Genomic DNA, 427595 nt, shown 5'->3' with positions numbered 1-427595 from the left:
GTCCTTCGGATACTGATACGGCGAAAGATGTCACTCCGCCTACAGCACCAGATGTGGTTGCCAATGATGATGGTTCAGTCACTGTAACACCGTCTGCTGATCCGGATGTCACCAAAACTACCGTGACTTACACCGATGAAAATGGTGATAGCCATACTGTTACCTTCACTAAGGATGACAGCGGTAACTGGGTGGATGACAATCCAAACGACAGCATCACAGTTGATCCAAAAACTGGCGTGATTACCATCCCTGAAGATGCAGTTAAAGATGGCTCAGATGTCACAGCAACCAATACCGATAGCTCGGATAACACCGGTCCTTCGGATACTGATACTGTTGCTCCGGCAGCTCCAAGTGTATCGATCAATGATGGCAATGATGGCAAAATTAATCAGGGTGACCTAAGATCTACCGGTGATGCTACAGCCACCATTACCATTCCAAGCAATGCGAAGAATGGAGATACTTTGGTTGTAACCATTAATGGTGTGCAGCAAACCTACACTATTGATGATAATAATCGTACCAATGGTATTGTTGTAAGCTTTACACCTTTGCCAAATGGACAAAACAATATTGTTACTGCGGTGATCCAAAGCGGGGGCTTGTCTTCGGATACAGCTAGCGACAGCTCGGTTACTGAGCTTAGCAATCCAGGCTTGAGTATCACAGTTACTAATATTGTGGGTGTAAATCTGAATTTGAGCACCGGCATTAAAACTTCAGAGTACGGCACTCATATTGGTTCAGTGGACTTGTCAACCGATGAATCATTAGCACCACGCTTTAGTGAAGCTGATGATACCTTGACGGTAACCAAAAATATGAGCGGCAATCTAAACTTTGTCGATATGGGAGCGGGTGACAATGTTCTTAATGTCGGTGGGTATGTGAGTGACACCACCCAAATTAATTTTGGTAATGGTGCAGATGAAGTTAATATTGCAGGCTATGTGGGTGGTTCAAGCGTCATCAACTTGGGCGACGGCAATGATACAATTTCAATTGAGGGTGCTTTGCAAGGTTCTGCTCGCATCAATGCTGGCGCTGGAAATGATAGTATCACTATTGGCCAACATGCAGTAACAGCTACAGGCAGTATCGATGGTGGTGCTGGTTATGATGTGCTGACCTTTACGCAAGACTTTACCACTTCAACCAATGTTGGTAATTTGCAGAAGATTAGTGGTGTAGAAGAAATTGCTCTGGCCGGTAATAACCAAGTTCTGTTGGGCGTTACATATGACAACCTGATTTATAACAGTAAATCACTGTACATCTCAGGTGACTCAAACGACAAAGTCCATTTGGGTAATCAGACTGGTAATCTGAATGACTATGTCAACGGTCAAGTGACAACTTGGAGTGCTACTGGCACAGTTACCAAAGATGGCAATGTTTATACTGAATATACTTTAGGTGCTGATACCAGCTATAAGGTATATATTGATAGTGATATTACCATCTTGTAAATAGCAATGATTTATAGTATTGCTTAATGTTCAAAAAAGCAAAAACGGAATCTCACCGATTGAGATTCCGTTTTTTTGTTTGCTTGATATATTCCATGTCGAAATTAGGCAAGTAATTGATTTCTTAATTAAAATATACAACAAATTGGTGGTTGGTAAGACTACAACTTTATAATAAAAATTGTTATAATGAACAAAGTAATTTACAGTCAAAATTGATAAAGATATTAAGCGTGTCAAAACCAATCATTTATACACAGCAAGGTTTCATCGCGTTTGTTTAATAAAAATATCTGAAATTTGATCACTTCAATCGCTTAAGATTGGTTATGGTGGAATGATAGCGATGACTATCGAACATTGTTAGTGATATTTTAAAGTCTTTGAATTAATTTCTCTTAGATTTTTATGCATATTTTAGTCATATGCTTTAACTATTGACTGGTTAAATTGCAGGATTTAATAGTTGCCATCGAAGTAACCTATCTAAAAAAATATATGAAATATTCTATTGAACTTAATGCGGAAGCTTGTCAGCTTTTGGCTGAAAAAAATCTGTATTTTACACAGGGGAATGCCAAATTACCCCCTGCTCGTAATAAATTGATTTTTGATGAATCGGCTGAGTTTGGCCACTTTGCAAAAATTCTAGCCGGCAATCAATTCATGAATATTGGCAGTTATTCATACACTTGGTCGCCGTTGCCGACGGATACCAAAATCGGCAACTATTGCTCGATTGCAGCACAGGTTGTGAAAAGGGGGCTTGAGCACCCTTATCAGCGATTTACAACTTCTGCAATCACTTATGAGAAAGGTTATCCGCCGGACAGCCAAATGAAGCAATGTGGCATTCCCAAAAAGCACTCAGCAATTACCATTGAAGACGATGTGTGGATTGGTGCTTATGCTATGCTGAAGCCTGGGATTATGCTGCATACAGGTTGCATTGTGGCGGCAAGGGCTAATGTAACCAAAGATGTTCCACCGTATGCCATTGTCGGTGGTAACCCTGCACGAGTACTGAAAATGAGATTTCCTGACGAGATTATCAAATTGTTATTGGAAAGCAGGTGGTATGACTACGATATTACAAAACTGGCGTTTCCATCAGATATTGAAATTGAAGCGTTTGTCGAATTGGTCAATCAACACAAAGAAAATTTGCCGCGCTTGTCATCTTCTAATTTGATGGATGTCTTAACGGAGCTAAATATTCCCGTGCAGAAATAAAAAAGTGTTTGTGTATTTAATAAAATATATTGATATTTTGCAGTGAAATTATGATGAAAAAAAACTATTCTCCCCAATCTCAGCCCGTTTATTCCTTGATGGCTGAAAAACTAATAAAATCCTTGCGCAATAAGAAGATAACAGCCGCATCTCATCCCTTAAGTGGCTACTGGCTGCTGTCGGCAACCGATGGCGAAAAACGTGCCAAAACCGTAAGCTTTCAGACGGCCTTAATTGAACCGGCCGATTTGGCGGCACGCTTGAAAAAAATGGCGAATAAGTTTGAGTTGCCGCTGAAATGGCTGCGTCTGGAGTGGGTAACCACATCTCAAGAAACCACTTGGCAGGCCTTGCAGCAGGAATTTAAAAAGTACAAACGCAACTATTTCCGCAGCGGTATTGCTTTTGAAGGCAAAAAAGAGCCGTGGCTCTTATGCTCAGAGATGGAGCTGAATGCCCATGCCTGCCTGTATCAAGGTGTGAATGTGGCTGTGGCGCAGGTCAATGAGAAAAACCTGCAGGCTTATATCAAAGCCCGTCACGGCAGCAGTCAGATGCCTGATTTTGCTGGCAATATGAAAGTACTGACTTTTATGACGGATGGCGTGTTTGTGGACTTGGCTGCCAATGAAAGCCATCGTTTGTCCACCACATCCCGCCAACACGGCCGCCGTGAAATGCCGCCTTTGGATGCGGAGAACAGTCGTCCGATCATCACGGAGCTGACGGCTTATTTGGGCAATCAGGTTAAGGCAGACGGCCGCTATGAATATGGGCATTTCCCTGTGTTTGGCCGCACCATTGGCACCTACAATACTTTGCGTCATGCCAGCAGCACATATGCGCTGATTGAGGGCTATGAATTTTGCCGCACGCAAAATACCGGTGATTTGCCGACTTTGAAAAGCCAGATTGATGCTGCACTCGAAGATTTGATTCAAGCCTTTATCCGCCATTATCCAAACGGTTTGGCCTATGTGGTGGAGATTAACGATGAGATCAAGCTGGGCGCCAATGCGGTGGCGATTTTGGCCTTGGTGAAATACATCCAAGTGTTTGCCGACAGTCCGAATAATGCGCGTTATCAGGCATTGGCAGAAGCCTTGGCCGAGGGCATTGCTGCCATGCAGCAGCCGGACGGCGGTTTTGTGCATATCTTGAGCGCTGCCGATTTGTCGGTAGTGGCAAAAAGCCGAGTGATTTATTACGACGGTGAGGCGGCATTTGGCTTGATGCGCTTGTATGGCTTAACGCAAAATCAGCGTTGGCTGGATATTGTGGTTAAAGCCTTCGATTACTTTATTGCAGCCGGACACAATACCGCACACGACCACTGGTTGTCTTATTGTTCCAACGAATTGGTGCAGCATTATCCGGATGAAAAATATTTCCGCTTTGCGGTGGATAATGTCAAAGGCTACACGAACTTTATTGAAAAGCGGATTACGACATTCCCCACGCTGCTTGAGCTTAGCATGGCATTTCACAAAATGCTGCTGAAGCTGGATGAATTTCCGCAATTTGCCCATGTGCTGGACGGTTTTGATGTGGCCGATTTCTATCGCGCACTGCATACCCGTGCCAATTATTTGTTAAACGGCATCTTTTTCCCAGAAATGGCGATGTTCTACAAATTGCCGTCCACGATTTTGTGGGGCGGTTTTATCCGCCACCATGCATTCCGTGTACGCATTGACGATGTGGAGCATTATCTGTCGGGCTTGGTGGCATATCACCAATTGTTGTCAGACAAACGCTATCCAAAATCGGCACAGAAACAGGATAAAAGCCTGGTGTCGGCTGAATGCAGCCTGACAGCGGCAGGTGTGGCGGCGGCTACCGAAGGCCGCTGGGTTGCAGAGCCGTCAGCGGACTGGCAGGCCAGCGGTGTCGCCATCCATCCGGCAGGGTTTAAGCCCGGCTGTTTGTTGGTGGCGCGCGGCAAAAATATGGACAAAGGCTTTTTGCCGCTGCCTGCTGTGCGTTCGTTTATCAGTAAAGGTGCAGCCGGTGTGGTCACTGATGATGTGGCGACTTACCGTGATTTGGGCGTGCCGGTGCTGCAAGTGGCGAATGTGCGCCAAGCGACGCTGGATTTGGGTGCTTGGGCACGCAAGCATTTCAGTGGCCGTGTGGTCGGCATTACCGGAAGTGCCGGCAAAACCACCACCGTTGCCATGATGACGGCGGCTTTGAAATCAAGCAAACGGGCAGGGCAAACCATCGGCAGCGCCAACCTGCCGATCGGCACGGCCTGGAATATGGCGTCTTTGCCTTCGGATTTGGATTACTGGGTGCTGGAAATGGCCATCGGCGATATGGCAACCAACTCCAAAATCGCCCGCCCCGATATTGCGCTGATCACCAATATCGCACCGGCGCACTTGGAATACCATAATGATGTGGAGACCATTGCGGTTAAAAAATCGCGTATTTTTGATGCAATGGACACCGGCAGCCATGCGGTAATCTGCCGTGATATTGCCCAATTTGACCTGATTGCCGAAAAAGCGGCGGCACGCGGCCTGAATATTGTCAGCTACGGCGAATCGGAAAACGCCGATCTGCGCCTGCTGTCGTATGAAAACGGTATGGCGCTTGTTACGGTGGGCGAAGAGCAGCTTTCCTTACGCTTAAAAACCACAGGCCGCCATATGGCGCTGAACGCACTGGCTGTGCTTGCCGTTGCCCGTATCGAAAAGCTGCCACTTGCTGAAGTGGTGCAGGCCTTGGCGGATTTTGAAGCGGTGGACGGCCGAGGCAATGTATTTGCTGCCGAGAGCAGCGGCCATACGGTGATGGTGTATAACGAAGCTTATAATGCCAATCCGCTGTCCATGAAAGCGGCGATCGAAGCCTTTGCCGGCCATGCCGTGTCTGCCGATGCCAAAGTGCTGGTGGTGGGTGATATGCTGGAGTTGGGTGCTGATACGGAAAGCTATCACCGTACAGTTGTCGAGCAGATTGCCACTTTGCCGATTCACCGTGTGGTGTTGGTCGGCAAAGAAATGGGCAAACACGCCGAATGGCTGTCGGCACAAGACAAAGCCGTGTTTGTGGCAGCCGACAAAAATGCCGCCGCCACCCATTTGTCAAAAATCGCTAAAAAAGGCGATCATATTTTCCTGAAGGCTTCCAACGGCATCGGCTTGCACAGCCTGTTTGCAAGTAAATAAATAGGCAAAGATGCCAAGGCAGCCAACTGATTGTGTACTGAGATGAATTGCTTGAAGCTGGTTTAGTTTGGTTGTCCTTGGTGGTGTTAAGCAGTGATGCTAGGCGCTTTGTGATGTTTATTGGTTGGGCTTTGAGATCTAATATAGGCGTCTTATAGTGGTACACCAATCCCGCAATCCTCAATAAGTGGTGCAATATCATAAAAATGAGGATACAATGATGGGACGACCAAGACGAAGCTTTAGTGCAGAGTTTAAATGGAAGCATAAAATTAGTCACAGACAAAGGCTACAGTATATCCCAAGCTTGTCAGGAATTGGATGTTGCTGAAACATCATTTAGACGCTGGTTAAGCCAAGTCAAAGCAGAACATCAAGGCTGTGTACTTGCAGGCTCAAAACCAATCAGTCCTGAACAGCAACGTATTCGTGAGCTAGAAGATAGAATCAGAGTACTAGAAGAGGACAGGCTGATTCTAAAAAAGCTACAGCGATTTTAATATCTCTCGAGAGCAAAAATACCAAGCAATCAAGACATTAAAATCGCATGGCATCAAGCTTTATGCGAGTTACTTGGCGTCAGTGAAAGCGCTTACTATGCCCAGTTACGACAGGTTAATAAACCAGCTAAGCATGTTGGCATCGCCACTCACATAAAAGTCATTTTTGATGAAAGCAGAAGCTTCTCAGGTAAACGCAGTATCAAAGCACGATTGCAAGCAAAAGGTGTCACGGTTGGCTTGTATTTAGTGCGTAAGCTCATGAAGCAGCAAGGCTTATTCAGCAAACAACCGCAAAAAAATGGCGTTATCAAGACAAAGACCGCCAAATATTTGATAATATTCTGGCGCGACAGTTTAGTCCTAAGCCTAATATAACGGCACTTTGTGGTGATACAACCTATCTGAAGGTTAAAGGCGTATGGCATTATATTTATGGCAGTGACAAGTTTACAGCTTGCGTTAATAGATGCAAACTAACCCAAAGTATGAGTCGCCGAGGTAATTGCTGGGATGCTGCCCCAATGGAGCGATGGTTTCGTAGTTTTAAACATGAGTGGATGCCAAAAGGCGGTTATCGTGATGTTGAAAGTGCAATAAATGATATCAAAGGCTATGTGATGTATTATAATCACATTCGTCAACATCAATACAATCAAGGTCTGGCACCAGTTCCAGTAAAATCAACTTATAAGGGACTGTTGAATGAGTTGACCATTACATCCCTCAAAAACTCTCTCAAACTCAAACATTGCACCCCCTCAAAAGTATTGCCGTCAAATTCGTCCATCGTCACCACATATTTCGGGTAGTTGTCTTGGATTTTCAGCAGGTTGCCAAATTCTCGCTCAAGCGTTTTTTCTTCATTAATGGTCAGCGCGGCCTGCACATAAATGCGTTCGCCGTTTTTCTCTGCCACGAAGTCAATCTCTTGGCTATTTAAACCGCCGATTTTGACATCATAACCTGCGATTTGAAGATGATTGAATATGCAGTTTTCGAGCAGTTTGCCACGGTCTTGCACTCGATAGCCAATCAGGGCGTTTCGTAAGCCTAAATCTTCAAAATAGTATTTTTCGCCAATCTCAAAAATTCGTTTTCCTTCAATATCATAGCGTGGCACTTTATGAATTAAAAAGGCATTGGCAAGGTATTCCACATAATTTTGCACCTGTGTGCTTGAGGTGGTAATTTTCTGTGATTTTAAAAAATCAGAGATTTTTTTGGCGGAAAACAGATTGCCAATATTGCTTGCTAAAAATTGTGTAAGTTGTTCTAAAAATTGCACATTTCGTAACGCATAGCGGTTCACAATATCCCGAATCGCAATGGTAGAATAAATATTTCGTAGATATTCAAACACAATATTGTCTTGCAACGGCAAGTCTTTCAAATAAGGCAAACCGCCATATTTCAAAAACAGCGACATCGATTTATCGCTATCGTCCAGTTTCATAAATTCAAGAAATTCAAAATAGGACAGGGAGTGAACATTAATTTCAATCGCCCGCCCGCTCAGGCTACCTGCAATATCCCGTGAAAGCAAATGAGCATTGCTGCCCGTGCAATACAAATCCAATTCGTCATCTAATAAAAGCGAACGCAACGCTTGTTCAAAATCTGTAATCTCTTGAATTTCATCGATAAAAATGTAATTTTTTTGACCGCTCTTTTTCTGCTCTTGCACAAAATCATTCAGGTTCTCTGCGGTTGTAATGTGACTAAATGCCAAGTCTTCTTTGTTGATATAAATAATGTGGGCATTTTCATCCACTGTTTGAATCTCTTGCATAATCTGAAACAGCAAATAGCTTTTACCCACACGGCGTTGCCCTGTGAACACTTTAATCAAACGTTTTCCGATAAACGGGCGTACCATTTCAAGGTATTTTTGGCGATAAACTAAATCTTTTTTCACGGTAAAATCCTAAAACTATAATTGCTATTTTACCTTAATATAGAAAAAGTTTCAATCATACTTGAAACTTTTTCTATATATACAAAAGTTTCAAGTATAAACTAATTACCCAAAAGTCAATTAGCGACAAACTGAGATAAAATACGATAATTTACGACAAATTACGATAAAATAAGGTAAAATACGATAAATTGCGACATTTTATGGAAAATAACGATGAAATTACCCAAGCCACCCACTTATTGAAACTGGAAACGTGGGATATGGATTGGTAAAGTGGGGTTAGTATCGCCTTCAAGCGTTTTGATTAAAGGACATTCACCTTCCCACATCCTGCAAATACCCAAAACGATAAAATGGCTCACGGTAATCATGGTACAGCTTTCTTAAATTTGCTGTATCTCGACAAAGCATAGCCGTGCGGATATTTGTTCGATAGACATCTAGGCAGGTGCGTAATGAGCCGATGAAGTCTTTGGTGTCAGATGATTGGAGATAGAATGGTTGATATAAACACTCAATATTGTCCAGTATTAACAAATATCGCTGATTACCTGAGATAATTTGCTCAAATACAACTCTTAAAGAATAACAGCTATCTGCTTGATTGGGGCAAACAGCTGCAATCATATGCGCCATAAAATGCTGATAAATAGATGCTTGCACATCAGCAAAGTCATAATAAATCACACGAATGTCAGCATCTTTAGCCAGTCTTTCAAAGACTTGTCTATATTCATCCAATCGATACAAATACGCATCATCACTGCTATAAAACACAGCAGTATCTAATATCCCTTCACAAAAGGCATCAAAGGTACGCGTTGGTAGATCTTTCATGGGTTTTGGCTTATGACAATTACTATTAACCATCAATCATCTAAAGATGTATAAGCTGTCATCTGAGCATAAATAAATTCAGGCACCATACAAAATTTAGGTTCTCCATCTTTTATAATAGCAATCACATCTTTTTCGACAACTTCCATCCAGTAATCAAAATTCTCTTCTAGCTCTGATAACTCGATGTAGTGTTTGGGTGCGTAGTCTTGAAGTGTCAGCTTTTGGGTGCTTGCTTGTTTCATACGAGTTTCCTTTTGATGGCGTGATGGTTCCGATGTCATTTAAAAATGGACTGTTTTGGCAAGTTGTTGCCCATAGGTATTTTGTAAATCCAACCAAAATCTAGGGCTGTTGCCAAAATGCTGCGCCAAGCTCAAAGCAGTGTCAGCACTGATGCCACACCGCTCACTGATGATATCGTTAAGATGGTCAGGTGCAATGCCCAAAGACTTGGCCAAAGTCGCTACTGACAATCCCATAGGTTTTAAAAATTCTTCACGCAGTATCTCTCCCACATGAATTGGTCTCATACCATTGTTGGACATAGGCGCTCCATGATGTTATCGTGCAGGCAGTAATTAACAAGTATTTGCAGTCTGGGTAGTGATTGCCTACCCTTTGGCATATTTTACCATAATCAATTAGTAATAATGATCTAATAGATAAAATTCATGCTGATGTATGATTGCATGAGCAAACAGATGGAGATTGTCATCGCTATGTGGAGTTTTTTTAAAGAATTTAAGTCGTCCGATTTATCTTACAGTTTGTTTCATCTGTACCGGTACAGACCTATATTATTAATTTCAACTCTGAGACTTATCCAAAAAAGCATCAATCCACACCACCATTAAAAAGCATACATGTTGCAGTATGGCGATGCCATTATGCTTCTTCTTATCGATGGTATAGGTATTTGATATCAAAAATCCCGTATAAGAGCTATTTGCACGAGTTGATTTTTTGGCAATGATTGTGGTTTCTTGCTTTAATTGAGCCAATTCTTGGTTTAGATTGATAGACTTTTTAACATCAGACCTAGCAGCAACTTCAATCCGCCAATACTTTTTGTCGAGTAGCTTGACAGCGATTTGTGCAAATCGATAAACTTGCGAGCGATCCTTAAAAGGCATTCGCATCTGACCGCTTACAAAGCTTGCACCGCGTAAAATCACCACAAAATCATCAAATGCTTTGCGATCTGTCTGATATAAATCACCCAATTTTTTAAGTAAATTGTGCAGTAAAGTGATTTCCTGTTTGGTTTTGGGTATGATCGGCAGATATTGATTTGGATTCTTTTTGCCTTTATCCCCAAAATAGGGTGTTAATTGCCCGCGCTGCGTGTCAATATAGTTCTTAATCTTCTCTGCTTTGATCGAATCTAATCCGTCAGATCTGGCATCCTCAAATGGGTAATTGTCTTGCAGCTTCTTCAAAAACTTCATCACAGCTGCATAGACATCAATCTTTAAGATATCAGGCATCTGTTTTTTGCTAGGTGTTTTGTGTGACGCGATTTTGATGGCGGGCGGTTTAACACGAGCGGGGATGTGATAAAAATTGGCACCCAATTGCCTGATGATCAATGTGCGAATATCATTTAGATTCACCATGCCGCTAGCTTTATCATAGGCGCGACGTCCATTGTCGCTAAAACTTTGGCGACGAAGCCCTGTCAATGTCTCCACTAAAGATGCAGGCATTTCTATTGTTGCATGAGCCATTTGACTATACGCAATCAAATCAGCCACATGAATGTAGCTGGAAAAAGTCGTTTCGGGCGATGAATGGCCGGCAAATTCTGCCAAGACGCTCCACGCCGTTGTTGATATCTGATGACATTCACCCAAAAACTTGCGCTTAATCGCCAATATCTCATCGCTGCTATAATCACTAAAATATGGTAAGAGCACATCCGCACCACCCAAAATCATCGCCATCACACTGATGGCATTATGGCGAAAGCCATGCGGGGTCACCTTATAAGGCAAAGTATCCAATATCACCGAGATTGGCTTTTGGATTTCATGATATTCAAGTGCACCAGATTTGTGCTCTAGCGTCAAAAAGTAAGCCTCATTTCTTTGTTTGCGTAACAAATACCACTCATGCACCAATTGTAGCTCGGATGGTTTGAGTAATACTTGCAGACAAAACCTGCGACGACCATCGTCAGATTTGATACCACGATAACCATTGGGACGAACCAAAATATTTAGGATGACTGCTTGCTCTTGCTTGTAATCATACTCAAAATCCTTAAGTTTAAGCCCCAAAAGCTCATTGATCCGCATGCCTGTGCGATACAAAAGAATAAAGATAATGTCCAATATCTGTTGATTATGCTCACTGAGTGTCGATGAGTGTATCAGATTACGGATATGCTGATACATAATGGGTGCGACAAGGACAGGCTCAACCACCATGCCATCGCTTTTACTTGCAATTGCAACACTGGGAATGCCCATAAAATGCCTTTGCAAAGATTGATGTAAGGATCTAAGCACAGTTGCTGCATAACCTATCTTCTTCTTATTGGATTGATAAATAATGTTTTCATATAAATTGATAAAATCATCGCCATCCCAAGTGCTTATGTCTTGATCTTGCACAAAATGTAAAAACCAATCGCCCACCTCGCTTAAATAGCGTTTGATACTTGCAGGTTTATAGTGTTTGGTATTTGCAGATTTTGTGCCGCCAAATAGATCACTTATCCAGTAAATCAGACCCAACTGGGCAGTTATTTGTGTCTGACTGGCAAGCACCTTAAGCGATTTGATGGCTGTGGTTTTGCTTTGCTTTAGGATATTTCTGATTTCACGCACTAGGTCGAATTTATATACAGCTGGTTTATCGGTTGGCTCAGCACTACCTTTTTTGATGGTCATAGTGGCGGTAAACAGCTCATCGGATAGCGTCACTGACAACGGTTTAAAGCTTGGTGAGTGATAGTTTTTCCACTGATCGCTACTGATGCTCGTGTGCTTTTGCTGATTGCCGACAATGGCAGACATTTGCATATCCAGCTGTGAATTTTTAAAGGTTTGTCTGGCAAGATACAAACCCTTTTGTATTGCACTAAAGTGATGGGGCTGTGGTTTCTTGACTTGCAGGCAGGTCTGCATCAGTTGATCGAACGCCTGCTGGGTTTGCTCAAATGTCGGCATTTTGCTTTGTGGATGGCGGTTGATATAAGCGATCCACAGCAAGCTGACATCGTCAATGATGATATGGTGAGTGACAAATAACAAAGCGTCGGCATTATCTGCCACATCGATCAGCATAGACGAGCTGGACATGGGATGATATCCATAGCTTTTACTAGGGATATCTACAGTCAGTATCAGCGCATTGCCCAGCCTAAATAGTGACTTTTTCTCAATGATATACTGATAGATTTGCTGCCTAATCCGCTCATCTTGTACACCAGTATAAATCCAAAGATTTGCATATAATGCAGCAAATACTTGTGCCAAATTCATCTGATGCAAGCTCTCTTGACAAGTGGATAGCAGTCGAGCTATTGCTTGGTAGGCCTCATTAAGCCATGTCATAGTGTCCTTTGATTCAATTGTATTTTTGCCTCGCCCAAGCCCAACTTGTGATTGCGTTATAGGTATGGGTGAGTTAGACAACTTTTTAAGGAGATTGAAATACTGAGCTATGTGCCGATCCACCAAAATAGAGTCGCTATTTGGATGATGTGTTTTGATATTCTGCTGAATGAATTGATAGAGTGCGTTATACGCATCCTCAGTTGGGTGTCCGTCAGATTGGCTGATAAGCCGCTCATGATGAATTCTGCAAGCTTCATGCACAATCGATCGCAAATTTGTGATGTGAGTTTTAGTTGCCATACGCCACCATCCCTTGTAGTTGAAGTTGTTTTGCCATTGTCTCAAACGCCTTTGCAGCTTGTGACATCAGACCCAATCCCAGTGAGCTTGACGGGCGCAGTAGCTCCTGCCCATCAAGTTCATGACCATAGATGGCAAGCATAAGTGTTTCTGGTACCTGTAGCTGACTTGATAGATAAGATCGCACAAAGTGCCTTGCCCAGTTATCCGGCATCGTCCAATCTTTGATGCCAATAGACTGCATGGCTGATGGGCTGATTTCTTTTAGCTCTAAATGATCATCAATGATATTGAACAATGCTTGATCGCCTGTTAAAATTTGCTCTATGGCATCGTTAAGCTCGGATGAGCGAAGTCCAATACTTTGTTTGACATGGCGTAAAAACGCGACATATTGCTTGATTTGCGTGATTAAAAATGGACACAGCGGCACCATTCTGGCATTACCAAGACTACGCTGCTCTTTGTCACTAACACGCAATAAACCGGCATCAAAATTAAATTGCGATAAAGCACCTGGTGAGCCAATGACGGGGCGTACACTGGTCAGTAGCAAGGATAATTGCCATAGCCAAGCTGTATAGGCATTAAAATATGCGATGAAGTTAGTTATGCTATGATCGTTATCATAACGCTGTTTAAGCTGCATGGCATTTTCCCGAAGCGCCTGCATGATCTTGCTTGTAGCTTGTGGTGTGACTACATGATAGCTACCGATGCTTTGATGCATCTCATCAGCATCAAGCGTCTGTATGAATAGCGATTGATGTAATGCCGGTGAAATTTGCTTGATGGCACTTAAATAGTTGTCTAATATCTGCTGTTTAGGCAGGCTACAATAAAAAGAGCTTGCCATCTTTTTATTATTGCGTCCTGTGATGACAGATGCCTGTAATAAACCAGTGGTTTGATTAATCAAAGCTTTATGCAACAAGTTTTTGAGGCGATTTTCGGTTATTATCGGTAAATCGCATTCTATCTTCAGCACATCAATCAACTCACTAATTTGTGCTTGCATATCAGCTTTATTGATGTGTTTGTATTGGCTGATGATATGCCGATGAATGGTCTTTGGCAAGGGCAATGAGAGCGTATTACCGCTGTTTTGAAGCATATCGAATTTTTGAGTGAGTGCATTGGAGTCCTGTGGACTGACTGTGACTATAGCATTAAATCTTGGTGATTTTCGATCAATGAGCCCGTGTGTTTTCTTATGAGGGGTTAAATCTGCGATCAGCTCTGCAAATAAGCGACCTGTACAAATAACAAGCAGTAGCCATGCGGCTGCGCCTTGATAGTGCCCACCTGCCTGAAAAACCCCGAGCAACTGATTGCACACCTTATCAGCAAATTCAATCGGCAGCACTCGCAGATTGGTATCAGTCATCAGCTCGTTTAGATTGGCATGATGCCAAGCTGCTTTAATGCGTTTGACCGCCAGTGATGAGCTGTTTTTTTCTAACGTACTCAGCTGGGTTTGATCAACGTAGATGGCCCTTTTGATTGGCCGCTCATCCGATGCTTCCTCCTCAAAGCTTTCATCGTTACTGTCATATTGCCATCTTAGTGTCTCAGTCAGCCTAACTGTATCGATATCAGCGTCATAATCACAGGGGAGTACTTCGTTTTTAATGCTCTTGCGAGGGCGTTTATCTCTCCCACGCTCTTTGGCATTCTTATTGCGCCCTTTAGTGAGCTTTTGTTTGTCGCAAGACTGAAGAATGAGAAGCAGGACACGGTACATCTTTTTCTCTCTTCGGCCATAGCGACTTACTTCGTTTTGCTCAAAATTCTTCATACGAGCTAGCATAAGCTTTAGCGAACCAGCTTTTAATAGCTCAATACTTACCATCCATACGCTATAATACTGTAATACTGGGTCGCTGCGAACCCGCAGAAACTGACTGGTGCTTTTGATGCGGATGCAATCATTTTGAGCGATAAAATAACACAGACATTGGCACAGCTTACCAATTAATTGCCACTGTTCATCAGGGTGATTGGCATCAAACTCACTGCTGATATGGTATAAACTGGCTAAAGCAGACTGTAGCTCATGATATTCATCCTGAGTCATTCTTCCTTTATATTTATGAAATATCTGATGAAGTTTATCTTTACTAACAATACATGGCTCATGTGCAGGGATGTGAATATGATTTGCGATGCGTGGTACACAAGATGCAAGGGTGCATAGACAATTTCGCAGGTATGTCAGATCATCTTGAGTTGGTGAGTTTAGATCAGTATTTTTATCATTGAATGTAAAGTAGCGATCAAAACTCATTGTAAACCCCCTTGGTAGGCAGACCGCTACTGTATAGATAATCAGCCAAGCTAAACGCTGGTAGATCAGTTTTTACTCGCCGCAGCCTTCGAGCATTCTTCAAATCATCGTAGCTCCAACCACCCAAGGCGCAGATATCTTCATGTATTTTCTTTTCACCAAAAATCAGCTCGCTTTGCTCAAAAATCATTTGCTCAATTTCAGGCTCTATTTTGCGCTGCCTAACAAACAAGTCGCATAATTCTAAACCTATGGTGCGTATCAGCATCTCATCCGATATTGCCTCATTGGTTTTATCAATCTGAACCTTGATGCTTGGCTGATCTATTTGGCGGATAAAAGCCAGATAATTTTTAACCAATAGATACTCGGTAGGGGAGTGCTTGACAACAACAGGCAGGTATTGGTCTGAGCCAAAGTCCAGTGTGGGCATGGTCGTGCCGTACCGACCTATCAGTTCAGCGATAGGGGTGCAGTTGGAACGGATGCAGATGCAATGTCTTTGTATTTGCACAGATTTTTTATTTTCAACTTTCATAGTGATTCCTTATAGTGTTTATTATTTTGATTGAGCAACCAATCAAATCACCTTGATTGTATGACAACATTTATAGACAACTCAAAAATTTTTTTAGTAATATTGCAAAGATATCTTGCTAACTATTTCTATTCGTGTCATAAAACAACAAAACCGCCTGAATATTTCCAGACGGTATGTAAATTATATTAATTCTAACCCATTTGTATATCACTCATCCTGCTGGGAGTTGATGTACAAAGTAAGATTCCAGATCATAATATAGCTGATCAAAGGTGTAGTCATCAAGCGTTTGTGCGCTTAATGCTTCTACTTGACCCATCACCCATCGCCAGATTGCCAAGTAGTTTTGATAACACGGGCTGACACCAAGAAAATAACACAGGCCATGCCCCTCTTGGATGTTGAGTGAGATAATCAGCTGCTTGGTCAGCTTACTGGTCAATTGCATGGCTGTCATTGAGTTAAGTGATTGATTGTTCATTGGTTGAGTGCTTGCAAATAGATTGTTCATAAATACATTCCTTAAAATTAGTCATTGAGTTAGCTGGCTTGGTCAAGTTGGCTGTTTAGTAGTAATGCCTCAAAAGCACTGCCATCACGGCGAGTGGCGTTCGGTACATAACGGCTATACACCTTAAATAGCATCATGGTATTAACATGACCCATTTGCCGTGCAATCCATTCAGGCGCTTCTCCTGCTGATAGCCACAATGTCGCAGCTGTGTGTCTGGTCTGATAAGCACTTCTTGGCTTTAACCCAAGGTTTTTTAGGGTTGGGTGCCAAATACGGCGATTGACATTGTGATAGTCAAGTGGCTCTCCAGTGTGCGAACAAAAGACAAATTTGGATTTACCATAGCTCACCTGATGCTGTGCTTTGAGTGCTTCAAAAACAAATGGCGACATCATAATCTCACGATTGGATTCTAATGTTTTAGGCTCACCCATCACGCCATTGACCAATGCTTGTCTGATACGGATTTCTTTTCTTTCAAAATCCACATGCTCCCATGTCAATCCATCAATTTCACTCGTGCGCATACCGGTAAAGAATCGGACGATATAGTAGTTTTTATAATCAGCGCGCACACCGTGGATGAATCGCCACACTTCATCAATACTAAACGGCTCAATCTGTGATTTTGGCGTCTTTAACTTCTTAATATCTTCACAAGGATTGTCAAAGTTGTAGCGTTTTGACGCTTCTTTTAGTATCATAGTCAATGTGGTCATAATTGCATTGATTCTGGCTGCAGACAGGGTGTTCTTGGTATTATTGTAGGTCACTTTGGCGAGGGAACTACGAAATGCCAAGACATCCGACTTTTCAATCATAAATAAAGCCCGATTTGCAAACTTAGGCAATAAATACTTGTTTAGGATAATCATAATTTTCTCCTGATAGGTTTTACGCCATTCAATCTGCTTTTCTTCAAACCACAGCTCCGCAAACTCTTTAAATAACGGCGTATCGCTTTGTAGGCTTAATCGTCGGTTATTGAGCTCATCAAAATAGGCAGCCTTGTCACTCTTTGGGAAATACTGCTCATAACGAAAGCTACCCAATAAAATCTCCGCTTCCATCTTCTCAAGCACCTTAGCAAGCTTTTTACGATTTGCCGGTGTGTCAGTCAGATTGGTTGTTTCTCGGCAGCGTTTGCCCATATAGTGAAAATCGACAAAAAGTAAATTACTGCCTTTTCTGGTTCTGATTGATGCCATATTCAGCCTCCTTTTTACTGTAGTGCCATACCATTAATACTACCCATAATGCCAGTGCGCATATCTTTTTCAATCTGTTCCCAGATATACAAGATCTTGCGACCGCCAAATGGTCTAAAGTAATGAATGCCTTCAATTAATACAGAATCCTTTAGCTGATTGCGAATGGTACGCTCATCATATTTAATCATCTGCGAAAGCTCTTGAGTGGTGAGGTAGGTTTGTGTCATAATATTCTCCATTTGAAGTCGAAAATATAAATATCGAAATCTTAAAAACTTCTTTTGAAGTATTTTGTACTTCGATAGAAGTATATTAGCGTATTTTGTTATTCGATGCAAGTACTTTTTGCAAAAAAATTGGAGTTTTTGATGATTAAAAGCAATTTACCGGTATTATTGGCACAAAGACGATTGAAAGTTGCAGATCTGATTCGCATGACGGGGATTAGTAAATCCACAGTACATAAGATTTACAATGACCAAACAACACGGATTGATTTTGAGACGATTGATAAAATTTGTGAGGCGTTAGATGTGCAAGTAGGGGATATTTTTGAGCATGTGCCAAATTCGGAGTTAACCAAATAGGATTGTGAGTGCCAACAAGAAATATTTTATGATTTACAAAATACTTCTTGTTGGCAAATTACTTATTTATACTTAAGATTGAAAAAGATGGCATGAAAACGAGTTGGGGTCAAATTGGCAATTTACACTGTGTGTCAAAAAACACCTTTGGTCACCAAAGTGGACACCTTTTGGTCACCATCAAAATCGGCAGTGGCCAAGTAAAGAAAAGTGGTCACACAATAATACAAATAAACAACTACCCAAACCCTTGATTTTAAACAACAAAAAAGCCCAAACCGTTCGATTTGGACTTTTTAAAATTTGGAGCGGGAAACGAGATTCGAACTCGCGACCCCAACCTTGGCAAGGTTGTGCTCTACCAACTGAGCTATTCCCGCGTTGTGTGGCATATTATATAGCATAATTTGCCAGTGTCAAGCATTTTTATCAAAATTTTTATAATTTTAGCACTTTGACATTGCGATGGCCTTCACTCAGTAGTCGAGCGGCTTGTAGGCGGCTCATCACACCTTGCTGGCAGTATAAAAGATAGGTTTTATGCTGATCGAGTGTGGCAAACTGTGAGGATAATTTATAAAACGGCAGGGCGATCACGGTAGCATCGACCTGCAAAGGTAGTTCATCTGCCTCTTCAGGTGTGCGAATATCCAGCACCACTTGACCATCTTGGATGTGATGTGTCACATCAGGCATAATGATGTCATCTGTCTGATTAAGCTGGCGAATATCTTGTACTTGAGCGTTAAAGGTGGCGTCTTTTAGAATCTGAAAGTCAAATTTGGCCTCTTGTGCCAAAAGTTTGTCCTCGACAGCTTTGACTGTCGGGGATTTTGAGATTACACCACAAAACTCAGGCATGGCCTTTGCCACCTCATAGGTACCGATTTGCTCGGTGATGTGTACGATGTCTTCTTTGTCACTGGTGATGAGCGGGCGCAGAATCAGTTTGCTGGCAGCCTTATCGATCATTGATAAGTTGGTCAATGTTTGGCTTGCCACTTGACCCATCGCCTCACCAGTGACGATGGCCTCAATGCCAAAGCGTTCGGCGACCATGCTCGCTGCGCGTACCATCATGCGCTTTAGCACCACACCCATTTGCCCATCATCAATACAGCGCAAAATCTCAGCGACCACAGGCTCAAAATCCACCGTCACAAATTTGACTTTATGCGAATAAGAATAGCGCGACCACAGGTGATACGCCATCTGCTTCACACCGATTTCATGTATCCGTCCGCCCATATTAAAAAACAAATAATGTACGCGACTGCCACGGCGCATGAACATATAACTCGACACACTCGAATCAAAGCCGCCTGAGATCAGTGATAGCACATCTTCTTGAGTACCCATCGGAAAGCCGCCCAAGCCTACATGGCGCGCCTTGATCAGCATCATCTTATCATCCTCAATTTCGATGCGTACTGTGACATCGGGATTTTTTAGCTGCACTTTGGCAGATGCGATGTGCTGATTGAGTCCACCGCCGACATAGCGCATCACCTCCATCGAATCAAACTCATGGCGGCCACGCCGTTTGACGCGCACACAAAACGATTTATTGATTAATTTATTTTCATATTCTGATAATGTTTTTAGAAAAATATCATGCAAATTCTCAAAAGGATGCTCATCGACTTCTAAGATGTGATGGATACCGCTGATGCGCTGTAAAGTCTCCAAAACGACAGTGTGCTTCATCGCATCCTTGCTTTTCACCTCAATAAAATCCCAATGATGCACAACGACGATATTTGGATCAATCGGCAGTAGGGTGTTTTTGATATTGCCGGTTAGGATTTTAACAAAGCGCTTACGCACCGAGTCGCTTTTCATGATAATTTCAGGAAAAAGCTTGATGATAAATTTCATGAGAATACCGATAAACTTAGCTGAGGATAAAAGTTGGCTATTTTACACCATTTTGGTACATTTTTTGGCAAATTTCACGCCAAAGGTGGTTCTGATTGCTTGTGCTGTGTGGTGAACATGCATTTTTTGGCCGAGCAATAAAAAATATGATATGATGAGGTGTGAATTGCCATCGTTTGAGTGATGGCACCAAGATACCACCATCACACCATGATAAAAGGAAAAACAATGAGCTACACACCTGATTTGGTCTGGGATTATGAATCTGTCAAAGCAAAAGCTGGCGGCAAATTTGGCGGCACCAATCGCCCAACCGCTGGCGCAACCCACCAACAAAAGCTGCCCGTGGGCAATGAGCAATATCAGCTGTATTCGCTGAACACACCCAATGGTATTAAGGTCAATATCTTATTAGAAGAACTACGCAAATTGGGTAAAATCGATGGCTATGACGCCTATAAAATCGACATCATGTCAGGCGATCAATTTGGTTCCGATTTTGTGAAAATCAATCCAAATTCTAAGATTCCTGCCTTGCTGGATATGAGTACGACACCAGCGACGCCCATTTTTGAAAGCGGCGCCATTCTTTTGTATCTGGCACAAAAGCATCAAGCATTTATCCCAAGCGACCCGCATAAACACGCCCAAATGCTGTCGTGGCTAATGTGGCAGATGGGATCGGCGCCATTCGTGGGTGGGGGATTTGGTCATTTTTATGCCTACGCGCCTGAACCGATGGAATATCCGATCAATCGTTATGCGATGGAAACCAAGCGACAGCTGGATGTGTTAAATCAGCATTTGGCGACGCATGAATATATGGTAGGTGATGAATATACCATCGCGGACATGGCGATTTATCCTTGGTATGGCAGACTGTGTTTAGGTGAGCTATATGTGAGTGATACTTATGATGCTGCAAGATTTTTGGCGGTGCATGAGTACACACATGTGCTGCGTTGGGCGCGCGCCATTGCTGAACGAGCAGCAGTGCAAGCAGCACAAAATCTACAGCTCATACAGATCACATCTGCCAGTGATTAAGCGATTTTTATGTTTAAAGTCACTCAATCTAACGACACCAAGGTCTTGTTGCAGCATTTGGTGAGTCATTATCGGCAGGCAACCAAACAGGCCGCAGATGATGGCGGTAGTCCTAAGCTTGGCTTGGGGGCGATGGCTTTTGCGCCTTTTACCGTGATTGTGCCATCGATGGTGCTGGGCGATTGGCTGACGCGCAGTGTCGCCGATGAGCTTGGTATTAGCACGCTGTTCGTGGCGCAATTTTGGGGTCAGTACCAATGGCAAATGATCCAAAAAGTGCTGCAAGCCGATGCCAAAGCAAACCCACAAGACATGTTAATGGTTCCTGAGGTCGCAGTACTGTCTGGCTCGGTGATGCGCTGGCGCATTTTTGGGTTTATAAGTGGCTTATCTGCTCAGACACTGGGGGCTATTATAGCTGATGACCAGCATCCACTGAATGAACTGGTCGGCGCCATCTATGATGAAAACCACCAAAAAATCCCCGAGCATCGACTGTGGCAGAGCTGCGATGAGTTGGCAGCGGTGTATGTGCGCTATTTGACGCATCGCCCTGAGTGGCTGCATGCTTGGACGGAAGGTCGGCCATTGCCCGAGTCGGTCGAACGCATGATCGCCAAAAAAGACAGATTCGCCAATGACTATGCCGATGGTGAACCGACACCTGAATGGCTGGTGCTGCGCTATCAGCGACTTGAAGGGCTGCTCAGGTATCTATGGCATGAACTGTTTGGGCCGGTGTATGCACACCGTGAGGCGCTTGAGGCTCGGTTTTGGGCAGTGCTTGATGGCGCGCGTACAAATGAGTTGGCCAAGCAGGCACTGGCTTTGCTGCCGAACACTTTATATCTATTTACCGTCCAGCAGATACCGCTGATTGAGCTACAATTTCTTAAGCGGCTGTCGGTGCATATCGATGTGCATCTGCTGCATTTCAATCCCTCAAAGATGTTTTGGGCGGACATCGTTGATAAAAATTGGCTCGCTACTCAGCGGATCATCAATCCCAACTCTGTCTATCTAAAAGACCATGGACACGCGTTATTATCAAGGCTTGCCAAGGAATCCAGAGAGACTTTCGCCATGCTTGCAGACATGTCAGGTGGCGAGTTTTATTATGAAAAAGTGCCAGATGGGCAGACCGATCGCCATCAGCTTAAGCAGGACACTCCCAAGGATTGGCAGGTGCTTTGGCAAGATGCCTTTGTGGTGTCGGATCGCGATGATGCTGATCAGCGGCTGCTTGATCAATTAAAAGCTGATATTTTGATGCTCGATGAGGGTTCATCGACCGAACAATGGTGGCAGCAGACCCTGATCGATGCGCTCAAGGCTGATGAATATTGGCAAAATAAAATCCAGCCCAAAAGTCAGATGAACCTGCCCTTGGCGACAGAGCATGCTTTACCAAGCTTAAGTATCCATGCATGCAGCAGTCTTCGGCGACAGCTGCAAGTGGCGCGCTTGATCATCGCACGCTATCTGAATGAGCCTAATGCTGATGGTAGCGCACGCAAGCTGTCTGATGTCGTGGTCTATTTGCCTGATGTTGGTGAGGCTGAAAGTTTGATCCGATTGGTCTTTGATGATGGCGTCGGGATCGATGGTCTGCAGCTGCCAGCCAAAATCACAGGCACTACCAGCCGAGACATTGAGATGCTGATGCAGGCGATCAGTGGATTTTATCGACTGTTGGGTGCTGAGGGCGCCAGATTTTATCGCGAAGAAGTGTATGAATGGCTGATGACGCCTGTTTTGTATGACAGCTTGGGCTTGGATTTTGCCTCGATGTCACGTGCGTGTGAGCTGTTGGATGCGGCAGGGTTTCGCCGAGGGTTCGACACCGCTCACTTGGCCAAGACGCTGAACGAAGCGGATTTGGATTATCGCTATTCATTCAGTTATGCGCTCGATCGCATCGTCGCAGGATTTTTGACGCCAGATGCCTCATTGCCCAGTACGCTTTTGCATCCTTTTTCATGGCAAACAGATGCCTTTGCCGAGGCAGTGCTGCCCTTGGCTGGCGTGACTTTGGCAGATGGACGCATTATTGAGGCTTTGTGCGTGATTCACCAAGCCTTATCCGAGTCACGCGATCATTATCAGCAAGTAGCACCTGTAGAATATTGGCTGTGGCACATCGAACATCGCATCATTGACCGATATTTTGATAAATACCGCGAAACCAGTCAGATGCGCGCGATTTTTGAGGCAAAAAACAGCATCCAAGCCAGTATTCGTGCCAATAAGTTTTATCAGCGACAAGCAGGGCAGTCAGATCATGCTGGCAGTGAGATCAGTCTATCCTTAAAATTCGTCCTTGAGAGCATCAGCGGCATGCTATCCTCACAGGCCATCAGTGCTGAGGCGACAGGGATGATCACCTTTGCCAGATTTGGGGCGCTGCGCAGCATTCCATTTGGCCTCACCTTAATGCTGGATATGAATTTGTCGGCATTTCCGCGACAAGAGCGGCAGGCGCGCATGGATCTGATGAAAGCAGGGCTAAAGCGGCGCGGTGATCGCTATGCCGAAGATGATGATAATGGCGCTTTTTTGGATGCGATATTATGTACGCGTGATGCTTGTGCGATATTTTATACCGACACGGCAGAAGATGGTACGCTGCTACTGCCTGCCTCGCCGGTCAGTGAGTTGATTGAGTTTTTTAAATCCAATGTCCAGTGGTCCATCAGTGCAGGCGAGAATGCCGATGATGAAGTGGAGCAATGGCAGGCTAAAATCGTCCAGATCGCCCCACAGCTCGTTGAGACCTTATTGATCACTCGGCATGCGCCCACGCCGTTTGATGCATCACTGTTTTATCGGCAGAATCGTGATTTATCCGATCAAGATATAAGCGCCAGTCTTAACCATAAAATTGATCAGGCCAAGCATCTGCATGCCCATCATCTGCCACCACCGCCCATCATGCATCAGGTGCGACAGATTCTAGATACAAGATGCGGCCAGCCTGCGATGATCAATTTGCCACAGGCCATAGACTATGAGGCCATCGCCACAGCCCTACAGGCAAATATGACAGCAGATGCTAAGCCACTACAGGATCTGCTGGCGCATCACCATATCCAGATACCGACGATGGTCGCGCTTGATCAGCTACATCGCTTATTGATCAACCCTGCCAAAGGATATCTACAGCGTAAGATAGCCCTGCAGCAGTCAAATGAGGAGATTGATCCTGAAGAGCCGCTGATGCTTGATGGCCTAGGTCGTTATCAGCTCAAAGATCTGCTGATCGATGCTTTGGCAACGGGCGCATTTGATGGACAGTCGCTTAATCAGGTGATTCAGCCAAGTACCATACTTCGCCAATTAAAGATGAGTCAGGCTGCTCCGCTATTATCGGTATATTATGACAGCGTATTGCCTGCTGGCGTGAACAGATTATCAAGTTTTGATGAGCAAATTTTAAATATCGAACAATTGATGCTGCAATACCATGCATCAATGCAGGATTTGGATCACGCGTGGGCGGATTTGGATGACAAACAGTATTCGGCGATGATTACCGACACCGCTGATCAGACCATTTTGATCGATACGCCAGCCATGCAGACCGCGCTCATCGCCAAAGTGCCGAGCGCTCAGGCGGATCGATGGCTAAGGGTGCTGCCCAGTGCCGCTCGTATCAATCATCTGATGCGCTATTACCTGTCTCATCTGGCTTGGCAAATTCATCGGCAGACCACAGAAGATGAGGTGATCAAAGGGCATGGCAGCAGTTTTTGGCAGTTTGATAAACCCACCAATGATCTGGCATATTTTGGGCTGGACACCAAAGAGTGCCTAATCAGACTGCGTCCAATCACAGCGGCAGTAGCCGAGGTACAGTTGGTAAATTTCATTGCATTTGCGCTGATGCTACAAAAACAACCCTTGGTGCTGCCTGCCATGCTTGGGCTGATGATGGCGCATCAGTCAGATGAGATGTCATGGGATCCAAAGTATTTTTCAGCTTGGCTTAATGGCGATTATGAAGAGCATTATGGCAGCAGCGCATGGCAGCTATTACTCAAAGACTGCGATGTGATGGCAGAGCTAACAAAGACAGCGCCGCTTGCTCAGATATTGTACGGGCAACTGCCGCAGACCTTCATGCAATCCGTTCAAATCAAGCCAGCACCATGATCTGATGATGCGCCAAGGCTTTATTTGGGTTAGGCGCATATCCCATATCTCTGTGAATCTTAAAAATGATAGCGTTGATGGCGATCTAACTGCTTGGTAAGGTACTAGTACCTTGAGATAATGATAATCCACCGTTAGCATTAAAAGTATCGATATCAAAGGCCGTCAAATCAAGCCCACAAAAAAACACCTTGCCAAATAGCAAGGTGTTATCAAATGAAAATTTGGTATCAATGAGGATTATTGCTTAATCGCCAAGCGATCAAATTTACCGCCATCAGCAAAATAAGTCTTCATCACACTATCCCATGCACCAAAGACATCATTGACCAAAAATGTCGTCATCTGCGGGAATCTGTCACTGTGCTTGGCTAGGATATCAGGATTGCTAGGGCGTAGATATAGCTTAGCTGCCAGCTCTTGACCTTCATCGCTATATAGGTATTCTAAATAGTCATGGGCGACTTTATCGCTCACTTTTTTGGTGGCAACCGCTTCTACGACGGCGACAGGGTTTTCGGTTGCGACCGTGTAGCTTGGATAAACGACATCAAATTCACCCTTATTTAGGCTGTGAGCGATGTGATTGGCTTCGTTTTCGGCAGTGACGAGTACATCACCGATACCACGCTGGGTAAAGGTCGTCGTTGCAGCTCGTGCGCCACTGTCGAATACATCGACATTACCAAGTAGAGTTTTGATAAACTCATCAGTCTTGGCTTCATCTTTATTAAAAGTGTGCAGACCATAGCCATAAGCACCCAAGAATGCATAGCGACCGTTGCCCGATGTTTTTGGGTTTGGTAGCACGATTTGGATGTCGCTACGGGTCAAATCTGGCCAATCTTTGATGCCTTTTGGGTTGCCTGCACGCACTAGGAATACGGTTGCACTGGTGTAGGGCACGGCCTTATTTGGTAGTTTTTCTTGCCAATTGCTACTGATTAGATTTTTACTGACCAACAAATCAATATCTGAATTTTGGTTCATGGTCACGACATCAGCCTGTAGCCCATTGGCGACAGACAGTGCTTGTTTGCTTGAGCCACCGTGTGATTGCTTGATGCTGACGGTGACATCTGGGTTGGTGGTTTTGTAATGCTCGATAAATAACTCATTGTATTCTTTATAAAAATCTCTTGAGACATCATAAGATACATTGAGTAGCTCGACCTTGGTTGCACTGGTGTCTGCTTGAGTGCTTGCAGCTGGCTCAGATTTTGAGCAGGCGGATAGGCTGATGATGCTTGCGATGGCAAGCGCACTTAGGCTAAGATTTTTGGCATATTTCATTTGCTTTTCCTTAAAAATAGATAACCATCAGTTGATGTGCTTACTTTATCGAAACTTGGCAAATAGTTAAAACTCAAAAAACTTTCTTTATTATTCCAGAATCGCATAAGTGCAATTTCTTCCAAATAATCCTAAGTCCAACCAATAGCCATTAGCTGCTACTGCCGGCTAATAAATATTGGGTACAAAAAAATCAGCCAAGACAATATCTTGACTGATTTTGATGGATTGATGCGGTTATTTGTTCTGTGCTTCTACAGCCAGTTGGTCATAGATACCGCCTTCGCTGAAGTAAGTACTCATGATGCTTGCCCAGTCGCCAAAGACTTCATTCGGGAAGAATGTCGTCATCGCAGGGAATTTATCCTGATGTTTGGCTAGGATGTCAGCATTGCTTGGGCGTAGGTAGAAATTGGTTGCAAGCTCCTGCGCTTCATCGCTGTACAGGTAATTCAGATATTCTTTGGCAGCGTCGGTTGTGCCTTTGCTGTCGGTAACAGACTTGACAACGGCAACAGGGTTCTCAGCATTGACTGTGTAGCTTGGATAAACAATTTCGACATTACCAAATTTGCCTTTGATGACATTAGCTTCGTTTTCAAAGGTGATGAGTACATCGCCAATGCCACGCTGAGCAAAGGTCGTTGTTGCAGCACGGCCACCGTTTTCAAAGACTTTGACATTGCTAAGCAGCTGTTTGGCGAAGTCTTTGGTTTTGGCTTCATCTTTGTTAAAAGTATGCAGACCGTAGCCATAAGCACCCAAGAATGCATAGCGACCGTTGCCGGTGGTTTTTGGGTTAGCGATGACGATTTCGGTGCCTTGGGTGGTTAGATCATTCCAGTCTTTGACGCCTTTTGGGTTGCCTTCACGCACCAAAAATACGATGGTGCTGGTAAATGGAATGGCGTTATTCGGGAATTCTTGACGCCAGTTGGCATCGACCAATTTAGCATCGGCGAGCAGTTCAATATCTGAGCCTTGGTTCATGGTAGCGACATCCGCTTGTAGGCCGTTTTTCACCGATAGGGCTTGTTTACTAGAGCCGCCGTGTGATTGTTTGATTTCAATCTTGGCACCTGGATGCTGTGCTAGATAGTGCTTTTTAAAGATTTCATTATAATCTTTATAAAAATCTCGTGATACATCGTATGAGACATTCAGTAGTTCGATGCCACCTGCCGCCGTTGTGGTTTCGGGCTTGGCAGGTTCGGTGGTTTCAGTTTTTTGTTCAGATTTTGAGCAAGCGGTTAGCGCAAGGCTTGCACCTAAGGTGACTGCAAGTAGTTTGGTGGTTTTAAAAGTTGTCATTGTCTTTACCTATGGTATCGTGAATATTCATCATAAGCCAAAGCTTATAAAACTAGCATACTTTACAAAAAATCTTTATGAAATTCTAACACCAAAATTGACTTTGTATTTTCCAAACAGGAATTTATACGATGCCTGCAAGTAGCATGGGCAATCAACCAATCAAGCTGAAATACTGATATTTTGTCAAAAATATGCTATGCTAAGTGTGTATATCTACCATCAAATTTCGACAATAAGGATAACTCATGACTCAACTTGACCCAAACTGGCAGTCTGATGCGATTGATCCAAGCTTAGGCTTTTTTGAACAAACCTTGGCGGTGCGTGGTGGCTATCATCGCACTGATGAAGGCGAGCATTCTGAGGCGATTTTTACCACCAGTAGCTATGTCTATCGCTCAGCTGCCGATGCTGCCGACCATTTTAATGGCAACAAAAAAGGCAATGTCTATAGCCGTCATACCAATCCGACGGTACGAGCCTTTGAGCGTCGTTTAGCACTGCTTGAAAATGGCGAACGCTGTGTGGCGACCGCCAGTGGTATGGGTGCGATTTTGACCATGTGCTTAGCTTATCTTAAAGCAGGTGATCATCTACTATGTGCCAAGCAGTTATTTGGTTCGTCAGTAGCCTTGTTTGATACCTATTTTAAGGCATTTGGCGTGGAAGTCAGCTATGTCGATTGCTTTGATAATGAGGCGTGGACGCAGGCCGTGCAGCCCAATACTCGTGTGCTGTACTGCGAAAGTCCAAGCAATCCTTTGGCGCAGATTGCTGATTTGGCATTTTTAAGTAAACTTGCACATGATCATGATGCCTTACTGATCGTGGATAACTGCTTTGCAACGCCAGCCATCCAAAAACCGCTTGAGTTGGGTGCGGATGTGGTCATTCATTCGGCGAGCAAGTACATTGATGGTCAAGGGCGAGTGCTTGGCGGGGCGCTTGTTGGTTCAGATGAGTTGATGGAAAAGGCATTTGGCGTGGTGCGTACAGGGGGTATTAGCTTGTCACCATTTAATGCGTGGGTGCTGTTAAAGGGACTTGAGACTTTGTCATTACGCATGAAAGCACACTGTGAGAATGCCAATCAAGTCGCTGAATTTCTTGCCAATCATCCCAAGGTAAAGCACGTGCATTTTTCAGGTTTGCCAAGCCATCCAAGTCATGAAGTTGCCAAAAGACAGCACACCGCACTGGAGGTGGCAGGCGGTGCATTTGGGGCGATCATCGGCTTTGAGGTGGCGGATCAAGCGGCGGCATGGCAGGTGATTGACAGCACAAGAGTGATTAGTATTACTAATAATTTGGGTGATGCCAAATCGACAATCACTCATCCTGCGACCACGACACATTTTCGCATGACGCCAGAACAGCGTATTGAGGCAGGCGTGACTGATGGCTTGATTCGTCTGTCTGTCGGCCTTGAAGATGCGCGTGATATCATCAATGATTTGGCGCGCGGACTTGATGCACTGTGATTGATGCCATCTGCTATTAATAAAAAATGGTTCGGCAATATGCTTGAACCATTTTTTTTGAATTAATTTTTATGATTTGCCAGTCAGCATATCAGCGTTTACGAGCTGTACAGCCTTTATAGATGATCTCTGAGCCTGGGCTTTGGATGTTGATGCTGGATTTGCGGACATTGTTAAGGGTTAATGAATCAGCATCGACGGCACCACTCAGGCTGAAGTTGTCTTCATCGCCAAACACCGTACCAATAGCATCGCTACGGTTTAGGTTGATCGGCATAAAGCGGGTTTTGCCATTTAAAGCTGCTTGAGCGTAAGTTGGCAGATTCTGTCTGTTAAAGCCGTATTTGACAGCGACTTTTTTGCCACCTTGGCAGCTGTAATTCACAGTACGCGTTTTAACGGTGTCTTGGCGAGCTTGATTGGCGTCCGAGTGTGGCGCAGGGTTTGCTAAAGCTGCTGTGCTGCCTAGAGCAAGTGCGATTACAGGGATAAATTTAAATGCAGTTTTCATCATCAATCACCTTTTTAATGATTAACTAATAATTAATAACAACCGATGAAATCTATCATCATCGAAGGAATTTTACTGCTGGAATGTCCAGTTTTCAGTGCGATAAATGTAACTTTATTTTTCCAGTTTTATACCGCTGCTAAAATTGTTTGATAAATTAAACTTTATAAATAAGCTTAAATTTGGCTGATATATTACTCAAGCCATCATCAGATTCCACAAATGCGACATCAATGCAGAAAATCAAAGCCAGCTTATGAAAATAGCATCGATATCTGGTACAAAGCCATCAATTTGTGGTAATATAACCAGTTTAGACTGCTGCTCATCGATCGAATTGGGGGTGGGTGTTATTTATTAACTTTGGGTGTTGTTATGCATTATTCTATTTTTTGTCAAACCAAAAATGATGTCCTAAAAGAGCCAATGTTTTTCGGTCAGCCGGTCAATGTCTCTCGTTATGACCAACAAAAGCACCCAATTTTTGAGCAGCTGATCGAAAAGCAGTTGTCATTCTTTTGGCGTCCTGAAGAGATTGATGTCTCAAAAGACCGTATTGATTTTGCTGAATTATCCGCTCATGAACAGCATATCTTTTTAAGTAATCTAAAATATCAGACGCTATTGGACAGCATCCAAGGCCGTAGCCCGAATGTGGTATTGTTGCCTTTGGTGTCGATTCCTGAACTTGAGACTTGGATTGAGACATGGTCGTTTAGCGAGACCATTCACTCGCGTAGCTATACGCACATCATCCGTAACGTCGTCAATGATCCGAGTAAGATTTTTGATGATATCATTGACAATCAGCACATCCTAGAGCGTGCTACCGACATCGCCAAATATTATGATGATTTGCATACTTGCGCCAAGCTATACGATTTGCATGGCGAAGGGGTTTATCAAGTCGATGGCGAAACTTATGAAGTAACGCTTCAAAATCTCAAAAAACAGCTGTATCTATGCATTGTTGCTGTCAATGTGCTTGAGGCGATTCGGTTTTATGTGTCGTTTGCCTGTTCATTTGCCTTCGCTGAGCGTAAGCTGATGGAAGGCAACGCCAAAATCATCAAGATGATCGCTCGTGATGAGGCATTGCACCTAAATGGCACGCAGCATATCATCAATCTGATGCGTCAAGGCAAGGATGATCCTGAGATGATGGCAATCGCTGAAGCCTGCCAAGAAGAGGCGATTGGGATTTTCCGCAGTGCTGCCGAGCAAGAAAAAGCGTGGGCGGATTATTTGTTTAAAGATGGTTCAATGATTGGACTTAATCGTGATATTCTGTGCCAATATGTTGAATTCATCACCAATACGCGCATGATGGCGATTGGCTTGCCGACGATTTTTGACACCAAAAGCAACCCAATTCCATGGATCAACACTTGGCTATCATCAGATAATGTGCAAGTCGCCCCACAAGAAACCGAAATTACAACTTATCTAGTTGGACAGATTGATGCTGATTTGGATGATGTCGATCTGGATGATTTTGAGTTGTAATCGAAAACAGTAGAATAAATGATGGGCTTGTTGATGACAAGCCCAATTTTATCGGCTACAATGAAGCTTTGAACTGGGATGATTTGATCCCTTTTACTGTTTATATTGATAAATAATAACAAATACAATTAAGATTAATGATATGGGTTGGGTTTTTACCGATGAGGCGCGATTTTATTTGCATGACAATGAATCGTTACTCGATGGCATGATACGCACAGAGCATCAGACGGTGCGTTATGAATGTCGGCAGGGCTATTGCGGTGCTTGCCGCATGAACCTTGTCACCAATACGGGTACTGTGCGCTATGTGCGTGCGCCGATTGCGGTATTGAATGACAATGAGGTTTTGGCGTGTTGTTGTGTGCTTGATGGCACAGCAAAAGTCAGCTATTATCCCAATAATGACAATCAACCGAGCCTATTTCCTGACGCGGCTGATGACTTTGAGACCAGACGATCCAAATAAGGTGGGTGGCCGAATGCGATTATCCAAAAAACAAAAAATATCTTTAGCTGCTGCCGTGGTTGGTGGAATGGCACTGACAGGCTTTTTGTATTTGCGTACATCACCAAAACAGGCGGTGACATCACCTGTGCCGGTTAGCATCATCAATGAAGCGATCGCCGCAGAGGCTGATCCCAAGCCAGTTTATGTCAATTATATCAGCTTAAATGAAAGTGAGCATCCACAGCGCCATCGGCAACAGCTCAAGACACTACAGCGCACAGGCAGCCTGACAGGTGCGATGAGTGTGCAGTTTAAACAAGCCACGCACGCTAAGATGAGCTATCGCTTTGGCCGTAAAAAGCCCACTGTCTTTGTGCCTGCGCCGCTGAATGAGCTTGTGCCAGCAGGGTTTGTGCTGACGGGGCGTGAGTATGATGATCCGATCGCTGATGGCGTGTATCGGACGATTTATCGCTTGTTTGAGCGGCCAGATGCCAAACAAAGGATTGAGATTTTTGAAACAGGTATCGATGTTGCCGAGCCACTGCTGCGCATCAAAGAATTGCAAAATCAGCAAGTCTTAGGTGTGCCGATGCAGTTAGAGCGCTTCGTGGGCAAAAAGTCAGTGGTATATTATAGCGCTGAGATCATCATCAAAGATCGACTGTATCAGATTAATACCAAAGGCGTCGAGCAAGTAGAATTGATGGCCCTCATTGAGCGCTTGATAATAGCAGAATAACAAACTGCCCAAAGCTTCAAGCATTGGGCAGTGGATGATCAAGTCCATCGAGTTAGGCCAGATGCAATCGACATACGGATCAGCTGGATTTTTGCTCTTGTTTGTCTGGATTGTCTTTTTCGCTGATAATGTCGGCGTTTGGATCGCCAAGGCTTAAAATCTCACCAAAATTCGGCTGAATCTTCAGTAACAGCTGCTGCGCCCCAAGCTCCCCGTCATTGACCTGTGCTTTTTTTAGGTTTGTCATGATCATTTCGCTGTTTTTTAGCCAACGGCCGATCTCAAGATAGATGACATCGCCTTTATGTTCGGTAAAAGGAATGCCTTTGATTTTAATGCTGCTTAAAATAAAAGGCAGTGGATCTTTGCGTAAAAACAAACGATATGCCCCCACGGCCATGCGCGCTGCTGGTGCTTTGTACCATTGTTTGGTGTGCAGTTCGATAATGTCGGTGTCGCTGATTTGTCGCAGTACCAAGCGCTGAGTATGGCGATCAAGCTGCAGATGCACCAATTCAAAATTGCTCGCCACTGTTGCAAAAATGCCCATTATATCCACCGTACAAGACAGTCGCAGCCAGCCTTCATGGATGTCAAGCTTAAGATTATGTAGCATTTTGACATTCTTGGTGACAAATTTATACAGCGCATCGTTGACCTGTTGTTGGGTTAATGTCACCCAGATCTCATCGACCAGACTGTCAGCGGCTTTGACATAGCCATGTTTGATATTGCCAAATGCCTGTTGCCAACCCAAAAGCAAACTGTCGCTGATTAGGCTATCTGCCTGTGCATCTGCTTGAAAACCTGAAGTCTTGTTGGCTTGGACATGCTGATCCATCACTGGCTGATCGGTGGGCTTATGAGTGTGATGAACAGGCTGAGATGCTGATGCTGAAATATTATCCATAATGAATCAATTTATAATAAAATCTGTGAGTTGGAGGGTTATTTTAACAAACTTTATTCACAAAATACATCTTGCTGCGTAGCTTTTTGTAGTCAAAGATGGCGATATTTGTTTATTTTATCAATCAAAACTCGCCTAATGCCCCTAACGACGAAAAACATTCAATAAAATACTAAGTACCAAGCTGATGACAATCATCGTCACGATGGGAAAATATATCCGTACGCTGCCATCAGCTGAGCGATGGCTGATATCACCAGGCAGCTTGCCAAACCACGACAAAGCATTGGGAAATAGGCTTAGCACGACCCCAAGAATCAATAACACTGCGCCAAGCAGGATGAGTAGTTTTGCCATAGTAAGTCCCTAAAACCGCCAAAATCGATTTTAAAACTGCCTTTTTAACCTCAAAAGCACCAAAATTTGTTACAATAAGCCTGAAATTGCAACCTGATTTTATCAAGGAAAAAGCCCATGAGTCAATTTTTTCATCGCTTAACGGACGACCAAAAACAAGCCCTTGCCAAACTGCCCACACCGTATTATCTACTCGATGAGCGAGCCATCATTGATAACCTTGCCATCACCGAAAAGCTGTGCCAAACCAGCGGTGCTAAGGCATTGCTTGCGCTCAAATGCTTTGCCACTTGGGGCGTGTTCGAGTCGATGAAGCCATATCTGCACGGCACGACATCATCATCTTTAAAAGAAGTTCGCCTTGGCAAAGAATGCTTTGGGGGTGAGACGCACGCTTATAGCGTCGCTTATAGTGAGCATGAGATTGATGAAGTGCTCGAGTATGCTGATAAGATTATTTTTAATTCATTTAATCAATTAGCTCGCTTTGGCAAAAAAGCTGACGCCAAAAACATCCCTGTCGGTCTAAGATTAAATCCGCAAACCAGTAATTCATCATTCATCATCGCTGATCCTGCCAGACCCTTTAGCCGACTTGGTGAGCATGATGTTGATGCCATCATGGCAGTGGCGGATAGTATCAGCGGTGTGATGATTCATAATAACTGTGAAAATGCCGATTTTGAGGCGTTTAGCCAAAGTCTGGCAGATATCGAAGGGCGATTTGGCGAGCTGTTTCATCGGCTTGATTGGGTGAGTTTTGGCGGTGGCATTCACTTTATTGATCCTGATTATCCTTTAGATAAATTTGCCAATCGACTCAAAGATTTCGCCACCAAATACGGCGTACAGATCTATCTAGAGCCTGGTGAGGCATCAGTACATCAAGGGGCAGTGCTGGTAACGAGCGTGCTTGACACCTTGCATAATGGTAAGCCTTTGGCGGTGGTGGATGCATCCATCGAAGCGCATATGTTAGATTTGCTGATTTATCGTCAGTCATCACCGCTTGCTTATGTCAATGATACCGCTTATGATATTAAAGGCGGTGATTTTGATGGTGTGACAGCGGATGAGACGGCGGTGCGTATCTGTGGCAAGTCGTGCTTGGCGGGGGATATTTTTGGGGATTATACACTGGATGAACCGCTACAAATCGGGGATAAAGTCGCCTTTGGTAATGCTGCTGCTTATACCATGGTGAAGAAAAACTGGTTTAATGGTGTCGATATGCCGTCCATTGTCATTATCCGTCAAGATGGCGAAGTGGTCGTACAGCGTCAGTTTGATTATGATGATTATAAAAATAGCTTGTCATAAATTATCCAAATTTGGCATAAATTCATCATCAAACGGTTGAAAAATCACCAAATACTCGTTATTATTCTAAGCTTTGTCATGCTTGTGATTTTGCAAGTATTGATGGATGTTGGGTGCATGGATTTTCCTTGAAGTCTTCCTTTTTAATTCATGCATAATGTTGATGTTGCTTAGTTTTTAAGCACAAAGGAGGATTTATCATGACTCAACCGAATGTTTTGATTATTGGCGCTGGTGGCGTCGCACAAGTCGTGGCACACAAATGCGTGATGGCAAATGATGTTTTTGGCGAAATTCATATCGCATCACGCACCAAAGAAAAATGCGATACCATCGCCAGTAGTGTCGCCGAAAAGAGCAGTTTTAAAAAAGATGCCATCTTGCATACGCACGCTGTCGATGCCTTGGATACCGAGCAGCTTGTACAGTTGATTCGTTCGATTGATGCGCATATCGTCATCAATGTCGGCTCACCGTTTGTCAATATGAGCGTGATGGATGCATGTATTGAGACGGGTGCACATTATTTGGATACGGCAATTTATGAAGATCCGACCAAGATTTGTGAAGCGCCACCGTGGTATGAGAATTATGAGTGGAAAAAGCGTGATGCCTTTAAGAAGGCAGGTGTGACAGCGATTTTGGGTATCGGATTTGACCCGGGTGTGGTGAATGCCTATGCGCGCTTGGGTGTAGAGTATTTTGATGCAGATACTGTCACAGATATTGATATTATTGATATCAATGCTGGCAGTCATGGCAAATATTTTGCCACCAATTTTGACCCTGAAATTAATTTCCGTGAATTTACTGGTGTCGTTTATTCTTGGCAAAATAGCCAATGGCAAACCAATCAGATGTTTGAAGTCAAACGCACGGATGATCTACCTGTGGTCGGTGTCCAAAACAGCTACCTATCAGGACATGATGAGCTGCATTCATTGCACAAGAACCTAAATGTGCCAAATATCCGCTTTTGGATGGGGTTTGGCGAGCATTATATGAATGTCTTCGGTGTGCTAAAAAACTTAGGTCTGTTGTCAGAACAACCTGTCAAAACTGCCGAAGGTTTGGAAGTTGTGCCATTAAAAGTGGTCAAGGCAGTTCTACCAGATCCAGCAAGCCTTGCGCCCAATTATAAAGGCAAAACCTGTATCGGCAACAAGGTCAAAGGCAAAAAAGACGGCGTTGATGGCGAGATTTTTATTTATAATATCGCTGACCACGAAGAAGCTTATCGTGAAGTTGGCAGTCAGGGTATCTCTTACACGGCAGGCGTACCACCCGTTGCAGCGGCAATTTTGATCGCGACAGGTGAGTGGAATGTCGGCACGATGGTCAATGTCGAAGAGCTTGATGCGCGCCCATTCATCAATCTATTGAATCAAATGGGCTTGCCAACTCGTATTAGCGATAAAGACGGCGATCGCTTGTTGGAATTTGCATGATAAACGCAGCACAGATGACGCACTCAAGCCAACTTGGGTGCGTTTTTTATGTTGCTATGAAAATTTATGCTATAATAAAATCATATGATCAAAATAATAAAGGCATCTCATGCGTATTCGCAAACTGTTTAAATTCGAAAATGCTCACATCGTCCGCAACTGCTCATCCGATCGCTGCAAACGCTCCATTCATGGGCATAGCTATCAAGTTGAGCTGATCTTGGAAGCGCATCGCTTGGATCATGGGCAGATGGTCTATGATTTTGGGCTACTTAAGGGTAATATCAAGGACATCATTGACAGCTTTGATCATGCCATCACTTTTTGGGATAAAGATGATCCAAGCTATATTCAAGCTTGCAAAGACTTTAGTGCACGCTGGGTGAGCTTACCTGTATCACCGTCAGCTGAGCAATTTAGCCGTGTGATTTTCTTTTGGGCGGATGCCATCTTAAAACAAACACAAATGCAAAATGGCGAGCAAGATGTCCATCTACACTCGGTTATCGTCCATGAGACGGCGACAGGCTATGCACAGTGCTTTGGCGATGATGTTACCAATGAGCAAATGGGCAAGCTTGATTTGGCTGACTTTGAATTTAGTGAGCAGGTCAAGGCAGAATGGGGCGATCCAATGATGTATGATAAGCTAAAATCAGGCAAATCATTCATCAATCCCTCTGTGGATTTACAAGTCCAAGTTTGACCATATGAAAATTATCCTAAATAATGAAACTGATACCAAGGCTTTTGCCCAGCAGCTGGCCGATATGAATCTGACGGGCAGTGTGTGGCTGTCAGGGGATTTGGGTGCGGGTAAGACGACGCTGACTCGCTATTGGCTACAAGCCATGGGGCATATTGGTGCGGTTAAAAGCCCGACTTATACACTCGTTGAACCTTATCAAATCCAAACAAACACAGGCATCAAGCCGGTTTATCATGCCGATTTATACCGACTCAATGATCCAGAAGAGCTTGATTATATTGGATTTTTTGAATATTTTGATGAGCATGATAGCCTTGTCATCATCGAATGGGCGAGCCGTGCCGAATCCAATTTGCCAAAGCCTGATTATCTGATTGAATTGACTCGTCAAGCAGATGATTGCCGTGTGCTTGAATTTATCAAGGCTTCATAAATGTCATCACTACCGCATTATCAAGATTTGCCCGACAATAGTGTCGTCTGTCTGATGTCACCGACTGCCAGTGGTAAGACGGATTTGGCGTTTACACTGTATCAGACAGGGCGATTTGAGCTTGTGTCGGTGGATAGTGCATTGATTTATCAAGGTATGAATATCGGCACTGCCAAGCCAACTGCTGATGAGCTTGCCCAATTTCCCCACCATCTGGTGGATATTATTTCTCCGACCGAGACTTATAGTGTGGCGAATTTTGTGGCGGATGTCGAGCGACTGATTCATGAAATTCATCAGCGTGGCAAGATTCCGCTTTTGGTCGGCGGTACGATGATGTACTATATGGCGTTGTTTGATGGTATCTCTAGCGTACCAGAAACCGACCAGTCGGTTCGTGAAAAGGTGAATCAGTGGCTTGATAATGAAGGCAATCAAGCACTGTATGACTATCTACTCGCCCATGATCCGATCATCTGCCAAAAGCTTAAGCCGTCAGATACCCAGCGTATCACCCGTGCTGTTGAAGTACATCTACAAACAGGTAAGCCAATGAGTCATTGGCAAGACACTCCAAAAGTCGCCCTTAGCCATGACCCAAAATGGCAGTGGTATGGTATCGTTGTCACGCCTGATCGTGCTTGGTTACATGAGCGTATCGGTCGCAGGCTGGATATCATGTGGGCGGATGGCTTTGTGGATGAAGTGATTGGGCTGATTAACGAACATCCAGCACTGGATGTGGATATGCCGTCGATGCGCTGTGTCGGCTATCGGCAAGTGCTCGAACATCTGTGTCGCATTCGACATGAGAGTGTGGTCAATCACCCAACGATACATCAATATTATCAATCAAATTTCTCAAAACTAACAGATGAGCAAATCATCAATGAGATTTCAGCCAATTTTCCAAAAAAATCGACAAAAACCCCGATTAACTTATGGGATTTATCTTGTCAAGATATGAAAAATAAGGCATTATATGCAACAAGGCAATTAGCAAAACGCCAATATACATGGCTAAAACAACTTGCCTTGATGGATAATCCAACTATAACCAATGTTACAATAGATTCATTTGATAGCATAGAACAAGTACAAAAGCAATTCTTGCAATCGCACCAACGTTAGGCACAGCCTTTTTTGCATTGCATGAGCTATTTTATGTGGAGAGTCGTATGTCAAAAGGACAAACCTTGCAAGACCCATTTTTGAACGCGCTGCGTAAAGACCGTATTCCTGTTTCGATTTTTTTGGTCAATGGCATCAAGCTACAAGGTCAAATCGAATCATTTGACCAATATGTCGTATTGCTAAAAAACACCGTTAGCCAAATGGTGTATAAGCACGCCATTTCTACCGTCGTACCAACTCGTAACCCACGCACCGAAGGGGGTTCTGCACCTGTATCAGGTGGCTATCAAGGGGCAAATATTGGCGTGATGACTAGCGGCACTTATCAAGGCGGTGGCTTTGAACGCCAAGGCTTTGAGCGTAGCGGTATGGGTGGTGGTTATCAAGGTGGCAGCCGTCCACAAGGTGGTTTTACTCGTACGCCACAAGCAGGTTTTGAACGCCAAGGCTTTGACCGTAGTAATATGGGTTATCAAGGCGGTATGGGTGGTATGCAATCAGGTTTTGACCGTAGCGCATCTACTGGCATGGGCTTTGAACGCCAAGGCTTTGACCGTCAAGGGTTCGAAGAGCGTGGCTTTGATGGTAAGTCATTTGAAAATAATGATACTCGTAGCTTTAATCGCCAAGGCTTTGATGCTAAAGCGGATGCTAAATTTGACGATGAAGATTACGAAAGCTAATCGAAGCTGACTTGATTGTTTGAAGATGATCAAATTAACTTGCAAATGGGTTTAAAAGAAACTTGTTTGCAAGTTTTTGTTTATTTGAGCAAATGTAAAATTTGGTTATCATATTGAAAATTTGCCAAAATAGCCATCAATCCGCCTACAAAATATGCTATCATAACCTTTTTAATTGAATGAATATCAAGCAATTATGACAGATACAGCCCCTGTGATGACGGATTTTATCCAAGATGGTATCAATGCCATCCGCACCGAACAAAAAGCTCTGGATTTATTGATTGATGAGCTTGATGAGCGATTTACCCAAGCATGCCAAGCCATTTTGGCGTGCTCAGGTCGTGTGGTGGTGACGGGTATGGGTAAATCAGGTCATATTGGGCGTAAGATTGCAGCGACCTTTGCATCCACAGGAACGCCGGCGTTTTTTATGCATCCGGGTGAAGCAGGGCATGGCGATTTGGGAATGCTGGTCAAGGGCGATGTGCTGATTGCGATTTCCAATTCTGGCGAGTCGGATGAGATTCGGATGCTATTACCTGTCGTGAAGCAGCTTGGCATTCCGCTCATTAGCATCAGCCGTGATAAGCGTGGCGTATTACCAAAGTCGGCGGATATCGCTTTGACACTGGGTCGCTCCGAAGAAGCATGTCCACTTGGGCTTGCACCGACATCATCGACAACAGCGACTTTGGCGCTCGGCGATGCTTTGGCGGTGGCACTACTGCACGCTCGTGGCTTTACCAGTAATGATTTTGCCTTGTCACATCCTGCGGGCGCATTGGGGCGTAAGTTATTGACTCGTGTCCAAGATGTGATGCACACGGATAATTTGCCGATCATCAAAGAGTCGGCAAGTCTAAATGACACTTTGCTTGTGATGACAGGAGGTCGCCTAGGTCTTGCAGTCGTGGTTGATGATGCTGATAAAGTGGTGGGGATTTTCACCGATGGGGATTTACGCCGTAAGCTTGCACAAAATACTGATTTGTCTGTTCAAATCGGTGAGCTGATGACCAAAACACCAAAAAGCACCAGTGGACAGATGCGCGCCTCCGATGCACTGACTGTGATGAACGAAAATGCCATCAGTCAGTTACTGGTGCTAGACGATGAACGCTTGATTGGTGTGATCAGTATTCATGATTTGCTAAAAGCAGGGGTAAGCTAAGATGCAACTGGCCGATTCTATCAAACAAAAAGCCCAGCGGATTAAGCTATTTGCGATGGATGTCGATGGTATTTTGTCCGACGGTAAGATTATTTATAATTCCTATGATGTCGAGACCAAGGCATTTTATGTCCAAGATGGCGTAGGCATCAAGGCGCTACAATCCTTTGGCATTGAGATTGCCATCATCACAGGTCGCACATCACCGATGGTTGAGCGTCGTGCCCGTGAGCTTGGTATTCACCATCTGATTCAAGGTCGTGATGATAAATTTACTGCCTTGTCTGGCTTGGCAGAGCAGTTGGGTTTGTCGCTAAACGAGTGCGCTTATATGGGTGATGATTTGCCCGACCTAAAAGCTGTGCGTGAAGCAGGGCTGGGCATCAGTGTACCAAATGGCTGTGCTGAGACACAGGCAGTGGCTGACATTGTCACTGGCAAGACAGGTGGTAATGGGGCAGTGCGTGAAGTGTGTGACTTGATTTTGCACGCACAAGGTCATTACGATGCCTTTATTGCGCAGTTTCACTAAGGATTGATATGAATTTTCGCATTCTAGGCGTGCTTGGGGTGATGGCGTTGGCAGTGGCTGCTTGGTTTTTTTATCAAGAGGATGTCGAGATCAAGCCTGCCGTTCCCGATGCGCCTATGACCAGTTATGAAGTGACCGAGATAAAGGCAGTGCAGACCGACCCTGAGACTGGTAAGACCGAATACACGCTGACGGCAGACTCATTGGTGCAAAATGCAGCAGGCGAGGATGAAATGCTTGGAGCGACCATCGTTTGGCAGCCACCTGAAGGCGAGCAGTACACTTTGACAGCCAGTAGGGCAACGCTGAATCAGGGCAGTGGCGAGCTGAACCTATCCCAAGGATTTCGCTTGGTGCGTGCTGCTGTGGCGGATAAGGCTGAACTTGTTATCACGGGCAATGCTTTGATGGGCAATACCAAAGCGCGAACCGTCATGAGTAATGAGCCTTTGGTGGTCACACAAGGCAGCGATAGCTTTAAGGCGGCTGGTTTTCGTGCCAATCTTCAAACTGGTGAATATGAATTTGATAAGATTGAGGTGATCTTTGATCCGCCTAAGCGCCAAAATCAGCCTTTATTTTAACAAGATTTGATGCCATTAGTGGCCTATATACGGCATCAGTCCATCGAGGACAGTCATGGATCTTTGGGTGAGTCGGTGGACGATTTAGTTTTTATTAAATTAATATTTTAGAGTAATTTTAAGAGTCGATATGTTAACTCAATCTGTATTTACAAAGTCTTTATTTATAGCGTGCATTATCAGTGCGCCGATGATCGCATCCGCATTGCCATCTGATGCCAATCAACCGATTCGCTTGCTGGCTGACCGCGCAACTTATAGCGAGCGTACTGGCGTGACCACTTATTCAGGCAAGGTCACCATTGAACAAGGCACACTAAAAATCGCCGCAGATAATTTGACGGTGAATCTGGACACTAATAATCGCAGCATCAGATCAGCAGTGGCGACAGGCCGACCTGCAACCATGCAGCAAGTTGTAACCCAAGAAAAAGGTCTGGCCAAGGGTCAAGCCAATCGCATCGATTATAATGCCGTTACGGGCATCGTAACTTTGACGGGGAATGCCAGATTAACACAAGCAGGCTCAAGCTTCTCTGGCAACACCATCCGCTACAGCCTATCAGAAGGCGATGTCGAGGCCAATGCTGGTGCAGGGCAGCGCGTTGAGCTGGTCTTCCCACCAAGCGACTCTGGCTCTAGAAGCGGCCTCCGCTAAGGCAGATCATGACAACATTATCAATGCGGCATCTGGGTAAGCGCTATGGGCAACGCTGGGTGGTCAAAGATGTGTCTTTTGAGATTGAGCAAGGTCAAGTGGTTGGGATTCTAGGCCCGAATGGTGCTGGCAAGACCACAAGCTTTTATATGGTCATCGGGCTTGTGCCGATGGACAAAGGACAGGTGATGCTTGGCAGCAAAGACATCTCAAAAAATGCCATGCACGAACGAGCGGCGCAAGGCATTGGCTATCTGCCTCAAGAAGCCTCGATTTTTCGCAAATTGACCATTGAGCAAAACATCATGGCGATTTTGCAAACGCGCAAGGATTTGGATAAAACTGCCCAAACCGCTGAGCTTGAGAAATTGATGGCGGAGTTTCATCTTGAGCATGTGCGCCATTCTCTGGGTATGAGTGTCTCAGGTGGTGAACGCCGTCGCTGTGAGATCGCCCGCTGCTTGGCATCGGATCCCAAATTCATCTTGCTAGATGAGCCATTTGCTGGTGTTGATCCGATTTCAGTGGGTGATATTATGCAAGTGATTGAGGCGTTGCGTGATCGAGGAATTGGTGTTTTGATCACCGATCACAATGTCCGCGAAACACTCTCGATTTGCCAAAAAGCCTATATCGTGTCTGAAGGCACTATCATTGCTGAAGGCAATAAAGATGAGATCTTAAACAATGAATTGGTGAGAAAAGTGTATCTGGGCAAAGATTTTGTGGTGTGATGACTTATTGCATCCAAAACTGACTCAAAACTCATAACACCGTTTGATTTGAGTATTGGACTTGGTATTTTAAGAAACAGCAATACATAAAAATGCACCCTATTGATATAGAGTGCATTTTTTTTGTTGGCTTATATCTTAGGCTGAGGCCATCAAGCTTGCGTTACCACCAGCGGCAGTGGTGTTGTAGCTTTGGCTGACTTCGTGATATAAGCGTGTGAAATCAAGACCATTGGTCGCATCGATCACACGGCGAATGCTGCCGTCAAGCTCCGCTAGTCGCACTTGTTCGCTTGCTGGCATGGCAGACAGCGCAACCACGATGTCATTGGCATCAGCGGCAGGCTGCTCAGCCACCATCAAGATACCGTCAAGCGCATCAGCATGATCAGCCAGTGCATGGGCTGGATTGACATAGGCTTTGGTGCCATTGACCGCCAACGCTGCCAGTGCGGCCAAGGTTTGTGCTTTGTCGCCACCGTAGATGGTGACAGCTTTTGGTGCGTGCCAAGATAGGGTATTGGTTTCACCAGTTGGACCTGCCAATTCGGTGCTGGCATGGTTCAATGATGAACGAATCGCATTGTCAGCAGCTGCCTCAACTAAAGATTGCTCTTCGCTGCTCAAAGACAGCTTGGCAGCGACAGCACGCACTTTGGCAAGATTTGATTCATGAATCAGTGCAGCTTGATCAACAGCAGGCGTATCCCATTGCTGAAGATTGCTTAGGCGCTGTAGATAGAATGGGCCGCCAGCTTTCGGGCCAGTACCACTCATCGCATGACCACCAAACGGCTGTACGCCGACGACAGCACCCACGATGTTGCGGTTAATATAGACATTACCAGCTTCGATGCGGTCGGTGATGTGCTCGATGGTGCTATCGATACGACTGTGAATACCGTGGGTTAACGCGTAGCCTTTTTTGTTGATATTATCGATCAAATCATCCAACTCATGTGCGGCAAAACGCACCACATGTAGTACAGGGCCAAACACTTCTTTTTTCAGTTGTGACAGATCTTTTAGTTCAAACATGATCGGTGCAACAAAAGTAGAATTTGGGGCATCTGAACGAATCGCGACTTCATGATATGGTGCGATTTGTTTAAGGTTATTGATGTGATTAAGCAAGTTTTCTTGGGCTTCAGCATCGATAACAGGACCCACATCGGTAGAGAGTGCCGCAGGGTTATTGACCACCAACTCATCCATCGCGCCTTTGATCATCTCGACCATGTGATCGGCGATGTCTTCTTGAACGCATAGGATGCGTAGGGCTGAACAGCGCTGACCTGCTGAGTCAAATGCTGAGGCCAGTACATCGATACATACCTGCTCAGGCAGTGCCGTGCTGTCCACAATCATGGCATTCATACCACCGGTCTCAGCGATCAATACTGGATTATCAGTGCGAGCAGCCAGTAGCTTGTTGATGCGCTTAGCGACATCGGTAGAACCTGTGAAGATCACGCCATCAATGCGCTCATCAGAGGTCAGTGCTGCACCCACATCACCTGCACCCAGCACCAACTGAAGCACATCGGTTGGGACGCCAGATTCATGCAGCCAAGATACCGCCAAATGCGCGATTAGGCTGGTTTGTTCGGCTGGTTTTGCGACCACGGTGTTGCCAGCCGCCAAAGCTGATACCACCTCACCAACAAAGATCGCCAGTGGGAAGTTCCAAGGGCTGATCGCAACCACAGTACCCACAGGGTTTGATAGGTTCAGGCGCTCTGTTTCATCAGCATAATAACGGCAAAAATCGATGGCTTCACGGACTTCGGCGATGGCGTTCAGTAGTGTTTTACCAGCTTCACGAACAGCCACCATCATTAGTAGTGACATGCGTGCAGGCTCTTCCATCAAATCGGCAAAGCGGCGCAACATCGCAGCTCGCTGTGCAGGTGACACGGTACGCCATGCATGCTGAGCATTCAGCGATACACTGATCACATCGCGGATGCTGTTGGCATCGATGAACGATACTTGACCGACGACATCGCGATGATCTGCTGGGTTTAAGACAGCGTGGGCTGGCTGATGCGCGACAGTGCCAGCTGTCAAAGAGCTTACCTCAAAGGCGATATCACAAGCTGCCTGCATATTGTCTTGTAGTTTGGCAAGTACATGTTCGTTACTCAAATCCAAGCCAAATGAGTTATCACGCTCGCCATAAATGCGACGCGGTGGTGGCGTCAATGGATTTGGCGAGATGCCAGTGGCATTGACAATATCAATCGGTGATTCGATCAGCTCATCAATGCTGACATCTTCATCGACGATGCGGTTGACGAATGATGAGTTGGCGCCATTTTCAAGTAGGCGACGCACCAGATATGCCAACAAAGTCTTGTGAGTACCGACAGGGGCATAGATGCGTACGCGACGGCCCAGATTCTTTTCGCCGACAACTTGATCGTATAGGGTTTCACCCATACCATGTAGGCATTGGAATTCAAAATCTTTATCCTTGCCCATCTCATAGATGGTGGCCAGACTTTGGGCGTTATGGGTGGCAAATTGTGGGAAGATCGCATCTTGAGCGGCCAAAAGCTTCTGTGCGCAGGCCAAATATGACACATCGGTATGTACTTTACGAGTATATACAGGGTAGCCATCCAAGCCATCGACTTGCGCCCATTTGATCTCGCTGTCCCAATAAGCGCCTTTTACCAAGCGAATCATCAAGCGCTGATTATTGCGACGCGCCAAATCGATCAGAAAATCGATGACATATGGGCAGCGTTTTTGGTAGGCTTGAACCACAAAGCCGATGCCGTTAAAACCCTGAAGGTCTGGATCGCTGACCAGTTTTTCCATCAGATCCAATGACAGCTCAAGTCGGTTGGCTTCTTCAGCATCGATGTTTAGACCGATGTCATATTCTTTGGCCAAAACGAATAGCGCTTTTAGTCGTGGCAAAAGTTCGGTCATCACACGCTCATGCTGCGCGCGGAAATAGCGTGGGTGAATGGCTGATAATTTGACTGAAATGCCATTGCCATCATAAACACCGCGGCCTTTGGCATCTTTGCCGATGGCGTGAATGGCAGTGACATAGTCTTGATAGTAGCGGTCGGCATCTTCGGCAGTCATCGCCGCTTCACCAAGCATGTCAAAGCTGAAACGATAGCCTAATTTTTCGCGCTCTTTGCCATTAGACAGAGCCTCTTCAATGGTCTGACCTGTGACGAATTGCTTACCTAGGATTTTCATCGCATGATTGACACCAGCGCGGATGAATGGCGCACCGCCTTTTTGTAGGACGCGTGTCAGTGCCGAGCCCAGACCGCCTGTGGTTGGCTGAGTCAGTTTACCTGTCAGCACCAAGCCCCACGCTGCTGCGTTGACGAACATCGATGGGCTATTACCCACATGGCTTTTCCAGTCGCCATCAGACAGCTTGTCTTGGATGAGTCGGTCGCGCGTGGCGGTATCTGGGATGCGCAGTAGCGACTCAGCCAAACACATCAGCGCCACACCTTCTTCGCTCGATAGTGAAAATTCTTGCATCAATGCATCGACGCCAGAAGATTTGCTACGATCGGCGCGCACTTGAGTGATCAGACGACGCGCCAAAGCATTAATTTGCTCTTTTTGGGCGTTATCAAAGTTTAGTGTCGCTAACAGATTAGAAACGGCGGTTACTTCATCCAAACGATAAGCACCAGTGATGGCGTCACGAAGTGGGGTTTGGGGTTGGGTAAATTGAAACATGATACAACTCACTTAGGCTAAGAACAACATAAATACAACAAATAGCAATTATATATCAGAAGACATAAGAAACCAAGCTAAATTTGGGCTGTATTTTGGATGTTTTGATGATAATTTATGATAATAAAATCAGTTTAATTGCTAAATCATTGACGCTTTTATGAAATGGATATTTTATTAGACAAATCAAGCGATTTTATCCTGCTTTGATGCGCCATCAGTTAATTTTAATTAATATTCTACCAAACTAATTTTTATCTATTGTTAAGGTGATACTACCCAATCACAGATAAGACCACCTGCGCTCGGAATTATTGCCGTATTGTAACTTCATGTTATAATAATAGCTTAGCCAAGTGAAAATAAGGCAGGCAATCGATGAAAATCATGGGCGAGAATATCCCAACTTGGGTGCTGATCGGTGCGGTAGTGCTGGCTTTTTGTGCTGGGATATTGAATACCACGGCATTAATGGGCATCACGCACATTTCTGCCTCGCATGTGACGGGTAATGTCAGTTTATTTGTCGTCTCGATGATGGCAGGTGACTGGCTGAATTTTCAGCTATTATTGATTACGATCGGATCGTTTTGGCTTGGTTCGGTATTGAGCGGGGCGATCATCGGCTCAAGTGAGCTGAACATTGGCCGCCATTATGGCTATGCGATGCTCTTGGAGGTGCTGCTGTTGTCGGCAAGTCTGTGGATGTATCTGGATGAGCATCATTTTATTGGGCAGATGCTGATTGCCATGGCCTGCGGCCTACAAAACTCAATGGTTGCTACTTATCATGGCACGGTCATTCGTACCACGCATTTGACAGGCATTACCTCGGACTTGGGGTCAGCGGTGGGTAACTGGCTGGTCGGTCGTCGGGTGAATATCAAAAGAATCATTTTGCACAGTGGGCTGTGGTGGGCGTTTTTTATTGGGGGCATCGTTGCGGTGCTGCTGTATATGCAAGTGGGGTATTTATCGATGCTATTACCCATCATGGTGATCTTGGTAGCAGCACTGTTTTATAATCAAATGGGTAAAATTTATCAGCAAATTGAGCGTTTAACCCGCCTAAAGCTGCTACAAAAGCGTCGTAAACGCCGTGATGCACGCTGATGCCAAGCAAAAAAACGATGGCATCGTATTGATACCATCGCATCAAGCTTGGTTAGTGATTTCATTATTTAAATAAATGGCTAAGATCAGGTTTGATTTTGCCGACAGTGACGATGATGAACTGATCGGGCGTGATGGTATTTTTTAGGGCGTGATTGACGCTGTCTAAGGTCGCGCGATCCAGTCTTTGTGGCCGAGTTTGTAGATGATCCTTTGGAAAACCTGCTATCGTCAGTGCGCTGATGGTTCGATGGATGCTGGCATTGCTTGAAAAGGTTTGACCAAAGCCGTTTTGATTGCCAAATCGCACCAAAGCCAGCTCATCTTCGCTGATGCCTTGATCGAGCGTATCGCTGATGATTTGCAGCGTTTGGGTGATCGCCTCTGCTGCCAAATGGCCATCGGTCGAAAAACGAACCGCATAGCTGCCCGCTGCTTTTAACTGCTCAAGATTGCCATAGATGCCGTAGGTATAACCTTTTTGTTCGCGAATCGTCTTCATCAGTCTGGCATTAAAATCCCCACCAGCCAAAACCTCATTACCCAAAGCAAAATCACTGCTGTGCTGACGACTGGCAGCATCGATCTTTTGGGCGCCTGTCAGATGGCCGATGATGATTTGGGTTTGGCTGCTGTCATGATCGATGTGAATATGGCGCGGCTGGTGCTTTTTATGCATCGCTGTGCTGACTGGTTTTGTGCCTTGATTGGGCAAATCTTGGGTGAGACGGTGAGCAAGCTTCTTTGCCTCATCAAGACTCAAATTTCCTGTGAGGATAAGCGTGGCATTAGGCGCGCGCAGATACAGATCGGTAAAGCGCTTAAGGTCATCGGTGGTGATGCTTTGTAGGCTTGATTCATTACCACTGATCGCATGGGCGTAGTGATGACCCTCATAAACGGCTTGGGTGAAAGCTTGGGCGGCAACATAAGCAGGATTTTGCTGCTGTTGGCGCAGGCTTAGGCTTAGTCGATCTTGATTGCGTTTTAAGATCGCTGCATCGAAGCGGGGATGGTTCACGGCCATTGCCATCAAATCTGAGGCTTGATTGATTATGGTAGCATCGGATAAGCTGCGCATCGAGAGGCTCAGGCCATCTTTGCTGGCATTGGCAGATAGTGCAATGCCAAGCGACTCACTGGCCTCGATAAAGGCATCTTCAGACAGCGATCCACTGCCTTGGGTGAGCATGGTAGCGACCATGTTGGCAGTGCCGGCAGGCAAACCATCGGTCGCAGCATCGGTCGCAAAATGCAAGCTGACATCGATGATTGGCAGCTCAGTTAAGGGCGTGAACGCCACTTGCACACCATGATCAGTCTCAAAATATTGAGTGGCTGGCACCTCAATGGTCAGCTGACCTAGCCGATCGATACTGTCGATGATGCTGTCGGCGGCAAGCACAGGCGTGGGCAGTGTGCTTGTGGCATGGGCTTGGACTGTCAACAAAGTGACGGCTGTAAATAGCGCAGATAGCATAAAACGCTTTGGGGTGTGGGCAGGTGTTGTCATAAGTTTCTTCATCAATAACATGGCTGGCTGTGGTGTGTTATGGTGCTGCTTTGGGTAGTACATACATGGTGGTCAGGTTGTCTTGGGTCAAATAGGCCTTGCCTGTGGTTTGAATGTCGGATTTTTTAATGGTATCCAAGTCTTTTGGTAAGCGATCCAAGGTATCTAGCGGCAAGCCCAAACTGGCCAGCGACCCCAAAGTGATGGCTTGGTTATCGATGCTATCAGCAGAAAAAGTTAATGAGGATAATAAGCCTGTTCGGGCGCGCGCCAGTTCTTGATCACTGATCTGACCTTCATAAATCTCTGACAGCACCGTCATGATGGCGGCTTCGGCATCAGCCAAGGTCACGCCGTCTCGGGGTGTGGCGCTGATCATAAATAAGCCATCGCCTTTTGAGAGCATATCATAGCTGATGCTGACGCTGTTTAATAGCTGCATCTGTCGGATCAGTCGATGTTCAAAGCGTGCCGACAGTCCGCCATCGGCAATGTCTGCCAATAAGGATAAAGCATGCGCCTGTTTGGCATCGCCACTGCCTAGTGTTGGTACATTAAAGCCCATGATAAGACTGGGAACTTGAACTGATTGATGGCTAGTCAGCTGCTGATAGCCTCGGTGGGTCGCGTGAGTGGGGCGAGTGCGCTTGGGGAGGCTGGCGGGCTTTAGGTGGCCAAAGTACTTTTTAACCCAAATCATCGCCTCATCGGCATCAATGTCACCGACCATGACCAAAGTGGCATTATTGGGCGCATACCACTTGTCATACCACGCCTGCAAATCATCCAAGCTCAAGCCATCGATGTCTGCCATACTGCCGATCACAGGCCGACCCAAAGGCGAATCTGGCAATGCTGCCGCCAAAAATTCTTCATACGCCTTAGCCATCGGATTATCATCAGTACGCAGTCGGCGCTCTTCTTTGATGACTTCTTTTTCGGTGGCGACTTCCTCAGGCGTTAAGATGAGGTTGGTCATGCGATTGGCTTCAATTTGTAAGGCCAAAGGATACTGATTGGCAGGCAGACTTTCATAATAGGCCGTGTATTCGCTGCTGGTAAAGGCATTAATATCCCCACCAAAATGACTGATCAATCGTTGATAATCATGACTGCTGATCCCTTTGGCATCCTTGAACATCATGTGTTCTAAAAAATGCGACATACCGCCTTTGCCCACAGGCTCATCACTACTGCCGACATCATACCAGATCTGCGTCATCACAATCGGCGCGCGCGTATCGGGTTTGATGATGACTGTTAACCCATTATCCAAGGTATGAGTGATGAGATGCTGGCTTGGCTGATGGATTGGTTTGGTAGGGGGTTCATCAACTGTCGGTGCGCTGTGATTTGGCACGCTGTGGCAGGCGCTGACAGAAATCGCGGTGATAAGGCTAAGCGCCAAGGGGCTTAATTTCATAACTTTCCTTTATTTATTTAATGAAGAGGCCAGATGACAAGGGAGGTCATTGAGCATTGATAGGTATTATAAAGAATTTTGTGAAAAAACACAGCCTGCATTTATCAAAGTTGCATTAGTACTACAGTTGGCAAAACTTGGTTGATGTTGCTAACTTGCAAGGCAAACTGCCAAGCGATGTGGTTATTTTGCCATTAAAAATGTCATCAAGCTGTCATGTATCGGTCACTTTTTTGTCATGCGTCGTTGATACAATGCCCATCAAATCACACTAAGCCAGCTTTTGCTGAGCCAGCACAAGGAAAATAACCATGATGCATCCGCATGATTATATCGAAGATTCAAACCCAAGCCAAAACCCAGTTTTTAGCGACATTCTGGACAAGGCGGTCTCTCGTCGCACCGTGCTAAAAGGCGGGGCAGGCTTGACCGCAGCGGCGATGTTCGGCTCATTGCCACTGCTTGGCAATACAGCATTTGCGAACGCTACCACCAATCTTGCTCGCCCAACCAGCCTAAAATTCAAAGCCGTACCGCATTATACAGGCAATGAGATGGTGGTCGCTGAAGGCTATACCGCCAAGGCATTTTTGCACCTAGGTGAGCCACTCGTCGATGGTATTGAGGCGTTTCGTGATGACCGTCAGCATTCTGGCGAGTCATTTATGTATCGCATGGGCGATAACCACGACGGGATGCACTTTTTTGGTATGACGGGTGGCAAATATGATGCCAATCAGTCCAATCGTGGCCTACTCGCCATCAATCATGAATATACCAATGATAACCTACATCCAATGGGGATGTACACACAGGAGGATGCCAATGCCGCACCAATTTATCGCAAAAAACGCCTTGCTATGGATGTGCGTCGCGATGCTCACGCTCATGGCGTGTCTGTGGTGGAACTAGTCCGCAAAAATAATGGTCAATTTGAGCTGGTGAAAAATTCTCGCTTTAATAAACGCCATACCAGTAATTCAGCAGTGACTTTGGCAGGCGTGGCAAGCGGTCATGATCTGGTGCAGACTAAGTTTGACAAAAAAGGCAAAACCACTTGGGGCATCAATAATGAATGCGGTGCAGGGATGTCACCTTGGGGGACTTTTTTGACCACCGAAGAGAATTTCTTGAATGTCTTTGCGCGTGGTGAAGATAAAGACATCATCGGCAAACAAGCTGATATCGCACTGGCTCGCTATGGCCTAAAAGAAAACAGCACAGGCGGTGGCTATCTGTGGCACACGGCCGATGATAAAGAGGGCGTGGTGGCGGATGAATTTAGCCGCTGGGACATCACCGCTCGTGGCAAAACAGCACATGAGGACTATCGCCATGGCTTTAATGCCTTTGGTTATATCGTTGAGATTGACCCATTCAACCCACAAGCCCGTGCGGTCAAACGCACAAGCCTGGGCCGCTTTGCCCATGAAAACTGCGCTTTTGCCCCACCTGTGGCAGGTAAGCCTGTGGTGTTTTATATGGGGGATGATGCCCGTGGTGAATATATTTATAAATTCGTCTCAAAGGCGGTATGGTCACCAAAAGACATCGGCAAAGGCCTAAAAGCTGGCGATAAATATATGAACGAAGGCACACTGTATGTGGCGGTATTCCATGCTGATGGCACAGGTGAATGGCGACGCTTGGCGATGGATACAGTCAAGCACAAGGACTATAATTTCAAAGACCAGGCCGACATCGTCATCCATGCACGCCTAGCAGCCGATGCACTAGGTGCAACCAAGATGGATCGCCCTGAATGGGTATCGGTCAGCCCAATAACAGGCGAGGTCTATGTCACCTTGACCAACAACTCAAAACGCAGCACTGATGCCACCGATGCTGCCAACCCAAGAAGCTATAATGACAAGGGTAATCAGCATGGGCATATCATCCGCTGGCATGAACAAAACGGCGATCACACCGCCACTCGCTTTAATTGGGATGTGTATCTGTTTGCCGCGCCAAATGATTTGACCGAGCAGAACTTGTCAAACTTAAGTGCTGACAATGATCTGTCATCACCAGATGGTCTATACTTCGACCCACGCGGCGTACTGTGGATTCAGACTGATGATGGTGCTTATACCGAGACCACCAACTGTATGCTACTCGCCGCCTTGCCAAATCGTGTCGGTGATGGCAAAATCGTCAGCACCACCACGGGCAAAAATACCCCTGTCGGCATGATGGCAAGCGATGACACGCTCAAGCGATTCTTTGTCGGTCCAAAAGGCTGTGAAGTCACAGGCATCACCATGACACCAGACTTAAAGACTTTGTTTATCAACATTCAGCATCCAGGCGAAGATCATCCTGATGTGGCATGGGGTGCGGTCGCAGGTGGTAAGATCCCACGCTCAGCAACCGTGATGATCACCAAAAATGATGGCGGTGTGATTTTGGGTGAGTCTCTATAAATCAATCACACTGATTCAAAATTTACCATTCAAAGCTCTGATGTTATCAGAGCTTTTTTGTTGGGTGAAATCTTTGTCAAACTGTGCTACAATCACGGTAATCTATTGAATAGTTATCCTATTTATAATTTATCAAAAAAAGGCAACTTATGAGCGAAAACGAACAAGGCGGCTGGTTTGCCCGTATGAAAGCAGGACTTGCCAAGTCTAGCAAGAATCTGTCCGAAGGTTTGGTCAATGTCTTGGTGGGTGGCAAAGAGATCGATGATGAACTGCTTGAGGAAGTCGAAGATCAGCTGTTGGTCGCCGACATCGGCGTCAATGCCACCAATCGCATCATCAAAAATCTTACCGAGCAGACCGCTCGTGGTGATTTGATTTATTCGCATTCGCTGTATAAGGCACTCAAATCTGAACTACACGATATTTTGGCACCCAAGGTGAAACCGCTTGAGATTGATACCGCCAAAAAGCCGTATGTGATTTTGATGGTGGGGGTCAATGGCGTGGGCAAAACCACAACCATCGGTAAGCTTGCCAAGCGTTTGCAAGGTGAAGGCAAATCAGTGATGCTCGCAGCTGGCGATACATTTCGTGCTGCTGCGACTGAACAGCTACAGATTTGGGGTGAGCGGAACAATATCCCAGTGGTGGCACAAGGTCATGGTTCGGACAGTGCATCGGTGATTTTTGATGCGATGCAGTCGGCTCGTGCCAAAGGCATTGATGTACTCATCGCTGATACCGCAGGTCGCCTACAGAATAAGACACATCTGATGGCAGAGCTCGAAAAAGTCGTCCGCGTGATGAAAAAAGCCGACGAAACCGCACCGCATGAGACAATGATTGTGCTTGATGCTGGTACAGGTCAAAACGCCATCAACCAAGTGCAGGTATTTAGTGAAGCTGTCAATCTGACAGGCATCAGCATCACGAAGCTTGATGGTACGGCCAAAGGTGGCGTGGTGTTTAATATCGCCCAAAATACCGACATTCCAATTCGCTTTATCGGTGTGGGCGAGGGCATCGATGACTTACAGCCCTTTGAGCCAAAAGAATTTGTGGATGCACTTCTTGAAAAAGATGAATAACCGATAAGACAAGCAGGCTTTGGTTTGCTTGTCTTTTTTTGGGTGAAATATCATGATTAGTATCACGCATTATACGCCACCATTTGACCTGCCCATCATCACGCTGATTGCCAAAGATGGCAAGCTTGTGGCGCTAGACTGGTTTACCCAAAAAAGTGAAAATCTGCTTGGCATGAGTGCTGATGACTTTGATTACCAAAAGATTGATGCGCTTGATAAACAGACGACCAATGGGCGGGTGCTACTGCAAGCCATCCAAGAGCTCGATGAGTATTTTGATGGCAAACGCACAAGCTTTGGCGTACCGCTGGATTTGAGCCATGGTACACCATTTCAGCAGCAAGTTTGGCAAGCACTATTAAGTATTCCTTATGGGCAGACCATCAGTTATGCGGCACTTGCCAAGCGAATAGATAAGCCAACGGCTTTTCGTGCCTGCGCCAATGCCAATGGCAAAAATCCAATCAGTCTGATTATCCCTTGTCATCGTGTGATTGCCTCAAGTGGTGGGTTGGGTGGCTATACAGGCGGCATCGATATCAAAAAAACACTGCTCAATCATGAAAATAAGGTCTGTGATAAATAGCATCATGTCTGTGCTAACAGCGTGATGGCTGAAATTTTGTAGATTTTTATTTTTATGCCATCAAAATGTGCTATAATTAGCTGGTTTTATTTTTATTATGGTTAAGGGGTTGCTATGTCTTATGCGTTACTTCGTCCACTGTTGTTCAGCATGGATCCTGAGCAAGCGCACGAAAAGACGCTTGAGATGCTTGAAGCTGCCAATAAGGCACACTTGTTGGGCTTTATTTATGCCAAGCAAGCACTGCCCACCGAATGCATGGGCGTGTCATTGCCAAATCCTGTTGGTCTGGCAGCTGGCCTTGACAAAAATGGCGCCTATATCGATGCCTTAGCGGAGCTTGGCTTTGGCTTTTTGGAGATCGGTACCGTCACGCCCAGACCGCAGGCAGGCAACGACAAACCGCGACTGTTTCGCATCAAAGAAGCGCACGGCATCATCAACCGCATGGGCTTTAATAACGATGGTGTCGATCAGATGATCGATAACATCGAGCGTGCCAAATATAAAGGCGTACTGGGCATCAATATCGGCAAAAATGCCATCACGCCTGTCGAAAATGCGCTGGATGACTATATCTATTGTCTTGAGCGCGTTTATCCTTATGCCAGCTACATCACCATCAATATCTCAAGCCCCAATACCAAAAATCTGCGCGACCTACAAAGCGCTGATGCACTGGCAGTACTGCTCGATGGCATCAAAAACTGCCAAATTCGTCTGGCAAATGACTATGGCTTTTATGTGCCGCTGGCCTTAAAAATCGCCCCAGATTTGGATCTAAGCCAGATCGATGAGATCGCCCAAACCGTGCTGGACTTTGAGATCGATGGCTTAATCGCGACCAATACCACTTTGTCACGCACAGGCGTCGAGGGCTTTCGACATGGCGATGAAGCTGGTGGATTGTCAGGCCGTCCAGTGAACCATCAAAGTACGCTGATTTTGTCGCAGTTTGCAGATCGTATCGCACATCAGGTGGATCTGATCGGTGTTGGCGGCATTGAGACGGGTGAATTGGCTGTCAAAAAAATCCATGCTGGCGCTAAGGCAGTGCAGCTGTACTCTGGCTTGATCTATAAAGGCCCGTCCTTGGTGATGGACTGTGTTCAGGCATTGACTGGCGATCGTCACGGTTGATCATGAGTTGGGTTGATATCATCATCACAGCCGTGGTATTTATCGGCATCTGGCGCGGTTTTTCAGCTGGTTTGATCAAAAGTTTTGCCTCGCTGATCTCGTGGCTGTTGGCTTTGGTTGTGGCATCTAAGACTGCTGCTGACTGGGCGCCATTGTTCGCACCTGTGGTCGATGGCATTGTCTTACAGACAGCTTTGGCATTCATCGTCATCATGCTGTGTGTGGTCGTCGTGGTTGGCATGTTAGCAGGCTTGATCGCTCGTTCATTAAAAGCGCTGAAGCTTGGCTTTGTTGATCGCATTGCTGGTGCTGTGCTGGGCGCGGCGACAGGTGTTTTAAAGGTGCTGATCGTACTGAGTGTCGCTACACCGTTATTAGCTTTGGCGCCACAAGCCCAATCCTCAGTGCTGATCCCAAGCCTGCTGCCTTATGCCCCAATGGCGAAAACTTTATTACAAAAGGCCTTTGATACGACTTGGAATCAGTTGGAAAATCCCTATCAATAACGAAAGCAGCGCCCATTGACAGCGGCGCTCTATTGTTTGTTTTTTACCAATAATTTGGAGTAACTATGTGTGGTGTAATTGGCGTCATGGCGCACGAACCAGTCAATCAAATTCTGTATGATGGCTTGACCATGTTGCAGCATCGCGGTCAAGATGCGGCAGGCATCGTCACCTTAAAAGACAATCGCCTGTACCTGCGCAAAGACAATGGCATGGTGCGAGATGTGTTCTTAAATAAGCACATGGTGCGACTGGTGGGCAACTGCGGCATCGGTCATGTCCGCTATCCGACGGCAGGCACTTCAAGCACTGCTGAGGCTCAGCCTTTGTATGTCAACTCGCCATACGGTGTGGCATTGGCGCATAATGGCAACTTGACCAATGCCGAAAAATTAGCGCGTGAGCTATACGAAGAAGACCGCCGCCATCTCAACACCCAATCTGATTCTGAAGTATTGCTAAATATCTTTGCGCATGAACTTCAAAAATTCACCAAGACATCGCTTGAGCCACAAGACATCTTTGATGCGCTCAAAAAAGTCTATAAACGCTGCGAGGGTGCTTATGGTGTGGTGGCGATCATCACAGGTCATGGCATGGTGGCGTTTCGCGATCCTAATGGCATCCGTCCGCTGATTTATGGTCGCCGCTTGACCGAAAAAGGCGTCGAGTACATGGTGGCATCAGAGTCAGTGGCATTACAGGCCTTGGGCTTTGAGGTGGTGCGTGACATCGCGCCAGGTGAAGCGATTTATGTGGATCTCAATCACAACCTGCACACCGAGCAGTGCGTCGAGATCCAAGAAGGTCAATACACGCCATGCATTTTTGAGTATGTGTATTTTGCCCGCCCTGACTCGATCATTGATAACATCTCAGTGCATAAAGCGCGTATGCGTATGGGCGAAAAGCTGGCTGAGCAAATTCTGCGTGAGTGGGGCGAAGATCATGGCATTGATGTTGTGATTCCAATTCCTGATACTTCTCGTAACTCGGCACTGGAGCTGGCGCATCACTTGAATGTCAAATATCGTGAAGGCTTTAATAAGAATCGCTACATTGGCCGTACCTTTATTATGCCAGGTCAGCAGCAGCGCAAAAAAAGCGTTCGCCAAAAGCTGAACGCCGTTTCGCTTGAGTTTAAAAATAAAAATGTGCTGCTGGTCGATGACTCCATCGTGCGTGGTACGACCTGCCACGAGATCATCCAGATGGCGCGTGATGCCGGCGCCAAGAATGTCTTTTTTGCCTCTGCTGCGCCACCTGTGATGTACCCAAATGTCTATGGCATCGATATGCCTGTGCGCAGCGAGCTGATCTCATCAGGCCGCAGTGTCGAAGAGGTGCGTGAGATCATCGGTGCTGATCGCTTGATTTTCCAAGATTTGGATGACTTGATTGAAGCGGTCAATGACACCAAGCACAGTCGTGTACATGGCTTTGACTGCTCGGTATTTGATGGTAAATACATCGCAGGAAAGATCGATGAGGCCTATCTGACCGAGCTACAAAATAAACGCAATGACGCTGCCAAAGACAAAGGCATCAGCCTGGTTGATACTCCTGTTGATATGACGGGTGTATCAGCAGTATAAATCAACTTAAAATAAAAGCACCGATGCCTAAGTGTCGGTGCTTTTTTTGTGATGATGATCTGATGATTGTTCAAGTGATCATATCGTTCGCCTGTTGGATTAATCTTCAACCCAGACAAAGTGCGAGCGGCCTTGGCGATTTGAGTCAGTATTTGCAAATCGTGCTTGCTTGGCTTGAGTATGTCGAGGTGATTGGGCATTGCTGCGCTGAGCTTTGCCATCGCTGTGTTTTTGGGCAGTTGAGCCACGGCGTTCGAAGCCTTTTTGGCCACGAGATACACCATCGTGACGCATGCCAGCTTTATTGGCTGTTTGGGCGTGAGCTGGCGAATTTGGCTGTGCTTGATTAACCACAGGTTGCACGCTTGGGACGGTCGCCATCGCTGAAAGTGAGCAGAATGACAGTGCGGCTGCGCTAATTAGTGTTTTAATTTTCATAATAATGCCTTATGTTGTTGGAATAATAAATTTTATTGGTATATCACAATCCATCGCTGATTTGTGATGGGCGTATTACACCAAAGATCTGTGTAGCAACTATTGCCAAATGCAACTTTTTGTGATGTGTTATACAGGTGTTTTATTATGATTCTTGCATGCTTAGCATCAAAACGCTGGATTTATTGCTGCTTTTGCATGATGAGAAAATCAGCTGCAAAACGCCCCGATGGCTGATACATCAAAGAAAAATTGGCTGAAATTTGGTGGATTTGACTTATTTTGATAAAAAAGCCGATAAAAGGCAGCAAATTGACAGAAATGTTATCGACTTTTTGGCCAATTCTTGCTAAAGTGCGTACAAATTTTTTTAAATTGGATGGTAATGATGAAAAATATTGCTTCAACCCGTTCTGTACTGTCTGTATCGGTGCTGACCTTATTGTTGGCTGCTTGCGCGTCGCAGCCGAGCGTTGAGCGCACGCCGATCAAGGTGGTACAAGCCACGCCACAGCCATCTGTGCAGACCACAGTGACCACACGACCTGTCGTTGTGCAGCCATCTGCGCCTGTTAGCAGTCAGCCTGCACAGACAGGCCAATATGCCAACTTTGGTGCTTGGAAAGCTGACTTTGTAGCGCGCGCCCAAGCACAGGGCGTCAATAGCTTTATCCTTAATAATCTGATGGCAGGTGCTGTGCTTAATCAGCGCGTCATCGACTTGGATCGCAGCCAAGCTGAATTTACCAAAATGCCATGGGAATATGTCGAATCAGCTGCCTCATCGACGCGCATCAGTCAAGGTAAAACCAAGTTGAATGAAAATTTCTCGACACTCAGTGCTGCTGAGTCGATGTACGGCACGCCAAAAGAAATCACCACCGCCATCTGGGGCATGGAGTCATCGTATGGTGGCGGCATGGGCAGCATGGATTTGGTGAATGCCTTATCAAGTCTAGCTTATGACGGCCGTCGCCGCGACTTCGCTGAAAGCCAGCTGATCGCGATGGTGCGCATGATCGAGCGAGGCGATGTTACCGCGTCACAGCTGGAGGGTTCGTGGGCTGGCGGTATGGGCCATACGCAGTTTATCCCAGGCACATGGATGACTGAGGGCGTCGATGGTGATGGTGATGGCCGCAAAAATCCTTGGAACCGCAGCGATGCACTGACTTCTACCGCCAGTTATTTACATAATGCAGGCTGGGTGCGTGGCTTGGCACCATTTTATGAAGTGCGTCTGCCGACAGGCTTTGATTATACACTATTAAATGCTGGCAAGCGCAGTTTGGATGCGTGGAAAAGCGCAGGCTTAAGCGCGGTAGGTGGTGAAAGCTTTGGCGGCGCTCATGAGGCTGAGCTATGGCTGCCTGCAGGTGCCAATGGCCCAGCACTGCTATTGACCAAAAACTTCGATGTCATTCGCGTGTATAATAACTCATCAAGCTATGCACTTGGTGTATCATTATTGGCCAAGCGCATCGCTGGCGGCAGTGGGCTGGTACAGTCATGGCCGCGTCATGAACAGCCGCTATCTCGCACGCAGGTGCAGACCTTGCAGCGTAAGCTAACCGAGCAGGGCTATGACACAGGCGGCGTCGATGGCGTGGCAGGGGCGAATACTCGCAGAGCCTTTGCTCGATGGCAGGCAGCCAATGGCCAGATTCCAGATGGCTTTATCAGTCAAAATACCGCCAGTCGCTTGATTTGGTAAATTTAGCTGCACACGAAAAGAGAATGCTTGGGCGTTCTCTTTTTTATTGGTAAAAATACTTTAAAAACAAGGCAATCATCCCCATTTAAACCAATATTTATAGCGAATCTCTAGATCATACCATGCGACAACCAATCACCCGAGCCGACATTCAGACCAATCAGCTTGCCAAACAGCTCCAAGACGAAGCCCAATTAACAGGCGTTAATGCGTCAGGCACACAAATTAGCAGCCGTGCCTTTGATATGGTGACAGAATTTGAGCCATCAGGCGATCAACCGACCGCCATTGCAAGCCTTGTCAAGGGCGTAAACTCTGGCATGACAGGGCAGCTGCTACTTGGGGTGACAGGCTCTGGCAAGACCTACACGATGGCAAAGGTCATCGCCGAGTGTGGGCGACCTGCGATTATTATGGCGCATAATAAGACTTTGGCAGCGCAGCTGTATGGCGAGTTTAAGGCGTTTTTTCCGCACAATGCTGTGGAGTATTTTGTCAGTTATTATGACTATTATCAGCCTGAAGCCTATGTGCCAGCTTCTGACACCTTTATCGAAAAAGACAGTGCCATCAATGATCATATTGATCAGATGCGACTGTCCGCCACACGAGCACTGCTTGAGCGGCGTGATGCGATTATCATTGCATCGGTGTCTGCCATTTATGGTCTGGGCGATCCTGAAAGCTACCTAAAAATGCTACTGCACATCGTCGTGGGTGATCGCGTGGATCGTAATGCCATCATCAAGCGACTTGTTGAGCTACAATACGAACGCAATGAGCTAGACTTTGGACGAGGCACTTATCGCATCCGTGGCGAAACTTTGGACATTTATCCTGCCGAAAGTGAATCTTTGGCGGTGCGTATCGCCATGTTTGATGATGAAGTGGAAAAAATCACTTGGTTTGATCCATTAACAGGAAAAAATATCAAGTCTGTGCCACGCATTACCATTTATCCAAAATCGCATTATGTCACGCCCAAGGATAAATTGATGGAAGCATCTGAGACCATCAAAGCTGAGCTTGCCGAGCGATTGGACTATTTTCGTGCCAATGACAAGCTGATAGAAGCACAGCGTATCAAAGAGCGTACACAGTATGACCTTGAGATGATTCAGCAGCTGGGCTATTGTAACGGCATTGAGAACTATTCTCGCCATCTGTCAGGCCGACCAGCAGGCGAGGCACCGCCGACTTTATTTGACTATATTCCGCCAGATGCACTGCTGTTTATTGACGAAAGCCATGTGACTGTACCGCAGATTGGGGCGATGTACAAGGGCGATAGAAGTCGTAAAGAGACGCTTGTGCAATATGGGTTTCGTCTGCCCAGTGCGATGGATAACCGTCCGATGAAGTTTGAAGAGTGGGAGCGGATCATTCCATCCACCATCTATGTGTCTGCTACGCCTGCCCAATATGAGCGTGAAAAATCCGAACAAATCGTCGAGCAGGTGGTGCGTCCGACAGGGCTTGTGGACCCTGTGCTGGAGATACGACCTGTACTGACACAGGTGGATGATGTGCTTGGCGAGATTAACCTGCGTAAGGCAGTGGACGAACGAGTATTGATTACCGTACTGACCAAACGCATGGCAGAGGATTTGACCAGCTACCTAAAAGAATACGGCATCAAGGTCGCTTATCTGCATTCAGACATTGACACCGTCGAGCGGATGAAAATCATCCATGAGCTACGCACAGGTGTGCATGATGTACTGGTGGGGATTAACCTTTTGCGTGAGGGCTTGGATATGCCTGAGGTGAGTCTGGTGGCGATATTTGATGCTGATAAGGAAGGTTTTTTGCGTTCGGAGCGTTCGCTTATTCAGACCATCGGGCGTGCCGCTCGTCATGTCAATGGTAAAGCCATTCTATATGCTGACAGTATCACCCCAAGTATGCACCGTGCGATGGAAGAGACCGAACGCCGCCGCGCCAAGCAAATCGCCTATAACACCGAGCATGGCATCACCCCAAAATCCGCCACGCGTCAAATCACCGATAAGATTGATACTGGTGAAGATGAAAATACCGAAGTGGTACGCATTGTGTTGTCCGAAGCCCTGCAAGGTGTGGATGAGAGTATTTTACATTCGCCCAAGCTACTCGCCAAAGAAATCGCACGCCTAGAAAAACAAATGCAAGCACTATCTCGTGAGCTCAAATTTGAAGAGGCAATGAAAGTGCGTGATACGATGCTTGCGCTTAAGGAATTGATGGTTAAATAGCAGATGTGGTTTTTAAATTTTACACTAAAAGCTGTAGTGATCTTTATAATATCAGCCATACTGCTAATTGGTATTTTGGTTTTGCTGATTACTAGTAGACCTACTTATTATGAATGTAATGATGGTCGGTGTATAACTTTGGTGGATTATTATCAAGGTGGTGGTAATTGGGTGCGGATTTATGACGGAATTATTTTTAGCCGACTTTTGCTTAACAAAAGAGCGTACGCCCTTCATATTTTAGAGGATGGGGAGTTTTGTATAAATAAAAAATTGGTTGATGGTAAGATTGTGCTTTATTCAGATCAATTACCATATTCACAAACCAAAACATTGCAGAATGTCACTTTTGTCAAAAGAGCGACAGAGGGTAGGCTGCATGATCAATGTCTTGACAATGAGATAGACTTTAAAACATTATTTAACTTGCCACTAATTTTATAAATATGCCCATCGAAACCCACCCACTTGCCCCATTTACTCCGCCAAATAGCCAAGTGCTGATTTTGGGGAGTTTTCCACCACCGCAAATGCGTTGGAAAATGCCATTTTATTACCCCAATTTTAATAATGATTTTTGGCGGATTATGGGCTTGGTGTTTTTTGATGATAAAGATCACTTTATCAATACCGCGGACAAAAGCTTTTATCAAGACAAGATTGAGCAGTTTCTCGCCGATACAGGCATTGCCATCAGTGATACTGCGTATCAAATCAAACGCCTACAAAACAACGCCTCGGATAAATTTCTAGAAGTCATCACGCCGATGGATATTGAGCGGATTTTGGCTAAATTGCCAAATTGTACCAGCATCATCACCACAGGCGCAAAAGCCACGCAAATTTTGTGCGACACTTATGCTGCTACAGCACCAAAAGTCGGGCAGTCGGTGGAATTAATTATTGATAACAAAGCCATCACCTTATATCGCTTACCGTCATCATCACGGGCTTATCCGTTAAGTTTGGATAAAAAGGCGGCGGCGTATCGGTTGGTTTTTGAATGCTTAAATCTGCGCCCAATTGATGAAATTTTTCGGTAATTTGTTGTGGATTTTGCTAAAATAAAGCAGAATTTTAGAGCGCAACCTGATGACAGTTTTAGCCAATCACGATATCGACACCCAAATCAAAAGCCAAGATAATTCCCAAATCGCCGCCTTAGAATGCAAGCTTGAAGGCGCTTATCTCATTGAGGCATCGGCAGGCACGGGCAAGACTTGGACGCTTACAGGCATCATTTTGCGACTGTTGATCGAAAAAAGATACCCGCCTGAGCGTATCATCGCCACCACCTTTACGCGTGCGGCGGCAGCAGAAATGCAAGAGCGCATCAGTCAGCGGCTGCACAGTTTTTATGGATTGATGCGCTGGCTGCAGGCGATGCTGTCATCACGACCAACATGGTTTGATGCCGATGCGCCCATCGATGACATCTTGCGTGAGGCCAAAGCGGCTGGCCAAGATGCGGACGATCCCATCAATGTACATCTGTTAAAATTTGTACTGGATCAAGGCGTGGTGTTTTTGAACGAAACGGTCTATCGAACGGGCGTGCTTTTGACTTCACTGGATAAGCTATTCGTCGGCACGCTCGATAGCTTGGCTCAAAAATGGCTCAAAGAATTTGCTGCCCAAATTGGCCATCAAACTGGCATGCAGATACGCAACGATGCCACTGACACCATTCGTGCATTGGTACATGATGGACTAAGATCACAAGAAGTTTCCCTAAAAAATCAACACCCTGAATTTTATCAGATATTTAAACATTCTCATCCCAATTTTTTTAGTAATGTCGATGAGATGACCAAGGTCGTTAATACAGCGATCAACTTTTTTACCGCGCCGATTGACCCTTTGCCTCAGGATGTAGGGCTTGATGCGATAAGTGCGATCCATGGGCGCATTGGTCAGCTGCTTTTGGTAGATTTTACGGGCTTTGAGCCGTATTTTGATGCCAACTACCGTGCTGATATTAAAATTAACGGCAGAAATGCTTTCGCCAAACAACTATCAGATTTGCCAGAGATTATGGCATTGATGGCGCAACATGGGCTGTCTTTTGTGATGCATTTGTCTCCATCGCAGAGTAAGTTCATCAAAGACATTCAAAAAACCGCCGATAATGATTGGCAGATTTTTAATAAAAATCCACAGCAAGATCATGTAGATCATTTTAACAGTTTGCCATTGGATGCGCTGGTTGAGTTGGCTGATTTGATTGATGCCATCAATCAGGCGATGGTTGATTATCAAGCTTGGGTTTGTCAAGCGCTGATCAGTAGCATCAAATCTGACATTGCAGAGCGCTTAGAGAGCCAAGGTACGACTACTTTTGTGCTACAAATGGTGCGATTAAATCAGGCGCTCTGCCAACAGCCTGCATTGGCCAAGCACATCTTGCATCATTATCCTGTGGCGCTGATCGATGAATCCCAAGATGTCAACGGCCTACAAGCACAATTGATTCGCTTGGTGTATTTGGATGATCTGCTGGATCATCGCCAGCAGCTAAAGCGCTTTGAGCAAATTGGCGGCGATAAGCCAAAAGCCAAAAAAATGTTCTTATTGCTCGTGGGAGACCCTAAGCAGGCCATTTATCGCTTCCGTGGTGGCGATGTTTCGAATTATAATTACATCAAAAATTATGGCCAAGATGCGAACATTGATGGCTCATTGATTGAAAAATCTTTATCACTGACCACCAATCGGCGTTCGTCTGCAGCTTTGATCGATGCGCTCAATGACTGGTTTTCATCTAAGGATGAGCAAGGCTTGTGCCACGCTGATCTGGGCGATGACATCTTTTATCAGCACATCGAGGCGGTCAAGGGCGATGGCGCCATCGTTTGGGCGCAGGATGACTATGCGCAGTATTATGGTGATACGGCACTGACGCTGCTGCATTTTAACTACCTCCCAAAAGATCAGCTAAAAGTGCTGCAAGCGAAGCAGCTAGCAGGGCATATCAATGCCATTTTGCAAGGCGATCATCAGATCAATGGCCGCAAGATCATGCCCAGTGATATCGCAGTATTGGCCAGAAACTCACAGATGCTCACTTTGGTGCAGCAATCTTTGACCGACCTTGGCATTCCCTCCATCAACCCTCGACAGACCAATGTCTTTAGTACCGATGCCGCCGCTGATCTGTTGGCGCTGATCACCGCGGTGGTACATCCAAATCACAGCGAGCATCTGGGCCGATTATTGGTATCGGGCTTGGTGGGATTGACTTTGGATGAGGCAATCATCGCTTTGGGTATGGAAGATGACACAAGCCAAGTCAACAGCGATTCTGCCGAAATTTATCAAAATTATAAGACTGATATTTTAACTTATCTAAAGAAAATATATGATAAATGGCAAAAACAAGGTCTGTCCTCTGCATTGGCTTGGGCGATGAATCATGCCATTAATCACAATCAGCAATCACTCTGGCTGATGGCTGCCCGCCAAGGTGAGCGATATTTGGCTGATCTGGAACGGCTGATTGAACTGGTGAGCGAGCAGTCGGATTTGCATGAGTTGAGGCTGATTGAGTGGTTTTATCAGCAGTCGCAAAGCTCTGCTGATGAATATAATAAGCGGCCGCAGCTGGCTGATGATATCGGTATTAATTTATTAACCATCCACAAATCCAAAGGATTGGAATTTGCGATCGTCTATGTATTGGGGCTTGATGATGCGCCAATTTATGACTCTGGATTGTTGATATTGCCCTACAGTGATCACAACTTTGAGCGCAGACTTAGCTTAAGCGCGGATTTGCAGCCGGGCGATGGGCATTTTTTGACGCTCAATCGCCGTGAGATCATCGATGAAAGTCGCCGCTTGGGCTATGTAGCACTCACCAGAGCCTCTGAACGGCTGTATGTCGTGGCTCGTGATTTGGACAGGCGCGTTGGCAAAGAGCTGCCCATTTATCAGTGGTTTGAATCCACGGATGCAGCTGAGATCAGTCTGCCCAATCGTTTGGTTGATTATGTCAGTTGGGTGGAGATGACAGATGCCAAGTTATTAAATAAAACTTATAAAAAACAAACCACTGAATCTGTTCCCATCAGTTATGCCGATTGGGAGGATCTGATACCTAAGACTCGCTTTGTCGGTGAATACAAAACCAGCTTTACCGCGATGATCACGCGGCTGGATAAGACCGCCATCGCCTCGGTGGATGAGGCTGATGTCGATCAGTTGGCGATACTTACCGATGCCAAGAGTAGCGATGACAGCACGCAGCAGATCGATCAACATATCAGCACGCCAAATATCGCAGCAAGCTTCATCAAAGGCAGCAGTGCTGGTGAATTTTTGCATAAAGTTTTGCAATTTGTGCCGACTGATAAGATGCAGGGCGCGCCAAAAGCACAGATCGATGCGATGATCAGCGCGGTGATCTTCGACCAAGGCAGAAGACTTGGCATCCCTGAAAAGTATCTACCGCCCAACCCATACTCGGCAACCATGAGTCGCCAGAGAGCGCCAGAAAATGAGCATTTAGCCTTGGTGGACTGGGTTTATCAGATCATTAGCACTGAATTTGCAGGTTCAAATAAAAGCTTGATGACGCTTGCCTTCGATGCCCAAGTTCGTGAATTGGGTTTTACCTTGGGTTTGGGGGTAGATTTTGGTATTGATCAGATCAATGCTGCATTTGTCGCACACAGTGATAAAAGTTTGGTGCTGCTCGATGATTATCAACAAGTCAGCTATCGCTATCTGCGCGGTGAGATCGACTTGGTCTATGAGGCTGATGGTAAGTTTTTTGTGGTGGATTATAAATCCAACTATCTTGGCGATAAGCCCGATGACTATCACCAGCAAGCGATGAGTGCGGCGATGGATAAGGCTGGGTATTGGCTACAGGCGGCTTTATATCAAGTGGCGCTGCATCGTCTGCTCAAGATTCGCTTAAATGACTATCAGGGAAATGAGATGCAGTACTTAGGCGGTGTGGAATATGTGTTTTTGCGCGGATTACAGGCGGATGATCTGACCACTGGGCATTTGTTTTGGCAGCCGTCTTTGGAGCTGATTTTGGCTTTGGATGCGATTTTATAGTTTAGGTAATATATCATGACATCAGACATCATTGCCCGTTATGTGACACATCGCATCAATGACAATGCCAAATGGTATGCCAATAAAGCGGTGTTGGCGGCAGATTTTTCTTTGGCTGTGGCTGAGGCTGAGTGCTATCATCTGCTGCAGTCCGCGCTTTTATCTGAGCTTGAAAGCGGCCATACTGTCCTAGTTATCGATGATCGCGCAGCTTTTGATGCACTTTTTGCAGAGTCGGTGCTGTCTGCATGGCAGCAGTGCTGTGTTCGCGCAGCGATTGATACGCTGTCCTTGTTTGATCAGACCGATGGCATCACAGCACTCACCCAAAGCATCATGCAGCTTCATGAATTATCCAAGATCAATGATCCAGCATCGCTCAAACGCTTGGTCGATGAGCGCTTGATGCTGCATCGCAAACAATGGATCGATCACGGCATATCAGCTCGGCAGATTGAGATGTTCACTGAACTGCTCATGACTTTACTGCGCATGTGTCATTTGTTTTTTACCAAAATCGACAGTTTGGATGCGTTCATCGATTTGTTGCAAAGCAGTGCGTTTTTTGCCAATGTATTGCCGCTTAATGCTGCACACCCAAGCCATCACCAAGCACCGATTTGTTATGTCAATCAAGGCGGCGCGCTGCATCTGTGGACGAATCGCGCCTATCATGCTGAGGCAAATCTGTTGGCACACATCAGGCGCATCAGTCAGACTAAGGTTGCAAAACTTGGGATCCGTGCTTTACCTGATGGGCTAAACCCCAAGCAGGTGGCTGCCATTGATCTGATATCAAATCAAGCCTTTGCACTGATCACAGGTGGCCCAGGCACTGGCAAAACCTATACCGTCGCGCAGATTGTCATCGCCCTAAGCCAGCTTGATAATGCAGGCAGTGTACGCTTGGGGCTGGCAGCGCCGACGGGCAAAGCAGCTCAGCGTATGAGCGAGTCGCTGTTAGCAGCTCTGCCAAAAGACCTAAACATCCAGATGCCCGAGCCCAAGACCATCCATCGTCTGCTTGGCATCGGTAGCAGCGGCATGCCAAGACATCACGCACAAAATCCTCTGGCGTTTGATGTGCTGATCATCGACGAAGCGTCCATGCTAGGAACAGAGCTTGCCAGTCAATTATTTGCTGCGGTGGCCAGTGGTTGTCGAGTGATTTTATTGGGTGATGCGCATCAGTTGGCCGCGGTGGATGCTGGGGCGGTGTTGGCGGACTTGTGCCATATCCCCAAGATGCAGTCGCTTCGAGTGCATTTGACTGAATCGCGCAGATTCTCTGATCACTCTGGCGTCGGGCGATTGGCGAAGCTCATTAATACCAATGATGCCAAAATTGATTTTTCACAAGTCAAAACAATGATTGACACCGATTTGGCATTGGAATTTATCAACACCGACGATCAGCAGATCAGTGATCTGTATGAAGACTTGGCAGCCAGTTATCAAGCTTATTTTAATGCCACACAGACCCTGCGTTTTGGCTTTGAAAAGTATGATGAAAAGCGTGCCAACCAAGCAGTGCAAGACTTATTTGGCATACTTAATCGGTATCGTATCTTGTGCCCCTCACATTTGGGAGCGTTGGGCGATGAGGCGATCAATGCGTATCTGACCCAAGCGCATCAAAGGTTTCAAAAAATCCCACCCAGCAGATCGCCATGGTATCATGGTCGTGTGGTGATGATCACCAAAAATTTGTATGAACTTGGTTTGTTTAATGGGGATGTCGGCATCTGTTTGTGGGCGGCGTCGGGCTTGGTGGTGTATTTTGAGGGTAAGCAGCAGGCGATCGCGGTGGATATGTTGAGCGACATGGTGGTCAGCACAGCGTATGCCATCACAGTGCATAAATCTCAAGGTTCAGAATGGCAGGCGGTGGCGATGGTGTTTGACGATCATCACGCGCGCTTATTGTCAAAAGAACTCATTTATACAGCCGTGACGCGCGCCAAATCGCAAGTGCGACTTTATGGCAGCCAAACGGCACTGATGCAAGCCATCAACACGCCAACGATGCGACAAACAGGGCTTGCGCTGATTGCAAGCTTGCAAGATGCCCCCAAATGATGTCAAAATAGCACGCCTTTATCAACCATAAAAGCCATCAAATCAGCGCCAACTTGATACCAGATCGACGGCTAAATTTGCAATTTTATAATTTTATTATAAGTCTATAAATAATGATGATCACACAAAAACCCATTGAAAATCAACATCCTTTGCTACATCCCTTATATATCAGAGGCTTAGAGATCAAGAACCGATTGTTCGTGGCACCGATGGCAGGGGTTACCGATAATCCCTTTAGAAGACTATGCAAGTCCTTTGGTGCAGGTCATGCTGTCAGCGAGATGATTATTGCTGATACGGCGCTGTATGCACGAAAAAAGTCGCTGTATCGTGCCAATTTTGACGGGGAGATTGCACCCATCTCAGCGCAAATCGCAGGGGCTGAACCAGATAAGCTTGCCGAGGCCGCCAGATTTCAAGTAGCCAATGGCGCTCAGATTGTCGATATCAACATGGGCTGTCCTGCCAAGAAAGTCTGCAAAAAACTGGCAGGATCTGCTTTACTGCAAGATGCTGATCTGGTCAAGCGCCTGCTTGAAACCGCCGTCGATGCCGTCGATGTGCCAGTGACGCTCAAAACTCGGCTCGGCTTTGCCAATGGCCAAGAAAATATCCTACAAATCGCCAAAATCGCTGAAGAGGCTGGTGTTGCCGCCATTGCCATTCATGGGCGCACCAGAGAAGATTTTTATACTGGTCAGGCACGCTATGAGCTGATCAAAGAAGTTAAAAATAACTTAAAAATACCCGTTATCGTCAATGGCGATATCGACAGCCCAAAAAAGGCATTGGATGTCTGGCGTCAAACGGGCGCTGATGCGGTGATGATCGGACGAGCAGCACAAGGGCGACCTTGGCTGTTTCGTGATATTGCGCATTTTGCCAATACAGGCGAGATGCCAGCACCGCCAAGTGTTGAACAACTGCGTCAGATTGTGCTTAGTCATCTTGAAGAGCTATACCGATTTTATGGTGAATATTCAGGCTGCCGTATTGCCCGTAAGCACATCGCTTGGTACACGGGTGGACTGGCCAATTCCAATGCCTTTCGTGAGGCAATGTATGCTTGTGAGACCACCGCCGAGCAGTTCAAAGCGGTCGATTTATTCTTAAAATCAACCGCTTGATCATCATTGCAATAGCTGTTTATAGCCATCAAATAAAGCCTACGACCTCATCAAATGCCAAGCGCGCCTTTGGCAGCTGCTGATTGGCATCGGTGTGGCTGGCATATCCGATGGCTACCAGCACAGAGCTTTATTAGCCCTTGATCCGCCAAACCCAGCTTGGCATCAAGTAGCGCCTGATCATAGCCGCCGATCGGAGTGGCATCGATCCCCATCATCGCACACGCCATCAGCAGATGACCCAAGGCGATAAAGGTCTGATTTTCTGACCAAGCCAAGAGCTTTTCAGGACTGGTTTGCATTTGTGAGATGTAATATTGACACAAATCAAAGCGCGCCTGCATGATCGCATCACTGCCAAAACGGCCTGCATCTTTTTCAGCCTGTAGCACTTTTGATAAATGCGCATCATCCAGATCTGTACGCGTACATAAGATCAGTATGTGAGAGGTATTGTTAACTTTTGGTACATTATGCGCATCGCCATCAATCATCGATTTAGTGATGAGATTTTTGGTACTCATCTGATCGGTAACCAAAAATTTCCAAGGTTGAATATTGATCGATGAGGGTGCCAAACGCAGCGTATCAAGCAGCGCCTGTAGCGTAGATTCGTCAATCTTACGCGTGGCATCATAGGCCTTACAGGTGCGGCGCGCTTGTGCTGCTGTCAGTGCGCTATTGGTCGAAGATGTCATAGGGTTTCCTCGGTGGTAGTTTTGGATGTATTGGCGGTGGGCGTGATTTTGTCAATCACTGCGATGGCATGACCATCTTGAAAGCTGATTTTTACCCGTTGGCCAACGCCAAGCTGTCGGGCGCGATCGATGACCTTGGCTTGATGACCTGTGTCGTGAATGATGGCAAAGCCTTTTTCCAGCGTGCGTCTGGGATGCTGCACCAAGATCAGACTTTGTAGATTACGGCAGTCTTGTCTGAGCTTTTGGGTGTGCTGAAAAACAGACTGATGGCGCTCAAAGTGCTGGCGGCTGTCTTTTTTGGCCTCACTCACGGCCGTCAGACTGCTTCGCTTGATGCGATTGATCAAAGTACTCAGCTGCTGGTTAAGGTGTTGTCTTTGATATTTGCTGCTACTTTTAAGATGTTTGATTTGGTATAAAGTGTCTTTTTTGGCCAAAACGATGGCATGCGTGCTGCTGCGTTGGATGCGCTCGAGCTGCCGCTGTTTATTTTGGCTGGCGGCAGACAGGCGAGAGCTGGCATTTTTGATCAGCTTTGCCATCAGATCTTTGGCTTGATGCGTGATGTTCGTTAAGTGTGATTCGATGCCGAGGATGACTTTTGAGGGCGTATCAAAACTGGTATGAGCAACCTCATCGAGGATCACTGAGTCTTTTTCATGGCCAACACCGACCCATACGGGCACAGGACATTCAGCGACCAAAGCAGCCAGCTCATAATTATTTAAATAGGCCAAATCGCCAACGGCACCACCACCACGGATGATCACCACCAGATCAGGCAAACCCCCATGCGCGCCTATAAAACTCTCCATCGCCAAAGTCAATGCGCGGCGTATCTCATCAGGCGCATGATTGCCTTGAAAAGTGGCATGATGATAATGAAAATGACAGGCGCCTGAGGCTGCCAAGCGATCAGCCTCAGCACGAAAATCGCCGAGTCCAGCGGCTTTTTCTGGGGCGATGACAATGACCTCACGAATATCAAATGGCATCGGTATTTTTTTATTTATATTTAATAATCCTTCGTCACTCAGGCGTTTTTTCATCGCATGATAGGCTGCTGCCAGCTCGCCTAATGTGTAGTTGGGATCGATGTCACTGATATTTAAACTAAAGCCATACTGCGCATGAAAACTGGCAGAGCATTTGACCAAGACACTGGCGCCAGCGCTTAAACTCTGGCCTGTGGTGGCGGTGAATTTGGCAAGCACAGACTTGGCACGAAACCGCCACAGTGTCGCACGACAGCTGGCGGAAATTTGTTCCTCATCATCCATTTCTGCCAGTTCAAAGTAATAATGACCGCCTTTGGTGTTCATCGCACGAATCTCGGCGCGTACCCATACTTCATGATCAAAAGTCTCATCAATCACAAGCTTGACTGCGGCAAGATAGTCTGACAGCGACAGATGCGTGCCAGCCAACGAGGCGCTCGATAACTCATAGGCGGATTGATCTGCCTGTTCGATCTCATCAATGATTGCTTGATGTTTTTTTAGAATATCTTCATCACTTAGACTATTTTGGGCAGCAGTAAGGGCGCGATCGGCAATGTGTTTTGACAGGGCGTTTTTTGGCATGACAATATCTTTTGATGCGGATTAAAATTCGATTGTAATGATAGCCAAGCTATTGTAACAAAGCTGGTTTTGGTTGGCAATTTATTAAGGGTTACACAAATCATTAATTACTCATGGCTGCCTATCTATCTCACTTATAAAAAAATCGCCCAAGAAACCTTGAGCGATTTGATTGACTTTAGCATATCAGCTGTCGGATTTGGTGTTTTTTGCTGCGGCTTTGGCAGATTTTTGTACTTCGCGCAGTACTTTGGCAGAAGAGACCGCCAAATCTGTGCGCTCGTCCATCTCGTATAATGCACCAGCGCGGCCGACGATCAATGGATCAATGTTACCGATCTGGCCTGAGTCTTTGTTTTCGTACGCCAGTTTATTTAGCACATAGCGCATCGCATTTAAACGAGCGCGTTTTTTGCAGTCTGACTTGATGACGATCCAAGGCGCTTCAGCGGTGTCAGTATTAAAGAACATCGCTTCTTTGGCAAGGGTGTAGTCATCCCACTTGTTCAGTGAAGCTTTATCAACTGGTGACAATTTCCACTGTTTCAATGGGTCATTTTCACGGCTGGCAAAACGCGCACGCTGCTCTTCACGACTTACCGAGAACCAGAATTTCACCAAATGAATGCCTGATTCAACCAAATGCTTTTCAAATTCAGGCACTTGGCGCATGAAGATGCGGTATTCTTCATCAGTACAAAAGCCCATCACGCGCTCAACCACTGCGCGGTTGTACCATGAGCGGTCAAACAGCACGATCTCGCCAGCGGTTGGCAGGTGCTGCACATAACGCTGAAAATACCACTGACCGCGTTCTTGATCGGTTGGTTTTTCAAGTGCAACGACGCGTGCGCCACGCGGATTAAGATGCTCCATAAAGCGCTTGATGGTGCCGCCTTTACCTGCAGCATCACGACCTTCAAAGATGATCACAAGCTTTTGGCCAGTGGCTTTGATGTGGTGTTGAAGTTTTAGTAGTTCGATTTGTAATTTGTATTTTTGGGCTTCATAATTTTTGCGGCTCAAGCGGTATTTATAAGGATAACCGCCTTCGCGCCAATTTTCTGACAGCTGCGTGTCTTTTGATTTGTCGGTGCGCACTTGGCTGGCGATTTGGGCGGCAGGCAGATATTCTTGCAGCGCTTGACCAAATTCTGCCAACTCTTCTGGCGAGGCATGTACCAGTAGGTCTTCTAACTGGCTGACGGTCTCGGCCATCACTTTGGTTTTAGGGGTGCGTGTGGCGCGTGTTCTTGTTGAAGCAGTGGTTTTTTTGGCTGGTGCTGTTGTTTTTTTGGCTGCGGCAGTCGTTGTGCTGCTGGCAGTGGTTTTGGTTTTCGGGGTGGTGGTCATAAAAACTCCTTAATCAATGTAAAACAACAAAAACCTTACTGTCTGTATGGTATCATGTTAATGCTTTGTAATCAACTGTTAAGGTGATGGAAAAAGTGACCGATGCGTGCCGATCTCTTTTACGGTTTAATTTTAGTGATTAATGATAGGTCTGGCTTATGGCTTATGGCTTAAGATTATGAACGATCGCTTATTTTGGTATCACAAGCTGCATTCTATAATTAAAAAACCGCCGAACCACAAACAATGCCGACAGCGTACAAGATAATGCACTGCCAGCACAGATAAAGAACATGGTAATAATCTGATATCGCACTGCCTGAGTTGGATCAGCGCCAGCTAGAATTTGACCTGTCATCATCCCTGGTAAGCTCACCACACCCACCACCATCATCGAATTAATCGTCGGCATCATACCGCTACTGATGGCTGTGGCGATGGCACTGTGGCACGCTTCAAAAGGCGTGGCTGATAGTGATAGCAGGGTGCGTATGTGTGCCTGCTCACTATGCAGATGATCGATCAGTCGTCCTGTAGTCAGCGAGATGGCGGTGAGTGAATTACCCAATATCAAGCCCAAAATCGGAATGATATACTGCGGTGCATACCATGGCGACACCTGTAGTATCAGCACCATCGCCACGAGCGTCACCACGCCAGTCGCCACGCCCAAGGAGAGCAGAGTGTCTGTCAATAATCCACGGTAGGGGCGTTTGATACGGTTCTTGGCTGAGATGGCGGCGATGAGCGTCATGATGGAAAATATCGTCAAGACTTCATACCAGGCTTCACGGGCAAATACCCACGCTAGGATTAGCCCAATTAAGCTGAGCTGTGCGATTGTGCGGATACTGGCAATGACCAAGGTTTTGGCAAGTCCAAGCTTAAGATAAACTGATATGCCAATCGCTATCAGCACCAGTAGCGATGCGATGAACACATCGATCAAATCTAGCGCCATACACGCTCCAAGCTCACAGACGGCACGCATTCAAGCCGTCCTGCCATCATCTGCCAGCGGTGATTGCCCAATGTTACCACTTCATCTGTGCGATGACTGATCCAAATATAAGCACGATGCTCATCAAGCCACTCATGCACAAGCGACATCAACACGCCTGCACTCACTGTATCAAGTGCCGCTGTCGGCTCATCGAGAAGTAGCAGTGTCGGCTCAAGCTGTAGCGTACGCAAAAAATGCACGATTTGGCGTTCGCCACCCGATAGCTTGGTGATGTCCTGATGAATAAAATCCGCCGATTTGCCAAACCGAGCAAGCCATGCAATGTGCCGCCGTTCATCAAACTGCTTCGCTTTATGATGCCCAAAGCCAAACGGTAGCATCAGATTATCCCGTACCGTGCCATCGACCATCACAGGTGTCTGCATCAGTAGGGCGATTTGCTGTCGCAAGTGCGGTGGCGGTATGCTTGTGATATCCGTCATTTGATTGGCATAAGCTAGGCAAATCTGCCCTTGTGTCAGTGGTATCTGCGATGCCAAAGCGGATAATAGTAGTGATTTGCCCGAGCCTGATGCACCCATCAAAACGATGCGATCACCACCATAGATACTGCCTGAGACATCATCCAGTAGCGTGCGATCAGCTTCATCGATGATGGATATGTTATTAAAATTTAATAATTGGTGAGTTGACATATCAGTGCAGCGTATTTATATCGATGGCAAGCCAGTCAGCGTCTGTACAAACGAGGCAGGCAAACGGTGTGGACGAATTGCCTTGCCATCATTACGCACGCACGCAAGCGTGATACTGCCTGTGGTGGCAGGCTTGTCACTATTAGGTCGATAGATGCTTTGGGATAGGATTAGGCTTGCAGGCTTGATGGTCAAACTATCTACGGTAACGATCAGCTCATCATCGACCAATAGCGGGGTGATATATTTTAGTTCGGCTTGACTTACCACAAAATGCACTGCACCGCCTTGACCATGGGTATTCGCCGTACTGTCGCCATCCTCGGATAAATCAAAAAAGTAGCCATCATAGCCTAAGGACGCCAACCAATCACGGCGACAATTTTCAAAAAAAGTGAGATGATTGGCATGATAGACGATCCCACCTGCGTCGGTGTGATTGATATAGACCTTGTAGTTTTTTTGAAAAATAGCCATCATAAATTCCTTGATAATCTGCCAAGTCTTAGCATCGATTGGCTTACTATTGTACACCTTTTCATGGCTTGGTGGTAGTGCCAAGCACGGTAAGATAACAATCACCAAAGTCATCACAGTACAAAAAAAATTTTCGCCATTTATCCCAAAAAATTGTTACAATAGTCAGCAATTTTATGTTGTTAGGCGTTTTATGATGACTACCTTTGTCAGTTTTAATATCAATGGACTTCGAGCCAGACCGCATCAGCTACAAGCCGTCAAAGAAAGCTTGAACGCAGATATCATCGGATTACAAGAAACCAAAGTGCATGATGAAGCGTTTCCACTCGAGATGGCAAGTGAGCTTGGCTATCATGTGGAATTTTTTGGGCAAAAGTCACATTATGGTGTGGCACTGGTATCAAAGACGGCACCGATTTTTGTGCAAAAGGGCTTTCCGTTTCGTGATGCTGAGGCTCAGCGTCGCTTGATTCATGCACGCTACGATTTCGATGGTCGTGTGGTGGATGTAATCAATGGCTATTTTCCCCAAGGCGAAAACCGTAGCCACGAGACCAAATTTCCCATGAAGCGTGCATTTTATGCAGATTTGAACCGTTATATCAGTGAGCTGATGGCTGATGGGCGTGAGCTTGTCATCATGGGTGATATGAATATCTCGCCACTGGATATCGATGTCGGTATCGGTGAAATCAATGCCAAACGCTGGCTTGCCAAGGGGACTTGTTCATTTTTGCCCGAAGAGCGAGACTGGTATCAAGCCTTGATGGCGACAGGTCTAAGCGATACTTATCGCCTATTTCGTCCAGATAGTGCTGATGAATTTAGCTGGTTTGATTATCGCTCTCGTGGCTTTGAGGATACACCTAAGCGTGGACTTCGTATTGACCATATATTGTGCACCGATGGACTAAAAGCCGACTGTATCGATGCTGGCATCAGCTATGATATTCGTGGCATGGACAAACCATCGGATCATGCACCGATTTGGGCGAAGTTTGATTTGTAATGGGTTTTGTCATGATGGTTTGTCAATTGAGCGATGGTTAAGTGGATTATCTCAATTGATCATAAAACAGCCAATTTTTGACGACAATTTTTAGATGACTATCAGCGATAAATTAGTGAATATCGCAGTTAGTTTTGTAATTTAGCAACATGGAGTGATGTTATGGCAGTCGGTGATATTAGTATTCCGCAGACGATTTATCCAATTTTTGGTGTCAAAATCGGCACGACCAAGGCGCACGTGCGATATGCCGACCGCCGTGATTTGGTGGTGTTTGAGATTGCAAAAGGGGCGAGCGTGGCAGCGGTCACCACCCAAAATCAATTCTGTGCCGCACCTGTGCAAGTACTTCGTAAGCACATTGCAAATACAGTGCCTACACATCTACTCATCAATACTGGCAATGCCAATGCCGCAACAGGTGCTGATGGCGTCGAGCGTGCACTTGCCACTTGTGATGCCTTGGCAAATAAAGCTGGTGTGAGCATCGAGCAAATCTTACCCTACTCAACTGGTGTCATCGGTGAAACCCTACCCAGTGATAAGATCATATTAGGACTGGATAATGCTTTGGCAGATTTGTCCGAAAATAACTGGCTGGATGCAGCACATGGTATCTGTACGACTGATACTATCCCAAAGATTGCTAGTGAGAAGGTGAGTATTGATGGCGTGGATTATCACATCACAGGCATCTCAAAGGGTGCAGGGATGATTCGCCCAAATATGGCGACGATGCTTGGCTTTGTGGCGACTGATGCCAAGATTGATCAAGCTGCGCTTCAGTCCATGCTCATCAAGCTGACCAACGCCTCATTCAACCGCATCACCATCGATGGTGATACATCGACTAATGACTGCTGTACGCTGATTGCTACAGGCGCAGCCGGTGAGATTGGCGAGAGCCATCCGCAGTTTGGCGAGTTTTATGCTGCACTTGAGCGTGTGTTTGTCCGCTTGGCGACGCTGATTGTGCGTGATGGCGAAGGGGCGAGCAAGTTCATCACGGTCAAAGTCACTGGTGGTAAAGACACCAATGAGTGTGCCGATGTTGCTTATGCAGTGGCACATTCGCCATTGGTCAAGACGGCGTTTTTTGCCTCTGATCCGAACTGGGGTCGCATCCTAGCAGCGGTTGGCTATGCAGGTATTGAGCTTGACCAAAGCCGTGTCAGTGTCGCACTCGATGAAGTATCCATCTGTGAGCGTGGTGGATTGGCAGATGGCTACACCGAAGCGCGTGGCAGTGAAGTCATGAAGCGCCCTGAGATCACTGTACACATTGAGCTTGGGCGTGGTGATGCCACAGATACTGTTTATACCTGCGATTTGTCTTATGACTATGTGAAGATTAACGCCGATTATCGTTCATAAATCTCAGATGTCATTATCAGCCGATAACCATAAAATAGCTTATCCAGTCGATAAGCTATTTTTATTTTAAAATTATTTCACTAATTTTGAAATGGTCTTAAAGGCAGGGTCATCCGCACCACGAAGCAGCTCAAATAAAATCGCTTCGGTAGTTGTAATCACCGCACCAGCACGACGCATACGGCGTAGGGCGATTTTCTTATCATAAGGATTGCGAGATCCGACCGCATCAGCGACGATCACAGGCTGCATCCCATTATCTAATAAATCCAATGCCGTCTGCAGTACACAGACATGGGTTTCGATGCCAAATAATAGTGCGATACGGCGGTTTTGGCGGACGATATGCGCCCAAGATGGCGGATTGTCACAGACGCTAAAGCTGAGTTTCTCAAAGCTTTGTTTGTTCGTATCATCCAGCACATCTGTCAATTTGGCAATGGTTTCGCCCAGACCTTTTTTGTATTGTTCGTTTAGCATCACAGGCACGCCAAGCGCTTGCAGACCTTGGATAAGGATCGCCATTTTGTCCGTGATGGCTTCGTGATCATGGATATGCGGGGTGAGTTTTTCTTGAACATCAATCATAATGGCTTGCGTATCATCACGCAAGATACGATAAGGGACACCAACAGTTTTGGTCGCCATCACAAACTCCTTTTTGGTTGTGGGTTTTGGTTATCATAGCAGTTTTTTGGATACTTGCCAAATCTTTTGCATCAAAGCATTTTTGATAAAAATTTGCCAATTTAATGTCAATTTAATAATGATTGATGGCGGATAATCTGATACAATAGTCTATCTTTTGTTTTTTATTTTACACTTAATTTGGGATCATCATGACTGAGCAAACACAAGCCGAACACATTTCTGAAAACGATCTAATCGCCCAACGCCATGCCAAGCTAGAAGCACTACAACAAAAGGCAGCAGAGCAAGGCAAAACTGCTTATCCAAACACCTTTAAGCGTGAAGATTATTGCCAAGACCTACAAAATCAATTTGATGGCGTGGACAAGGCAACCATCGAAGCAGGCGACAAAGTCTATGCCAAAGTCGCTGGCCGTGTGATGCTAAACCGTGGCTCATTCATTGTCATCCAAGATATGACTGGTCGCATCCAGCTGTATGTCGATCGCAAAGGCTTGCCAAGCGAGACTCTAGAAACCATCAAATCACTCGATTTGGGTGATATCGTGGCAGCATCAGGCTATATCGGCCGCTCTGGCAAGGGGGATTTGTACATCCACCTAGAAGACTTTGAGCTATTGACCAAATCACTACGCCCATTGCCTGACAAATTCCACGGCTTGACCGATACCGAAGTTAAATACCGTCAGCGTTATTTAGATTTGATTGTCAATGAAGAAACTAAACGCACCTTTGAGATTCGTGCAAAAGTCGTCGCAGGTATTCGTGAGTTTCTGAGCAAAGAACGCTTTATGGAAGTCGAAACGCCGATGATGCACGTCATCCCAGGTGGTGCATCAGCACGTCCATTTGAGACACATCACAATGCACTGGATATGCCACTGTTTTTGCGTATCGCACCAGAATTATACCTAAAACGCTTGGTAGTCGGGGGCTTTGAGCGAGTCTTTGAAATCAACCGTAACTTCCGTAACGAAGGTGTGTCAACCCGCCACAATCCTGAATTTACCATGATTGAGTTTTATCAAGCGTATGCCGATTACAAAGATTTGATGGCATTGACCGAAAATATGCTTGAAAAACTTGCCATCGATATTCTAGGCACGACCGATGTGCCATACCAAGGCGAAGTATTCAGCTTCAAAGGGCCTTTTAAGAAAATCTCAATGTTCGATGCCATTCTTGAGCATAACCCAAGCTTTACGCCTGACAATGTCAATGACCGTGAGTTTTTGGCAAAATTTGTCAAAGAAGTGCTTAAAGAGGAAGTTAAGCCAGGCTTTGGCTTGGGTAAATTACAGACCATCGTCTTTGAAGAAACGGTCGAATCAAAGCTTCGTCAGCCGACATTCATCACTGAATATCCTGCTGAGACATCGCCACTGGCACGCCGCAATGATCACAATCCGCACATCACAGATCGTTTTGAGTTCTTTATCGGTGGCCGTGAGCTTGCCAATGGCTTTAGTGAGCTTAATGACCCAATCGACCAAGCCGAACGCTTCCAAGCACAGGTCGCCGAAAAAGACGCTGGCGATGATGAAGCGATGCATTATGATGCTGACTTTATCGAAGCGCTTGAGTATGGTTTGCCACCGACAGCGGGTGAAGGCATCGGTATTGACCGCTTGGTGATGCTATTTGCTGATGCGCCAAGCATTCGTGATGTGATTTTGTTCCCGCATATGCGTCAAAAATAAGCCCAAGGCTGCCCGATGACCGAGCAATATCAAGTCCTAGCAAGAAAATATCGCCCCAAAGATTTTAGCGAACTATTGGGGCAGACCCATGTATCGCAGGCGCTTGCCAATGCCATCGATACGGGTAGGCTGCATCACGCCTATCTGTTTACCGGCACGCGCGGTGTGGGTAAGACGACCATTGCTCGTATTCTCGCCAAATGCCTAAACTGCGAAACAGGCATCACAAGTACGCCGTGCGGTGTCTGTGATACTTGCCAGTCAATCGATGCAGGGCGATTTTTGGACTTGATTGAGATTGATGCTGCCAGTCGCACTAAGGTCGAAGACACCAGAGATCTGCTCGAAAATGTGCCTTATGCACCTGTACAAGGTCGCTACAAAGTCTATCTGATTGACGAAGTGCATATGTTATCGACGCACTCGTTCAATGCACTCTTAAAGACGCTTGAAGAGCCGCCTGAGCATGTCAAATTTATCTTTGCCACCACCGATCCACAGAAGCTGCCGATTACCATCATCTCACGCTGTCTGCAGTTTGTGCTGCGTCCGATGCCTCAAGCATTGCTTGCTGAGCATCTGGCCAAGGTGCTATCGCAAGAATCTGTGGCATATAGCGAGTCTGCACTGTGGCAACTTGCCAGCGCTGCCAAAGGTTCGGTGCGTGATGCACTGTCACTGACCGATCAGGCGATTGCTTTTGGTGGTGGTGCAATCCAAGCCGACACGGTCAATGAAATGCTTGGGCTGGTTAATAGCACCGATGTGCTAGCTTTGATAGCAGCGATTTATCAAGATGATAAGCCTGCGGTCAGCTCGCAGATTGCATTGATGCGTGAAAAGATGGTGGATGCTGCATCTGTGTTTGATGAGCTGATTGACCGTATTCATCAGATGGCATTATTACAAATTCTGCCACAGACACCGCTTGATATGAGCGAAGCTGAACAGACGGCACTGCTCGAGCTATCCAAACAGATCAGCGATGATGTATTGCAGCTATATTATGAGATCCTAATCAAAAGCCGTGATGGCATCCGTCTGGCTAGTACGCCGATGCAGGCGCTTGAGATGGGTATTTTGCGATTGCTTGCGTTTCGTCCGTTAGCAGTCGATGAGGTGATCATGCCAGCCGCCAGTCAGGAGCCTAGCGATGATGCCACCGTCACCACAATGACATCCAAGCACCACGAGCATGTGGCTGATCTGTCTGATGTTGACACTGCTCAGGATATGACTGCCCAAGCAGATCTTGGCGCTATCGAGCCTAAGAGTGATGAATCATCTGACATACCACACAATACGCCCTTAAAGCCATCTGAGGCGATGCAAGCGGCAGATGCCATCGATGTGGCAGATCATACTTTAATGAGATCATTGGATAATACTGACAATGTCAGTGCAGAATCTTTACCCTATAATGACAATGATATTCAGGATGTGAATTCATCGACCGATGAACAGAGCTTGGATGAAGCTGATGCCAATACTGAGGCGGTCAATCTACACGAAGAGCTAGAGCAAATCGAGGCTGAGCCATCTTTGTCTGTACTGGCGAGCGAGCATGTTGTCGCTGCCGAGGATATGGCACAGGCAGATTTTACCGAGACCATCGATGAGGTGAATCACATCAGTGACGCCGATCTGACCGCTGACACCAAGGCCTCGGATGACGCGATCAAGGACAGTAGTACCGCACCAAATTCACAAGTTGGCACACTGATGACCCAAGCGCAGATGATCGAGCGGCTAAAACCCGCGCCTGTCGAACTTATCGGTACTTGGGATGCGAGCAAATGGGATTATTGGCTGCATCAGGCGCGTGTCGATGGCCACTTTTCGCCTGATGAGCTGGCACTGATGGCTGGTAGCATGATGCAAGGCGAGATTAAGGGGCTAAGCCAGCTATACATCGCTGAACAAAACTCTCAAGTCAAATCCAGCTTTAATAGCCTACTGCAAAAATTCACAGAACATTATCCAGAGCTGAATGTTGCACCTGAGGCCATCGTCAGTGATCAATTGGACTTGGTGCCACGCCAACTGTCCGAAGCGCGCCAACAGCAGCTGCGCATCGATGCCCAAAATCAGCTGATTAACAGCCCCGTATTCCAAAAATTGTGGCATGAGGGCTATATCATCGATGATGGCACCCCTGTACTTACCAATGCTAAGCTGTCCATCGATTGATTAGCCAAACTTCTTGACAGTCACATCGCCTGTGGACGGTTTAGAATTATTGCCAACGCCTGAATAACATTAAGCAATTCTTACTGTATATCCAATCTGTTAAAATAATGCAAAAATAATTACAATGAGATACATTTTTTCTGTACAATTTCTTGCCAATAGATTAAATTTGCTTTATAGTTGTATTCCATAAATTTTGTGATAATCAGTTAAATCCTCTTTAATTGCATGGGATTGATGATTTTTAAAAATTGGCTTGAAAAAATTATCTAAACAGCTATAATTTGTTCATCTTGATTTCTAATAATCATTGATAAATGACTGAATGGTCACGATTTTTCTTAAATCGCTGTCTAATTTTTTATATAATGATCTGCTTTTTTTATAAATGCAGATTATATTAATTAATGGATACAAATAAACTTAAATAATTCGAGGTGAATATGTTAGATAATTTACGAGGTATGGCGGTATTTGCAAGCGTAGTGCGCCACGGTTCTTTTAGCGGTGCTGCCAAAGAATTAGGCATTACGACCAGTGCTGTTAGCCAACAAATTCGCTCGCTAGAAACCGATTTGGGCGTCTCGTTACTCCATCGCTCAACACGCAAATTAAGCCTAACCGAAGCCGGTGAAAGCCTATATAATGCCGCCACGCAAATGGTGAAAGCTGCTGAGCAGGGCCGTGACAGCGTCATCCAACTTAAAGATGAGCTATCAGGCAGCTTACGCATCGCCACTATGCCAGAGCTGGCAAAAGCATATCTGCTGCCTGCATTGGCAGATTGGTTGGTTGAGCATGATAATTTGTCATTAAACATCATCTCGCGCGATAATCTGGATATGATCGAAGATCGCGTGGATGTGGCGCTGTTATTGAGCGAAAACAGCCAAGGCATCGCACTAAAATCAGTTGAGCAGTTTTTGGTGGCCTCACCTGAGTACCTAAAAACCCACGGCGATGTCGAAAATCCAAAAGCATTATCATCACAGACGGTGATTTTGTGCGGCGAAAAGCCAACCGAGAACATCGAATTTCGTGATAATAATGGCAAGCAGACCATCCGCATCAACTCGCGTCTGATCACCAATAATCACGCCATCGCCTTGAACTTGGCAGCCGAAGGTTATGGCATCACCAAGACCAATGAGGTCGATGCCAAAGCATTGCTGGAGTCGGGTAAATTGGTTAAAGTCTTGCCATCGCACAAGCTACCAAGCCTGACCTTGAGCGCTGTGACCATCTCAAAAGAACAGACGCCAGTCAAAGCCCAAAAGTGCATCGAAGTTTTAGAAGCCTACTTCAAAAAATAATCGATGATCTACCAAAAAAAAGCTCTGCATATCGCAGGGCTTTTTTGGTTATCGCCAAGTGCTGTGGATTTAGACGAATTGTGTTAACTTTTGGCAGTTTATCTTTGCAAGTGTGCAAAATTTGTGTTAGATTATAAACCATTTTTAATAATAAAATTATTGCTTGGTATATCTCCATGAAACAGCGCACCCCACACCGACATGCCACCCATCGCACGCTCATCAAAGCTGGCTGCTTAACATTGGCAGCGATGATCTTACAAGCTTGCCAAAGCGGCGGCAGCGCCCAGTATCCTTTGGTCGAACCCACTAAGCCCTCTGCGATGCTGTTTTCGGATAATCCAAATACGCCATCATCCACTGCAAAGACGGCTTTGGTCGCTGCGATGCAAGCACATCTGGCCAGCGAGCGCTATGTGTTGTCCACTTATCAGTATCGTGCGCTGCCGCATGTCACAGCCGATAGCATCGATGCTGGCAGTGACAGCTTATGGAGTACCGCGATCAAAACTTCTGAATTTAAGTCAAATCGCGATAACGCCACCTATCAAAGCGATGCGTATCGCACCACAGAAAGCTATCTGGCAGAAGATGGTAGCTTGCCTTATTTGCGCTACGACGATGAGATCGCAGGCATTACACCAGATCATGCACTCTCCAGAGAAGTGGCGATGGATGAGCCGTATCAAGCTCATAAAGAAGCGATCGCCTCTGAATTTTTTACATTGCGCAGTTGTTTGTCTGCTGCATCTTTAAACCTTGATCAGATCATCAACGACAATCCTACCGCCACCGTCAATAGCACGAGTGTCAAAAGCGAACTAAATACCATGGATGGCTGTATCCAAAAAGCCAATCAAGCACTGACAGACCTGCAAAGCGACGCCCAAAGCTATCAAATCGGTGACATCACAAGCATTCGCCAGTGCGCGCAGACTTTTAGCCGTGATCTGCGCGGTGTGTTGGCAGCCAACCGCCAAAACAAAACCTTAAGCGGTGAGGCCTATGAGGTTTATGACATGGCTTGGCAAAAATACAAAAGCTGTAATGAGCCATTTGTCAAATACTATTTTTATTTTGAGCCTTATGAGCAGATTTTATTTAGCCATAACAAGACGCAGCTGGATACGCATCTGGCCATCATGCAATGCATCAACACCGAAAATCAAGCCTATCAGCGCCTATCCAATGATGGCAAAACACTTTCAAATGATCCACTAAGCCATCTAGAAGCGTATTATCAATCGGCATATTGTCAAGCCAAAGCTGTTAATGAACATTATCCTTTGGAGTCAGACATCGAGTTGCCGACCAATAAACGCGAGGCTGAGGATCTGATAATGCAGCTGACTTATGTGATGTATGAAGATGCTGAAGGCGATGATAGCGCCAAGATGAGTGTCTTTAAAGACTGGTTTGATGCCTACAAACAAATGAAAAGCTCAGATCAGCCAGACCAAAGCCATGATGATCAGCATGCGCACGATTCATTGCCACTGCCTGAAGGTATGGGCGGTATTTATGCCAATATGCTGTCATCGATGCTTGATCATATCAAGAAAACCCCCGAGCAGCTGACCGCCAAAAATCTGTATCAATATGACAATACCGTCATCACCATCTTAAGCCATCATCAGCCATCTGTTCGCCAAATGAACAGCGTACTGGCGCTCGATTATCGATCCGCGACCGCTGAACAGTCGGTACAGCTGCCGATGCAAATGAACTTTTCACAGTCGCACATCACCCTTGATGCGGCGGCAGCCAAGCCTATCATAGCTTTGGCAGCACCAAAATATCTGCCAACAGATGCGCTAAATAATGATCTGATCCGATTTGGCTTACCCAAGTCACTACAAGGTCTGATCCCGATGTCAGTGGTGTATGATGCCATTACGCGTGCGCATGTGGCAGGCTTTCGTCATATGGATGCCGAGCGCTTTACCCCTGTGGCGGCCAATCAAGACGCCTATGCTCGCCAAATCGGTGCAGCCCAAGTCATCAAATTTAGCCCATCAACCCAAGATGCAGGTAAGATCGTTGGCATTATGCTAAAGTCCTTGGCCACCGACCTTAAGGCTTATGTTGATGCTCATCCTGAGCTGTACGCTGACAGCGAAGAGGATGATCAAAATAAGCCTGATGGCCATAAATCCACCGCCAAACACAGCGAGCGTATCAATCCTGCCAAGATCAAAGCTGCCATCGATGATTGGGTATTGATCAATCAAGGCCATCAAACCGATGATGTCGGCAGTGTTTTATCATTAATACAAGCCATTCAGCCCATCAATTCGGCCAGTCATTTTTATTATTATCTTGATGGCCGCGGTAAATTGATCGGTATGCAGTTTGTCCAAAGCGCTGACCAACAGATGCAAAATACCCGTACTGAGGTGGCAGCCCAAATCCGCTTTAGCGCCAAGCCGATTGCCCATGCGTACAGCGACAAGCTGCAGCAAAATTTCGATGCAGCCGATGCCATCGATGGCACCGCTTGGCTTGGCCAGATCCGTGAGGATATGAAATTAAAAACATTGGCGCAGGCGGCGCGCGAGGACTATCAAGATGATCAATCCGATGACACGACCGACAGCAGCAGCCACTAATTTTCATTCAATGGATGAACCACACTTATGAAAACACACATTCGACCGCTTGTTTTTGCCATCTTTGCCGCTGCCATCACAGGGTGCGCGAGCATTGCACCACTTAATACTGCCCCTGTTGATGCCAAGCAGGCTCTATCTGATGCCATGCATGCACAGCTGCGTCAGTCTTTTGGTTATCATACTCAAATTCATGTCTCAAACGCCATCCGTGAAGAAGCTTTGGCGCAAGCCAGCGAAGAACAGAAGTCGGCCAGCAGTGATATTATGACAGCATGTGAGGATGCGCATGACGCTGCCTATGTCAGCTTAACCAAAAAACTGATGGCAGAGCAGGGCGTTTTGGCCGACGCCATCGAAAAAACCGAAGATTTTGAAACGCTAAAACAGACCTACCAAAGCTGTGTTAATGAACGAAATGCCATCATTGACACAGCTGAGAGTTTTGATGCAGAAGCGTTTTTTGAGCGCACCCAAGACATGGCAGTCGATGCGCAGTTTGATCTTTTATATGAAGAGCTGCAAGCGCACGAAAATCAAGCTGACGCCGTGCGCGCGGCCAGTATTGCGACATATCAAGCAGCGCATGATGGCCAGCATACCGCCTTGGATGCCAAAAAAGCCGATCTGTTATCTGCTTATCTCATCTCACCGACACAGCTTAGCATGATAGGCAATTATCAACCTTTGTCGGGCAAAATCTCGGTGCTACCTGCGGCGCATTATCAAGCCAAAAATTTGAATTTTTATGTCAATCAGCCGCTGTACATTGATCTACAACAAGGCATTATCTATCTATGGGCGGATAATTTTGCGATGGTGAATAGCGAAACCATTGATAAGTCCTTGGGGGATAAATGGCGTAATAAATGGCTGGCATTTCATCTTAATGATGGCAGTTTGCCAAAGAGCTTTACCCGCGATTTGATCGCTTTTATCGTGGATGCCAAAAAGCAGAGTTTTGATAGCCTAAATGTCAGCGCTTTTGATTTGATCAACAGCGATCAGATGCTGGCCACGCCACATCTGATGACCAATTTATCTGAACAGGCCATCACCACCATTAAAGGCACAGGCAGCATCATTCGCGTGCAGCCACAGGCCGCGGACCGTGCTTATGCGCGTTATTTATTTACCGATACCTTATATCACAGCATTATCGGTCGTTATAGCGAGTTTGCCGAGCCAAGTTTTGGCAATATCGAGCGCAGCATCATCGAGGGTGAGTCTGTCATTGAGGTGGTGAATGCTGAGGATACTGATGCCAGTTTCGAAGCGGTCGCTGAGGAAGTCAAAATCGACAGCAAACTGTTTGTGCGTATGCTGTTAAATGCCCTAAATCAAGTCAGCCAAAGCTATCAAGCCGATGTACAAATGGGCGGTGCAGTGCCACAAGACGGCCAACAAGGATTTTGGCATTATGGCCTAAAATCAGGCGGCATCAGCTGGATTCATCAGCGTCAATATTTGGCCAATCCCACATTGCCTAAAGAACACCAAAAGCTGCGTCACGAACAGCCGATGATCATTGATACTTTTACCACCATCACGCGCGTTCATCCAGAGCTATTTGCGCGCTTGCCCGCCGCTCATCGCACACCGAACGCGGATAATTCCATCAATATCGGTGACTACGGTCAAGATCTGGTGAAGCGCATTCAGTCGGGTGATGACAAATACTCTAAGATTTTGCTGGCATTGTTTTCTGGTGAGGGTTCTGCACTTGATGTCGGTGATGAGTTTGAACTGCCTACTTTGCCTGATGAACTCGACCAACAGCCTGAGGACAATGATCATTCTGATGCCAACCCTTAAAGATGCCTATTTATAATTCAATAAGGATTGGCGCAGCCGTAGTAGATTTGTTGCTTGATCAGTACTTTTTGTTGACGGATGCCAACCTTTTATTATTGAAATGTTACAATTTATGAAAATCATTAGCAAAAGCAAAATTCCCCAATTTTTATGGTAAAATAAATCAGATCCAAAAGGGGGATGATACATCATGAAAGCATTTCAACGCACCAGCCAGCAGTTGGCGGTATTATTGGCAATGACGGCAGGTGCCGTTCACAGTGCTCAAGCATTCTCAATCGACAGCAGTCAGCAGCGCGTCACTCAGGTGCAGCCTGCGCAGTCTAGTACCTCGCATGCTGTCTATGTGCAGCCAGCAGCACAGGTCAGCACCGTGACCAATGTCAGTGTACAAGCAGCGCCACAGGGCTATACTGCCACGCGTGTCAATGTCACGCCTGCGCCTGCTGCCACTATCCAGACGCAGACTACCACTTATGCCACGACCAGCGCTCCGACCAGCTACAGCACTCAAAGCTATGCATCGGCTTTTGATGAACTGGCAGTCACCACGCGTTCAGCCGCGGTATTGGTATATGACTTGCAAACTGGCAAACCGATTTATACCAAAAATGTCGATGTGCAGCGTTCGATCGCCTCAATCAGTAAAGTAATGACGGCGATGGTGATTTTGGATGCTGAGCTTGACATGCGAGAAGAGATTACTTTGATCGCCTCGGATTTGGTCGGTGCCAAGCAAGCCAGCACACGCCTAAAAGCAGGCGATCGTATGACGCGCTCAGAGTATTTATTGATGACCTTGATGCGCTCTGAGAATCCAGCTGCCAAAGCCTTGGCGCGTACTTATCCAGGTGGCTATGATGCATTTATCGCTGCCATGAACCAAAAAGCGCGTGATATGGGCATGTATCAGACCAAATTCAGCGACTCATCTGGCCTCGATCCGCGCAATATGTCATCGGCCAATGATCTGCTTATCATGATGAAAGCTGTCAATTCTGATCCGCGTTATCACAGTATCCGCAACTTCTCTACCGCACCGACTTACGATTTTTATATCACCAATTACACCAGCGGCAATCGCACCTATAAAGGCAACAACACCAACCGTTTGGTGCGCGAAGGTGCATATCCTATCGGTGTGCAAAAGACAGGCTACATCCGTGAGTCTGGCTATAGCGTGGTGATGGAAACTAATGTCAATAGCCGTCCTGCCATCGTGGTATTGCTGGGCGCAACCAACAGCGAAAACCGCTGGAGCGATGCTGAGCGCATCCTAACTGAGCTGGCTTATCGCCGCTGATTTGACGACACCCATGAAACCTAGGCCCCAAAGTCCGATGATTTTGGGGTTTTTGTTTGGTTTTATTAAGATTGATCATTGCAGCCAAATATGAGATGCCAAGTTTTTAACAGCTTAGCAATGATAAAAAAATTCACGCCCAAACTTTGAGCGTGAATCATTAACGAACTTAAATAGGTTCAATCTTTGCTGTTTTGCAGATCAGGGTCGGCGAATACCACCACTTCTTCTTCAAATTCTGGCTTCACTTTCACCACGAAATCCTCTCGTGATAGGCCAAGCATCAGCGGAATCACACTGGCGATATACACTGATGAATAGGTACCTGCGATCAGACCGATGAACAGCGCAACCGAGAACCAGAATAAGCCATCACCGCCCAAGAACATCATGGCAACGACCACCACAAATACAGTACCTACCGTCATGATGGTACGGCGCAGTGTCTCAGTCAATGACAGATCGATGACCTGACGCGGAGTTAGACCGCGCACACGGCGAAAGTTTTCGCGGATGCGGTCATAGACGACGATGGTATCGTTGATTGAATAACCGATCAATGCCAATACGGCAGCCAGAACCGTCAAATCAAACGGCCAGCCCATGATGGCAAAAATCCCCACCACCACGATCACATCATGAAACAGCGCCAATACAGCACCCAATGCTAGCTTAAACTGAAAACGCGTGCCGACATAAATCAGCATCATGCCAAGCGCCACAGACAGCGCCAGTAGTGAATTTAGATAAATCTCATTACCGACTTGGCTGCCGATGATGCTGATGCTATCGATGGTCGATGGGTTATTGGCAAAATCCAAAACCTGATCCAAAGATGCGCTTAGATTATCCGCCGACTGTTCTTGTGGGGGTAAGCGCAAAAGCAGCTCTTGGCGCGTACCCAGATATTGCACCACGGCATCTGGATAGCCATTCTCTGCCAATGCTTGCACTACTTGAGATTGTTCAACAGGCTGCTGATAGCTGACATTGGCCGAGACGCCACCTGTGAAGTCCAAACCAAAATTCAGTCCCTTGATGATCACTGCAACGATGCCTGCAATGATCAGCAGGGCAGACAAGATCATCATTGGCTTTTCGATTTTCAAAAACGGAATGATGCGCTGATTGGCGATCAGTTTGACACCGCCAGCTTTTTCGGCAGCTTCGTCGCTTGGTTCGGCGATCAGGGCTTGATCTGCTAGTGCGCTTTGGTTGGTCGCGGCATTAGCGCCTTTACCATCACGACGCGGCGCACGACGACGGCGCGGTGGCTCAGCGGGTGTATTGGCACCAGTCGTTGGGTCGATTGGGTTGTTTTCGTTACTCATCTTTCACTCCTAACCGATGCTCAGTTTTGTTAAGTTTTTACGATTGCCATACCAAATTTGGATCATCGCACGAGTCACAATAATCGCTGTGAACAGCGATGAGACAATACCGATGGCAAGGGTAATGGCAAAGCCCTTAATCGGACCTGTACCAATGGCGAACAAAATAAAGGCGATGAGCAAAGTGGTAATGTTGGCATCAAAAATCGAGCTAAATGCGCGATCAAAACCTGCCACAATCGCGGATTTGGGTCTGGCACCATTGGCCAGCTCTTCGCGAATGCGCTCAAAGATCAGCACATTGGCATCGACCGCCATACCGATGGTCAAAACAATACCTGCAATACCCGGCAAGGTCAATGATGAGCCAAGAATTGACATGATGGCTACCATCATCATCAAGTTAAAGGCCAAAGCAATATTGGCAATCACCCCAAACGCGCGATAAAAAACAATCATCCATAAGAACACCAGCAGATAACCGATCTGGGTTGAGAACAAACCTTTATCGATATTATCCTGACCAAGTGATGGGCCGATGGTGCGTTCTTCGACGAAATACATCGGCGCTGCCAATGCTCCAGAGCGCAGCAGTAGTGCCAACTCGCTTGCCTCGGCATCTGAGTCCAGACCTGTGATGACAAAGCTTGAGCCTAGGACAGCATTAATGGTGGCGCGGTTGATGATGCGCGACTCGGTATAAGGTGTGCGCGTCTCAACCAACTCGCCAGTGGCTGGATCTTCATTAAAGCTGATGCGCTGCTTGTTTTCGATAAACAGCACGGCCATCTGCTGACCCACTGTGGTGCGTGTGGCATTTTGCATCAGGCGTCCGCCTGCGGTGTCTAGTGTGATCGAGACTTGTGGACGGCCATTTTCATCCAAACCAGATTGAGCGCCTTGAACGCGTTCACCGGTGATGATGGCTTGGCGGTTTAGTAGCATCGGCTGGCCATCGAGTGTGCCAAATGGGAAGGCTTCGGTGCCAGCAGGTGGAATGCCGCCTGCATAAGTGGCGTCAGCTTCGTTGACCAAGCGGAACTCAAGGTTTGCGGTACGACCCAAGACGCGCTTAGCTTCAGCGGTGTCTTGAACACCCGGCAGCTCAACGACGATGCGGTTGGTGCCTTGAGACTGTACCAGTGCTTCAGCCACGCCCAATTCATTGATACGATTGCGCAAAGTTGTCAAGTTTTGGCCGACGGCGTATTCATTGATCTCTTGCAATTTGGCATCGGTATAGGCCATCTCAAGTGCAGCGCCTTCGGTATCTGCAAAAGGACGCAGTGCAAAATCCATGCCCATTTGGCTTTGTAGCACATTTTGGGCTCGGCTTCTGTCATCGGTGCTAGCGAAGGTCAGCACCATGCCATTAGCGGTGGTGCGTAAGCTTTGAACTGGGATTTGTTCACCGCGCAGCACGCGACGAGCATCTTGTGCAGCGGTCGCCAGACGCTGCTCGAGCGCCTTGGCCATATCAACTTCCAATACGAAACGAACGCCACCACGCAAATCCAGACCCAATTTCATTGGGTTGGCACCGAGGTTTCTAAGCCACTCTGGTGTGGTTTGTGCCAAATTCAGCGCCACAACATATTGTTCGCCCAGATCGCGGCGCAGAACTTCTTGTGCTTTTAATTGGTCTTCGGCATTGGATAAACGCAGTAGGGCGCTGTTATTTTCAAAACTGCCGTCGTGATGGTTTAGGCCAGCATTGGTCAGTAGGGTCTCGGCTTGAGTTAGCACATCGGCAGACAGCTCAGTGCCAGCAGAAGCACCTGTGATCTGCACAGCAGGCTCATCAGGATACAGATTGGGGAGCGCGTAGATGCCAGCAATGATGAGCACCACGGCAATTAATAGGTATTTCCAAGCAGGGTAGTGCATAGGTATTCTTATTCAATTAAGCTGCCATCTGATCAAAATCCAATGGCGGCACAAAAAAATACACCCAAGTTTGATGATGGCTGCTGGATGCGCCATACAAACTTGGGCAAATCAATTTAGATGTTGTCGATGGTGCCAGCTGGCAGTACCATCAATACGCTGGCGCGCTGGATTTTAACATCAGTGGTGTTATTTAAAGTGATCACCGCATAGTCACCTTCGACTTTCTTAACACGGCCGATCAAGCCACCGGCAAATACCACCTCATTGCCTGCGGTCAGACCATCAACCATCGCTTTGTGCTGCTTATTGCGCTTAGATTGTGGGCGGATGATCAAAAAATAAAAAATGGCAAAAAATGCGACGGGAATCAGTAGATTCATCAAAAAAGAAGGCTGGCCTGCAGCTGGCGCACCTGCGGTCGCATGCGCAGCGGTAATAAACAAATCTAACATACAATCTCCTATTTTGGGCATAGCCATCAATAAAGCAGTGCCTTTGATGACCAGTCCATTGATTTACAATAACAATTCACTTAGCCGATTTGGCTGAGTAAAAGACAAAATAACGCATATCATAGCATACTTTTTTGGTAGCTGGCACGGTTTTTGGCGGTTAATTGATGCTAAGGTGGTTTTTTGGGCGATGAATGCTCAATTTTGATGGCTGGATGCTTAATTGTTAAGCAATTTGTACAAAAACCTATAAAACAATGCTTGCAGTTGACGATAATTTCACTTAATATGGGTGCTAATTTTTGCAATTTAATCATCTTATGTCCCGACCGCGACCCCGAATATCAACTCGATTATTTCGTACCCTTTTGACCAAGTCATCCATTCGCACTTCTTTGATTCTCACCGCTGGCATCTCAGCGCTTCTGATTCCGCTTGCTGCTCAGGCGGCATTTGGGCTTGGCGGTGATAGTACCAATTTGATTTTGCTCATCTTTTTTATTTCGTTATCCTTGATCGTGTCTTTTTTGTGTTCGATCTCTGAAGCGGCTTTATTAACGATGACGCCAAGCTATATTGACACTTTGTCAGAAGAAGATCCCAAAGGGGCGATGCTTTTAAAAAATGTCAAAGTCGATAACATCGAAAAATCAATCTCAGCCATCTTAACATTAAATACCGTCGCGCACACGCTGGGGTCATTGGGTGCTGGTGCTCAGGCGGTGATCGTCTTTGGTAATGCTTGGTTTGGGGTATTTAGCGCGGTGATGACCTTGATCATTTTGATCGGTACTGAGATCATTCCTAAGACCATTGGCACCGCTTATTGGCGTCGCTTGGCCATTCCTGTGGCTTATTATGTGCGCGCCATTAACATTGCTTTGCTGCCAATTATTTGGGTCACTGAGAAGATCTCGCGTCTGCTCACACGCGGCAATCAAGAAAGCAGCTTTAACCGCCATGAGTTTTTGGCACTGGCCAATCAAGGCGAAAGCTCAGGGCAGATGACCGAGATGGAGACGCGCATCATCAAAAACTCTTTGGCGCTTGGGATGATCAATGTCGAGGACATCGTCACACCGCGCTCAGTGGTCACTGCATTTGATGAGAATATGACTGTCGGTGATGTGTTTGCCAGATATCCTAAGCTGCCATTTTCTCGCTTTCCGATTTTTAATGAAGATTTGGACAATGCAACAGGTTTTGTTTTAAAATCTGATTTACTGATCGCCAAAGCCAACCAAGAGATCCACACGCCGATCAAGCAATTTCGCCGTGACATTCACTTTGTATTTGCCAAATTAAAGCTGTTTGATTTGCTTGATTTGATGCTAAAAGAACGCGTGCATATTGCATTGGCTGTCGGCGAGTTCGGTGAAGTCAAAGGATTGGTAAGTCTAGAAGATGTGCTTGAGACTTTGCTAGGACTTGAGATCGTCGATGAGTTCGATCGCGTCGATGATATGCAAGCATTGGCAAGACAGTTGATGGATCGTCGCATGCATCGCTTGGGCGCGACACTGGAAGAAGATACAGCTGTGGTGGATGAGCGCAAACCATAATATGCCGCCCGTGTGTATTTATGGCGGCCTTAATGGATACAGGCGCAGCTTATAATTGCAACATATTGTTACATTTAGCCATCATGGCTTAAGTTTAACTTGCTATTGTAGGCATACTAAAGATTGCATCGTATCATCCGCCAATGATAATACATACACCATCGGTGTTAACCGTTAATCAAGCAACATCGCTTAAATGTTTACAAGACCACAGTTTATAAGGGTCATCTATGAAACACCATACCCGCAACATGCTTAAAAAAACCACGACTGCAAGCGTTCTTACTGCAGCGCTTGGCACCTTAGGCAAACTCACCGGTAAGCCACTTGGTAAAGGCTTAAGCTTGGGTTTGTTTGTCGGTGCGCTCGGTGTCCAAACTCTGATCACAGCGCCTGCTTATGCCATCAGTGAGTCGGATATCACGCGCTATGCCACCAACATGAGTCAGGCAGCCAATAGCCAAAATATCGCCCAAATCTCACACTTGATCGCTGATGACGCCATTATCTCGCTTTCAAGAAATGGCAAAACGACCAGTCTTGATAAAGAAGGCTATCTGCAACTGTTACAAAAAAGCTGGGCCAAGGCCAGCAACTATCGTTATCGCATCGATGTGACCAACATCGTCGTGGCTGGCAATCAAGCACGCGCGCAAGTCATCACCACAGAGACATGGACCCAAGATGGCAAACCAGTCACCATCAAAACCGCCTCGCGCGCCACGCTGTCTCAAGTCGGTAATAACGCTGTGCTACTTCGCTCAGTGGCACAAGTGACCGTCGATTAAATAAATCATTTGCATTGTTGCTGCACACTTACCGCCAGTTGTCTGTATGACAATAACAAAACTGGCGGTAATTTTTTGGGTCGAATTTTACCCAAACGGTTGATAAATAGTGCAAAATAAGGCATTATTAGTAGTTTATGCCACGCCAATTAGGCTGACACCTTGAAATTTTTGTGATTGCTTGATTTTTAGATTCATCACAGCCATACCATAAAAGGATATGACAATGACCAAATCCACCATCGCCTCCACCAATTTGACCGCCAATCGAATGTTAAAGCCGTTGAGTCTTGCCATATCTTCTGTGATTCTTGTCGCTTGTAGCAGTACAGGCACCAGCACCAAACCAAGCAGTCAGCCGACGCGTACAGCGCCGCAGCCTGTGACTGTTCAGCAAGGCGGCACGGGAATTGGCGTGCTCAATGCCGAGATGCTAGACACCTTAGAAAATTTGCTACAAGCCACTGACATGAGCATGGTGGAGGGTGATGAATTGGCCATTCAGCGTTATGGTAACTTATGGGATCGCATCCGCCGCGGCTATCGGATGAATGACATTACCAATGCCCGCATCGAAGCACAAAAATCTTGGTTTTATACCCGTCAAAGTTATCTGGATCGCTTAACTGCTCGCGCGTCTCGCTATCTGCATCATACGGTGGCTGAAGCTGAACGCCGCGGCATCCCATCGGAGCTTGCGCTGCTGCCGATCATCGAAAGCTCATACGATCCATCTGCCACCAGTAATGCCGCTGCTGCAGGTCTGTGGCAGTTCATTCCAAGCACGGGTCGCATCTATGGCCTAAACCAAAGCGCCAGCTATGATGGTCGCCGTGATGTCATTGAATCCACGCGCGCTGCTTATGATTTTTTGACCAGCCTGTATAACCAATTTGGCTCGTGGGAGCTGGCATTGGCTGCATATAATGCAGGGCCTGGGCGTGTATCGCGTGCCATTCGTGCCAATCAAGAGCAAGGCTTGCCGACCGATTATTGGTCATTAAAATTGCCGACAGAGACGATGAATTATGTGCCAAGATTTTTGGCGGTTGCACAGATTGTCAAGGCGCCAAACAGCTATGGCATCCATTTGCCTGCCATCGCCAACCACAACCATTTTCGTACTGTGCCGGTCAATTATGGTGTCAATCTATCTGAGGTGGCGTCGATTACAGGCGTGGCGGTCGATGAGCTGCGTTTGCTAAATCCAGCTTTATTAAATCAAACTGTCGATGAGATCGGGCCTAACCGTATCGTGATTCCAGACAGTCTGCCAAGCCAAATGGATGCTCAGCTATCCGCGCTTAAAGGCTATGGCTTTGGTGGTGATTACATCGCCACAGCGCCTGCGCAGAGCATCAGTTATGTGGTGCCAAAATCTGGCGCAGCCGCCAATAACAGCTCGCAACAAGAGCTGATCGCCACCAACACACTGCCGACAACCATCGCACAAGTCACACCAGCAGGTACCATCGTTCAAGAACCGCCGCTATCAGCTGCCGAAAAAGATTTGATCGTCCAACAGATTCGTTCAAGCACGCCTGAGCCTGTCCAAGCCATCAACCCAAACGATGGTAATATTCAGCTCAATGCGGTTCAGACCAGTCAGTCAGTGTTAGATGCGCGCGGTGAGACCAAGACATTAAGCTTTGCTGGCGCACCTGCCAGAAATCCAGCGCCTGCAACCACTGCCCAGCCGACGGTGGTACAAACTTTGCCTGAACCTGCGCCAGTGGTTACTGAGCCCGTCTCGCCTGTATCGGCGCCTGCCACGCCTGTCACACCAACCACAGCGCCTGAACCAGTTCAAGCACAAACGCCGCGTCCGCAGCCGCAGCCAACCCCCAAACCCACACCAAAACCTGAAAGCTACACCGTCCGTGCTGGCGATAGCCTAACTTCTGTGGCGGCGGCCAATGGACTTAGCGTTGGTCAATTAGCAAGCTATAATAACCTTGCCAATGATGCACATATCCGTGTTGGTCAAAAACTGTGGCTGGTTGCTGGCAAAGTCACGCCTCAACCTGCCAGACAAACTCAGCCAAGCACACCTGCTCGCCAAAGTAGCTCAAGCAGTACAGCCACACATAAAGTACAAGCAGGTGAGAGCCTAACTGCCATCGCTCGCAAATACAATGTCACTTTACAAGCCCTAGCAGCTGAAAATGATCTGTCAGTCACCGATGGCGTCTTCATCGGCCAAACCCTAAAACTGCCTAATGGCGCACAAGCGGTGACAACCAGTGCCAGTACCACCCCCAAACCCACACCAAAACCTGAAAGCTACACCGTCCGCGCTGGCGATAGCCTAACTTCTGTGGCGGCGGCCAATGGACTTAGCGTTGGTCAATTAGCAAGCTATAATAACCTTGCCAATGATGCACATATCCGTGTTGGTCAAAAACTGTGGCTGGTTGCTGGCAAAGTCACGCCTCAACCTGCCAGACAAACTCAGCCAAGCACACCTGCTCGCCAAAGTAGCTCAAGCAGTACAGCCACACATAAAGTACAAGCAGGTGAGAGCCTAACTGCCATCGCTCGTAAATACAATGTCACTTTACAAGCCCTAGCAGCAGAAAATGATCTGTCAGTCACCGATGGCGTCTTCATCGGCCAAACCCTAAAACTGCCTAATGGCGCACAAGCGGTGACGACCAGTGCTAGTACGCCCACTCAGAGCAGTCCACGCAGCAGCTCTCAAAGCAATGCTAATTTGGGTGCGACCGAGAATTATACGGTCAAATCAGGGGAGAGCTTGACTCAACTGGCGAATCGCTTTGGGGTAAGTATCGCTGATTTGGCCGCTGCAAATAACTTGGCTAGCAATGCCAATCTACGCATCGGACAAGTCATCAAAGTACCAAAGCTCACTACCACCTACACTGTTAAATCAGGCGATGGCCTCATCTCATTGGCGCGTCGATTTGGCATCAGCACAGATGAGCTTGCCAAGATGAACAATCTAGAACCAAATGCCAATTTGCGTATCGGCCAAGTCCTCACCGTGCCGAATAAATAATAGCAAAATAAAAACCCCATCTAAGTATGGGGTTTTTATTGTATAGGTGCAAATCAGTGGTGCATTCAAGCCAAATGACCAAGTATGCAGCGTCAGCGCATCTCTACGGGTTGCCTTAGGTATAATCATGGCTTTGAAGATGCTGGCACAGCACAACATAAAACTTATGCGCCGCATCAGATAGTGTGCGACCACGCAAGCGATACAGATAGGATGCTCGGGTGATGCGTGGTGATGAAAGCGCTCGCATTTCAAGACCATTTTGGGCGACTCGGGTGCGAGAATAGGGCAGACATATCGTCAGCCCCAGACCTTGGCTGACCATACTAAATGCCGTCGTCAAAAAATTCACCTGATAAGCGGCATTTTTGATCATCGCTGCCTCATCACTTGGCAAATCAGCACTTAGCACTTCAGAAAACATCCCAGCCATCGTGATTAGCGGCTCATGCTTTAGATCCTTCCATTCGACACTTTCACGCTGACACAAAGGATGTGTCGGCGGCATCACCACATAAAATGGCAAATCAAACAACAACTCCGATGACAAGCTATCGGCGATGTTACGAGCAGGCGCTATCCCAAAATCCACCTCGCTTGACGCCACCGCATCGATGACCGCATCGACTGAGCAATCTTTCATTGATACTTTGATATTGGGATAAGAGGCGACAAACTCTGCGATCACCTTGGGCAAAATCGACGCCGCTAGCTGCTGACTGACAGCGACATTCACCACGCCGCTTTCGAGCGCCTTTAGTCTGCTCACTTCGGTGGTCATATTTTCAACATCATACAAAATCTTGGTCGCCATGGGGTAGATGTGCTGACCTGCCACCGATAAGGTTAGCTTACGCGTCGTCCGATCAAATAGACGCAGTGATAGCGTACCCTCAAAGTCCTTAATCAAGCCGCTCAATGCCGACTGTGTCAGATGTAGGCTCTCTGCCGCCTTTGTAAAACTGCCCATCTCTGCCACCGCCTTAAAGGCGCGGAGCTGGCGCAATGTAATGTTATTTAGGTTCATAATAACCACTCAGAATTGAATTATGCATAACTTATCATAAATATCGATAAATAATCAAGAAAATCCCGTTTTACCTTTGCGCTGTTTTTTGGTGAAATGATACCAAGATCAATGCAGGTGCATTTTTCGCTTACCAAGATGGCACAACTTAATATCAAGGAGTAAAGATATGACAATCACCCAAGGCGTGCATCATGTGGCTTATCGCTGTAAAGATGCCAAAGAAACCGTCGAATGGTACCAAAAACATCTGGATATGGGCTTTGTACTCGCCATCGCCGAAGACAAAGTACCATCAACCGGTGAACCTGATCCGTATATGCACATCTTTTTGGATGTGGGCGGCGGTAATATTTTGGCGTTTTTTGAGCTGCCAACCAAGCCTGAAATGGGGCGTGATGAGAACACACCGCTATGGACGCAGCACTTGGCGCTCAAAGTCAAGGATATGGATACGCTGCTTGCCACTAAAGAACGCCTAATCGCAGGCGGTGTCGATGTGCTAGGCCCAGTGAATCATACGCTGTTTCAGTCGATTTATTGCTTTGATCCAAATGGCCACCGCATCGAGCTTGCTTGTGATGTCACTACTGACAAGATGGCAAAGGCACTCGATAAAGTCAAATGGGATATGCTCAACGAATGGGCAGTCACCAAAAAAGCCCCACAGCACGCACGCTGGGTACATGATGGCACTGAGCCACCAGAAGTGTGATTTGCCTCAATCATCATTTAATTTAATTAACAATAAGGAAATATCAAATGAAATTAGCAACTCTAAAAAAAGGCGGTCTGGATGGTACTTTGGTTGTTGTCAGCCGTGATTTGAGCATCTGCCGTGAAGTCGCTGACATCGCACCGACACTACAGAACGCCCTAGATAACTGGGATGAAGTCGCTCCAAAACTACAAGCTGTTTATCAAGAGCTTAATGATGGCAAAGACGGCGTAGCATTCGACCAAACTGCTTGCCACTCACCACTACCACGCGCCTATCAATGGGCGGACGGCTCAGCTTACCTAAACCATGTGGAGCTGGTGCGTAAGGCTCGTAATTCAGAAGTGCCTGCGTCTTTTTATGAAGATCCACTCATGTATCAAGGCGGCTCAGACAGCTTCATCGGCCCACGAGATGAGATCATCGCCAAAGAAGCATGGGGCATCGACATGGAGGCGGAAGTCACCGTCGTGACTGGTAAAGTCGCACTAGGTAGCACACCTGAAGAAGCAGCTAAGCAGATTCGCCTAGTGATGCTGGTCAATGATGTCTCGCTACGAAACCTGATTCCAGCAGAGCTTGCCAAAGGCTTTGGCTTTTTCCAAAGTAAGCCTGCATCAGCATTTAGCCCTGTGGCGGTCACCCCTGATGAGCTAGAAGATTGGTCAGATGACGCCAAATTGCACCTGCCATTGGTCGTGCATCTAAATGACAACCTATTTGGTCGCCCAAATGCTGGCACGGATATGACTTTTAGCTTTGGTCAGCTCGTCGCTCATGCCGCCAAAACTCGCAACCTAGCCGCCGGCACCATCATCGGCTCAGGCACAGTCTCAAATAAGCAAGACAGCCTATGGGGTTCAAGCGTCGAGCATGGCGGGGTTGGCTACTGCTGTCTGGCCGAACTTCGTATGTACGAAGCCATCGAGGGCAAACCACAAACCCCATTTATGACTGATGGTGATGTGGTGCGTGTGGAGATGTTTGACAAAGCAGGTAATAACATCTTTGGCACGATTGAGAATACCGTCAAGGCAATTTGACCATCCATAGCATTCATTAAACATAATATTGACCATCATAGCTTTGATGGTCAATTTTTATTTTTATAATCAATGACTTAAATAGATCACAACACGCCATCATTGTACAGTCAATCATCCGATGAATTTATCATGAATTTATATAAATAAATCAGAAAATACCACTGTTATTTTTTTGTCAAAACAAGTTTAATAAGCACATCGATTCAAATTATATGGGTGCCAAGTAAGGCATTGGATTGGGAGAGTAGCATGAAGCTAAAAACACTATCGATGATTATGGGCGTCATGATCTTGGCAGCCTGCACCGAAGACAGACTGCCAAAACCATCACCGATCGGCGAAAACGAACGAGTGGTATTGCGTGTGGCGCATTTTTGGCCAGCGACAGCCATGAGCCAAAAGAAAGTACTTGAGCCATGGTGTGCCACCATCACCGAGCAGTCTGGTGGACAGATGACCTGTCAGTTCTACCCTGCGATGCAGCTGGGTGGCACGCCTGCACAGCTAATGGATCTGGCTCAAGATGGCATCGCTGACATCGTCTTTACACTGCCAGGCTATACACCAGGTCGCTTTCCGATCATGGAAGTGATGGAGCTACCATTTATGACCATCGACGGTGAATACAGCAGCCGTGTGGCATGGCAGATTTATCAAGAATTTGCCCAAGAAGAATTTGCAATGGTCAAGCCATTGGCATTTAATGTGCACGATCGTGGACAAATTTTAAATAACCGCCGTCCGATCACCAAGATTGAAGATTTTAAAGGACTAAAACTGCGTGCACCGACTCGATTGACCAACAAGATGGTCGAGGCACTGGGCGCAACTCCAGTCAGTATTCCAATGCCAGCTTTGACCGATGCGACATCTAAGGGTGTTGTCGATGGCGTGGTGCTGCCCTGGGAGGTGATTCCAACTTTAAAATTACAAGAAGTTGCTCGCTATGCCAGCGAAATCAACGCTCCAGATCCTGTGCTGTACAGTGCGCTATTCACCATTTCCATGAATAAATATAAATACGAAGCACTGCCGCCTAAGCTCAAAAAAATCATCGATGACAACACGGGCGCCAATTTCTCACAACAGCTTGGTCGCACTTGGGATGAACAAATCACCACCGCACGCCAAAAAATCGAGGATAATGGCAATCCGATCAATCAGATCGCATCTGATGAAGTGGCACGCATCCAAGAAGCTGCCAAGCAAGTTGAAGCTGACTGGATCGCTGAGATGAACGCCAAAGGCTATGATGGTCAAGCCATCGTCAATCGAGCAAAAGAGTTGATCGCTGAAGCCAAACAAGCTAAAGATGCAGTAGCGACAACCAACTAAATTAAATAATGATGGAATTTGTCAAAAAAAGACAAGATCAGGATGAGAGGTGACTATGGCCGAATTTTTTGAAACACAAGTACAAGATGACACACCACAGGACGCCATCGGCAGATTTTTGATGGCGTGGTCCAAGCTGTCTGCCTTTGGTGGTGTGGTGGTGTTGGTCTTAATTTGTTTAATCGCCACCGCAAGCGTCATCGGCCGTGCGTTATTTGCCACGCCCATCAAAGGTGATGTGGAGCTGGTACAGCTTGGCTGCTCTTGGGCGATTGCGGCATTTTTGCCATATGGTCAGATGAAAAAAGCACATGTCATCGTGGACTTTTTTACCCTAAAGGCACCAAAAAGTCTGCGCCGCGTGTTTGATATTTTTGCGGCAGTATTATTAGCATTATTTGCACTGTTATTGATGTGGCGCAGTTATTTTGGTGCTGTTGATGCCATCAAGCATGGCACGACGACGATGATTTTGGGAATGCCAGAGTGGATTGCTCACATCACCATCGCACCAGGATTTTTCTTATTGGCTTTGACGGCTTTGTACACCGCTTGGCAATTTATCAAAAACTATGATGGCTATGCCAAATAATAACTAAGGATGGAAATTATGGATCCAATGATTATCGGACTTGGGATGGGTGCTTTTACCATCTTGTTATTGGTTTTTCGTATTCATATTGGTATTGCCATGCTGATGGCTGGCGTCACAGGCTATGTGATGATCGCAGGCTGGTATCCGCTATTAAGCTACCTAAAAGGCATGCCATTTGCTCGTTTTTCGGTCTATGACTTATCTGTCGTGCCACTATTTTTGTTGATGGGCAATATCGCTTCTCGTGGTGGCTTATCCAAGCGACTATTCCAATCTGCCAATGCGTTTTTGGGGCATTATCGTGGCGGTGCTGCCATCAGTGCTGTCGGTGCCTGTGCTGGCTTTGGTGCAATTTGTGGATCGTCATTGGCGACTGCAGCGACGATGGGTCAAGTGGCATTGCCTGAACTTAAGCGAGCCAATTATTCAGATGCACTGGCAACGGGCGCTCTGGCAGCAGGCGGCACGCTAGGGATCTTGATTCCCCCATCGGTGGTACTGGTGATCTATGCTGTCTTGACCGAACAAAATGTCTCAGCAATGTTTATGGCATCACTGATCCCTGGCATCATCGCCATGCTGGGCTACATGCTTGCCATCGCCATCTATGTACGCATCGTGCCGAATAGCGGTCCTGCGATGCCGCGCATGAGCTGGAGCGATCGCATCACGCTATTAAAAGGTGTATGGCCTGTGATTGCGGTATTTGTATTGGTCATCGGCGGTATCTATGGCGGTCTATTCACCCCAACGGAAGCTGCTGCCATCGGTACGGTTGCTGTCGGTATCCTAGCCTTTGTGACCAAAGAAATGACTTGGTCGGGTCTGATGAATGCGCTGTATGACACTGCTGCATCGACGGCGATGATTTTTCTAATCTTACTTGGTGCTGATGTATTGAACGCATTTTTTGCACTATCACAGATGCCGATTAGTTTGGCTGAATGGGTGATTGATAGTGGTCTGTCACCGCTAACCGTGCTACTTGCGATGATCATCATCTATATCGTGCTAGGCTGCGTGATGGATAGCCTATCGATGATTCTCTTGACGATTCCTGTGTTTTTTCCTATCATCATGGGTATGGATTTTTGGGGACTGGATCCGACAGATAAGGCGATTTGGTTTGGTGTACTTGCCTTGATGGTCGTCGAGATCGGCTTGATCACACCGCCTGTAGGCATGAATATCTTCATCATCAACAGCATGGCAAAAAATGTCTCGATGAAAGAAACTTATAAAGGTGTGCTGCCATTTTTATGTTCGGATTTGATCCGCATCGTGGCACTGGTATTTATGCCATCGATGGCACTGTGGCTGGTTCATGTCCTGAATGGGTGATGGCAGTAGGGCGATGGTTTTGAGTCTATGATGAATAAAATTAGCTTCAAAACCATCATGATTTATGTAATACTATTGCATATTTGTACTAATAACTTAACAATTTAATGATAGGTATAAAGAAATAAACTGCCATATAAGGTCGCTCATCTGCACAGCATTTTTTTATCTAACCTTAATATCAACTCAACCTAAGGAATGATTATGAGTAAAGTTTATCCATCAGCACAGGCAGCACTTGCCGATATCGTCGCAGATCATCAAACCATTGCCGTCGGCGGCTTTGGACTGTGCGGCATCCCCGAAAGCTTAATCGCTGCCTTGCGTGATAGTGGCGTGACTGGTTTGACCTGTATTAGCAACAACGCTGGCGTGGACGATTTTGGCTTGGGACTACTCTTACAAACTCGCCAAATCAAAAAAATGATCGCCTCGTATGTTGGCGAAAACAAAGAATTTGAACGCCAGTTTTTATCAGGGGAATTGGAAGTTGAACTCACACCACAAGGCACCTTGGCAGAAAAACTACGAGCAGGTGGTGCAGGCATTCCAGCTTTTTTTACCAAAACTGGGGTCGGCACCCAAGTCGCTGAAGGCAAAGAAGTGCGTGAATTTGACGGTGAAGCATATGTGATGGAGCGCTCACTCACCGCCGATGTGGCGCTCGTCAAGGCGTACAAGGCGGATAAGGCAGGCAATCTGGTGTTTCGCAAAACCGCACGCAACTTCAACCCCGATGTCGCCACCGCAGGCAAAATCACCGTCGTTGAAGTCGAAGAACTCGTCGAGACGGGTGAGATTGACCCTGACAGCATCCATCTGCCAGGCATCTATGTGCATCGTATCGTGGTCAATAACAACCCCGAAAAACGCATCGAACAACGTACCATTTCAAAATCATAATTGACATCATAAATAATATTAAAGAATAAGGAGTAACTCATGGCTTGGACTCGTGAACAGATGGCACAGCGTGCCGCCGCAGAATTACAAGACGGTTTTTATGTCAATCTTGGCATTGGATTGCCGACATTGGTCGCAAACTACATCCCCGATGGCGTCAATGTCATGCTACAGTCCGAAAATGGTCTGCTTGGCATCGGTGCATTCCCCACCGAAGAGAATCTGGATGCTGATTTGATTAACGCTGGTAAGCAGACTGTCACCGCGCAGACTGGTGCCAGTTTCTTTAGCAGCAGTCAGTCCTTTGGCATGATTCGTGGTGGCAAGGTGAATTTGGCTATCTTGGGGGCGATGGAAGTCAGTGAGCAGGGCGATTTGGCAAACTGGATGATCCCTGGCAAAATGGTCAAAGGCATGGGAGGGGCGATGGACTTGGTCGCAGGGGTACAACGAGTCATCGTGCTGATGGAGCATACCGCCAAAGACGGCTCATTTAAGATCAAGCCAAACTGTGATTTGCCATTGACTGGTCAAAAAGTTGTACACCGTATCATCACCGATCTTGCTGTGCTGGATGTGACCGCTGATGGTCTAAAGCTTGTTGAGCTTGCCGATGGCGTAAGTTTTGATGAATTACAAAGCAAAACTGGCGTAAAAATAACACAATAAATTTAGGAAAATTAATCATAAGGAGATACCATGACTGATGCAGTCGTCATCGTCGCTGCCAAACGAACGGCAGTAGGTTCATTTTTAGGGTCATTATCCAGCGTGCCTGCGCCCAAGCTTGGCTCGGCTGTGATTAGCGACTTACTTGCTGACACAGGCATTAGTCCTGATGCAGTGAGTGAAGTGATTATGGGTAATGTCTTGACCACTGGCGTGGGGCAGAATCCTGCTCGCCAAGCTGCCATCTTTGCAGGACTACCAGTCCAAACGCCTGCCACCACCGTCAATGTCGTCTGCGGCTCCGGCCTAAAAGCCGTACAAATGGGCGTGCAAGCCATCCTATGCGGTGATAGCGACATCGTCATTGCAGGTGGCCAAGAATCCATGAGCCAAAGTCCGCATTTCATCCATCTGCGTGACGGCATCAAGATGGGCAACGGCAGTCTGACCGACAGCATGGTCGCAGATGGCTTGACCGATGTGTATCATGGCTATCACATGGGCATCACCGCCGAAAACATCGCTGAGAGATATGGCATTGATCGCAGCACCCAAGATGAATTTGCACTCTCATCCCAACAAAAAGCTGCCAAGGCTGCTGCTGATGGTAAATTTATCAATGAAATCAGTGCTGTATCCGTACCGCAGAAAAAGGGTGATGCCATCATCGTCAATCGTGATGAGTACATTAAGCCAAACACAAGCCTAGACGGTCTTGGCAAACTCCGTGCCGCATTCAAAAAAGACGGCACTGTCACCGCAGGCAACGCATCAGGCATCAATGATGGCGCAGCAGCAGTGATGCTGATGACACAAAGCCGAGCCGAAGCACTTGGACTGCCAATATTGGCAAAAATCGTCTCATACTCAGCCACAGGCATCGAGCCTGAAGTGATGGGCTTGGGTCCTGTATCAGCAGTCAAATCGGTACTGGACAAGGCAGGCTGGCAGGTCGATGACGTCGATCTGTTTGAGGCCAATGAAGCCTTTGCTGCTCAAGCACTGGGCGTCGCCAAAGAGCTGAATCTGCCAGCTGAACGAGTGAATGTTAATGGTGGTGCGATCGCCATCGGCCATCCGATCGGTGCATCTGGCTGCCGTATTCTGGTTACGCTTGTGCATGAGCTGATCCGCAGTGGCAAATCCAAAGGCGTCGCTACCTTGTGCGTCGGTGGCGGTATGGGGCTTGCGATGGCGATTGAGCGAGCTTGATTGTCTGTAAACTATAACTCAAAAGCATCTTGGCATCTTGAATTAATTTTCAAGATGCTTTTGTTATTGTTGATGATTTAGAAATGCACTGTAAAAGACATATCAAAACATTCAAAGTGCTATTGACAAACCCCACAAGGAAGTTTATAAACATTGCATCACATCATTGGAATAGACTATGGCTATTTATACAAAGAACAAGCTTGAGCAAGATATGTCAAATAAAATTGTTGAGTATGTTGCAAATTCCGCTTCTAATATGAAGCAGAAAGAAATTGATTATATCAATAATAGCGAATATGAGTGGATTTATGATGATCAAATCAAACGGTTAGAACTGGATATTCACAAATCCATATTATCATTACAAGCCTATTATCCAAAAACCTATCAATATTTAAATAATTTTCAATTAAATTGCCAACTAGCGGTTTATTGGTATCAATTAACAGAGCTTGAATTATCTTTATCAACATTTTTTGAACTAAACCAAAGAATTTACTTTTTAACTGACCCACGCAGGGATTATTATGATTGGCTACCAATCTATTTAAAAGATGGTTGGTTAAAAGCATTTGGTGGTGTGTTGCTGTCGGAGGATTTTAGATTTATTCAAGATGGAACAATGTTAATTGGCGATCCTTACAGTTGCTGGAAGTCATTTGATATTTACCTATCCAATTCACGCAAAAAAGCCAAGCAAGCAATTGAAAGTTTGGTGCAAAAAATACCCTATGCCTTTATTGATATTGAAATTGAAGACATTGAAAAACAAGAAAAATACAGAACAAAGGGTTTTCCCAATCTAAGGGTGATGATAGATTGCCGTAAGCCAGATGAAGATCCAAAAGAATATGATTTAATACTCATGTGTTACCATTACGACCACCGTGTTTTTTGGGTAAAAGATGGTGATTTCATTAATAGCATTTATGAAATCAGCAATCCGCAAACAATGCTAGATGAATATTTTTTACATGTCTTTTCTCAAACAGGTGAAGAATATGCCAGATTTGATTTTAGCCCATGGGCTATAAACTCTAACCAGTTTTGTCAGATGGATTGGGTGTGCGGTTACACAGACTCACGCCCAAATATAACATCAAATCAATTAATCAAAGCAAAGAGCGCATAGATAAATCAAGAAATCATGGTTCAAATTATTTTCTATATTTTTCAATCACTTACAAAATAGAATATGAAGTTATGGTGCATTTCATATCATTTAACATAATATACATTATGCGAAGTATAAGCAATCAGACTTAACAGCTTTTGCCCGATTATTTTAATCAACTGCCGCCTTATCAATTTGCCATATTGGCAAGCCTAAGAATCTATCAACTAAGATTAGACATATTTAGTCAGGCGAAAATTTAAAATACGGCCAAGTAAGCAGCTCATCGGCGATGATGCTATTAACATCACCGCCGATGGATTTATTTGGTGTTCAAAGATGCCCACAGTTTTTCTAGGCGTTTGGCAGAAACTGGCTGCGCGGTTTTCATCGGCTGGGCAAATAAATTGATGCGGTATTCCTCCACAAGCCAGCGATATTCAGCAAACTTTGGCTGATGCGCGCATGTTGCCAGTCGCTCCATGTGTGCGTCAAGCAAATACACCGCGTCCAGATCGGCATCCAGATTGTGCTGGAGTCGATCCAGTCGAATATTGAGCGCTTGCAGATAGCGCGGATATTGACGCCAATACTGATATGAGCTGCGATACACAAAATCAGACAGCTTTAGGTCATCTAGCTGATCTTCGATATCCTCAATGCTTTCAGCAAAAATCTCATTGTCTAACATCAAAAGCTTGCCACGCGCGGTTTGCCATGCGGTATAAATGTCTTTTAACAGCTTTAAAATCGACTGTCCGACCAATAAAAACTGAGCCAAAATCTGCTCTTGACAAGCCAGATACTCAGACTCATCCATCGGCAAATGCGTCACCAGCCATTCATTTTGAGCTGTGATAAGGCCTGTAATCGCAGCGCGTGCGTGTTGAGCTTGGTTACCCATGGCTGATTTTTCAAAATCGATGCCATGCTCATGCAGACAAGCATCCAAGGTCGCATCCACCACAATATTTTTTAATTTTTCTAAATCACCAAGCGGCGCAAAAGCCAGTTTAAACGCCTTATCGATCTGACCAGTCAGCTGCTTTTGTTTGGCACCCAGCTTAGATTTGATCAGGCTTAATACGCCTTTTTTGTGGGCGATCAGTGCTGCATTAATCTCGGTGAAATTTGCAATAAATACTGCATTGCTGTTTTGAGCAGCTTGCAGAGCAGAGAATTCTTGCATCACGATGCCTGACGCGTGCTTATTTTTGACAAAATCAAAATGTGCTGGAAAATCATGATGTAGCCCCTTTTCTATCACCGTGCTTTGTTCGGTAGCTTGGCGATGACGAGCTTGCAGATGCTCCAAATCACGGCTTTTTTCGATCACGCGATTTTTATCATCCACCACACAAATCAGCGGTCTAAGATAATCATCCACCTTCTCAGGCGCGAAATCTTGAGGTGTGGTGCGCACACCTAAGGCCATCAATGCTGCCACCAACTGATCCAAAAGCCCCATCGAGCCTGACACATCAAGCTGACCAAATATCTTTTGGCAAGTGTCAGGGATTGGTACGATTTGTCGGCGTATTTCTTTAGGTAAAGTTTTTAATAATTGCAAAACGAGCTCATAACGCCAACCTGCAATTCCCCAAAGCAGCGCCACAGGATCGAGCTGCGCCAACGCCTTGACTGGCACGCGTACACTGACGCCATCATCATCGCTGGCCGGATCAAAGATATAAGACAACGGCAGTCGCAGACCGCCTAAGTGCCAGCTTTCTGGGAATTGACGGCTGTCATCGATGGATTCATTGAGTACATCTTCATCACTAAAATGCAAAAAATTGGGCGATTTATTTTCAGCGTCGTGATAAAACTCCTCAAAACTTTTGCGACTGGCAATGTGCTTGGGAATTTTGGCATCATAAAATTGATACAACGCCTCTTCATCCACCAGCAGATCGCGGCGTCGCATCTTATCTTCGATGCGTTCGATGTCTCTGATTTTATTGGCATTATCTGCCAAAAATTTGATGTGCATGCCGTATTGATTGGCCACCAGAGCATCACGAATAAAAATCTCACGCGCCTGTTCTAAGTCAATCTGCTCAAAATTCACCAATTCTTTGGCGATGACAATGAGTCCAAATAAGCTAATCTGCGCATAAGCACGCACGCGCCCTGCTTTTTTTGACCAATGCGGCTCAAAATAGTGGTATTTGAGCAGATTTGGCGCCGCTTTGATGATCCATTCAGGTTCGATTTTTGCCAAAGTGCGCATGTATACTTGCGAGGTCTCGACCACTTCAAAGGCCATCAGCCATTGCACGCCCTTTTTATGCAGCGTGCTGGCAGGAAAAATTCGCGCCTTTTGGCCGCGCGCCATCAAATATTCACCGACGGTATCGGTTTTATGCGCCACAAAAGACAGCAGCGCAGTCAGCAAAGCTCGATGAATATTGGCATATTGTGCTGCTTGTTGATTGTTTTTATCATTAGATTTAAGCTGCTTGGCGCCTACCAATGCCTGTCGGATCTGAGTATTGGCCGAGGTTTTGGCAGAAGATTTACTCAAGGATAAGCGCACGCCTTTTTTGGTATCAACCTTATCGGTGGCATCGGTGGCCTGAGTGCTTTTGTGAATATCAAAGCCCATCTCCGCCATCATCTGTGTCAGCTGAGTATGAGTTTTTTGCCATTCTCGGATGCGCGCGTGGCTCAGATAATGTTTTTTGGCAAAATTGCGCCTTGCGTTACTGGATAGGATTTGATGGTCATTGATGGCATGTCGATCAAATAATGCTTGAAATAATTCAAGATAAAATAAAAAATCAGAATCGTCTCGGCGAAACAGTGCATGCTTTTGGTCAGCTTGCGCCTGTTTATTTATCGGCCTTTCACGGACATCTTGAACCGATAGAGCCGAAACGATGATCAACATATCTGCCAGACAGTCAAACACATCACCTGCCACCAGCATACGCGCCAAGCGTGGATCGATGGGCATTTTGGCCATCTGTTGGCCAATTTTGGTAAGGCTGCCCTTTTGCGCGAGCCCTTTTTTGGCACGGGTTTTGGTAAAAGATTGCTCATCTAATGCCCCAAGTTCAATGAGCAGCTTACGACCGTCATTGACCAATCGCAAATCAGGCGGCGTGATAAAATCAAACGATTGCACATCACCAAGCTGTAGTCGCTCCATCTGCAAAATCACCGATGCCAAGTTCGTGCGCAGGATTTCAGGCTCGGTAAATTCAGGACGACTGTTAAAATCTTCTTCAGAATACATACGAATACATACCCCAGGCGCCACACGGCCACAGCGCCCTTTTCGCTGATTGGCGGCGGCTTGACTGATCGCTTCGATCGGCAGTCGCTGGATGCGCGAACGGTAATTATAGCGAGAAATACGCGCAAATCCTAAGTCGATGACATAACGAATGTTTGGTACAGTCAATGCAGTTTCTGCGACATTGGTGGCGATGATGATGCGCCGACCTTTAGCGCTGGGTGAGAATATGCGCTGCTGCTCTTGATAACTTTGACGAGCAAACAATGGCAGCACCTCAGTGTGCGCAGGTGCATAATTATTTAAAATATCTTGTAAATCTCGGATCTCAGCTTCGGTTGCGGCAAAGATGAGAATATCTGCTTGATCTGGATGTCCCTTGGCACGCGCATCTTCAAAGCATTCATTCACCGCTGCGGTCAGCGCTCTTGGCAAATTATCTTCGATCTCATCAAATGCATCTTCATCTTGGCTTGTAACAATGGTGTCAGTCAGTGGCCGATAGCGCACCTCAACAGGATAACTGCGCCCTTCAACCACGAACACAGGCGCAGGCCGACCATTGATGGCAAAATAGTGTGAAAACCGCTCAGTATCTAATGTCGCTGAGGTGATGATCACCTTTAAATCAGGGCGTTTTGGGAGCAGCCTTTTTAAATAACCCATGATAAAATCAATGTTCAAGCTGCGCTCATGAGCCTCATCGATGATGATGGTATCATAATTTGATAAAAACTTATCCGAACCAAGCTCAGCAAGCAAAATGCCATCAGTCATCAGCTTGACGATCGAGTGCTTACCGCCCTCTTCTGTGAAGCGAATCTTAAAACTAATCGTCTGTCCCAGTGCCTCATCGAGCTCTTCTGCGATGCGTGTTGCGACCGAGCGCGCGGCCAGACGACGCGGCTGAGTATGCCCAATCTGGCCTGTCACGCCTCGACCTGCAAGCATGGCAAGCTTAGGCAGTTGCGTGGTTTTACCCGAGCCTGTTTCCCCTGCAATGATGACGACCTGATGCTCACGGATCGCTTTGATCAAGGTTTCGGCTTCGGCAGTGACGGGCAGATCATTGTTAAGCTTATTTGCCAAATTATGTGGAATGCTCTGGATGCGCTTGGCCACTTGATCAGCAGATCGCTGATGGATGGCATCATAGCGCTGTTGGCATTTGTCTTTAAGGTCGCCTGAGGTACTTTCGATTTGTTTTTTTAGTTTGTATAAATAATGTCTGTCTTTAGCCATCACAGATACATCGGTGTGATTTGGCATGGTTATGGGTGTTTTCATAAGCTTAGTTATAATCAAAAATTCAACATATCGGCTATTTATTGGGGCGAATGTCAATTTATAAAGTGTCAATATACAAAAGTATTCATCAAAAACCACAAGCTTTTTCTTTCTGGCTTGATCATGATGGCTTTGGCTTTTTTTTCGTCTCATAACAAGCTATAATGCCATTAGCCAATTCATCCATCCATCAGCTAATAACGCACATAACCCAAAAAAGCACTTTCATGAAACAAGACATCGCATCCAACGCCAAAACCACCATTTCAGTGATCGGCCACACCAATGTCGGCAAGACCTCACTGCTGCGTACATTGCTGCGCGACAGCTATTTTGGTGAAGTAAAAAACGCATCAGCGACCACGCGCCATGTCGCCGCTGTGCAGATTTTATCTGATGATGGCAAACCGCTCGTGACTTTACACGACACCCCAGGGCTAGAAGATGCCAGCGGTGTGATGGATTTTATTCAAGACCATACCGATGGCCGTGCTGATGGTGTCGAGCGGCTGCAGACATTTTTAGGGGCAGTGGCGGAACATGATAGTAATCTGGACGGTGGTTTTAGTCAAGAGGCCAAAGTCATCAAAAGCCTTATTGATGCAGACATCGCCATCTATGTCATTGACGCGCGTGAGCCTGTATTGTCCAAATATAAAGATGAGCTGGCGATTTTGGTCAGTTCGGGTACGCCGATTTTACCTGTGTTTAATTTCATTCATCAAGGCCAAGACAACTTGGTTATCTGGCGCGAGATGCTATCGCGCAGAGCGTTGCACATTGCGTGCAGTTTTGATACCGTGGCTTTTGACTTTGATAATGAAATGCAGTTATGGATGCACTTGGCCACTTTGTCAAACCAAGATCCTGCCATCGTTCAGCTGATCAATGAGCGGCGAGCAGCTTGGCAAAATCTATTAGAGTCTGGCAGTCAAATGATTGCGGATTTTTTGGTGAATGTGGCAAGCTTTAGCCAAAAAATCGATGAAAAGGATGATCCAGCGCCGACGCTTAGCCGTATGCAAAATGCAGTGCGTCAGGCCGAAAGTATTCTGCACGAGCGCCTGTTAACGCAGTATCGTTTTTATAATGAATCTGTGAGCGGTGATTTGCCAACCATCAGCGGTGAGACGCTGGATATTTTTGATGGCGATCTGCTTAGTCGCTATGGTATCCGAACCGCAGGCGGCAGCGTGACAGGGATGTTGATTGGTGCTGGCATCGATGCTGCCACGCTTGGCGCAAGTCTGGGTCTGGGTACAGCGATCGGCGGTGTGCTTGGCGGCATCCTGCCAAATACGGGTGCGATCAAAGACAAAGCCATGGGTGTGCAGACGCTTAGCATCGATCAGGCCACTGTAACACTGATCGCCGCTCGCGCGCAGAGTCTGCATCATCATCTGCGTCATCGCGGTCATGCCAGCTTATCGGCCATCACCGCTGATGGCACCACCCTGCCATGGCAAAGCGATAAACTGCCTTCTGCCATCCGCAAGGCGCGCGCTCATCCTGAGTATTCTAGCCTGTCAGGCAGCTATGATGACAAAGCAAACTTAAGAAGTGATCTGGCCGATGATTTGGCAGAGTTATTGGTGGCGCATGTGGAGAGTTTGGGGAGTGAGGTATACTCGCGCGTGTCTTTAAATTAGTATATAGAGTTATTTTTTTAAATTATTTAAATTCTTAATTATTTATTTTAACATTTAATTATTTATTTCGTTATTAGAAATATTTAGAATTCATACGTTTGGAAATAAATAGGTTAATGGCTGTAACTACAACTGCCAAGACGGTTAGGAATATACATATAGTGCTACAGCTAGCGTCTTTTAATGAATAGCAAGTAAGAGTGTTGGCACCACTTTATTGTTTGATTTATGCGTTTTGGTGACATTGTCCTTGTTATTTTTGGCTGAGCTATCAATAATATAGCACTATTTGGGTGTTTGTTGTCCACATGATCAGTTCTGTTACCGATCCTTTAGTGTTGATTGGGAGGCATCAAACACCCTGATGGAACTTTAATATTGGAAATTTGCTGAGTATACCTGTAATAGTACGCTAATTATTACTCAGAGTTGTAGTGATCCGATATTAGGTTATTCATCATCTTCGTACTCCTCATCAGGATCTGTGTGGGTATCCCAATACAAGACTTTAGGTGGTTGATAGCCCATGTAATCAAGGATGTAACGGATTTCCTCAAAGCCTTCACCGGTACCATCATAACCTTTGTTCTTGGTGATTTGCTGTTTTGGATCATAATCAGTTAAATCTAGGGCTTCTGCTTGTTCCATATTCATGATGATTTCACGAGTGAATGGGTTGATAGGAACGGCCATGATTCGACCATCCCCATGGCCTGTGTTCATCACTTGGAACGAGAACATGGAATCACAGCCCATGACACCAAACATATCATATTCGTACACACCATTGCAGTTCCAAATTGGTAGCTCTCTTGCCAATAGGAAGCTTGAATCAAAGCAAGCGCCACCTACGACAGGGCAATAGCCCCATTTTTCAGCGATGTAGGTCAGCATTGGTAGATACTGCTTGATCATCAGTTGCTGTTCATCAAGAGGTCGTTTAACAACACAATTACCATCTTCTTCTTCGTAAATGACAGGGTAGCCATCAATTTCAGTTGGACGGTTAGGGTTATCGATCAGACGCATAAGGTTTCTCCTTTGGTTAATAATTGCGTTTGTTAGTTAGTTAATCACTTATCTTTGCTTAAAAATGACCATTCGATGGTTTCTTCAAGCACAGGTACAACTTCTTCTGGTTTTTCACCGGACAAAACATCATCATCGTCTAACATGATTAGGGTGGTGATGACATCCGCACCGTAGAATACGCCAGATGGCTGAACTGGTCTTTGAGAAGTGGCGCGACGCGCATCTTCTTCATTCGTACGAACTGGGCGATACCATGGCAAGTGACGAAGGTCTTGGGTTAAGAAGAAAGCTTGCTCTTCAATCAGTTTAGTATGAACTTTCTCTCTGCCATTGATAAAGTCTAGGAAACCATCTACTTCTTCTTCTTGACGAGTGAAGAAGTCCTCAATACCATGGAATACACTTTCAATCACTTGCATCAATTCACCGTGGGTCAATCTTACCCCTAAAGGTAGTATGACCTCTCGACTGATTTTTTCTTGGTACACGCTTTCTAAGGTTGGTTTTTCTGTGTCAAAGTAAACTTCAACGTCACCATTGATGCGCTCAACCATAGCTTGATAGTGTTCTTTTAGTTTCTCAGCAAACTTGACTGGACCGATCTCATTAAGCTCTTCAAGTTCTTCAAGCACAAAATCAGCGATGTCTTTATTGTTGTAGTCATACAAAGTAGCTCTTTCAACATGTTCATAAGACAACAGATCATCCCTTACCAACCCAGTGCTTTGTGTTGCATCCTCTACACCTGGATCAAACTCACCTCGCACATAACCCGTAAAATCTCTGGCTTTTCGCATAGCCAAGGTAGGGAATTTGATTTTAGAGCGAGCTTTTAGACGCTCCGCAATTTCTTCCTCAGATGGTTTTTCATAGATTTCGTATTCATCGTCCTCTTGAGTCTTGTCTGATGAAAGGTTATCCCGCCACTCAAATGGAAGTTTTTTAAGTTGACCAATGCCACCAAACCAACTTGCAGGGTAGTTAAACAAATAATCCAAGTTTTCAGGTTCACCACAAACAGTGTGTAGTGGTCTGTAATTTTTTACCCCGCGATTCATTGTAGCATCCAACACTAGGGCAAGATACAATGCATCTTTAATCATAGCAAGGTCATAAGCATGCATCAAACCTGATCGGGCTTCACCAGTAGTCGACCACAAGGCACCACGCCCAAACAAGTGAGCAGCGCGATCTGAGCGTTTAACCATAACATGCTTGAAGAAAGTTTCCGCAGGCGCGTGGGGAATGATATGATCATCCCATGCTGGAATCGTCCAAGCATCTTCTGGATAGTAGCAGCTTTCATCAATGTAGTTTTTCAACTCATAGTTATTCATGTTTTTATCATAATCCGCAGGGATATGATTTTTTCTCAAAATTCTGCGTAGAATGATTGATTTATTGCGAATACGAGCATTATCAGCGATCGTCTCTTCAAAACCTCGCCCAACATCAGCACCATCATAGAAGTGGTTAAACTCAGCAAATTGCTCTTCAGTGCTAAATCTACCAAGGGCATTTGGTAGAAGCGCCCACAAAGCAGGGATGTTGTTATCAGCATTCAACATAGGGATGAGAAGCTCATTCACCGCCCACAGACATGCAGCACGCTGTACTGTATTCAAGCCAACATAGAAGCTTGGAGCGTTTTGCACGCGGTTTAAATCGTATTTATAATCCGACCATTCAGTCTCTTTAAGACCGTCTTCGGTTTGCTCTTTGGTAAGTTCATGCAGGTAGAAATCACCGTTAAAATGACCCTCGGGACTACTATAAGGCAGTTTGGAATCTTTTGCTAAGCAGTTGGCGATATGCTTGTCATTCAATGGGATGGCAACAGATTTGATGTTTGCATGAAGTGGCCAGAACCATTGTTCTTCATAGATAGGGTGATATGCCCCAAAGAAGCCGCTACATACTGGGCGTGCAAATGCACGGTAGGTTTGCCCATCATGCATTAGTCGCTCATGCAGGTCAGCGAAATCAGTTGTCGTATCCCAATAGGAACGACCACGGTCCTCATAGAAGTCTTGGATGAAGCCGACAAGATGCTTGTATTTCGTCATCGTGCGTTGTTCAGCTTGAGCCCAAATTGGGGTCTCAACATTCAATCTGTTAGAGAAGCGAAAGAACAGGGGATTAAAACCTTTTTCAAGTTCTTTGGCGTTCAGATTTAACGGAAGATGCTCATTTTTCTCGGAAGACATAAATTAATCCTTAAATTAAGTTTTAAAAACAAGGCTTTTTCTATGGGATATAGTATCATTCAAATGCTGAACCGTAAAGCGTTATTGGCTGCCCTAAAATTAAAAACGCCTTTGGCGTTGTTGTAGAGCATAACGCGGTTGTTAACATTGTGAACTTATCAGGGGCTGTCTGCACTAGCCCAACACCCCAAACACCCCATAAGAGGTTATACCACCCCAAACTAGAAGTAATCTCTCATGACAAAACAGCGTAAGCAGTACAGCACTGAGTTCAAACTAGAGATGTTCAAACTCATAGAAGAACAAAATCAGCGTGTTGTTGATGCTGCTAAGCAATATGATATCGGTAAATCGACTTTAGAAAACTGGCTTAAACGTTATCGTCTTGAACTTCAAGGTAAGCCATTGCCCACAGGTCATGCCTCAACACCAGAACAACTTCGTAAAGAAAATGCCCAGCTAAGACTTGAGCGAGACATCTTAAAAAAGGCATCCGCTCTATTAACTCAAGACAGCTTACTATTCCGCTAATAGAGCAATTGATGGTGCAAAACAGTGAGCTGACCACCAAAGCTCTGACCATGGCTTATACATACGCTTTAAACCAACTGGTGTGTTATTTCATTCAGATCAAGGCACTCATTACACCAGTCGTGCGTTTGCTGATGTTGTTGCTAGATGTAAGAGATGACACACAGCATGATTAGAAAAGGCAATTACTGGGATATGTTTGGCGGAAATAGCTTGATTTCTTTGTTAAAAATTCAAAAATCTGATAAAATATTGGATTTTAATTCTTGTTTGTTGGTATACTTTTCTAATGAGAAACAAGCCTACTGTAATTGATATGTTTTCGGGTTGTGGCGGTCTTTCAAGAGGCTTTATAGATGCAGGTTATGAAGTACTGCTCGGTGTTGATTTTGACGAGATGGCACTAAAAACATTCGAAAGAAATCACGAAGGAGCCATTGCGCTCAAAGGTGATTTATTTAAGGATGAAACTATTGATGAAATGGCTGAGGTGATCAACCATCGTTCAGTGGATGTTATTATTGGAGGACCACCTTGCCAAGGCTTTTCTTTGACAGGTAAGCGCCAAGAGGATGATGATCGTAATATATTGTTTTACAGCATGGTTAAAGCTGTTGAGTGCTTTCAACCCAAAGCGTTTGTACTGGAAAATGTCCCTAGCTTAGCCACTTTGTATCAAGGCAAAGCAAAAACAGCTATTTTGGAAGAATTTGGTAAACTGGGCTACACTATCAATTTCCAGGTCCTTTATGCACCTGATTACGGCGTTCCTCAAATTAGAAAGCGTATTTTCTTTGTTGGTTTAAAAGATGGTGCAAGCTTTGAATTCCCAGAGCCTGTGCACGCACCAGAAAACTATGTGACTTGCGAGCAAGCTATTGGTGATTTACCGAGTTTGCAAGATAGTGTTGGTCAAGCGATTGCCAAATACAACTCCCCTGCCACTTCAGAATACCAAAAGAAAATGCGTGCTAATTCATCCGTTCTGTTAAACCATGTGGGTACAGTGCATACTGACCATGTTATTTCGGTTATCAGACAGGTACCTGAGGGTGGCAATCATAAAGATCTACCACCAGGTGTTGGCGATAGTCGTAAGTTTAATGAAGCCTGGACTCGCTATCACAGCAAAAAACCATCTCGGACAATTGACACAGGGCATAGAAACCATTTTCACTACAAATGGGATCGAGTACCCACTGTACGAGAAAATGCTCGTCTACAAAGCTTTCCCGATGATTTTGAATTTATCGGCAATAAAACTCAGCAGTATAAACAAGTGGGTAATGCCGTCCCACCCCTGCTTGGCTACCATCTTGCCAAAAAATTAAAACCTTATTTGGATAATTAATCATGCCTTTAAATTATATTGATTTATTTGCAGGATGTGGTGGTTTATCAGAAGGTTTTCATAAAAACCCAAATTATAATTTCATCGCTGCGGTAGAATGGGAAAAAGACCCTGCAAACACTTTAATTCATCGACTAAAAACCAAATGGCAAGATGCTAATGCCGAAGAAAAAGTGCTAAGATTTGATATTCAGCGTACCGACGAGTTATTTAATGGTTGGGAAAATGATAAAGAGTACGGCACACATCATGGTCTTAATACCGTGGTTGGCAATCAGACAATTGATTTAATTATCGGTGGACCGCCATGCCAAGCATACTCAATGGCTGGCAGAGCTCAAGATGGCAACAATATGAAAGATGATTACCGCAATTATCTTTTTGAAAGTTACATCAAAGTCGTTGATAAATATCAGCCCAAACTCTTTGTCTTTGAAAATGTGGTTGGTTTATTGTCAGCTCAACCCAAAGATATACCTGTGACTGAACTAATCCGAAAAGAATTTGACAAACACGGCTATGCGATTATTTCTGATCTAAAAAAGCATGCTTTGCAAGATCTAACAGAATTTGGCGTACCCCAAAATCGCAAACGAGTAATTATTGTTGGAATAAGAAAAGACTTAGTCTTAGACAGTGAAAGTGTTTTGACTAATTTTTATCAGAATATTCTTCCAAATTATCACGCACCAAAGAAGACGGTATACGAAGCAATTGGGGATTTGCCAAAATTACTACCTGTGGACGAATATAAGGTAGGTTCTAAAAAATATTCGCACACGCCATTTGAAACTGGTATTAACGCTCACAATCCAAGGTATCACAACTCAATTGATATTGCGATATTTAAAATATTGGCAAGTGATATCGAGTCAGGACGCAAGGAATATCTTACAACAAAAAGTCTACAAAAGCTATATCTAGATTTTCGAGGTAGGAGCTCATCCGTACACAAGTATTATGTGCTTAGACAGAATGAACAAAGCAACACCATCCCTGCACACTTAAATAAGGATGGGTTGCGACATATCCATTATGACTCAAAACAAGCCAGATCAATTACTGTTAGAGAAGCGGCAAGATTACAAACTTTTGATGATGACTTTGAGTTTATGTGTTCGGCGGGGTCAAATTACAAGATGATTGGTAATGCAGTGCCTCCGCAATTTTCCAAGGCGCTTGCACAAGCTATTTTAGACTTATCAGCAAATTTGGAGTAACCAATATAGTCCAAATAAGGTTACGTCTTATAGCTAGAATTTTTAGCCCTCAGCATACTGGGCAATATCCAATTCTCGCAAAATAGCAATTAAAACATCAACTACAATACTATTGCCTGCTTGGCGATACATTTGTGTATCGCTCACATTGATTTTAAAACTATCTGGAAAGCCCATTAGTCGCAAACACTCTCTCGGGGTGAGCTTTCTAATTCTTCCATGTAAATGGGTGACATAATTATCGACCCCCGCTCTGTGCATTTTATGCATGCTTTGTAGCAACGTTCTTGCAACCGGTAAATCCGTTTTAGGCCTAGCTTTATATAATTTTGTCCCATGAGCTAAAACATACTTTTTAACACTGTCAGATAAATAATATTTTTCCTCCACATCCTTGACATTAAATACAAATGAATCAGCTTTATCTACAATATCAAACACAAAGTCGCCATGCCAATTAAATTGCTGATTTGCCTTTTGACATAATGCAACTTTACCATTTATCTGGGTGTAGCATTTGTTTTTATTTAATGAGCTAGTTACAAACTTAATACCTTTTTCACTTAGATAGTATTTACTATGCGTATAATCTTCCAAAAAATCTTGCATTGTATATTTTAAAACAATAGGTTTTGGAAATAAAAACCCTTGGGTGCGCCTCTTACGAAACCCAATAACAAATAATCGATTTCTATTTTGTGGAATGCCATAATCTTTACTATTCAATAACTGTGAGTAGATATCATAGCCCAACTCTTTGAAAGCACTCTGAACAATCCTCCATGTATTACCACCATCATGATTCAAAAGACCTTTAACATTTTCAAATATAAAAATTTTAGGTTTGGATTCTTTAACTACTCGGGCAAATTCATAAAATAAAGTACCTCTTGCATCCTCCAAGCCCAATCTTTTGCCAGCAATAGAAAATGCTTGGCATGGACTTCCACCAACCAAAAGATCTACCCCATAACGAAAAGGCTTGGCATTAAAATTCCTAATGTCATCATGCCACCTATCTTCACTAATCCTATAATTACTCAAATAGCTAATCTTGACAAATGGATCAATATCTCCCGCAAACTCAATACTGTGATTAATATTCAGGCGCAATAATGCTTGTTCAAGCGCACCAATGCCACTAAAGACAGTTCCAACCCTTAGCTTGCTAGGACTGCGGCAACTTAAATCGTCAACAAATTGATAATCATTTAGAGATTCTGTCATCTTACAAGCACCTTATCAGCTATTAAAAATAGATTGATTCTTGCTGTACTTTAAATAATCCTGCTCATATTTTTCAATTAAACCACTTAAAATAATACATTGTTTAAGTGATAGGTCTCGTGCCTGCCTACTCGCTGTTTGCAAAACACCTTCTTCAATCCTTGATAGATCAACTCTTGATTGGCAATATTCTAAAAATCCAAACCAAAAAGTCTTTCCATAGCTATTAATTTTTTCAACCAACTGAATATCTTGATTTCTTTTTTCCAATACGCCTCTCTCGCTAGTCGCTTTCTCAATATCCTCCAAGTCTAACAATTCTTTTTTGAATTGCTCTGAAATACAAGACTCGAGTGCATCTTTATAACTACCCGTTATCTGCGCCCAACAACCATCCTTCTTTGCCCATTCTGAAATATTACTAGTCGTACGACTTGGGTGATCAGTATTTAGCAAAATATCATTTACAGCCTTTGACAAAGTAATAAGCATGCTTTCAAATGCTTGGGAAATTTCATGATTTTTCCAAATTTGCTGATAGTTTATCTCTTTTTTGTTCCGCTTCAGGTGCCACGCAACAAAAGCAAGAGTGTAAATAACGATGTTGGCTCGATATCCATTGGTATACCACGGTTGAGTTTGCACGATTCGCTCCGTACGTTTAAAAATTATCGCACGGGCAATCACTTTTTTATAATAATCTTCATTGATTGAATTTTGAAACTCTTTCTTTTTCCAATTTTTCAAAATTTCCTCGGTGAATTTCACAAAATTCTTTTGCGCACCCATGTTTACCCATTTTGGCTCATTAAAATCCCAAACCATCATATATTTTGCCAAATCAGTTTTGTTGAATAATTGACTTTTTGGATATTTTATCTTGTTAAGCCTTGTGTCTTTTTGTAGCATCTCGTTATATTGACCACGAGACCGTTCATAAAACCATTGGGTTTGCCGATATGCGGTAGCTTGCACAACTGGAGCCCATATTCTTCTTGATAATTCCTCAAGTTTAACATGATAAGGATGGTTTGCAGATAGATCGGAGGCATTTACTTTGTTTTGAGTGTTGGCATATTGTGAGATTTTTGCTACCAAATCCTCATCAGTTAAATCACTGTTAATGATCGACAATTTCATTTGCACATAAATTCTAGATAAATCAGCCCCGTCTTTTAATTTGGCCCTTGCCAAAGAAACGGTTGTTTGTCCGCCATTAACAATCTGAAGATCCACTAGTTTGGTAATCTTCAAGACGCCACCAATATCTTCAACTTCCACAGAAGATGCCGTTGCTGTAATACCGTTATTATAAGCAAAAAAATACTCCGGCTGATCCAAAATTGTTCTACGAATTCCTTTATTCACCCCGCCTTTTGCTTGCAAAAAACTTCTCACATTTTGTTCCAACAATCTTGCTCCATGATCATTATACAGATCTGCCAAAACCCCGCCTGGAACAACTACCAAGTACGAGCGCATCTTCTCAGTTAAATTGGATGCATCCAAACAAGCTAACGCTGAATCATATCTATCAACAAAATCTATCTCGATAGCCTCTCTACTCTTAGAGGCATTTCTTAAATTTGCCCAGCGAGAAATATCCCAAAAATGATATTTGATATTTATCCCGTCAATCTCTACACGCAAGAAATCCTTAAATTTCTCACTGGTTGCTCTTTCGCTAATAAAGAATAAATTAACTTCATCAATATTTTCTTTATAATCCTCAATGTATTCTGCAATGCGATATGCAGAGTTTGACTCATCAATTTTTTGATATAATTCATTATTCAATGATTCAGTAAAAAATTTTAGAAGTCGCTTGAAATATAAATCGACATCCGTCTTGCCTATTCTTTCCAAACCATCCCTCTGCTCATAATCTGTAATAAAAAGATCAATTCTGACCGAATCACTCTCTTCATTCTCTTCGATGTCAAAACCATGTATATGAGCACCGTTATATGAGGGGTTGTTGCAGTCATTAAAAGCCTGGATATCGCCGATATCAATCAAATCCGAGGTGATTAAATCCAAAAAAGCCAACTGCTGATAGCTACCGTTTGCTGAAGCCTTTACAGAGGTCTCACTTTTAATCATTGAGAAAAATTCATTTAAATCCATATTGAACCTCGAATATCTATAACCTAATTTAAAGCATACAGCCCATTAATACAAATTGAGCTTTTAAACTGCTCAATCTTGTCGATTTCAATGCCATATTTTACATTTACCACGCCATCAGGTATTGCACCACTAGTTAGCTTCGGAAATCCATCACTTGCCAAATATGAACCAACTTTTCGAATTTGATATTTTAAATCATCATATTTTTCATTTTTTAAATAGCCTACCTCTAGCAACTTTTCATGTAGAATTAATTTACTAGACGAACTTAATAAATCCTCCAAATTTTCAACAAGTTGATTCAAGCTAACACCTGCATTTAGCATATCGCATTTAGTGACCGCATAAACCATTATATATAACTTCTCAACACTTGCTTGCAACTGATCCAAAGATGAGATGGTAATAACTTTTTTATCCATATTTCCAATAGATTTTATTTCCACGACCTCGTTTTCAAAAATAAAATCTTGTTGTAGTCTCTCTGGTCCACGCCATGACTCCACAACATATGAAGAAAATTCTTTGTTGTATTCAATTAAATCATGCATAAATTGCAATTCTGCAATCAATCCTTGAATTTTTTCCTCTGATAAAATACCTTTTCTTGATTGCATGAATCTTTGCCAATTTTTTAGATTGTTTAATAATTTGGCAACAAATAAGTCCTCATTGTTTTCAGAAACACACTCAGACAAAAGAATAAATAGGATATAGTCAAATATATCCAACATTTCCGCATTCAAGAGCTTAATATTGAGCAAAAACAATCCGCCTTCACTCTTTGCTAAATCAATTTTCATCGAGTTAATATTGAGATTAAGACTTCTCAGTAACATTAACGGATTTTTGCTTAACGATATTAAACACCGATAAGCTCCATCAAAATCTTTCGCGATATAAATATCAAAATTTGATGTTTCAAAAATTCTGCGGACGCTTAGCTTATCCTGCGCTGGTATCGCCAAGCTCGACCAAGGAAAGTATTTATTCATAATCCTCTCCCACCAAGTCCTCTTCATTGCCAGAGTCTAACAAGCTATTTATATAGGGACCATTTGCCAAAATTGTAGTAACCGTGGTATTGTTATCACCGTATGGAAAACTAAGGGCGATTGTTGGAACGCACTCAAGAGTGCTAGTATCATTAAGTCCATCAATACTCTTAATTTTTACTAGATACAGCAACAAAAGTGGCTTTTGTCTAGCACGTCTATAGCGAGCAGCTCGATTTTTTTCTTCACCATTCTCCAATTGATCCAAATCTAAACCGTGTTTTTCATCTTCCTGCCCGCCAACACGAGCTTTATTTAGCCGATAGAATGGCTCGCCTTTATCATAGGCTTTGCGTTCAATGCAATTAAAGTCAGCAAACGTTGTAATGTCAGATGTTTTATTTTTGGTAATAAATGTTACATCCATTTTTGGATACTTAGATTGTATTTTATCAAGGTATTCAATCGACTTTTGAAAGTGTAGTACATTCAAATCACTAAATCCAGGATTGAATTTTTCCAAAAAATCTACCACGATGGATGTGTCCACACCCTGAAATACATCCGCCTGCTTGGTCTCCAATGGTTTTCTTAAGTTTTGTTTCACCAAGCCATCCCAAAGTCGCTCAAACAAATCCAAGTTCGCTTTCTGAACACCCAAATCTTTAGTAAGCTGGTGTAACTCTTTTAGCTGACCGGCAAAAGATAACGACAATTCAATCTTCTGACCTCGTCTTGATTTATTTTTGGCAGTAACCATCAAGCCTTCTTCGCTTGACTGCACATAAAGCCCAAAGTCCTTTGGTGTCAGAGACATTTGATTCATACTAGCCACCTGATCCTTTAGATTCTGGCTAGCGTTTGCAATGTGTTGGTACCAAAAATACGCCTCCTCTGTCATAAAGATTCGGCACAAATCCTCGTAACCCGGTCGATAACCAAACCATCTACCCATTTGTAGTAAAGTATCATACATTTTGGTGCTTCGATAAAAATAACTAGTCGTCAAGCCCTCAATTGTCAGTCCACGAGATAGGCTAAAACCACCGATGGTAATAGCCATCAGTCCCTTGCCAATCTTTTTATAATCGTTATAGTCCAAGGCATCTTGAGACTTACTATTTACAACAAATGTTTTGAAGCTATAGTCTTTTGGAGAATCACCAAACATGTGAATTAACTCCACAAGCACTTCTTTCCAATGGAATAACTCTTCATCGGTCTTGGTATCATTTAAGAAATATTCATTGTAGCACTGGTGCAGTTGCTTAATTACTTCTGAACTCTTTTCAATATCGGGTAATTGCCCATTAATAATCAATTCTTTACGAATGTCATCAACATATGAATCCACATGATTTTTGATTTGATTTTGAACATTGACAAATGTTGAAACATTTATCAACATGGAGCAATGATCATTCGACTGACCTCTCAAATTTCTTATCGCTTTCGTGATTAAAAAACTTTGAATAGCTAATTTTAAAGATTGTGGCAGATCTGTCACTTTTAGTGTTTTTTTATGCCCTTTGGGAAAAAACCGATCGACCTCATATGGATCGAGTATCGAGATATGCTCCGACCCATCCCCATCTTTTAAAAATATTTTTTGCGGTCCAAAATAATTGGTTGGCGGACTCAATGAATAAATAAAATCTTTTGGAAATAAATCTTCTAAGGTTTCAGAGTTATACGCATCAGGGTCGATAAAGATGTTTGCAAATGGAGTCGCTGTATAACCAACATAACAGCTTTGGCGAAAAATATGTAGGATTTTTCTAAGGTAACTATTGGTTCTAGTTGGATCATCGCCAATTTGACTGGTGTTAATTGAAGCGTTGTCAGACTCATCATCAATCATAAGCATGGGAATGTCAATTTTATCGTCATGTCTATTTTTACTATACTTAGTTAGCCAAGTATATAAACTCTTCAGTGTATTGGTATTTTTCTTGATGACTAGCACAACAGGAGAGCGGGAGATGAGATCGCCGAGATTTGCTTGCATTTGATTGGCAAATCTACTATTAAAATCATCCTCCTGCGTGGTAAAAGAAATAGGATGTGGATGCTGTGGATTTAATTTGGCAACACCAATGGGCTTAACGCCCCCAATCTGCGCCTTAAGACTTTCTCTACCAATAAATCCCTCATCTACACGCTGCTGTGTTTGTTTTCTTAGGTTATTGTGGATGCCAGCAATGATGATAATAAATCGATAACCTGCATCTGCAGCCTTGGTGACTAAAGACAAATAGTTACCAGTTTTTCCTGATTGCACATCGCCAACCACCAAACCTCGTCTTTGAAATGATGTTGAGCTTAATGGATCTCCCAAAAGGCCTAATATTTCATCATTTACTTTAGATATTGTGTTGACAATTATTGGTGCCATACCTTTATGTTTTAAGAACTGCTCATAGCCATTGCTATAAATTTTATCCTCAGATAAAATTCTCTCGGGCCAATTTTTGTTATGTTCAGAAGTTGAATCTGTAATGACATCACCAACACTCATCGAGCAACTTAGCACTGATTCAATATGTCGGACAATAACATCAACAGAACCCTCATAGCCATAAACAGCGACAAATTGATTGGTCTTTTCCACAATTGCTTCACCAGTTGGTGATTTGCCATCAAAAAACGTAACTACGCTATTTGCGATACTTTGCTGAATGTCATTTAACATATTCATGCACCCATTTAATAAGTTGATTCTCAAAACCTAAAAAAAGACCTGTCTGCTTGCACGCTTCTAGCAACTTTTTCTCATCACTATCTATAGCAAAAATATCTGCAATTTGCAAGAATTTATTATGCAGAGATATTAAATCCACTGAATTTTCCGATGTACTAGTAATGGCTTTTGGTGCAGATGACATATCGGCATAAATCGATTCCACAGGTAGCGCTCGACTAAAAACATCCAAAATTAAAGACCACTGGCTCTTTTGAGAAGTATTGAGTGTCTTCTCAAATTCTTGAATAATTGGGTAATTTCTATTTATGGCATAAGTTATATATCCGTCATTAACAAGCCTTTCCCATGGTCTGTTTATTTGTGAAAGCGAGCGAGCGGTTCTTGCACCATAAATACGTTTGCTTGCCCCTGCTATTCTTTCAATAATTTCAATTAGTCTTTGTCTAACTGCAGATGGTGGAGACACTTTTGACTTCTTAACATCTATTTGCCATTCTGCATCCAGGGTATTGTCAAAGTGTATTTCAATTCGAGCAAGTTTTGTAGATTCACTTTTTTTAATCAATCGAAACCAATCTCCCCAGACCATTAGCCGGCCATTTCGATACACATAAAACCCTTGATTATTCAATAAATCGCTTTTATTTTTCAGATATTCTTCCTCGTCTTTTTTAAGCCACTTATGATGAGGAAGAATGTGGGTATGGATTGTCACTGCAGAGTCACCCACTTTTACTTTTTCCACTGGATGATTTTGCGTATTATGATTCTTAAGAAGAAAAGGGTCGACAGGATTAATCTTATTGCAATTCAAAGAAATCTCCAACTTATCGCCTTGAAGTCCAGACAAAAAGCGATGAAACACCAATGCAATATGATCTCTCAAGTTGTTTAATGTGTCATTTAAATACTTTGGGTTGTTATTTTTATCAAAGACTCTATCCACTTCCCTCCAAATAACTATTGTACCATGTGGTTCAACTAGCTTAACTAGATCATCATCAAGGTTAATATCTTTTGGTTCCCTAATCTGTAAAAGCCACTTCCCTTGATTGATCACATGATCTAAGTTCCATTCAACACAGTTAATTTCCTTATTTTTGGAAGTCAATACGATCAATCGTCTAGCTTGCGAAAAAGTAGCAGTTTTTAAACCCAATCCAAAGCGCCCTAAGTCGCTCTCCTTGCGAACCTCATTGGGGCCGATATAAGCAAAACGCATAGCTTCATAAAGCTCATCTTTGGACATTCCGATGCCATTGTCCGCTATGATTAGCTCAGGATTTTCACTACTTGTAAATCGAATTTCAATTTTTGATGCTTGTGCCGCTATGCTGTTGTCAATAATATCTGCAACGGCAGTATTGAGATTGTATCCAATATCTCGCAATGATTGGATGATAGAGGATGCTTTGGGCTCAAGTAGTTTTTCCATAACCAACTCCCCGAGAATTAAAAAAAATTATATAAATAATGTTATCTTATTTCAAGATCTATTGGGTGATCCGACCTGGTATTGAGCTATTTAAGCACCCTGAATTATACCAATCTTGAACACTTTTACCTTTGTGCGAAACAGCAGATAGTTGTAAACAACCTCCAATTATGCTTGATTCAACTCTCAATGTTTAGAAAACTTTGGTATTCAAGTGATTTTTACACAGTCGTAAGCGTCAGATGTTAATTTGGTGCATAAGATTAAGTAAGACCTTGGCCATAAATCAGATTGCATGAAGTCTTCAATAAGACAGCCATCGGTATTCAATGATACCTACAAACCAATTAAAACAAATTGGGTGTAATTTATTTTATAACAAATTTTAAGTTTTGCAAACTTTTTAAACTTTGATTTATTTATTTTCAAAAAAAAAAAAGAAAATCCACATTTCTGAAAAATGCAGATTGATTGCCATTTACACTATACAAAAAAAGCCATCTTTGGTTTCTTTAAATGCTTCAGCTCATACTGCGTATCGATTTGATTTTAGAACTAACATCAGCAAACGCACGACTGGTGTAATGAGTGCCTTGATCTGAATGAAATAACACACCAGTTGGTTTAAAGCGTATGTATAAGCCATGGTCAGAGCTTTGGTGGTCAGCTCACTGTTTTGCACCATCAATTGCTCTATTAGCGGAATAGTAAGCTGTCTTGAGTTAATAGAGCGGATGCCTTTTTTAAGATGTCTCGCTCAAGTCTTAGCTGGGCATTTTCTTTACGAAGTCGCTCAAGCTCTTGCTGCCCTGGTGTTAGGGCATGATGTGGGTAATGGCTTGCCTTTTCTAGTTTAAACTCAGTGCTGTACTGCTTACGCTGTTTTGTCATGAGAGATTACTTCTAGTTTGGGGTGGTATAACCTCTTATGGGGTGTTTGGGGGTGTTGTAGTGGTACAGCTTGGCTGGTGGTTTTTTATAGGGTGGTCAAATAAGAGTGGAATAAGTGGTCACGTGAAGAGTGGAATGGATGATCATTTGGAGTGGAAAGTGCAATCGGATGCTTATATTGCAGATACCAAGTTTTTGAGCCTGATGGCGTAATGTTTAGCACCAGTCCATTGCCATCATAAAGTCGGTATAACTTCTCTTTGGGCTTGGCATTATTAATTTCAGCAGTAGTTAAAGGTTTGGTTGTGCGATCCATAACAGTATAGATTCCATCTAAAAAAGTATAAATATAAGCTGTACTGTTATATATACTGTTATTAATGCCAGATTTCAAAGTGGTATATAGGTATCCATCGGACAACAAAAAACCCTTAAAGCTATATACTTCAAGGGTTTTCATGTATCTTCGAATCCTTTCGGACTCTCAAATGGTACCAGTGGTCGGACTCGAACCGACACGCTTTTAAGGGCAACGGATTTTGAATCCGTCGTGTCTACCAATTTCACCACACTGGCATGTATGGTTAAGCTCATCGGCTTATGTGTGCGTATTATACGGATATTTTTACGCTTGTCAAATCATTTTTTCAAAAAAAATTCCAATATTTGATTTATTTAACAACTGTTGCCAATCATAACCCCAAAATCACTTTTGATCACCTGAATATGATCACAAATGCATCGTGAATTTGGCCTATCGCTTATTAAATTAAAATACTATAGATAAAAATTACTTTTTTTCTTGACAATTATGTTGGTTTTGCTAATATCTGACGATGTCTTCGCATTTTCAAGATCGGTGCTTGACATGGTTTATTTGTTCTTTTTGCGACATTTGATTTATTAAGGAAAATTGATATGATCCATCGGAAACCTGCGGCGGCCACTTTGGCTTTGGCGTCTTTATTGGGTTTGACAGCTTGTGGTGGCGATAACTCAAACAGTTCAGCTCCAGCACTCACTGTTGGCGAAGGTCAAACATCCATCGCAGCCACTGGCACAGCACCTGCGGATAAGGATACGCTGGTGATTGTAAATGGCGCTGAAGCCAGTTCTCTTGATCCACAAAAATCTCAAGACACCGTCAGCTCTGCCATCATTCGCCAGATGTTTGATGGCTTGGTTTCAACTGATGCCGAGGGTAAAACCGTCCCTGGTTTGGCAGAAAAATGGGAAACTCAGGACAATAAAGTTTGGACACTCACCCTGCGCGATGCCAAATGGTCAAACGGTGATCCGATCACAGCTCATGATGCAGTATATGCCCTGCGCCGCTTGGTAGATCCTAATACGGGCGCTTATTATGCCAGCTACTTGGCAGATGCCAAAGTTGTCAATGCCGAGGCGGTGGCCACGGGTAAAGCGCCTTTGACACAGTTGGGCGTGGCAGCACTGGATGATAAGACGCTGCAGATTACTTTAACTGAAGCGGTGCCTTATTTCATTGATATGTTGGCTTTGCCAGTAACTTTCCCCGTTCATCAAAAAACCGTCGAAACCCATGGCGATAAATGGTTAAGCCCTGAAAACATCGTCGTCAGTGGTGCTTATAAATTAGAACAAACTGTTGTCGGCAGTCACACGACTTTGGTCAAAAACCCTGAATACTATGACGCCGCCAAAGCTACCATCGAAAAAGTGCAATTCCTGCCAGTGCCGGCTGAAGGCGGCCTAAACCGCTATCGTGCTGGCGAGGTCGATGTGTCGCTTGTTCCAGGTGATCAGATTCAAAAAGTACAATCAGAATCTGGCAGTGAGCTACAAGTCTCACCACGCCTATGCACCTACTACCTAGAGCCGAATATCGCAGCTGCACCGCTGAATGATCCGCGTGTGCGTGAAGCGCTGTCGATGGCGATCGTGCGAGAAACTTTCCCATTAATCCTAAAACGCGGCGAAGAGCCAGCCTATCAATTGACCCCACTGTCTATCCAAGGCATGCAAGAGGCAGCACCAGCATGGAAGTCGATGGATCAAGAAGCGCGTAACCAAAAAGCCAAAGAACTGCTTGCTGAAGCAGGTTATACAGCCGATAAACCTTTGCAATTTGAATTCTTATATTCAACCAGCGAAACGGGCAAGAAACTGTCAAGTGCCATCAATGCCATGTGGACGCAAAACCTTGGTGGCGCTGTGAAAGCCAGCCAAATTAACCAAGAGTGGAAGTCTTTCTTGGACACCAAAAATCAAGGCAGCTTTTCTTTGGCAATGTCTGGTTGGTGTGCTGACTATAACGAGCCTTCAAGCTTTTTAAACTTACTTAAAACAGGCAACAGCAACAATACAGGCAAATATTCAAACCAAGCTTATGACAATCTATTGGCAAGCACTTTAAGCGCCGAGGCTACTGATGAGGCGCGCGCTGGCGCTTATAAAGATCTTGAGCTGTTAATCAGCACAGATACTGCCGTGATCCCACTATATACCGCGGTGGGTGTGCGCTTGGTTAAGCCATATATTGGCGGCTTCTCAACCAAAGATCCGTTGGATGGCTATCTGGTAAAAGATTTGACGATCAATAAATAATTGATAGGCAGATCGCCAAAGCACCGTTGTTTATCAATGGTGCTTTTTTAATTTAAAGACTTTTTTGATTGATGCAACTTTATGAATAACAAAAAAGCCAAAACCGATCATCAGTTTTGGCTTTGGGATAGCAGACCGATTATAATGCAGCCAGTACCGCCTCACCCATCTTTGAGCATGACACGAGCGTTGTGCCATCTTCATAAATATCTGCGGTACGCAGACCCTGCTCAAGCACTTTACCGACAGCATCTTCTACTTGCTTGGCACGTGCTTCATCGCCTAGGCTATAGCGAAGTAGCATGGCAAGCGACAAAATGGTCGCCAGCGGATTCGCCTTATCTTGACCTGCGATATCGGGTGCTGAACCGTGGCTTGGCTCGTATAGACCCTTGCCGTGTTCATCAAGGCTTGCAGATGGTAGCATACCGATAGAGCCTGTCAGCATCGATGCTTGGTCAGATAGGATATCGCCAAAGATATTACCTGTAGCAATCACATCAAATTGCTTGGGTGCTTTGACCAGCTGCATGGCGGCATTATCCACATACATATGGCTAAGCTCGACATCTGGATAGTCTTTACCCACTTCGGTAAAAATCTCTTTCCACAGCTCAGTGGCTTCTAGCACATTGGCCTTGTCCACGCTGCACAGCTTCTTGCCACGCTTTTGAGCTGCTTCAAAAGATACTTTGGCGATACGGCGAATCTCGCTCTCAGAGTATTTCATGGTGTTGAAACCTTCACGCTCGCCGTTTTCAAGCGTACGAATGCCACGTGGCTCACCAAAATAAATATCGCCCGTCAGCTCACGCACGATGAGAATATCAAGTCCTGCCACCACTTCAGGCTTTAGGGTGGATGCGTTGGCAAGCTCTTTATAAAGAATCGCTGGACGCAAATTGGCAAATAAATTCAAGTCCTTACGAATGGCAAGTAGCCCACGCTCAGGACGCAGTGGACGCTCAAGCGTGTCATATTGTGGCGAGCCGACCGCACCCAGTAGCACCGCATCTGCCTTACGCACGATTTCTTGAGTCTCGGCAGGATATGGCGAGCCATAGGCGTCATAGGCTTCACCGCCCAATTTGGCGTATTCATAACTGACATCCAAGCCATCAGCAATCAGTTTATCTAAGACTTTGACAGCTTGGGCAACGATTTCAGGCCCGATACCATCACCGTTTAAAATTGCAATGTGTTTGCTCATTGTTATTTCCTTAAAATTAAAACAAGTTAAGGGCGAAAACCACCCTTAACTCTCAACTGATAATCAAGCCAAATCCTTAAACACCCACGGTCTATCCGCACGGGCTTTTTCTTCAAAGGTACGAATGCTATCGCTATCTTGTAAGGTTAAACCAATATCATCTAAACCATTTAGCAAGCAGTGTTTACGAAACGCATCGACTTCAAAATGATATTCTTTACCCGATGGCGAAATTACCTTTTGATTTTGTAAATCTACGGTTAAGGTAAAGCCAACATTTGCTTCACAGTCTTTAAATAGCTCATCAACTTCGCTTTCGGTTAAGATGACAGGTAACATACCGTTTTTAAAGCTATTATTAAAGAAAATATCAGCATAACTTGGGGCAATAACGGTACGGAATCCATATTCATTTAATGCCCAAGGTGCGTGTTCACGGCTTGAACCACAACCAAAATTACCGCGAGTTAGCAAAATGGTTGCCCCTTGATAACGTGCTTGGTTGAGCACAAAATCAGGATTTTTTGGGCGTTTAGCAATATCTTGTCCCAAATAGCCTTCATCAAGGTAGCGCAATTCATCAAATAAATTATCGCCAAACCCTGTGCGTTTAATGGATTTTAAAAACTGTTTTGGGATAATTAAGTCTGTATCCACATTGGCACGGTCAAGCGGTGCAACAATGCCTGTTTCAATGGTGTATTTTTTCATAATGAATCCTTAAATTTGGCAATTTGATTATTTAGGTTCTGTTTGAGACTTTCATCATCAATAGAATTTTTGAGCAATTCAATAAATTTTAATTTATCTTCATTGCTCCAATTTTTAACTTCTTGATAAATTTTATCAATAAGTTTTTGATTATCTAAGTCCACAAAATTTACCTTATCAATAACTTGTATGCTAGCTACAATTTGACCATATATTCAACAACAGAAATTGGCATTTTTATCTCCTATTGTGATAAATCAAACTCTTTTGTCAGTTCAGTTAAAATGGCAGATAAACAGCTTTCAACATCGACAAAATAATGTGGTTTATGCGACATCTCAAGACGGTAGTTTTCTTGGACAAATAGCGTTTCACTTGCAATCCAATCAGGTTTGATAGCAAAAGTTGGTTTAATATCATAGCTATCTTGTCGCCAAAGTTGTGCAAAATAACCTTTTTGAGAATGTTTTAAAATCTCAATTCTAAATAGCCATTCTTCATCATCAGCCATAGGAATAGGATCAAGCTGGATTATTTTTACAACTTCTGTATAAGCAATCATCACTTATCCTTATCTTAGAACCTGTTCACAATTAATTATGCTTTCATATTTTGTAAGAATATTTCATTCAAAATCATGGCTTTTTTGTCAAAAATGGCTAAATCTGGCTTTTTAAGCGTCAAAAACTTGCTTGATAGAATGACTATCAATCTGCATTTTTTCCTTAAAAAGCGTGCGATTTATCTCATTTTTACCTAAAAAATTAATCATGAACAGGTTCTTAAAACCTTTCTTTAGAATGCCCGCACATCGACAAAATGCCCTGCAATCGCTGCTGCTGCTGCCATTGCTGGACTCACTAAATGTGTACGACCGCCATTACCTTGACGACCTTCAAAGTTACGGTTACTGGTGCTGGCACAATGTTCGCCTGCTTGTAATTTATCGGCATTCATCGCAAGGCACATTGAGCACCCCGGTTCACGCCACTCAAAACCTGCATCGATAAAGATTTTATCTAATCCCTCGATTTCTGCTTGTTTTTTCACCAAACCAGACCCCGGAACAACCATCGCTTGTTTAATGGTATCAGCAACTTTACGTCCTTTAACCACTTCAGCCGCCGCACGGATATCTTCAATGCGTGAATTGGTACAAGAGCCAATAAATACTCGGTCAAGGGCAATATCAGCAAGGGATTGTCCTGCCGTTAAACCCATATATTGATAAGCACGTGTCCAGTCATTTTTTTGTACATCGTCTTTTGCTTGCTCAAGAGTTGGTACGTTTTGCGTTACTGGAATGACCATTTCAGGTGATGTTCCCCATGAGACTTGTGGTTCAATGTCTTCACCATTCATCACAATCACGGTATCAAAATGGGCATCATCATCTGAATGTAAGGTGTTCCAATATGCTACGGCTTTATCCCAGTCTGCACCTGTTGGGGCATACGGACGACCTTTAACGTATTCAATGGTTTTTTCATCAACAGCAACTAAGCCAACTCTTGCTCCGCCTTCGATTGCCATATTACAAACGGTCATACGTCCTTCGATAGACATATCACGGAATACTTGTCCGCCAAATTCAATGGCGTGTCCTGTTCCGCCTGCTGTACCAATTTTACCAATGATTGCTAATACCACATCTTTAGGGGTTACGCCTTTGCCAAGTTTGCCGTCCACACGCACCAGCATATTTTTCATTTTCTTTTGGACTAGGCATTGTGTCGCTAAAACGTGTTCAACTTCACTGGTACCAATACCATGAGCAAGACAACCAAATGCACCATGTGTTGCAGTATGGCTATCACCACAGACAACGGTCATTCCCGGTAAGGTCAAGCCTTGTTCTGGCCCTACCACATGGACGATACCTTGACGTATGTCATTAATGGTAAATTCGGTGATGTTAAATTTTTGGCAATTTTCGTCCAAAGTTTGTACTTGAATGCGTGAAGTTTCGTCTTTGATGCCGTTTACGCCTTCGCTACGTTCTTTAATTGACGTTGGCACGTTGTGGTCAGGGGTTGCGACATTTGCCGATAAACGCCAAGGCTTGCGACCTGCAAGCTCCAAGCCTTCAAATGCTTGTGGTGAGGTGACTTCGTGTAATAATTGACGGTCAATGTAAATCAAACTTGAGCCGTCATCACGGCTTGCCACCAAGTGATCATCCCAAAGTTTATCATATAAAGTTTTGCCTGCCATTTTATACTCCTAAATGGTTGGGTAAATTTAAAATTATTAAACAATCTATACTAATTTGGCATAATCATTATACCATAAAACAAAAGCACTTCCCAATCGTCCGTTCATGATGGTGCGTGGTGAAGTATCGCCCTGTTCGATTAGCCATAGTTTAATAGATATGTGTAATTATAGCAAAAATAAATTCATAATAATAATTTATATTTTTTATAAAATTGATAACTTATAGGAATAATAAGCCCAATCTTGATCAAACTTTAGAAAACCGAGTAACCAGATATTGTACAATTTGTAAAATTGTATTACATTATGATGCATAATTAAAGTTGAAAAATAATGCCAAGCTTTTTTGACATTGACTTTAATACAGTTAAGCTGATGGCGACCTGAAACAATATATGGCCGCTGTTATGATATTGATTTAACCAAAGATCTTATAGATCTTTATCACGGAGTGTTTGTATGGCGATTTATGGCATTTCTATTGCGATGTTTTTATTGATTTTGGTCATTGGGCTGTTCATCGTGCGCCGCACAGGCATCCGAAGCGAGAGAGTGATTACCATTTTGTGTGTGGTGGGATTTTTGTGCCAGATCTTGATTAATTGGATGTTCTGGGGTGAAGGCTCGATCTACAATCCTTTTGCGCATGCCGTCGCTGATAAAAGCAGCTTGACTTTCTTGGTGCTATGCTTGATCAGTATCTTTTGTTATTCTGCGCTGTTGATGCTATTGTATAAGGCCAATGAGTTTTATAACGAATGATGTTTCAATATGGGTAAATTACGCATTCCTAAAAATTTAGGTTGAAAAACTTTTTGGAATACATTAAGCTATCACAACCTAGATGCAATATGCGCATCATGCCCACCATCATCATATCGGACGGACGCGATGAATACGACCAACTTGGCCACTTTTGTGGCAGTCATGCAAACAGGCAGTATCTCGGGTGCTGCCGAGAAATTGTACATCACACAGCCTGCTGTCAGCAAACGCATCAAAAACCTTGAAGATGAGTTTGGTGCAGTGCTGTTTGACACCGTCGGTCGCAGTATCATCCCAACAGCTTCTGCGCATGAGCTGCTGCCCTTTGTGCGTCGATGGCTCGATGACTATGAAGCATGTAAAGCCAGTCTTCAGCATGCCAAAGAAGTGGCATCGGGACGACTAGTTATCGGGACAAGTCATCATATCGGATTGCATCACTTAGCACCCGTGCTCAGACGCTTTATTCAGACTTATCCTGCTGTACAGCTTGAGGTGCGTTTTGTCGATTCTGAAGAGGCGCATAAGGCGGTACTGGAGGGTGAAATTTCATTGGCTTTTTTGACCCTGCCGCCTACCTTTGACCGCAGACTAAATTATCACACCTTGTGGAGTGATCCGCTGTATTTTGTGACAGGTACGCTAAGCTCACTTGCCCAAAAATCCAAGGTTAGCCTTTTGCAGCTGGCTCATTACCCTGCCATCTTACCCGCTGCCAATACCTTTACCAGTCAGATCACGCTGGCGGAGTTTGCCAAGCACAATCTGCGCCCATATGCAACGATGAGCACCAATCCGCTGGAGTCGATCCGTATGCTCGTGTCAGTTGGTCTTGGGTGGTCAGTGCTGCCAGAGACTTTGATTAATCAGGATTTGATTAAGATTGATATGGCTGAAAACATCGAACTGCAGCGCCATTTGGGTTTGGTGACCAATCCCAATCTGACTCGTTCAGCCAGCATGCAAGCGCTGTTATCGATGCTGTCGATCAATGAATAACCAAATTTTATTTAAGACTTTATCAGAGTCATCGTTTTATCTATCATAGCAAAATAAATTCATGCCCCAAGCTGTTCGCCTGAGGCATGAATAATGCAAGTAGTTGATTAAAATCCAGATAGTTGGCGCAGTGCCGCCTTGAGCAGATCGGATGTGTTTGTGATCTGATCTGACTGTGTAGCTTTGATGGCGGCTTGGGCTTCTTTTTCTTTATAGCCCAAATGAATCAAAGCACTCTCAACTTCAGCGATCATCTGCATGCTGTTATCAAAGCCATCTTCTACAAATAACCCATCAACACCGATCATCTCATCGCTGCCAAACTCTTGCAATTTGCCTTTTAAGTCCAAAATGATGCGTTGGGCAGTCTTTTTGCCAATTCCAGGCACGCGCACCAAGGCCACATCATTGTCCTGATCCACAGCGCGCTTGATCTCAGCTGCAGTCAATGTCGATAGCATCGCCGCCGCCATCTTAGCACCAACACCGTTAATTTTAATGAGTTTGCGAAACACATCCCGATCTGGTTTATCAATAAAGCCAAATAAGCTGTGCGCATCTTCGCGTACCACCAAATGTGTATGAATGGTCACGGTATTGCCCAATGCCAGCTGACAAAATGACGGTATGGGCAGCTCAATCTCATAGCCCACACCGCCAGCTGTCATCACGCAGGCGACAGGTGCATTCAATGACTGCACCTGCCCTGTAATCATACCAATCATTGGTAATATTCTACCATTTTCTCTAGGCTAATCGGGCGAATCTTGCTGGCATTGCCTGCCGCACCAAATGCCTCATAACGAGCCACGCAGATCTCCTCCATCGCTTTCATTGATGCTGCCAAGTATTTGCGTGGGTCAAACTCAGCTGGATGCTCAGTCATGAATTTACGAATCGCACCGGTAGATGCCAGACGCAAATCGGTATCAATGTTGATCTTGCGCACACCATGCTTGATGGCATCGACAAGCTGCTCAACTGGCACGCCATAGGTCTCACCGATGTTACCGCCATTGTCGTTGATGATTTTTAGCCACTCTTGCGGCACTGAGCTTGAGCCATGCATGACAAGGTGAGTATTTGGCAGCGCTTCGTGAATTTCTTTGATGCGGTCGATCGCTAGGATATCACCTGTCGGTGGACGAGTGAATTTGTACGCACCATGTGATGTACCTACTGCGATGGCCAAAGCATCAACATTGGTGTCAGCAACGAATTGGCGAGCTTCTTCGACCGAAGTCAATAGCTGGCTGTGGTCAAGGACGCCTTCAGCACCCACGCCATCTTCTTCGCCTGCCATGCCAGTTTCTAGGCTACCTAGACAGCCGATTTCACCTTCGACAGACACGCCGCACGCATGTGCCATCTTGACGACTTCACGAGTCACGCGAACATTGTAGTCATAATCCGCTGGGGTTTTGCCGTCTTCTTTGAGCGAGCCATCCATCATTACCGAGCTAAAGCCAAGCTGAATGGAACGCTGGCACACTGCTGGGCTTGTGCCATGATCTTGGTGCATTACCACAGGGATGTGTGGCCACTCTTCGATGGCCGATAGGATTAGATGACGCAAAAATGGTGCACCAGCATATTTGCGAGCACCTGCTGATGCCTGTACGATCACAGGTGAATCTGTCTTGTCCGCTGCCATCATGATGGCGCGCATCTGTTCTAAGTTATTGACATTAAAAGCAGGCAAGCCATAAGCGTGTTCGCCAGCATGGTCAAGTAATTGGCGCAGTGATACCAGTGCCATGTAATTTCTCCATTTGATGAGTGATGGTATAAATAAGCATGATTATACCATAAATGCCGATTTTACACACCCCAAAATAATAAAAAAGCCGACACGGTGTCGGCTTCTGGACAGCTTATTGATCAGTATTGCTGATCTTCTGGGGCGCGTGCTTCGGCTGAGTTGTCATTGCCCGCAGCTTCGGTAACGGCAGCGCCGATGCTCTTGGCAGCCTCTGACGCGGTTTCAGCGGCATTTTCAACTGCATTGCTGCCTGCTTGTGCAGCGGCTTCAGCTTCACGAGCGACTTGCTCGGTGTTGGCCTTGGTGTCGGCTGCTGCAGATTCGACAGTTTGACTGGCAGAATCTTGAGTTTGCTGACTGCAAGCGGCAAGCATAGCAGCAAAAACAACGGCTGGTAGAATCTTTTTCATCTGTTATTCTCTCTTATGATGTGCCTAAAAAAATTTCTCGATATACTTATCGATCTAATGCCTTTAGTTTAGCCATCTAAAGGCCGTTTGACAAGAGATAATCGAAAAATGCAACAAAAAGTAACAAAGCCTTAATCTAAATAAAGCCATGTTGCAAGATGGCTTAAGCTTGCTAACCACAGATAAATCACCCGCCCAAGCCATCAAAAAAACTTATTTTGCGGCAGCCTCAAGCGCGGCAATGGCTGGCAGTGTCTTGCCCTCAACAAACTCAAGGAAGGCACCACCGCCAGTTGATAGATAGCTGACATCATCAGCCACTTGATATTTGTCAATGGCTGCCAATGTATCACCGCCGCCTGCGATACTAAAACCTGCGCTGTCTTTGACCGCTTGTGACAAAATCTGAGTGCCTGTGCCAAATTGATCCACCTCAAACACACCCACAGGACCATTCCATAGGATGGTAGCAGCCGCTTTGATGTGTTCTGCGATTTTTTGAGCGCTGTCTTTTGAGACATCCAAAATCATCTCATTATCAGCGATGTCATCGACCGATTTGACCACCGCATCTGCCTTGGCAAGCGAACCCAAAAAATCATCAAAATCAATTTGAGATTTGTCAGCGACCACCACTTCTGATGGCAGCAAAATCTGAGTTTTGGCCATAATTTCTTTGGCAGTGTCGATCAAATCAGGCTCATGCAATGAAGCGCCGACATTTACGCCTGTGGCTGCTAAAAAAGTATTGGCAATACCGCCACCAACGACGATACTATCGCATTTATCAGCCAGACTTAATAATACATCCAGCTTGGTGGAGACTTTTGAGCCACCAACGATCGCCACAACTGGCGCTGCAGGATTGTTAAGCGCACGAGACAGAGCGGTCAGCTCATCGGTCAATAGATTGCCCGAACACACTGCTTTGCCTTGGGCTGCGGCAGCGCGGATCACCCCTTCGGTGGATGCTTGGGCGCGGTGAGCGGTACCAAAGGCATCCATCACAAAGACATCGCACAGATTGGCATATTGTTCAGAAAGCTTATCAGAATTTTTCTTTTCGCCAACATTAAAGCGCACATTTTCAAGTAAAACAAGCTCACCAGGCGCTACTTCGACACCATTTAGATAGTCTTTTTCAAAGCGTACAGGTGCATCCAAATGCTCATCCAAATATGCCGCTACAGGTGCCAGTGAATATTTTTCATCAAATTCACCCTCGCTAGGACGACCCAAATGCGACGCCACAAGCACAGCAGCGCCTTGTGCCAGCGCATCTTTAAGCGTCGGCAGTGCTGCTTGTAGGCGCACATCACTGGTGATGACACCATCTTTGATCGGCACATTTAGATCTTCACGAATCAACACGCGTTTGCCTGCCAAGTCCAGATCTTTCATTGCAATTACAGTCATAACTCATCCTTAGTGTTGTTAAAAATCAGTGTTATAAAGAAAAATATCAAATTTGCCGCAGTGTTTCGATGGATGCTGCCACAACATTGATGGATTATAATGCAAATTTTATGGCAGTTGCAAGCCATCATGTGACTTGACCAGATCAGATCGCGATCACCGCACCATCTGCCAGCCGATACGCCACAAGCTTACCACCCCACACGCAGCCACCATCGAGCGAGCGGACATTTTTGGTGGCAACTTGTGCTTTGAGCGCTGCCCAGTGCCCAAAAAGAATCCGTCGCTCACGCACCACAAACCACTCAAACCAAGGGCGAAAGTCCAATGGCATCTCATCATCAAGCGTCTCTTTAAACGAAAACTCAAGCAAACCTGATGCTGTGCACAGTCGCATCCGAGTAAAGTAGTTGGCAATGGCACGCATTCGCTTATAGCCATTGAGCTTATCTGACCATTCATCCGATTTTTTGCTGTATAGATTGGGCAGTAGGCGATCGAGCTGTTTTAGACTGCCGCCAAGCTGTTTTTCAAGCTCTTTGGCGTAGCCTTTGGCTTCTTTGATGCTCCAATTTGGTGGGATGCCTGCATGGGTCAGCACTGTGCGATGATCTGGATAAACCAATAGCGGCTGTTTGCGGAGCCAGTTAAGCAATTCATCACAATCAGGCGCCTCAAAAATCGCTGCCGTTTTATCTTTTGGCTTGGGATTCATCACCCCTCGCCAAGTAGCAATCAAGGTGATATCATGATTGCCAAGTACGGTGGTCAACGCACCAATGTCAGAGAGTCGCTTGACTTCACGCAAGGTGGATAAAGAATCTTCACCCCGCGCCACGATGTCGCCAGCCAGCCAAATCTTATCTTGAGTTTCATCAAAATCCAGCACATCAAGCAGCTGATTGAACGCGCCAAAACAGCCTTGCAAATCACCGATCACATACTCATGACGATAGTTTTTGGTTTTATATTTTTTCATACAGCTAAATAATTATAACCAGTTTTCAAATCAAATATATCATGCATTAAGCTTTTTTATTGACAATCAAATCCGCTAACGAAACAAATTCTGATACGCTCAAGGTCTCAGGGCGAGCCTGCGGATTGATGCCCACTGCTTCAAAATCCGCTTCATCCAAAGTCGGCAATAATGCATTTGCCTTAAAAATCGCACGCAAAGTCTTACGACGATGATTAAACGCTTCACGCACAACCAGCTCAAAGACCCTCTCATCACGAGCAGTAATTGGCTTGATGGCATATGGAATCAGACGAAACACTGCACTGGTCACTTTAGGCGGTGGATTGAACGCCCCTTTTGGCACAGTCAGTAGATACTCTGATTGGCAATAATACTGCATAATCACCGACAATCTGCCGTATGCTTTGGTGTTTGGTTCGGCGGTGATGCGATCAACGACTTCTTTTTGGAGCATAAAGTGCATATCTTTGATGACATCACTAAACTCAAGCAAGCGAAACAAAATCGGCGTCGAGATGTTATAAGGCAAATTTCCCACCACACGAAACGCACCCTTGCCCACTTGCTCAGCCAAGGCACGATAGTCGATGTGCATGGCGTTGTCATTGATGATGGTAAAATCAGGATGGCTATTGGCACCGATATTAATCTTCAGCTGAGCTGCCAAATCACGGTCAAGCTCAATGACCGTCATCCCATCAACTTCGGCAAGTAGTGGCTCGGTCAGTGCACCTAGCCCCGGCCCAATCTCAAGCAGATTATCCGCTTTATCAAGGCGAATCGATGTGACAATTTGGGCAATGACATTGGTGTCATGCAAGAAATTTTGCCCAAAACGCTTGCGGGGTGCGTGCTTGGCTTGCTGTGGGGATTTTGGAATAATGTGCATAAATTCTAACTTATCTAATCGCAAAATTAACCGTTTATCATACCATGATTTGATGGGTTTTTGGGGATTTTTTGGTGGTAAAGTATCGGATATCTGTTGGTTATATGTATGCTTATGTCCCACACTTTTTTGGTTTTTTGGCTTGGTTTGTGACTTTAGATTCAGCTGTGGTATGGAGTGAGAATGCTACACAGCTGATTTGACATCAACTCATCATCAGTGCATAAGCAATCGCCTGTAATAAACTTGAGCTACTCGCCTGCCCTGTCCCTGCCAAATCGAGTGCCGTGCCATGATCCACCGATGTACGCACATAGGGTAGTCCAAGCGTGATATTGACCGTATCACCAAAGCCGTGCGATTTGAGCGGTGCCAAGCCTTGATCATGATACATGGCAATCACCGCATCACAGTGCGCTAGATGATGGCGGGTAAACAGCGTATCAGCAGGCATGGCAAGCGAGATATCCATGTCGTCATCACGATAGTTTTGTAGGACAGGATTGATGATGTTGATTTCTTCATCACCCAAATGACCGCTCTCGCCTGCGTGTGGATTGAGTCCGCAGACTAGGATTTTGGGATTTGGGATGCCAAACTGATGCGTCAAGGCATGATGCGTGATGGCGACTGTGCTCGCCACTTCATCAGCAGTGATGGCATCAGCCACAGCGCGCAGCGGTAGATGTGTCGTGACCAGTGCCACTTTCATGACACGATTGGCCAGCATCATCACCACCTTATCACAGCCTGCCTTATGCATAAAATACTCGGTATGCCCACTGAACAAATCACCATTATCCAGCTGCACACCACCATCAATCATCACAGATTTTTGCAAGGGTGCGGTGATGATGGCAGCCACTTGCTTTGTTGATGCCAAAACATGCGCCAGATGTAGCTGCCGCTCGACCATAGGGGCATTACGCGCAGATAATTGACCTGCAACGACTTTGTCAGTGCAAGGTATGTGCAAAATAATGACAGAGTGTGCTGTGCCAGATAGTTTATTTTTGATAAATTGATTATCAATATTATCAATATTATCAGGCAAATCATCAATCACTGCATAATCAGGCATCTGATGGGCGTTAATTGCCCTTAGCATGGCAACACGCTCATCAAAAGCAAAGCAATCGGCCAAAATAAGCAGCGGCGCAGGCAGCTGATCGCGATGATGGCACAGCATATCAATGACAATGTCCATGCCGATACCAGCAGGCTCTCCCGTGGTGATCAGATATGGCAGTTGATCGCAAGCTTGATGTGGTGCGGCTTTGGCAGACTTTGCGAAAAATGCTGTCATTTTGGCGTATCCTTTAGGGGTGGTTTTGTGATACAATTTGGCAGATGAATAAAGAATAATTCTAGCATTTTTGCCAAGCTTTACCAATCAAATTTTATCCATTTACTTATTTGGCCATCGCCAGATAAGTACTTTTTTAGCCATCCACGCTAGTTAGTTTTTATGAGTAATCACACCGAAAAGCCCGACAGCTTATTGACCCTACAGCCGCCCCATAATATCGAGATGGAGCGCTCTTTATTGGCATCATTGATGAGTATTAACGACTCATTTGCCAACATTGAGCATCTGATCAGCGCTGAGGATTTTTATGGTGAGCGGCATAAGCGAATTTTTGAAGCCATCAGCCATCTGGCGCGTGTCAATGAGCCTTATGACAGCATCATGGTGCATGATTATCTTAGCCGTGTTGGGCAGCTGACCGCTGCTGGCGGTGAGGAATATTTGATCGCCATCAACCAAAGCACGGCCAATTTTTTTAATCTAATCAATTATGCTGAAAAAGTCCGCGAAATGTCTGTCTATCGGCAGCTGATTTCTTCGGCAAACCACATGCTCAATCTGGCTTATCATCCCAAAAAACAAAGCGTCACTGAGATTTTAGACACCATCGAATCGGATATTTTTCGCATCGGTGAGAGCTTTGCGCGCGGCACCAGTAAAACAGGGCCGCAGCGGATCGATGATGTACTGGCCAATGTCGTCACTCAACTCGATGAGATTCGCTTGCGTCCAGAGGGCTTGGTCGGTCTGGATACAGGATTTATCGGCCTAAATAACAAAACGCTGGGTTTTCAAAATGGCAACTTGATTATCCTGGCAGCGCGCCCTGCGATGGGTAAGACGGCGCTGGCGCTGAATTTTGCTCAGTCGGCTTTGATGTCCAATAAGTCGGTGGTGATTTTCTCGATGGAAATGCCAGCTGAGTCCATCGCCATGCGTATGTTGGCAGCATGGGGCAGTATCGACATGCGGCGCATCATGTCAGCGGATATGAATGAAGATGAGTGGGGTCGGTTTATGAATGGCGTGACTTTGCTCCAAGATAAGCATCTGTATATCGACGATCGCTCAGATCTAAGCCCATCGGAGGTACGCGCCACATGTCGCCGCATCGCCAAAAACCATCCAGATGGGCTGGGCTTCGTACTTATCGACTACATGCAGCTGATGCGCGTGCCAGGGATGGGCGATAATAAAGTCAATGAAATGGGCGAAATCTCGCGCAGCTTGAAGGCATTGGCGCGTGAATTAAACTGTCCTGTGGTGGCGCTGTCACAGCTGAACCGTAAAGTCGAAGAACGCCCAAATAAGCGCCCACTGATCTCCGACATTCGTGAATCAGGCCAGATCGAACAGGATGCCGACTTGATCTTATTTGTCTATCGCCATCATTATTATTATCCAGATAAAGACGACATCAAGCACTTAGCAGAGCTGATCATCGGCAAGAACCGTCAGGGTGAGCGGGGCAAAGTCCCACTCAAATTCTTGGGTGAATATGTACGATTTGAAGATCTGGTGCCGGGCGATGTGCCTGAAGATTATGATATGGATGAATGAGATGCAGCCAATGCCCAGCATCTGTGTATCAAGACATCAGCACATCAGCCCAGCCGATTGAGTTTTTTATAGTTTTATCAAAATAGACAAAGCACATGCGAAACACGACCATCACCATCGACCAAGATGCCTTGGCACATAACCTGCAAGTCATCAAACAACACCTAAAGCCTACCACCAAAGTCCTTGCAATGGTCAAGGCCGATGCCTATGGTCACGGCATCCAGGCGGCTCTACCTGCTTTGATGGCTGCCGATGGCTTCGGGGTGGCGTGTATGAGCGAGGCTCTGGCTATCAAAACCTTGGGTCATCAAAAGCCTATCGTGCTGATCGAGGGCGTGTTTAGTCAAGCAGAATGGCAAACAGCGCTGGCGCATGACTTTGGCTGTGTGATTCATCAAATCGAGCAGCTGAATTGGGCGCTATCACTAACGCCCGATGATGATGCCTTTGGGCGCACCATATGGCTAAAATATAACACTGGCATGAGTCGGCTAGGTTTTGGTGATGATGCCATCATCGAGGCAGCGCGACAGCTGAATGATGCAGGCTATCAGCTGATCTTGACCAGTCATTTTGCCTGTGCCGATGAGCAGTCTCATCCGATGAATGCTCGACAAATTTTAAAGTTTAATCAGATGCTCAATGCCATTCGTCAATTTGCACCGCAGACCCTAGCCAGCTTATGCAATTCAGCAGGTATCATCAATTTTGCTGATCAACAGCATGACTGGGTGCGCGCAGGCATCGCCTTATATGGCTCAAAGCCTGTGGCCGATCAAAGCGCGCATGAGCTGGGTCTAAAGCCCGCCATGACACTGTCTTCACAAGTGATGGCGCTGCATACACTCGCCGATCAAGATTGCGTCGGCTACAGCGCTCTGTGGATGGCGACAAAAGCCCATCAGATCGCCGTCGTAGCCATCGGTTATGGTGACGGCTATCCACGAGTGGTCTCATCTGGCAAAGTCAGCATCACCGATGCGCACGGCAAAGTGCATCAGCGTGAGATCATCGGTCGTGTGGCGATGGATATGCTAATGATTGATGTTGATGGGCTTGAAATTAATATCGGTGCGCCTGTGGTGCTGTGGGGCGCATCACCCAGCATCGATGAGGTCGCCAGTTGTGCTGGCACCATCGGTTATGAGCTGATGTGTCGCTTGACCCAGCGCCCAAAGCGTCGTATAGTAAGCATCAATCAACCCACATCTTCCCAAAATTAAATCTGCATTAAGGATTAATATGAAATCTGCCTTTCATTTCGCCATCATCAGCGCAGCTGGTATGAGTATCATCGCTCATGCTGACAGCCTGCCGATCGATCCAGACGCAACATTCAGCGCAGGAATGAGCGTGACGCATCTGTCTTCTGCTTATGATGCTGATGCGCAGACCTATGTGCTGCCACAAGCTTTTTATGACAATAACCGCGTGTACATCGAGGGCGCGGAGGCAGGCATTTATCCTTATAAAGACAATCGCCATCATCTGCGTGCAGGTGTCAGCTATGATGGTCGCAACTTCGATCCTGAAGATGCGCATGGCAACTTAGCACAGCTCAATGAGCGCAAATCCTCGGCGCTGGCGCATATCAGCTACATGTATCTTAGTCCGATCGGTGGTCTGCGCGCCAAAGCCACTACTGACTTATTGGATAAGCACGGTGGCCAAACGCTGTCACTGGCACATGTCAGCAAATTTACTAAGGATGATTGGACCATTTACCCAAGCTTCGGTGCGACTTGGCGCAGTGAAGATTATAATAACTATTATTATGGTGTCAGTGATGCTGAATCCGTCCGCTCAGGCGTGGCAGCTTATCAAGCCGAATCCAGCTGGTCGCCATTTGTCTCTGCCACCGTCAATTACCAAGCCACACCGCGCATCAGTGTGTTTATTAACCAAAACATCGAATGGCTATCTGACACCCAAAAGAACAGCCCGCTGACCAACGATGATATCGAAAGCAGAACGCGCGTCGGTTTTAATTATCAATTCTAATCGATGCGCTTCGTGTATTGATGATCATCCACCAAAAAAAGCAGCCAAATTTGGCTGCTTTATTCAGGATCAGCAGATGCTCAGTCTTCTTGGGCTTTAAGCTGAATGTAGTTTTGGATGCCCATTGATGCGATCAACTCGTTTTGGGTATCTAGCCAGTCGATATGCTCTTCGTTGCCATCTTTTAGAGCGACTAGCAGCTCGCGTGAGACATAATCGCGGTTGGTTTCACAAGTATTGATGACCTCCACCAAAAGATCGTGCTTGCGATTTTCTAGCTTTAGATCACAGCTTAAAATCTCAGCGACATCTTCACCGATCAAAATCTTGCCATATTCTTGCAAATTTGGCAGACCCTCAAGCAACAAAATGCGTTCGATCAGCTGATCTGACCATTTCATCTCTTGGATGGATTGCTTATAAAAAGCTTCGTTTAGCTCACCGATGCCCCAGTTTTTGACGATGCGCGCATGCAAGAAATACTGGTTGATGGCGATTAGTGACTGTCCCAGTGCGGCATTGAGTGCGCGGATGACTTCTTTATTACCTTTCATATCATTTCCTTATCAGTGCGCTGCGTTGGCTTGAGATGGCTCACCTGCCATGCTTTGTAGGTAGTTTTCAAGACCCATCAACTCAATCAGACGCAGTTGCTGCTCTAGCCAGTGTGCGTGGTCTTGCTCTGTGTCTTCTAGCTGACGCACCAACATATCGCGAGTCACATAGTCACGCTCAGCTTCACACAGCGCGATGCCCTCTTTAAGATGCTCTTGCACACTGTATTCAAGCTCAAGATCGCTTTTTAGCATGCTTGGTACATCAGTACCGATGTTGATGGCAGATACTTGCATATTTGGCGTGCCGCCAAGCATCAAAATGCGAGAAATGATCAGCTGAGCGTGCAAGGTCTCATCGTCCATCTCGTGATGGATGCGATCATACAGCTTGCCCAGATGCCATTCGGCATACATTTGAGAGTGAATGAAATACTGATCACGCGCACCCAGCTCGCCGCCCAATAGAAAATTTAGATAATCAATGACTTTTTGAGAAGATTTCATCACTCGCTCCTGTATAAAAGTTAAAATAAAAGTTAAAAATTTGTAGGGATTATGGTAGCACATTTATGCCCAAAATCCAGCAATGGATTGTAATAGTTATGAACTGCGAACGCTTAGCACTCTGACAATCGCTCGCAAATGCAAGCAGTAGTCATTATTGCTTATAAGTGGCGGCACAAATGCAGGCTAATTTTGTAAATATTTGAAAATTATAGCTATTTTTTAAAATATTAAGTCAAAATCCAATTTATTCACACTTGATGATTATTTTCAAACTGATAATGCTTATCGATACAAAAAATCAATCATTGGGCAGCAGACAAAAACGAACCCGATCATCACAACTTAGCAACAATCGGGTAACATAAGAAAGCTTATACAGCGATCGCATAATGCCATTTGGCGTATGGCCATCAAAAAAATATCACAACCAATATCTAAAAGATCGCCCTATCAGCGCCAGTCAGCTTGCCATCACATCGATGGCGACGGCATTTTGACTATGCTCATCAAGCAAATCCTGCACCATTGGGATACAGCAGCCACAGCATGTGCCGACAGATAGCGTATCTTGCAGTCCTTTCATGCAGCAGACGCCAGCGGCAAGCGCGGTTTTAATTTGTGTGTCTTTGACATCATGACAGATACAGACATACATCTGATCACTCCTTTTCATGGTCGTTGGGTGTCACCCAAAATCTGATATAAAAAGAAACAGACAACAACTCTCTGTATTTGATGATTATAATAACAATAACTGTTCGCATTTGCAAATGTTTTTTGATTTTTTGCTGATTTAAGTATGATTTGCCAACGCATGATGTTTTTTATGATGGATTGGCATGTGCTGATTGAGCAGTTCATGGGTAATAATCACAATGGCATCTATACAAATCGCCTTTTGATGGGTAAAATGTCACTTCAGATCCGCCCAAAGATGCGGGGGGCACTGACCTCGACAATTAAATAGAATACTTGGTATCTTAAATCTTAATATGCACAGCTTTATGATTAAAATTTCAATGACCAAAACCCTGATCGCAGCATCGCTTTTAGCAGCCAGTCTTGGCAGCGCTTATGCCTGCGCGCCACCAAAAAGCCATTTTAAAAATACCACCTGCACAAGTCAAGGCGGTGTGTTTTTGGCCACCAAGGATAACGGACAGCCTGTGGCGCTCTTGGATACTCGCGGCAACAAAACCGCTGATTTATTCGCCTATCAAGCCGCCCTGCCCAGTCAGTTCGCCGCAGGGATCATGCCAGTACTCAAAAACGGTAAAGTCGGCTACATTAATGCCCAAGGTAAAGTGGTCATTGGCTTTGAATATGATCGCATGCCATCTGGCATTTGGGCGCGTGGTGTTCGAGAGGATCGACTCATCGCGTATGCCAATGGTCGCTTTGTTGTGCTTGCCAGCAATGGCCGCCTGATCCGCACCTTTGATCGCAGTGTCAGCCAAATCACCGACTATGTCAATGGCGTAGCAAGTGTCACCCAAAGCGGTCAGCGCTACGACATCGACAAACAAGGCAATCGCATCCAGCCGCCAGTGGTTAGCCGAAGCGCATCAAATACAGCGGCCAGCCGCAACCAAACTCGCATCATAAGCCAACCCATCGCGCCCACACAGCCGACAACCACCAGTCGCATCACAACTGTGCAGCCCAGCACTCAGTCAAGCAGCGCCTCGACTGCAGCTCTGATTAAGCGCGAGCAAAACGGCAAATGGGGCTTTGTCGATCCCCAAGGCAATTTGCGTGTGCTGTATGCTTTTGATGAAGTGCGCGACTATGCCGAGGGCTTGGCTGCTGTGCGTCAGGGCAATTATTGGGGATTTATTGATGAAAAAGCTGATTTGGTGATCCCTTTTCAGTTTCACAAAGACGGCATTCACCCAAATAGCGCCACCCCCAATAAGCCTGCCCGCCCGTTGATCTTTGAAAATGGCAAAGCTTGGATTGGCAATCTGGGCGATGGCAGCAAAATGTGCATCACAAAAACTGGCATCAATAGCAGCTGCTCATAATCATCAACTGGTGTGATAGCAGCCAACTTTAACCTGAATAGATTATAATAAAAAAAGGATAAAACATGATCAGTGTCTTTGAATTATTTAAAATCGGCATTGGGCCATCCAGTTCACACACCGTCGGCCCAATGGTCGCCGCCAATCGCTTTTTGGCAGATCTGGGCGATCGACTGACACAGGTTGATGAGATCACAATTGAGCTGTATGGATCATTGTCATCGACTGGCAAAGGACATGCTACCGATACCGCGATCTTGCTTGGGCTTTTGGGTCATGAGCCGCGCAGCATCGATACCACCGCCACAGATGAGTATCTACAGCCCATTTACCAAGAGCATAAACTCACCCTTGACGGGCGTCATGAAGTGTTTTTTGATGGTGATCAGCATCTGTTATGGGATGATCAGCCGCTGCCTCAGCATCCCAACGGCATGCGCCTGACGGCAAAACTTAGTGATGGCTCGACAATATCGCGCACTTATTTTTCGATTGGTGGTGGCTTTATCAAAGACAGTGATGAGTTAGAAGAAAGCGAAAATCATGATGAAAAACAGTCTTTTATCTATGATTTTAATAGTGCCGAGCAACTGGCCGAACTGTGCCAAAAGCACGATCTTAGCATCGCTGAACTGATGCTTGAAAATGAAAAAACACTCAGATCAGAAACCGAGATCAAAGATTATTTGAATGAAGTCTGGGATACCATGCAGGCATGTGTCACCCAAGGCTGCAAGGTCGATGGCATCTTGCCTGGTGGCCTGAATGTCAAACGCCGCGCCAAGGCATTATACGAACAGCTGTCCAAAGAGTATGGCTATTCGGGTAATGGTGGCCTCTTGGCGATGGACTGGGTGAATCTGTACGCACTGGCTGTCAATGAAGAAAACGCTGCAGGCGGCAAAGTCGTCACCGCACCAACCAATGGTGCAGCAGGTATCATCCCTGCAGTGCTACATTATTATCGTGGATTTATTCCCTCCTTTAATTATCAAGGGGTGCGCGAGTTTTTATTGGTGGCAGGCGCTGTCGGCGCTTTGATCAAACAAAATGCCTCAATCTCAGGCGCAGAGGTCGGCTGTCAAGGCGAGGTCGGATCTGCCTGTGCGATGGCAGCAGCAGGACTTGCACATGTGCTTGGCGGCAGTGTCGCGCAGTGCCTAAACGCCGCAGAAATCGGGCTTGAGCATAATCTTGGTCTGACCTGTGATCCCATCGCAGGGCTGGTGCAGGTGCCGTGTATCGAACGCAATGCCATGGCCTCCATCAAAGCCATCAACGCCGCCCGTCTGGCACTGCGTGGTGATGGCAGTCATCATGTGTCACTGGATAAGGCCATCGCCACGATGAAAGCCACGGGCATGGATATGATGGATAAATATAAAGAAACTGCCAAAGGTGGACTTGCGGTACATGTCACCAATGCAGCCAGCAATCGCATTGAGCTTAGTAATGTCGGATCTGGCTTTAGTCAGTGTTAAGGCAACAAAAAACCAAATTCACAGAGAATTTGGTTTTTTAGTCAGTGCTGATTGATACTCAGCCGCTGTGTGACCTTATTCAGCTGTCTTTGAAATCACTTTATTCAAAGACCATTTTGGCACGACTTGGCCTGTTTCTTCGTTTAGCAGACGATCTTGTTTTAGATCAAGTACATAACGGAAACCTGGCTCATATTCAAAGCCTTCGATGTCACCGCTTAGGGTGTTAAAGTTACGATCGAAAGTACGGCGATATTGCAGGCATTCGGCTTGCACTTTTTCACCAGCGGTGTTGGTCAGTTCGCAGACGGCTTTGCGTGGTGCGATCTCTACTTGAAAGCTGCGTAGAGCTTGTACTTGTACTTCTTGAGCTTGGCCTTCAACCATGACGACTTGCTTGTCATCCAGTTGATTCGATGCGCAGCCCACCAAAGCCACAGAAGCCAGCGCCACACCTGCAAATAATTTTTTCATATCGATCATCCTTATTAAAAATCTGTCAAAAACTGTGTAAAACAATAGATTCAACACTTAGCAAACGCTTTTGTGCTGATCTAAATTCATCCTAACACAAAATATGGAACAGGTTAAGTAAAAATGATGGCACAATTTGTAAAATTTGTGTAAATTTATTTCGCGGAGTTATCCCAAGATAACATCCGATGCGCTTTGTTGGATTTCATCAATAAATCATCATCTTTAAGCCATCAATCAAAAAGTCATCAATCTTGATATCCTATCGTTTTTGCTACTCATCAATATTTGCAACTGATCAATAATAATCGCATGCATGGGCAGATGAGTTTTAATTTTAACATTTGGATGGGCTAAGTTGATGATTAATGACTTAATCAATGGCTTGTCAGAGCCGATACTAAAATATGTATATGCTTTTTTAAATAAATTGCTTGCTTTTTAGCAAATTTTACACTATTGTAATAATGCAGCAGGATTGCGGTGATCGTGATGGCTGTGTCAGTTTTGACGATTTTTGTGTTTATTTAAAAAGGATTTCATATGTTTCAATTAAGACCTTTATCTTTTGGTTTGGCAATGGTTGCCGCTGTTGGCCTAAGCGCATGTAACAAGCCTGCAGAGCAAACCGCCGCTACAGATGCTGCCGCTCCAGCCGCAGCAGGCAGCACACAAGGCACATTGGATAAAATCAAACAGTCAGGCACCATGGTGCTGGCGCATCGTGATTCCTCTATTCCGTTTTCTTATATCGCTGACAACCCAAATCAGCCTGTGGGCTATGCACACGACCTACAGCTTAAAGTTGTCGAAGCTGTCAAACAAAAGCTTCAAATGCCAGATCTAAAAGTACGCTATAATCTGGTCACCTCACAAACTCGCATCCCATTGGTGCAAAATGGCACGGTTGATCTTGAATGTGGCTCTACCACCAACAATGAAGAGCGCGCGCAGCAAGTGGACTTTTCTGTGGGTTTCTTTGAGATCGGTACGCGCCTATTGACCGCTACTGACTCTGGCATCAATGGCTTTGATGACTTGGCTGGCAAAACCTTAGTAACCACCGCTGGTACGACATCAGAGCGCTACATTCGCCAGTTTAATGATGACAACAAACTAAACATCAACATCATCTCAGCCAAAGATCACGGTGAATCTTTCTTGATGCTTGAAAATGGTCGCGCGCAAGCTTTCATGATGGATGATGTCCTACTAGCAGGCGAGAAAGCCAAAGCCAAAGACCCTGCCAAATGGCACATCGTTGGCGAGCCACAATCATTTGAAATCTATGGCTGTATGATGCGCAAAGGCGATGCCGAATTTAAAGCTGTGGTTGATGATGCCCTCAAAGCCGTCTATGCCTCAGGCGAGATCAATAGCATCTACGACAAATGGTTCACCCAACCTATCCCACCAAAAAATGTCAACATGCAATTTGCCATGTCTGACAACCTAAAAGCTCTGTTGGCAACGCCAACCGACCAACCAACCCAAGCCAAGTAACCGCCAAGGTAACTTGATAAATCTACCCAAGTCAGCATCTTTTGATGTTGACTTTGCTTGCCATGTTTGAATTAAGGGGCATATCTTGAATTATCAATGGAATTGGAGCGTCCTTTGGCAATCCACAGGAATAGGCAATGAGCTGTATTGGCATTGGCTATTGACGGGGTTTAAATGGTTGCTCATCATCGGCGGCAGCGCGTGGATTTTGGCGATGGCCATTGGCACCGTGCTTGGGATCATGCGCACCCTGCCTAATAAAGCTGCGCAAACGATCGCCAAAGTTTATGTCGATTTTTTTCGCAATGTGCCGCTATTGGTGCAGCTGTTTTTCTGGTTTTATGTGATGCCAAATCTGTTGACCGAGGGCTTTCGCACCTTTTGGTATCAGTCGCTTGATCCCACCACATCGGCTGCGATCTCAGCTGCCATAGGTTTGGGCTTATTCACCGCAGCACGCATCATCGAGCAAGTACGCACTGGCATCGAATCACTGCCAAAAGGCCAGGCCAATGCCGCTGCTGCCTTGGGTTTTAGCACCGCTCAAGCCTATCGCTATGTGATACTACCCCAAGCTTTTCGCACCATCTTACCGCCTTTAAGTTCTGAGCTGACCAACTGCTTTAAAAACGCCTCTGTCGCCTCACTGGTCGGTGTCACAGAACTGATTAGCCAGACCAAAACCATCAGTGAATACACTCAAAACAGCTTTGAGATTTATACTTATGCCACGATCATTTATCTGATTTTTAATTTAACTTTGATTTATGGCATGACTTATCTTGAAAAAAAGCTGCGCATCAAAGGCCAAATCGATGGAGGTCAGCATGCTTAATGAATTACAAACCGCTGCCCCGATTTTGTTATCAGGTCTTAGCATCACCTTTAAAGTGCTGATTTGTGCAGTGATCGGCGGCCTTGCCTTAGGGACATTGCTTGCGCTGATGCGCTTATCTGGAAAGCCGATTTTGGCGATTCCTGCCAAGCTGTATGTCAACTATTTTCGCTCTGTGCCGCTACTGTTGGTGCTGCTGTGGTTTTATTTTGCTGTGCCGATGATGTACACCATGGTCACGGGCAATTATCTGACCGTCGATGCCAAATTCATGAGCTGTACCATTGCCTTTATCATGTTTGAGGCGGCGTATTTTGCTGAGATCGTTCGTGCTGGCATTCAGTCGATCGGCAAAGGTCAGGTAAATGCTGCCAAAGCACTGGGCATGACTTATCCGCAGACCATGCGTTTGATCATCTTGCCGCAAGCCTTTCGCAAGATGCTGCCATTGGTGCTTCAGCAATCGATCATCTTATTTCAAGATACGACGCTGGTGTTTGCAGTTGGCTTGGTTGACTTGTTCCGTGCAGCTTATGTGCGCGGTGAATTGATGGGCTTATTGGAATTTTATATTTTATCTGCCGGTGCTGTATATTTTATCATCAGCTTAATCGCCTCAAAAGGCGTGGCACGACTTCAAAAGAATCTGCGTGTTTGACGCAACAAGGATCATAACATGGCAATCATTACCCAAATCGACGATAAATCTTATATTAATGAATTTGGTGGCCTTGTCACCGACAGCGGTCACAAATCCGATGAAATCATGATCAAAATCCGCGATGTCAGCAAATGGTATGGCGATTTTCAGGTGCTGACTGACTGCACCGCTCATGTCCACAAAGGTGATGTCACGGTGGTCTGTGGTCCATCAGGCTCAGGCAAATCCACCCTAATCAAGACTGTCAACGGCCTAGAACCCTTTCAAAAAGGGGAAATTTTAATCAATGGCACCAGTGTTGGCGATAAAAACACCAATCTACCAAAACTGCGCAGCCAAGTAGGTATGGTATTTCAGCATTTTGAGTTATTTCCGCATTTATCGATCATTGAAAACCTAACCATCGCCCAACAAAAAGTACTGGGCAGAGGGGCTGATGAAGCCATCAAAAAAGGCATGGGCTATCTAGATCGCGTCGGTCTGGCAGCACACGCCAAAAAATATCCTGCCGAGATGTCAGGCGGTCAGCAGCAGCGTGTGGCGATTGCTCGCGCCCTATCGATGGATCCGATCGCCATGCTGTTCGATGAACCGACTTCCGCGCTCGATCCTGAGATGATTCAAGAGGTACTCGAGGTGATGGTGGATTTGGCCAATGAGGGCATGACCATGATGTGTGTGACACATGAAATGGGCTTTGCGCGCCAAGTCGCCAGCCGTATTATCTTTATGGATCAAGGGCATATCGTCGAAAACTGTAGCAAAGATGAGTTTTTCCAAAACGCCAAGTCTGAACGCGCGCAGGCGTTTTTGGGCAAAATTTTGAATCATTGATCCGCATCAAAGGTTAATCCGACACCGCTTAGGCTGATTTGGCTTTAGACCATCATGGTCAAGGCTGAATCGGCCTTTGTGATTGATGGCCTGATGGCTGGGGTCATCTATTTATCAAAGACATTAATCAGCTGTGCGCTGTGATAAGCTCAGGCGCTGGGGTCGCAATACAACTCATGCAAGCAGCCGATCAGCTGCACAAGCTTAGGATCGGCCAACTGATAATACACAAATTTGCCACGCTTGTCCGTGCTTAGCACGCCCTTTTTACGCAAAATACCAAGCTGCTGCGACAAGGTGGGCTGTGTAATGTGTGTCAGTATCTCAATTTCACCCACATTCAAAGACCGCTCTGCCAGTACGCAGACGATCTTTAGCCGCTCAGGATTGGCCAAGAGTTTTAGCACAGATACCGCTTTGGGCAACTCGGTAAAATCAATATTACTCAACTTAATTCCCCAAAAAAGAAACCATCGTATCACAAAGCACAAAAAATTTCTATCATTATATAAAAATATATATTATAATAAAATATATTTTAATGGAGATCATTATGCATCCTTATTTATCGGCATGGCTTGGCGGGGTGTTGATTGGCATCGCCTGCGTCGCATATCTGTACACGACAGGCAAAGTGGTCGGCATCAGCGGCATGATTGCAAGACTGCCTACTACCAAAGCCAGTCCTGCGCTCTGGTTTTTATTGGGTATTTTGCTCAGCGCCTTACTGGCGCGGCTATTTGGTTGGATAGATCATAATGCCATCAGCTTAACTGATAATCATGTTTTATTAGTCATCGCAGGCGTACTGGTCGGTGTCGGTACGCGTCTGGGGTCAGGCTGCACCAGCGGTCATGGGATATGTGGCATATCCAGACTTTCGCTGCGCTCGATGATCGCAACTGTGACATTTATGGCAGTAGGCATGCTGAGTGTTGCGATGATGCGCGGATGGGGTCTTTTATGAATAAAGCACAGATTTATGCCTTGATGGCTGGGTTGTTATTTGGTGCAGGTTTGCTGATTTCAGGTATGGCAAATCCTGCCAAGGTCATCGGATTTTTGGATATTTTTGGGGCATTTGATGCCGGTCTGGCCTTTGTGATGATCGGCGCGATCAGCGTGGCGATTGTGCCATTTACACTTGCCAAGCGTCATATGGCAACGCATGACGACGGCAAATTTGATCTGCCGACTGCCACAAGCATCGATCGATCACTGATCACGGGTGCGCTGCTTTTTGGTATTGGTTGGGGTTTGGTGGGGATCTGCCCTGCCCCCGCGCTGTCATTGATGGGCTTGGGTAGGTTTGAGGCATTGTATTTTTTTATGCCTATGTTGGTCGCAATGTTTGGCTTTGATTGGGTGAGACGACATGGGAGTAAAGCATGAAAGTTCAGCATTTTTTTGATAAAGACAGTCACACATTCAGCTATGTGGTGACTGACCCTGCAACGGATTATTGTGCCATCATCGACAGCGTGCTTGGCTTTGAGATGGCCAGCGCATCTACCAATACCAAGCTTGCCGATGAGATCATTGACTATGTCCAAGATCACAGCCTAAAAGTACAATGGCATTTAGAAACCCACATCCACGCCGATCACCTAAGCGCCGCGAGTTATCTCAGGTCTCAATTGGGTGGTCAGATTGCCATCAGCCATCGCATCGAAGAGGTGCAAGCGGTATTTGGTGAGATCTATAATACAGATTTTAAGACAGTCAATGCACAGATGGGCTTTGATCATCTATTTGCCGATGACGACTCATTTGCCATCGGGTCGCTGTCTGCCATCGCACTTGCCACGCCGGGGCATACGCCTGCTTGCATGAGCTATGTAATCGGTGACGCGGTTTTTGTTGGTGATACTATCTTTATGCCTGATTATGGCACCGCTCGATGTGATTTTCCCAAAGGCAGCAGTGAAGCGCTGTTTGATTCGGTACAAAAGCTCTACAGATTACCCTGTGATACCACAGTCTATTTGTGTCACGATTATCTGCCGTCTGATCGACATACCTTTTGTCATAAGGCCAGCATCGGCGAACAAAAGCAGCATAATATCCATCTTGCCGCGCAAACCGATAAGGCCAATTTTGTCACTATGCGCGACGCCAAAGATAAAACGCTGTCCATGCCAAAGCTGATATTACCCGCCATTTTGGTCAATCTGCGCGCAGGCAGGCTGCCAGATGCTGAGGATAATGGCATCCGTTATCTAAAAATTCCGCTCAATCAATTCTAAAAAAACAGCATCGCTCACACAAGCGATGCTGTCATTGTTGGTCTGTGATTTTATAGACCAGCTTCTTTTTCGGCAGCTTCGACAGTTTGGCGGATCAAAGTATTGATCGTCATCGGTCCCACACCACCTGGTACAGGTGTATAAGCTGAGGCGATGGCATCAATGCCGTCCAGTTCGATGTCACCACAGCCGCCTTCATCGGTCGGATGAAAACCTGCATCAACGACGATGGCACCTGGTTTTATCCAGTCTTTTTTGATCAGCTCAGGCACACCGACAGCACCGACGACGATGTCGGCAGAAGCCACATGCTCAGGCAAATTCTGGGTGCGTGAATGGCAAATGGTCACAGTACAGTTGGCATTTAGTAGCATCATAGCCATCGGCTTGCCCAAAATCGCGCTGCGACCGACCACCACAGCATGCTTGCCTTGTAGCTCGATGCCATAATCATTCAATAGATGCATGATCCCTTGAGGGGTGCAGGATCCATAAGCAGGCTCGCCCATCGCCATACGCCCAAAGCCCAAGCAAGTGACACCATCGACATCTTTGCTCAAGCTGATGCGATCAAAGCAAGCGCGCTCATCGATCTGTGATGGCACTGGATGCTGCAGCAAAATACCATGCACATCCGGATTGGCGTTTAGCTCATCGATCTTGGCTAACAGCTCATCGGTCGTCGTCTGCTCTGGCATTTCGACACGGATGCTGTCCATGCCAACACGGCGACAAGCATTGCCTTTCATGCGTACATAAGTGGCAGACGCTGGATCATCTCCCACCAAGATGGTCGCCAAAATCGGGGTGCGGCCAGTTTTTTGTTTCAGGGCTTCGACACGCGCCAAAAGATCGCTCTCAACGCTTTTTGCCAATGCTTTACCATCTAAAATTGTTGCCATAATCGCTCACCTACATGCTTATAAATAAAAACCGCATTAATTATAGTCAATTTATGGCTTTTTTTCCAGTGACTTTTCGGGTTGCCAAAGCTTTGGTCTTAAGCTTTATCGCACCTTCTTGCATGACTGCTTCAACGCTGCCGCCTTCTGACAGTCCTCCAAATAAAATCAGCTGCGACAGCGGTTTTTTGAGAGAGTCTTGAATCAGTCGTGCCATCGGTCGCGCGCCCATCAATCGATCATAGCCTTTTAACGCCAAGTACGCTCGCACCTCATCATTGACAGTCAGAATGATGTTTTTGTCGATGAGCTGGGCTTGTAGTTCGGTGATGAATTTATCGACCACACCATCAATGACTGCACTAGACAGCGGCGCAAAGTTAATGATGGCATCTAGGCGATTCCTAAACTCTGGGCTAAAGGTCTGCTCGATGGCTTTTTGGTTGTCTGTGTGATGGCTTTGCTCGGTAAATCCCATCGAATTTCGGCTGATGCTTTGGGCGCCGACATTGGTTGTCATAATCAAAATGACTTGTTTAAAGGACACCGAACGGCCATTATTATCCGTCAGCGTGCCATGATCCATCACTTGTAAAAGCAGATTAAACACATCGCTGTGCGCCTTTTCTAGCTCATCAAGCAGCAGTACGCAGTGCGGATTTTGTTGGACTTTTTCGGTCAATAGACCGCCTTGATCATAGCCAACATAGCCTGGTGGCGCTCCGATCAGACGCGAGGCGGTATGCGCCTCCATATATTCACTCATATCAAATCTAAGCAGCGGCACACCCAACTGATAAGCCAGTTGCTTACTGATCTCGGTTTTGCCGACACCTGTCGGGCCAGCAAATAAGAAAGACCCGATTGGTTTATCAGGGTGCGTAAGACCTGAGCGCGCCAATAAAATAGCATCAGTCAGCACTTCCACTGCCGCATCTTGGCCGAAGATGACTTGCTTGAGATTTTTTTCAAGGTTTTTTAGTATCTGCTTGTCATCGCTGGTGACCGATTTGGGTGGGATGCGCGCGATCTTCGCGACCACTTTTTCGATATCACCAACATCAATCACCTCATCACCGTCATTGACACTGATTTCATCAGATGACGCCATCGGATCTTTGGCATCGGTATTGTCTTTGGTCTGAGTGGTCGCCTGTAAGCGGCGATATGCGCCCGCTTCATCGATGACATCGATGGCTTTGTCTGGCAAAAAGCGCTCATGAATGTGCTTGGCGGATAATTTGACAGCCGCTTTGATGGCCGATTCGCTGTATTTGACCTGATGAAAGGCTTCATAATAGCCTTTTAAGCCATCCAAAATGGCGATGGCATCACTGATCGATGGCTCTTTGATGTCGATTTTTTGGAATCGGCGGGATAACGCATGATCCTTTTCGAACACTTGGCGATATTCAATAAAAGTGGTCGAGCCGATGCAGCGGATCTCACCTTTTGCCAAAGCTGGCTTAATGAGATTGGAGACATCCATACTGCTGTCCATCGACGCGCCTGCTCCGATGATCATATGAATTTCATCGATGAACAAGATCGCCTCGGGCATGGTTTTTAAAACATCAATCAGCGATTTCATGCGCGCCTCAAACTCGCCACGAAACTTAGTACCAGCGATCAGTGCGCCCATATCCAGACTGTAAATCGTCGCATCAGCCAATGGCTTGGGTGCTTGACCGCTAGTGATCAGCCATGCCAACCCTTCTGCGATCGCTGTCTTGCCGACGCCGGGATCTCCGACCAGCAGTGGGTTGTTTTTGCGGCGGCGACACAGGATCTGTGCGCAGCGTTCGATCTCATCGGATCGCCCTACCAAAGGATCGATTTTGCCAGATTTGGCATGTTCGTTCAGATTTAGAGCATAAAGCTGTAATGGATCTTTGGCGCTTAAGCCTTCTTTACTGCTGTCATCCATAAGATCACTATCGGTGGCATACTGCCGATTCAGGCTTGAAATGGCACGCGTCACCGCCAAAATATCAATTCCGCTTGACTGGATCAATTCATTGGCATAGCTATTATCTTCTTTAAAGATCGCTACCAGTGCATCGATGGGCGCAACCAGTTGATCGCTTTGGCTGGCTTGCACCTGCCAAATTGCGCGCTGAAGCACTCGGTTTAGGCTTTTGGTGGGCATTGGCTCCACGCCATCACGCTTGGGGATGAAATCTTGTAGGTATTGCTTTAAGCTGGTCAAAAAATGCTGCGTGTCCGCACCACACATCTCAAGCACCTTGATCGTCGTCTCATCTTTTAATAGGCCCAAAAACAAATGTTCGACAGTGATGAACTGATGCTGATGCTGCTTGGCATATGCTTGGATAAATTCTTGGATGCTAATAAATTCAGGACTTAACATGCTTATCCTTATCAAATGATTGGGTGTGCGTATCAAGCGCACCGTTAAAGCTGGCAGTGATTTGGTAAAACCTGACAGTGACTTGGCAAAACCTTAGGCAGGCTCAATGGTGGTCAATAGCGGAAACTGCTCTTGTTCTGCCAGCATGGTCACCTCATCGACCTTCATCTCAGCAATGTCATAAGGCAATGTCGCCACGACCGCACGGCCTGCGTGATGAATCTGCATCATCAGCTCAAAAGCTTCATCCAACGAATGCTCAAACACCGCCATCAGCACAAATACCACAAAATCCATCGTCGTGTAATTGTCATTATACATCACCACTGCGTACAGTTTGGGGTGCTGCACATGAGTCTGGCTTTTGGTGATGACATCGGTATCCAGATCGGTACTAGAATCCATGTTAATTCCATGAGAAAGTTGGTTTTGGTATGATGCTCAATGATCTACAGCCATCTAAAAATCAAAAACAGGCGATGACTGAGCATTTCGCCTGCTTGATGATACGCCTTATTGAGCGTCAGATTTGACAATCGGGCGATGGCTGGTGCTCGACATCTCTGATAATGACGGCGGCGCATCAGTGATGATTTTTCCGATTTGCCAATTATACAGCTGCTGCACTTTTTGGGTGCCAGCGGCAAGCTCGATCTTCATTTGCTTAGGCTCAAAACCCTCAGGCATGATGAATCGACCGCGGATATTGGCGACACCGCGCACATCATAGCTGGCAGGATCCAATGGGATCTCAACCATGCTGGTTTCATTTAACAAGGTTAGTTTTGGGATCATGGTCACCGCCTTACCTGAGATATCCAGCATCGCCACATCAAAGCGATATTCAAAGGTATTTTCGGGCAATGAGATGATCTCCGAGGCGATGATATTAAGCGCCACACCGCCTTGATCAGCCACCGAAGTCTTTAATAGCTCATTGACCTGCTCAAGCTGCAAATTGGTGGTTTTTAGATTTTCGATGTCGGTGCGCAGATTATCAAGGGTCGAGCGGCTGATGTCTCGTTCTTGAATCGCGGTGGCAATGTCTTGTTTTAGTTGAATATTTTCAGCAGACAACTGACTGACATTGGCGACAGCTTCGTTATTACTGGTGACCGCTCTATCAACGCTGTTTAGGCCTTGACGATAGCCAAATTTATAGCCGATCACCGCGACAATCAATGATGAAAAAATGAGCGCAATCAAGAACAGCGCCAAAATTTGGTTCGTCGAACCGCGCTGTGATTTTGATGTCAAATTTGTTGTCAAAGAGGAAACTTGCTTCACCGTAAGACCTTTGGATTGAGTGACGAATAAAATGTTTGGCTATTATAGCAAACATTGCAAAAATAAGAATATTTATTTTGGTTGACTACGAAATTTATACAAATAATTCTCATTTACCAAATCAAACTGCCGAAATTTCACCATCGACGCTATTTAGCCTCACGCGTTTTAGGCGCATGGCATTCAATAATACCGACATCGAGCTCAGTGCCATCGCTGCGGCTGCCATCATCGGATTTAATAATCCCATCGCCGCCAGCGGAATGCCGATGCAGTTATACACCAAAGCAAAGAAAAAGTTTTGTTTGATGTTCGCAAGCGTCATCCGCGCGATGGTATAAGCATAATACACATGGCTTAATGAATCACCAAGCAGCCTTGCAGAGGCACTGTGGCGCGCGATGTCGGTTGCACCGCCAACAGCAAAGCTGGCATTGGCTGCAGCCATCGCAGGTGCGTCATTCACCCCATCTCCGATCATGGCGACACGGTGGCCTTGCTGCTTGAGTGCCTCGATCGATGCCAGCTTATCACGCGGTGACATTTGACCCTTGGCGCGGTCAATGCCAAGATGCTTGGCCACTTCATCCACCACCGACTGTCGATCGCCACTGAGCAGCACGGTTTGGATATCGTCTTGATGGATCTGATGGACGATGCTGGCGGCTTCAGGTTTTAGGGTGTCGCTTAGCCCAAAGATCGCCTTTGGCACGCCATCAATGGCTAGACCGACAATGCTGACATCTTGCCAACCTTCATCAGCCATCCAGCCATCGATACCGACAAAATCAGGCGTCCCCACTGTCAAGCGCCCCACAGCATCGATCCTACCTGACAGCCCTTGGCCTGTGGTGCTGATGATGTCATCAGCTGGCAGTAGTGGCAGATTGGCGGCTTTGGCAGCATGGATGAGTGCATCAGCCAAGGGATGACTGGCATACTGTTCGATGCTGGCGGTCAGCTGTAGCGCGGTATTAGCATCCAGATCGCTGTCCATCAGCGCCATCTGACGCACGCTTGGCTTGCCTGTGGTGAGCGTGCCTGTCTTGTCAAAGATAATGGTATCGATACTGCCAGCAGACTCAAGACTCACAGCATCTTTAAACCAGACACCGTGCCGAGCAGCAGTACCCATACCCGCCATGATGGCCGCCGGTGTCGCCAGTCCCAAAGCACAAGGACAAGCAATCACCAGTACTGCCACTGCACGCATCAGCGCCTGATCAAAACCCGTGCCCAGCATCCAATTAGCCACAAATGTCATAATCGAGATCGCAACCACCACAGGCACGAACACCGCCGCCACCCGATCGGCAAAGCGCGCGATATGAGCTTTGGTGCCTTGGGCATCTTTTAATGCTGTCATCATATCACCCAGCTGAGTCGCCTCACCTGTGGCAGTGGCTTGATAAATCAGCGACCCATCCATCAAGGTGCTGCCTGCATAAATTGTGTCATTGCTCGATTTTTGGATCAATAAACTCTCGCCTGTCAGATGCGATTCATCTGTCATCCCCACACCAGACAGCACCACGCCATCCACCGCGACCTTATCGCCTGTATTGACCAATAGCACATCTTTTGTTTGAATGCTGTCGATGGCGACTTTTACCCATTGGCCATCGACTTGTTTAATGACCTCAGTAGGGATCAGTTTGCTGAGCAATCCCAAGCTGTCCAGACTTTGGGTTTTTGTGCGATGCTCAAGGTATTTGCCCAAACACACAAAGGCAATCACCATCACCGATGCCTCGAAATACACCGCGTGCATCGCATGCGGATGGGTCAGCCAAACATAAGTCGAATACGCCCAAATCGCCGTCGTACCGAGCGCCACCAGCACATCCATATTGGCCAGTCCACCTCGGATGCTTGCCCAAGCGCCACGATAAAATCTGGCACCAAATACCAGCTGCACGATGCTAGCCAGCACAAATTGCAGCCACACAGGCACCATCAATGCATGGCTGCCGATCATCATGCCAATCATCCCCACCCAAAACGGCAACGACAGCAGCCACAGCACCATCAGACCCCAAGGCGTCTGCGCGTCAGTAGTGGTATGCTCTGTCATCGGTGTGGCGTGAAAGCCTGTTTTTTCGACCCAAGCCATCACCTCATCAGCATCCGTACTGTCAGCATCATAAGCCACCGTCAGCGTCTCTGTGGCAAAGTTCACCGTGGCCGATTCGATGGCTGGTTTTTTATTCAGCACTTTTTCGATGCGACTGGCGCAGGACTGGCAAGTCATACCAGTAATGGCAAACTGCTCGGTGTTGGTGGTTAACGGTGGATTTGGTGCGATTTGGTCGGGATGTGCAGACTGATTCATGGGTACTCCTAGTGCCGTTGTATCATCACAAAACGGCCATGTTCTTTATATAAGGCTGTGCGTCAAATTAACAAGCCGATTTATTAATTTAATCAAGTTTAAAAATACTAAAATCGATGAGCGTGATGGCAGTGATTTGCACTTGATCCAAAAACCCACTACAATAAAAAGCCAAAGCTCATCAGCTGATGATGGCTGATAAATGATGTATTTATTTACTAAAACAAGGATACCCTGACCTATGAGCCAGACTTTGCCCACCCCAGCCGCCTTGGCAGATTATTGTGATACGCTGTTAAGCGCTGATGAATTTAAGGATTATTGCCCCAATGGTCTGCAGGTCGATACTGGCAAGCCGATTGAGCATCTGATCACAGGCGTGACAGCCTGTCAGGCGCTGATTGATCAAGCCATCGAACATAAGGCGCAGGCGATCTTGGTGCATCACGGCTATTTTTGGAAAGGTGAAGCACAGCCATTGACTGGCATGAAAGGCAAGCGCATCCAAAGCTTATACGAGCATGGCATCTCGCTCATCGCTTATCATTTGCCACTCGATGCTCATCCCGAGCTTGGCAATAACCGCGCGCTTGCCGATCTGTTAGATCTTACCATCACAGACGCGCTGTATCCAGACCAAAAACATCCTGTGGGTAATATCGCCAGCACTGCGCCGATCGCCGCCGATGAACTTGCCCAAAAAATCGCCCACGCCCTAGGTCGCACGCCGACACACATCGCAGCCGATGATCCAAAGCGAACCTTAAAGAAGATCGCCATCTGCACAGGCGGCGCTCAGGATATGATCGAGCAAGCTGCGCTAATGGGCTGCGATGCCTTCATCTCTGGTGAGATCTCAGAGCGCACCACCCACATGGCGCGTGAGATGGGTGTTGATTATTTTGCTGCAGGTCATCATGCGACCGAGCGCGGTGGCGTGATGCGGCTGGCTGATCGCATCGCTGATCAGTTCGGTATTAAGACGCAGTTTATTGACATTGACAACCCTGCATAAGCCATCACTTGTACAGGCCAAGCTAAGTCTTGGCTTGTTTTTTGGCGATGAGTAATGCCATTCTGCCAGTGGCCAATTTGCCTGCATGCGTCTGAGCGCGATAAGAGTATAATGTCGGCTCAAGATAACTGCACGGCACGGAATCATTCACCACTTCGATGCCTAGATGCTCAAGCTCTAGCCGTGCAAGCTTGACAATATCAATATTTACTTTACCAGCATCATCCGATGGAATGATGATGCTATCATACAGATCTGATGCTGTCATATTGACAAGCGACTGCGCTGTCACCTCATCACAGATACGCTTGGCAAGTGCATCTGTGATTTGATACGAGCCTTGCGAGATGCAGGCGCCGATGATGGCTTTGGGATTTTGCATCGCGGTGTTCTTGGTGCTTAGCTTGGCATAGCTTTTGGCGATGATGCCATTCACCAATCCCTGCCAACCTGCATGAATACAGGCAATGCCATCATCTTGATTTTGACCAAAAATCGCCACAGGAACACAGTCAGCCGTCATGATGGCAAGTGCATGATTGGATGACTTGGTGATGAGTGCATCAGCAGACACCGCCTGTAATGATGGCATATCCGCATCAACATCAAGCACAGTATCGCCGTGTATTTGATTAAGCCAATGGATGTCCTCGATCGCTGCATAGGCACTGATGGCATCTAACAGCATAGCGCGGCGCTGTAGTACGGATTTGGGATTATCATTGACATGCAAACCCAAGTTAAATTCACCGTACAAATCAGTATCATCAAACTTATCAAAAACCCCCGCTCGTGTCTGTACAACCAACACGCCATCATCTTGATAAAGTACGCCAACAGGCACGCCATCACTCATCATCACATCCTTTATTTTGCCAAATCAGTCGGTAAATACATCGATGAGCGCCCTAAAATCATCAGGCAGTGGCGCATGAAATTTCATCGATTCACCAGTGACAGGATGCACAAAGCCAAGCGTATGTGCGTGCAGTGCCTGCCTTGGGAAATTTGCCACCGCTTGACGCTGCTCATCTGTCAGCCCTGCTCGTGGCGATGTGCCATAGACCTTATCACCGATCAGCGGATGACCGACATGAGATAGGTGTACACGGATTTGGTGCGTGCGCCCTGTTTCTAGCTGCACATCACACAGGCTGTAACGCTCATGCAACGCTTTTGCACTGACAATGTGCGTCACGGCAGGCTTGCCAGTATCTTTGACTGCCATCTTGGTGCGCTGCATGCTGTGCCTGCCGATGGGCGCATCGATGCGCGCATGGCGCATGATCTCATGTGGTGCGCCCAGTGCGATACATTGGTATAGACGATACACGCTTTTATCTTTTAGCTGATCTATCAAATCAAGCTGTGCTGATTTTGTGCGAGCGACGACAAGTAGCCCTGTGGTGTCCTTATCGATACGATGCACAAGCCCTGCGCGTGGCAGATGCGCCACATCAGGATAGTGATATAATAATGCATTCACCAGCGTGCCTGTGCGGTTGCCCGCCCCTGGATGCACCACAAGCCCAGCAGGTTTATTGATTACGATGACTTCATCATCTTCATAGATGACATCGATGGCGATATCCTCAGGCAAGTCTTCAGAATGATTCTCAAGTACAGCGGTCAATATCAGCGCATCGCCTGCTTTGACTGCGTATTTTGGCTTAACAATCGCACCATTGACGAGCAGTTCACCATTTTCAATGAACTTTTGGATATTAGCCCGTGAAAAACCATCAAACACCGTGCTACCAAGCTTATCCAAGCGCACACCCACATCAGCTGCCTGCACCGTATAGCTGTGTACTGCGCCATCTGCTTGGCCATCAGTCGTATCCTCGTCATTATCAAAGGCATCACCATCATCCATCATCGCATCAAATGGCGTATCGGTCAAAAGAGTGTCTTTGTGTGAAATATCATCAGCTGTCATGATGGCTACTTATACTAAAAAATGGATAAATAAAAGGCGATACTTTAGCACATTTTTGGGATTGTCGCCACTTTTGGGTGCTAATTATGGACATTACTTGACTGGGTTTTGGTTGATTAAAGCATATTAACCCATTGACATGAAATCGAAATCAAACTGATTAATACTTGCCCAAAATCAATCACTGCCAACAGCTTTTTTGTCAATATCAGTCATCACGGTCGAATAGTGCAAATCATTTCCTTGCTCTAGCATTGCTTTTGAGTGTTAATTTATTGTGCTGTGATGATTTGACAGGCTTTGTGGTCTGGTTTCGTTGTTTTGGTCATCAAATCATGCTAAACTAGCGAAAATTTGTCACACGACATCAAAATCGAGGATACAATGAAAGCAAATGCTCTAAAAATCGCCGTGATGGCCGTATTGTCAGGCAGTCTGATGACTGGTTGTGCCACTGTTGGTGGATTATTTGATCGTAAAGCAGAAACAATCGAAACCGCCGAAAAATCTGACGCTGCATATTATCAAGAAGCCGTCGAGGCATTGAACAAAAACCAAAACCGCACTGCGATTGAATCTTTAAATAACATTCGCACCTTTTATCCGACTGGTCAATATGCCCAACAAGCACTACTAGATCTGATTTATGCTCAGTATCAGGCCAATGATTTTGAAGCTGTACTAAAAAGTACAGAAGAGTTTATCCGATCTTATCCGAACAGCCGATCGGTGGATTATGCGCTGTATGTTCAGGGCGTGACCAATATGGGCGGCGCACCAAAAGCCTCGCGCCTTTTCCGCTTAGATCAGTCATCACGCGATGTGACTTATCTGCGCTTGGCTTTCCAAGGTTTTCAAACTTTATTAAATAACTATCCAAACAGCGCCTATGCTGCCGATGCTGCTCAGCGCATGGTGGCGATTTATAATGATTTCGCTGAAAATGAGATGGTCGCCGCGCGCTGGTACATCAAGCGTGATGCCATGGTCGCTGCTGCCAACCGCGCCAAATGGGTATTTCAATATTACCCACAATCAACCGCAGTGCCTGAAGCCATTGCCATTTTGGCTCATGCCAATAGCGAACTTGGTCTGACAGACACCGCCAATCAATATAAAACCTTACTACAAATCAATTATCCACAGTACTTAAATCGTGATGGCTCGGTACGCCTAAACGACACAGGTGCCAAAACTCGCACCCAAAAAGTACTGTCAGCGATCAGCTTTGGTCGCCTAGGCCGCGCCAGCGATAACCAAGACAGCTATCAAGGCCAATATAATGGCGCCACCCGTGAGCAGATCATCCGTCAAGCAGGTGGCATCGTCCTACCAGCTGTTGACAGCCAAGCGCTTGAAGCGCCAGCTGCTAGCACAACGCGTCGCCCTGCCATCAGCTTAGGACTGCCCGACTCTGAGGCAGAAGCTGGGCATTTAAACGATGTGCCGCGCTAATTCTAGGCTGTTTTTCAATGATCATCAGGCGGCATAAGTCGCCTGTTTTTGGTGGCATCATCGGCAAGCATAAATCATGCTGATAGACTGTGCCAGCAGTTGATGAACTGATCTTAACCATCATATGATTTGACCTTGAGCAGCGTCACCATGCAAATTCCCGAATCCCTTATCGAACAGCTAAACGCAGAAGCCGATTTGGTGGAGATCATCGGCAAGCACACCACCCTTAAGCCTGCTGGGCGTGAATTTAAGGGTTGTTGTCCATTTCATGGTGAAAAAACGCCCTCTTTTTATGTCAATCCACAGACCAATCTCTACTACTGCTTTGGTTGTCATGCCAAAGGCAATGCCATTACTTTTTTAAAAGAATTTGAGCGGATGAATTTCATCGAATCGGTGAAATATCTCTCCGAGCAAACTGGCATTGAGCTGCCCAAAGATACCGCCGATCAACAAAAATTCAAATACAAAAAAACCATCAAAACCCAAGGCGCCAAACCCATTGCGCCACAACCTAACTTGCAGCCTCAGCACTCAGAGCTGACAGTCGATGACACAAAGCCAACTTATTTTGATCAGTCGCATCACTTAAGCTTTTATGATCATGATGCTGGAGTTATAGATCAGACCGATGATTATTTTGATGGCACTTTTGATCCATCCGCCAAGACACAGCCTGAGTCTCAAGGGGATTTATACAGTCTGTTAGAACAGGTGCATCGCTATTATCAATTCATGCTACACAGCATCCCATTTGCCAAGCAGTATTTTTTGGATCGCGGGCTAAGTGATGAGACCATCGAGACTTTTGGGCTTGGTTATGCACCTGAGGGCTGGCAGCATCTGGAGCAAGTTTTTCCGCACGACATTGAGGGGCTAAAGATTTTGGGCTTGGTGCGTGATTCCACCAAAACCGCTGGTCGAAGCTTTGATCTGTTGCGCCATCGAGTAATTTTCCCGATCAAAGACACTCAAGGGCGTGTGGTGGGTTTTGCTGGCCGCAGTCTGGACGATGAGCTACCAAAATACATCAACTCTAGCGAATCACCGGTATTCCAAAAACAGCACATCTTGTACGGTCTATACGAAGCCCGCCAACAAAAAGCCCGTGACTACCTGATGGTCGAGGGGTATATGGATGTCATCGCCTTGTATCAAGCAGGCATCTATGGCGCTGTCGCTCCAATGGGTACGGCCGCCAATGAAAAGCAAATCGATCGTTTGCTTAGATACAATCATAAGCTAACCTTGTGCTTTGATGGTGACAGCGCTGGTCAAAAAGCAGCATGGCGAACGCTTGAGATTGCAGCACCTGTGCTTCACGATGGCCGCGAGCTGCGCTTTTTGACTTTGGCTGATGGCCATGATCCTGATACTTTTATAAAGGCACATGGTACCGCTGCCATGCAAACTGCCATCGATGGCGCGGTCAGTCTGTCGGATTATTTATATGGGGTACTGTCTTCTCAATTTGATTTGACCCGACCTGAACAAAAAGCACAGGCAATGGCAACGCTCAGAGCGCTCACCGAACTGTTGCCCAAAGGCTCAAGCCTAAGATGGTGGCTAAACAGCGACATTTATCAAAAATTAAAAGCCATCGGCAAAGATGGTCGGTTTACTGCACGCGTCGATACCATTAATTATAACAGCACCAATGACATCGATGCCATCACCGAAATTGCGCTGTCGATCGTGCATACCCCAAGCTTGTTGACGCCCGATCCTTTGGCATACATCATTGACAGCTCACAGATGCAATCAGCGCACGAGCCTTTATTGGCGCACATGCAGCGTCAAGACTTGGCGTTGCCAGATTTGCCAACTTGGGCAAGTTTTGACAGTCCATTATTAAATGAGGTCATCGCCATCATTAAACAGCTGCCCGAGGATGTTTTGAGTGATGATATCAGCCCCTATGCTCGCACGCATTTTATCAGTGCTGCTTTATCACACGATGCCGGACAGCAGATTCAGCAGCATTGGAAGCATTTTCAAAGCAAGTCACAGCATCCGATCGCAGATCAGCTGCCGATGTTTTTGGAGTTGTTGTCTGTTGCGCTTAAAGAAGTGCTGAACAAGCAACAAATTGCCAGTAAGAATTTGCTGCTGTCAGAGATTTATAAACGGCGTCTACAAGCCTTGATTAACTGGGATAATGCTCATAATAAAGCCAAGCTGGCTGAGATGTTGGTGCATTGATTTTGCAGATTAGGGAGTTTGGCAAATCACCACGCTTTGGTCAACCACAAATGGCTGATTAAGGGATTTGCAATAATTCATCTGCCGTGACTGATGCGCATAAAAACCTGCCAAAAAACTGAGCAAACACAGCGCAGCCACCAAAAGCTTGACGCCCATATTTCGTAAAATCATAGGTTTTTGAAGATTATCCATACGCATCACATATCAAAAGCCAAAATCAAGACATGCTGCTCAACATAGACAAATGCCAAGCAGTATCCAAAGCTGTCGATGACATCAGATGGCATTGATCAGCAGGCTGCACTGGCATCTTTCATCATCAACAGCAATGATCATTTATGATCGTCGCAAGCTAAGCGATCACGAATCCAAATCATCGACTGGCTGTGTTTGAGTCAAATCGGCCGCTTGCAGCTCGCCATCGCCAGTTTCCATATCAAAGATCGCCTCTTCGATTGCTTCTTCGATCGCCTCTTCGTGCTCAACACACGCCATGCCAACCAACACTTCTTCGTCAGCGATGCGAATCAGCTTAACACCTTGCGCATTACGCCCTGCGGTGGCGATTTGGGCAACTGGTGTACGCACCAATGTGCCTTTGTCCGAGATCAAAATCACATCTTCATCACCAGTCACGGCAATTGCCTTGACCAACTGACCATTACGCTCAGAAGTCTTGATGGCGATGACGCCCTTACCGCCACGGCCTTTGGTTGGGTAATCGTCAATCGGGGTGCGTTTGCCAAAGCCATTTTCGCACGCACATAAGATCTCACCAGCGGTCGGTGCAACAACAAGCGACACCACACGGCTAACAGCAAAGCCATCGGTATCATCACTGTCGTCTTCGACAATCTCTTCATCATCACCCAGTGCCAATAGATTGACACGCATACCACGCACACCCTTGGCAACACGGCTCATCGCACGGATGCTGTCTTCTTTAAAGCGAATCGCCTTACCTTCATTGCTAAATAGCATGATTTCTTGGTTGCCATCGGTGATTGCGACGCCAATCAGCGTATCACCTTCTGCCAGGTCAATCGCTCTTAGGCCATTAGCACGCAAATTGGCAAATTGTGACAAGGCGACACGCTTAACCGTGCCTGATGCGGTAGCAAAGAACACAAAGCTGTTTTCGTCCTTAAGATCTGTGACAGGCAAGATGGCAGTCACTGATTCATCCGCTTCTAGATTGATCAGGTTGACGAGTGGGCGACCTTTTGAACCACGGCTTGCCAATGGAATCTCAAAACCACGCAAACCAAATACACGACCAGTATTGGTAAAGCACATGATGTGTGCATGGGTGCTGGTCACCAGTAGATGCTCAATCACATCATCTTCTTTCATAGCGGTGGCTGAACGACCTTTACCGCCACGCTTTTGAGCTTGATAATCACTGATTGGCTGCGTCTTGGCATAGCCTGTGTGCGATACGGTCAAGACAACAGTTTGTTCTGGGATCAGATCTTCACGGTTAAAGTCATGGCGTGCATCGACGATATCTGTGCGACGCTCGTCACCAAATTCATCACGAATCTCAATCAGCTCGCTACGCACGACACCCATCAGTACATCAAAGTCATTCAAAATCAGCTCAAGACGAGCAATCTCAGCCAAGATTTCTTGATATTCGCCCGTCAGCTTATCCTGCTCTAGACCTGTCAAGCGATGTAGCTGCATATCCAAAATGGCATTGACCTGCTCAGGCGATAGACGATAGCGTGTGTTATTGTCAATCAAGCCATAAGGCGCATTCAGATCCTCACCCTCGATATACTCAGGGCGAATCGAGCTGGCACCGGCTGCCTCAAGCATCGCCACCACACCACCTGACTGCCAAGTACGCTCAAGTAATCTTTCGCGCGCTTCAGCTCTATTTGATGACTGTTTGATGGTCTCAATGACTTCATCAATGTTGGCAAGTGCGATGGTCAGACCTTCGAGCAAATGCCCACGAGCCAAGGCTTTGTTCAATTCAAAAATGGTGCGACGAGTCACGACTTCTTGGCGATGACGGATGAATGCCGCCACCAAATCACGCAAAGTCATCAGCTTAGGCTGACCGTTATCCAGTGCCACCATATTGATGCTAAAGCTAGACTCTAGCGGCGTCTGGGTGAATAGATTGTTGACCATGACTTCCGAATTTTCGCCACGGCGTAAGTCAATCACGACTCGCACGCCTTCTTTGTCCGATTCGTCACGAATCTCGCTGATGCCTTCGATTTTTTTAGCGTTGACCAAGTCGGCGATGTGCTTAATCAGATTTGCCTTATTGACCTGATAAGGAATCTCAGTAAAGACAATGCGCTCACGGTCTTTATTCGCACCGCTCTCGCCCATCGGCTCGATATGATAACGACCACGAATATGCAAGCGACCCTTGCCCGTACGATAGGCATCAATGATACCACTACGGCCGTAGATGATACCCCCTGTCGGGAAATCAGGGCCTGAGATATGCGTAATCAGCTCTTCGGTGGAGATATTTGGATTATCGGCATAGGCTAGGCAGGCGTTTAGCACTTCGGTGAGATTGTGCGGTGCCATGTTGGTCGCCATACCGACAGCGATACCTGCTGCGCCATTGACGAGCAGATTTGGGATGCGAGCAGGTAGCACGCTTGGCATCTTCATCGAGCCGTCGTAGTTGTCTTCCCAATCAACGGTATCTTTGTCCAAATCAGCGAGTATACGATGCGTCAGCTTCTGCATCTTCATCTCGGTATAACGCATCGCCGCCGGTGGGTCGCCATCCATCGAGCCGAAGTTACCCTGACCATTGACCAGCATATAACGCAAGCTAAAATCCTGCGCCATACGCACGATGGCATCATACACTGCTATGTCGCCGTGCGGATGGTATTTACCGATGACATCACCGACCACACGGGCTGATTTTAGGTATTTTTTGTTATAATCGTTGCCCAATTCGTGCATGGCGTACAAGATGCGGCGGTGCACAGGCTTAAGACCATCACGCACATCAGGCAATGCACGAGAGACGATGACGCTCATGGCGTAGTCTAAATATGATCGCTTTAACTCATCGACAATGCCAATGGGACTGACCGAATCACTCATAAAAAATCCTTGAAAATCACTGGGAAAACACCCGAAAATTTAACGAGTTATTATAGCATAAATTGGCAAAAATTGTGAATTTTATTGAAATTGACGAGCCAAAAAAAAGCCAAGCAATTAAGCTTGGCTAATACGGGCAGCAGCCATCAGGCAGCAGCTAAAAAGCCTGCTGATATTACTGGCGGCAAATTTGCGCGGGTAGCTTTCTGGCCACCAGCCAGCGATCACCATGCTGACCCTCGCCTTCTTGATAGCTGGATGTCAATACACTACTTAGCTTGATCATCTGCATATCTTCAATCTCTTCATCCCCAAAATCAAACATCACATAATGACCTGATGGCAGAATCTCGACACCTGCGATTTGATTAAACTGATTATGCGTTCCAAATAATGCTGATGACACTAAGGGCATTCCCCATTTATAGTCATATCTGGCTTTGATGCACACTTCGATCTGCTGCGGCTCTGCATGCGATGGCTGAGCCAGCATCAGTAGCGCGGTTAATAAGCCAAGCGATCTTCGTTTCATGACTGTCTCCTTGTATGTCATTTATCACCAAAAAACATTAACTATCAAATCTTTATGAGCCAAGCATCAATAAGAATGCGCTTTATTTGGATTTTTTGGGTAGTCTGTTTAAGGTTTTGATCATCTGTTCGTGCGTGATGATGGTTGCTTGATTTGGTGTGCGCAGCTGCGGCTGATGGTTATGCTCGTATGCCAGTAGTGCCATACAAGCAGCCACTTGTTCAGGCGTGAGCGCGCGTTTGCGCTTTAGGCGGATGGCTGTCAGCGCGCCTTGGATGCTCTGCATACCAATGCTGCCAAGTGACTTCAGTGACAGCTGCTGCTTGAGTGCGGTCAAACGATTTAAGCGAAAAATAGCCAAAGTATCAAAACTTAGCGTGCGCAGATAATACTCCACATCCGCTTTGGCAGTCAGCTCAACATCGTGATTTGGTGCATCAGCGCCGTCTTTTGACAGATAATAAAACTGCTGCACACCCTTTTGCTTGCAGGCTTTGGCAAATTCTAGATTATACAGCACATTGACCTGATAAAATTCATCATCGCTGGCCACCTGAGTGCGCGACACCCCCAAGCAGCTAAATGCATCAGTGTCGGCACCAATCGCCATCGCCTCAATCGTCGTCGGCAATGATTGAAAATCTGGCACATGATAGACCTGCATATTGGCGCTGATGGCGCGCGGCTGAGTGCGCGTGATCAAAATCACCGTCTCATAAATGAGTGCCAGTTCGCGCGCGAGTGCTTGCCCGACTCGGCTTGAACCACCAATTATAATAGCTTTGGTTTTCATCGATCATTACTCATGCAGAACCTACCTATCGGCCAAAATCTGGGCGGATGCTTCTTTGCCCAAAAGCCTATTTTAGCATAAAATTTTTATAAATCACCCATCCAAGCGCAATTGTGAGATTTATCAATAAAAATTTCATTTTTATATTGTCGTATGTTCAATATTTTGGTATGATATGCCGTTATATTGTCCAAGTAATGCGCCTCCTCACACGCATTACACCCACTTTTTTATTATTTAATTTTTTCATTTTTAAGGATTTATCCTATGGCAAACTCAGCACAAGCTCGCAAACGCGCTCGTCAAAACACCAAGCGTCGTCAGCACAATGCATCACAACGCTCAATGGTACGCACTTATATCAAGCGCGTCAATGCTGCAATCGAAGCCAAATCATACGAATTGGCGACCGAAGCTTATAACAAAGCTGTGCCAGTCATCGATCGTATGGCTGACAAAGGCATCATCCACAAAAACAAAGCTGCTCGTCATAAGAGCCGCCTGAATGCTGCTGTTAAAGCACTAAAAGGCTAATCTGTTACAGATGCCCAGAGTCTAAGCATTGCTTAGGCTCTTTTTTATGCTGTTAGCATTAAGACTATATGCACAATCAGCATGATCATCGCCAATTTCTTATATATAATGAGCGACAGATGATTGATTATTTGTTACAATATGCACAGCTAAAAATATTCAAATAGGCAGCACATGAGCATAAAGGTTTTGGTCGCTGATGACCACGATTTGGTGAGAATGGGCATTACGCGCATGCTCGATGACGATCATGAAATCGAGGTGATCGGTGAGGCAGTTGATGGCGACAGCGCCGTGATGAAGGTGCGCGCACTGATGCCAGATGTGGTGCTTTTGGATGTCAATATGCCCAATATCGATGGCGTAGAAGCCACACGGCGCATCAAGCAGTTTAACCCTGCCATCAAAGTTTTGGCAGTGTCTGGCTTATCTGCCCAGCCTTATCCCTCGATGCTGCTCAAAGCAGGCGTTAATGGCTATATCACCAAAGGCACACCGCTTGATGAGATGATCCGCGCCATCAAAAAAGTACACGCAGGCGCGCGCTATTTTAGCCACGATGTCGCCGCGCAACTGGCCGAAGCTGTGCTTGGTGAGCAAGCCGAATCGCCCTTTGATGCACTATCCGAGCGTGAAAAGCAAGTGGCGATGATGGTGGTTAATTGCCAAAGCACCCAGCAGATCGCTGATCAGTTGTTCGTTAGCGCTAAGACGGTGAATACTTATCGTTATCGGATTTTTGAGAAATTGGGCGTGGACAGCGATGTTAAGCTAACGCATTTGGCAATTCGACATGGGCTGGTACAAGCCAGCTGATCTTGGTTTTTGTTTCTTTAACTCCAAAAAAGCGCATCATGCTGATAAGCTGTGCGCTTTTTTGGTTGTCACCATTCTGATTGGTTTGACCGATAAAATTGAATCAAACTCAGCGATCTGTGCTGGATTTGGCCTGCTCCATCAAATTTAGGCTCATCTGCAGCCAGTTGGCAGTGCCTTTGTCATCTTCGGAGTCTAATTTAACATCGGGTTCGACGCCGATTTTATCGATCATCTCACCTTTGGGGGTCAGATAATATGCTGTGGTCAGTTTGATCCCTTGGTTGTTGCCAATCGGGATCACCGACTGCACTGAGCCTTTGCCATAACTGGTCTCACCGACAATCAGCGCTCTCTCGTGTGCTTGTAATGCACTGGCAAGCACTTCTGCTGCCGATGCCGAATAGCGATTTTGTAGGACGATGACAGGCACCGACTCCAAGAGTGGCGAACCTTGGGTTTCTAGGACGCGCTCAATGCCATTGCGGTTTTTTACTTGAGTGACGACCTGTTTTCGCATGAATAAGGATGCCACCTCAACCGCTGCATCAAGCACACCACCTGGGTTATTGCGCAGATCAAGCACCACGCCTTGAATCTGATTTTCAAAGCCGCTTAGATGATTGATGATGTCTTGGCGAGTGTTATTCTGAAAAACAGGCAATTTGATGACTGCAATGCCATTTTGGACATACGCTTCGATATTGCTTTTTTGGGGCTGGTTGCGTAGCAAATTGACCGTTTGTTTTGAGCGCCCTGCCTTTGAGAATGTGACATCGACACTGCTGCCTAAAATACCATTTAACAGCTGAGAAATGTCATTTGCGCTTTGTGCTTGGCTGACTTTGATTTCACCAATTTGATGCAAATAATCCCCGACTGCGATGCCTGCGGTTTTGGCAGGTGAGTCGCTTTGCACCTCTGTCACCACCCAGTGCGCATCTTTGGTCTCAAAGGATGCTTTTAGCCCGACGCCAGCGACGGTACCCGTGGTAAAAGAGCTCAGATTAGCAAACGCTTCAGCATCCAAAAACTCAGCATTGCGATCGATACGACTGAGCATGCCATTGATCGCATGAAAAAACAGCATTTCATCATCCACAGGCTCAATGTACTCGCGACGCATCAGATCAACCGCCTGCACAAAGGTCTTAAGCGTGGTCGGACTGATGGTATTTAAAGGCACTCTGCCTGAGTGCAGACCATCAATGCCATACAGCGGATTCGGCTGCGCCTCCAAGGCCTCTAGAGCGGGTGAGTCATGGGACTCAGCGATTTGGGTGTCTTGAGCGGGCAGCACAGGGGTGTTGGCGAGCGCTGAGCTGCCCACCCCCATCACGATGGCTGCGATCAAAGTAAGTTTTATCATATCAATTTAATTCACCGAATTCAATGATGGATCAATCAATCAACAGACTGCTGCCCGTCATTTCGCTTGGCTTATCAATACCCATCAGATGTAAAATGGTCGGAGATACATCGCACAGCTTGCCGCCATCACGCACACTCACCGACTTATCACCGACATAGATAAATGGCACAAGCTCAGTGGTATGCTGCGTATGCACCTGACCGCTGTCATAATCTTGCATCTGCTCACAGTTGCCATGATCGGCAGTGATGAGCAGATGGCCGCCCATTGCACGCACGCGCTTGACCACTTCACCGATGCAAGTATCCACCGCTTCGACGGCTTTGACCGCGGCATCAAACACTCCTGAATGCCCCACCATATCACCATTGGCATAGTTGATAATCAGCACATCATATTTGCCTGAGTCAATGGCAGCGTTTAGTTTTTCGGTCACTTCAAAAGCACTCATCTCAGGCTTCAGATCATAAGTTTTGACATCAGGACTGTTCACCAAAATGCGATCTTCGCCATCAAACAGCGCTTCACGGCCACCACTAAAGAAGAAAGTGACATGCGCGTATTTTTCGGTTTCGGCGATGCGAAGCTGGGTTTTACCCAGTTTTTCTAAATATTCACCCAAAGTATTGTCTAAGCTTGTTGGCTCATAGGCAATGCTTATTTTGGGATTATTTTCAAGCTCATCTGAATATTTGGTCAGCATGACAAATGCAGATAATTGGGGTGTGATGTGACGATCAAAGCCATCAAAATCAGCATCAACAAATGCCAAACTGATCTCACGCGCGCGATCAGCACGGAAATTCATAAAGACCACGCCATCATTATCACAAATCACGCCATCTTCATCGATGAATGTCGCTTGGATAAATTCATCGGTTTCGCCAGCAGCGTAAGCCATCTCAATCGCTTGCAATGCCGTATCTGGTGTGCGCTCCGATTTGCCCTCTGTCAATAGTTCAAAGCAGGCTTCGACACGATCCCAACGCTTGTCACGATCCATCGCATAAAAGCGGCCAATAACGCTGGCAATTTTGGCATCGCCTTCGTATTCATTATTAATATCAGCTAAATAATTTTCAAGGTCTGCCACATAGCCTTCAGCAGATTTTGGTGGCGTATCACGGCCATCTAAGAAAGCATGGATAAAAACTTGCATCGCCCCTTCAGCCAGAGCAAGCTTAGCCATCGCCTTGATGTGGTCGATGTGCGCATGCACACCGCCATCAGACAACAAACCCAAGATATGCACCGCACCTTCATTCTCAATGGTCGCCTTTACAGCTTCGGTTAGTGCAGGATTTTTAAAAAATTCACCCGTGTCAATCTCATTCATGATGCGAGTTGAATCTTGGAACAAAATACGCCCAGCACCCAAATTCATGTGGCCGACTTCTGAGTTGCCAAATTGACCATCAGGCAAGCCCACATCCATACCAGAACCTGAAATCAACCCATTTGGACAAGTGGCAATGAGCGCATCCAAATTCGGTGTATTAGCGGCAAGCACAGCATTATCTCGCGGATCTTCGCGATGGCCAATGCCGTCTAAGATCATCAGCACATGGGGGATTTTTTTATTATCAGACATTTCAAACTCCATATCAGCCAGTGTATCCTTTATTGTATCATATTTTATAATTGGGTATTCCATCGATTGCAGATAAATTTACGCATCAAAAAATAAATACTTGCAAAATCAAGTCGATTTTAATAAAATACCGACCAGTTGGTTTTTATTAGAAAAATGATGAATGCAACCCTAACTGCTTATGCCTTACTTGCTTGTGCTATCGTGACCGAAGTCACAGGCTCGACTTTTTTGGCAAAATCCGATGGCTTTAGTAAGCCGATTCCGACCGCGGTGACGCTTATATGCTTTGCCATCGCTTTTTATTTGCTCTCCCAAGTGGTCAAGACCATTCCGCTAGGTATCACCTATGCCATCTGGTCGGGCGTGGGCATCGTACTGACAGCCATCATCGGCGTGACAGTGCTAAAGCAATCACTGGATTTGCCTGCCATCATCGGCATCATTCTCATCATCGCAGGCGTGGTGGTGATGAATGTATTTTCAAATTCCACCCATTAATCCATCGAACTCAAGACTCCCTATGAACGATTTATTTGACACCACACACCTACAGACCGCCGACACAGACACCGCCCCAAAAAAACGCAAAAACAACCCCGAACAGCTTCGTCATCAGCTCATCAGTGCCGCCAAAGATTTGATGATCAAGGATGGCATTGCCAATTTATCCATCCAAAAAGTCGCTGATTCAGCCGGCACCAGTAAAGGCGGATTGTTTCATCATTTTAAAAATAAAGATGAGCTGATTGCAGCAGTGATTGGGCTATTTATCGCACAGTTGAACACAGCGATTTTGCAACAGATTGAGCAGACAGGTCAGGTGGCAGGCTGTTTTAGCCGTGCTTATGTCAATGTGATGTTTGATAATGATGACATCGGGCTAAAAAGCGAATGGGCAGGCTTGATTCGTGCGATCAATGGTGATGCCCAGATGCAATCACAGTGGAATGATTGGCTTGGCCAAAAACTGCGTCAATTTGCCCATACTGACAGCGATACCAAGCTTAGCATTGTGCGTTATGCGGTGGATGGTGCTTGGCTGGATACGACACTAACGGATGATGACGCCTATTATCAAGCAATAAAGGCAGAATTGATTGGGATGATTGGTTAAGCATCACCCACTTTTATTTGGCTTAATCATCAGATAACCACAAAAATCCCCATCGATTATTGAGACGATGGGGATTTTGGCATTCAGGCTGATTAGATCGCATACCCAAGCGCATAAAACGCCACCAGTACAATGGCGATCAGCACCGTGCCGATGTTCAGTTTGTTAAACTCACCACTAATCACACGACCCAGCACCAAAGCGCCAAAGCCAAGCATAATACCTGTCACGATATTCGCAGTCAACACGATAAACACCGCACACACAAGACCACTCATCGCACCGACAAAGTCATCAAAGTCAAGCTTTGAGACATTGCTCAGCATCAACAGACCCACATACATCAGCGCAGGTGCTGTCGCATACCCTGGCACCAAGAACGCCAGTGGCTGGAAAAACAACATGAGCAAGAACAACACACCAACGACAATCGCTGTCAAGCCAGTCTTGCCACCGACAGCCGTACCTGCCGCCGACTCAATATATACCGCAGCAGGTGCAGTACCAAAGATACCTGATAGCATACTGCTCATCGAGTCAGAAGTCAGCGCCTTGCCACCATTGATGATTTGACCATCTTTATCCAACAGATTTGCCTGACCTGCTACCGCGCGAATCGTACCTGTCGCATCAAAAATCGCTGTCATCACCAGTGCAAATACCACAGGCAAAATCGCAGCGTTCAACGCACCCATCACATCCATCTGCATAAACAGCGACTCAGTGCCAAAGCTTGGTAATTTTAGGACATTGCCGTCAAATTTCACATTCGGATCAAAGATAAGACCAATGATTGTGATGGCGATGATTACCCATAGGATACTGCCTTTGATTTGCAGCTTTTCAAGACCGATGATCGCCGCCAAACCAACGAGCGACATCAGTACAGGCAATGAGGTAAATTCACCCATCTTGACAGGTAAGCCTGCATCATTGCCAACGACCAAGCCCACACCATTGGCAGCGATCAACAGCAAAAACAGACCAATACCAATCCCTGCACCATGAGCGATGGATGCTGGCAAATTCTTTAAAATCCACGCACGAATGCCCGTTACCGAAATCAAGGTAAACGCCACACCCATCAAGAAAATCGCCCCAAGCGCCACAGGAATACTCACGCCCTGACCCAGCACTAGGCTAAACGCTGTAAACGCGGTCAAAGAAATCGCACAACCAATCGCCATCGGCACATTTGCCCACAGACCGATCAAAATCGAGCCCAGACCCGCCACCAGACAGGTCGCGATAAATACCGATTCGGCAGGAAACCCTGCTTGCGACAGCATATTTGGCACGACGATGACAGAATACACCATCGCCAAAAATGTCGTCAGACCTGCAATGATCTCAGTGCGTACACTTGAGCCACGCTCAGACAGTTGAAAAAATGAAGATAAAGACATAATCAATCCACGCAATAATCACCAATGCAGTTACCATGTCATTGGCGGTGCATTTTACCAATATTTATCAATATTGACTTTAGGTTTTATAAAAAAATAGATGTGATAATCGCTTAGCACATCCTATGATAAAATAGATAATTTTACCGTAAAATGGGTCAAAACAGCAAATAAAAGATAACAAATTTACAAAAATCTGTATCAATCGCCAAAGAATTATTGAGAAAAACGGCTTTTGATGGCATTTGTGGTGAAAATTTTGGTAAAATAACCGCCACTCTCATAAATTTATGATAGCTACCAAGGATATCAGATGCTAAAAAATTCCCAAGAACAAATCAACCTACCCAACGAATCGTTTGAGCTGGTCAGTGCCGCAGGCGATGTGCAAAGTGTCAATTTATCCACGCTCATCAAGGATAATAATCAAGGCTTGGTGTTGTATTTTTATCCAAAGGACAGTACCGCAGGATGCACAGTACAAGCGACTGATTTTACAGCGAATTTTGATGAAATCACCAAGCTTGGCTATCGTGTCATCGGTGTCTCACGAGATGGCGTGAAATCGCATCAAAACTTTATTAATAAGCAATCTTTGACAATTGATCTGATCAGCGATACCGATGAGCGTTTGTGTCAGCATTTTGATGTCATCAAAGAAAAAATGATGTACGGCAAGACACATCTGGGCGTGGTGCGTTCGACTTTTGTGTATGATAAAAACGGCGCTATGATTGGTAGTTTTCGCAATGTCAAAGCCAAAGAACACGTGGCAAATTTATTAGATTTTTTGAAAAATTAATAAGATAAACCATGAAAGTATTGCAGCTGTCATCATCGCTTAAGCACGATGAATCCGAACGGGGGATTTATCCGATTTCGCACGCCCTGATCAAAGCAGGTCATGAATCCATCATCATCGGTAGTGCAAATGAAGACAGCAAGCTTGTCACTCGGCTGGTGCGTGATGGTGCCAAATATTATCAGCTGCCGATGCCCAAAAAAAGCTGGTGGGCGCTTTTGCAAGTCCCAGCTCTAAGGCGGCTGATCAATAAACATCAGCCAGACATCATCCATGTGCATTCTCGCACACCAGCTTGGGTGCTACATTGGGCGCTGCGTCCTTATCCAAAAGATAAAAGACCTAAGATCGTCTCGAGCTTATACGGGTTTTATCCACTCAATTCTTATGCCAAAGCACTGTTTGAGGCAGATTTATTCATCAGCGCCTCAAATAGTATTCATAAGCATTTTGAAAAAATATTTTTAAAATATGCAGATGAAAAAAACTTAAAAGCTGGCAGCCTACCTAAGCTGATTTGCGTACCTCGTGGCGTCGATGTGCGCAAGTATCCCTACCGCCATCACTCATCGGTACATTGGCTGCATCAGAGTTTTGCGCAGCATCCTGAGCTTGAGCATAAAAAATGGCTTGTTTTTCCCACACCCATCGGCCCTGAATACGGTCAAGAATGGCTAGTAGATATATTAGGCAATCTGCAAGAAAAATTCCCAAAACTACATGCCATCATCATGGATGATGATCCCAATTCACGCACCCAACACTGCGTAGCTTATGAAGAATTTGTCCAAAGATTGCATGCGTTATCTTTACAAGACAGGGTGTCTTTTGTTGGCAAAAATCCACCCGACATGCGCGAATGGCTGTCCTCGGCCAATGTGGTGTTGGCGCTCGCCAATCGCCCCGAAAGTATCGGGATGACCGTCCTTCAAGCCATCCACCTTGGGGCACCTGTGGTGGGCTGGGCTAAGGGAGCGTATGCGGATATCTTGGGCGATCTGTATCCTCAAGGTCTGGTCAAAGAGCAGACCGCCCTCGCCTTGTGTAAATCCGTGAAGTTTTTATTATCGAACCAAATACCGCCTGCGATGACACGCGCTTATGAAATCGATGATATGGTGAGTGGCACGCTTGCCGCTTATCAGGCATTAATCGATGGCAGTTTGTACCATCAATGATCGCTGATGTGCTTGGGTTCAATATTTAGCAGTTGAACTTCGCCCATCTCATGCCACAGCTGATGCGTTGAAATCATTAAAATACCGATTTGTCCAGAGCGCTGGGCATCCACAAGACTTTGCCAGACCTTTTGTCTGCTGAGCGCATCCAATCCTGCAAAGGGCTCATCAAGCAGTAATACAGCCTTAGGTGACAACAACAGCCGAGCCAACGCAATGCGCCGCGCCTGACCACCAGATACCGCCATGCCATACTCGCCAAGCGCGGTTGCCAGACCCTTTGGCTGAGCTTGCAGCCAGCTTGATAAATTCACGCGCTCTAGCACCGCGTACAACTCATCATCACTGGCATCGGGCTTGGCGATGCGCAGATTATCCGCCAAAGTCTGATCAAAAATATCCACCGTCTGACCCAGAAACCCCAGTCGGTTACCAAAATCCACCGTCTGCCAATCGACAGCCGCGCCATCGTTGATCAACTGCATCGAGCCTGATATCAATGCATGCTCACCTGCCAATGTCTGCAGCAGTGTTGATTTGCCAGCGCCAGAAGGCCCCACCACCAAGCATGGACGATCTGAGCCAATATGCGCCGTCAGTCCGCTGGCGCCGATCAGAGCATTTGGTGCCTTGACGCTGACTTCATCAAGCTTTAGGGCGAGGTTTTTTTCGCCAGCCAAGGGAAGCTGCACCTTGGCAGCAGATTGCTGCAACATGTCATTAAGCCGCTGTTTGGCCACCTGACTGCGACCCAATGCCAATGGCTCTGCCACAAGATTTTGGATAAATTCTGACAATCCAACCATCCCCAAAAATACCGCCAAAATCACCGCCGAACTCATTATCGGCTGATTAAGCGTATCAATGGCAAATGGCGTAATCTGACTGTGCTGCAAAAATAATCCTGCCGCCCATAATAACAGCACCAGTGACAAAGACAAACAAATCTGAATCAACAGCGCACTGACATGGCGAAGACGATGTGCAGATTCTGTCAGTGCAGACTGCGTCTCATCGAGTGTCTTAAGATGATCTGCCTGTGCATCCCAGCGATGCCAAATCAGCAAAGAAGTCAGCGCAGGTAAAGTATCTAAAAGCTTGGCTTTTCGCGTCTCAATCAGCTGGCTTTCGCTTTCGGCAAGTTTTTTGCCGCGATGGATGGCAGTGGCCGCTATCAGTAAACAGAGCATCACCAAACCCAAGCTGTACCAAGCCTGAGGCAGCACCCAAAGCACGACCGATGACACCAAGAGCAGCGACCCAACTGCCATCACCCAAGGGCTGATAAAGCGCAATACAAATTCATTTAGCACATCAATGTCTTTGACCAAGCGATGCATTTTTTGGCTGCTCGATTGGCCTTGGCTGTTGCGATCTACAAAATCAAGCCGCGCCCACGACTCAAAAAATCGCACGCGCAACTGCTTTAGCAGCCCAAAGACGGCATGATGAGACACCATCAGATCGCCATAACGCGACAAAGTACGAATGATGGCAAAGGTTCGGATTACCGCTGCTGGCACCATATAGTTGAAGGCATGACTGCCAGCCGCGACCAGTCCTGCCACCGCTGACATGGTCACAAACCAGCCTGACACCATCGACAGTCCCAGCACTGACCAAACGGTCAGCAGTCCAAGCAGCCATGCCACCATCCATACCCAAAGCTGAGGGCTGATCAGCTGCCAAAGTTTAAATGGCTCATTGGTTTTCATTGCTTACTCCCAGCTGATACACAGCGTCAAATTTGGCCTCCATGCCCTCTTCATGACTGATCCAGATCACAGTTTTATCCTGTGATAATTCAAATAATAACGCAGTGATGGCAGCGACTGTATCTGCATCTAAATGTTCGGTTGGCTCATCAAGCAGCCAAACTTTGGCATCTTGGAGCAACAGCTGTGCGATCGCCAAACGATGTGCCTGACCGCCTGATAGTCCACTGCCGCGCTCACCAAGTACCGTCTGCATTTGTGCTGGCAGCTGCTTGATCAATGGCCATAGACCGACAGCTTGCAGCACATCGATCAGTTCATCTTCACTGGCATCAGGCTTAGCCAAGCGCAGATTATCAGCAATACTGATTGGCAATAGCGCTGGGGTTTGCGCCAAATAACCAAATTGGCGACGCAGATAGGTCAAATCCAGTGTGTGATAATCATGGCAGCCAGCAGCATCTTTGATGGCGATGGTGCCAGTGTATTGACCAAATCCGAGCAAAATCTGCAGCACAGTGGATTTGCCAGAGCCGCTTTCGCCTCGCAGCAGCGTAGATTTGCCCGCAGCAAATGAAAGTGTCGTCGGTGCCAAGCGGATGCGACCATCTTCACCAAATGCAGCAACTTTTTGCAACTCAAAACCTGCAGCACCCGTGATATCCAGCTGCTTTGTACCGCTTTGAGGCTGTTTAAAATCTAGCATCGCGACCATCGCTTTGGCAGCGCCAACGGCTTGGCCTTTGATGTGATATTCAGCACCCAAACGACGCAGTGGCGCATAAAACTCAGGCACCAAAAGCAATATCATCAGCGCAGCACCATAGTTTGTGATGACCTCGCCTGCACGCCATGGCAAAATACCAATCAAGCCAAAGCCCAAATACACCGCAACCAAAGCGATCGACAATGCTGAGAAAAACTCCAATACCGCACTGTTTAAAAATGCGATGCGCAGTACCGCCATGGTTTTTTTGCGATAATTTTCACTGCTGTTTGCGATGTCCGATACCGCAATATCGACAGCACCTACTCGCGATAGAGTATTGATGCCGCGAATCCAATCAAAAAACCGCCCGCCAAGCTGTGCCATCGCATCCATCTGCTCGCGGCTTTTTCGTGAAGTCGCCACCCCAATCAGCGCCATAAAGATCGGCACCAAAGGCGCGGTCATGAGCAAAATCAATGCCGCAGTGCCATTAAAAAAAGCAATACAAATCGCCAATAAAATCGGCGTAAGCACCGCCGTGGTTTTTTGAACCTCAAAACGAGCATAGCCCACCAAATGCTCAGGCTCATCAATGATCTTACTAGCCAGCGCACCATCAGGCCCAAAAAATCTTCGAGCCAAACCCATTTCACCCAGCTTAGTAAGCAATAACGATCGCGCACGACCAGCAGCATGCACGCCGACACGACTTAGCTGCACATCTTTAATATAAGCGACAAACGCCCGCAGCGCCATCACCCCAACGAGTGCTACCAAATACACTGGCAATATAGATGTTGCCATCGCATCATGATTGGCAAACTGTGGCAAAAACGGCAACAACCAACCATCAAAAATCAACACCAAAATCCACGCCTGCACCATCAAGAGCAATACCATAATGACATCACACGCTCGTGCCAGATTTAGCCTATTTTTATAGGGTTTAAAAAATGATTTTAAAAATTGGTTGGCAGCGATGTCTTCTTGGGATTGCCGTGGTTTTTTGGCTTTGGTGGCTTTGCTCTTGACAGCTTTTGGCTGAGTGGCATTAGACCAAGCTTCCTGATTTTGAATTTTGGGCGGATGGGTTTTGGCAGTCATGATGGTTATTTCATCAACAAATAGGCTATTATCGCCAAAATGCGGTTTTTTTTCAACCTTGATATAAGCTGCGATGTGATCTGGCATCAGATCGCAGCTTATTTTTCAGCGTGGTGCAGTCATCTGCTCGGGGCGAACAATGGCATCAAACTGCGCCTCATCCAATAACCCAAGCGCCAGCGCTGCTTGCTTAAGTGATTGATCATTTTTATACGCAGTTTTGGCGATCTTGGCAGCGTTTTCATAACCAATATGGCGATTGAGCGCGGTCACGAGCATCAATGAGTTTTGTAGATAATCAGCGATTTTATCAAGATTTGGGCGAATGCCGATGGCACAATGTTCATTAAAGCTATTGATGCCATCAGCTAACAGACGGATCGACTGTAGCAGATTGTAGGCGATCACAGGCATATAGACATTTAATTGAAAATTACCCGATGCGCCTGCCATCGCGATCGTGGCATCGTTGCCATACACCTGAGCGACCACCATCGTTAAGGCCTCGCACTGAGTGGGATTGACCTTACCAGGCATGATCGATGAACCAGGCTCATTTTCAGGAATAAAAATCTCGCCAATACCACAGCGCGGCCCTGACGCTAGCCAGCGGATGTCATTGGCGATCTTATTTAGGCTGGCTGCCAAAGTTTTTAGCGCGCCCGAGGCAAACACCTCGGCATCGCGCGCCGCCAAAGCCTCAAATTTATTCGGCGCAGTCTGAAAATCAAAACCAGTCAGCTTAGCCAAAGTCTGTGCAGATAGCTTGGCATAATCAGGATGGCTGTTAATACCCGTCCCCACCGCCGTACCGCCCAAAGGCAGCTGATACAGCCCCTGTAACGCCATATGAATGCGTTCTATACCATAATCCAGCTGCATCACAAAGCCACTAAACTCCTGACCCAGCGTCAAAGGTGTGGCATCTTGTAGGTGTGTGCGACCGACTTTAACAATGTCATCAAAAGCGTCGGCATGAGTACATAGCGTCTGTCTGAGCGATTCGATCGCGGGCAATAGATGCTGATGAATCTCAATCACCGCTGCCACACGGATGGCGGTAGGAAAGCTGTCATTGGTTGATTGCGCGTGATTGACATGATCGTTGGGATGAATCGGCTGATAGCTGCCTTTGGGCTGACCTTGGCGCTCATTGGCCAGATTGGCGATGACTTCATTGATGTTCATGTTTGATTGAGTGCCTGAGCCTGTCTGCCACACTTTGAGGGGAAATTGGTCATTATAATCACCCGTCAGCAGCGCATCGACAGCATCGATGATCATAGCAGATTCTGCATTGGTGATGCGTCCAAGCTTGGCATTGGTGATGGCTGCGGCTTTTTTGACCAGTGCCATCGCATGGATCAAAGCGATGGGCAGTGTCTCATCACCGATTTTAAAATTCATTAAGCTGCGCTGAGTCTGTGCGCCCCAATAGGCCTCATCTGGCACCAAAACCTCGCCCATGGTGTCTTTTTCTTGACGCATGATTCCTCCTTGTTGTCTGTGTGTTTATTATGGTTAAATGGCATTCGATTGTCAGCATCAGTATGTCTTTGTTGGTATTATTCTGCCTAGCCATCACCTTAGTTGCAGCTGTGATGCGACTGTGGTACTCTATTCAGCATCAATTAAGCCTGTGGCTGCTCGGCGGCTTATGCTGCTGTGTTTAGCATAACATCCCTGCCATTAACATTCAATATCAACAGACGCTGTATTTTTCATGGAAAATTGTACCAAACCTGCGCCCAGCCCAAGCGACTATCGCAAACTGATGCGTCGCACACGCCGCGCATTGAGCGATCGGCAGCGCCATCAGGCAGCCCAAGCAGCGATGAGACAATTAATCAAACTGGATGATCTGTTACCCAAAGGCGCAAACATTGGCTTTTATTTGGCTGGATTTGGAGAGCTGCCGACTGATGGGATTGTTAGCTTTTGCCAAAGACGCGGCCATCAGGCATATTTGCCGATCACCACTTCAGAGCAGCCGCTAAGCTTTGCGCCGATTCATGGAAATCTTAACCAGACACCGCTAAAAAAACACCGCTTGGGCATGTACGAGCCTGTCACCAAGCCCATCTTGGCGGCTGCACAAATGGATGCCATCATTTGTCCTGTGGTGGCGGTGGATATGACGGGCGTACGCTTAGGCATGGGCGGTGGCTATTATGATCGCACTTTTGCGCGTACCACCGACTGTCTAAAAGTGGCATGGTGTTATGATTTTCAAATCGTGCCAAGCCTGCCCAGACAGCCATGGGATATGGTGGTTGATGTTATTATCAGTGATCAGCGATTTATCAGGCCATAGCCCTGCACAGGCAAATTCATTTATAATTTGAACAATGATCGCAACAAAAAAAGCCGCCATCACGACGACTTTTGCAAACTTTAAAATATCAGATAAATGGCCCAGCTGAAACTTTACCTAACTCAGACTGGCAACTGATGGCATCATTGACCAGCTAATCATATTGGTTTTCGTAAGTTTAGCCGCAAATATGCACTGTCAATTTTGCACCTCGATCAGCTATAATGCGCAGGTTCTTCATCATAGACATGCGCATGCCAAAAATTCGACTGGCGCTGCACAACGCTACTGATCGCTGCATGAATCATCGCCTGTCCCACCATGCGCACATCGTCGCCGAGCATGTCTTTGACCTGAGCAGAAAATGCAATGCTCACCAGCGGCTCATCATTGCCCACTTCGCGCAGGGTCATCGCACCCGATGGCTCTTCGATGAACTCCAGTAGAGTTTCTTGGACGAATTCACCTTGCTTGGCAGCTTTGCTTTTTGGCTTACGGCGGCGTTTGGGCTGATCGATCTTATCCTCATCTGTCGTGGCGCTTTTACGCGTGCGGCGTTTTTTGGGGGCATTGGTCGCAGCTTCTAAATCATCTGTGGATTGGCGTTTATGGCCAGTGATGCGCTTTGCCAGTCCATCGCTTAGCTCTTCGGACAAATCAACTCCCAGCGTCTGACCAATCTGCTCAGCCAACTGCGCCACCATCTGTGGATCCATGCACTGAGAAATGGCTACTGCCAACGCATCGATGACCTCTTCATCGGCGCGGCTATTCACCTCTTTAAAGAACAGCTCATGCAACACGCCCAGCGTCTCATCGTCGTCAGAGGCATGATACATCAAGTCATCGACAAACGATAAGCGCTCAGCGATGCTCATCGTTTGCCAGTTTTCAAGCGCATGGGAAATTTGATCGGTCATTGTGCGTACTACTCATCATTATTATGGTTATGCTATGTATATGGCATCATCTGGCTGATTTTCAAGTCATAAGCCATCATCGCCAGTAGCGCAGCTTTGCCATCATAAATAAAAATGCCACAAACATCCCCAAATAATACGCCATGCGCATATCAAAGCTGCGATCTCGCCACTTGATGGGCGCCGCCACGAGCGCCGTACACGCAGGAATGATGACAAGACTAATCAGCCAATTCTCCAGCACATGCAGCCAGCCCTCAAGACCACCATAGCGCAGCCCAGACAGACCGATGAGTAAGCAGCAGACGATCAGAATAAAAATCAGCCCCTTTGGAATGTCCTTGGGTGTGATGGCATCGGGTATTATGTTCTGGATCATCAGCTGTACACTCCCATGATGGACAATAACGCCACGGTGGACAGCAGCCAGCCCAGCGTCAGAGCATTTCTGGGATGGATATGCGCTTTGCCCATTTTATTAAGCAGCATCGCACCAAGCCAAATTAGCACAGGGATACCGATGATAAAAGCAGGCATCACCACCGCAGCATGACGCAGCACCTCGGCTGGCGCATCACCGAATGCCAAGCGAAACACATAGCCTGCACCACTCAGCACGATCGAGGCGATGCACAGTCCAATGGTCACAGCCATCGGCACGACACCAGATTGCTTGGTCGATGACTTGGATGGCGGGGTGTGGCTGTTGGGATCAATGACAGTCATCAGCACGCCACCTTGGCCAATTCAGCACGCATGGCATCGATTACTGTCTGATAATCTGGCTGATTAAAGATCGCACTGCCTGCCACGAACATATCAGCACCAGCCTCGGCAATGGCACGAATGTTCGCCACATTGACACCGCCATCGACTTCTAGGCGAATATCACGACCGCTGTCATCGATCAGTTTGCGCACGGCTGTTAGCTTATCTAATGTACTATCGATGAATTTTTGGCCGCCAAATCCAGGGTTGACACTCATCAAGAGGATCTGATCCACCTTATCCAAAGTATAATCCAAATAATGCAGCGGGGTTGCAGGATTAAACACCAAGCCGCACTTAGCGCCGCCGTCTTTGATCAGCTGCAGACTGCGATCAATGTGGTCGCTCGCCTCAGGATGAAATGTGATGATGTCCGCGCCTGCCTTTAAAAACTCTTCAATCATCCGATCCACTGGCGACACCATCAAATGCACATCAATCGGAGCTGTGATGCCATAGTCCTTTAAGGCTTGGCAAATCATCGCGCCAAAAGTTAGATTTGGGACATAGTGATTGTCCATGACATCAAAATGCACCACATCAGCGCCAGCATCGATAACCGCCTGCACTTCTTCGCCAAGTCGCGCAAAATCTGCCGACAAAATCGACGGTGCAATCAAAAAAGGTTTATTCATAATCAAGTCTCAAAGCTATAAGATGCGTCTATGATACCAAAAAACAGGCACAACGAAAAGCCAAGCCTGTACAATCAGGCTGATCGCAATCAATAAAACATAAAAAACCGAACGCTACCCATACGGCAACATTCGGTCTGATCCATCGCCCAATTCAGCGGTGATGGCCAAAGCTAGGTGAATTATTTACAGCATCACCGCGATGATTGGCCAGTTAAGGAATCTGATAGCAACTTGCTTATTCTTCATCAGAAGCCATCGCCATGATTTGCTCACTGATGGCGACAGTATTAAAGCCTGCATCAACGAACAAAATCTCGCCTGTCACACCGCTTGCCCAAGGTGATAGCAAGAATAAGGCAGCGTTGCCCACTTCTTCTTGGCTGACATTGCGTTGTAGCGGTGCGATTTTTTCGCTGACATCGAGCATACGACGGAATGACTTGATACCGCTGGCTGCTAAGGTGCGGATTGGGCCTGCACTGATGGCATTGACGCGGATGCCTTCACCACCCAGTGATGATGCCAGGTAGCGTACTGATGCTTCTAGGCTAGCTTTTGCCATACCCATGACATTGTAGTTCGGCAGTACTGAGATACTACCTTCGTAGGTCAGGGTCAATAGCGAACCTTGACGCGCAGCAAGTAGCTCACGACCGGCCTTGGCAAGTGCCACAAAGCTGTAGCTTGATATGTCGTGGGCGATTTGGCTACCTTCACGCGTGGTCGCATTGGTAAAATCACCATCCAGCTGATCTGCTGGCGCAAAGCCAATGGCGTGTACGATGCCATTGACACCGCGGTCATCGCCATTGCCCCAGTGTTTAGCCACTTCGGCAAAGCACGCTTCGATAGAGGCATCTGATGCGACATCGCACTCGATCACTGCTGTGGCATTGAACGCTTCGGCGGCCATATCGACACGCTTTTTGATTTTGTCATTTGGATAAGTCAAAATCAGCTCTGCACCCTCACGGTGTAAGCTTTCAGCAATCGCCCAAGCGATCGATAGTTTACTGGCGATACCAGTGACAACAAAACGCTGACCTTTAAGTAGCATGGGTATGATCCTTTATCGATGAAAAATTGGCTCATTATAACACGGAAAATCCAATTATGCGATAAAAAAGTACAAATGTAAACTTATCAATCGTCAAAGCCCATCAAAAGGACAAAAGTGATAAATTTTTCCAAAATTTATCGATTTGACTTAAGTATTGTCCAAAATTATGGTAAAGTATGCGTTTTTTATCTTTGGACAATACGGCAATACCATTCTCATGTCAAACTCCGATACCCTAAATTTTACGCCTGATTATGACGCCTTAGCTGCACACTATGCCGACATCATCGCTGCATCCGGTGAGGATTTGAGCCGTGATGGCTTGCTTGATACGCCGATGCGTGCCGCCAAAGCATTTGGCTATTTGACGCGCGGCTATCATCAAGACCTAGTGACTGTCGCCAATGATGCGGTGTTTGACTCAGATAATCCTGAGTTAGTCTTGGTGCAAAATATCGAATTTTATTCATTGTGTGAGCATCACCTACTACCATTTTATGGCGTGGCTCATGTCGGCTATTTACCAAATGGTAAGGTGCTGGGTCTCTCAAAAGTCGCTCGCATCGTCGATATGTACGCGCGTCGCCTACAAATCCAAGAAAACTTGACCAAACAAATTGCCACCGCCATCGAAGAGCTGACAGGCTGTCGCGGTGTTGCCGTGGTGATGGATGCCAGTCATATGTGCATGATGATGCGTGGTGTCGGCAAGCAACAATCCACCACCCGTACAACGAGCATGCTGGGTGAATTTGTCAGCAATCATGATGCGCGCCGTGAGTTTTTGGATGCCATTCCCAGACGCTCGCCTGCATTTGGGTAATGATCGCACTGCTGCTGATTTTGGTTTTTAAAGCTTTTATATCATAACAGGTGCTTTTATTTAAGCATCTGTTTTTTTAAATTTAGCTTATAATATCTGTGCCAATTCTTTAAATGCGCTTAAAGCCTGCTATACATAAGCGATCTGTCAGCACTAAACATCGGATGGCTGATATACCGATCTGTTCATTGGTCATCAGCTTGTACCAAAAGCATTTTTAGAATTTTGATTAATTTTCACAAATCATACAGTTTTTAGCTACTAAAATTTGCTATGATATGGCAATTTTTTATTTTATCATTGGCCACCCACATATGATGATTCATGCTCGCTTCACCGTGATGATTTGCGCCTTTGCCACCATGATGGCAATGTCTGGCTGCCAAAGCCTGCCAAATAATCCACATCTACCAAAAAGTCAGGCGCTGACCGAAGAAGTCCAAAAACGCCATCAAGCGCTCAAACAAGGCGCAAGCTCTAACGGGCTAATCTCAGCCATCAATGCCCAAAGCAGCGACCATCCCGAGCTGTCAGGCTACTACCCCATCGCCACTGGCGCCAATGCTTTTGCTGCGCGCAGTACCTTGAGCGACATGGCCAATCAAAGCATCGACATACAATACTACATCTGGCATAACGACGAAGCTGGCCAGCTGATGCTAAAAGACCTGTGGGAGGCAGCCGATCGCGGCGTCATCGTGCGCTTATTATTGGATGATTTCAACAGTTCACCCGATCTTGATCAGCTCTTGCTGCGCGTGGCCAAACACCCCAATATCGCCATTCGACTGATGAATCCGATGGCATATCGCAACATTCGCAGCGTCAATTATCTACTACACCCTGTGCGCAGCAACAAACGCATGCACAATAAAAGCATGACTTTTGATAATAAAATCAGCGTCATCGGCGGCAGAAACATCGGCAATGAGTACCTAAATAACGCCCCTGTCAATAACTTTGCTGATCTGGATGTCATGCTCATCGGCCGCGTGGTGTCAGAGATTACAGACAGTTTCGAGAGTTATTGGTCATCACCACTGTCTTATGACATCGAAACCTTGGTGGTTGACGATAAAAAACATGCCCTAAATGGCGTCAAATTCGCTGTATTTAATGAAGTCAAAGCCAGCAAAAACAGCTCAGAAAGTGAGCGCGCGCTGCGCACTTATCGTCAAGCGATGCAAAACTCCACCATCGGGCAGGACCTGTTGGCCGGTCGCGTACCGTTTTTTTGGACAAATATCGATCTGATGGTTGATGATGTTATCAAACTAAAAGGACTGTCGCATCCTGATGATTATTTGGTGTCACAACTTCAAAATAAACTCGGTCAACCGCACGATAAATTAAGCATCATCTCATCGTATTTTGTACCGACTAAAGATGGCGTCAAGACCTTAAGCACCCTATCCAAGATGGGCGTCAAAGTAAGCGTCTTGACCAATTCCTTTGATGCCACCGATGTCGGCATCGTACATGCAGGCTATGCTCATTGGCGCAAAGAGCTGCTCAAATCTGGGGTTAAGCTCTTTGAAATCAAATCCAGCGCTCAGAGCGCTAAGGACAACGAAAACCGTTTTTGGCGGACGCGCCATCACACCACCACAAGCCTACACGCCAAAGCCTTTGCCATCGATGATAGCCAAGTGTTTATCGGCTCTTATAATGTCGATCCGCGCTCCGCGAACATCAATACCGAACTTGGCGTTCTGATCGAAGACAAAAAGCTGGCACAGCAGCTGCACAGCGCATTAAGTAACAGCGAGGCACTGTCACATCAAGCTTATGAGCTAAAACTCAATGATGCTGGCAACATCGAATGGCATACCATCGAAGATGGTCAAGCCGTCATCCACACCAAAGAACCACGGATGGATACCAAAGATCGCTTGGTTATCGGTATCGTTGGTTGGATGCCTATTGATTGGCTGCTTTAACTGATTCACCCTATCATCTGGCGCATGCTTGCTAAGTCTTGCATGCGTTTTTTTTCTTAACCTGCCAATATCCTATGGTTAATCCACTGTTTGACATAGCCATCAATTAATCCACAATTTTTGTAATGTTTTGTAGCCTTAATACTGGTTTTTTGTATAAATTATATGTAAAATAACCATCAGGCACAGTTGACCCATTGCTGCTTAGCTTGCATATCGGCAAGCAGACTGCGCTCAGTTAAGCGCTTATAGGCACTGCTATGCGCACGAGCATGGTTTTTAATGTTAAACGAGTTTATCATGCCATCGAGTGAAATTTTTACCAAGCAGCATCGAGATACCACCATCGTTAGCAGTTTGATCGCTGCTGTTGGCTTCTTTGATTTTGCCATATTTTTGTATCTGTCAGAGCTGCTCTTGCACATCTTTTTTGGCGACACACAGCATATGTGGCTGGCACGCTTACAGCTGTTTGGGCTATTTGCGGCAGGCTATGTGGCGCGTCCTTTGGGCGGCTTGGTCATTGGTCGCTACGGAGATGTTCGTGGGCGCAAGCCTGCACTGATGATCAGTTTGTGCGGTTTGGCCTTGATGACGCTGTTGATGGCTTTTTTGCCGCAGTATGGACAAGTGGGCATCTTAGCGCCTGTGTTGTTCGTGATCGTACGCGTAGTACAGAGCATCGCCATCGGCGGCATCATGCCAAGTGTCTGGGTCTATGTCACAGAACATCTGCCGACACGGCATTTGGGCATCGGCTGCGGCGCGATCTTCGCTGGTTGTGTGTCTGCATTATTGGTCTTAATGCCGATCGTTGATTGGCTTGATCACACGCTCAGCTACGAGCAGATGATCGCTTATGGATGGCGCATTCCGTTTTTGATCGGCGGCGTGTTAAGCATCGCACTTTTAATAAAAATCCACGCTTCTTTGACTGAGACGCCGATTTTCTTAGAATCCCAGCACAGTCGCCTGTCAGCTGATGAGGATCAGAGCATGATCGGCGCGCTTGGCTTGTCTGGACTTGATGATAAGCAAGAGGCGGCACTCGATCGCATTTCTCATAGCAAACAACAAACCGAGCTGCCAGATCTGATTAACACACTGCCTTTGCAGACACCAAACTCAGATACTCACTCTGTCCCGCCAAAAATCAGCGGTATCGATCAGACCACGGTCACACCGATGATGCGTCTGGCCAATGCCATCTTAAATTTCGGCAAATCTTCACTGTCTTTACTGCGTTTGATTATAAGCCGTAACATGTTGGTCAGTATCATACCTGCCACTTTACTGATCAGCGTGGTGGTCAGCCTGCTGCTGTTTACGCCAGTGCTTTTGACGCCGCTTATTGATATTAATTTTGCGCTATCGCATGAGGTGCTGTGGCGTTCTAACTTGATCACCATCTTTTTTATGGCGATTGGCTGCTTGCTGTTTGGCTTTTTTGTGGATCGTATCAATCCAGGGCTTGTGCTGACTTTTGGCAGCTTGTTTTTGGCGATGGTGACGGCGTTGCTATTTAACCATTTGCGCGCAGGCGGCGATTATTTTTTGGTGTTATTTGCCTTGATGGGTCTGGCATCTGGCATCATCGGCGCCATCCCATCTGTCATCGTGCGACTGTTTTCGGTTAGGATTCGTTTGACCAGCATCGGCATCATTCATAATTTGGTCGTGGTGGTTATTGGCGGATTTTTGCCTTTTACCTTAGGCACAGCGACCATGCATTTGTCCTTTGCGCCTGCGATATTCATTGCCATCTTGTCATTGATGACGATGTTCATGAGTTTTTATATTTATTACATTCCACGCACGGATTTTGACTTGCGTCGATGAGTGATCAAAAAAAGCTGCATTGATTGCAGCTTTTATTTGGATTAATATCAGCGAAATTTCACTGTCTGCACGCCATCAGCGCCTGCTTTTAGCATGAGATCTGCAGACTGTGCAGCAAAAATGCCATTACACACCACGCCAACAATGTTATTTAATCGTGCCTCAAAAGCAGCAGCATCCTCGATGATCAAATCATAAGTATCCAAAATCACATTGCCATAATCGGTGACAAAGCCCTCGCGATACACAGGTTCACCGCCCAATTTGACAAGCTCGCGTGCCACATAAGAGCGCGCCTGCGGCAACACCTCGATGGCCACAGGGAATCCACCCAAGCGATCGACGATCTTGGAGTCATCGACCATACAGATAAACTCATCTGAGGCTGCGGCGACAATTTTTTCGCGGGTCAAAGCACCGCCACCGCCTTTGATCATATTGCCATGAGCATCGATCTCATCAGCACCATCGATGTACAGATCCAAGCTGCCAACTTGATTTAGATCAAAAATCTCAATCCCCAGTTTGCGCAACTGATCTTCGGTGACTTGTGAGCTTGCGACCGCGCCCTTGATGCGCACCTGTGGCAGAAGTTCGATGAGGCAGTTAACCGTACTGCCAGTACCGACACCTAAGATGATGCCTGAATCGATATGGGCAAGTGCAGCTTTAGCAGCGGCTTGTTTTTGGGCTAATTTTGGATCTGTTGTCATAAATCACTCTTGGCTAAATCTTGGCTAATTAAGGCTAAATGATGACTGATGTCAGCTGCTGCCATTTTACGCCAAACCACTTTAAAACAAAACCATTTTTTGATAATTTTTAGTATTTTATCCTGCCAACGATGGATGCCCGCTGTCATCAGCGTGCCATCTCAAGGTGGCGCTCTGGCCAAAAATCAGCTCTGGCGGCTGGCACTCTGGGGCGTAAAGTGTTAGAATATCACCTTTTAACTCAGCCAAGCTGTCATACAGGAGGTCAGATGCAAGGCATCATCACATTGCTGTTGATTTTAAGTCCGATGTTTGTAGGATTTGCTCTGCCGACCTCTGCGCGCATGGTAGCAATCAGTGAGCGCTTACTTAATTATTTGGTGTATCTGATTTTGATTGTCATCGGTATTGAGCTTGGTTTGGTCGATGATCTGGCCAAAAAAGTCGGCAACATCGCCAAATACCTTTCGACACTGATGGCGCTGACTTTGGGGGCGGGCTTGATCAGCTTGGCTGTCTATGATCGCTTATATGGCAACCCCAAAGCCGACAGCGCCAAGACCCCTGCCAATCAGCCCAAAATCAGCTTGCGCGGCAGTCTTACCCAGCTGGTGTGTTTGGCGGTGGGTTTTTTTGTGGCAAAAATCTTACCAAGCCATCTACTACCACCCGACAAGACCACAACTGTGCTGCTGATGGCCTTGTTGCTACTCGTCGGCATCAGCTTAAAAGGCTCTGGCGTCACCCTAAAACAAGCTTTGGTGAATAAAGCCGGCCTACAAATCAGCGCGATTTTTATGCTATTTACCACGCTGTCAGGCGCGGTATTTGCCATGATGTTTGATGAGGTAAGTCTTTTTCAAGGCTTGGCACTAGCATCGGGCTATGGCTGGTATTCGCTATCTGGCACCATCATGACCGATGCTTATGGCGCTGTTTGGGGCAGTGTGGCACTGCTCAATGATCTGTCTCGCGAGGTGATCGCGCTTATTTTTATTCCACTGGTGATGCGCCATTCGAGATCTGCGGCGGTTGGCTTAGGTGGTGTGACCAGTTTGGATTTTACCCTGCCCACCATCATACAGTCTGCTGGCACGCATATCATGCCTATGGTGATTAGCTTTGGCTTTATCACCAATGTTGTCTCACCTGTTTTGATGGTGTTTTTTAGCTCATTTAATTAACCAGTTTCAGCGGTTGGCTTGCTTGATGAGCAGCTGCATCAGCGGTGCAGAGCGAGCGATGGCATGAACCACTTCACTGCGAGCATAGCGCACCATGCCCAAATCTGCAATGCCTGATGCATAGGCAAAATTTATCATCGAAAAACTGTGCATCATCAGTGCATTATGTGAGCGCACCGCACGAGCGTATTTTTGTAATGATCGAGGATGCATCTGCTTGCCCTTAGCGGTATCAAGCACCGTCAATAGCGCAGCCACATCCGACAGTCCCAAGTTCAGCCCCTGTCCTGCCAAAGGATGCACCCCATGCGCGGCATCACCGATCAGTGCCATGCGTCCGCGCGCATAGTGTTCTGTGACCTGTGCAGACAGATCAAAGCTTGCCACCGACTCAATCTCATGCACCTCACCGAGCGCATACCCGCTGGCAAATGCCAATCTGCGCTGCAGCGTCTGTGGATCGCGATGATAATCCGTCAAATAATCGTCCGCCAGCGCGCAAGGCAGCGTCCAGACGATCGATTGCCATCGCCCATCATCGCCCTGTTGTAGGTCAGCCATCGGCAGCAGCGCCAAAGTACCCGTTGGCAGCATCACCTGACGCGCGATCTGTCGATGCGGCAGATCAGTACGAATGGCGCAGCAGATGGCTTTTTGATGATAATTCAGCTGACTGATGTCAGCACCCATCGCTTGACGCACCATGGATTTTCGGCCATCAGCCCCCAACAAAAGCCGACAGAACACTTGACGCGCCACACCCTGGCTATGGTAGCGTATGGTGATGCCATCGGATGACTCATCAAAAGCCATACCATCCTCCATAAGCTTGGCATCATACACCACTGTCAGATTTGAGCAATGATGAGAGCGCTGCCATAAAGCGGCATCAAGTACCGATGGCTCCACCATTGAACCCAAGATCTCATGGTTTTGTGAGCCATCAAATAACAGCTCACCATAATCATCCCTCGCCCAGACCTGCATCGTTTGATAATCTGCACGGCGTACAATATCAGACCACACACCGATCTCATCAAGCAAACGGATACTGCCTTGGCTTAGCGCATAAACACGCGCATCACGCACCGCCAATCTATCGGCGAAACTCTTGGCACTGGGCATGGGTTTATTATCCAAGATCACCACCTGATATCCTTTGGATGCTAGTTCGATGCCTGCCACCATCCCGACGGTGCCAGCGCCGATGATGGCAATATCACAATGCATCAAAGTATCCGACTGATCAAAATCTGCATGCCAAATATTCATAAATTCCACAAATCAAAAAATATCATTGTAGCGCAAAACCGTATTTTTTGCGCCATTTTTTTATGCGTTAATTTTGGCCAATCAACAAGAAACAAACCCCAAGACTTCCACCAATCTTGAGGTTTGTTTCAACTGATTTTAAGTCAAGCTATATTACCTGACACAAAGCCATTAGCAGCGATAGTACAGATCAAACTCTAGTGGATGCACTGCTTCGTTTAGCTTATGTACTTCTTGCATTTTTAGATCGATGTAGGCATCAATCATCTCTTTGGAGAACACATCGCCCTTAAGTAGGAATGCATGATCTTCTTTGAGTGCTTTTAGGGCAGCTTCTAGGTTTTCTGCCACAGTTGGGATCAATGCTTCTTCTTCTGGTGGCAAGTCGTATAGGTTCTTATCTGCAGCTTCACCTGGATCGATCTTATTCTCGATACCATCGATACCCGCCATCAATAGTGCAGCAAAGCATAGGTATGGGTTTGATGCAGGATCTGGGAAGCGAGCTTCGATACGCACCGCTTTCGGGCTTGATACGTGTGGAATACGGATCGATGCTGAGCGGTTTGATGCTGAATAAGCAAGCTTAATCGGTGCTTCAAAGTGTGGTACTAGACGCTTATAGCTGTTCACCGTTGGGTTGGTGATGGCATTCAATGCACGAGCGTGCTTGATGATACCGCCGATGAAGTGTAGTGCAGTGGTTGATAGACCTGCATATTCATCACCTGAGAAAGTATTTACGCCATCTTTTGAAATTGACATATGTACGTGCATACCTGAGCCGTTATCACCGACGATTGGTTTTGGCATAAAGGTGGCAGTTTTGCCAAATTGGTTGGCAACATTTTGCACCACATATTTAAACTGCTGTACTTCGTCTGCTTTTTTGACCAAAGTATTGAACGATACACCAATCTCAAGCTGGCTTGATGCGACTTCATGATGATGCACCTCCACACGGCCCTCGCCCATGATGTCTTCGATGCGATCACACATCACCGCACGCATATCATGGTAATGATCCACAGGTGCAGTCACCGCATAGCCACCTTTGACATGTGGACGCTGACCGTTGTTGCCCCATGGATAGTCTTTGTTCGTTGACCATGCAGCAGCTTCTGATACGATGGTGTTGCGCGCGCCTGATTGATCGATATCCCATTTGACTTCGTCAAATACAAAGAATTCTGGCTCTGGACCGAAGAATGCGGTATCACCGATGCCAGTTGATTTTAGATAAGTTTCGGCACGGCGAGCGATAGAGCGTGGGTCTTTTTCATAGCCCTGCAGGGTTGCAGGCTCGATGACGTCACAGGTCACCACGACAGTTGGTGCTTCAAAGAATGGATCAACATAAGCAGTCTCTGGATCAGGTAGCAAGATCATGTCAGAGGCTTCGATGCCTTTCCAGCCAGCGACTGACGAGCCGTCGAACATTTTACCATCTTCTAGGGTGTCTTCATCCACAGTCGATGCTGGGAAAGTCAGGTGCAGCTCCTTGCCATGTGTGTCGGTGAAACGAAAATCTACCCACTTAGCACCAGATGATTCGATCAAGTCAAATAGTTTGTTTGACATAACTTACTCCTATTTGTTAGAGACATTATTTATCAGTCATCAGCCAATCGCAAATTTAATCTCAAAGCTTAAAATCTTGCTTGCTAACTTGAACACTATCATACGCTAAAATTTTTGGTCGGTAAAGTATCAATTAGCAAAAATTATGCTATTATCATAAAATACGATAAATATATGATAACTTATTATAAATTGCATTAAATTTAGCAAATTCTGTCATTCTTATTATATAAATCGTTGATTTTAAATATTTTATATACATGTTGAGATTTTTATTTGTGATTTATATTTAATTTTTTATTATTTTACTCATAATATTTATTTAATTTATAATTTTTAAATATGTTTATATTATATAAAATGATAAATACAGTATAAAAAACCATCGATATTAGCCGTCAATAGTGAACAGTTTGCTAAAAATCGATGGTTTTATTTATCACAAAAAATTCAGATACAATCGTAAATACTGATATATTGAGTTGAGTGATGTAAAAATCCCGACCAATTGCCATCAGTCTGGCAAATTCATCTGTGAGGTATCTGGATTGAGCCCAAAATAAAACACCACGGTCGCCACAAGGCTATTGACCACGATAAATGCCCAATCAAAGCCATCATGACCCAGTACAAATCGCCCAAGTAGTGCCGATACGCCAAGCATGATGATAAAGCAGGCGGCAAGCCATGGCAAAATAATCGGATGCGTCGCCGAATCAATCACGCCTGCTTTACGCTTGGGGCGAAGCAGTTTCATATTCACCATAAAACCTGCCACATAGACGATGCTGCCCATCAATAAATAACCCAAAAATCCCATCGCACTTCCTCTACTTATATACGCATTGCATTATTGACTGCCAAATTCCACGCGCGTCTCATCGCACGGCACTTGATAGATGGTATTCACCGCACCCATCAGCGCAACCGCATAGCCGCTGTCGATCATCGGATTGGTATTGGCTGTCGTCTCTTGCAATTTGGCCAATGCCAATACCTCATCGGGACGCACCAAAATATCAGCGCTGACATCGGCATCGGTTAGGTTGATGCTGTTGGTGGAAAAATGCTTCCAGCCCTGCGCTTTGGGCAACTGCTCAAGTCTTTCGGGCGCATCCCATACTTGCTCTTTATCCGCACCCTCTTTCATCTGCATCAGATACTGCGCGCCATCATGGCTGATCTTGATGGTGGCAGGCGCGCCCTGCTCGATGGTATAACAACCCACATACGCATCAGGTGTCGAGGCTGAGGCTGTGTCGTTGGTGTTGGTCGTGGCCACAGGCTGATCGCCACAAGCTGCAAGCACCGCAGCCAATGATAGACAGCCGATTTTAAAGGATCGTTTCATGATATGCTCTTATACTGCTTAAAATGACTATTGTACTTATAAATGAGCGTTTTGGCTAGCATCAACGCAACAAGCCTTTTAATAACAATGGTATAAAATCCACTGGTAAAGCGATGAAAAGTTCAGTAAAATGAGCTGTTAATATAGATGAATGATTGCAAACATGACAACGCACACTCCCCATCGTCTCTCGGTCGTGATGATCATCAAAAATGAAGCCCATAATTTGGCGATTTCTTTGCCGCCGCTTGTCGGACTTGCAGATGAGATTATTATCTTGGACAGTGGCAGCACCGATAATAGCAGACAGCTTGCCGAGCAATACGGCGCCAAATGGTTTGTTAATACCGATTGGCAAGGCTTTGGTCGCCAGCGTCAAATCGCTCAAAGCCATGCGACAGGCGACTGGATTTTGGCACTTGATGCCGATGAAGAAATTACCGATGAACTCAAGCAAAGCATTTTGGCGGTCATTAAAAATAAGCCTGACAATACGGTGTATGGCCTAAAGCGGTTGGATTTTATCTTTGGTCATCAAATCGATAATGCGCGCTGGGGCGTAAAAGCCTATTGGCGACTGTATCCAAAAAGCTTTGGTTTTAACAATTTGACTGTGCATGAGTCTTTGGACATCGCAGGTGCCAAGACCATCAAGCTGTCTGGTTTTTTACACCATCACACCGCACCAGACCCGCTGTTTTTGTTACAAAAACGGCTCAGCTATGCCCAAACTTGGGCGATCGAAAATGCCCAAAAGGGTAAAAAATCCAATTTATTCAAAGTGATTAGCAATCCGATTTGGCAGTTCATTAGGCAGTATTTTTTGGATGGTCGGTTCTTGCAAGGCAAATACGGTTTGATTTATTCTATTATTTTTAGTCAATATACTTTTAATAAATATTTGCTTTTATGGCAGTATAATCATCAAAAAGGTCGCCAATCATGAAAGTATTCATCATTAACTTGGCACAATCCACCGATCGACTTGAGTTACAAAAACAACAATTTGACCGACTGGGCATGGCATTTGAGCGACTGCCGGCCACAAGCGTTGGTGACATCAGCGAACGATTTTATCTTGATAATATCAAGCACGGCCAAAGACTGATCAAACAGACCGAGATGGCTTGCTTTTTAAGTCATAAGTCCGCTTGGGAAAAAGTGGTATTGGAGAATCAGCCATGTGCCATCTTGGAAGATGATGCGGTGCTGGTCTATGATTTTAAACAAGTTTTGGATGAAATCACCAAACTCAACGATCCTGATATTGATCTGATCAATCTTGAGGTACAGCCTCGTAATAAGGTCGTGGCAAGCAGCCCATCGCACAGCATCTTAGCGGATGAATATGCCATTTACCAACTATTATTAGAAAAAAATGGCACAGGCGGCTATGTCCTATTCCCATCTGGTGCCAAAAAACTATTGGCAGAGGCCAAACATCGCTTGGCGCTGGCTGATGCATTCATCTTCAGCTGCCCAAATCTAAATTTATATCAAATCGAACCTGCCGCGCTGCTTCAAGATGTGATCTGCCCTGCTTATGATGTGCCGATTGAGATGCCGCCAGTGTCTTTGATTGGTGCCATCAAAAACACCGTGCCATTTGAGCCGACATTGGCTCATCGGATGCAGTTTAAGAAAAATCGTATCATCACCCAGTTGCATCTGGGCATTCGTACACTGATCGCCCTATCCAAAGGGGTTAAAAGACAAATCGCCGTCGATCGCCAGAAGTTTATTCATCAACAAGAAGACTGATATGACCATACAAAATTTGACGCAGCAAGACCTGCCAAGCATTAACGCGCTATGGATTGGAGAGAGGCTAAATGCCATGTCCATCGCCTGCCTTACATCATTTGTCAAGCATGGGCATCAAGTCAATCTGTACACTTATGGCGAGATCAGCAATTTGCCGCCAGGCGTCAACGCGCTAGATGGATCTGCAATATTAGACAGCTCCAAGATTATCAAGCATCAAAAAAGTGGTAGCTTTGCGCTGTTTTCAGACATCTTTCGTTATGCTTTATTAAAAAAAATTAAAAATGGCATCTATGTGGACTGCGATGTATATTGTCTAAAACCGCTCACCATTCCAGAACACGGATATCTGCTCGGCTACGAAAATGACAGCTATATCAATGGTGCTGTATTGGCTCTGCCCACTGACAGCGATATGCTAAATACCTTGATAGAGCTAAGCAATCAGCCTTATTTTACCCCTGAGTGGTATTCTGGCTACGATAAAATGCGCCTGAAAATCAAACGCCTGTTTGGTTATGCCAATACGCTATCGACAATGGGCTGGGGTGTCATCGGGCCCAGCGCCATCACCCATTATGCAAAAAAACTGAATATTACACATTTGGTTCAACCTGTGGATGTACTTTACCCAATCCAACATCATGAAACGCATAAGCTAATGGATGCTAATCTGAGTATTGACGATGTCATCACCGAAAATAGCGTGTGCGTGCATCTGTACAACGAGACCATGCGACATGTGGACTTAACCAAAATAGACCCAAATTGCATCTTGGCCAAGATGCTACGCAATGAGATATAGTGACACACTTATGAAATGTAAAGTAATCAGTTTGCAGTCCAAACCTGAACGCCGCGCCCACATCACCCAAGAGTTCGGCAAACAAGGGATTGACTTTGAGTTTTTTGATGCCATCACACCAGATCAAGTCACCCGATTGGCCAAGCAACATGGATTGGCATTGGATGGTGCTTTTTTGACCGAGGGTGAGAAGGCGTGCTTTATGAGTCATGTGTGCCTATGGCAGCAGATGATTGATGAGAATCTGTCATATCTGGCAGTGTTTGAAGATGATGTTTATTTGGGTGAAAATGCGCACTTGTTTTTTGGTGATGATGGATGGCTAAAAGACAATGATTTGGATTTTGTGAAGACTGAGACTTTTTTACAGGAGCGTAAGCTTGAAAACGATGCCATTATATTAATGGATAATCGACAAGCGGCACGACTTAAAGAGCAGCACTTAGGTACAGCAGGTTATATTATTGGCTTAAAAGCTGCCACATCTCTCATAAAATATGCACAAAGCCTGCCATCTCAAGAAATATCAGCCATTGATCAATTAATGTTTAATCATTATTTGGATGTTTTAGATGGATTGCCGATTTATCAAATCTATCCTGCTTTATGCGCTCAAGAATTTATCTTGTTTCCGAATCAAAACAGCATGCCAAGTAGTATTGAGATTGCGCGCAAACAAAGTAAGCAAAATAAACCCAAGCGTTCGCTTTCTGAAAAAATCAAAGGCGAGCTGTCCAATGCTGTGCGCAAAAGTTTTGGGAAATTTTATAGGATTAAAATTGATTTTCGGTAATTGATATATTATATATTTTTTACAACTAAGTCAAAAAGAGCATTTGGCAATGAAAAAATATGATTATTTAATTGTTGGCAGCGGCTTATTCGGTGCGGTCTTCGCCCACGAAATGAGCAAGCAAAACAAAAAATGTCTCATAATTGAAAAAAAGAAATCATATCGCAGGGAATGTATATACTAGAAACGAAGCAGGTATCAATGTACATGAGTACGGCGCGCATATTTTTCATACAAATAACAAAGAAATTTGGGATTATGTAAATAGTTTTGTAGAATTTAACCGCTATACAAACTCTTCTGTAGCAAGACATGGGGATGATTTATACAATTTGCCTTTTAACATGAATGCATTTTATCAGCTTTAGGGTGTAAAAAGGCCTGATGAAGCTAGAAATAAGTCAATGAGGATTTAAGCAATATAAATTTGTATCAAAATTATCTGACTGATATTCATGATTAACACAGATTTATAGGTTTTATCAAATATCTACATAAGAACCCTATAAATCAATGAGTTTTTTGACATCTACATTTGCGGATACATATAAATATGAGCAAAATAACAATCGTTACAGCCTTTTTTGATATTGGGCGTGGAGAGATTTCCACACAAGATGGGCTGCCAGATTATCTAATGCGGACAACAGACACATACTTTGACTATTTTGCCAATCTTGCCAAATTGGAAAATGACATGGTGGTATTTGTTGCCAAGCATCACGTTGAGAAAGTCTTAGCCCTAAGAAATGGCAGACCGACACAAATTATTGAATTTGACTTTGCCAACAAACTCAACTATGTCAAAAAACTAATTCATAACGTGCAAACTGATGTGCAATTTATCTCAAAGATCAATCCAGAACAAATCAAGAATATTGAATATTGGTCAGCTGATTATGTTTTGGTTAACAATCTCAAAGCCTATTTTGTCAACAAAGCGATAAAACAAGGGGTTGTCAACACAGATATGGTTGCATGGGTTGATTTTGGCTATTGTCGAACAGCTGAAACTTTGAATGAGCTTAGAAATTGGGCTTATGATTTTGATCCAAATTTTGTTCATATGTTTACCATCCGTAAAAATAGAAAGATTCAACACCATGACGATGTCATGAAATTTATTTTTAATAACGAAGTCTATATCATCGGTGGCTGCATTGTAGCATCGCAATATAAATGGCGAGAGTTTTTAAAATTGCTTACCAAAAATCAAAAATCTTTGCTTCAAAATCGAATTATTGATGATGATCAGGGTATGTATTTAATGTGCTTATTACAAAACAGGCACTTATTCAAGCTAAACTATCTTGGCAAAAAACAATGGTTTGCATTATTTAGAAAATATGATAAGACCGCAAAAGTTTCCATTATTGAAAAAATAAAAGATTCTTTTATATAGGGAGTAGTCTATGAATCAATTTATTTTTAGTGACAGTCAAGAAATGATTTCTCTTAAAAAACTATACCGATATCCTTATCGAATTTTTTATTACGCTTTTACACCAAGAAGAATTCGCAAACAAAAAGAATTGAGAGCCAATCTAGCACAACAGTCTCAAGTAGCCCAAGATTGGCAGCGCTTAATATCGGCCTATTTTAACAATCAGCTAGATAGCTTTCAATTAAAGCCAAAACAAAACCTAGGTACAAACAAGATCATTTGGCAGTACTGGGGGCAAGGACTCGATGACCTACCTGCAATGGTAAAACTGTGCTTCAATAGTGTTGATAAAAACAAAGGTGATTATCAGATCATTCGCTTGACCGATGAGACACTTAGCCAGTATTTAGAACTCCCCGACTTTATTGCCCGAAAGCGACTTAATCCCGAATTCAAACATGTCTTTTTTTCTGATTTGCTAAGACTAGCTTTACTTTCTGCCTATGGAGGAATATGGGTTGATGCTACAATATTATTAACATCGCCGATTAACAAAACTATTAGCGAACAGGACTTTTTTGTATTTGAAAGAGTAAATACTGTTAAAAATAAAGAATTTTGGACACGCTTTAATCCAAGCTACTTCAGTTGGGAAGAAAACCATCGCGTTAACATGCTCACCAGTTTCATTATTGCAAAAAAAGAAAGCAAGCTATTGAATCACTGCTTGCAACTCATGCTAAATTTTTGGCATACTCAAAATCACATTCCACACTACTTTTTCTTTCAAATCATGTATGATGTATTAACCAAAGAATTTATGCAAAATCAGCAGCTGTCCATTGATGACACACTACCACATCAGCTGATCAGCATTATTAATGATCCCTTTGATGCAGATAAATACAGGCAGATTACTGAAAATACCAACATTCACAAAATGACCTATATCGACAATGTGCAGCCAGGTTCATATTACGAATATCTATTAAATATTTATAAATAAAATAAGATTTGAACATGATTAACAAACTAACTTTCGGACTCTTTACCGAACAAGACACCAAAAGCTTTATGCGTCTGATGGCGTATGTCAAGCCATATAAATTCCGCATCATCGTCGCCCTACTTGCGATCATTGGTGTCGCTATTACCGAAAGTTATCTGGCAGCCTTTATCGCCCCATTGGTTAACCAAGGATTTGCCATCCCTGATGGTATGCCGCCTGTCAAAGACGGTGAAGGATTGGTTGCAAGCATAATCCATCTTAAAGATCGGTTTATGTTTACAATCTGGGGGACTGAAAGTAAAGTGTGGATCGTGCCCATTTTTTTTATGGCATTGGTCATTTTTCGAGGGATTTGTCGTTTTGTCAGTCAGTACTTGATGAGCTGGGTTGCGATTATGGCGATTAGCCATCTGCGTCGTGATATGTTCGATAAGATGCTAAGCTTGCCATCTGAATATTATCAAGCCAATACATCAGGTCATGTTTTGATGAATATCGTTCAGATGGCAGACACCTCGATTAATAACGCCAGCAATGTATTTATCACCCTTACTCGTGATACGCTGATTGTGATTGGCTTGGTATGCGTATTATTTTATTTGAATTGGCAATTGGCACTCGCCATCATGGTGATGTTTCCGATATTGTCCGCTCTATCTAAGTATTACCGAAACCGTTTGAAACATGTACTCAGTGATTCGCAGCTATCAATCGGTACACTAAATACGACCATTGGTGAAACCCATCAAGGCCAGCGGATCATCAAGCTATTCGGTGGTCAGACACAAGCATCAAAGCGCTTTGATGGCGTCAATAGCACCATTGTTCGCCTTACTAAGAAAATCACACAGGCTACTGCTGCTCGCTCTCCGATCAGTGAGGCCATTGGCTCATTGGCTTTAGCTGCGGTGATTTTTATTGCCCTATGGCAAAGTCAAGCGGGCGTTACCACCATTGGCGAATTTATGGCGTTTATCGTGGCGATGATGCAGATGTTTGGGCCGATTAAAAACTTAGCAAATATCAGCATCCCTATGCAGGCCATGTTTCTGGCGGCCGATTCGGTCTGTGAGTTTATGGACACCAAGCCCGAAGCTGATCATGGCAAAGTAATGCTAGATAATATCTCTGGCAATATTTACTTTAAAAATATTGAGGTGCGATATGGCCAGGACAAAACTGCCTTAAATAATTTTAATCTCAACATTAAAGCAGGTGAAAAAGTTGCACTTGTCGGCCGTTCAGGATCGGGTAAAACCACTGCCATCAATCTATTGCCGCGGTTTATCACGCCAAGCAGCGGAGAGATCTTATTGGATGGCATTGACATCAACACCATCAAACTTGAAAATCTACGCGCTCAATTTGCGCTGGTCACCCAAGAGATCTTTTTATTCGATGACACTTTGTTTGAGAATGTTCGCTATTCTCGGCCCAATGCCACAGAAGCTGATGTGATGGCTGCACTAGAGGCGGCAAATTTGACGGAATTGGTCAATAAACACCCACTTGGATTGCACCAACCCATCGGTGCTAATGGCAGTCAGCTGTCTGGCGGTCAGCGTCAGCGTGTGTCTATCGCCCGAGCGATTTTAAAGGACGCACCGATTCTACTGCTTGATGAAGCAACCAGCGCTCTGGATAATGAATCTGAACGCCTTGTGCAGCAGGCACTTGAACGCCTAATGCACGGTCGCACCAGTATCATCGTCGCTCATCGGCTAAGCACCATCGAACAAGCGGATCGCATCATCGTGATGGATGAGGGCAAGATCATTGAGGAAGGCTCTCACCATGAGCTGATGGCAAAAGGTGGGTATTATGCCAAACTTCAAAATTTAGGCATGAAGCACTGACTATTTTATTGAGGTAACATATGAGCATTGCACAGCAAATTGACTTTTCCATTCTGGGTGATGAACGCGGTAGTCTAATCGCCCTAGAAAATCATAAACAAATTCCATTTGAAGTCAAGCGTATCTATTATATTTTTGGTACTCGCAAGGATGTTTCTCGTGGTTTTCATGCACATAAAAATTTATCACAGATTCTGATTTGTGTTAGTGGTTCTTGCCGAATCTTATTGGATGATGGTCATTCAAAAGAAAATGTAATTTTAAAGACTCCCAATCAAGGATTATTCATTAAAGATTTGGTTTGGCGAGAAATGCATGATTTCTCAGAGGATTGTGTGTTGTTAGTTTTGGCAAGTGAACCATATGATGAATCTGATTATATTCGCAACTATGATGAATTTTTGAAAATTGTTCATCAACCCTACATTCACCCTTTGGCAGATGTAAAATCACTTAATATTGGACAAAAGACGCGAGTGTGGCAATATGCAGTGATTTTTAAACATGCCAAAATTGGAGAAAATTGCAACATTTGTGCTCATACTCTTATTGAGAACGATGTCATTATTGGTAACAATGTTACTGTCAAATCTGGGGTTTTTCTGTGGGATGGTTTACGTATTCATGATAATGTATTTATCGGTCCTAATGTCAGTTTTACCAACGACAAATATCCACGCTCAAAACAATATCCAGATCAATTTGCTACAACAATTATTCAAGAAGGTGCAAGCATTGGTGCCAATGCTACCATTTTGCCCAATATTACCATTGGTAAGTATGCCATGATTGGAGCGGGTGCAGTGGTAACTAAAGATGTGCCAGATTATGCCATTGTTATGGGCAATCCCGCTATCATTAAAGGATATACAACATGATTCCCTTTTTAGATTTAAAAGCAATCAATCAACAATATCGCCAAGAATTGATTGATGCCTGCACAAGAGTCATTGATTCTGGTTGGTACATTACAGGTAAAGAACTGGAACGGTTTGAACAAAATTTTGCACACTACTGTGGTGTCCAATATGCAATCGGAGTTGCAAATGGATTGGATGCACTTATATTGACCTTGCGAGCATGGAAAGAGCTTGGAAAATTAAAAGATGGTGATGAAGTGATTGTACCTGCCAATACGTACATTGCCAGCATTTTAGCAATCACTGAGAATAAATTAACACCTGTGCTAGTTGAACCTAATCCGCACAGCTATAATATCTGCCCACTATCACTGAAAAAAGCAATCAGCTCAAAAACCAAAGCGATTTTAGCTGTGCATTTATATGGTCAACTTGCGCCTATGCCAGAAATTATGCAAATTGCTCAAGAACATGGGTTATTGGTATTAGAAGATGCCGCCCAAGCACATGGAGCATCCTTTCAGGGAAAAAAGGCAGGCGCATGGGGAGATGCATCAGGCTTTAGCTTTTATCCAGGGAAAAATTTGGGGGCACTGGGGGATGCTGGTGCCGTTACAACAAATGATGCACAACTTGCAAATACTTTGTACGCCCTACGTAATTATGGATCGCATCAAAAATATGAAAATTTTTATCAAGGCGTTAATAGTCGTCTGGATGAAATACAAGCAGCAATGCTTAATGTCAAACTCAGCTATTTAGACAAAGAAACCCATCACCGTCGCAATATTGCCCAATTTTATCTAGATAATATCAAAAATGATTTGATAACTTTACCAAGCATTCCAACCCGTGCGGACTGCTATGAATCGCACGCATGGCATTTATTTGTGATTCGCAGCCCTTATCGCAAAGAGCTTCAACAATACTTGGCTGATCATGGGGTGCAGACACTGATTCATTATCCAATAGCGCCACATAAACAGCAAGCGTATCGCTCATTGAATACGTTAAGCCTACCAATTACAGAGGCGATTCATCAGGAGGTGTTAAGTTTGCCCATGAGCCCAGTTTTAATGTTTGATGATGTTAAACAAATTGTTAATCTGTGCAATGGATTTAAAGGGGTGTAATTTGAAATTAGTATCTTCTCCTGCTATTTCTGTGCTTATACCCGTTTATAATGGTTTGCCCTATATTCAAGAAACAATACAATGCTTAATGGAACAGACTTTTTCTAATTTTGAAGTATTGTTAATTGATGATCATTCAACTGATAATAGTTATAATGCAATAGAAAATCAAATTTTATTAAATAATAGATTTAAATTAATGAAAATGCCCTACAAAGCGGGAAATGCGGTAAGGGTAATTACATATGGATTACAATATTGTTTGGGTAAATATTTTTTCTATATGAGTCAAGATGATATTATTGATAAAGATTGTTTAGATATTTTATTTCAAAATGCAGAAAAATACCAAGCAGATGCTGCAATTCCTGATATGGAATGGTATCATGCTAATCAAAAAAATAATTTAAAAATATTACCCCCAAAAGAATATAACTATCATCAAGTATATTCAGGCGGTGAAAAAGCATTTTTGTATAGCCTTCCTTGGTATATTCATGGGTTTTATTTGAGAAGAATGGATTTATTAAACCAGGTGGGATATGATGATACTATTTTAACAGGAGATGAATGCACCTCTCGTAAGTATTTATTTTTTTGTAAGAAAATAGTATTTTGTAGTACTAATTTTTATTACAGACAAGATAATCCTTTTGCACTGACCAAAAAATTTAACCCTCATCTTATAGACGAAATTCATGGATTAATTCAACTATTGTATTTTATGAAAAAACATAATATGAATGAGAAAGAGATTAAAGCATTGCATAAATCAAGCATTTCTAAGGTTTTTTCGTATAGAAAACAAATAAGACAGAATATGCTTAATCTTTCTCATTCCGATTTAGTTTTATCTAAAGATAAATTGTATAGTGCAAGTCGTGAGTTATTAGATTTTTCTTTCAAAAATTTATATTTTGCAAAAGTTTATCGGTTGATATTTTTATGGTTAATGATGAAAGTCCAAAGATAATGCATTTATTGTACATAGATATGATAAGTCTATTTTGAAAAACTTTTAATCTCCATTGTTTTGCATAATATATTAAATGGATTTTCTTATGAAAAGCACGCCTTTAGTTTCAATTATCATCCCTTGTTATAATCATGAGCACTATATTCAGCAAAGCATACAAGGCATACTAGATCAAGATTATCAAAATATTGAGCTAATCATTATTGATGATGGTTCAAAAGATGACTCTGTGACTAAAATTCAACAAATGCAACAGCAATGCCAACAACGTTTTGTACGTTTTGAATTTCGTCACAGGCCTAATAAAGGTTTATCAGCAACACTTAATGAAGCCCTACAATGGTGTGAAGGTAAATATTTGAGTATTATTGCATCTGATGATGTGATGTTGCCACATAAAACTTCTATACAAGTCAATTTTTTAGAAAACAATCCAGAATTTAGCTCTGTTACTGCGAATATGGATGAAATAGATGATAATGGTCGAATTATTAGGCAAATACGTAACAGGCAGAAAGAATATTGCTTTGATGAAATATTTCTATGCAATTCATTATTTGCTCCTGCTCAAATGCACAAACTCGATGTCATCAAATCACTAGGTGGTTACAATGAGTCTATTGTGATTGAAGATTGGTATATGTGGCTAAAACTTGCTGCACACGGTCATCGCATTATGTTTTTGGATGAAGTTGTCTGTTTATATCGTTATCATGATCATAATACAAGCAAAAACTCTGACAAAATGTTTCAAGCCGAACAACAAATTCGAGACTTGTATAAAGATCATCCTTTATATCCAAAAGTATGTTATAAGGCAAAAAAGAAACAGTTGCATTATTATCGAGATAATAATCAAAAAATAACGTATTATTACTTGAAATTTTGCCTGTATTTAAAATTTTTATTTAAGTAGTATTATTAAATAGAGTAAAAGAATGAGTAATTTGAACATCCTAATCACAGGCGGTGCAGGCTTTATCGGTTCAGCAGTGGTTCGCCATATTTTACAAACGACCGAGCATCATGTCTTAAATGTGGACAAATTGACTTATGCAGGCAATTTAGAATCGTTATTGCCTGTATCTGACAATCCACGCTACCAATTTAGCCAAACAGATATTTGTAATCGTGCAGAAATTGAGCGATTGTTTAATGAATTTACTCCAGATATCATTATGCACTTAGCGGCAGAAAGTCATGTAGACCGTTCTATTACAGGTTCAAGCGAATTTATTCAAACCAATATTATTGGTACTTATACGCTGTTAGAAGTCGCTCGTCATTATTATCATGGTTTAAGCGATGATAAAAAGGCTACATTCCGTTTTCATCATATCTCAACCGATGAAGTGTATGGTGATTTGGAAGGTACAGATGATTTATTTCTTGAGACCACACCTTATGCCCCAAGTTCACCATATTCCGCCAGTAAAGCCAGTTCTGACCATTTAGTGCGAGCATGGCACCGTACGTATGACTTGCCTGTGGTAATTACCAATTGTTCAAATAATTACGGGCCTTATCATTTCCCTGAAAAATTAATTCCATTAATGATTTTAAATGCGTTAAATGGTAAGCCTTTACCTGTGTATGGCAATGGATTACAAATCCGTGATTGGCTCTATGTAGAAGACCATGCTCGTGCCTTGTTTTTAGTGGCAACCACGGCAAAAGTCGGCGAGACTTACAATATTGGCGGACATAATGAACAGAAAAATATTGATGTGGTCAAAGCCATTTGTGAATTATTAGAAGAGCTTGCACCGAATAAACCGACAGGTGTTGCCCAATATGCAGATTTAATTACCTATGTCAAAGACCGCCCTGGACATGATTTACGCTACGCCATTGATGCCAGTAAAATTGGGGCAGATTTAGGTTGGGCACCACAAGAAACCTTTGCTACAGGCTTGCGTAAAACCGTTCAATGGTATTTGGATAATCAAGAATGGGTCGAGCACGTTCAAAGTGGTGAATACCAAAACTGGATTAACAAGCAATATCAATAAGCCATAACAAGGTTAAACGATGAAAATTTTACTTTTAGGTAAAAATGGTCAAGTCGGCTTTGAATTAGACAGAAGTTTACAACCTTTAGGACAAGTCTATGCCCTAGATCGTCATAGCAATGCCGATGGCTTATGTGGCGATGTGGCGAATTTTGATGCGATAACACACGCATTTGACCAAATTCGCCCTGATATTGTGGTTAATGCGACTGCCTATACTGCGGTTGATAAAGCCGAAACTGATACTGTGCAAGCAGAGTTAATTAACCATTTGGCTGTAAAACATTTGGCTGAATTAGCAAAACAACATCAAGCCCAATTGATACATTATTCAACCGATTATGTGTTTGATGGTACAGGCGAAACTGCTTGGACAGAAGAAGATAGCACGGGCCCTATCAATGTGTATGGGCAAACCAAGCGTCAAGGCGAACTTGCACTTGAGCAAAGCGGAGCAAAATTTATTAACCTTCGCACCAGTTGGGTTTATGGCACGTATGGCAATAACTTTATCAAAACCATGTTAAAACTGGGAGCAAGCCGTGAAACGCTCGGAATTATTGCCGACCAAATTGGTAGTCCAACAGGGGCAAGTTTGATTGCAGACATTACCGCCCAAATTATTCGCCAATATCACCTGAACTCTGCAAGTATTGAGATGGGGCATTACCATCTTGCCGCGCGGGGCGAATGTTCATGGTATGACTATGCCAAATTTATTTTTGACGTGGCTCGCGAAAAGGGAGCGGACTTGATGGTAAAACAAGTCAATGCCATTGGCACAGCGGATTACCCAACCCCTGCAAAGCGCCCACACAATTCACGACTTAATACCAGCAAATTACAACGCAATTTTTCATTACATTTACCACATTGGCAACAAGGCGTTCGCCAAGTGCTTGGAGAACTGATTCATGACAACTAAAAACCGTAAAGGCATTATCTTGGCAGGCGGGTCAGGCACTCGCCTATACCCAATCACCATGGGAACATCAAAACAATTATTGCCAATTTATGATAAACCAATGATTTATTATCCATTATCGGTGCTGATGTTGGCAGGTATTCAAGAAATTTTGATTATTTCAACGCCTGAAGATTTACCAAATTTTGAAAAACTACTGGGAACAGGCATCGATCTTGGCTTAAAATTATCCTACAAAGTCCAACCAAGCCCAGATGGCTTAGCAGAGGCCTTTATTTTAGGTGAAGAATTTATTGGCGATGATAATGTTTGCTTAATTTTGGGTGATAATATTTTCTACGGTCAGCATTTTAGCGAACAATTACGCCGTGCATCAGCACAAGAAACTGGAGCGACCGTATTTGGCTACTATGTGAATGACCCAGAGCGTTTTGGCGTGGTAGAATTTGATAAAAATGGCAAAGCCTTAAGCATTGAAGAAAAACCTGTCGAGCCAAAATCACATTATGCGGTGACTGGACTGTATTTTTATGATAATGATGTAGTAGAAATCGCCAAAAATATCAAACCTTCGCATCGCGGTGAATTAGAAATCACTGATGTTAATAATGTGTATTTACAAAAAGATACGCTTAATGTTGAATTGCTTGGGCGTGGTTTTGCTTGGCTAGATACTGGAACGCACGACTCATTACTTGATGCAAGCCGATTTGTACAAACCATTGAGCATCGACAAGGCTTAAAAGTCGCGTGTTTAGAAGAAATTGCCTATGCTAATGGTTGGATAAATGATGAACAACTATTGGCGCGAGCAGAGTTTTTTAAGAAAACAGGCTACGGACAATATTTATTAAAATTACATAAAGAACACAATGGTTAAGGTGAAAATATGAACGTCATAGAAACCAAAATCCCCGAACTATTGATTTTTGAACCACGCATTTTTGCTGATGAACGTGGTTGGTTTATGGAAAGTTTTAACCAAAATGTATTTGAAAAAGCACTGAAAGAACGTGGTTTTGATGTGCCAACCTTTGTACAAGATAACCATTCCATGTCATCAAAAGGTGTGTTGCGTGGATTGCATTATCAAACCCCACCTTATGCCCAAGGAAAATTGGTGCGTGTAGTGCAAGGTCGTGCCTTTGATGTCGCGGTGGATATTCGTAAAAACTCACCAACCTTTGGACAATGGGTCGGTGTGGAACTAAATGCAACAAACCATCGCCAATTTTGGATACCTGCAGGCTTTGCTCATGGCTTTGTTGCTTTAGAAGATAACACCCAATTTTTATATAAAACCACAAACTTTTATCATAAAGATAGTGAGCGAAGTATCGTGTGGAATGATGAAACGATTGGCATTGATTGGCAAACTGATGGACTTGAGCTTCTGATTAATGAAAAAGACCGTTTGGCAAGCACCCTAAGCGAAGCTGAGTTATTTTAGACATCCTAGGATATCTTAGATACCTCATCATTCATGACACTTAATCCATCCAAGCCATCACCCTTCGATCACTTGGATGGTCTGACGCACATCACAGACGCCCAGCCTACCAGATACTGGCGCGGCGAACCAGCCTCCTTGCATGTGGCGGCGCGCATTGACAAATTGCACAAAAGATTGAGAATTGGTATCGAGCGCTCTAAAACGAAGCTGTGCGCTCTTTGGTAGATCTGATCCCAAGCGGATCGATTGGATGTCGAGCGGATGCCCTCCTGCCTCAAAAAACCCCATCGCACCCGTACCCCTTGGCAGTGAACTTAACTGCTCGATGCCATGCACCACGCGTCCCACCACACTGATCTGTCGATCAATATGGCGCGCTGGCTGCCCGATCATCACATACAGCTCGGTGGCATTTGAGCTGTCTGGTGCATCATCGCGCGCAGCACCCACCATACCATAACAATGCACCAAAAACGCCTGATCACCTTTGATACCAGCAGGATACCCGTTCACAAATCCGACACGGTCTGCATGCGCGTCCACATCCTCCAGAGCCATCATTTGCAGCGAATGTGCAGGTATGGTAAATTCTGCAGGTAACTTAACAGCATCAGGCGGCAGTGGCTTCATGAGTGTATCAGTCGCATAATCAAGCGCGCCAAATTGCACGACATAATTATCCTGCACCCGATACACAGGCACACCATCCCAATACGCCGCCTTGGCCAAACGCCTGATCTGATCAGCATGCTGCGGGGCAAAGGTGTCATTGAGCTCCATCACCACCAGTCGCCCATTGTTCAAGGTGATGTAGATTAAGTTATCTTGCTTAAGCTCATACCACTCAGCATCACTGCTGGCAGCCAAGACCTCAGCGCTACTTCGATGGCTGTGTGTGATGGGGTGAATGCTATGGGAGATGGTGGTGCTGACATGTTCGGCGGCATGAGCGGTCATCATCATTGTGATCAATGAGCCAAGCATCAGCTTACAAGTTAGTGATAAGGTCATGGTGTCTTCCTTGTCAAAAATACATCATATCTTCTAAATGATTATCATCCGAAGCCTAACAATTATTGTAGCATATTTTGCAATAAATAAAACGATTCATCAATCCTGCGTGCGTCTTAATAAACCACCAAAATAAACCAACAAGATCGCTTAACAAAATTTGACTTTAAAATGGCTGTATTTACGCTTATACTGCTACTATCTATACTGATCTAATTGTATCAATACTCTTTTGACCAGTGATGATCAATCACTTATTAACTCATCAATAATTAAGGAAATCTTATGAGCGTAGATAAATTTGACGCCAAAACCAAAGATGTCGGCGGCATTCCTGTGTCGCGTTTTTTACCCCAAAGACACAGAAAAACCATTGGTGCTTGGTGCTTTTTGGACCATGCAGGTTCAGATGATCTTTCATTCGCCGATGATGAGGCAGGATTGCAGGTTGGCTTACATCCGCATCTAAATTTACAGACCTTTACTTGGATGCTGTCAGGCGAAGTATGGCATCAAGACAGCCTTGGCCATCGCCAATTAATCCGCCCTAAACAAGTCAATCTGATGACCGCAGGTACTGGCAATCAAACTGGCATCAGCCACACCGAGCAAACCCCTGATGGCGTTAAGGACTTGCATGCTGTGCAACTATGGATCGCCCTACCCACGGATCAAGCCATCGCCCCAAATTTCGAGCATTATCCAGAGCTGCCGACTTGGAGCCGTGATGGTGTGAATTATATCTTAACAACGGGCAGTTATCACGGTCATACTGCGCCGACCACCCAGTACAGCCCTCTGGTCGGTGTAGATATGCAATTCACCCAAGATGCTCAGTTTGAGATCGAGGCGGTGGATGGCTTTGAATATGGTTTTTTAATTATCGATGGCGAGCTGAATGTGAATGGCGAGACCTACCATCAAGATGAACTTGTGGTGCTCTCCGATTGTGTCAATGCTTCAGACTCCGTTCAATTATCCGCCAAAAAAGGCACCCATCTGATGCTGCTTGGCGGCAAGCCACTTTCGCACCCGACCATCATTTGGTGGAATTTTGTTGCAGATAATGTTGATGATCTAAAGCAAGCGGTTGCTGATTGGAATGCAGGTCATCCGCGGTTTGGTGATATTTCGCTAGATGGCACCGATCTGCGCAGACTGCCAGCTCCAGAAGTGCCTGATGGCATCTTACAAAGCTGATCACAAAATAAAAAAACGGCAATGTACATCTTTGCCGTTTTTGGTTGCTTATTGGTTAGCTTAATGGTTTGCTGTCAGCTTAGCATCTTGCCAAGCTACTGGCAAATCATAGCTTAACCACTTCTTCAGCTTGCAGGCCTTTATCGCCTTCAGTCACCACAAACTCAACAGACTGACCCTCTTTAAGTGAGCGATAGCCTTCACTTTGGATGGCGCGAAAATGCACAAACACATCCTCACCTGTGGCACGCTGAATGAAACCAAAACCCTTGGCGTCATTGAACCATTTCACAATACCTTGTTCTTTAGACATAACAAATTTTCCTTGAATACCTCATCATTTTGATGGGTTAAATTATTATCAGCTTGACGATCAGATCATCTAGCACGCCAAAAATCATTAATTGATTTTGGTGAAATCTTACCATCATTTTGGCTAATTACAAATACTTACAATACGGAAAATTCAGAATATTCAACATTTATTTATAAAATACCTAGCTAATATCCAGACAACTCACCGCTGTGACATAAAAGATGCTGGCTAAGGTCTTGCTATAAAACCACAAACCATTCCCATTTATTTGGCATTTAGCAAATATTTGCCAAACGCCGATAAATTCGATACAATGATTTTTTGCAACACGGACAATATCCGATGATCACTCAAAATCCCACCCAAACCCCCAAAAAGATCGCCCTCATTAATGGGCCGAATTTGCATCTCTTAGGCAAGCGCGAACCTGAGATTTACGGATATACGACGCTAAAAGATATTGAAGACAGACTTATCAATAAATCTCGTGAGCATCACATTGAGCTGATTTGCTTTCAATCCAATCACGAAGGCGCCATCGTCGATTTTATCAGTGAGCAAGGCTTATTATCCAATAAACCCATCGATGCTGTCATTATCAATCCTGCTGCCCATACTCATACCTCAGTCGCCATTCGTGATGCACTTGCCGCATTGAATAAGCCATTTATTGAGGTTCATCTATCAAACATTCATGCTCGCGAACCCTTTCGCAGCCATTCTTATTTCTCAGATAAAGCAGTCGGCGTCATCTGCGGCTTAGGCGACAGTGGCTATGATATGGCTCTGGACTGGTTTATCAAGAATTTATAAACAAACCTTAATGAAAATGGAGACTCTCATGACCAAAACAGAACAACTGATTGCCCAAAATGACAAATACGGCACCAAAAACTACCTACCCCTGCCCATTGTCATCAGCCAAGCCTCTGGCATTTGGGTTGAAGATCCTGAAGGCAAGCGCTATATGGACATGCTAAGCGCCTATTCAGCCGTCAATCAAGGCCACTGTCATCCGCGCATCATTCAGACGCTCAAATCACAAGCCGAGAAAGTCACCCTGACCAGTCGCGCCTTTCATAATGATCAGTTGGCACCTTGGAGTGAGAAAATCTGTAAACTGTCTGGCAAAAGTCGTGTTCTGCCGATGAATACAGGCGCCGAAGCTGTCGAAACCGCCCTAAAAACCGCGCGTCGATGGGGCTATGATGTCAAGGGTATTGCTGATAATCAAGCCGAAATTATCGCTTGCGTGGGCAATTTTCACGGTCGGACACTGGGCGCGGTATCACTGTCGTCCGATCCTGATTATCAGCGTGGCTTTGGCCCGTTATTGACAGGCATTAAGCTTGTGCCTTATGGAGATCTACAGGCGCTCAAAGATGCGATTACGCCCAATACTGCCGCCTTTATCATTGAGCCGATTCAAGGGGAAGCTGGCATCAATATCCCACCAAAAGGCTATATGAAACAAGCCTTTGAGCTTTGCCGCGAAAACCGCGTGTTGTTCATTGCTGATGAGATTCAGGCAGGTTTGGGTCGTACTGGCAAGATGTTTGCGTGTGAGCATGAAGACATCGTTCCAGACATGTACATTCTTGGCAAAGCTTTGGGTGGTGGCGTGTTCCCGATCTCATGCGTGGTGGCTGATGATGAGATCCTAGGGGTCTTTGAACCTGGCTCGCACGGTTCGACTTTTGGCGGCAATCCACTGGCTTGCGCGGTATCGATGACAGCTTTGGATGTGTTGGTTGAAGATAAATTGGTTGAAAATTCAGCAGAATTGGGCGATTATTTTTTATCACAGCTTAAAAATATCAATAACCCCATCATCAAAGAAGTGCGTGGCCGCGGATTGTTCATCGGTGTTGAGCTGACTGAAGCGGCTCGACCATATTGCGAAAAACTCAAAGAGCTTGGGCTTTTGTGCAAAGAAACGCACGATACCGTGATCCGCTTTGCACCGCCTTTGATCATCACCAAAGAAGAGATTGATCTGGCGCTCTCAAAAATCCGCCAAGTGTTATAATACCCATACAAAAACCCCAGTGCCGTGACACTGGGGTTTTTATCAGATCAAAGGATTGATGACTGGAATTTTAAAAGCCGATGACTTCTCATCTTGCTCAGTGTGTGATTGAGCTGATGTCACTTGCTGGGTCTGCTCTTCTTGTTGACTTAGATTGTCGTGATGCTTTGGGCTAAATGTCTGCACCAAAGGATTGATCGGTAAGCCCATCTTATCCAGCTCTTCGGTCACGCCCGCCTGAATATTATCCCCTTCAAACAATCGCTCATCATCCGTACGCTCAAGGCTAAGATTCTCAAAATCAAACAAATTGCGGTCGGCAAGCTGACTTGGCGCGACATTTTGCAGTGCCTTAAACATACTGGCTAGGCGTTTTGGATGTGCATGATCCCATTCACGGAGCATCTCATTAATCATCGCACGCTGCAGATTTTCTTGGCTGCCGCATAGATTACATGGAATGATGGGGAATTTTTTGTAATTGGCGTATTTAATGATGTCCTTTTCGGCGACATAAGCAAGCGGACGAATCAGCACATTTTGTTTATCATCGCTTAATAGCTTTGGCGGCATGGCTTTTAGACTACCACCATGGAATAGGTTTAGGAAAAAAGTCGCCAAAATATCATCACGATGATGACCTAATGCCACTTTGGTCGCACCGATTTGTTTAGCAAATCCGTACAATGAGCCACGACGCAGACGAGAGCAAGCTGAGCAGTAGGTCTTACCTTCAGGGACGACTTGCTTGACAATGCTATAAGTGTCCTTTTCTAGGATATAATACGGAATACCCTGTTCTGACAGGTACTTTGGCAGGACATCTTCAGGGAAGCCTGGTTGCTTTTGGTCAAGGTTTACCGCCACGACATCAAAGTGAATCGGTGCGATACGCTTTAGGAATAATAAAATATCCAGCAAGGTAAAACTATCTTTACCGCCCGAAATGCACACCATCACCACATCGCCATCTTCAATCATCTTAAAGTCGCGAATCGCCCATGAGACTTCCTTACGGAGTTTCTTTTGTAGCTTTTTGAAGCGGCTTGATTTGATACCATCGTCAAATTCATGACGCTCATCATCAAGATTTTCTTCATCATAGGTTTCGATAGAGCTATCTAGACCTGTGAGTACATCGCTCAATTCTTGTTGTTCTTGGCTGTCAATTTCGTGAGTATGACTTGTCATGTGTTACCTATCATTTCAATGCTTAATTTGATGAATCTTTACGCTTAATGCGATAGCGTGATGTCGTTTGTGCATCATTGCTTTTATCGGTGAGTTTTTGTGTCAAGCTTTGAGCAAGTCTTTCGCCATCGGCAAGCTTTGGATTGACATAGACACGCTTGATGCTTGGTTTGTCGCTTGCTGGCTTATCGCTTGCACGAGCGACATCTGCTTGTCGATCAAATCGCTTGCCCTGTGATTTGGCTTGAAATTTACCTTGTGGTTTAGCCTGTGATTTGGCATATGACCCATCCTGGTATTTAGACTGATTAAAGTCTTTTTTGCCTGAGTGTTTTTTGTCGCTACGATCAAAGGCTTTACGCTCAGCTTTGGCGGACTGATCAAATGCCCTGCCCGACGCTCTGTCTGATGACTTATTTGAAGATTTCGCAAATGGCTTGTTATCCGCTTTGTCCTGTGTTTGATATGAGTGGCTACGGTCATTTGGCATATCATCATGGACATCAATTTCGGCGGTTTTGATGGCGTTTTTGTGGCGGATTTCAAAGCTTTGATGAATTGGTTTTTTGATATCAAAATCAAAGCCGATGGTTTTGTGTGTAATATCAATGATTTCGTAGCGATTTTTTAGGCTATCATCCAACTCAAATCGAGTATAGTTATTACTAAAATACAGTACGCCAGCAGCCGATAGGCGGTTCATCGCACGGTTAATCAGCGCCACATGGTCACGCTGTACATCAAATGTACCTTTGAATTTTTTGGAATTTGAAAAAGTTGGCGGATCGATAAAAATCACATCATACTGCTCGGTATTATGCTTAATCCACTCAAAAGTATCCTCAGCTATGAACTGATATTTTAATTCATCTTCATAGACAGTATCGAGTACCAAGCCATTTAGGGCGAAGTTTTGCTTACCCCAGTCTAGATAATTCCCCGATAAGTCCACACTGGTCACGCACTTAGCCCCACCGATGGCAGCGTGCACGCTTGCTGAGCAGGTGTACGAAAATAAGTTCAGCACTCGCTTGCCACGGCTTGCCGCCTTGACCAATCCACGCATATTGCGATGGTCGATAAACAAGCCCGTATCGAGATAATCGGTGAAGTTGACATAAAAATAGGCATGGTCTTCGCCGACAACCCACATTTTTTTGCGTTTGGTGGTTTCATTCTTGGTGTATTGTTCATTGCCTGACTGGCGAGCGCGCGTCTTGATAAAGATCGACTCACGAGATACGCCAAACACCTCACGCACCGAGTGCAGCACCAGATTAAAACGAGCCTTAGCGACATCAGCAGGGATTTGCTTTGGCGGTGCATATTCTTGGACATGGATTTTGTCGCCATAAACATCGATGGCAACATTGAAATTTGGCAAATCTGCGTCATAGACACGCAGATTGGTCACGCCTTGTTTGAGCGCTTGTTTTTTTAGATTGGCTAAATTTTTTTGTAGGCGATTGATAAATTCTTGAGCCTCATCGATCTGCACATCTTGACGCTCAAAATCACGAATCAAGCTTGGCAGTGGCGATAGGTTAAGCTTGCCATGACGGAAATACACCGTCAGTGCACCGTTATGACAACGCAAAGTATTCGGCTCTACGATTGGTAGCGTATCGGCATGCTCTACATGGCTTGCCAACACCGCCATATAAGCATCTTCCACGCCTGCATCACGCAGACCATCGGCACATTTTAGCCCCAAGCCGTGATACAAAGGCTTGATAAAATCACTATCGCCCAGTCGTTCACCATATGGTGGATTGGTGATGACAAGTGGTGATTTGGCAGTGATGCCGGTCAGCACATCTGTCAATGTGGCAAGAGGACGCTGCTCAAGTCGCACTTTGGATAATATCGGCGATAAACCAGATGCCATCAAGTTCTTATGACACGCCTGCACCGCGTGAGCATCGGCATCACAGGCGATGATGGTCAAGTTTTCATTTTGTAATTTATCTAAATTATTATGAAACTGATCTTGGGCGGCTTGCACCATCTCATCCCACAGATCTTCATCATGATTCTGCCAACAATAAAAGCCAAATTCATCACTAGCCTTTTCTAGCCCCACAGGATAATTGGCACGCATGAGCAGTGCTTCGGTGATAAAAGTGCCTGATCCGCACATCGGGTCAATGATGGCATCAAACTCGCCTTGATGCCAACCACATTCATACAGCAACGCCGATGCCAAGTTTTCCTTTAGTGGCGCTGCAGTATTGGCGACACGATAGCCACGGCGGTGCAAGCTAGTGCCTGATAAATCAAGGAACAGCTCGGCAAATTTATTATTCGCTGCTGCAAAAATCTGAAAATCTGGCACTTTGGCATCAACATCAGGGCGCGCGCCAAAAGCACGGTTAAAGGTATCGGCGATGGCATCTTTGATGCGCAGCGTGGCAAACTGCTGATTGACCGTCAGTCGCTTATCCGTGCTCAGACGAATAGCAAAGCGATGCTCAAGCCCGAACAGCTTCGTCCAATCGATGCGGGTCGCGAACTGATACAGTGCTTCTGGCACATCTTCATTCAGCACTTCTGTGCCATTATCAATTTTTTGTTTAAAATGATATTCGCCTAGTGGTAGCAGAACACGACTGGCCACACGGCTAAATAGACAAATATGATACAGCTGACGCAAATTCAGCGACACCAGCACACGCCCTGCACGCAGTATTTGTGGCACAAGCCCAAAGCTTTCAAGCTCGATCACCAGCGCCTGTTCAAGTCCATCAGCACAGGTGATGACACCATGAAAGTCATCAGCATTAAAATTCGCCAAATCAGCAAAATAAGTCGGGGTGTGCGTGGTCATACTATCCAATCAATTACAAGAATAAAAGCTGATTATTATAGCATATATCAATATTAAAATCCGCTCGTTTATTCATAAAATAAAACCGCCTTAAGCCAAAGATGGCATGAAAGCGGTTTAGCATCAAGGATCACCGTGTAGCTTTAGATGATGTCTGATGGCTTCTCCAAAATCACTTTTTTAATATCATCCACTCCATCATCCATAATCAGCTTCATATACGGATATGGCACTTCGATGCCAGCTTCATCCAGCGCTCGTTTGATTTTTTCATTGATGTTTTCTTTGATGACAGGAATGCGAGCGACAGACAGCGGCGCTACCCAAAATCGCACAATCAGATTAATCCCAGATTCACCAATGCTATCAACTGTTGCAAGTGGCGCAGGATGCTTGAGTACAACTTCATCTTTTTGGAGTGTCTTGATGATGGCACTGCGCGCTGCCGTGATGTCGGCGTGTAGTCCGATACGAGTTTTGACATCAAAGCGAATCATCTTTTTGGATGTCAAATTCACCACTTCAGATGATGCCACAGCAGAGTTTGGGATGATGATAATGATATTATCACGGTCAAGGATTTGGGTCGCACGCAATGAAATCTTGACCACTCGCCCTTCTTTGTCACCCAAGCGAATCCAGTCACCCACCTGAAACGACTGCTCTACCAAAATCACAATACCTGCAATAAAGTTGGCAAGTGTGCTTTGGGATGCCCAGCCCACCGCAAGACCTGCAATACCCAGACCTGCGACGATGGAGAAAATATCAAAACCGAACTTTGCCATCACCGTGGCAAATGCCAACACCAAGATCAGCACCAATAATAAGTTCTTTAAAAGCTGCTCAATCGATGCGTTCAGCTCATAATGCTTTAGAACACCACTGACCATCTGCCCACTGACCGCCCACAGCACATAATAAAACCCCGCCCAAGTGGCCGCCTTGGCAGTCGCGGTAACCGTCTCGGCTCGAATGCCGATCTGTGACATGATCGCCAATAAGCTTGTCATAAACCATAAATAGCGCAAAGTCGCTCGCACGATGCGCGCATAGCGGTGTGGCAAGCCAAACAATTTACGCACGGTTTTGGTTAAATACACCAAAAACCAATAAATAAACCCCACCAATACCAACAAAATAATAATCTTAATGCTGGTGGTTAACATCTTAAAGCCAATATTGGCCAAAGTCAGAGTTTGATCATCCAGACTGCCACCGAACAGATGGTAAATATTTTGATACAGATCTCTTAAAATATTTCTAAAAAAATCGGTGATGGTGGAATTATTCATGAAAAGCCATTAAAGCAATTAATTTTAAGCGCAAAACCCCTAAGGCGCTGGCCTTAAGGGTTTTATGAATATCAAAGCTTAAGATTTGTTATTATCGTCAGCCAAGAAGAACCAAGTATCCAGCACAGAGTCTGGGTTTAGCGACACCGAGCTGATGCCTTGTTCCATCAGCCAATAAGCTAGGTCTGGGTGATCTGATGGGCCTTGACCACAGATACCGACATATTTTCCAGCATCGCGACATGCTTGGATGGCCATACCGAGCAGTTTTTTGACCGCAGGATCGCGTTCATCAAACAGATGCGATACGATGCCTGAGTCACGGTCAAGACCAAGGGTCAGCTGTGTCAAATCGTTTGAACCGATTGAGAAGCCATCAAAGTATTGTAAGAACTCATCTGCCAAGATAGCATTGGTCGGTAGCTCGCACATCATGATGATTTCTAGACCATTTTCGCCGCGCTTCAAGCCATTTTTCTCTAGTAATTCAATAACCTGCTTAGCTTCACCAGTGGTACGCACAAATGGAATCATGATTTTGACATTGGTCAAGCCCATATCGTCACGCACATATTTTAGTGCACGGCACTCAAGCTCGAAGCAGTCACGGAAATTATCCGACACATAGCGAGATGCGCCACGGAAGCCCAGCATTGGGTTTTCTTCTGATGGCTCATACAGCTTACCGCCGATTAGGTTGGCATATTCGTTTGATTTAAAGTCAGACATACGCACAATCACAGGCTTGTTGCGGAACGCCACTGCCAAGGTTGAGATGCCTTCAATCAGTTTATTGATATAAAACTCAACTGGTGAGTTGTAGCCTGCCATACGCTCTTGCACCGCTTGTACGGTTTCTTGTGGTAGGCTATCAATGTTCAGTAGTGCTTTTGGATGCACACCAATCATACGGTTGATGATGAATTCAAGACGAGCCAAGCCTACGCCCTCATTTGGGATTTGGGCAAAGTCAAAGGCACGGTCAGGGTTACCCACGTTCATCATCACCTTGAACGCAAGCTCTGGCATGGTGCTGATTGAGTTACGCTGTACTTCAAAGTCAAGCAAACCTTCATAGATAAAGCCAGTATCACCTTCGGCACACGATACAGTGACTTCTTGGCCATCAACCAGTACTTCGGTCGCATTGCCCGAGCCGACGATGGCAGGCACGCCCAATTCACGAGCGATAATTGCCGCATGGCAGGTACGGCCGCCACGGTTGGTGATGATCGCCGATGCGCGCTTCATCACTGGTTCCCAATCTGGGTCAGTCATGTCAGAGACAAGCACATCACCATCTTGGACTTTGCTCATTTCGTTCAAATTGGTGACGATACGCACTTTACCACTGCCCACACGCTGACCGATTGAGCGGCCTTCGGTGAGTACTTTAGCGCCTTTTGAGTTGATGATATAGCGCTCCATATGGTTCTTATCTTGGCGAGATTTGACCGTTTCTGGACGCGCTTGTACGATGAAGATTTCGCCTGTATCACCATCTTTTGCCCACTCGATATCCATCGGCTGACCATAATGTTTCTCAATGATCAATGCTTGCTTAGCAAGGCGAGTTAGCTCATCGGTGGTTAGGGCAAATTGATTGCGGTCTGCTTTATCAACTTCAACGATTTTGGTTGATTTGGTGGTGCTGCCTTCATCACCATAGACCATTTTCTTTTGTTTTGAGCCAAGATTGCGGCGTACGACAGCTGGACGGTTTTGTTCTAGCAGTGCTTTTGATAGATAAAATTCATCAGGGTTCACCGCACCTTGGACGACCATCTCACCTAGGCCATAGCTTGCCGTGATAAATACCACTTCATCAAAGCCAGACTCGGTATCTAGCGTAAACATGACGCCTGAAGTGCCTGTCTCTGAGCGCACCATACGCTGAATACCTGCTGACAGTGCCACGCCTGCGTGCTCAAAGCCCTTATGCACACGATAAGCGATCGCACGGTCATTATATAAAGATGCGAACACTTCTTTGATGGCGATCAGCACATTATCGATACCACGGATGTTCAAAAATGTCTCTTGCTGACCTGCAAATGACGCATCTGGCAAGTCTTCTGCTGTCGCTGATGAACGCACCGCCACAGCGATATCTTTGCCACCTGACAGCTCGTTGAACGCCGCACGGATTTCATCTTCTAGGTCTTTTGGTAATTCTTGATCAATCACCCAGCCACGAATCTTAGCACCAGTTTGTGCCAGTAGTTCAACATCATCAACATCCAAGCCTTTTAGCTCAGCATTGATTTTGTCAAGCAAACCAGTTTCGTTCAAAAAGCGGTTAAAGGCATCGGATGTCGTGGCAAAGCCATTTGGTACATTCACGCCCAGATTGCCCAAGTGGCTAATCATCTCACCTAATGATGAGTTTTTACCACCGACAAGTTCGACATCGTGCTTGCCCAGTTGATTAAATGCAATGACCTGCTGGCTCATAAGTAGCTCCCAAAATGCTAAACAAAATCTCAAAGATGAAAACTGCCGACTTATCCATCATCTTAGAAATTTGATTGGATGTTGCAATGATTTTAGGCGATTATAGCGACAAATTTTAGAATTAACAATCAATTTATCCTTTTATTTATAAATTAAATATAGCCATAAATTTATAAAATGATAAAAACCAATAAATGACTGATTTTAACGAACTTTACCAATCTTAACCAAAATCACGCCATCGTAAGTTGGGTGAAATTTGTGCGCGGTGCTGTTCGTAAGTTAATTTTGTGCTATAATTAAGGTGCTAATTTATCTTAGGTCAAATGAAGTAGAACAGACATGTATGTCCATACCCCCTTACAGTCCGATCAAGACGATCGCCCCGCCATCCGCAGCGCATTTTTTATTTCTGACGGCACTGCGATCACCGCTGAGACACTTGGTAAATCGCTGCTAAGTCAGTTTAGTGATGTTGAGTTTGACATTCAGGTGATCCCTTATGTCGATACCATACAGCTGGCGCACGAAGCGGTTAAGCGCATTAATACCGCTTATGAAAAGACCCAGCTGCGCCCTTTGGTATTTGACACCATTGTCAGTGACGAAATCCGAGAGATCATCAATTCAGCCAATGCTCACAATCTGGATATCTATGAAGGCTTGATCAATCGTATCGCCACCGAGATCAATCATAAGCCGAACCCACATGCAGGCATGGCGCACAGCAATGTTGATTCGGATGATTATAAAGCGCGTATCGATGCGGTACATTTTGCCTTAGATAATGACGATGGCGCCCGCACCAATCACTATGATGGCGCTGACATCATCTTGGTCGGTCTGTCTCGTTCTGGCAAAACACCGACCTCGCTATATCTGGCACTCCAATATGGCATCCGTGCCGCTAACTATCCATTAACCGAAGAAGATCTAGACACCAGTCAGCTGCCGCGTGCGCTCAAACCTTATCATAATAAGCTATTTGGTCTGACGATCGATACCGAGCGATTGGTGCGCATTCGCCAAGAGCGCAAAGCAGGCAGTCGTTATGCCAGCCTTGCCCAATGCCAAGCCGAACAGCAAGCGATTCAGGCCATTTATAGCACCCAAAAAATCCCCAATCTGAATGTCTCTGAAATGTCAGTTGAAGAAATTGCTACGCGTATTTTGCAGATCACTGGCCTAAAACGCCGCATTGGTGTTTAAGTTGATTTGGCTATCGTACAGCTGATGGGCGGATACAGTAACAGATAAAGTTAAAAAATTAGAGAAATGCTATGACAAAAAAATATGTTTTAAGCGCATTATTGACACCCATATTTTTGATGGCTTGTCAATCCACACCACCCAAGCCTGCGCCTTATATTGCCCCTGTACTGACCACCAAAAACAGTCAAGTGCTGGAGGTGCTGCCGACGCGCATGCCGTGTGATTCAGCCACACCCATGCAGTGTTTATTGGTCAAGCCTGTCAATGGTGCAGACAGTGAGATTTTTGGCATCGGTTTTGGCGATATTAAGGGCTTTGAGCCGAGAACTGGCGTGCATTACAAGATCCGTGCCAGTCAAGAATTTGATCAAGCAACCAATGAACCTACTGGCAAATGGCAGCTACAAGAGGTGCTTTTTCAAGGCCTACCAAATTTATGACACTGCGCTCCGAGTAGAAGCCAGATTAAAGATCATCTAAAAAATCCATCATAATTTTTCTAAGGAATTGATATGTCAAAAAACAAAAAAGCCAATAACGAACCAGACAGCGTAGAATCACAAGACACCCCTACCGCCATCAAAGCAACTGCGCCCACATTTCAGCATGTCGATCACGACCACCCTAGCTTGATCAGCCCGCTGGATGGCAATCGCATTGATTTGGGGCGCTATAAAACCCGTCTGAACAAAAACCGCCTAAAGCACAATTATGAATATGATGCCATCGTGTTAGGCGCAGGCCCTGCAGGTGAAGCAGCTGCGATGAAACTTGCCAAATCTGGCCTACGCGTGGCGGTCATCGACCCGCGCGAGCAAGTCGGTGGTAACTGCGCCCATGTCGGCACCATCCCTAGCAAAGCCCTTAGACAGTCGGTATTTAATATCATTAACTTCCGCCGAGATCCATTGTTCAATAAGGCCAAAGATAGCTATCAAGTACCGCTTAATAAAGTACTAAGCCGTGCGCGTGAAGTGATCCGCAATCAAGTCAATACTCATAAGCTGTTTTATGAGCGCAACCAAATCGAAGTCATTCACGGCTGGGGCAGCTTTATTGATGCACACACTTTGGAGATTTATTCGGGTGAGCTTGAACCCACCAAGACCATTACCTTTAATGAAGCAGTGATCGCTGTCGGCTCGCGCCCTTATCGCCCTGACATCCTAGACTTCGATCACCCTCGCGTCTTTGATTCAGACAAGATCCTACAGATGGATTATATGGCGCGCAAAATCATCATCTATGGCGCTGGGGTCATCGGTTGTGAGTATGCATCCATCTTTACAGGCTTAGGCTATGTGGTTGATTTGATTAACAATAAAGAGCAGCTACTTAGCTATTTGGATGAAGAGATCTCAGATGCCCTAAGTCACGACTTCCGTCAATTTGGCGTGCGCATCCGTAATAACGAAGAAATCGACCATCTTGAAACGCATGACGACTGCGTCATCCTACACCTAAAAAGCGGTAAAAAAATCAAATCAGATGCGATTCTTTGGTGTAATGGTCGCTCGGGAAATACCGACAGTCTAAACCTTGAAGCTGTGGGGTTGAGCGCCAATAATCGCGGTCAATTGGAAGTCGATCAAACTTATCGCACCAGTGTTCCGCACATCTACGCTGTCGGTGATGTCATCGGTTGGCCATCATTGGCATCAGCTGCCTATGATCAAGGCCGAAATGCGGCAGGCTTTATGGTTGGTGATGAGGATGCAGAGTTCATTAACAGCGTACCGACGGGTATTTATACCATCCCTGAGATCTCAAGCATCGGCAAGACCGAAGCTGAGCTGACGGCCGAGCAAATCCCGTACGAAGTCGGCCAAGCTTTCTTCCGCCATCTGGCTCGCGCACAGATCATCGGTGAGCGCTCAGGCGTCCTAAAGATTTTGTTCCATCGTGAGACCTTGGAGCTGCTAGGCATCCATTGCTACGGCAACCACGCCTCTGAGATCATTCACATCGGTCAGGCGGTAATGAAGTGTGGCCATACGCTAGAGTACTTTATCAACACCACCTTCAACTACCCGACGATGGCAGAGGCTTATCGTGTCGCTGCCCTAAACGGTATGAACCGAATCTTTTAATCGTCTTTCATTTTATCATCTAATGAGCTGATGGCCGCCATCGGCTCATTTTTTTGGCCTATGATTTGTGATATATCCTACTGATGACCAATCAAATAACCGCCACGCTTTTGATAATATAAAAAACCGAGCGATATCAACCGCTCGGTCATTGAATCATTCAATAGCTGAGTGATTCGTTTGGTTTATACCAAAAAGACATACGCCCAAATAGTGACGATGGCAATGGCGACCAAGTTCAGCCACCAGCCGACTTTCATCATATCGCGCTGTTTGACATGTCCTGTACCCATCACGATGGCGTTCGGCGGAGTCGCCACAGGCATCATAAAGGCACAAGAAGCACCGATACCGATGACCATAATCAACACTTCAGGCGGCAGGCCAAGCTGTACACCGATTGGCGCAAACAGTGGCACAAGCAGCGCTGCCGATGCGGTATTACTGGTAAACTCAGTTAAGAAGATGATAAAGGCTGCGATCACTAGGATCACCAGCAGCGGTGAAGCACCTGCCAACGCGCCAGAGATGCTCTCGCCCAGTACCGCCGATGCGCCTGTGTCTTTCATGATATTTGACAGAGCGATACCACCGCCAAACAGCATCAATACGCCCCAGTCGGTGTTGTCCGAGACTTGTTTCCAGCTGACCAAGCCAAACAGCAGCACCGCCACCGCCGCAAACAGCGCGATTACAGTATCAGGCTGTGCAAAGCCAAAAGTCTCACCCAGCTGCTTACCAAAAATCCAGCTCACCGCAGTGATGGCAAAAATGACCAAAGTCAAAATGCGTGGCAAAGTCATCGGAATATGCTCTTGCTCGACCATTTGGATTTTTTGATTAAGATTTGGGCGCAGCACCAGATACATAGCACCTAGTAAAAATGGCATCAGTACTAGCATCACTGGCAGACCAAAGCTCATCCACTCGCTAAAACCAATGCCAAGTTCTTTGGCGGCAATCGCGTTCGGCGGTGAACCCACCAAAGTACCCAAGCCACCGATCGACGCTGAGTATGCAATGCCTAGCAGCACAAAGATAAAGGTATTGCGGTCTTTGGTCTCATCCACCGAGGTCAATAGACCAATGGCAAGTGGCAGCATCATCGCTGCTGTCGCTGTGTTACTGATCCACATCGATAAGCCTGCGGTCACCGCAAACATCATCACCACAGCGCGACCCAGATGACCGCCCGCCATGCCAATTAAGCCAAAGGCGATCTTACGATCCAGCTTTTGGACATGCATGGTAGCAGCCAGCGCAAAGCCACCAAAGAAAACAAAAATAATCGGATCGGCGAAGCTTGACAAGGCTTTTTTGGTATCAAACTCTGGAATACCAATGAATAATGCTAATAGCGGCACCAAGATGGCTGTCGCAGTGACATGAATGGCTTCTGTTAGCCACAAAATGCCAATGAATGCTGCCAATGCCAAGCCTTTATTGGCCAGTGGTTCAAAAGGTAAAATATTGTTCAGCACAAATGCAACGACAGCTGCGATCGCAGTAATTACAATGCCGCGAATGGCATCGCTACGCAGCGTACCTGAAGGTGGCGTGCTATTATCATCGTGCTGAAAATCGGTTCTAAGAGTAAAATCAGTCTCTTGTTGGGTATTTTTCGTCATAATTCATCCTTAATGTAAAGACCTTTGTTGAGGATGTATTTTGGCAAGTTGGCACATCACAGTGATCCTCGGCCGATCCACCACTCATCAAGGCAAAACGATGCAAAAATTACAGGTACAGCAAAACTGCTTATGGCAGCAAGCTCCCATAAGCAGTTTATCCATTGCAAATCGTCCATCGCTTTGGTGTTATGATAACAAATTAGTAAGAATTTGCAACAGATTTGTCATTTTAATCTTACGCGATTGATACAAAGTGCGTCAAAAATAAATTATCTTTGATAAATCCGCCATTTATCAATTAACAAATTCCCAAATTTTGGTTAAAATAAGCATCAAAATAAACCTCTCACCGACCTTTTTATATACGGATTATTTATGACTGACACAGCCACCGCACCTGACAATTTTAAAGACGCCTATCAAATCTTAAAATCCAATGCCGATCGACTTGAACAATCCGATGCACTTGACATTGATAATTTGGTCGCCATCGTCGAAGAATCTTTGGCGGCTTATAAAGTTTGTCAATCCAGAATTGATGCGGTCGAATCTGCTTTGACCTCGGCATTTGCCAAGGCGGATGTGACAACAGAAGACGCCTAAGCACTCATCACTTTCGCGTCACATAAAAATTAGCATCACATAAACAGGCGCCGATGACGCCTTTTTTGATTGATCTGTTTGGGTTGATGACGAGACTTTCATCACTCTTTGATCTCAAACACTTGCTTAAGATACGCCAAATAAGTATCATCCTCAATCATGGTCTTACCTGGGCTGTCGGAGAGCTTGGCGACTGGCTGACCGTTACACGCCACCAGTTTTAGCACGATGTTGAGCTGCGTTGCGCCCATGTCATTGGTCAGATTGGTGCCGATACCAAAGCCTGTCTTAATTCTCCCTTTAAAATACTGATGCAAATCCCACGCTTTTTGGAGCGTTAGACCATCACTAAAAGTCAGACTTTTGGTGATTGGATCAATTTTTAGTTTATGATAATGCTTGATTGCTTTATCGCCCCACTCATACGGGTCGCCACTGTCATGTCTTAGACCGTCAAACAGCTTGGCAAAATACAAATCAAAATCACGCAAAAACGCATCCATCCCCACCACATCGGTCAAGGCAATGCCCAAATCGCCACGATACTCACGCACCCAGCATTCCAGTGCCGCCTTTTGGCTGTCTCGTAGACGCACATCCAGCGCCTGAAATGCCTGCATAAATTCATGTGCCATCGTGCCAATCGGCGTGATGCCAAGTTTTTTGGCAAGATAGACATTGGATGTACCACGCACGATCTCAGGGCACGCCTTTGACAGCGTCTCGACCACATGATACTGCCACGCCTTACTGAACCTGCGACGCGTACCAAAGTCCGCCACCGTAAATGGTGCTGACTCATGGCTGCCATCAGCGGATTGTTTGGCGTGATATTCATGTAGCCAAGCAACTTTCTCATCCAAGCGTCGTTGCCCCTCGATCAGTAATGCTTTGGTATCAAGGCGTGCATAATACAGCTCACTGACGATGCATAGCACAAAAATCTCAAAGAACATTGCCTGGATCATCGGGCCTTCGATGTCGATGTTCAGATGATTTTCCTCATCGACAGATACCGTGATAAAGCGGCGTTTTAGCGCAAATAATTCTAAATAATCGACAAAATCAGATTTAATAAATCTTAGGCTGCGCAGATAATCCAGCTCATCTTGAGCAAAACGCAGCTGACACAAATAATCCAGCTGCGTCTCAAGATCATCCTTAATTTGGCTCAGCGGATAGACAGTTTCGTCATGATTGCGGCAGCGAAAGCGATACACGCCATGCGTCTGGGGGAATTGATGCAACATCGCTTGCAGCATGGTGAATTTATATAAATCATTATCCAGTAGCGATGTGATGATCGGCTGTGCTGATGAATTGCTCATAAACATATCCATGATTATTGTTGTTAGTCAAATGCTTATCATACACAAAAATCACGCCTTTTGCACTCATTTTCCCAATGGTTTTTCAATTTTTTTAAGTAATTTTCCAATTATTATTAAATTGTATATACCTTGATGTGGCTGCTTGCATTGCCAAAGATACCATCAATCTTACAGCAAAGCGATGAAATTTGGTGTATAATGCCTTCCTACCCCAAAAAACTTAACATCACTCGAAAACTGCTTATGAGCAACCAAATTTTTCCCAGTCAGTTGACACAGTTATCAGCCTTATCGACGGATAATTTTCAAGTGCGTCTGCCTGATGATGCTGAATATAACGCCACACACAATGCCATGCTGACACGCACTTTGGCGCGTATCGAAGATAAAAAATCAGGCATCATCCACCCTGATGAGCTGTGGATTGTCGAGCATCAAGATGTCTATACGCTTGGTCAAGCAGGCAAACCTGAGCATATTTTATATCAAACAGATACGCCGATTATCAAGACCGACCGTGGCGGTCAAGTCACTTGGCATGGGCGTGGGCAGCTCGTCGTATATTGGTTGTTTGATTTACGCGCACTCGACATGGGTGTGCGTGATTTGGTCAGTCATGCTGAGCAAGCCATCGAAGATGTGGTCAGCGACTATCTGCCCAACTCACTCATCGCCAAGGCTCGCCGTGATGCCCCCGGGGTGTATATTTATAATCATGATGGTGATATGCTTGGCAAAATCGCAAGTCTTGGCTTTAAGATCAAGCAAGGCTTTAGCTATCATGGCGTGGCGATTAATCTTGTCAATGATTTATCCGCCTTCAATGCCATCAATCCGTGTGGCTATGCAGGGATGCCGATGGCAAAATTGGCAAGCTATGGGCTGTTTGATGACACCAAAGTTGCTGAATTTATCGAAAAATTCATCAAAAATATTCACGCACGCCATCAAGGATTGGTTGCACTTCGGGCGATAGACGAGTAAAATAGGTCAAATTTCTTTTTTTAATCGGAGTATAGTATGGCAGATTTTAACCAAATCCTAGATGCAGGCGATGTTGATGGCGGTATCATCAATGTGGTCGTTGAGATTCCAACGGGTTCAAACCACAAAATCGAATGGAACCGCAAATTGGCTTGCTTTGAGCTTGACCGCGTTGAGCCAGTTGCATTTGCCAAGCCTTGCAACTATGGCTTTATCCCACAGACACTGGACGAAGATGGCGACGAGCTGGATGCGCTGATCATCACCGAGCAGCCGCTGACCACTGGTATTTTCCTACAAGCCAAAGTCATCGGCGTGATGAAGTTTGTTGATGATGGCGAAGTCGATGACAAAATCATCGTCGTACCTGCCGACGATCGCAACAATGGCAATGCTTATAACAGCCTAGAAGATTTGCCGGCACAGCTGATCAAGCAGCTTGATTTCCACTTCAACCACTACAAAGACCTAAAAAAACCAGGTACTACCAAAGTTGAAGGTTTCTTTGGTGTGGATGTCGCCAAAGAAGTCATCAAAGAGAGCCAAAAACGCTGGAAAGAGATGTGATCTTTGATTAACATCGATCTTCGTAACAAAAAGCCAAGTTGTGTAAACTTGGCTTTTTATATTGGCATGGATAAGCTTAGCACATCCTTTGGCAAAATAAGCAGGTCTTATCATGGAGACGGTGGGATGATATCAATCTCAATGGTATAATCCATCACAGCGGGTCTGCGCCCAAAAGCATCGTATTCCAGACGGATGACATGACGACCATTTTTGGTCACCACAAAGCTGCCATTGGCAAAATCATGGGTGTCAGGACGCACCAAACTTAAGCGAATCCGATCATCAGAGATGCTGGCTTGGATGGTATCGCCGATATAAGGATAGATAAAATAATCACAAGTATTGCCCGCCATGCTATCTTGGCGCAGCACTTGGTTGCTATCAACCTTTTTTTGTACCAATCGAGGGCAGTTGTCTTGGGCATTGGCTTTTCTTTCGGCGATGGGCGTTGTGTTTACGATGGTCTGATTCGTGGTTTGCTCTGGCACATTAGATGCTTGTGGTTCGGCTTTATCTTGGTTGCATGCGGTCAATAACACCACAGATAAGGCGCTGATAACGGCGCAAAATTTACAGCTTTGTACCATGATGCCATATCCTTTATCAAACATTCTCAAATCGCCAAACCCATCAGCCAACGCTCAAGCCATCCCAATGAGCAGCACTACAGGATCGATGAGCATTTAACCGCCAAGCCAGATATTAGCCAAAATCTTGGCAAAACCGCGTTGGCAGCGCATATAAATTCTCGCTGACAGCAACTATAGCACAAAAATTACAAAAAATAAACAAAATACAGCAAAACTTTACTAAGCCCATCACTCGACGATATCGGAAAATGTCGCTGATAATAGATTTGCCAAGTCTTTGGGATCGATGCCGATATCACAGCCTCGCTTACCGCCACTGACATACATTTGATCCAGCGCTTCGGCACTGCTGTGAATCACTGTTTTTAGACGCTTTTTCTGAGCCAATGGGCTGATGCCGCCGACGATGTAGCCGGTGACGCGTTCCGCATCGGCAGCGGCTGCCATTTGTAGTTTTTTGCTGCCGACCGCTGCTGCCAATTTTTTTAGATTTAGGCGATGATCCACCGGTAAAATCGCGACAAAGAACGACTGTCCATCAAAAGCCAATAATGTCTTGAACACCAGATCGGCCTCTAGTCCAAGTTTTTCGGCAGCCTCAAGCCCAAAGCTCTCGGCAGATGGATCATGCTCATAGCTTAGCACTTGATGGCGGATCTTTTGTTTTTCAAGCAATTTGATGGCAGGTGTCACAGCTCATACCTCATTTGGGTTGACGGTATCAACCTTAGGATCGCGGCTGGTGCAGATCGCCATTGCTTTTGCCACTTTATCGATGATCACTTGGCTGTCGATGCTGCCTTGTTTTACGATCGACAATAAAGCTTCGGACGACAGTGTGGTTTTGATTTCGTCGCCCGTACATTGGCACAGATTGGCCTTTTGTTCGGCTGTTAAGATCAGATCGGTGAAGGCGGCATTATTATTCAGCTGATTTTCACACTCGGTTCTGAGTGTCGTCAGCAGCATTTCACTGCCCAGATTACCCACTTCATCGATGCCAAGGTTTTTGGCGGTTTGTTGGATGTGGGGGTTATCACAGCCCACCAAAAATACAGCACCAATGATGAGCGCAAAAAGCTTATTTGTAGAGAACATCATACACCTCCATCAAGCGATCGGCTTAAGCGGCGGTACGACATCGGCATTTTGGGCGCGATGACGCAGATAATGATCCATCAACACGATCGCCAGCATCGCCTCAGCGATCGGGGTTGCGCGCACGCCAACACAGGGATCATGACGGCCTTTGGTGATGACATCGACCGCCTCGCCATCAAGATTGATGGTCTTGCCTGCGGTGGTGATGCTGGCTGTCGGCTTTAAAGCGATGGCGACGCGGATGGTTTGGCCGCTTGAAATACCGCCCAAGATACCGCCTGCGTGATTGGCATTAAAACCCTCGGGCGTCAGCTCATCACGGCTGTCATGACCAAACTGCTCAGCCACAGCAAAGCCATCGCCAATCTCAACACCCTTAACAGCATTGATGCTCATCATCGCATGGGCAATGTCAGCATCAAGCCGATCAAAGACAGGTTCACCCAGACCCACAGGCACGTTTTCAGCAAAAATCTCAAGCTTGGCGCCGCAGCTGGTACCCTCTTCGCGCAATGAAGTCACCAACTTTTCAAAGCGAGCCACTGCCTCAATATCGCCACAAAAAAACGGATTGTTATTCACCTCATTCCAATCGAGCTGATGTGCCTTTTCATTGCCGATCTGCGTGACATGACCACGGATGACGATGCCAAGGCGTTCGGCCAAGTACTTTTTGGCGATCGCGCCTGCTGCCACACGCATCGCTGTCTCACGCGCTGACGAACGGCCGCCACCGCGATAATCCCGAAACCCATATTTCATGGTGTATGTATAATCAGCGTGATTTGGGCGAAAGGTAGCAGCGATGTTGCCATAGTCTTTGGATTTTTGGTCGGTGTTGCGAATCAAAAGGCCAATGGGCGTACCCGTGGTCTTGCCATCAAAGACCCCTGAGATGATCTCGACAATATCATCTTCTTTTCGCTGAGTGGCGAATTTGGAGGTGCCAGGTTTGCGGCGGTCCAGTTCGATTTGCAGATCTTCGCTGCTCAATGCCATACCTGGCGGCACACCATCAACGATGGCCATCAAGCCTGCGCCATGTGATTCGCCACAAGTGGTGACGGTGAAAAGTTGTCCTATCGTATTGCCTGCCATGTTGCCGCCTTTGAATGTATTTTTGGATGATAAAAGTAATAAACTGGATAAAATTGTTATTTTATCATAATTTTAGATGACAAACAGCTTATCATGGCCAATCTACTGATTTAAAAAACTCAATTTAGCCCAAAAATTTACCACAACAGGCCTTGAATCGTTCATTAGAGCCGCACAGGCATGGCAGTTTGCCAGTATGGGTGCATGGCACAGTTGGATCCAAAAAATACCAACGCTCACCCTCGCCATCATCAACTCGTACGAACGCCGAGCGCTCTTCGTGGCACTGTTCACCGTCTGTCGCCATAAAATACGCACGAAAATGCACCTGTGCATGCCTTTTGCCGATCTTTGGGTTGTGGCTTAAAATCATCAATCGCTGCCAGTTGGTTTGGGCTGCCCATGCTCTGATGGCATCCACCGCCAACAGTGGCTGCTGAATGGGCAGCGTGGTATCGATGATATAATCAATATCCTCTCGCACATAAGCACAGTAACGCGAACGCATCAAAGCCTCAGCATTTGGGGCTGCAAGACCTTGGTGATATAGCGCGCAGCAGTCATCATAGGCCAATGCTGATCCGCATGGACACAGATGGATGCTCATGAGGCAATCTTTTCAAGTAGGTATCTTTGGGCATCGTGCGTGCCGCCTGTGGTCGATAATGGATACCACTCGCCTGTGCCTGACAGCTGCCAAGCTTGGACATCATCTTTTAGATAGTTAATCAATCCATCTTCATAGATTTTTTTGAATAATTTAGGCTCAAGGATCGGGAAAGCCACCTCGACACGGTGCAATAGGTTGCGATCCATCAAATCGGCCGAGCTGCAATACAATCGCTCACTGCCGCCATTTTCGACATCATTTGCAAAATAATACACCCGTGTGTGTTCCAAAAACCGTCCCACCACTGAACGCACGCGAATATTTTCGGATAAGCCCACCACCTGTGGGCGCAAACAACAAATCGATCGAACGATCAAATCAATCTGCACGCCTGCCATGCTGGCCTCATACAGCTTATTGATGATCTTGCGCTCGGTCAAGGCATTAAACTTCATGATGATGCGCGCTTTTTTGCCAGCTTTAGCATGGTTAATCTCATCATCGATCAAGCTTAACAAAGTCTCATGCAGGGTAAATGGCGCATGCAAAATCTGCTTCGATGGCAGCGGTCTGCCCATGCCTGTCAGCTGCTGGAATACGCCTGCGACATCTTCGGTCACCTCCGTGTTGGCGGTAAACAATCCATAATCGGTATAAGCTTTGGCATTGCCGGCATGATAGTTGCCGGTGCCTAAGTGCGCATAGCGGCGGATTTTGCCATTTTCGCGGCGAACGATCAGCATCATCTTGGCATGCGTCTTGTAACCGACGATCCCGTAGACGACCACCGCACCTGCCTCTTGGAGCATATTGGCCACAGCGATGTTCGACGCTTCATCAAAACGCGCGCGCAGCTCAATCACTGCGGTGACTTCTTTGCCATTTCGCGCTGCTTCTGCCAATGCTTGCACGATCTCTGAGTTTACCCCCGAGCGATAAATGGTCTGCTTGATGGCCAAGACATTTGGATCATTGGCCGCTTGCCAGAGCAGATTCACCACAGGACTAAAGGCATGAAATGGATGATGCACCAAGACATCTTGTTTGGCGATCGCTGCAAACATCGCGCCAGTATCGCCTTTTTCGATATCGCGGAATGCTTTTGGGATCGCTGCGGTAAATGGCGCAAATTTCAACTCAGGACGATCAAAGCTGGTTAATAATCTGGTCAAATTCACCGGTCCATTGACACGGTACAGCTGATATTCATTGAGTTCAAATTCATCAAGCAAAAAGTCACTGATCTCTTGTGGGCAATTTGTGGTCACCTCCAAGCGCACTTCTTGGCCAAAACGGCGATTATCCAGCTCCCCTTCGAGTGCTTTGGCAATGTCATCAACATCATCGGCCAGTGCCAAATCAGCGTTTCGCGTCAAGCGAAACTGATAGCAACCTGTGACCTGCATGCCCAAAAATAGCTCGCCAACATTTTCATGAATCACTGCCGAGAGCATCACATGGTGTTCTTTGCCATCAGTCAGCTCATCAGGCAAGCGAATGACGCGCGGCAATGAACGCGGTGCAGGCACGATCGCAAGATTAATATCGCGTCCAAACGCATCTTTACCCTCTAAGCTTACGATGAAGTTCAGCGATTTATTGACCAAGCGTGGAAATGGATGCGCAGGATCGATACTGATCGGTGTCAAGACTGGCATCACTTGGCTAAAAAAATACTCTCGCACCCAAGCGCGCTGCTCATCGTTCAGCTCATCGCGTCGAAGATAGCGGATCTCATGCTTGGCAAGCTCAGGCAAGATGTCTTCATTGAGCATTCGATACTGCTCGCGCACGGCACGATGAGCGATGGTACTGATGATTTGCAAAATTTCGCTTGGCTTTCGACCATCTAGGCTGCTGACCTGATCACCTTGTTTCATTTTTTGGAGCAAGCCTGCCACACGGATCTCAAAAAACTCATCCAAATTTGATGAAAAAATCGTCAAAAAAAACATGCGCTCCAACAGTGGATGATGCACATTGGCCGCCTGCGCCAGAACTCGCAGCTGAAATCTGAGTGCTGACAAATCGCGATTGATGTAGCAGTTGGGCATAAAATTACCCGACGCATCAAACAGATTTTCAATCTCTGTGAGTGGCAGCGCAGCAGGACTACTTGGGTTGGCTGAGACTTCGTTGGCGGTGTTAATCATAGTGGCATTCCTAAAACTGGCGATAATCAAAGCGATGCTCAAGCTGAGCGGTCGTCGCTGCAGGTGATGTTTGGTTGGTGTAATTGGTTTGATCGGTCGTCTATTCATAAGCTCAGTTTACAAAAATTTGCCAGTAGATTCAATGAATCTTTGATGACAAATTTGATCAATCAGCACATCATCACGGTATCGCTGCTGTATTCATGCGCCGCAAAATGATGCGCTGCTTATTGCGCAGGCGCTTGGCGTTCATATTTTTGCCGTAGTATTTAGGATTGGGCAGCATACTGATCAACAGCGCCGCTTGCTCGCGGTTGAGCTTAGCAGCAGAACGGTTAAAATAATGCTGCGCCGCCGCCTCGATGCCATAAATCCCCTCGCCAAATTCAGCAACATTCAAATACACCTCCAAAATGCGCTGCTTGGTCCACATCGACTCCATCATCACCGTGATGATGGCTTCCTCGCCCTTGCGCAGATAAGATCGGTGTGAGGTCAAAAACAGATTTTTGGCCAGCTGCTGACTGATGGTCGAGCCACCTGCTGAGATTGCGCCTTCAGCTTCATTGGCTGCGATCGCTGCTTGAATGCTATCAAAATCAAAGCCGTGATGGCTGACGAATTTGGCATCTTCGCTGACGATGGCGGCTTGCTTGGCTGACTTGGCAATGCGATCATAATCCACCCACGACTGAGTGACATCTCCTCCAGACAAGCGATGCCAAAGCATGAATGCTGAATTTTCGACAGGCGTATTTCCCCATAAGACCAAAAAGCCTGCCACCATCAAATGAAAGCTCAAAAACAGCACCAATAAGGGTGCAATTATCCATTTAAAAATCCAGCGAAACACGCTACAATACCTTTATATACCAACAAACAGTTGTCTATCATAACTCATCCAAACCGCCTTGTATAGTGATTGTATCGCATGTCGCCATATCTTACCAGCCAGCCACTAAGTTTTGATGCCATCGCTTTATTAACCGAACTTGGCCATGATCGGTATGTACTAAGGCATATGGAGACTACCGAATTTTCGGTGCTGCGCCATCAGATTTTGGCTGCACTACAAAGCAGTGATGAGCAAGCTTGGTATCTGCTTGGTACTGACGGCTGTCATCTGTGCCATGAGGCGCAGTCGATCATTCATACTGCATTGAGTGTCTGCGCCCAGATGCCCACAGTCTGCGCGTTGGATCTGGCGGATGCTGCCGATGAGCGCTTGGTGGATCTGCTTGGCAGACACATTCCCATCTTGATGACTGACAGCCAGCTGCTGTGCTATCCTTTTGGCTTGATGGACATCATCCCTCTGGCATCGAGCGTTTAAAAAAAATCCGCCCCTAAGGACGGATGAATTATACTGTGGTAAATTTGGTGATTTGGCACATTGAACCATTCGGCAAATCACTCAACCAAATCACCTCTATTTACCACTTAAAATCACACCAAACGACTGCTGGCAAGCTCGGTCAGCTGATATAGGCCGTCACGGTAGCGGTTATTTGGTAGGCTAGACAGTGCCTCTTGGGCAAGCTTGGTTTCTTCGAGCGCTCGAGCCTTACAATAATCCAACGCACCTGAAGCTTGCACCAGTGCAATCAGCTCGCCTGCATCAGCCACTTTACCAGTTTGGACAGCGATACGCAGTTTGTCATACTCTGCACTGTTGTTATTTTTTAGGATTTCTAATGTTTTGATGATGGGTAAGGTTGGCTTGCCTTCTGCCAAGTCATCACCCAAATTTTTACCCATCACCGCAGCATCACCGGTGAAATCAAGCACATCATCAATCATCTGAAAGGCATTGCCAAAATGATAAGCAAATGCCCCAAGTGCGTCTAAATACTCATCACGACCTTGCAAAATCGCAGCACCTTTGGTTGCCATCATAAATAGGCGTGAAGTTTTGCCATCGATGATTTGTAGATAGTCCGCTTCCACCGTCTCAGGATTGTGCTGATGCTGTAGCTGCAATACTTCACCTTCGGCAATATCACAAGTGCCATCACTAAATAGCTTAAGCAGTGGTAGATTATTAAAACCTACTAATAAATTAAATGAGCGAGCAATCAGATAATCCCCCACCAAGACCGCTGTGGCATTATCCCAAGTTGCATTGGCAGTTGGGCGACCACGACGCAATCCTGAAGCATCGATGACATCATCATGCACCAGCGTCGCCGTATGTAGCATCTCGGTAATCGCCGCCAGTTGCATCGCCTGTTCGCTCTGCACATCATCCAGCATTCGTGCGGTCAAGAGCGTAATCAGTGGACGCATTCGCTTGCCGCCTGCATCGATGACATGCTTTGAGACACTCATCACCAATTGTACTTTTGAATTAAGACTACCAAAAACCTGCTTATCCATGATCGCAAAGTCGTCAGCGACGATGGCTTGAATGTCTGCATAAGTGGGAATAGAAGCTGTCATAAATGCACGCCAAAAATTAAAATAATCCGCCTATCATACCACAACCCGACTACTTACTCAAAAATCTTGCAGGAAGTTTTTGGCAAATTTCACAGAATTGTTCAAAAATTAATCAGTTGGTTTGCTTAGAAAAATTTTTCATAACTAATTGTTATATTTTCATACATAATTTCGCCTGTTAACACTTGTAATACAAGCCAACTACAGGCATAATGTTAGCTTTGAATAATCGTGGCATTACGCCCATCACTGACGGATAAGCCAATCATGAGCCAAACTACCACACAACATACAGAAATCGACGACGTGAACATCGAAAAAATCATTCCGCTGATCACCCCTAGCAGCCTAAAAACCGAATTACCACTATCTGATACCGCCTATCAAACCGTACTAAATGGCCGTAAAGTCGTGCAAAACATCCTAGATGGCATCGATAAGCGTATCTTGGTCGTGGTCGGCCCTTGCTCGATTCACGATCCCGTCGCAGCACATGAGTATGCTGATAAATTAAAAGTACTTGCCGAAGAGCTAAAAGATGAGCTATTCATCGTGATGCGTGTCTATTTTGAAAAACCACGCACCACCACTGGCTGGAAAGGTCTGATTAACGATCCAGATATGAACGACAGCTTCGATATCGAAAAAGGTCTGCACATCGCTCGTAAACTACTGCTTGAGCTGAACGAAAAAGGCCTGCCTTGTGCCACCGAAGCACTCGATCCAAACACGCCACAATATATGCAAGATCTGATCAGCTGGTCAGCCATCGGCGCTCGCACCACTGAGAGCCAAACGCACCGTGAGATGAGCTCTGGTCTATCTTGCCCAGTTGGTTTCAAAAATGGTACCGACGGCAGCATGACAGTTGCAGTCAATGCCATGCAAGCGGTGCAGTCAGGTCATAGCTTCCTAGGTCTATCAAGCGATGGTCAAGTCGCCATCATCAAATCAAAAGGCAACAAGTACGCCCATGTCGTATTGCGTGGCGGTAATGATAAACCAAACTATGACGAAACTGCCGTCGCTGCAGCGGAAAATGAACTTGCCAAAGGCAAAACCAATGGCAAAATCATGATCGATGCCAGCCACGCCAACAGTGGCAAAGATCCTTATCTACAGCCCATGGTCATCAATAATGTCGCTGGTCAAATCGCCAAAGGCAACAAATCTATCATGGGTCTGATGATCGAAAGCCACCTAAAAGGCGGTCGTCAAAATATCCCTGCCGACCTATCACAGCTAGAATATGGCAAATCTGTCACTGATGGCTGCCTAGATTGGGAAGCGACCGTTGAGACACTGCGTAGCTTCGCCAAAGAAGTCAAAGAACATCTGCCAAACCGCTAATTTGGATTGATAAGTTTCAATCCATATCATAGCAGATAAACTGCAAAACCGTCATTCGTGGCGGTTTTTGCGTTATCATTGATGCCCTTCTTGCGTTATAATACGCCGATTAAATTTCAATCCATTGAATCAACCGAGCACACCATGAGCAATCCAAGTTTTAAAGATTTATTATCCAAAGAATTTCGTGATAATCTAAAAAATCTTGCCAAGCCATCCACCAAGCCTGAGAACGATACGGGCAAACCCATCGATCCTGTGAGTCTGATGAACGCCAAACAAGTCGCTGGCGAAGTCAAACGCTATAATCATGATGCCATTGATGAAGACAAAGTGCTGTTTATGCAAGCCATGAGTGGCGTCGCCCCGCTCAAAACCGATGCCGTCATCAGCCATCGCCCGACCAAGGCAGATGAGAATGCCTTACGCCGTCGTGCTGCTGCCGAAGGTGGTGAAGAGCTACTTGGCGCCAATTTATCCGATATGCAAGCCCTGCTCAATCCTGTGGCAGGTGAAGCCTATTTGTCGTACAAAAATCCAACGCTTCAGAACAAGATTTTTGAGCAATTAAAACAAGGCAAACTACGCTGGTATGATGCTGTTGATCTGCATGGCTCAAGTATCGAAGATGCTCGCACTGCCGTGCAAACCATCATCGCCAATGCCCTATCAAATGGCGAAACTGTCGTAAAAATCGTCCATGGTAAAGGCAAAGATGCCATCATCAAAACCTGTGTCAATGGCTGGTTACGCCAAATCAGCGATGTGATGGCTTTTGTCTCTGCTCCTGCCAATGATGGTGGCAACGGTGCGGTGCTTGTACTACTTAAGAAAAATAAACCCGTCAAATAATCGAATAAACAAAACCCCAAAAGCGATCCACTTTTGGGGTTTTGTATTAACTCACATCAATCCGCAATCTTCTCACCATGGATTGCTAGGTCTAGACCTTGATATTCATCTTCGGCATCAACACGCAGACCAATGGTGTATTTGATCGCAAGACCAATGATGGCAGTCATCACAGCACTATAAGCGATGGTAGCCAGTACGCCTTCGATTTGTAGCCATAGCTGAGTTGCCATATCGACATTTGCCGCATCTGGATAAATCTCAGTGCTGACAAATACCCCAGTCAAGACCGCACCCACGATACCACCAACGCCATGCAGACCGAACGCATCTAGGCTGTCATCGATACCCAAGCGGCGCTTGCCGTACTGAATCATCAAGAAACACGCCACCGCAGTCAACACACCAATCGCAAGTGCACCTGACACATCCACAAAGCCTGCCGCTGGTGTGATACCCACAAGACCTGCGATCGCACCTGATGCACCGCCGAGTGCTGATGCTTTGCCACGAGCGAAGTATTCGCACACCATCCACGCAATCGCACCAATTGCCGCTGCCACTTGTGAGACCACCAATGCCATCGCTGCACTGCCATTAGCACCCAGTGCCGAGCCACCATTGAAACCGAACCAGCCTACCCATACAAGACCAGCACCGATCAATGTCAAGGATAAGTTTGCAGGGGCAAGATTGCCTTTGCCATAGTCTTTACGCTTACCAAGCAATGCCGCCAATACAAGACCTGCCACACCTGCGTTGATATGCACCACCGTACCACCAGCAAAATCAAGCGCATCACCAGTCAGCCAACCGCCACCCCATACCCAGTGGCAAATCGGCGCATATACAAGCAATACCCAAGCTGCTGAGAACCACATAAAAGCACCAAATTTGATACGCTCAGCCAATGAACCTGCCAAAATCGCCACGGTAATCACCGCAAAGGTCAATTGGAAAATCACAAACAAAATCACAGGGATCGTGCCACTGACATCATCAAGCCCAACGCCTGCAAGCATCGCATTGGCAAAGCCGCCGACAAAAGCATTCATGCTACCTTCTGAGAATGCCAATGAATACCCGAGCACCACCCACAGCACCGACACCACCGCTGTCGCACCATAGCTGTGCATCATGGTCGATAGAATATTTTTCTTACGCACCATCCCTGCATAAAACAGTGCAAGCCCCGGCAAAGTCATCATCAGCACCAACGCTGTCGATACCAGCACCCAAGCGGTATCACCAGTATCCAAGACATCTTCGGCAAATGCCACATTTGACATTCCAAGCAGTCCAAGCCCCATCAAGGCCGATTGCCACTTTCTTAACGCTTTCATTTGCTACCCCTTTTGCATTTGATTTGTTATCCGAATTTATAACGCTGCTTCATCCATCTCACCAGTGCGGATGCGAATCACTCGCTCCAATGGTGTGACAAAAATCTTACCATCGCCGATACGACCTGTATTCGTAGATTGCATAATCACATCGATGACTTGATCAACCATCTCATCAGTTGTCGCGATTTCGATCTTCACCTTCGGCAAAAAATCCACGACATATTCAGCACCACGATACATCTCAGTATGACCTTGCTGGCGACCAAAGCCCTTGACTTCAGTGGCAGTGATGCCCTGTACGCCAATTTCTGATAGACCTTCACGGACTTCATCAAGCTTGAATGGCTTGATGATTGCACTGATTAGCTTCATGACTTTCTCCTTTTGCTTCTTAGTAGCTTTGCAACTTTGTGTAACTTATTTGTTGTTACATAGTATGCAAAAATTTTATTTAAAAGAAAAACGGTTTATTTTTATAAAAAAAGCTTTATTTATCGTTTTTTCTTATGTTTTAATAACTTTATGTATTCAATGTTTTATCTTATGTTTTGATAGGTTTTACTGATATATAATTTTGAGTATTGTCTTGTACAGAAATTTGGGATAAAAATTGCATAAAATAGGCAATCTGCTACAATAACAGCCAGTCTTTTTGAAGGTCTTTTTATGACACAGAGCACACTCCCCATCAAGCCACTCACCATCGGTATCGTCGCAGGCGAAGTCTCAGGCGATGCACTCGGTGCTGATTTTATGCAGCAGATGAACGCCATTCACCCCAATATCCGCTGGGTCGGTGTTGGCGGCGTGCAGATGGCGGCACAAGGACTTCATTCTGTGATTGAACTGTCTCGCCTATCAGTGATGGGACTGGTGGAAGTCGTCAAGCATCTGCCAGACCTTTTGCGTGCCAAAAAAGAGATTTTGACAGCGTTTGATGATGCCAAGATTGATGTGTTTGTCGGGATTGATGCACCTGATTTTAATCTGAGATTGGGTAAAGTACTTAAGCCAAGCGGTGTGTATTGCGTGCAATATGTCAGCCCATCAGTTTGGGCATGGCGTGAAAATCGCATTCATGGCATCAAGGCGGCGACCGATTTGGTACTGTGTCTATTCCCCTTTGAGCTTGGTGTCTATGCCAAGCATCAGCACCCTGCCGTCTGTGTCGGTCATCCACTACTTGCCAAGCTATCCGCTGACACAAGAAGTCTAAGCGATAAACGCACTGAGCTGATGACTGCACTGCCACAGTATCCCTATTTAGCACGGCTACTAGCCGCCAAACAAGTGATTTGCCTAATGGCAGGCTCTCGCACTTCAGAGATTGACGCCATCTTACCGTTATTGATTGACAGTGCCAAATTATTGGCAAATCAGCAGGCAAATTGCCAATTTATCTTACCTGTGGTCAGCCAAGCACACAGCGAGTTGGTACAAGCATACTGCCAAACCCACGCCAGTGAACTGGTCGATAGTATTCATATTGTGCATAATGATGGTCAATTTTCGTACACATCAAGCCTAGGACTAAGCCAAGCCTGTATGAATATCAGTGATGTGGTACTACTGGCATCAGGGACTGCAACGCTTGAATGCCTACTGCTTGAGCGTCCAATGGTTGTGGTGTACAAAGTCAGTGCTATCACCTATGCCATCGCCAAACGACTGGTAAAAATCCCCTATGTCAGCTTGCCAAACATCCTATCGCATCAACAAATCGGTCAAGCCATCGTGCCTGAGCTAATCCAAGCTGATGCCACAGCTATGGCGGTCAGCGAACAAGCACAGATGATTTTGGCCGATACCAGCAAGCAAACTGCGTTGCTACACCAAACAGCCATGACGCTGCGAGCCGATAGCCACACCAATCCTGCACAGGCGGTGCTTGATGAATTTTTCAAACATAAGGCAGTCAAGCAATATGACATTGGATGAACTTTGTACCATCAGCACCAAAGCTGATGCCAAGCCAATCACAGGCTCACAGCTTGTCATCGGTGTCGATGAAGTGGGTCGGGGTGCGTTATTTGCCAATATGACGGTATGTGCGGTGATACTGCCTGATGAGCTGACAGGGCTGTTTGGCGAGATTGATTTGAGCACTACGCCGCTGAAGCTACTCAACGACAGCAAAAAATTGACCGAAAAACGCCGTGAAAGCTTATTTGAGCCGATTAAAGAATTGGCACTTGATTATGTCATCGTCGATGTACCACGAACCGTCATTGATGATATCAATATCTCAAAAGCCACCATGCTTGGGATGCGACTTGCAATGACCACCTTGATCGCCAAACATGATCTTGCCGATGATACCCTACTGTTGGTCGATGGGAGTGAGTTCCCGCTATTTGATGATCATTGGGTGCAATTCTACCATCGGCAGACAATGATCAAAGGTGATGCAACCCATACGACCATCGCCTGTGCCAGTATTCTTGCCAAAGTACATCGAGATCGGCAGATGATTGAATATGGCAAGCAGTATCCAGAATATCGGATCGAAGGTCATAAAGGCTATTTGACCGCCGTGCATAAGGCCGCCATCATGACTTATGGCATCTTGCCTGAGCATCGACGTAGTTATCGCCCGATTAGTGAGATGTATCGAGATGGTTTTGTCAATCAGGCCTATTGGGTGGGTGACTACCCATAAATTAAAAAGAGTGGTGCAAGGACCACTCTTTTTAATTTAACACCCAATCAACGCTTTTTCTCAGCTCGCTTAAACTTCTGAATGCGTTTTTTCTCACGCATCAGCTTGGCTTTGTTTTTGACTACTGGATTTTTCTTGCCTTCATATGGGTTGGCATTTTGCTTAAACTCCACATGAAGCGGCGTACCTTCAAGCTTAAATACATTGCGATAGACATTCTCAAGATAACGCTGATAGCTCTTTGGCAAGGCTTGGGTTTGGTTACCATGAATGACAATTACCGGTGGATTATGCCCACCAAGGTGCGCATAACGAAGCTTAATGCGGCGACCTGAGACCATCGGTGGTGGATGGTTGGCAACGGCATCTTCTAGGATACGAGTCAGCTGATTGGTTGACACCTTAAACATCGATGCATCATATGCCTTGTGGATGGATGGATACAAATTGCCCACGCCATTACCATACAATGCTGAGATGAGATGAATTTTCACCCATGGGACGAAGTTAAATCGGCGATCAATCTCAATCTTGACGATGTCTTTTTGGTCTTGGGTTAGACCATCCCATTTGTTAATCGCCACGACAATCGCACGCCCTGCATCAAGTGCATAACCAAGCATATGCAAGTCTTGATCGACAATGCCTTCTTTGGCATCAATAACCACGACCACGACATTGGCATCTTTGATGGCTTGAAGAGTTTTGACCACTGAGAATTTTTCGACTTTTTCATCGATACGACCACGGCGACGCACGCCAGCGGTATCAATCAGCACATAATTTCGCCCTTCTCGCTCAAAGGGAATATAAATACTATCTCGAGTGGTACCCGGCATATCAAAGACCACAACACGCTCTTCGCCCAGTAAGCGGTTCACCAGTGTTGATTTACCGACATTTGGGCGGCCGATGATGGCAAGCTTAAGCGCTTTATCATCAAGCTCATCCTCTTCTTCATCTTCGATCATATCAGCTGTCAACGCTTCGAGCAGATTTGTGACGCCCTTGCCATGGCTTGCCGCCATTGGGAATGGCTCACCAAAACCCAGTGCAAAAAATTCTGCCGATGACGCTTCATGTACGCCATCCATCTTGTTCGCCACCAAAAATACTGGCTTACCCAGACTGTGCAAAAAGCGGGCAATCTCACTATCAGCGCCAATCATCCCTGCACGAGCATCAACGACAAACACCACAATATCCGCTTCATGGATGGCGGTATAAGACTGCGTCGCCATGTAGTCATCGATATTGCCCGTGCCATCATCCATCTCACCGATACCGCCAGTATCAACGACGATGAACGATTTATTCTCAAAGTGTGCATCGCCATATTGACGGTCACGGGTCAAGCCTGCCAAATCCGCCACCAAGGCTTGACGGCTTTTGGTTAGCTGATTAAACAAGGTGGATTTGCCGACATTGGGGCGACCAATCAAGGCAACGACAGGTTTGATGCTCATAAACTTCTCTTAATTATCATTGAGTGGCCGTGTTACAATGTGTTTGGCCAAAATCTATTTAACTTTATAAATTTTAAAAACAGCAAAACCTTTGCCATCATGTGACAGCAAAGGAGCGCCTCAGCAGATCAACTTAGAACTGATAAATACTCACAATCCCATCGGTTGACTGTGCATAAAGCCGATTATTAACTACATTTAGGCTGGTTAACTCACCTTTGGTGCTGACGCGGCTGATGATTTGGCCGCTGGCATTTAGCACATGGATTACACCTTGTTGATCACCAACGGCGATGTGCTGGCCAATGGTAACAGGGTTGGTCAGACCGCGATACTTCAGTTCATCATTTTGCCATAGCTGATCACCTGTTAAGCGATCAAAGGCCACCACCTCGCCATCAATACTACTGCCAATCACGGCACTGCCTAGCACAGTCAGTGCATCTGCGCTGGCCAACTCACTGATGAACAATGTGCGACCTGTACTCATGTCAAATCCAGCAAGCTGACCGCTGTAGCTGGCAGCATACAGATGACTACCAGCAACGGTCGGAGCAGCATCGACATCGCGCAGTTTACTGATCTCACCCACGCCACTGGCCAGACCGACACGGCGCACCCACTGCGGCGCACCTGTGATGCTGTCAATGGCATGAATGCGGCCATCAGAAGCACCAACCAATACCGTACGCGCATCAATTTGCAAAGGCTTGGCCATGCCGCGTACGCTGGTATTCGGTGCCTGAGTATGATATTGCCAAATGCTGTTACCTGTGGCGATATCCAAGCCGATGGCTGCACCACCATTGGTTGTGACGATCACGCGATCACTCATGACCAATGCAGGTGCAAGGCTGCTTGCGGACAAATCTGCTGCCCAGCGCTGTGTGCCAGTTTGTGCATCGATGGCGATGATCTTGCCTGAGCGTGTGCCGACGACAGCAGCACTGCCAGCAGCATCAATACCAACAGCACTGGTGATGGCATCACCCACATTCAGCTGCCATGCTGTCGCGCCATTGATCACAGCACTGACCACACCGCCGCGACTGGCAGCGATAAAGCCATTGGCGACTGGTGCGACCTGCAAGTCAATGACATCTTTTGCCTTGGCGCGACTGCGACCCAAAGTGGATTTACCTGTATCCAAACGCACGCTCGCCACCTGGTTTAATACTGAAACTGGTGCTTGGATACTCGTCAGTTTAGCAGGTTTACGCTCGGTGGGCTTGATACTTTTGGTGCCACAACCGACCATCGCCACTGCCAAAGCCACGACCAATGCTGTTTTCATATAGCGCTGATACATAAGATGTCCTTAATTTATAAATACTGATTAAAACTGGTGATGCCGATGGTCATCATCGCTCATTATAAAATGTCGTTACTAATCACGGATTGCCGCTTTGTGTAGTTTGGGTGTCAGCAGGCTCTGACACTTGTTCAACCACGGTTGCCTCTGCAGTCGCCACAGCATTATTATTGGCAGGATCATTCGCCACAACCATCGGCACTTCAATCGGTTCAACGGTCACGCCCAAGGATTGTAGTTTTAAAGCCAATACCGCGCGATTTTCTTGGCGTTCACGCAGTACACCCCAAGCAGCCAAATAGGCTTTTTTGGCATTTTCACTGTCATTTTTGGCAAGATACACATCACCCAACAGCTCTTGGCGTGATGGCTCAAACGCCTCTGGCATACTCTCATTTGCCACCGCAAGCGCGCCATCGATGTCATTATTCGCAAGCATTGCGCGCGCATAGCGAATCTTAGTCATGGCAAGTAGGCCTTCATCATCAAGATTAATCGCAGCTGCTTGATTGAGCGTCGTGACCGCACCTGCCAAGTCGTCATTATCCGTCTGATGGCGCGCCTTGATCATCAGCGCCTGCCATGCATAGACAGTGTCACCATGTTCCGCGACCAGTGCATCGATGTCTGTCAGCAGTTTTGCTTCTTCATCAGCCAGTTGCTTTTGGGCAGCATCATCCAGTGATGGATTATTGGCAGATAGTAGCAGCTGCTCATCACGGGTCGAGATGCTGGTATAGGCATCCGCTGCGACGGTGTCGATCTTGGCGTAATTTTTTTGGTAATATTGCCAACCAAAAAACACCGCCAACACCACTAGCACAGCGTAGATGATCTTCTCGCCATGCTGCTTTAATGCATTCAGTGACGAGTCTGCCTTATTTGAATTTTCTGTCATTGTTATACTCTAAAGTTAATATCAAGCCATTATAGCATATCGCAGTGACACTGTCGCTAATTATCCAAAATAATAGCCATTCGGCTGTCTATGCTGCTCTCCTGTTGCCATCTTCTTGACGGTGATTTCACCTGCGCCCACTTCATCTTCGGCGATGATGACGGTGTGCGCCGCACCTGATTTGTCTGCTTTTTTCATCTGCGCTTTTAGGCTTGTAGCGCTTGCCATCTTGACACGCAAGGCAGGCTGTGCTGCTCGTAGCGCATTGGCATATTGCACCCCGTGGATAAAATAATCAGGATGTGCGATCACAAAGACATCGCAGTCGCTTTGCGGTGCAAATGGATTCACCGCATCAATCAGTAGCAACAAGCGCTCAAGCCCCATCGCAAAGCCCACCGCAGGCTCTGACTGCTCAGGCTTACCCTTAATCACACCAATCAAGCCATCATAACGACCACCGCCACAGACAGTGGCTTGTGAGCCAAGCTTATCCGTCACCCATTCAAAGACGGTCTTGTTATAATAATCCAAACCACGCACCAGCTTCTCATTAATCTCAAAGCCAATGCCAAGCGCTGTCAGATATGCTTGCACCTGCTCAAAGTGCGCCTTGCTATCTTCACCCAAAAACTCGCCCAGCTTTGGAGCATTTTGCAAAATTGCTTGAGTTTTGTCATCTTTTGAATCCAGGATACGCAGCGGATTGGTGCCAAGACGACGCTGTGAATCTTCATCCAGACTGTCTTTGTGTGCTGTCAGATACTCAACCAATGCCGCCTTATACGCCATACGCTCATCGGCTTCGCCCAAGGTATTTAGTTGCAAAGTCACTTCATGGTCGATGCCTAGCACCTGCCACATACGATGCGTCATCGCAATCAGCTCGGCATCAGCATCAGGCAGCTCACTGCCAAAGCACTCCACGCCCAGCTGATGAAACTGACGATAGCGGCCTTTTTGTGGGCGCTCGTAGCGAAACATTGGGCCGATGTACCATAATTTTGGCGTATCGCCACGAGTCAGATTATGCTCAACCACGGCACGCACCGCACCTGCCGTCCCTTCAGGGCGTAGCGTCAGCGGGGTTGGTGGTTCGCTTTTATCAAAAAAACTGTACATCTCTTTTTCAACGATGTCGGTCGCCTCACCCACACCGCGAGCAAATAGCTGGGTTTCTTCGACGATTGGCAGGCGAATTTGGCTAAAGCCATAGCTGTCTAGCACACCGATTAATTTGGCTTCTAGGCGACGCCAATTTGGGCTATCGCTTGGCAAGACATCATTAAAGCCTTTGATGGCGGTAATTTTACTCATTAGTAACCCTTCTTATTTTAAATATTTTAATCAGCCTTGTACACGCAAAATCTCATTGGCGCGCGCTTCTTGGATTTCTTTGACTTGTGCTCGTACCATTGCTTCGATTTCATCGACTAGCTTGGTCGTGTCAATCAAATGACTCTTGGCGCCATTACGATACACCAGGCTATTTGGGCTAGCACCGACGACGCCGATGGTCGCTTCTTTGGCTTCACCCGGCCCATTCACTTTACAGCCAATCACCGATAAATCCAGCGGCTCACGCACATCTTCTAGGCGTGCCTCAAGCTCATTCATCACACGGATGACATCAAACTCTTGACGGCTGCAGCTAGGGCACGCAATGAAATTCACGCCATTTGAGCGAATGCCAAGTGATTTTAGGATATCAAAGCCAATCTTAATCTCTTCTTCAGGCTCAGCAGCAAGCGAAATACGCATGGTATCGCCAATGCCATCCAAGAGTAGACCGCCCAATGCAATCGCCGATTTGACCGTGCCTGTACGGTACACGCCTGCCTCAGTCACCCCCAGATGCAGCGGATTATCAATCTGCGCTGAAATCAGACGATAGGCATCCAGTGTCAAAAACACATTGGATGCTTTGACCGAGATTTTATAATTTTGAAAATCCAATTTTTCTAAAATATCAATATGACGAAGTGCTGATTCAAGCATCGCTTCGCCTGTCGGTTCGCCGTATTTTTTTTGTAAATCTTTTTCAAGCGAGCCTGCATTCACCCCAATGCGAATCGGCACATTATGATGGCGAGCAGCCGCCACTACTTCACGCACTTTGGCGTCATTGCCGATATTACCTGGGTTGATACGCAGGCAGTCAGCGCCAGCATCCGCCACCGCCAAAGCAATCTTATAATCAAAATGAATATCAGCGATCAAAGGCACGCTGACTTGCTTTTTGATGTCAGCAAAGGCCGCCACACTCTCCATCGTCGGCGTGGATACACGCATCAAATCAGCACCAGCATCAACACATCGCTGAATCTGTGCCACCGTCGCCGCCACATCGCAGGTGTTGGTATTGGTCATACTCTGTACGCTGATCGGTGCATCACCACCGATGGCGACATTGCCGACGTGGATTTTTTTGGTTGGACGGCGTTTGATTGGATTATGTGCTGACATAGTTGTTCACGCTTTTTAGTTTTGTTAATGAATTTAATGGCTTTGATGCGTACTTAGCCAATAAGCACTGAGCGTCTGGTGCATCTGATCACCAAGCTGACTGCCTGCACTAATGGCGCGGTCAATGGCCAAAACGGCAGCCTGATAATGAGCATCTGTGGGCAGCATACGCACTTGCTCGACCTTAAGATAAGCCAAATTCTCCAAGGCAATCACCCGATCCGCATAGCCGATATGCTCACCTGCGATGCCAAAATGCTCAATCGCTGCCTGATACTCTTTTTGGGCGGTCAAAAACATCGCATATTGGTGATGCAGCGCCATATCCGTACCATCCATTGCCAGTGCTTTTTGGTATAGCTGGCGTGCTTTTTCAAGATTGGCAACACTGCCATCACTTTGGTACACGCGTGCCATCACACCGATGGCTTTTGCATGGTTGGGATCTGCATCCAGTGCCATCTGAGTCTGCTGCATCGCCAGATCCAGCTGCCCTGCTTGTAGATATTGTAGCGCAATCTCGGTGCGAATGCGCGCCAAATCCTGCTTAGCTGCGGATACTGGCGGCATACTTTGGCAGGCAGCCAAGAGTGGCAGCATCACCATCATCTTAGCACGGTGCATCACCAACCTCATTGTAAAACCCCAAAACACTGACCGCCACCAAAACACAAGCCATCTTTAAAGCCAACCAATGCCACCAAAGCGCACGGCTGTATGACGCCACGGATCAATCCCAAGCCAGTCAGGATTGTTGGCGTCTTTCAATACTTTCTTGCCATTTTTTGGCTCGGCGTGTGCGATCCGCCACTTGTCCGACCAACTGCCCACACGCTGCATCAATATCATCACCCCGCGTCTGACGAATGGTACAGACAAAGCCTGCGTTATTAAGAATATTGCTAAACGCATGGATGCGGTTATTGCTTGAGCGGTCATACGGTGCGTGCGGAAATGGATTAAACGGAATCAGATTAATCTTACTTGGCAAATCTTTGAGCAACGCCACCAGCTGTCTTGCATGCTCATCACTGTCATTCACGCCTGCGAGCATCACATATTCGATGGTAACATGTTTTTTGTGGCGGGGATTTTCATCATAGACATAAGCTTTGGCGGCGGCGATGAGTTCAGACAGTGGATATTTTTTGTTAATCGGCACCAGTTCATTGCGCAGCTCATCATTGGGTGCGTGCAGACTGATGGCAAGCGCCACATCGATGTCTTTGGCAAGATCATACATCTTCGGCACGACGCCCGATGTTGAGAGCGTCACACGACGCTTGGATAAGCCAAACGCATGATCATCAAGCATCAACGACATCGATGCCACCACAGGCTCGTAGTTGAGTAGCGGTTCACCCATACCCATCATGACGACATTGGTCACACGGTTCTCACGCTCGGTCGGGGCGACATCTTCCATGTAGGACTGGTTGGCGACCCATAGCTGACCAATGATTTCACTCGGTGTCAAATCACGCTCAAATCCTTGTTTACCTGTACTACAAAATGAGCAGTCCAAAGCACAGCCAACTTGGCTTGAGATACATAAAGTCTTGCGCCCAAATTGCTTGTTATCATCGGCTGGAATCAGTACTGTCTCAACCAGCGAACCGCCAGCAACCTCAAACACCCACTTACGCGTGCCATCTTGGCTAAATTCCTTATATTTCACCGTCGGTGGTGTAACGCAAGCTGTGTCATGCAGACGCTGTTGCAGTTTTTTTGAGATATTGGTCATCTCAAAAAAATCAGTCACGCCAAATTGATAAATCCACTTCATCACCTGCGTCGCTCGAAATGGCTTTTCGCCAATACTGACAAAAAAAGCGGCAAGCTCATCTTTTGACATACCCAAAAGATTGATTTTAGCTTGAGTGACGCTATTGACATCAGGTGTATGAATGACAGGAATTTTGTTCACAAAGTTTCTTCTATATCAACAATTAAACGCAATATTATACCCAAAATTTTTGTCAAAGTCATGCGCTGCACCACATCGGCACAGCCAGACATCATTGTGGGTTTTGTTAAGGCTTAAGCGATCAATGCATTGATCATCATCACGCCATGGCTTTGACGCGTGCAACTTGACGCGCGAAATCCTCACGATATTCAAGCAGCTCTTCGCAGGTGATGGCAAACACACCGCTGCCGCCTTTTTCAAAGGTCAGCCAATCAAACTGAATCTCAGGATACGCTTGGCGCAGCGCCCATTCGCTATCACCGACCTCACAAACCAAAAGACCATCGCGTGTCAGATAATCTGGCGCATCGTGCAGGATTTGATGCACCAGATCCAAGCCGTCTTGACCTGCTGCCAGCGCATGCTCAGGTTCGTGCAAAAACTCAGGTGGCAACTCTGCCATGATCGCAGCATCAACATATGGCGGATTGGTGACGATCAGCTCATATTGATTCTCAGCAGGCAATTTGGTAAACAAGTCCGACTCAAGCAAATTCACCTGATGCTCAAGCTCATGATGCTCAACATTCGTCCATGCCACTTCAAGCGCATCTTTATCAATGTCGGTAGCATCGACATTGGCATCAGGAAATGCCTTAGCCAGTGCGATGGCGATACAGCCTGACCCTGTACATAAATCCAAAATGCGTTCAGGTGCGGCCAGTTGCGACTCTTCCAAGCCATGATGAAAAAACTTCGACTTACGCACATCATCGACATCAAAATACGGATAGAATTTTTGTTGGATCAACTCAGCGATCGGTGAGCGTGGGATCAAAACGCGCTCATCAACATAAAATGGCAAATTGCAGAAATACGCCAGATTAATCAAATAACTCAAAGGCTTACGCTGAATGATACGCTCGGATAATAGCGTTAAGACTTGTTGTTTTTCGCTTGGGGTGAGTTTACATTCTAAAATCTGTTCATCAGCCGACCACTCAAGCGACAGCGAATGCAGCACAATGGCCGCTGCTTCAGCAAATTCATCGGTCGTGCCTTGCGCCACCACCACATCATATTGGCGCAGCTTGGTCACCACAAAGCGGATAAAATCGCGAATCGTCACCAAGGCTTGTTCGGCCTCACCAAGCTCTGCATACAAAGCAGCGATGTCCGCTTGGGTCAGCTCGCCATTTTCACTGGGTGTGTATTCAAATTCATGGTCTGCTAAGTCGTCATGATTTGCAATTTCATTAAATTGTGACATAAATTACCTTAAATGATGAAAGTCAGCCGTCGCATCACTGTAGATTTGATGGCAAATTTTGGCGTTTTGATGGCCGCTTTATGGAGTCAAATGACTTTATTATAATGAAATTTATCAATAAAAGCACGAATTTTCCAAGCAATTGGTCAGTAGATGCTCAATAAACACGGATTGAAAGTGAATTTTGGCCAATTTGGTGAAGTTTGGTGGAATGCGTTTGGCTTTAAGCCGAAAAATTGTTACACTATGCGCATTGACCCAAGCTAAGTTTTTGGATTAGACCAGATTTAGAGATTAAATGATGAAACATAGTGACTTTTGTTTGCCTGATGGCATGAGCGCCGAGACTTTTTTGGCTGACTATTGGCAAAAAAAACCGCTTTTGATCAAAGGCGGCCTGCCTGCTTTGGTGGGTATGTTTGAGCCAGAAGATGTGCTTGGCCTTGCGCTCGAAGATGGCGTATCAGCGCGTCTGATTAGCCAAGATGATGCCAATCCCGATCAATGGTCGCTTAAACAATCGCCACTGAGCGAAGAAGATATCGATCAAGCACCGACGCTGTGGACGATTTTGGTGCAGAATTTGGAACAGTGGTCGCCTGAGCTTGGTGAGCTGTGGTCGCATTTTGATTTTATTCCAAAATGGCAACAAGACGACATCATGGTGTCGGTCGCGCCCGAAGGCGGTTCGGTGGGCGCGCATTATGATGAATATGATGTGTTTTTGGCGCAAGGATTTGGCGCGCGTCGCTGGATATTGGGAAAGATGTGCGATGCTGACACGCCCTTTGTGCCTGATCAGCCGATTCGCTTGCTGGATGATATGGGACAGATTATTTTTGATGAAGTGCTTGAGGCTGGTGATGTGCTGTATGTGCCACCAGGGCTTAGCCATCATGGTATCGCCCAAAACGACTGCTTGACTTTTTCTTTTGGCTTTCGTCGCCCAAATCTGGTGCAGATCATCGATGAGATCGCCGATGTTGCCACCAACCACAGCGAGCTGTTTCGCGTGTTAACTTTAGCTCAAGGGCGACAAAATGATGCCTTTGAGCTGAGTGATGACAGCATCCAAGCCATGAAAAAAGCCGTCTTAGATCTACTAAATTCCAAAGCAGGCGATGCGCTGTTTGCTGATGCCATCGCTGAGCTGGTCTCCAAGCGACAGTATGAGCTGCTGGCCTTTGAAGATGAGCTGAGCGCAGATGAGCTAAGTGATCGCCTGAGTGATGGCGAGGCTATGATGCTAAATCCTGCCTGCCGCTTCGTGCGCAAAGGAGCTGCATGGTATGTCAATGGCGAGTGTGTCAGCTTTGATGCTGAGGCTTTGGCGCTGTTTGAACGACTGATCGCAGGCGAGGTGATCAGTGATGGTGATGTGGATGACGAGAAGTTACAAACTCTAAGTGGATGGCTCAATGACAACTGGCTGGTGATGGTATGAAAATGCGCGTACTTCGAACGGTGTTGATCATCATGGCTCTGATGCTGATTACGGCGTTGTTATTTTTAAGACATCAAAACAACAGCCAACCGACCAATCCGGTCCCTGTACTTAGCACAGCAGAATCAAGCTGATTTTATTCATTTTCATTTTTTATAAGAACAGATTATGTCATTTGTGCATTTGGGCATTCGCAGCGAATATGCCATCATCGATTCGATCGTTCGCATCAAAGAGCTGGTCAAGGCCGCCGCTAATGACGGTCAGACATCGCTTGCGCTTGCCGACTGGAACAATATGTTCGCTGCAGTCAAATTTTATAAAGCCTGCATCGGTGCTGGCATTAAGCCAATTTTGGGTGCCGAGGTGGTCATCGGCGATACCATCGACAAAGATGCTGCCGATGCGCGTCACAGCGTGATTTTATATGCCATGAACAATCAAGGCTATCAAAATCTGATGCGCTTGATCTCAGATGCCTACACCAACCGTCCGATGAATGACAATGGCTCGGTGCTGTTTGAAACACCTGTTATCACCAAACACGCGCTTAGCCAATACAGCGATGGCTTGATCGCCATTCTCACCCACCGCTCCGAGATCGCGCAGTCTTTATTGGGCAATCACCCAGACAATGCCCTGCCGCTGTTACAAGCATGGCAAGAAGTATTTGGCGATCGCTTATACATCGGCATCCGCCGCGTCAAAACTGGTGATGATCGCTTCAATCAAAATGCCATCATTCAAGCAGCCAAGCTTGGCATCGCCATCGTAGCGCATAACGATGTGCGGTTCATCAACCCAAGCCCGATTGATGCCAATGACAAAAACAACATCGCAAGCACCGACTTTGATGCTCACGAGGCGCGGGTATGTATCGCAAACGGCTATTTGCTTAGCGATGACAAACGGCCACATGACTACACTGAGCTACAGTATTTTAAGAGCCAAGATGAGATGGCAGAGCTATTCGCTGATTTGCCAGAAGCCATCGAAAATACCAATCGCTTGGCGTCTCGCTGCAATGTCACGCTGACGCTTGGCATCAATGTCTTGCCTGATTTTCCGATTCCCGAAGGCGATACGATTGAGACATTTTTTCGTAAGACATCCGCCGATGGTCTGAACAAACGCCTAGATAAGCTCTATCCGATCGATGAGCGCGGTGATGATTGGCCAGAGATCCGTAAGCCTTATGATGAACGACTAGAATACGAGATTGACATCATCCTAAAAATGGGATTCCCAGGGTATTTTCTGATCGTTATGGACTTTATCCGCTGGGCTAAGGCCAATGGCGTCCCTGTCGGTCCAGGTCGTGGCTCGGGTGCAGGCTCGCTCGTTGCTTATGCACTGAACATCACCGACCTTGACCCGCTTCGTTATGATTTGCTGTTTGAGCGATTCTTAAATCCTGAACGCGTGTCGATGCCTGACTTTGATATCGACTTTTGTATCGAAGGTCGTGACCGCGTCATCGACTATGTGGCGCGCACTTATGGTCGCCAAGCGGTGAGCCAGATCATCACCTTTGGTACGATGGCGGCTCGCGCGGTGGTGCGTGATGTGACGCGCGTTCAAGGCAAGCCCTTTGGTCTGGGCGATCGCATCTCAAAGCTGATCCCAAAAACCCCTGGCATTAAGCTTGATGAGGCGATGGAACAAGAGCCACAGCTCAAAGAGTTGCTCACCAATCCTGACGCCCCCGATCATGAGCTGGCGCTTGAGATTTGGGAGATGTCAAAAAAATTAGAAGGCATCACGCGCAATGTCGGTAAACATGCAGGTGGTGTACTGATTGCCCCAAATCGCATCAGTGACTTTAGTGCGGTGTATTGTGACGATGAAGGTCATCCTGTTAGCCAGTTTGATAAAGACGATGTCGAAGCAGTCGGCTTGGTGAAATTTGACTTCTTAGGCCTTAGAAACCTAACCGTCATCCAAGCGGCAGTCGATAACATCAACCAAACGCGCCAAGCACTCGGCCAGCCGCCGATCGATCTTGAGACACTGCCGCTTGATGATGCCGATGTCTATAGCTCAGTACTCCAAGAAGCTAAGACCTCTGCGGTGTTTCAATTAGAAAGCTCAGGGATGAAAAAATACCTAGCGCAGCTTAAGCCATCGAATATCGAAGATGTTATCGCGATGTGCGCCCTGTATCGCCCAGGGCCGCTCGAATCGGGCATGGTGTCGGACTTTATTGACCGTAAACACGGCATCCAAGAAGTCGCTTATCCGCATCCGCAGTTTCAACATGAGCTGTTGCAGCCGCCTTTAGAATCCACCTATGGCGTCATCGTCTATCAAGAGCAAGTGATGCAGATCGCACAGGTCTTAGCAGGTTATACGCTAGGCGGTGCCGACATGCTACGCCGTGCGATGGGTAAGAAAAAACCCGAAGAGATGGCCAAGCAGCGATCATTGTTCGTCGATGGCGCGATCGGTCAAAATATCGATGGCGGTTTGGCGGCGCAGATCTTTGATTTGGTCGAAAAATTCGCAGGCTACGGTTTTAACAAATCGCACTCGGCTGCCTATGGGGTGCTTGCCTATCAGACAGCGTACTTAAAGCACTATTACCCTGCCGAATTTATGGCGGCGGTACTCACCTCTGAGATGGATGATACCGATCAGGTGGTGTTCTTATTATCAGACTGCCGCGATAACTTTGGCCTAAACATCATTCCACCGAGTGTCAATCATAGCCAGTGGAAATTTGTCGTGCGCGACAGCAAAACCATCGTCTATGGCCTAGGCGCGGTCAAAGGCGTGGGCGAAGAAGCAGTCAACAGCATCGTCGCGGCGCGTCGTGACGGGCCATTTAAGGACTTATTTGATTTTTGTAATCGTGTAGACATCAAAAAAGTCGGCAAGCGGTCTTTGGAAGCATTGATTAAGGCAGGCTGCTTTGATGTGCTGGCCGAGACCCTAAAGCCACATTATCTTGGTGAAGATTTTGATCATTCGTATCAGATTCGCCGCGGTCTGTGGCGACAGCTGCCTGAGGCAATGGCTGCCGCCGATCAGAACCGCCAAAATCAGCTCACTGGCACGATGGATCTGTTTGCTGAATTTGATGATACTTTGTTCGTCGCGCCAGAGCTTGAAGAAGTATTTTGGCAACCCCAAGATCGTCTGCGCTACGAGCAGCAGACCATTGGGCTTTATTTGACTGGCCATCCACTCGATGAATATCGCAGTGAGCTGTCTTTATACACCACCGTCGGCAGCATTTTAGATCTCAAAGACACAGGCAAAGGCGGCCATGCTTGGATTGCAGGGCTGATATTTGATGTGGCGTTTTTTGGGGAGCGCATTGTCGTGAAGATCGATGATGGCAAAGGCCGCTTAGAGATCAGCTGCTATTCTGATACCTTTAAGAAATTCAAAGACATTCTCACGCCAGGCAAGAGATTACCCGGCATCAATGAAGAATACGAGCCAGATTTTAATAGCAAAGGCGAACGACAGTTTATGACCATCGCCAATATCGTCATCGCCAAAATCAGCGTTCGCGAAAGTGATGATGGCCGTATCTTTACCCGTCTTTTGCATGTCGAACCCATCGAGCAGGCGCGCATTCGCAGGCTCAAAGAGATTCATCTGAAGCTGCCAAGTCACGACAGCCAGCAGCTTGATGCCATCTTAAGTCTATTAAAAGAAAATCGCCCACCGCCAGCTGCCCTACTCCGCGGCAGCCATATGGGCGCTAACGATGAAGATTATGATGCCCATCAACAAGGTGATCTGTGCGTACCAATCAATCTGTATGTCTATGACGCATGCTGTATCGGACGCGTACTGGTGAATGATCGTCTGCGCATTTATCCAAGCGATGAGAATATCGCCACCCTAAAATCCAGCATCCCTGCTGAAAATCTGGTATTTCGCTGATGAAACAAACGATGACATCTTATCTGCCGCACATCCGCATTGTGATGGTTGAGACTACCTTGCCTGCCAATATCGGCTCGGCAGCTCGTGCGCTACACACCATGGGACTGTCGGATTTGGTGGTGGTCAATCCACGCCTACCGATTGATGACAGCAGTGTTGCCAATGCCGCAGGGGCACAAGAGCTACTGGCTAATACTCGCATCACCGCCACACTTGATGAGGCGCTCAGCGATTGTACACTGATTTTTGCTGCCAGCGCTCGCAGTCGTCAGATGCCACGCCCTGTCGTGACACCTGCCTTTGCTGCTATGATGATGGCACAGCATTTATCAGTGCAAGATACATCAAGCGACCAGTCTGATGATGCAGTCATCACACCACGCATTGCCATTTTATTTGGCCGTGAAAATCACGGGCTTAATAATGATGAGCTTGCCAAGGCGGATTATCATATCCAAATCCCTGCCAACCCTGCGTATCCCGTGCTCAATGTCGCCAGTGCCATTCAGGTCATCGCATCCAATATTTATGCACAGTTTTCACATCCTTGTGATGATATTGCACAGACAAATAGCGTACAAGGTATTTATTCAAATAAACAAACCCAAGGCGCACCACAGATCACCCATCCGCTTGACATCACCATCCGTGGACAATGGGATGAGCCTGCCATCAGCCATGCTCAGGCGATGAGTCTAAACACAGCAATGATTGATTTATTAAAAAAACTCAATCTTGCCCACGATGATGACCTAAAGCACCTACCGCACCGCTTATCACGGCTGTCATCACGACTACAGCTTGACCAAAAAGAATATGCGCTGATACGAGCATTGATTGCCAAAGTAGATAAGCTGGTGGATTCTTAATATTGATGGCAGCATGGCGAAGGCTTGACCCATAGGCTGCATCGCCCTGTGATGGGTAAATCCAGTCATTTAGCATCGGCGCACTTGCATCGCTGGGTTTTTTGGGGTTAAAATAGCCGAAACGGATTATTATTGAGGGATTGCCATGACCACCACGCCTGCCATGCTCGATGAGCTGCTGTTGCAGCAACAGCAGTATTTTGCCAAGCACCCAATCCCAAGTGCTGCCGAGCGTCGGCACAGTCTGGATCTGCTCAAATCCGCCCTGCTTAAGCATCAAGACGCCCTGATCCAAGCCATCAATCAAGATTATGGCAATCGCTCTTTGACCGAATCCAAAATCGGTGAACTACTCACCTGCATCGAACAAATCAAATACTACCAAAAACACCTGTCACGATGGATGCGCCCCAGTAAACGCCGTATCGGCATCCTGCATCAGCCTGCCAGCGGCTATGTCAGCTATGAACCCTATGGCGTCATCGGCATCATCACGCCTTGGAATTATCCACTGGTGCTGTCGATGGGTCCGCTGATCTGTGCTTTGGCAGCGGGCAATGTGGCGATGGTTAAGCTCTCTGGCGCATCGATGCATTTTGGCAAGGTGCTAAAGTCCGCCTTGTCTGAAGTATTCTTGCCATCCCAAGTCGCCGTCGTCTATGGCGATGACATCTCTGAGCATTTTGGTAAATTGCCCTTTGATAAGCTGATCTTCACAGGCTCATCAGTAGTTGGGCGCATCGTCATGCAACAAGCCGCTGCCAATCTCACCCCTGTGCTACTTGAGCTGGGCGGTAAATCCCCTGCCATCGTTCATGAGTCGATGCCAATGGCAGATGCCGCCGAGCGACTTGCCTTTGGTAAACTGTGGAATGCTGGTCAAACCTGCGTTGCGCCCGATCATCTGTATCTGCCCAGAGGCAAGCTTGATGAGTTCATCGACTGCTACCAAAAACAAGTCGCCAAGATGTACCCCACTCTTGCCAAAAATCCTGACTACACCAGCATCATCCACGCCCGTCAATATGATAAACTGCGGCAACTCTTAACCGATGCCGCTACTAAAGGTGCGACCATCATCCACATCAATCCTGCCAATGATAGCGATGAGATGCTCAAAGACATCCGCAAGATCCCGCCGACGATCGTGCATGGGGTGAGCGATGAGATGCTCATCATGCAACAAGAGATTTTCGGCCCGATTTTGCCGATCATCGAATACGACGATATCGACCAAGTCATCCATACCATCAATCAAGGCGATCGCCCGTTGGCGCTGTATTATTTTGACTATAACAAGCAGCGCGGTGACTACATTCGCCAATGGACACATTCAGGACACTTCGGGCAAAATGGCGTCGTCACTCATGTGGCACAGGATGATCTGCCCTTTGGCGGTGTCGGCGCGTCAGGCATGGGCAAATACCATGGGCCTGAGGGATTTTATAGCTTTAGCCATGCTCGCTCGGTGATGTACACACCCAAGATTTTTGGCTTAAGATTGATCCTACCGCCTTTTGCCAGTAAGTTTGTACTGACTTGGATTGAGCGGTTATTTTTAAGATAATATTATTAATTTATCATCTTAATTTTGGTTTATTCATTTTCCATCAATCAACAACGCACAAGGATCGTCATGTCAAATACCGCCCAAAATCTAGAGCTACCTGCCGCCATCCATCCGACGCCCAAGCCTGATTTGGCGTATAAGACTCAGTATCGCTATGTCAGCATGATGCTCAATGTCGTCGGTCGCAGCCTTGTGATGGCAAGCCATGTTGATCCAGTGATTCAAGAGGAGATCGGTGAGCTACCTGAGAATTTGATCATCATGATGAGCGTCTTTGGCACGCCACTGGGCTTTGGCATCCAAGTGCAGTCAGTGCTGATGGATGATGGCAGCCATGCCAAACGACTGGTGTGGCTAGGCAGTCTGGCAGATATGGATCAATCAGACAGTCACAAGGTGCTAAAGATTTATTTTAAACATTTAAGATTTGCTTATCAGATACTATCCTTTAAAGAAAGCACTGCCACAGGCTTTGCCAATAACCGCATGGTGGTCGATGGCGATGTGTCTTTGGCAGTGATCTTAGTGCGCTGCCTAAATCGCCTAGAGAGCGTGATTTTGCCAAAAATCTTAGCACGAAAAGCCATCAAAGCTTATCCTGATGCACTTGCTTTGCCCCAAAAGCTTGGCCATGCACTAAAAATCTACGGCAAACTATTGGCATCATATGTCTTTGGTCACTCAACCACCCCTCCATCTGCATAAGGAGCCATGTGATGCGCGATTATTTCGAATTTTATTGCCCTGTCAAGATCATCGCAGGTCAGCAGGCACTTGAGAATATCCCATTTGAGCTTACGCTTTTGGGCGTGCGCCGTGTGCTACTCATCACCGATGCAGGCGTGCGCCAAAATGGTCTTTTGACACCGATTTTGCAGGCATTTGTTGGGATGGATATTGAGATCAGCTGTATCATTGATGATGTACCCAGTGATTCAAGCTTACAAGTGGTCAAACAAGTCAGCCACGCGTATCGCACGCATGAGTGCCAAGCGATTTTGGCTGTCGGTGGTGGCTCGGTCATCGATACTGCCAAGACCGCCAATATCTTAGTCAGCCTCGGTGGTGATGATCTGATGGCGTATGCTGGTGCGCACAATCTGTCAAAACCACTCAATCCGCTGTTCGTGGTGCCAACCACCGCAGGCACTGGCTCAGAAGTCACCATGGTCGCGGTCATCAGCGATGATGCTACCCAACAAAAAATCGCATTCGCCTCTTATCATCTGCTGCCAAACATCGCCATCTTAGACCCACGCATGACCAAGACTCTGCCGCCACGCCTGACTGCGATGACAGCGATGGATGCTCTGACACATGCCATCGAAGCCTATACAGGACTTGCGCACAATCCGATGAGTGATGCTTATGCCATCAGCGCCATTGAACTTGTCGCCAAAAATCTACCCAAAGCACTCGATACACCCGATGACAGTGATGCTCGACTGGGCTTGGCTGTCGCTGCGACGATGGCAGGCATGGCGTTTTCAAATTCGATGGTGGGGCTCGTGCATGCGCTCGGCCATGGACTTGGCGCCATCGCCCATCTGCCGCATGGCGTGTGTATGAACATCTTTTTGCCTGTGGTGCTGTCGTATAATCAAGATCACGACGGTGAGCGACTTGGACGACTACTACTGCCTTTGGCTGGTGAATCAGTGTATCTACAGACCAAAGCCGATCAGCGCGCCGCTGTACTGATTCGTCACATTCGCACACTTCAGCAGTCGTTGCACGCGCGCACAGGTCTGCCTTATACACTTGAGCAGACCGGTCAGGTACAGATCTCGCAGTTTGATGCCATTGCCAAAAAAGCACTGAACGATGGCTCAATCATTTATAATCAAAAAGAAGCGACACTGGATGATTTGATCGAGTTATTACATCAAGCTTGGCATGGCGAATGGACGATCATCTGATTGATGACAAGTTGGTAAAGTTTATCGATCTGATGCATCTTGTGATTGAAGCTTGGGCGTATCTGGCGTACAATACGCCCTTTAGTCATTATTTTCACATCCATATCCCAAGAGTGACTTGATAATTAATGATCTCATCGCTACTATAGTTCACTATAGTTAATCAGATGAGTTAGGATAACGCCATGTCGATTTTTGCCAAATTGCGTCAGCTAAAAGATGCCATCGATGACGATGTACAAGCCGTACTGGAGCGAGACCCTGCTGCCCGAACCAAGGCCGAAGTACTATTGACCTACCCAGGCATCCATGCCCGTATCATGCACCGCGGTGCGCACTCATTGTGGCAGCGTGACCAAAAATTCTTGGCGCGTGCATTGTCGCATTTTAGCCGCTGCACGACAGGCATCGAGATTCACCCTGCCGCCAAGATCGGCAAGCGATTTTTTATTGATCATGGCATGGGCGTGGTAATCGGAGAGACTGCGGAGATCGGCGATGATGTCACCTTATATCATGGGGTCACACTGGGCGGTGTGTCATGGGAAAAAGGCGCAAAACGCCATCCAACACTGGGTAATAATGTCGTCGTCGGTGCAGGCGCGAAGATTTTGGGTGGCTTTAGCGTCGGTGATGATGCCAAAGTCGGCTCCAATGCCGTCGTGGTCAAGCCTGTGCCGGCAGGTGCAACGATGGTCGGTAATGCTGCTCGCATGATCGTCAAAGAAGAGCCAGCCAGCCCTACCGAGCACCAAGCGCAGTCTGAGCATCTGTTTAACGCCTATGGACTTAAGCCCAATGCCAAAGATCCTGTGGCATCAAGTATCGCTGCTCTGCTTGCCCACATCCAAGACCAAGACAAACAAATCTGCGAGCTGATGGATGCAGTCAAACGACTTGATCCAAATTTTAAGCCAAAATCGATCAAGTCATTATGTAAAGATGATCTGTCGGTGCTTAATGAGGATACTGTCAGTGACTTTGTCATATAAGTGGTCAAATAAGCAGGGACAAAACTGATGAAAAACCGCTGCACTTGGTGCTTATCCGACCCGATTTATATTGCGTATCATGATGATGAATGGGGTAGGCCTGTCTGTGACGATGACACCTTATTTGCCATGCTGTGCCTTGAAGCCATGCAGGCGGGCTTAAGCTGGATTACCATTTTAAAGCGTCGTGATGGGTATTATCGGGCGTTTGATGGCTTTGATGCCACCAAAATCGCCGCTTATGATGATGCTAAAGTTGACGAGTTGATGCTGGATACGGGCATCATTCGCCATCGCGCCAAGATTATAGCGATCATTGATAATGCCAAAGCATATCTGGCGATCAAACAGCAGCAAAGCTTTAGTGACTATCTGTGGGGCATCACTACACCTGATGGCAAGCCCATTGACAACCACCCTGCAGCACTCTCCGACATCCCTGCACAGACCGATGTGTCTGTACGCCTAGCTATACAGCTTAAAAAAGACGGCTTTAAATTCGTCGGCGCCACCACCTGCTACGCCTTTATGCAGGCGGTGGGGATGGTCAATGACCATGTGGCGGATTGTGAATTTCGCTAATGGTAGTGTCAGATGCCTTGGATTTGTTTATTCAAATTACTAAGCCATCGACGCCATCGACGCCATCAGCGCCATCAGCCAGTGATTAGCCATGCGCTTATTCTAAGCTTAAACTGATGGCGCGCGTTGATCCATCAGTTTAAGCTTTGTGACTCAGACATCGGCATCTTTTTTGGTGGTATCATTCGTGTGATGCTGAGCAAGCAGCTTTTCAAGCATCGATCGATCCAAGCCCTCGATTTGGATGGTGCGATTGGGAAATGGAATGCTGATACCTTCGGCATCAAAGGCGTATTTGACCTGTTCAAGCAGCTCTGCTTGCACGCCAAACCAATCATCATTATTCGCCCACACGCGCATGCTCAGATTCACCGAACTGTCCGCGAGCGCAGTCACAATGACCGTTGGCTCTGGCGCATCAAGCACATTGGGGTGCGCCTCGGCCAATGACAGCATGACAGAGCGCGCATGGCGAATGTCTGCATCATAGCCGATGCCGACATCGATGTCCACGCGACGCGTCGGCAGCGAAGAATAGTTGACACTGGCACTGGTCATGATGTCGCCATTTGGAATGATGATCTCGTGATTATTGGCGGTGCGGATGCGTGTATTGACCAAAGTGATATCAAGCACCGTACCAGTTTGGCCGCCGACTTCCACGACATCTCCGCGACCAAAAGGACGAAAAATCACGATCAGCACGCCTGCTGCCAAGTTGGACAGCTGATCTTTGAGCGAGACACCGATCGCCACGCCAGCTGCACCGAAGATCGCCACAAAGGAGTTGGTATTCACCCCAAGCTTATTGAGTGCTGCCAAAATCACAGCAACCAGCATCAAGCCATACAGCAAATTACCCAAAAAATTGGCAGTCGTATTATCCAAGCGACTTCTTGCCATCACATGTTTGGCGACAAGTACCACGCGTTTGCCAATCCATTTACCAACAAAGAAAATCAGCAGCGCCAGCACCAATCGACCCGACATATCAATCGCAAGCTGTGTCAAGGTATTAATATCAATCGGAATGCCCAAAAACTGCAGCGTGTCATTGGCGCCATGCTCCAAAGTATCCTTGGTCAATTTGGCAGCATCTGCAGCCACTTCTTTGGCGGTCTCAGCTGCTTGTCTGGCTTCTTCGGCAGCCTCGGTGACAACCTGCGCAGTCTGTGTTCGCTCTACGGTATCGGTGCTACTTTGTGTCATAGTTTACCCGTCATCCACTTTATTAAACTCTGCAATTTAAAATAAAATCATTGATAGCCAAAAAGCTCAAAAGGCTTGTAAATACAAGCCTTCATTGCCATCGTATGATCGCTTAGATGAATTTGGTGATCAGTTTGAGTGGCAGATATTTCATACCAAGACCGATCGGCAGCCACGGCCATGCTGGCACATAAGCCTCATCGACTTTGGCTTCGATGGCCTTGACGATCACATCCGCACCCTCATCTTCTTCAACCTCGAATGGCAGATATTTGGCGCCGATATTCAGATCAGTGCGCACATAACCCGGATAGATGGTTGAGACGGTGATGGGCAGTTTTTCTTTGATCATATCCGCCCGGATGCCTTCGGCCAGACGCGCCAAGCCAGCTTTGGCAGCTGCATAAGTGGTCAGATGACGCGGCAGACCACGCACCGCTGACATGCTAGAGATCACCACAAGCTGGCCGCTATTCTGGGCGCGAAAAATCTGCATCGCCGCTTCACATTGAGCGATGGCAGCGATAAAGTTGGTTTCGGCTGTGGCGCGATTGATGTTAAATCGACCATGGCCGATCACGCGACTGTCGCCGACGCCAGCATTGACGATGATTTTATCAATCTTACCGATTTTGGTGGCAAAGTCGTTAAACACCTCAAAAATCTGCTCATAGTCGGTGACATCCAAGCGCGCAGTATGCACCGTGATGCCATAATCGCCCTCAAGCTCAGCTTTGATGGCATCGAGTCGCTCCAAACGACGGGCGCAGATCGCCAAATCATAACCCAAAAAGGCAAATTTGCGCGCCATCATCGCTCCAAGACCAGAGCTGGCACCCGTGATCAGCACGGTTTTGCCAGCGCCTGTGCCACGGATGTCATTTAGGTCTTTAATTTTATTAAAGCGATTGGCGATCACACGGCCAAATTTATCCACCTTTAAAAATAATGCTTCGAGTTTTTTCATCAATGTATAACCAAAATAATCAAATTAAATCCAATCAGCTGCTTGCTTTGATTGAAAAGATGGCCTATTTTATCGCAACTGACAAAAAATTCCCAGTAAATTTCATGCCAAAATCTGACTGCTTAGGACATCTTAAGCCAGCTTATTAACCCATCTTAGCAATCTGGCTGCCAAACAACCCAGTCTGCCTGCAAAGATATGACCAAGCAGCTTACACGCGCATCACTTACACCCGAAACTTGGCAGCCAAATTCCCGACCCATGACATACTTTGATCGATGAGGCTGCTGACACTGCTGTCCAGCTGCTCGGCCAGACCCAGCTTTTCAGCAAAGTTTGGCTTGCTGCGCGAATTGAGCAAATACACCTGCTGATTTTCAAGTTTGGATAATAAATATGCATCCGAGGTGCCGATCTGGTCGATGAGATTTAAGCGCTTGGCATCTTCACCAAACCAAATCTCACCTGTCGCGATCTGATCGACATCCAAGCTTGGGCGATGGCGCGCCACAAAACCCTTAAACAGCTCATGAATACGCTCGATATCAGCTTGATACTTGGCACGATCTTCATCGGTATTTTCACCAAAGACAGTGACGGTGCGCTTATGCTCGCCTGCGGTAAACTGCTCAAAATGCACATCGTGTTTTTTTAAAAACTCATGAAAATTTGGCAGCTGACTGACCACACCGACTGAGCCCAAGACCGCAAAGTCACTAGCGATGATCTGATCGGCCGTACACGCCATCATATAGCCACCGCTGGCGGCGATTTTATCAACACAAATGGTCAGCTTTAGATTGGCCGACTTAATGCGCTCAAGCTGTGCTGCAGCCAGACCATAGGCATGCACCTGACCGCCGCCGCTCTCTAGACGCAGCACCACTTCATCACCTGCTTTGGCGACGCTGATGATGGCACTGATCTCTTCGCGCAGATGCTGCACTGCACTGGCGCGAATATCACCATCAAAATCCAGCACATACACCGACTGACCATCAGCCTGCTGATCCGCTGATGCCTCACTGCCTTGATGCTTGGCAGCTTTATTTTGCCGCGATGATTTGAGCAGCTCACACAGCTTATTCATCAGCTGATGTGGCGCGTCGTCGCGATCGGATTGGATGGCCTCGATGCGCTTTTTGGTGTTTTTTTGGACTTTATTAAGATGAATGATACGCAGTTCGACCGGTTTTTTTGGGGTATGTAACATGATATTCCTATATGACTAATGATGTATCCATTGACTTGGTGACGCCAAGCCAAGCATGTGGCAGATATTGGGTAGATCTTGGCAAATTTAAATCGCAAACCATCAAAAATTACAAAAACGCCACAAAGCATTATCCAAGCGCTGGGATCTAACGCGAGGATTCAGCTTTGGTTTTATTTTTCAGACCCACACCGCGCAGACGCCCTCTGTGATCGACATCACGGACGATCAGCGACCAAGTGTCATTTAAATGCACCTCATCGCCCTTGACTGGCTCGGTCTTAAAATGCTGCATCATATACTCTTCGACAGTTTGGTTTTTGGCTTGTGTCAAGGCATCGATGAGCTTATCATCAATCCCAGCTAGGCTGCCCGCCGCTGGTGGCACTGTAAAGACATCAAAGGCATTGGCCACAGGCTTTGGCAAGCGACTGTTATTGGCCAAAGATCGTGTGGCCAGATTATAAAATGGCAAATCTGCGATACGCGCATGCGGTGACAACAACCAATCGCCATAAAATTCGCTGTTTTTTTGGTATTGCGTGGCGGAATTGTTAAAGATTTTGGCGACACTTTTGGCATCATCACCACGCATCGCATACCAAACCACATCGCCCATTTTTAAGATGGTGTCTTCGGTGACTTTGACCAATTTATTATGCCGTACCAGCGCAAACAGTGATACTTGGTCGGTGTTAAATTTGCTGGAAATGGCCTGTGGGTGGCGACCAATGGCAAAGGCGCCTTGCTTGACTTCAAATTCATACAAAGTAATGTTGGCTTGATCACCCACCCAAATCTCATGCTCGGCTTTGGGTTCATCATTGGTCGGTACCCACACCCGAAACAGTCGCGACATCATCGGAATGCTCGCGCCTTGAACCAAGAGCGAGAAGATCACCACCCCAAAGGTAATATTAAACGCCAAGTCCGCCCCTGGCACTTGCATGGTCACAGGAATGATGGCAAGGGTAATCGGCACTGCACCGCGCAGCCCCACCCATGAGATAAAGCCAATCTCACGAAAGCCGAATCGAAACGGCAACAGCGAAGTCGTGACAGCGATTGGACGCGCAACAAACAACAAAAACAAGAAGATAAACAAAGAATAATGCAGCACCTGCAAAATGCTCGATGGCTGTACAAGCAAACCCAGCACCACGAACAGCACCGCTTGGGCAAGCCATGCAAAGCTGTCCATCACGCGCAGTACATGTTCGGTGGCGCGCACTTTGGTGTTACCAATGATCACACCTGCCAAATACACCGCCAAAAAGCCAGAGCCACCCATCAAATTGGTAAAGCCAAAGACGATCATTCCAGCTGACATGATTAAAATTGCATACATGCCATCAGCCAGATGCACTTTTGGCAATAGCTTAGACAGCGCCCAACCAGCCAACAAACCCAGCACCAAACCGATGCCAATTTGACTGACAAGCATCATCAAAATATCGCCAACACTTTGGCCAGCAGGATCAAGATTCAGCGCGATCATCGCTGTGACTAACAAGATCGCCAATGGATCGTTGGCGCCTGATTCGATCTCAAGCGTCGCCTGTACACGGTCATTGAGCTTGACGCCGCCATTACGCAGCAGACTAAAAACAGCCGCAGCATCGGTTGAGCCGACGATCGCTGCCATCAACACGCCCAATCGCCAATCCACATCCAATAGCCAAGTCGCAAACACACCAAGCGCCATCACAGTGGCCAGCACGCCCCAGCTTGCCAAGGTCACCGCAGGCTTTAGCCCGACACGAAAGGACTGCAGCGATGTACGCAGACCACCATCAAGCAAAATACAAGCCAGCGCCGCCTGACCGATGAAGTTCGCCAAATTATATTCAGCAAACTCAATACCCAACACCCCTTCTTCGCCAGCGAGCATCCCCACCGCCAAGAAAAATAACAAAAGCGGCACACCAAGACGCGCCGATAAGGTACTGGTCATGATGCTGGCAAAAATCAGCATCGATGCGACCACATATAAGATGTTTAAGGTATCCATAACTCAATCCCAGTTTTGGCTAATAAAGCCATCAAGCACCACAAATTCACTACCGCCAAAGACTGACCAAAACAGCAGTCCAACATTCAGCCCATCAAGTTCATAAATCATTGTTATTTCAAGGGGCAAACTGCATCAATCCTATCATAACTGCCATCAATATACCACCCAAAACCCCCAAAAAAATCCGCCAATTTTTCATATTTTGCCATTCATCCACCAAAAACCCCGATCTTGTCTGTTTTAGACGGATACAGATGGCCTGAGCGTGACGGATGACAGCTGCATAAAAGCCTGAGTTTTATTGGAATTTTTATTAACAGCCGATTGAAAGCAGCAAGCAATTTCATGGTCAACAATCGCAGCCAAAGAGGAATGTAAAAAAGCGTAAATTTTATTATCTCAATACTTGCACGATTGCCAATTACAAGGCATAATGTAGCGTTTTAAAGACAAACCTAACTTTCGGTGCGCCGCTGTCAAATTTGTGGCTGCACTCGATGATTATTAAGTAAAATTGATTAAGGCAAATTTTTATGATGCGTAGCACTTATTGCGGTCAAGTGACCGAAGAGCTGATTGATCAAACCATCACCATCGCAGGCTGGGTACATCGTCGTCGTGACCACGGTGGCGTGATTTTCCTAGATATGCGAGACCGTGAGGGTTTATTGCAAGTGGTCATCGACCCTGATACCCCTGAGGCTTTTGCTACTGCTGATGCTGCGCGTTCAGAATATTTGCTAAAAATCACTGGCCGCGTGCGCCGCCGCTATGCAGGCACCGAGAACCCAAATATGGTGAGCGGTCAAGTTGAGCTATTGGGCAAAGAGATTGAGCTACTTGCCAAGGCTGACACCCCGCCATTCCCACTAAATGATGACAACATCACTGTCTCAGAAGAGCTGCGCTTAAAATATCGCTTCCTTGATATGCGTCGCCCTGAGATGCAAGAGCGTATGAAATTCCGTGCCAAAGCCACGTCGACCATCCGTCGCTATCTAGATGATCATGGCTTCTTGGATGTTGAGACGCCTGTACTGACTCGTGCCACCCCTGAAGGTGCTCGTGACTATCTTGTACCATCTCGCACTCGCCAAGGTAACTTCTTTGCCCTACCACAATCACCACAGCTATTTAAGCAGCTATTGATGGTGGCAGGTTTTGATCGCTATTATCAAATCGCTAAGTGCTTCCGTGATGAAGATTTGCGTGCTGACCGTCAGCCTGAATTTACTCAAGTGGATATTGAAACTTCATTCCTATCAGATGAAGAAATCATGGATATCGCCGAAGGCTTGACCAAAGATTTGTTCAAAACGATGCTTAATGTCGAATTTGACAAATTCCCACGCATGACTTATGCCACTGCAATGCGTGATTATGCATCAGATAAGCCTGATTTGCGTATTCCTTTGAAGCTCGTTGATGTTGCTGATATCATGCAGGGTGTTGAATTTAAAGTATTCTCAGGCCCTGCCCAAGATCCAAAAGGTCGCGTGGCTGCTCTTCGTGTGCCAAACGGTGCTGAGATGAGCCGTAAACAAATCGATGAGTACACCAAATTTGTCGGCATCTATGGCGCCAAAGGCTTGGCATATATCAAAGTCAATGATGCCACCAAAATCAACAACGGCGTAGATCAAGAATCTGGCCTACAATCACCGATCATCAAAAACATGACTGATGATGTATTGGTTGAGCTGATTAAGCGTACCGAAGCACAAACTGGTGATATCATCTTCTTTGGTGCTGATAAGGCCAAGGTCGTTAATGATGCAATGGGCGCGCTGCGTGTCAAAATCGGTACTGATTTGAATATGTTTACCTGCGAATGGGCGCCGCTATGGGTGGTTGATTTCCCAATGTTCGAAGAGACTGACGATGGCAAATGGACGTCAGTTCACCATCCATTTACCCGTCCAAAAGGCTCTGTCGAAGAGCTAAAAAACAGCCCAGAGACCGCTCTGTCTATCGCCTATGACATGGTACTAAACGGCACTGAAATCGGTGGCGGTTCACTGCGTATCAATACCGTTGAGATGCAAGAAGCTGTCTTTGATGCACTAGGCATCTCAAAAGAAGAAGCTGAGCTGAAATTTAAGTTCCTGATGGATGCACTACGCTTTGGTGCACCGCCACATGGTGGCTTGGCATTTGGTTTGGATCGCTTGATCATGCTGATGGTGGGCGCAAGCTCAATCCGTGATGTGATTGCTTTCCCGAAAACCAAAACTGCTGACTGCCCATTGACCGAAGCACCTGCTGCTGTCGATAACAAACAGTTGCGCGAGCTTGGCATTCGTGTCCGTGAAAAAGAAAAGGCAGAATAAGCTCCGATGTCGTTAGGCCTCTTAAAATACATGCCGCTGTCAGTCCTTCATGGATTGGCAGCTGTTTGTGCTTATGTGGCGCACAGCTTTAATTTAAGCATCTATCGCAGTATCAACGCCAATCTGATTTTGGTATATCCTAATATGCCAGATGAAGATCGTACGATATTGGCCAAAAAAATCCTAAAAAACCAACTTTCCAGTGCTATTGATAGCTTTAAAAGCTGGGCGATGCCGCCTGAGTGGTCGGTCAATCAAATCACCAAAGTGCATCATCAGCACATCCTTGAACAAGGTCTAGCCAATCCAAACGGCATGCTCGCCATCGTCCCTCATATTGGCACTTGGGAGATGATGAATGCATGGCTAAATACCTTTGGATCACCGACCATCATGTATAAGCCAATCAAAAATCCCAGCGTCGATGCCTTTGTGCTGGCAGGTCGTGAACGATTGAATGCCACATTGGTGCCAACCGATGCCACAGGCGTCAAGGCAATTTTTAAGACGCTGAAAGATGGTGGCTTTAGTATCATTTTGCCCGATCATGTACCCGACCCTTCAGGCGGCGTGGTGGTGCCGTTTTTTGGAATTGAGACCATGACCAGCACCCTTACCCCCAAGCTTGCTGCCAAGACCAATTGCGCTTTGGTGGGATTAAGCTGCGTCAAACGCGCTGATGCCGATGGCTTTGAGGTTTTTTGTTATGCGCTTGATGATGAGCGCCTGTACCATAAAGACATTCACATCAGTACCACGGCCTTGAACCGCGCGATGCAGCAGATGATCGATGTACATTTTGAGCATTATATGTGGGGATATCGCCGCTTTAAGAACACACCACTGGTGGATAACCCTTATCTATTGCCACACGATGAGCTTAAACAGATCGCCATCAAATTACATCAGGCCACCCAAACATCCTAAGGATTACCATGACTGACACCAATTACATCATCTGCATGAAATGGGGCACCAAATACGGTGCTGAATATGTCAATCGACTGTATAATATGGTGGCTCGTAACATCACCCTGCCATTTACCATGGTCTGCTTGACTGATGACACGACAGGTATCCGTGATGAAGTGGTGTGTTATCCGATTCCAGAGCTGAATCTGCCAAGCAATATCCCTGAACGCGGCTGGAAAAAACTCACCACCTTTAAGCCCGACCTGTATGGTCTAAAGGGTACGGCGCTGTTTTTGGACATCGACATTGTTATCATTGATAATATTGACTGCTTTTTCACCCATAAGGCTGAGCATGACGACAGCGTGATGATCATTCGCGATTGGAAAAAACCGTGGCGCATGGTGGGTAATAGCTCGGTGTATCGCTTTAAGGTGGGTTATAACACCTATCCGCATTTGTTGGAATATTTTGAAAATAACTTTGAAAAAATCCGCAGCGAAGTGCGTCATGAACAGGCATTTTTGTCCAATTATCTGCGCGAGCATCATCACCTTGAATACTGGGATCCTTCGTGGTGCGTGAGCTTCAAATATCATTGCCTGCACAAGATTCCTTTGGCGTATTTTTTACCGCCCAAAAAACCTAGCAATGCCAAAATTGTCATTTTTCATGGCGAGATCAATCCACCAGATGCCATCACAGGCGGTGGCGGCAAATGGTATCGCTATGTCCTACCAAGCAAATGGATCAAAGAAGCTTGGCAATAGGTATTAAAAAAGACTGCTATGGCTAAGCAGTCTTTTTATTGGCTTTAGACACAGGTCAATGGATTTGGCATAAAACCTTAGCCATATCATCCGCTAAGATGCAGCATCTAAGATTTGGCAAGCTTACGCACCTCGGTGATGGTTTTGCCACCCAATCCATAATTATCCATATCGATCTCATCGATGACCACGACGGTCGTGGCAGGATTTTTATTCAAGACGCGTGCGAGCAGTTCGGTCACGCCTTCGATGATTTGCTGCTTTTGTTCGACGCTAGGCGCTTCACTGCCGCCTGTGACTTTGACATTGACATAGGGCATTTTTATCTCCTTTTATTTGGGTAAATTATCCATCATAGATGAAATTATCAAAGTATCTTAATTTATTGAACAGCTTAGCCTTTTTGCCAAGCGATCATCGCACCCATCAATAAAGCGATCATCGCAAGCACTAATGACATCTCAAATCCTTGTGTCCAGCGATACATCTGTGCTGAGACGATCGGCCCCAAAATTTGGCCAATACTATAAGCAACTGTGGCAATGGCGATTAGGTTTTTGCCAGTTTTGGCGGTCAGCTGCTTGGCGATGGGCATCACCAAAGTCACCGTACCCATAAAACCACCACCGACAAGTAAAGCGCTTAACATATAGCCCATCGTGTATGGCGCCACGACGGGCAAAATCACACCGATCGCTTGCATCAGCATATTTAGCACAAGCGACATGCGCGTACCCAAGCGCTGACAAATCTGATACCAGATAAAGCAAGAGGGTATCACACTCAGCCCAAATGCCGTCCAGACAAATTCGATATCAGCATTGGCCACGGCAAGGGTGATCAAAAGCGGTAAATAAGTGGCGGTAATGATATAGCCAAACCCCGCCAAGCCATATAATACAGGCAATGCCTGAGCATCCAAACGACTGCTAGTAGCAGCTACTGATGCGGATACTGGGCTGTCTTGGTTTTGTTCAAAGAACAATCCATGGATCACCAATGCTGTGGCAGCCAGAGCCACAAGCGCAAGCAATAGCCATATCTGTGGCGATAACCAGCGCTCTGACATCATCGACACCAGCTGCGCTGAAGCTGCAATCCCCAAACCGACGCCTGCGTACATGATGGGTGCTGCATTCAGCTTTTGGCGCTGCCCCAACAACCATATCGAGGTAGCTACGATACCAACAGCACTGAACACACCTGCCAACAATCGAATGCCGATGATCAGCACGCCAGAGTCAGTCAGATATAATGCGCCCAGCGTGATGACAGTGCCAAGCAGTGCCACCAAAGCCCATTGATGTGCCTGATTAAGCTTGATGCGTATCGCGCCGATCGCGCCGATGAGATAGCCCAGATAATTGGCTGCGGCTGCCCAACTGCCCTGCTCAATGCCAAGAATCTGCTCATTGACCATATAAGGATACAGTGCAGTATAGGCAAATCGCCCAAAGCCCATCACCACAGCCAGCATCAAAGCAGCCTCAAGGCCATTTTTTAAGGTACTGCGCATCGCCATGCCAACCGCCAAGTGTTCAAAAGATGCCAACAGCTTACATGAGTTAATTTGCATATGCAAACAATGTTTGGTATTTTGTAAATTTATACAGTCATATTGACAGGCTATAACCCATCAGATGGGATGGATAATTGACATCATCTTTAGCATTAAAGTTTGCGATACACCTCATCAAAAGGCACACGAAAACGCTCGCCCCACACGCCATTGTCGGTGCGATAGCCGCACGAAATGATCATGTTAATCTCGGCAGCGTCAGGCAAATTGAGTAGATTTTTGACCATTTTACTGTCAAATCCCTCCATCGGACAAGTATCCGCGCCTGCCGCACTCATCGCCAGCATGAAGGTCTGTGCCGCCAATGCGCAGCTTTTGTGTACCATGATGCGCACATCAGTGGCAGAGATGCGATCATAGACGGGTTTGAATTTTTGGATGGTTGAGAACACCAATTTGCGTGCATTGGCCACGCCAAAGTTGGTGCGTTAAATCATCGGCATGGTCACGCTATAATAGCGCTCAATGCGTTTGATGCGCGCCGCCTGCCGTGATTCGGGAGAATAACGCTTGATATTGCCGCGCTCGAATGCCAATGCCGCTTTGGCACGCTTTGCATAATGGTCTTGACGCGTCACGAACACCACCATCTGCTGTGCGCTCGTAGCCGCCTGCTGTGATAGGCATGCCTTGGCCAGTTGATCAAGCAGCGCAGCATCCGTAATGTGATAAAACTCATACAGCTGCATATTTGAGCTGCTGGGCGCTAGCTGAGAGAGTTCAAGACACTCTTTGACCAACTTAGGATCCAAACTTTGATTGGCATCATACTCACGCACAGCACGGCGATGATTGACGATGTCTTTAAAATGCTGCATGGCACACCTCTTAATCTTTACAAACTTTTGGCTTTGGCTAACGCTCAGCGCTTAAACATATCTGCTTGGCGATTTTTTTTGACATAATCAATCATACAATCACGCAACAGTTGACTGGCCGTGCGATTATTATCGCGGGCAGCTTTTTTAAATTGCTCAACCAGATTTTTATCGACGCGCATGTTAAAGGTGGTTTGTTCGCTGTGATTCATCAGATTCTCCAACATATTGAATTTATGAGATAATTTGGGTGGATTTTAGCATAATTGCAATGACAATGCAAGTACTTTGTCTTTATAATATCATCGCTAAAGCCATCACATCTGTATTGATCAATGGCTGAGCGCGCTTTCATCTTACTGACATTTGCCCATAAAAAAATCACCCCAACCAATGGTCAGGGTGATTGGCCAAAGCCATCGATTAGATTCTAAACTGTGGCAGTAGCGCTGGAATCCCAGGGAACATCCCCACCGCCGCCATCACAGCGCACAGCACGACAAAGCCCACCAAAGGAATGATCACGCGGCCACTCAGGCCCAGCTCGACGCTGCGCTGCTTATCACCGATCAAGCCCAGATTGTCCAGCATCATCGTCAGCGACCAACCAAATACAGGATTGACCAGTGCAGAGGCGAACACGACAATCGCGGCTGACTGAGTGGTCTTGCCTTTGCGCGTCATTTCCATGCCCGCCTCAAGTAGCGGTACAAACACCGCCACGATCAGCGCCACGGACAGCACAGGCTGCCAGATCGCCAAATCCATCGGATAACCCCAAATACTGGCAATGATACAAAACACCGCCGTCAGTACCGCACCTGCTGGAATGGGTCGTTTGGCGATGGCGGCAGGGACGATGTAAGTTCCCCATGATGAGGAGAAATTAGCGCCGCCCAACAGCGACCCTGCTGCCTGACGCGCCGATGCTGCAATCATGGTATCATCGATGTTCATGTGCGTGCGCTCAGAATTTGGCGGATAGCTGATTTTTTGGAATACTTGATGGCCAAGAAAATCAGGCGACCACATGGCCACGGCCAGCACCGCAAATGGGAAGACCACCACAAAGGCCTTTAGGTCAGGCAAGCCCATTGTCCAACCCGTATCCTCACCCCACCAATAGGCGGGATTCAATGGCGGCAGACCAGGCTCGGTTTTAAATTCAAAAGGCGCACCCAAAGCAAACGCAATAAAACCTGCCAACGCACAGCCAATCGGTACGGCCAGCCAACGCTTTTGCCAATGCTCAAGTAGCGCGTACATCACGATCGTGGCGATGATGATAACAAAAGCCAAGTGCGGTAAACCGATCTGCTCCGACCAAGTCATCATATTTTTGACCTGAGCGATCAGACCAACAAAGCCCAAGTATAATAACAAACCACCTGCCACGCCATTACTGGTCAGCTTAGCAAGCAAAGATCCGCCCTTAAAAAGCCCCAGCAAGATGCCGAACACGCCGATCAAAATACCAAATGCCAAAGGATGCCCGCCAGCAGCCACGACCAAAGGAATCAGAGGAATTAATGGGCCATGCGTACCTGCCAAGTTGGCTGTCGGCAACAAAAACCCTGATAACAGCAGCACAAATACTGCTGCAATCAGCATCTCATAGCGCACATTTTCCAGTACAAAAGCTTCACCAAGGCCAAGCGGTGCTGCAAATGCCGCTGCCATCGCGCCGACCATCACGATTTTACCAATCGTACCAGCCATCGCAGGAATGGCATCTTCAAACTCAAAGCGATAATCACGAAATGGCAAATTGGCTCGCCAACGACGCGGCTTCATGATCTGAAGCTCATGGTTTAAATAGGCATCGCGCGACTCAAAGCTTGAGCTTGGGCGATGCAGTTCGCGGTAGCTTTTGTTTGAATTATCATCAATCACTGAATTAGAATCACTCACAATAGTCTCCTTTTATTGCTTTTGAATGACCATCTCTTCACTTACAAAACAAGTGTACTTGTTATTTTGATTGCAGGATTATAACTTGCTTTAGTATGTCTGTCATGCATTATTTTATAGAAATGATAATAAAACCCCAAAATCATTTTTATTTGCGACTTTGGCATAACTGTAAATCATATCTTGCATTGTGTGATGGTAGCGATAAATTTGTATGGTCATATATACAAATTATCTTAACAATGTCATGTTATACCAATCTAAATCTAAGCGTCGGCTGCTTGACAGATTCATCAAAAATCTGGATGAATCCTTAGAACAAATTTGCTAAAATGAACCATTGTACCCTCCATTTAGGATCGATCATGACATCTGCTACTCATCCTTGCCCTACCTGCCAAACACCAACCCAATGGTCGGATAATCCGCATCGACCGTTTTGTTCTGAGCGCTGTAAGCTTATTGATCTGGGTGCATGGGCATCAGATGAGTATGTGATCGCAGGTGAGGACAGTCCTTTTTCGGGGCAATTGGATGATTCATCCACAGCGTATTGATTTGGACACAGATTGATTTTTACCATTAAGGAAATCCCATGAGCACTCATTTGATGCCAACTTATGCCCGTCAGCCCATCAACTTCGTGCGTGGCGATGGCTCATATTTATACACCGCAGATGGCACAGCCTATTTGGATGCGCTCACAGGTATCGCTGTCTGCGGTCTTGGGCATTGTCATCCTGCCATCACCGCCGCGATCCAAGCACAGGCAAGCGAGCTTGTGCATACCAGTAATTTATTTGAAGTCAGCTGGCAAGAAAAAGCGGCCGATCTTTTGTGCCAAGCAGCTGGCATGGAGCAAGTATTTTTTGCCAATTCAGGCGCTGAGGCCAATGAATGCGCCCTAAAGCTTGCACGCGCCTACGCACACAAGCAAGGCAAGCGCCGCGCAAAAGTTATCGTGATGGACAATGCCTTCCATGGTCGCACCCTGCTGACAGTATCAGCCACCGCCAACCCAAAAGCGCGCGCTGGATTTTATACCTTAGATGAGGATTTTATCCGTGTGCCTTTTGGTGATGCTGCAGCCGTGGCAACACACAGCGCTGATGCGGATGTCTGTGCCGTGTTGGTTGAGCCGATTCAAGGCGAAGGCGGACTGCACACGCCAGCAGACGACTATCTGGAACAGCTCGCCCAAATCTGCCATGATAATGATTGGCTGTTGATGCTCGATGAAGTCCAAACTGGCAATGGCCGTACAGGCAAATATTTTGCGTATCAGCACTCAAGCATCACGCCCGATGTTCTTACGACTGCCAAAGGCTTGGGCAATGGCTTTCCTGTTGGTGCCTGCATGGTCAACGGCAAGGCAGTTGGGCTATTTGGGGCTGGCTCACACGGCTCAACTTATGGCGGTACGCCCTTGGCAAGCCGTGTGGTCTGTGCGGTGTATGAGACTTTGAATGACAGCATTATGCAAAATGCCATCACCCAAGGCGATAAAATCCGCGCTGCGGTTATCTATACCTTTGGCGATCATGGCATCCATGCTCGAGGTCGCGGCATGATGATTGGCTTTGCAATGCCAGATACCATCGACCTAACCAAGGCGGTCGATCTGGCGCGCGATGAGTATCGATTGATCATCAATGTCACGGGTGGTAATGTCATTCGCCTGCTGCCAGCATTGACTTTGTCTGATGCTGACACTCAAGCACTGATAGACAAACTGTGCGCACTCATCGGCAAGCTAATCGATGCAGCGCAGCCATCGATGTGAAAATTATGTCAAACCCAGCCTCTTTACACCCACAAATAAGCGCATCCGATGGCTCGCCCGCCCTGCTGTTCAATGATGGGCAAGCCACGGCGCGGCTGACTTATGCTCAGCAGCAGCGTATCACTCGCTTATGCATCCGCTGCGCGCTATTGCTCATGCAATATGGTGCTGAGTCAGCGGTCGTCGTCGATCTCACCAAGCGCTTGGGTAAGGCGCTTGGCATCGATGGCGTCGAATGTGGCTTATCCTTTAATGCTGTGACGCTCACCACTTTATACCAAGGGCGCTGCATCACCACAGTGCGCAACACCGTGCATCAAGGCATCCATGTCAGCATCTTAGTGCAGATTCAGCAGATCGTCTTACACGCCGAAGAAGCTTGGCAGTCGCGTCAATTTATCCTGACCTTGAGCGAACAAGATGCACTGATCGATGGTATTGAGCAGAGTTTTGATGGCATGGCGCGCACCACTTACCCAAATCTACTGGTCTCATTATTTGTTGGCATCTCTTGCGCCAGTTTTGCTTATCTAAATGGTGGCGATTGGATGATTGCACTGGTGACATTGGTTGCAGGCTTTGTGGCCATGCGAATGCGCATATTTTTGGCGGCGCACCACTTCAACCCATTTGTCGTGGTCATCATCACCGCCTTTACCGCCACATTACTCGGCGCAACTGCGTACTTTTTGGAATTGGGGAGTAATGCTGATATTGCCGTCGCTGCCAGCGTGCTACTACTGGTACCCAGTTTTCCCATCATCAATTCATTGTCTGATATCCTAAAAGGCTATATCAACATGGGCGTCGGCCGCTGGATGTTCGCCACCATGTTGACACTCTCTGCTTGTGTTGGCATCGTGATTGCGCTGATTTTCTTGGGCATTCCACATTGGGGGCTGTGATGGATTGGCTAATGATTCTTCAAAAAGTCGTGCTATCTTGCATCATCACCATCGGTTGGTGCTTGATGTTTACTTTGCCAAGGCGTTACATCATTCACTGCATGGCGGTCACGGCACTGGCTTTTGGCACCAAGCTTTTGATGGTGCAGGATGGCACACATCTTGCGATTGCCACTTTTTTTGGTGCGATGATGGGCAGCTTTTTGGGTGTGCGCTACGCTCAGCGATATGGATTGCCACCAAAGGCATTGATTGTGCCAAGTCTGATCTGCATGATGCCAGGTATCGCTGCCTATAAAGCCATGGTGAGCATGGTGCAAATCGGCTATTTTGGCTTTAGCATGGATTTGTTCATCATCATGATGCATCATTTTTTTGAGGCGATTTTTGTGATCTCAGCATTGGTGTTGGGATTGTCGATTCCTGGGATTTTATTTTATCGTAGAAAGCCGATTGTCTAAGAAAGCCTATCGGATTTAAAAAAGTGCAGCGTAAAATCTGCACTTTTTTTTGACTCTTAGATAATCTAAACTTAATTTACCAAGCCTGTGCCAATGCTGACAACGCGCCTTTTAGCATCGCTGAGACAGTGCTGTTACAGGTGCCGATGCCTGAGTAGATTTGACCATCGACTGACAGCTGGATGTAAGCAGCGGCGGCATTGTGCGTTTGGTTGTCTTTGCCATCATCACTATCGATTTGGGCGGTTTGGCTGATGGCGTGCTCGGCATAGTTGGTGACATGGATTTGCTTGCCGGTTGCTTTGACTAGGCCATCAATGAACGCTGATAATGCACCATTGCCTTGACCGATGACTTCAAACACTTCGGTCGGTGCTGCCACTTGACCTTGGAATGACACTTCACCGCCTTTGTTGTTGATGGTGTAGTCGCTCAATCGGAAAGTATCTTGAGATAGATAAGTTTGGGTGAAGATTTCCAAAAGCTCTTCGGTCTTCAGCTCACGAGCCAGACTTTCGGCTTGGGCTTGCACCACACGAGCAAAGTCAATCTGCGTCCAGCGTGGCAAATTAAAGCCATAATGACGCTGTAGAATATACGCTGCACCACCCTTGCCTGACTGGCTATTGATACGCACGACATCTTGGTAGCCACGGCCGATGTGTAGCGGGTCGATTGGCAAATACGCCACATCCCAATGACCATCCGTCTCTTTGTGCGATTCGTTATAATCCAGTGATTTTTTGATGGCATCTTGGTGTGAGCCACTAAATGCAGTGAACACAAGCTCGCCAACATACGGATGGCGTGGATGTACCGGCAGATTGTTGCACTCAGTGACGATTTGCACCATTTCACTGACTTGGCTAAAATCAAGCTCAGGATCGATACCTTGGGTATATAGGTTCATCGCCATCACTAGGATGTCCATATTGCCTGTGCGTTCACCATTGCCCAATAGCGTGCCTTCGATACGATCGGCACCTGCCATCAAGCCAAGCTCGGACGCTGCCACCGCACAGCCACGGTCATTGTGCGTATGCAGGCTGATGATGACGTGCTCTCGTTGCTTGAGATGACGGCAGAAATATTCCACTTGGTCGGCATAGATGTTTGGTGTGCTGGCTTCGACAGTGGCAGGTAGATTTAGGATGACTGCTTGACCGTTTTGTGGTTGCCACACTTCACAAACAGCATCACACACTTCGACCGCATAGTCGGTCTCGGTTTGGCTGAAGCTCTCTGGGCTGTATTGGAACACCCATTCGGTATCTGGATAATTTTTTGCCTTGTCGCGAAGCATCGTCGCCCCTGCGATGGCGATTTGTTTGATTTCTTCTTTGTCCATCTTATAGACTTTGTCTCGTTGGACTTTTGAAGTTGAGTTATACACATGGACAATGGCACGGCGAGCGCCTTGTAGTGCTTCAAAAGTACGCTCAATCAAATGCTCACGCGCCTGCACCAATACTTGCAAAGTCACATCTTCAGGCACATGACCTTCTTCGATCAATCGACGAGTAAAATCAAATTCGACTTGTGCCGCAGAAGGAAAGCCAATCTCAATTTCTTTAAAACCGATATCAACAAGCAATTTAAAGAATTTTAATTTTTGCTCAATATTCATCGGATCGATCAAGGCTTGGTTGCCATCACGCAAATCAACACTCGCCCAAATCGGTGCCTTGGTAATGGTCTTATCCGGCCAAGTGCGGTCAGTCAGCTTGGGTGCGAATTCAAAAGGACGATATTTGGTAAAATCAAACGCAGGATTTTTTGGGGTAATGTGTGGCATGATGGCTCCAAATTAAAAGCAAATTAATCGTAATTTTTGATGCTTGGTATCATAACAAATTTAGTATAGCAATTTTTACCTATTTTTGCATTATTTTTAGTATCAATGAGTACAAATCACTAATTATTTGATAATATATAGTGAAATTCACTCATTATAAGAGATTTATCAGTTATGGCAGCCACCCAAGACATCGTGACACTTGATGGCATCGATCGTAAGATTTTACGGATTTTAACAAACAATGCACGTGCATCCATCAGCGAGATCAGCGAAATCATCAACCTATCCGCTACGCCCACCATCCGCCGTATCAAACGGCTTGAAGAGCTTGGCATCATCACAGGCTATCATGCACACACCGACCCTGCCACACTGGGCTATACGCTGTCGGTCTATGTGGCGGTGAGCATGGATAAGCATACCGCTGAGCGTTTTGGTGAATTTGAAAGCCAAGTTCGCACCTTTGATGAAGTGGTCAGCTGCAGCGTCGTCACGGGTCGCAGTGAAGATTACCTGCTCAAGGTCTTGGTCAAAGATATGCGTCATTATGAAGAATTTCTACTACATAGGCTTAGTAAAATTGATGGCGTCAGTCAGCTACACACCAGTTTTGAGCTGCGAGAAGTATTTAGCCGTTCAGCGGTATGACCACGCACTATGCTTGTGATATATGCTTTGATAGATGAATGGTGCGATGACAAATGGCATCAATCACTTTTACATCGTGGCTGATGATTAGCATGGATGTCTGATAATTTTGATTAATTTTTCTTAATAAATTCAGCAGCTTGACAATAGATATGCGATCGAGCATCGCCGTTGGTTCATCGAGAATCAACAGCTTTGGACGAGCAAGCAGAGCACGCACGATACATATCCGTTGAATCTCACCCCCAGATAGACCAGATGGATAGCGATCCAGTAGCGTGTCTGATAGACCGCACAATTTTAACAGTTCATCCATATAGGCATCATCATGGGTATCATCGATACTTTGGCACGTTTCAAGCAGACTTTGGCGGATAGTACGAGCAGGATTTAGGCTGTCTTTGACTTCTTGCATCACCAGCTGCACTTGTCGCTGTCGTATTCTAAGCGCCCTAGCAGATAACTGGTACAGATCTTGATGATCGATGATGACTTTGCCAGTCACCATCAGCCTTGGATCAAGCCTTGTGATGGCTTTTGCCAGTGTTGACTTACCGACACCTGACGCCCCCATGATGCCGACGATTTCGCCTTGAGTGATTTGTAAATCAAACTCTTCAATCACAGTGGCAGACGGTCTCAAGCTCAGCCATTTTCTTGGGTGGCGTATGCCAAGATTTTGTACCGTCAAAATCGGCTGCAATGTCTCTGCCATCATCGGTGATGGCGTACCAAAATCCGCATCAAGTAATGCCTGCGATATCCGATGGTGCGGCAATTGATCGATATCAAGCACGGCAAAACTGTCCGATGACAAGACCAAAAACCGATCGCAGCACGCCATTAAGCTTGGCAAATCATGGCTGATGAGTATCAGTGCTGTGCCTGTTTGTTTGGATAGATCAGTTAGTAATTCTAAAATTTCATCTTTAAGATGGCTATCAAGTGCACCTGTCGGCTCATCGGCGATGATGACTTTTGGAGATCCTGCCAAAGCCTGTGCAATACTGATACGCCTTGCTTCACCGCCTGAGAGTTCATGCGGATAGGCAGATAAATAACGCTCGGCATCAGGTAGGTGCACCATCTCTAGCAGCTGTTTGGCACGGACTTTACGCTCGTGTTTTGGGATACCAAGCGTGGCAAATAGCTTATCAAAGCTTGTCGCTATCGTATCTACAGGATTTAGCGATGCTTTAGGCTCTTGGAAGATGTATGCCATCTTGGTGCGTATCTGGGCAAATACCCTATCATCGCCCTGTCGATCAAGTGGCACACGCTCGCCTGCAATCTGAGCCTTAATAGATGAGACACGCCAATATGCTGGCAAAAGCCCAAATAAAGCCTGCATCAATGTTGTCTTGCCGACACCTGATACGCCGACTACGCCCAAGATTTCGCCCGAATGCACATCAAGTGTCAGCCCTTGTATCAATACTTGCTGATCTGATGAGATGCTAAGATTGCTCAATTGCACCACTGGCAAGGTAGTATCATTACTTGACATCGAGTGCATTTCTTAGCCCTTCTCCAATCACAATCAAGAGCGACAGCACCACCGACAGCACCACAAAGCCAGTCAGTACCAAATGCGGTGCATCCAAATGATTTTTGCCTTGGAGCAATAATTCACCCAAACTTGCTGAACCCATCGGTAAACCCAAACCCAAAAAATCCAGCGTCGTCAATGCACTGATATTCGCCACTATCACAAAAGGCAGCTGTGAAAGTGTCAAAAGTAGCGTACTTGGCAGGATATGTCGCTTGATGATGATGAGTGGATGCACGCCAAGATTTTGGGCAGCCAGCACATACGCCCTACGCCGTGTCCGCAAAAAATGTGCTCGCGTCAATGGCACAAGGGATAACCAACCAAATGACAGCAACAGCACAAACAGCACAGGCACCGACGGCACAAACACACTTGCCAAAATCATCATCACAAACAGCTGCGGCAAACCCAGCCACACTTCCACAAACCGCTGACCCAGCAAATCCGCCAGCCCACCAAAATATCCCATCAACGCCCCAAAGGCAACGCCAATCACGCTACCGACTAGGCTTAACCCAATTCCCATCAATAGACAAATGCGCAGTCCATACAGCACACGAGCCAACACATCTCGACCGACATCATCTGTACCAAGCCAATGATGGCGACTGGGTTCGCTTGGGTGTGGCGTCACAGCATCGAGCACCAGCGTATGCTCGCCATAGGGTATCGGTGGCATGATAATCAGTCCATCACGGCGGATATGGTCAATCAATACAGGATCTTGATAATTGGCGCTCGTCTCAAACACACCGCCAAATGCCATCTCAGGATAATCATGCAATAACGGCAAAAAGCTTTGGTCATGATGGCGAATAAATAGCGGTTTGTCATTGGCAATCACAGGTGTCAATAATGAAACACCGCCGATAATCATCAACAAAATCAATGAAAAAAACGCCAAACGCTCACGGCGAAATCTCGCCCAACGGCTCATGCCACAAGCTTGACCAACATTATGGCTACCCATCATCCATCACGCCCCAAAATCCACTCTAGGATCAATCAATACATACAACACATCAAATATCAGCTGCACCGCCATGCCAAGCAAGGTAAATATGTACAAAATCCCAAACATCAGCGGATAATCTCGCTGCACCACCGCATCATAGGCAAGCCGTCCCAGTCCATCTATCCCAAAAATAACTTCAATCAAAAAATTTCCCGAAAACAGCACGCCCACCACCGCCAGTGGCAAACCTGAGACAATGGGTAACAGGGCATTTTTGAATACTTGTGTGTATAAAATACGACGCTTGGACAGACCCCGAGCACGCATGGCAAGCACATGAGATGAACTAAGCTCATTCATCACGCTAAATTTGGTCAAATACGCAACTCCTGCAATCGAGCCCACACTGCTGGCGAGTACAGGCAGTGTCAGATGCCAGAGTACATCAGCTGCCTTAGTCCAAACGCTTAGCTGCTCAAAGTTTGGCGATACCACCCCTTGAATGGGGAAAATCTGCCACACACCTGCAAACAACACAAGCAATAGCACCGCCATCATAAATACTGGCAAAGCGTGTAGCACAGACAATATCACCATCATCAGATGATCCTTGGCACTACCATGCACCTGCACCTTATACATCCCGATCATCACGCCAAAACCATAGGCCACCAAAAGGCTTAACGCACCAAAAGCAAGGCTGATTGGCAGTTTTTGGACAATCAAATCCATCACCGATTGGCCCTGAAAAAACGACTGCCCAAACTCAAACTGAGCAAAATTTTTCACCATCAGCCAAAATCGCTCATCAGCCGGCAAATCAAAGCTAAAACGCGTATTTAGCTCTGCCATCATTTGGGCAGATAGCCCTTGTGAACCTTGATAATGCTGAGCCAAGACAAATCCTTGGGCAGCAAGTGACTGCTGTTCGGCTTGGATTTTGGCAAGCTGTTGCTCGACTGGCCCACCAGGGGCGATTTGGATGATGGCAAAGTTAATCAGCAAAATCAAAAACAGTGTCGGTGCCATCAAGGCGAGCCGCTTAAGTATATAGCTCATCGATACCCCTGATGTGTGATGATGATCTGATAGCGTGATTGGAATTTCATGGCTGATTTGATGGTTTTGTATGGTTTTGTTAAGTTGATTTGCATTTTCTAATCAAGCGGTCAAATGATTGTACAGAATCGATGAGCCAATCACCATCAGCACCACACCGCCTGCAATCATCGCCCCTTTGCCAAACCGCTCGCCCAGTCTGCGACCAAGATACAACCCCATCGTTGCCATGATGGTGGTCGCAAGTCCAATCAATACCGCCGACAGCCAAATATTGACCTCCAAAAATGCCAATGACACACCCACCACCATCGCATCAATACTGGTCGCAATCGCTGTAATCAATAGCCAAATCCCCGTGCGAGTCTCAGACGCTTCATCGTCCTCATCACCCCAGATGGCTTCATAGATACAGCGAATACCCAGTATCATCAAGAGTACAAAGCCAATCCAGTGATCGACACTCTCCATCCACTGATGCGCCACTTTGCCCATCAACCAGCCAATCACAGGTGCAATCGCTTCAACCACGCCAAACACCAAGCCATGCTTGACCGCCTTGGTCAAGGTCATGCCTCGTGCTGCCGTGCCTTTGGCGATGGCTACCGAAAATGCATCCATCGACATCCCAAAGGCAAGAATAATTAGAGCAATCAGACTCATTGATGATTCACTTATTTTAATCTATGTGATGATTTGATTGACCAAACCGCCAAATCCAGCCAAAGCCGTGCATTTTAATACTGCTTTTAATCTTGATATAATCGTGGTATAGATAGTGTTTATGCATTGTTTTTGGCGATACGCAAAGCGGTAAATACTGATAATCCATCATCAGCACAACCAAGCTTGTCAGCCATCGCTTGACGCAGTGACGGCTCAAAGCTGTGCAAAAAAACATTAATTTGCTTTTCATAGCCAAGCTGTGTCGGTAAGCTTATTTTAGCATTTTCTAGGCGCGCTTGGGTATCAAGGATGGCAGTTTCGATGGTTTTTTTGACGCTATCAGCACAGACTGTTTGAGCAAATTTCAGATTCGATAGCGTATATTCATGCGCAGGATAAAACAGCGTCTCATCAGGCAGTCTCAAATACCGCTCAAAGCTTGCATAAAGCTGTTCAATCGTCCCTGTAAACACTCGCCCACAGCCGCCGCTAAATAGCGTATCGCCACAAAAAACTCGCATCACACCATCCATCTGCACAAGATAGCTTAAGTGGCTATCGGTATGCCCTGCACTCATCTGCACAGTAAAATCAAGCCCCATGATATGAAGCTGACTACCTTCATCAACTGGCACGGCATCGGTAAGTCCATGATGACTATGTGCGTACAATGTACAGTCTTTATAAAGACTCATAAGCTTATCCACACCACCGATATGGTCGTGATGATGATGGGTAATGAGTATTGCCACAGGTGTCAGCTGATGGGCATTTAGATAGCTGATGACCTCATCGGCAGAGCCTGGATCGATGATGATGGCGTGTTGCTCGGCACTGATTGCCCAAATATAATTATCATCGAATGCCTTGATGGCGTGAATGTGAAAACTGCTCATAATTTTTATAACCTAGTCAGTGGGTTGATACCACCAATAATCCAGACCAATACTGCTGGTTGGTGGGCGTGTTGGGTGGTGATAGCCTTGATAATACAGGATGTCAGTGCTGTTTTTGCCATACCAAGGGATCATATATTCACCTGCAAGCAGCAGCCGATCTAGCACCTTGGCATACAGCTCGATCTCTTGGCGTGATGTGGCTTTGCCAAGCTTCACAATCACGGCATCAATAGCAGCACTTTTGATGCCGATGGTGTTTTGGTTGCCCGCCTCATCTGCTGATGCCGAACCCCACAGATAGCCTTGCTCAGCACCTGGTGAATTACCCTGCATAAAGCTGTCTATGATCATATCAAACTCATAAGCTCGCTTGGCGTGCAGATAGCTTGAGCCATCCATCCGTCGTAGCCGTGCATCAATACCTAGCCGTTTTAGGTGTGTGATATAGGGCAATAGCACGGCTTGATATTGATCATCTTGTACCAAGATTTCAAGGCGTACGGCTTGACCATCTTTATCATGTAGCTTACCATCATGATAAGTAAATCCAGCATCCAGCAAAAGCGCTCTTGCTTTTAGTAAATTATCACGATTGATACCATCAGCGGTCGATACAGGCTGAATGGGTACGCCCATAATGGCAGATTGTTCATCAAGATTGAGCGGTAATTCTTGTAATACAGCCAATTCTTTGGCACTTGGTTTGCCCATCGCCTGTAGTGGCGAACCAAAAAAGTAGCTGGTGAGTCGCTGATATTCGCCATAAAGCAGTTGTTGATTTGTCCATTCAAAATCAAACGCCAAATTCATCGCCTGACGCACGCGCTTATCAGCAAATAAAGGACGGCGTAGATTCATCACCAGCCCCTGCATCAAGACAGGATTTTGGTTGGTGAGTGAGACTTTTTGGATAACGCCCATGCGTGTATTTGCCTGATCAAAAGTCGCCCATCGCTTGATGTCATTTTCGATACGAAAGCGGTATTGACCAGTTTTAAAGGCTTCGAACGCCACGGCTTCATCAGCAAAATACTGATATTCAATGACATCAAAATTAAACCGCCCCCGATTGACCATCACATCCACTCCCCAATACTCAGGATCTCGGACATAGCGTACTCGTCGTGATGGTTCAGCAAGCTCAAGCTGATACGCCCCACTACCCATCAAAGGCACAAGGCCAACTTGATCAAATCGCTGATCGATATCGGCTTTGGCAAAAATAGGCATCAGCCCGACACTGGCACCCAAATCCGCCGATGCCGTTTGGTTAAAATAAAACTTCACTCGATGGCGATCCAGCACTTCGATGGCTTCAATCCCACCCAAAAACCCCCGCCATGACATCAAGCCCTTGGTCAATATCGCCTCAAAAGTCGCCTTGACATCCTCTGCCGTTACCGCACTACCATCCCAAAACTTCGCCTTAGGATGAATATGATAAATAATCCAACTGTCATCATCAGGATTGTGCGTCACCGCATTGGCAAGCTGTGGGTAGAGCACATAAGCTTCATCGAGCGAGCCTGCCATCAAGGTATCATACAGATAAAAAGTGCCTGTCGCAGGGATGCCCTGATCAATAAAGCTATTTAGGCTATTAAACATCCCGATGGCAGACATCGACAGCACGCCACCTTTTGGTGCATCCGGATTGGCATAAGGCAAATGTGTCGCTTGGTCGTATTTGGCATCATTATTGACAGTCAGGACACTGCTCGTGATGACACCGCTGTTTAGATGATTGCGGCGAATGGTTGGCGATAATTTATCAGCGGATAAATCAAGCGAATCTTTTGTATCAGACTGCACTATGACTGCCTGCCCATCTGTAGTCTGCTTGCTGTCCGTACAGCCTGCCACGACAGTCGTCGCACCAATCACACACAACAAAAACCACGACCCAAACACCTGCTTGGCTCGTGGTTTATGATGCTGATTCATAAGCTGGTTCATCGATACGGTTGATGACAGATTAGCCGTGCTTACGCTCAAATTCAGCCATAAAGCTTACCAAAGCCTGAACCTGCTCAAGCGTGATGGCATTGTAGATACTTGCACGCATACCGCCCACGACACGATGGCCTTTTAGGTTCAATAAACCTGCTTGTTTGGATTCCTCCAAAAATAGCTTATCCAGATTGCTATCAGCCAATTGGAACGGCACATTCATGATTGAGCGGTGCTTTGGATTGACTTTATTGGTATAAAAATCACTGGCATCAATCGCATCGTACAGTGCTTTGGCTTTAGCATGGTTAATCTTGGCAATCGCCTCAACACCACCTTGCTCAAGCAGCCACTCAAACACCAAACCCGACAAATACCATGCATAAGTCGATGGCGTGTTGAGCATTGAGTCATTTTCAAATTGATTTTTATAATTCATCACATTTGGGCACCATGGACTGGCTTGCTCTAGCAAGTCTTTGCGGATGATGACCAAAGTCAATCCAGCAGGACCAATGTTCTTTTGTGCGCCCGCATAAATCATGCCAAAGTCATTGACATTGATTGGCTCTGATAGGATGCATGATGAGAAGTCGGCGACAATCGGCGCATTGACTTTTGGTGTATCAAAGATTTGTACGCCGTGAATGGTCTCATTTGGGCAATAATGAAAATAGCTTGCGCCATCGGTCAGCTGCCAAGTATCAAACGCTGGCACATCACTGCCATCCCCTTCAGCGACCAAGTTAATTTTGCCAAGTCCTAGCGTCTCGTAGCGTTTGGCTTCTTTATAGGCTTTTTGAGACCATGCACCCGTGTTCAGATAGTCAGCTGTACCGCCGTTTAGTAGGTTTAGTGGAATGCTTGAGAATTGCAATGCTGCACCGCCTTGCAAAAACAGCACCGCATACTCATCACTGATGTTCATCAGCTTTCGCAAATTGGCTTCGGCTTTTTGGGCAAGCTCGATATAGTCAGCACTGCGATGGCTAATCTCCATCACTGATGCGCCAAGTCCCTGCCAATCAAGCATCTCAGCTTGGGCACGCTCAAGGACGGCAGTCGGCATACTGGCTGGACCAGCACAGAAGTTCGCTAAACGGGTCATGAGGTTATCCTTAATGATATAAAAAAATCGCCTAAAAGCGGTAGAAATTTGGACTATTGTATCACGAAATCAAGCCATTGTAATGGCAAATCATGCATCCGATGGGGAATGTATGAGCTGCCAGAATTGTTTTTTGATGTCAGCATGCATCAGCATATCATTGATTTGATAGCGTTTGTGCAGTGTAATTTGGTGTATCGAATCAAGCATCAGATAATCAGGCAACGCGGTCAATACCGCCATGTGACGCAGCGGATTGGCCGTAATCATGCAGCCAAAAATAAAGCCCTTTAACGAAGTATTAGCCGTTGAAACTGAGGCGGCATTGCCATCCTCTGTAAATAAAGGATAATCCAATGTTTTGGTATAAAACGCTGCACCTGTGCGCTGGGCTTGGTTTTTGATGGCTTGATTCAGCGACATCCACAGCTCACGGCCTGCTATGTCGAGCGCATCACTATCCACCAAGATCAGCCACTGCCGATAGATGATGGCTTGTAGATGAAATTCGATGGCATGGGCAGCGGCTGTATTCTGTGAATCTATCGCACTTGACTGCTCTGCGATGGGTTCTGCTTTAATATCAGCCGATGAGGCATCTGTCGTCAAGTTTTCTTTGGTCTTGGCGGTCGCTTTTAGCAGTGTGTCAATAATCTGTCTGGGGTTTTTGGTGGCCTTTAATGATGGCTCAAGCTTAACATCGCGAGTATTGACAGCTGGTACAGATACGGGATCGGTCTGATGTGCTAAGGCTTTAGGTGTATCAGGCGGCGTGGCTTTTAGGGTAAGACTGATGGTGCTGCTGCCGCGATCCGCCCACAGCATCACACCCAGCTGTGCTAGGATATGACGGTTTTGGATGCGTCTGTTTTGGTGCTGTGCATGAGTCATCAGGTCATCCATGGCTCAGCTGTCCGCCATCGCAATAGGTGCAGATGATGGTACTGCCAAGCTATAACGGCAGCTTGAGGTCGGCTCGGAGAATTGCGCGCCCCATTTGCGATACCCTTGGGTATCCAGATGAATGGCGCCTGTGGCATATAAACCCAAGCCAAATGCGTGTCGCTCACCGTGGCCAAGCCAATAATCGCAGAGCTTATTTTGGATCTGGTACAGCTCAGGGCTGTCAGCAGCCAGATCAGGCACCCAAATATCGATGGCGCTGTTATTAAGATGCTTACTGGCAGGCGCACCCCCTGCGCAGGCATTCAGGCTAGGATTGCGATATACGGATCGTATCTCGGTGTTTGGCGGCAGTATGTTGGATTTTTTAAGTTCATCATATAAGCGCAGCGTGGGCAGCATATTATTCCACAGATGCTGTGGTGGCACTTGATAAGGGGCGTGGCCACAGCTTTGCCATGAACGAGCCGTGGTTAATAGCTGACGCATCGGCGGTACAGCATCACTGGATAACTGCCCACCCAAATAAGCTTGATAAATGGCGACCTGCGGATCTTGCTGTGCATCGAACCACAAATTAAAATGCTGCTGACTGCCCACAGCCAAAGTCAACAGTCGATGATCTGTTTGCTGCACAGGATTTGGCAGCTGATGGATTATCGTGCCAGTAGAAGTGGCGGTCTTTGATGGCGGTGCTTTAGACGGCTTAGTTTGGGTTGGTGGTGCAGGCGTGGTACAAGCACCTAGCACAGCGGCCATCACCCATATGCCAGAAATATAAAAATAACGCGCCATAATTTGATCTCGCAGGATTATAAAGCTTATTACAGCCATCAAGTTAAAGCCATCAAGCCGTCCTTATAGCTTACACCATCGCTTGATTTTTGGCAACCAATCCCCATATTATAAAGATAAGCTTGATAACATAGCTTAAATTAATTTGGCCATAGGATCGGGCATCTGATGCGCATTAGACTGCAATCGCGGTTGGTTGTGGCGATATTTCAAAAAAATAGCGTCAATTTGTGCAAAAATTATACAAATTTCTGTGTTTTTTCATCGAAATATACTTGTAATTTAATAAAATGGTGCTAAGATAAGGTATTTGGTGCACTTAGCATCACTTTACGATTTATTATTAACTTTATTGATACTTCATTGAACTTTGAAGTGGTATTGATACTGAATGTTTTGATTCTGAAAATGGCTGCTATTTTGGCAAAAAAATACTTGGGTTTGGCTCAAGTTTCATTGACAGAATTTTCAACAAAAAGGTAAAACCATGAAAACAGTGAGCAAATCTTTACTTGGCGTCGTCAGCATTACTTTGAGTGCAAGCTTTGGTCTAAATAGCCATGCTGCCAACAATAATGCCAATATCGATAATGTCCTGCAGCAGCTCAGCGCACAGCACAACAATGCCTCAAGCCTTGTCAAGCAAGCGCGCCAGCCTTCCTCTTTGGCATTAAACAGCCCATTGATCGCTCAATCTGCCAATACCAAAAAAGCCGATGATAACACGCCTGTATTGGATCGCTTGACAGCGGTCGCTTCAAGCACGGTCAATAAATTTAAACAAACTGGCATCGCCTCTTGGTATGGTCGCCAATTTCATGGCCGTAAGACCGCCAGCGGTGAAACCTTTGATATGAATGCCCTAACGGCAGCGCACAGCAGTCTGCCAATGAACTGCTATGTGCGCGTCACCAACCGCGATAATGGCAAATCGGTGGTGGTTAAGATCAATGATCGACCTAAGACCAATCGTGTACTTGATCTGTCCTACGGTGCTGCACAAGCCATCGGCATGACAGGTAATGTTGGCAATGTCACCATTGAGCGCATCGATTAAAATCACTGATACGCCAAAGACCGGTTTTATCCGGTCTTTTTCATGCCCTGCAGATCACACTTCACGAATCGCCATAAAAATCTGCTGCTTAAGCTCAAGATATGCTTGAGACTGCAAAAAACCCTCCCCTTTAGGCACCATAAAGTGATGGCTTAACTGTGCTGGAAAGCCTTTTAGCACATAAACATGATCAGATAAATAAATCGCCTCATCAATATCATGAGTGATGATTAAGCAGGTCAATTGGTGCGCCCGAGAAAATTGCAAAAACCACTCGTACATCTCAGATTTGGTCACAAAATCCAATGCCGAAAAAGGCTCATCAAGCAGCATCAGTGCATTATTTGATAAATAGGTGCGTAGCAGTGCCGCGCGCTGGCGTTGGCCACCCGAGATCTGGCTTGGATATTGGTCGGCCAAGCCATCAAGACCAAATGGAGTTAGCTTCGGTGCGATAATCTCGTCGATGGCCGCGCGATCCAGACCGCGCAGCACCAAAGGCAGCGCGATGTTTTGATAGACTGTTTTAAAAGGCAAGAGCAGATCTTTTTGGAGCATATAGCCCACATGCCCCGGCTCGCCTGTCACACGATGACCATCGATGATGACAGCACCATCATCTGGGTGGATCAGCCCTGCTGCGATATTAAACAGCGTGGTCTTACCCACCCCAGAGGCGCCGACAATGCTGACCACTTCGCCAGTCTCAACACTCAGTGACAGCCGCTCAAACAGTGGTAAATCGCCATGAGCGGTCGAAAAGCCATGACAAATCTCATCCAAGACCAGCTTGGTCATCATGACACCTGTTTAGTTATTGGCTGAATTGGGCAGATAATCATTACTTACGCCTGCCTGCGGTGGTAGCGGCTTGTCGGCCAAGCCTTGATCATTCACCCAACCAAAAAAGCGATCCCAACGCGCATAATCAAACCGCCCCCAGTCACCCTGCTCATCCAGATACTGCGGCGAGATATACGCTTGACTTTGAGCGGCAAGCTCTGGATTGATTTCAGGTGCATGCTTGACTAAGATCTGTGCGCTTTGTTCTGGATATTTGGCAGCGTATAGATAACCCTCTTTGATCGCTGCCAGTGCTCTTTTATACTTATCAGGATTGGTCTTTAGTGCCTCACTGTTGGCGATGAGCAGCGGTGCATAATAATCAAAGACAGGATCGGCATCTTTTAGATAAAAGAAATTGGTATCCACGCCTTTGATCTTGGCATGGATGCCATCCCAACTGTAATACGCCATAATATAATCAAACTGATTCATGCGCAGTGCAGTGGTCGCATCGGTCGATTCACCCGGGATCTTATTTAGTGGCGCACCAACCACTTGAGCGACCACCGCATCATCGACAGGATCCTCCCAAGTCGAATAGCGCTTGCCTGCCAGATCTGTCGGTGAAGTCGCACCCAGACCGGCCAAGGACAGCAGTCCAGCGCTACTGTGCTGAGTGATGGCAGCCACGGCCGTGATCGGTTCGCCTTTATTGAGGCGTTTGACCATATTTGGCTGAAAATACACACCGAAGTCTGCGCGTTGATTGGCCACCAGTGTCGAGGTGCTATCTTCACTTGGCTGAACGATCTTAGCATCAAAGCCTTGCTTGGCAAAATAGCCCTGATCTAGCGCCACATACAAGCCTGTGTGATTGGTATTCGGCACCCAATCAAGCGCAATGATCAGCTCTTCTTCTTGTGTCGCTTGCTTGGTTGTGGTTTGACTGCAAGCGGCAGCACCCACACCCATCAGAATGACAATTGCCGCCTTTAAAGGGTTTATGCCAAAAAATTTCATTTCCTACTCCTTGTGTTGATAGCTCATTACACGGCGCTCTAGCCATTTGACAAAAGCAATCAACGCCAATGTCAAAAAGCTGATCAAAAAAATCACCGCAAACATATTATCCAGCTCATAAGATTTACGAACGCGCGTCATATAGACACCCAGCCCATGATAGCCACCTAGCCATTCTGCGATCACTGCTGATATTAACGCATAGCTTAGCGAGACTTTTAATCCAGTAAAAAAATACCCCATTGAATAAGGCAGCTTTAGATGGCGATAAGTTTGGTATGTTGTCGCTTTCATCGAACGAAACAAATCCAGTGCCTCGCGACTGACCGAGCGATAGCCGTCCAGTAGCGCAATGGTCATCGGAAAAAACACCGACAACACCACCAGCACCACTTTTGGCAAAATACCATAACCCAGCCAAATTACCAACAATGGTGCGATGGCGATGGTGGGAATGGTTTGATTTAATAAAATCAGCGGATAGACACTTTGGCGAAATGGCCTCGACAGATCCATCACGATCGACAGCACAAAGCTAAGCACAAGCCCGATCGCGGTGCCGATAAATGCTGTGATCAGCGTGTATTTGGCATGATGCGCAAGTAGCCGAGCATCCTCAAACAGCGCCTGCATGATCTGCCAAGGACTGGGCAGCAAATAATCTGGCAGCAGTCCTGTGGCTACCACCAGTTGCCAGACCATCAAAATGATCATCACCAAGCTGTATTGATGCATCAGGCTCAAAAGATGGCGCATACAAAAAATCAAAAGAAAGTGTGTATCTATTTTAGCACATCACCACAAGTGTGAAAACCAATCAATCTGCATTTACTGCGTTCATCTGCTGATGATTTAAAAGCAACAACGGCTGATTGATTTTAATAACCAATCTCGATGATAATGCCATCAGCCACATTAGAGATATTAAAGAAATAATATGCAAAACTGCGGAAATTAAATTGCTCATTGAGCAATAATTTGGTAAAATTAAAACAATAATTAACCCAATGTCTTTTTGGAGTAAGGTTTATGAAACATCTTGTACCTGCAATTGGATTAAGTTTGGTGTTGACCGGTTGTGATGGGGATATCATCAAAAGCATGGCTCGCGCGGTGTTGGCTGATGAGATCAATCAGGAACAGACCCAAGCACAAACTGGCGCTGTCGAACTACAACCAGTTCAGCCGATCCAGCCATCAGCAGCTGAACAATTTGGTACACCTGAACAGCAAGCCATCGCCCAAAACAAAACTGTCGCCCAACCTGCTGCGACACAAAATGCGCGTTCAAGATTTACTGAGACGCCTGTCAATGCCTACGCCACTGTCATTACCCGTCATGGCAGCAATGTAATGGTGCGTCAAAGCCCCTCCAAAAACGGCCGTAAAGTTGGTTATCTGTACACTGGTGAGCCAATTCGCATCTTGGCTGAGACCAATCAATGCGAAACCATCAATGGCATTTATAACTGCTGGGTAAAAGTTCAAGACTCAATGGGCTTGACTGGTTATAGCTTTGGCGGATATTTGGATTATTGATTTTAGACCAAGATGATGAGACATTCCAACAACAAGCGGCCGCCGATTTTAGGCATATTGCTGATATTATTGGGCTTACTGGCAGCGATTTACTTCGCCAAGGATTTGATCTTCCCTAAGCCAAGCAAACAGACGGTCAAAGATGTGTACCCAAATGAGACCACCACCTCGATGGTGGACATTCCTAAGACCAATGCCAAAACAGCGCCCGAGCAAAAGGTGATAAACACCATACCATCATCGAACATCACTGCGCCACGCGACAGGCTGTCGCAAGTACATGGTGCGGGTAATGAGCCGGAGCTGGTCAGTCTACCCCCCAAATACACCAGCAAAAATGAGCAAATTCATAAAGATGCTTATGATCCTTTGATGGCAATGATTGCAGCCGCCCAAAAAGACGGCGTGTCGCTTTCGGTTGTCTCAGCCTATCGCTCTTATAAGCGACAAAAACAAATTTGGGAAAATAAATGGGGCAGCGCCTCTGATGATGACTCAAAAAAGGCATTAAGCATCTTAAAGTGGTCATCATTTCCTGGCATGAGTCGCCATCATTGGGGAACGGAAGTTGATTTTAATAGCGTAGCCTTAAACTACTGGCAAAGCGCACAAGGCATTGCCACGCATCAATGGCTGGTTAACAATGCGCCATCTTTTGGCTTTTGTCAGGTGTATGGCCCAAACCGTGAAAAAGGCTATAGCGAAGAGCCTTGGCACTGGTCTCACATACCCACCGCTGATACATATTTTGGGCAGATTCAGCATCTTGAGATTCTACAGATCGCCCTAAATCAGCCTGTAAAAGGCGCACAGGCAGTTCGCTCTTTGGGTACTGCTATGGATTATGTCACCACCATCAATCACTGCGCTCTGTGATATTGTTGCTTGATGCTGGATTTTGCGATTCATCCAAGGTCTGGCAACAAGCAAGCATCATTTTTTAGCATCTGTGCCGCGACATCATCACCGCGATATTTCCAATGCCAAGACTCTTCAGCCACGCCGCTGACTTTTGAGTACGCTTCCGTATAAGTCTGATACCAACCATAATGGTGCGCATTTTCAAGCAGCCAAGCATAGCCTTTGGTCTTCACAAAGCTGTCATCAAATGGTGAAAAATCGACTGCCAAACCCGTATGATGTTCAGAATATCCTGCTGGTGCCGACAGTCGATAGATCTGCGCTGGGCTTTGTTTGGATTTGATCTTGCGATTGATCAGATCTTGTTGATATTTGACAGAGCGAAAGCCAGAAGCGATCGTCAGCGGCGCGCCATCAGCTTTGGCAGCGGCCATCATTTTTCGAAGTGATGGTGCGGCTATTTTATGCACTCGGTGTCGATTCACGACCACAAGATCCGCCCATTTGACCTCATCAAAAGCAAAATGATAAATACCGACACGCTGAGCGTCTGGGTTTGGTGTACAATCGGCTTGAGGGTGCGAAACATCCGTCTGATCAGACGTCAGAGCGGGTTGCTTGGATGCAGCTGTGTTATTTTCTGACAATAGCCGTATCAACAAAGGTTCAATCGATGGGTGGTGATCTTGGGTCAGTCGATTGCTCAGATGGTCTGTCTGTGCTGCCAGACTTGTCACAGGCCAAAGCAGTGCCGATGCGATGAATAAATAGAAGTGTTTCATAAATTTAAGATGATTTAGAATTTTAACTATTGTTGTGGCTTTCAAAATGATGCAGTCGCTCACAAATCACATCACCAACTTTTTGATTAATCGGTGGATTTTGCTTAAAGTATTGGTTTTCTGATTCGTGCAGATTGATGATGAATTGATCAGCGGTTTGCCAGACGACGACTCTGGGAAATTGCTCACTGATGCCAAATGCACGGCGTATCGAGTCTTTGAGCGTCTCAAGCTGAGCCTCGTTTAATGGGCTGTCTGTGAGATAATTCAGACCCCACACTTGAAGCTCATCAAAATGATGGCGCTGAGTGAGCAGATCTTTGCTCATTTGCCATTTGCCTTGTAATTTCACCAAATAAACAAAGCTCGGCACATCCAAATCTTGCCATCTTAATCGACTGATGCTGACATAATCACCATCAAGCTCATAGGTGATAAAATCCACCACCTCAAAAGTACTGCTTGTCCCAATCATCGCATAATGACCAGTGCATTGCCAAGTACCCACCAGCGTTTCAGACGCGCGCGCATTGGCAGATGCGCCAAGCATCCAAGCACATCCCAAAAAGGCAATAACTTTCTTTAGCATAAAGATATTCCTAATGATAATTTTATCGTGGTCGAATGCTTTGTTGGTGGTAATGTTTTCATCATAAACTCAAGCTTTGGATATTTATCTAGTATAACAAAAAAGGCAGCCGTAGTGAACCGCACCCCAAAGGTTGTCTAGTTTTTGGGGTGCGATTCACAATCAAGTAAAGCGGGAATCTTAGAATTTGGGTTGATCTTGACAAAGTCCGAGCCGAATTGATCGCCATTCATGATATTAATCTTATGGGCATCATAAGCTGTGATTTTACCAAGAAATTTTAGTTCTTCCAATAAAACATTCACCTTAATGCCATTGGGTGTATTCAGCGAGTATAGCTGATACGGTGCATCACCGATTGGCAGCGCCTGCTCATGTGTCGCTCCTGCAGTTGGTCGGTTTGTCCCACCAAATTTACCACCCGCTTTGGCTTTGACGCTTTCATAATCCTAAACGTCTGGTGGTGTGTAGCTCATTGTACCTCCCCTTCTACTGGTTCATAGTATCTGACACATAAATCCTTATAAATCATCTCTGGATCATCAACCACGTTTTCATAGACATCGGCATTGTGAAATTTAATCACAGATGGCTCAGCCATCATGCTTTGTATCATATCATTGGCAAGCTCTTCGTTCTGCACGTACTCGCCGGGCATCATTTCAGCTTTATTTTCTTCAAGCCCATCACTGATCACTTGAGTATAATGCAATTTGTCACCTTTAAGAATCCAATTAAAATGATACTTAAATTCAGATGATTCTAAGGCAACGCCATTAAACCACTCAAAATAATTGGAAATACCATAGCCTGTTCCGTCAGATGAAAAGGTTAAAGTGTCAGACCCTGTTCCGTAAGTCAGCTCGGTCTTAGCAATGTATGAACAGCTCCATTTGCCAATCAGTGGTTCTGTTGTATTGGCAGATGTTTCTACTGCAATGGCCAAGCCAAGTAGCGCTGATAATAATGGCAATGTTTTCATTATAAACTCCAGCTTTAGATATTTATCTAGTATAACAAAAAAGGCAGCCGTAGCCACCTTTTTTATTACCAATTCACCGATTACATCAAGATGCGGCGTGGATCAGCCAATAGCTTAGCGATATAGCGTGTAAATACCGCAGCATCAGCACCATTGATGGTACGATGGTCATAAGATAATGACAATGGTAGCATCAAGCGCGGCTCAAACTCTTTGCCATTCCAGCGTGGTTGGAAGGTAGACTCTGAGATACCCAAGATTGCCACTTGTGGGAAATTAACCAGTGGTGTGAAGTATGTACCACCCATGTTGCCTTGGCTTGAGATGGTAAAGCTTGCACCTTGTAGCTCTTTGGCAGTCAGTTTCTTATCACGGGCTTTCTTGGCAAGCTCGCCGATTTCTACTGCCAACTGACGGATGCCTTTGACTTGTGCATCTTTGATAACTGGAACAATCAGGCCATCATCAGTCGCAACAGCAATACCCATATTGACCGACTTGCGGATAATCATTTGGGTGTTGTCATCAGAGACATGGCTATTGAACTTCGGATGCTGAGTCAATGCGTACGCTACCGCCTTGACGATAAATGCCAAGATGGTTAGGCTCACACCCTGCGCTTTGAACTCGCCTTTAAGCTCATTACGCAAGTTCTCAGTATCGGTGATGTCCGCTAGATCAAACTGAGTAACTTGCGGGATAAGCGTGTTCAAGCTCAGCTGTGGAATAGAGACTTTTTGAAGTCGAGACAGCTCAACAGTCTCAATCTCACCCCAGATTTCTTTGTTTGACATATCTGGTAGTGGTGGCAAGCCAACGCGCGCTGCCGCAGCTGATGCGCTTGTCGCTGCTGCAGGCTTGATAGCGCCACTCATTACGCTCTTGACATAGCCAAATAGGTCTTCTTTTAGGATACGACCATGTGCAGCTGTACCTGTCACAAGACTAATGTCCACACCCATCTCACGAGCTAGCTTACGCACTGCAGGGCCTGCATGGGCATTGCGAGCTTTTTCGTTGACGACTGCCTCAGGTAGCTTAGTGCTTGCTGTAGCTGATTTAGGTGCTTCTGCTTTTGCTTGTGCAGCCTGTGGTGCTGTCGGTGCCGATGCAGTCTGAGCAGCTGGTGCAGAGACTGGTGCAGACGCACCACCTTTGATGGTGATAAAGGCTTGACCATTTGATACCGCATCACCTTGATTGACAAGGATGGCTTCAATCACACCATCAACTGGTGCAGGTACTTCAACAGAAGCTTTATCAGATTCAACCAAAATAAGTGGTTGATCTTTGGTCACAGTATCACCAACTTTAACCATGATGTCAGCGACTTCAGCACTTTCTACGCCAAGATCAGGTAGGTTGTGCGTTTGGTTTGATGCTGATGCAGATGCAACTGGTGCTGCGGTTTGTGCAGGGGCTGCTTGTTCTGCGACCGGTGCAGCTGATGCAGGCGCTTCTTCTTTGGCTTGTGGTGCAGACTCAGTCGCACCAGCCTCAACAGTGAATAACACAGAACCTTCGCTGATACTGTCACCAACATTGACATGAACAGCGGTGATGGTACCTGCAACGGGTGCAGGTACTTCGACCGAGGCCTTGTCTGATTCAACCAAGACCAAATTGTCATTTTCGCTGACTTGATCGCCAACTTTTACCATTACTTCGGCCACTTCGGCACTTTCTACACCCAAATCGGGGGCTTTGATTTCCATCATGTTCTCCTATTATTTGGGCTCTTGAATGTTGCTGTCATTTAAGAGTGCAGCATCGGCTTTGTCTTCGCTGCGACCTTCTTGATCGATGGCTTCATCTGGTTCATCGATCAGCTCTGGCACTGGGTTTGGCTCACGAGTTGTCTTCGGTGCTGGCGCATCTGGGAAGAAATCATACTGTGGCTGTGGCTGCCATGCAGGTGCTTGGTCAGCGTCAATCTCAAAGCTATTGATCGCATCTTGGACTAGGCGTACATCGATTTCGCCTTCATCGGCCAGTTTTTTCAGGGTAGCAACCACGATATGCTCTGCATTGACATTGAAGAAGCTGCGCAGTTTAGCACGGCTATCCGAGCGACCAAAGCCATCAGTACCCAGCGTCACATATGGACGGCTGTCTGGTAGCCAGCCACGGATTTGCTCCGAGTAGTTGCGCATGTAGTCGGTCGCTGCCACGACGATACCTTTGTGCGGTGCCATTTGTTGAGTGACCCATGGGGTTTTTTGTTCAGCAGTTGGGTGTAGGCGATTGTAGTCATCACACGCCATACCATCACGAGTCAATTCGTTGAAGCTGGTGACGCTCCAAACGTTGGCTGTGATACCAAACTCATCTTTTAGGATACGAGCGGCTTTTTGGACTTCACGCAAGATAACACCAGAACCCAATAGCTGTACTTGTGTTGAGCCATTGTCCTCAAGTAGGTACATACCGCGTTTGATACCCTCTTCGACACCTGCTGGCATTGCAGGTTGTTCGTAGTTTTCGTTCATCAAGGTGATGTAGTAGTACACACGCTCACCTTCGCCATACATACGGCGTAGGCCGTCATGCATCACGACTGCCAACTCATAGCCATAGCAAGGATCATAAGTCACGCAGTTTGGCACTGTGCCAAATAGGATATGGCTATGACCGTCTTGGTGCTGCAGACCTTCACCGTTGAGTGTGGTACGACCAGCGGTTGCACCAAATAGGAAGCCTTGTGCTTGGCAGTCACCTGCCGCCCATGCCAAGTCACCGATACGCTGGAAACCAAACATTGAGTAGTAGATGTACATTGGAATCATCGGCAATGCGTTTACTGAGTAGCTGGTCGCCAAGGCAATCCACGCACTCATTGCACCTGCTTCGTTGATACCTTCTTCAAGCATATGGCCATCTTTGGCTTCACGATAGCCCATCAGCGCTTCAGCATCTTCAGCGACATAGTTTTGGCCGACAGATGAATAAATACCTAGCTGACGGAACATACCTTCTAGACCAAAGGTACGCGCTTCATCAGGTACGATTGGCACGACATGCTTATTCAGACCTTTGTCTTTTAGCAGTGCTGACAATAGGCGAACAAAGACCATCGTCGTTGATTGTTCTTTACCCTTTGAGCCTTGTAGTACTTGATCAAAGATCGATAGCTCAGGAATCTCAAGTGCAATATGGCCACTACGACGCGCTGGCAAATGACCACCCAGTGACTCACGGCGACCCATCAAATATTTGTATTCAGCACTGTCTTCGCTTGGGCGATAAAATGGCAATTCTTTTAATTGCTCATCGGTAAATGGCAAATCAAAACGGTCACGGAAATATTTTAGACCACTTTCGTCCAATTTTTTCAATTGGTGCGCCTTGTTCACCGCTTGGATTTGGCTTGATAGACCATAGCCTTTAACAGTTTTGACCAAAATCACCGTCGGCTGACCTTTGGCTTTCATCGCCTCGGCGTACGCTGCATAAACCTTCTTCGGATCATGACCACCACGGTTTAGGTGCATCAACTCTTCATCCGTCCAGTCTTTGACCATTTCAGCCAGCTCTGGATATTTACCAAAGAACTCTTTACGGACAAAAGCACCATCACGAGCAGTGTACAGCTGATATTCGCCATCGACGACTTCTTCCATACGCTTTTTAAGGGCGCCTGAATCATCTTTGGCAAGTAGCGGATCCCAATGGTCGCCCCAAATGACTTTAATCACTTTCCAGCCAGCGCCACGGAATACTGACTCTAGCTCTTGGATGATTTTGCCGTTACCACGCACAGGGCCGTCTAGACGCTGCAGGTTACAGTTGATGACCCAGATTAGGTTGTCAAGCTTTTCACGGCCTGCCATTGAGATCGCTCCCAAGCTTTCTGGCTCGTCGGTCTCACCATCACCCAAGAATGCCCATACTTTACGGTCTTCGTCTTTGATCAGACCGCGGTTAGTTAGGTATTTTTGGTTACGCGCTTGATAAATCGACATCAATGGACCTAGACCCATTGATACGGTTGGGAACTGCCAATAATCAGGCATCAAATATGGGTGTGGGTAGCTAGATAGACCTTTGCCATCCACTTCGCGGCGGAAATTCTCAAGCTGTTCTTCAGATAGGCGACCTTCTAGGAACGACCGCGCGTACATACCCGGTGCACCATGACCTTGATAGTAGATCATATCACCGCCGTGCGCTTCGCTTGGTGCGCGCCAGAAGTGGTTAAAGCCTGTTTCGTACAATGTCGCCGATGATGCAAAAGTCGCCAAATGTCCGCCCAAATCATCGTTATTTTGGTTGGCACGCATCACCATCGCCAACGCATTATAACGGATCAATGCACGCAGTTTGCGCTCCATGTGCAAATCGCCAGGATAATTCGGCTCATCTTCAACAGGAATGGTATTGATGTAAGCGGTATCCAGACGGTTAAAAGGCAATCCCTCTTGGACGGCCATGTTATACAATGATTTTAGTAGGAATTGTGCACGATCTTTGTCGGCATTTTTAATGACCGATTCAAAAGCGTCCAGCCACTCTTGAGTCTCGATATGATCGGGGTCGTTATAATATGTAGTCATTACGATAACCTGTTAAAATGAATCCGCCATCAGATCATGGCGGCAGCTGACACATGAGCGACGATCCACTCATGCAACCAATGGAACAAATCCAATATACAAATGTTCTTGTTTATTATAAAAGGATTTTGTCAAAATGTTTATTCAATAAAATAAATATCGATGGCGCTTTCATTTATTAAAAAAATGTTGGAGTTAATCCAAAATTAATATCCATCGCCCTTAAGGCATTCAGCTGCTTTATTGTTCAGTGGCAGCCTTTGCCCGCTGTATCAAATCCGCCATCACTCGTGATTCATGCGTATCAAGCTGTGATAATCCATCAATGACGCCCTGTCTATTTTGGGCGTCTTTATTTTGGCTTAGTTTAAAAGATGCTTGAACATCTAGAATGTCAAACTCAATCGCCACCAATGCCTTGCACATGTTATGAATAAACTCATCCGGTGCATCTGTCAGTCGCCACGGTGTATGATCAGGGTTGGTATTATGTAGCTGATTTTCAAAATAATCAGTCGTTTTGGATAATATATCAATGGCAGCAGCTTCATTGGCAAGACTGGCTTTGGCAGTGATATGCACCGCTTGATAATTATAAGTCGGCACTTCTTTATGGCTGACTGCCTTGGATGGGTACCAGTTGGCACTGATATAGTGACTGGCACCAGTGAACACGATAAGCCATGGCGTATCAAGGTGTCGCCACATTGGATTGGCTCTGGCGATGTGCGTAATCAGCCGCTCACCCTGCTCATCGTTCAGGTACAGTACAGGCACATGGCTTGCCACAGGTACGCCATCGATGATGGTGATGATGGTCGCAAGCGGATACTGCTGAATCATCTCAATAATCGATGAGTGCTGTGATGGCTGAAATGATTTTGGGATAAACATAAAAAACCTTAATTACACCAATGACCGATCAATCGGTCAAATCCAACAAAAAAGCTGCCACTTGTCGCACCCCTTGCATATCATGAGACTTTAAAGGTAGGCGTGATGGATTCATCCGCCACTGCCCATCGATAGACACCGCCAAAATATCCAAATCCATCGCCACTTCATAGTCATACTCGGCACATTTTTTGGTAGGATCGCGACCACAAGCCTGCTCAATCTGCTTAAGCGTAGTTTCTATGTCTGTATATTGCATAGACTTTGTCAGTGCTATGTGTGCTACAGCATTATGATACACTCGCTGACTACGCCCTGTAAAATCACTCCCAGTCACAAGCTCCGATAATCGCATCTCGCCAAATTTCTGAAGCTTGGACACTGCACAAGCAAAAGCCGTATCCGCCTGATGATTACTCCCCAAGGCGATCACCAAATGATCAACTTGCCCATCCGTCATACAGATGCCCTGCGTACGATTTTGACACCGACGCTTTTGGCTGCCTTGATGGCGTTCGGTTTATGGATGGTGAGCGTAATTTGGCTACAGGGATAATGAGTTAGGATATGTTCAGCAATCTTATCTGCCAATGTTTCAAGCAGTTCAGCCTGAATCTCGTGGCACAGTCGCTCGATGTCTTCGCTGACCGTTTTATAATTAATCACGTGTGCCACATCATCATCCTTGATGGCACGACTCATATCACACACCATCTCTGCATCAAAAATCAGCTGCTGCTTAATCGCACGCTCCCACGAATACACGCCAATCAGCGTATTTACCTCCAAGCCTTGGATAAAGACAATATCGCCCATAATGGTTTTCCAATGATAACTAATTAATTAGATTTTCTTTTTAATATATCAATACTAAAAATCGCCAAAGCTGTCCAAATCAATCCAAAGACGATGATATTTTGGAGACTAAATGGCTCTTTGTACAAAAACACCGCAAGCAAAAATACTATGCTTGGCGTTAAATAACCCATAAAACTCAATAAAGTAAAACTCACCATTTTGGTGGATTTATTATAAAGCAATAATGGAATCAGCGTGATTGGGCCTGACAGCATTAATAGCCAAATATCCGATGACAACCACAAATCAAGGCTTGAACTTGCCACGCCTGCTTGTGATAGCCACAAAAGACACAATGGTAATAGCAATGCCGTCTCAAGAAATAAGCCATCAATCGCATCAAACGGTGTCTGCCGCTGAATTATCCCATAAACGCTAAAACTCAGTGCCAATAGCAAACTCACCCACGGCAGACCGCCTAGCCACACCACTTGTATGCCGACAGCAATAGCGGCAAGTAGCACTGCGATTTTTTGTAAGCTTCTGAGTTTTTCTTTTAGAAATACTAAAGATAATGCCACACCCATTAATGGATTGATAAAATAACCGAGACTTGCCTCAAGCACCTGATTATGGGTCACCGCCCAGACATAAGTCAGCCAGTTGGTGCCAATGAGCAGTGCTGCAATAAAGGTAATCCCAAGCCATTTGGGCTGATGACGAATCACACCAAGCCAAGCTGTACGACGACTAAGCATCAGCACAATCAGTAGCAGTACAAACGTCCAGACCACTCGATGCACGATGACTTCGATGGCATCATAATGGCTTAACTCTTTAAAATATAAGGGGAAATTTCCCCATAACAAAAAAGCCACCAAAGCGGTGATGATGCCTTGGGTGGTGGTCTTGACCGTTTTGGTTGGCTGATTCACGATGTATTTTCCTTATTGACTCATCACCATTTGGCGATACAAACAGTGATGAATTCATGGGTCAATCATCAAGCACAAATCATATCTCAATGAATGAAATATAAAGAGAATTATTTCACATCAATGCTTAGGCCGACCGAATTGGCAAGTTCGGCAAAGTTTGGAAAACTGGTATTGACCGTCTCAGTACCTTGGATGATGATCTCATCAGATGCACGAGCTGACGCCACCGCAAAGCTCATGGCGATACGATGGTCATGATGTGACTCAATCACACCACCGCCAAAGATGGCATTACGCTCGCCTGCCACACCACGACCTTGGATGATGATGCCATCTTCTAGGACGGTTGATTCTACGCCCAAAGTCGCCAAACCATCTGCCATCACTGCAATACGGTCAGATTCTTTGACTCTGAGCTCTTTGGCGCCAGTCAGTTTGGTTGTACCTGTGGCACAGCTGGCTGCAACAAACAGCACAGGAAACTCATCAATCGCTAGTGGCACGAGATGCTCAGGAATATCAATGCCGTGCAAATCTGATGGCTTAACGGTGATATCAGCGATTGGCTCACCACCGACGATGGTTTCGTTGGTCACAGTGATGTCAGCACCCATCAGCTTTAGAATATCAATCACACCAGTACGAGTTGGATTCATGCCGACTTTTTGGATGGTCAAGCCTTCACCACCACCTATTGCACCCAGCACCATAAAAAATGCCGCACTTGAGATATCAGCAGGTACGATGATATCCGTCGCCGTCAAGCGTCCGCCACCTGTCACCGTGATGACATTACCATCAGTGTGTACAGGATAACCAAAGGCGTTCAGCATACGCTCGGTATGGTCACGGCTAACTTCAGGCTCACGGATGGTGGTCGTGCCATTTGCCCAAAGTGATGCCAAAATCAAGCATGACTTAATCTGTGCTGATGCCACAGGCAAGGTATAATCAATCGCTGTCAATGACTGCGAACCTGTGATTGATAGCGGTGCTGTACCTTTTTCGCCCGTCGATTGGATCACGGCACCCATCTCACGCAGTGGCTTTGCGACACGCTCCATCGGACGCTTAGATAGGCTAACATCCCCAGTCATGACACTGTCAAAGCGTTGAGCAGACAAAATCCCTGCCAACAGACGCATACTTGTGCCTGAATTACCCATATACAACGGCTCTTTTGGTGCTTGTAAGCCATCGATACCCACACCATGAATGGTGACTTTATCGCCATCTCGTTCGATTTTGACACCCATATCAGCAAATGCCTGCAACGTCGCCAGCGCATCTTCACCTTGCAAAAAACCGCTCACATGAGTCACGCCATCGGCAAGCGAGCCAAACATGATACTGCGATGTGAAATAGATTTATCCCCTGGTACGGTGATGGTACCTGCAATGTGGTTTTGGGGGCGGATATGGTAGCTTTGACTCATAATCGTGTCCTTGATGGCATCGGTTGTGATGATGCTATTGGGTTTGTGTGTGGATTTTTTGGCAAGCATATGCCCAAAATGACGGCGTGCATGGCGAGAGGTCGCCAGCCAATCAAGTAATTTTTCTGAATTTTGTGTCTCGATAATTTCTTTAAATTCATTCAGATGTTGTTGAAACTCATCTAGAGAGTTAAGCAGTGCTGATTTATTGGCGATAAAAATATCATGCCACATCACAGGATGACTGGCGGCAATGCGACTAAAGTCACGAAAGCCCCCTGCAGCATAACGAAAAATATCCAAATTATCATCATGGCTTGCCAGCTGATGCGTCAGGCTAAACGCCAATAAATGCGGCAAATGACTGGTATAAGCCAAAATCTCATCATGACGCTTGGCATCCATCTCGATGACATCAGCACCCACACCCTGCCATAGCTGACGCAGTTTGGCAAGCCGTGTCAAATCCGTACTGTCCGTCGGGCATAATATCAGCTTATGCTGTACAAACAGCTCGCCATTTCTGGCATGAAAGCCTGAGTTCTCAGCACCTGCAATCGGATGCCCACCGATAAAATGATGATGGTCGCCAAAAACTTCATCAGCAAGCGCTGCAACACTTTGCTTAGTGCTACCAACATCACTGATTAGGCAGTCTGCATCCAAGACACCTGCATCCATCGCCGATTTAAGCGAGTGCATTACAGATGCCATCGCCTTGACAGGTACAGCAATCACCACGATATCCGCACCCTTGACAGCTTCGCCAATCTGAGTACTGCCATCAGCAATCACACCGGCATTGATGGCATCCTTGATGCTTGTGGCGTTGGTGTCCATTGCGGTGATTTTACCGACAAGCGGTGTGCTGCGACGCTGATTGGCATTATGCACCGCTTGCACCAGCGACGCACCAATCAGCCCAAGCCCAATCACGCACAGATGGGCAAATAACGGCTTTGTCATCTCATCCATTGGTGATATTTCCCGATTTGACTGATGATAATTTGCATTAAAATAATCACTCAATTCTTAACAAAAGCTAAGAGATATCATCAATTATAATACGGCTTTTGGATAAGAACCCAACACTCGCAAATCCTTGACCAATGGGCGAATATCTTCGATAGCAGCAGCCACATGATCATCACTGATATGGCCATTCATGTCAATAAAGAACACATAAGCCCATTTGTTCGGACGCTCTGGACGAGTCTCGATACTGGTCATCGATACACCATGACGACGCAGCGGCTCAAGAATCTCAATCAGCGCACCCGCTTTATCAGGACTTGAGACCATGATGGATGTCTTATCCGCACCAGATGCACCGACATCTTCACGACCAATGATCAAAAATCTCGTGGTGTTATTTGGATTATCTTCGATATTTTCGTGCAGCTTGTGTAGGCCGTATTCTGCCACAGCCACATCCCCTGCAATAGCAGCTGAATGCCATTCATTTTGGATACGGCGAGCCGCTTCGCCATTACTTGATACAGCGATACGCTCCACACTTGGGAAATTGACATCCAGCCAATGACGGCATTGTGCCAAAGCTTGTTGATGTGCATAGATACAGCTTAGATTTTTGACTTTGGTGTGTTCAGCGACCAAAAAATTATGATGGATAGGTAGCTCCACTTCACCGATGATTTTTAGGCTAGAGCCAAGGAATGCATCTAAGGTATGATTGACCACGCCTTCTGATGAGTTCTCAACTGGCACGACGCCGTACATCGCACTGCCCGATTCAACTTCACGAAACACATCCGTGATGGTGGCAAGTGATACGGTGGTCGCCGCCTTACCAAAATGCTTCAGTGCTGCTGCGTGAGTGAATGTACCCACAGGTCCTAGATACGCCACTTTTTGCGGTGCTTCCAGCTCAAGGCATACCGACATGATTTCACGGAATAAGCGAGCCATCTTTTCGCCTGATAATGGGCCTTCGTTACGCGCCATCACCGCTTTTAGCACTTGAGCTTCACGCTCAGGACGATAAAAAATCGGATGATCTTCATGGTTCTTTTTAGCGATGGCGACTTTTTGGGCGACTTTTGCACGCTCATTGATCAAGGTTTGAATTTGTTCGTCGATGCTATCAATTTGATTGCGGTAGCTTTTGATTTCGTCTGTATTAATCGGCAAGGTTGGCGTTTCGCTCATGACAGCTTCCTTTTTAAATCAACATAAATATGTCAATGATACACGATTTTTATGTTTTGGTGTAGTGATTTTGGCAAACTTTCTTTTATAATCGTTTTAGCCGATACGACCGCGTTCTACTGCGATACAAAGACATTATTCAATCGATTGATATAAGAAAATTCAATCGATTGATATAAGAAATAGATGACTCATCACATCAAAACCAGTAGCGAAAATCGCCCAAATGTGCTACTTTTAACCCACCTTTAGACTATTGAGATTTTTTTATGAACAGCTTAGAACAATTATCACAGCTCACCACCATCGTCGCCGATACCGGTGATCTATCTGCCATTGCTCGCCTAAAGCCTGTCGATGCCACCACCAACCCAAGCCTGATTACCGCTGCCTTTGCCAGTGGCGAACATGATGAATTATTAAGCCAAATCAAAGGCTTGGATACCGATACCGCCATCGATACGCTGACCGTGGCACTAGGTCATCAAATCAGCACTCTGATCCAAGGCCGTGTCTCTACCGAAGTGGATGCGCGCCTATCGTTTGACACCGATGCCACCATCGCCAAAGCTTATGACTATATCGATCGCTATGCCAAACTTGGCGTCGATAAAGAGCGAGTACTGATCAAAATCGCATCAACTTGGCAAGGTATCAAAGCCGCCGAACAGCTTGAAAAACAAGGCATCCACTGCAACCTAACTCTGCTATTTACTGATGCACAAGCCCGTGCGTGTGCGGATGCTGGCGTGACTTTGATTTCGCCATTTGTCGGTCGCATCACCGATTGGCAAAAAGCACACGAAAACCGCCAAGACATCGCCATCGGTGAGGATATGGGCGTAAACTCTGTGAAGTCGATTTATCAATTTTATAAATCACACGGCTACCACACCCAAGTGATGGGGGCAAGCTTTCGCAGTATCGAACAAATCATCGCGTTGGCAGGTTGTGATTTATTGACCATCTCACCTGCCCTGCTGGATGAATTGGCAAACAGTCAGCTACCTGTCACAAGACAGCTTATCCAAAATAGTGAAATCAGCAGCAAGCCAACACCGCTGAGCCAAGCTGACTTTGAGCAAGCCCAAGAGTCGCATCCGCTAAACTCCCTACTGATTAAGGGGATTGATGGCTTTGTCACCGCTCGTGAAAAATTGGTCGAGCAATTGGCAGGTTTATAAATCAAGCCAATTTCAGAACCGTTTGTGCTAACTAGTGCAAGCGGTTTTTTTCTTGATTTGAAAAATATTTAATGATACTATCTTAATTATTTAGTCATCATAAGGAAATTATCATGCTAAAACCCACTATCATGGTACTTGCATTATTAACCGCCACTAGTCCTGCTTTGGCAAAAGCACAAAAGTTGCCGTTTGTTGGCACGAAGTATTTTAATATTGCAGGCGGTATGGATACTTGGGAAAGCATTACCATCACAAAAAAGGGTAATGTGACTGTTAAAGCTGAAGCTGGGTCATCAATCACGCTTTATAAAGGAAAATATAAAAATCTACTACCAATGGAAGGCGGTGAGTATTATTACCAAATTAAGGGTAATACAATCCGTATGCTAGATAAGAACAAAAAATTAGATTATTCTTGTGAGTATTCAGTAAATCGAGTAAATCCAGATAGTTCAGCGTGCGTTCTCACACTGTCAAACTTTGATTAACTTTTAAAATTCAAAAATTTTACTTGCAAAATTTCGATACATCTGTAAACTAATCATCTGATGATTGTTACCCAACATTGTGCCAGTCCAAGATTGGCACAATCAAGGCACTAAGGTGAATTATGAAAAAATATCAATGTATCGTCTGCGGCTGGATTTATGACGAAGAGCTTGGCTGCCCAGAAGAAGGTCTTGCCCCCGGCACTCGCTGGGAAGACATTCCTGAAGACTGGCTATGCCCTGAGTGCGGTGTCGGTAAAGCCGACTTTGAAATGGTCGAAATCTAATCAATCGCCATGATTCGCGAAACACCTTTTCACACACAGCCAAGTGCCGTACCCGACGGTTGGCAGAAATTCGGTGATATCCATTGGTATCCATCGGATCTCTCCGAGCATCTGTATCAGGCCATCATTGATATCGGTGATGGCATACAGCTGTGTGTCGAGGCTGGGGGCAATCCCGAGCATCCGCCGATGATTTTTGTGACTGGGCTTGGTTCGCAGATGCTGTTTTGGTCGGACAGTTTTCTAAAGCTATTTATCGATGCAGGTTTTTTTGTGATTCGCTTTGACAACCGAGATACGGGACTATCAAGCAAAATCCAAATCGATGGCCTACCACGGCTCAATAAGCTCAAAATGATGCTCAAGGTGCAAGCAGGTCTATCCAATAAAGGTGAGCAAGTACCCTATACACTCACCGACATGGCAGAAGATGTCGCACGACTGATTAAGACCATGCATCTATCTGAAGTCAATCTCATCGGTGCATCAATGGGCGGTATGATTGCCCAAATCGTCGCTGCTCGCTACCCAAAATACATCAAAAATCTCACCCTGCTATTTTCGACTGCCAACCGTGCGTTTTTGCGACCGCCCAATCCCAAGCAGTTCATGACCTTTGTGCGTCGCCCTGAGAGTCATTCGGAGCGTGATATGGTGCGTCATAGCGTGTGGTTCATGACAGCAGTCGGCTCACCAGGGCATCTTGATATCAAAGGCACGCGCGCCATCGCTGAGAAACGCTATCAACGCAATTTCCATCCACTTGGTGTGGCACAGCAATTGACCGCAATTTTGGCATCAGGGTCGATTTTGAAATTCACCAAACAAATCCGAGCCAATACCTTGGTGATTCATGGCGATAAAGATGGCTTGGTCGCGCCAAGTCATGGTAAGTTTCTTGCCAAAGTCATCCCAAATGCTCGCTTTGTGCTGGTCAGTGGCATGGGGCATGATTTGCCTGCTTATTATCACCCCTATCTTGCCACGCTGATTAGCAATCATTGCAAATCCTAAACCAATGCTCAAGCATGGCTTGACCCTATCTCACCCATCATCCATCGGCATTGATTTGATGGGGTAAAATTTGTTATGATGCCATCAGTTTTATACTGTTAATGACATTTATGTCAATCATGGTAATAAGGATAGGCGATGAAATCACTGATGTTTAAAGACGGTCACAGTGCCACTGTGGGCAATATCTACTGTATCGGTCGCAGTTATGCTGAGCATATCAGCGAGCTTGGCAATACACCAACGGGCGAGCCTGTGGTATTTATGAAACCCACTACTGCATTGACCCAAGATACCACACTCACCCTACCAAGCTTTAGTGATGATGTGCATCATGAAGTTGAGCTTGTGGTCTATATCGGTCGTGATATCCGCGATGACGAAGAGCCAAGCCTTGATGCCATCACAGGCTATGGCGTCGGGCTTGATCTGACCGCTCGCGATGTCCAAGCCAATCTCAAGGCCAAAGGTCTGCCTTGGACGCTTGCCAAAGGCTTTCGTGATGGCGCTTGGCTATCACCTTTGACGCATGGCACACCGCCTGTTTGCCAGGTTTTCTTATCGGTCAATGGTGAGATTCGCCAAGATGACAGTACGGATAAGATGCTGTTTGATGTGCTTTATCAGTTAAAGTATTTACATAAACATTTTGGCTTGCGTGCTGGTGATTTGATTTATACAGGCACACCAAAAGGCGTAGGCAAGCTGTCATCAGGTGATCAGCTTGTGACGAAGCTCAATGATGATGAGTACAACATCAGTATCATCTAACTTTATGCTGATTGGCTGGTGATAATAGCTTAATACCAGTGAGATTATTGTGTGGCTTAGCTTATTTTATATAGGCTAAGCCATAATTTTTGTCACGATTTTACTGTTACATTCTTAGAAATGATAGATTCTTAGAAATATCATAATTCAAATATCAATCCAATGATCGGTCTTCTCATTTTCGTACAGCTATTGTATTTTATCTTGTTATGTAATAACATAGCCTAATTTTGAATGACATATTTTTGGATTCATCATGAAACTCAAGCAAACCATACCCATCGGCTCACTTGTTGCCATCCTTGCTCTAACTGCGTGTAGCACCGACGATCAACCCAAGGCCAATCATGGCGCACTTAGCGTGAACGATAAAACGCTTACGGTCGTTACCCCTTGGGAGATTACCAATACTGATCCTAGCACATCAGGCTTCATCTATCAACGCATGGGCATTGGTGAAACGCTGGTGGATGTGGACGATGCAGGGGTAATTGTCCCCGCTCTAGCACAGACATGGAAAACCACCGATAACGGCAAAACATGGGTGTTTACTCTGCGTGATGATGTCAAATTTCATGATGGAACGCCGATGACAGCCAAAGAAGTGGTCAACAGTCTAACGCTTGCCCTAAACAAGCCCACCGCACTAAAAAGCGCCAATATTAAGCTAATCAAGGCAATCGATGACAAAACAGTAGAGTTTCAACTTGCCGAGCCTTTGTCCACCTTGCCATCTTATTTGGCACACGCCACTGCCATTATCCTGGCTTCAGCATCCTTTGATGATAAAGGGCAAGCCATCAAAATCATCGGCACAGGGGCGTATCAAGCCGACAAGGTTGAGCCGCCACAAAAAATTGAGCAGTCAGCTTATGCCAACTATTGGGGTCAAAAAGCCCATATCGCACGCATAAACTACCTTGCCAACTCTCGCAGCGAGACTCGAGCTTTGCTCGTTGAAAGTGGTGATGATCATTTGGTGTACACCCTTGATAGCGCCAGCCTAAAACGCCTACAAAACAACAGCGACCTGCAAGTAGCAACCCAGACGCTCGCTCGCACCATAACTATTAAGATGAACATTGCCAACCCACTCTTTGCCGATAAGACCACCCGTCAAGCACTATCCGATGCCATAGACCGTGATGCTATTGCCAAATCGGTGCTGCGCATTGGGAATGCAGGGGCATATGAGCTGCTACCGCCCATGTTTGGTGGTTGGCAGGTTGGCGTGGCAAAATCTACCCCTGATTATCCCGCCATTAAAGCCAAATTACTTGCCAATGGCTTTGATGAAACAGCGGATGGCATGTTACAAAAGGATGGTAAGCCAGTTATCATATCACTCATTACATTCTCTGACCGCCCAGAGCTGCCGCTGATCGCCACCGCCCTACAAGACCAATGGCGTAAAATCGGCGTGGATTTACAAGTCAATATCACCAATTCATCAGAAATTCCAAAAGCTCATCAAGATGGCACTTTACAAATGGCTCTGTACGCTCGTAACTACGGTAATACCCCAGACCCATTGGCTTCACTTCAAGAAGACCTAAACCCACAAGGCAGTGATTGGGGCGTGATGAACTACCACAACCCTGCACTCACTCAAGCCTTGCATGATATCGCCACCATCACCGATGATGCTAAGCGAGATGAGCTTAAAAAGCAAGTTGCCACCATTTTGGTAGATGAGCGTCCGCTTATCCCTATCGTGTACTATCATCAAAGTGCATCCGCTCATAAAACCTTACAAGGCTTGAGCCTTGATCCTTTTGAGCGTAAATACAACCTCAACCAACTAAAATGGTAACACGCCACAAAACCCAAACAGCGGCACACCATCGCTCTGATTTGGTTTTGACTTTTTATGCGCTTCATGCTTTAGTTTATGGTAAATACAGTATTATGCTAAAACCAGTCACATCACGGCTTATCCAGCTTTTATTGGTCATCTGGTCGGTCGGCACCTTGACCTTTATTCTTATGCGAAGCCTACCAGGGGACATGGCATATCGTATTGCTGCGTCTCGCTATGGCTACGATCAAGTCACTGCAAGCTCTGCCAACCAAGTGAGAGCTGAGCTGGGACTTGATTTGCCATGGTATGAGCAGTATGTAGCATGGTTTGGCGACCTGCTCCGCTTGGATTTGGGAAATTCGCTCGTCAGCGGGGAAAGCGTATGGCATGAATTGGCTCATCAGTTCGGGCATACTCTGTCACTGGCTTTTGTGGCTTTGATCATCTCGCTCATCATCGCACCACCGATAGGCGTACTCGCCGCGCTAAGACCCGATGGCGTCTTTGACCGTTTCACCTTGTTCATCGCCACAATACTTCGCTCTGCCCCTGCTTTTATTACTGGCGTATTGCTTATCACCATTTTTGCAGTACACTTAAAATGGCTGCCTGCCATCGGCTATGGCAAGCCGATCCACTATATCCTGCCTGCTCTCACGCTTGCCTTGGGTCTGTCGGCTGTTTCCATTCGAGTCAGTCGTAATGCCGCAGTGACGGTGCTTGATTCTGCATTTTATGAATTTGCCAAATTAAAAGGGCTAAGTTCTTGGCAAGCATTTAGACGACATGGCGTGCGTAACATTGCCATTCCCATTGTCGCCTATCATGGCGTACAGCTCATCTATCTCATTGAAGGAGTGGTGATCGTGGAGAGTCTATTTGCATGGCCTGGTATCGGTCATGCTCTAGTTCATGCCATCATCGCCAGAGACATACCGATGATACAAGGCTCAGCTTTGGTTATGGGCGGGCTGTTCGTGATGCTAAATACCATCTTAGATGTCATCAATCGCTACATCGACCCTCGTTATGAGATTCACTAAGTTTATCAGCCTTTGCCAAAGATTGTTATCCATTTGCCCATATTATGATGAAATACCTAAAAAACTTAACCGCTGCCCAACTGATCGGACTGATCATTTTGCTGATGCTACTTGGCTTTGCCTATGGCAGTCTGCTCATACGCCCCTATGACATCGCAATGCAAAATCTTGATATTGTCTTGTCAACACCCTCTAAAGCGCATCCCTTTGGCACTGATCATCTGGGGCGTGATATGATGGCACGGCTGGCGTCCGCCATTCGCCTGTCTTTTTCGCTCATCATCGGCTCGGTGGGAGTTTCGCTCGTCTTTGGGCTGTTGTTTGGCTTGCTAGCAGGGATTTTTGGTGGGATTTTGGATAAGCTTTTTAACTTTATTTGCGATTGTATCATGGCGCTGCCAGGCTTGCTTTTTATCCTGCTCTTTGCATCCATCGCCCCTAATAGCTTTTGGTCACTGTATCTGGGTGTGTCACTTGTGATGTGGGTAGAGTTTTTTAAGATGACTCGTGCGATGAGCCTAAACCTACGCAAATCTAGCGAAGTACAAGCCAGCACACTCATGGACATGGGTCTGTGGTACATCATCAAACGCCACTACCTGCCAAAACTGGCTCCTGTTATGTGGACGCTCTCAGCATTTGGAGCTGGCAATGCGGTGCTTGCTCTAGCAACACTAGGCTTTATCAATGTTGGTCTCAAACCGCCCACTGCCGAACTGGGTCTTATGATGACTGAGTTATTTCCGTATTATTATGAAGCGCCTTTGATATTCTTTTTGCCGATTATTACCGTGTTTTTACTCGTGCTATCTTTTCAATTATTATCAGGCAAACAGGTCGATTAATCATGCAAAATATCTTAATTCAAATCAATGACTTGTCCATCCATACCACAGACGGTACTACTTTGGTTGAACCCATTAGCTTGAGTATAAAAACGGCCAAAATTTGACCATTTTGGGTGAGACAGGTTCAGGCAAAAGCCTGCTGGCACAAGCCATCATGGGGGCATTACCCAATGGCTTGATAGTCAAAGGACAAATCATCATCAATGGCAAGATGCTCCATGATGGCCAAGACAAACTTGATGAACGCCGATTTGCCAAGCTATGGGGGCGTGATTTGACCATGCTACCCCAAGAGCCAGTGCGTTCGCTTAATCCTACCATGACAGTGTTTCGCCAAATTTGGGAGAGTCTGCACTTTGTCAAACGAGCCGATAACACCACCGCCAAAGCAGCTGCCCTGCACGCCTTAAAACAACTCTCCCTAGATCAGGCCAAAGACCAATACCCTCATCAACTATCAGGAGGCATGGCACAGCGCGCGTCCTTTGCATCTGCTACCGTGAGCGGAGCGTACATGGTTATTGCCGATGAGCCCACCAAAGGGCTTGACCACACCAATAAAATAGCCGTCGCGGATATGCTCGCTCAAGTCGCTAAACAAGGCGGTTGTCTTTTGACCATTACCCATGACATCAAAGTTGCCAACCACTTAAGTGGCGATGGCGATTTGATTATGGTTATGAAAAAAGGCAAGTTGTTAGAGCAAGGGCAAGCCACCGATATCCTACAAAACCCCAAGTCCGACTACGCCAAAGAACTGATCAGTGCCAATCCTGCCACATGGACAAAAACAAACATCTCGCCTATCGATACCCCTCTTTTGACATTAAAAGATGTGGCCATCAGTCGTGGTAATAAAGAGTTATTTAGTGGGCTGAACATCACGCTCCATGCAGGGCAAGCGGTCGGACTCATTGGCGATAGCGGCATCGGCAAAAGTTCGCTTGGGGACGCCATTTGCGGCCTGATCACACCTTCCAATGGGGTGATGACATGGCACACCAAACCCAAACGCCACCAAGTGCTAAAACTCTACCAAGATCCGCCATCGGCTTTTGTTGAGCATATCAAACTTGGCACACTCATTGATGATGTGGTCAAACGCCACAACCTTGACAAAAGCCAAATAACACCGCTTATGAAAGCCTTACAGCTACATCCTGAGCTACTAGATCGGACAAGTGAGAGTGTCTCTGGCGGTGAGCTACAGCGCATTGCCATCATGAGAGCTCTTATGATGAGGCCTGTGCTACTATTCGCCGATGAAGTCACCAACCGCCTTGATCCCATTACCCAAAAAACCACGCTAGACTTACTCACGGATGCCTGTCGTACCCAAAAATGCACGCTTGTCATGGTCAGCCACGACCATGATTTAACCAGACATTATTGTGATACTGTCGTGAACTTGGCAGATTATACATAAATTGACTAATGCATCATTTGCAGCGATGGTATTAAGATGGTTTTATCAAAATTAACACTCATGATAAACCAAAAAAACCGTACTAAATTGGGTAAAATATTTCAAATACAAACTCATTAAAGCTGTGGCAAAGGCTGTTAAATCAACAATGATGTGTTTTTTAATAAATGCCAGTTTAAATCAACAATGGCACACCATTTAATTCGCTTAAGTGATTGAGAAATGATGTAAGATCCCAGCCTTATCTACCACAACTCTTAAAAAACCCATTTATTTTTCGCCAAATTCCAAAAATTTTGTTAAAATAACACCATTGATTTAGTTTCTTTGTTCTAAGGATTATCATGAATATTTTAGTACTAGGTACAGGCGGTCGTGAGCACGCTTTGGCTTGGGCTTGTGCCAAAGATACACGCGTTAAGACAGTCTATGTCGCTCGTGGCAATGCAGGTACCAACACCGAAGATAAGCTTGTCAATGTCGATTTGGATGTTGCCAATCATGCGGCGGTGGTTGAATTTTGCCAAGCTAATGACATCGCATTTGTGGTGGTTGGTCCTGAAGCACCATTGGTCGCAGGTGTTGTAGATGATTTGCGTGCGGCAAATATCGGTGTCTGGGGCCCGACCAAATACTGTGCACAGCTTGAAGGTTCAAAAGCCTTTGCCAAAGACTTTATGCAAAAACATGGCATCCCAACCGCTTTTTATGAAGTTTTCACCGAGATTAAGCCTGCTAAAGCCTTTGTTGCAAAAAATGGTGCGCCAATTGTCATCAAAGCCGATGGCCTAGCCGCAGGTAAAGGCGTCATCGTCGCCATGAGCGAGCAAGAAGCTTATGATGCCATCGACGATATGCTGTCGGGTAATAAATTTGGCGATGCAGGCAGCCGTGTGGTGATTGAGCAGTTTTTGGCAGGTGAAGAAGCCTCATTCATCTGTATGATTGATGGTGATAACATCTTGCCGATGGCAACGAGCCAAGACCACAAGCGCATCTTTGAAGGCGATACAGGTGCCAATACTGGCGGTATGGGTGCCTATAGCCCTGCCCCTGTGGTGACTGATGAAGTGCATCATAAGGTCATCGAGCGAGTCATCCGCCCTGTGGTCGATGCGATGAAAGCGAACGGCACGCCTTATACTGGATTTTTGTACGCAGGTTTGATGATCAATGATCAAAATGACCCTTATGTGATTGAGTTCAACTGCCGATTTGGCGATCCTGAGACACAACCAATCATGATGCGTCTAGAAAGCTCATTGGTTGAGCTGATTGAAGCAGGTCTAAAAGGCAATTTGCCTGCGACTGCCAATTGGTCAAAACAAGTGGCACTAGGTGTCGTTTTGGCAAGCCGTGGCTACCCTGAGAGCAGCTCAAAAGGCGATGTCATCACAGGGCTTGACAATGGCACAAATACCCTAAAAGTCTTCCATGCTGGCACCAAACAACAAGGCGATGATATCGTGACCGACGGTGGTCGTGTACTGTGCGTGACGGCACTGGCTGACACCATCAAAGATGCACAAGCCAAAGCGCTACAGGCCATTGATGGCATCAACTTTGATGGTATGCAATACCGCCGTGATATCGGCTGGCGTGCGGTTGATAAAGGGTTCTGATTCAAACCATATCAAAGGGATAAAGTGATTGGCTTTATCCCTTTTTATAGTCCAAAAATCACAATCTTAGCCAATCATAGCGACAAAGGTGAATTTTTGCTATAATAAGCCATCATTTTTATTATCAATTAAATCATCGCATGACTCAGCCAATCGATAAGCTAAAAACCACACCTCTATCTCGTCGCCTATCCATCGCCAAAACTTCGCTCAATATCGGTAAGAATTGGGCAAAATCCAGTGTCGGCAGCCTGTTTATGAGTCAAGAACAGCGAGCCAATGCCAAACACGCCCTACTCCAAGAACAGGCGGATTATTTGGTGAGCGAGCTTGGCAAACTCAAAGGCTCAGTGGTCAAGGTGGGTCAGATGCTTGCATTATATGGCGAACATTTTTTGCCGCCGCAGGTGCTTGATGCACTACACACACTTGATGCCAACACCACGCCGCTATCTTGGCATATCATCTACGATGCACTAAAAGCCGAGCTTGGTGAGCGTGTGACGGATTTTGAAATCGATCGCACACCGATTGGCACAGCGAGTCTTGCCCAAGTGCATAAAGCCGTGCACAAATATTCTGGCCGTGAAGTCGTGCTAAAAGTGCAATACCCTGGGGTTGCATCATCCATTGATGCTGACTTATCCATCTTTAAGCATCTATTAAAAATTACCAATGCCGTGCCACAGACTAAAGCACTCGACGCATGGTTTGAAGAGATTGGCGAGCTGTTGCATCGTGAAGTAGATTATACCCTAGAAGCGAACACCACCAAGCGATTTGCAGGCTATCTTGCGGATGATCCACGCTATGTCGTGCCGACAATTTATGACAATTACAGTACGCCACGCTTGATCTGCATGAGTTTTGAGCATGGCGTATCGCTCAATGATGATACGCTAAAACAACTGCCCCAAGATCGCAAAAATGCCTTAGGTCAAGCCGCCATCGAAGTGGTCATCCGTGAGTTATTCGAGTGGGGTGAGATGCAGACCGACCCGAATTTTGGGAATTATTTGGTGCGATTTGAAGATGGCATTGATAAGCTTATCTTATTGGATTTTGGTGCGATTAAGCAGTTTGATCAGCATCTACTTAGTATTGCTCGTGGGCTTTTGACAGCAGGCTATCACCATGATCAAGCACTGATGATGGATGCGATGACTGGCTATGATTTTTTTGACAGACTTAGCGGTAAGCCAAAATCTGACATGGCAACAGTCTTTTTGATGGCGTGTGAGCCATTCGCCAAGGCAGCAGCACTGAATCAATCCGCTGGCGGTCAGCATCCACACCTAGATAGTCATGATCGCTACATTTGGGCTGGCAGTGATTTGTACGCCCGAGTGATGAACAAAGCCAAAGAAGGAATGCAGTCATTGGAATTTAGTCTGCCACCAAAAGAGATGATGTTTATCAGCCGTAAATTTATCGGTGCCTATGCACTGCTCGTGGCGCTCGATGCACGCACCGATAGTGAAGGCTTGGTTGGGAAGTTTGTCTAAGTTGCAAAATGGCTGATATCGTTCAGCCATTTTTTGTGTGAGTCTTAGTTATTTTGTAATGCATCTAGATGTTTTACAACACCCATCGCAGCCGCTCGACCTGTGGCAAAACACGCCGTTAATAAATAACCCCCTGTTGGTGTATCCCAATCCAGCATCTCGCCACAGCAAAACACGCCTGCATGAGCACGCAGCTGCAGGTCCTCATCTACCGCCATACGCTTAATACCACCACCCGTACTGATGGCTTCATCCATCGGGCGAAATCCCGTGCACTCAATCGCAAGCGCCTTGATATGCTTTGCCATGATTGATAAGTCAGACCAGTCGGTTTTATTGGTGCATTCTCTTAATAACGCAATTTTGACAGCGTCGAGTCCAAGTTTCTTGAGTAGGGTATTGAGCGATTGTTTCTTATTTTTGGTTAAGTTTTTATAAATAAAATCTGCTGATTTATCAGGTAATAAATCCAAGTATAGAGTGAATGTTTGATGCTCATCCATCGCTTGCCGCATGGCAAGGTTTAGCTTATAAATCAGCCCACTTTCTAGCCCATAATGACTGATCACGATATCGCCTTGATGGCCGATATCATCACCCACCCATGCACGCACACGCTTGATGGCTTGACCATACAGTGGTGTCATAAATGGCGACCAAGCACGCAGCACCCCGACATTACTGGCATAAAGCGGTGTTAGCTCATCAGCTTCCAGCCATCTTTGCCAAGCACCATCACTGCCCAGATATGCATAAGAGCCACCACCACACGCCAATATCACCGCATCAAACGCTTGGCTAAACTTATCGATGATATTGCCTTTATTATCCAATACCTCAAAGCCAAGCACTCGATTATCCATCGTAATACAGCGATGGCAATAGTGAAATTTTACTTGATGATCATGCAGCCGATTTAGCCATGCGCGCACAAGCTTGGATGCTTTCATCTCAACAGGAAATATCCGCCCTGTCGAGCCGACATAGCTATCAATACCAAGTGATGTCATCCATGCTCGGATATCATCAGCACCAAATGCCTGCACATAAGGCATCAGCCAATCCGATGGCGTGTATCGTGTCACAAAATCCACCATCGGCTCATTGTGTGAGATATTCAGCCCTGTTTTGCCCGCCATCAAAATCTTGCGTGCAGCGGTGGGTTTTTGGTCAAATACATGGATGTCGATATCATAAGCCGACAGCACTTCTGCCGCCATCAGCCCTGCCGCCCCTGCACCGATAATCGCCACACTTGACTTGGTCATGATACTTCCAGTTGTTTAATATTACTAATTTATAAAGCTACTTATAATGACACCGCAGGCACATCATCAAAGCGAGTGATATAGCCATTGGGCTTTGTGATAATAATCTCTTGGCATAGCTCATCTCGCGCCAGATATTTAATCTCAAAATGCGTACGAGCCGATGATTTATCGATGGTCTGTTTAACATACGGCAACTGCCATACAGCATCCAGCAATTCGACCGCTTCATCGATATAATCACTGATATTACTGGCTAAAGTAATCGTTGCACCCGCTTTCATACGAGATAATAAAAACTCAAAAAACGGCATATTTAGCCACCGCTGATTTTTGTTATGCGGTTCGGGATTGGGATATAGGATAAACACACCGTCTAGCGAACCAGGCTGAATAAAATGCACACTAAACGCAATCGCATCAGCATGGATATTGATAAGATTATCTAATGAACTGGATAGGCTTAATTTGTCAAATGCCGTGAACTTTTCGCTGGTACGCTCAACAGCGATCAATTGCTTATCAGGATGATTGCTTGCAAATAACATGGCGTGCCTGCCCTTGCCCGCGCCGATTTCTAGATATAAAGGCGTGGCGGATGATTGCCATGCACGGATTTTATCTGCATCTTGTGATGACACCGTCTTTGGTGCGTGCAGATGGTTTGGATGAAATAATCTGGTAAACTGATGACTTGAAATCATGGCTTGGGTCATGGTGCTGTATTGTGATCTGAAAATTAATCATTATAACACATTCACCCATCCAAATATCCACAGACTCATACCAATCTTACACAAACTGCCCGCTGATATTTTGGTGTATAAATTCGCATAAACTGGCACAATGCTTTATAATAGACAGCAAATTTTTATCAAAAAAAGCAATTATGACTTATCCAATCATTGCATATACTGATGGCGCTTGTAAAGGTAATGGACAGTCCGCCATCTCCCCTGGTGGCTATGGTGTACATCTACAATATGACACGGGCGATGTGCGAAACCTATGGGGCGGTGAGCCGAACACCACCAATAACCGCATGGAGCTGATGGCAGCCATCACTGCACTACAAAGCACGCCTGCACATCTGCCGATACAGATTTGGACGGATTCAGGCTATGTCAAAGATGGCATCACCAAATGGATTACTGGCTGGAAAAATCGTGGCTGGAAAAAATCTGACGGCAAACCTGTGCTAAATCTTGAGCTGTGGCAGCAGCTCGATGCACTCACCCAAAACCGCCAAATCGACTGGCAATGGGTGAAGGGTCATGCAGGACACGCAGGTAATGAGATGGCGGATAAGCTTGCCAATCTGGGCGTGGATGATCAGGGGGATGAATGGATTGCTGCATCAGCACAAGCGCCATCAGATGCGCCAATGCCCAATGATCAGCCGCCAACGCTCGTACCTGCTGAGCCAAAAATAATGCAATATAACAACCAACAAAATCCTGACTATGATGGCGATACCAGCCGCGTCAATCCAGATTTTTGGCCGATCCTGCCAAAGCCTGTCAATCGCGGCACCCCCAAACGCCAAATCATCTTAGATACCGAAACCACAGGCATTGATCCGTATAAAGGAGAGCGTATCGTTGAGATCGGTGCGATCGAGATGATCGACCGCCGATTGACTGGTAATATTTTACATGTCTATCTCAATCCCCAAAAAATCATGGAAGATGAGGTGATGCGCATTCATGGCATCAGCAATGAGTTTGTACAGAGTCAGCCTGTGTTCGCCGATGTGGCGCAGTTTGTTTATGATTTTTTGATAGACAGTGAAATTATCGCTCACAATGCTGCTTTTGACATGCGTTTTTTGCAGGCCGAATTTGACCGCGTCGGCTTGACGGATTTTAGTGACCGCGTGCGCGTGACAGACACATTGGCCATCGCCAAACAGCTGTATCCCGACCAAAGAAACTCATTGGATGCCTTGGTAAGGCGATTGGGCGTCGGTCAAAAAGACCGTACTTTTCATGGCGCTTTGTTGGACTCTGAGATCTTAACTGAAGTGTATTTGGCGATGACTGGTGGCCAGATGGATTTGACAGAGGCTGCTTTTGATGTGCAGATTGGCACAGACCACACCAATGATCAGATCAGTGCAGCCCAAGACCACTTAAGAGCCGAACCCACGCGCACCACCGCCCCAAAAATCGGTGAGTATAACAGCCAACAAAATCCTGACTATGACGGCGATACCAGTCGCGTCAATCCAGATTTTTGGCCGATTTTGCCACAGCCCATCAATCGCGGTGCCACCGAGCGACAGCTGATTATGGATACTGAGACCACAGGATTTGATGCCCAAGGCGGTGATCGCATCGTGGAGGTGGGGATAGTAGAGCTGGTGGGTCGTAAATTCACTGGCAATATCCTGCATGTCTATCTAAATCCAGAAAAAACAATGGATGATGAGGTCATTCGCGTACACGGGATCAGCAATGCCTTTGTATCAGATAAGCCAAAATTTGCCGAGGTGGCGCAGCTGATTTATGAATTCATGGCTGACAGCGAGATCATCGCCCATAATGCCAATTTCGATATGAATTTCTTAAACATGGAATTTGATCGTGCTGGCTTGCCAGATTTTAGTGAGCGCGTACAAGTGACCGACTCATTGGCCATCGCCAAACAGCTGTACCCTGGCCAAAAAAACACCTTGGATGCTTTGGTGAAGCGACTGGGTGTCGGCAAAAAAGATCGTACCTTTCACGGCGCTTTATTAGACTCAGAGATCCTAGCTGAAGTCTATTTGGCGATGACTGGTGGCCAGATCGCCATGGCCATTGATGATCATGATGGCTCAAACAACGACACCAATGCTCAAGGTGGCCAGTTTTTGAATCTGTCACAATACGCAAGCTTGATTCAGCCATCGGTGTCTGATGCCGATGCCGATGCTCTTTGGCGCACGCAGGTGCTGTCATGAGCGTTAAAATTTGGGTGGTCTGTGATGATGGCGTCTTAATCGATGATCACTCGATGCCTTTTGTGATTACGCTTGATGAAGCACCAACTCAGGCGGTATCTCTTGGCTTTACTGAGACGCACGATGGTCACTGTGTGGCGTTAGTCAAGGATCATACGCTGCCTGCCACACACGCCATCAGTAGCACCGATGCTATCAGCTTAAAGCTAATTTTCCCTTATGGTCAAGGCTATGATGCTAAAGATGCCAAAAATCTGCGCCTGTTAAGCTTTCGTGAATTGATTAATACTAGCACTGCATCAACCATCAGTCTTTTGAGCCGAGCCATCATGCTCATCCGCTGGCATCAAGATCATCGCTTTTGTAGTCGCTGCGGCACGCGAACTGTGCTACACAGCGGCGGTGAACATGCCATGATCTGCCCAGCCTGTCGTCATCGTGCTTATCCTCGAGTGCAGCCATGCATCATCATCGCCATCACACGCCGACATCCCAAGACTGGTAACCCTCAGATCCTGCTGGCGCGTCATCACCGTCATAAAAGCGGCGTGCATGGCTTGATCGCAGGTTTTGTCGAGGCAGGTGAGACACTGGAGATGGCAGCACATCGCGAGGCACTAGAAGAGGTGGGTGTGAGTATTACTGATCTTAAGTACTTTGGCAGTCAGTCATGGCCATATCCGAGCAATTTGATGGCTGGATTCATCGCCACCCATGCACACGGTGATATTAAGATTGAGCCTAATGAATTGGCATCAGCGAACTTTTTTGACATCAATGCCCTGCCAGCCATCCCAGCTGCAGGCACCATCGCCCATCAGCTGATTGAAGCAGTGGTGCAACAAGGAGATCTGGCGTGATCACTTATCAACCCTCGACCTCTACGGATGTGGCATCACAAGACTCCCTCCACTCGCCCAAGTCTGTGCCGATATTATTTCAGCCACTTGTTGAATCCTTGGATTCAGCCACACTTGAGGCGATCTACGCCATTGATGCTGTACTGCCTCAGACACAGTGCGGTCTTTGTGGGCATCATGATGGCTGCCTGCCGTATGCGCATGGCATCATCACCCAAAACGAAGCGATCAATCTGTGTGTACCAGGTGGCCAAGCGGTCACCGATCGCATCAGTGAACTGACTGGCCGAGACAGCCTGCCAGCCAGCATCAGTAAATGGCCGATCGATCCTGTGACACAGCGTCCTACCGCTGTGCGCGCCATCATTCGTGACAGCGAGTGCATCGGCTGTACCAAGTGCATACCGGCGTGTCCTGTCGATGCCATCATCGGCACCGCCAAGCACATGCACAGCATCATCAGCGATCTGTGTACTGGCTGTGAGCTTTGTATCGCGCCCTGCCCTGTGGACTGTATCGATTTGGTAGCACATACCCACAGACCCAGTGATGAGGCACGAGATCGCGAACAAGCGCATCTAAGACAGCGCTATCATCGGCACCTAGAGCGCGTCGCCCAAAGTATCGAAAGCGGCAGCAAGCCTGTGGTCAGTACCATCGAATCTCAGATGGTCAATGTCATGAACCAAGCCGACACCGTGACCATCGATGAAACTGCCGCCAAAAACACCATCATGGCCGCCAAACTGCGTACTCAGCTCAAAAAACTGCAAAAACAGTTGGCAGCTGCACCCAGCATTGATAAGCAGCAACAAATCCAAGCGATCGAGCAAGAGCTTTTGCAACTACAAAATAACGCCAATACCCAGCACCCGACCGATCAAGGTGACTTATGACACAGCATAGCCAAAGCGACCACGAGCATGCAGAACTCATTCGCCGTTTAGAGCAGCAAGGCCATCTTTTTGGTCAAGCGCCCAAGCTCATCACCCAATCATTAGTGGCAGAACACGGCAGTGCTTATGACAAGCTGTTTTTGCGAGCCAAAAAAATCGACAGTGATGGCCGCCTCATGGAAGCTTTACAAGATGCCAAACGAAGCATCGCCACCAGCTTAAGCGCTTTGTATGCGTCGTATTTTTTGATGGCATTGTTTGGGGTCGCTGGGCTATTGGCAGCGACATCGGTGAACTTTTTTTATTTGATCGTGGCGCTTTTGGGTTGGCATACGCTGTCATTATTATGGTGGTGCATCTCAGCTTTTTTACAGCACAGACCCACACTATTGGCAAGCATCATTGATAAGATCAGCTTTATAAATTCACCATCCATCAAATCCATGGATGCCAATAAAAAACTGTCCCAAACCGCATACGGGGTATTAAAAGATGTCCAAAAACCCGTGAAATTTTGGTACATTGCCAGCATCATGCATGCCGCTTGGTTGTTTGGGCTTATAGGCAGCATCGTCGGTCTTTTGCTACTGTTTTTATTCAAAAGCTATCATTTTCATTGGGAATCGACACTGCTTAGTGATGCGCATTTTTATCAGCTATTACATATCTTAGGCTTTTTGCCGGCAAAATTTGGCATCACCCTGCCTGATGGCATGCACAGTCAGCCTGCCCACTTTGCTTGGCTGACCATTGCCTGTCTGATGATCTACGGTGTGTTGCCGCGCCTAATGGCCTATCTGTACAGCCGCATTAAGGCTCGGATAAGTTTTCGCATCGATATCCAAGATCCTTATTTTGCTAGGCTTTTGGCCTATTATAATCAAAGCATCATCGATCAGGATGACTATCAGCCACCCAAGCCAAAGCCACTGCCACAAGTCGCTGTGAGCGACAGACTCATCATTGCCGCGCTTGAAAAACCAAATCACACTCCGCTTTCTTTGACAGCATTAAAAGATTTTGGCTGCATTGATGATCAAGAAGACATCCTAAGACTGCTCACCGATGCCGATCAAAACGCAGCGCAAATCTGTCTTGTGATCAATATCGACACCGTACCAGATCGTGGTATCTTAAGAAAAATTGAACGCATCGGCACGCATCCTTATGGGATTTTTGCGGTGTTGGTAGGTGATGCCCAAAGCCATCAGACAGCATGGCAAGATGCCTTGGCCGATCGTCATATCGCGGTGCTAGATCTTAAGCTGTGACGCCATTTATCATTGATTAATCATAGGAGAACCCCATGCCTTTATTTGCCATCATCGGTCATGATGTCGCTGACAGCGGCCAGAAGCGCCGTGAAACCAGACCCAAGCACTTAGATCGTCTGCATAAGCTTAATGAACAAAAGCGCCTCATTGTCGCTGGCCCCACACCGATCGAACACGGTGCTGATGCCATGAGCGGCAGTCTGGTGATTGCAGAGTTTGGCGATTTGGCAGAAGCAAAAGCCTGGGCAGAGGCCGATCCATATCTGGAGGCGGGTGTGTACAGCCATGTCGATATCAAACCATTCATCCAAGTACTGCCATCAAACTCATGACAAATCAGCACACGCCTTATGCGCCGCTTAGCACCGCCGATATCCACTGGAAAACCGATGCTGAGGGTCACACTGTGCCAACCTCTCAGCAGTTTGATGATGTGTATTTTTCGCACACAGGCGGTCTGGCAGAGGCGCGTCATGTATTTATTAACGGCAATGATCTGCCCCATCGATGGTCGCTGCTAGATCCACGATCCTGCTTTGTCATCGCTGAGACGGGTTTTGGGACGGGGCTGAATTTTTTGGCAGCGTGCCAACAGTGGAATGAGAGCGCGCCCTCAACTGCTAGATTGCATTTTATCAGCACCGAAAAATTCCCACTCACCCAAAGCGATTTGCGACAAGCGTTATCAGCATGGAGAGATAATCCTACGCTGCAACGATGGATTGATCGGCTGATCGCCCAGTATCCGTTGCCGATGTCTGGCTGTCATCGCTTACATATCGCTCCTACGATCACATTGGATTTGTGGTTTGGTGATGCCAGTCAAAGCTTGGATGAGCTGATCAAAACCCAAGAGAGCGCCAGAGTTGATGCGTGGTTTTTGGATGGCTTTGCGCCCGCCAAAAACAGTGATATGTGGTGTGATGCCTTATTTGATCAGATGGCAAAGCTGTCCCATGCCAATACGACGCTGGCCACATTTACAGCAGCAGGATTTGTACGCCGTGGATTGATTGCAGCTGGATTTGATATCATCAAAACGCCAGGATTTGGTCGTAAGCGCGAGATGATCAGCAGCCAACATCCACCCAGTCAGCCGACACTGTCACCATCAGCTCACAATACGCCTAGCAAAAAAATCGCCCTCATCGGCGGCGGCATCAGTGGTGTCAGTTTGGCTTTTGCCTTAAAGCGGCGCGGCCATGACATTCATTTATTTGAGCCTAATGGTTTGATGTCTGGTGCTTCAGGCAATCCCTGCGCGCTGTTTGCACCCAAATTGACGGTGCTTGAAAAAGCTGCCGACCATCTACCAACGGTGAGTTTTTTATATGCGCATCGGCATTATCAAGCACTCAATGACGCTGCCAAAAACAGCGATCAGCGCGTATTTGACACCATTGGCGTCACCGATTTACTGCTGCCTAGCCAAAAATCCGCCGATAAGCGCCGTGCTATGATCTACCCCTACCCAAAATCACTGATCCATGAGGCGCTAAATGACAATCACAGCAGCGATGAGCAGATTAATGCCATCCATCAAGACCTAAGCTGCGCTGACATCGTCGCCCATGTGCCGATGGGCGGAATCTTATACCCTGCCAAAATCGCCCAAGCCTTCGATGCCGCTAGGCCAGCCACACACATCAGCGCATCTGTCATACGCATCAGCGAATCAGCCGATAAAGTCAGCATTAGCACAAGCGATGGACAAGAGCAGCAGACATATGATTTTGATCAAGTGGTGATCTGTGCAGGCTTTGTCAGTTCTCAAATTGAGCAATCCTTGTTTGACTGCCGTAAAATTCGCGGTCAAGTGTCATGGGTGGCGCTTGACAGTGATCCGACAGATGGCGCAAAACACGCCATTAAATACGATGGCTATTGCAGCCAGTTTTATGATGACGCCTTGGGCAGTCAGGCGCTGCTATTTGGCGCAAGTTTCGTGCGAAACAGCACCGACACCACGATCAGCGAACACGAGCATCAGGACAATCTGCATAAACTGCGCACCGCTTTGCCAACATACTGTGACACACTGAACATTTCAGATCATCCCAAGTTTCATGGTCGCGCAAGCATCCGTGCGCAGACCCCAGATTATCATCCGATCATAGGTCTAATCCCGGGCCAAAAGCGCAGTTTTTGTATGTATGGCATGGGTTCAAAAGGCTTTAGCTTTGCGCCTCTTTGCGCCGAGATACTATCTGAATTGATGGATCAAGGCATCCTCCCCATCAGCAAAGCTTTATTGGACAACCTAAGCCCAAATCGCCCTCGATTAACAGTGCCGCTCGATCAAAGCAAGTAGATATGAAACAAAATCAATGGATAAAGAATGAATTAAAAGTCATAAAAAAAACCGTGATTTATCACGGTTCGTGCTTATATCACAACAGATCTGGGAAAATGGTGCGTAGGCCTGCAACGACAATCTCAACCGCCAAAGCTGCCAAGATGATGCCCATGATGCGATTAATGACATTTAGGCCAGTTTCACCCAAGATCTTGCTGATGCGGCCAGCTGCCATCAATGACACATAACAAAAAATACTGATGCACAACCCTGCAATGATAATGAATGCCATCTGCATCACGCTTTTGACTTGTGATGAATAAATGATCACCGTTGAAATACCGCCCGGCCCAATCATCATCGGAATCGCCAGCGGCACCACAGCCATGCCTGTCAGTGAGCTTGGGTTCTTGGGCTTCGGCGGTGTGACTTCATCTTCGTTAGGTTTGGCAGGATTATTGCCATCACTCATCATGCCAAGGGCGATGATGAATAACAAAATGCCGCCAGCTACACGAAATGAGCCTAATGAAATGCCCAAACCACGCAGCATCGCTTCCCCGAATAACGCAAAAAAAGCGACAGTTATAAACACCGTCGCCGAAGCGATGATGGCCATGCGCCGCTTATCAGGCAACTCGTAGCCATTGGTCAGATTAACAAACATCGCCAACGCTGCCGATGGATTGATCAGCACCACAAAGGCGAGGATGATTTTGATGATTTCAACTTCCATGAATCTCTCGGTGTATCAACGCATATTTTAATCAAAAATCTCAGCTGCTGGGGCTGGCATGGCTCATAAGCCTAAGTCGTGTTATTGTAGCATGCTTTGTCTGATTTGCAATGAACTTGACAACCAAAATCCCAAAAAACAGTTGAAAAATCAAGTAATATGCGGTATCTTGCTTGCACAGTTTTTAGCAATTGAGTGTCATGAACGAGCATCAGCATCAAAACGCCGTCGTGCTATTTTCAGGCGGCCTAGATTCCACCACCTGTCTGTATTGGGCCAAATCAGAATTTGCCAACATTACAGCTGTCAGCTTTAGTTATGGTCAGCGCCATTCCAGCGAGCTGATGGCAGCACAGAACATCACCAAAGCGCTTGGCGTCAAACACCTCATCATCGACATCGACATCGCCAAACTTGGTGGCTCAGCGCTCACCGACCCTGATTTGCATGTTCCAGACTATGATGCCTCGATCGTTTATGGAGATGATGATAAAGTCGCGCCCATCACTTATGTGCCTGCCCGAAATACCATTTTCTTGTCTTATGCATTGGCAGTAGCTGAGGTCACCCAAGCATCAGCCATCATCATCGGCGTAAGCTCAGTGGATTATTCAGGCTATCCAGACTGCCGACCAGACTTTATCCAAGCCTTTGAACACATGGCAAATCTGGCAACAGTCGCAGGACGCCAAGGCCGCCGCTTGTCGATCATCGCACCACTGCAGCAACTGTCAAAGGCCGAAACACTACAACTGGGTCTATCCTTAGGCGTGGATTATGCATTGACAGTATCATGCTATCAGGCCGATGCCCAAGGACGAGCTTGTGGTCACTGTGACAGCTGCCATCTGCGCAAGCAAGGCTTTATGGATGCTGGCGTCAGCGACCCAACGCGTTATCAACAGCTTGATCAATAAATAAAAATCCCGTTTATCATAACGGGATTTTTGCGCTTGGCTATGTATTATTAGCGCGTCATGATGGCAATGATCAATCATAGCTCAAATCTGTGATAAGATCAATTTTAACTTTTCGTTGGGATCAGTTGCAGCTGTGATCGAACGACCAATCACCAGATAATCCGAGCCGTTAGCCAAGGCATCGCTTGGCGTGCAAATGCGTTTTTGGTCATCTTTGGCATCATCATTTAGGCGAATGCCTGGGGTGACAAGTTTAAAATCAGTGCCAAATCGCTGTTTTAGCATCGCACTTTCTTGGGCTGAGCAGACCACGCCATCCAGACCTGCCTGATGTGTCAGTCCTGCCAGATGCAGTACCTGCTCACTTACTGAGCGAGTGATGCCAAGTTCAGCCAAGTTAGCATCTGTCATCGAAGTCAGTACCGTCACGGCGATCAGCAGCGTATCATAACCCCCTGCCATCAACCGCTCTTTGCATAATCGCATGGCATCAGTACCGACACTGGCATGAATATTGGTCATCCACACGCCCATATCAGCAGCCGATAGCACAGCTTGGGCGGTGGTATTTGGAATATCATGAAACTTCAGATCCAAAAATACTTCAAAGCCACGCTGATGAAAGGCGTTGACCACTTCCACGCCACAGACAGTGAACAGCTCTTTACCCACCTTTAGTCGGCATAGTGATGGATCTAAGCTATCCGCCAAGGTCAGCGCATCAGACAAATTGTGCTTATCTACAGCGACGATGATGGGTGAGGTACTCATGGATCTATCCTTTTTTTGCTAAAAATTTGGCTTATCACAGTAAAATACACAAAAAAAGCCGTTGAGTTAACGGCTTTTTAGTTGCTGATCATGATAGCACAGATTTAACAGTGATTCAATGTTAAAGCCGCGTTGATAAATAATAACGACCGCCGTCATGATCGGGCAGCACACCTTTTACAAAGGACGATGCGGGTTGGTGTCGTGTGCTGGATTGACAGGATGATTGATCGATGTGGTCTCAGCCAAAGTCACCACATCCGATTGATTTTGTGACTCAATACGGCGAATGTGTTCTGCTTGTTGCGCCAATTTCAAATTGGCCTCACTCAGCTGAGCTTGCACATTGGCATTTTCCTTTTTCAGACGGCTGATTTCCCATTTATTTTGGAAAACACGGAACAGTAGCAGTGCCAGCAAAATACCGATCAACACACCCAAAAAGATGGTCGCAACCAAAATCAAGCCCAAGCTCATGTTGGCGACATTTGAGAATAGTAAATTGACCGAGATGGCTTGATTATTTAGAACCACCAGCGCCAAAGAATAAGCGAACGCCAGTACAAGTAGAATAATTAAAATAATATGCATAACAAACTCTTAATATGCTTTAATATGTTATATTGTAATTGATACAACAACTCAATCATTGATGGCATTCACCGCTTCACGCAGTGCTTTGCCAGGTTTAAAGTGCGGCACAGATTTGGCATTCACAGATACGCTCTCGCCCGTGCGCGGATTGCGCGCGATGCGTGCAGCACGATGATGCAGGCAAAAACTGCCAAAACCCCGAACCTCGATGCGGCCATCATGAATCAGCTCTTCAACCATCATCGCCATCATCAATCGCACGGCTTCATCTACCACATGCTCTTCCAAATCATCACAGACCGCTGCCAGATTGGCAATCAAATCAGATTTATTCACTACCGCCTGCATACACCTCACCTTGGATTGCATTTCATGTATCAGATTTTTAACAAATTGATAGAGTCTTGATAATAACCGAAATCTGCCAAAAAGAAAATGTGTTTTTTGTTAAATTTGATGATTTTAAATCAATTTTTTGTAAAAATTCACAAATAACAGCTATCTATCGCTTTATGGTCGCTTGTCATTATTATAATTATACATCGATTGGCCGCTACTTATAACGATTCACACATAAAAAAAGAGCGATGATTGCTCATCACTCTTTTTATGCAGCTTTGGATTAGCCTTTTAGCGCATCACCGAAGATGTCACCAAGAGTTTTTGGCTGTGCTTCAGCTGGTTGAGCATTTGATAGCTCTTTGATTGCTTGACGCTCATCTGCTTCATCTTTTGCTTTGATTGACAAATTGATGTTGCGAGATTTACGGTCAGTACCAACGATCTTCGCTTCAACTTCATCACCAACGCTTAGGACTTTTGAAGCATCTTCAGTGCGTTCACGAGCGATGTCAGCAGCGCGTAGGTAGCCTTCTACTTCATCAGCCAAAGTGATCACTGCACCTTTAGCGTCAACTTCTTTAACTGTGCCTTTAACGATCGCGCCACGGTCATTTGACAGTAGGTATTCGTTGAATGGATCAGAGTTTAGTTGCTTGATACCTAGGCTGATGCGGTTTGCTTCTGCATCTACAGACAATACAACAGCTTCTACTGTGTCGCCTTTTGAGTAGTTGCGGATTGCTTCTTCGCCAGCTTCAGTCCAAGAGATGTCTGATAGATGAACCAGACCATCGATACCACCTTCTAGGCCGATGAACAGACCAAAGTCAGTGATAGACTTGATGGTACCGCTGATTTTTTGACCTTTTTCATGGTTCTTGTCAAACTCTGCCCATGGGTTTGGCATAGTTTGCTTGATACCTAGGCTGATGCGACGACGCTCACCATCGATCTCAAGAACCATGACATTCACTTCGTCGCCCACTTGAACAACTTTTGATGGGTGGATGTTCTTGTTGGTGTGATCCATTTCAGAAACGTGCACTAGACCTTCGATGCCTTCAGCGATTTCAGCGAAGCAGCCATAGTCAGTTAGGTTGGTCACGCGTGCTTTGGTGATGGTACCCACTGGATAAGTTTGTTCAACTTCAGTCCATGGATCAGCGCCAAGTTGTTTTAGACCTAGGCTAACACGATTACGCTCACGGTCAAACTTCAATACTTTAACTTTTAGGTCTTGACCAACTTCAACAGCTTCTGATGGATGCTTGATACGCTTCCAAGCCATATCAGTGATGTGTAGAAGACCATCGATGCCGCCCAGATCAACGAATGCACCGTAGTCAGTTAGGTTCTTAACGATACCTTCTACTTCCATGCCTTCTTCTAGTTTGGCTAGTAGTTCATCACGCTCTGCTGAGTTTTCAGCTTCCATAACGGCACGGCGAGAAACCACGATGTTATTGCGTTGCTTGTCGATCTTGATAACTTTGAACTCAAGCTCTTTGCCTTCTAGGTGAGTTGTTTCGCGAACTGGACGAACATCTACTAGAGAACCTGGTAGGAACGCACGAACAGAACCGATTTCAACAGTGAAACCACCTTTAACTTTAGAAGAAATAACACCTTTAACGATTTCGTCGTTTTCGTGTAGCTGCTCAAGCGCACGCCAGCTTTCTTCACGCTTCGCTTTTTCGCGTGATAGCACAGTTTGACCCATGCCATTGTCCACAGCTTCAACAACCACATCGATGCTGTCGCCTACTGCTACTTCAAGCTCGCCAGCTTCGTTTAGGAACTCTTCACGAGCAACGATGCCTTCAGACTTAAGACCAGTGTCCACTGTAATCCAATCGCTGTCAATCGCAACCACAGTACCTGAAATCACTGAGCCACGCTCAATGTTAAGACCTTGTTCTGATTGGCTTGCTTCAAACAGTTCAGCAAATGATACCATTATGTTTACCTTAAAAAAATATAGCCACAGCCTGCCAGCCCAGTGTGGTTCAGTTAAGCATGATGCCAAGCATTGCTGGATTTACACTTCGCTCACGCATTAAAAAATATAAACCGCATTATTTTACACCAATTTAAATTAAAAATCACCCAATTTTTACAGTTTTTTTGGGTGATTTTGTCAAGATGTGGATAAATTGGCTGAATTGATCATCGATGGCCTAAGTTGGAAAAACAATGCCTTGCTTTTCACAAAATTTACGTACAGACAGATAAACAGCTTCAGCATCCATGGCTGAGCTATCAAGCACCAGCGCATCATCAGCAGGCCTAGATGGTGCAACGCTACGGTTTTGGTCACGCTCATCACGCGCTTCAATCTCTGCCAAAATTGCCTCATAATTTGCCGATTTACCCGCCTGTGTCAGCTGGGCGACGCGTCGGTCGGCTCGTGCTTTGGCACTGGCGGTCAAAAATACCTTCACGGGCGCATCAGGGAAAATCACCGTGCCCATATCTCGACCATCAGCAATCAGCCCGCTTCGCTTCGCCATATCTCGCTGCACGTCCAATAATGCTGTACGCACTTTTGGGAATACAGCAACTTTTGAGGCATAGCCCCCGACCGTTTCATTGCGGATATCATCAGTCAGTGGCTCGCCATTGATTAATATTTCAACCATTTTTGTTTGGTGATTGATGGCGAAGGCAAGATTTAACGACTGCGTCAGCTTTTCTAACTGCAATTCTAAATCAGCCACGCCTTCAGCCAACAGCCCTGCCTGATGTGCTAATAAGCCTATGATGCGATACAAGGCACCGCTGTCCAAAAGATTATAGCCCAATTCATCCGCTAGTCGATATGCCAGCGTGCCTTTGCCTGCACCACTTGGCCCATCGATACAGATGACTGGGTGTGAATACTGTTTTGTCGTCGTCATAATAAGCTCTTTTTTTGATAATTTATTTAAACTGTGCTATTAGCCATTTGTTTTGCTAAGCGTTTATCCGCGCGTCGTTTGGCAAAAAATTGACTCAGCATCTGCGAACATTCACACGAGAGCAGCCCTTGTGATACCATCGCCTGATGATTATAAAATCCCATCTGGCTTAAGTTCATCTGACTGCCGACCACACCTGATTTTGGCTCAAAAGTGGCAAACACAATCCGCCCAACCCGAGCATGAATCAGTGCCCCAAAGCACATGGTGCACGGCTCAAGCGTCACATACAGCGTCGTCTGTGGTGGCAAACGATAGTTACCTAGCCGAGTACAGGCATCTCTGAGCGCCACAATCTCAGCGTGTGCCGTCGGATCATGCGATAAAATTGGCTGATTAAACCCTTTGCCAATCACCTGCCCATCATGCACAAGTATCGCACCGACAGGTATCTCGCCTGCCATTGCACCTTTTTTGGCTTCAGCGATAGCCAAGTGCATCATGGCGACATCGAAACAGTGCCAAAATTGATAACTTGGCAGGTTAACCACTTGCCAATCAGGCCGAGACATCAGTGGATACAAAGACTGATTACTGTGGCAGTTGCCACTCAATCGGGGTTTTGCCATGGCGTATCAGATAGTCATTGGTCTTAGAAAATGGGCGAGTGCCAAAAAATCCACCACGATTGGCAGATAGCGGCGATGGATGATTGGCACTTAGCACCAAATGCCGTGCGGTATCAATATATCGCCCTTTGTTCTTGGCATAACTGCCCCACAAAATAAAAACCGTCCGTTCGGTTTGTTCATTCAGCACTTGGATAGCATAGTCGGTAAACTCTTCCCATCCTTGACGCTGATGACTGCCTGCCTGACCCGCTTCGACAGTCAATGTAGCGTTGAGCAGTAACACACCCTGTCTTGCCCAAGATGACAAATCGCCATGGGCACTGACTGGGATGCCAAGGTCGGTGGCCAGCTCTTTTAGGATGTTTTGCAGACTTGGTGGTTTGGGGATAATCTTTGGTACACTAAACGACAACCCCATCGCCTGCCCTGCACCGTGATAAGGATCTTGCCCCAAGATGACCACTTTGACTTGTGATAATGGCGTCAGATGAAAAGCATTAAAAATCTGATTTTTTGGCGGATAAATCTGCTTGCCATCTTGATAAGCCGACTGCAAAAATGTACGCAGCGCATCCATCTTTGGGTCAAGCAGTGCCGGTGCCAGTGCCATTTTCCAATCTTCGGGCAACTGTACTCGTGCCAGTGCCGCTTGCTGCTGATCATCTAGCTTCATCATTTACCCTTTTTAAATGGTACGGCAGAAGTTTTTACCACGGTCGTGCCTGCCAGTTTATCATGCCAGCCTTGTCGCTTTGGATTGCGACCTGCGATAAAATAATTAATCATCAATAAAATCAGTGCCATATTGATCGGAATTGGCAGCGCACTGGCGAATTGATAAATCACAAACAGCACCACGATACGCAAAATGACGCGTTTTAAAAAATTGGGCTTATCAAAAGTCTCAACATCCACCGTGCGAATGCCCACAAGCAGCTTGCCAAACGACTGTCCGCGCGCGATGATCAGAATCATCTGTACCAACACATAACCCAGCAGCAGCAGACTGGATAAAGTCATCGTCTCAGTTGGGATTTGGGTGGCAAGCTGTCTGGCATATTCCATGCGCGCTGCCATATCGCCCAAATTCAGTCGCTCAGGATCAGGATCTAGCGCCATAAACTGCTGCAAAAATGGCAACAAGGTCAATAAAAACAGCACAAAATTGATCACCACCGCCAAAAAACGCGATCCAATCGACGCCAAAGCCGCCTGCTGATCGACCACTGTCGCTGATGGGTGCGCCTTGTTGGCTTGGCCTGCATGGGCGGCATGGGTAGGATGCAGATTTTGGTTTGGCTCATCGGCTGGCTTTTTGCCGTATAATTCAGCGACGCTAATGCGCTTTTGGGGCGATGGCTGATCTGTGGCAGTCGGCTTAAAATCCACATTGTCACCAAAGCCTCTGGGTGCTTCTTTGGCTGTGGCTGGCTGAGACTGTCCGACTGGCTGAGCTTGGGCTGGCTGATAATGCAGCTGATTGTCGGTCAGATCACCCAATCGCTGCCATTGGCTCATCGGTGCATGCCACGCCAAATCATCGAGCAAAACCTCGCCTGAGGCCAGCATGGTATTAAGTTCATCTAGGGTATAAGGCCCTGCTTGTACATTATTTCTTGCTAAATAAATTTTCATAATCGACTCAAAGCTAGTTTATCCGTCTATTGTAAACCAAAGCCAGTAAATAAAACAAGGCATGATGAGTCATGCCTTGAGTGTTGTTTTTGATGAGTTTAAAACGATGATCGATGGATCTTAGGCTTTTTTTAGTAACACAGAACCGATCGAATAGCCTGCACCAAATGAACACATCACGCACAGATCACCTGATGCTACACCGTCTTGGGTCTCGTGAAATGCCACTACAGGACTGGCTGAGCTGGTATTACCATACTCGCTGATCACCACTGGGGCGATGGACTTATCAGCATCCTTACCGACCACAGAGCGCAAAATCAGATCGATCATATTAATGTTTGCCTGATGTAGCCACATGCGTTTAATTTGGCTTGGCTCAAGATTATTTTCACTCAAATGCGTGCTGATGATCTCAGACACCTTGGGGCAGACTTCGCGGAACACCTTTCGGCCTTCTTGGAGGAATAGCTTATCGCTGACTGGCTCTTCGATGTCTTCGTACATCTGAGTGCCTGCCGCCAAAAACTCACTGCGATCCATAAAGCCGTATTCGTTTTTGATGTTGGTCGAAAACTGCGTGTACAGCTTGCTATCTAGCACCTCATAGCCTTTTGGCGTGTCTAGCGCTTCAATGATCGATGCTGCTGCCACATCACCGAAGATAAAATGGCTGTCACGATTGCGCCAGTTTAGATGTGCTGAGGTGATCTCGATATTTAGCACCGCGATCTTCTTGCCAAGTCCTGCTTTGATGCTGCCGACCGCTTGCGCGATGCCAAAAGTCGCGGCACTACACGCCACATTCATATCATAAGCAAAACCATGCGTCATACCGATGGCATGCTGAATCTCAATGGCGATGGCAGGATAGCAGCGCTGAAAGTTTGAGGATGCACAAATGATGCCATCAAGCTCATCAGCTGACAATCCAGCAGCATCCAACGCATCTTTTAGCGCTGCCAAACCCATCTCTGCCATCACTGACAGCTCTTCACCCAGCTTACGCGCTGGAAAAATCGGTGCCATGATTTCTGGATCTAAAATGCCTTTTTTATCAATCACATAGCGCGACTTAATGCCCGAGGCTTTTTCGATAAATTCACTTGATGAATGCTGCAAAGCCACTTTCTCGCCTGCCGCGATGGCATCGGCGTGCTTGCTGTTATAATTATCCACATAAGTATTAAATGCCGTCACCAGCTCATCACTGCTGATTTTATGTTCAGGCTTATAAATACCAGTCGCGGTTAGATAGATGGCCATAAATTCACTCCAGTATTGGGTTGTGGACAAAGGTGATACCAATTGTCCCGTCGCATCCTTTGTCGATGCCTAAGCCTCTAAGCCTATACCCTTAGTGCAGCGAAGCCATCGAACAGATTTTAAAAATATCACCAATTTTAGCACAAATAAATGTAACGAGTTGTAAAAATATACGCTTGTTTACATAAAAATTGTTTAAACATTAAAAAATATTATTATTTTCAATGGTTTATTGGCATTTTAGCGCTCGAATTTATTTATATTGACAGTCATTAGACACTGTTGAATTACAGCATACCACGCGAATGCATAAACAACTTATCAATGGCACATGCTGTACAAAATTATGTAATTTCAATGACTTATCTATGATGGTTAATAATTTTTGCAATGATTTATGATGAATCAGCGTAAATTTATAGTCAAAATATAGCCAAGCGCCAAAACCGATGCTATACTACAAATTTCAACCAAGCTGTGCGAGCAAACAGCCCATCAATTCATCAAATAGGATAAGCCCACCCATGAGTGTACGCCACTTTCGCAATCTGCTAGACATGACACCTGCTGAACTTGAAGCCATCATCCGTCGTGCCAGCGAACTGCGCCAAATGCAGCATCGTGGCGAGATTTACCGTCCGTTTGTCGGTCGTACGCTTGGGATGATTTTTGAGAAGTCATCGACGCGTACTCGCATTTCTTTTGAGGCTGGTATGGGACAGTTTGGCGGTCATGCGATTTTCTTATCCCCAAAAGACACTCAGCTTGGGCGTGGTGAGCCGATCGAAGACTCCGCCAAAGTCATCTCAAGCATGGTCGATATTATCATGATTCGCACCTTTGAACACGCCAAGCTTGAGCTGTTTTGTCAGCACTCATCCGTACCTGTGATCAATGCCTTGACCGATGATTTTCATCCGTGTCAGCTACTGGCGGATATGCAGACCTTTCATGAGCATCGTGGCAGTATCAAAGGTAAGACGGTCACATGGGTCGGTGATGGCAACAATATGTGCGCATCCTATATCCTAGCAGCGCATCAGTTTGGTTTCAATCTGCGTGTGACTGCGCCTTATGGCTTTGAGCCAAATCCTGAGCTGATCGAAGAGTACAGCCACTGCGTCACTTATGTCGAAGATCCCCAAGAAGCTGCCAAAGGTGCGCATCTGATCGCCACGGATGTCTGGGCAAGTATGGGTCAAGAATCAGAGCAGATGACGCGCGCGCGCCGTTTTGCGCCTTATCAAGTCAGCCCTGCGATGCTCGATAAAGCTGATCCTGAGGTGCTATTTATGCATTGCTTGCCTGCGCATCGCGGTGAAGAGATCAGCTTTGATTTGCTAAATGACCCGCGTTCTGTGGTATGGGATGAAGCCGAAAACCGCTTACACGCCCAAAAAGCTTTGATGGAATTTTTGTTAAAAGACAAAATCAAATTAGACTGATCTATGGGATGCAGTCGGGTTTATCAAGCGTGGCGATGGCTGCGCTTTTTTTGCACTTTATTGATGATTGAAATCCAGTGGTATTCGCCTTAATGGTACATTGGCTTGATTTATCATTAACACGCCCTTGCTCTGCCGCCAAATTCGCATATTCACAATCTGCCACCAATTTTTTACATATTATGACACATACTGTTACATTATTTGGCATGAAAGGCGCTATAATGGTGCCGAACTACCTTGAGCAGTGCATTCATTTAAGGATCATTTACCATGTCATTTTTAAGAAATTCTGCAATCATTACTGCGGTGGCTTCAGCACTAAGCCTACCTGCATTGGCCAATGACCAAGCTTATAATCGCATCAGTTTTAACAGCGAAGTCAAAAGCGAAATCGCCAATGATGAGATTCGCGCCACCATGTCAAAGACCGCTCAAGCCAGCACTGCCGCTGCCATCGCCAAAGAGCTAAACAGCAGCGTCAATGCCGCGATGCAGATCGCCAAACGCTATCCTGAGGTGACAGTGACCACAGGCGCCCAAAGCACTTATCCGCGCTATGCCAATAACAGCACCAAAATTATCGGCTTTACAGGCAGCGTCAGCATTAACATCAAAAGCAATAACTTTGAAAAAGCCAGTCAGCTGATCGCCGATCTACAATCCACGATGGTGATGGAAAATATCAGCTTTGGGATCTCAGACAAGCTGCGCGACAGTGAAGAAAAACGCCTACAGCTAGAAGCGATCAAGCGTTTCAATGAAGAAGCCACCACCATCAGCCAAGCCTTTGGATCAAGCAGCTACAAGATCGTCAATGTCAATCTTGGTGGCAATAATCACTATTACGCTCGACCAGTGATGGCCAGCATGAAAACCATGGATGCCGCTGCTGGCATCGAAGCCCAAAACTTCGAGGCCGGCAACACCACCTTAAGCTACAACGCCAATGGCACCATTGAGATCATTCGCTAAGCACAGTGTTAAACTTAAGCTTTTATAAAATGACTATAAAAGTTGGCACGCAGGTTGATGGCTTGCATCTTAGTCATCAGCCTGTCAGTTATCGCTCTGCCAAGCCATCCACAGTGCCATAAAGTGACTTCATAAATTGTGGCAAGGCTGCAATAATGGTATAATAAATCAATTTTTTAAGTTGAGAAGTTAAGATGAATTCGATCAAACCTTTGGTACTTGCTTTATCCAGTTTTCTAGTCATCGCTACGGCCAATGCAACTGGCGATCAAGACATCGTCTCTGGCGAGGTGGTCAGCTCAACGGCCGATAATGCCGCGATCAACAGCATCGAGCAAGGTGGCAAACGCACCACAGTGCATGGTTTGGATGAGTATGCCAAGCGCGTCAATGAATCTGAATGGTCTCAAGACATGAAGCAAAACACCGCAATGACGGTAAAATTGCAAGTGCTGCTTGATTGGAACCACGCCTCACCTGGCCCAATTGATGGCGGCTGGGGTATGAACTCCAAAAAAGCACTGACCAATTTCCAAAAAATTAAAGGCCTAACCCCAAGCGGTCGCATGGATCAGGCGACATGGGATGCACTAACCCAAGGCATTGACAGCACTCAGCCTGTGTTAGTGTCTTATACCATTACCGCTGAGGATGCCAAAGGCCCTTATCAAAAGCTGCCTACTGATGTCGAAGCTCGCTCAAAACTAAAAGCTTTAAGCTATGAAAACATCCAAGAGATGCTCGGTGAGCGTTTCCATATGGATGTCGCGTATCTGCGCAAACTCAATCCAAATAAAAAGTTTGTCGCAGGTGAGACCATCACAGTCATCAATACTGGCAAGCCTTTTGAGGGCAAAGTCACACGCGTCGTCGCTGATCGTAAAGATAAAATTTTATACGCTTATAACGGTGATCAGCTGGTGGCTACCTATCCGACCACCGTTGGCGGTGATGCCAGCACCACACCCGGTGGCAAATACAAAATTGTTAATAAAGTCAAAATGCCGACCTATAAAGCCACCGTCAATCGTGATGGCGATGACAAAAAAGTCTTCTTCCTACCACCAGGCCCGAACAGTCCTGTCGGCGTCGTCTGGATGGGTCTAAATAAGCCAAGCTATGGCATTCACGGCTCACCAGTGCCTGAGGGTATCAGCCGTCAATCATCTTTAGGATGCATCCGCTTAACCAACTGGGATGTGCTAGAGTTGGTCGCTGTCATCGAAAATGGCGCAACGGTTGAGATTTTATAATCGCGTTCGGCATCCGTCAGTCGTCTGTCTATGACAGGCGGCTTTTTTATTGCCACTTTTATGCAGTTGCCGATTTGATTGATGTGGTTGAGATTTCTTGATTTGGTGATTATTTTTTGCTTGGTATCTTTACAAAGTGAATTTTTTGGTTCATATTATACTGGCAATGACGCAACCACTCCCATCACAAGGAAGCTGTTATGAGTGCCATTTTAAATCTGCATGATGACTATCATCAAGCCAAAAACGCCTATCATTATCCCCTACTGATCAAAAATCTTCTTGATCGCCCAAGGATCGCTTCACGCCATAAGCTGATCCGCTATGCCGATCGCTTTGAGATGACTTATGAGACTTTCTTTTCACGCATTAACCGACTGGCCAATGTGCTGACTGGCATGGATCTGCGTGCAGGCGATGTCGTGGCGGTGATGGACTGGGATACGCATCGCTATCTTGAGCTGTATTTTGCGGTGCCGATGTGTGGACTGATTCTGCAGACCGTCAATGTGCGACTGTCCGAAGATAAGGTGCTTTACACCATCAATCACGCCAAGCCTAAGGCGCTGTTCTTAAATTCAGAATTTGCGCCGATGGTCAAAGATCATGCCACGGATGCGCCGAGTGTCGAGCATGTCGTCTGGCTGGATGATCATGGTACGCCGATCCCTGCTGGCATCGATGGTGAGTATGAAGCGCTGCTTGAGGCGGCTGATGACACATTTGATTTTCCAGATCTTGATGAAAACACCATCGCCACCACTTTTTATACCAGTGGCACCACGGGCAATCCAAAAGGCGTGTTCTTTAGCCATCGTCAGCTGGTGCTGCATAGCCTAGCTGTAGCATCGACTTTCGGGCTTAATGCCGAAGGTCAAGGACTGCGCTATGATGATGTCTATCTGCCTGTGACGCCGCTGTTTCATGTGCATGGCTGGGGTATGCCTTATGTGGCGACCATGGTGGGTCTCGATCAGATTTATCCTGGGCGATATGTACCACAGGCATTGGTGGATCTGATGGAAAAATATCAGGTCAGCTTTACACATGGCGTGCCGACGATCTTGCAGATGTTGATCGGTGAGATGCAAAGCCGTGGACGAACATTCAATGGTATGAAGATGATCATCGGTGGCTCTCGACTCACCGAAGGACTGTGCCGTCAAGCCCTAGAAATGGGCATTGAAGCCTTTACCGCTTATGGCATGTCAGAGACCTGTCCTGTCATTGCTTGCACCACTTTTAATAAAAGCGACAAGCTTAGCCATGATGAGGACATCAAACGCCGCATCAAGACTGGCTCCCCTGCGGTACTCACGCGCATCGAGCTGTGGGATGATCAAGGCCAAAAAGTCGCCTGCGATGGCAAAACCACTGGCGAGATTGTCGTACGCTCGCCTTGGCTAACCCAAAGCTATTTTAAAAACCAAGATGCAGGCGATGAACTGTGGGAAGGTGGATTTTTGCACACCCAAGACATTGCCCACATGAATGATAAAGGCGAACTACAAGTCACCGACCGCCTTAAAGATGTCATCAAATCTGGTGGTGAATGGGTGTCATCGCTTGAGATCGAGACCTTATTATCACTACATCCGAGTGTCGCTGACATCGCTGTCATCGGCATTCCTGATGCCAAATGGGGCGAGCGTCCACTGGCGCTGATCGTACTTAAGCCCACCCATCAAGACACATCAGCCGATGACATCATCGCCATCGGGCTACAGGCCGTCGAGCGTGGACTGATCGCCAAATACGCCATTCCAAGTGAGGTGAAATTCGTCAGCGAACTGCCCAAAACCAGTGTTGGCAAGCTTGACAAAAAAGTCATGCGCCAGATGTACGCCCAAGGGTTGTTTGCCTAATTATACTACCTATCATAAGCCTAGTAATTTCTAGGCTTCTTTTTTAAGGCCAATAAAAAGACCAAACTGTCACAGTCTGGTCTTTTTGTTATGCCAAGTGGATTATTTGGCTTGATAGGCCAATTTCACACCAGCGATAAAGCCGTCATTGTCTTCAAATCGCCCTGATAGCGCAGAAGTTCCGACTTGTGATGGAATTTGAGCATCTGCATCGCCAAATTTAAGATACTTACCGCCAACTGCCAACGACCATTGTGGAGTTAGGTCGTATTTAGCACCCAGACCAACAGAATAATAACCTTCAATCGGACCTAGGGTTGTTGTTGGGTTGCCAGCACCACTATCCCAACCTACAGAGCCTGATACTGCCAAGCGATCAGATAGGCGTTTGCCTAGACCAACTTCAGCAGACCACTGGTCTTTATCATAGCTAACGATTGGTAATTGTTTGCCATAAACACGCTCTGCTGCATCACCATAAGCTGGTGGACGAATATCGAAATCAGACCATGGCACATAGCGCACTTTGGCGGTCAATAGCGTGGTTGGGTTAATGCCAGTTTGGAAGTCTAGGTTATAAGACTCTGGCAAAGTGACTGCAAAATCACGAGTACTGTTAGGATTATTTCCAAGTAGACCTGAAGCTGGCAATACCTCAGCGATGGTACTCTTATGCTCAATTTCAGAACGATAAGTCAACGCAGCTTTAAGTGCGATTTCAGGCTTGGAATAAGCCACACCAGCCACCCAGCCGACAGCCGTATCAGGGCTGATGCGCGCATCATAGCCATTAGCAGCTAAATAAGCCGTACCGCGCAGATGCACCTCACCAGTCAGATGCTGCGCTGCAGCACCACCATAGATTTGGAAATTGCGCTTTTCACCAAATTTAGCACCCACCAAAGTTGTCAAATTATGGGTGCGGATCTCAACATTAGTGCCTTGTTGATCACTATTCAACACATCTTGCAAACCTTGTTCTCGATTTACCAAGACAGCTCTTTGGCTCTCCAGAGGTGTGCGTACAGCCTCTGCTTGCTGAGCGTTAATTCTGCCACTGCTTTCATTAGCATTGATAGATTCAATAACTGCATCAATACGGCTAATACCATCACGAATTTGTTGCAAAGCAAAATTTCCAGCAGTAGCGTTAGGGATTTGTCTCTGAGTAATTGTTGCAAGTGCACTGTCAGCATCAGCAACGAAATTATTATTACCGCTATATTGTACCGCTGCACCAAATGGCTCATCATACAACACACCGACGCTAAAGCGGTCATTCAGATCGCCTTTTACACCAAAACGGAAAAAGTCATAAGCCTCGGCACCATCTGGCACGACATTGCCTGAAGCATCTTTTCCTGATACATCAGCATCAATATAAGTATAAACAGCTTCGGCATAGGTGCCATCTTGTAAAAACGCGGTCACATCCTGACCTGAACGGTCCAGACCTGCTGAGTGTGCAGAAGTGGCTGCCAATGCTGAGACCACAGCTAGGCTTAACGCTTTATATCCAAATGTTGAGCTCATAATTTTCTCCAAATTAACAATCCTTAGTCCATGCAAAATATTGTCCATGCCCTCCTTTTTGTAAGCAAACAACACAACTTTTGCACATTTGTATCTTAAATCAATTTTATATACAAGACAAGTGTAATTTTGGAAATTTTTGGTGATTTTTTGCCATTCATGCTAATGCCGCTTTCACCAGTTGCCATCAATAATGCGGCGGTCTGTCGGCAAATAGGTCAAACGGTGCCACGCCTGCATCTTCTTTGATGGTCATCTGTGCATAGATGAGCTTCAGCTGGTCTTGTAAGTCCATCAGCTGACGGTCTTGACGAGCGATGACTTCGTTCAGCTTATCGCAGGTATCTTCCAAGAAACTTAGGCGGGTTTGTAATTCGATGATGTCATCAGAGCTTGGCGTGGTGGTCATGGCAGACGCTCCAGTCAGAAAATTGCCAATATTGTACACAATTTTTGGCGAAATTTTGGTATTATATGCACCTTTATTTCAGTGATTTTCGATTTGGCAGCTTATGGCATTAATACAACTCAAAAATATCCACTTGGCCTTTGGTGTCGCACCGATTTTGGACGGGGTGAATTTTAGCCTTGAGCCGTATGAACGCGTGTGCTTGATCGGACGAAATGGCGAAGGCAAATCCACCCTGCTCAAGCTCATCACAGGCGATCTGCACGCCGATGATGGCGAAGTGCTGATCAAAGATGGTACCAAAATCGCCATGCTCGCCCAAGATGTGCCAAATGGAGATGCGACTGTGCTTGATGTGGTGATGGGTGGTAACCAGCAGATCGCTGATACGCTCAAAGCCTATCAAATCGCAAGCGATGCGTGCGGTCTGGGTAATGCCGCCGCTTGCGATGAGATGAGTCATCTGCAGCATACTTTAGATGTGCTACACGGCTGGGACTTTGAGCGTAAGGCTCGTGCGATCATCGACAGCATGGGTTTGGATGCCAATAGCAATCTGAATGAATTATCAGGGGGTCGCAAACGCCGTGTGCTGCTTGCCCGTGCACTCGTTACCGAACCTGATGTGCTACTGCTTGATGAACCGACCAACCATTTGGACATCGAAAGTATCGATTGGCTTGAGAATTTCTTATTAAACGAGCGCTTGACCGTATTGTTTATCACGCACGATCGTAAATTCGTCGATCGCCTTGCCACTCGTATCATTGAGCTGGATCGCGGTCAGCTGAACAGTTATGATGTCAATCAAGGTGCAGGCGGCTATGCACGCTACCAAGAACTTAAAGAGCTTGAGCTTGCCAGTGAACAAAAAAGCTTTGCAGAATTTGACAAAAAACTCGCCCAAGAAGAAGCATGGATTCGTCAAGGCATCAAGGCGCGCCGTACTCGCAACGAAGGTCGTGTCCGCGCCCTAAAAGCACTGCGAGAAGAGCGAAAAGCACGCCGTGATGTCGTCGGCAATGTCCAAATTAGCCAAAATACCAGCGAAAAATCTGGCAAAATCATCTGCGAAGTCAATCATCTGACACTGGAGTATGATGATAAGATTTTATTAAAAGACTTTAGCACATTACTACTGCGTGGTGATAAAGTCGGCATCATCGGCAAAAATGGTGTTGGTAAGACCACCTTAATTAAGTCCATCTTGGGACTGGATAATTCTGCCATCAAACAAGGCTCAGTCAAGCTTGGCACCAATCTCAACATTGCTTTTTTTGATCAACTAAAAGATGATCTCGATCCTGATAAATCAGTCGCTGACAATGTCTCAGAAGGCTCAGATCATGTCGAAGTTGGCGGCCGTAAGACGCATATTTTGGGCTATTTGCAAGACTTTTTGTTTAGTCCAAATCGTGCTCGTACGCCTGTCAAAGCCCTATCAGGTGGCGAAAAAGCCCGAGTGCTGCTTGCCAAATTACTACTCAAGCCTGCCAATGTCTTGGTACTTGATGAGCCGACCAATGACTTGGATATGGCAACGCTTGAGCTTTTGGAAGAATTTGTCGTAAATTTTGATGGCACTGTGCTACTCATCAGCCATGATCGTGCCTTTATGGATAATGTCGTCACCCAAACTTGGGTATTTGATACCGACAAGCATGGCGATGGTGTGGTGCTTGAATATGTCGGTGGTTATGAAGATTACTTGGTGCAGCATGAGCGGTATTTGGCAGCCAATCCAAAGCCTGTCAAATCAGACACCAAATCCGATGCCAACTCTAACAACGCCGAAACAGTTAAGCCTACGTCTGCACCCGCCCAAAAACCCGACGGCAAACGCAAACTGTCTTATAAAGAACAGCGAGAGCTAGAGAGCCTACCAGATGAAATCGCTGCCCTAGAAGCTGAGCAAAACGATCTGAATGCCAAGCTTGAAGACGGCTCATGGTTTATCAGAGATCTAGCCGCAGCGACGGCAGCGAGCGAGCGACTGGGTGAGATTGATGAATTATTACTCATCAAGCTTGAACGCTGGGATGAATTAGAGAGTATCAGTAAATGAGCTGCGACAATCATCAATGTGGCTGCGGTGATCAGCAAGTAACAAGCATCAAATCTGCCATCACGCTCACCGACAATCATAAACAGACGCATATCGCTGATGCTAAGCCATTTCAGTGGGCATTTTTACACCCACGATATTGGGGATTTTGGCTAGTGATGGCGTTCATGCTGCCGCTGATTTATCTACCGCTACGCATTCAGTTTATGATTGGGCGAGCCTTTGGTAAGCTTGTGTTTACACTGGTTAAACGACGGGTTAATGATACACTCACCAATTTAAAGCTTGCCTTTCCCAATAAAACCGATGACGAACGCCAAGCCATCGCCCGTCAGGTATTTATCAATCAAGGTATTGGTATTTTTGAAAGTCTGTGTGCGTGGTTTCGCCCCAATGTCTTTGTGCGCAGCTTTAGCATCTCAGGTCTGCAGCACCTTGTCAATGCCCAAAAGGACGGCAAGGCAGTGATTTTGCTCGGTGGTCATTATACGACACTTGATCTGGGTGGCAGACTGTGTACGCAGTTTTTTGGTGCTGATTGCGTGTATCGCCCACAAAACAATCCTTTGTTGGAATGGTTTATTTATAACGCGCGTCGTCGTATTTTTGATGAGCAAATCTCCAGTCGTGATATGAAAAAACTCATCACACGCATCAAAGCTGGTCGTGTGATTTGGTATTCGCCTGACCAAGACTTTGGGCTAGAGCATGGTGTGATGGCGACTTTTTTTGGTGTGCCTGCTGCCACCATCACCGCTCAGCGTCGCCTTGCCAAGATGGGCGATAAATCCAATCCGCCTGCCGTCATCATGATGGATATGGTGCGTCAGACCCCTGATTTTATCCCGTCGGGTCGTCGCCCACATTATCACATCACGCTAAGCCCTGTTTTGGATAATTATCCATCATCCGATGAAGTGGCTGATGCCGAACGCATCAATCGCTTGGTAGAAGCCAATATCCTAAAAGATGTCAGTCAATGGATGTGGTTTCACCGCAGGTTCAAGAACCAAGCGGATGGCACCAATTATTATAATCGCTAATATACTTGTTAATAAAAGAGAAAATTATGATTCGCACCCTACTCGGTGGCAAAATCCACCGCGCCACAGTCACAGAGGCCAATCTCAACTATGTCGGTAGTATCACCATTGATGTCGATTTGCTCGATGCGGCTGGGATTTTGGTGAATGAAAAAGTCGCCATCGTCAATAACAACAATGGCGAACGCTTTGAGACTTATACCATCGCAGGCGGGCGTGGTAGTGGCATTGTCTGCCTAAATGGTGCCGCCGCCCGCAAAGTGCAAGCAGGCGACATTGTCATTATTATGAATTATGTAATGATGGATGACGACAAAGCCAAAGCTCACAAACCCAATGTCGTGCTGGTCGATGGTAATAATCGCATCACCGATGTGCTACATTATGAGCCTGCCAATACTGTGTGGTAAAATCATTGCTGATTTTTGATCACGCCATCAGTCATTCGTGCTTTGGCTGTGGTTTGATTATTGATTGATGGCATTGGCCGATGCTAACTTATGTGCTTTTAAGCAGCTGCACATCATGATAAAATAAAATATTAATGATGCATTTTTATGGATTGTATCCGATTTTTAATTAAGGACTGTCACCCTCATGATACTGATGATCGATAACTATTGCAGTTTTACTTATAATATTGTTCAATATTTTGGTGAACTAAAGCAAGACATCACCGTGTGGCGTAATGACGAAACCACTTTGGATGAGATTATCAAGCTTGACCCAAAAGCCATCGTGCTTGGCCCTGGCCCTTGCAGTCCAACCGAAGCTGGAGTGACACTTGAGATTCTTCAAAAGCTCTCTGGACAAATCCCCATCTTAGGCGTCTGCCTTGGTCATCAGGCTATTGGTCAAGCCTTTGGTGGTCAAGTGGTGCGTGCTGGCGAAGTGATGCATGGCAGGCTCTCACAGATACATCATACCAACCAAGGGGTGTTTGAAAACTTGCCAAATCCATTCACTGCCACACGCTATCATTCACTGGTAATTGATAAAAATACTTTACCTGAGTGTTTAGAGATGACTGCATGGACAACTCATGATGATGGCAGTATGCAAGAAATCATGGGTGTACGCCATAAGACGCTGGATGTCGAAGGTGTGCAGTTTCACCCAGAATCCATCCTGAGTGAACATGGCTATCAGCTGTTTAATAATTTTTTGAAACGCTGTGGACTGGCTGTGCTGGATGATGACAAGCTGCCACAAGTTGCCTAACTCATCAATACCTAGGGATATATCATGACTACCGCACAAAAAAGCCCAAGCGACATCACCAATTTACCTGACGATGCCATTCATGCCATCTTGACCGATGCGCTTGCCAAACTGCTCAAGCACATCGATCTGACTGATGAGCATATGCGTGAAGTGATGCTCATCATCATGCAAGGTCGTTGCCCTGATGCTCTGATGGGTGCACTGCTCATCGCTCTGCGTGAAAAAGGTGAATCCATCAGTGAGATCAGCACCTGCGCTAAGACCATGCTTGAGCTGGCTGACACCATCAGTATCCGTGATGCCAATGCCGTGGATATCGTCGGCACAGGGGGTGATGGCTCAAGTCTATTCAATGTCTCAACGGCGTCCGCCTTTGTGGCAGCAGCAGCAGGCGTGACCATTGCCAAGCATGGCAACCGTGGCGTTTCCACCGCTTCAGGCTCATCGGATGTGCTCACCCAAGCTGGTGTCAAGCTTGATATCGCCATCGATAAGACTCGCCAAGCCATCGACGAAATCGGCATCGGGTTTTTATTTGCACCCAACCATCACCCTGCCATGCGTCATGCCATCGGTGTGCGTCGCTTGCTCAAGGTACGCACCATTTTTAATATCCTAGGCCCGCTGACCAATCCTGCTCATGTCAAGCGAGCAGTCATCGGTGTGTTTAGTCCTGAGCTGTGTGAGCCGTTGGCATATGTCTTTGAAAAACTTGGACTGCATCATGTGCTGGTGGTGCATTCTGCCGATGGCTTGGATGAATTTAGCCTAGCATCACCAACCCGAGTCGCTGAGCTCAAAGACGGTCAGGTGCGTGTCTATGACTGCAATCCAGAAGATTTGGGATTGGATTCTAAGACTTTACACGGTTTGCATGTCGCATCATCGGCAGAAAGCTTGGCGTTGATCAAGCAGGCATTACAAGCAGGTGAAGTCGATACCACCACCCAAAAAGCACGCGAGATGATCGCCATCAATGCTGGTGCCGCCATCTATGTCGCAGGACTTGCCAAGTCGCATCAAGACGGCGTACAGCTTGCCTTGCAGACCCTAGAAAGCGGCAAAGCATGGCAAAAATTAAGCGAATTTGCTGCTTTTACCCAAAGCTAACTTGATGACATTATTTAATAAAATTAAGAACTATCATGACCAATACACCAAGCATCTTACAAAAAATCGTCGCCACCAAGTTTGATGAAATCACCGCTGTCAAAGCCAAGATCAGCCAAGATGATCTGCTTGAGCGTGCAAAATCCCACAAACCGCGGGGCTTTGCCAACGCATTGCGTCGCATTGACACCACCAAAGGTCAAATCGGCATCATCAGCGAAGTCAAAAAAGCATCGCCATCTAAGGGGGTTATCTGCCAAAACTTTGACCCTATCATCGCCGCCACAGGCTATGAAAAAGCCGGTGCTACCTGCCTATCGGTACTTACCGATCGTGATTATTTCCAAGGTCATGATGACTATCTCATCGCTGCTCGCTCTGCGGTGAGTTTGCCTGTACTTCGTAAAGATTTTATGGTCGATGAGTATCAAATCATCGAATCTGCCGCCATCGGTGCTGACTGCATTTTGCTCATCATGGCGTGCCTAGATGATGACACCGTGCACCATCTGCACAAGACGGCGACTGATTTAGGGCTGGATGTTTTGATTGAGATTCACACCCAAGATGAGCTGGAACGAGCACTACGCCTACCAAAATCATTGCACAATATCTATGGCATCAATAACCGAGATCTCAACACCTTTCAAGTGGATCTTGAGCATAGCATTCGCCTAAGTCAGCAATTATTTGCCGCACTTGGTGATGATGCTTTGGTTGTCAGCGAAAGCGGTCTGAACGATGCTGATGACATTCATTTGATGCAGGCCAATAGCATTCATCATTTCTTGATTGGTGAGCAGTTTATGAAAACTGATGATGCAGGCGCAGCCCTTGCCAAACTGCTAAGCACCATCTAAGTCTGTTATTGTTAAATTTTATTTATAGATTATACTATTGGATTATCTCATGAGCGAACAAAAAAAACGCATTTTAACAGGTATCACCACCACAGGCATTCCACACCTAGGTAACTATGTCGGCTCAATCCGCCCTGCCATCGCATCTGCCAACGCTGCCATTGATGCAGGTGATGGTGATGCTTTTTTCTTTTTGGCAGATTATCACGGCATCATCAAATGCTTTGATCCTGAAGAGATTCACCGCTCAACCAGAGCCATTGCAGCGACTTGGATTGCTTGTGGTCTTGATCCTGAACAAGTCACCTTTTATCGCCAGTCAGATATTCCTGAGATTCCTGAGCTTGCTTGGGTGCTCAACTGCTCATGCGCCAAAGGCTTGATGAACCGTGCGCACGCTTATAAAGCGGCTGTCGATGCCAATCTAGCAAAAGAAGACACCGATCCTGATTTTGGTATCAGCATGGGATTGTTTAGCTATCCTGTATTGATGTCAGCAGATATTTTGATGTTCAACGCCACTCATGTTCCAGTGGGCAAAGACCAGATTCAGCATATTGAGATGGCTCGTGATATTGCAGGCACTTTTAATTTTAAATACAAGCCATTATTCACTGAACCGAGCGCTGTCGTCGATGAAAATACGCCACTATTGACAGGGCTAGATGGTCGCAAGATGTCAAAAAGCTATGGCAACACCATTCCGCTATTTGGCGATGGCAATCCACAGATTGACCCCGAAAAAGCACTCAAAAAAGCCATCATGCAGATCGTCACCAACTCACAGCTACCCGAAGAACCAAAAGACCCTGACAACTGCACGATTTTTGAGATCTATAAAGCATTTGCAACAGCGGATGAAATCAATGCACTGGCTGAGCAATATCGCCGTGGTATTGGCTGGGGTGATGCCAAAGAGATTTTATTTAATAAAATCAACAGTGAAATTGCCCCTTACCGTGCGCGCTATCTTGAGCTGATGAATAATCCAAAAGAGCTTGAAGAGATTCTACAAATGGGTGCCACCAAAGCACGCCGCCAAGCCCAAAAACAGCTTGATAAGACACGCCGTGCCATCGGCATCAAGCCATTAGCCAAGCTTAAATAATATGAGCGAAAGCCAACCATTGACATCAGAAGAACAGGCTCAAACCGACACAGGCGTGCGTATTTATGACACGCCTGTGCTGAGCCTGCCTGAAGATTTATACATTCCACCGCAGGCATTTGCCATTTGGCTTGAGCAATTTGCTGGCCCTTTGGATTTTTTGTTGTATTTGGTCAAGAAAAATAACTTTGACTTAACCGAAACTGCTATTTTACCCATTACCGAACAATATCTTAGCTATATCAATGACTTGGATGAAGAGTATTTTGAGCTTGCTGGTGATTATCTCTTGATGGCAAGCACGCTAATCGCCATCAAATCCGAGCTTTTATTACCCCAACCTGAAATCAGTGATGATGAAATCAGCCCAAAAGCTCGCTTGATTCAACGACTTGAAGAATACGCCCAAATCAAAGAAGCGGCGCATCGCATTGATCAGCTGTTACGCCTTGAGCGAGATGTGTTTTTGGCGTACGCAAGCTTCCCAAGCAGTGAAGCAATGCAACGAGAATTACCAAACTATTCGCCGCAAATCTTGGTCAATAGCCTAGTAAATATGCAAATCCGCCCTGACTTTAGCGGTCATACAGTCAAGGTTGACCCTGTGCCATTGCCTGAGCGGATTGCGATGATTACACGAGTGCTTAGCCAAAAAGGTGTTGCAACTTTTGGTGAATTGCTTGATCAATCCCAAGGCAAACTTGGTATTGTGGTGAGTTTTGTGGCGGTGCTAGAGCTCATCAAGCGGGGCTATATTGGTTTTGATACGCCTGACATCGACAGCGATGATGAGTTTGATAGCAGTGATGCCAAGTCAAATCAATCAAAAAAACGCCAAATTCCGATCAATGTAGGGCGAGATTTACGCCATCAAACACTACAATGGCTACATTAATATTTTAGGATAATTATGACCGAAACTGCCAATGATTCTGCCTTTATCCAAGCACATCAAAAAGCTGAAGTGTTTAGCCGTTATATCGAAGTCTTACTCCATGCCAGTGAGTCGCCATTGACAGATAATGACCTAAAAAAACACTTGATGATGAGTAATAGCGAGCTCACCGCTGCCCTTGCCGTGCTTCAGCAGCGTCTATCATCAGGTGTTTTGACATTAAATAAAACCGCGAGTGGCTATCGTCTGCAAATCAAAGATAACTACAGCGGACTGATTCAGCAGGTTTTCCCCGAACGCCTAGAGAATCTCAGCCAAGCACTGCTTGAGACCTTAAGCGTCATCGCTTATAAACAGCCTGTCACTCGCTCAGACATCGAGCAGGTGCGTGGAGTGACGGTGTCTAGCCATATTTTACGCCAACTGTTTGATAAAGGCTGGATTGTCGAAAATGGTCATAAGGACACTTTGGGTCGCCCTGCACTACTACATACCACCAAGGCGTTCTTGGATGCATTTGGGCTAAATAGCCTTGATGAGCTGCCGCCATTGCCTGATTTAGAAAGATTAAACGTACGATCAAATTAACCTTTACCGACTGGCGTAAATCTCTAAGGTTCTGAGCATACAGCACAATAAGCAATCACCGCTCGGCATACCAAAGCAAATTGATAAACCGTGCAAGATGACAACTGCCCAAAGCTTGCCTACCTGTTGATTTTTACTTATAATTTAGCTTATCACACAAAAAAACTGCTAAGCTTTGTGTTTAATTACTATGGACATTTGTGATCAATAAGGACAATGATGCAAAAACTTAAAACTTTGCTACACTCTGCCGACTGCCTACTCATCACCGCAGGGGCAGGCATGGGCGTAGATTCTGGATTGCCTGATTTTCGGGGCAATAGCGGTATGTGGCAGGCCTATCCTGAGCTTGGCAGGCAGCAGATAGATTTTACCAGTATTGCCAATCCGCAAGCCTTCGCCAAAAACCCACGCTTAGCTTGGGGATTTTATGGTCATCGCTTGGCGTTATACCGCAAAACCGTGCCGCACGCTGGCTTTGAATATCTGTTAAAAATCGCCAAACACCTTGATTTGCCTTACTTTGTCTTTACCAGTAATGTCGATGGGCAGTTTGCCAAGGCAGGATTTGACCCTGAGCGAATTTATGAATGCCACGGCTCCATTCACCATCTGCAATGCACACAGCCTTGCTGTGATGAGATTTGGACTGCCGATATCACGCCTGTGATTGACAATGACAAATGCTTGTGGCTTGACAAGCTGCCAAGTTGTCCACATTGCGGCGGCCTTGCTCGTCCCAATATCTTGATGTTTGGCGATTGGCACTGGATTGGTGCGCGTAGCGATGAGCAAGAATCTCGCCTACAAGCATTTCTTAGCAAGCATCAAAACCCTGTGGTAATCGAAATGGGTGCAGGGACTGCGATACCGACCGTACGGCGTTTTGGTGAGCGTTTCGCCCCCAATCTGATTCGCATCAATCCACGAGATAATGCCCTGCCTACTCGTGGTGGCATCAGCCTGCCTATGGGTGCAAAAGCAGGTGTTGAGATGATTTGGCAGGCGCTTATTGGGTGATTTTGGGCAAAGTCTTGGTACACGGGTTTGTGATTAAAATCCCTCTAAATTACAAATCCACACTCAAAAGTCTTTGCACCACCTACCCAAATCCGATATAATTAATCCTTTTCACATTGCGAAATGTTATTATCCACTTATCAGGAAATTTATCATGACTGAACAATTCACCCCCGACATCACAGACAGCATCGACGGCAAACCTGCCGGCGAAAAGCTACAAAAACTCTTAGCTCGCATCGGTCTTGGCTCTCGCCGCGGTCTTGAAGAAATCATCAAAGCTGGCCGTATCTCCATCAATGGCAAAGTTGCCACACTGGGCGATCGAGCCACCTTAACCGATGAAATCCGTGTCGATGGCCGCCCTGTCCGCCTAAAAGCCGAGCGAGAAAAACGCCGTCGTGTACTTGCCTATTATAAGCCTGAAGGGGAAATCTGCTCTGTCAGCGATCCTGAAGGTCGCCCAACGGTGTTTGACCGCCTGCCAAAGCTCACCGGCGATCGCTGGGTGATGGTTGGTCGTCTCGATATCAACTCATCAGGACTCCTGTTATTCACCAATGATGGCGAACTGGCTCACCGCTTGATGCATCCATCCAGCCAAGTCGTGCGTGAATATGCTGTGCGTGTCCTAGGCGAAGTCACCCCACAAATCGCCAGCACACTGACCGCAGGTATCGAGCTTGAAGATGGCTTTGCCAAATTTGACGACATCAAAGAAGGCGGCGGTACAGGTGTCAATAAATGGTATCATGTCACCATCAAAGAAGGTCGCAAGCGTGAAGTGCGTCGTATGTTCGAAAGCCAAACTCTGAAGGTGTCTCGCTTGATTCGCACCCGTTATGGCACGATGATTCTGCCAAAAGAACTACGCACTGGTCGCTTTATCGAGCTTGACGCCAAAGAAATCGGCAAATTGGTCGAATCCGTCGGTCTGCGACAGCGTCAAGGCACAGGTCTAAATACCGCCGCCAAAGAAAAACAGGCCCGCATCCATAAAAAACCACTCAAATCTCGCGAAGTGCGTCGCAAAAAGCATGAAGAATACGAACGCCGTCAAGAACGCCAAGATCGTCGTCCATCTCAAAAGACACCATCTTTTAAGACGGCAAAGTTTGTGAAAATTGATTAGTTATATTAATTAATATTCTAAAAAATATCAGTCAGAATTTTGTCTTGACAGATGCTTTTGTATGTTATTTTAGCGTTTATTAAGGTCGCAAGCAGATTGCTTACGACCTTTTTTATTCAGATTATTCAATCCAAAATCTCAACAATTTTATTAAAATTAAACCATCAACACCTCCCTGATTTGCGTTACAAAAAACTCAAAAAAATTTTTTATGTTCGTAAGCCTTGCCATTATTGGCTTTGGTAAAAAAGTGATGGATTTTTTGCCGATAAAGCATATTTTTAATGTTTTGACAATCTTTTATTTTCAGAAAAAATAGGCTATATTGTTGCCTAAATTTATTCTATGCACTAGATATGGTGTAACTTTTTAAATAATGCCATATTGATTTTTTGATGATTTTTTGTTGAATAATTGCTTTAGAATCAGATATTTTTGGCAAATTAGTACGCAAGTCATCGCAAGTTTTTAGCATATTGGGAGCAGTAATGACACATATTGACAAAATCAAAGTGACCAAACGCGATGGTCGCCTAGAGCTGATTGATCTGGATAAAATCCATCGAGTCATTGACTGGGCTGCCGAAGGTCTGCATAATGTCTCTGTTTCTCAAGTTGAGCTAAAATCTCATATCCAATTTTATGATGGCATTCGCACTCGTGATATTCACGAAACCATCATCAAGGCAGCAGCAGACCTAATCAGTGCCGAGACGCCTGATTATCAATATTTGGCAGCTCGTTTGGCAATTTTCCATTTGCGTAAGATTGCCTATGGTGAGTTTGAGCCACCACATCTATATACCCATGTCCAAAAATTGACCGAACATGGCAAATATGACAAGCACATCTTGGCCGATTATAGTGTTGATGAGTTTAATGAGCTAAACGACTATATCGACCATAGCCGTGATATGAACCTTGCCTATGCTGCTGTAGAGCAGATGATGGGTAAGTATTTGGTACAAGACCGTGTGACCAAGCAAGTATTTGAAAGCCCGCAGTTTTTGTACATCTTGGTCGGGATGTGTCTATTTGCCGCTTATGATAAGGCGGAGCGACTGGACTATATCAAGCGTTTTTATGATGCGACTTCTAATTTTTATATCTCGCTACCAACACCCATCATGGCAGGTGTGCGTACGCCGACTCGCCAGTTCAGCTCATGCGTACTGATTGAATGCGGGGATAATCTTGACAGCATCAACGCCACCACATCAGCCATCGTCCGCTATGTCTCGCAGCGTGCCGGTATCGGTATCAATGCTGGTGCCATCCGTGCGCTTGGCAGTCCTATCCGTGGTGGTGAAGCGCAGCATACTGGCTGTATCCCATTTTTCAAAATGTTCCAAGCAGCGGTCAAATCCTGCTCGCAAGGCGGCGTACGTGGCGGAGCAGCCACCCTGTTTTATCCGCTATGGCACTTAGAAGTCGAAAGCTTACTTGTGCTGAAGAACAACCGTGGTGTTGAAGACAACCGTGTTCGTCACATGGATTATGGTGTACAGCTGAATAAAACCATGTACACTCGCTTAATTAAAGGCAGTGACATCACCCTATTCTCACCATCAGATGTGCCAGGGCTGTATGAAGCATTCTTTGCTGATCAAGACGAATTTGAGCGACTATATACACTGTATGAAGCCGATGACAGCATCCGCAAGCGCAAAGTCGCTGCCAGAGATTTATTTAGTCTGATGCTACAAGAGCGCGCCAGCACTGGTCGTATCTATATCCAAAATGTCGATCACTGCAATACGCACAGCCCATTTGACTCAAGCATCGCACCGATTCGCCAATCTAATCTGTGCATGGAAATCGCTCTACCAACCGCACCGCTTGACAACATCAATGATGAAAAAGGCGAAATCGCTCTATGCACACTATCGGCGATTAACCTTGGCAAAATTGAGAATCTATCCGACATCGAAGAGCCTGCCGAGCTGATTGTGCGTGCATTAGACGCTCTGCTTGATTACCAAGACTATCCAGTCATCGCCGCCAAAAAAGGCAGCATGAACCGTCGCACCCTTGGCGTAGGCGTCATCAACTATGCCTACTATCTTGCCAAAAATGGTACTCGCTATTCGGATGCCGCGGCATTGGGTCTGACGCATCGCACCTTTGAAGCGCTACAATATTATCTATTAAAAGCATCAAACAAACTTGCCAAAGAGCAAGGTGCTTGCCCATGGTTCCATGAGACGACTTATAGTAAAGGTATCTTGCCAATTGATACTTACAAAAAAGACCTTGATAGCATCTGTGCCGAGCCACTACATCTAGACTGGGAGGGTTTGCGTAGTGAGATTAAGACACATGGTCTTAGAAACTCCACCCTATCAGCCTTGATGCCGTCAGAGACTAGCTCGCAGATCGCCAATGCCACCAATGGTATTGAGCCACCTCGTGGTTTGGTGTCGGTCAAGGCAAGTAAAGATGGTATCTTAAAACAAGTCGTGCCTGAGATTGAACGCTTGGCATCTCAGTATGAGCTGCTATGGAACATCCCTGACAATAACGGCTATCTACGCCTTGTGGGTATCATGCAAAAGTTCATTGACCAGTCTATCTCAGCGAACACCAACTATGACCCTGCCAAATTTGAAGGCAATAAAGTACCAATGAAAGTCTTAATTCAAGACCTATTGACCGCTTATAAATTTGGTGTCAAAACTTTGTATTACCACAATACCCGTGATGGTGCAGATGATGCCCAAGGTGACTTGGACGATGGTTGCGCTGGCGGTGCGTGTAAGCTGTAATTCAGCACACTTGGCCAATAAGCACTGCGATAAGCGGTGCTTATTTTTTGGCAAACTTATGCTATAATAAGCCATTACAAGCTAGATAACCCTATTTAATTACCATAAATCTAGGAAAAATTATGAACATTCAAGCCCTAATGCAACAAGCCCAAGCCATGCAAAAGCAAGTCGAACAAAATGTCGAAGCTGCCAAAGCAAGCCTTGCCACCAAAGAAGTCCATGGCGAAGCAGGTAACGGCTTGGTCAAAGTTACCATGACAGGCCGCCATGTCATCAAGCGTCTATCCATCGACCCTAGCCTAATGGATGATGAACCAGACATGATCGAAGATTTGGTCGCGGCAGCGGTGAATGACGCTGTGCGTCAAGCCGATGAGTTGTACGAAGAAGTGATGGCTGGTGCGACCACTGGTATGGGCTTGCCACCAAGCATGAAAGGCTTGTTTGGCTAATCATGCTCACCCCAAAGCTTGATAGACTCATCAAAGAACTACAAATCTTACCAAGCGTTGGACAAAAATCCGCTCAACGCATGGCATTACACCTATTGACCAAAAAGCGCGCGCAAGGCATCAGCCTAGCCCAGACGCTAGAGACCGCCATGCGTGAGATCATCGAGTGTAGCCACTGCCATTCATTCAGCGATGATGAGATTTGCCCGATCTGTGCCGACCCACGCCGTGATGATGGCCTGCTCTGCGTGGTTGAGAGCGCATCGGATGTGATAGCCATCGAGCAAAGTGGCGCTTATCGGGGCAAATACTTTGTCTTGGGCGGTCATCTGTCACCGATCGATGGCATCAATGCGGATGATCTGCACATTGATGAGTTGATCGCGCGCATCCAGCATTCTGCCATTGATGAGCTGATCTTGGCCACTGGCGCGACCGTCGAGGGTCAAACCACCGCATTTTTTATTTATGATGCCGTGCGTACTTATGTCGGTAAGGTGACGCGCCTAGCACAAGGGATTCCGATGGGTGGAGAGCTTGAGTATGTGGACAGCATCACCCTTCATCAAGCCCTACAAAATCGCAGCTCCATTTAATAGACACTTATGACACATCTAGCCTTCAATTTTCCCAAAATCACCCTTGATACCAGTGCCGCCGAAACGCTGCCTGTCGTCTGGGTTCAAGATAACACAGCTTTGTACGCATTGATTGATGAGATTGACAGCGTCGATGTCGTGGCATTGGACACTGAGTTCATCAAGCGCACCACCTATTATCCGATTCTTGCGCTCGTACAGGTCAATACTGGCAAAGCGATTTATCTTGTGGATGCGCCAAAGCTTGATTTGACAGAGTTTTGGCAAGCGCTGATCGAAGTGCCAACGATGGTATGGTATGCTTGTGGTGAGGATTTGGGCATTTTTTATTTGCTTGCCAAATGCCCACCGCTAACCAATATTTTTGATGTGCAAATTGGCGTGGCGTATTTATCCGGTAAGCTGCAAGCGGGCTACAGTCAGGCGCTTTATGAGATTTTAGGCATACAGATTGATAAAGGCGAAAGTCAGTCAAATTGGCTTGCCCGACCTTTGACCACTGAGCAAGAAACCTATGCCGCCAATGATGTGCGCTATTTATTGGCGCTGTATCAAGCGGTACAGCAAACATTGCAATCACGGCAGATTCTATCGTGCGTGGTCGAAGACAGCCATCATTATGCCAACGAGCTGCACGCACTTCAAAATCAAGATAGCGACAGTCTATATCTGGATCTGATCGCCCCGATTTACGACCGTCGTCAACTGGGCGTACTCAAGCATCTGACCATCTGGCGCGAGACACTGGCAAAAGCGACCAACGAACCCAAAAGCTTCATTTTAGGCAAGCAAGCATTGCGCGAGATTGTGCAAGAAATGCCCGACAGCATCCGCTTATTGGCACGCACCACCATCAATCGCGCGGTGCTAAGACGATACGGCGAAGAAATCGTTCGCATCATCCGCCAAGTCAAGGCCATGCCCGAACAAGAGCTGCCACCGCCACCGCCACCCAACTATCACAGCAAAAATAAACCCTTTAAAAACGACTTGGCCAAAGCCATCGATCAGTACAGCGCCGAGCATCAGATCCCTGCCAATCTTTTACTGAAAAACCGTTGGATGAACGATTTGTTGGTTTTGGTGGCTGATGATGGTCAAATCGAGCAGCTGCCTGCTGAATTATTGGGTTATCGTAAAGCTTTGGTAACTGAGGCGATCATTCCGCTGCTGATGCCCTATAAAGCACACATCAAGCAAGTGTTAGACACACCAGAATATCCCTAACCTGCCTTTTGGATTACACATGAGCTTAAGCACCCCATTTAGCAATGCACCAACAGATTCAAGCAGCCCACGATATGTCTTTAGACGGGTGGTCGTTTATTGTGGCTCTAACTTTGGTGACACACCTGCTTACTATGCAGCCGCCCAAGCGCTGGGCAAGGTTTTGGCACAGCGTGGTATCACACTGGTATATGGTGGTGGCAATGTGGGCTTGATGGGTACGGTGGCTGATAGTGTCATCGCACATGGCGGCCAGACAATCGGTGTCATTCCACGCTTCTTAAAAGACAAAGAAGTAGCACATCAAGGGCTGAACCAGCTGATCATTACCGATGACATGGCCAGCCGCAAGCTTAAAATGATCGAGTTTGGTGATGCCTTCATCGCTCTGCCTGGCGGCATTGGCACTTATGAAGAGCTGTTTGAGGTGCTGTCTTTGGCTCAGCTGCGCCAACACCAAAAACCCATCGGTGTGCTGAACATCGAAGGCTTTTTTGATCCTTTGCTACAGCTTTTGGCACATACAGCAGCGGCAGGATTTATGCCCAATGCCAATCTGCAGCTGATTTGTGTGGCTGATGACATCGATGTACTGCTGCAAAAGATGGCAAATTATCAATTCATCGATGCTCAAAAATGGGTCAAACCCGACTGGCTTGATGATAATGACAGTTATACCGTGCCAAAATTTATCTAAATACGCCCAAAAATCACCCTTTGGCTAAATTTGTACCAAAATATTACAAAAAACACTTGCAATAAAATAAAACGAATGTACACTATATAAAGAAAATTTTTTGCAATTGGCACAATGACCATAATGCCAACCATAGTACTTTGTCATGGTTCATTGAATGATCTTGACAATTTTTTGTATTAACATATTTATCAAAGGTGATGCTGATGGACATCAAAAAAATTCGCGAACTTGTCGATCTGATGGAAGAAAAAGATTTGTTGACTCTGGAATATGGCCACGATGACAAATACATCAGTCTGACTCGCAATACTGGCGTTCAGACCGTCGCCGCGCCACAAGTTGCCGCACCTGCTGCCGCTGCCGCTCCCGTCGCCAAAACACCAAGTGGCAAGCTTGAGACTTCGCCAATGGTAGGCGTGTTCTATTCTGCGCCAAGTCCAAATGATCCGCCATTTGTCAAAGTCGGCCAAAAGGTCGAAGCTGGCGATACTCTGGGCATCATCGAAGCGATGAAAATCATGAACCCACTAGAGGCCACTCAAAGCGGCATCATCGAAGAGATTTTGGTGAGCAATGCTGAGGTGGTAGAATTTGGTCAGCCTGTCATCCGTTACAAAGCCTAACAGAGATACGCCATGATTAAAAAACTACTGATTGCCAACCGCGGCGAAATTGCTCTGCGCATCGTGCGCGCATGTAAGCAGCTGGGTATCGCGACGGTGGGCGTGTACTCGACTGCCGATAAGGATTTGATGCATTTGCGCTTCGTTGATGAGGCGGTATGTATTGGCAATGCCCCATCCGCTCAAAGCTATCTGGACATTAATGCACTGCTGGCCGCGGCAGAGGTGACAGGCGCCGATGCCATCCATCCAGGGTATGGCTTTTTGTCAGAAAATGCCGAATTTGCCGAACGCGTCGAAGAAGCTGGCTTGACTTTTGTCGGCCCACATCCTGAGCATATTCGCTTGATGGGGAATAAAGTCTCTGCCATCAACGCGATGAAAGAAGCTGGCGTTCCCACCGTGCCTGGTTCGGTAGGTGCCATCACCCTGCATAATGCCGAAGAACAAGCGCGCAAGATCGGCTTTCCGCTCATCGTCAAGGCAGCTGCTGGTGGTGGTGGTCGCGGCATGCGTGTGGTTGAGCGCTTTGAAGAGCTGCTTAACCAAGTTCAAGCCGCCAAGACCGAGGCTCAAAGCGCCTTTGGTGATGACACCGTATATATGGAGCGCTTCTTAAAAAATCCTCGCCATGTTGAGGTGCAGGTCTTAGGTGATGGCAATGGCAATGCTCTGCATTTATTTGATCGCGACTGTTCGCTACAGCGCCGCCATCAAAAAGTCCTCGAAGAAGCGCCAGCGCCTGACATTCCTGATGATGTACGCACACCGATCTTGGAGGCTTGTGTTCGTGCCTGTGAGCAGATCGGCTATCGTGGCGCTGGTACTTTTGAATTTTTATATGAAGATGGTGAGTTTTTCTTCATTGAGATGAATACACGCGTACAGGTCGAGCATCCTGTGACTGAGATGATCACAGGCCTTGACATTGTGGTTGAGCAGCTGAAGATCGCCGCTGGCTATGGCTTGTCATACCATCAAGATGAGATTACCATTCGCGGTCATGCCATCGAATGCCGTATCAATGCCGAAGATCCGAAGACTTTTATGCCATCGCCTGGCAAAATCGGTCAGCTATTCACCCCAAGCGGTTCAGGCATCCGCTTTGACTCACATCTGTATCAAGGCTACAGCATCCCAAGCTATTATGATTCTTTGATCGGCAAATTGATTTGTCATGGCCAAACTCGCCGCCAAGCGATTGCCAAGACCTTGCATGCACTCGATGAGCTGGTGATTGAAGGCATCAAAACCAACATTCCGCTGCACCGTGATGTGATTTTACAAGATGAAGCATTTTGTGAAGAAGCTCAAAACATTCATTATCTTGAAACTCACCTATTGAATGCTGATAAAAAGCAATCGTCAAAATAATAAGATTGACTTTTGGGTGTCAAAGTCAGAGTATCAAAGCAGCAGTCGATTGAGTCAACTGCTGCTTTTTTAATGACATCCAATTTTACTAAGTTATCATAAATTAAATGATTTGCCATTGAATTTTCGTCGATCGCCCTAATAATGCTGTTAAGCAATCGCATGTATTTTAATTCTAACCAAAAAGGATGATTCATTGAGCATTACTCGTACCATTCACACTGACCTAAACACGCAGCAGCTGCGTACTTTATTGGGCGAATATAACAAGCATATCAAATACATTCAAGAAAGACTCGATATCCAGATTACCCATCGCCAAGATGCCTTTATCTTAACAGGCGATTTATCAGCGGTCGAACATGCCGAACTGATCCTTGGTAAACTTGCAGAGCTTGCCACCGATCAAGAAGACATCTCAGGCGAAGAGCTGCATTTGATCATTCAATCCAGCCTATCTCGCCAAATGGATGACGATGCGCAGACAGATACCCAAAAGGCCAGCTATGATGCCATTTCGCTGCGTACCAGAAAAGGGAAAATCACCCCGCGCGGCCACAATCAGCAGCAGTATGTCAAAAAAATTCTCATCTCTGATGTATCGTTTGGCGTCGGCCCTGCCGGTACAGGTAAGACCTATCTGGCAGTAGCGTGCGCGGTGGACATGCTTGAGCGCGGTGAGATTGAACGCATCTTATTGGTGCGTCCTGCCGTCGAAGCTGGCGAAAAATTGGGCTTTTTACCTGGTGATTTGACCCAAAAAATTGATCCTTATCTGCGTCCTTTATACGATGCGCTGTATGAGATGCTCGGCTTTGAAAAGGTCGGTAAGCTATTAGAGCGCCAAGTGATCGAAGTTGCACCTTTGGCTTATATGCGCGGTCGTACGCTCAATAACTCTTTTGTGATCTTAGATGAAGCCCAAAACACCACGCCAGAGCAGATGAAAATGTTTTTGACGCGATTAGGTTTTGGCTCGCGCGCAGTCATCACAGGCGATATGACACAGGTGGATTTGCCTCGCGGTCATAAATCAGGTCTGGCACAGGCATTACAGATTTTATCCAAGATTGATGAAATTCACATTACGCGTTTTGATAGTAAAGATGTGGTGCGTCATCATTTGGTACAAAAAATCGTACAGGCTTATGACGCCTTTGATGAAGAGCAAGAAGCGGCAGCCGCTGAGCGAAAGGCACACAGGCAAGCTCAAAGACTTGCCGAACAAGCTTTAATGAATACTCAAGCCGACAACCACGAAGGCAGTGTGTGATGCATCAGGTATTTATTAATATCAGCGAGTCGCTGTCCGAGCAAGCAGCTGTGATGTATCAAGCGATCAATTTTGAGCAGATTCTTGTCACAGCGCTCATCACGATGGATCAAAAGCTTAATCAAGGCTTAGAATTTCGCTACTTTCTAGATAGTGAGGATGATTGGCATAAGCCCAAAACCTTAAGCCTCTACATCACCGATGCCATCGAAGCTCGAGAGCTGAACTTACAAGCGCGTGCCAAGGATTATGCCACCAATGTGCTGTCCTATCCTACGCAGCTGCCTGCTTTTTTGATTCAGGAGTTACCAGAGATTGATTTGGGTGAGTTGGTTTTTTGTCACGAAGTGGTGCTAAAAGAAGCAGAAGAACAAAATAAAACATTCGATGCGCATATGACGCACTTGGTCGTTCATGGCATCTTGCATCTGTTGGGTTTTGATCATGAGATCAGCGATCAAGATGCCGATGCGATGGAGAGTTATGAGATCGAGATACTGGCCAAGCTTGGCATCAATAATCCTTATCTGGCCTAACTGACAATCACCCAATAAAAACCGATGGCAAGTCATCAACTGCTTAGCCATCGGTTTTTTTATAAAAAAATGACTTCATCAGCACATCTTCGGCACACTTTGTATCTACTACCGTTGCTACCTTCCGGTCCTGGCGGGGTTCATAGTACACAGTTGCGAAGCTACCGATGAAGCCAAGTCGTTATTATACCGAAAAATTAGCAATTTGCAAGCATAATTTGTGTTTTGTGGTATGACATCATGGCTGATCAGGGGTAAAGCCATCAACGCTGCGCGCCAAACCCTCTGCCACGACAGCGGTCTGTAACACACGGCATTCCGCCAATTCAAATGCAGCTGGTGATAAGCCATCAAGCTGCGCCACCATGCGCGCGACGATCGGCATATGGCAGACGATGGCGATGCATTTGTCATCGGTATCCATGTCAAATTTGGCGCGGATGACGTAGTCGATGTCATCGAGTGCAGTCACAGGATCATCATCTGGCGTGATGCTACTGACGGTGACAAAGCTTGGCGACTGCCCTGAAGCGATCGCTTGCTCTTGAAGGATTTTGGCTGTTTGATCAGCGCGGTTGTAAGGGCTTGCGATGATCAGATCCAGTTGATGCATGGATGTGATGTGGTGTGCCGTCTGTGCAGCTTGCATGCGACCAAATTCGGTCAGATCGCGACCTGCATCATCCTCACAATATGGGCCTGCTTGACCATGTCTTACAAAAATCAGTTTCATCACTCACCTTTATCTTTGGTTGATTTGACTGGCTCGTTTGGGTCAGTAGTATCATTGCTAGGCTTGGCCTCAGCACTGGTTTTTAGCACTTCGCTAAATTCATGGCTTAATTTGGCATTAATCTCATCATGTGGTAGCACAAATTCCACATCACTTCTAAAGCCGCTCTCCATCAGATTCAGTGCCACGCCCAATGCAGATTTGTTTTCATACAGCACCGCATGCAGTGCATGAGTGATCGGCATATAGATACCCAATTCGGTGGCGCGGGTATGCACTTGCAAGATGGTATTCACGCCCTCGGCGGTCTGGCCAAGTTTTTTGATGGCAGCATCCAAACTGACACCCTGCCCCAACATGTGGCCGACGCGATAATTACGACTGAGTACCGAGCTGCAAGTGGCATATAAATCACCCACACCAGATAAGCCCAAGAAAGTCAAAGGATCAGCCCCCACTGCCACCCCAAAGCGACTCATCTCAGCCAATGCCCGCGTCAGCAGCATTGCTTTGGTGTTTTCACCTACTTCATAGGCTGCAGCCATCCCCATGGCGATGGCATAAATGTTCTTCAATGCCCCGCCAAGCTCGACGCCTTTGACATCATTGCTGGCAAATACGCGAAAAAACGCACTGTGCAATGCCGTCTGCACCGCTTTACGAAGTGGCTCAGACTCTGAGGCGATGACGGTGGCCGATGGCATATTATCCATAATTTCAACCGCCAAATTCGGGCCGCTCATCACCCCAAAATTCACCTCAGGCAGCACATCGGTGATGATGTCACTCATCAAAGCAAAGGTGTCTTTTTCCATGCCTTTGGTCAATGACACCACCGCTTGATGGGTGATATAAGGCTTGATATTCGTCAACATCTCACGGAATGCCGAGCTTGGCACCGCCACAAAAATCACATCCACGCCTGTGACTGCCGCCTGTAGATCATAACTAAATTTTAGGCGGTCATCAAGCTTGTGGTTGGGCAGATATTTTTTATTGACTCGTGTTTTATTAAGCGATTTGACTGTGCGTTTGTCGCGCACCCACAGCGTGGCATCACAGCCATTTTTGGCAGCCAGATTCGCCATCGCTGTACCAAAACTGCCACCGCCCAAGAATGCAAAGCTCATTTTCTCAATGCTCACCGAAGGCTGCCCTGCTTGCAGCGACTCAGCCAGCTGCACAGACTTTTTCTTTTTTAGGCCAGTCATCTCAGCAATGCTTGTGATGATTGGCGCATTTGGCAAGCCAGATTCTTTGATGGCATTCACCGCATCATCTAGGCTATGACTGGCAGCCTCGACGATTTTTTTGACCTTTGGGTTTTGTACGCTTGGTTTTTTTAGTTTCATACCAGAGCACCTTTTATTAAGCTATTTATTGTATGCCGACTGTTTTGACTTTGACAGTCGATCTTATCCGCCATCAGTTGTGATAGCTGACATAGTCACTGATGTCAACTGCCTCACGCGCAGGCATCTGCACTGTGCTTGAGCCAGTATAAATCAAGCCGCAGATGGTGTCATCGACGCCGACCCCAAAATGCGCCTTGACCACATCAGTATTACATAGCGGCCCTGTACGCCACACGCTGTTATAACCGAGCGACTCTAGCGCAAGTAAGATATTTTGAGCAGCAGCACCAGCACTCAAAAGCTGCTCATACGGTGGCACTTTTTCGTGATATTTTTGTTTGGTGGCGATGACAATGATCATCGGCGCGCGCAGTGGCATTGTTAAGGTCTTTTTAATGGTTGCCTCATCAAGCACCTCACCACGACTCTCGGCATCTGCTTCGGCTGCCTTTAATAACACCTTGCCAAATTCCACAAGACTCTCATCAGTCAATACCCAAAACTGCCACGGCTTGAGCTGCTTATGATCAGGTGCGACCATCGCTGCATGCAGTACGGTGTTGAGTTCATCTTGATTAGGCATCGGCAAGCTTAATTTGCCAATGCTGCGGCGCTGATGAATGATGTCTAATACAGGGTTTGTCATTGTTATGTTCCTAAATAATTCATTTTAATCCAAGCGATGCTCAGCCGCCAGATAGTCCTCCGATTGCATCTCAAGCAAACGCGAGCGAGTCCGCTCAATCTCAAACGCCAGCTTTTCGCCTTGATACAGCTCAAGGATGGACTGCTCTGCACGCACAAGCAGCTTGACACGGCGATCATAAAATTCATCGACCAAATAGATAAATCGACGGGTCGGATCCATCAGTGTGTCATTTAACAATGGTACATTATCCACCATCACCGTATTAAAGTCATTGGCAATCTCAATAAAATCCGATGCCGCACGCGGCTGCATGCATAATGCACGAAAATCAACCAGCAGCATCGTCTCTGTGCGCTTGATGATCGGCACCTCACGATTGGCGACGACAATCGGTGCGGTACAGACTGACTGCCCGCCTGCCAAAGTGTTAAAACGCTCAGACAGCCAGCCATCTGTTTCGCTAGTCAATGGATATGAATATAGTTTAGCTTGTTTTAATAATCTTAGACGATAATCGATACCAGCATCGATGTTCATCACGGTGGTGTTTTTTTCGACTTGAGCAATGGCTGGCAAGAATCTGTCGCGATGGATGCCGTTCTTATACAGCCCTGATGGCTCAATATTCGATGTGGCCACAAGCGTAATCCCACGATCGAACAGCATGGTGAACAAATCACCCAAAATCATCGCATCTGAGACATTCGAGACAAAAAATTCATCAAAACAAATCACCACCGCCTCACGATGGATGATGTCAGCGACCTTTTGCAGTGGATCGGATTGTCCTTGTAGTGCTACCAATTCACGCTGCACACGCTGCATAAAATGATGAAAATGCATTCGCATCTTACGCTCAATCGGCAAGCTATCGTAGAACATGTCCATCATCCAAGTCTTGCCGCGACCGACGCCGCCCCACATATACAGTCCCTTTGGCATCTGTGGCTTGGTTTTAAATAGACTGGCAAACCATCCCGACTTTTGACCGCCTTCTACCGCCAATATCTCATGATGCAGATTATCCATATAAGTCACCGCTGCCAACTGAATCGCATCTTCGCTAAATTCACCCGTGGCCAGTGCGGCTTGGTATCGCTGTAATGGGGTTTGCACGCTCATCTTATCGATTTTCCTTGATAACTTAAAAGTCTGATTATATTAATGTATGAAATTCTAACGCTTGTCTGAGTTCAACGAGCTTGGCATGAAAAAAATGCCCCGTCTCAATCACTCTCGTCGGCATGTGATGTTGTTCAGCAAAATTTTGCATCGCAGCAGGCGGCACCAGCTCATCTTGATCGCCATAGATCATAAACGCATGATCAGTATGCCAAATCAAATCATTAATGCCAGCACGCAATACCGATGGCGCAATCAGCACAAGATTTCTAAGATGTACATCCGTCAGATCTTCGGCATTCTTGAGATAATCTGCTACCCGACAAGCGACATAGCCACCAAAAGAAAAACCCGCCAACCACAGCCGCCGCGCTTTGGTCTGTGTCAAGGCAAACTTCAGCACCGTCAAAGCATCCAAAAACTCGCCATCACCAGTACCGACACGACCTGTCGAACGCCCGACACCCCGAAAATTAAAGCGCAGTACATCCATGCCCACATCGCGACAATACCGATACAGCGTGCTGACTACTTTATTGCTCATCGTGCCGCCTTGCGTGGGATTAGGGTGGCAGATGATGGCCAAATTATCCTTGGCCGATCGCTCACCTGTCTGCAAAATCATCTGCACCTCAAGCACGCCTGCAGGGGCATCGATCAATAGGCTTTGCTCTTGAAAACTGGACATGATAATGATTGATAAATTACTTATAAAATGTATCGCATTATATCACACTTTTTAGGATGCGCCACTTGACATCATCTTTCACGCTCTACAAAATTTCTACAGTTGCGCAAAAAACTTAACTTGAACTGGCAGCAATTATTGATATACTGATATCACTGCCGATGACTGTTTGGTTAGCCGATGACATCATTTTGGCAAGTTTATTTGGCAATATTTTGGTAAATGCCCAGTGCATTGTTTTGTTTTTATGGGAAATCTTATGAAAAAACTCATCTTAAGTCTAAGTGCGGCAGCGTTATTATCTGCTTGCGCCAGCACCACAAGTACCTCGCCTGTCTTGACACGCGCTGATGGCACACTTGAAACCACTGGACTTGGCACCACCAAACTTAAAGCCCAAGAAGCTGCCCTGTCCGCCGCCAAAAAGCAATGCGGTATTCGCTCGCCTGTCATCATCTCGGATAAAACCACCTACAATGGCGTGCTTGATGAGCGCACGGGTCGCATGATCGAACAAGGCGTCAGCGTAGTCGGTGCTGTCTTTGGTCAAGCCACACCAAATCTAAGCCGCGATGATGATTATGAATATCAAATCAAATTCCAGTGCCGCTAAGCGCTGCTGCCAATCTTTGGTTTAAATCCATCGTATGATTTGATCTAGCTTACACTGGCCTTATTAAAGCTAAGGATATCATCGCTTTTAAGTGTTGATCAGCCAAAGCATCTTGTAAATCATCTTTTAAATCAACATAGCCAAAAAAATCCCTTAAGCAGCTGCTCAAGGGATTTATATTTAGATCGATGGCGATCCAAAAAATTAACGCGTGCGTGGATATACTTCGTCTGCGCCGAAGAAATAAGCGATCTCACGCTCAGCAGATGCCACAGAGTCAGAACCGTGTGCAGCATTCTCATCGATGCTGACAGCAAAATCTGCACGGATGGTGCCAGGTGCTGCTTCTTGTGGGTTGGTCGCGCCCAGGATTTCACGATGTGCAAGCACGGCGTTTTCGCCCTCTAGGACAGAGACCACAACTGGGCCTGAAGTCATGAATGACACTAGGTCACCAAAGAAACCACGCTCTTTGTGCTCAGCGTAGAAGCCTTCAGCATCTGCTTGTGATAGGTGCTTGTATTTCATCGCAACTGGCTTAAGGCCTGCTTTTTCAAAGCGAGCGATGATGTCACCGATGTGGTTTTTGCCAACTGCATCTGGCTTGATGATAGATAAAGTGCGTTCGATAGCCATGGGAATATCCTTTTGCTAATGGGTTTAAGGGAAAACATAAACTGCTTTGATTATAACCAATTTTTTGGATAATTGACAGTGTTTTTGATAAAAATATTTGCATATCTTAAGCGCCTATGTCGTGCAGATCTGGTACATTTATCCTGTATCCTTATTGATTTTATTACAGCTTTTATGGTTGGATGGCTTTTGTTTTTGGGCGGATTTCGTACTATAATAGCCACTTTTTATAAGCCCTAAGCTGTATGCGTTTTATCCAACGACTCCTAACCCACCCTTCTGTTGCCAATTTTAACCAAACTGTCTGGGCGATGCTCATAGGCGGGTTTATCGTACGCATCAGCTACTTTATGTCATGGCCATTTTTGATCATTGTCCTAAACAGCAATCAAAGCGTCTCGACAATGGGCGTCGGTGTGATATTGGGGTTTTCAGCTGGTGTGGCTGCCATTTCTGGTATTTACATTGGCTATTTATCAGATAAATTTGGTGAAAAACCACTCTTACTCACAGGCTGCCTGGTTGGTACAGCGTGCTATGCCATGCTACCATTTGCACTCAATTTTTGGCAGTATTTTGCCATCATGGCTTTATTGGGCTTGGTGCGTCCGATGGTTGAAGTTGTTGGCAAAGCCATCATGTGCAACAGCTTATCCGACCCAAAAGATCGTGAAACCGCCTTATATTTACGCTATTTTCTCATCAATATGGCTGGTGCTATCGGTCCACTACTTGGGCTATGGTTTGGATTAACACAAGCTGATACGCTGTTTACTATCACCGCCATGGCTTATTTTGGTTATTTGATTTGGATTTATCAATTAATCCAATCCACCGAACATCATGCCACGCACGAGTTGCCCAACTTCGGCAAAACCGTGCAAGTCATCCGCTCTGATTTACCGTTTTTATTACTACTGATCATCATCTTTTTGGTATTGATTGTCTATTCGCAAGCATATGCCACCGTGCCACAGATCATCACAGGACTACTTGGCGGTGATGCTGCATCACTGATTGTACTATTGACCGTGGTCAACTGCATTACCGTCACCGTATTTCAATTTCCACTATTAAGGCTGTTTCGCCGACTATCGATCGCCACTCGTGCACAAATCGGCATTGTCTTTTTGTTATTGGCTCAGCTGTTATTCATCGTTATTGATGATCACTCATTAGTCGCATGGAGCGTGGCCTTTTTTGTGTTTAGCCTAGGTGAAGTCATCACCATTCCGACCATCAGCGTGCAGATTGATGAATTTGCCAAAACAGGGCTGCGTGGCAGTTATTTTGGTGCAGCGGCATTTAGTGAGCTTGGTAATGCCATCGGCCCGATGTTCGGCGCGATGATGATTAGCAGTTTTTCAAATGATCATTATTTTATCGCAACGACGCTCATTTGCAGCATCTGCATTGCTTGCTATGGGATCATCCGTCGCCGAGTCGGTTAGCTCGTACAAATTTATGATGATTACAAGCTTTTTTGGTGTTAATTTGTTATAATAGCTTGTTTAATTGATTGATAAGCACATTTTTTTGACTTAAGTGAATGATTAAGATAAGGAGCCATCATGGGCTTTAACTGCGGTATCGTCGGCCTACCCAATGTCGGCAAATCAACACTGTTTAATGCACTGACCAAAGCAGGCATTGCAGCCGAAAACTTCCCATTTTGTACCAAAGATCCAAACACAGGCATCGTCCCTGTACCCGATCCACGCCTAAAAGCACTGGCAAAAATCGTCAATCCTGAGCGTACCATCCCAACCAGTATGGAGTTTGTGGATATCGCAGGCTTGGTTGCTGGTGCATCCAAAGGCGAAGGCATGGGCAACCAGTTTCTAGCCAATATCCGTGAAACCGATGCCATCGCTCATGTGGTACGCTGCTTTGATGATGATAACGTCATCCATGTCGATGGCCGTGTCAATCCGCTATCAGACATCGAGACCATCAATACCGAGCTTGCTTTAGCTGACCTTGATGCTGTCACTCGTGCCATCACCAACCTAAACAAAAAAGCCAAAGGCGGTGATAAAGATGCTCAAGCCGCCCTAGCTGTATTCCAAAAAATCGAGCCTTTTTTGGCGGATGGTAAGCCTGCACGCCTAGCAGGTGTCGATGCTGATGAGAAAAAACTCATCAAAAGCTACGGTCTGATCACCCTAAAACCTGTGATGTACATCGCCAATGTGTCAGAAGATGGCTTTGAGAATAACCCTTATCTGGATCAAGTGCGTGAATTTGCAGCCAGTGAAGATGCCATCGTCGTACCACTATGCAACCAAATCGAAGCTGAAATCGCTCTACTTGACGAAGCGGACAAGGCTGAGTTTCTGGAGAGCTTGGGTATGCAAGAAGCTGGCCTTGACCGAGTGATTCGAGCAGGTTATGAACTACTCAATCTACAGACCTATTTCACCGCAGGTGTCAAAGAAGTGCGTGCTTGGACAGTGAAAGTCGGTGCCACCGCACCTGAAGCTGCTGGCGTGATTCATACCGATTTTGAGCGCGGCTTTATCCGTGCTGAAGTGATCGCTTATGATGACTTTATTGAGCATGGTGGCGAAAAAGGCGCTGCTGCTGCCGGTAAATCTCGCCTAGAAGGCAAAACATACATCGTTCAAGATGGCGATGTGATGCATTTTAGATTTAATGTCTAAAACAAGCCAAATCAACCTCTTTGATTCCACTATGGTGCGCGCTGTTCGCTGATGGCGCGCACCATTTATCCCCACTTGCAGCAGCCTACTACACGCTTTTGGATAAGTCATGCCCAATATCGCCAATCTTGACATAAGTTTAATTGTCTTATTTATCCTCTTGGCGCTGGGTGTATTTAGCCAAAATAATACGATCATTTTAGCGACTGCCTTATTGATCATCCTTAAGATCAGCCCGTTTGGCGAGATGATGCTGCCTTATGTTGATAAATACGGGATCAGTTTTGGTATTTTGATATTAACCATTGGGGTATTAGCACCCATTGCCAGTGGCAAATTAAATAGCGAGACGATTTTACAGTCTTTTATCAGCCCAAAATCACTTGTCGCCATCATGGTGGGCTTACTGGTCGCTTATTTGGGCGGTCGCGGTGTCAAATTGATGACAAGCGAACCTCAAGTGATCGCAGGACTACTGATAGGCACGGTGCTTGGCGTGGCTTTTTTGCGCGGCGTACCCGTTGGCCCACTCATTGCCGCTGGGATTTTATCACTATTTTATTGGCAAAAGTAAATGGGCTTTACTTTATAGAACCTCAATGTTGTTGATTGTGCATCATTGCGTTATAATATAGCTATTTTAGATAAATCACGATCCATCACATAGGTAACTTATGAAAAAAATTCTACTGGCTTCATTGATTGCCACACTAACTTTAACCGCCTGCGAAAAACAATCACAACAAACTGCCGCCGAGCAGCCGCAGCCTGCCCAGACCGCTGTCGCAGCCGAAACTCATGATGCGATGGAGGATTCTGCTGATCATCAAGATCATGATCACGACGAGCATGACCACGAGCATGATCACGCAGGTCATATGCACAGCCACGATGAGGGCGATGCCTACCAATGTGGCAGCAAAACCATTCACATCGCTGTCCACGATTACGAAGGTGAAACTGAAGCACACCTGACCGATGACAGCATCGTGTATGACCTAAATCAAGATCCCGATAATCCTGCTCGCTTCACCACTGATAACGGCATCGAAAACAATCAGCCCATGGCTTTGACCATTGATGGCAATAACGCCCGCGTCACCAGCAATAATCGAGTGCTACTAGACTGCACCAAACAAAGCTGAGCTACTCCCCTGATGTTTTTATCGCCCATTGTCGTTCGTGTGATGGGTGATTTTTTTGATTGTAGATTAATCAGGGCGGATTTGAGATTTTTTTGGAGAAATTTTACTAAGTTTGGGATAAGCGCTTGCAACTGCCGCGCTTTTTATCCATAATATACAGTCATTCACTCAAATTTATGGACAAACCATGAGCGTCGAAAAATCCACCAATCGTGAACAAAAAAAACGCCAAACTCGCCAAGCCTTTTTTAATGCCGTGCTGGATCTGTGCATGAGCGGTCAAGGCTACAGCTCGATCAGCCTGCGTCAAGTTACCCGTGAAGTGGGCGTGGTGCCGACAGCGTTTTATCGGCATTTTGATGACATGGAAAGCCTTGGCAAAGCCTTGGTTGAAGATGAGCTTGGCAGCGCCCTTGCGATGTTGCGTGAGCATATGCAGCTGGGTCGCAAACGCAGCTTTGATCGACAGATTGCCAAAAGTGTTCAGCTGTTTTTTAAGGCGGTTAATGCACAGCCCCGCTATTGGCAGTTCATCGCATCGGAGCGTTTTGGTGGCTCTGAAGCCGTACGCCGTGCGATCAGTGAGCAGATTGCAACTTTTGCCAAGATCATGAGTGAAGATTTGGGTATGCAGCCTGCTTTTGAGCATATCAGCAGCGAAGACCGCTATTTATTGGCAGAAACTGGCGTGAATCTGTCATTTTCGTGGATCATTGACTGGCTTGATTTGACTTATATGCCTGATTTGATGGATGAAGACGACCGCCCAAGCAAAGACGAGCTAGAAGCCAAAAAACAAGCCATGCTGCATCGCTGTACGCGTCAGATGCAGATGGTGCTGTACGGTGCGTATAATTGGAAATCCAGCGAAGAGACTTTGCTTGATGAGCATATCCAAAATTAATTAACCACATTGACCAAAGCCAATCATTGATAAAACAACAAGAATTTTTGCTTGCTATTTTATCAAGTTGCCAGTAGCATGGGGCGAGTTTTCGCCCTTTTTATATTTAAAATTAGACCAGTCAATCTATGTCAAATAAACCAAAATCCATTTTGAATAAAACCCAAACCAACACCACGATGACGGATAAACCTGACGCCACCGCTGCCACCATCAAGCCCAAACACATCGCCAAATCCGCCACCACAGGCGCACCAAAGGCAACGGGAGCGACACCAAGTTTTGACATTAAGCCTAATGATGTCGTACCATCCAAAGCCATCTATAACAACCCTGCCAAGGTGCTTCGAGTCGTCTCCATCAACGTCAACGGACTACGCTCTGCCGAGAAAAAAGGCTTTTTTGAGTGGCTGGCAACATCCGATGCTGATGTCGTATGCATCCAAGAAGCGCGCATCACCCATGAGCAGTGGACGGACAAATTTCGCCCAGATGGCTGGCATACCCACTTATTTCCAGCTGAGCGAGCTGGCTATGCAGGTACGGCGATTTATAGCCGACTACCTTTTGCGTCTGTCACAGACGGCTTAGGCTTTGAGCTTGCTGATAGTCAAGGTCGCTTTATTACTGCCGAATTTGATTTGTCACATCATGGCATCGATGAGCCTGTACATATCGCATCACTGTATCTGCCATCAGGCTCATCAGGTGATGATGCTCAAGCTCGCAAAGATCATTTCTTGGAGCAATACCGCCACATTCTAAAGGCATGGCGTGACGCCAACAAATCCATCATCGTCTGTGGCGATTATAATATCGTGCACAAGCGAATCGATATCAAAAACTGGTCTGGCAACCAAAAAGCATCAGGCTGCCTGCCGCACGAGCGAGCATGGCTTGATCATATCTATGATAAGCTTGGCTATGTCGATACTTTTCGAGTTGTACGCCATGATGCGGATATCTATTCATGGTGGTCAAATCGCGGTCAAGCCCGTGCCAAAAATGTTGGGTGGCGTATCGATTATCAAGCCTGTTCACCGGATTGGCGTGAACGGACTGTCGGCGCTTGGGTCTATAAAGACCAATGGTTTAGCGACCATGCACCTGTCATCATTGATTATCAGCTATGATTTAACAGCGGGTGTCGATCAATATTCCCCTAAAAATACCAAAATTTTCTTAATTCATAATCAAAATACTAGCAATTTAATTTACTTTTCAGTAAAATACTGCAACTTTTTAAGTTGTCTAGTCGATTATACAATTTTTAACCTTCACTCTGATGTTTTGTGGTTACAAACCAACGGTCGTTTAGCGTTAAATTCTATCATCACAGACCAATTGTTAACCAGCATGCATGGGCGGCACAGATTTGTCCATGCATGTATATGATTTACATAAACAAGGAGTGGGTATGTATACTTTTTTGGCGATGTTGCCAATCATCATCGTATTCGTACTATTAGTCGTGATGCGCCTGCCTGCAAAATACGCCATGAGTTTGGCTTATGTGGCAACCGCAGCGCTGTCGTATTTTGTGTGGCAGACCAGTGGCAACCAAGTCGCTGCCGCCACCATCCATGGCGTTTTGACTGCCATCAATGTTTTATTCATCGTTTTTTCAGCGATTCTTATCCTAAATACGCTTAAAGAAAGCGGCGCGATCTCAGCGATCCGCCGTGGCTTTATGGACATTTCACCTGACCGTCGCGTGCAGATGATCATCGTGGCGTGGCTGTTTGGCTGCTTGATCGAGGGTTCGACTGGCTGGGGTACCCCATCAGCGGTCGCAGCACCATTACTTTTGGCACTTGGCTTCCCTGCAATGGCGTGTGTGATGGCAGTATTGATCATCCAATCAACGCCAGTATCATACGGTGCGGTGGGTACGCCACTGTTGATCGGTGTTAATTCAGGTCTTGAAAACAAAGAAGATGTGGCAAATGCTCTGGCATCAGTCGGTAAAGATTTGCCTGCGTATATCTTTGATATTTCGGGGAATGTTGGCTTTGTTCACGCCGCTGTTGGTTTCTTGATTCCGCTAATTCTTTGTGGTTTTTTAACTCGCTTCTTTGGTCAAAAGCGTTCATTCACTGAAGGTCTAAAAGCAGCACCATTTGCTATCTTTGCTGGTCTGGCATTTACCATACCGTATGCCTTGACCGCCAAATTCATCGGCCCTGAGCTGCCATCGATCGTCGGCGCCATCGTCGGTATGGCATTGGTAATCCCCGCAGCTAAGCGTGGCTTCTTGACGCCAAAAGAAACCTTTGACTTCGGCCCTCGTGAATCATGGGATAAAGAATGGGTGAGTGAACTTGCCATCACCAATACCGATGACAAAAACGCACCGAATTTCAGCGTGCTGCGCGCCTTTGCGCCTTACTTGATCATCATCGCAATCTTGATCGTGACTCGTACTGTCAAGCCGCTAAAAGCATTCTTGAACTCAGATCCAGTCACCATCGCTTATAGCAATATCCTAGGTACAAGCATCACCAACAAAACTCAGCTGCTTTACTCTCCAGGTACTGTACTGCTATTGGTGTCGATCATCTGTATCTTCTTGTTCAACATGAAAGGTGATATGGTCAAAAAGAGCTGGTCAGCTTCTGCCAAAACTATGCTTGCTGCAGCACCTGCACTACTGTTCTCTGTACCGATGGTGCAAGTATTCATCAACTCAGGGACAGCGCCTGATGCAGCGGTACAAATGCTTGCGATGCCAAAAGTATTGGCAACTGCAGCCGCTGGTGCCTTTGAAGGTATGTGGCCACTGGTCTCACCTTGGATCGGTGCGCTAGGTGCATTCATTGCAGGTTCGAACACCGTATCGAACATGATGTTTGCGCATTTTCAATGGGGTACAGCAACTCAAATCGGTCTTGATGTTGCCAATGCTGGTAAAGTCGTCGCTCTACAAGCGGTCGGCGGTGCTGCGGGTAACATGATCTCGGTGCATAATGTCGTCGCTGCGTGTGCGGTCGTTGGTCTGGTGAACCGTGAAGGTTATGTGATCCGTAAGACATTGATTTCAATGACTTATTATGTTGTACAGGCCGGTCTGATCGGTATGGCATTGATCTTTAGCCCAGTGTGGTGGGTCGGTGCCATCATTTGGCCAATCCTCTTCTTATTTGTGATGAGCAAAACAGGCGCCAAAGCCTGATTTGCTCCATCAAGCGGGTTTGCCAGATCAAGCCCGCTTGATGATTTTTGTAAGTAATTGCCCAAAACCACAAATCAGCTATTGCCGTGCATGCCTCAATACAGGTAAAATACACAGCTGTTTTACAGTTTTATTTTGATAAAAAAGTCCTTCAATGAATTTTTATCAAAATAAAATTGATGCAAAACAACCCAAAAGAGCAATTTATTATGGCAGATCTAAGCAAAATCACCGAAATCGAAGACCTACGCCGCATCGCTGAGCGTAAAGTGCCTCGTATGTTCTACGACTATGTGGACTCAGGTTCGTGGACACAGACCACCTATCGCAATAACGAGACCGACTTTGACCGCATCAAACTGCGTCAGCGTGTCCTTGTGGATATGGAAGGTCGCAGCCTAGCCACGAAGATGATCGGTCAAGATGTCTCTATGCCTGTGGCCATCGCACCGACTGGCTTTACTGGTATGATGTGGGCGGATGGTGAAATCCATGCGGCGCGTGCTGCTGAGAAGTTTGGCATTCCATTTTCACTATCGACGATGTCTATCTGCTCTATCGAAGATGTTACTGAAAACACTTCTAAGCCGTTTTGGTTCCAGTTGTATGTCATGCGTGACAAAGAATTCATGCAAAACTTGATTAAGCGTGCCAAAGCTGCCAACTGCTCGGCACTGATTTTGACCGCTGACCTACAAGTACTTGGCCAGCGCCACAAAGACATCAAAAACGGTCTATCAGCGCCACCAAAGCCAACCCTAAAAAACATCCTAAACCTAATGACCAAGCCTGAATGGTGCTTTAATATGCTTGGCACCAAGCGTCATACTTTCCGCAATATCGCAGGTCATGCCAAAGGTGTGACGGATCTATCAAGCCTATCATCATGGACAGCTGAGCAGTTCGACCCAAGTCTAAACTGGGATGATGTCGCTCGCATCAAAGAACTGTGGGGTGGCCCACTGATTATCAAAGGCATCATGGAGCCTGAAGATGCTATCCTAGCAGCTCGCTCAGGTGCTGATGCAATGGTCATCTCAAACCACGGTGGCCGTCAGCTGGATGGTGCACCATCATCGATCGCTGCACTGTCTGACTGTGTACAAGCAGCACACGCTGAGAACTCAAACTGTGAAGTATGGCTAGATTCAGGCATTCGCTCAGGTCAAGATGTCCTAAAAGCCATCGCCCTAGGTGCAAAAGGCACAATGATTGGTCGCTCATTCCTATACGGTCTGGGTGCTTATGGCGAAGACGGTGTCCGCCGTGCACTTGAAATCATCTACAAAGAGTGCGACATCACCATGGCATTCTGTGGTCATACCAATATCAATACCGTAAACGAAGACATCTTTGTCAAAGGGACTTATGAGCACCTAAAATCAGGCAATCCACACATCACGCCGATTCGCTGGTAATCGCCTACAGCTTTGCCCCACGATGTATCGTGGGGTTTTGTTTATACCACCTTATGATGGCTGCATCGATCTGTTAATCCTGATCAGAATGTGAAATTCAAATTAACAAATCCGCCCATTTCTGCTATAATCTGATGATTTTCATCCAAGCTTAGCTTTGGATCATCCCATCATCACGAGAGACCCATGAAAGCCAAAACCCAAGAGCGTTTATCCGCCATCGAAAAACTGCTAAATGAGCTAAAAACCGATATTCATGAAGTGGCCACACACTCGGTCAGCGAACGCACCACCAAAGCCAAGACACCATTTTCGTTTGAGTTCTTCCCTACTAAAACTGACGAAGGTCAAGACAAGCTGCTTGGCGTCTTTGATGAACTGAACGCTTTGAATCCAAAATACTTCTCAGTTACCTATGGTGCCGGTGGCTCAACGCGTGAACGCACCTTAGGCATCGTCAAGGCGCTCATCGAAAAAGGCAGCACGCCAATCGCTCCACATATGTCATGTATCGGCGACACCAAATCACAAATCGGCGAGCTACTGGATTATTATAAAGCACTGGGCGTGGATCGCGTGGTGGCACTGCGTGGTGATTTGCCATCAGGTCAGGTCGGCTATGGCGAGCTGCCTTATGCACTGGACTTGGTCAAATACATTCGTGAACACAGTGCCGATCACTTCTCCATCAAAGTCGCCGCCTATCCCGAGATGCATCCACAGGCGCGTAATTTTGAAGCAGATATTGATAATCTGGTTGCCAAATATCATGCTGGCGCAAACGAAGCCATTACCCAATTCTTCTACAATCCTGACAGCTATCTGTTCTTGCGTGACCGCTTGACAAAAAAAGGCGTGCATCAAGATGACTTCCCAATCATCGCAGGTATCATGCCAATCACCAATGCATCAAACCTAATCCGCTTTGCAGATGGCTGTGGTGCCGATGTCCCACGTTATATCCGCAAACAGCTTGCCGACTATGGCGATGACAAAAAATCCATCCGCCAATTTGGCTTTGATATCGTGCATCAGCTATGCGAACGCTTGATTAGTGAAGGCGTGCCAAGTCTGCATTTTTATAGCATGAACCACACCGAGCCAAACAAAGCTTTGGTCGAAAGCTTGGGATTAATTTAATTTATCCAAAAACCGTCCATGAGTTGATGCCAGTTGATATGAGCATTAACTCATCACGGTTTTTAATTTTTCTTACCATTTATTGACGAATCATGTCCAGATTTTTTATTGAGACGCCTTTATCCGCGACGCTCATCGGTCAAAGTATCACCTTACCTGATGGCGTCTATCATCATTGGTGCAAGGTTTTGCGTGCCAAAGTGGGCGACACTGCGGTGCTATTTGATGGTACAGGCGGTGAATATACGGCAGAATTGATTAGTATTGATAAAAAATCAGCACAAGCAAAGCTTCATGCCCATAACCCCATCAATCGCACACCGCCTTTTGCAGTCAGTATCGGACTTGTGATGAGTCGTGGCGATCGTATGGATTATGCCATCCAAAAAGCGTGTGAAATGGGCGTACATCAGATTCAACTACTGACCAGCGAACGCTGTCAAGCACATCTAAAATACGAGCGAGATTTTAAGAAAATCGAACATTGGCAAGGTGTGGCGATCGCCGCTTGTGAACAATGCGGATTGAACATCATCCCATCCATCACTCCGCCTGTACCGCTTGAGTCATGGGTAGCAGATTGTGAAGATGCGCTAAAATTGGTACTGGCATTGTCAGATGGCAAGCCTACCTTCCCAAGCCCCCTGCCTAGTTCTATCGCTCTATTAATCGGTGCTGAAGGTGGCCTATCCCCTGCAGAGATCAGCTTTGCCACTGAGCATGGCTTTGTGCCTTGGACGATTGGCGAGCGAGTATTGCGTACCGAGACCGCCCCTGTGGTGGCATTGACGGCACTACATATGATTCATGAATTGGGTTAATTTACTACTGAGCGGTGGATAATTCTGGCTTTTGCCAGTGCCAATCATCTGGGAAATTGATACATTTTTGTCGTGCTTTTTCTTCGCTCTCCACCCTACTTAAATAACGCTCCGATGCTTTGAGCGGATACTCTGTGATATTATGGTTGGTTAAAAATACTTGATATTTTTGATAACTATCAAAGCTAATCACCCATCTATCCAAATAATTAAACACATGGTAAGTACTGATGGTTGTTGGAACTGTATCCAATCCACCATGGATTGTATCGCACAAACCGATATCCATTGTTAAGAGCAAATAATATTTACCGGATTTTTTATAATCAACGATACCAGTAATAGGATCGGTTTTTTGGTACATTTCATTAATGTAGTAATTGGTAATGGCATGATCATCCCAGTTCTGTAACCAATATGAATCGTAGTGCTCAAAACCTTCAACCAAGTAATAATTGTTTCTTAATTCAATTTTGTAAGGACCAATCAAATAATCCAAGGGATCGCCTGTTCTGATTGTGCTTTTAATCATACCGATTATTCCATAAAGCATTATAACCAACAATATAATTATCAATCCCCAAAATACCACACGACAAAACCAGACAAACGCACGATCCAAAAAGTGTAAGAGCCGCTTCATGGCATCACCCACCATAAATCTGCTGCCACATCGACAGCATCTGCACACTTTTGGCGACATCATGCACACGCACGATACTTGCGCCTTGTTGTGCCGCCAATAGCGACATCCCAGCACCGATGACATCTCGATCATGCGGCTGATGGTTTTGTAGGCTATCCAACTCCGTACGCTGCAATATCTCACCCAAAAACCGCTTACGAGACACACCAAACAACATCGGCAAATCAAGCTCCCGAATAACAGTATTTAGCTGCGTCATCAGCACCTTGTGATGCTCATAAGTTTTGGCAAAGCCCATACCAACATCAATCACCAACTGCTCACGAGCCACCCCAGCTGACACCGCCCGCTCAATGCTGTGCGACAGCTCGTCGATGACTTCACGGATGACATCAGTATATACCGCCAACTCATCCATCGTATCAGGCTCACCGCGGCTGTGCATCAGCACCACAGGCACACCAAGCTTGGCCGCCATCTGCACCGCCCCATCTCGTCGCAGTGCTCGCACATCATTGATGATGTCTGCGCCCGATTCGATACCCGCTTGCATCACCGCAGGATTACTGGTATCAAGCGACAGCCAAATCTCATCGCCAAAATGCTGACGAATCGCCTGCACCACAGGGACGACACGGCGAAGCTCTTCATCCGTGCCGACTGCGGTCGCATTGGGGCGTGTCGATTCGCCACCGATATCGATGATATGCACGCCATCAGCGATCATCGATTCGGCATGGGCAAGCGCCCGATCCACGCCATGATAGCGACCACCATCGGAGGACGAATCTGGTGTGACATTTAAGATTCCCATCACCTTTGGCGTGGATAAATCCAATGTCTTGCCATGTGCGTGTAGCTGTCTGATTGCTCGCTGTGACATAAAAAACTCACTTCATCCCAAAAATGCCTTATAATAGCATAAAATGTAGTTCAAGTGACACATTCGATGGTAAGTGGTACACCAAAATTCCCCATCACCATCCCATGTTGTTGCTTGCTGATTAATTGGTTAAAATTTATTTATAATAATATTTATCATAAGGATAAAATTTGCAATATTTTGACAGACATGAAGGTGGTGACAATGCCATCTTGGTTCATCTTGATATCCATCAAATCATCGATCCTGATGATTTAGAAGAGTTTCGCCTGCTTGTACATTCAGCTGGGGCAAACGAAATCGAAATCATCACAGGCAGTCGCAGTAAGCCGCACGCCAAATACTTCGTCGGCACAGGTAAAGCGGACGAAATCACCGATGCCGTGCGTCGTTTTCGTGACAGCACCGATGGCGAAAAAGGTGATGTGGTGGTGATTTTTAATCACACACTCACCCCGAGCCAAGAGCGAAATCTTGAAAAAATTCTAAAATGTCGTGTGCTAGATAGAACAGGTCTCATTCTCGATATTTTTGCTCAGCGTGCTCGCACTTATGAAGGCAAGCTACAAGTAGAATTAGCACAGCTAAATCATCTAGCTACTCGGCTTGTGCGTGGTTGGACACACCTTGAGCGCCAAAAAGGCGGTATCGGTCTGCGTGGGCCGGGTGAAACTCAGCTAGAAACCGACCGCCGATTGCTACAGATTCGTGTCACACAGCTAAAAGCCAAGCTTGATAAAGTCAAGCAAACTCGTGCACAAGGTCGTGCCAAACGCCAAAAGTCTGAAATCCCCACCGTGTCACTGGTCGGCTACACCAACGCAGGCAAATCCACGCTCTTTAACCGCCTAGCTGATGACAATATCTATGCCGCCGATCAGCTATTTGCCACACTCGATCCGACGCTACGCCGTGTCAAATGGCCGGGTGTCGGCAATGTCGTGCTTGCCGATACTGTGGGCTTTGTGCGTCATCTACCGCATGAACTGGTTGAAAGCTTTCATGCAACGCTCGAAGAGACGCTTGAAGCTGATCTGCTACTACACGTCATCGATACCGCCAGCGAAGATCGCCATGAGCAGATTGCCGCGGTCAATGATGTACTTGCCCAAATCAAAGCCGATGCGCCGATTTTGCTTGTACATAACAAAATCGACAAAAGCGGCGAACCACCTGCCATCTATTATCAAGATCATGGTGTACCGCATCGTGTCTATGTCTCCGCTCGTGAAAATCTAGGCATCGATCAGCTGATGATCGCCGTACAAGAGCTGCTCTCGGGCGAACTCAAAGAGTTTACACTCACCCTGCCTTATCATGCTGGCGGACTCAAAAACACTCTGCACGGTCTGGGTGTCATCACAGGTAATAGCTATGATGAGCTGGGCAAAGAAGTACTACAAGTGCTACTTGCACCCAGCAAGCTACAGCAGCTACTCGGTCAATATGCACTGGATGCTGATGAAGTCCTACCAAAAGCTCAGGCGGATAGCCTAAAACCAGTGCTTGAGCCTTTTGAAATGGTGCTTGATCAAGATAAAAATAGCGATGGCAAAGATGATGCTGAAGATGAGCTCGATCCTTTTTGTCATTAAACAAAAAAAGACTGTTTATATAAACAGTCTTTTTTTAGGAGTATAAGTCAGTGATCAGCCATGCAATTTATTCAAGGCGGCAATGCGATCGTCCAGCGTCGGATGTGAGCGGAACAGATTGGCGATGCTAAAGCCCTGCGACTGGCCTGACGCGATGGCAAAAGCTTTCATCGACTCTGGCATCTGATCAGGACGCGCTTCAGCAGGACGAAGTGCATTAAGCGCGCTGATCATCTGATCGCGGCCAGCTAACTTAGCACCCATCTCATCGGCACGATATTCACGCAGGCGTGAGAACCACATCACGATCGCCGAGGCCAAAACACCCAGTAAAATATCCATCACGATACTGGTGATGAAGTAGGCGATGCCTGGTGAGTCGCTTTCATTCTTAAAGATCGCGCGATCAACAAAGTTACCAATGATACGCGCAAAGAACATCACAAAGGCATTCACCACGCCTTGAATGAGCGCCAAAGTCACCATATCGCCATTGGCCACATGGCCAATCTCGTGCGCCAAGACAGCCTCTACCTCATCAGGGGTCATGGTGTGGATCAAACCAGTCGATACTGCCACCAGTGCGTTATTTTTGTTCCAGCCGGTAGCAAACGCATTTGGCTGCGCATTATCAAAAATACCCACCTCTGGCATGCCGATGCCAACAGCTTTGGCTTGGCGAGCGACGGTATCAACAAGCCACTGCTCGGTGCCGTTGCGCGGCGTGTCGATTACCACAGTACCCGTGGATTTTTTGGCCATCCATTTTGATAAGAATAGCGAAATCATTGAACCAATCATGCCATACAGCAAACACATGACAGCCAGGCTTGCATAATTAAGCCCGCCTGCGCTATGCACACTGCCTAGGCCGAACACTTGTGATAGCACCATAAATACGATGCTAAACACCACCAAGACAGCCAAGTTGGTCAGTAAAAATAAACCAATTCGCATCATCGAAGAATCATCCTTTTAAAAGCAAATTAAAACAAATTGAATCAAAATCTCATTGTCTTACTATTATAAAGACTAAATCACAAAATAAAAGGTAAAACTTGAAACGATTCAAGATTTTACCTTATTTTATACAAAAAGCTAACAAACTTTTGTCGCTGCGGCAACGAAACCTGAGCGCAGCTGCATCGATAGACACAGCTTAACTTTGAGCATCAGTCATTGTTTGAAAAATAAATACGGCCAGTAGCTTCACGGCTGATGATCGGATTATTTGGCGTTTGGTTTAACGGCTGCGCGTATGAGGTCGTGGTGGTACTCACCTGCGCTCTTGGGGCGCTATTCATCGCAAGTACAGTGCGGTTGGCGTCATAACCTTGGTATAAGGCAGCATCCATACGATAGATATTGTTATAGCGCTCATTGACCTTGACCACATAGTTGCGCGTCTCGCGAAACGGCGGAATACCACCGTGCTTACGAACGTTGCCAGGGCCAGCATTATATGCGGCGATGACATGATCAGGGTTGCTAAATTGGCCTTGTAGCCATGCCAGATAACGGGTGCCGCCCTCGATATTTTGGGCAGGATCCCAAGCGTTATACACACCCATATCACGCGCCGTACCAGGCATCAGCTGCATCAGACCCATCGCACCGACTGGCGAGCGTGCATTTGGGTTGAAGGTTGATTCGGTGTGAATGACGGCTTTGACCAAGGCAGGATCGACGCCGTGGCGCATGGCTGATTCACGAATCAAGTGATCATAAGCACTGCGGTCTGAATAGCCACCTGAGTAGCTGCTGTAACTACTGGCTGCAAAGTTCGCCGAATAGTTGGTCGTAGGCTGACTGCTGGTGTACAGACGCGAGGTCGTTTGGGTGGTTGAGCCAGCTTGGGTGAATTTTTGGGTGCTGCCACTGCGTGATTGCAGATTGGTCAGCAATGCCGATTCCACAGCATTGTTGTTATTTGATAAGGTATAAACAGAGGCCACGGTCGCATTCGAAGAGGCTTGTGGCGCGATATATACCGATACAGGATTTTGGGCAAATGCACTACTGCTTAGCATGCCAAATGTCGCCAAGCCAAGGGCGTTCAGATGGATTTTTGAAGTTTGCATATTGTCTATTCGTCTTGTTGATGATTAAAATTGCTGCGTATTATACCACAAAAATTATAAATAGCACGGCAAAAGCCAGTTTGCTACAAAATGCTACAGTTCAGCAAAACTGTCATTCTAGTATTTGTCAGGTTTTGCAGAAATTTGATTAAGCATCTTGGCGCACATAATCACAATTTTTTATCAGTTTTTATGATAAATCAGTCTGATGAATAATCGCTCTATGCATCATCATGACCGCCTGATTAAGACAACCACCACAGCACCGCCACAGGCAGCCACATGGCAGTCACCAAGCCATTGATCGCTAGACCAAAGGCAGCATAGCGCCCTGCAGTCGGACTGATCGTCCAAGCCTCCACCGTGCCGATGGCATGCGCCACCAAGCCCAAAGCCAAGCCCTGCACCCTTTCATCTTGAATGTTGCGAAACAACAGACGACAGACGCCAGCCCCCAATATGCCTGAGACAATGATAATCAAGTTGGCCATCACCAAAGGCGCATCGATGATTTGCGCCACAGACAAGCCCACAGGTGTGGTCACTGAGCGCGTGGCAAATGCCAAAATCGTCTCCATATTCAGCATCAAGGCATAAGCCAAAGCCATCGGCAAAAGCGCTCCAACCAAGCTTGCCATCACGACGACCACGCCCAATTTTTTGACCGGCAAACCCTTAAAATCCATACCTGCCAAAGGTACGGCCAAAAGCACTGTACTATAGCCAAGCAGTCGATCAAAAACTGGTCTGGCATGCGCATAGTAAATATGATAATCCAGCCCAATGATCACTAGCAATACCAAAGTCAGTACGATGGCGACGATGATCATCGGAATGCCTTTGATGTATTTATTCAAATATCGCAAAACAAATTTGGCGCCGACATGCGCAATCAATGTGACAATAAAAGCGATGGCGATCGTCGTAGTATCCAGCATCATAGCTCATCTCCTTTGACATGCTTTTGCTCTTGATTGAGCCAGGCTGCCGAAAGCTTGGCAAATGCCCACAGCGGAATCACTGTGCTGATGATGATCACTGCCGATACTGGCAATAAATCCGCGCCCAAGCCAAACAACAAAATCCCTGCACCTGCCGAGACTGGCAAAAAAGCAAAACCGCTATCAACCAACAAGGTGCTGGCCGACCCAGATAACCATGTTGGCAGCCCCACCGTCATCCGCACACCCACCAGCAGAATGAATAAACTGATTAAACCAACGATATTTGCCGCACTTGGCATCCCAAACCAAGTACACACCACCAAAGCCAGCTCACGAAAACCGACCACGATGGCGATCGTCGCCAGCATCCCCAACCAAAACTTAGCCCTGCTGTGTGTGCGCTGCATCATTCCTCCTGAAATTTGATTGATAAATTATATAAAGTAATCAGTTTGGCCAATCCATCCACCAAACTGACAAACTTAACACCATCACTTAACACCATCAAAGCCAGACGACGCCCAAGCTTGTCATCATCATATAGCGATATTGGATGTGCTGGACTTATTATACACCGCTCTAGTTGATGGCTGATGTTAAATACAGTGACTGCTTGGCAGCTGCTTGATAGTTTAACTATAATTTACATTGAAACATTATCATATTTCAAGGTCAAGCCAGTGACTGCTATGTTCATCATTTTTTCAAATGATGGCTTGACGCTCAAAGATTCTATTCAGTGGCTAAATTGGCTTAAAAAAACGGATCAAATTTAACTGAGGCGCATGCTGACTTTCAACAGCACTGCTGATTGATGACATTGATAAAAGTGGCTGAAATAGCAAGTGCCTATTTTAAGAATAAATCATTGATCCGCCTTTTAAAATCACCCATCCATCCCCATTAATCGATTAATGACATGCGATAATGCGATTATTACCAAATCAAAACTGTGCTGCACAGTTATAGACCACAGATTCAGACGCAGTCATTGACCGCATCCGTATGATGCTGTTTTTGGGCTAATTTGCTGTCTTGAAAGATGCCCAAAAAGCCAGTATAATGAAATGTTTTTTACGCCTCTGATTTTCATCAAAATTTTCACGCTATAAGAGATCTATGCACATGAGTGAACATAATTACACCGCCGAAGAGCACGACGAATCATCCTCGCAGCTGGCTGCACTGATTCGTTTGGGCAAGGAACAAGGCTATCTCACTTATGCAGAAGTGAACGATCAGCTGCCTGACTCTGTCACCGAAAGCGATCAAATCGAAGACATCATCCAGATGCTTACCGATGTGGGGATTCAAGTGTTTGAAGTTGCCCCGGATGACGATGATATATTGTTGGCTGATGCTGGCAGCGACGATGAAATGGCAACCGATGAAGCAGCTGCCGTGCTGGCATCGGTCGAGACTGAACCTGGCCGCACCACTGATCCTGTACGTATGTACATGCGCGAAATGGGTACGGTCGATCTTTTGACTCGCGAAGGTGAGATCGGCATTGCCAAACGCATCGAAGAAGGCACGCGTGAGGTGCAGTACATCATGGCGTATTGGCCAGGCACGGTTAAATTCGTGCTGGATGAATATCAGCAAGTTTTAGAAGGTGAGAAAAAAATCTCCGACATCGTCTCAGGCTTTTTGAGCGCTGATGATAGCGAATTTGAACTTGGTGAAGAAACCGAGCTTGAATTAAATGAGCCCAAGGCAGGCGATCTTTCTTTGGAAGATGATCTGGATGATGATGACAGCGATGACGATGACGGCGCGATGGATGCCGATGCTGATGACTCAAGTCTTGATCCAGAAGAGGTAAAAGCCCGATTCGATGAGATGCAGCGTCTATATGACAAATCTCAAAAGGCGCTTGAAAAATACGGCCGTGGCAGCAAGCAAGCCAAAGCTGCTGAAGACGAGCTGGCCAACCATTTCATGCTCATCAAGCTCAACAACCGTCTATCAGATCAAGTGATGAGTCTGATGCGTGAAGTCTATGAAGATGTTCGTGCCAATGAACGCCGTATCATGAAGTTGGTGATTCGCCGCGGTAAAATGCCACTGGATGAGTTCAAAAAAACTTTTCCAAGTAACGAAACCAATATCGAGTGGCTCACGCATCGTATCGAGGGTAAACCTGCTTTTGCTGAGACGCTGGCCAAAATCGAACCTGAAGTCGTCGCACTGCAACAAAAAATCCTCGCCTATGAGCAACAGCTACAGATGGACATCCGCGACATGAAAGCGGTCGCTCGCCAAATGGCCATCGGTGAAGCCAAGGCACGCCGAGCCAAAAAAGACATGGTCGAAGCTAACTTGCGTCTGGTGATCAGTATCGCCAAGAAATACACCAACCGCGGCTTGCAGTTTCTTGACCTAATCCAAGAAGGTAACATCGGCTTGATGAAAGCGGTGGATAAGTTTGAATATCGCCGTGGCTATAAGTTCTCCACTTATGCGACATGGTGGATTCGCCAAGCCATCACCCGCTCAATCGCTGACCAAGCACGCACGATTCGTATCCCTGTGCATATGATCGAGACGATCAACAAAATCAACCGTGTTAGCCGTCAGCTACTCCAAGAAATGGGTCGTGAACCGACGCCAGAAGAACTGGGTGAACGCCTAGATATGGACGAAGCCAAAGTCCGTAAAGTACTAAAAATCGCCAAAGAGCCAATCTCTATGGAGACGCCAATTGGTGATGATGAAGATAGCCACTTGGGTGATTTTATCGAGGATAACACCATCTCAAGCCCGATTGAGAATGCTACCGCCGAAGGCTTGCGTGAAGCAACTCGTGAGGTGCTCGATAATCTGACCGAAAGAGAAGCTAAGGTCTTAAAGATGCGTTTTGGTATCGATATGCCAAGCGATCATACGCTTGAAGAGGTGGGTAAGCAGTTTGATGTGACGCGTGAGCGTATCCGCCAGATCGAAGCCAAGGCTCTGCGTAAGCTGCGCCACCCATCTCGCTCGGAGCATCTGCGTTCATTCTTAGAAAACGACTGAGCGACCATACGCCCTTTGGCTTGCCGATGACTGTGATGAGCGGTTGTCGGCAAGTTTGTTTTTAGCACCAGATATATTGGATTGATTATGAAATTTTTGGAATCAAAATACTTTCGCCCACGCACCATCGCCACCGAAACCTACATCGATGGCCAATACCATCTGACTACCCAGCCGATCGATGAGCGCATCAAATCAGACATTACGCCATTTGAAGAGCTGATCAATTCTATGATGCCAAGCATCAACTTTCGTGGTGATGATGTGGTGATTAAGCGTTCGCATTTGGCGCAATTTGTGCAATGTACCGACTTTCATGTGGTGCGTTATGATCGTCATACAGGTCAATTTTTTGCTGCTGAGTTGTGCTATTTTCACCCAGAGTATGAGTTTTTCTTATTATTAAGTGAAGATCTGAGCAATGAATATGACAAAACCATCATCGAATCTGGCTATTATAGCGTCGTGCGCTTGGCCTATAACTCCCAAAAAGCCGATGCACTGACAAAGATTCGAGCATTTTATGAGGCGTATTTAGAAAAATACATCTCTTCTGAGGCCAAAATCTCGCTACTGCTCAAAGAAGGTCAGGATTTGGTGTTTAAGTCACATACCATCAAGCCCTTAGCACTCGATTTGGCAACCATGTATAATGATGACTTTTTGCCAGTACACCAAAAAATCAAAGAATCCCTAAGCGATGGCAACAAAGGTCTGGTACTGCTACATGGTTTGGCAGGATCAGGCAAAACCAATTACATCAAGTGGCTCACCGCCCAAATCCCCAATAAAAACTTTATCTTCGTGCCGAATAATCTCATTGGCGCTTTGGCCGAACCGCAGTTTATGAGCATGCTGATTGACAATAAAAACTCGGTGTTGGTGCTTGAGGACTGCGAAAACTACATCGCCGAGCGTGTCGGTGGTGGCAATACATCTGATGTGGTATCCACCATCTTAAACATCGCTGATGGCATCTTATCTGATGTGCTAGAATGTCAATTCATCTGCACCTTCAATGCCGATTTGATGGACATTGACCACGCGCTGCTGCGTCATGGCCGCTTGATCGCAGAATATCAATTTGGTGCGCTGACTGTCGAAAAAGCCAATGCCTATCTGGCCAGTGTCGGCAAAGACATCACGGTGGACCAGCCGATGACGCTGGCTGCGGTAAGTAACATCGATGAGACCGAATATAAATCCAGTCCAGCCCAAAAAAGCTTTGGTTTTATCGGTTAATCTAAAGTTATAAAAAATCTCGCAACACACATTGCGAGATTTTGTCAGCTTATATTGGCTTATGGCAGCTTTGGCGGATTGGCCGGTTTTGGCAAAGGCTGAATCCCCTCATCTGCAGACGATGACTCAGGACGCTTTTTAAGATTGCCCTCTTCATCAAGCTCATCATTGTGATAAGCCTCAATGGCCTCACGAATATCCTCAGGCTCTTTTTCTTGACGATCTTCCTTGGGCTTATTGCGCCCCAAGCGTCGCACGATGGCATCGGCATAGACCCGTGTTTCTTTGTCATCACCCGTTTCTTCAAAGATCATCTCACCTAGGCTATTGATCTTGGCATATTTGACCGTTTGTTTACGCGGCCAAAAAAAGTCGGTTGGGCGAGTGAAAAAATGATTAGTCACCAACTGATACAGTCGCTTCCACTCCATGAATTTGACTTCTTTTGAGCGCAAAGCCACCATCAAAGCCAGCGAAAAACTCACCAAAAGGTTCACCATACCGATCAGTAACACCCCTACAAATGACAGCGCTGCTATCTGCCAAGTCAGATGCTCAGGCGACAAATAAAACAGTCCATGCACGAAGTTTGCTGAGGCAAAGGCAATGTGGCGGATGTCCAATGGCAAACCCAACATATAGCCAACCGTCGCGGTACTGCCCAAAAAGCAACCAAAAATAAAATTGCCCATGATGGCGCCAAGATTAGCCTCAATAAAGCCGCCCATTTTATTCAGCCATCGCGCTGGCATCACGCGCACCAACACCCAATGCCGACGGATGCGCTCGCCAATCTTATTATAGGCGGCCAAATTATCATAATACCCTGCAATCAAGCCCGACACGAATAAGAACACGCCTGCGATGGCGGCATGTGGCAGCGCCAATGAACGGATCGGATCTAAGTCATGCAGCAGATGAGCCGCCTGCGCGCCATCAATCATCGGCGTGCCTTTCAGATAATTCCATGACAGCGCGATCAGTAGCGCCACTGGCATCGCTACAGATATGTTGCCCAAAATGGCGATAAACTGAGTACGCAAAATATCAACGACCAATTCAGCAAGCTTGGTCAGCTGTTGGGTTTTTTTGCCTGAAGATCCAGAGATGGTCGAGGCGATCGCCGCGGCCGTCATTGCAGGCTGTTTGGTTGCGACTGTCCCTCGAGCGATGTGAATGAACACAAAGCCCAAGCCATAAATCATGCTATTGACAAAAGCTCGACCCACAGGCGCCAAGGCCAGATGATAAGCCAAAGTCTTTAAAGTTGCCATAAAACCGATGAACAAGCCACCGATGGCAGCTTTTTTATACATCTTACGATAGCCTGTGCTGTCGGTACTGATGTAATGCTCACCGACACGGCCAGCATTTTCGGTGACTTTACGCGACAGCAATCGGGTATTGGATTCGATGAGCGAGCTAAAGCTGTAGCGCGTTTTGGCGGTTTGTACCACTTCGACCGTCAGATCGACGATCGCTTGATCGCGCTTATGCTCAGCATTACTAACCAACTCCACCAAAGTACGCATTCTTTGCAAACTTTGCTCAAGACGCGCCAGCATATTAGTCAGGCGAATCGAAATGCCTGTTTTATAGACACGCTTTCTTAGTGTATCGACAATGTCCTCACACTGCTCGACCATCACCATCAGTGGTGCAGGATCGATGTCTTGTTCAGGCATCACATCAGTCATCAGATCCAGCTCATGCGCCTGACGATACTGATTGACAAATAAGATGGCTTCTTGGTTTTGGGCGACGAATGCCGCTGAATAATTCAGTAGCTCTGGATAAAAGTTCATCAGCTCTGGATGCAGACCAATGCCGCTCACGCGATATGATAGGACGACGATGGCGTTTAGAATGCTGTTTTTGGCTTGAGCCACCAAACTTAAATCCTTCTCATCAGGTCGGATCAATGGCACCAACGCATTCCAACGATCTTCGCCGATCGATTCCACCCATCGCCAGTCGCTGCGCTTATCAAATAAATAATTGGCCAGCTCCACCACTGAATCCTCATCAGGCAAGAGCGGCAAAAAACGATGGCTGATCAAGCGCGATACACTGCTTGAAAAGCTTTGATCTGAGGCGATACCTGTGTCGGTATATAAGGTAATTTGGCGATACTGGATGATCAGGCGCAAAATGAATGCCGCCAACCCTGATCCGTATTCAGGATTGGCCTGCAACAGCTCAATCAGCTCATCAATTCTGGCATCGGCATTTTGCTCATCTTCATCGACGACTCTTAGAGCGTCAATCAAGCGCTTTAAGGCTTCGGGTTCTGGCAACTCTTGCAGCATGACAATGCGCTGCAATATCAATTCCAAATCCGAAGTATCACTGTCTAACACAATCAAACTCCAATTAGGCTATCATCGCACATCAAAGAAATATCCTGCAACTTTGGCAAGTCATCACCCATTTAAGCCGTAAGAATATTTCGCTGATTTGGCAAAAAATTTACGCTACTGTATCACATTTGACCCGTTTTACCAAATTTCTATGGTAATCAACTGCGCTAAATTGTTTCAAAAGTTTGTCAATGTGACAGTATTGGTTATCACTTTGCAAGTGACAGCATTGAATGGCGATAATGCATGCAATAACCAATAAAAGATCAAAATATCAGCTCATCACTATCCCAATCGATGCCGATTTTTGGTTTATTGCGCGACTGATACTCATAATAACCACCAGATGTTGACTTTGCGCCTTCTGGCACGGCATTGATCAGCAGATCATCAGGCACATGGCTCAAAAAATAACTCTCTGCGCTGGCATGATGATCTGAGTGATGCATCGACCAAGTGTTGGCATTTTGGCGAGTGAGGATCAGCTCATCTTTGGCGCGGGTCATCGCTACATACAGCACCCGCCGCTCTTCTTCGATCTCATCGAAACTGCCAGCAGCTCGGGCGTGCGGGTATTGGCCGACAGAGGCATTGACGATATAACAAACCTCGCACTCGGTACCTTTGGCTGAGTGGATGGTAATCAGCGTCACCACATCATCATTATTCTGACGCGTCACCTCACTGTAGGATACTGGCTCTAAAATATATGCCTCAATAAAATCAATCAGCGTATCATGCCGCTTGGCCAGCTGCTTGATCAAATCAAAATCTCGCACACGACTTGGCCAGTTTTTCTTATCATAGTTTTGTTCAAGCTGCTCGATCAGTGCATCCACCGCGATGCCGACACTCACCTCTGGTTTGAGCGGCGTGTCGATGAGCCGAGTCAGTGCATCGAGGGCTGGCTCAGGCACTTTGCTTTTTTGTCGTAGCAGTTCAATGCGCGCCTTCAGATCTGGCAAATCGGCCATTTCATTGGTTAATTTGGCCGCACCCGCATCGCCGATGCCGCGCCACAAAGTCAAAAAACGAATCCAAGCCAGCTCATCAGCAGGATTTGCCGTGACGCGCAGCATGCTCAGCAGATCTTTAACATGTGCCGATTCCATCAACTTAACACCACCGATGAACATATAAGGAATCCCTGCATCAATCAGCGCGCTTTCAACCTGACGACCTGAATATGCTGACCGCAGCAAAATCATGTGATGATGCCAAGGACTGCCGGTGTTATAACGCTTTTTGAGGTCTTGAATGATCCATCGAGCTTCCTCAAATTCGTTGGCAAATGTATAAAGCTTGGGTTCGATGCCACTGCCACGATGCGCAGTCAGCCGCTTTTTATAATCCAACGGGCTTTGTTCAAGCAGCCAATTTGACAAATCTAAAATCCCTTGGGTTGAGCGATAATTCACCGTCAAAGTCAAAATTTTCGCCCCCGGCACACGCTTATCAAAGCTGTGAATATTTTGAAAATCCGCACCACGAAAGCCATAAATTGACTGCGCATCATCACCCACACAAAACAGATGACTACGGCCAATTAAGGGTTTGATGATCAGCCACTGCAAAGGATTGGTGTCCTGCATCTCATCAACCAACAGATGCTGTAGCGATCCACTGACTTTATCAAGCAGCCAAGCATCGGCATTGAGATAACGCGCCACATACTCTAAGATGTCATCATAATCCAGATAGCGCCGCGCTTGTTTTTGTTGTTCATAGTCTTTCATCATCTGTTTGATGACATCCGCCTCTTCGATAAAATCTGGCAAATGCTTTTGTAATGCCTCTTTAAAGGCGCATTGGGTGTTGCGCGCATAAGAGTAGGTATCGGCCAGCTCTTTTGGCTTGGGCAGTCGGTCGGTTTGGTTGGATTTTTTGGGATTTTGCTCGTTTTGTGCATTTTCAAGCTTGGCACGAATGAGCTTAAACATCATCAGCTGATCATCGCGATCAATGATATTAAAGCCTTTTAAATCAAATACATGCGAATATCGGCGCAAGATGGCCAAACAAAAAGTATGAAAAGTTGAAGCCTTGAGTCCTGCGGCTCGCTCACCCAAATGCGCCTCAACTCGGCTGACGATTTCGCTGGCAGCTCGGCGCGTAAAGGTGACAATTTGGATCTGCTCAGCAGGCACACCTTGATCGATCAGATGCGCTGCACGCGCGACGATGGTTTTGGTTTTGCCGCTGCCTGCGCCAGCCAGCACCAGAGTATTGGGAGATGTGGTGGTCGCCGCTTGGCGCTGATCGTCATTGAGTTCTTGAAGCAATGTGTCTATGGTCATATCGATACCGACGGATGAAATGGCTGTTTGTGTTAGATTAACAGACGATGGCTGAATGCTCAAGTGCTTAGCAAAAATTATCACCCAAATTCATCCATCCTTTGCCCGATGGCATCGCTGTTTTGGCAGCGACAGGCGTATTTTAATAAAAAAGGACAGATACAAGATCTGTCCTTAGCTAGGCCATGTCAATTAAGCGAAAAACTCAGCATCAAATGCCATGATGCTGTCTGCACCCGACTTGGCCATATTGGCATGAGCATACAAATCAGGCAAGCTGCGTGCCACGAAATAATCAGCCAATTTGCGGCGCGAGTCATAAAACTCGCCAGTTTTGCCGTCGCTGGCTTTTACGATCAAAAGATACATATAAGCATAGCACAGATAGCCAACCGCGTGCAGATAATCCACGGCATTGCCATTGATGGCATTGGCATCGGTTTTGGCGGCATCGAGCATCACCGATGTCAGTGCAGCCACCTCATCGGCAGCGTCGATCACCGCTTGTGTGATCGCATGATCAGGGGCATCTTTGGCGGCTTGTTTGATCTCATTGATGAATGCCATCATCGCGCGTCCGCCATCTTTGACAACCTTGCGACCCAAAAGATCCAGTGACTGAATGCCATTGGTGCCTTCATAGATCTGGCTGATGCGCGTATCGCGTACGATCTGCTCCATGCCCCACTCGCTGATGTAGCCGTGGCCACCAAATACCTGCTGACAATCGATGGCTGCATCAAAAGATTTGTCCGTGACAAATGCTTTGGCAATCGGCGTCAATAAGGCGACTTTTTGAGCGGCGGCTGATTTTGCATCAGTATCGTCACTGAATTTGGCGATATCCAGATTTTGGGCAACATACATCGCAAAGGTACGTGCAGCCACGCTGTTGGTCTTGGCGTTCAAAAGCATACGACGCACATCAGCATGATGAATGATCGGATCGGCTGCTTTATCTGCATTTACCACGCCAGTATCAGCACGGCCTTGCAAGCGATCTTGGGCGTAGGCTGCTGCATTTTGATAAGCCAATACGCTCGCGCCCAAGCCTTGTAGCCCCATGGTCACGCGCTCGTAGTTCATCATCACAAACATTGCGGCCAAACCTGCGTTTTCCTCACCGACCAGATAGCCTTTGGCAGCATCAAAATTCATCACACAAGTTGCCGAAGCCTTAATGCCCATCTTGTGTTCGATCGAACCTGCTTTGACGCCGTTGCGTTCACCGATGCTGCCATCTTCATTGATCAAAAACTTCGGCACGATAAACAGTGAGATGCCCTTTGAGCCAGCTGGCGCATCTGGTGTCTTGGCCAGTACCAAATGGATGATGTTCTCTGCCAGATCATGCTCACCGCCAGTGATAAAAATCTTGGTGCCAGTGATCGAATAGCTGCCGTCATCGTTTGGCACGGCACGCGTTTTGATAATGCCAAGATCTGTGCCTGCATGTGGTTCAGTCAGACACATAGTGCCTGCCCATTGCCCCTCATACAGCTTTTGCAAGTATTGCTGCTTTTGTGCTTCGCTGGCCACCGCCAACAAACATAAGCTTGCGCCCACCGTCAGATTCGGATACAGCGCAAAAGACTGATTGGTGGCAAACAGCATCTCTTCGGTCAGCATGGTGACCATCTTTGGCATGCCCTGACCGCCAAATTCTGGATCACCGCCCAGACCAATCCAGCCTGCCTCTGCATAAGCTTTGAATGCTTCTTGAAAGCCTGTCGGCGTCTTCACCACGCCATCGCCCAGATATTGAGCACCCTCTTGATCGCCAGACTGATTGAGTGGCAGCAGCACTTCGGTGGCAAATTTTGACATCTCATCTAAGATCATGTCCACCGTATCTTCATCGACATGCGCCAACTGCTCATTGTTCGCCCAAAATTTCGGCGCATCAAACACTTCTTTTAGGGTAAAACGCATCTCATCAATCGGAGCGGAATATTTCAATGACATAAAATTTCCTTTTTATCCATTTTATCAAAGTTAACTGTGGCAAAACGATTGCTATTTGCCATTTTTGGTTATCGCGCAATCAGATGGATGATGGCACGCCTGCCTGCCATCATCGTATCACGCATTAGAACACAAACTGCTCAACATCCATGCTCATCAAAGTCTCTTCGCCAGCATTGATGCGAGCAACATGCACTGCATGGCGTGGCAATAACTTGGCAAAATAAAATTCTGCGGTCTTCACCTTGGCATCATAAAATCCGTATTCGCCATGCAAAGCCTTGTCCGCATCTAGGCTTTCATCAAAGCTTGCCAATTTGGCTTTGGCGACTGCAGCCATGCGCGCCCACAGATAAGCCAAAGTCACATAGCCGCTAAAGAACAGATAATCAACCGCAGCTGCGCCGATGGCTTCTGGGTTTTGAGTGCCTTGCATACCGATACGCGAGGTCACATCTGCCCATTGCTTATTTAGCTTGGCCAACGGACGGATGAACTGACCCAGCTCATCATCATCGCTGTGTTCTTGACAGAATTTATGGATGATTTTGGTGAAATTAGCCAGCAAGCGACCTTGACTGCCCAGCACTTTTCGACCCAACAAATCCAGCGACTGAATCTCAGTCGTACCCTCGTATAGGCAGGCGATACGGGTGTCGCGGACATTTTGTTCCATACCCCATTCACTGATATAACCATGTCCGCCATAGACTTGTACACCATGGTTCGCGGATTCATAGCCCGTCTCGGTCAAGAAAGCTTTGGCGATCGGTGTCAATAACGACAGCATCTCATCGGCAAATTTCACTTCAGCTGGGTTTTCGCCCTTAGCGACGATGTCGGCAAATTGAGACAGATAATACACCAGCGCACGGCCACCCTCAGCAAAGGCTTTTTGGGTCAGTAGCATATTGCGCACTGCAGGATGATGGATGATGGTATCTGCAGGTTTATTTGGCTCTTTGATACCAGATAAGGCACGCATTGCTGTACGCTCTTTGGCGTAGCTGAGTGACCCTTGAAAAGCAAATTCAGCCGCCGCTAAGCCCTGAATCGCTGTGCCAATACGAGCAACATTCATAAAGGTGAACATGCAGTTTAGACCACGGTTTTCAGGGCCGATCAAATAGCCTTTGGCAGCATCAAAATTAATCACACAAGTGGCTGAGGCTTTGATGCCCATTTTATGTTCAATAGAGCCACATACCACGCCATTACGCTCACCAACCGAGCCATCGTCATTCACCAAAAACTTTGGCACGATGAACAACGAGATGCCCTTGGTGCCAGCAGGTGCATCAGGCAATCGCGCCAGCACGATGTGGATGATGTTTTCGGTGAGATCATGCTCACCAGCTGAGATGAAGATCTTTTGGCCTGTGATGGCATAGCTGCCGTCGTCATTTGGCACAGCGCGTGTCTTAATGATACCCAGATCCGATCCTGCATGCGATTCGGTCAGACACATGGTGCCAGACCATTGCCCTGTATTCAGCTTTTCAAGATAAGTGGCTTTTTGAGCTTCAGTGCCGTGATGCTCGATGGTCTGTATCGCGCCATGCGATAAGCCAGGATACATGGCAAAAGCCCAGTTGGCAGTACCCATAATTTCGCTCACAGCACTACCAAGTGAAGTGGATAATCCCATGCCACCATATTCAGGATCGGCATTGATCGCAGGAAAGCCAAGCTCACAATACTGCTGATAAGCCTCTTTAAAGCCGCTCGGCGTATAAACATTGCCGTCTTCGAAGCGGCAGCCTTCCATGTCGCCCGTACGGTTCAGCGGTGATAGCACGCTTTGGGCAAAATCAGCCGCGGCTTCTAAGTAGCTATTGACGGTGTCGGTATCAAGCTCTTGATACGCAGGCAATTTTCCATAATGCGCCTGACTGTCTAGCAGCTCATGCATCACAAATTGAATGTCACGAAGTGGTGCTGTGTATTGCATATCTCTATCCTTTTTTCAGTTAGCATGTCAATATTGATGCTAATAAAATAGCCAATGCAATCTATGAATGCAAATGCGCCATCTGACTGATGGGTCATAAAATAATCCAGACCATCGCCAGTCATTGATTATTTAATAAAATAACTTATTAAATTATAAAATAAAACCGCCCAATCATCGATTGAGCGGCTTGACAAATCATCATAAAACTATCATTACTTGATACGCATATCACCAGTTTCAACGAAGCGTTGATGCCATGATAGCGCTTCTAGCAAGATGTGCGGCGTGTGGATGCCACCTGCTTTCTCACTCACTGCCAACGCGCGATCATAGTAGTCACGCAGCATATCACGATAGTCAGGATGTGAGCAATTCTCGATGATCAGTTTGGCACGCTGTTTTGGTGACTTGCCACGCAGATCAGCCATACCTTGTTCGGTAACGATGAACATCACATCATGCTCAGTGTGGTCATGGTGGCTAACCATCGGTACGATTGATGAGATGGCACCGCCCTTGGCAGTTGATGGGCTGACATAGAACGAGAAGAAGCCGTTACGAGTAAAGTCGCCCGAACCACCGATACCGTTCATCATCTTAGTGCCCATGACATGTGTTGAGTTTACATTACCATAGATGTCTGCTTCGATCATCGCATTCATGCCGATAATGCCTAGACGACGGATGATTTCTGGGTTGTTGCTGATTTCCATTGGGCGTAGGATTAGCTTGTCGCGTAGGAACTCAATATTGTCATTGAAGCGTTGTAGTGCATCAGGGCTGAATGACAATGCAGTCGCCGAAGCGTGCTTCATCTTACCTGCCAAGATCAAATCTAGCATACCATCTTGTAGTACTTCGGTGTAGCCAGTCAAATCTTCAAATGGCGCATCCAATAGACCTGCCATAACAGCGTTTGCTACGTTGCCCACACCTGATTGTAGTGGTAGTAGGCTCTTTGGTAGGCGACCTGCTTTGACTTCATGATCAAGGAAGTCAATGATTTGTGCTGCGATACGAATTGACACATCATCAGGATCAGCGAATTTTGAGTTACGGTCGCCGCCATTTGTCAAGACAATTGCAACAATCTTATCAGCAGCACATTCGATGTATGGTGTACCGATACGGTCAAATGCGCCAACCAACGGGATTGGCTTACGGTGTGGTGGCAAGCCCACTTCGCCATAAACATCATGCATACCTTCTAGGCCGGCATTTTGGGCAGCGTTCACTTCGACGATGACATGCTTAGCGCATTTGATGGCTTCGACACCATGGCCGATACCCATTGCAGGGATGATATGACCTTCTTCGGTGATGCCTGATGCTTCGATGATCGCGATGTCAAACTCGCCGTAAAAGCCTTGACGCATCTGCTGCTCGACATGCGATAGGTGCATATCTTGATAAGCGGTACGGCCTGCGTTGATGTTGTTGCGAAGCGTTGGATCTGATTGGAATGGTGAGCGGAAATGTACCGCATTGGCTTCAGCCAGTACGCCATCACACTCAGGAGCGGTAGATGCACCAGTGACCATACCGATGCTGAATGCTTCACCGCGCTCATGTGCAGCTTTGGCTTTATTGGCGATGGCGGTTGGTAGTGCCTTTGGATAGCCTGCACCGGTAAAGCCTGTGATGGCTAGGTTCATGCCATTTTTGACAAATTCGGCAGCTTGCTCGGCACTCATCACCTTGTCACGCAAGCTAGCGTTACGAATACGATCTAGAGACATAATAGTTTCCTCTTAAGTTATGTTATTCCAACAATGCGGTAAAAACGCAAATGAATTTACACTTGTAAATTAATATGATTTTACCATTACATGCCAGTGAAATAAATACCCAAAATGCTAAATTGTGGGAAATAAGCTGCAAAATTCTGGCATGCACCTTATGATCTGTTAAAACGGTTTATTATTACAAAATGGGTTGATCAATAGCCATCAGATCAAAGATAAATAAACTGGGTGATTTTTTTTACTAAAAATCAATAAAAAAATCACCCACCATTCGATGAGTGATTTTCGCTTTTGACAGCTGATTTAACCAATCACAGCCCTGCTTTTAGGCTTGCTTCGATAAATTTATCCAAATCGCCATCCAGTACCGCACCTGTATTGGAGGTCTCAACGCCTGTACGCAAATCCTTGATACGAGAGTCATCCAGTACATACGAGCGGATTTGGCTACCCCAACCGATGTCAGATTTGCTGTCTTCGAGCGCTTGCTGTTTTTCCATGCGTTTTTGCATTTCTAGCTCATACAGCTTGGCGCGTAGCATCTTCATTGCGGTGTCTTTGTTGGCGTGCTGTGAGCGCTCATTTTGACACGCAACGACCACACCTGTCGGTTGGTGGGTGATACGGACTGCCGAATCTGTGGTGTTAACGTGCTGACCACCGGCACCGCTCGAGCGATAGGTATCGATGCGTAGGTCGGCAGGGTTGATATCAATCTCGACATTATCATCAATCTCAGGCGATACAAACACGGCAGCAAATGAGGTATGGCGACCGTTATTGCTATCAAACGGTGACTTACGCACCAAACGATGCACACCAATCTCAGTACGCAGCCAACCAAAAGCATAGTCGCCTTTAACATGAATCGATGCCGACTTGATGCCCGCCACACCACCTTCTGACACCTCAAGGACATCCGCCTTGAAGCCATGACTCTCACACCAACGCAGATACATACGCAGTAGCATCTGCGACCAGTCTTGTGCTTCGGTGCCACCCGAGCCTGCTTGGATATCTAGGTAGCAGTTATTGGCATCCATCTCGCCACTGAACATCCGCTTAAATTCAAGATCCTCAACCTTAGCACGTGCCGCATCCAGCTCAGCTTGCACATCAGCAAGCAGGCTCTCATCATCTGCCTCGACAGCCAGCTCCAGCATCGCTGCAGCATCGTCTAGACTAGCATCCAGCCCCTCGATCACACCGATGATGCCATCAAGCACTGATTTTTCTTTGCTGATTTTGGTGGCAATGTCAGGATTGTTCCAAAGCTCTGGGTTTTCGAGTTCTAGATTGACTTCTTCTAGGCGTTCTTTTTTGCCTTCGAAGTCAAAGATACCCCCGAAGTTCTTGGCCACGATTGGCAAGGTCTTTGATTTGTTCTTGGTAGATGGCGATTTCCATGATGGCTCCAAATGTATAAAATAAATCAACCGCTTATTATAGCAATATTTAAGTTATTTTTCTATGACCAGCATCACACATCGCTACAGTGACCAATCTTCAATTCGCCAGCCGTTTTTTTCGGCCTCAGCACGTAAAATCGCATCAGGTGTGATGCAGACTGCTTCATCAACATAGTTTAGTAATGGTAAATCATTCTTGGAATCTGAATAAGCAATCAGCTTATCAAACTGCACACCCTTATCTTGATATGCCTTGATCAAATTGGTCAAATGATAAATCTTACCTTCTTTAAAATTGGGACGGTCAGCGACTTTGCCAGTGTAGTGATTATCAATGATTTCAAGCTTTGTTGACAAAGTATGATCCGCATCAACACCAAACAGTCCTGCAATCGGCACCACCACAAAATCATTGGTCGCACTGATGACCACGACGACATCGCCAGCATCTTTGTGCTGATTGATTTGCGCTATGCCTTTGGTGCGCATATTTGGTCGTATCCAAGTATTTAGATACTCTTCACGATAAGCGTGTAAATCCGCCATCGTCTGCGTGTGCAAAAACGCCGCCACAAACTCATTATACTCCACCGCATCGAGCGTACCTGCGATATAATCTTGATAAAATTTGTCATTGGCGTCCGCATAGACTTGTGGATCGACAAGGCCTTTATTGACAATAAACTGCCCCCAACTGTGATCGCTGTCGACATTGAGCAGTGTCATATCTAGGTCAAACAAAGCAAGATTTGGCATCAGTTATCCTTATTATGAAAATGAACTTTTGTGAAATGTTTAGCTGCCATTATCGCCAATCTTATCACCGCTTGCAAGTTTTCGATGTGATTTGATGATGATTTATCTTGGGTTTTATTGATAGTATAAAAAAGCAGCCGATCATCATCGACTGCTTTTGCTTATCAAAACGCTTAAAGCTTGCTTTTGCTTATCAAAACGCTTAAAGCTTATTGGCATTCATCTGCGCAAGAATCTGTGCGATCTCATCATTTGCCTCTTGCTCGGTACTTAGATCGCCTTGTGGTGTCAAGTCATTGACCACTTTTGGTAGTAGCTCTGCGATGCCTTGACAGACTTCCGATTCGCTAGCACCTGTTTGGGCACACGCTGCTTGGATTTCTTGGTCGCCAAACAGGCGCTGAATGTCGCCTGCATCGATGCCATCATTATTGGCGTCGATATTCACCCATGATTGCGCTTTGTTGCCCATGCCATTGTTGCTGAATTTACCAAGTACACCTGACAGGCCGCCATTTTTTTGGATATAAGCCAGCACAACAGGTAATAGCGCCAATAGCAGTGTGCTTTTATTGAAGCCGCCTGACTGCTGCGGCAAACCGCCACGAGCCATACCACCTTGACCAAGTACGCTGCCCAGCACACTGCCCAAATCGCCAGCGCTGGTATTTTGACGAGAATTGCCAAGCAAACCGCCCAACACCGATTCTAGGCCTGATGACTGACGGCCGCCCATTTGTGAGCCAAGCACACTGCCAAGCAAACCGCCCAAACCAGCTTGATTAGCCGATGATGGCTGCTGAGACTGACCCATCGAATTGGCTAGACCACCAAGCAATCCGCCAAGTCCGCTTTGGTTGGCATTGGGCTGCTGTGTTGGTTGAGTTTGGATGGCGTTTTTTAGGACTTGTCCGACGATATTTTGAAGTAAGCTCATGATTTTTCCTTAAATTGACTGTGATGAATGATAAGGTGATGGCGGTTTTGATGGATAACCAATGACCGCCAAGAATCACTATATTGATGTCATCTTAACAAAATCATGACTTTAGTTTTGTAATGATTTGTGCAAGTTTTGAACGCATTGTTACACGCCAATCCCTCGCCTTAACCGCGCCAACGCCATCAACTGCGAAAAATCCCGCGCCGTCAACTGATCTTGGAATATCACGACACGCAGTCGCTGCTTTTTTGGCAAAATCACATAAAAATCGAGTATCACAGCCTGAGTAACACCCAAGGCCACCGCATCAATGTCATGAAGATAAGCTTGATGGATGATGGCTTGATCCACAGGTTTTTTAGGGGTAGGCGAGCCTAACTGATGCCTCACCGACAGCGCTGACAGCTGCGTATCCATCTTCGCCAACAGCCAAACGCCATCAATGTCATCGGTACTGAGGTGATGCACACGATGCTTTTGTTGCCAATGTATGTGCATCAATAGCACAGATCCAAGCAAGGCCAGCACAAGCCATTGCCAGATCGATAAGCCCACGGTAGCACACAGTAATAACACCACAACACTCACAGCGCAGCTAAATAAGATCAAGGATTTGCTGGTTGTAATTTTGATGTCTAATTTTAAGATGTTTTTAGTATATTTACTCAATATCTTAATCTGTCTGATGCGTAGTTAGGCGGATTGATGGCTGTCAGAGTTTGGCAAAGCGCAGCGCTTTCATCTTGGCGATCAGTGCAGCAACGCCTTCTTCTTTTGGCGTCTGTTGACCCAAAAAAAACAGCAACAAATCTGGATCTTCATAAGTCAATAAAGCCTCAAACGCCGCCTGCTCATCACTATCGGCAGCCAAATAATGCTCTTTGACATAAGGATCCAGATAATAATCGAGTTCTTTTAGGCCGCGGCGTGCTTGATAAATGATGCGTC

Annotated in this window: 371 protein-coding genes, 2 tRNA genes, 1 other RNA gene and 8 pseudogenes (1 of these 382 running past the window's edge); 197 read left to right on the top strand and 185 right to left on the bottom strand. The window is 46.1% G+C overall.

All coding sequences use genetic code 11. The annotated features are described in order from the left end of the window. From B0681_RS10410 to B0681_RS10510, 6 genes and pseudogenes are all read left to right on the top strand, one after another. Positions 1–1475, top strand: a 1475-nt coding sequence (locus tag B0681_RS10410; RefSeq protein WP_211271490.1) for a hypothetical protein, incomplete at its 5' end; no start/stop codon positions are given. Between the two features lie 498 nt (positions 1476–1973). Then, a complete protein-coding gene (locus B0681_RS02745) occupies positions 1974–2708 on the top strand; it encodes a CatB-related O-acetyltransferase (protein ID WP_078317190.1) in 735 nt (244 codons plus the stop codon). A 53-nt stretch (positions 2709–2761) separates the two neighbouring features. After that, positions 2762–5884 (top strand): UDP-N-acetylmuramoyl-tripeptide--D-alanyl-D-alanine ligase, encoded by a 3123-nt coding sequence (locus B0681_RS02740; protein WP_211271489.1) that lies wholly within the window; start codon positions 2762–2764, stop codon positions 5882–5884. A 245-nt stretch (positions 5885–6129) separates the two neighbouring features. After that, complete coding sequence (locus B0681_RS02735; RefSeq protein WP_078317188.1) at positions 6130–6384, top strand: transposase; 255 nt, start codon at positions 6130–6132, stop codon at positions 6382–6384. Between the two features lie 18 nt (positions 6385–6402). Next, positions 6403–6762 carry an IS3 family transposase gene (locus B0681_RS10610; RefSeq protein ID WP_211271494.1) on the top strand — a complete coding sequence of 120 codons (360 nt, stop codon included), beginning with the start codon at positions 6403–6405 and terminating at the stop codon, positions 6760–6762. A 110-nt stretch (positions 6763–6872) separates the two neighbouring features. Beyond that, positions 6873–7046 (top strand): annotated as a pseudogene (locus B0681_RS10510) (integrase core domain-containing protein); the annotation flags it as partial. A gap of 26 nt (positions 7047–7072) precedes the next feature. Here B0681_RS10510 and B0681_RS02725 read toward each other — a convergent pair. The 10 genes from B0681_RS02725 to B0681_RS02680 form a co-directional block, all read right to left on the bottom strand. Then, on the bottom strand, positions 7073–8302 hold the full coding sequence (locus tag B0681_RS02725) for an ATP-binding protein (RefSeq protein ID WP_078317187.1): 1230 nt from the start codon (positions 8300–8302) through the stop codon (positions 7073–7075). A 318-nt stretch (positions 8303–8620) separates the two neighbouring features. Beyond that, complete coding sequence (locus tag B0681_RS02720; protein ID WP_078317186.1) at positions 8621–9142, bottom strand: hypothetical protein; 522 nt, start codon at positions 9140–9142, stop codon at positions 8621–8623. Positions 9143–9174: 32 nt separating this feature from the next. After that, complete coding sequence (locus tag B0681_RS02715; RefSeq protein ID WP_078317185.1) at positions 9175–9387, bottom strand: hypothetical protein; 213 nt, start codon at positions 9385–9387, stop codon at positions 9175–9177. Positions 9388–9426: 39 nt separating this feature from the next. Next, the gene (locus B0681_RS02710) at positions 9427–9690 is read right to left on the bottom strand and encodes a HigA family addiction module antitoxin (protein ID WP_078317184.1); all 264 of its coding nucleotides are present in this window, start codon (positions 9688–9690) and stop codon (positions 9427–9429) included. A 261-nt stretch (positions 9691–9951) separates the two neighbouring features. Continuing rightward, positions 9952–12705: a tyrosine-type recombinase/integrase gene (locus B0681_RS02705; protein WP_158077913.1), complete on the bottom strand. Its 2754-nt coding sequence runs from the start codon at positions 12703–12705 to the stop codon at positions 9952–9954. A 292-nt stretch (positions 12706–12997) separates the two neighbouring features. Next, positions 12998–15085: a hypothetical protein gene (locus B0681_RS02700; protein WP_143821214.1), complete on the bottom strand. Its 2088-nt coding sequence runs from the start codon at positions 15083–15085 to the stop codon at positions 12998–13000. A gap of 199 nt (positions 15086–15284) precedes the next feature. After that, a complete protein-coding gene (locus B0681_RS02695) occupies positions 15285–15833 on the bottom strand; it encodes a hypothetical protein (RefSeq protein WP_078317181.1) in 549 nt (182 codons plus the stop codon). A gap of 214 nt (positions 15834–16047) precedes the next feature. After that, positions 16048–16347 carry a hypothetical protein gene (locus tag B0681_RS02690; protein ID WP_076555706.1) on the bottom strand — a complete coding sequence of 100 codons (300 nt, stop codon included), beginning with the start codon at positions 16345–16347 and terminating at the stop codon, positions 16048–16050. 29 nt (positions 16348–16376) lie between these two features. Then, positions 16377–17558 (bottom strand): Arm DNA-binding domain-containing protein, encoded by a 1182-nt coding sequence (locus tag B0681_RS02685; protein ID WP_078317180.1) that lies wholly within the window; start codon positions 17556–17558, stop codon positions 16377–16379. Between the two features lie 14 nt (positions 17559–17572). Further along, positions 17573–17788, bottom strand: a complete 216-nt coding sequence (locus tag B0681_RS02680; protein WP_076555708.1) for a hypothetical protein — start codon at positions 17786–17788, stop codon at positions 17573–17575. A gap of 141 nt (positions 17789–17929) precedes the next feature. Here B0681_RS02680 and B0681_RS02675 point away from each other — a divergent pair, with 141 nt between their 5' ends. Beyond that, positions 17930–18148 (top strand): helix-turn-helix domain-containing protein, encoded by a 219-nt coding sequence (locus B0681_RS02675; protein ID WP_078317234.1) that lies wholly within the window; start codon positions 17930–17932, stop codon positions 18146–18148. A 304-nt stretch (positions 18149–18452) separates the two neighbouring features. On the opposite strand, the gene B0681_RS02670 is transcribed toward B0681_RS02675, so the two are convergent. Then, positions 18453–18528: transfer RNA gene (locus tag B0681_RS02670), tRNA-Gly, on the bottom strand. Positions 18529–18586: 58 nt separating this feature from the next. Next, positions 18587–20026: a tRNA uracil 4-sulfurtransferase ThiI gene (thiI, locus tag B0681_RS02665; RefSeq protein WP_078317179.1), complete on the bottom strand. Its 1440-nt coding sequence runs from the start codon at positions 20024–20026 to the stop codon at positions 18587–18589. Positions 20027–20254: 228 nt separating this feature from the next. Here thiI and yghU point away from each other — a divergent pair, with 228 nt between their 5' ends. Then, positions 20255–21073: a glutathione-dependent disulfide-bond oxidoreductase gene (yghU, locus tag B0681_RS02660; protein ID WP_078317178.1), complete on the top strand. Its 819-nt coding sequence runs from the start codon at positions 20255–20257 to the stop codon at positions 21071–21073. 9 nt (positions 21074–21082) lie between these two features. Next, complete coding sequence (locus tag B0681_RS02655) at positions 21083–25225, top strand: exodeoxyribonuclease V subunit gamma (RefSeq protein ID WP_078317177.1); 4143 nt, start codon at positions 21083–21085, stop codon at positions 25223–25225. A gap of 240 nt (positions 25226–25465) precedes the next feature. Here B0681_RS02655 and B0681_RS02650 read toward each other — a convergent pair whose 3' ends face one another. Together B0681_RS02650 and B0681_RS02645 are read right to left on the bottom strand one after the other, a co-directional pair. Next, positions 25466–26518, bottom strand: a complete 1053-nt coding sequence (locus B0681_RS02650) for a sulfate ABC transporter substrate-binding protein (protein WP_078317176.1) — start codon at positions 26516–26518, stop codon at positions 25466–25468. Positions 26519–26755: 237 nt separating this feature from the next. Beyond that, positions 26756–27829: a sulfate ABC transporter substrate-binding protein gene (locus tag B0681_RS02645; RefSeq protein ID WP_078317175.1), complete on the bottom strand. Its 1074-nt coding sequence runs from the start codon at positions 27827–27829 to the stop codon at positions 26756–26758. A gap of 248 nt (positions 27830–28077) precedes the next feature. Between B0681_RS02645 and B0681_RS02640 the strand changes: the two genes are divergently transcribed. After that, on the top strand, positions 28078–29313 hold the full coding sequence (locus B0681_RS02640; RefSeq protein WP_078317174.1) for an O-succinylhomoserine sulfhydrylase: 1236 nt from the start codon (positions 28078–28080) through the stop codon (positions 29311–29313). 91 nt (positions 29314–29404) lie between these two features. On the opposite strand, the gene B0681_RS02635 is transcribed toward B0681_RS02640, so the two are convergent. After that, a complete protein-coding gene (locus B0681_RS02635; RefSeq protein WP_078317173.1) occupies positions 29405–29824 on the bottom strand; it encodes an ACP-like domain-containing protein in 420 nt (139 codons plus the stop codon). Between the two features lie 375 nt (positions 29825–30199). Between B0681_RS02635 and nrdB the strand changes: the two genes are divergently transcribed. The 3 genes from nrdB to B0681_RS02620 all read left to right on the top strand — a co-directional run bounded on the left by nrdB (position 30200) and on the right by B0681_RS02620 (position 32523). Beyond that, positions 30200–31330: a class Ia ribonucleoside-diphosphate reductase subunit beta gene (gene nrdB / locus B0681_RS02630; RefSeq protein ID WP_078317172.1), complete on the top strand. Its 1131-nt coding sequence runs from the start codon at positions 30200–30202 to the stop codon at positions 31328–31330. Between the two features lie 142 nt (positions 31331–31472). Next, complete coding sequence (locus tag B0681_RS02625; RefSeq protein WP_078317171.1) at positions 31473–31799, top strand: 2Fe-2S iron-sulfur cluster-binding protein; 327 nt, start codon at positions 31473–31475, stop codon at positions 31797–31799. Positions 31800–31812: 13 nt separating this feature from the next. Further along, positions 31813–32523 (top strand): hypothetical protein, encoded by a 711-nt coding sequence (locus tag B0681_RS02620; RefSeq protein WP_078317170.1) that lies wholly within the window; start codon positions 31813–31815, stop codon positions 32521–32523. Positions 32524–32602: 79 nt separating this feature from the next. Here B0681_RS02620 and B0681_RS02615 read toward each other — a convergent pair whose 3' ends face one another. Next, a complete protein-coding gene (locus B0681_RS02615; RefSeq protein WP_228143835.1) occupies positions 32603–33433 on the bottom strand; it encodes a hypothetical protein in 831 nt (276 codons plus the stop codon). Between the two features lie 144 nt (positions 33434–33577). Continuing rightward, positions 33578–33790 (bottom strand): DUF2905 domain-containing protein, encoded by a 213-nt coding sequence (locus B0681_RS02610; RefSeq protein WP_078317169.1) that lies wholly within the window; start codon positions 33788–33790, stop codon positions 33578–33580. A gap of 117 nt (positions 33791–33907) precedes the next feature. Here B0681_RS02610 and nspC point away from each other — a divergent pair, with 117 nt between their 5' ends. The 11 genes from nspC to lptB all read left to right on the top strand — a co-directional run bounded on the left by nspC (position 33908) and on the right by lptB (position 43199). Continuing rightward, positions 33908–35110 carry a carboxynorspermidine decarboxylase gene (gene nspC, locus B0681_RS02605; protein ID WP_078317168.1) on the top strand — a complete coding sequence of 401 codons (1203 nt, stop codon included), beginning with the start codon at positions 33908–33910 and terminating at the stop codon, positions 35108–35110. Between the two features lie 200 nt (positions 35111–35310). Beyond that, positions 35311–36558: a saccharopine dehydrogenase family protein gene (locus B0681_RS02600; RefSeq protein WP_078317167.1), complete on the top strand. Its 1248-nt coding sequence runs from the start codon at positions 35311–35313 to the stop codon at positions 36556–36558. Positions 36559–36667: 109 nt separating this feature from the next. After that, the gene (locus tag B0681_RS02595) at positions 36668–37264 is read left to right on the top strand and encodes a 6-pyruvoyl trahydropterin synthase family protein (protein WP_078317166.1); all 597 of its coding nucleotides are present in this window, start codon (positions 36668–36670) and stop codon (positions 37262–37264) included. A gap of 4 nt (positions 37265–37268) precedes the next feature. Further along, positions 37269–37700: a tRNA (adenosine(37)-N6)-threonylcarbamoyltransferase complex ATPase subunit type 1 TsaE gene (gene tsaE / locus B0681_RS02590; protein ID WP_078317165.1), complete on the top strand. Its 432-nt coding sequence runs from the start codon at positions 37269–37271 to the stop codon at positions 37698–37700. Continuing rightward, positions 37701–38831, top strand: coding sequence for a tRNA (adenosine(37)-N6)-dimethylallyltransferase MiaA (miaA, locus tag B0681_RS02585; RefSeq protein ID WP_078317164.1), 1131 nt, complete (start codon positions 37701–37703; stop codon positions 38829–38831). It abuts the gene before it with no gap. A gap of 47 nt (positions 38832–38878) precedes the next feature. Further along, positions 38879–39517: an RNA chaperone Hfq gene (hfq, locus tag B0681_RS02580; protein ID WP_078317163.1), complete on the top strand. Its 639-nt coding sequence runs from the start codon at positions 38879–38881 to the stop codon at positions 39515–39517. A gap of 196 nt (positions 39518–39713) precedes the next feature. Next, positions 39714–40691, top strand: coding sequence for a KpsF/GutQ family sugar-phosphate isomerase (locus B0681_RS02575; protein WP_078317162.1), 978 nt, complete (start codon positions 39714–39716; stop codon positions 40689–40691). Between the two features lies 1 nt (position 40692). Then, positions 40693–41223: a KdsC family phosphatase gene (locus B0681_RS02570; RefSeq protein ID WP_078317161.1), complete on the top strand. Its 531-nt coding sequence runs from the start codon at positions 40693–40695 to the stop codon at positions 41221–41223. Positions 41224–41231: 8 nt separating this feature from the next. After that, positions 41232–41807 carry an LPS export ABC transporter periplasmic protein LptC gene (gene lptC, locus B0681_RS02565; protein WP_078317160.1) on the top strand — a complete coding sequence of 192 codons (576 nt, stop codon included), beginning with the start codon at positions 41232–41234 and terminating at the stop codon, positions 41805–41807. A gap of 130 nt (positions 41808–41937) precedes the next feature. Beyond that, a complete protein-coding gene (gene lptA / locus B0681_RS02560; RefSeq protein WP_078317159.1) occupies positions 41938–42465 on the top strand; it encodes a lipopolysaccharide transport periplasmic protein LptA in 528 nt (175 codons plus the stop codon). Positions 42466–42473: 8 nt separating this feature from the next. Beyond that, the gene (gene lptB, locus B0681_RS02555; protein WP_456080959.1) at positions 42474–43199 is read left to right on the top strand and encodes an LPS export ABC transporter ATP-binding protein; all 726 of its coding nucleotides are present in this window, start codon (positions 42474–42476) and stop codon (positions 43197–43199) included. Between the two features lie 138 nt (positions 43200–43337). Here lptB and putA read toward each other — a convergent pair whose 3' ends face one another. Next, positions 43338–46922, bottom strand: coding sequence for a bifunctional proline dehydrogenase/L-glutamate gamma-semialdehyde dehydrogenase PutA (gene putA, locus B0681_RS02550; RefSeq protein WP_078317157.1), 3585 nt, complete (start codon positions 46920–46922; stop codon positions 43338–43340). Positions 46923–47300: 378 nt separating this feature from the next. Here putA and B0681_RS02545 point away from each other — a divergent pair, with 378 nt between their 5' ends. Next, positions 47301–48035 carry a YoaK family protein gene (locus B0681_RS02545; RefSeq protein ID WP_078317156.1) on the top strand — a complete coding sequence of 245 codons (735 nt, stop codon included), beginning with the start codon at positions 47301–47303 and terminating at the stop codon, positions 48033–48035. Positions 48036–48099: 64 nt separating this feature from the next. Here the strand turns inward: B0681_RS02545 and B0681_RS02540 are convergent, their stop codons facing one another. Next, positions 48100–49548, bottom strand: a complete 1449-nt coding sequence (locus B0681_RS02540) for a M16 family metallopeptidase (protein ID WP_078317233.1) — start codon at positions 49546–49548, stop codon at positions 48100–48102. A gap of 37 nt (positions 49549–49585) precedes the next feature. Further along, the gene (locus B0681_RS02535) at positions 49586–50971 is read right to left on the bottom strand and encodes a M16 family metallopeptidase (protein WP_078317155.1); all 1386 of its coding nucleotides are present in this window, start codon (positions 50969–50971) and stop codon (positions 49586–49588) included. 311 nt (positions 50972–51282) lie between these two features. On the opposite strand from B0681_RS02535, the gene B0681_RS02530 reads away from it, so the two are divergent. The 6 genes from B0681_RS02530 (at position 51283) to purF (ending at position 58312) form a co-directional block, all read left to right on the top strand. Next, positions 51283–53394: a PhoX family protein gene (locus tag B0681_RS02530; protein WP_078317154.1), complete on the top strand. Its 2112-nt coding sequence runs from the start codon at positions 51283–51285 to the stop codon at positions 53392–53394. A gap of 149 nt (positions 53395–53543) precedes the next feature. After that, positions 53544–54485 carry a signal recognition particle-docking protein FtsY gene (gene ftsY, locus B0681_RS02525; protein ID WP_078317153.1) on the top strand — a complete coding sequence of 314 codons (942 nt, stop codon included), beginning with the start codon at positions 53544–53546 and terminating at the stop codon, positions 54483–54485. A 52-nt stretch (positions 54486–54537) separates the two neighbouring features. Further along, on the top strand, positions 54538–55071 hold the full coding sequence (locus tag B0681_RS02520; RefSeq protein ID WP_078317152.1) for a methylated-DNA--[protein]-cysteine S-methyltransferase: 534 nt from the start codon (positions 54538–54540) through the stop codon (positions 55069–55071). Positions 55072–55185: 114 nt separating this feature from the next. Then, positions 55186–56211, top strand: coding sequence for a quinone-dependent dihydroorotate dehydrogenase (locus B0681_RS02515; RefSeq protein ID WP_078317151.1), 1026 nt, complete (start codon positions 55186–55188; stop codon positions 56209–56211). Positions 56212–56213: 2 nt separating this feature from the next. Next, positions 56214–56717 (top strand): CvpA family protein, encoded by a 504-nt coding sequence (locus B0681_RS02510; RefSeq protein WP_078317150.1) that lies wholly within the window; start codon positions 56214–56216, stop codon positions 56715–56717. A 65-nt stretch (positions 56718–56782) separates the two neighbouring features. Beyond that, on the top strand, positions 56783–58312 hold the full coding sequence (gene purF, locus B0681_RS02505; RefSeq protein ID WP_078317149.1) for an amidophosphoribosyltransferase: 1530 nt from the start codon (positions 56783–56785) through the stop codon (positions 58310–58312). Between the two features lie 99 nt (positions 58313–58411). Here purF and B0681_RS02500 read toward each other — a convergent pair whose 3' ends face one another. Next, positions 58412–58750 carry a hypothetical protein gene (locus B0681_RS02500; RefSeq protein WP_078317148.1) on the bottom strand — a complete coding sequence of 113 codons (339 nt, stop codon included), beginning with the start codon at positions 58748–58750 and terminating at the stop codon, positions 58412–58414. A 388-nt stretch (positions 58751–59138) separates the two neighbouring features. Between B0681_RS02500 and B0681_RS02495 the strand changes: the two genes are divergently transcribed. The 7 genes from B0681_RS02495 (at position 59139) to dusB (ending at position 70974) form a co-directional block, all read left to right on the top strand. After that, the gene (locus B0681_RS02495; protein WP_078317147.1) at positions 59139–60464 is read left to right on the top strand and encodes a lytic murein transglycosylase; all 1326 of its coding nucleotides are present in this window, start codon (positions 59139–59141) and stop codon (positions 60462–60464) included. Positions 60465–60586: 122 nt separating this feature from the next. Beyond that, positions 60587–62698, top strand: coding sequence for an excinuclease ABC subunit UvrB (uvrB, locus tag B0681_RS02490; protein ID WP_078317146.1), 2112 nt, complete (start codon positions 60587–60589; stop codon positions 62696–62698). 3 nt (positions 62699–62701) lie between these two features. After that, positions 62702–63142: a hypothetical protein gene (locus B0681_RS02485; RefSeq protein ID WP_078317145.1), complete on the top strand. Its 441-nt coding sequence runs from the start codon at positions 62702–62704 to the stop codon at positions 63140–63142. Between the two features lie 2 nt (positions 63143–63144). Beyond that, positions 63145–63741 carry a uracil-DNA glycosylase family protein gene (locus tag B0681_RS02480; RefSeq protein ID WP_078317144.1) on the top strand — a complete coding sequence of 199 codons (597 nt, stop codon included), beginning with the start codon at positions 63145–63147 and terminating at the stop codon, positions 63739–63741. A gap of 49 nt (positions 63742–63790) precedes the next feature. Continuing rightward, positions 63791–67765 (top strand): UvrD-helicase domain-containing protein, encoded by a 3975-nt coding sequence (locus B0681_RS02475; RefSeq protein ID WP_078317143.1) that lies wholly within the window; start codon positions 63791–63793, stop codon positions 67763–67765. A gap of 15 nt (positions 67766–67780) precedes the next feature. Continuing rightward, positions 67781–69844, top strand: a complete 2064-nt coding sequence (gene recD / locus B0681_RS02470) for an exodeoxyribonuclease V subunit alpha (protein ID WP_078317142.1) — start codon at positions 67781–67783, stop codon at positions 69842–69844. 113 nt (positions 69845–69957) lie between these two features. Next, positions 69958–70974, top strand: a complete 1017-nt coding sequence (gene dusB / locus B0681_RS02465) for a tRNA dihydrouridine synthase DusB (protein ID WP_078317141.1) — start codon at positions 69958–69960, stop codon at positions 70972–70974. A 50-nt stretch (positions 70975–71024) separates the two neighbouring features. Here dusB and B0681_RS02460 read toward each other — a convergent pair whose 3' ends face one another. The 6 genes from B0681_RS02460 to B0681_RS02435 all read right to left on the bottom strand — a co-directional run bounded on the left by B0681_RS02460 (position 71025) and on the right by B0681_RS02435 (position 76747). Continuing rightward, the gene (locus B0681_RS02460) at positions 71025–71672 is read right to left on the bottom strand and encodes a nitroreductase family protein (protein WP_078317140.1); all 648 of its coding nucleotides are present in this window, start codon (positions 71670–71672) and stop codon (positions 71025–71027) included. Then, on the bottom strand, positions 71669–73258 hold the full coding sequence (xseA, locus tag B0681_RS02455) for an exodeoxyribonuclease VII large subunit (RefSeq protein ID WP_078317139.1): 1590 nt from the start codon (positions 73256–73258) through the stop codon (positions 71669–71671). The genes B0681_RS02460 and xseA overlap by 4 nt, the downstream gene beginning before the upstream one ends. Before the next feature lie 186 nt (positions 73259–73444). After that, complete coding sequence (ppk2, locus tag B0681_RS02450) at positions 73445–74611, bottom strand: polyphosphate kinase 2 (RefSeq protein ID WP_078317138.1); 1167 nt, start codon at positions 74609–74611, stop codon at positions 73445–73447. A gap of 190 nt (positions 74612–74801) precedes the next feature. Beyond that, the gene (locus B0681_RS02445; protein ID WP_114144931.1) at positions 74802–75572 is read right to left on the bottom strand and encodes an ABC transporter permease; all 771 of its coding nucleotides are present in this window, start codon (positions 75570–75572) and stop codon (positions 74802–74804) included. Beyond that, positions 75563–76270, bottom strand: a complete 708-nt coding sequence (locus B0681_RS02440) for an ABC transporter ATP-binding protein (protein WP_078317136.1) — start codon at positions 76268–76270, stop codon at positions 75563–75565. Before B0681_RS02440 ends, B0681_RS02445 begins: the two co-directional genes overlap by 10 nt. Positions 76271–76285: 15 nt before the next feature. Then, the gene (locus tag B0681_RS02435) at positions 76286–76747 is read right to left on the bottom strand and encodes a thioesterase family protein (RefSeq protein WP_078317232.1); all 462 of its coding nucleotides are present in this window, start codon (positions 76745–76747) and stop codon (positions 76286–76288) included. 196 nt (positions 76748–76943) lie between these two features. Here B0681_RS02435 and xthA point away from each other — a divergent pair, with 196 nt between their 5' ends. After that, complete coding sequence (xthA, locus tag B0681_RS02430; protein ID WP_078317231.1) at positions 76944–77759, top strand: exodeoxyribonuclease III; 816 nt, start codon at positions 76944–76946, stop codon at positions 77757–77759. A 162-nt stretch (positions 77760–77921) separates the two neighbouring features. Beyond that, entirely contained in the window at positions 77922–79133 is a 1212-nt protein-coding gene (gene argJ / locus B0681_RS02425; RefSeq protein ID WP_078317135.1) for a bifunctional glutamate N-acetyltransferase/amino-acid acetyltransferase ArgJ, read from the top strand. 72 nt (positions 79134–79205) lie between these two features. On the opposite strand, the gene B0681_RS02420 is transcribed toward argJ, so the two are convergent. Further along, positions 79206–79781, bottom strand: a complete 576-nt coding sequence (locus B0681_RS02420; RefSeq protein WP_078317134.1) for an isochorismatase family protein — start codon at positions 79779–79781, stop codon at positions 79206–79208. A gap of 191 nt (positions 79782–79972) precedes the next feature. Here B0681_RS02420 and lysS point away from each other — a divergent pair, with 191 nt between their 5' ends. From lysS to B0681_RS02390, 6 genes are all read left to right on the top strand, one after another. Continuing rightward, a complete protein-coding gene (lysS, locus tag B0681_RS02415) occupies positions 79973–81484 on the top strand; it encodes a lysine--tRNA ligase (RefSeq protein WP_078317133.1) in 1512 nt (503 codons plus the stop codon). A gap of 15 nt (positions 81485–81499) precedes the next feature. Continuing rightward, positions 81500–83674 carry a DNA polymerase III subunit gamma/tau gene (gene dnaX, locus B0681_RS02410; RefSeq protein ID WP_078317132.1) on the top strand — a complete coding sequence of 725 codons (2175 nt, stop codon included), beginning with the start codon at positions 81500–81502 and terminating at the stop codon, positions 83672–83674. A gap of 443 nt (positions 83675–84117) precedes the next feature. Continuing rightward, entirely contained in the window at positions 84118–84987 is an 870-nt protein-coding gene (locus B0681_RS02405) for a LysR family transcriptional regulator (protein ID WP_078317131.1), read from the top strand. A 176-nt stretch (positions 84988–85163) separates the two neighbouring features. Then, on the top strand, positions 85164–87596 hold the full coding sequence (locus tag B0681_RS02400) for a hypothetical protein (RefSeq protein ID WP_078317130.1): 2433 nt from the start codon (positions 85164–85166) through the stop codon (positions 87594–87596). 27 nt (positions 87597–87623) lie between these two features. Then, a complete protein-coding gene (locus B0681_RS02395) occupies positions 87624–89411 on the top strand; it encodes a hypothetical protein (RefSeq protein ID WP_078317129.1) in 1788 nt (595 codons plus the stop codon). Between the two features lie 190 nt (positions 89412–89601). After that, positions 89602–90714, top strand: a complete 1113-nt coding sequence (locus B0681_RS02390) for a D-alanyl-D-alanine carboxypeptidase family protein (RefSeq protein WP_078317128.1) — start codon at positions 89602–89604, stop codon at positions 90712–90714. Between the two features lie 179 nt (positions 90715–90893). On the opposite strand, the gene secF is transcribed toward B0681_RS02390, so the two are convergent. The 3 genes from secF to yajC all read right to left on the bottom strand — a co-directional run bounded on the left by secF (position 90894) and on the right by yajC (position 94387). Beyond that, on the bottom strand, positions 90894–92045 hold the full coding sequence (secF, locus tag B0681_RS02385; RefSeq protein WP_078317127.1) for a protein translocase subunit SecF: 1152 nt from the start codon (positions 92043–92045) through the stop codon (positions 90894–90896). A 9-nt stretch (positions 92046–92054) separates the two neighbouring features. Beyond that, entirely contained in the window at positions 92055–93932 is a 1878-nt protein-coding gene (secD, locus tag B0681_RS02380) for a protein translocase subunit SecD (protein ID WP_078317126.1), read from the bottom strand. Between the two features lie 116 nt (positions 93933–94048). Next, positions 94049–94387, bottom strand: a complete 339-nt coding sequence (gene yajC, locus B0681_RS02375; RefSeq protein ID WP_078317125.1) for a preprotein translocase subunit YajC — start codon at positions 94385–94387, stop codon at positions 94049–94051. Positions 94388–94755: 368 nt separating this feature from the next. Here yajC and B0681_RS02370 point away from each other — a divergent pair, with 368 nt between their 5' ends. From B0681_RS02370 to B0681_RS02360, 3 genes are all read left to right on the top strand, one after another. Continuing rightward, positions 94756–95949, top strand: coding sequence for a CNNM domain-containing protein (locus B0681_RS02370; protein WP_407661940.1), 1194 nt, complete (start codon positions 94756–94758; stop codon positions 95947–95949). Between the two features lie 230 nt (positions 95950–96179). After that, positions 96180–96737 (top strand): DUF4440 domain-containing protein, encoded by a 558-nt coding sequence (locus B0681_RS02365; protein ID WP_078317124.1) that lies wholly within the window; start codon positions 96180–96182, stop codon positions 96735–96737. Positions 96738–96963: 226 nt separating this feature from the next. Further along, on the top strand, positions 96964–99756 hold the full coding sequence (locus tag B0681_RS02360) for a LysM peptidoglycan-binding domain-containing protein (protein ID WP_078317123.1): 2793 nt from the start codon (positions 96964–96966) through the stop codon (positions 99754–99756). A gap of 115 nt (positions 99757–99871) precedes the next feature. Here B0681_RS02360 and B0681_RS02355 read toward each other — a convergent pair whose 3' ends face one another. Beyond that, positions 99872–100783 (bottom strand): LysR family transcriptional regulator, encoded by a 912-nt coding sequence (locus tag B0681_RS02355; protein WP_078317122.1) that lies wholly within the window; start codon positions 100781–100783, stop codon positions 99872–99874. Between the two features lie 169 nt (positions 100784–100952). Here B0681_RS02355 and B0681_RS02350 point away from each other — a divergent pair, with 169 nt between their 5' ends. The 9 genes from B0681_RS02350 (at position 100953) to B0681_RS02310 (ending at position 109737) form a co-directional block, all read left to right on the top strand. Then, positions 100953–101498 carry a VOC family protein gene (locus B0681_RS02350; RefSeq protein ID WP_078317121.1) on the top strand — a complete coding sequence of 182 codons (546 nt, stop codon included), beginning with the start codon at positions 100953–100955 and terminating at the stop codon, positions 101496–101498. Positions 101499–101545: 47 nt separating this feature from the next. Next, a complete protein-coding gene (locus B0681_RS02345; RefSeq protein WP_078317120.1) occupies positions 101546–102544 on the top strand; it encodes a fumarylacetoacetate hydrolase family protein in 999 nt (332 codons plus the stop codon). A 252-nt stretch (positions 102545–102796) separates the two neighbouring features. After that, on the top strand, positions 102797–103882 hold the full coding sequence (locus tag B0681_RS02340; RefSeq protein ID WP_211271488.1) for a TRAP transporter substrate-binding protein: 1086 nt from the start codon (positions 102797–102799) through the stop codon (positions 103880–103882). A gap of 55 nt (positions 103883–103937) precedes the next feature. Further along, entirely contained in the window at positions 103938–104474 is a 537-nt protein-coding gene (locus tag B0681_RS02335; protein ID WP_078317119.1) for a TRAP transporter small permease, read from the top strand. An 18-nt stretch (positions 104475–104492) separates the two neighbouring features. After that, the gene (locus B0681_RS02330; protein ID WP_078317118.1) at positions 104493–105818 is read left to right on the top strand and encodes a TRAP transporter large permease; all 1326 of its coding nucleotides are present in this window, start codon (positions 104493–104495) and stop codon (positions 105816–105818) included. Between the two features lie 204 nt (positions 105819–106022). After that, positions 106023–106721 carry a CoA transferase subunit A gene (locus tag B0681_RS02325; RefSeq protein WP_078317117.1) on the top strand — a complete coding sequence of 233 codons (699 nt, stop codon included), beginning with the start codon at positions 106023–106025 and terminating at the stop codon, positions 106719–106721. A gap of 39 nt (positions 106722–106760) precedes the next feature. Beyond that, on the top strand, positions 106761–107390 hold the full coding sequence (locus tag B0681_RS02320) for a 3-oxoacid CoA-transferase subunit B (RefSeq protein ID WP_078317116.1): 630 nt from the start codon (positions 106761–106763) through the stop codon (positions 107388–107390). Between the two features lie 30 nt (positions 107391–107420). Continuing rightward, positions 107421–108602, top strand: coding sequence for an acetyl-CoA C-acetyltransferase (locus B0681_RS02315; protein WP_078317115.1), 1182 nt, complete (start codon positions 107421–107423; stop codon positions 108600–108602). A 178-nt stretch (positions 108603–108780) separates the two neighbouring features. Continuing rightward, positions 108781–109737, top strand: a complete 957-nt coding sequence (locus B0681_RS02310; protein WP_228143833.1) for a hypothetical protein — start codon at positions 108781–108783, stop codon at positions 109735–109737. 304 nt (positions 109738–110041) lie between these two features. On the opposite strand, the gene hrpA is transcribed toward B0681_RS02310, so the two are convergent. Then, a complete protein-coding gene (gene hrpA / locus B0681_RS02305) occupies positions 110042–114229 on the bottom strand; it encodes an ATP-dependent RNA helicase HrpA (RefSeq protein WP_078317228.1) in 4188 nt (1395 codons plus the stop codon). A 245-nt stretch (positions 114230–114474) separates the two neighbouring features. On the opposite strand from hrpA, the gene B0681_RS02300 reads away from it, so the two are divergent. Then, positions 114475–115896 (top strand): DUF3482 domain-containing protein, encoded by a 1422-nt coding sequence (locus B0681_RS02300; protein ID WP_078317114.1) that lies wholly within the window; start codon positions 114475–114477, stop codon positions 115894–115896. Between the two features lie 450 nt (positions 115897–116346). On the opposite strand, the gene B0681_RS02295 is transcribed toward B0681_RS02300, so the two are convergent. Both B0681_RS02295 and B0681_RS02290 read right to left on the bottom strand, forming a co-directional pair. Then, positions 116347–116925 carry a hypothetical protein gene (locus B0681_RS02295; protein ID WP_078317113.1) on the bottom strand — a complete coding sequence of 193 codons (579 nt, stop codon included), beginning with the start codon at positions 116923–116925 and terminating at the stop codon, positions 116347–116349. 44 nt (positions 116926–116969) lie between these two features. Then, on the bottom strand, positions 116970–119135 hold the full coding sequence (locus tag B0681_RS02290; RefSeq protein ID WP_078317112.1) for a hypothetical protein: 2166 nt from the start codon (positions 119133–119135) through the stop codon (positions 116970–116972). A gap of 237 nt (positions 119136–119372) precedes the next feature. Here B0681_RS02290 and B0681_RS02285 point away from each other — a divergent pair, with 237 nt between their 5' ends. The 3 genes from B0681_RS02285 to B0681_RS02275 all read left to right on the top strand — a co-directional run bounded on the left by B0681_RS02285 (position 119373) and on the right by B0681_RS02275 (position 122237). Further along, on the top strand, positions 119373–119666 hold the full coding sequence (locus tag B0681_RS02285) for a transposase (RefSeq protein WP_078317111.1): 294 nt from the start codon (positions 119373–119375) through the stop codon (positions 119664–119666). 289 nt (positions 119667–119955) lie between these two features. Further along, entirely contained in the window at positions 119956–121017 is a 1062-nt protein-coding gene (locus tag B0681_RS02280; protein ID WP_078317110.1) for a DNA cytosine methyltransferase, read from the top strand. 2 nt (positions 121018–121019) lie between these two features. After that, a complete protein-coding gene (locus B0681_RS02275) occupies positions 121020–122237 on the top strand; it encodes a DNA cytosine methyltransferase (protein ID WP_078317109.1) in 1218 nt (405 codons plus the stop codon). A 42-nt stretch (positions 122238–122279) separates the two neighbouring features. Here the strand turns inward: B0681_RS02275 and B0681_RS02270 are convergent, their stop codons facing one another. The 8 genes and pseudogenes from B0681_RS02270 to B0681_RS02235 form a co-directional block, all read right to left on the bottom strand. Beyond that, positions 122280–123464 (bottom strand): DNA cytosine methyltransferase, encoded by a 1185-nt coding sequence (locus B0681_RS02270; RefSeq protein ID WP_078317108.1) that lies wholly within the window; start codon positions 123462–123464, stop codon positions 122280–122282. Between the two features lie 15 nt (positions 123465–123479). Further along, positions 123480–125591 (bottom strand): AIPR family protein, encoded by a 2112-nt coding sequence (locus tag B0681_RS02265; protein ID WP_078317107.1) that lies wholly within the window; start codon positions 125589–125591, stop codon positions 123480–123482. A 23-nt stretch (positions 125592–125614) separates the two neighbouring features. Next, entirely contained in the window at positions 125615–126589 is a 975-nt protein-coding gene (locus B0681_RS02260) for a PD-(D/E)XK motif protein (protein ID WP_158077912.1), read from the bottom strand. Then, complete coding sequence (locus B0681_RS02255) at positions 126582–129281, bottom strand: Z1 domain-containing protein (protein ID WP_158077911.1); 2700 nt, start codon at positions 129279–129281, stop codon at positions 126582–126584. The genes B0681_RS02260 and B0681_RS02255 overlap by 8 nt, the downstream gene beginning before the upstream one ends. After that, on the bottom strand, positions 129271–130728 hold the full coding sequence (locus B0681_RS02250) for an ATP-binding protein (RefSeq protein ID WP_078317104.1): 1458 nt from the start codon (positions 130726–130728) through the stop codon (positions 129271–129273). Before B0681_RS02250 ends, B0681_RS02255 begins: the two co-directional genes overlap by 11 nt. Positions 130729–131445: 717 nt before the next feature. Beyond that, positions 131446–131577 (bottom strand): annotated as a pseudogene (locus B0681_RS02245) (IS3 family transposase); the annotation flags it as partial. A 208-nt stretch (positions 131578–131785) separates the two neighbouring features. Further along, positions 131786–131935, bottom strand: a pseudogene (locus B0681_RS02240) (integrase arm-type DNA-binding domain-containing protein); the annotation flags it as partial. A 173-nt stretch (positions 131936–132108) separates the two neighbouring features. Further along, positions 132109–132195 (bottom strand) — tRNA-Leu (locus tag B0681_RS02235). Between the two features lie 342 nt (positions 132196–132537). Here B0681_RS02235 and B0681_RS02230 point away from each other — a divergent pair. After that, the gene (locus B0681_RS02230; RefSeq protein ID WP_078317102.1) at positions 132538–134205 is read left to right on the top strand and encodes an ABC transporter substrate-binding protein; all 1668 of its coding nucleotides are present in this window, start codon (positions 132538–132540) and stop codon (positions 134203–134205) included. Between the two features lie 139 nt (positions 134206–134344). Here B0681_RS02230 and leuB read toward each other — a convergent pair whose 3' ends face one another. From leuB to leuC, 5 genes are all read right to left on the bottom strand, one after another. Continuing rightward, positions 134345–135415 (bottom strand): 3-isopropylmalate dehydrogenase, encoded by a 1071-nt coding sequence (gene leuB, locus B0681_RS02225; RefSeq protein WP_078317101.1) that lies wholly within the window; start codon positions 135413–135415, stop codon positions 134345–134347. 63 nt (positions 135416–135478) lie between these two features. After that, positions 135479–136126: a 3-isopropylmalate dehydratase small subunit gene (leuD, locus tag B0681_RS02220; RefSeq protein WP_078317100.1), complete on the bottom strand. Its 648-nt coding sequence runs from the start codon at positions 136124–136126 to the stop codon at positions 135479–135481. Further along, positions 136123–136290 (bottom strand): hypothetical protein, encoded by a 168-nt coding sequence (locus B0681_RS10405; RefSeq protein ID WP_158077910.1) that lies wholly within the window; start codon positions 136288–136290, stop codon positions 136123–136125. The genes leuD and B0681_RS10405 overlap by 4 nt, the downstream gene beginning before the upstream one ends. An 80-nt stretch (positions 136291–136370) precedes the next feature. After that, entirely contained in the window at positions 136371–136688 is a 318-nt protein-coding gene (locus B0681_RS02215; RefSeq protein ID WP_078317099.1) for a hypothetical protein, read from the bottom strand. A 233-nt stretch (positions 136689–136921) separates the two neighbouring features. Then, on the bottom strand, positions 136922–138340 hold the full coding sequence (gene leuC, locus B0681_RS02210) for a 3-isopropylmalate dehydratase large subunit (protein WP_078317098.1): 1419 nt from the start codon (positions 138338–138340) through the stop codon (positions 136922–136924). Between the two features lie 462 nt (positions 138341–138802). Between leuC and B0681_RS02205 the strand changes: the two genes are divergently transcribed. Beyond that, positions 138803–139105 carry a hypothetical protein gene (locus B0681_RS02205; protein WP_078317097.1) on the top strand — a complete coding sequence of 101 codons (303 nt, stop codon included), beginning with the start codon at positions 138803–138805 and terminating at the stop codon, positions 139103–139105. Between the two features lie 129 nt (positions 139106–139234). Next, complete coding sequence (locus tag B0681_RS02200; protein ID WP_078317096.1) at positions 139235–140107, top strand: LysR family transcriptional regulator; 873 nt, start codon at positions 139235–139237, stop codon at positions 140105–140107. A gap of 107 nt (positions 140108–140214) precedes the next feature. On the opposite strand, the gene ruvA is transcribed toward B0681_RS02200, so the two are convergent. The 7 genes from ruvA to pdxA all read right to left on the bottom strand — a co-directional run bounded on the left by ruvA (position 140215) and on the right by pdxA (position 146872). Then, positions 140215–140832, bottom strand: coding sequence for a Holliday junction branch migration protein RuvA (ruvA, locus tag B0681_RS02195; RefSeq protein ID WP_078317095.1), 618 nt, complete (start codon positions 140830–140832; stop codon positions 140215–140217). Further along, positions 140829–141866: a class II fructose-bisphosphate aldolase gene (gene fba, locus B0681_RS02190; RefSeq protein ID WP_078317094.1), complete on the bottom strand. Its 1038-nt coding sequence runs from the start codon at positions 141864–141866 to the stop codon at positions 140829–140831. The genes ruvA and fba overlap by 4 nt, the downstream gene beginning before the upstream one ends. A 122-nt stretch (positions 141867–141988) precedes the next feature. After that, the gene (locus tag B0681_RS02185; protein WP_078317093.1) at positions 141989–142279 is read right to left on the bottom strand and encodes an entericidin; all 291 of its coding nucleotides are present in this window, start codon (positions 142277–142279) and stop codon (positions 141989–141991) included. Positions 142280–142492: 213 nt separating this feature from the next. After that, complete coding sequence (locus B0681_RS02180) at positions 142493–143695, bottom strand: phosphoglycerate kinase (protein WP_078317092.1); 1203 nt, start codon at positions 143693–143695, stop codon at positions 142493–142495. Between the two features lie 145 nt (positions 143696–143840). Then, a complete protein-coding gene (locus B0681_RS02175; protein WP_078317091.1) occupies positions 143841–144674 on the bottom strand; it encodes a symmetrical bis(5'-nucleosyl)-tetraphosphatase in 834 nt (277 codons plus the stop codon). Positions 144675–144720: 46 nt separating this feature from the next. Then, a complete protein-coding gene (gene rsmA / locus B0681_RS02170) occupies positions 144721–145566 on the bottom strand; it encodes a 16S rRNA (adenine(1518)-N(6)/adenine(1519)-N(6))-dimethyltransferase RsmA (RefSeq protein ID WP_078317090.1) in 846 nt (281 codons plus the stop codon). Positions 145567–145771: 205 nt separating this feature from the next. Continuing rightward, positions 145772–146872, bottom strand: coding sequence for a 4-hydroxythreonine-4-phosphate dehydrogenase PdxA (gene pdxA, locus B0681_RS02165; protein ID WP_078317089.1), 1101 nt, complete (start codon positions 146870–146872; stop codon positions 145772–145774). A gap of 162 nt (positions 146873–147034) precedes the next feature. Between pdxA and dnaB the strand changes: the two genes are divergently transcribed. From dnaB to B0681_RS02150, 3 genes are all read left to right on the top strand, one after another. Next, positions 147035–148435, top strand: a complete 1401-nt coding sequence (gene dnaB, locus B0681_RS02160; RefSeq protein WP_078317088.1) for a replicative DNA helicase — start codon at positions 147035–147037, stop codon at positions 148433–148435. 95 nt (positions 148436–148530) lie between these two features. Next, positions 148531–149661 carry an alanine racemase gene (gene alr / locus B0681_RS02155; protein WP_078317087.1) on the top strand — a complete coding sequence of 377 codons (1131 nt, stop codon included), beginning with the start codon at positions 148531–148533 and terminating at the stop codon, positions 149659–149661. 19 nt (positions 149662–149680) lie between these two features. Further along, complete coding sequence (locus tag B0681_RS02150) at positions 149681–150439, top strand: MipA/OmpV family protein (protein WP_228143832.1); 759 nt, start codon at positions 149681–149683, stop codon at positions 150437–150439. Positions 150440–150519: 80 nt separating this feature from the next. On the opposite strand, the gene bfr (B0681_RS02145) is transcribed toward B0681_RS02150, so the two are convergent. The 3 genes from bfr (B0681_RS02145) to B0681_RS02135 form a co-directional block, all read right to left on the bottom strand. Then, complete coding sequence (gene bfr / locus B0681_RS02145; RefSeq protein ID WP_078317085.1) at positions 150520–150993, bottom strand: bacterioferritin; 474 nt, start codon at positions 150991–150993, stop codon at positions 150520–150522. A gap of 12 nt (positions 150994–151005) precedes the next feature. Then, positions 151006–151500 (bottom strand): bacterioferritin, encoded by a 495-nt coding sequence (bfr, locus tag B0681_RS02140; RefSeq protein ID WP_078317084.1) that lies wholly within the window; start codon positions 151498–151500, stop codon positions 151006–151008. A 463-nt stretch (positions 151501–151963) separates the two neighbouring features. Beyond that, positions 151964–152158 carry a (2Fe-2S)-binding protein gene (locus B0681_RS02135; protein WP_078317083.1) on the bottom strand — a complete coding sequence of 65 codons (195 nt, stop codon included), beginning with the start codon at positions 152156–152158 and terminating at the stop codon, positions 151964–151966. Positions 152159–152507: 349 nt separating this feature from the next. On the opposite strand from B0681_RS02135, the gene B0681_RS02130 reads away from it, so the two are divergent. Next, entirely contained in the window at positions 152508–153527 is a 1020-nt protein-coding gene (locus B0681_RS02130; RefSeq protein ID WP_158077909.1) for a WG repeat-containing protein, read from the top strand. A gap of 65 nt (positions 153528–153592) precedes the next feature. Further along, positions 153593–155008, top strand: coding sequence for an L-serine ammonia-lyase (locus B0681_RS02125; protein ID WP_078317081.1), 1416 nt, complete (start codon positions 153593–153595; stop codon positions 155006–155008). Positions 155009–155083: 75 nt separating this feature from the next. Here the strand turns inward: B0681_RS02125 and B0681_RS02120 are convergent, their stop codons facing one another. Beyond that, positions 155084–155482, bottom strand: coding sequence for a DUF4377 domain-containing protein (locus B0681_RS02120; protein ID WP_078317080.1), 399 nt, complete (start codon positions 155480–155482; stop codon positions 155084–155086). A gap of 543 nt (positions 155483–156025) precedes the next feature. Here B0681_RS02120 and B0681_RS02115 point away from each other — a divergent pair. The 4 genes from B0681_RS02115 to B0681_RS02100 all read left to right on the top strand — a co-directional run bounded on the left by B0681_RS02115 (position 156026) and on the right by B0681_RS02100 (position 159315). Next, positions 156026–156985, top strand: coding sequence for a glutamate/aspartate ABC transporter substrate-binding protein (locus tag B0681_RS02115; RefSeq protein WP_078317079.1), 960 nt, complete (start codon positions 156026–156028; stop codon positions 156983–156985). A gap of 85 nt (positions 156986–157070) precedes the next feature. After that, complete coding sequence (locus tag B0681_RS02110; protein WP_078317078.1) at positions 157071–157820, top strand: amino acid ABC transporter permease; 750 nt, start codon at positions 157071–157073, stop codon at positions 157818–157820. Beyond that, a complete protein-coding gene (locus tag B0681_RS02105; protein WP_369803833.1) occupies positions 157813–158478 on the top strand; it encodes an ABC transporter permease subunit in 666 nt (221 codons plus the stop codon). Before B0681_RS02110 ends, B0681_RS02105 begins: the two co-directional genes overlap by 8 nt. A gap of 108 nt (positions 158479–158586) precedes the next feature. Continuing rightward, positions 158587–159315, top strand: coding sequence for an amino acid ABC transporter ATP-binding protein (locus B0681_RS02100; protein WP_143821215.1), 729 nt, complete (start codon positions 158587–158589; stop codon positions 159313–159315). 149 nt (positions 159316–159464) lie between these two features. Here the strand turns inward: B0681_RS02100 and B0681_RS02095 are convergent, their stop codons facing one another. After that, on the bottom strand, positions 159465–159764 hold the full coding sequence (locus B0681_RS02095) for an ArsR/SmtB family transcription factor (RefSeq protein ID WP_228143831.1): 300 nt from the start codon (positions 159762–159764) through the stop codon (positions 159465–159467). Positions 159765–159868: 104 nt separating this feature from the next. Here B0681_RS02095 and B0681_RS02090 point away from each other — a divergent pair, with 104 nt between their 5' ends. From B0681_RS02090 to B0681_RS02080, 3 genes are read left to right on the top strand one after another with little or no spacing between them, the layout of a single operon-like run. After that, on the top strand, positions 159869–160282 hold the full coding sequence (locus B0681_RS02090; RefSeq protein ID WP_078317075.1) for a YeeE/YedE family protein: 414 nt from the start codon (positions 159869–159871) through the stop codon (positions 160280–160282). Beyond that, complete coding sequence (locus B0681_RS02085; protein WP_078317074.1) at positions 160279–160707, top strand: DUF6691 family protein; 429 nt, start codon at positions 160279–160281, stop codon at positions 160705–160707. Before B0681_RS02090 ends, B0681_RS02085 begins: the two co-directional genes overlap by 4 nt. Further along, on the top strand, positions 160704–161561 hold the full coding sequence (locus B0681_RS02080; RefSeq protein WP_078317073.1) for an MBL fold metallo-hydrolase: 858 nt from the start codon (positions 160704–160706) through the stop codon (positions 161559–161561). The genes B0681_RS02085 and B0681_RS02080 overlap by 4 nt, the downstream gene beginning before the upstream one ends. 50 nt (positions 161562–161611) lie before the next feature. On the opposite strand, the gene folD is transcribed toward B0681_RS02080, so the two are convergent. The 5 genes from folD to B0681_RS02055 all read right to left on the bottom strand — a co-directional run bounded on the left by folD (position 161612) and on the right by B0681_RS02055 (position 168453). After that, positions 161612–162463, bottom strand: a complete 852-nt coding sequence (folD, locus tag B0681_RS02075; RefSeq protein ID WP_078317072.1) for a bifunctional methylenetetrahydrofolate dehydrogenase/methenyltetrahydrofolate cyclohydrolase FolD — start codon at positions 162461–162463, stop codon at positions 161612–161614. A 46-nt stretch (positions 162464–162509) separates the two neighbouring features. Then, the gene (gene clpA / locus B0681_RS02070; protein WP_078317071.1) at positions 162510–164834 is read right to left on the bottom strand and encodes an ATP-dependent Clp protease ATP-binding subunit ClpA; all 2325 of its coding nucleotides are present in this window, start codon (positions 164832–164834) and stop codon (positions 162510–162512) included. 93 nt (positions 164835–164927) lie between these two features. Continuing rightward, entirely contained in the window at positions 164928–165239 is a 312-nt protein-coding gene (locus tag B0681_RS02065; RefSeq protein WP_078317070.1) for an ATP-dependent Clp protease adaptor ClpS, read from the bottom strand. A gap of 108 nt (positions 165240–165347) precedes the next feature. Further along, a complete protein-coding gene (locus B0681_RS02060) occupies positions 165348–166121 on the bottom strand; it encodes a hypothetical protein (RefSeq protein ID WP_078317069.1) in 774 nt (257 codons plus the stop codon). A 121-nt stretch (positions 166122–166242) separates the two neighbouring features. Next, positions 166243–168453, bottom strand: a complete 2211-nt coding sequence (locus B0681_RS02055) for a heavy metal translocating P-type ATPase (RefSeq protein ID WP_078317068.1) — start codon at positions 168451–168453, stop codon at positions 166243–166245. A gap of 241 nt (positions 168454–168694) precedes the next feature. Between B0681_RS02055 and B0681_RS02045 the strand changes: the two genes are divergently transcribed. Beyond that, a complete protein-coding gene (locus tag B0681_RS02045; protein WP_078317066.1) occupies positions 168695–169468 on the top strand; it encodes a Nif3-like dinuclear metal center hexameric protein in 774 nt (257 codons plus the stop codon). A gap of 22 nt (positions 169469–169490) precedes the next feature. Here the strand turns inward: B0681_RS02045 and B0681_RS02040 are convergent, their stop codons facing one another. Together B0681_RS02040 and B0681_RS02035 are read right to left on the bottom strand one after the other, a co-directional pair. Then, entirely contained in the window at positions 169491–170324 is an 834-nt protein-coding gene (locus B0681_RS02040; RefSeq protein ID WP_228143830.1) for a polyphenol oxidase family protein, read from the bottom strand. A gap of 24 nt (positions 170325–170348) precedes the next feature. Next, positions 170349–171347, bottom strand: coding sequence for an RluA family pseudouridine synthase (locus B0681_RS02035; protein WP_407661947.1), 999 nt, complete (start codon positions 171345–171347; stop codon positions 170349–170351). 444 nt (positions 171348–171791) lie between these two features. Here B0681_RS02035 and B0681_RS02030 point away from each other — a divergent pair, with 444 nt between their 5' ends. Beyond that, the gene (locus tag B0681_RS02030; protein WP_078317063.1) at positions 171792–172862 is read left to right on the top strand and encodes an outer membrane protein assembly factor BamD; all 1071 of its coding nucleotides are present in this window, start codon (positions 171792–171794) and stop codon (positions 172860–172862) included. Between the two features lie 150 nt (positions 172863–173012). Beyond that, positions 173013–175067 carry a DNA primase gene (locus tag B0681_RS02025; protein WP_078317226.1) on the top strand — a complete coding sequence of 685 codons (2055 nt, stop codon included), beginning with the start codon at positions 173013–173015 and terminating at the stop codon, positions 175065–175067. A 9-nt stretch (positions 175068–175076) separates the two neighbouring features. Here the strand turns inward: B0681_RS02025 and B0681_RS02020 are convergent, their stop codons facing one another. The 4 genes from B0681_RS02020 to B0681_RS02005 all read right to left on the bottom strand — a co-directional run bounded on the left by B0681_RS02020 (position 175077) and on the right by B0681_RS02005 (position 179485). Then, a complete protein-coding gene (locus tag B0681_RS02020) occupies positions 175077–175262 on the bottom strand; it encodes a hypothetical protein (protein ID WP_228143829.1) in 186 nt (61 codons plus the stop codon). A gap of 168 nt (positions 175263–175430) precedes the next feature. Further along, positions 175431–178160, bottom strand: coding sequence for a DNA gyrase subunit A (gyrA, locus tag B0681_RS02015; protein ID WP_078317061.1), 2730 nt, complete (start codon positions 178158–178160; stop codon positions 175431–175433). 175 nt (positions 178161–178335) lie between these two features. Continuing rightward, positions 178336–178692 (bottom strand): hypothetical protein, encoded by a 357-nt coding sequence (locus B0681_RS02010; RefSeq protein ID WP_078317060.1) that lies wholly within the window; start codon positions 178690–178692, stop codon positions 178336–178338. Between the two features lie 82 nt (positions 178693–178774). Continuing rightward, positions 178775–179485: an NAD-dependent epimerase/dehydratase family protein gene (locus B0681_RS02005; RefSeq protein WP_078317059.1), complete on the bottom strand. Its 711-nt coding sequence runs from the start codon at positions 179483–179485 to the stop codon at positions 178775–178777. 267 nt (positions 179486–179752) lie between these two features. On the opposite strand from B0681_RS02005, the gene rpsT reads away from it, so the two are divergent. Both rpsT and B0681_RS01995 read left to right on the top strand, forming a co-directional pair. Next, positions 179753–180019 carry a 30S ribosomal protein S20 gene (gene rpsT / locus B0681_RS02000; RefSeq protein WP_078317058.1) on the top strand — a complete coding sequence of 89 codons (267 nt, stop codon included), beginning with the start codon at positions 179753–179755 and terminating at the stop codon, positions 180017–180019. A 174-nt stretch (positions 180020–180193) separates the two neighbouring features. After that, positions 180194–180835 carry a response regulator gene (locus B0681_RS01995; RefSeq protein ID WP_078317057.1) on the top strand — a complete coding sequence of 214 codons (642 nt, stop codon included), beginning with the start codon at positions 180194–180196 and terminating at the stop codon, positions 180833–180835. A 109-nt stretch (positions 180836–180944) separates the two neighbouring features. Here B0681_RS01995 and B0681_RS01990 read toward each other — a convergent pair whose 3' ends face one another. After that, entirely contained in the window at positions 180945–182204 is a 1260-nt protein-coding gene (locus B0681_RS01990) for a S41 family peptidase (protein WP_078317056.1), read from the bottom strand. 31 nt (positions 182205–182235) lie between these two features. After that, positions 182236–183798, bottom strand: coding sequence for a 2,3-bisphosphoglycerate-independent phosphoglycerate mutase (gene gpmI, locus B0681_RS01985; RefSeq protein WP_078317055.1), 1563 nt, complete (start codon positions 183796–183798; stop codon positions 182236–182238). A gap of 159 nt (positions 183799–183957) precedes the next feature. On the opposite strand from gpmI, the gene B0681_RS01980 reads away from it, so the two are divergent. Beyond that, positions 183958–184299 (top strand): DMT family transporter, encoded by a 342-nt coding sequence (locus tag B0681_RS01980; protein ID WP_078317054.1) that lies wholly within the window; start codon positions 183958–183960, stop codon positions 184297–184299. Between the two features lie 22 nt (positions 184300–184321). Next, positions 184322–184915 (top strand): TetR/AcrR family transcriptional regulator, encoded by a 594-nt coding sequence (locus B0681_RS01975; RefSeq protein WP_078317053.1) that lies wholly within the window; start codon positions 184322–184324, stop codon positions 184913–184915. 92 nt (positions 184916–185007) lie between these two features. On the opposite strand, the gene B0681_RS01970 is transcribed toward B0681_RS01975, so the two are convergent. Next, positions 185008–186321 (bottom strand): NCS2 family permease, encoded by a 1314-nt coding sequence (locus B0681_RS01970; protein ID WP_078317052.1) that lies wholly within the window; start codon positions 186319–186321, stop codon positions 185008–185010. Positions 186322–186634: 313 nt separating this feature from the next. Here B0681_RS01970 and B0681_RS01965 point away from each other — a divergent pair, with 313 nt between their 5' ends. Together B0681_RS01965 and B0681_RS01960 are read left to right on the top strand one after the other, a co-directional pair. Beyond that, a complete protein-coding gene (locus B0681_RS01965; RefSeq protein WP_078317051.1) occupies positions 186635–187123 on the top strand; it encodes a peroxiredoxin in 489 nt (162 codons plus the stop codon). A gap of 11 nt (positions 187124–187134) precedes the next feature. Next, positions 187135–188301, top strand: coding sequence for a glycosyltransferase (locus B0681_RS01960; RefSeq protein ID WP_078317050.1), 1167 nt, complete (start codon positions 187135–187137; stop codon positions 188299–188301). On the opposite strand, the gene B0681_RS01955 is transcribed toward B0681_RS01960, so the two are convergent. Genes B0681_RS01955 through fumC form a run of 3 tightly spaced genes read right to left on the bottom strand, consistent with a single transcriptional unit; the run spans position 188295 to position 193317 of the window. Beyond that, complete coding sequence (locus B0681_RS01955; protein ID WP_078317049.1) at positions 188295–190016, bottom strand: amino acid ABC transporter ATP-binding/permease protein; 1722 nt, start codon at positions 190014–190016, stop codon at positions 188295–188297. The two genes, B0681_RS01960 and B0681_RS01955, sit on opposite strands and share 7 nt — an antisense overlap. Next, positions 190003–191916 carry a thiol reductant ABC exporter subunit CydD gene (gene cydD / locus B0681_RS01950; RefSeq protein WP_228143828.1) on the bottom strand — a complete coding sequence of 638 codons (1914 nt, stop codon included), beginning with the start codon at positions 191914–191916 and terminating at the stop codon, positions 190003–190005. The genes B0681_RS01955 and cydD overlap by 14 nt, the downstream gene beginning before the upstream one ends. Positions 191917–191934: 18 nt before the next feature. Next, on the bottom strand, positions 191935–193317 hold the full coding sequence (gene fumC / locus B0681_RS01945; protein ID WP_078317048.1) for a class II fumarate hydratase: 1383 nt from the start codon (positions 193315–193317) through the stop codon (positions 191935–191937). A gap of 235 nt (positions 193318–193552) precedes the next feature. On the opposite strand from fumC, the gene B0681_RS01940 reads away from it, so the two are divergent. Further along, entirely contained in the window at positions 193553–194143 is a 591-nt protein-coding gene (locus B0681_RS01940; RefSeq protein WP_078317047.1) for a 5-formyltetrahydrofolate cyclo-ligase, read from the top strand. Between the two features lie 215 nt (positions 194144–194358). On the opposite strand, the gene B0681_RS01935 is transcribed toward B0681_RS01940, so the two are convergent. The 5 genes from B0681_RS01935 to B0681_RS01915 form a co-directional block, all read right to left on the bottom strand. Continuing rightward, entirely contained in the window at positions 194359–195063 is a 705-nt protein-coding gene (locus B0681_RS01935; protein WP_078317046.1) for a hypothetical protein, read from the bottom strand. A gap of 76 nt (positions 195064–195139) precedes the next feature. Beyond that, entirely contained in the window at positions 195140–195442 is a 303-nt protein-coding gene (locus B0681_RS01930; protein WP_078317045.1) for a hypothetical protein, read from the bottom strand. After that, the gene (locus tag B0681_RS01925; protein WP_078317044.1) at positions 195442–195789 is read right to left on the bottom strand and encodes a hypothetical protein; all 348 of its coding nucleotides are present in this window, start codon (positions 195787–195789) and stop codon (positions 195442–195444) included. Before B0681_RS01925 ends, B0681_RS01930 begins: the two co-directional genes overlap by 1 nt. Beyond that, a complete protein-coding gene (rpe, locus tag B0681_RS01920) occupies positions 195789–196466 on the bottom strand; it encodes a ribulose-phosphate 3-epimerase (protein ID WP_078317043.1) in 678 nt (225 codons plus the stop codon). Before rpe ends, B0681_RS01925 begins: the two co-directional genes overlap by 1 nt. A gap of 238 nt (positions 196467–196704) precedes the next feature. Further along, positions 196705–197526 (bottom strand): enoyl-ACP reductase FabI, encoded by an 822-nt coding sequence (locus tag B0681_RS01915; RefSeq protein ID WP_078317042.1) that lies wholly within the window; start codon positions 197524–197526, stop codon positions 196705–196707. 220 nt (positions 197527–197746) lie between these two features. On the opposite strand from B0681_RS01915, the gene folE reads away from it, so the two are divergent. The 3 genes from folE to B0681_RS01900 all read left to right on the top strand — a co-directional run bounded on the left by folE (position 197747) and on the right by B0681_RS01900 (position 202131). After that, entirely contained in the window at positions 197747–198352 is a 606-nt protein-coding gene (folE, locus tag B0681_RS01910; RefSeq protein WP_078317224.1) for a GTP cyclohydrolase I FolE, read from the top strand. Positions 198353–198669: 317 nt separating this feature from the next. Continuing rightward, positions 198670–200292: a phospholipase D family protein gene (locus B0681_RS01905; protein ID WP_407661945.1), complete on the top strand. Its 1623-nt coding sequence runs from the start codon at positions 198670–198672 to the stop codon at positions 200290–200292. A gap of 300 nt (positions 200293–200592) precedes the next feature. Next, the gene (locus B0681_RS01900; protein ID WP_078317222.1) at positions 200593–202131 is read left to right on the top strand and encodes an MFS transporter; all 1539 of its coding nucleotides are present in this window, start codon (positions 200593–200595) and stop codon (positions 202129–202131) included. Positions 202132–202178: 47 nt separating this feature from the next. Here the strand turns inward: B0681_RS01900 and rpiA are convergent, their stop codons facing one another. Together rpiA and B0681_RS10400 are read right to left on the bottom strand one after the other, a co-directional pair. Then, positions 202179–202844, bottom strand: a complete 666-nt coding sequence (rpiA, locus tag B0681_RS01895; protein ID WP_078317041.1) for a ribose-5-phosphate isomerase RpiA — start codon at positions 202842–202844, stop codon at positions 202179–202181. Then, on the bottom strand, positions 202841–202993 hold the full coding sequence (locus B0681_RS10400) for a hypothetical protein (RefSeq protein WP_158077908.1): 153 nt from the start codon (positions 202991–202993) through the stop codon (positions 202841–202843). Before B0681_RS10400 ends, rpiA begins: the two co-directional genes overlap by 4 nt. Positions 202994–203113: 120 nt before the next feature. On the opposite strand from B0681_RS10400, the gene B0681_RS01890 reads away from it, so the two are divergent. Next, positions 203114–204028: a lysine exporter LysO family protein gene (locus B0681_RS01890; RefSeq protein WP_078317040.1), complete on the top strand. Its 915-nt coding sequence runs from the start codon at positions 203114–203116 to the stop codon at positions 204026–204028. A 6-nt stretch (positions 204029–204034) separates the two neighbouring features. Here B0681_RS01890 and B0681_RS01885 read toward each other — a convergent pair whose 3' ends face one another. The 4 genes from B0681_RS01885 to B0681_RS01870 form a co-directional block, all read right to left on the bottom strand. Next, entirely contained in the window at positions 204035–205300 is a 1266-nt protein-coding gene (locus B0681_RS01885; RefSeq protein ID WP_078317039.1) for an FAD-dependent monooxygenase, read from the bottom strand. A gap of 171 nt (positions 205301–205471) precedes the next feature. Further along, entirely contained in the window at positions 205472–206881 is a 1410-nt protein-coding gene (glnA, locus tag B0681_RS01880; RefSeq protein WP_078317038.1) for a type I glutamate--ammonia ligase, read from the bottom strand. A 514-nt stretch (positions 206882–207395) separates the two neighbouring features. After that, positions 207396–207701 carry a hypothetical protein gene (locus B0681_RS01875; protein ID WP_078317037.1) on the bottom strand — a complete coding sequence of 102 codons (306 nt, stop codon included), beginning with the start codon at positions 207699–207701 and terminating at the stop codon, positions 207396–207398. 30 nt (positions 207702–207731) lie between these two features. Next, complete coding sequence (locus B0681_RS01870; RefSeq protein ID WP_078317036.1) at positions 207732–208232, bottom strand: hypothetical protein; 501 nt, start codon at positions 208230–208232, stop codon at positions 207732–207734. A 163-nt stretch (positions 208233–208395) separates the two neighbouring features. Here B0681_RS01870 and B0681_RS01865 point away from each other — a divergent pair. From B0681_RS01865 to rfbC, 17 genes and pseudogenes are all read left to right on the top strand, one after another. Then, positions 208396–209175, top strand: a pseudogene (locus tag B0681_RS01865) (glycosyltransferase family 2 protein); the annotation flags it as partial. After that, positions 209175–209993, top strand: coding sequence for a glycosyltransferase family 25 protein (locus B0681_RS01860; RefSeq protein ID WP_228143826.1), 819 nt, complete (start codon positions 209175–209177; stop codon positions 209991–209993). The pseudogene B0681_RS01865 and the gene B0681_RS01860, both read left to right, overlap by 1 nt. Position 209994: 1 nt before the next feature. After that, entirely contained in the window at positions 209995–210801 is an 807-nt protein-coding gene (locus B0681_RS01855) for a glycosyltransferase (protein ID WP_078317034.1), read from the top strand. Further along, positions 210791–211594 carry a glycosyltransferase family 25 protein gene (locus B0681_RS01850; RefSeq protein ID WP_078317033.1) on the top strand — a complete coding sequence of 268 codons (804 nt, stop codon included), beginning with the start codon at positions 210791–210793 and terminating at the stop codon, positions 211592–211594. Before B0681_RS01855 ends, B0681_RS01850 begins: the two co-directional genes overlap by 11 nt. Positions 211595–211643: 49 nt before the next feature. Further along, complete coding sequence (locus B0681_RS10605) at positions 211644–211778, top strand: NAD(P)-binding protein (protein WP_211271487.1); 135 nt, start codon at positions 211644–211646, stop codon at positions 211776–211778. After that, entirely contained in the window at positions 211738–211962 is a 225-nt protein-coding gene (locus B0681_RS10600; RefSeq protein WP_211271486.1) for an NAD(P)-binding protein, read from the top strand. The genes B0681_RS10605 and B0681_RS10600 overlap by 41 nt, the downstream gene beginning before the upstream one ends. Positions 211963–212147: 185 nt before the next feature. Further along, complete coding sequence (gene yibB, locus B0681_RS01840) at positions 212148–212996, top strand: protein YibB (RefSeq protein ID WP_078317032.1); 849 nt, start codon at positions 212148–212150, stop codon at positions 212994–212996. Positions 212997–213006: 10 nt separating this feature from the next. Further along, positions 213007–213984 carry a capsular polysaccharide synthesis protein gene (locus tag B0681_RS01835; protein WP_078317031.1) on the top strand — a complete coding sequence of 326 codons (978 nt, stop codon included), beginning with the start codon at positions 213007–213009 and terminating at the stop codon, positions 213982–213984. A gap of 14 nt (positions 213985–213998) precedes the next feature. Further along, positions 213999–215843 carry a lipid A export permease/ATP-binding protein MsbA gene (gene msbA / locus B0681_RS01830; RefSeq protein WP_078317030.1) on the top strand — a complete coding sequence of 615 codons (1845 nt, stop codon included), beginning with the start codon at positions 213999–214001 and terminating at the stop codon, positions 215841–215843. Positions 215844–215863: 20 nt separating this feature from the next. Beyond that, positions 215864–216721 (top strand): WxcM-like domain-containing protein, encoded by an 858-nt coding sequence (locus B0681_RS01825; protein WP_078317029.1) that lies wholly within the window; start codon positions 215864–215866, stop codon positions 216719–216721. Further along, entirely contained in the window at positions 216718–217836 is a 1119-nt protein-coding gene (locus tag B0681_RS01820) for a DegT/DnrJ/EryC1/StrS family aminotransferase (RefSeq protein ID WP_078317028.1), read from the top strand. The genes B0681_RS01825 and B0681_RS01820 overlap by 4 nt, the downstream gene beginning before the upstream one ends. Position 217837: 1 nt before the next feature. After that, on the top strand, positions 217838–218809 hold the full coding sequence (locus tag B0681_RS01815) for a glycosyltransferase family 2 protein (RefSeq protein WP_158077906.1): 972 nt from the start codon (positions 217838–217840) through the stop codon (positions 218807–218809). 88 nt (positions 218810–218897) lie between these two features. Beyond that, positions 218898–219728, top strand: coding sequence for a glycosyltransferase family 2 protein (locus B0681_RS01810; RefSeq protein ID WP_158077905.1), 831 nt, complete (start codon positions 218898–218900; stop codon positions 219726–219728). Positions 219729–219759: 31 nt separating this feature from the next. Next, a complete protein-coding gene (rfbB, locus tag B0681_RS01805) occupies positions 219760–220824 on the top strand; it encodes a dTDP-glucose 4,6-dehydratase (protein WP_078317221.1) in 1065 nt (354 codons plus the stop codon). A gap of 19 nt (positions 220825–220843) precedes the next feature. Next, positions 220844–221749, top strand: a complete 906-nt coding sequence (gene rfbD, locus B0681_RS01800; RefSeq protein ID WP_078317025.1) for a dTDP-4-dehydrorhamnose reductase — start codon at positions 220844–220846, stop codon at positions 221747–221749. Next, on the top strand, positions 221739–222629 hold the full coding sequence (gene rfbA, locus B0681_RS01795; RefSeq protein WP_078317024.1) for a glucose-1-phosphate thymidylyltransferase RfbA: 891 nt from the start codon (positions 221739–221741) through the stop codon (positions 222627–222629). The genes rfbD and rfbA overlap by 11 nt, the downstream gene beginning before the upstream one ends. Positions 222630–222638: 9 nt before the next feature. Further along, entirely contained in the window at positions 222639–223199 is a 561-nt protein-coding gene (gene rfbC / locus B0681_RS01790; RefSeq protein ID WP_078317023.1) for a dTDP-4-dehydrorhamnose 3,5-epimerase, read from the top strand. Positions 223200–223256: 57 nt separating this feature from the next. Here the strand turns inward: rfbC and B0681_RS01785 are convergent, their stop codons facing one another. Beyond that, complete coding sequence (locus B0681_RS01785) at positions 223257–224213, bottom strand: peptidylprolyl isomerase (RefSeq protein ID WP_078317022.1); 957 nt, start codon at positions 224211–224213, stop codon at positions 223257–223259. 285 nt (positions 224214–224498) lie between these two features. Between B0681_RS01785 and B0681_RS01780 the strand changes: the two genes are divergently transcribed. Next, on the top strand, positions 224499–225413 hold the full coding sequence (locus B0681_RS01780) for a pirin family protein (protein ID WP_078317021.1): 915 nt from the start codon (positions 224499–224501) through the stop codon (positions 225411–225413). A gap of 106 nt (positions 225414–225519) precedes the next feature. On the opposite strand, the gene B0681_RS01775 is transcribed toward B0681_RS01780, so the two are convergent. Beyond that, complete coding sequence (locus B0681_RS01775; protein WP_078317020.1) at positions 225520–225726, bottom strand: cold-shock protein; 207 nt, start codon at positions 225724–225726, stop codon at positions 225520–225522. A 345-nt stretch (positions 225727–226071) separates the two neighbouring features. Between B0681_RS01775 and aroQ the strand changes: the two genes are divergently transcribed. Beyond that, the gene (gene aroQ, locus B0681_RS01770; protein ID WP_078317019.1) at positions 226072–226542 is read left to right on the top strand and encodes a type II 3-dehydroquinate dehydratase; all 471 of its coding nucleotides are present in this window, start codon (positions 226072–226074) and stop codon (positions 226540–226542) included. A gap of 28 nt (positions 226543–226570) precedes the next feature. Next, positions 226571–227758, top strand: coding sequence for an ornithine--oxo-acid transaminase (locus B0681_RS01765; protein ID WP_078317018.1), 1188 nt, complete (start codon positions 226571–226573; stop codon positions 227756–227758). Positions 227759–227800: 42 nt separating this feature from the next. On the opposite strand, the gene ttcA is transcribed toward B0681_RS01765, so the two are convergent. The 4 genes from ttcA to ppsA all read right to left on the bottom strand — a co-directional run bounded on the left by ttcA (position 227801) and on the right by ppsA (position 235525). Further along, a complete protein-coding gene (gene ttcA, locus B0681_RS01760; protein ID WP_078317017.1) occupies positions 227801–228949 on the bottom strand; it encodes a tRNA 2-thiocytidine(32) synthetase TtcA in 1149 nt (382 codons plus the stop codon). A gap of 22 nt (positions 228950–228971) precedes the next feature. After that, entirely contained in the window at positions 228972–231776 is a 2805-nt protein-coding gene (gene rlmKL, locus B0681_RS01755; RefSeq protein ID WP_114144929.1) for a bifunctional 23S rRNA (guanine(2069)-N(7))-methyltransferase RlmK/23S rRNA (guanine(2445)-N(2))-methyltransferase RlmL, read from the bottom strand. Positions 231777–231919: 143 nt separating this feature from the next. Then, positions 231920–233071, bottom strand: a complete 1152-nt coding sequence (locus B0681_RS01750; RefSeq protein ID WP_078317016.1) for a mechanosensitive ion channel family protein — start codon at positions 233069–233071, stop codon at positions 231920–231922. A gap of 78 nt (positions 233072–233149) precedes the next feature. Continuing rightward, positions 233150–235525 carry a phosphoenolpyruvate synthase gene (gene ppsA / locus B0681_RS01745; protein WP_078317015.1) on the bottom strand — a complete coding sequence of 792 codons (2376 nt, stop codon included), beginning with the start codon at positions 235523–235525 and terminating at the stop codon, positions 233150–233152. Positions 235526–235867: 342 nt separating this feature from the next. Here ppsA and ppsR point away from each other — a divergent pair, with 342 nt between their 5' ends. The 3 genes from ppsR to sthA all read left to right on the top strand — a co-directional run bounded on the left by ppsR (position 235868) and on the right by sthA (position 238827). After that, entirely contained in the window at positions 235868–236734 is an 867-nt protein-coding gene (ppsR, locus tag B0681_RS01740; RefSeq protein WP_078317014.1) for a posphoenolpyruvate synthetase regulatory kinase/phosphorylase PpsR, read from the top strand. A gap of 71 nt (positions 236735–236805) precedes the next feature. Beyond that, on the top strand, positions 236806–237177 hold the full coding sequence (locus B0681_RS01735) for a DUF4377 domain-containing protein (protein WP_078317013.1): 372 nt from the start codon (positions 236806–236808) through the stop codon (positions 237175–237177). A 72-nt stretch (positions 237178–237249) separates the two neighbouring features. After that, positions 237250–238827 (top strand): Si-specific NAD(P)(+) transhydrogenase, encoded by a 1578-nt coding sequence (sthA, locus tag B0681_RS01730; protein ID WP_078317012.1) that lies wholly within the window; start codon positions 237250–237252, stop codon positions 238825–238827. A gap of 185 nt (positions 238828–239012) precedes the next feature. Here sthA and B0681_RS01725 read toward each other — a convergent pair whose 3' ends face one another. Then, the gene (locus tag B0681_RS01725) at positions 239013–240455 is read right to left on the bottom strand and encodes an SLC13 family permease (RefSeq protein WP_078317011.1); all 1443 of its coding nucleotides are present in this window, start codon (positions 240453–240455) and stop codon (positions 239013–239015) included. Between the two features lie 378 nt (positions 240456–240833). On the opposite strand from B0681_RS01725, the gene xseB reads away from it, so the two are divergent. Next, the gene (xseB, locus tag B0681_RS01720) at positions 240834–241061 is read left to right on the top strand and encodes an exodeoxyribonuclease VII small subunit (RefSeq protein WP_078317010.1); all 228 of its coding nucleotides are present in this window, start codon (positions 240834–240836) and stop codon (positions 241059–241061) included. Positions 241062–241162: 101 nt separating this feature from the next. Here xseB and pncB read toward each other — a convergent pair whose 3' ends face one another. Further along, positions 241163–242389 (bottom strand): nicotinate phosphoribosyltransferase, encoded by a 1227-nt coding sequence (gene pncB / locus B0681_RS01715; protein ID WP_407661931.1) that lies wholly within the window; start codon positions 242387–242389, stop codon positions 241163–241165. Between the two features lie 246 nt (positions 242390–242635). Between pncB and lipB the strand changes: the two genes are divergently transcribed. Then, the gene (lipB, locus tag B0681_RS01710) at positions 242636–243376 is read left to right on the top strand and encodes a lipoyl(octanoyl) transferase LipB (protein WP_078317220.1); all 741 of its coding nucleotides are present in this window, start codon (positions 242636–242638) and stop codon (positions 243374–243376) included. 36 nt (positions 243377–243412) lie between these two features. Then, complete coding sequence (locus tag B0681_RS01705; RefSeq protein WP_078317008.1) at positions 243413–243943, top strand: inorganic diphosphatase; 531 nt, start codon at positions 243413–243415, stop codon at positions 243941–243943. A 110-nt stretch (positions 243944–244053) separates the two neighbouring features. Here the strand turns inward: B0681_RS01705 and B0681_RS01700 are convergent, their stop codons facing one another. From B0681_RS01700 to mtgA, 7 genes are all read right to left on the bottom strand, one after another. Then, a complete protein-coding gene (locus B0681_RS01700) occupies positions 244054–244533 on the bottom strand; it encodes a hypothetical protein (protein WP_211271485.1) in 480 nt (159 codons plus the stop codon). Positions 244534–244764: 231 nt separating this feature from the next. Next, positions 244765–245229, bottom strand: a complete 465-nt coding sequence (ybaK, locus tag B0681_RS01695; protein ID WP_078317006.1) for a Cys-tRNA(Pro) deacylase — start codon at positions 245227–245229, stop codon at positions 244765–244767. Between the two features lie 3 nt (positions 245230–245232). Beyond that, entirely contained in the window at positions 245233–245637 is a 405-nt protein-coding gene (locus B0681_RS01690; protein ID WP_143821212.1) for a hypothetical protein, read from the bottom strand. A gap of 9 nt (positions 245638–245646) precedes the next feature. Next, positions 245647–246735, bottom strand: coding sequence for a chorismate synthase (gene aroC / locus B0681_RS01685; RefSeq protein WP_078317004.1), 1089 nt, complete (start codon positions 246733–246735; stop codon positions 245647–245649). Positions 246736–246859: 124 nt separating this feature from the next. Beyond that, on the bottom strand, positions 246860–247342 hold the full coding sequence (locus B0681_RS01680; RefSeq protein ID WP_078317003.1) for a YchJ family protein: 483 nt from the start codon (positions 247340–247342) through the stop codon (positions 246860–246862). Next, positions 247339–249498 carry a polyphosphate kinase 1 gene (gene ppk1, locus B0681_RS01675; RefSeq protein ID WP_078317002.1) on the bottom strand — a complete coding sequence of 720 codons (2160 nt, stop codon included), beginning with the start codon at positions 249496–249498 and terminating at the stop codon, positions 247339–247341. Before ppk1 ends, B0681_RS01680 begins: the two co-directional genes overlap by 4 nt. A gap of 181 nt (positions 249499–249679) precedes the next feature. Then, positions 249680–250351, bottom strand: coding sequence for a monofunctional biosynthetic peptidoglycan transglycosylase (gene mtgA / locus B0681_RS01670; protein ID WP_078317001.1), 672 nt, complete (start codon positions 250349–250351; stop codon positions 249680–249682). A gap of 78 nt (positions 250352–250429) precedes the next feature. Between mtgA and B0681_RS01665 the strand changes: the two genes are divergently transcribed. After that, positions 250430–250831, top strand: a complete 402-nt coding sequence (locus B0681_RS01665; RefSeq protein WP_078317000.1) for a hypothetical protein — start codon at positions 250430–250432, stop codon at positions 250829–250831. A 113-nt stretch (positions 250832–250944) separates the two neighbouring features. On the opposite strand, the gene B0681_RS01660 is transcribed toward B0681_RS01665, so the two are convergent. Continuing rightward, positions 250945–251937: a polyprenyl synthetase family protein gene (locus B0681_RS01660; protein ID WP_078316999.1), complete on the bottom strand. Its 993-nt coding sequence runs from the start codon at positions 251935–251937 to the stop codon at positions 250945–250947. 267 nt (positions 251938–252204) lie between these two features. On the opposite strand from B0681_RS01660, the gene B0681_RS01655 reads away from it, so the two are divergent. Then, entirely contained in the window at positions 252205–253287 is a 1083-nt protein-coding gene (locus B0681_RS01655; protein WP_078317219.1) for a 3-deoxy-7-phosphoheptulonate synthase, read from the top strand. A 144-nt stretch (positions 253288–253431) separates the two neighbouring features. Continuing rightward, a complete protein-coding gene (locus B0681_RS01650) occupies positions 253432–254139 on the top strand; it encodes a Smr/MutS family protein (RefSeq protein WP_078317218.1) in 708 nt (235 codons plus the stop codon). Positions 254140–254195: 56 nt separating this feature from the next. On the opposite strand, the pseudogene B0681_RS01645 reads toward B0681_RS01650, so the two are convergent. Both B0681_RS01645 and glnK read right to left on the bottom strand, forming a co-directional pair. Continuing rightward, positions 254196–255407, bottom strand: a pseudogene (locus B0681_RS01645) (ammonium transporter); the annotation flags it as partial. 111 nt (positions 255408–255518) lie between these two features. Next, positions 255519–255857 carry a P-II family nitrogen regulator gene (gene glnK, locus B0681_RS01640; RefSeq protein WP_078316997.1) on the bottom strand — a complete coding sequence of 113 codons (339 nt, stop codon included), beginning with the start codon at positions 255855–255857 and terminating at the stop codon, positions 255519–255521. A gap of 294 nt (positions 255858–256151) precedes the next feature. Here glnK and lpxB point away from each other — a divergent pair, with 294 nt between their 5' ends. Further along, positions 256152–257423 carry a lipid-A-disaccharide synthase gene (gene lpxB / locus B0681_RS01635; RefSeq protein ID WP_078316996.1) on the top strand — a complete coding sequence of 424 codons (1272 nt, stop codon included), beginning with the start codon at positions 256152–256154 and terminating at the stop codon, positions 257421–257423. Next, the gene (locus B0681_RS01630) at positions 257410–258144 is read left to right on the top strand and encodes a ribonuclease HII (protein WP_228143825.1); all 735 of its coding nucleotides are present in this window, start codon (positions 257410–257412) and stop codon (positions 258142–258144) included. Before lpxB ends, B0681_RS01630 begins: the two co-directional genes overlap by 14 nt. A gap of 47 nt (positions 258145–258191) precedes the next feature. On the opposite strand, the gene der is transcribed toward B0681_RS01630, so the two are convergent. The 8 genes from der to prmB all read right to left on the bottom strand — a co-directional run bounded on the left by der (position 258192) and on the right by prmB (position 267465). Next, on the bottom strand, positions 258192–259610 hold the full coding sequence (gene der / locus B0681_RS01625) for a ribosome biogenesis GTPase Der (RefSeq protein ID WP_078316995.1): 1419 nt from the start codon (positions 259608–259610) through the stop codon (positions 258192–258194). A gap of 133 nt (positions 259611–259743) precedes the next feature. Beyond that, on the bottom strand, positions 259744–260919 hold the full coding sequence (gene bamB / locus B0681_RS01620) for an outer membrane protein assembly factor BamB (protein ID WP_078316994.1): 1176 nt from the start codon (positions 260917–260919) through the stop codon (positions 259744–259746). 82 nt (positions 260920–261001) lie between these two features. Further along, entirely contained in the window at positions 261002–261820 is an 819-nt protein-coding gene (locus tag B0681_RS01615; RefSeq protein ID WP_078316993.1) for a YfgM family protein, read from the bottom strand. Positions 261821–261880: 60 nt separating this feature from the next. Then, entirely contained in the window at positions 261881–263137 is a 1257-nt protein-coding gene (gene hisS / locus B0681_RS01610) for a histidine--tRNA ligase (protein WP_078316992.1), read from the bottom strand. A gap of 30 nt (positions 263138–263167) precedes the next feature. Further along, entirely contained in the window at positions 263168–264286 is a 1119-nt protein-coding gene (gene ispG / locus B0681_RS01605) for a flavodoxin-dependent (E)-4-hydroxy-3-methylbut-2-enyl-diphosphate synthase (protein ID WP_078316991.1), read from the bottom strand. Positions 264287–264319: 33 nt separating this feature from the next. Further along, entirely contained in the window at positions 264320–264922 is a 603-nt protein-coding gene (locus tag B0681_RS01600) for a hypothetical protein (protein WP_143821211.1), read from the bottom strand. A gap of 109 nt (positions 264923–265031) precedes the next feature. Then, entirely contained in the window at positions 265032–266213 is a 1182-nt protein-coding gene (gene rlmN, locus B0681_RS01595) for a 23S rRNA (adenine(2503)-C(2))-methyltransferase RlmN (RefSeq protein WP_078316989.1), read from the bottom strand. A 139-nt stretch (positions 266214–266352) separates the two neighbouring features. Further along, on the bottom strand, positions 266353–267465 hold the full coding sequence (gene prmB / locus B0681_RS01590) for a 50S ribosomal protein L3 N(5)-glutamine methyltransferase (protein WP_078316988.1): 1113 nt from the start codon (positions 267463–267465) through the stop codon (positions 266353–266355). 301 nt (positions 267466–267766) lie between these two features. Here prmB and B0681_RS01585 point away from each other — a divergent pair, with 301 nt between their 5' ends. From B0681_RS01585 to B0681_RS01550, 8 genes are all read left to right on the top strand, one after another. Then, the gene (locus tag B0681_RS01585) at positions 267767–268909 is read left to right on the top strand and encodes a cupin domain-containing protein (RefSeq protein WP_078316987.1); all 1143 of its coding nucleotides are present in this window, start codon (positions 267767–267769) and stop codon (positions 268907–268909) included. Positions 268910–269077: 168 nt separating this feature from the next. Then, the gene (gene dnaE / locus B0681_RS01580) at positions 269078–272806 is read left to right on the top strand and encodes a DNA polymerase III subunit alpha (protein ID WP_078316986.1); all 3729 of its coding nucleotides are present in this window, start codon (positions 269078–269080) and stop codon (positions 272804–272806) included. Next, complete coding sequence (locus tag B0681_RS01575; protein WP_078316985.1) at positions 272803–273678, top strand: RNA methyltransferase; 876 nt, start codon at positions 272803–272805, stop codon at positions 273676–273678. The genes dnaE and B0681_RS01575 overlap by 4 nt, the downstream gene beginning before the upstream one ends. 145 nt (positions 273679–273823) lie before the next feature. Next, complete coding sequence (locus B0681_RS01570) at positions 273824–275245, top strand: coniferyl aldehyde dehydrogenase (RefSeq protein WP_078316984.1); 1422 nt, start codon at positions 273824–273826, stop codon at positions 275243–275245. A 69-nt stretch (positions 275246–275314) separates the two neighbouring features. Next, positions 275315–275953: a hypothetical protein gene (locus B0681_RS01565; RefSeq protein ID WP_228143823.1), complete on the top strand. Its 639-nt coding sequence runs from the start codon at positions 275315–275317 to the stop codon at positions 275951–275953. An 8-nt stretch (positions 275954–275961) separates the two neighbouring features. After that, on the top strand, positions 275962–277167 hold the full coding sequence (locus tag B0681_RS01560; RefSeq protein WP_078316983.1) for an iron-containing alcohol dehydrogenase: 1206 nt from the start codon (positions 275962–275964) through the stop codon (positions 277165–277167). Between the two features lie 185 nt (positions 277168–277352). Further along, positions 277353–278159 carry a serine O-acetyltransferase gene (gene cysE, locus B0681_RS01555; RefSeq protein ID WP_078316982.1) on the top strand — a complete coding sequence of 269 codons (807 nt, stop codon included), beginning with the start codon at positions 277353–277355 and terminating at the stop codon, positions 278157–278159. A gap of 27 nt (positions 278160–278186) precedes the next feature. After that, positions 278187–278741 (top strand): DNA-3-methyladenine glycosylase I, encoded by a 555-nt coding sequence (locus B0681_RS01550; RefSeq protein WP_078316981.1) that lies wholly within the window; start codon positions 278187–278189, stop codon positions 278739–278741. Between the two features lie 153 nt (positions 278742–278894). Here the strand turns inward: B0681_RS01550 and B0681_RS01545 are convergent, their stop codons facing one another. The 4 genes from B0681_RS01545 to B0681_RS01530 form a co-directional block, all read right to left on the bottom strand. Next, entirely contained in the window at positions 278895–279950 is a 1056-nt protein-coding gene (locus B0681_RS01545) for a mechanosensitive ion channel family protein (RefSeq protein WP_078316980.1), read from the bottom strand. 112 nt (positions 279951–280062) lie between these two features. Further along, a complete protein-coding gene (locus B0681_RS01540) occupies positions 280063–280917 on the bottom strand; it encodes an SDR family oxidoreductase (RefSeq protein ID WP_078316979.1) in 855 nt (284 codons plus the stop codon). Positions 280918–281143: 226 nt separating this feature from the next. After that, positions 281144–282130, bottom strand: a complete 987-nt coding sequence (gene sohB, locus B0681_RS01535) for a protease SohB (protein ID WP_078316978.1) — start codon at positions 282128–282130, stop codon at positions 281144–281146. Between the two features lie 148 nt (positions 282131–282278). Then, a complete protein-coding gene (locus B0681_RS01530) occupies positions 282279–284141 on the bottom strand; it encodes a potassium/proton antiporter (protein WP_078316977.1) in 1863 nt (620 codons plus the stop codon). A 536-nt stretch (positions 284142–284677) separates the two neighbouring features. Here B0681_RS01530 and aspS point away from each other — a divergent pair. Genes aspS through B0681_RS01515 form a run of 3 tightly spaced genes read left to right on the top strand, consistent with a single transcriptional unit; the run spans position 284678 to position 288156 of the window. After that, positions 284678–286474: an aspartate--tRNA ligase gene (aspS, locus tag B0681_RS01525; RefSeq protein ID WP_211271484.1), complete on the top strand. Its 1797-nt coding sequence runs from the start codon at positions 284678–284680 to the stop codon at positions 286472–286474. A 6-nt stretch (positions 286475–286480) separates the two neighbouring features. Then, complete coding sequence (locus B0681_RS01520) at positions 286481–287401, top strand: lysophospholipid acyltransferase family protein (RefSeq protein ID WP_078316976.1); 921 nt, start codon at positions 286481–286483, stop codon at positions 287399–287401. Positions 287402–287409: 8 nt separating this feature from the next. After that, positions 287410–288156, top strand: coding sequence for a glycosyltransferase (locus B0681_RS01515; RefSeq protein ID WP_078316975.1), 747 nt, complete (start codon positions 287410–287412; stop codon positions 288154–288156). 107 nt (positions 288157–288263) lie between these two features. Here the strand turns inward: B0681_RS01515 and B0681_RS01510 are convergent, their stop codons facing one another. From B0681_RS01510 to B0681_RS01495, 5 genes and pseudogenes are all read right to left on the bottom strand, one after another. After that, positions 288264–288476 carry a tautomerase family protein gene (locus B0681_RS01510; protein ID WP_078316974.1) on the bottom strand — a complete coding sequence of 71 codons (213 nt, stop codon included), beginning with the start codon at positions 288474–288476 and terminating at the stop codon, positions 288264–288266. A gap of 74 nt (positions 288477–288550) precedes the next feature. Beyond that, positions 288551–289672 (bottom strand): YbfB/YjiJ family MFS transporter, encoded by a 1122-nt coding sequence (locus B0681_RS01505; RefSeq protein WP_158077904.1) that lies wholly within the window; start codon positions 289670–289672, stop codon positions 288551–288553. A 155-nt stretch (positions 289673–289827) separates the two neighbouring features. Beyond that, positions 289828–290553, bottom strand: a pseudogene (locus tag B0681_RS10550) (nitroreductase family protein). Between the two features lie 44 nt (positions 290554–290597). Continuing rightward, on the bottom strand, positions 290598–290765 hold the full coding sequence (locus tag B0681_RS10430; protein ID WP_169835662.1) for a hypothetical protein: 168 nt from the start codon (positions 290763–290765) through the stop codon (positions 290598–290600). Between the two features lie 211 nt (positions 290766–290976). Continuing rightward, positions 290977–292464, bottom strand: coding sequence for a DUF3360 family protein (locus B0681_RS01495; RefSeq protein WP_078316972.1), 1488 nt, complete (start codon positions 292462–292464; stop codon positions 290977–290979). Between the two features lie 365 nt (positions 292465–292829). On the opposite strand from B0681_RS01495, the gene B0681_RS01490 reads away from it, so the two are divergent. The 4 genes from B0681_RS01490 to B0681_RS01475 are packed head-to-tail and all read left to right on the top strand — an operon-like array spanning position 292830 to position 295613. After that, positions 292830–293021, top strand: coding sequence for a DNA gyrase inhibitor YacG (locus B0681_RS01490; protein WP_078316971.1), 192 nt, complete (start codon positions 292830–292832; stop codon positions 293019–293021). Positions 293022–293059: 38 nt separating this feature from the next. After that, entirely contained in the window at positions 293060–294247 is a 1188-nt protein-coding gene (locus B0681_RS01485; protein ID WP_078316970.1) for an aspartate aminotransferase family protein, read from the top strand. Between the two features lie 5 nt (positions 294248–294252). Continuing rightward, complete coding sequence (locus B0681_RS01480; RefSeq protein ID WP_078316969.1) at positions 294253–295152, top strand: threonine/serine exporter family protein; 900 nt, start codon at positions 294253–294255, stop codon at positions 295150–295152. Positions 295153–295163: 11 nt separating this feature from the next. After that, positions 295164–295613, top strand: coding sequence for a threonine/serine exporter family protein (locus B0681_RS01475; RefSeq protein ID WP_407661929.1), 450 nt, complete (start codon positions 295164–295166; stop codon positions 295611–295613). A gap of 76 nt (positions 295614–295689) precedes the next feature. Here the strand turns inward: B0681_RS01475 and leuA are convergent, their stop codons facing one another. After that, on the bottom strand, positions 295690–297408 hold the full coding sequence (gene leuA, locus B0681_RS01470; protein ID WP_078316967.1) for a 2-isopropylmalate synthase: 1719 nt from the start codon (positions 297406–297408) through the stop codon (positions 295690–295692). A gap of 174 nt (positions 297409–297582) precedes the next feature. Here leuA and B0681_RS01465 point away from each other — a divergent pair, with 174 nt between their 5' ends. Continuing rightward, positions 297583–298059: an Lrp/AsnC family transcriptional regulator gene (locus B0681_RS01465; protein WP_078316966.1), complete on the top strand. Its 477-nt coding sequence runs from the start codon at positions 297583–297585 to the stop codon at positions 298057–298059. A 7-nt stretch (positions 298060–298066) separates the two neighbouring features. On the opposite strand, the gene B0681_RS01460 is transcribed toward B0681_RS01465, so the two are convergent. The 9 genes from B0681_RS01460 to B0681_RS01420 all read right to left on the bottom strand — a co-directional run bounded on the left by B0681_RS01460 (position 298067) and on the right by B0681_RS01420 (position 307946). After that, entirely contained in the window at positions 298067–299566 is a 1500-nt protein-coding gene (locus tag B0681_RS01460; protein WP_158077903.1) for an ABC transporter ATP-binding protein, read from the bottom strand. Next, complete coding sequence (locus B0681_RS01455) at positions 299556–300584, bottom strand: ABC transporter permease subunit (protein ID WP_114144927.1); 1029 nt, start codon at positions 300582–300584, stop codon at positions 299556–299558. Before B0681_RS01455 ends, B0681_RS01460 begins: the two co-directional genes overlap by 11 nt. Before the next feature lie 3 nt (positions 300585–300587). Further along, positions 300588–301625, bottom strand: a complete 1038-nt coding sequence (locus tag B0681_RS01450; protein ID WP_078316964.1) for an ABC transporter permease subunit — start codon at positions 301623–301625, stop codon at positions 300588–300590. Between the two features lie 102 nt (positions 301626–301727). Then, positions 301728–302288 (bottom strand): manganese efflux pump MntP, encoded by a 561-nt coding sequence (locus B0681_RS01445; protein ID WP_078316963.1) that lies wholly within the window; start codon positions 302286–302288, stop codon positions 301728–301730. Positions 302289–302407: 119 nt separating this feature from the next. Continuing rightward, positions 302408–303187, bottom strand: coding sequence for a hydroxyacylglutathione hydrolase (gloB, locus tag B0681_RS01440; RefSeq protein WP_078316962.1), 780 nt, complete (start codon positions 303185–303187; stop codon positions 302408–302410). A gap of 12 nt (positions 303188–303199) precedes the next feature. After that, positions 303200–305134 carry an extracellular solute-binding protein gene (locus B0681_RS01435; RefSeq protein WP_158077902.1) on the bottom strand — a complete coding sequence of 645 codons (1935 nt, stop codon included), beginning with the start codon at positions 305132–305134 and terminating at the stop codon, positions 303200–303202. A gap of 31 nt (positions 305135–305165) precedes the next feature. Continuing rightward, complete coding sequence (gene serC, locus B0681_RS01430) at positions 305166–306248, bottom strand: 3-phosphoserine/phosphohydroxythreonine transaminase (RefSeq protein WP_078316960.1); 1083 nt, start codon at positions 306246–306248, stop codon at positions 305166–305168. Positions 306249–306338: 90 nt separating this feature from the next. Continuing rightward, positions 306339–307139 carry a hypothetical protein gene (locus B0681_RS01425; RefSeq protein ID WP_078316959.1) on the bottom strand — a complete coding sequence of 267 codons (801 nt, stop codon included), beginning with the start codon at positions 307137–307139 and terminating at the stop codon, positions 306339–306341. A 15-nt stretch (positions 307140–307154) separates the two neighbouring features. Then, positions 307155–307946 (bottom strand): D-Ala-D-Ala carboxypeptidase family metallohydrolase, encoded by a 792-nt coding sequence (locus B0681_RS01420; protein WP_078316958.1) that lies wholly within the window; start codon positions 307944–307946, stop codon positions 307155–307157. A gap of 742 nt (positions 307947–308688) precedes the next feature. Here B0681_RS01420 and B0681_RS10580 point away from each other — a divergent pair. Beyond that, positions 308689–309003: pseudogene (locus tag B0681_RS10580) on the top strand (septal ring lytic transglycosylase RlpA family protein); the annotation flags it as partial. 54 nt (positions 309004–309057) lie between these two features. On the opposite strand, the gene B0681_RS01410 reads toward B0681_RS10580, so the two are convergent. The 3 genes from B0681_RS01410 to B0681_RS01400 are packed head-to-tail and all read right to left on the bottom strand — an operon-like array spanning position 309058 to position 311565. Further along, the gene (locus B0681_RS01410) at positions 309058–309804 is read right to left on the bottom strand and encodes an ABC transporter ATP-binding protein (RefSeq protein WP_078316956.1); all 747 of its coding nucleotides are present in this window, start codon (positions 309802–309804) and stop codon (positions 309058–309060) included. Positions 309805–309813: 9 nt separating this feature from the next. Further along, positions 309814–310761: an ABC transporter substrate-binding protein gene (locus B0681_RS01405; protein WP_407661944.1), complete on the bottom strand. Its 948-nt coding sequence runs from the start codon at positions 310759–310761 to the stop codon at positions 309814–309816. Between the two features lie 51 nt (positions 310762–310812). Next, positions 310813–311565: an ABC transporter permease gene (locus B0681_RS01400; RefSeq protein ID WP_078316954.1), complete on the bottom strand. Its 753-nt coding sequence runs from the start codon at positions 311563–311565 to the stop codon at positions 310813–310815. Between the two features lie 273 nt (positions 311566–311838). On the opposite strand from B0681_RS01400, the gene B0681_RS01395 reads away from it, so the two are divergent. Together B0681_RS01395 and B0681_RS01390 are read left to right on the top strand one after the other, a co-directional pair. Further along, entirely contained in the window at positions 311839–312348 is a 510-nt protein-coding gene (locus B0681_RS01395) for an SH3 domain-containing protein (protein ID WP_078316953.1), read from the top strand. Positions 312349–312363: 15 nt separating this feature from the next. Continuing rightward, complete coding sequence (locus tag B0681_RS01390) at positions 312364–313224, top strand: M15 family metallopeptidase (protein WP_158077901.1); 861 nt, start codon at positions 312364–312366, stop codon at positions 313222–313224. A gap of 29 nt (positions 313225–313253) precedes the next feature. On the opposite strand, the gene B0681_RS01385 is transcribed toward B0681_RS01390, so the two are convergent. The 12 genes and pseudogenes from B0681_RS01385 to pheA form a co-directional block, all read right to left on the bottom strand. Beyond that, positions 313254–313991 carry a M15 family metallopeptidase gene (locus tag B0681_RS01385; RefSeq protein ID WP_078316951.1) on the bottom strand — a complete coding sequence of 246 codons (738 nt, stop codon included), beginning with the start codon at positions 313989–313991 and terminating at the stop codon, positions 313254–313256. A 22-nt stretch (positions 313992–314013) separates the two neighbouring features. Continuing rightward, a complete protein-coding gene (locus B0681_RS01380) occupies positions 314014–314580 on the bottom strand; it encodes a hypothetical protein (protein ID WP_078316950.1) in 567 nt (188 codons plus the stop codon). Positions 314581–314726: 146 nt separating this feature from the next. Continuing rightward, a pseudogene (locus tag B0681_RS10495) lies at positions 314727–315056 on the bottom strand (glutathione-dependent disulfide-bond oxidoreductase); the annotation flags it as partial. Next, positions 315053–315562 carry a hypothetical protein gene (locus tag B0681_RS01370; RefSeq protein WP_078316949.1) on the bottom strand — a complete coding sequence of 170 codons (510 nt, stop codon included), beginning with the start codon at positions 315560–315562 and terminating at the stop codon, positions 315053–315055. The pseudogene B0681_RS10495 and the gene B0681_RS01370, both read right to left, overlap by 4 nt. Positions 315563–315642: 80 nt before the next feature. Then, a complete protein-coding gene (locus B0681_RS01365) occupies positions 315643–317277 on the bottom strand; it encodes a dihydrolipoyllysine-residue acetyltransferase (protein WP_078316948.1) in 1635 nt (544 codons plus the stop codon). 12 nt (positions 317278–317289) lie between these two features. Beyond that, positions 317290–320115: a pyruvate dehydrogenase (acetyl-transferring), homodimeric type gene (aceE, locus tag B0681_RS01360; protein ID WP_078316947.1), complete on the bottom strand. Its 2826-nt coding sequence runs from the start codon at positions 320113–320115 to the stop codon at positions 317290–317292. A 240-nt stretch (positions 320116–320355) separates the two neighbouring features. Further along, positions 320356–321009, bottom strand: coding sequence for an FMN-binding negative transcriptional regulator (locus tag B0681_RS01355; protein ID WP_078316946.1), 654 nt, complete (start codon positions 321007–321009; stop codon positions 320356–320358). Between the two features lie 28 nt (positions 321010–321037). Further along, a complete protein-coding gene (locus tag B0681_RS01350; RefSeq protein ID WP_078316945.1) occupies positions 321038–321469 on the bottom strand; it encodes a 2-amino-4-hydroxy-6-hydroxymethyldihydropteridine diphosphokinase in 432 nt (143 codons plus the stop codon). Beyond that, positions 321466–321825 carry a dihydroneopterin aldolase gene (gene folB / locus B0681_RS01345; RefSeq protein ID WP_078316944.1) on the bottom strand — a complete coding sequence of 120 codons (360 nt, stop codon included), beginning with the start codon at positions 321823–321825 and terminating at the stop codon, positions 321466–321468. Before folB ends, B0681_RS01350 begins: the two co-directional genes overlap by 4 nt. Positions 321826–321848: 23 nt before the next feature. Next, complete coding sequence (rarD, locus tag B0681_RS01340; RefSeq protein ID WP_078316943.1) at positions 321849–322742, bottom strand: EamA family transporter RarD; 894 nt, start codon at positions 322740–322742, stop codon at positions 321849–321851. 110 nt (positions 322743–322852) lie between these two features. After that, entirely contained in the window at positions 322853–325156 is a 2304-nt protein-coding gene (locus B0681_RS01335; protein WP_078316942.1) for a bifunctional prephenate dehydrogenase/3-phosphoshikimate 1-carboxyvinyltransferase, read from the bottom strand. Between the two features lie 84 nt (positions 325157–325240). Continuing rightward, positions 325241–326350, bottom strand: coding sequence for a prephenate dehydratase (gene pheA, locus B0681_RS01330; protein WP_078316941.1), 1110 nt, complete (start codon positions 326348–326350; stop codon positions 325241–325243). A gap of 269 nt (positions 326351–326619) precedes the next feature. Here pheA and B0681_RS01325 point away from each other — a divergent pair, with 269 nt between their 5' ends. The 11 genes from B0681_RS01325 (at position 326620) to B0681_RS01275 (ending at position 338342) form a co-directional block, all read left to right on the top strand. Further along, complete coding sequence (locus B0681_RS01325) at positions 326620–327534, top strand: transaldolase (RefSeq protein ID WP_078316940.1); 915 nt, start codon at positions 326620–326622, stop codon at positions 327532–327534. Positions 327535–327647: 113 nt separating this feature from the next. Continuing rightward, positions 327648–328025 carry a hypothetical protein gene (locus B0681_RS01320; RefSeq protein ID WP_078316939.1) on the top strand — a complete coding sequence of 126 codons (378 nt, stop codon included), beginning with the start codon at positions 327648–327650 and terminating at the stop codon, positions 328023–328025. Between the two features lie 122 nt (positions 328026–328147). After that, positions 328148–328312 carry a rubredoxin gene (gene rd, locus B0681_RS01315; protein WP_078253585.1) on the top strand — a complete coding sequence of 55 codons (165 nt, stop codon included), beginning with the start codon at positions 328148–328150 and terminating at the stop codon, positions 328310–328312. Between the two features lie 9 nt (positions 328313–328321). Continuing rightward, complete coding sequence (locus B0681_RS01310) at positions 328322–329326, top strand: alpha/beta fold hydrolase (protein WP_078316938.1); 1005 nt, start codon at positions 328322–328324, stop codon at positions 329324–329326. A gap of 138 nt (positions 329327–329464) precedes the next feature. Next, the gene (locus B0681_RS01305; protein WP_078316937.1) at positions 329465–330097 is read left to right on the top strand and encodes a fumarylacetoacetate hydrolase family protein; all 633 of its coding nucleotides are present in this window, start codon (positions 329465–329467) and stop codon (positions 330095–330097) included. Between the two features lie 256 nt (positions 330098–330353). Next, entirely contained in the window at positions 330354–331910 is a 1557-nt protein-coding gene (locus B0681_RS01300; RefSeq protein ID WP_078316936.1) for an ABC transporter substrate-binding protein, read from the top strand. A gap of 95 nt (positions 331911–332005) precedes the next feature. Then, positions 332006–332941: an ABC transporter permease gene (locus tag B0681_RS01295; RefSeq protein WP_078317213.1), complete on the top strand. Its 936-nt coding sequence runs from the start codon at positions 332006–332008 to the stop codon at positions 332939–332941. A 44-nt stretch (positions 332942–332985) separates the two neighbouring features. Then, positions 332986–333786, top strand: a complete 801-nt coding sequence (locus B0681_RS01290; protein WP_228143819.1) for an ABC transporter permease — start codon at positions 332986–332988, stop codon at positions 333784–333786. Positions 333787–333889: 103 nt separating this feature from the next. Then, positions 333890–335215, top strand: a complete 1326-nt coding sequence (locus B0681_RS01285) for an ABC transporter ATP-binding protein (RefSeq protein ID WP_211271483.1) — start codon at positions 333890–333892, stop codon at positions 335213–335215. Positions 335216–335559: 344 nt separating this feature from the next. Next, positions 335560–336837, top strand: coding sequence for a phosphoribosylamine--glycine ligase (purD, locus tag B0681_RS01280; RefSeq protein WP_078316934.1), 1278 nt, complete (start codon positions 335560–335562; stop codon positions 336835–336837). Between the two features lie 140 nt (positions 336838–336977). Then, complete coding sequence (locus B0681_RS01275) at positions 336978–338342, top strand: ABC1 kinase family protein (protein ID WP_078316933.1); 1365 nt, start codon at positions 336978–336980, stop codon at positions 338340–338342. A 44-nt stretch (positions 338343–338386) separates the two neighbouring features. Here B0681_RS01275 and B0681_RS01270 read toward each other — a convergent pair whose 3' ends face one another. Further along, a complete protein-coding gene (locus tag B0681_RS01270; RefSeq protein ID WP_078316932.1) occupies positions 338387–339610 on the bottom strand; it encodes a TIGR03862 family flavoprotein in 1224 nt (407 codons plus the stop codon). Between the two features lie 41 nt (positions 339611–339651). Then, positions 339652–340326 carry a class I SAM-dependent methyltransferase gene (locus B0681_RS01265; protein ID WP_078316931.1) on the bottom strand — a complete coding sequence of 225 codons (675 nt, stop codon included), beginning with the start codon at positions 340324–340326 and terminating at the stop codon, positions 339652–339654. 173 nt (positions 340327–340499) lie between these two features. Between B0681_RS01265 and dnaQ the strand changes: the two genes are divergently transcribed. The 6 genes from dnaQ to mnmD are packed head-to-tail and all read left to right on the top strand — an operon-like array spanning position 340500 to position 347895. Then, positions 340500–342554, top strand: coding sequence for a DNA polymerase III subunit epsilon (dnaQ, locus tag B0681_RS10595; RefSeq protein ID WP_078316930.1), 2055 nt, complete (start codon positions 340500–340502; stop codon positions 342552–342554). After that, entirely contained in the window at positions 342551–343414 is an 864-nt protein-coding gene (gene nudC / locus B0681_RS01255; protein ID WP_078316929.1) for an NAD(+) diphosphatase, read from the top strand. Before dnaQ ends, nudC begins: the two co-directional genes overlap by 4 nt. Before the next feature lie 29 nt (positions 343415–343443). Then, positions 343444–344310 (top strand): RnfABCDGE type electron transport complex subunit B, encoded by an 867-nt coding sequence (locus B0681_RS01250; protein ID WP_078317212.1) that lies wholly within the window; start codon positions 343444–343446, stop codon positions 344308–344310. Further along, positions 344307–345581: a DUF2868 domain-containing protein gene (locus B0681_RS01245; RefSeq protein ID WP_078316928.1), complete on the top strand. Its 1275-nt coding sequence runs from the start codon at positions 344307–344309 to the stop codon at positions 345579–345581. Before B0681_RS01250 ends, B0681_RS01245 begins: the two co-directional genes overlap by 4 nt. Before the next feature lie 35 nt (positions 345582–345616). After that, positions 345617–345916 carry a YciI family protein gene (locus B0681_RS01240; protein ID WP_078316927.1) on the top strand — a complete coding sequence of 100 codons (300 nt, stop codon included), beginning with the start codon at positions 345617–345619 and terminating at the stop codon, positions 345914–345916. Beyond that, positions 345913–347895 carry a tRNA (5-methylaminomethyl-2-thiouridine)(34)-methyltransferase MnmD gene (gene mnmD, locus B0681_RS01235; protein ID WP_078316926.1) on the top strand — a complete coding sequence of 661 codons (1983 nt, stop codon included), beginning with the start codon at positions 345913–345915 and terminating at the stop codon, positions 347893–347895. Before B0681_RS01240 ends, mnmD begins: the two co-directional genes overlap by 4 nt. A 79-nt stretch (positions 347896–347974) precedes the next feature. On the opposite strand, the gene B0681_RS01230 is transcribed toward mnmD, so the two are convergent. Further along, the gene (locus B0681_RS01230; RefSeq protein ID WP_078316925.1) at positions 347975–348616 is read right to left on the bottom strand and encodes a MarC family protein; all 642 of its coding nucleotides are present in this window, start codon (positions 348614–348616) and stop codon (positions 347975–347977) included. Between the two features lie 200 nt (positions 348617–348816). On the opposite strand from B0681_RS01230, the gene queC reads away from it, so the two are divergent. Continuing rightward, positions 348817–349533 carry a 7-cyano-7-deazaguanine synthase QueC gene (gene queC / locus B0681_RS01225; RefSeq protein ID WP_078316924.1) on the top strand — a complete coding sequence of 239 codons (717 nt, stop codon included), beginning with the start codon at positions 348817–348819 and terminating at the stop codon, positions 349531–349533. Between the two features lie 84 nt (positions 349534–349617). On the opposite strand, the gene pyrF is transcribed toward queC, so the two are convergent. From pyrF to B0681_RS01180, 9 genes are all read right to left on the bottom strand, one after another. Then, the gene (pyrF, locus tag B0681_RS01220) at positions 349618–350307 is read right to left on the bottom strand and encodes an orotidine-5'-phosphate decarboxylase (protein ID WP_078316923.1); all 690 of its coding nucleotides are present in this window, start codon (positions 350305–350307) and stop codon (positions 349618–349620) included. A 177-nt stretch (positions 350308–350484) separates the two neighbouring features. Next, complete coding sequence (locus tag B0681_RS01215) at positions 350485–350898, bottom strand: lipopolysaccharide assembly protein LapA domain-containing protein (protein ID WP_078316922.1); 414 nt, start codon at positions 350896–350898, stop codon at positions 350485–350487. Between the two features lie 51 nt (positions 350899–350949). Beyond that, a complete protein-coding gene (locus B0681_RS01210; protein WP_078316921.1) occupies positions 350950–351249 on the bottom strand; it encodes an HU family DNA-binding protein in 300 nt (99 codons plus the stop codon). Between the two features lie 274 nt (positions 351250–351523). Continuing rightward, positions 351524–353203 carry a 30S ribosomal protein S1 gene (gene rpsA / locus B0681_RS01205; RefSeq protein WP_169835666.1) on the bottom strand — a complete coding sequence of 560 codons (1680 nt, stop codon included), beginning with the start codon at positions 353201–353203 and terminating at the stop codon, positions 351524–351526. A 217-nt stretch (positions 353204–353420) separates the two neighbouring features. Continuing rightward, on the bottom strand, positions 353421–354140 hold the full coding sequence (gene cmk / locus B0681_RS01200) for a (d)CMP kinase (protein ID WP_078316919.1): 720 nt from the start codon (positions 354138–354140) through the stop codon (positions 353421–353423). A 26-nt stretch (positions 354141–354166) separates the two neighbouring features. Further along, positions 354167–354643, bottom strand: a complete 477-nt coding sequence (gene tadA / locus B0681_RS01195) for a tRNA adenosine(34) deaminase TadA (protein ID WP_228143818.1) — start codon at positions 354641–354643, stop codon at positions 354167–354169. Positions 354644–354731: 88 nt separating this feature from the next. Next, positions 354732–355448, bottom strand: coding sequence for a uracil-DNA glycosylase (gene ung / locus B0681_RS01190; protein WP_114144926.1), 717 nt, complete (start codon positions 355446–355448; stop codon positions 354732–354734). Next, positions 355445–356407: an RDD family protein gene (locus tag B0681_RS01185; protein ID WP_078316917.1), complete on the bottom strand. Its 963-nt coding sequence runs from the start codon at positions 356405–356407 to the stop codon at positions 355445–355447. The genes ung and B0681_RS01185 overlap by 4 nt, the downstream gene beginning before the upstream one ends. A 120-nt stretch (positions 356408–356527) precedes the next feature. Beyond that, positions 356528–357673, bottom strand: a complete 1146-nt coding sequence (locus tag B0681_RS01180) for a beta-ketoacyl-ACP synthase III (protein WP_078316916.1) — start codon at positions 357671–357673, stop codon at positions 356528–356530. 524 nt (positions 357674–358197) lie between these two features. Here B0681_RS01180 and argF point away from each other — a divergent pair. From argF to B0681_RS01155, 4 genes are all read left to right on the top strand, one after another. Beyond that, positions 358198–359118: an ornithine carbamoyltransferase gene (argF, locus tag B0681_RS01175; RefSeq protein WP_078316915.1), complete on the top strand. Its 921-nt coding sequence runs from the start codon at positions 358198–358200 to the stop codon at positions 359116–359118. A gap of 273 nt (positions 359119–359391) precedes the next feature. Continuing rightward, entirely contained in the window at positions 359392–360093 is a 702-nt protein-coding gene (locus B0681_RS01165) for an SIMPL domain-containing protein (RefSeq protein WP_078316913.1), read from the top strand. A 194-nt stretch (positions 360094–360287) separates the two neighbouring features. Continuing rightward, the gene (locus B0681_RS01160) at positions 360288–361346 is read left to right on the top strand and encodes a L,D-transpeptidase family protein (RefSeq protein WP_078316912.1); all 1059 of its coding nucleotides are present in this window, start codon (positions 360288–360290) and stop codon (positions 361344–361346) included. Between the two features lie 200 nt (positions 361347–361546). After that, entirely contained in the window at positions 361547–363211 is a 1665-nt protein-coding gene (locus B0681_RS01155) for a fatty acid--CoA ligase (protein WP_078316911.1), read from the top strand. Positions 363212–363313: 102 nt separating this feature from the next. Here the strand turns inward: B0681_RS01155 and B0681_RS01150 are convergent, their stop codons facing one another. Continuing rightward, positions 363314–364744: an outer membrane protein transport protein gene (locus B0681_RS01150; RefSeq protein WP_078316910.1), complete on the bottom strand. Its 1431-nt coding sequence runs from the start codon at positions 364742–364744 to the stop codon at positions 363314–363316. A 187-nt stretch (positions 364745–364931) separates the two neighbouring features. Continuing rightward, positions 364932–365153, bottom strand: coding sequence for a SlyX family protein (locus B0681_RS01145; RefSeq protein ID WP_078316909.1), 222 nt, complete (start codon positions 365151–365153; stop codon positions 364932–364934). Between the two features lie 103 nt (positions 365154–365256). On the opposite strand from B0681_RS01145, the gene B0681_RS01140 reads away from it, so the two are divergent. The 20 genes from B0681_RS01140 to ybeY all read left to right on the top strand — a co-directional run bounded on the left by B0681_RS01140 (position 365257) and on the right by ybeY (position 385750). Beyond that, positions 365257–367218 carry an ATP-binding cassette domain-containing protein gene (locus tag B0681_RS01140; RefSeq protein ID WP_078316908.1) on the top strand — a complete coding sequence of 654 codons (1962 nt, stop codon included), beginning with the start codon at positions 365257–365259 and terminating at the stop codon, positions 367216–367218. Then, complete coding sequence (locus B0681_RS01135) at positions 367215–368261, top strand: LpxL/LpxP family acyltransferase (RefSeq protein ID WP_078316907.1); 1047 nt, start codon at positions 367215–367217, stop codon at positions 368259–368261. The genes B0681_RS01140 and B0681_RS01135 overlap by 4 nt, the downstream gene beginning before the upstream one ends. Before the next feature lie 26 nt (positions 368262–368287). Beyond that, entirely contained in the window at positions 368288–368671 is a 384-nt protein-coding gene (gene panD, locus B0681_RS01130) for an aspartate 1-decarboxylase (RefSeq protein WP_078316906.1), read from the top strand. 187 nt (positions 368672–368858) lie between these two features. Continuing rightward, positions 368859–369482 (top strand): anthranilate synthase component II, encoded by a 624-nt coding sequence (locus tag B0681_RS01125; RefSeq protein WP_078316905.1) that lies wholly within the window; start codon positions 368859–368861, stop codon positions 369480–369482. Between the two features lie 24 nt (positions 369483–369506). Beyond that, positions 369507–370595, top strand: coding sequence for an anthranilate phosphoribosyltransferase (gene trpD, locus B0681_RS01120; RefSeq protein WP_078316904.1), 1089 nt, complete (start codon positions 369507–369509; stop codon positions 370593–370595). Positions 370596–370627: 32 nt separating this feature from the next. After that, positions 370628–371455 carry an indole-3-glycerol phosphate synthase TrpC gene (gene trpC, locus B0681_RS01115; protein ID WP_078316903.1) on the top strand — a complete coding sequence of 276 codons (828 nt, stop codon included), beginning with the start codon at positions 370628–370630 and terminating at the stop codon, positions 371453–371455. A gap of 49 nt (positions 371456–371504) precedes the next feature. Further along, complete coding sequence (gene trpS / locus B0681_RS01110; protein ID WP_078316902.1) at positions 371505–372563, top strand: tryptophan--tRNA ligase; 1059 nt, start codon at positions 371505–371507, stop codon at positions 372561–372563. Between the two features lies 1 nt (position 372564). Continuing rightward, positions 372565–373458 (top strand): segregation and condensation protein A, encoded by an 894-nt coding sequence (locus B0681_RS01105; protein WP_078316901.1) that lies wholly within the window; start codon positions 372565–372567, stop codon positions 373456–373458. 15 nt (positions 373459–373473) lie between these two features. Further along, on the top strand, positions 373474–374046 hold the full coding sequence (gene scpB / locus B0681_RS01100) for an SMC-Scp complex subunit ScpB (RefSeq protein WP_078316900.1): 573 nt from the start codon (positions 373474–373476) through the stop codon (positions 374044–374046). Between the two features lie 219 nt (positions 374047–374265). Further along, a complete protein-coding gene (locus B0681_RS01095) occupies positions 374266–375066 on the top strand; it encodes an SIR2 family NAD-dependent protein deacylase (protein WP_078316899.1) in 801 nt (266 codons plus the stop codon). Positions 375067–375220: 154 nt separating this feature from the next. Next, positions 375221–376198, top strand: coding sequence for a 23S rRNA pseudouridine(2605) synthase RluB (gene rluB / locus B0681_RS01090; protein WP_078316898.1), 978 nt, complete (start codon positions 375221–375223; stop codon positions 376196–376198). Positions 376199–376686: 488 nt separating this feature from the next. Further along, the gene (gene nrdA / locus B0681_RS01085) at positions 376687–378963 is read left to right on the top strand and encodes a class 1a ribonucleoside-diphosphate reductase subunit alpha (RefSeq protein WP_078316897.1); all 2277 of its coding nucleotides are present in this window, start codon (positions 376687–376689) and stop codon (positions 378961–378963) included. 122 nt (positions 378964–379085) lie between these two features. Then, positions 379086–379418, top strand: coding sequence for a YbaB/EbfC family nucleoid-associated protein (locus B0681_RS01080; protein ID WP_078316896.1), 333 nt, complete (start codon positions 379086–379088; stop codon positions 379416–379418). A gap of 2 nt (positions 379419–379420) precedes the next feature. Continuing rightward, the gene (gene recR, locus B0681_RS01075; protein WP_078316895.1) at positions 379421–380014 is read left to right on the top strand and encodes a recombination mediator RecR; all 594 of its coding nucleotides are present in this window, start codon (positions 379421–379423) and stop codon (positions 380012–380014) included. A 9-nt stretch (positions 380015–380023) separates the two neighbouring features. After that, positions 380024–381244 carry a ribonuclease D gene (locus B0681_RS01070; protein WP_078316894.1) on the top strand — a complete coding sequence of 407 codons (1221 nt, stop codon included), beginning with the start codon at positions 380024–380026 and terminating at the stop codon, positions 381242–381244. 19 nt (positions 381245–381263) lie between these two features. Next, the gene (locus B0681_RS01065) at positions 381264–381941 is read left to right on the top strand and encodes an LOG family protein (protein WP_078316893.1); all 678 of its coding nucleotides are present in this window, start codon (positions 381264–381266) and stop codon (positions 381939–381941) included. Between the two features lie 206 nt (positions 381942–382147). Continuing rightward, entirely contained in the window at positions 382148–382567 is a 420-nt protein-coding gene (accB, locus tag B0681_RS01060; protein ID WP_078316892.1) for an acetyl-CoA carboxylase biotin carboxyl carrier protein, read from the top strand. A gap of 12 nt (positions 382568–382579) precedes the next feature. After that, positions 382580–383941: an acetyl-CoA carboxylase biotin carboxylase subunit gene (gene accC, locus B0681_RS01055; RefSeq protein WP_078316891.1), complete on the top strand. Its 1362-nt coding sequence runs from the start codon at positions 382580–382582 to the stop codon at positions 383939–383941. A gap of 196 nt (positions 383942–384137) precedes the next feature. Continuing rightward, on the top strand, positions 384138–385214 hold the full coding sequence (locus tag B0681_RS01050) for a PhoH family protein (RefSeq protein WP_078316890.1): 1077 nt from the start codon (positions 384138–384140) through the stop codon (positions 385212–385214). Further along, entirely contained in the window at positions 385214–385750 is a 537-nt protein-coding gene (gene ybeY / locus B0681_RS01045; RefSeq protein ID WP_114144924.1) for an rRNA maturation RNase YbeY, read from the top strand. The genes B0681_RS01050 and ybeY overlap by 1 nt, the downstream gene beginning before the upstream one ends. A 73-nt stretch (positions 385751–385823) precedes the next feature. Here ybeY and ffs read toward each other — a convergent pair. From ffs to B0681_RS01015, 6 genes are all read right to left on the bottom strand, one after another. Then, an RNA gene (gene ffs / locus B0681_RS01040) (signal recognition particle sRNA small type) lies at positions 385824–385920 on the bottom strand. A 68-nt stretch (positions 385921–385988) separates the two neighbouring features. Beyond that, entirely contained in the window at positions 385989–386483 is a 495-nt protein-coding gene (locus tag B0681_RS01035; protein WP_078316888.1) for a SixA phosphatase family protein, read from the bottom strand. Next, complete coding sequence (locus B0681_RS01030) at positions 386483–387835, bottom strand: NAD(P)H-dependent glycerol-3-phosphate dehydrogenase (RefSeq protein ID WP_078316887.1); 1353 nt, start codon at positions 387833–387835, stop codon at positions 386483–386485. Before B0681_RS01030 ends, B0681_RS01035 begins: the two co-directional genes overlap by 1 nt. A gap of 73 nt (positions 387836–387908) precedes the next feature. Further along, positions 387909–388484: a nitroreductase family protein gene (locus B0681_RS01025; RefSeq protein ID WP_078316886.1), complete on the bottom strand. Its 576-nt coding sequence runs from the start codon at positions 388482–388484 to the stop codon at positions 387909–387911. Between the two features lie 24 nt (positions 388485–388508). Continuing rightward, a complete protein-coding gene (zapE, locus tag B0681_RS01020) occupies positions 388509–389609 on the bottom strand; it encodes a cell division protein ZapE (protein WP_078316885.1) in 1101 nt (366 codons plus the stop codon). 34 nt (positions 389610–389643) lie between these two features. Continuing rightward, positions 389644–390297 carry an alpha/beta hydrolase gene (locus tag B0681_RS01015; RefSeq protein WP_078316884.1) on the bottom strand — a complete coding sequence of 218 codons (654 nt, stop codon included), beginning with the start codon at positions 390295–390297 and terminating at the stop codon, positions 389644–389646. Positions 390298–390556: 259 nt separating this feature from the next. Between B0681_RS01015 and B0681_RS01010 the strand changes: the two genes are divergently transcribed. Continuing rightward, positions 390557–390910, top strand: coding sequence for a hypothetical protein (locus B0681_RS01010; RefSeq protein ID WP_078316883.1), 354 nt, complete (start codon positions 390557–390559; stop codon positions 390908–390910). A 204-nt stretch (positions 390911–391114) separates the two neighbouring features. Here the strand turns inward: B0681_RS01010 and ndk are convergent, their stop codons facing one another. After that, positions 391115–391546 carry a nucleoside-diphosphate kinase gene (gene ndk, locus B0681_RS01005; RefSeq protein ID WP_078316882.1) on the bottom strand — a complete coding sequence of 144 codons (432 nt, stop codon included), beginning with the start codon at positions 391544–391546 and terminating at the stop codon, positions 391115–391117. A 245-nt stretch (positions 391547–391791) separates the two neighbouring features. On the opposite strand from ndk, the gene B0681_RS01000 reads away from it, so the two are divergent. From B0681_RS01000 to B0681_RS00955, 10 genes are all read left to right on the top strand, one after another. After that, a complete protein-coding gene (locus tag B0681_RS01000) occupies positions 391792–392997 on the top strand; it encodes an MFS transporter (RefSeq protein ID WP_078316881.1) in 1206 nt (401 codons plus the stop codon). Between the two features lie 120 nt (positions 392998–393117). Further along, entirely contained in the window at positions 393118–394209 is a 1092-nt protein-coding gene (gene ychF, locus B0681_RS00995; RefSeq protein ID WP_078316880.1) for a redox-regulated ATPase YchF, read from the top strand. Between the two features lie 109 nt (positions 394210–394318). Further along, complete coding sequence (locus B0681_RS00990) at positions 394319–394783, top strand: DUF441 domain-containing protein (protein WP_078316879.1); 465 nt, start codon at positions 394319–394321, stop codon at positions 394781–394783. Positions 394784–394883: 100 nt separating this feature from the next. Next, positions 394884–395354 (top strand): hypothetical protein, encoded by a 471-nt coding sequence (locus B0681_RS00985; protein WP_078316878.1) that lies wholly within the window; start codon positions 394884–394886, stop codon positions 395352–395354. A 187-nt stretch (positions 395355–395541) separates the two neighbouring features. Continuing rightward, on the top strand, positions 395542–396258 hold the full coding sequence (locus B0681_RS00980; RefSeq protein WP_078316877.1) for a TetR family transcriptional regulator: 717 nt from the start codon (positions 395542–395544) through the stop codon (positions 396256–396258). Positions 396259–396386: 128 nt separating this feature from the next. After that, entirely contained in the window at positions 396387–397391 is a 1005-nt protein-coding gene (locus B0681_RS00975; protein ID WP_228143817.1) for an exodeoxyribonuclease III, read from the top strand. Between the two features lie 248 nt (positions 397392–397639). After that, positions 397640–399430 (top strand): L-lactate permease, encoded by a 1791-nt coding sequence (locus tag B0681_RS00970; protein ID WP_078317209.1) that lies wholly within the window; start codon positions 397640–397642, stop codon positions 399428–399430. 209 nt (positions 399431–399639) lie between these two features. Further along, entirely contained in the window at positions 399640–400848 is a 1209-nt protein-coding gene (locus B0681_RS00965) for an alpha-hydroxy acid oxidase (RefSeq protein WP_078317208.1), read from the top strand. Positions 400849–401034: 186 nt separating this feature from the next. After that, on the top strand, positions 401035–401988 hold the full coding sequence (gene metF / locus B0681_RS00960) for a methylenetetrahydrofolate reductase [NAD(P)H] (RefSeq protein ID WP_078316876.1): 954 nt from the start codon (positions 401035–401037) through the stop codon (positions 401986–401988). Positions 401989–402080: 92 nt separating this feature from the next. After that, entirely contained in the window at positions 402081–402809 is a 729-nt protein-coding gene (locus B0681_RS00955) for a 16S rRNA (uracil(1498)-N(3))-methyltransferase (RefSeq protein ID WP_078316875.1), read from the top strand. Positions 402810–402813: 4 nt separating this feature from the next. Here B0681_RS00955 and B0681_RS00950 read toward each other — a convergent pair whose 3' ends face one another. Both B0681_RS00950 and folP read right to left on the bottom strand, forming a co-directional pair. Beyond that, positions 402814–403467 carry a hypothetical protein gene (locus tag B0681_RS00950; RefSeq protein ID WP_143821210.1) on the bottom strand — a complete coding sequence of 218 codons (654 nt, stop codon included), beginning with the start codon at positions 403465–403467 and terminating at the stop codon, positions 402814–402816. Continuing rightward, the gene (folP, locus tag B0681_RS00945) at positions 403457–404338 is read right to left on the bottom strand and encodes a dihydropteroate synthase (RefSeq protein WP_078316873.1); all 882 of its coding nucleotides are present in this window, start codon (positions 404336–404338) and stop codon (positions 403457–403459) included. The genes B0681_RS00950 and folP overlap by 11 nt, the downstream gene beginning before the upstream one ends. A 170-nt stretch (positions 404339–404508) precedes the next feature. Between folP and hflX the strand changes: the two genes are divergently transcribed. Continuing rightward, positions 404509–405933 (top strand): ribosome rescue GTPase HflX, encoded by a 1425-nt coding sequence (gene hflX / locus B0681_RS00940; RefSeq protein ID WP_078316872.1) that lies wholly within the window; start codon positions 404509–404511, stop codon positions 405931–405933. Positions 405934–405987: 54 nt separating this feature from the next. Here the strand turns inward: hflX and htpX are convergent, their stop codons facing one another. From htpX to B0681_RS00920, 4 genes are all read right to left on the bottom strand, one after another. Then, on the bottom strand, positions 405988–406893 hold the full coding sequence (gene htpX / locus B0681_RS00935) for a protease HtpX (RefSeq protein ID WP_078316871.1): 906 nt from the start codon (positions 406891–406893) through the stop codon (positions 405988–405990). 212 nt (positions 406894–407105) lie between these two features. Next, the gene (locus B0681_RS00930) at positions 407106–408014 is read right to left on the bottom strand and encodes a lytic transglycosylase domain-containing protein (RefSeq protein ID WP_078316870.1); all 909 of its coding nucleotides are present in this window, start codon (positions 408012–408014) and stop codon (positions 407106–407108) included. A 245-nt stretch (positions 408015–408259) separates the two neighbouring features. Beyond that, positions 408260–408952, bottom strand: a complete 693-nt coding sequence (locus B0681_RS00925) for an LrgB family protein (protein ID WP_078317207.1) — start codon at positions 408950–408952, stop codon at positions 408260–408262. After that, positions 408952–409365, bottom strand: a complete 414-nt coding sequence (locus tag B0681_RS00920; RefSeq protein WP_078316869.1) for a CidA/LrgA family protein — start codon at positions 409363–409365, stop codon at positions 408952–408954. The genes B0681_RS00925 and B0681_RS00920 overlap by 1 nt, the downstream gene beginning before the upstream one ends. Before the next feature lie 718 nt (positions 409366–410083). Here B0681_RS00920 and rpoD point away from each other — a divergent pair. Together rpoD and B0681_RS00905 are read left to right on the top strand one after the other, a co-directional pair. After that, complete coding sequence (rpoD, locus tag B0681_RS00910; RefSeq protein WP_078317206.1) at positions 410084–411976, top strand: RNA polymerase sigma factor RpoD; 1893 nt, start codon at positions 410084–410086, stop codon at positions 411974–411976. Positions 411977–412063: 87 nt separating this feature from the next. Next, the gene (locus B0681_RS00905; protein WP_078316867.1) at positions 412064–413218 is read left to right on the top strand and encodes an AAA family ATPase; all 1155 of its coding nucleotides are present in this window, start codon (positions 412064–412066) and stop codon (positions 413216–413218) included. A gap of 59 nt (positions 413219–413277) precedes the next feature. Here the strand turns inward: B0681_RS00905 and B0681_RS00900 are convergent, their stop codons facing one another. The 10 genes from B0681_RS00900 to B0681_RS00855 all read right to left on the bottom strand — a co-directional run. After that, the gene (locus B0681_RS00900) at positions 413278–415527 is read right to left on the bottom strand and encodes a site-specific recombinase (protein WP_078317205.1); all 2250 of its coding nucleotides are present in this window, start codon (positions 415525–415527) and stop codon (positions 413278–413280) included. A gap of 317 nt (positions 415528–415844) precedes the next feature. Next, positions 415845–417875, bottom strand: coding sequence for an ATP-dependent helicase (locus tag B0681_RS00895; protein ID WP_078317204.1), 2031 nt, complete (start codon positions 417873–417875; stop codon positions 415845–415847). A 192-nt stretch (positions 417876–418067) separates the two neighbouring features. Further along, complete coding sequence (locus B0681_RS00890; RefSeq protein ID WP_078316866.1) at positions 418068–419840, bottom strand: acyl-CoA dehydrogenase C-terminal domain-containing protein; 1773 nt, start codon at positions 419838–419840, stop codon at positions 418068–418070. A 124-nt stretch (positions 419841–419964) separates the two neighbouring features. Further along, positions 419965–421791, bottom strand: a complete 1827-nt coding sequence (locus B0681_RS00885; RefSeq protein ID WP_078316865.1) for an acyl-CoA dehydrogenase C-terminal domain-containing protein — start codon at positions 421789–421791, stop codon at positions 419965–419967. A 215-nt stretch (positions 421792–422006) separates the two neighbouring features. Beyond that, a complete protein-coding gene (locus B0681_RS00880) occupies positions 422007–423533 on the bottom strand; it encodes an acetyl-CoA hydrolase/transferase family protein (RefSeq protein WP_078316864.1) in 1527 nt (508 codons plus the stop codon). 317 nt (positions 423534–423850) lie between these two features. Beyond that, positions 423851–424946 (bottom strand): peptide chain release factor 2 gene (prfB, locus tag B0681_RS00875; RefSeq protein ID WP_114144923.1). Its coding sequence is split into 2 segments (ribosomal slippage): positions 423851–424873 and positions 424875–424946, totalling 1095 coding nucleotides; the frame shifts between segments, so codons are not numbered across the junction. Positions 424947–425029: 83 nt separating this feature from the next. Continuing rightward, positions 425030–425704, bottom strand: a complete 675-nt coding sequence (locus B0681_RS00870; RefSeq protein WP_078316862.1) for an HAD family hydrolase — start codon at positions 425702–425704, stop codon at positions 425030–425032. A gap of 202 nt (positions 425705–425906) precedes the next feature. Beyond that, the gene (locus tag B0681_RS00865; RefSeq protein WP_078316861.1) at positions 425907–426641 is read right to left on the bottom strand and encodes a YidB family protein; all 735 of its coding nucleotides are present in this window, start codon (positions 426639–426641) and stop codon (positions 425907–425909) included. Positions 426642–426791: 150 nt separating this feature from the next. Beyond that, a complete protein-coding gene (locus B0681_RS00860; protein WP_143821209.1) occupies positions 426792–427235 on the bottom strand; it encodes a hypothetical protein in 444 nt (147 codons plus the stop codon). Positions 427236–427359: 124 nt separating this feature from the next. Next, positions 427360–427595: the 3' portion of an FAD assembly factor SdhE gene (locus tag B0681_RS00855; RefSeq protein ID WP_078316859.1), read on the bottom strand. It continues 28 nt past the right edge of the window; the window shows 236 of its 264 coding nt (coding positions 29–264); the start codon falls outside the window, past its right edge — the gene reads right to left on this strand; it ends in the stop codon at positions 427360–427362.

The sequence above is a fragment of the Moraxella porci DSM 25326 genome (assembly GCF_002014855.1).
Classification (GTDB): domain Bacteria; phylum Pseudomonadota; class Gammaproteobacteria; order Pseudomonadales; family Moraxellaceae; genus Moraxella; species Moraxella porci.
This window is presented reverse-complemented; position numbering and strand designations above follow the sequence as displayed.

What these genes read in the sequence shown, in the direction of transcription:
- B0681_RS02745 (WP_078317190.1), top strand. Translation starts at nt 1,974, where the DNA reads ATGAAATATTCTATTGAACTTAATGCGGAAGCTTGTCAGCTTTTGGCT.
- B0681_RS02740 (WP_211271489.1), top strand. Translation starts at nt 2,762, where the DNA reads ATGAAAAAAAACTATTCTCCCCAATCTCAGCCCGTTTATTCCTTGATG.
- B0681_RS02720 (WP_078317186.1), bottom strand. Translation starts at nt 9,142, where the DNA reads ATGAAAGATCTACCAACGCGTACCTTTGATGCCTTTTGTGAAGGGATA.
- B0681_RS02715 (WP_078317185.1), bottom strand. Translation starts at nt 9,387, where the DNA reads ATGAAACAAGCAAGCACCCAAAAGCTGACACTTCAAGACTACGCACCC.
- B0681_RS02710 (WP_078317184.1), bottom strand. Translation starts at nt 9,690, where the DNA reads ATGTCCAACAATGGTATGAGACCAATTCATGTGGGAGAGATACTGCGT.
- B0681_RS02705 (WP_158077913.1), bottom strand. Translation starts at nt 12,705, where the DNA reads ATGACATGGCTTAATGAGGCCTACCAAGCAATAGCTCGACTGCTATCC.
- B0681_RS02700 (WP_143821214.1), bottom strand. Translation starts at nt 15,085, where the DNA reads ATGACTCAGGATGAATATCATGAGCTACAGTCTGCTTTAGCCAGTTTA.
- B0681_RS02695 (WP_078317181.1), bottom strand. Translation starts at nt 15,833, where the DNA reads ATGAAAGTTGAAAATAAAAAATCTGTGCAAATACAAAGACATTGCATC.
- B0681_RS02690 (WP_076555706.1), bottom strand. Translation starts at nt 16,347, where the DNA reads ATGAACAATCTATTTGCAAGCACTCAACCAATGAACAATCAATCACTT.
- B0681_RS02685 (WP_078317180.1), bottom strand. Translation starts at nt 17,558, where the DNA reads ATGGCATCAATCAGAACCAGAAAAGGCAGTAATTTACTTTTTGTCGAT.
- B0681_RS02680 (WP_076555708.1), bottom strand. Translation starts at nt 17,788, where the DNA reads ATGACACAAACCTACCTCACCACTCAAGAGCTTTCGCAGATGATTAAA.
- B0681_RS02675 (WP_078317234.1), top strand. Translation starts at nt 17,930, where the DNA reads ATGATTAAAAGCAATTTACCGGTATTATTGGCACAAAGACGATTGAAA.
- thiI (WP_078317179.1), bottom strand. Translation starts at nt 20,026, where the DNA reads ATGAAATTTATCATCAAGCTTTTTCCTGAAATTATCATGAAAAGCGAC.
- yghU (WP_078317178.1), top strand. Translation starts at nt 20,255, where the DNA reads ATGAGCTACACACCTGATTTGGTCTGGGATTATGAATCTGTCAAAGCA.
- B0681_RS02655 (WP_078317177.1), top strand. Translation starts at nt 21,083, where the DNA reads ATGTTTAAAGTCACTCAATCTAACGACACCAAGGTCTTGTTGCAGCAT.
- B0681_RS02650 (WP_078317176.1), bottom strand. Translation starts at nt 26,518, where the DNA reads ATGAAATATGCCAAAAATCTTAGCCTAAGTGCGCTTGCCATCGCAAGC.
- B0681_RS02645 (WP_078317175.1), bottom strand. Translation starts at nt 27,829, where the DNA reads ATGACAACTTTTAAAACCACCAAACTACTTGCAGTCACCTTAGGTGCA.
- B0681_RS02640 (WP_078317174.1), top strand. Translation starts at nt 28,078, where the DNA reads ATGACTCAACTTGACCCAAACTGGCAGTCTGATGCGATTGATCCAAGC.
- B0681_RS02635 (WP_078317173.1), bottom strand. Translation starts at nt 29,824, where the DNA reads ATGAAAACTGCATTTAAATTTATCCCTGTAATCGCACTTGCTCTAGGC.
- nrdB (WP_078317172.1), top strand. Translation starts at nt 30,200, where the DNA reads ATGCATTATTCTATTTTTTGTCAAACCAAAAATGATGTCCTAAAAGAG.
- B0681_RS02625 (WP_078317171.1), top strand. Translation starts at nt 31,473, where the DNA reads ATGGGTTGGGTTTTTACCGATGAGGCGCGATTTTATTTGCATGACAAT.
- B0681_RS02620 (WP_078317170.1), top strand. Translation starts at nt 31,813, where the DNA reads ATGCGATTATCCAAAAAACAAAAAATATCTTTAGCTGCTGCCGTGGTT.
- B0681_RS02615 (WP_228143835.1), bottom strand. Translation starts at nt 33,433, where the DNA reads ATGGATAATATTTCAGCATCAGCATCTCAGCCTGTTCATCACACTCAT.
- B0681_RS02610 (WP_078317169.1), bottom strand. Translation starts at nt 33,790, where the DNA reads ATGGCAAAACTACTCATCCTGCTTGGCGCAGTGTTATTGATTCTTGGG.
- nspC (WP_078317168.1), top strand. Translation starts at nt 33,908, where the DNA reads ATGAGTCAATTTTTTCATCGCTTAACGGACGACCAAAAACAAGCCCTT.
- B0681_RS02600 (WP_078317167.1), top strand. Translation starts at nt 35,311, where the DNA reads ATGACTCAACCGAATGTTTTGATTATTGGCGCTGGTGGCGTCGCACAA.
- B0681_RS02595 (WP_078317166.1), top strand. Translation starts at nt 36,668, where the DNA reads ATGCGTATTCGCAAACTGTTTAAATTCGAAAATGCTCACATCGTCCGC.
- tsaE (WP_078317165.1), top strand. Translation starts at nt 37,269, where the DNA reads ATGAAAATTATCCTAAATAATGAAACTGATACCAAGGCTTTTGCCCAG.
- miaA (WP_078317164.1), top strand. Translation starts at nt 37,701, where the DNA reads ATGTCATCACTACCGCATTATCAAGATTTGCCCGACAATAGTGTCGTC.
- hfq (WP_078317163.1), top strand. Translation starts at nt 38,879, where the DNA reads ATGTCAAAAGGACAAACCTTGCAAGACCCATTTTTGAACGCGCTGCGT.
- B0681_RS02575 (WP_078317162.1), top strand. Translation starts at nt 39,714, where the DNA reads ATGACAGATACAGCCCCTGTGATGACGGATTTTATCCAAGATGGTATC.
- B0681_RS02570 (WP_078317161.1), top strand. Translation starts at nt 40,693, where the DNA reads ATGCAACTGGCCGATTCTATCAAACAAAAAGCCCAGCGGATTAAGCTA.
- lptC (WP_078317160.1), top strand. Translation starts at nt 41,232, where the DNA reads ATGAATTTTCGCATTCTAGGCGTGCTTGGGGTGATGGCGTTGGCAGTG.
- lptA (WP_078317159.1), top strand. Translation starts at nt 41,938, where the DNA reads ATGTTAACTCAATCTGTATTTACAAAGTCTTTATTTATAGCGTGCATT.
- lptB (WP_456080959.1), top strand. Translation starts at nt 42,474, where the DNA reads ATGACAACATTATCAATGCGGCATCTGGGTAAGCGCTATGGGCAACGC.
- putA (WP_078317157.1), bottom strand. Translation starts at nt 46,922, where the DNA reads ATGTTTCAATTTACCCAACCCCAAACCCCACTTCGTGACGCCATCACT.
- B0681_RS02545 (WP_078317156.1), top strand. Translation starts at nt 47,301, where the DNA reads ATGAAAATCATGGGCGAGAATATCCCAACTTGGGTGCTGATCGGTGCG.
- B0681_RS02540 (WP_078317233.1), bottom strand. Translation starts at nt 49,548, where the DNA reads ATGACAACACCTGCCCACACCCCAAAGCGTTTTATGCTATCTGCGCTA.
- B0681_RS02535 (WP_078317155.1), bottom strand. Translation starts at nt 50,971, where the DNA reads ATGAAATTAAGCCCCTTGGCGCTTAGCCTTATCACCGCGATTTCTGTC.
- B0681_RS02530 (WP_078317154.1), top strand. Translation starts at nt 51,283, where the DNA reads ATGATGCATCCGCATGATTATATCGAAGATTCAAACCCAAGCCAAAAC.
- ftsY (WP_078317153.1), top strand. Translation starts at nt 53,544, where the DNA reads ATGAGCGAAAACGAACAAGGCGGCTGGTTTGCCCGTATGAAAGCAGGA.
- B0681_RS02520 (WP_078317152.1), top strand. Translation starts at nt 54,538, where the DNA reads ATGATTAGTATCACGCATTATACGCCACCATTTGACCTGCCCATCATC.
- B0681_RS02515 (WP_078317151.1), top strand. Translation starts at nt 55,186, where the DNA reads ATGTCTTATGCGTTACTTCGTCCACTGTTGTTCAGCATGGATCCTGAG.
- B0681_RS02510 (WP_078317150.1), top strand. Translation starts at nt 56,214, where the DNA reads ATGAGTTGGGTTGATATCATCATCACAGCCGTGGTATTTATCGGCATC.
- purF (WP_078317149.1), top strand. Translation starts at nt 56,783, where the DNA reads ATGTGTGGTGTAATTGGCGTCATGGCGCACGAACCAGTCAATCAAATT.
- B0681_RS02500 (WP_078317148.1), bottom strand. Translation starts at nt 58,750, where the DNA reads ATGAAAATTAAAACACTAATTAGCGCAGCCGCACTGTCATTCTGCTCA.
- B0681_RS02495 (WP_078317147.1), top strand. Translation starts at nt 59,139, where the DNA reads ATGAAAAATATTGCTTCAACCCGTTCTGTACTGTCTGTATCGGTGCTG.
- uvrB (WP_078317146.1), top strand. Translation starts at nt 60,587, where the DNA reads ATGCGACAACCAATCACCCGAGCCGACATTCAGACCAATCAGCTTGCC.
- B0681_RS02485 (WP_078317145.1), top strand. Translation starts at nt 62,702, where the DNA reads ATGTGGTTTTTAAATTTTACACTAAAAGCTGTAGTGATCTTTATAATA.
- B0681_RS02480 (WP_078317144.1), top strand. Translation starts at nt 63,145, where the DNA reads ATGCCCATCGAAACCCACCCACTTGCCCCATTTACTCCGCCAAATAGC.
- B0681_RS02475 (WP_078317143.1), top strand. Translation starts at nt 63,791, where the DNA reads ATGACAGTTTTAGCCAATCACGATATCGACACCCAAATCAAAAGCCAA.
- recD (WP_078317142.1), top strand. Translation starts at nt 67,781, where the DNA reads ATGACATCAGACATCATTGCCCGTTATGTGACACATCGCATCAATGAC.
- dusB (WP_078317141.1), top strand. Translation starts at nt 69,958, where the DNA reads ATGATGATCACACAAAAACCCATTGAAAATCAACATCCTTTGCTACAT.
- B0681_RS02460 (WP_078317140.1), bottom strand. Translation starts at nt 71,672, where the DNA reads ATGACATCTTCGACCAATAGCGCACTGACAGCAGCACAAGCGCGCCGC.
- xseA (WP_078317139.1), bottom strand. Translation starts at nt 73,258, where the DNA reads ATGCCAAAAAACGCCCTGTCAAAACACATTGCCGATCGCGCCCTTACT.
- ppk2 (WP_078317138.1), bottom strand. Translation starts at nt 74,611, where the DNA reads ATGACCACCACCCCGAAAACCAAAACCACTGCCAGCAGCACAACGACT.
- B0681_RS02445 (WP_114144931.1), bottom strand. Translation starts at nt 75,572, where the DNA reads ATGGCGCTAGATTTGATCGATGTGTTCATCGCATCGCTACTGGTGCTG.
- B0681_RS02440 (WP_078317136.1), bottom strand. Translation starts at nt 76,270, where the DNA reads ATGTCAACTCACCAATTATTAAATTTTAATAACATATCCATCATCGAT.
- B0681_RS02435 (WP_078317232.1), bottom strand. Translation starts at nt 76,747, where the DNA reads ATGGCTATTTTTCAAAAAAACTACAAGGTCTATATCAATCACACCGAC.
- xthA (WP_078317231.1), top strand. Translation starts at nt 76,944, where the DNA reads ATGACTACCTTTGTCAGTTTTAATATCAATGGACTTCGAGCCAGACCG.
- argJ (WP_078317135.1), top strand. Translation starts at nt 77,922, where the DNA reads ATGGCAGTCGGTGATATTAGTATTCCGCAGACGATTTATCCAATTTTT.
- B0681_RS02420 (WP_078317134.1), bottom strand. Translation starts at nt 79,781, where the DNA reads ATGGCGACCAAAACTGTTGGTGTCCCTTATCGTATCTTGCGTGATGAT.
- lysS (WP_078317133.1), top strand. Translation starts at nt 79,973, where the DNA reads ATGACTGAGCAAACACAAGCCGAACACATTTCTGAAAACGATCTAATC.
- dnaX (WP_078317132.1), top strand. Translation starts at nt 81,500, where the DNA reads ATGACCGAGCAATATCAAGTCCTAGCAAGAAAATATCGCCCCAAAGAT.
- B0681_RS02405 (WP_078317131.1), top strand. Translation starts at nt 84,118, where the DNA reads ATGTTAGATAATTTACGAGGTATGGCGGTATTTGCAAGCGTAGTGCGC.
- B0681_RS02400 (WP_078317130.1), top strand. Translation starts at nt 85,164, where the DNA reads ATGAAACAGCGCACCCCACACCGACATGCCACCCATCGCACGCTCATC.
- B0681_RS02395 (WP_078317129.1), top strand. Translation starts at nt 87,624, where the DNA reads ATGAAAACACACATTCGACCGCTTGTTTTTGCCATCTTTGCCGCTGCC.
- B0681_RS02390 (WP_078317128.1), top strand. Translation starts at nt 89,602, where the DNA reads ATGAAAGCATTTCAACGCACCAGCCAGCAGTTGGCGGTATTATTGGCA.
- secF (WP_078317127.1), bottom strand. Translation starts at nt 92,045, where the DNA reads ATGAGTAACGAAAACAACCCAATCGACCCAACGACTGGTGCCAATACA.
- secD (WP_078317126.1), bottom strand. Translation starts at nt 93,932, where the DNA reads ATGCACTACCCTGCTTGGAAATACCTATTAATTGCCGTGGTGCTCATC.
- yajC (WP_078317125.1), bottom strand. Translation starts at nt 94,387, where the DNA reads ATGTTAGATTTGTTTATTACCGCTGCGCATGCGACCGCAGGTGCGCCA.
- B0681_RS02365 (WP_078317124.1), top strand. Translation starts at nt 96,180, where the DNA reads ATGAAACACCATACCCGCAACATGCTTAAAAAAACCACGACTGCAAGC.
- B0681_RS02360 (WP_078317123.1), top strand. Translation starts at nt 96,964, where the DNA reads ATGACCAAATCCACCATCGCCTCCACCAATTTGACCGCCAATCGAATG.
- B0681_RS02355 (WP_078317122.1), bottom strand. Translation starts at nt 100,783, where the DNA reads ATGAACCTAAATAACATTACATTGCGCCAGCTCCGCGCCTTTAAGGCG.
- B0681_RS02350 (WP_078317121.1), top strand. Translation starts at nt 100,953, where the DNA reads ATGACAATCACCCAAGGCGTGCATCATGTGGCTTATCGCTGTAAAGAT.
- B0681_RS02345 (WP_078317120.1), top strand. Translation starts at nt 101,546, where the DNA reads ATGAAATTAGCAACTCTAAAAAAAGGCGGTCTGGATGGTACTTTGGTT.
- B0681_RS02340 (WP_211271488.1), top strand. Translation starts at nt 102,797, where the DNA reads ATGAAGCTAAAAACACTATCGATGATTATGGGCGTCATGATCTTGGCA.
- B0681_RS02335 (WP_078317119.1), top strand. Translation starts at nt 103,938, where the DNA reads ATGGCCGAATTTTTTGAAACACAAGTACAAGATGACACACCACAGGAC.
- B0681_RS02330 (WP_078317118.1), top strand. Translation starts at nt 104,493, where the DNA reads ATGGATCCAATGATTATCGGACTTGGGATGGGTGCTTTTACCATCTTG.
- B0681_RS02325 (WP_078317117.1), top strand. Translation starts at nt 106,023, where the DNA reads ATGAGTAAAGTTTATCCATCAGCACAGGCAGCACTTGCCGATATCGTC.
- B0681_RS02320 (WP_078317116.1), top strand. Translation starts at nt 106,761, where the DNA reads ATGGCTTGGACTCGTGAACAGATGGCACAGCGTGCCGCCGCAGAATTA.
- B0681_RS02315 (WP_078317115.1), top strand. Translation starts at nt 107,421, where the DNA reads ATGACTGATGCAGTCGTCATCGTCGCTGCCAAACGAACGGCAGTAGGT.
- B0681_RS02310 (WP_228143833.1), top strand. Translation starts at nt 108,781, where the DNA reads ATGGCTATTTATACAAAGAACAAGCTTGAGCAAGATATGTCAAATAAA.
- hrpA (WP_078317228.1), bottom strand. Translation starts at nt 114,229, where the DNA reads ATGCCAAATCACACCGATGTATCTGTGATGGCTAAAGACAGACATTAT.
- B0681_RS02300 (WP_078317114.1), top strand. Translation starts at nt 114,475, where the DNA reads ATGAAACAAGACATCGCATCCAACGCCAAAACCACCATTTCAGTGATC.
- B0681_RS02295 (WP_078317113.1), bottom strand. Translation starts at nt 116,925, where the DNA reads ATGCGTCTGATCGATAACCCTAACCGTCCAACTGAAATTGATGGCTAC.
- B0681_RS02290 (WP_078317112.1), bottom strand. Translation starts at nt 119,135, where the DNA reads ATGTCTTCCGAGAAAAATGAGCATCTTCCGTTAAATCTGAACGCCAAA.
- B0681_RS02285 (WP_078317111.1), top strand. Translation starts at nt 119,373, where the DNA reads ATGACAAAACAGCGTAAGCAGTACAGCACTGAGTTCAAACTAGAGATG.
- B0681_RS02280 (WP_078317110.1), top strand. Translation starts at nt 119,956, where the DNA reads ATGAGAAACAAGCCTACTGTAATTGATATGTTTTCGGGTTGTGGCGGT.
- B0681_RS02275 (WP_078317109.1), top strand. Translation starts at nt 121,020, where the DNA reads ATGCCTTTAAATTATATTGATTTATTTGCAGGATGTGGTGGTTTATCA.
- B0681_RS02270 (WP_078317108.1), bottom strand. Translation starts at nt 123,464, where the DNA reads ATGACAGAATCTCTAAATGATTATCAATTTGTTGACGATTTAAGTTGC.
- B0681_RS02265 (WP_078317107.1), bottom strand. Translation starts at nt 125,591, where the DNA reads ATGGATTTAAATGAATTTTTCTCAATGATTAAAAGTGAGACCTCTGTA.
- B0681_RS02260 (WP_158077912.1), bottom strand. Translation starts at nt 126,589, where the DNA reads ATGAATAAATACTTTCCTTGGTCGAGCTTGGCGATACCAGCGCAGGAT.
- B0681_RS02255 (WP_158077911.1), bottom strand. Translation starts at nt 129,281, where the DNA reads ATGTTAAATGACATTCAGCAAAGTATCGCAAATAGCGTAGTTACGTTT.
- B0681_RS02250 (WP_078317104.1), bottom strand. Translation starts at nt 130,728, where the DNA reads ATGGAAAAACTACTTGAGCCCAAAGCATCCTCTATCATCCAATCATTG.
- B0681_RS02230 (WP_078317102.1), top strand. Translation starts at nt 132,538, where the DNA reads ATGATCCATCGGAAACCTGCGGCGGCCACTTTGGCTTTGGCGTCTTTA.
- leuB (WP_078317101.1), bottom strand. Translation starts at nt 135,415, where the DNA reads ATGAGCAAACACATTGCAATTTTAAACGGTGATGGTATCGGGCCTGAA.
- leuD (WP_078317100.1), bottom strand. Translation starts at nt 136,126, where the DNA reads ATGAAAAAATACACCATTGAAACAGGCATTGTTGCACCGCTTGACCGT.
- B0681_RS02215 (WP_078317099.1), bottom strand. Translation starts at nt 136,688, where the DNA reads ATGATTGCTTATACAGAAGTTGTAAAAATAATCCAGCTTGATCCTATT.
- leuC (WP_078317098.1), bottom strand. Translation starts at nt 138,340, where the DNA reads ATGGCAGGCAAAACTTTATATGATAAACTTTGGGATGATCACTTGGTG.
- B0681_RS02205 (WP_078317097.1), top strand. Translation starts at nt 138,803, where the DNA reads ATGGCGATTTATGGCATTTCTATTGCGATGTTTTTATTGATTTTGGTC.
- B0681_RS02200 (WP_078317096.1), top strand. Translation starts at nt 139,235, where the DNA reads ATGAATACGACCAACTTGGCCACTTTTGTGGCAGTCATGCAAACAGGC.
- ruvA (WP_078317095.1), bottom strand. Translation starts at nt 140,832, where the DNA reads ATGATTGGTATGATTACAGGGCAGGTGCAGTCATTGAATGCACCTGTC.
- fba (WP_078317094.1), bottom strand. Translation starts at nt 141,866, where the DNA reads ATGGCACTGGTATCACTGCGCCAATTACTTGACCATGCTGGCGAACAC.
- B0681_RS02185 (WP_078317093.1), bottom strand. Translation starts at nt 142,279, where the DNA reads ATGAAAAAGATTCTACCAGCCGTTGTTTTTGCTGCTATGCTTGCCGCT.
- B0681_RS02180 (WP_078317092.1), bottom strand. Translation starts at nt 143,695, where the DNA reads ATGACTGTAATTGCAATGAAAGATCTGGACTTGGCAGGCAAACGCGTG.
- B0681_RS02175 (WP_078317091.1), bottom strand. Translation starts at nt 144,674, where the DNA reads ATGAAAAAATATAAAACCAAAAACTATCGTCATGAGTATGTGATCGGT.
- rsmA (WP_078317090.1), bottom strand. Translation starts at nt 145,566, where the DNA reads ATGCACATTATTCCAAAATCCCCACAGCAAGCCAAGCACGCACCCCGC.
- pdxA (WP_078317089.1), bottom strand. Translation starts at nt 146,872, where the DNA reads ATGACAGCATTTTTCGCAAAGTCTGCCAAAGCCGCACCACATCAAGCT.
- dnaB (WP_078317088.1), top strand. Translation starts at nt 147,035, where the DNA reads ATGAGTAATCACACCGAAAAGCCCGACAGCTTATTGACCCTACAGCCG.
- alr (WP_078317087.1), top strand. Translation starts at nt 148,531, where the DNA reads ATGCGAAACACGACCATCACCATCGACCAAGATGCCTTGGCACATAAC.
- B0681_RS02150 (WP_228143832.1), top strand. Translation starts at nt 149,681, where the DNA reads ATGAAATCTGCCTTTCATTTCGCCATCATCAGCGCAGCTGGTATGAGT.
- bfr (WP_078317085.1), bottom strand. Translation starts at nt 150,993, where the DNA reads ATGAAAGGTAATAAAGAAGTCATCCGCGCACTCAATGCCGCACTGGGA.
- bfr (WP_078317084.1), bottom strand. Translation starts at nt 151,500, where the DNA reads ATGAAATCTTCTCAAAAAGTCATTGATTATCTAAATTTTCTATTGGGC.
- B0681_RS02135 (WP_078317083.1), bottom strand. Translation starts at nt 152,158, where the DNA reads ATGTATGTCTGTATCTGTCATGATGTCAAAGACACACAAATTAAAACC.
- B0681_RS02130 (WP_158077909.1), top strand. Translation starts at nt 152,508, where the DNA reads ATGATTAAAATTTCAATGACCAAAACCCTGATCGCAGCATCGCTTTTA.
- B0681_RS02125 (WP_078317081.1), top strand. Translation starts at nt 153,593, where the DNA reads ATGATCAGTGTCTTTGAATTATTTAAAATCGGCATTGGGCCATCCAGT.
- B0681_RS02120 (WP_078317080.1), bottom strand. Translation starts at nt 155,482, where the DNA reads ATGAAAAAATTATTTGCAGGTGTGGCGCTGGCTTCTGTGGCTTTGGTG.
- B0681_RS02115 (WP_078317079.1), top strand. Translation starts at nt 156,026, where the DNA reads ATGTTTCAATTAAGACCTTTATCTTTTGGTTTGGCAATGGTTGCCGCT.
- B0681_RS02105 (WP_369803833.1), top strand. Translation starts at nt 157,813, where the DNA reads ATGCTTAATGAATTACAAACCGCTGCCCCGATTTTGTTATCAGGTCTT.
- B0681_RS02100 (WP_143821215.1), top strand. Translation starts at nt 158,587, where the DNA reads ATGATCAAAATCCGCGATGTCAGCAAATGGTATGGCGATTTTCAGGTG.
- B0681_RS02090 (WP_078317075.1), top strand. Translation starts at nt 159,869, where the DNA reads ATGCATCCTTATTTATCGGCATGGCTTGGCGGGGTGTTGATTGGCATC.
- B0681_RS02085 (WP_078317074.1), top strand. Translation starts at nt 160,279, where the DNA reads ATGAATAAAGCACAGATTTATGCCTTGATGGCTGGGTTGTTATTTGGT.
- B0681_RS02080 (WP_078317073.1), top strand. Translation starts at nt 160,704, where the DNA reads ATGAAAGTTCAGCATTTTTTTGATAAAGACAGTCACACATTCAGCTAT.
- folD (WP_078317072.1), bottom strand. Translation starts at nt 162,463, where the DNA reads ATGGCAACAATTTTAGATGGTAAAGCATTGGCAAAAAGCGTTGAGAGC.
- clpA (WP_078317071.1), bottom strand. Translation starts at nt 164,834, where the DNA reads ATGTTAAGTCCTGAATTTATTAGCATCCAAGAATTTATCCAAGCATAT.
- B0681_RS02065 (WP_078317070.1), bottom strand. Translation starts at nt 165,239, where the DNA reads ATGGATTCTAGTACCGATCTGGATACCGATGTCATCACCAAAAGCCAG.
- B0681_RS02055 (WP_078317068.1), bottom strand. Translation starts at nt 168,453, where the DNA reads ATGAATCAGTCTGCACATCCCGACCAAATCGCACCAAATCCACCGTTA.
- B0681_RS02045 (WP_078317066.1), top strand. Translation starts at nt 168,695, where the DNA reads ATGAGCCAGACTTTGCCCACCCCAGCCGCCTTGGCAGATTATTGTGAT.
- B0681_RS02040 (WP_228143830.1), bottom strand. Translation starts at nt 170,324, where the DNA reads ATGAGTGATGGCGTGCCTGTTGGCGTACTTTATCAAGATGATGGCGTG.
- B0681_RS02035 (WP_407661947.1), bottom strand. Translation starts at nt 171,347, where the DNA reads ATGATGGATGATGGTGATGCCTTTGATAATGACGAGGATACGACTGAT.
- B0681_RS02030 (WP_078317063.1), top strand. Translation starts at nt 171,792, where the DNA reads ATGAAAGCAAATGCTCTAAAAATCGCCGTGATGGCCGTATTGTCAGGC.
- B0681_RS02025 (WP_078317226.1), top strand. Translation starts at nt 173,013, where the DNA reads ATGCAAATTCCCGAATCCCTTATCGAACAGCTAAACGCAGAAGCCGAT.
- B0681_RS02020 (WP_228143829.1), bottom strand. Translation starts at nt 175,262, where the DNA reads ATGGATAATCTTCAAAAACCTATGATTTTACGAAATATGGGCGTCAAG.
- gyrA (WP_078317061.1), bottom strand. Translation starts at nt 178,160, where the DNA reads ATGAGTGATTCGGTCAGTCCCATTGGCATTGTCGATGAGTTAAAGCGA.
- B0681_RS02010 (WP_078317060.1), bottom strand. Translation starts at nt 178,692, where the DNA reads ATGAAACGAAGATCGCTTGGCTTATTAACCGCGCTACTGATGCTGGCT.
- B0681_RS02005 (WP_078317059.1), bottom strand. Translation starts at nt 179,485, where the DNA reads ATGAAAACCAAAGCTATTATAATTGGTGGTTCAAGCCGAGTCGGGCAA.
- rpsT (WP_078317058.1), top strand. Translation starts at nt 179,753, where the DNA reads ATGGCAAACTCAGCACAAGCTCGCAAACGCGCTCGTCAAAACACCAAG.
- B0681_RS01995 (WP_078317057.1), top strand. Translation starts at nt 180,194, where the DNA reads ATGAGCATAAAGGTTTTGGTCGCTGATGACCACGATTTGGTGAGAATG.
- B0681_RS01990 (WP_078317056.1), bottom strand. Translation starts at nt 182,204, where the DNA reads ATGATAAAACTTACTTTGATCGCAGCCATCGTGATGGGGGTGGGCAGC.
- gpmI (WP_078317055.1), bottom strand. Translation starts at nt 183,798, where the DNA reads ATGTCTGATAATAAAAAAATCCCCCATGTGCTGATGATCTTAGACGGC.
- B0681_RS01980 (WP_078317054.1), top strand. Translation starts at nt 183,958, where the DNA reads ATGAATGCAACCCTAACTGCTTATGCCTTACTTGCTTGTGCTATCGTG.
- B0681_RS01975 (WP_078317053.1), top strand. Translation starts at nt 184,322, where the DNA reads ATGAACGATTTATTTGACACCACACACCTACAGACCGCCGACACAGAC.
- B0681_RS01970 (WP_078317052.1), bottom strand. Translation starts at nt 186,321, where the DNA reads ATGTCTTTATCTTCATTTTTTCAACTGTCTGAGCGTGGCTCAAGTGTA.
- B0681_RS01965 (WP_078317051.1), top strand. Translation starts at nt 186,635, where the DNA reads ATGCTAAAAAATTCCCAAGAACAAATCAACCTACCCAACGAATCGTTT.
- B0681_RS01960 (WP_078317050.1), top strand. Translation starts at nt 187,135, where the DNA reads ATGAAAGTATTGCAGCTGTCATCATCGCTTAAGCACGATGAATCCGAA.
- B0681_RS01955 (WP_078317049.1), bottom strand. Translation starts at nt 190,016, where the DNA reads ATGAAAACCAATGAGCCATTTAAACTTTGGCAGCTGATCAGCCCTCAG.
- cydD (WP_228143828.1), bottom strand. Translation starts at nt 191,916, where the DNA reads ATGCCAGATCACATCGCAGCTTATATCAAGGTTGAAAAAAAACCGCAT.
- fumC (WP_078317048.1), bottom strand. Translation starts at nt 193,317, where the DNA reads ATGCGTCAAGAAAAAGACACCATGGGCGAGGTTTTGGTGCCAGATGAG.
- B0681_RS01940 (WP_078317047.1), top strand. Translation starts at nt 193,553, where the DNA reads ATGGAAAATTGTACCAAACCTGCGCCCAGCCCAAGCGACTATCGCAAA.
- B0681_RS01935 (WP_078317046.1), bottom strand. Translation starts at nt 195,063, where the DNA reads ATGACCGATCAAATTTCCCATGCGCTTGAAAACTGGCAAACGATGAGC.
- B0681_RS01930 (WP_078317045.1), bottom strand. Translation starts at nt 195,442, where the DNA reads ATGATCCAGAACATAATACCCGATGCCATCACACCCAAGGACATTCCA.
- B0681_RS01925 (WP_078317044.1), bottom strand. Translation starts at nt 195,789, where the DNA reads ATGACTGTCATTGATCCCAACAGCCACACCCCGCCATCCAAGTCATCG.
- rpe (WP_078317043.1), bottom strand. Translation starts at nt 196,466, where the DNA reads ATGAATAAACCTTTTTTGATTGCACCGTCGATTTTGTCGGCAGATTTT.
- B0681_RS01915 (WP_078317042.1), bottom strand. Translation starts at nt 197,526, where the DNA reads ATGCTACTTAAAGGTCAGCGTTTTGTTGTCACTGGTATCGCCAGTAAA.
- folE (WP_078317224.1), top strand. Translation starts at nt 197,747, where the DNA reads ATGTCAAACTCCGATACCCTAAATTTTACGCCTGATTATGACGCCTTA.
- B0681_RS01905 (WP_407661945.1), top strand. Translation starts at nt 198,670, where the DNA reads ATGATTCATGCTCGCTTCACCGTGATGATTTGCGCCTTTGCCACCATG.
- B0681_RS01900 (WP_078317222.1), top strand. Translation starts at nt 200,593, where the DNA reads ATGCCATCGAGTGAAATTTTTACCAAGCAGCATCGAGATACCACCATC.
- rpiA (WP_078317041.1), bottom strand. Translation starts at nt 202,844, where the DNA reads ATGACAACAGATCCAAAATTAGCCCAAAAACAAGCCGCTGCTAAAGCT.
- B0681_RS10400 (WP_158077908.1), bottom strand. Translation starts at nt 202,993, where the DNA reads ATGACAGCGGGCATCCATCGTTGGCAGGATAAAATACTAAAAATTATC.
- B0681_RS01890 (WP_078317040.1), top strand. Translation starts at nt 203,114, where the DNA reads ATGCAAGGCATCATCACATTGCTGTTGATTTTAAGTCCGATGTTTGTA.
- B0681_RS01885 (WP_078317039.1), bottom strand. Translation starts at nt 205,300, where the DNA reads ATGAATATTTGGCATGCAGATTTTGATCAGTCGGATACTTTGATGCAT.
- glnA (WP_078317038.1), bottom strand. Translation starts at nt 206,881, where the DNA reads ATGTCAAACAAACTATTTGACTTGATCGAATCATCTGGTGCTAAGTGG.
- B0681_RS01875 (WP_078317037.1), bottom strand. Translation starts at nt 207,701, where the DNA reads ATGGGATTTTTGGGTTATTTATTGATGGGCAGCATCGTCTATGTGGCA.
- B0681_RS01870 (WP_078317036.1), bottom strand. Translation starts at nt 208,232, where the DNA reads ATGAAACGATCCTTTAAAATCGGCTGTCTATCATTGGCTGCGGTGCTT.
- B0681_RS01860 (WP_228143826.1), top strand. Translation starts at nt 209,175, where the DNA reads ATGAAAGTATTCATCATTAACTTGGCACAATCCACCGATCGACTTGAG.
- B0681_RS01855 (WP_078317034.1), top strand. Translation starts at nt 209,995, where the DNA reads ATGACCATACAAAATTTGACGCAGCAAGACCTGCCAAGCATTAACGCG.
- B0681_RS01850 (WP_078317033.1), top strand. Translation starts at nt 210,791, where the DNA reads ATGAGATATAGTGACACACTTATGAAATGTAAAGTAATCAGTTTGCAG.
- B0681_RS10605 (WP_211271487.1), top strand. Translation starts at nt 211,644, where the DNA reads ATGAAAAAATATGATTATTTAATTGTTGGCAGCGGCTTATTCGGTGCG.
- yibB (WP_078317032.1), top strand. Translation starts at nt 212,148, where the DNA reads ATGAGCAAAATAACAATCGTTACAGCCTTTTTTGATATTGGGCGTGGA.
- B0681_RS01835 (WP_078317031.1), top strand. Translation starts at nt 213,007, where the DNA reads ATGAATCAATTTATTTTTAGTGACAGTCAAGAAATGATTTCTCTTAAA.
- msbA (WP_078317030.1), top strand. Translation starts at nt 213,999, where the DNA reads ATGATTAACAAACTAACTTTCGGACTCTTTACCGAACAAGACACCAAA.
- B0681_RS01825 (WP_078317029.1), top strand. Translation starts at nt 215,864, where the DNA reads ATGAGCATTGCACAGCAAATTGACTTTTCCATTCTGGGTGATGAACGC.
- B0681_RS01820 (WP_078317028.1), top strand. Translation starts at nt 216,718, where the DNA reads ATGATTCCCTTTTTAGATTTAAAAGCAATCAATCAACAATATCGCCAA.
- B0681_RS01810 (WP_158077905.1), top strand. Translation starts at nt 218,898, where the DNA reads ATGAAAAGCACGCCTTTAGTTTCAATTATCATCCCTTGTTATAATCAT.
- rfbD (WP_078317025.1), top strand. Translation starts at nt 220,844, where the DNA reads ATGAAAATTTTACTTTTAGGTAAAAATGGTCAAGTCGGCTTTGAATTA.
- rfbA (WP_078317024.1), top strand. Translation starts at nt 221,739, where the DNA reads ATGACAACTAAAAACCGTAAAGGCATTATCTTGGCAGGCGGGTCAGGC.
- rfbC (WP_078317023.1), top strand. Translation starts at nt 222,639, where the DNA reads ATGAACGTCATAGAAACCAAAATCCCCGAACTATTGATTTTTGAACCA.
- B0681_RS01785 (WP_078317022.1), bottom strand. Translation starts at nt 224,213, where the DNA reads ATGACCTTATCACTAACTTGTAAGCTGATGCTTGGCTCATTGATCACA.
- B0681_RS01780 (WP_078317021.1), top strand. Translation starts at nt 224,499, where the DNA reads ATGAGCGTAGATAAATTTGACGCCAAAACCAAAGATGTCGGCGGCATT.
- B0681_RS01775 (WP_078317020.1), bottom strand. Translation starts at nt 225,726, where the DNA reads ATGTCTAAAGAACAAGGTATTGTGAAATGGTTCAATGACGCCAAGGGT.
- aroQ (WP_078317019.1), top strand. Translation starts at nt 226,072, where the DNA reads ATGATCACTCAAAATCCCACCCAAACCCCCAAAAAGATCGCCCTCATT.
- B0681_RS01765 (WP_078317018.1), top strand. Translation starts at nt 226,571, where the DNA reads ATGACCAAAACAGAACAACTGATTGCCCAAAATGACAAATACGGCACC.
- ttcA (WP_078317017.1), bottom strand. Translation starts at nt 228,949, where the DNA reads ATGACAAGTCATACTCACGAAATTGACAGCCAAGAACAACAAGAATTG.
- rlmKL (WP_114144929.1), bottom strand. Translation starts at nt 231,776, where the DNA reads ATGACCACGCACACCCCGACTTATTTTGCTGATTTGGCGAATTTTAAT.
- B0681_RS01750 (WP_078317016.1), bottom strand. Translation starts at nt 233,071, where the DNA reads ATGAATAATTCCACCATCACCGATTTTTTTAGAAATATTTTAAGAGAT.
- ppsA (WP_078317015.1), bottom strand. Translation starts at nt 235,525, where the DNA reads ATGAGCCAGCAGGTCATTGCATTTAATCAACTGGGCAAGCACGATGTC.
- ppsR (WP_078317014.1), top strand. Translation starts at nt 235,868, where the DNA reads ATGTATGTCCATACCCCCTTACAGTCCGATCAAGACGATCGCCCCGCC.
- B0681_RS01735 (WP_078317013.1), top strand. Translation starts at nt 236,806, where the DNA reads ATGACAAAAAAATATGTTTTAAGCGCATTATTGACACCCATATTTTTG.
- sthA (WP_078317012.1), top strand. Translation starts at nt 237,250, where the DNA reads ATGTCAAAAAACAAAAAAGCCAATAACGAACCAGACAGCGTAGAATCA.
- B0681_RS01725 (WP_078317011.1), bottom strand. Translation starts at nt 240,455, where the DNA reads ATGACGAAAAATACCCAACAAGAGACTGATTTTACTCTTAGAACCGAT.
- xseB (WP_078317010.1), top strand. Translation starts at nt 240,834, where the DNA reads ATGACTGACACAGCCACCGCACCTGACAATTTTAAAGACGCCTATCAA.
- pncB (WP_407661931.1), bottom strand. Translation starts at nt 242,389, where the DNA reads ATGAGCAATTCATCAGCACAGCCGATCATCACATCGCTACTGGATAAT.
- lipB (WP_078317220.1), top strand. Translation starts at nt 242,636, where the DNA reads ATGAGCAACCAAATTTTTCCCAGTCAGTTGACACAGTTATCAGCCTTA.
- B0681_RS01705 (WP_078317008.1), top strand. Translation starts at nt 243,413, where the DNA reads ATGGCAGATTTTAACCAAATCCTAGATGCAGGCGATGTTGATGGCGGT.
- B0681_RS01700 (WP_211271485.1), bottom strand. Translation starts at nt 244,533, where the DNA reads ATGGTACAAAGCTGTAAATTTTGCGCCGTTATCAGCGCCTTATCTGTG.
- B0681_RS01690 (WP_143821212.1), bottom strand. Translation starts at nt 245,637, where the DNA reads ATGATGTTCTCTACAAATAAGCTTTTTGCGCTCATCATTGGTGCTGTA.
- aroC (WP_078317004.1), bottom strand. Translation starts at nt 246,735, where the DNA reads ATGGCAGGCAATACGATAGGACAACTTTTCACCGTCACCACTTGTGGC.
- B0681_RS01680 (WP_078317003.1), bottom strand. Translation starts at nt 247,342, where the DNA reads ATGAGCATCCATCTGTGTCCATGCGGATCAGCATTGGCCTATGATGAC.
- ppk1 (WP_078317002.1), bottom strand. Translation starts at nt 249,498, where the DNA reads ATGATTAACACCGCCAACGAAGTCTCAGCCAACCCAAGTAGTCCTGCT.
- B0681_RS01665 (WP_078317000.1), top strand. Translation starts at nt 250,430, where the DNA reads ATGTCGCCATATCTTACCAGCCAGCCACTAAGTTTTGATGCCATCGCT.
- B0681_RS01660 (WP_078316999.1), bottom strand. Translation starts at nt 251,937, where the DNA reads ATGACAGCTTCTATTCCCACTTATGCAGACATTCAAGCCATCGTCGCT.
- B0681_RS01655 (WP_078317219.1), top strand. Translation starts at nt 252,205, where the DNA reads ATGAGCCAAACTACCACACAACATACAGAAATCGACGACGTGAACATC.
- B0681_RS01650 (WP_078317218.1), top strand. Translation starts at nt 253,432, where the DNA reads ATGAGCAATCCAAGTTTTAAAGATTTATTATCCAAAGAATTTCGTGAT.
- glnK (WP_078316997.1), bottom strand. Translation starts at nt 255,857, where the DNA reads ATGAAGCTAATCAGTGCAATCATCAAGCCATTCAAGCTTGATGAAGTC.
- lpxB (WP_078316996.1), top strand. Translation starts at nt 256,152, where the DNA reads ATGACACAGAGCACACTCCCCATCAAGCCACTCACCATCGGTATCGTC.
- B0681_RS01630 (WP_228143825.1), top strand. Translation starts at nt 257,410, where the DNA reads ATGACATTGGATGAACTTTGTACCATCAGCACCAAAGCTGATGCCAAG.
- der (WP_078316995.1), bottom strand. Translation starts at nt 259,610, where the DNA reads ATGAGCATCAAACCTGTCGTTGCCTTGATTGGTCGCCCCAATGTCGGC.
- bamB (WP_078316994.1), bottom strand. Translation starts at nt 260,919, where the DNA reads ATGTATCAGCGCTATATGAAAACAGCATTGGTCGTGGCTTTGGCAGTG.
- B0681_RS01615 (WP_078316993.1), bottom strand. Translation starts at nt 261,820, where the DNA reads ATGACAGAAAATTCAAATAAGGCAGACTCGTCACTGAATGCATTAAAG.
- hisS (WP_078316992.1), bottom strand. Translation starts at nt 263,137, where the DNA reads ATGAGTAAAATTACCGCCATCAAAGGCTTTAATGATGTCTTGCCAAGC.
- ispG (WP_078316991.1), bottom strand. Translation starts at nt 264,286, where the DNA reads ATGTCAGCACATAATCCAATCAAACGCCGTCCAACCAAAAAAATCCAC.
- B0681_RS01600 (WP_143821211.1), bottom strand. Translation starts at nt 264,922, where the DNA reads ATGAGGTTGGTGATGCACCGTGCTAAGATGATGGTGATGCTGCCACTC.
- prmB (WP_078316988.1), bottom strand. Translation starts at nt 267,465, where the DNA reads ATGTCACAATTTAATGAAATTGCAAATCATGACGACTTAGCAGACCAT.
- B0681_RS01585 (WP_078316987.1), top strand. Translation starts at nt 267,767, where the DNA reads ATGAAACATAGTGACTTTTGTTTGCCTGATGGCATGAGCGCCGAGACT.
- dnaE (WP_078316986.1), top strand. Translation starts at nt 269,078, where the DNA reads ATGTCATTTGTGCATTTGGGCATTCGCAGCGAATATGCCATCATCGAT.
- B0681_RS01570 (WP_078316984.1), top strand. Translation starts at nt 273,824, where the DNA reads ATGACCACCACGCCTGCCATGCTCGATGAGCTGCTGTTGCAGCAACAG.
- B0681_RS01565 (WP_228143823.1), top strand. Translation starts at nt 275,315, where the DNA reads ATGTCAAATACCGCCCAAAATCTAGAGCTACCTGCCGCCATCCATCCG.
- cysE (WP_078316982.1), top strand. Translation starts at nt 277,353, where the DNA reads ATGTCGATTTTTGCCAAATTGCGTCAGCTAAAAGATGCCATCGATGAC.
- B0681_RS01550 (WP_078316981.1), top strand. Translation starts at nt 278,187, where the DNA reads ATGAAAAACCGCTGCACTTGGTGCTTATCCGACCCGATTTATATTGCG.
- B0681_RS01545 (WP_078316980.1), bottom strand. Translation starts at nt 279,950, where the DNA reads ATGACACAAAGTAGCACCGATACCGTAGAGCGAACACAGACTGCGCAG.
- B0681_RS01540 (WP_078316979.1), bottom strand. Translation starts at nt 280,917, where the DNA reads ATGAAAAAACTCGAAGCATTATTTTTAAAGGTGGATAAATTTGGCCGT.
- sohB (WP_078316978.1), bottom strand. Translation starts at nt 282,130, where the DNA reads ATGTTACATACCCCAAAAAAACCGGTCGAACTGCGTATCATTCATCTT.
- B0681_RS01530 (WP_078316977.1), bottom strand. Translation starts at nt 284,141, where the DNA reads ATGGATACCTTAAACATCTTATATGTGGTCGCATCGATGCTGATTTTT.
- aspS (WP_211271484.1), top strand. Translation starts at nt 284,678, where the DNA reads ATGATGCGTAGCACTTATTGCGGTCAAGTGACCGAAGAGCTGATTGAT.
- B0681_RS01520 (WP_078316976.1), top strand. Translation starts at nt 286,481, where the DNA reads ATGTCGTTAGGCCTCTTAAAATACATGCCGCTGTCAGTCCTTCATGGA.
- B0681_RS01515 (WP_078316975.1), top strand. Translation starts at nt 287,410, where the DNA reads ATGACTGACACCAATTACATCATCTGCATGAAATGGGGCACCAAATAC.
- B0681_RS01510 (WP_078316974.1), bottom strand. Translation starts at nt 288,476, where the DNA reads ATGCCCTATGTCAATGTCAAAGTCACAGGCGGCAGTGAAGCGCCTAGC.
- B0681_RS01505 (WP_158077904.1), bottom strand. Translation starts at nt 289,672, where the DNA reads ATGCGCAGTACCTTAAAAAATGGCCTTGAGGCTGCTTTGATGCTGGCT.
- B0681_RS10430 (WP_169835662.1), bottom strand. Translation starts at nt 290,765, where the DNA reads ATGAATCACAGCGAACAAACCACCTTTAACATGCGCGTCGATAAAAAT.
- B0681_RS01490 (WP_078316971.1), top strand. Translation starts at nt 292,830, where the DNA reads ATGACATCTGCTACTCATCCTTGCCCTACCTGCCAAACACCAACCCAA.
- B0681_RS01485 (WP_078316970.1), top strand. Translation starts at nt 293,060, where the DNA reads ATGAGCACTCATTTGATGCCAACTTATGCCCGTCAGCCCATCAACTTC.
- B0681_RS01480 (WP_078316969.1), top strand. Translation starts at nt 294,253, where the DNA reads ATGTCAAACCCAGCCTCTTTACACCCACAAATAAGCGCATCCGATGGC.
- B0681_RS01475 (WP_407661929.1), top strand. Translation starts at nt 295,164, where the DNA reads ATGATTCTTCAAAAAGTCGTGCTATCTTGCATCATCACCATCGGTTGG.
- leuA (WP_078316967.1), bottom strand. Translation starts at nt 297,408, where the DNA reads ATGCCACACATTACCCCAAAAAATCCTGCGTTTGATTTTACCAAATAT.
- B0681_RS01465 (WP_078316966.1), top strand. Translation starts at nt 297,583, where the DNA reads ATGGCAGCCACCCAAGACATCGTGACACTTGATGGCATCGATCGTAAG.
- B0681_RS01460 (WP_158077903.1), bottom strand. Translation starts at nt 299,566, where the DNA reads ATGTCAAGTAATGATACTACCTTGCCAGTGGTGCAATTGAGCAATCTT.
- B0681_RS01455 (WP_114144927.1), bottom strand. Translation starts at nt 300,584, where the DNA reads ATGATGGGTAGCCATAATGTTGGTCAAGCTTGTGGCATGAGCCGTTGG.
- B0681_RS01450 (WP_078316964.1), bottom strand. Translation starts at nt 301,625, where the DNA reads ATGAGCTATATACTTAAGCGGCTCGCCTTGATGGCACCGACACTGTTT.
- B0681_RS01445 (WP_078316963.1), bottom strand. Translation starts at nt 302,288, where the DNA reads ATGAGTCTGATTGCTCTAATTATTCTTGCCTTTGGGATGTCGATGGAT.
- gloB (WP_078316962.1), bottom strand. Translation starts at nt 303,187, where the DNA reads ATGAGCAGTTTTCACATTCACGCCATCAAGGCATTCGATGATAATTAT.
- B0681_RS01435 (WP_158077902.1), bottom strand. Translation starts at nt 305,134, where the DNA reads ATGAATCAGCATCATAAACCACGAGCCAAGCAGGTGTTTGGGTCGTGG.
- serC (WP_078316960.1), bottom strand. Translation starts at nt 306,248, where the DNA reads ATGACCCGTTTAGCGAACTTCTGTGCTGGTCCAGCCAGTATGCCGACT.
- B0681_RS01425 (WP_078316959.1), bottom strand. Translation starts at nt 307,139, where the DNA reads ATGACTCATGCACAGCACCAAAACAGACGCATCCAAAACCGTCATATC.
- B0681_RS01420 (WP_078316958.1), bottom strand. Translation starts at nt 307,946, where the DNA reads ATGGCGCGTTATTTTTATATTTCTGGCATATGGGTGATGGCCGCTGTG.
- B0681_RS01410 (WP_078316956.1), bottom strand. Translation starts at nt 309,804, where the DNA reads ATGATGACCAAGCTGGTCTTGGATGAGATTTGTCATGGCTTTTCGACC.
- B0681_RS01405 (WP_407661944.1), bottom strand. Translation starts at nt 310,761, where the DNA reads ATGGGTGTGGGTGCTGCCGCTTGCAGTCAAACCACAACCAAGCAAGCG.
- B0681_RS01400 (WP_078316954.1), bottom strand. Translation starts at nt 311,565, where the DNA reads ATGCGCCATCTTTTGAGCCTGATGCATCAATACAGCTTGGTGATGATC.
- B0681_RS01395 (WP_078316953.1), top strand. Translation starts at nt 311,839, where the DNA reads ATGAAACATCTTGTACCTGCAATTGGATTAAGTTTGGTGTTGACCGGT.
- B0681_RS01390 (WP_158077901.1), top strand. Translation starts at nt 312,364, where the DNA reads ATGAGACATTCCAACAACAAGCGGCCGCCGATTTTAGGCATATTGCTG.
- B0681_RS01385 (WP_078316951.1), bottom strand. Translation starts at nt 313,991, where the DNA reads ATGAAACACTTCTATTTATTCATCGCATCGGCACTGCTTTGGCCTGTG.
- B0681_RS01380 (WP_078316950.1), bottom strand. Translation starts at nt 314,580, where the DNA reads ATGCTAAAGAAAGTTATTGCCTTTTTGGGATGTGCTTGGATGCTTGGC.
- B0681_RS01370 (WP_078316949.1), bottom strand. Translation starts at nt 315,562, where the DNA reads ATGAAAACATTGCCATTATTATCAGCGCTACTTGGCTTGGCCATTGCA.
- B0681_RS01365 (WP_078316948.1), bottom strand. Translation starts at nt 317,277, where the DNA reads ATGGAAATCAAAGCCCCCGATTTGGGTGTAGAAAGTGCCGAAGTGGCC.
- aceE (WP_078316947.1), bottom strand. Translation starts at nt 320,115, where the DNA reads ATGACTACATATTATAACGACCCCGATCATATCGAGACTCAAGAGTGG.
- B0681_RS01355 (WP_078316946.1), bottom strand. Translation starts at nt 321,009, where the DNA reads ATGTTTATCCCAAAATCATTTCAGCCATCACAGCACTCATCGATTATT.
- B0681_RS01350 (WP_078316945.1), bottom strand. Translation starts at nt 321,469, where the DNA reads ATGACGGATGGGCAAGTTGATCATTTGGTGATCGCCTTGGGGAGTAAT.
- folB (WP_078316944.1), bottom strand. Translation starts at nt 321,825, where the DNA reads ATGGGCGATATTGTCTTTATCCAAGGCTTGGAGGTAAATACGCTGATT.
- B0681_RS01335 (WP_078316942.1), bottom strand. Translation starts at nt 325,156, where the DNA reads ATGGATGAGATGACAAAGCCGTTATTTGCCCATCTGTGCGTGATTGGG.
- pheA (WP_078316941.1), bottom strand. Translation starts at nt 326,350, where the DNA reads ATGAGCGAAACGCCAACCTTGCCGATTAATACAGACGAAATCAAAAGC.
- B0681_RS01325 (WP_078316940.1), top strand. Translation starts at nt 326,620, where the DNA reads ATGAACAGCTTAGAACAATTATCACAGCTCACCACCATCGTCGCCGAT.
- B0681_RS01320 (WP_078316939.1), top strand. Translation starts at nt 327,648, where the DNA reads ATGCTAAAACCCACTATCATGGTACTTGCATTATTAACCGCCACTAGT.
- rd (WP_078253585.1), top strand. Translation starts at nt 328,148, where the DNA reads ATGAAAAAATATCAATGTATCGTCTGCGGCTGGATTTATGACGAAGAG.
- B0681_RS01310 (WP_078316938.1), top strand. Translation starts at nt 328,322, where the DNA reads ATGATTCGCGAAACACCTTTTCACACACAGCCAAGTGCCGTACCCGAC.
- B0681_RS01305 (WP_078316937.1), top strand. Translation starts at nt 329,465, where the DNA reads ATGAAATCACTGATGTTTAAAGACGGTCACAGTGCCACTGTGGGCAAT.
- B0681_RS01300 (WP_078316936.1), top strand. Translation starts at nt 330,354, where the DNA reads ATGAAACTCAAGCAAACCATACCCATCGGCTCACTTGTTGCCATCCTT.
- B0681_RS01295 (WP_078317213.1), top strand. Translation starts at nt 332,006, where the DNA reads ATGCTAAAACCAGTCACATCACGGCTTATCCAGCTTTTATTGGTCATC.
- B0681_RS01290 (WP_228143819.1), top strand. Translation starts at nt 332,986, where the DNA reads ATGATGAAATACCTAAAAAACTTAACCGCTGCCCAACTGATCGGACTG.
- purD (WP_078316934.1), top strand. Translation starts at nt 335,560, where the DNA reads ATGAATATTTTAGTACTAGGTACAGGCGGTCGTGAGCACGCTTTGGCT.
- B0681_RS01275 (WP_078316933.1), top strand. Translation starts at nt 336,978, where the DNA reads ATGACTCAGCCAATCGATAAGCTAAAAACCACACCTCTATCTCGTCGC.
- B0681_RS01270 (WP_078316932.1), bottom strand. Translation starts at nt 339,610, where the DNA reads ATGACCAAGTCAAGTGTGGCGATTATCGGTGCAGGGGCGGCAGGGCTG.
- B0681_RS01265 (WP_078316931.1), bottom strand. Translation starts at nt 340,326, where the DNA reads ATGACCCAAGCCATGATTTCAAGTCATCAGTTTACCAGATTATTTCAT.
- dnaQ (WP_078316930.1), top strand. Translation starts at nt 340,500, where the DNA reads ATGACTTATCCAATCATTGCATATACTGATGGCGCTTGTAAAGGTAAT.
- nudC (WP_078316929.1), top strand. Translation starts at nt 342,551, where the DNA reads ATGAGCGTTAAAATTTGGGTGGTCTGTGATGATGGCGTCTTAATCGAT.
- B0681_RS01245 (WP_078316928.1), top strand. Translation starts at nt 344,307, where the DNA reads ATGACACAGCATAGCCAAAGCGACCACGAGCATGCAGAACTCATTCGC.
- B0681_RS01240 (WP_078316927.1), top strand. Translation starts at nt 345,617, where the DNA reads ATGCCTTTATTTGCCATCATCGGTCATGATGTCGCTGACAGCGGCCAG.
- mnmD (WP_078316926.1), top strand. Translation starts at nt 345,913, where the DNA reads ATGACAAATCAGCACACGCCTTATGCGCCGCTTAGCACCGCCGATATC.
- B0681_RS01230 (WP_078316925.1), bottom strand. Translation starts at nt 348,616, where the DNA reads ATGGAAGTTGAAATCATCAAAATCATCCTCGCCTTTGTGGTGCTGATC.
- queC (WP_078316924.1), top strand. Translation starts at nt 348,817, where the DNA reads ATGAACGAGCATCAGCATCAAAACGCCGTCGTGCTATTTTCAGGCGGC.
- pyrF (WP_078316923.1), bottom strand. Translation starts at nt 350,307, where the DNA reads ATGAGTACCTCACCCATCATCGTCGCTGTAGATAAGCACAATTTGTCT.
- B0681_RS01215 (WP_078316922.1), bottom strand. Translation starts at nt 350,898, where the DNA reads ATGCATATTATTTTAATTATTCTACTTGTACTGGCGTTCGCTTATTCT.
- B0681_RS01210 (WP_078316921.1), bottom strand. Translation starts at nt 351,249, where the DNA reads ATGCAGGCGGTAGTGAATAAATCTGATTTGATTGCCAATCTGGCAGCG.
- cmk (WP_078316919.1), bottom strand. Translation starts at nt 354,140, where the DNA reads ATGACGACGACAAAACAGTATTCACACCCAGTCATCTGTATCGATGGG.
- tadA (WP_228143818.1), bottom strand. Translation starts at nt 354,643, where the DNA reads ATGATGCACTTGGCTATCGCTGAAGCCAAAAAAGGTGCAATGGCAGGC.
- ung (WP_114144926.1), bottom strand. Translation starts at nt 355,448, where the DNA reads ATGATGAAGCTAGATGATCAGCAGCAAGCGGCACTGGCACGAGTACAG.
- B0681_RS01185 (WP_078316917.1), bottom strand. Translation starts at nt 356,407, where the DNA reads ATGAAAATTTATTTAGCAAGAAATAATGTACAAGCAGGGCCTTATACC.
- B0681_RS01180 (WP_078316916.1), bottom strand. Translation starts at nt 357,673, where the DNA reads ATGGCCATCTATCTAACCGCGACTGGTATTTATAAGCCTGAACATAAA.
- argF (WP_078316915.1), top strand. Translation starts at nt 358,198, where the DNA reads ATGAGTGTACGCCACTTTCGCAATCTGCTAGACATGACACCTGCTGAA.
- B0681_RS01165 (WP_078316913.1), top strand. Translation starts at nt 359,392, where the DNA reads ATGTCATTTTTAAGAAATTCTGCAATCATTACTGCGGTGGCTTCAGCA.
- B0681_RS01160 (WP_078316912.1), top strand. Translation starts at nt 360,288, where the DNA reads ATGAATTCGATCAAACCTTTGGTACTTGCTTTATCCAGTTTTCTAGTC.
- B0681_RS01155 (WP_078316911.1), top strand. Translation starts at nt 361,547, where the DNA reads ATGAGTGCCATTTTAAATCTGCATGATGACTATCATCAAGCCAAAAAC.
- B0681_RS01150 (WP_078316910.1), bottom strand. Translation starts at nt 364,744, where the DNA reads ATGAGCTCAACATTTGGATATAAAGCGTTAAGCCTAGCTGTGGTCTCA.
- B0681_RS01145 (WP_078316909.1), bottom strand. Translation starts at nt 365,153, where the DNA reads ATGACCACCACGCCAAGCTCTGATGACATCATCGAATTACAAACCCGC.
- B0681_RS01140 (WP_078316908.1), top strand. Translation starts at nt 365,257, where the DNA reads ATGGCATTAATACAACTCAAAAATATCCACTTGGCCTTTGGTGTCGCA.
- B0681_RS01135 (WP_078316907.1), top strand. Translation starts at nt 367,215, where the DNA reads ATGAGCTGCGACAATCATCAATGTGGCTGCGGTGATCAGCAAGTAACA.
- panD (WP_078316906.1), top strand. Translation starts at nt 368,288, where the DNA reads ATGATTCGCACCCTACTCGGTGGCAAAATCCACCGCGCCACAGTCACA.
- B0681_RS01125 (WP_078316905.1), top strand. Translation starts at nt 368,859, where the DNA reads ATGATACTGATGATCGATAACTATTGCAGTTTTACTTATAATATTGTT.
- trpD (WP_078316904.1), top strand. Translation starts at nt 369,507, where the DNA reads ATGACTACCGCACAAAAAAGCCCAAGCGACATCACCAATTTACCTGAC.
- trpS (WP_078316902.1), top strand. Translation starts at nt 371,505, where the DNA reads ATGAGCGAACAAAAAAAACGCATTTTAACAGGTATCACCACCACAGGC.
- B0681_RS01105 (WP_078316901.1), top strand. Translation starts at nt 372,565, where the DNA reads ATGAGCGAAAGCCAACCATTGACATCAGAAGAACAGGCTCAAACCGAC.
- scpB (WP_078316900.1), top strand. Translation starts at nt 373,474, where the DNA reads ATGACCGAAACTGCCAATGATTCTGCCTTTATCCAAGCACATCAAAAA.
- B0681_RS01095 (WP_078316899.1), top strand. Translation starts at nt 374,266, where the DNA reads ATGCAAAAACTTAAAACTTTGCTACACTCTGCCGACTGCCTACTCATC.
- rluB (WP_078316898.1), top strand. Translation starts at nt 375,221, where the DNA reads ATGACTGAACAATTCACCCCCGACATCACAGACAGCATCGACGGCAAA.
- nrdA (WP_078316897.1), top strand. Translation starts at nt 376,687, where the DNA reads ATGACACATATTGACAAAATCAAAGTGACCAAACGCGATGGTCGCCTA.
- B0681_RS01080 (WP_078316896.1), top strand. Translation starts at nt 379,086, where the DNA reads ATGAACATTCAAGCCCTAATGCAACAAGCCCAAGCCATGCAAAAGCAA.
- recR (WP_078316895.1), top strand. Translation starts at nt 379,421, where the DNA reads ATGCTCACCCCAAAGCTTGATAGACTCATCAAAGAACTACAAATCTTA.
- B0681_RS01070 (WP_078316894.1), top strand. Translation starts at nt 380,024, where the DNA reads ATGACACATCTAGCCTTCAATTTTCCCAAAATCACCCTTGATACCAGT.
- B0681_RS01065 (WP_078316893.1), top strand. Translation starts at nt 381,264, where the DNA reads ATGAGCTTAAGCACCCCATTTAGCAATGCACCAACAGATTCAAGCAGC.
- accB (WP_078316892.1), top strand. Translation starts at nt 382,148, where the DNA reads ATGGACATCAAAAAAATTCGCGAACTTGTCGATCTGATGGAAGAAAAA.
- accC (WP_078316891.1), top strand. Translation starts at nt 382,580, where the DNA reads ATGATTAAAAAACTACTGATTGCCAACCGCGGCGAAATTGCTCTGCGC.
- ybeY (WP_114144924.1), top strand. Translation starts at nt 385,214, where the DNA reads ATGCATCAGGTATTTATTAATATCAGCGAGTCGCTGTCCGAGCAAGCA.
- B0681_RS01035 (WP_078316888.1), bottom strand. Translation starts at nt 386,483, where the DNA reads ATGAAACTGATTTTTGTAAGACATGGTCAAGCAGGCCCATATTGTGAG.
- B0681_RS01030 (WP_078316887.1), bottom strand. Translation starts at nt 387,835, where the DNA reads ATGAAACTAAAAAAACCAAGCGTACAAAACCCAAAGGTCAAAAAAATC.
- B0681_RS01025 (WP_078316886.1), bottom strand. Translation starts at nt 388,484, where the DNA reads ATGACAAACCCTGTATTAGACATCATTCATCAGCGCCGCAGCATTGGC.
- zapE (WP_078316885.1), bottom strand. Translation starts at nt 389,609, where the DNA reads ATGAGCGTGCAAACCCCATTACAGCGATACCAAGCCGCACTGGCCACG.
- B0681_RS01015 (WP_078316884.1), bottom strand. Translation starts at nt 390,297, where the DNA reads ATGTCCAGTTTTCAAGAGCAAAGCCTATTGATCGATGCCCCTGCAGGC.
- B0681_RS01010 (WP_078316883.1), top strand. Translation starts at nt 390,557, where the DNA reads ATGAAAAAACTCATCTTAAGTCTAAGTGCGGCAGCGTTATTATCTGCT.
- ndk (WP_078316882.1), bottom strand. Translation starts at nt 391,546, where the DNA reads ATGGCTATCGAACGCACTTTATCTATCATCAAGCCAGATGCAGTTGGC.
- B0681_RS01000 (WP_078316881.1), top strand. Translation starts at nt 391,792, where the DNA reads ATGCGTTTTATCCAACGACTCCTAACCCACCCTTCTGTTGCCAATTTT.
- ychF (WP_078316880.1), top strand. Translation starts at nt 393,118, where the DNA reads ATGGGCTTTAACTGCGGTATCGTCGGCCTACCCAATGTCGGCAAATCA.
- B0681_RS00990 (WP_078316879.1), top strand. Translation starts at nt 394,319, where the DNA reads ATGCCCAATATCGCCAATCTTGACATAAGTTTAATTGTCTTATTTATC.
- B0681_RS00985 (WP_078316878.1), top strand. Translation starts at nt 394,884, where the DNA reads ATGAAAAAAATTCTACTGGCTTCATTGATTGCCACACTAACTTTAACC.
- B0681_RS00980 (WP_078316877.1), top strand. Translation starts at nt 395,542, where the DNA reads ATGAGCGTCGAAAAATCCACCAATCGTGAACAAAAAAAACGCCAAACT.
- B0681_RS00975 (WP_228143817.1), top strand. Translation starts at nt 396,387, where the DNA reads ATGTCAAATAAACCAAAATCCATTTTGAATAAAACCCAAACCAACACC.
- B0681_RS00970 (WP_078317209.1), top strand. Translation starts at nt 397,640, where the DNA reads ATGCATGTATATGATTTACATAAACAAGGAGTGGGTATGTATACTTTT.
- B0681_RS00965 (WP_078317208.1), top strand. Translation starts at nt 399,640, where the DNA reads ATGGCAGATCTAAGCAAAATCACCGAAATCGAAGACCTACGCCGCATC.
- metF (WP_078316876.1), top strand. Translation starts at nt 401,035, where the DNA reads ATGAAAGCCAAAACCCAAGAGCGTTTATCCGCCATCGAAAAACTGCTA.
- B0681_RS00955 (WP_078316875.1), top strand. Translation starts at nt 402,081, where the DNA reads ATGTCCAGATTTTTTATTGAGACGCCTTTATCCGCGACGCTCATCGGT.
- B0681_RS00950 (WP_143821210.1), bottom strand. Translation starts at nt 403,467, where the DNA reads ATGGTGGGTGATGCCATGAAGCGGCTCTTACACTTTTTGGATCGTGCG.
- folP (WP_078316873.1), bottom strand. Translation starts at nt 404,338, where the DNA reads ATGTCACAGCGAGCAATCAGACAGCTACACGCACATGGCAAGACATTG.
- htpX (WP_078316871.1), bottom strand. Translation starts at nt 406,893, where the DNA reads ATGATGCGAATTGGTTTATTTTTACTGACCAACTTGGCTGTCTTGGTG.
- B0681_RS00930 (WP_078316870.1), bottom strand. Translation starts at nt 408,014, where the DNA reads ATGCAAACTTCAAAAATCCATCTGAACGCCCTTGGCTTGGCGACATTT.
- B0681_RS00925 (WP_078317207.1), bottom strand. Translation starts at nt 408,952, where the DNA reads ATGCTGGATACTACGACGATCGCCATCGCTTTTATTGTCACATTGATT.
- B0681_RS00920 (WP_078316869.1), bottom strand. Translation starts at nt 409,365, where the DNA reads ATGCAGCGCACACACAGCAGGGCTAAGTTTTGGTTGGGGATGCTGGCG.
- rpoD (WP_078317206.1), top strand. Translation starts at nt 410,084, where the DNA reads ATGAGTGAACATAATTACACCGCCGAAGAGCACGACGAATCATCCTCG.
- B0681_RS00905 (WP_078316867.1), top strand. Translation starts at nt 412,064, where the DNA reads ATGAAATTTTTGGAATCAAAATACTTTCGCCCACGCACCATCGCCACC.
- B0681_RS00900 (WP_078317205.1), bottom strand. Translation starts at nt 415,527, where the DNA reads ATGCTGCAAGAGTTGCCAGAACCCGAAGCCTTAAAGCGCTTGATTGAC.
- B0681_RS00895 (WP_078317204.1), bottom strand. Translation starts at nt 417,875, where the DNA reads ATGACCATAGACACATTGCTTCAAGAACTCAATGACGATCAGCGCCAA.
- B0681_RS00890 (WP_078316866.1), bottom strand. Translation starts at nt 419,840, where the DNA reads ATGTCATTGAAATATTCCGCTCCGATTGATGAGATGCGTTTTACCCTA.
- B0681_RS00885 (WP_078316865.1), bottom strand. Translation starts at nt 421,791, where the DNA reads ATGCAATACACAGCACCACTTCGTGACATTCAATTTGTGATGCATGAG.
- B0681_RS00880 (WP_078316864.1), bottom strand. Translation starts at nt 423,533, where the DNA reads ATGTCTCTAGATCGTATTCGTAACGCTAGCTTGCGTGACAAGGTGATG.
- B0681_RS00870 (WP_078316862.1), bottom strand. Translation starts at nt 425,704, where the DNA reads ATGCCAAATCTTGCTTTGTTTGACCTAGATATGACACTGCTCAATGTC.
- B0681_RS00865 (WP_078316861.1), bottom strand. Translation starts at nt 426,641, where the DNA reads ATGAGCTTACTTCAAAATATCGTCGGACAAGTCCTAAAAAACGCCATC.